Genomic DNA, 451,493 nt, shown 5'->3' on the forward strand with positions numbered 1-451,493 from the left:
ACCTGATCCTGCACGTCCGCGACATCGCCTCGGCCGACAGCGACGCCCAGGCCAAGGACGTCGAAACGGTGCTGAAACAGATCGAGACGCCCGAGGGCAAGACCCGCCGGGTGCTGGAGGTCTGGAACAAGATCGACCTGTTGGACGAGGAGGCGCGCGAGGCCGTGCTGGGTCAGGCTGAACGGCTGGCCAAGGACGGCGAGGCCGTCGCCGTCTCGGCCTGGACGGGCGAGGGGATCGAGCCTCTGCGCCAGACCATCGCCGGCCTGATCGACGACGATCCCGAAACCCGGCTGACGTTGGCGCCCGACCAGGGCGAGGCCCTGGCCTGGCTGTATGAACACGGTCGGGTGGTCTTCCGCGACACGGATGACGCCGGCCGCACTCACGTCACGGTCAGGCTTCACCCTGCAGCCTTGGGGCGATTCGAGCGTCTGTATCCCGACCTGGCTGGCTGACCTATGCATCTGATCGAGACCGTCCTGCTGCTGCTTCTGGCCGTCGTGGTGTCGGGCTCGGTCGCGCGGATCACGCGAATCGCCCTGCCTCTGGTGCAGATCGGGCTGGGGGCCGCCATCGTGCTGGCGACCGGCACGACGGTGGATCTGGAGCCGGACATCTTCTTCCTCCTGTTCCTGCCGCCCCTGCTGTTTCTGGACGGGTGGCGGATCCCCAAGGAGGCTCTGTTTCGCGACCGGGCCGTGATCCTGGAACTGGCCCTGGGGCTGGTGCTGTTCACCGTCATCGGCCTGGGCTTCCTGATCTGGTGGATGATCCCGGAGATGCCGCTGGCGGTGGCTTTCGCCCTGGCCGCCATCCTGTCGCCGACCGATCCCATCGCGGTTCAGGCCATCGCGGCGCGCGCCCCGATCCCCAAACGGCTGATGCATATTCTGGAGGGCGAGTCGCTGTTGAACGACGCGACCGGCCTGACCTGTATGCGGATCGCGGTGGTGGCGGCCACGACCGGCGCCTTCTCGATCGGCAGCGCCATCGGATCCTTCGCCTGGCTGGCCCTGGTCGGGGTGGCGGCCGGCGTTCTGGTCACCATAGCCATCAGTTCCGCCAAGGGTTTCGTCAGCCGCCGCTGGGGCGAGGATGTCGGGGCGCAGATCCTGGTCAGCCTGCTGATCCCTTTCGCTGCCTATCTGGTCGCGGAAGAACTGCACGCCTCGGGCATTCTGGCGGCCGTGGCGGCGGGCGTGACCATGAGCTTCACCGAGCGGGGCGGCGGCATTGGCGGCCAGTCCCTGGCCATGACCCGAATCCGGCGCGGCGTAGTGTGGGACACGGTGCAGTTCGTCGCCAACGGCATCATCTTCGTCATCCTGGGCGAGCAGATGCCGTCCATCCTGGCGCGGGCGGCCGAGGTGGTGCGGGGCACCAGCCGGCCGGAAGTCTGGTGGCTGGCCGTCTATGTGTTCGCCATCGTCGCCGCCCTGGCGGTCATGCGTTTCGTCTGGGTCTGGACATCGCTGAAGTTGACCCTGTTCCGGCGGCGCCATCGGGGGCCGCCTGCCAGGGTGGGGTTGCGTCTGACCCTGGTGATGTCGCTGGCGGGCGTGCGCGGGGCTATCACCCTGGCCGGCATACTGACCCTGCCGTTCGTCCTGGGCGACGGATCGCCGATGCCGTCGCGCAACCTGGCCATCTTCCTGGCGGCAGGGGTGATCATTGTTTCGCTGCTGGTGGCGACCTTCGCCCTGCCGCGCCTGATGAAGGGGGTCGAACTGCCGCCCGAACCGTCGCAGGAACGGGAGGAGGACCGGGGGCGGGTCGCGGCTGCTTCTGCCGCGCTACGCGCCGTTGAGGACGCCTCCCACGCCATGGCCGAGGGCAAGACCAACCCCGATCTCTATTCCGACGTCGCCAGCCGGATCATGGAGATCTATCGCCGCCGGATCGAGACCCATACCCGCACCGACGAGGACGACGCGGTCGTGGCGCGCAAGATCGACGCTGTGGAACGTCGACTGTGGCTGGCCGGACTGGCGGCCGAGCGAGAAGAACTGGGGCGGTTGGCGCGGGCGCGTCAACTGGACGAGGTGGCCGCGCGCAAGATGATCCGTGAAGTGGATCTGCAGGAATTGCGGTATCTTTAGCGGTCAGCGATCCATGAACGCCGCGACCGCCGCGTAGCTGTCGGCGATGTGGTGGGCGCCGCGCGCGACCAGGCGTTCGGCGTGGCCGTCGCGGATATGGCCGCCGGCGGTTAGGCCAACCACCGTCATGCCGGCGGCGATCCCGGCGGTGACGCCCGCCTCGCTGTCCTCGATCACCAGGACGCGGGCCGGATCGACGCCCATGCTGTCGGCGGCGTGCAGGAAGATGTCGGGGTGGGGCTTGCCGCGCTCGACCACCAGGCCGGTGAAGACGGCGCCGTCGAAATGATCGGTCAGGCCGAACAGGTCCAGGCCGACGCCGATCCAGTCGGGGCCGCTGGACGAGGCGATGCAGCGCGCCTCGGACCGAGCGGCGACGAAGTCGATCATGCCGGGGACGGGCTTGAGGTGGATCGGCGCGCGGGCGCGGCAGGTGGCGAACCAGGTGGTGTGGAAATCCTCGGGGCAGGGCCGGCCCAGGGCGGCCTCGACCGCCGGCCGGTTGTCGCGCCAGCGCTTGCCCGTATAGGCGGCGAGGACATCGTCCAGGCTGGTGGGCAGGCCGATGGCGGTCAGCTGTTCGGCCATGACGGTGCTGTTCAGCACCTCGCTGTCGGCGACGACGCCGTCGTAGTCGAAGATGATCAGGTCGTAGGGCATGCGGCGGCTCAGGATGGGGAGCCGGCCTTCTCGGCGCGCTTTGCGGCGTCCCAGAGGCGGTCCATCTCCTCCAGCGTCGATTGGTCGGGCGTGCGGCCGTCCTTGGCCAGTTGGGCCTCGATGAAGCCGAAGCGGCGCACGAACTTTGCGTTGGTGGCGCGCAGGGCGTCCTCGGGCTCGACGTCCAGCTTGCGCGCCAGGTTGGCGACGACGAACAGCAGGTCGCCCATCTCCTCGCGCGCCTTGGCCATGTCGCCGGCGGCGATCTCGACGCGCAGTTCCGCGACCTCTTCGGCCAGCTTGTCGAACACCTCGTCGGTCGAGGGCCAGTCGAAGCCGACGCGGCCGGCGCGCTTGGTCAGTTTGGCGGCGCGGGTCAGGGCGGGCAGGCCGACGGGGACATCGTCGAGCACGCCGGGCTTCTTGCGGTCCTTGCGCTCGGCGGCCTTGATGGCTTCCCAGGCGACGGTCTGTTCTTTCGACGAGCGTTGCGATTCATCGCCGAAGACGTGGGGGTGGCGGCGCTCCAGCTTGTCGGCGATGGCCGTGACCACGTCGTCGAAGGCGAACAGCCCTTGTTCCTCGGCCATGCGAGCATGGAAGACGACCTGGAACAGGAGGTCGCCCAGCTCTCCCTTCAGCTCGTTCAGGTCGTTGCGCTCGATGGCGTCGGCGACCTCGTAGGCTTCCTCGATGGTATAGGGGGCGATGGTGGCGAAGGTCTGCTCCAGGTCCCAGGGGCAGCCGCCGTCGGGGTCGCGCAGACGTTCCATGACGCCCAGCAGGCGGTCGATGGGCCTCACGCCTGTGCCTCCGCGTCGCGGGCGTCGAGGGCCTGGCGGATCTCGTTGTGACGGGCGGCGGTCAGCGGATAATTCTTCAGCGCCCAGCTCGCCAGCACCAGCAGCACGCCGGGAACCAGGATAAACAGGATCTGGAGCGTGAGCAGGGCGGCGCCGCTGTTGCCGTCCGGACCGGGAAGGGCGCGGAAGCCGACCCACTGGAGGATCAGATAGGGCACGAGGGCGACGACGTGGCCGATCTTGGTCGTGGCCGAGAGGATGGACAGCATCAGGCCGGTGCGGTCGACGCCCGTCTCGAACCGCTCCTGGTCGCCGGCGTCGGCCATCATGGCGCGGGTCAGGAACAGGCCGGCGGCGTAGGGCAGGCCGGCGATGAACATGACCACGGCGGTCAGGACGAAATTGCCGCCGGGAACCAGGGTGGCCCCGACATAGAGGACCGCCGAGACGATGCTGGCGATGGCCAGGCCCTTGTCCTTGCCGACGCGGGTCGCCAGCCAGGCCCAGAAGGGCGCGCCGCACAGGCCGGCGACGAAGTAGAACAGCATGAACAGCCCTGCCTCGGTATGGTCGTAGCCGCGGATCTGGCCAAAGAAGAAGAACAGCAGCGAGCCGGTGATGCCCGGCGCCACGCCCAGCAGCAGGTCGGCGATCAGCAGTTTCTGCACGACGCGCGTCTTCAGCAGGGTCAGATAGGCGCCGAGGCTGCCATGCGGCTGGTCGCCGGTGGTGACGGGCTCGGGCACGGCGACCATGGCCAGGCCGATGGTGACCGGCAGGGCGATGATAATGCCCCAGCCCATGATCCGCACGCCGTCGGCATAGGTCCCGATGCCGGTCTGGACCACCACGGTCGGCAGGACCAGGATCAGCACCACCCCGATGATGTTGAACACCTGCCACCAGCCGTAGACGCGGCTGCGCTGATCATACTGGGGGGCGAGAACGGCGGCCCAGCCCAGCTGGCCCAGGGTGCCGATCGAGAAGCCGAGGTAGAGGAACAGAAGCCAGCCGAACAGATAGATCGGCGGCGCGCCCGGCTGAACCACGACGAACATCATCAGGGCCGCGAGCATCAGCATCGGCGTCGAGATCGCCATCCAGGGGCGATAGCGGCCGAACCGGGTCTTGGTCTTGTCCATGCCCCAACCGAGGAAGGGATCGAAGACGATGTCGATCAGGCGCACCGCCATGAAAACGGCCGCGACCACGCCGAGCTCAAGCCCGACATGGGTGGCGTAGAACTCCGGCAGGGTGACGGGCAGGGCGACGCCGAAGGCCGCCAGCGGCAGGCAGGGGCCGGAAAAGGCGGCGAGCACGGCGTTAGAGCGACGGGGCGCGGAGGCGGCGGTCATGCAGCGGGTCCGGGAACAGCCCGGATGAGTCGGGCGGACGCAAGATTGCAGGTTTGGGCGTGGGAGCGGAGTCGGATTGTGCACTCGCCTCTCCGCGCGCGAAGGCGGGCGGGGAGGACAGGCGGGAGCGTCAGCGGACGCCAGGTGGGGGCGACTCGCTGTTTGACGTCGAGCCGGTCATCACCGCCGCCGGAGTCGCCCCCTCCTGATCGCTGCGCGATCTGTCCTCCCCGTCGGCCTTCGCCGACGGGGAGGTGATTTTCGGTGCTTGCTCCTGAGGTCGGGTTCGGGCTTGCTGGGGGGATGTGGCGAAGTCTTCTCGCGTTTCTGACGATCTGGGCGGTCGTGGCCTTCGCCGGGGCCGCGCGTGCGGCGGGGCCTTGCCATACCAACGCCGACGTCTGGGGCGACGAGGCCCTGGTCAACGCCACCGGCGCCTATGGGATGGAGTGGTCGCCGTTCGGGGCGACCGAGTATGGCTGGATGGCCTATGTCCCTCTTGTTCAGCAAGAGTTGCACACACGGTGCGGGCCCGGCACGCCGATCTTCGCCTCGCAGCTGGCGGGTTTCCAGCAGACCCATGGCCTGACGCCGACCGGCCTGTTCGACGCCGCGACCTTCCAGGTGTTGCGCGGCCTGTGGCAGGAGCGCCGGCCGTTCGTGATGGCGCGGACCCGAGGGGAATGTCCCGATCCGCCGCCGATCAACCAGTTGGGCTATCTGGTCGCGTCCGAGGAGCACGCCGACCGGCTGACCCGCCTTTTGCGACGCGACGTGCTGGACGCCTATCGCCGTCTGGTCGCCGCCGCGCGAGCCGAGGTTCCCGAGGTCGCCGCCGATCCCGAACTGCTGCAGATCTTCTCAGGCTTCCGCGATCCCGAGGCCGACGCCGCCCGCTGCGCCCAGCAGGGCAATTGCGACGGCTTGAGACGCGCGGTCTGTTCGCCGCACCGGACGGGGACGGCGGTCGATCTGTATGTCGGCCAGGCGCCGGGGCGGGGCGTCGATTCGACCACGCCGGCCAGCCGAGAACATATGGCGCGGGGGGCGACCTATCGCTGGCTTGTGGCCAACGCCGGGCGGTTCGGCTTTGTCCCCTATGTCTACGAGCCCTGGCACTGGGAATATGTGCGGCCGTGGGATCCGGCCTTCGCGCCGTGAGGAAACTGGGCGACGGACCGGTTTTTCACTGATTTTGGTTGAAGCCATTACGAAGCCCGATAGGGGGCTTGCATGCCGCATAGGGAGACGCCAAGTTAGCAACGGTCGTTGTTGCGAATGATGGCCGTGACATTTAACGGAGTTCTCCCTTGCCCAAGATTCTCGTCCTCTACCATTCGACCTATGGTCACCTCGAAACCATGGCCGAGGCTGTCGCCGAAGGCGCGCGCCAGGTCGAAGGGGCTGTGGTCGACGTCAAGCGCGTGCCGGAGACTGTGCCGGAAGAGCTGGCCAAGGCCTCGCACTACAAGCTGGATCAGAAGGCGCCGATCGCCAAGATCGACGATCTGAAGGACTATGACGCCATCATCATCGGCGCTGGCACCCGCTTCGGATCGGCCGCGTCGCAGATGCGCGCCTTCCTGGATCAGGCCGGCGGCCTGTGGTTCTCGGGCGCCCTGATCGGCAAGATTGGCGGGGCCTTCACCGCCACGGCGACCCAGCACGGCGGCCAGGAAACCACGTTCCAGGGTCTGCACAACTTCTTCATGCACCACGGGATGCCGGTGGTGGGTCTGCCCTATTCCTTCCAGGCGCAGATGACGCTGGACGCGGTGCACGGCGGCTCGCCTTATGGCGCGTCGACGATCACCGGCGGCGACGGCTCGCGCATGCCCAGCGAGGTCGAACTGGACGGCGCCCGGTTCCAGGGCAGGCATATCGCCGAGCTGGCCAAGAAGCTGCACGGCTGATCCGATGCGCCAGCCCGCGCTCTTCTTCGGTCACGGTTCGCCGATGAATGCCCTGGGCGGTCCCTATGGGGCCGCCTGGCGCGATCTGGGCGAGGCTGTGGGCAAGCCCAAGGGGGTGGTGATGATCTCCGCCCATTGGGAAACGCGCGGGCTGGGCGTCACCGCGCAGGAACGACCCGAAACCATGCATGATTTCGGGAACTTCTCGCGTGAACTTCATGAGTTTCAATATCCCGCGCCCGGCTCGCCTGCACTGGCGGCCCGGGTCGCGGGGTTGGCCGGGGCGGTGCAGACGACCCAGTGGGGCCTGGATCACGGGACCTGGTCGGTGCTTTGCCATGTCTGGCCGGACGCCGATGTGCCGGTGGTGCAGCTGTCGCTGAACCGCGAATTGACGGCGCGCCAGCATTACGCGCTGGGCAAGGCTCTGAGGCCGCTGCGGGACGAGGGGATCGTCATCGCCGGCTCGGGTGATTTCGTCCACAATCTGCGGACCTGGAAGCGGGAGGCGGGGGCCGAGCCCTATGCCTGGGCGACCGGGTTCAACGAGGCGGTGAAGGCGGCGTTGGAAAGAGGCGACCACGAGGCCCTGATCGACTGGGTGGGGCTGGCCGAGGACGCGCAACTGAGCGTGCCGACCGACGAACACTATTTGCCGGTGCTGTATGTCGCCGCCCAGCAAGAGCCGGGTGAGCCGGTGAGCTTCTTCAACGACGGGATCGACGGCGGGTCGATCTCGATGACGGGGGTCAGGGTAGGCTGATCTTCACCTCCCCGTCGGCGAAGGCCGACGGGGAGGTGATCTTTGATTTCAGGCGTTTTCGACCATCTTCTGGATCGTTACATAATCGGTCTTGCCGGTGCCCAGGACGGGGACTTCGGCGACCTTGACGATCTTCTTGGGGACGATCAGTTCGGGGGCGCCGTTGGTGCGGGCCCATTCGGCCAGGGGGGCGACTTCGGCCTCGGCGTGGTCGGTGACCAGGACCAGTTTTTCGCCCTTGCGGGTGTCGGGAATGGAGACGACGGCGTGGCGCTGGTCCGGCCAGACCGCGCCGGCGATGCCCTCGACCGCCGTCAGGGAGACCATTTCGCCGCCGATCTTGGCGAAGCGTTTGGCGCGGCCCTTGATGGTGATGTAGCCCTCGGCGTCCACATCGACGATGTCGCCGGTGTCGAGCCAGTCGTTCTCGACGGGCGACCATTCCAGCGGCTCGGCCGAGGTGACATAGCCGCTCATCACATTGGGGCCGCGCAGATAGAGGCGACCGCCGTCGGTGATGCCTTCGACCGGTTCCAGCTTCCAATCCAGGCCGGGCAGAATCTGGCCGACCGTGCCGGGGGCGTTGCGATCCGGGTGATTGACGGCGACGACCGGCGAGGCCTCGGTCGCGCCGTAGCCTTCCAGCAGTTCGACGCCGCCGAACTTGGTGTTGAACAGGTTCCGGGTCTCCTCGCGCACCTTTTCGGCGCCGGCGACCACGAACTTCAGGGTGGCGAAATCGTCAGCCTCGGCGACGCGGCCGTACTGGTTCAGGAAGGTGTCGGTGGCGAACAGGATCGAGGCGTTCACCTGGGGCAGCAGATCGGTGATCTGTTTGGCGTGCAGCGGCGACGGATATTGGAAGGCCTTCAAGCCCTGAAGCAGCGGCAGGATGACCCCGCCGGTCAGGCCGAAACAGTGGAAGGTGGGCAGGGGATTGAACATCACCCATTCCGGCAGCAGGTCGATATGGGCCGCGACCTGACGGGCGTTGGCGACCAGGTTGCGCTGGCTCAGGACCACGCCCTTGGGCGTGCCGAAGCTGCCGGAGGTGAACAGGACCACGCCGGGCGCGTCCGGGTCGGTCTTGACGCGGAACCGTTTGGGCGCGGCGCCCGCGGTCAGGCCGTACAGCTTGTCGGCCAGGCCGATGGTCTTGCGCACGTCGTCTAGCCAGACGACCTCCGCCACCGTCTTCAACTCGACGATCAGGTCGTCCAGCTTGGCCTGGTCGATGAAACGTTTGGCGGTCAGGACCTTCTTGACGCCCGAGGCCTTGATGGCGGCTTTCAGATTGGCTTCGCCGGCGGTGAAGTTCAGCATGACCGGAACGCGGCCGTGGGCGTGCAGGCCGAAGAAGGTGACGACCACGCCCATGGACGACGGCAGCAGGATGGCGACCCGTTCGCCCAGCGCGGTCATGTTGGCGATCTTGCGGCCCAGGACGAAGGCGGCGCGGATCAGGCCGGTGTAGGTGAGGGGATGGCGATCCTGATCCTCCAGGATTTCCTTGTCCCCGAACCGGGCGCGCGCGTCGATCAGCGCGTCGATCAGCGAGGTGTCGTACAGCGAGGAATCCAGGGCCTGGCGCAAACGCGTCTCCTGCGGAGGGCGCGAAAGGCCCTCTCTGTTGTCGGGCGTCCGTCATTAATGACGCGACGGCGTCTTGAAAAGATAGGTTACGCGGCGTGAGTTCCCAAGGCCGCCCTTAAGGAGCGCCATCATCTGTAACCGGCCGTGGCTTGCCATTGGGCGTCGGAAGGCCGAAATACCGGCCATGGTCACCCTGATCGACACCCTTCAGCGCAAGCCGTCGGAGCTGCGCCACCCGGAAAAGCAGAACCGGCCGGAGTCGGTCGTTCTGAAAAAGCCCGACTGGCTGCGCGTGAAGGCGCCCGGCTCGGGCCAGTATAACGCCACCAAGGATATCGTCCGCTCCAAAGGGCTGCACACGGTCTGCGAAGAGGCGGCCTGCCCGAACATCGGCGAGTGCTGGAGCCAGAAGCACGCCACCCTGATGATCATGGGCGACACCTGCACGCGGGCCTGCGCCTTCTGCAACGTCAAGACGGGCCTGCCCCAGCCGCTGGACCCGGAAGAGCCCGGCAAGGTCGGGCTGGCGGTGGGGCAGATGGGGCTGAACCACGTCGTTATCACCTCGGTCGACCGCGACGATGTCGCGGACGGCGGCGCGGCCCACTTCGCCGAAGTGGTGCGCCAGATCCGCATCCAGGCGCCGAACACCACCATCGAGATCCTGACGCCCGACTTCCTGCGCAAGGACGGGGCGGCGGCGGTGATGATCGACGCCAAGCCGGACGTCTTCAACCACAACCTTGAGACCGTTCCGCGCCTGTATCTGAAGATCCGCCCGGGCGCGCGCTACTTCCACAGCCTGCGCCTGCTGCAGATGGTCAAGGAGCGCGACCCGGAACAGTTCACCAAGTCCGGCATCATGGTCGGCCTGGGGGAGACCAAGGAAGAGGTCATGCAGGTGATGGACGACATGCGGTCCGCCGGCGTCGACTTCATCACCATCGGCCAGTACCTGCAGCCGACGCGCAAACACGCCGCCATCGACCGGTTCGTCACGCCGGAAGAGTTCAAGGCCTATGAGGCGATCGCCCGGGCCAAGGGCTTCCTGATGGTGTCGTCTTCGCCGCTGACGCGTTCGTCGCACCACGCCGGCGACGACTTCGCCCGGCTGAAGGCCGCGCGCGAGGCGCAGCTGCGCCGCTAAGGTTCGAATGGCCGTCCACCGCGTAACGCGCATTCTTCCCTATGCGCCCGAACAGCTTGCCGATCTGGTCGCCGATGTGCGCGCCTATCCCGATTTCGTGCCCTGGGTTACGTCGATGCGGGTCTGGAACGAGCGGGCCGAGGGCGAGGGCGTCGCCGTGCTGGACGCCGAGGCCGGGGTCGGCTTCTCCTTCCTGAAGGAGCGGTTCTCCACCTGGGTCCGGCATGATCGCAATGCGCCCAAGGTGGAGGTCGGCCTGTTGCGCGGGCCGTTCAAGCACCTGAAGAACCGGTGGGAGTTCTTCCCCCATCCCGACGGCGCGCGGCTGGAGTTCATGATCGACTTCGCGTTCAAGTCGCGGATGCTGGATATGATGCTGTCGGCCAACTTCGACCGGGCGGTTGAAAAGCTGATCGGCTGTTTCGAAGCCGAGGCGAAGCGGAGGTACGGCGGCCGATGAGTTTTGATTTCGACGCGACCGTCGTGGGCGCCGGGGCGGTGGGCCTGGCCTGCGGTCGGGCGTTGTCGAAACGGGGCCTGACGGTGCTGGTGCTTGAGAAGGAAGGCCACATCGGCCAGGGCGTCTCGTCGCGCAATTCCGAGGTGATCCACGGCGGTCTCTATTATCCGACCGGTTCGCTGAAGGCGCGTTTTTGCGTCGAAGGGCGGCGGGCGCTTTATGACTTCCTGGCCAGTCACAAGATCGATCACTGGAAGTGCGGCAAGCTGGTCGTGGCCACGCAAGAGGCCGAGGTCGAGCGGATCGAGGCCATTTTCGAACAGGCGACGGCCAACGGGGTCGAGGGGCTGGCGCACCTGACCGGCGCCCAGGCGCGGGCGCTGGAACCCGAACTGAACGCCCACGCCGCCATCCTGTCGCCCGAAAGCGGCCTGTTCGACAGTCACGGCTATATGCTGGCCCTGCAGGGCGAGATCGAGGATGCGGGCGGATCGGTGGTGGTCTCGGCCCCGTTCGAAGGCGCAGAGCCCCTGCCGGGCGGCGGCTTCACGATCCGTGTGGGCGGGGAGGGGGCGATGGCCGTCACCAGCCGCCTGCTGGTCACGGCGCCCGGCCTGTCCGCGCAAGCCGTGGCGGCGTCAGTCGAGGGCTATCCGGCCGGCGAAATTCCGGCGGGCCATTTCGGCAAGGGCGTCTATTTCCGCCTGGTTGGCAAGGCGCCGTTTGACCGGCTAATCTATCCGCCGCCCATTCCCGGCGCCCTGGGCACCCATTATCGCAAGGACCTGGGCGGGCAGGCCGTGTTCGGCCCCGACCTGGCCTATGTCGAAACCGAGGACTATTCGGTCGATCCGGCCAAGGCCGAGGTGTTCGCCGCCTATATCCGCCGCTTCTGGCCGGGCCTGCCCGACGGCGCCCTGACGCCCGACTACGCCGGGATCCGGCCCAAGCTGCATGGTCCGGGCGAGCCGCAGCCGGACTTCCAGCTGCACGGGGCCGAGCGTCATGGGATAACGGGGCTGATGGCCCTGTTCGGGATCGAAAGCCCCGGTCTGACCAGTTCACTGGCCATCGGCGAGGCGGTAGCTGCGGCCTTGTTTGAAACGCCTTGAAATCGTCGTGCGGTTCATGCATAAGCCGCGCCTCGCGTGGCGGCTCTGTTGGGGCCGCCGCTATTGTTTTCGCGCTTGATCAGGCTTCGGCTCTGGGCGGCGCCCGACTTAGAAGATTGAGACGGACATGGCCGTTCCGAAGCGGAAAGTATCCCCCTCGCGTCGCAACATGCGCCGCGCCCACGACGCCCTGAGCTCGAACGTCTATGTCGAGGACAAGGACACCGGCGAGCTGAAGCGCCCCCACCACATCGACCTGAAGACCGGCACCTATCGCGGTCGCCAGGTCATTACGCCGAAGGAAGACTAGTCTTTCACGGCCCAGTTTCGGCTGGACGAAGTTTTTTACGGCGCGCGGTCACCCGCGCGCCGTTTTCGTGCGTTCTGAGCGGTGAAGCTTCTCAGAAGGATGCACGCCCATGATTCGTTTCGCCGCCGTCAGCGCTGTGGCGCTGCTCACGCTCGCCGCCTGCGAACGCCGTGACGACCCCGCAGCCCAGCCGCCTTCCGCCGCTGCCCCGGCGCCCGCGGAAGCGGCTCCTCCGCCGACGCCGGTCGACGCCTCGACCCTGACCGCAGACGGCCTGGGCCCGGCGCGAATCGGCATGACGCGTGCCGAGCTGGTCCAAGTCTGGGGCGAGGATTCACAGCCGAATGCGGTCGGCGGGGCCGATCCGGAGACCTGCGACGAGTTTCATCCGGTCAATGCGCCCACCGACGTGCGGGTGATGATCCAGAACGGCGTGCTGACCCGCATCACCGCCGCGCGCGAGGCGACCACCAAGACGGATCGCGGATTCGGCGTGGGCGACACCGGTATGGCGATCAAACAGGCCTATGGCGGCGCCGTCTTCGCCCAGCCGCACAAGTATCAGTCGGCGCCGGCGGAAGACTTGTTTGTCTGGTCCCGCGGCGGGTCGACAACCTATGTCACCGATCCGGCGGCGCGCGGGATCCGTTACGAGGTCGGTTCCGACGGCAAGGTGATGATGGTCCACGCCGGTGATCCGTCGATCCAGCTGGTCGAGGGATGTTCCTGACGGCGGGCGGCGACGCAGGCATTGGCGATTCGCGGGGAGACGGCTAAACCCCTCGAACCTGTTTTCCGCCTGAGCCAAAGAGCCGAGCCATGACCGACATCGCCGACATCGTCGCCCGCCAGATCCTCGACAGCCGGGGCAATCCGACGGTGGAAGTCGATGTGATCCTCGATGACGGCTCGTTCGGCCGCGCCGCCGTTCCGTCGGGCGCCTCGACCGGCGCACACGAAGCCGTCGAACTGCGCGACGGCGACAAGGACCTGTGGGGCGGCAAGGGCGTGCAGAAGGCGGTTGACGCCGTCAACGGCGAGATCTTCGACGCCCTGTCCGGCATGGACGCCGAGGACCAGCGTCGCCTCGACGAGGCGATGATCGACCTTGACGGCACCCCCAACAAGGCCCGTCTGGGCGCCAACGCCATCCTGGGCGTGTCCCTGGCCGCCGCCAAGGCCAGCGCCATTTCGGCCGGCCTGCCGCTGCACCGCTATATCGGCGGCGTCTCTGCCCGCGTTCTGCCGACGCCGATGATGAACATCATCAACGGCGGCGCCCATGCCGACAATCCGATCGACATCCAGGAGTTCATGATCCTGCCGACCGGGGCCGAGACCTTCACCGACGCCCTGCGCATGGGCACGGAAATCTTCCACGCCCTGAAGAAGCAGCTGAAGGACGCCGGTCACAACACCAACGTCGGCGACGAGGGCGGCTTCGCCCCGAACCTGGCCTCGGCCGAAGAAGCCCTGAGCTTCATCACCAAGGCGGGCCAGGCGGCCGGCTATCTGGCCGGTGAGGACTTCCACCTGGGCCTGGACGTCGCCTCGACCGAGTTCTTCAAGGACGGCAAATACGTCATGGCGGGCGAGGGCAAGACCGTCGATGCCGAGGGCATGGCCGCCTATCTGGTCGATCTGTGCGAGCGCTTCCCGATCGTCTCGATCGAAGACGGCATGGCCGAGGATGATTTCGACGGCTGGCGCCTGCTGACCGAGCGCCTGGGCGACCGGGTCCAGCTGGTCGGCGACGATCTTTTCGTGACCAATCCGGCGCGCCTGGCCGCCGGCATCGGCGAAGGCTTGGCCAACTCCATCCTGATCAAGGTCAACCAGATCGGCACCCTGTCCGAGACCCTGGACGCCGTCGATATGGCCCACCGCGCCGGCTATACCTCGGTAATGAGCCACCGGTCGGGCGAGACCGAGGATTCGACCATCGCCGACCTTGCCGTGGCCACCAACTGCGGACAGATCAAGACCGGCTCGTTGGCCCGCTCCGACCGGGTGGCGAAATATAACCAGCTGCTGCGTCTGGAGGAGATGCTGGGCGACCAGGCCGTCTATTTCGGCGACGGCATGCTGCTGCGCTAAACCCGTGAATTGTCGGCGAAGAATCAGTGTTCTTCGCCGACTTTCTTACGGTCAAGCTACATTTCATTAGGCATTTTCAGGCACAGTCCATGAACTGTGTTTTTCGCGCTCAGAAGGAGCGTTTGTCGTGCCCGAACGGATGAAGCCGTACCGCCTTTCCCTCGCCCTGCTGCTGTTGCTCGCCTATCTGGGCGTGCAGGCTCTGACGGGCGAGCGCGGCCTGCTGAGCGGATCGTCGCGCGACGCCTTGATGGGGCGGCGTGAGGATCAGCTCGCCCACCTGACCGAACAGCGTCGCGACCTGGAGACCCGGGTGCGCTATCTGCGTACTGACAGTCTGTCCAAGGACTTGCTGGAGGAGCGCGCCCGCGCCGTTCTCGGCTTTTCGGACCCGCGCGACTATGTGATCCGCGTTCAGGAAGAACCCGTTCAAGGGTGAAAACCCTCGCCACTTGAACTATTGTTACAGCCGAGCCCGCACCCCTTTGCGTTCCGGGAAGGAAGGCTGCTAAAGCCCCCTTCCGTAACGATAAGAAGGCGTCGCTCCCCGGCGCCTAGCCGGGAGATGCCGGATGGCGAAAGCCCCAGCCAAAGCCGCTCAGACCACTGCGCCTGACAAGCTTTCAAATACGCCTTCGGCGTCCAAGGAGGACCTCCTCCGCTTTTACCGCGAGATGGTTCTCATCCGCCGCTTCGAGGAGCGTGCGGGCCAACTCTACGGCATGGGTCTGATCGGGGGCTTCTGCCACCTGTACATCGGCCAGGAAGCCGTGGCCGTCGGCGTTCAAGAGAGCGTCAAACAGGGCCACGACAAGATCATCACGGGCTACCGTGACCACGGCCACATGCTGGCCGCCGGCATGGACCCCAAGGAAGTCATGGCCGAACTGACGGGCCGCATCGGCGGTTCGTCGCGCGGCAAGGGCGGGTCGATGCACATGTTCGACGTGCCGACCGGCTTCTACGGCGGGCACGGCATCGTCGGCGCCCAGGTGTCTCTGGGCACGGGCCTGGCCTTCGCCGGCAAGTACCGCGGCGATGATTCGGTGGCCTTCGTCTATTTCGGCGACGGCGCCTCGAACCAGGGTCAGGTCTACGAGAGCTTCAACATGGCGCAGCTGTGGAAGCTGCCGGCCATCTACATCATCGAGAACAACCAGTACGCCATGGGCACGAGCATCGAGCGCTCGTCGTCCACGACACAGCTGAGCCAGCGCGGCGCCAGTTTCGGCATTCCGGGCGAGCAGGTGGACGGCATGGATGTTCTGGCCGTGCGTGACGCGGTCAAGAAGGCCGTCGATCGCGCCCGCGCCGGCGCCGGCCCGTACATCCTCGAGGTCAAGACCTACCGCTATCGCGGTCACTCGATGTCCGATCCGGCCAAATACCGGACCAAGGAAGAGGTGGACGAGGTCAAGAAGACCCGCGACCCCATCGACCACATCAAGGCCCTGCTGGCCGCCGCCAATGCGACGGAAGACGAGCTGAAGGCCATCGACAACGAGATCAAGGCCATCGTCGCCGAGGCCGTTCAATTCGCCCAAGAAAGCCCGGAGCCCGATCCCTCCGAGCTCTATACCGACGTCTACGTGGAGGCCTGATCCGTGACCGACATCCTCATGCCGGCGCTGTCCCCCACGATGGAAGAGGGCACGCTGACCAAATGGCACATCAAGGCAGGCGACACCGTGTCGGCCGGCCAGGTGATCGCCGAGATCGAAACCGACAAGGCCACGATGGAAGTCGAGGCCGTGGATGAAGGCGAAGTGCTGGAAATCCTGGTCGCCGAAGGCTCCGAGAACGTGAAGGTCAATACGCCCATCGCGCGTCTGGCCGGCGAAGACGGCGCGGCAGCGCCCGCGCCGAAGGTCGAGCCCGATGCGCCCAAGGCGACCGCCGAAGGCAAGACCGGCGATCCCGAGAAGGCGCCGGCCCAGACCTCGACCCCCAAGGTCGAACTGCGCGATCCGGAAATCCCGGCCGACGCCAAGCTGGTCAAGACGACCATCCGCGACGCCCTGCGCGACGCCATGGCCGAGGAAATGCGCCGCGACGACAAGGTCTTCCTGATCGGCGAGGAAGTCGCCCAGTATCAGGGCGCCTACAAGGTCAGCCGCGAACTGCTGCAGGAGTTCGGCGACCAGCGCGTCGTCGACACCCCGATCACCGAGCACGGCTTCGCCGGCCTGGGCGTCGGCGCGGCCATGGCGGGCCTGAAGCCCATCGTCGAGTTCATGACGTTCAACTTCGCCATGCAGGCGATCGACCACATCATCAACTCGGCCGCCAAGACCCTGTATATGTCGGGCGGTCAGATCCGCGCGCCCATCGTCTTCCGCGGTCCGAACGGCGCCGCCTCGCGCGTCGGCGCCCAGCACAGCCAGGACTATTCGGCCTGGTATGCCCAGGTTCCGGGTCTGAAGGTCATTGCGCCCTATGACGCGGCCGACGCCAAGGGCCTGCTGAAGGCTGCGATCCGCGATCCGAACCCCGTCGTCTTCCTCGAACACGAGATGATGTACGGCCTCGAGTTCGACGTGCCCGAGGTCGAGGACTACGTCCTGCCGATCGGCAAGGCCAAGGTTCGTCGCGAAGGCAAGGACGTCACCATCACGGCGCACAGCCGCATGGTCGGTTTCGCCCTCCAGGCCGCCGAGAAACTGGCCGAGGAAGGCATCGAGTGCGAGGTCGTCGACCTGCGCACCCTGCGTCCGCTGGACACCGACACCATCGTCGAGAGCGTCAAGAAGACCAGCCGCCTGGTCTCGGCCGAAGAGGGCTGGGGTCCGATGGGCGTCGGCGCCGAGGTCGTGGCCCGCGTCATCGAACACGCCTTCGACTATCTGGACGCGCCGCCGCTGCGGGTGCACCAGGAAGACGTGCCGCTGCCCTACGCCGCCAATCTGGAAGCCCTGTCGCTGCCGGGCGTGGACAAGATCATCGCCGCCGTGAAGCAGGTGATGGCATGAGCCTGGACGAGAAGGCCCTGGCCATCCCGGAACAGCTGGCCCAGATCGATCCCGCCCAGGTCACCGAACTGGCGCGGATCTGGTGGGGCGGAACCACGCCCCACATGAACATCCGCCCGGCGCTGAACGAACCGCGCCACATGGGCACGGTCCTGGCCGAGTGCGCCTGGCACTTCTCCAACGCCTACGCCCAGATGGCGGGTCTGGACCAGAAGGAGGCCTTCAAGGCCATCTGCGACGGCTGGACCGAGGCCCACGCCCGCGCCGCCCTGACCGAGAAGGAAGTTGCTCAATGACCGACATCCTGATGCCCGCCCTGTCTCCGACCATGGAAGAGGGCGTTCTGGCCAAGTGGCACGTCAAGGTGGGCGACGTCGTCTCCGCCGGGGACGTGATCGCCGAGATCGAAACCGACAAGGCCACGATGGAAGTCGAGGCCGTGGATGAGGGCGAGATCACCGACATCCTGGTCGCCGAGGGCACGGAAGGCGTGAAGGTCAACACCCCCATCGCCCGTCTGAAGGACGAAGGCGGGGCCGCTGCGCCCCAGAAGGCCGAAACGCCGGCCGCCAAGGCTGAGGAGGCCCCGAAGGCCGCACCGGCCGCCGCCGAGGCGCCCAAGGCGTCCGCACCGGTCGCGCCGGCTCCGGCCGCGCCGAAGTCGGACAGTGGCGAACGCATCTTCTCGTCGCCGCTGGCGCGTCGCATCGCCGCCCAGAACGGCGTCGATCTGAAGTCGGTCAAGGGCACCGGCCCGCACGGCCGGATCGTCAAGCGCGACGTCGAAGCCGCCGGCAAGGGCGCAGCCCAACCGGCCGCTGCGACGACCGCCGCCGCTGCAACCTCGGGCATTGCGCCGCGTCAGGTTCAGTCGCTGGCCCAGATGGGCATCCCGGACGGCAGCTACGACCTGATTCCGCTGGACGGGATGAAGAAGGCCGTCGCGCGTCGCATGGTCGACAGCATCCAGAACGTCCCGCACTTCCCGCTGTTCATCGACTGCGAGATCGACCAGCTGATGGCCGTTCGCGCCAAGGTCAACAAGATGCTGGAGCCGCAGGGCGTCAAGGTGTCGGTCAATGACTTTGTGATCAAGGCCGCGGCCCTGGCGCTGAAGATGGTGCCGGAAGCGAACGCCTCCTACACCCCCGAAGGCATCGCCATGCACCACAACGCCGACGTCTCGATGGCGGTGGCCATCGACGGCGGCCTGATCACCCCGATCATTAAGAAGGCCGAGACCAAGGGTCTGGCGCAGATCGCGACTGAGTCCAAGGACCTGGCCAAGCGCGCCCGCGAACGCAAGCTGAAGCCCGAAGAGTTCCAGGGCGGCACCTTCTCGGTGTCCAATCTGGGCATGTTCGGCATCAAGCAGTTCACCTCGATCATCAACGAGCCCCAGGGCTGCATCATGAGCGTGGGCGCAGGCGAACAAAGGGCGGTCGTCAAGGACGGTCAGATCGTGGCGGCCACGGTCATGACCGTGACCCTGACCTGCGATCACCGCGTGGTGGACGGCGCGACCGGCGCCCGCTTCCTGCAGGCGTTCAAGCCGCTGATCGAAGATCCCGTCGCGATGCTGGCGTAAGGGGAGGGTGAGGTCATGACCTCGGTCTATGACTTCTCCGCCCGCGCCATCGACGGCACGGAGGTTTCGCTGGACCGTTTCCGCGGTCAGGCGCTGCTGATCGTCAATACGGCGTCCAAGTGCGGTTTCACCGGCCAGTATAATGGTCTGGAAAAGCTGCACCGGACGTTCGCCGACCGACCGTTCGAGGTGCTGGGCTTTCCCTGCAACCAGTTCGGCGAGCAGGAGCCGGGGCGAGCGGCGGAGATCGCCGCCTTCTGCGCCACCAGTTTCGACGTGACCTTTCCCCTGTTCGACAAGGTGGAGGTCAACGGGCCGAACCGGCATCCGCTCTATGCCTGGCTGACCAGGCAGAAGCGCGGCTTCCTGGGCTCCCAGGCCATCAAGTGGAACTTCACCAAGTTCCTGACCGACCGCGAGGGCAGGGTGGTCTCCCGCTACGCCCCGCAAACAGAACCCGAGGCCATCAAGGCCGACATCGAGAAGTTGATCTGATCATGGCTGCTGAATTCGATCTCGTCGTCATCGGCTCGGGCCCCGGCGGTTACGTCGCGGCCATCCGCGCCAGCCAACTGGGCCAGAAGGTCGCCATCGTCGAGCGCGAGAACCTGGGCGGCATCTGCCTGAACTGGGGCTGTATCCCGACCAAGGCCCTGCTTAAGTCGGGCGAGAAGTTCGAGAGCCTGAGCCATCTGAAGGACTACGGCCTGTCGGCGTCCGGCGCGTCGTTCGACTTTGACGCCATCATCCAGCGCTCGCGCGGCGTCGCGGCGACGATGAACAAGGGCGTCGCCTTCCTGATGAAGAAGAACAAGATTGAAGTGATCGAAGGCGCGGCCAAGCTGGAGAAGGGCGCGGCAGCGCCCAAGGTCGTCATCGCGCTGAAGGCCGGCGGGTCTCGCACGGTCGAGGCCAAGGCGGTCATGCTGGCCGTCGGCGCCCGTGCCCGCGCCCTGCCGCAGATCGGCCTGGAGGCCGACGGCGACAAGATATGGGCTTATCGCGACGCCCTGGCGCCGAAGAAGCTGCCCAAGTCCTTTGTCGTCATCGGTTCGGGCGCCATCGGCATCGAATTCGCCAGCTTCTATCGCGCCCTGGGCGCCGAGGTGACGGTCGTCGAGGCGGTCGAGCGCATCATGCCGGTCGAGGACGAGGAGGTCTCCAAGGCCGCCCAGAAGTCGTTCGAGAAGCGCGGCATCAAGTTCAAGCTGGGCGCCAAGGTGACCAAGGTCTCCAAGACCGGCGCCGGCGTGAAGGTGGACATCGAGGTCGGCGGCAAGGCCGAGTCGCTCGAGGCCGAGGTCTGTATCTCGGCTGTGGGCATCACCGCCAACACCGACGGCATCGGCCTGGAGGCGCTGGGCGTCGAACTGGACCGCGGCCACATCAAGACCGACGGCCACTGCCAGACCAACGTCAAGGGCCTGTTCGCCATCGGCGACTGCGCCGGCGCGCCCTGGCTGGCGCACAAGGCTAGCCACGAAGGCATCCACGCCGCCGAATTCATCGCCGGCTACAAGACCCCGAACGTCCATTCGCCCATCGCCGGCTGCACCTACGCCCAGCCGCAGGTCGCCTCGGTCGGCGTCACCGAACAGGCCGCCCGCGCCGAGAAGCGTGAGGTCAAGATCGGCCGCTTCCCGTTCCGCGTAAACGGCAAGGCCGTGGCCGCCGGCGAGATCGACGGCTTCGTCAAGGTGATCTTCGACGCCAAGACCGGCGCCCTGATCGGCGCCCATATGATCGGCCACGAAGTGACCGAGATGATCCAGGGCTATGTCACCGCCATCACCATGGAGGCGACGGAAGAAGACATCCACGGCATCGTCTATCCGCACCCGACCATGTCGGAAGCCATGCACGAGGCCGCGCTGGACGCCTACGGGCGGACCATCCACCTCTAGGGCGGGGCGGCTCCGCCGATTGATGGGGCGCCGCAGGGATGACGGCGGTTTGCGACCGGCCTAAGCTTCCCTTGATGGGGAGGGGCATTATGGTTTCGTTTTTGCGGCAGCGCGTGAAGGGCGAGCATGCGCGGGTCGGCTTCGTCGAATTGTTCTTCGACCTGGTCTTCGTTTTCGCCATCACCCAGATCAGCCATCTGCTGATTCAGCATCCCACGCCGCTGGGCGTTTTGGAGGCTGCGATTCTGCTGGCCGCCGTCTGGTGGAGCTGGATCTACACGTCGTGGGTCACCAACTGGCTGGACGTGGAGCGAACGCCGGTTCGGCTCGCCCTGTTCGTGATCATGGCCGCCGGTTTGGTCATGTCCATCGGCTTGCCCGACGCCTTCGGGGGACGGGGGCTGGTCTTCGCCTGCGCCTTCGTGGCCATACATGTCGGCCGGTCGCTGTTCATGCTTTGGGCGGCGAGGGAGGATCAGATCCTGCGTCAGAACTTCCAGCGCATCCTGTGCTGGACGGTGTTCAGCGGGGCGTTTTGGATCGTGGGCGGGTTCGCAAACCCCGAACAGCGCCTGTTCATCTGGCTGGCGGCCCTGGCGGTCGAGTATGCGGGGCCGGCATTGAGTTATCGCGTTTTGGGGCTCGGTCGCGCGAGTACGGCCGACTGGACGGTGGAAGGGGCGCATCTGGCCGAGCGGGTCGGTCTGTTCGTGATCATCTGCCTGGGGGAGACGCTGCTGGTCACCGGCGCCACCTTCGCTGAACTTCCGTGGACCTTGCCGACGATCGCGGCCTTCGCCTCCAGCTTCCTGACGACCATCGCGATGTGGCAGCTCTATTTCGCCGCCAAGCACGACGCGGCGTCGGACTTCATCGCCCATGCCGAGGACGCGGGGGCCATTGCGCGGCGCGCCTATACCTATGCCCCTATCGTCCTGATCGCAGGGATCATCGTCTCGGCGGTGGGCGACGAGTTCGTGCTGGTTCATCCATTGGGGCATGCCGAGGCCCATGTGGTCGCCGCTGTGCTCGGGGGACCGGCGATCTTCCTGTTCGGGTCGTCTCTGGCCGCCTATTGCGTCTGGGGCCGCTGGTCGCTCGACCGGCTGATGGGATGCGGCCTGCTGGTCTTGCTGGCGCCGCCAGCCCTGATGGGTTGGGCGCATCTGTCGCCGCTGTGGCTCAGCCTCATCTCGTCTGCGGTTCTGATTACGGTCGCCGTGTGGGAGGCGCTGCGGCCTCGAAACTGAGGCTTGGCGTCAGCGCTTCTTGCCCAGTTCCGCTGCGACGTCCTTGGTCATGCGGCCGACCTTGCGGTGGGCGGCGGTGATTTGGTCCTTGGTCACGCCCCAGCGCTTCATCCAGTATTCGACCGACTGCCGCTCCGACAGGTCGATGCGGTCCTTGTCGATGAAGCCGCGCTTGTCCTTTAGTCCCGCCATCGTCGGCTCCTGTGAAGGTTCTGACCGCTTCCGGCCGCTTGGGCCTTCTTAGACCTGTCCGCCCCGGCGAAACAGGCGGTTCAGGCGTCGGGTAAGACGCCCGTTTCGAAGAAGGCGTCCAGGCGGGCTTCCCACGGGGCGGTGTCCAGGCCCTGGGCGGCGATCCAGGCGTCGTCGAAATAGGTCGAGGCGTAGCGGTCGCCGTGGTCGCACAGGATCGACACGACCGAGCCGCACTCGCCCGCGCGCGCCATTTCCTGGGCCAGCTGGACGCAGGCCCACAGGTTGGTGCCGGTCGATCCGCCGCAGGGGCGGCCCAGACGCCGGCTGAGCACGCGGGTGGCGGCGATGGAGGCTACGTCGGGCACGACGATCATCCGATCCACCACGTTGGGGATGAAGGAAGGCTCGACCCGCGCCCGACCGATGCCCTCGATCAGGGACGGGCGATCGGCGCTGGTCTGGACCGTCGCATCCGCCCAGTGACGGTGAAAGACGGAGGCTTCCGGGTCGGCGACGCAGATCCGGGTGTCGTGGCGATTGAAGCGGGCGAACCGACCGATGGTCGCCGAGGTGCCGCCGGTGCCCGCGCCGCACACGATCCAGCGGGGCACGGGGCAGGGCTCGCGCCGCATCTGGGCGAAGATGGACTCGGCGATATTGTTGTTGCCGCGCCAGTCCGTCGCCCGTTCGGCATAGGTGAACTGGTCCATGTAGTGGCCGCCCAGTTCGTCGGCGAGCCGCTGGCTTTCCGAATAGGCCTGGCCCGGGACGTCCACGAAATGACAGCGTCCGCCGTAGAACTCGATGGCGGTGATCTTCTCCTGGGCGGTGGAGCGCGGCACCACGGCGATGAAGGGCAGGTTCAGCATCCGGGCGAAATAGGCTTCGGACACGGCGGTCGAACCGCTGGACGCCTCGACAATGGTCATGCCCTCGCCGATCCAGCCGTTGCTGAGGGCGTAGAGGAACAGCGAGCGCGCCAGCCGGTGCTTCAGGCTTCCGGTCGGGTGGCTGGATTCGTCCTTCAGATACAGGGCGATGTCCGACAGGGCCGGCATGTCCACCGGGATCAGATGGGTGTCGGCCGAGCGGTTGTAGTCCGCCTCGATCCGCCGCATGGCCCAGCTCAGCCAGGCGCGATCAACGGTGGGACGGGCAGGGGCGGACATGGCGGACTCGGTCGAAGACGGGAAGGCGATGGCTTAGGCCAAAGCTTGGCCGCGGCAAAGGCGGATGAGGCCTTTCTGATGAAGGCGTTAGCGCTGTGGGGCGGCGTCGGCGCTTTCATCGTCCGCCAACTGCGCCGTCCAGGTCGCAATGATCGGTCGACCGGCGGCGGCTCGGGCGACCCGCCGGAGATCCGCCTTGGACGCGATTACGCAGGAATCCTGAACCCATATGTCGAGCTGCGCCTTTCGGCGCTCGGCATCGGCGGGGCACTTCCAGTCCAGTTCCTCGAGCGGCGCCGAAAGCTCGTTCCCACGGCGTCTAAGAAGCACATAGCGGCTGCCCGCCCGCACCCCGATCTGCAACGCCAAAAGTTGATCCTCGCGGCCGTCAGGTCGCCGGCTCTCGTCCAGCATGATGAGCCAAGCGTAATCCTCAAACGCGGTGTCCGCATCTGCGCGGTCATAGGCTTCGCCGTAGAGCAGAGCGCAGTGGAAGACGCCATAGTTTTGAAGACGCACAAAGGCGTCATCCTCGCCGTCGGCGTTCCAATCACGACGATAGACGCCAAGTTGAAGAGGAATGGAGCAGCCGAAATACTCGGCGTCGGTGAAGTGCTGGGGATACAGGCCCTGGTCGGGTTCGTGCTGATAAGTCCACAACGGCGTGTCCGACCGAAGGATCTGAGCCTGTGCTGGGACGCTGAAGATCGCGACAATCGCAAGGGCCCAGACAAGCCGTTTCACCCCGCCTTCTCCACGAAACTGTCGATGACACGTTTCTCGCCCGCCTTTTCGAAATCGACCAGCAGTTTATTGCCCTCGATGACGCGGACGTGGCCGTAGCCGAACTTCTGGTGGAAGACGCGTTCGCCCTTTTTCCAGCCTGAGCCGGCCTTGGGATCGGCGGTGGCGATCAGGCGGCCGTCGCCTTCGATCACGGCCTTGCGGGCGGGGATCTTGTTCGGCGTCTGGGCGGCGGTGAAGGTTTGGGCGCGTTTCCAGCCGGGCGACGAATAGCCGCTGCCGAAGCTGGGCGCGTCGTCCCAGCGGCTCTTGGCCTCCTTCATGCCCGTCGAGGCGCCGTAGTAGCCGGTGTCGGATTGCGGATCGACGTGGGCGATGGGCAGTTCGTCGACGAAGCGGCTGGGCAGTTGTGAGGTCCAGCGACCATAGACGAGGCGGTTGGCGGCGAAGGATATCCGGGCGTCCTGCTTGGCGCGGGTGACGCCGACATAGGCCAGGCGGCGTTCCTCCTCGAGGCCCTTTTCGCCCTTTTCGTCGATGCTGCGCTGGCTGGGGAAGACGCCTTCCTCCCAGCCCGGCAGGAAGACCAACGGGAACTCCAGCCCCTTGGCGCCGTGCAGGGTCATGATCTGGACCGCCCCGTCGCCGTTCGGATCGTCGCTGTTGGCGCGCTCCAGGTCCATGACCAGGGAGACGTGCTCCAGATAGGCCTGCAGCGTCTCAAACTGCTGCATCGACTGGGTCAGTTCCTTCAGGTTGTCCAATCGGGTCTGGCCGCTGGTCCGGTCGGCCTTCTGCATGTCAGTGTAGCCGCTCTCCTCCAGCACCGTCTCCATGACCTCCCAATGGGGCGTGGTCTCGGACAGGGCGCGCCAGCGGTCGAGGTCGCGCACGAAGTTGGACAGGGCGGTGCGGGTGCGGGCCTGAAGCTCGTCGGTGTTGATCAGGCCGCGCACAGCGGTCAGGGCCGACAGGTCGTGTTGGCGGGCCAGTTGCAGGATCTTCTGTACGCTGGTGTCGCCGATGCCGCGCTTGGGCACATTGACGATCCGCTCGAAGGCCAGATCGTCGTCCTCGGACTGGATCAGCCGCATATAGGCGTGGGCGTCGCGGATCTCGGCCCGTTCGAAGAAGCGCGGGCCGCCGATGACGGCATAGGGGATGGCCAGCATGACCAGCCGTTCCTCGAAGGCCCGCATCTGGAACGAGGCGCGGACCAGGATGGCCATGTCCTTGTATTTCAGCCCCGGCTCGCCCGCGTGGGGGCGGCGCGCGGTCTCGATCTCGTCGGCGATCAGACGGGCTTCGGCCTCGCCGTCCCAGACGCCGCGCACCCGCACCTTGTCGCCGCTGTCGTCCTCGGTCCACAGGGTCTTGCCCAGGCGGTCGCGATTGGCGGCGATCAGGCCCGAGGCGGCGCCGAGGATATGGCTGGTGGAGCGATAGTTGCGCTCCAGCTTGACGATCTTGGCGCCGGGGAAGTCGCGTTCGAAGCGCAGGATGTTGTCCACCTCGGCCCCGCGCCAGCCGTAGATCGACTGGTCGTCGTCGCCGACGCAGCAGACATTGCCGGTCGAGGCCGTCAGCAGCCGCAGCCACAGATACTGGGCGACGTTGGTGTCCTGATATTCGTCCACCAGAATGTAGCGGAAGCGGCGGCGATATTCGTCCGCCAGGTCCGCATGTTTGGACAGGATGGTGATGTTGTGCAGCAGCAGGTCGCCGAAGTCGCAGGCGTTCAGGCTGCGCAGGCGGGCCTGATAGGCGGCGTACAGGCCCTGGCCCTTGCCGTTGGCGAAATCCTCGCCCGGCGGCAGCTTCTCGGGCGTCCAGCCGCGGTTCTTCCAGTGGTCGATCAGGCCGGACAGCGACTTGGGCGTCCAGCGCTTGGTGTCGATATTGGCGGCTTCCAGCAGCTGTTTCAGCACCCTTTCCTGGTCGTCGGTGTCCAGGATGGTGAAACTGGACTTCAGCCCGACCAGTTCGGCGTGACGGCGCAGGATCTGGGCGGCGATGGAGTGGAAGGTGCCCAGCCAGCGCAACCCTTCGGCCGAGGGACCGATCAGATGGGTGATCCGCTCGCGCATCTCGCGCGCGGCCTTGTTGGTGAAGGTGACGGCCAGCAGCTCCCACGGTTTGGCCCGGCCGGTCGCGAGGATGTGCGCCAGACGGGTGGTCAGGACCCGGGTTTTGCCGGTGCCGGCGCCAGCCAGGACCAGGACCGGCCCCTCGGTCGTCTCGACCGCCTCGCGCTGTTCGGGGTTCAAGCCCGCCAGATAGTCGCGCGCCTCACCCTCCTGCGGCGCGCGCGCCCGGGCCAGGTCTGAAATACGGGGGGCGGGAAGATCGGTCACAGGCGAGAAAAGGTCCGGGCGGTCAGAATCGAATAGGGGAACATAAGGGGACCGGACGGCGATGTCAGGGCCGCCGTGCAAATGAGCTGCGGAACCGGCTTGATCCACGGCCTGTTCCTTCTGCGATGCAACGAAAGGCGCAGAGGATGAAGCGGCCCCCGAATCCAGGACCCGGACGAGACAGAGGCGGCTGGCGCGCCTTCGCCTTGGGCATGGTGGGGATGTTCGTCGTTATCGCCGTCTGGATCGCCCTGTTCGAGAGGGGCGGCGACCCCAAGCTTGATGAGGTTCAACCGATCGGCCGCCCCATGGCCGAGGCCGATCAGGCGGAGACGCTAAGCGCCGACCCGCCTATTTCAGACTATAGGTGATGGTGGTGACGACCCGGACCTTCTTGTCGATGGAGCCGGACTCGTCGCCGCCCGAACCATCGCGCGGCAGGATCTCGAACGAGCCCTGGGTGGCCTGACGGATTGGACCCAGGGGCGTGCCGGAGTCCTTGGCGAACTGTTCGGCGCCGGTGCGCGCCGCCGCCGTGCCCTCGGCGATCATCTGTGGCCGGACGGCGTTCAGCTTGGTGAAGATATAGGACGGCCCCTGGAAGTCTTGCAGCACCACGCCCTGACGCACGAGGTCGTTCAGGGCGCGGGTGGTGGCCTGGACGCGGGCCACGTCGCCGGTGCGGACAATGACGGTCTGTGCCAGAATGAAGCGGGGGCCGCCGTTCTGGACGCCGTATTCGCGCGAGCGGGTGTCGGCGACCTCCAGACGGCCCAGATCGACGGCGTCGGCGGGATAGCCCTGGGTCTTCAGAAACTGCCTCACCATGGCCAGGTCGCCGTCGATGCGGGCCTGGACCTCGGACAGGACCTCGCCCGAGGCGGTGAAGCGCAGCGGCAGAACCGCCAGATCCGCCTTCACCTCGCGTTCCGACAGACCGCGCACGGTCACTGTGCGGTCGCCGGCGCGGGCGTGGATCACGCCCTGGCCGATCAGGGCGCCGGCCCCGATCAGGCCGACAGCCAGCAGGCCCCCGAAGGCGGCGGCGGGGACCAGGCGTTGGGTGTCCATGAAAGGCTCCTTTTGTCGACCCATGTTACGCTGCCGGTCCGTGTTCCGCCACCCACGACAGGGCCAGGAGGCGGCAGGCCGAGGCGAGCGGGCGGCGGCCGCGGTTTGCGTCGATATCGGCCAGAAGCTGAGCCTTGCTGAAGCCGCGCGCCGCAGCGATCCGGTCCAGAACGGCCCAGAACTCCGGCTCCAGCGCGACAGAGGTGGCGTGACCGGCCAGAACGACCGACCGTTTGGTCAGACCGCTCATTGCGCGGTGTTCCGTCGGCGCGCGGGGATCATGAAGCGGCTGCGCATGGCGTTCTCCTGTAGGGCGCAGTTTGTCACACTCGGGCGCAAGACGTGAGCGGCGCTTGTGGGGGCGCAATGGTAAGCGGGCGTCGCCTAAGGAGCCTTGCATGAGTCGCCCCTTCACCGTTCTCGCCATCCTGACCTGCGCCCTGATCTGGGGCACGACCTGGTTCGCCATCACCTTGCAGCTGGGCGTGGTGGATCCGATCGTGTCCATCGTCTGGCGGTTTGGGCTGGCGGCAGTCGTGCTGTTCGGTTTCTGCGCCGCGACGCGCCGGCCGCTGCGGCTGACGCGGGCCCAGCATCTGGCAGCCGTGGGGCAGGGCGCCTTCGTCTTCGCCGTTAGCTACGGCTTCGTCTATGCGGCGGAAGAGCGGGTGGCCTCGGCGGTCGTCGCCGTGATTTTTGCGGCCCTGGCCTTCGTCAACCTGGTGCTGTTTCGTTTGCTGGAGGGGCAGAAGGCAGCGGTCGGCGCCTGGCAGGGCGCGATCCTGGGAATCTTCGGGGTGGCCGTCCTGTCGTTCGGACAGTTGTCGGGCGCCGGCGTATCGGCCGGGACCGCGCCGGCGCTGGGGATTGTCTTCGCCCTGATCGCGGTCGTCGCTTCGGCCTTCGGCAACTGGTTCGCCTGGCGAGGACAACAGGCCGGGGCGCCGGTGATGGCGGCGACCGCCTGGGCGATGGCCTATGGCACGGCCATGCTGGCGATCTATGGATTTGCGACGGGGGTGGAGTGGCGGATCGAGCCGACCTCGGCCTATGTCCTGTCGCTGCTGCACCTGTCGCTGTTCGGGTCGGTCATCGCCTTCGGCCTGTATTTCACCCTGGCGCGGCAGCGGGGTTTCGCCCTGGCCAGCTATATTTCGGCCCTGACGCCGCCGATCGCCGTCATCATGTCCGTCCTGTTCGAGGGCGCCCATGTCGGGGTGACTATGTTGATCGGCCTGGGCCTGGTGCTGGCCGGGCAGGTCCTGCTGATCCGGGCGCCGAAGGCGGCTTAGGTTCAGTCTTCCCGCTTCTGGCCGTCCAGCAGACGCGCCGCCCGCGCCTGCTCCATCTGCGAGGCCTGCTTTTGGGACTTGGTCCGCCCATGGACGACACGGTTGGCTGCGGCCTGGGCCTTGTCCTGCGCCTTTTCACGCGCCTTGCGCGCCCGGTTCAGGTTGATGATCTCGGTCATGGCTGTTCCTGCGGCGTCGCGCCCGGCGCGCTCTTGGGCTTTAGGGCCTCGGGCACCTGGTCGGCGGGCAACTCGGAAAGCGGGATGGCAGAGGGAGCCCTTTCGGTCGGGTCCAGCCGCGTCCAACCGGCAGCGGACTGACCCTGTCGGCGACCGAGATCAAACAGCGCCGTCATGGTCTTTTGGTCGAACTTCAGGCTAGACGCTTCGACATTGTCCGGAATGGCGGCCAACGACAGGCTCATGCCGTTGCGTCGGGCGAAGGCGGCCGTCGTGGCCAGATGGGTGCGTAGCGAGGCCTTGCTCATACTGTCGTAGCTGCGCATCAGGATGGCGGTCAGCCGACCGGGCGTGACCCCGTCATTGCGCCCGACCTGGCCGTTGACCACGACATAGAGGGCCCCGCCGCCCGGCTGGTCTTGGCCACGGGTCCAGAGCGCCAGATTCTCTGGGATGGCCAGGAAAGGAATGTTGACCCCGCCGTCGGCGTGCATCTCCATGACCACCGTCTGGTCTGGCTGAAGCCCGGCGATCAGGACCGGAGGGAAGACGGCCGGGATGCTGGCCGAGGCGACCAGAACTTCCTTGAACAGGGCGCGGGAGTTGTCGTCGTTCTGGCTGGCCAGCAGGCCCATGTCCCAGATGACCGTCTCCTCGCTGTCCAGATTTGTGGTGGCGACCAGCAGGCGGCGGCCCTTGGCGTGTTCGCGGGCGATGGCCGCCAACAGCTCCGGCGTGACGTTGTCGTCGACCAGATTTCGCAGGGCGCTGGCGCTGAACAGACTGGGGTAGAGGAAGATCGCAAAGCTTCGCCAGCTGAGCAGGCTGCTGGCGGCGCCGCCGGTATAGGCCTGAGCCAGTTGCGGATCCCATTCGGACCCCGCGAAGGCGAAGGGGGCGGACAGCGCGCCCGTGCTGACCCCGGTGACGATGTCGAAGACCGGTCGGTCGCCGCGCTCGGTCCAGCCGACGAGAATGCCGGCGCCATAGGCCCCGTTCGCCCCGCCGCCGGACAGGGCCAGGATCGACAGGTCATGGTTCTGGGTGAGCCGTGAGCCGACCTCCTCGGTAAAGGCTTCCAGTCGGGCGGCGTCATTGGCGCGGATACGCGGATCTTGCGCCGGCGTCAGGGCGCCGTCTGCGAGGCGCAAAGGTCCCACGGGACGCTCCAGCGTGCCGCAGGACGCCACCGAAAGGGCCAGGACGACGGCCAGCAGGCTGGAATAGATCCGTCTCATCAGATGCCTTCTCCGCCCATCCGGCGGCGCCAATACCGCCCGCAAGAAGCGTTCTGTCATCAGTGGAAGGCGACCGCAACAAGCGCTGCGGTTTGAAACCCGCCGACTTCGCCAACGTTCAGTGAGGCAGACAAACCAGACAAAGGACAATCGCCATGGTCGACGCCTCGCTTATCAAGGAACATCTCGAAGTCGTGGGTTCGGACGGCGGTCATGTCGGTCGTGTGGACCATGTGCTCGGCGACCAGATCGAACTGGCCAAGCTGGATCTGGCCGGCGGGTTCAAACACCACATGATCCCGGTCAGCTGGGTCGAACGGGTCGACGACAAACATGTCCACCTGAACCTGACCCAGGAAGACGCCAAGGCGCGCTGGACCGAGAAGCCGCACTAGCCTGCAGGTTTCCGCGAATTAATGAAGGCCCCGCTGTCGCCGGCGGGGCCTTCGTTCTATCTGGAGGACACTGTTCTCGGAGGGATGTGATGATCCGCCTGATCCTGAATATCCTGTGGTTCATCTTCGGCGGATGGCTGTCAGGTTTGCTGTGGCTGCTGGGCGGCGCGATCCTGGCGATCACCATTGTGGGGTTGCCCTGGACGTTCGCGGCCTGGAGGATCGCCAGCTATTCGTTCTGGCCGTTCGGGCGGGAGATTGTCTGGCAGGACACGCACCCTGTGGCGGGCTGTCTCGGGTTGGTGCTGAACGTTGTCTGGTTCGTGGTCGCAGGCTGGTACATCGCCCTGTCGCACCTGATTATCGCGGTGGCCGAGTTCGTCTCGATCATCGGCATACCCTTCGCGCTGAAGGACCTGGAACTGGCCAAGCTGGCGGTGGCGCCGGTGGGGCGCACGATTCGGGATAAGGTCTGAGCCTCAGTCGGGCTCAAGCAGGATGTCCAGCATCATCTCGCGACGAGTCAGGAAGTTGCGCGTGATCTGATAATGGTCGGTGTCCTCGTATTCGATCCGTTCAAGGCCGTGTTCGGACGCCTGATAGATCCAGGCATTGGGATAGCCGAGGAGGATCGGAGAGTGCGTCGCGATGATCAACTGAGACCTCGCCATGACAAGTTCATGAAGACGGCTGAGGAAGGATAACTGACGGCTGGGCGACAGGGCGGCTTCGGGTTCGTCGAGGATGTACAGGCCGTCGCCGATGAAGCGGTTGTCGAAAAGGGCGAAGAAGGATTCGCCGTGCGACTGCTCATGCAGGCGACGCCCGCCATAGCGTTCGCCCCTGACCTCAGGGTCTTCCAGATAGCTGGCGACCGTGAAGAAGCTCTCTGCTCGCAGGAAAAAGCCGTCCTGAACCCGTTGCGCCGAGCGAACGGGCCTCACAAACCTGTGCAAAGGGGAATGGCTGTCGCGGGTGCCGAAACGGTGTTCGCGTCCGCCGCCTTCGGGATTAAAGCCCCACGCCACCGCCAGGGCCTCGATCAGCGTGGACTTTCCTGAGCCGTTCTCACCGACGAGAAAGGTCACGTTCGGGTGGAAGGCCAGCCGGTCGAGCGTGCGTACGACCGGCAGGTTGAAAGGATAGGCGGAAGCGTCCCAGCCGTCTCGGCGCTCGAAGATGGCCTCGATCCAGTAGGGACGCTCCAGCGCGGTCATCGCATCAGCCCGGCGAAATCATCTTCTCGGGCCGGACCGCCTCGTCAAACTCCGCGTCGGTCAGATAACCGCCGCCGACCGCTTCCTCGCGCAGGGTCGTGCCGTTCTTGTGCGCGGTCTTGGCGATCTTGGCGCAGAGGTCATAGCCCAGCTTGCCGTTCAGGGCCGTGACCAGCATCAGCGAGTTGTTCAGGCCGCGGGCGATATTGTCTTCGCGGGCCTCGATGCCGACGACGCAGTTGTCGGTGAAGCTGATGGCCGCGTCGGCGACTAGGCGCACTGACTGCAGGAAGTTATAGGCCATGACCGGGTTGTAGACGTTCAGCTCGAAATGCCCCTGCGAGCCGGCGAAGGTCAGGGCGGCGTTGTTGCCGAACACCTGGACGCAGACCTGGGTCAGGGCTTCGCACTGGGTCGGGTTGACCTTGCCTGGCATGATCGACGAGCCGGGCTCGTTCTCCGGCAGGGCCAGTTCGCCCAGGCCCGAGCGCGGGCCGGAGCCCAGGAAACGGATGTCGTTGGCGATCTTGAACAGGGACGCGGCCACCGTGTTGATCGCGCCGTGGCTGAAGACCATGGCGTCATGGGCGGCCAGGGCCTCGAACTTGTTCGGCGCCGTGGTGAAGGCCAGGCCGGTGATCTCGGCGATCTGGGCCGCGACCTTCTCGGCGAAACCGATCGGGGCGTTCAGGCCGGTGCCGACGGCGGTGCCGCCCTGGGCCAGTTCCATCAGCTTGGGCAGGGTCTGTTCGGTCCGCTCGATGCCGTTGGCGACCTGTTGCGCATAGCCGCCGAATTCCTGGCCCAGGGTCAGGGGGGTGGCGTCCTGGGTGTGGGTGCGGCCGATCTTGATGATGTGGGCCCAGGCCTTGGCCTTGGCGTCCAGGGCGGCGTGCAGATGCTTCAGCGCCGGGATCAGGTCGTTGACCACCTGTTCCGCACAGGCCACGTGCATGGCGGTTGGATAGGTGTCGTTCGACGACTGGCTCATGTTGACGTGGTCGTTGGGGTGGACCGGCTTCTTGGAGCCCATCTCGCCGCCCAGGATTTCGATGGCGCGGTTCGAGATCACCTCATTGGCGTTCATGTTCGACTGGGTGCCCGAACCCGTCTGCCAGACGACCAGGGGGAAGTGATCGTTCAGCTTGCCTTCGATCACCTCATTGGCGGCCTTGATGATGGCGTCGGCCAGGGCCGGATCCAGCTTGCCCAGGTCGCGGTTGGTCTCGGCGGCGGCGCGCTTGACGATGCCGAGGGCGCGCACGACCGGCAGGGGCTGCTTCTCCCAGCCGATCTTGAAATTGCCCAACGATCGCTGCGCCTGGGCGCCCCAGTAGCGATCGGCGGCCACTTCGATGGGGCCGAAGGTGTCGGTTTCAATACGGACGTTGCTCATGCGCGGGATCTCGTCTCTCAGACGTGGCGGTTGGTTGCGCGGCGGTGTAGCACGGCAGTCATGCAGGGCAATAAGAGCGCGGACATCCTCAGACCAAAGGCCAGCTTATGACCGCCGGCTGGATCGGCGCCGGCAAGGTTAGGGCGCGCGAGGACGGTGAGGCGGTCGAGATCGTCATCGACGGCCTGACCACCCAGGCCAAATACTACAAGCCGCTGGTCTATGAGTTCATGCGCAAGGAGTGGGCGTCGCGGCCCTCGTGGGGCGACTATGTCGTCGAAATCCGCATGGAACATGTCGGCGAGCCGCCCTGGATGGACCTCGACAACCTGGCCAAGGCCCTGCTTGATTCGATCAAGGGCTATGTGTTCCACGACGACGCCCAGGTCGCGCGCCTGCTGGTCGAACGGCAAGAGGGTGAGCGGGAGCGGATCACGATCCGATCCTATCCGCGCAGGCCCTGACCCGCCTATTTCTTGCGGAATTGGTCCAGCGACACGACCTTTGGACCATCTGGGCCTGAACTCGGGGAATCCGGCGGCGTGGTCTCTTCGACCGCCTCGACGGTTTCCGGAGCATCGAACTGCAACAGGAACTGGACGCTGGGATCGTAGAAGCGGGTGACCGCCGCATAGGGCATGGCCAGGGTGCGGGGAACGCCCCCGAACCGCAGCTTGACCGAGAACCGGTCGGCCTCGACCAGCAGATCCTCGTACTGGTGCTGCAGGACGACCGTCATCTCGTCGGGATATTTGGCCAGCATGTCCGGGGGAATGCTTACGCCCGCCGCTCGCGTCTTGAAGGTGATGTAGAAGTGGTGCGCGCCCGGCAGGCCTTCGGCCACAACGTGGTCGAGCGCAGACCGGATCACGCCGCGAAGCGCTTCATGCGCCAGCCGCTCGTAATGCATCTCGTCGACCGGAGGGGTCTGGTCGGTCATCGTCACCTCGCAACTGAGCGTGACTGATAGCGGCGCCGTGCTCCGCGCGAAAGGTGCGAATAGGGTAAACTGTCAGTATGTGCAGGATCAGCGCCGGGATTCTGTTGCCAGGCTCCCGACAGGCCCCGCCCAAGGATCTGAACCCCTAGGACTTAAGGTTCGAAATCACCCGAACCGCATTACGCGGCGAGAGCGACTTCTCCAGCGAAGTTATCGTTCGCAGTTAGAAAATGGCCCGATACGGTGGGCCAGGACGAGCGAAAGCAATCCTCTTTACACGTCCGTCGATGCTAGTCGGCCCCATGACGCCTCCGCCGATAACGCGGGGAAGAGAATGGTGGAGCCGCCGGGAATCGCACCCGGGTCCGGTCCGCTTATTACAAGCGCGTTTATCGCTATAGTCCGGCCGAAACCGGACAGAGCGAATATAGTACTTTAGAAGCGAGCCTCCAAGTAGCTAGGGCAGCTTGATCAAACAATTGTTTGCACAGCGGCGATCAAATGGCGGATGGGAGCGTTTGAACTTCGCCGCGAGATTCGGCGCGACTTATAGCCTCGTGGGAGGTGTCCGCCATGGCTCGACGTTGGCGGACAGTATAGCAAACGCGCTCACGCCTATTGCTTCCAAGCGCGGCTTCACGACGGCACACCATCCGATCATCTTCTCGTACAGAATCAGCCGCGTCAGGCGTCGCGGCCGGCGGGTGGGGTGGAGGGGGGGAGGGCTGGGCTTGCAGAAGCGCCGCCGCGAACAGGATGGACAGGCTGGAAACCGACATGAGAGCTCCACAACGGAATGCTTGGACGGATAGCCTAGCTCATAATCCGATGTTCGCCAATCGGCTGGCGCTGGCCGGCCCCGAAACGAAGAAATAGGAAAGCTGGGACTAATGTCACCCCTATGGACGGGGGGAGGACGATCGTTCAAACGCTAAGGGCCGATCAGTTGCGGCTCGGGCGACCATCAGCGGTCCACTGCGGGCGCACGTCGCTGTTGGCCAGCCACCGCAGCGGCTCGACCAAGGACTGGATGGCCTGGGTCATGAAGGGCAGGTTCAGGTTGGCGATCGTGTCTTCGGGCGTGTGATAGGTGGGCGTCACGGCCCAGCCCGAGATGGTGTGGGCGACGATGCCTTTCAGAGCCAGTTGGTAGTTGTCTGAACGCTGGAAGAAGTTCTGTTCGGGATACAGGTCCGGCGCGATCAGAGCGCCGCGTTCCTTCATAAGCGTACCGAAGTCGGAGCGGTCGAAGCCTGTCATCATCATCACCCCGGCCGGCATCTTGGGGTCCTGCTGGCCGATCATCTCAATTTCCAGATTGGCGACGATGTCCGTCAGGGGGACCGGCGGATGCTCGGCGAAATACATCGAGCCCAGAAGGCCCAGTTCCTCGCTGCCATACGCGACGAACAGAATGCTGCGCCGGGGCTGTCCATCGGCGGCCAGGGCCCGCGCCAGTTCGATCACGGCCGCTACACCCGATGCGTCGTCGTTGGCGCCGTACATGACCACCCCGTCAGGTCTTACGCCCAGATGGTCGAGATGGGCCGTGATCAGCAGTGTCCCGGCGGCGGGATCGCTGCCTTTCAGATAGCCGATGGCGTTGGTCGTGGGGCTTTCGGTTCTCTCTACTGCGCCCAGATCCAGCGTTGCGTCGGCGCCGCCCGTTGCAGCGAGACGGTCGAAGGCGTCTTCGGAAAGGATCACCACCTCCGGCGGCGGCGACTTGGCCAGCGTTTCCGTCAGCGCTGTGGGCGTGCGGGTCTTGCCGCCTCCCGAGGCGAGGCGTTGCGCGAGCGCTGCGTTTTGCCGCACCACCAGGGCGCCCACGCCCTTGCTGGCAGCAGCCCCCATCCAGGCGCCGATCGGCATCTGTCCCATGTCGGATACCATGACGACTGGGGCGGCGGGCAGACCGGACGGATCGGCGTCGGCCTTGCCGATCACGCCGGCGACAGGGCGGCCCGACGAGAAGAACAGCGTCAGGCCTTCGCCCTCGGCGACCGTGGCGCCGCCGACGGTCAGGCGCGCCGCTCCGCTCGGCGTGATCCGTGTCACGCCTGCCGTCTGGAAGAAGGAGGTCATGCCCGGCGCGGGCGTCAGGCCGAACCCTTCGAACTGGGCGGCGACATAGGCGGCGGCGATGGCCTCGTCCCGGGTCGCGCTGCCCCGCCCCCGAAGGGCGTCGCCGGCCAGAAAGTTCTCGTGTGCGCTGACCCAGGCCTGCTGAACTGTCCACGGTTGCTGGGCTTCAGGGCCTGCCTGCGCCTGGGCGACCCCAGCCGCCGCGGCGAACGCCAGGATCAGCAGGTTGCGTGTCATCCATCGGGTCTTCGTCATGCCAATCTCCCTTGCGGCGCTAGCGCTGCCACGATTCCCGACCGGCGTCTTACACATCCGCTCGCGCCCAGCCCGGGGTCTGGTTGCGAAACCAGGTGAGCTGTCGCTTGGCATAGTTTCGCGTGGCCTGCTTCAGAGCGTCGACCGCCGCCTCGCGGCTTGTCGTTCCGCCCAGATACGCCGCCAGTTCTCGCACTCCGACCGCTTTCATCGCGGGGAGGGCGGGGTCCAGCCGGCGGGCCATAAGGGCTTCAACCTCCGCCAGGGCGCCTTCGGTCATCATCAAATCGGCGCGATGATCGCAGCGTGCATAGAGGGCCGCGCGATCCGGTTCGATGACGACGCCGGTCCAGTTCTCTGGCGCCAGAAGGGGGTGCGTGTCGGATTGCCAATGAGAAATTGGGCGGCCGCTGACCTCCAGTACGCTCATCGCGCGGATCAGCCGCTGCCGGTCGCCGGCCTCAATCCGCATGGCGGCGTCGGGATCGTGCTCGGCTAGGGCGGAGCGAAAACGCTGTTCGCCCTCATCCTCATATCGTGCGGTCACGACGTCGCGCACGGCGATGGGCACGACTGGGATGTCAGCCAGCCCCTTGGTCAGGGCGGCGAAATATAGGCCCGTGCCTCCCACAACCACGGCAGGCCGCCGCTCCAGCCCGGACAGTTCATCCAGCGCCGCCCGACTCCATCGTCCGACCGACCAGGTCTCGGCCGCATCGGCCACACCATAAAGCCTGTGAGCCACCAAGCCTTCTTCCTCCACCGACGGCCGCGCTGTCAGGACGCGCAGGTCGGCGTAAAGCTGTTGGCTGTCAGCGTTGATGATGACGGCGCCGGTCTCGCGCGCCATCTTCAACGCCAGGGCCGATTTGCCCGAGGCGGTGGGGCCGGCGATCAGGGTCACTAATGGCGGCTTGGACAAATCGAGGCTCGCGGGCGGCATCCATGGGCGATAGAACGCGCGCCTCATCGCCTGCAAGTCTTGTGGAGACCGTCTTGGTCGAACGTTCCGCCGTCATCGCCGCGCTCGACGCCGTCAAAGACCCGGTTTCCGGCCAGGGGCTTCATGCCGCCGGTCTGGTGCAGGGGCTGGTCGTCGCCGAGGATCGGGCAGGCTTCGCCCTGGAAGTCGATCGCAGTCTCGTCGCGACCTATGCGCCTGTCCGTGACGCCGCTGAGGCGGCGTTGAAGTCCGTGCCCGGCATGAACCGGGTGTCGGTGATCCTGACGGCCGAGGCTAAACCGGGGCTCAGCAAGCCGGCGCCGCGCACCGCCGGTCTTTCCAAGGCCGCTGTGGATCAGGGACGCGCCAAGGCGCCGGTCGCCACTGACCGACCGGCTCATGTTCGTCGCGTCCTGGCCGTCGCCAGCGGCAAGGGCGGGGTGGGCAAGTCCACGGTGGCGGTGAACCTGGCCGTGGCGCTGGCTGCGCGTGGCCTGTCGGTCGGGATTCTGGATGCGGACGTCTATGGCCCGTCGCTGCCGACCATGCTGGGGATCAGCGGCCAGCCGGCCTATGAGGACGGCGCCATTGTTCCGCATCAGGCGCATGGACTGAAGGTCATGTCGGTCGGCCTGCTGACCAAGATGGACGACGCCATGATCTGGCGCGGGCCGATGGCGTCGCAGGCGATCACCCAGATGCTGACCCAGACCCGATGGGGCACGGCCGAGGCGCCACTGGATGTGCTGGTCGTCGATCTGCCTCCCGGCACCGGCGACGTGCAACTGACCCTGATCCAGAAGACGCCGCTGGACGGCGCCGTCATCGTCTCGACGCCGCAGGAAGTCGCCCTGGCCGATGCACGGCGGGCGCACACCCTGTTCCAGCGGGTCAATGTGCCGACCCTCGGTCTGATCGAGAATATGAGCGGACCGGTGTTCGGACAGGGCGGAGGCAAGACTGAGGCAGAGCGTCTGTCCATTCCCTTCCTGGGGGACCTGCCGCTGGACGCCGCCCTGCGCGAAGGCGGTGATGCGGGCTTACCGGTGGTGGTGGCCAATCCGTCAGGCGAGATCGCTGTGCGGTTCGCCGCGATCGCCGATCAGGTGGCGGTCGCCCTGGGGCTTTAGAAACTTCACGGCAAGGGGTTTTCAAACGCAACTGTATTCGCCACCTTGGGTCTTGCCGATACCCAAGGAGATCCGATGAGCGTCGATGCCCTGTTTCGCCCCTTCACCATCAAGGGGCTGACCCTGCCCAACCGCATCGTCATGGCGCCCATGACGCGATCCTTCTCGCCCAACGGAATCCCGACCTCAGACGTCGCCGGCTATTATCGTCGCCGGGCCGAGGGCGGGGTGGGGCTGATCGTGACCGAGGGCACGGTGGTGGAGCGGCCCGCCGCCCGCAACGACGCCAATGTCCCGGTCTTCCACGGCGACGCCCTGCCGCAATGGAAGACGGTGGTGGACGAGGTTCACGCTGCCGGTGGGCTGATCGCGCCGCAGATCTGGCACGTCGGATCGGCGCGTGGCCAGGGCGAGGCCTGGGCGCCGCTGGGCAAGGTGGACAGTCCGTCGGGCCTGACGGCGCCGGGCAAGGCCAAGTATGAGCCGATGACCGAAGAGGACGTCGCCGACACAATCGCCGCTTTCGGCCGTTCGGCGCGCGCGGCGCGGGAGCTGGGCTTTGACGCCGTGGAGATTCACGGCGCCCACGGCTATCTGATCGACCAGTTCTTCTGGGGCGGCGTCAATGTGCGCGAGGATCGCTGGGGCGGCCCGACCATCGCTGATCGCGCCCGGTTCGGCGCCGAGGTGGTCAAGGCGGTGCGCGAAGGCGTCGGCGACGACATCCCCGTGATCCTGCGCCTGTCGCAGTGGAAGCAGCAGGACTTCACCGCACGGATCGCCGAGACGCCGGACCAGATGGTCGAATGGCTGACGCCGCTGTCAGACGCGGGTGTGGATGTGTTCCACTGTTCGCAGCGCCGCTTCTGGGAGCCCGAGTTCGAGGGTTCGGATCTGAATTTCGCCGGCTGGACAAAGAAGCTGATGAACAAGCCGACCATTACCGTCGGCTCGGTCGGCCTGGACGGGGAATTCATCGCGGCCTTCGGGGGTGAGGGGTCCAAACCCGCGTCACTCGACGGTCTGCTGCGCCGGCTGGAGAACGAGGAGTTCGATCTGGTCGCCGTTGGTCGCGCCTTGTTGGCCGATCCGCACTGGGTTCAAAAGATCCGCGATGGCCGCACCGACGAACTTCAGAACTTCGAGCGTTCAGCCTTGATGAGCCTGTCCTGATCGAGTGACGTCGAGCCGGTTCAGGCCGGCTCGGCGATCACGGCCGTGCCGTAGCACAGCACCTCGGTCACGCCCGGCATGATCTCGGTGGCGTCGTAGCGGACGGCCAGGATGGCGTTGGCGCCGTGGGCCTCGGCGTGTTTGACCAGTTCGTCATAGGCTTCCTGGCGCCCGGCCTCCGCCAGCTTCACATAGGCGCCGACCCGGCCGCCCAGCATCGACTGGACCCCGCCGATGGCGTCGGAGATGGCGTTGCGCGAGCGCACGGTCACGCCGCGCACAAGGCCGATATGGCGGGTGACGCGGAAACCGGGCAGGTCGTTGGTGGTGGTGACGTACATCAATGTCTCCTAGCGGCGTTCCAGCACCCGGAAGGTGAAGGCGTGATCGTCCTTCTCGCCAGCCGGATGTAATTCCGACGATACCTCGACCCAGGCCGTTTCGTCGAATGCCGGGAAGACCGCGTCGCCTTCGGGCGAGGCGTCGACCTCGGTGATATAGAGGCGTTTGGCGCGGGGCAGGACGGCTTCGAACACAGCGGTGCCGCCGATGACGCAGATTTCGTCCACACCGTCCTCTTCGGCCGTCTCGCGCGCGATCTCGATCGCCTCGTCCAGCGTGGCGCAGACCAGGGCGCCCTTGGACATGCCCTCGGCCTCGTAGGACTCGTCCTTGGTCAGCACCAGGTTCAGCCGGCCGGGCAGGGGTTTCAGCGGCAGGCTCTCCCAGGTCTTTCGGCCCATCAGGCAGGGCTTGCCCACGGTGATGGCCTTGAACCGCTGAAGGTCCGAGCGCAGCCGCCAGGGCAGGTCGCCGTCACGGCCGATGACGCCGTTGCGTCCGCGCGCGACGACCAGGGAGATCAGGGGAATGCTCATGCTTTTGGCTCCAGCCATTTGAGCCATTTGCGCCGCATGGCCGTCTCCAGATCAACGCCTGCGCCCGCGCAATAGATCAGCAGCATGCCCAGAACGTCGGCCGCCTCGTCGCCCAGGGCGTCAGCGTCGGGCGTTCCGCGCGCCCGTCCGGACCGACGCAGATGCTCGGCCGTCAGCTCTCCCAGCTCTTCCTGGAGCTTCAGCAGCGCCCAGTCGCGGTCGCGGTCGATCTGGTGTTCGGCGGCGTAGATGTCTGAGATGCGCAGGACGGCGGCCTGCAGCGACTTGAGGTCCATCAAACGGCCACTGCGGCCTTGATGTGCGGCCAGGCCTCATAGCCCTCAAGCGTGAAGTCCGACAGTTCGAAGGCGAACAGGTCGGTCTTGGGCGCGATGTGCATGACAGGCAGGGGCAGGGGCTCGCGCGTCAGCTGGAGTTCGGCCTGTTCCAGGTGGTTCAGGTACAGGTGGGCGTCGCCGAAGGTGTGGACGAAGTCGCCGGGCTCAAGCCCGACCACCTGGGCCAGCATCATGGTCAGCAGGGCGTAGGAGGCGATATTGAAGGGCACCCCCAGGAAGACGTCGGCGCTGCGCTGGTACAGCTGGCAGCTCAGCTTTCCGTCGGCGACAAAGAACTGGAACAGGCAGTGGCAGGGCGGCAGGGCCATGTCGTCGACGTCGGCCGGGTTCCAGGCGGTGACGATGTGGCGGCGGCTGTTCGGGTTGGTCTTCAGGCCGTGGACCAGTTTCTCGATCTGGTCGATGACGCGGCCGTCGGGCGCGGTCCAGGACCGCCACTGCTTGCCATACACCGGGCCCAGTTCGCCCTCGGCGTCGGCCCATTCATCCCAGATGCGGACGCCGTTGTCCTTGAGCCAGCCGATATTGGTCTCGCCGCGCAGGAACCACAGCAGTTCGACGATGATCGAGCGCAGGTGCAGCTTCTTGGTCGTCAGGACGGGGAAACCCTTGGACAGGTCGAACCGCATCTGGCGGCCGAAGACGCCCAGGGTGCCGGTGCCGGTGCGGTCGTCGCGGCGCACGCCATTGTCCAGAATGTCGCGCAGCAGGTTCAGATACTGCCGCTCCGGGTGGTCAGCGGACGCCGCCGCGGTCCGGGACTGAAGTTCGACGGGGGCGACCTGAGCGTTCATCCGGGAATCTTGCCTGAGACGGGGTGATTCGTAACGAAGAACACATGAGGTCCCAGCCGGCGTCCACAGGAAAACGAACTGGGCGGGTCGTCAGGCGTCGGCGGACTGGCTTGCGGCCTGCCGCAGCACAGCCTGGAGTGCTGCGATCTCGATCGGTTTACGCAGGACGCCGTCGACACCCGCGGCGGTATAACGCGCCACATCCTCCTCGAAGACGTTGGCGGTGAGCATATGGATGGGCGTGCGGGGGCGGCTGGATGCGGCCTCGTATGTTCGAATGAGTTCCACGGCCTCGACACCGCCCATGACCGGCATCATCGCGTCCATCAGGATCAGGTCGAACTGGGTCTCCTGCACGGCGGCGACGGCCTCTTGGCCGTTCTCGACAAGGACCAGTTCAACACCGAAGGATTGCAACAGCAGGTCTAGCAGCTTGCGGTTCGCTGGATGGTCCTCGGCGGCCAGCACACGAAGCGCATCTTGCTGGGCCCGAGCCGGGGTTTCGGCCTCGGGAAGCGACGGCAGGGTTGCGCGATCAGCCGTGAACCCGAAGCGGAACAGGGCGCCGCCGGATGGGCTGGAATCCACCCCCACGTAACCGCCCAGGGCCTGGGCGCTGGAGCGACACAGGGCCAGGCCCAGGCCCGTGCCCCCGGCCGCTCGTCCCGCAGCAAGCTGTTCGAACGGCTGGAAGATGCGTTCGCGATGCTCCTCCGGCACGCCGGGTCCCTGGTCGTGAACCTCGAACTCCAGATCGACGCGGCCGTCGGCCGCGGGCAGGGCGCGCGCCAGGATATGGATGGTCCCGTCCGGGGTCAGTTTCAGTGCGTTGGAAAGATAGTTGATCAGGACCTGTTCCACGCGGGCCTCGTCGGTCAGGACGATGAAATCCTTCGGGTCGCCCTCGCGTAAGATCTCCAGCGTCAGGCCCAGTTCTTCCACGCGCGACCGCCAGACACGGACGATGGCTTCAATCCGTTCGACGAGATCGACGGGGGCGAGGCGGACTTCGACCTGGCCCGCCTCGATCTTCGACAGGTCCAGTGCGCCGTTGAGCAGGCGCAGCAGCATCCGGCCGGCCTCGGCCATGTCGTCGACGACGGCGGCTTCGGCCTTGGGACGGCGACGATTCCGCAAGACCTCGGTCAGGCCCAGGATCACATTCAAAGGGGTGCGAACCTCGTGGCTGATCATGGCCAGGAAACGCGACTTGGCCTGGTTGGCGTGGTCAGCCGCGGCGTGGTCGGTCTCGGCCTGGGCCAGGGCGGTCTGAAGCTCGCGCGAGCGCTCGGTCAGGGCCACCATCAGCTCGACCGTCTGGCGATCGCTGCGCCATTGGCGCCAGGAGGCGGCGATGATGCCCAGGACGAACAGGCCGACGGCGACCTTGATCCCCGTGGTCGCCTGGGGCTGGTTGGCGGCGATGACCATGGCCGCGATGGAGGGCGGGGCGACGGCGGCGGCGAAACTGCGCCGGCTGATGTGCACCTGGAGCGCGCCGACCATCAGATTGCCGGCCAGCAGCAGGCGCAGATAGTCGAGATACTGGGGCTGGGAATGCCAGACGGCGAGGATGAACAGGGCGTTGTGCGTTGCGAGGCCGAGGGTGACGGCCTCGGTGCTGAGCCTGAAGCGCCGCTCAGCCCCCGGGGCGCCGGGCCGGGTGCGGGCCGTCTGGACGACGTGCCAGAGCACGACGTAGAGGCCGAACTGGAAGACCGCGAAATTGGCCGCCCAGCCCCAGCCGAGCAACCACCAACCCACGATCACGATCGCGGCGATAGTGACCAGCCGGACCGGGAACATGTCCCGATACCGGTCTGCATAGGCTTTGAGATAATCTGTACTGTCGGCCACGACGCCAAGTCCCCGCTTCAAGCGTGGCCTTACCCGAGGGAGCTTAACGAGGCCTCAACCGTGCTTGATTGATCGGCATAACGCCAGACGTTATGCTGCCGCCATGATCCGCAGTTTCCGTGACGGCGAGACGGAGGCGCCGAAGATGTCGAAATCTGCGACTACCAATGAGGAACTGATGGAGCCGGTGACGCCGGGTGAAATCCTGCTGGAGGAGTTCATCCTGCCAGCGGGGCTGAGCCAGACTGCGCTGGCCAAGGCCATTGGGGTGCCGCCGCGCCGGATCAACGAGATCGTCCTGGGCAAGCGCGCGATCACGGCCGACACGGACCTGCGCCTGGCCCGGTACTGGGGAGTGAGCGAGGGGTTCTTCCTAAACCTGCAGAACAGCTATGACCTGCGGATGCAGCAGGCGAAGATGGGGGATGTGCTGGCGATGATCACCCCGAGGGCGGCTGACCTTCTTTAGTGAGATTAGGCTGTGACCAATCCCAGCGCGGGGCGTCGGGGAAAGTGGATCGAAACTTCGCCAACAATGTTCTTAGCTGGCGCTTGGGTGCCCAGTGATGTCTGCTGAAAGAATCTTGGACGCCAATTCTATCTAGCGGTAGCGCCAGGAAGGTATCGCGCTCGAATGGGAAGCGTAGCGTATGGCTTTCTCCGACCGCGAGCCGCTTGGGCAGATCGCCGCCGAACAAACCATTCGAAGTGTATGGTTGGTGAGGAAAATTATTGATCGCCGGAATCACGGCCCAATGGCGACGCTGCCACCAATGCTGTCGTCCAGTAATTTCTGCTACGTGGACAATGATCTCGCCAGGCCCGTAGTTGGTGAGGGAAAGTCTTACGTGTCGATTACTCGAAACACCACCTTGGAACATCAGCGAAATGGCGGCTGAAACGACTAGCCGTGGTTTTGGATAGATGAATTTCGACCAGACGTTCCAGCCAAAAGAAGCCAGCGCGATGAACGCTGAGCAAAGACTGACTATCAGCGCATAGTCAGCGGTTGTCATCAACCCACCTTCACCCGCGTCGCCGCCTCGGGGAGATCTTCGCCGAACGCGCGTTGGTAGAACTCCGCGATGGTGGGGCGTTCCAGTTCGTCGCACTTGTTGAGGAAGGTCAGGCGGAAGCTGAGCGCCAGGTCGCCGTTGAAGATCAGTGCGTTCTGGGCCCAGGTGATGACGGTGCGGGGCGACATGACGGTGGAGATGTCGCCGTTCATGAAGGCGTTGCGGGTCATGTCGGCGACGCGGACCATGGCGGCGATGCGACGGCGGCCCTCGGCGTCCGACCATTCGGGCACCTTGGCGGCGACGATCTCGGCCTCGACGTCGTGGTCGAGGTAGTTCAGCGTCGTGACGATGTTCCAGCGGTCCAGCTGGGCCTGATTGATTTGTTGCGCGCCGTGGTACAGGCCCGTGGTGTCGCCCAGGCCGATGGTGTTGGTGGTGGCGAACAGGCGGAAATGCTTGTTGGGGCGGATGACGCGGTTCTGGTCCAGCAGGGTCAGGCGGCCCTGGGCCTCGAGCACGCGCTGGATCACGAACATGACGTCGGGACGGCCTGCGTCATATTCGTCGAAGACCAGGGCGACGGGGCGTTGCAGCGCCCAGGGCAGGATGCCCTCGCGGAATTCGGTGATCTGCTTGCCGTCTTTCAGGACGATGGCGTCCTTGCCGATCAGGTCGATACGGCTGACGTGGCTGTCCAGGTTCACGCGCACCAGGGGCCAGTTCAGGCGGGCGGCGACCTGTTCGATATGGGTCGATTTGCCGGTGCCGTGATAGCCCTGGACCATGACGCGGCGGTCGAAGGCGAAGCCGGCGCAGATGGCGATCGTCGTCTGCGGATCGAAGCGATAGGCCGCGTCGATCTCGGGCACATGGCTGTCGCGCTCGGCGAAGGCGGGCACGGTCATGTCGCTGTCGACGCCGAAGGCTTCGCGAAGCGTCACGCGGCGGGCGGGTTCGAGCGTCAGCAAGGGATCGGGGAGGGCGTCGAGCAGGGAGGTCATGCCTCCATCTAGAGGCGCCGCGCGCGCGGCTCAACACGCGCGCGGCCCTTCCGGCGGTTATTTCGCGCTGAGGCGAACATCCACATTGCCGCGCGTGGCGTTGGAATAGGGGCAGACCTGGTGGGCTTTCTCGATCAGGTCGTCGATGACGGCCTGGTCGAGGCCGTGGTCGGTGACGGTCAGGTCGACGTCGAGGTTGAAGCCCTCGCCCCGGGTGTTCTTGCCGAAGCCGATTTCGGCGGTGATCTTGGTGTCCGGACCGACCGGGGTTCCCGCCTTGCCGCTGACCAGACGCAGCGCGCCGAGGTAGCAGGCGGCGTAGCCGGTGGCGAACAGCTGTTCGGGGTTGGTCCCGTCGCCGCCCTTGCCACCCATTTCCTTGGGGGTGGACAGTTTCACGTCGATCTTGCCGTCGTCGGTGGCCGAGCGGCCGTCTTCGCGGCCGCCGCCGGAGGCTGTGGCCTGGGCGCGATAGAGAACTTCCATGGTGGGCTCCTGTGGGTGGGGAAGGCTTCAGATGGGGGCTTAACGGGAGACGGGAAGGGGGCGTTGCATCCGCGCCCTAGCCTTTGGGGGGCGACGCGGGCTAAAGCACGATTTCGGGGCGCGTCGTCGGAGTACGCAGTGAAGATTGCCGAACGCTGGTTCGTATGGGCGGGCATGGTTCTGCTGGGCGGCATCGCCCTGGCGGGGTTGGTCGTCGCCGTCTATGCGGCATGGCTGTTTCACGACCTGCCGGACGCGTCCGAGCTGGCCGACTATCGGCCGCCGACCGCGACGCGGGTCTATGCCGGCGACGGCACCCTGATCGGCGAGTTCTCGGATGAGCGGCGAATCTATGTGTCCTATGACCAGATCCCTCTGACCGTGGTGCAGGCCTTCCTGGCCGCCGAGGACCGCAACTTCTTCCAGCACGGCGGGATCGACGTGGGCGGCATCGGCCGGGCCTCGATCAAGAACGTCTTCAACCTGGTGCAGGGGCGGCGGCTGGAGGGCGGATCGACCATCACCCAACAGGTGGCCAAGAACGTCCTGCTGACCAACGAATCGAGCCTGAACCGCAAGCTGAAGGAAGCCATCCTGGCCAATCGCCTGGAGGCGACCCTGTCCAAGGAGCAGATTCTCAACCTGTATCTGAACGAGATCTTCCTGGGCTATCGCTCGTTCGGCATCGCCTCGGCCGCCTATAACTATTTCGGCAAGTCGCTGGCGCAGCTGACGCCGGACGAGGCGGCCTTCCTGGCGTCCCTGCCCAAGGGGCCGAACAATTACCACCCCAAACGCCACCCCGGCGCGGCCAAGGGCCGGCGGGACTGGGTGCTGGGCGAGATGGAGCAGAGCGGTTGGCTGACGCAGGCCCAGCTGGTCGAGATGCGCGCCCGGCCGCTGGCCACGCGCGACGCGCCGCAGCGGTCGGAATACAAGGACGCCGACTTCTTCGTGGAAGAGGCGCGGCGTCAGGCGGCCGCCAATCCGGACTTCGGGGCGCAACTGCGCGCCGGCGGCTTCTATATGCGCACCACGCTGGACCCGACGTTGCAGACGGCGGCGCGCCAGGCCCTGATGCAGGGTCTGGAGAATTATGACCGGCGCCACGGCTGGCGCGGCGGCTGGGGCACGACCGACTTCGCCGACGGCTGGCAGGCCGCGGCGCTGAAGGAACAGGCGCCGCCCGAACGCCGCAGCTGGCAGGCCGCCGCCATCGAGAGCGTCAGCGGGAACAATGTCCGCATCCGCACCGCCAAGGACGACGAGAGCGGGACCCTGATCGCCGCCGACGCCGCCTGGGCCAACGCCAACAAGCAACTACGGCGCGGCGAGCTGATCTTCGTCGAGAAGAAGAACGGCCAGTTCGCGCTGAAACAGGTGCCGCGCGTCAACGGCGCCCTTGTGGCGGTCGAGCCCCAGTCAGGCCGGGTTCTGGCGATGGTGGGCGGCTACTCCTATGCCCTGTCCAGCTTCAACCGGGCGACCCAGGCGCGGCGCCAGCCGGGCTCGGCCTTCAAGCCCTTTGTCTATGCGACGGCGCTGGAGGGGGACTTCACCCCGGCCTCGATCGTGCTGGACGCCCCGATCAGCTTCGCCGGCGGACCGAATGGCCAGCGCTGGACGCCCGAGAACTACAGCCGCGAATATTATGGGCCGCAGAGCCTGAGGCGCGGGCTGGAACTGTCGCGTAACGTCATGACCGTGCGGCTGGCCCAGTCGGTGGGGATGAAGAAGATCGTCGATCAGGCGGACAAGATGGGGATTCCGGGCCTGACGCCGAACCTGTCGGTGTCTCTCGGGGCTGGAGAGGTCACGCCGCTGGAGATCACCGCAGCCTATTCGGCCTTCGCGAACGGTGGGCGGCGGGTTACCCCGTATCTGATCGACTATGTTCAGGACAGGGACGGCAAGACCATATTCCGCGCGGACACCCGCAACTGCCGCGACTGTGGACGGGTCTTCTCAGGCCAGGAATCTCCGCGACTTCAGCCGCGCGGCGCGCAGGTCATCGACCCGATCACCGCCTATCAGATGAGCTCGATGCTTGAGGGTGTGGTTCAGCGTGGAACCGCCGCCAGCGCGCGGGGCCTGGGCCGCTGGGTCGCCGGCAAGACGGGCACGACAAACGAATATCGCTCAGCCTGGTTCGTCGGCTTTACCACCGACATCGTGGTGGGGGTCTTCATCGGCTTCGACGACAACCGATCGCTAGGATCCGGGGAGGCCGGCGCTTCCGCCGCTGTGCCGGTGTTCAACGAGTTCATGCAGACGGCGCTCAAGGAGCGGCCGGCCCGGCCGTTCGTCCGACCCAAGAACGCCATCTTCCGCACCGTGAACGGGATCGAGGAAGCCTTCCGGCCGGGCACGGAACGCCAGGCGCCGCCGCCGGTCCAGGGGCCGACCCAGCCGACCGGACCGCAAAATTACTATGAAGTGATCCGTCGCGAGCAGGAGGCCGCCGCTGCGACTTCGGCTGCCCCGCCGCCAGTCGCTGCGCCGCCGCCGCCGAAGAAGGCGCCGGCTGAGGACTTGAGCGGACTGTACTGAGGCTCTAGGTAGGCCCTTCGAACGGCGCGTCCTCGTGGCGCGCCGTTCTTCATTGTTCTTGCCCTATCGTGAAGCCTGCGGGCTTCACTGCTTGAGGGCCTTGTGTCGCTGGGAGAATGCGATGAGACCGGATGTCGAGGCCATGAAGGCCGACATCGAGCAGAGCGTCGCTCTGCTCAGGAGGCGTCTTTGACTGGGATGTCGCTCTAAGAAAGCTCGATGAGCTGAATGCACGGGTCGAGGACCCGACGCTGTGGGACAAGCCCGATGAAGCCCAGGCCGTCAGCCGCGATCGCTCGCAGCTGGAAGCCAAGATCAACACCGTCAAGGCGATGGAGCAGGACCTCGAGGACGGGGTGATGCTGGCCGAGATGGCGGATGAGGAAGGCGACGAGGGCGCGCTGGAAGATGCGCGCGCGTCGCTGCGCGGCATCAAGGACCGTGCGGCGCGGGCCGAGCTGGAAGCCCTGCTGTCCGGCGAGGCCGACGGCAACGACGCCTATCTGGAAGTGAACTCCGGCGCCGGCGGCACCGAGTCGAACGACTGGGCCGGGATGCTGCTGCGGATGTATTCCCGCTGGGCCAAGGCGCACGGCTACGAGGTCACGATCGAGGCCTATGAAGAAGGCGAACAGGCGGGGGTCAAGTCGGCCACCATCCTGGTCGCCGGGCCGAACGCCTATGGCTGGCTGAAGTCGGAATCGGGCGTGCACCGCCTGGTGCGGATCAGTCCCTATGACGCGGCGGCCAAGCGGCACACCAGCTTCGCCTCCATCGGGGTGTCGCCGGTGGTGGACGACACGATCGAGATCGACATCAACCCGTCGGACGTGCGCACCGACACCTATCGCGCCTCGGGCGCCGGCGGTCAGCACATCAACAAGACCGACTCAGCCGTGCGCCTGACCCACGTTCCGACCAATACGGTCGTGGCCTGCCAGGCCGGCCGGTCGCAGCACCAGAACCGCGAAATGGCGTGGAAGATGCTGCGGGCGCGCCTGTACGAGCTGGAGCTGCAGAAGCGCGAGGCGGCGGCTCAGGCTCTGGCGGACGCCAAGACCGACATCGGCTGGGGCCACCAGATCCGATCCTATGTGCTTCAGCCGTATCAGATGGTGAAGGACCTGCGGACCGAGGTCGAGACATCGGACACCCAAGGGGTGCTGGACGGCGATCTGGACGCCTTCATGGGCGCGGCCCTGGCGGCGCGGGTCGGCGAGACGCGCGGATCAAACGTAGAGTAGGCGTCTCCTCCCCATCTGAGATGGGGAGGAGCAAGTCGGCTTAGACCGCAGCCTTTTCGGCGGGCTTTTCGGCTGAGGCGTCCTGCGCCGAGGTCATGACCGAGGCCGGGGTCACGACGGGCATCGGCGCGACCGGGGTCACGGCGGCGGCCGCAGGGGCCTGACGCTGGCCCTGGGCGACGCGGCCCTGGAAAAAGGCGCCGACGTCGATCGACAGCTGTTCGGCGGTGATGTCGCCGTCGACATAGGCGGTGGCGACCAGCTTGACCTGTTTGCCCTGGACGCCGCCGACGATGCGGCCGCGAACCTCGATGTAATCCGCCTGGACATTGCCTTCGACGGCTCCGGTCTCGCCGACGATCAGGCGGCCGACGCGGACGTCGCCCTTGACCTGACCGTCGATCTGCAGGTCGCCGGCGCCCGAGACATTGCCCTCGAATACGAGGTCGGAGGACAGGGTCGACAGGCCTCGCCCCACAGCCGCAGGCGAGGAGGTCGACGAGGGAGCCGCCGCACGCGGTGCGGACGGCATATCCGGCAGCGGCGGAATGACCGGAGCAACCGGGCGGTTCGACGGCGGAGCCGCCGGTGTCTTAATTTTGTTGAACAAGTTGATCTCCTGCTCTGAGGAAGCGTGCGGGGTTCTGGGGTCGGCCGTTCAGCCAGACTTCGTAGTGGAGGTGGACGCCGGTAGAGCGGCCTGTCGTGCCCATGGCGCCGATGCGCTGGCCGAGCGCGACCGACTGGCCGGGCTTGACCCCCAGGACGTTGAGATGGGCGTAACGTGTCTTGAAACCGCGCCCATGGTCTAGCTCAACAGTATTGCCATAGCCTGAACGAACGCCGGCGAAGGCGACGACGCCGGGCGCCGTGGCGTAGATCGGCGTGTTGAGCGGGGCGGCGAAGTCCTGGCCCTGATGGATGGCGGGTCGACCGTTGAACGGATCGAAGCGGACGCCGAAGCCGGAGGTGGTCCGCGCCTGGGTCGGCCGCTTGAACGGCAAACCCTCGGCCGCGTCGGTCAGGGCGCGCATCTCGTTCAGATTGGTGGCGGCATGACGGATGCGAACGGCGAAGGGTTCGTCCACGTCCAGGATCGCCGCGAGGGCGCGGGGGTCGCGGGCCTCGACCAGGGGGCCGCCGAGGGGCCCCGACGCAGCGACATAGGCGGCAGGGTTTAGGCCTGCAAGACGGAAGGCGATACGCAGGCGCTCGGCACGGGTCTCGGCGAAGTCCTCCGCCCGATCCAGAAGCCGTTCCTGATCCAGGCGCACGGCGAGGATGCGCCGTATGGGCGCGGCGTCGGCGGGAATGGCGGCGGGCGCGAGGGCTTGCTCCGCACCATCGACGCCGTGGAAGTCGGCCATGACGTTGGTCAGGGCGGCGTGCCGCCGCTCGATCATCGCCGCGGTCTGCTCCAGTGAACCATTGACGGCCGACATGCGCACCACCGCGCTCTCCAGCCGGGCCTGAAGGTCTGCGTTGAGACGTTCGGACGCGGCGCGGGCGCGGATGACCTCTGCATCGGAACGGTGCTGGGCGATCAGATCGAACAGGAAGGCCCCGGAAGCCACCAGCGACCAGCCCAATGCGGTCACGACCACGAGAGCCAGGATCACCTGCCGCCGCGCCGTCAGCGCATAGGCGCGGATCTCGTCATGGCTTCGGAGATAAAGATAGCGAACGGGCAAGAAACGTTCGTGCCAGGACGGTTCGTGCGATTCGTCTTGCGTACTCATAAGCAACGCCCCCACGTCGAGGTGGGGTTTATCCGGTGCAACGATGACACGGGCAAGACTGTTTAGCGTTCGTTAACCACGATTATGGCGTTTCGGGGACATTATCACGCAAATGTTCATTGAGACTCGCGCTCAAGGAGAATTCGCGAATCGTCATTTCAACCGGCTTGCGATCCGGCGGCGTCCAGAACGGCGGCGGCATGGTCGGCCACCTTCACATTGCGCCAGGCGCGGGCGATCCGGCCGTCGGCGTCGACCAGGAAGGTGGCGCGCTCTATCCCCATGTATTTGCGGCCATACAGGGTCTTCTCGACCCAGACGCCCCAGGCCTCGCAGGCGGCGCCGTCCTCGTCCGAGGCCAGGGTGACGGCAAGGTCGTATTTGGCCTTGAACTTGTCGTGCTTCTTCACCGTGTCCTTGGACACGCCGATGACGGGCACGCCCAGGGCGGCGAAGTCGGGCGCAAGCGCCGTGAAGTCCTGGGCCTCGCGGGTGCAGCCGGTCGTGTCGTCCTTGGGGTAGAAATAGACGACGGCGGGCTTGCCCTTGAGGGCGGCGAGGGAGACTTGGCCGCCGTTGTCGGTCGGCAGGTCGAGGGCGGGGGCGGGCTGGCCTTCGGTGGCGGACATTTCAAACTCCGATCATCCCGGCGAAAGCCGGGACCCAGTTCTTTCGCGAGACAGTACGTTGGATCAAGCGCTGCGGACGTCGGATGCGGCGGGGCGCCCAAAGCGCTGGGTCCCGGCTTTCGCCGGGATGAGCGAGGCTAGAGAGGTTTGATCAAAACGATCTTCTTCTTGCCCGCCGCCAGCTTGATGACGCCGTCCTTGAGGTCGGCCTCGGTCAGCAACTGGGCGCCGTCGGACACGGCGACATCGTTGAGGCGCAGGCCGCCGCCCTGGGCCAGGCGACGCGCTTCGCCGTTCGAGGCCGTGAGGCCGGCCTTGGTCACGACGGCGGCGATCATGGCGCCGTAGACCTCGGCCGCCGGCAGTTCTATGGTCGGCAGGTCGGCGGAGATCTGGCCCTTTTCGAAGGCGGTCTCTGCGGCGGCGCGGGCCTTGGCGGCTTCCTCCGCGCCGTGGAGCAGGGTGGTGGCGGCGTCGGCGAGGGCCTTCTTGGCCTCGTTGATGGCCGCGCCCTCCAGGGCTTCGTATTCGGCGATCTGCTCCAGGCTGAGATCCGTGAACAGGCGCATGAAGCGGCCGACGTCGGCGTCCTCGGCGTTACGCCAGAACTGCCAGTAGTCATAGGGGCTCAGCTGCTCGGCGTTCAGCCAGACAGCCCCTTGCGCCGTCTTGCCCATCTTGCCGCCCGAGGCCGTGGTCAGAAGCGGGGTGGTCAGGCCGAAGGCGGCCTTCTGGTCCACCCGACGGACCAGATCGACGCCCGAGGTGATATTGCCCCACTGGTCCGACCCGCCCATCTGCAAGGTCACCTTCAGGGCGCGGTTCAGCTCCAGGAAGTCCACCGACTGCATCAGCATGTAGTTGAACTCGAGGAAGGTCATCGGCTGCTCGCGCTCAAGGCGCAGCTTGACCGAGTCGAAGCTCAGCATCCGATTGACGGTGAAATGGGTGCCGAAGTCGCGCAGGAACTGGATGTAGCCGTAGGTCGACAGCCAGTCGTCGTTATTGACCAGGACCGCGTCGGTCGGGCCGTCGCCGAAGGTCAGGAATTTGGCGAAGACCGTCTGGATCGAGTCGATGTTCGACTGGATGGTCGCTTCGGTCAGCTGGGGGCGCGACGTGTCCTTGCCGGTCGGGTCGCCGACCTTGGTGGTGCCGCCGCCCATCAGGACGATGGGCTTGCCGCCCGCCTGCTGGAGCCGGCGCAACATCATGACCGAGATCAGGTTTCCGACGTGAAGGCTCTTGGCCGTGGCGTCAAAACCCACATAGCCGGCCAGTACGCCCGAGGCGGCCGCCTCGTCCAGCTCGGTCGGGTGGGTGATCTGATGGATGTAGCCGCGCGCCTGGAGGGTGCGGAGGAAGTCGGATTTGAAGGCTTGTTCGGTCATGGCGGAGGCTCCGTTAGCAGGGATGCCGACGGTCGTCTTCCCCTTTGGACGAGGGCGCGAATTCAAGACCGCCCTTGTCGTCGGCCGGTTGTCGCCAATGTGAAGCCCTACCGTGCTAGTGTGACACGCGGAAGAGCGCGCTCTTTGGAAGTCGGGGATTTGATGGTCACCAGGAGAGAGGCGCTGGCGCTCGGGGCGGCGGTTGCATTCGCCGGCGACGCCTCAAGCCAGACGGCCTGGGCGCCGATCGATCAGATCGGCCCGGACGTCTATGGAACCTGGGAGAGCGAAGCGACCGGACACGTCGTCAGCTCCTCGTCCGCCGGTCTGAAGATATTCCACAGGCTGGATGATTTCTGGATTCAAGATCCCGGTCTCTCGCCGAAGTTCAGTCTATTCGCGCGCAAGGGCGACACCCTTTTGCTTCACCACTACGACTATCGCGGGACCCCGTTTCTTCTGCAGACGCCGGTCGCTCTGAAAAGGCGCGCCACGCCGCCCCCGGCGACCAGTCTGGCTCAAACCGATCAGGTCGCGCCCTCGGTCGTGTTCGACCTGATCTGTAAGAGCTTTGATCGCTATTACGCCTTCTTTGCAGAGCGCGGCGTGGACTGGGCGGCGGCGCGTCGCCAAGCTGCGCCTCGCCTGAGTGAGGATGATGATGTGGTGTTCGATCTCCTCGCCGACATGCTGGGTCCGCTCAACGACGGGCATGTCAATCTCTCGCGCGGCGAGCGTCAGTTCAACGCCGGCCGTCCCAAACTGCGCGAGGCGCTGAAGCAGGCCTGGTCCGCCGCGCCGTCGGACGAGACCGAATCGGCCTTCGTCTCGCGGTGGAGTCGCGAGTCGCGGGCCTCCGTGATCGCCGCCCTCGACCCGGGCGCCTATCGATCCGGCGCCAACGAAGCATTGGAATGGGGTCGTCTCGGCGATGCGGGGTATCTTAGGGTCAATCGCTTCTCCGGCTTCCTGGCCGGCCAGGCGGCGCGTCAGGACCAGGTGGCGGAGTTGCAGAGAAGCTTGGCGCAGGCCGAAGTCTCCTTCGCCGGCGCAAGCCGCGTGATCGTCGATGTCGCGCACAACGGCGGCGGCAACGACGCGGCGGCGATGGTCGTGGCGCGGCATTTCGCCGACCGCCGCCGCCGGGTGATGACCTATTCGAGCCGGGGGCTTCCGACCAGCCGATCGAACTGGCCCCAGAGGGACGGGCCTATCCACGGCCGGTATTGCTGGTCACGAGCGAGATCACGGCCAGCGCGGCGGAAGTCTTCGTTGTCATGATGAGGGCCTATCCCCACGTCGTTCAGGCGGGCGGCACGACGCGCGGCATGCTGTCCTCCCTTCTGCCCAAGCCCTTCCCGAACGGCTTCATGGCGACGATGGCCTACCAACGCGTGCTCGACTCAGCGGGCGCGGCTTACGAGGGACGCGGCCTGCCTCCTGAGCGGGAGGTCGATCTCTTCCCCGTCGCCGATCTATGGACGGGGTACGCCGACGGCATACGGGGTCTGGCGCAGGCTCGGCTCTGATTGTTGACCCGCGCCCTGCGTCCGATACGAAGGTCGGATGCGTCTGCCCCTGATCCCGCACCCGACCTGTTCCCCCGCCGGGCTGACGCTGGAGGTCGAGGCGCGGCGGGCGGGGCGGGTGTTGAGCCTGGAGTATCTGTTGGCCGGGCCTGTCGAGTTTGTGCGCTGGCCCGAGGCGACGGCGCGGGTGCAGACGGACGCGTTGTGGCGGACGACCTGTTTCGAGGCCTTCGTGCGGACGGCGGACGGCTATGTCGAATATAATCTGTCGCCGTCGGGGGCCTGGGCCGCCTATCGGTTCGACGGCTATCGCGAGGGGATGCGGGGGCTGGAGATCGCGGCACCCTTCATCGTCACGCGCATGGCCCAGGGGCGGTTCGTTCTGACGGTCGATGTGGAGTTGCCCGAGGATGCGACGGACGCGGCCGGGCTGACGGCGGTGGTCGAGAGGCTGGACGGGGCGATCGCCTATTGGGCTCTGGCGCATCCATCGGATAAGCCGGACTTTCATCATTCCGACTCCTTCGCGCTGGAACTGCCATGAATTTCGGTCTCGACCGCCTGCTGTCCGACGACGCCCTGAGGGGGCAGCTGAAGGGGCGGCGCGTGGCCTTGCTGGCGCATCCGGCCTCGGTGACGAAGGATCTGGGCCATGCGGTGGACGCCCTGGCCACCTGTCCCGAGATCGAGCTGACCGCCGCCTTCGGGCCGCAGCACGGGATGAAGGGCGATCTGCAGGACAATATGATGGAGAGCCCGGATTATCGCGATCCGGTGCACGGCTTCCCCGTCTTCAGCCTGTACGGCGAGGTGCGGCGACCCAGGGATGAGTGGATGGAGACGTTCGACGTCGTCCTGATCGACCTGCAGGACCTGGGCTGCCGCATCTACACCTATGTGACGACGCTTCTGTATGTGCTGGAGGCGGCGGCGAAACACGGCAAGTCGGTGTGGGTGCTGGACCGGCCCAATCCGGCGGGGCGGCCGGTCGAGGGGCATACGCTGAAGCCCGGCTGGGAGAGTTTCGTCGGGGCGGGGCCTATGCCGATGCGGCACGGGCTGACGATGGGCGAACTGGGCCTGTGGTTCATCGACCAGTTCAAGCTGGATGTGGATTATCGCGTCGTAGAGATGCAGGGCTGGGCCCCCGAGGCGGGGCCGGGCTTCGGCTGGCCGCTGGGCGAGCGGGCCTGGGTCAACCCCAGCCCGAATGCGCCGAACCTGTCGATGGCCAGGGCCTATGCCGGCACGGTGATGCTGGAGGGGGCGACCCTGTCGGAAGGTCGGGGCACGACCCGACCGCTGGAGCTGTTCGGGGCGCCGGACATCGATGCGCGGGCGGTGATCGCCGAGATGCAGGCTCTGGCGCCGGAGTGGCTGGGCGGCTGCACCTTACGCGACATGTGGTTTGAGCCGACCTTCCATAAGCATGTCGGGAAACTGTGCGGCGGGGTGCAGATCCATGTCGATCACCCCGGCTATGATCACGCCGCGTTCAAGCCGTGGCGGGTGCAGGCCCTGGGGTTCAAGGCGATCCGGCGGCTGTATCCCGACTACGATCTGTGGCGGGATTTCCCGTATGAATATGCGTTCGGGAAACTGCCCATTGATGTGATCAACGGCGGACCGGGGCTGCGGGAATGGGTGGACGACGCGGCGGCGGGGGCTGGGGATCTGGAGGCGGCGACGCGGCCGGATGAGGCGGCGTGGGAAGAGGCGAGGCGGGGGTTCCTGCTGTACTGAGGCGGGCGGGCCGGTTGATCGGCCGAAGTCTGTCGGCTTGGCGCGAAAACAGGGTGACAAACCGCCAAACCGCCAAACCGCCAAACGCGCCAGGGCGCGCCTGCTGTGGTGTCGATGGAGGGCGGACGTCGCAGGCGGATTGCGGCGGGCGCCCGATGTCAAAGACCGGACGACGAGGCTAACACGGTTTCGAAGCGTGGTGGTCGATGGCGGTTTGGGCGCGTTAGGGTGTTGAAAGGACTGGCTTCGGTTCGGGAAATTAGGAGCGGTGCGCTTCGTTTGCTGGGCTTGGTTCGGGGTTCAGGGTCTTCCCGCGCCGCATTGCTTCAGCACGGCGGTCCTGGAAATCGGACGTGCCGGACTTCTGTTCGGGGTGGGATGCGGTCCTATCGCGGGTTACGATGCGGGATGGTAGAAGATCAGATTTCGGTTCAGCGATTAATGGATCGCTTCCGCGATGCGTCGAAGGGCATCTTCGACCGCTACTTCAATGACGAGTTTGTCGCGGACCGCTTTGGATGGGTTCAGGACGCTATGTTCCTCGTCATGGTGCTCAACTACTTCGATTTATCTGCGAAGAAGGAAGTCTACCCGGAGCTTGCCATCGCGCCAAAGGACGGAGCGAAGGTGGCCGTCCAGGCTGACAGTAGGCTTGCAGCACTCACGGAGGGTGATGTCCTTCACTACCGCTACTGTTTCGACGAGAAGCAAGACAGCTACGATATGGCCTTCGTCGTCGCGACGGTGGTGCAGGCATCTGACACTGAGCTTATCGGTCACGACGTAGCATTGAGTTATTCAGACTGCCGATTTGTCGGGTCTGTCGATCTCACGGACTAATGTCCGCAACGGGTCGGTTTGCGTCATGGGTGTCAGCGCTGGAAGCAGACGTTGATCTTCAGGTCAGAAAATGGCCGCAGCCGTGGTCTGCAAGGGGTGGGAAGCGGGACGTTGACTTCGATAGGGAAACGGTTTCCATCCACTGAGGGGGGAGCCGCAGCGATCATGAGACTGGCCGCTATGCTGGCGACGGGAGCCGCCCTGATCTCGGGGTGCAATCCGACGCCTGTCCCTATCGACCCGAAAGAATGTCCCGCTTGGCGCAGTGTCGATTATTCGAAGCTTCCCACCCATCTCAACGATGACCTGCAAAACCCATTGTTCGAAACCATCTGGAAAGCGTGGGCGAGCCAAGAAACCAGCGTTTCCTGGAGCATCGACACCCCGCATTCCACCGTCCATTTCGTAACCTCGCCGGGCGGTTTGTCGACTGACCCGACGGTTCGCGAGGTCATCGGCCGGGGGCGTGACGCGAACTGGGAAATATACGCGAGGTCCACGCCAGTTGGTCCGCCACATCCAACGCACTGGACTGCGTGGCGGCGCGTCAGCCTCACCGCCAGCGAGGCCAAGAAGCTGGATTCAATCCTCGACGATCCTTGCTTCTGGGTAGCGCCGCGCTTTCTTGATGGACCGGTCCGTCTCGTGAATGGGCGTGGCGACAACAGACCTGACGGTCCTTCCACAGCCTATGATGTGACCCACGGCGAGCGTGCCTGGGGCGGATGGTACTTTTCGTGGACCGTCGGGCCGCAAGGCCGACTACAGTTGTTCCTTCTTGCCAAGGCTTTCGGCTTGCCGGAATGGCCCGAAGACAAAATCGACGAGGAGGGTTGGTTTGAGTGGCCTCCGTGACGTCCGAACCCGGTCGAGCGCGGCCTTTGGCGCCCGGATAAATTTCGCTTTTTCACGCACCGCCAATATGAGGCTCGAGTCTTTGGGGTTCGCGCTTACTCGAGATGCGGCGGGCAGACAGGCGTCGCGTCGTCGGAGCGTTGCAGGCCGCCGATGACGACCTGGATGACGGGTTCGGGCCAGTGCTCGAACGACACCATGCCCGCCGGCACCGTGCAGACCGAGGTCTCTGCGGGCGGGCGCGCCTGACCCCCGACGTATCGCACGATGAAGCCGCCGTATTTCAGGCCCTGATCCTGGCCGTTCTCGACCTTGAGGATGGATCCGACATCCCGGCGGGCGTGCAGGCTGAAGCGGATCGTCCCCACGGGCGCGTCGTTCGGAAGGTCGCGCGATCCGTTCGCGGGCGGCAGGACGTCGCTGACCTGGATCCGGTCGACCCGCACGAGGTCATAGGTTCCGTTCGGGTTGAGCTTCAGCGTCGCGCGTTCTCCAGCCGCAACATTGAGTGTGCCCTGGACAAAGGCGGACCGTCGCCCCTCGAACTGCTGAGGCGTGGTGGGGTGGGGAGGCGGCGCGTCCTGGAGAGCGAGAGTGGCAATCAATACGGTCAGCAGCATGGTTCGCTCCGGTTGCGTCAACTGCAGCTAGTTCGTTTCCGGCTCTCGCGGTCAAGCCCTGAGACGTCGAACGCCAAGACAAATCGAACCCATAATCGTTAAGCGGTCTCGGGGAGGGTCGCGGACCGGTCATGGGGCCAGAAGCGCACGAAGAGTCAGATGTTCCAGACCGCAAGTTGCAGATCTCCCGGCGGCTACGCCCTCTTTGGGGATCTGTAAGCCCGGTGTCTGCGGCCTGTGCTCGCTGTCCAGACACCGGGCGTATGGATCCTCGGGACAAGCCCGAGGATGACGAGATGAGAGGGGTTCTTGTTATAACCAAAATCTATCACGCACCTGCAAATAAGTGATTACACTTATCTGTTGCGGTGCGGTAGGAAGCGGGCCTCCCCAACTCCTGCTGAATGGACGCCCTGCATGGCCCTCATCAACACGACCATCAAACCCTTCACCGCCGAGGCCTATAAGGACGGCAAGTTCCTGACGGTCACGGACGCCGATGTGGCGGGCAAGTGGGCGGTCTTCTTCTTCTATCCGGCCGACTTCACCTTTGTGTGCCCGACCGAGCTGGAAGACCTGGCCGACCACTATGCCGAGTTCCAGAAGCTGGGCGTCGAGATCTATTCGGTGTCGACCGACACCCATTTCTCGCACAAGGCCTGGCACGACTCGTCGCCGGCCATCGGCAAGATCACCTACACCATGCTGGGCGATCCCTCGGGCCTCGTGACCAACAACTTCGACGCCATGCGTCCGGGCGTGGGCCTGGCCGACCGTGCGACCTTCCTGGTCGATCCGGACGGCGTGATCCAGTTCACCGAGACCACCTCGGAAGGCATCGGCCGCAACGCCGCCGAGCTGCTGCGCAAGGTCAAGGCCGCGCAATATGTGCGCGCGCATCCGGGTGAAGTCTGCCCGGCCAAGTGGGAAGAAGGCGAAGCCACCCTGGCCCCGTCGCTCGACCTCGTCGGCAAGATCTAAGACGAACGCCTATCGGGTCCGGCCTTCGGGTCGGACCCACCCGGCCGCCTCCCTGTCTCGTGGGGGCCGGACGCTATCGCGCAAGCCTCGCCGGGATCGGCTCGAAGGCGGCGCGTCACCCCTGGAATTCGAGGACTGCCCCATGCTGGACGCCAATCTGAAATCTCAGCTCGAGGCCTATCTCAAGAACATCGTCCATCCGGTCGAGCTGGTCGCCTCGCTGGGCGCCGGGCCGAAGTCGATCGAGCTGAAGACCCTGCTGGAGGAGATCGTCTCGGTCTCGCACGGCAAGGTCGAGATGGGCCGCGACTATGACGACGAACGCCAGCCCAGCTTCCTGATCCGCCGCAAGGGCACCGACATTGGCGTGCGGTTCGCGGGCATTCCGCTGGGCCACGAGTTCACCTCGCTGGTGCTGGCCCTGCTGCACGTCGGCGGCCATCCGTCCAAGGCGGCGCAGGAGGTGATCCAGCAGGTCAAGGACCTGGACGGCGACTATGTGTTCGAGACCTATTTCTCGCTGTCGTGCCAGAACTGCCCCGACGTGGTGCAGGCGCTGAACCTGATGAGCGTGCTGAACCCGCGCATCAAACACGTCGCCATCGAGGGCGGCCTGTTCAAGGACGAGGTGGACGAGCGCAAGATCATGGCCGTGCCGACCGTCTTCCTGAACGGCGAACTGTTCGGTCAGGGCCGGATGGAGCTGGAACAGATCGTCGCCAAGATCGATTCGGGCGCCGAGGCGCGGGCCGCCGAGCGGCTGAAGGCCAAGGATCCGTTCGACGTCCTGGTGATCGGCGGCGGCCCGGCCGGGGCGGCGGCTGCCATCTATACGGCGCGCAAGGGCATCCGCACCGGCATTGCGGCCGAGCGGTTCGGCGGCCAGGTGCTGGACACGATGTCGATCGAGAACTTCATCTCGGTGCCCCATACCGAGGGGCCGAAACTGGCCGCCCATCTGGAACAGCATGTCCGCGAATATGAGGTGGACCTGATGAACCTGCAGAAGGCGGCCAAGCTGGTGCCGTCCAAGGTGCCGGGCGGGCTGCACGAGGTGGTGCTGGAGAACGGCACCAGCCTGAAGTCGCGGACTGTCATCCTGGCCACCGGCGCGCGCTGGCGCCAGATGAACGTGCCGGGCGAGGACCAGTACAAGAACAAGGGCGTGGCCTATTGCCCGCACTGCGACGGGCCGCTGTTCAAGGGCAAGCGCGTGGCGGTGATCGGCGGCGGCAACTCGGGCGTCGAGGCGGCCATCGACCTGGCGGGCATCGTGGCCCATGTGACCCTGATCGAGTTCGACAGCGAGCTGCGGGCCGATGCGGTGCTGCAGAGGAAGCTGGCGACCCTGCCGAACGTGCGGATCGTCACCTCGGCCCTGACGACCCAGGTGCATGGCGACGGCGAGAAGGTGACGGGCCTGTCCTACAAGGACCGCAACTCCGACGCCCATCACGACGTCGATCTGGAAGGGATCTTTGTTCAGATCGGCCTGATCCCGAACACCGAATGGCTGCACGGGGCCGTGGGCCTGACGCCGCGCGGCGAGATCGAGGTGGATCACCGGGGCGAGACGTCCCAGCCGGGCATCTTCGGCGCCGGCGACGTGACGACCGTGCCCTACAAGCAGATCGTGGTGGCGATGGGCGAGGGCTCCAAGGCGGGGCTGGCGGCCTTCGACTATATGATCCGCACGGTTCCGGCGAAGGAAGAGGTCGTGGCGGCGTAAGGCCGCCCGGCGTCGTCAGCGAGGGTGCGATCGTTCACGTCGCACAATGTCCGCCTGCGTCTTCGCCAGGCCTTCCGACATGGGCGTATTAGGGCGCGGATGATCGCCTTCGTTCCAGACGCGGGCGGCCTCCAGGCATTGACCTGGCGGCGTGGGGCCTGCGCAGGGCAGAGCATAGGGGCTGCGGGTGATTTCATCGCCGCGTACGGTCGTGCAGCCGCCGAGCATCATCATCGCCAGCAGTACAGTCGGGGTTGCGATCCGCCGCATGAGCTTCCTCCGCATCCTGTGTCGATTAATACACGGAGAGCGGATGCCGGCAACGGCCTGAAGTGGTGCGGTGATCGGGGACGCCTCGGGTTGGGCTTCCTGCAGCGACGGAGGCGACCGGAAACGGATGCCGCCCGATCTAATCGCGTGTGTCAGTGCAGCTTCAGCCGCCCGGAGACCCGCCGGTGCAACAGGCGCGACAGGGCCAGAAGCGCGGTGCGGCGAACGCCCAGAATCGCCCGGTGATGATCCAGGTGCAGGGCCATATAGGCCCATTTGGCGATCAGGCCCTCGATCAGGAAGTTCGGGCCGCCGAGGTTTCCCATCAATGAGCCGACGCCGCGGTCGCCGCCCAGGGACACCAGCGAGCCCTTGTCATGATAGAGGTAAGGGCCTGGATCGCGTGACGGGTCTGACAGGGCTCTGGCCAGATAGGCGGCTTGTTGGGCGGCGGCCTGGGCCCGGGCGGGGACGGGGCGGCCCTCGGGCCCCGGCGCCTCGGCGCAGTCGCCCATGGCGTAGACGCCCGGCGCGGACGTGCGCAGATGGTCGTCCACCACGAACTGGTTGATGCGACCAGTGGTCAAACCCAGGTTGCGGTTCGTGTCGGCCGCCTTGACCCCGGCGGCCCAGACGATCAGGTCGGCCGGGACCGGGCCCCTGGAGGTGTCCAGCCGGTCGGCGTGAACGAAGTCCACCTTTGCGTCCGTCAGCAGCCGGACGCCTTTGGCTTCCAGGGCGTGTGCCGCCTTGGCGGAGACGGTTTCGGGAAGGCCGCCCAGGATGCGGGGCGCCGCCTCGACGATGGTGACGTTGAGATCGAATTTCTGGTCGGGCGCCAAGCCGGCCGACAGCTCGTCGTGCCCCTCGATCAGTTCGGTGGACAGTTCGACGCCGGTCGCGCCTGCCCCGACGATGGCGATGTTCAGGGTCCGCTCGTCGGAATAGGCGGAGGCGAGGAAGGCGGCGGTCAGCCGCTTGTTGAAGGCCTCGGCGTCGGCGACGTCTTCCAGCAGATGGGCGTGTTCGGCTGCGCCGGGCGTGCCGAACAGGTTCGATCCGCTGCCGATCGCCAGGACCAGAGTGTTGAACGTCAGGGTCCGGGGCTTGACCAGGACGGCGCCGTCCTGATCCCGGATTTCGCCCAGGGTCAGGGTTTTGCTGTTGGGATCTAGACCGGTCAGGTCGCCGAAGGCGAAGCTGAAATGATTGCGGCGCGCCAGGACCGGATAGGACAGGCCTTCCTGATGGCTGTCCAGCGACCCGGCCGCCACCTCATGCAGGCTGGGCTTCCAAAGATGGAAGATCGAACGGTCGATCAGCAGGACGCGCCGACGGCCCTCGCGCGGGCCGAACTTCCGGCCCAGACGGGCGGCGAGCTCAAGCCCGCCGGCGCCGCCGCCGATGATGACGATGTCGTGCTGCATCCGGGTCTCCTGAAGACGACCCGAATCTAGGGTCAGGCCGGCTTTTCTTCCAGACGCTTGTCCAGATAGGCGCCGACGCGGCGTTCGACGGCGCTCATATGGTCCTGCCAGAAGTGGCTCGCGCCTTCTTCCAGTTCGTAGTCGATGACGATGCCCTTCTGGGTGCGCAGCTTGTTGACCACGCGCTCGACCTCAACCGGCGGCACGATGGTGTCGGCGGTGCCGTGCAGGAACAGACCTGAGGCAGGGCAGGGAGCCAGGAAGCTGAAGTCGTACATGTTCGACGGCGGCGAAACCGAGATGAACCCGTCCGTCTCGGGCCGTCTCATCAAGAGTTGCATCCCGATATAGGCCCCGAACTGATAGCCGCCGACCCAGGTCTGGGTGGCGGCCGGATTGTTGGACTGGAGCCAGTCCAGAGCCGTCGCGGCGTCGGCCAGTTCGCCGATTCCGGAATCGAACTCGCCCTGCGACTTGCCGACGCCGCGCGAATTATAGCGCAGGGTGGCGAAGCCCCGCTGCTGGAACAGCTGGTGCAGGGTGACTGCGACCGGGTTGTTCATATGGCCGCCCGCCTTGGGATGCGGGTGCAGAATCAACGCGATGGGGGCGTTCGGGCGCTTGCCCGGGGAATAGCGGCCTTCGATGCGACCGGAGGCGCCGGGCAGGATGACTTCAGGCATAGGGGCTCTGGAATCCGTTCAACTGTCATTTCGCGTGTGCGTAATACTTGACCGCTGAGGTGGGACTTTCTAAGTCCCTCCGCAAGCGAGCCGCCTTTGCGAAGGCGCGGGTTCTAGCACAAGAGCCCCGAAAAGCGCGCAATTTTTGAGGGTGCGATATGCGTCTGTCGACCAAGGGACGATACGCCGTGATGGCGATGGCCGATCTGGCGAAGAACGGACGCGGCGAGAGCGGCGAAATCCGGGCGGTTTCGCTGGCCGAAATCGCTGCACGGCAGGAAATTTCGCTCAGCTATCTGGAGCAGTTGTTCGCCCGGCTGCGCAAGAGCGGCCTGGTCAAGAGCGTGCGGGGACCGGGCGGCGGCTATCGTCTGGCCAAGGGCGCGGATGAGACGGTGGTGGCCGAGATCGTGCTGGCGGTGGACGAGCCGATCCGGGCGACGCGCTGCGTGGCCCACGGATCGCCCAAGGGCTGTATGCTGGCCGGAGAGCGCTGCATCACCCATGATCTGTGGGAAGACCTGGGCGACGAGATTCATCGCTATCTGGCCGGGGTGTCGCTTGAGGATGTGGTGATGAACCGCACGGGCCAGCGGCGCCGGAATATCGAGCCGCCGCAAGCTGTGGGGGTGGCGGCGTGAGCGCGATCTATCTGGATTACAACGCCTCGGGCCTAGTGCGGCCGGAAGTGCTGGAGATCATGGCAAAGGCCCTGGCCGACAACGGCAATCCGTCGGCGGTCCATGCGGCCGGGCGGCGGGCGCGGGCGCGGGTCGAAACGGCGAGGGCTCAGGTCGGTGAGCTGGTCGGGGCAGATCCGACGGCCGTGGTGTTCAACAGCGGCGGGACCGAGGCGAATGCTCAGGGCATCGCCAGTGCGCTGGCCGCCGGATGTGAGCGGCTGATCGTTTCGGCGACCGAACATCCGTGCGTGGCCGAGGCCGCAGCGAATGCGGGCGCGCCTGTCGAGGTGCTGCCTGTCGACGCCAACGGGGTGGTGGATCTGGCCTGGCTGACGGAGGCGCTGGCGCGGCCGGGGCGGGCTGTGGTCGCCATCCATCATGCGAACAATGAGAGCGGCGTGATCCAGCCCGTGGTCGAGGCCGCCGCACTGGTGCGTGCGGCCGGGGGCTGGTTGCACGTCGACGCCATACAGTCGGCGGGCAAGATTTCGGTCGATATGCGGGTTCTGGATGCGGATAGCCTGACCCTGTCGGCCCACAAGCTGGGCGGGCCGCAGGGCGTCGGGGCCTTGATCCTGAAGGAGGGCGTGTCGGGCGTTCGCATCCTGCACGGGGCGGGGCAGGAGCGGGGTCTGCGCGCCGGGACCGAGAATGTTCCGGGCATCGCCGGTTTCGGCATGGCCGCAGACTGCGCCGCACGAGACTTGGAGACGATGGCCTCGCATGTCGGATGGCGCGATTCCGCTGAGGCGAGGGTCGAGGCCGCCGGGGCGACCGTGATCGGCGGAGGTGTGGCGCGTCTGCCCAATACTCTGTTCATGGCGGTCGAGGGCTGGGACAGTCCTCAACAGTTGATTACGCTCGATCTGGCCGGCGTGATGGTATCCGCCGGGTCGGCCTGTTCGTCTGGCAAGGTCAAGCCGTCCAAGACCATCAGTGCGATGGGATTGAACGCTCTGGCGACCGGGGGCGTGCGCGTTTCCGGCGGCTGGGGCACGACAGAGAGCGACTGGAGCCGGTTCGCTGACGCCTGGATCGCCGCCTATACGAAGCACAAGGCACGCGCCGCCGAGCGCGTGAGAGAGGTCGCCTGATGGCCGCCGTCAAGGAAACCATCGACGCCGTCGCCGCGCTGGAGAAATACGCGCACGGCTTTACGTCGGACATCGAGCAGGAGTTCGCGCCGCGCGGCCTGAACGCCGACATCGTGCGCTTCATCTCCGAGAAGAAGGGCGAGCCGGAATGGATGCTGGAATGGCGTCTGGCCGCCTATGAGCGCTGGCTGGCGATGGAGGAGCCGACCTGGGCGGCGGTAAAGTATGAGCCGGTCGATTACCAGGATCTGTTCTACTATGCGGCGCCCAAGCAGAAGGAGGGGCCGAAGTCGCTGGACGAGGTCGATCCCGAGATTCTGGAAATCTACAAGAAGCTGGGCATCCCGCTGAAGGAGCAGGAGGTGCTCGCGGGGGTCCAGGGTGCGCCGCGCGTGGCCGTGGACGCCGTGTTCGACAGCGTCTCGGTGGTCACGACCTTCAAGGAGGAACTGGCCAAGGTCGGCGTGATCTTCATGCCGATTTCCGAGGCCTTGCGCGAATATCCTGAGCTGGTGCGGCGGTATCTGGGGTCGGTGGTCCCGGTCTCGGACAACTATTTTGCGGCCCTGAACAGCGCAGTGTTTTCGGACGGGTCGTTCGTCTACATCCCGCCGGGCGTGCGCTGCCCGATGGAGCTGTCGACCTATTTCCGCATCAACGCCAGCCAGACGGGCCAGTTCGAGCGGACCCTGATCATCGCCGACAAGGGCAGCTACGTCTCGTACCTTGAGGGCTGCACCGCGCCGATGCGTGACGAGAACCAGCTGCATGCGGCAGTGGTCGAGATCGTGGCGCTGGACGACGCCGAGGTGAAATATTCGACGGTCCAGAACTGGTACCCCGGCGACGCCGAGGGCAAGGGCGGCATCTACAATTTCGTCACCAAGCGGGCGGATTGCCGGGGTGATCGGTCGAAGGTGTCGTGGACCCAGGTCGAGACCGGTTCGGCCGTCACCTGGAAATATCCGTCCTGCATCCTGAAGGGCGACGACAGCTCGGGCGAATTCTATTCCATCGCCATCACCAACGGCTGTCAGCAGGCCGACACCGGCACCAAGATGATCCACCTGGGCAAGAACACCAAGTCGCGGATCATCGCCAAGGCGGTGTCGGCGGGCAAGTCGGACTCGACCTATCGCGGCCTGGTCTCGGTGCATCCGAAGGCGACGGGGGTGCGCAACTTCACCCAGTGCGACAGTCTGCTGATCGGGAAAGAGTGCGGCTCGCACACCATCCCCTATATCGAGGCCCGCAACGGCTCGGCCCAGCTGGAGCACGAGGCGACGACGACGCGCCTGTCCGACGACCAGATGTTCTACGCCCAGCAGCGTGGGCTGTCGCAGGAAGAGGCGGTGGCCCTGTTGGTCAACGGCTTCGTCCGCGACGTGATGCAGAAACTGCCGATGGAGTTCGCGGTCGAGGCGCAGAAGCTGGTGGCGATCAGCCTCGAGGGGAGCGTGGGGTGAGCAAGCAAAGCGAAATCTGGTTCGCAAGGCCTTTCTGGCAGCCGGTACATTGGAAGGGATGGCTGCTCTATCTCTTATGCGGCCCCATATTTTTGGGCGGCGCGATTGTCGCATTCGGTATCATCGAAACAATGCCTGGTTGGCCCCCGGCGGTAGCCTTTGCTCTGCTCGTGGCATTCGTTCTTGGTCTCAACTTATTTGTCATAAGTCGTTCGAAATAATCATGCTCTCCATCTCCAACCTCCACGTCTCCGTCGGCGACAAGCCGATCCTCAAGGGCCTAACGCTCGACGTCCCCGCCGGCGAGGTGCACGCCATCATGGGGCCGAACGGGGCCGGGAAGTCGACGCTGGGTTACGCCCTGTCGGGGCGGCCGGGCTATGAGGCGACCGAAGGCGCGGTCGAATGGGCGGGCGAGGACCTGCTGGCGCTGGACCCGGCCGAACGGGCGGCTAAGGGCGTCTTCCTGTCCTTCCAGTATCCGATCGAGATTCCCGGTGTGCCGGCCCTGACCTTCGTGCGGACGGCGCTGAACGCGCAGAAGCGGGCGCGTGGCGAGGAGGAGGTGGCGGCGCCGGCCTTCCTGAAGCTGGTCCGGGAGGCGTCCAAGGCGCTGAAGATGGACTTCGACATGCTGAAGCGGCCGCTGAACGTCGGCTTCTCCGGCGGCGAGAAGAAGCGGATGGAGATTCTGCAGATGGCCCTTCTGGAGCCGTCGCTGCTCATCCTGGACGAGACCGATTCCGGCCTTGACATCGACGCCCTGCGGATCGTGTCGGAGGGCGTGAACGCCCTGCGTCGTCCCGACCGGGCCATGTTGGTCATCACCCACTATCAGCGCCTGCTGGACTATATCAAACCGGACCGGGTCCATGTGCTGGCCGGGGGGCGGATCGTGGCCTCGGGCGGGCCGGAGCTGGCGTTGCAGTTGGAGGCGGAGGGGTATGATAAGTACCTGCCGCCGGTGCTTGAGGGTGCGGCGTGAGCGCAGCCTTCAACATAGACCTGACCGACGCCGAAAGCTTTCCGTCGCGGCGGAATGAGGCGTGGAAATACAGCGACCTGAAACGTTATCTGCGCGAGGCGCCGACGCCGTCGGGCACGGCCGCCGTGGGCGCGCCGGGGCCGTTCTACGCCCTGGGTGGAGAGGCCATCGTCTTCGCCAATGGGCGGCCGGTGGGCGTGACCGACTTCATCGCCTCGGGCGAGCAGACGCTGCGGCTGCGCTATATCTCGGACGCGGTCGGGACAGGGCACACGGCCAGGGCGCGGGTCGCCGTGCGGGCGGGCGCCAAGCTGCTGTTGCTGGAGACGCACGAGGGCGCCGGCTCGGCCTATGTCGCCCACAATACGCTGGAGCTGGATGTGGCGGCCGGGGCCGAGGTGACGCGCGTCGTCCTGGTCGAGGAGCCGGAGGACGCGATTTCCGTGTCCGAGGCCCATGTGAAGGTCGAGGCGGGCGGCGTCTATCGCCAGACCGTCATCGCCACCGGGGCCAGGCTGCAACGGATCGAGACCCGGATTTCCCACTTCGCCCAGGGGGCTCAGGTTCAGGCCGACGGCCTGTATCTGCTGAACGGATCGCGCCACGCCGACCTGACCAGCGTGGTACGGCACATGGAGCGCGGCGGCGCGACGTCGCAACTGATCAAGGGCGTGGCGCGCGACACGGCGCGCGGCGTCTTCCAGGGCAAGATCGTGGTCGAGCGCGGCGCCGACGGCACTGATGCGCGGATGGGCCACCACGCCCTGATCGCCTCCGAGCGGGCCGAGATCGACGCCAAGCCCGAACTGATCATCTATGCCGACGATGTGCAGTGCGCGCACGGCAATACGGTGGGGGCGCTGGACGAGACCGCCCTGTTCTACATGGAGCAGCGCGGCATTCCGGCCGAGGAAGCCCGCGCCCTGCTGACCCAGGCCTTCCTGATCGAGGTCATCGACCGGATCGAACATGAAGGCGCGAGAGAGGTGGCGCGGGAATGGCTTACGGCTCGGTTGTGACTGATCCTGCCCCCTCCGTCGCGGCGCAAGAGCGCCGCGCCACCTCCCCCAAGGGGGGAGGATTTGATCCCTATGCCGTGCGGGCGCAGTTCCCGATTCTGGTTCGACAGGTGAACGGCAAGCCGCTGGTCTATCTGGACAATGCGGCCTCGGCGCAGAAGCCGCGCGCGGTGATCGACGCCCTGGTCGCGACGATGGAGGGCGGATACGCCAACGTCCACCGCGGGCTGCACACCCTGTCGAACGAGGCGACCGAGGCGTTCGAGAAGGCGCGGGAAATCGTCGCCCGTTTCCTGAACGCCGAGAGCCCGGAACAGGTCGTCTGGACCAAGGGCGGCACCGAGGCGATCAATCTGGTGGCCAATGGGCTGGGCCTGTCCATCCAGCCGGGCGACGAAATCCTCGTCTCGGAGATGGAGCACCATTCCAACATCGTGCCCTGGCACCTGCTGCGTGAGCGGCGCGGGGCGGTGCTCAAATGGATTCCGGTGCTGGACGACGGTTCGCTGGATATGGCGGCTTACGCGGAGCTGCTGGGGCCGAAGACGCGGATGGTCGCGGTCACCCATATGTCGAACGTGCTGGGCACCATCAATCCGGTGGCCGAGATCACGCGGCTGGCGCATGCGGCCGGGGCCCCCGATTCCCGGATCAAGGTGCTGATCGACGGGTGCCAGGGGGCGGTCCATGCGACGCCGGACGTGCAGGCCATCGGTTGCGACTTCTATGTCCTGACCGGCCACAAGCTGTTCGCCCCGACCGGCATCGGCGCCCTGTACGGCAAGGCCGAGGCGCTGGAGGCCCTACCGCCCTATCAGGGCGGGGGCGAGATGATCGAGACGGTCGAACGAGACCGCGTGACCTATGCCAAGCCGCCGCATCGATTTGAGGCGGGAACGCCGCCGATCCTGGAGGCCATCGGCCTGGGCGTGGCGCTGGAATGGCTGGCGCAATACGACCGCGCGGCGGTTCAGGCGCATGAGCACGCGCTGTATCAGCACGCCGTTGATCGCCTTCAGGGCCAGAACTGGCTGCGGATACTCGGGCAGGCGGAAGGGAAGGGCGCGATCCTGACCTTCGCTGTCGAGGGGGCGCACGCCCATGACGTGGCCCAGATCATGGACCGTTACGGCGTGGCCGTGCGAGCCGGACTGCACTGCGCCGAGCCGTTGTCGAAAAGAATGGGGGTGACGTCGAGCACCCGCGCCTCCTTCGCCCTATATAACACCGTGGAGGATGCCGACGCCTTCGTGGACGCGCTGATCAAGGCGCGGAACTTCTTCGTGTAAGCTGATGACAGACGACACCATTCAAGACAGCGACGCCTTCAAGGACGCCTGGGATGAACCCCAGAAGAGCGCCCTGTCGCAGGCCGAGCTGGACACGCTGACCGAACAGCTGATCGAGGCCCTGAAGTCGGTCTATGATCCGGAAATTCCGGTCGACATCTATGAGTTGGGCCTGATCTACCGGGTCGATGTCTCCGACGACCGCGATGTGGTGGTCGACATGACCCTGACGGCGCCGGGTTGCCCCGTCGCCGGCGAAATGCCGGGCTGGGTCGAGACGGCGGTCGAGAAGGTCGAGGGCGTGCGCAGCGCCAAGGCCAATCTGGTGTTCGACCCGCCGTGGGATTCCTCGAAGATGAGCGACGAGGCCAAACTCGCGCTCAACATGTTCTGACCGGGATAGTCCAATGACCGAACTCCAGGCCACATCCCGTCCGCGCCGCCCGCGTCCCAAGGCCGTGACCCTGACGGACGCCGCCGCCGACCGCGTGCGCGAGATCCTGGACAATGCCGAGAACGACCACATCGGGCTGAGGATCGGTGTCAAGAACGGCGGCTGCGCCGGACAGGAATACACCTTCGCCTATGCCGATAGCGTCGACCCGATGGACGAGGTGGTCGAGGACAAGGGCGTCACCATCCTGATCGAGCCCAAGGCCGTGCTGTTCCTGATCGGCACCGAGATTGACTATGAGACGACCCGGCTGGCGTCCAAGTTCGTGTTCAACAATCCGAACCAGACCGACGCCTGCGGCTGCGGCGAGAGCGTCACCATAATCCCGGCCGCCGCTAGCTGAGATGGCTTACGATGCAGACTTCGGTGAATGGGTGCGTGAGCATTTCGCGGGTCTGGGTCGGTTGGAGATCAAGCGGATGTTCGGCGGGGCCGGGGTCTATGCTTCGGGCGTGATGTTCGCCTTGCTGGACGACGGGGTGGTCTGGCTGAAGGGCGACGAGACGCTGAGCGAAGCCTTCGTCGAGGCCGGCTGTCGACAATTCAGATATCCGACCAAGGACGGGCGGATGATGTCCATGGGATACTGGACCCTGCCGGAGACGGCGCTGGACGACCCCGATGAGGCCGTCGCCTGGGCGCGGCGGTCGCTTGAGGTGGCGGTGAAGAAGGCGTCGGGGAAGAAGCCTAAGAAGGCGACTTAGGCGCATCCACCAGAACGGCCGGGGTGACCGGTTGACCCGTGGCCTCGGCGATCAGTTCAGCCGTACGGGTCTCGACCACGGCTTCGAGACGCGCGAGGAATTCGTCCTTGGGCAGGCCCACGGGGATGGGCTCCAGGAACTCCAGCGTCGCCGTGCCTGCGTGCTTCTCGTACTTCTCCTCGGGCCAGAACAGGCCGAGGTTGGTGGCCAGGGGGACGACCGGCATGTCGAAGTCGCGGTACATGTGCCAGACGCCCGAACGGTAGCGGAACTTCTGACCGACCGGCGCCAGATGACCCTCGGGGTAGATCAGGATCTTGCGGTTCTCGGCCTTGGCCTCGGCGGCGCGGGTGGCCAGGGCCTGGCGGGCTTTGTGGCCGCCGCAACTGTTGACGACGATGGCGCCGAGCTTCTTCAGCACCCCGCCCAGCAGCGGAAACTTCTCGAGATGATCGCCTGTGACGAAGGCCAGGTCGTCGAACTGATCGTAGGTGGCGAAGCCGTCGCCCCAGCTCTGATGTTTCGAGGCGATGATGAAGGCGCCGTCGGGCAGACGATCCTTGCCGCGCACCTCCAGCCGGATGCCGGCGAAGACGGCCATGGCCTGGACCATGCGTCGGACGTAGGCGCGGATGACCCGGCTGGTCGGGCCGCGACCGGGCGCGAGGGCGGCGAAGGCGGCGGTCAGGCCGTAGCCGATCGACAGGATCCAGTAGGCGATATTGAAGGCGAGGCTGCGCATGGAACGACTATGGCAGAAAGCGTCGCCGTGTCAGCGCGTCAGGCCGCCTTTTCCTTAAGCAGCGCGCTGGTGATCCGGTTCCGGCCGGCACGTTTCGACGCGTAGAGGGCGGCGTCGGCGCGCTCTAGCAGACAGGTTGCGGTTTCGCCCGGCAGATGTTCGGCGAAACCGGCGGAAAGGGTCACCGCCCCAAGCTCGTCGTTGGTGGACCGCCGGCGCAGAGAGCGTGAGGCCACTTCCTCACGTATGTTTTCCAAAGCCGTCGTTACGGCGCCCGTGCTCTCCCCCGGAAAGAGAATGGCGAACTCCTCGCCGCCGAAGCGGGCGGCGAATCGGTTTCCGCAGCAGACGCGGGACAGGATGGTGGAGACATATCGCAACACCTGATCGCCGGTCTGGTGGCCCCAGGTGTCGTTGAAGCGTTTGAAGTGATCGATATCCAGGATAGCCAGGGTCAGGGGGGCGTGATGATCGTCGCTACAGAGCTTGGCCAGTTGCTCGTCGAACGCCTTGCGGTTGGCGAGATCGGTTAGGGCGTCGGTCATGGCTTCGCGTCGCACCTGTTCCAGGTGTTCGCGCAAGCGAGCGACTTCCTTGTTTGAATTTTCCAGCCTTTTCTCAAGAATGGCGGTCTCGCGGTGAACGCGCTTGGTGGCGACCGTCAGTCCGCCGACCAGGATCTTGAGAGAGGATTCATTCCCGGCCGTCTCCATGTTGGCGGATGCGGTCGCGAGGGTCTCGCCATAGTCGGCTTGGGTCTTGTGGGCCTGGGCGATGGCGCCGGCGACGCTGGCCAGTTCGCGATCAAGCACCTCGCCTGCAGTTCGAATATCTTCGGAAAGACGATTGCGCGGCAGGAATTCCGCCGCAAGCGTTTCCGCAGCCTCGTCCGAGATGACGCCGGTGTCGGACAGGAGGCGTTTGATTTCCCGTCCCAGGGGCGCCTCCGGGGCGCTCACACAATGCAGCCAGAGTTCGAAATTGAGCGGTGTCGGCCATACGCCTGCCCGCTCCATCTCGATGATGGCGTTGCGCGCAAGAGAATAGGCTTCCGGACCCCGCACCGCCATTTCAACCTGCGCTGTCATTCTTGTCTCCGCCCGCCTCGTTCTGAGATCGTGGGGAAGACGGTAGGACAGTATCCGTAATACCGGGTAAACGGGCCGCCTATCTGCGCAAAATCAGGCGCGGATGACGACCGGACGGCGCAGGAAGGCAGGGATGTCGTCGCCGAAGCCCTTGACGCCCGAACGTTCACGCTCTTCAGGACGACGCTCGCCGCGACGATCCGACTGACGCAGATGGGGCTCGCGGTCCGTGCGGGCGGCGCGGGTCTCTTCGATCGGAGCGGGGGCGGCCTCGACCGGCGCTTCGATCGTCGGTTCTGACCTGGGCTCTGAACGGGCTTCTGACCTGGCTCGGCTGCGCCCGCGACCGGCGGGCTTGTCAACGACAGGAGCGATCTCGGTGTCGATCACGCTCTCTGCGGAGACCTCGGGCTTGGCCTTGCGGCGGCTGCGCGACCGCGTCGTCGCCTCGACGGCGTCCGATTCCGCCAGAGGGGTTGTGGGGGGGGCGGTCGGGCTGGCTGCTGAGATCTTAGCCGGCTCGGCGGCGCGTGAACGGCCGCGACCGCCAGAGCGGGACTCGCTCGAACGGGACGAGCGCTTGTCGTCACGTCCGCCGTCCTTGATCGCGTCGAAGTCGATGTCGAGAACCAGTTCCTGCGGGTCCATCTTGATCAGCTTCAGCACCTTATCCAGCGACTTGTCGTCGCCCGGGGTGACGATCATGAAGGCCTGGCCCAGCTTGCCCGCCCGACCGGTGCGGCCGATGCGGTGGACGTAGTCGTCGGCGTGGTGCGAGACGTCGTAGTTGAAGACGTGGCTGACGTCCGGGATGTCCAGGCCGCGCGCGGCGACGTCGGAGGCCACCAGGATTTTCAGCGCGCCCGAACGGAAGTCCGCCAGGGTCTTCATCCGGTGCGACTGGTCCAGATCGCCGTGGATGGCGGCGGCGTCGAAGCCGTGGGTCTTCAGCGACTTGGCGACGATATCGACTTCAGACTTGCGGTTGCAGAAGACGATGCCGTTGCGCACGTCGGTGCGGCTCATCAGGGCGCGCAGGGCGGCCCGCTTGGCCTTGGGGTCCGAGGTCGGGATGCGGACGATGTACTGGGTGATGGTGTCGGCAGTCATCGCCGGACGCGAGGCCTCGATCCGGGTCGGATCCTTGAGGAAGGCGGTCGTCAGGCGGGTGATCTCCGGCGGCATGGTGGCCGAGAAGAACAGGGTCTGGCGACGCGGGGGCGTCAGTTTGAAGATACGCTCGATGTCGGGGATGAAGCCCATGTCGAGCATGCGGTCGGCTTCATCGACGACCATGATCTCGACGCCCGTCAGCAGCATCTTGCCGCGTTCGAACAGGTCGAGCAGGCGGCCGGGCGTGGCGATCAGGACGTCCACGCCCTTGTTCAGCGCCGCCACCTGGTCGCCCATGGAGACGCCGCCGATCAGCAGCACCCAGCTCAGCTTGGTGCCCTTGGCGTATTTGGCGAAGCTCTCGGCGACCTGGTCGGCCAGTTCGCGGGTCGGGGCCAGGACGATGGCGCGCGGCATGCGGGCGCGGGCGCGGCCCGAGGCCAGGCGTTCGACCAGGGGCAGGGTGAAGGCGGCGGTCTTGCCGGTGCCGGTCTGGGCGATGCCCAGGACGTCGCGGCCGGCGAGGGCGACGGGGATCGCCTGTTCCTGGATGGGGGTGGCGGTCGTGTAGCCGGTGTCGGCGACGGCCTGAAGAGTCGTGGGCGAAAGGCCCAGTTGGGAAAATTCGGTCATGAATCCTTGGGGTGGAAAGCGTCTGCGTGCATAGCAGCAACGGAACCGCCCCTCTTTGGGCGAGCGGGCGGCGCGGATCGCAGACCTGTCCCGAGGCTGGGGGCGATATAGAAGTCCCTGCGTGAAAGTCAAGTATTCTCGATATTTCGCTTGGCCGTCGGTTGCGGAATAAATTCCCATGGTCAAGCTGGGACTCCGCTTGACTCGCTGCGGTGAGGAGGAGGCATATGCGAGAACAAAAGGAGAACTGTTTTGGGTTCGAGCCCTAAGATCGAAGCGCTGCGCGAACATCTGAAAGCTCTGGAGGCCGATGGTCATCCGGTTGACGACACGCGCTTCGATCTGGGGCACGCGGCGGCTGACCGGCATCTGGGCGGACTGGCGACCCATGGGCTGCACGAGATTTACGCCGCGACGGCGCCGGATGCCACGGCGGCTCTTGGGTTCGCCCTGGGGCTGGTGCGTCGAGCGGCGGGCGACAGGCCCGTGGTCTGGGGCGTCCAGGCCATGGCGGGGCTGGAGACGGGGCAGATTTATGGGCCTGGCCTGCGCGAACTGGGGCTGGATCCCGGCCGGCTGGTGCTGGTCCGGGTCAGGGAGATGAAGGATCTGCTGGCGGCGGGCGAGGAGGCCTTGGCCTGCGGGGCCGTGGGGGCGGTGCTGCTGACGGCCTGGGGGGAGAGCAAGGCGCTGAGCCTGACCGCGACGCGCCGCCTGTCGATGGCGGCGGGGCAGGGGCGGGCGACGGCGGTGCTGACGCGGCTGGCGGCCCAGCCCCAGCCCAGCGCGGCCGAGACCCGGTGGCGGGTCAGGGGTGCCTTGTCACGGGCGCTGGAGGCGGAGGCTCCCGGCCATCCGACCTATGCGGTCGAACTGTTGCGGCATCGGCTGGGCGCTCAGCCGAGGACCTGGATCATGGAGTGGGATCGTGAGCGCGGAGTCTTCGAACAAGGCGGGCAGAATGCCGGACATGAACAGTCGCAACGATCGGCGCTATCTGGCGGTCTGGTTCCCCCTGCTGCCGACGGATCGGTTGCGGCGGGAGGAGGGGCGGTCCGCCGCTACGGCTGAACCTGAAACCGTGCTGGTGGAGAAGGTGAAGGGGGCTCTGCGTTTGGCCGCCGCCAATGGTTCCGCCTTGGCCCTGGGTCTGTCGCCGGGCATGACCCTGGCGGACGCGCGGGCGCGGGCGCCGGACATCCGGGTGGTCGCGCACCGGCCCGAGGCGGACGCGGCCCTGCTGAAACGGGTACTGCTGGATTTCGGCCGGTTCACCCCGATGGCGGCGACCGACGGGCCGGACGGACTGGCGCTGGACGTGACCGGCTGCGCCCATCTGTTCGGGGGCGAGGCAGGCCTGGTCCAGGCGGTCGCGGCGCGGGCGCAGGGCGTGGGTCTGGCGGTTCGTCTGGCCATGGCCGGCACGCCCGAGGCGGCGCGCGCCCTGGCCCGGTTCGGGCGTGGCGGGATCCATGAGGGCGAGGGCCAGAGCCAGGCCCTGCGCCGCCTGCCGGTCGCGGCGCTGGAACTGTCGGACAAGGAGGCCCAGGCCCTGTCGCGCGCGGGGTTGAAGACTTTGGCGCATCTGGCGGACCGTCCCACCGCCCCGATCGCCGCCCGGTTTGGCGCGGCGGCGGCGACGCGGCTGAACCGGGTGCTGGGGCGCGAGGACGCCCGCATTCGGCCCGAACGGCCCGTCCCGCTGATTTCGGTCGATCGGATCCTGGTCGAACCGATCACCGAGACAACCGACGTCGAGGCGGTGATCGGCGACCTGCTGACCGAGGCCATGGACCGACTGGACCTGCGTGGCCAGGGCGGGCGGGCTTTTCAGGTCGGCTTTTTCCGCCTGGACGGAGAGGTCCGCCACATCACCGTGCGGACGGGCCGTCCGACACGCGACGCGGCGGCCGTGCTGCGCCTGTTCCGTGAACGGCTGGCCAGTCTGGCGCGGCCGCTAGACCCGGGGTTCGGCTTCGACCAGTTGCGTCTGTCCGTGCCGGTCGCCAACCGTCTGGCCTCGCGCCAGCGCGGCTTCGAACGCACCCCGCCCGGCGCCGAGGACCTGGGCCGGCTGGTCGACCGCCTGACCGCGCGGCTGGGCCCCGAGGCCGTGAGCCGGTTCGAGCCTGTGGCCTCGCACTGGCCGGAACGCACGGTTCGTCTGACCCCCGCCGCCTTGCCGCCCGGCGGGGACGGCGAATGGCCCGAACCGGACCCCGTCGACCCACCGCTGCGCCCCTTGCAGATGTTCGACCCGCCCCAGCCGATCCTGGCCACGGCGGAGGTGCCCGACCATCCGCCGAACCGCTTCATCTGGCGGCGGGTCGATCACCGCCTGGTCCGGGTCGAAGGCCCCGAACGCATCGCACCTGAATGGTGGCGCAGCTTGCGGGGGCCGCTGGAGCCCACGCGCGACTATTACCGCGTCGAGGACCAGGAGGGCCGGCGCTTCTGGCTGTTTCGCTCCGGCTTCTACGGCGAGGAGCCGGCGCCGCGCTGGTTCGTGCACGGGGTCTTCGCGTGACCGCCTATGCCGAACTGGCGACGCGCAGCAACTTCTCCTTCCTAGAGGGAGCATCGCATCCGAAACATCTGGTGCTGAGCGCCATTCTGCGCGGGCACACAGGCATGGGCCTGGCCGACCGCAACACCCTGGCTGGGGTGGTGCGGGCATGGAGCGCGTTGAAGACGCTGCGCGAGGAAGGCTGGTCGCCGCCGGATCGGGTGCGCCAGGGCGGCAGTCCCGGGGAGACGGTGCTGGTGGAGGATTCGTTTCCCGTCGATCTCGATCCGGAGCAGATCAAGGCGCGTGCCCAGGCCTTCAAGCTGATCCTGGGGGCGCGGCTGCGGTTCAACGACGGGACGCCGGACATCCTGGCCTATCCCGAGGACCGGCAGGGCTGGGGCCGTCTGTGCCGCCTGCTGACCCTGGGCAACAGTCGGACGAAGAAGGGGCAGTGCGAGATCGGGCTGCGCGACCTGCTGCGCGCGTCCGAAGGTCTGTTGCTGATCGTCATGCCGCCGCGCCGACTGGAGGGGTTGGAGGCCCTGCTGCGCCAGATGAACGACGCCGCGCCGGGCGCCGTCTGGCTGGGCGCCGCCATGGGCCGGAGGGGCGACGACCGCCGCCGACTGGCGCGGCTGAAGGTCTTGGCCGGGGCGACGGGCGTGCCGTTGCTGGCGGTCAACGACGTCCTCTATCACGACGCCGACCAGCGCGACCTGCAGGACGTGGTCACCTGTATCCGCGAGGGGGTGACGCTGGAGAGCGCCGGCCGCCGACTGGATCAGAACGCCGAACGCCACCTGAAACCGCCCGCCGAAATGAGCCGCCTGTTCGCCGACGCCCCGGAGGCGGTGACAGAGACGCAGGACGTGCTGGCGCGGGTGGCGTTCGATCTGGGGGACCTGAGCTACAATTATCCTGAAGAGCCGGTGCCGCCCGGCATGACGGCGCAGGATCGGCTGGCCGAACTGGTGTCGATCTATGAAGAGCGGAAATATCCGCAAGGCGTGCCGGGCAAGGTGCGGGACCTTCTGAAGAAGGAGCTGGCTTTCATCGCCAAGGAGAATCTGGCCCACTATTTTCTGACGATCCACGACATCGTCAGATTTGCGAACGACCAGCGCATCCTGTGTCAGGGGCGAGGTTCGGCGGCGAACTCGGCCGTCTGCTATGTTCTGGGCATCACCTCGGTCGATCCGAGCGTTCATGACGTGCTGTTCGAACGCTTCCTCTCGTCGGATCGAAAGGAGCCGCCGGACATCGACGTCGATTTCGAACACGAGCGGCGCGAGGAGGTCATCCAGCACATCTACGAACGATATGGCCGCCACCGGGCGGGCATCGCCGCCACCGTGATCCGTTATCGTCCGCGCAGCGCCATACGCGAAGTTGGCAAGGTCATGGGGCTGACCGAGGATGTGACGGCGCGTCTGGCGGGAAGCCAGTGGGGCAGTTTCGGATCGGATATCCCGGATCGGCATCTGGAGCAGGCCGGGCTCGAGGTCGGCAATCCGACCGTGATCCGTGCGGTCGCCATGACCCGGCGACTGCTGGAGTTTCCCCGACATCTGTCCCAGCATGTCGGGGGCTTCGTCCTGACCCAGGATCGGCTGGACGAACTGGTTCCCATCGGCAATGCGGCCATGCCGGACCGAACCTTCATCGAATGGGACAAGGACGACATCGACGCGCTGCGGCTGATGAAGGTCGATGTGCTGGCTCTGGGGATGCTGACTTGCATCCGAAAGGCGTTCGACCTGCTGGTTGAGCACGGGGCGCTGAATCTCAGGCTGGACACGGTTCCTGACGCCGACGAGCCGACCTACAAGATGCTGCAACAGGGGCGTTCCATCGGGGTCTTCCAGGTGGAGAGCCGGGCGCAGATCAACATGCTGCCGAGGCTTAAGCCGAAACAGTTCTATGATCTGGCCATTCAGGTGGCGATCGTTCGTCCCGGGCCGATTCAGGGCAATATGGTCCATCCCTATTTGCGGCGGCGGCAGGGTCTGGAAGCCGTCGACTATCCTTCTCCCGGTGCAGAGTTCGGACATCCCGATGAGCTGAAGGACGTGCTGAAGGCGACGCTGGGCGTGCCGCTGTTTCAGGAACAGGCGATGAAGATCGCCATGGTCGCGGCGCGGTTTGACGACAAGCAGGCGAACGGCATGCGCAAGGCCATGGGGACCTTCAGGGGCGACGGGAACCTGAGCCACTATGGCCAGCTCATGGTCGAGGGCATGAAGGCGCGGGGTTACGACGCGGCCTTCGCCGAGCGTTGCTATGAGCAGATCAAGGGCTTCGGCTCCTATGGTTTCCCCGAGAGCCACGCCATCTCGTTCGCCAGGCTGGTTTACATCTCGTCCTGGATCAAATGCCATCATCCGGCGGTGTTCGCCTGTGCGCTGCTGAACAGTCAGCCGATGGGTTTCTACGCCCCGGCGCAGCTGGTGCGGGATGCGCAGGAGAGCCCGCAGAAGGTCGAGGTGCGGGCGATCGATGTGAACCACAGTCTTTGGGACAATAGGCTGGAACCGGGCGATAGGGGATTGGCTCTGCGACTGGGCTTACGTCAGATCGACGGGTTCAAGGAAGGTTGGGCGACGAAGCTGGCGGAAGCGCGGGACGCGCCTTTTACAGATGTCGAGGAGATGGCGCGGCGGACGGGGCTGGAGGCGGCCGCGATGCGCAAACTGGCGGATGCGGATGCGTTTCGGTCGATGGGTCTGGATCGCCGCGAGGGGCTGTGGGCGGTCAGGCGGTTGCCGGACGACGAGCCGTTGCCGCTGTTCCAGGCGGCGCGCGCCAGAGAGTTGGGGGCCGAGGCGGCGGCGAACCTGCCGCTGATGCCGCTGAAGGAGCATATCGCCACCGATTATCAGACGACGCGCCTGTCGCTGAAAGGGCATCCGATGCAGATCCTGCGACCGATGTTCGACGCCGAGCGGGTGCTGAGCGCTGAGGCGGTCGAGGCCAAGAGGCACGGGGCGCTGGTGAAGACGGCGGGAGTGGTGCTGGTGCGGCAGAGGCCGGGAACGGGCAACGCGATCTTCGTGACCCTGGAGGATGAGACCGGAGTGGTGAACATCCTGCTGTGGGCGCGGTTGTTCGAGACCTTTCGGCGCGAGGTCATGGCCGCGCGGCTGATGGAGGTGGAGGGCACGGTCGAGAAGAGCGTCGAAGGCGTGCTGCACGTTATGGCGCGGCGGGTGATCGACCGGTCGGCCGAGTTGGGACGGCTGTCAGAGGACTATGACCTGCAGGTCGAGTTGTCGCGGGCGGATGCGGTGAAATATCCGCAAGGGCCGCGCAGCCCGACCGGCCGGCATCCGCGCGACGTCCGCATTCTGCCGGGGTCGCGCGACTTTCACTGACGGGCGTCAGCAGGGAGCGGGCGCTGTGGTTGGAGAGCGCTTACGGTTTAGGAACAGGACCAGCAGCAGGCCCAGTCCGGACGCGACCGCTCCGGCCAATGAGACGGCTGGATAACCGAGGCCGCCGGCGATGACCGCTCCGCCCACGGCTGCGCCGATGGCGTTGCCGAGGTTGAAGGCGCCGATGTTCATGGCCGAGGCGAGGTTGGGCGCATCGCCGGCGGCGGCCATGACCCGCACCTGGAGCGGCGGCACCAGGGCGAAGCTGGCGATTCCCCAGAGGAAGACAAGGATCGAGGTCGGGACCGCGAACGGCATGGCGACGGCGAAGGCGACCAGGATGGCGGACAGGGAGGCCAGGGTCACGATCAGGGTGCGGTCCACCGACTTGTCCGCGAACTTGCCGCCCAGCCAGTTGCCGAGCGTCAGACCCAGCCCATAGGTCACCAGCATGGCGGTGACGAAGCCGAGCGAGGCCTGGGTCTGCTCGCGCAGGATCGGGGCGATATAGGTGAAGACCGTGAACATGGCGCTGGAGCCGATCACCGTCAGGGCAAGGGCCGCCAGGACGGGACCGCGACCCAGAACACGCAGCTCGGCGGCGATGTTCCCGCCAGCCGGGGCGGGCAGGTTGGGCAGGGTCAGGCGCAGGGCGGCCATGACAAGCACTCCGATTGCAGCAATGCCCCAGAAGCTGGCGCGCCATCCCAGGGCGTCTCCGGCCCAGGTCGCCAGGGGCACGCCGACGACATTGGCGATGGTCAGGCCCATGAACATGGCGGCGACGGCGCCCGCCTGACGGTTCGGCGCCACCAGACTGGCGGCCACGATCGAGCCGACGCCGAAGAAGGCACCATGGTTCAGCGAGGTGATGACCCGCGCGATCAGCAGCATCGTGTAATCGGTCGAGATTGCCGACAGCAGATTGCCGGCGGTGAAGATGGCGGCGAGACCGATCAGCAGAGCTCGGCGCGGCACACGGCCGGTGGTCAGGGTCATCAGGGGCGCGCCCAGCATGACGCCCAGGGCATAGGCGCTGATCAGCAGGCCCGCCGTGGGGATGGAGACGCCCAGGTCGGAGGCGATGACGGGCAGCAGGCCCATAGGCGCGAACTCGGTCACGCCGATACCGAAAGCGCCTGCCGCGAGGGCCAGGAGGGGAGGATTGAGTTTCATTGGGGGGAGGCTTTCGAGGGTCAGACCAGCGGGGGGTTCAGGCGGGCGAACCCTTCCTGCTGGCGATAGGGGGTGTGGGGATAGGGCGGTAGGACGTCGCTGGCGGCGTCGAGGGCGGCGATCTGGTCGGGCGTCAGGCTCCAGCCGACGGCGCCCAGGTTCTGGCGCAGCTGTTCCTCGTTGCGAGCGCCGATGATGACCGAAGAGACGGTCGGGCGTTGCAGCAGCCAGTTGATGGCGATCTGGGGCACGGTCTTGCCGGTCTCGACAGCTATGGCCTCCAGGGCGTCGACGACGCGGTACAGGTGTTCGTCCTCGACGGGCGGGGCGAAGGCGGCGGTCTGGTGCAGGCGGCTGCCCACGGGGATCGGCGCATCGCGGCGGATCTTGCCGGTCAGGCGGCCCCAGCCCAGCGGGCTCCACACCAGGGCCCCGACGCCCTGGTCCGCGCCCAGCGGCATCAGGTCCGCCTCATACGCGCGGCCGATCAGGGAGTAATAGACCTGATGGGCGACGAAGCGGGGGCGGGCGTCGCGCTCGGCGATGCCTTGCGCCTTCATCAGCGCCCAGCCGGGATAGTTGGAGACGCCGGTGTAGCGGACCTTGCCCGAGGTCACGAGCGTGTCGAGCGTGGCCAGCAGTTCGTCCGCCGGCGTCGAGGCGTCGAAGGCGTGAAGCTGCAGCAGGTCGATATGGTCGGTGTCGAGCCGGCGCAGGGCGGCCTCGACCGCGCGGATCAGCCGGTCGCGCGACACGCCCCAGTCGGCCGGGCCGTCGCCGGTCGGCAGGCCGGTCTTGGTCGAGATCAGCACCTGATCGCGGCGGCCCTTGATGGCCTGGCCTAGCACCTGCTCCGAGGCGCCGTCGGAATAGACGTCGGCGGTGTCGAACAGATTGACCCCGGCCTCCAGGCAGATGTCGACCAAGCGGCGAGCCTCGTCCACGTCGCTGTGGCCCCAGGCGCCGAACAGGGGGCCGGAGCCGCCGAATGTGCCGGTTCCGAAGCTGAGAACCGGGACGCGCAGGCCCGATGATCCGAGTTGACGATAATCCATGACTGTCCCTTCGCGACGCTGTCTGTCCGGACGCACAGATGGACGGCGGTCCGCACGAGCGGTAGGCAGGCTTCAGGCCAAGGATTTTTGATCTGGACGCACAGATGCAGACGACCGGCGTGGACCGCGCAAGAGAGATGGAAGTGTTCGCCGCCGTGGCGCAAAGCGGCAGTTTCTCGGCGGCGGGGCGGACGCTGGACCTGACGCCGTCTGCGGTCAGCCGGACCATCGACCGGATTGAGGCGCGGCTGGGCGTGCGGCTGATGCTGCGGACCACGCGGGTGCTGACGCTGACGGCGGAGGGCCAGACCTATCTGGCGGCGGCGCGTCGCATTCTGGCCGATCTGGACGACGCCGAGCGGGTCATCGCCGACCAGGGGGCGCCACGCGGACGGGTTAGGGTCAGCGCGTCTCTGGCGCACGGTCGCCAGCGCGTCGTGCCTCTGCTGGGCGAGTTCGCCCGCCTGTATCCGCATATCTTGATCGACTTCAATCTGACCGATGTCGTGGTCGATGTGGCGGCGGGTCAGGCTGATGTCGCCATCCGGTTCGGGCCGCTGGCCGACAGTCCGCTGACGGCGCGGCGGCTGGGCGAGACGGGGCGGACCATTGTCGCCTCGCCGGACTATCTGGCGCGACGGGGTGCGCCCCAGGTCCCGGAGGACCTGCATGACCATGATTGTCTGAACTTCAATTTTCGTCGGGCTGAGCCGGTCTGGCCGTTCCGGCGCGACGGGCGGGATTACGCCCTGACGGTGAAGGGACCGATCGAGGCCAACAATGGCGAGACCCTGACGCAGCTGGCGCTGGCCGGCGTGGGGGTGACGCGGGTCGGCAATTTCAGCGTGGCGGACGCCATCGAAATGGGACGGCTAGTTCCGCTGCTTGAAGCCTTCAATCCCGGCGATCGGGAGCCGATTCACGCGGTCTTTGTCGGCGGGGCCAATATGCCGGCGCGGGTGAGGGTGTTCGTGGACTTTCTGGCGGAACGGCTGCGCTGAAACGAAAATCGCCGGACGGGCAGACCCGTCCGGCGATCTTCAGTCTCGAATGCGATCCGAAATCAGCGCTTGCCGAAGATCATGTCGCCCAGTTTGGCGAAGAAGCTCTTTTCTTCCGCCTTGGGAGCGGGGGCGGGAGCGGGCTTGGCGGCCGGCTTGGGGGCTTCGACGGGCTTGGGCGCCGGAGTCGCAGCGACGGGCGCGACGACCGGAGCGGGCGTCGGCGCCGCGACGACGGCGGGAGCCGCCTTGGGCGCAGCTGCAGTTTTGGCGGCAGGCTTGGCGGCTGCAGGCTTGGCGGCGGTTTTGGGCGCGGGCTTTGCAGCGGCGGGCTTGGACGCCTTGGCCGGCGCGGCCTTCGGAGCGGCGGCCTTCACCGGCGCGGCCTTGGCGGCCGGAGCGGCCTTGGGCTTGGCGGCCGCCTTGGGCGCAGCGGCCTTCGGAACGGCGGCCTTGGCGACTGCAGCCTTGGGAGCCGCCTTAGGCGCAGCGACCTTCGGGGCTGCAGCTTTCGCGGCGGGCTTGGCGGCCGTGGTCTTGGCGGCAGGCTTCGCAGCGACGGGCTTGGTCGCCTTGGGCGCTGCTGTTTTCTCGGCGACAGGCTTCACAGCGCTCGACTTCGGCGCGGCTTTAGGCTTGGAAGCGGCGGTCGCCGGCTTCGGCGACGCAGTTTTAGACGTAGACGGTGACTTGGCCATGTATTCCCCGACCCCTCGGTTAGTTAAAAAGCCCGGCGGCGTCGGGAAGACGAAGCGCCGGATCGCAACGATTCGCCATCTTAGCGGTGTTTGAAAAATGTCCGAGTCCGCAGTTCAGATAATCGCACGGGGTCCGCGCGAAAACGCAGAGGCCGCCGCCGCCGCCATCGACGCCGATCCCACGCTGGAGGGCGCGACCTATTCCATCCTGGAGGAGGACGAGGATCGCAACATCTGGCGCATCGACGCCTTCCCGACCACGGCCGAAGAGGTCGAGGGGCTGAAGGCGACCCTGGCCGACTATCCGGTCACCGTCACGGTCGAGAAACTGGCCGACGCCGACTGGCTGGCCATGTCGCTGTCGGGCCTGCCGCCGGTGCGAGCCGGGCGCTTCTTCGTCTATGGGGCCCATGACGAGGGGCGGGTGCCGCCCAACGCCGTCAATCTGAAGATCGACGCCGGCGCCGCCTTCGGCACCGGCCACCACGGCACGACGGTCGGCTGTCTTGAGGCCTTCGACGATCTGTTGAAGCGCGAGCGGTTCGAGCGGGTGCTGGACGTCGGCTGCGGCACGGGCGTCCTGGCCATCGCTGCGGCGCGGACCGGCAGTCGGATCGCAGTCGGCACCGACATCGACGCCCCCTCGGTGCGGATCGCCAACGAGAACGCCGCCCTGAACCAGGCCCACGCCAGCTTCGTCCACGCCTCGGGCCTGAACGATCAGCGGGTGCGCCGTCATGGGCCCTATGATCTGGTTTTCGCCAATATCCTGGCCCCGCCGCTGGTGGCCCTGTCGCAGGACATCAAGATGGCCTTGAGCCTGGGCGGGGTCGCCATCCTGTCGGGCCTGTTGCGGACCCAGGAGCGCCGGGTGACGGCGGCCTATACGTCGCGCGGCTTCCGGCTGGAGAAACGCATCCATCACGACGCCTGGAGCGCTCTGGTTCTGCGGCGGATGGGCTGAGGAACGAAAGACGAGACGATGCGCCAGACCTTCGATGAGACCACCGATCCGTCCTTCGGGGCCAAACACCTGCCGCTGCTGCGCGCCGAGATGGCCAAGCAGGGGCTGGACGGCTTCCTGATCCCGCACGAGGACGAGCACCAGAACGAATATCTGCCGGACGCCAACGAGCGGCTGGCCTGGGTCACCGGCTTCACCGGTTCGGCCGGGGCGGCGGTGGTGTTTCAGGACCGGGCCAGCATGTTCACGGACGGCCGCTATACGGTGCAGGTCAAGGCCCAGACGGATCCGGCCCTGTTCGAGCGGCGCGACCTGAACGAGGTCGCCGCCTATCTGGAGACGGCGAAGCCCGGCCAGGTGATCGGCTATGATCCCCGTCTGCACAGCCCGGACGCCCTGGTCCCCCTGAAGCGGGCGGCGCAGAAGGCCGGGGCCGAGTTGAAGCCGGTCGAGGTCAGTCCGCTGGACCAGGCCTGGGGCGCGGATCGTCCGGCCCAGCCGACCGCGCCGATCACGCCGCACGCGGACGTCTATTCCGGCGAGCCCCATGCGGCGAAGCGGGCGCGGATCGGTCAGGCCGTGGCGGAGGCCGGCGCCAACGCCGTGGTTCTGACCGCGCCCATTTCCATCGCCTGGCTGTTCAATGTGCGCGGCGGCGACGTGATCCGTTCGCCCCTGCCGATCGGTCAGGCCGTGCTGGAGGCCGACGGCAGGGCGCGGCTGTTCCTGGATGGGGCCAAGGTGACGAATGAGCTGCCGGCCTGGCTGGGCGACGACGTCCAACTGGAGGCGCCGGAACGGCTGGCCGAGGCCTTGGACGGTCTGGCGGGCAAGAAGGTGATGGTCGATCCGGCCCTGTCGTCCGCCTGGTATTTCGACCGGCTGGAGCAGGCCGGGGCGACGGTGGTGCGGGCAGCGGACCCCTGCGCCCTGCCTCGCGCGACCAAGAATGCGGTCGAGATCGAGGGCAGCCGCCGGGCCCATATCCGCGACGGCGCGGCCCTGGCCAACTTCCTGCACTGGGTCGATATAACGGCGCAGCAGACCCTGCCGGACGAGCGCGAGGTGGTGGAGACGCTGGAGCGGTTCCGCGAGGCGACCGGGGCGCTGAAGGACCTGAGCTTCGACACCATCGCCGGAGCCGGGCCGAACGGCGCCCTGCCGCATTACAAGCCGGTCGGCGCCACGATCCGCCGGATCGAAAAGGGCTCGTTGCTGCTGGTGGACGGCGGCGGCCAGTATCTGGACGGGACGACCGACGTGACCCGCACCATGGCGGTCGGCGAGCCGACGGCGGATCAGCGTCACAAGTTCACCCTGGTGCTGAAGTCCCATATCGCCATGGCGACCATCCGCTTCCCGGCGGGGACCAGCGGCATGGCCCTGGACGCCATAGCGCGGGCGCCGATGTGGGCGGCGGGGCTGGATTACGACCATGGGACCGGCCATGGCGTCGGATCCTATCTGGGGGTTCACGAGGGACCGCAACGGATCGCCAAATGGGGCACGGCCCAGCCGCTGCTGGAGGGGATGATCCTGTCCAACGAGCCCGGCTATTATCGTGAAGGCCATTGGGGCATCCGCATCGAGACCCTGCAGGTGGTGACGCCGGCCGTGATTCCCGAGGGCGGCGAGCGGCCGATGCACGGGTTCGAGCAGCTGACCTTCGCGCCGATCGACCGCAAGCTGATCGCGGTCGACCTGCTGACGCCGGACGAGCGGGCCTATGTCGACGCCTATCACGCCGAGACCCTGGCCAAGGTCGGGCCCCTGGTCGAGGGCGAGGTGCGGGCCTGGCTGGAGCGGGTCTGCGCCCCGCTCTGACCTCACGGCTCGATGGCGCGGGTCGGGCGCCGCCGCAGGTGGGTGACGGGGACGGTCAGGTCGGCCAGGGCCGCCCTGGTCGCCTCGTAGCCTGAGGCGACCGGCTCGTCATAGGCCTTCCAGTCACGGATGTCGGTCCCGCCGGTGTGCGGCAGGATCAGGACGTCGGCGGCGGCGCGCGACTGTTCCATCTCGGCGTCGGTGGTGATGGTCGCCGAACGCATCAGGATGGACACGATGGGCGGGCCAGCCTTCCAGGCGCCCGACAGCACCCATTTCCACCAGGAGGGCGGATTTTCCAGCGACGCCGGATCGACGCCGCGCGTCTGGGACATGTCGACGCCGATGATGGGACCGCTGTTCAACTGACGCATCACGCTGGTGGGGAAGTTCTTCAGCACCGCCCCGTCGACCAGCACCTGGCCGTCGATGACCACGGGCGGCAGGACGCCCGGAATGGCGATGGAGGCGCGCATGGCCCGGCGCATCAGGCCGGTGCGATGGACCTCGATCCGGCCCGACGTCAGGTTCGAGGAGACGGCGAAGAAGGGCAGGGCCAGATCGGCCATATCTATGTCGCCATAGGCCCGCTCCAGCAGGCGGGCCACCTTGCGGGCACGAGACATGGCGATGATCGGGAAGGCCAGGTCCGACAGGGGGTCGGATTCGACGAAGGCGCGGCGGATCTCGTAGTCCAGTCGCTCGAACGACCAGCCCAGGGCCGGGCCGGCGGCCACGACCGCCCCCATGGAGGCGCCGCCGACAAAGTCGATGGGGACCTTGGCCTCTTCCAGCGCCTTGATCGCCCCCATGTGGCAATAGGCGCGCGCGCCGCCGCCGGACAGGACCAGGCCCACGGCCGTGCCGGTGATGACGCGGGCCATGCGGGCGGTGTCGGCCTCGACCCCCGCGACGCAGTGGAACCAGCGGTCTGGCTGGAGCGCGTTCAGCCAGACGCGGGTGTTGGCTGGCTGATTCATGCGCGGATCGCGCAGCAGGATCAGATCGGTCAGACGGCGGCCGTCGCCGAATCCCATCCGTCGCGGCAGGTCGGACGGCGGGGCCAGAAGCCCGCTGCCGACGATGAACAGCCGGTCCACCTGACGGGCGCACAGCTCGGCCCAGGCCGGCTGGTCCAGTTCGGCGACATAGAGGACATAGTCATGATCGTCCTCGACCCGGCTGAACCATTCGGCGGCCGAGGTCAGGGCCGACTGGTCGATGACCCGGCAGGTGAAACCCATGGCCTGGACGGCGGCGGCGATCCGGTCGACGAAGGCGCGGATCGGGCGGGGCCGGGCAGAGACGAAGCCGAAGACGCTGGGTTCGGCCGCCCCGCCGGCGCGTTCTCGGGCGCGGTGGATCATCAGCCGCGACAGTTCGACCATCAGATCCGGCTCGGACCGGGCGGCCTCGAAGAAGGCCTCGCGCGGCAGGGCCAGGATCTCGGTGTCGCGCAGAGCGACGACGTCGGCGGTGTGGGCGGTGCCGGCCAGCATGGCCATTTCACCGACCGGCTCGCCGGGCCGGACCACGCCCAGCAGATGGGGCGGCTGATCGGGCTCTGTATGGAAGACGCCCAGTCGTCCTGACCGGACCAGATAGAGGGTGTCGGACGGATCCCCCGCCGCGAACAGCCGCTCGCCGCCCGTCAGGGCGAACCAGCTGGCGCGATCGATCATCGGCCCTTCGAAGATGCGCGACAAAGCGGAGGCCAGGGTGTCGGGTCGAAGCGGAGCCATGGGACGGTTGTAGGTGAGATTCCGGTCAGGGTGAATTGGCTTCGGCTTCGCGGGAAACCAGCGAAGTACGGGGAGGGCGTGGGACGCCGGGTCTGCACCCGGGGTTTGGAGTTTTAATTACCGTTTCGGCGCAGTCGTCGTCCCACGCGGTCGTTTTCCACACGCACTCCGGCTGGCGGCCCTCTTTTTAGAGCCTTGCCGGATCGGCGGGCCGTCTTGCGACGGCTTCGCCGGGGCGGACATGCCGACGAGAGTCGACAGCGGCCCGCTTTCCTAGGCGTGCGGCGAGCAGGAGGCGGCATCCATCGCCGTCCCTAGGGACCCCGGCGGTCTCCTCCCCACCGGCTTCATCGCTCGACCACAGCCCCGCCGCCGTCAGGGCGTTGGATCCGACGCCCTCCCCATCGGCGGGGATGAGCGGAGCATATGGGCGCCGGCGGGTAGGGCGAGGAAGTCGGGGCGAGATTCTTTTAGAGCGTTGAAATTATTGGAAGTGGACCAGCGTCATTGTGCGCGCTGACCCACCTCTCCGCGCGCGAAGGCGCGGGGGGAGGACCGGTCGCGCTCGCGACCAGGAGGGGGCGACTCTGACAGTGGGGATGACCCTGACAGCGTCTGACACCGAGTCGCCCCCTCCTGGCGTTCGCTGACGCTCCCGCCTGTCCTCCCCGTTCGCCTTCGCGAACGGGGAGGTGAGCGAGGTCAACGTCACCTCTCCGCGCGCGAATGCGCGGGGGAGGACAGGTCGCGCTTGCGACCAGGCGGGGGCGACTCTGACAGTGGGGATGACCCCGACAGCGTCTGACACCGAGTCGCCCCCACCTGGCGTTCGCTGACGCTCCCGCCTGTCCTCCCCGTTCGCCTTCGCGAACGGGGAGGTGAGCGAGACAGCGGCGTAGGCGGGGGAGGAGAGGCGTTGCCCGTAACCGCGCGGGCGGGTAGAGCGTTCGGCTTCTCCCGCCCAGCCGAAGTTCCAGATCATGCACGATATCCGAGCCATTCGCGAGAACCCCCAGGTTTACGTCGCGGGCTGGTCGTCGCGCGGGGTGGACGAGGCCGACGGGCTGGTCGCGGACATCCTGCGGCTGGACGCCGAACTGCGCCACGCCCAGACCACGGGCCAGGACGCCCTGGCCAAGCGCAACGCCGCCTCCAAGCTGATCGGCGCCGCCATGGGCAAGAAGGACATGGCCGAGGCCGACCGGCTGAAGGCCGAGGTCGAGGCCCTGAAGGGCGACATCGCGGCGGCGGCCGAGGTCGAGGCGCGCGTCGGCAAGGAACTGCGCGACCTGCTGGCGGGGTTGAAGAACCTGGCGGCCGAGGACGTGCCGGACGGCGAGGACGAGGCGGGCAATGTCGAGGTCTCGCGTTGGAGTACGCCCCGTGAGGGCGGCCCGGCCAAGGATCACGCCGACCTGGGCGAGGCCCTGGGGATGCTGGACTTCGAGGCGGCGGCCAAGATGTCGGGCGCCCGGTTCGCGGTGCTGAAGGGCCAGTTGGCGCGGCTGGAACGGGCCGTGGGGCAGTTCATGCTGGACCTGCAGACGGATCGGCACGGCTATCTGGAAGTAAACCCGCCGCTGCTGGTGCGGGACGAGGCGATGTTCGGCACGGGGCAGTTGCCGAAGTTTGAGGATGATCTTTTTTCTGCTGCTCGTCTTAGTGGCGATCTAGAGGATATCTTGCAGCAGGAAGCTGGCGACTTGTCGTTGCGGCTTGAGCTCAGCTCCGAAGGGCTCGAAGGGCTGCGCGATGAGCTGCTAGCCGGGCAGGACAGCTACGAACTTTCTCTTGGTGTCATTGCCAGTGCTCTCTCCAACTATAGCGGTGCAAAACATGAGACTGCTCGCCGTTGGCTCATCCCCACCGCCGAAGTCTCCCTGACCAACCTCGTGCGCGAGACGATCCTGTCCGAGGACGACCTCGCCACGCCGATGCGGATGACGGCGTTGACGCCGTGCTTCCGGGCCGAGGCGGGGTCGGCGGGGCGGGATACGCGCGGGCTGATCCGTCAGCACCAGTTCTCCAAGGTCGAGATGGTGTCGATCGCGCGGCCGGAAGACTCCGAGGCCGAGCACGAGCGGATGACGGCCTGCGCCGAGGCGGTGCTGAAGGCGCTGGAGCTGCCGTTCCGGCGGATGCTGCTGTGCAAGGGCGACATGGGCTTTTCGGCGCAGAAGACCTTCGACCTGGAGGTCTGGCTGCCCAGCCAGGGGACCTATCGCGAGATCAGCAGTTGCTCGAACTGCGGCGACTTCCAGGCGCGGCGCATGGATGCGCGGTTCAAGCGCGCCGGCGAGAAGAAGACCGAGTTCGTCCATACGCTGAACGGATCGGGTCTGGCGGTCGGTCGGACCCTGGTGGCGATCATGGAGAACTATCAGCAGGACGACGGGCGGATCGCGGTGCCGGCGGTGTTGCAGCCCTATATGGGAGGTTTGACCCATGTGGGCGCTTAATCCTCCCCCCTTGGGGGAGGGGGACCGCGAAGCGGTGGAGGGGGCCTGCCGCCCCCGCGACTGTTCCGCCTTGCCCCCCTCTGGCGCGCGTCGCGCGCCTGTCTCCCCCCAAGGGGGGGAGATGGCATGAGAATCCTCCTGACAAATGACGACGGGATCGAGGCGGAAGGCCTTGAATCCCTTGAGAGAATTGCGCGGACGCTGAGCGACGACATCTGGGTGTGCGCCCCCGCCGTCGAACAGTCGGCCAAGGGCCGGGGCATCACCCTGAGCGAGCCGCTGCGGGTGCATAGGCACGGCGAGCGGCGGTTCTCGGTGACGGGGACGCCGACCGACTGCGTCATCCTGGCGGTCAACGACCTGATGCCGGAGCGGCCGGACCTGGTGCTGTCCGGGGTGAACCGGGGGCATAATATCGGCGAGGACGTCAGCTATTCCGGCACGGTGGCGGGCGCGCTTCAGGGCATGGCCTTCGGCATCCGCTCCATCGCCCTGAGCCAGAGCCTGGAACGGTTCCACGACGAGGTGGTGGCCCACTGGGAGACGGCCGAGGCCTTTGCGCCGGCGATCATCAGCAAGCTGCTGGACCAGAAATGGGCGCCGGGCGTGGTGATGAACCTGAACTTCCCCAATCTGCCGCCGGAACGGGTCGAGCAGATCGAGGTGACGACGCAAGGCTTCCGCGACGTGGGCGAGATGCATGCGGTGCGACGCACCGACCTGCGCGGGCGCGACTATTACTGGATGAGCTTCCGCGGCGAGAAGCAGGAGCACGCCGAGGGCACGGATCTGAGGGCCATCGAGGCGGGGCGGATCTCGGTCACGCCGCTGCACATCGACCTGACCCATATGGCCAGCGTCCATGACCTGAAGAAGGTGCTGGGCGGGGCGCCGCCGAAGAAGACGGAGCGCGCTGCGTGATGAGGCCGGCTGTCTCGCGCCCCCTCCACCACGACGCAAGGGCGTCGCGGTCCCCCTCCCCCAGGGGGGGAGGAAAATGAACCTGCACGACGACCGCGCCGGACGGCTGATCCTGTCGCTGCGCCAGCAGGGGGTGACCGACCCCCGGGTGCTGGCCGCGATGGAGAGCATCGACCGCGCGGTCTTCGTGCACGAGAAATTCCTGGACCAGGCCTGGGAAGACCAGGCCCTGCCCATCGACTGCGCCCAGACCATCAGCCAGCCCTATATCGTCGGCCTGATGACCCAGGCCCTGGACGTCCAGCCCCGCCACCGGGTGCTGGAGATCGGCACCGGCAGCGGATACCAGTGCGCGGTGCTGAGCCGGCTGGCGCGCTATGTCTATTCGGTGGAGCGGTATCGCAGCCTGCTGGTCGAGGCCGAGGCGAAGCTGCGGACGCTGGAGATCGACAATGTCATCACCAAACACGGCGACGGCGGTCTGGGCTGGGCCGAACAGGCGCCCTTTGACCGGATCATGGTGACGGCGGCCTCGCCGACCGAGCCGACCGAACTGCTGAAACAGCTGAAGCCGAACGGGGTGCTGGTGGCGCCGGTGGGGCGGACGTCGGTGCAGATGCTGCACCGCTATGTCGGCCAGGGCGACGGCGCGTTCCGGCGCGAGAGCCTGACGGAGGTCCGGTTCGTGCCCCTGGTCGAGGGGACGGCGAAGGAGGGATGATCGCCGGCCCTCAGGCCCTGTGGTCTTAGTCGTCCAGCAGGGCCCGCAGCAGCGGATGCGCCAGCACTGGCGCGGCCAGGCGCACCACGGCCTGCGGATCCTCCAGCCGCACCGCCGCCGTGGCGTCGGCGACGATGAAGTCGGCGTGGGTGCGCGACGGCTCGGTCAGCCGCTCGTGACCCGGCCGCACCGTGGCCAGATACTGCGCCACCACCGACTCGGCCGAGCGGCCGCGCTCGGACTGGTCGCGCAGCAGGCGGCGGATGAAACGGATGTCCGAGGGGGTGTCCACGAACACGCGGATGTCGAACAGGGCGGTCAGATCGGGGGTGCAGAGCACATGGGTGCCCTCGACGATCACCACCTCGGCGGCGGGGATCGGCTCGCCGCCCGGTTCGCGGCCGTGGTGGATGAAGGAATAGATCGGCGCCGTCACCGGCCGGCCGGCCTTCAGCGCCGTCAGGTCGGCGATCATCAGGTCGTGGTCGCGCGCCGCCACATCGTCGAAGTCGAAGGTCGCCGCATCGAAGCCGGGCAGGGAGGCCGCGTCCCGGTAATAGGAGTCCTCGCGCACCAGCACCGCCTTGCCGTCGGGCAGGGCCGAAACCAGCGCCTCCGCCAGGGTGCTCTTGCCCGAGCCGGAACCGCCCGTGATCGCGATCAATATGGTCATGCGCCCGCTTCTAGAACGTCGGCGAAGCCTGCGCCACAGCGGCTTGCGCGGGCGGGCCGCAAGATGATCCGGGGACGATCCGTCGCGCCGGATCTTCCCCTCGGTTACGTTGCTTATCGCCGATAACCAAGCTAGCGTCCGGGCAAGCGTCGCCACGAGCAGACGCACCCAAGGAACAGGAAACGATATGCTGGGCTTGATGCAGGACTGGCCGCTGACGGTCGACAAGATCATCGACCACGCCAAACTCTGGCATGGTGACCGTGAGGTGGTGACGCGCTCGGTCGAAGGGCCGATCGTCCGCACGACCTACGGCCGGATCCATGATCGGGCCAAACGCGTCTCCAACGCCCTGAAGGCCTGGGGGATCGCGCCCGGCGACCGCGTCGCCACCCTGGCCTGGAACACCGACAAACATATCGAGACCTGGTACGGCGTCATGGGGATCGGCGCGGTCTGCCACACCCTGAACCCGCGCCTGTTCCCCGAGCAGCTGGTCTATATCATCAACCACGCCGAGGACCGGGTCATCTTCACCGACCTGACCTTCGTGCCCTTGCTGCAAGCCATCCTGCCGCACATTCCCAAGGTCGAGCGCGTCATCATCATGACCGACGACGCCCATATGCCGCAGACGACTCTGCCCAGGGCCGAGGCCTATGAGACGGTGCTCGCGGGTCAGTCGGCCGAGGTGGTCTGGGGCGACTTCGACGAACAGACCGCCTGCGGCCTGTGCTACACCTCGGGCACCACGGGCAATCCCAAGGGGGTGCTGTATTCGCACCGCTCGAACTTTATCCACACCCTGCTGGGCCTGCAGTCGACCGTCCTGGGCGCCACGCCCAATGAGGTGATCCTGCCGGTCGTGCCGATGTTCCACGCCAACGCCTGGGGCATCGCCTTCGGCGGACCGGCGGCCGGCGCCAAACTGGTCATGCCGGGCGCCAAGATGGACGGCGCCTCGATCTACGAGCTGCTGGAGAGCGAGAAGGTCACTTTCTCCGCCGCGGTGCCCACCGTCTGGCAGGGACTGCTGGGCCATATGAAGCAGCACGACCTCAGGCTCTCGACCGTCAAGCGCGTGCTGATCGGCGGCTCGGCCGTGCCCGAAAGCCTGATCCGCGCCTTCCACGACGACTATGGGATCGAGGTGCTGCAGGGCTGGGGCATGACCGAGACCTCGCCCATCGGCACCCTGTCGAACATGACCCCCGAACTGGCGGACAAGCCGTTCGAGGAACAGCTGAAATGGCGCGTCAAACAGGGCACGCCGCCGCTGGGCGTGGAGCTGAAGCTCAAGAACGACGCCGGCGCCGCCCTGCCGCACGACGGCGCGACCTTCGGCCATCTGATGGTCAAGGGCCCGACCGTCGCCCGCGCCTATTTCCGCGAGGAGGGCGACATCGTCGACGACGAGGGCTTCTTCGACACCGGCGACGTGGCGACGGTCGACGACCTGGGCTTCATGCAGATCACCGACCGGTCCAAGGACGTGATCAAGTCCGGCGGCGAATGGATCAGCTCCATCGAGATCGAGAACATCGCCGTCGGCCATCCCAAGGTCGAGCTGGCCGCCGTCATCGGCGCCGCCCACGCCAAATGGGACGAGCGGCCGGTCCTGATCTTGCGGCTCAAGGACGGCGAGACCCTGGACAAGCAGGAGCATCTCGACTTCCTCCACGGCAAGATCGCCAAATGGTGGATGCCTGACGACGTGGTCGCCGTGGACGAGATTCCGCTGGGCGCCACCGGCAAGATCGACAAGAAGCTTCTGCGCGAGCGGATGAAGGACTACCGTTTGCCGGAGACCCAGCCTGGCTGAAGCCCCGGAGCACCGATGCCGTCGACCAAGCCCGTTCCCGCCCTGATCCCCTGGCTGACCGCGCTCACGGCGGCGGCCCCGGTCCTGGTGGTCGCGGCCATGGCGGCGACCCTGTTCGGCGGCGTCGACCGGGCCGTCACCTACGACCTGCTGACCTGGACGGTGGCGCGCGGCCTGGCCTGGGCCGGTCTCGCCGCCGCCTTGGTCGTGCTGGTCCTGGCGCTGCGCGATCCACGGCGTCGCGGGATTTTCGCCCTCGTCGCCCTGGCCCTGGCCGGGTCGACCGTCGGCGTCTTCCTCCTTCAGGGACAGCGGCTGGCCCAGCCGACGTCGCGCGACGTCAGCACCCATGTGACCGAGCCGCCGGCCTACACCCGCCTAGCCGCGCTGCACCGCGACGCCTCGGGCGTGACGGGCCCCGAGACCTGTCCGGCGGCGCAGTCGATTCCGACCCAGGTCCTGGCGCAACAGGCCGTCTCGGCCCTGGTCGACGCCGGCTTCCCGGTCGTCCGCGCCTCGACCTTCGAGGTCGAAGGCGTGCACGAGGGGGCCTGGTTCGGCTTCGCCTATGACGCCGTGATCCGCATCCGGCCGGGCCGCACCGACATTCGCGTCGCCGCCCGCGACCCCCGCCCGGACGGCGGCGCGACCTGCCGTCTGATGGCGAAGATCGTCACGGCTCTGGACGAGGAGATCCGCTGACCGCCCCGGCTAGGCCGGACTGAATTCGGCGGTCGGCCCCAGGTCGCCCTTGACCGTCGCGACACCGTCGTCCGTCAGCTTGACCAGGTGGGCCAGCACCGACAGCGACGCCGCCGGCCAAAGCTGTCGATCCACCGCCGCATAGAGGACCGGCGTCATCTCCGCCGCCGTCCGGTCTCCGGCTTTCAGCCGCGCCAGCACCTGGGCCTCGCGCTCCAGACGATGCGCCCGATAGGCGGCCAGGAACGGACCCGGCTCCGTCACCGGCGCGCCGTGCGTCGGCCACAGGGTGGCGAAGTCCCGGGCGATCACCGCCTCCAGACTGGCCATGTAATCCCTCATATTCCCGTCCGGCGGCGCCACCACCGTCGTCGCCCAGCCCATCACATGATCGCCGCTGAACAGGGCGTTCTCGTCCCTCAGGGCGAAGGCCATGTGATTCGACGCGTGGCCCGGCGTGAACAGCGCCTCGATCGTCCACCGGTCGCCGGCGATGACTTCCCCGCCCGTCAGAACCACGTCCGGCGCGAACTCCAGATCCGCATCCTCGTCGAGCGCGCCCGAGGCATGGGTCTCCAGCGCCGGCGGCGCGGCCGCCAGGATCGGGGCGCCCGTTCGCTCGGCGAACGGGCGGGCGAGGGGGGCGTGGTCGCGATGGGTGTGGGTCACCAGCACCTGGCTGACCGTTCGCCCCTCGACCGCGTCCAGCAAGGCGGCCAGGTGCGCTTCGTCGAGCGGTCCGGGATCGATCACCGCCACAGCCGATCCGGCCTCGGGCCGACCGACGATATAGGTCCCCGTCCCGGTAAAGGTGAACGGCCCGGGATTACGGGCGACCACCCGCTGAATCAGGGGCGAGACTTGATCACGCCGCCCATAGGCGAAGTCGAACGCCCGCACGAAAGGAATCACCGCGACCGCGCCCCGCACTGGCGCCGGCCTTGCCTTAATGCTTCGGTAACCACTGCTGGAGCGCCCGTCATGGCTCGTTCGATCGCCTTCGCTGTCTCAAATCGGCTCCAGCCTATCGCGGCGGCCGTCCTCTGTCTCATGGCGGCGCAACTGGTCACCGCCTCCTGCACCCCGGAACCTGCGCCCTACGCGAGCCGGATCGCGATTCAGCGATAGGCGCCTATTGTCGCCGCACGCGGACCGCGCGGCTGGCGCCCAGCGTCATAAGATAGCTTCCAAGAGACGCCCGCCTTACCCGCACAGCTTCGCCTTCACGGTTCCTGAAACGGACAGGCCCTGAATCGATCTGTCGCCATTCCGAGCCGTTGGCCAGTCTGAAGGTCCATTTGCCGTCGCCGGAGGGGCTGGCCGAGGCCAGTGTCGTTTCGATCGATTCGACCGCCGGCTCCGGAGCGATATCCGCACGGCCGGCGAAGGGATTGGTGATCTCGAAGCCGAACAACTGTCGATTGGTCTCTCGCACCTGAGCCCGATCAAGTACGACCACTTCCCCCGCACGTTCCGCCGCGTCCAGCGCAGCGACGGCCCGGTCGTAGCAGGCAAGACGATTCGCATCCTCAGTCAGCCCGCGACAGCGCGCGACCTCTGCAAGGGCCCCCGCCGACGGCTCCTGCATGGAGGCGGCGGCTTGTTCTGCAGTGCAGAAAGTCGCCGTCAGACCGACCAAAAAAGCCATTTTGTTTAGCAAATTCACGTCAAAATTCCCGTCAGATCCGCCAAAAAACTGCCAATAACCGGGGTTTTCGCCGGCAAGCTTGCATTGTGGCGCCGTCGATGTCGAGAGCGTGGCTGATTTGCGACACTCTTGCCACAATGGGGTTGCGATTATGCAATTCCCGTGGCGGTAGGATGAAAGGCGGGTCAACACTCCAACGCCCGTCCCAGATCGCACGCGATTTGTGACGAAAACGATGTTTTCGGTCCCGCAGGCCGATGCGATTTTTGAACCTTGGAGGGTTATCAACGTGAGATCACAGAACCAGCGTAGGCGTTTGCTGGCGTCGACCATGATCGCGGGCGTCGCCGCGATCGGAATGGCGGCCCCTGCTATGGCGCAATCGGCTGAGAACGAGAGCGCGTCGGTGTCGGAGATCGTCGTTACGGGCACCCGCATTCGTCAGGCGAATTTGACCACGACCAGCCCGGTGACCCAGGTCACCTCCGAGGATATCCGTGAGACCGGCGTCAGCCGCGTCGAAGATCTGGTCACCCAGTTGCCTCAGGCCTTCGCCGCCCAGAACTCGACCGTGTCGAACGGCGCTTCGGGCACCGCCACGGTTTCGCTGCGCAACCTTGGTGCGACTCGCACCCTGGTCCTGATCGACGGCAAGCGGATGCCGTATGGTTCGCCGCTGGATGCGGCGGCTGACCTCAACCAGATCCCGGCCCAACTGGTGGAGCGTGTCGAAGTCCTGACCGGCGGCGCTTCCGCCGTCTACGGTTCGGACGCGATCGCCGGCGTCGTCAACTTCATCATGAAGAAGGACTTCGAAGGCCTCGAAATCACGGCCCAGTACGGCCAATATCTCCACCACAATGATTACGATGGCCCTGGCAACCTGCGATCGGTGATCGAGGGGCGCGGCGCGACCAACCCGTCGCAGTTCCAACTGCCGGACGATGATGTGCAGACCGGCTTCAGCCGAGAGATCACCGCCATCATGGGCGTGAGCTCGCCGGACGGGAAGGGCAATATCACGGCCTATGCCGGATATCGTAAGAACAACAAGGTTCTGGGTCGCGATTACGACTATGCGTCGTGCTCCTTGGGTGGCGAAGACGCAGGCAGCTTTACCTGCGGTGGTTCTAGTACGTCTTTCCCTGGGCGGTTTACGGACTTCGCGAGCTTTAACTACACGCTTGATGCGTCCGGAAACTTCATACCGTACAGCGCGGCGCGAGACGCCTACAACTTTGGTCCTCTGAACTACTTCCAGCGTCCTGACGAACGCTACAATCTTGGCGCGATGGGCCATTACCAGGTCAATGACAAGATTGAGGTCTTCACTCAATTGATGTTCAGCGACTATCAGTCGGTCGCTCAGATCGCGCCGTCCGGCAACTTCGGCAACACGACCACAATCAACTGTGACAATCCGCTGCTGTCCGCCAGTCAGGCGTCCGGCATCGGCTGTACGCCGGCGGACATCGCGGCCGGGACCGACACCGATCTCTACATCCTTCGTCGCAACGTAGAAGGCGGTGGTCGTCAGTCGCACCTCGATTACACCTCCTATCGTGGCGTCATCGGGATGCGCGGTGATCTTGACGATGCGTGGAGCTATGAAGTTTCGGCCCAGTACGCCAAGGTCAAGCTCTCGCAGATTTACCGCAATGAGTTCTCGGTCGCCCGCCTGACGCGTGCTCTGGACGTCGTTGCTGATCCGGTTTCGGGCGCTCCGGTTTGTTCTTCGGTGTTGGATGGGACTGATCCGAACTGCGTGCCTTACAACGTGTTCTCCGCCGGCGGCGTGACCCAGGAAGCTCTGGATTACCTCCAGGTGCCCCTGGTGATGACGGGTTATACGGAGCAGCAAGTCGTCACGGCGTCGGTTACCGGCGATCTGACGGATCGCGGCGTCGTGTCGCCGTGGGCCTCTCGCGGTCTGCAACTGGCGCTGGGCGCCGAATATCGTCGGGACGCGCTCGATCTGGTGACTGACGTGACCTATTCGACGGGCGACGGCGCCGGGCAAGGCGGACCGACCATCGGCCTCGGCGGCGCCCAGTCCACCTACGATCTGTTCGGCGAGTTCCAGATGCCGATCGTCGAGGGCATGCCCTTCGCAGAGTCGATCACCGTGGACGGCGCCTATCGCGCGTCGGACTATGCGCTTGGCGGCAAGACGGACACCTGGAAGGTCGGGATGGACTATGCTCCTGTCTCGGACATCCGGTTCCGCGCGAGCTATCAATCGGCCACACGGGCCCCCAACGTCATCGACCTCTACACGGCAGAAGGGTTCAATCTGTTCGATCTTGACGTCGATCCTTGCGATGCAACCAGCGCCGCCACCTATGCAGGCAATGCGGCATGTATCGGAACGAACCCGTGGCAAGTGACCCTGGATCAAGCCAACAGCGGCTTCCTGAGCAATGATGCTGGACAGTATAACCGCCTGCAAAGCGGTACTGCCACTCTGAGCCCGGAAGATTCAGAGACAACCACCTTCGGTGTTGTCTTCACCCCGAGCTTCCTGCCTGGCCTCAATCTGTCGATCGACTATTTCGACATTGAGATCACGAACCTGATCCAGCCTCTCGGCGGCGCGAATATCGCGACCTATTGCTATACTCTGGGAGATCTGGACGCCTGTAACCTGATCAACCGTAACGATAACGGAAACTTCTGGTCGGGCGACGGCTACATCGAAGACCGGAACACCAACATCGGTGGCCTGGCGACTTCGGGTATCGACTTCGTCGGCGGCTACAATCTGCCGCTGGAAGACTGGGGTGTGTCCAACTGGGGTACGATCGGCCTGAGCTTCACGGGCACCTGGCTCGAGAAGCTGGAAACCGACACGGGCCTGGATGTCTTCGATTGCGCGGGCAAGTTCGGCAATACCTGTGCGGCGAACGATATCGCGGCCTCTCCGGAATGGCGTCACCGCGCCTCGGTTTCCTGGGGCACTCCGGTTGACGGCGTGAACCTGGGCCTGACGTGGCGTTACATCTCCGCAGTCGATCTGGACTCCGGTGTCACCACCCGTCTGGACAGCACCCTGGAGGAGCAACACTACTTCGACCTGAACGGGTCGTGGCAGCTGCGTGACAACGTCACCGTGCGCGGCGGGATCAACAACATCCTCGATAACGATCCGCCGCTGTCCTACTCGGTCGGCACGACGGGCAACAACAACACCTATCCGCAAGTCTATGACTCGATGGGTCGTTATGCCTTCATCAGCATGACCGCGAGCTTCTAAGCCCGCACTTGCGATGATCGGATGGGCGGCGGACCTTCGGGTTCGCCGCCCTTTCTTTTTTTGACGCCGTAGAAAAACCATTCCGGCGATCAAGCGTTACGGTGCATTGAGACCGGGCCGGGGGGCTCAAGACCAAGGATGCCGATGTTAAAGACCGCCGCAGCGCTCGCCGCCACCGCCACACTCATGACGGGAATGACCCCAGCCTTGGCCCAGGATCAGGACGGGCCGATCGTCACTGGAAATCGGGGCGCTGAGACGGCTGACGCCCTGAAGGTGCGCGAGGCCATCGCCTATGCGAACCCTCTGCCGCGCGGCGCGCCGACACAGGATTATCCGCTGGTGGCCTGGTGCGATGCGCTGGTGACGGGGCATGCGGATCTGGGTGAGACCCTGACGGATCGTGCGCCGGAGGACGTCGAACTGGTGCGTCTGGGCCGTCTGGAGGCGCAGGACTTCCGCAGCGCTCTGGCGGCGGCCGAGCCGCGCCAGACGGCGGCGGCCAAGGCCGCTGCGCAACAGGCGGCCGCGGCGGCGAAGGCTCAATGGGCGCCCCTGTTGGCCAGCGAGGACGAGGCGGCGCGGAGCCAGTCGTTCGGGCTGTTCTACGGTCTGCCGGGGCGTTGCGAACACGCGGCGCGGCGCATCCGGAACAACATCACCACCCCGCCGGCGACCCCGGCCGAAGTCGGGCTGGAGGCGCCGGCTGCGGCGAACTGATCACCTCGGTTTAGATGGTGGAACGGCGGCCTGGGCTTCGGCTCAGGCCGCCGTTTCGCGTTTGGCCGCGTAGGGATCGTAGTTGAGGATGGGGGCCAGCCAGCGCTCGCAGGTCGCCACGTCCCAACCCTTGCGGCGGGCATAGTCCTCGACCTGATCGCGATCAATCTTGCCGACGCCGAAATAGTGGCTGCCCGGGTGGCCGAAATAGAGGCCCGAGACCGAGGCGGGGGGCGTCATGGCGAAGCTTTCGGTCAGGGCCATGCCGGCGTTGGTTTCGGCCTGGAGCAGGCGGAACAGGGTGGCTTTTTCCGTGTGGTCAGGCTGGGCCGGATAGCCGGGGGCGGGGCGGATGCCCTGGTATTGTTCGGCGATCAGGTCGTCGATGCTGGCGGCCTCATCGGCGGCGTAACCCCAGAGCTGGGTGCGGACTTCCTTGTGCAGCCGTTCGGCGAAGGCCTCGGCCAGGCGGTCGGCCAGGGCGGTGGCCAGGATGGCGGAATAGTCGTCGCCCGCGTCCTTGAACCGTTTGGCGATTTCCAGTTCGCCGTGGCCGGCGGTGACGGCGAAGGCGCCGATATAGTCGTCGCTCTCTTCGGCGATGAAGTCGGATAGAGCCAGGTTCGGCTTGCCATTCGACTTCTTGATCTGCTGGCGCAGGGTGTGGAAGCGGGCGATCTCGGCGTCCCGGCCCTCGTCGGCGAAGACGATGACGTCGTCGCCGTCGGCGCGGGTGGGCCAGAAGCCGACCACGCCCTTGGCCGTGAACCATTTCTCGTCGATGATCCGCTTCAGCATGGCCTTGGCGTCCTCGAACAGGTCGCGGGCGGCCTGGCCGACGATCTCGTCGTCGAGGATCAGTGGATAGCGGCCGATCAGCTCCCAACTGGCGAAGAAGGGGGTCCAGTCGATGTGGTCGGCCAGGTCCTGCAGATCCCAGGCTTCGAACGCTTTCACGCCGATGAAGGAGGGCTTGCCGGGCATGGGCTGGGCGGGGTCAGGGCGGAAACGGTTCTCGCGCGCCTGGGCCAAGGTGGCGCGGGCCTTGACCTCCTGGCCCCGGGCGTACTGCTCGCGGATGCGCACATATTCGTCGCGGGTGGCGGCCTCGTTCTTGGCCCGTTCAGTCTTGGACAGCAGGCCCGAGACGACGCTGACGGCGCGCGAGGCATCGACGACGTAGGTGGTCGAGCCGCGGCGATAGGCGGGTTCGATCTTGACCGCCGTATGGGTGCGGCTGGTGGTGGCGCCGCCGATGAGCAGGGGAATGTCGAAGCCGCGCCGCTCCATCTCGGCGGCGACGAAGACCATCTCGTCCAGCGACGGGGTGATCAGGCCGGACAGGCCGATGATGTCCACCTTATGCTCGACGGCGGCGTCCAGGATGCGGTCGGCCGGGACCATGACGCCCAGGTCGATGACTTCGTAATTATTGCACTGAAGCACGACGCCGACGATGTTCTTGCCGATGTCGTGGACGTCGCCCTTGACGGTGGCCATCAGGATCCGGCCGGCCTGTTCGCGCGGCTTGCCGGCCTTTTCGGCCTCCATATAGGGCTCCAGCCAGGCCACGGCCTGTTTCATCACCCGGGCGGACTTCACCACCTGCGGCAGGAACATCTTGCCCGAGCCGAACAGGTCCCCGACCACATTCATCCCGTCCATCAGCGGACCTTCGATGACGTGCAGCGGGCGGTCGAACGACAGGCGGGCTTCTTCCGTGTCGGCGTCGATATATTCGGTGATGCCGTTGACCAGGGCGTGGGCGATGCGGGCGGCCACCGGCTGGTCGCGCCACTTCAGATCGACGACGCGGGCGACGCCCTTGTCGCCCTTGTAGTTGGGGGCGATGTCGACGAGGCGTTCCGTGTTGGAGACATTAGTGCGCTGCGGGCGGTTCAGGATCACGTCCTCGACCGCCTCGCGCAGTGTCGGGTCGATGTCGTCATAGACCGGCAGGTCGCCGGCGTTGACGATGCCCATGTCCATCCCCGCCTGGATGGCGTGGTACAGGAAGACGCTGTGGATGGCCCGGCGCACCGGCTCGTTGCCGCGGAAGCTGAACGAGACGTTCGACACCCCGCCGCTGATCCGGGCGTAGGGCAGGGTGGACTTGATGACCTTGACCGCCTCGATGAAGTCGACGGCGTAGTTGTCGTGCTCCTCGATCCCCGTCGCCACGGCGAAGATATTGGGGTCGAAGATGATGTCCTCGGGCGGGAAGCCGACCTCGTTGACCAGGATATTATAGGCGCGGGTGCAGATCTCGATCTTGCGCGCGGCGGTGTCGGCCTGGCCCACCTCGTCGAAGGCCATGACCACGACGGCGGCGCCATAGCGCAGACAGGCGACGGCCTGTTCGCGGAACTTGGCCTCGCCCTCCTTCATGCTGATCGAGTTGACGATGGGCTTGCCCTGGACGCACTTCAGCCCCGCCTCGATCACCTCCCATTTGGAGCTGTCGATCATCACCGGCACGCGGGCGATGTCGGGCTCGGCCGCGATCAGGTTGAGGAAGGTCCGCATGGCGACGGCGCCGTCCAGCAGGCCCTCGTCCATGTTGATGTCGATGATCTGGGCGCCGGCCTCGACCTGTTGTCGGGCGACGTCCAGCGCGGCCGAATAGTCGCCTTCGACCACCAGTTTCCGGAATTTGGCCGAGCCGGTGACGTTGGTTCGTTCGCCGACGTTGATGAAGGTGGGGCGCATCAGGCGGACTCGACTACGAGGATAGGCAACCTGTTTCGCTGCCAGAGGCTTTTCTTGATCGACCGGGCGCGGCGCCATGACATGATGGATACAGCACCGGTCGTGACGGCTTTTTTGAAGCCCCGACTATCTAGGAATATCCAAGAGCGAGTCGGATAGCCTTTGGGACCGCTGACCGAGACGCCTCGGCCTGCAATGACCGCATCGCAAAGAGCGAGTGCCTCTTCGACGTCGCGATCATTTCGGAGCCGTTTGAAGTCTAGGCCTTGGCCGCAGCTCAGGCCTAGTTCGAAGCTACCGAGACGCGCCTCCAGAAGAGACATGTCACCGCCGGCCCCCATTCGGAGAAGGATGTTTTTCTCAGAGTCGTGATCAATCGCGCAGGCGGGGCTGCTTGCTGCGAGTTTTCGGAGTTCGATACGCAATCGCTCGAACGCCTCAACCTCGGCGGTCTTGCTCACGCCACCAACTCGAACGGTTCCAGCCCCGATAGCCGTAGGGCCACCGGGCGTTCCGGGATCGCGCGGGGCTTCAGCGGCGCGACCTCTTCGGCGACGTGCTTGATGTGGTCCGGCGTGGTGCCGCAGCAGCCGCCGACGATGTTGACCAGGCCGGACGCCGCCCATTCCTCGATGAAGTGGGCGGTCTCGTGCGGCTCCTCGTCGTATTGGCCCATGGCGTTGGGCAGGCCGGCGTTGGGATAGGCGGCGACCAGGGTGTCGGCGACGCGGCTCAGTTCGGCGATGAAGGGCCGCATCAGGTCGGCGCCCAGGGCGCAGTTGAAGCCCACGGCGAAGGGTTTGGCGTGACGCACGCTGTTCCAGAAGGCCTCGGCCGTCTGGCCCGACAGGGTGCGGCCCGACCGGTCGGTGATGGTGCCGCTGATCCAGATGGGCAGGGCGTCCATGCCCTCGTCCTCCAGGTCCTTGATCGCCTTGATCGCCGCCTTGCAGTTCAGCGTGTCGGTGATGGTCTCGATCAGATAGAGATCGACCCCGCCCTCGTTCAGCGCCTTCACCTGATGGCGATAGGCCTCATAGACCTGGTCGAAGGTCACGCTGCGGGCGCCGGGGTCGTTCACGTCGGACGACATGGACAGCATCTTGTTCAGCGGGCCGATGGAGCCGGCGGCGAAGCGCGGCTTGTGCGGCTCCTTTTCCGTCCAGCGGTCGGCGGCGGCGCGGGCCAGTTTGGCGCCTTCCAGATTGATGTCCCACACCGCCTGGGCGTCCAGGGCGTAGTCTTCCTGGGCGATTGTGGTGCCGGAGAAGGTGTTGGTCTCGGAGATGTCGGCGCCGGCGGCGTAATACTGGTCGTGCAGATCCGAGATGATGTCCGGGCGGGTGATGCAGAGGATGTCGTTGTTCCCCTTCATCTGGTGCGCCTCGTCATAGCCGTTGGCGGCGACGAAGCGGTCGGCGCGGAAGTCGGCTTCGGACAGGCCGCGACGCTGGATCATCACGCCCCAGCTGCCGTCGAGGACGAGGATGCGTTCTTTGGCCGCCTGGTGCAGGGCGGCGATGCGTTGTGCACGGGTGAGGGGGGAGGTCATTACGCCACGGCCTTGGTTTCACGCACGCCCAGAACGCGGCAGATCGCATAGACCAGATCGGCGCGGTTCAGGGTGTAGAAGTGGAAGTCGGAGAAGCCCTCTTCCTGCAGACGGGCGCAGGTTTCGGCGGCGACCGAGGCGGCGAGCAGTCGGCGCGTCTCGGGATCGTCGTCCAGTCCGTCGAAATGGGCTTTGAGCCAGTCGGGGATGCTGGTCCCGCAGGCGCCGCACATGCGGGTCAGGCCGGCGAAGTTGGACACGGGCATGACGCCGGGGATCAGCGGAATGGTCACGCCCGCCGCGCGAACCCGGTCGCGGAAGCGCAGGAAGGCGTCGATGTCGAAGAAGAACTGGCTGACGGCGCGGGTGGCGCCGGCGTCCACTTTGGCCTTCAGCACATCAATGTCGTGATCAATGGAGGGGCTTTCGGGGTGTTTCTCGGGATAGGCCCCGACCGTGACGTCGAAGCCGCCGACGCGGCGGATGGCGGCCGTCAGCTCGGTGGCGTTGGCGTAGCCGTCGGCGCGGGGTTGATAGACGCCGCCGATGCCGCCGCCGCCGGGCGGATCGCCGCGCAGGGCGACGATATGATCGACGCCGATGGTCTTGTAGCCGGCGATGACCTCATCGACCTCGTCACGGCTGGCCTCGACGCAGGTCAGGTGGGCGGCGGGACGCAGCGAGGTCTCGGCGATGATGCGCTGGACGGTGCGGTGGGTGCGTTCGCGGGTCGAGCCGCCAGCGCCATAGGTGACCGAGACGAAGGCGGGGTTCAGCGGCTCGAGGCGACGGATCGCCGTCCACAGATTGGCCTCGGCCTCGTCGGTCTTGGGCGGGAAGAACTCGAACGAGACGCGCACGGCGTCCTGGTTCGAGCCGGCGCGGGCGACCGGACCCAGCGGCGACAGCAGCAGGGCGCGGGCTTCGGCGAGATTGGTCGAGGGCGCAGCCATCATGCGGTCTTTCTGGCCTGGGCCAAGGATGGGGCGGCGGGTCTTTCCGCCGTCCAGATCGTCACGGTCAGCCCCTCATTGTCGGGCGGAAGGGCGACGGGGGGAGAGGGCGTCAGACCGCTGTCGGTCAGCCAACCGTTGATCTCCTGATCGGCGAAGCCCAGGCGGCGATGCTGATGCGCCTCGCGCATATGTTCGAAGTCGTGCGGGGCGAAATCGACGATCACCAGACGGCCGCCGGGGCAGACCAGCCTCGCGGCCTCGGCGACGGCGGCGAAGGGGTCGGCGAGATAGTGCAGAACCTGGTGGACGATCACCAGATCGGCGCTGGCGGCGGGCAGGCGGGTGGCGAAGATGTCGCCGTGGCGCAGCTCGACCTTGTTCAGCCCGGCCTTGGAGACATTGGCGCGGGCGATGTTGAGCATGTTCTGGCTGAGATCCAGCCCGACGGACATCTTGGCCTTCTTGCCGAACAGGGTCAGCATCCGGCCTGAACCGGTGCCCAGATCGACGACGCGTTTGAACGGGCCGGGGCCTGCGGCTTCTTCCAGCGCTGCCTCGACAGCGCTTTCGCTGACGTAGAGGGAGCGCAGCCGGTCCCACTGGGGGGCGATCTGTTCGAAATAGGATTCGGCGGCCTGCTGGCGATCCTTCTGGACCTCGCTCAGGCGACGATGATCGGCTTCCCCCGCGTCATCGGCGAGAATATCCAGCACGGTGTCGATCAGTCGGCGGGCCTGGGCGTCGTGCGACAGGCGGTAGTAGACGCGGGCGCCGTCCGGGAACCGCTCGATCAGGCCGGAGTCGGTCATCAGCTTCAAATGGCGAGAGACGCGCGGTTGGCTCTGGTCGAGAATCCGAGACATCTCCATGACCGACAGCTCTTCGCTGGCCAGCAGCGAGAGGATGCGCAGGCGGGTGGGCTCGCCAGCGGCGCGAAGGGCTTCGACAGTCTGATCCGCACTCAGGTTCATATGATCGTATAAAGATATCCTTATATGATTTGGCAAGCAAAAACCAACTCGGAAAGGGCGCGACGGGAAAGCTTCTGTTCGCCGTTTAAGGACACGCAATCCCTTTGGAGTGGTTCTATGCGCAGTCTTCTGATCTCCACCCTCGCCCTGGTCGCCGCCGGTCCGGCCCTGGCGCAGAGCGATTTTCCCGAGCCGCCTATGGGCGGACAGATGTCCGGGCCGCCGCCGATGGGCGGGATGCGTCCGCCGGAGCGCGAGACCCTGGCCGAGATGAAGACGCGGATGATCGGGATGTTCGATCGCATCGACGCCAATCATGACGGCGCGATCAACGCCTCGGAACTGGCCGGTTCGCCGGGGGGTCGGATGCTGAGCCGCGCCGATGCCGACGGCAATGGGCTTATCACCAAGGCCGAGATGGAAGCCGGCGCCGACGCCATGTTCAAGACCATGGACAAGAACGGCGACGGCGTCATCACGGCCGATGAACGCCCCCAGCGCCCGCAGCGCCCGAACTGATCACGCGACCGGCGTCTTCAGCGGCTGGCCCGCGAAATGCGCCTGAAGATTCTGCATCAGCAGCATCAGCATGCCCTGCACCCCGGCGGTCGTTGCGCCGGCGGTGTGGGGCGTCAGGACGAGGTTCGGCACGTGGGCCCAGCGTGAAGGGGCGGTCGGCTCCTCGATGAAGACGTCCAGGGCGGCCTGGCCCAGGGCGCCGGATTTCAGCGCGGCGATCAGGGCGTCCTCGTCGATGACCTGGCCGCGCGAGACATTGACCAGCAGACCGTCGGGCCCCAGCGCCTCCAGCACCTCGCGCGAGATCAGGCCGCGATTGGTCTCATCGGCCTTGCAGGCGACGACCAGGATGTCGCTGGCCTTGGCCAGGGCCAGCAGGCTGTCGGCGCGGGGCCATTCGGCGTCATGCGGACGGGGGCCCCACCAGGCGATGTCCATGCGGAAGGCCTCGGCGCGGTCGGCGACGGCCTTGCCGATGGCGCCCAGGCCGACGACGCCCAGCTTCTGGCCGCCGACGGAGGCGGTGATGGTGCGGGTCTCGGCGGTCCAGCCGCCGGACCGGACCTGACGGTCGCCGGAGACGATCTGGCGGCGGGCGGCCAGGATCAGGCCCAGGGCGTGGTCGGCGACGTCCTGGTGATTGACGCCGGGCGCATGGGTGACGGGCAGGCCGTGTTCACGGCACCAGTCGATGTCGATGCCGTCGTAGCCGGAGGTGAAACAGGCGATCAGGTCGAGGGCGGGGAGCTGTTCGATCAGCGTCTTGTCCAGCGGCGCCTCGCCGGCGACGATCAGGGCGCGGATGTCATGGGCGGCCTCGATCGGCGGGCCTTCCCAGAAGCGATAGACGTCATAGGCGCTCTCGAGGATCGGCGAGAGCGGGGCGAGATGCCGTTGCATGATCAGGACGGCGGGGCGTTGGGTCATGGTCGGACCTCCACAATGACCTCGCCTTCAATCAGCCGGGCGACGACGCTGGCCCAGTCGCGCCGCACGACGGCGTAGAGGTCGTCGTTGGAACAGTTTCCGAGGTTGAGGTGGACCAGCAGCTGACGGTTGGCGCTACGCTGCGCCAGCAACAGAAAGTCCCTGTCCTTGCTGACGACGACCGCCCCCCGTGACGCCGCCAAGGCCCAGATTTCCCGGTCGCCTGCCGTGGCCAGACCCATGAGTCTGACGTGTTCGACCTCATGATCGAATGCGACGATCACATCGATCAGGCGGACGGGCAGGTTCTGATCGAGCAGGAATTTCAAGCTGCGGCGGCCGCTACCGAATGATCGAGCGCCCGCGCGGCATAGGTCAGGGCGGCCCGGAGATCGTCGGCTTCCAATTCCTCGTAGTCGCCAAGAATCTCGGCCTCGGTCATGCCGGAGGCCAGCCAGCCGAGAATGTCATGCACCGCGATACGCATACCGCGGATGCACGGTCGACCGCCGCGTTTGCCCTCTTCGATCGTGATGCGGGACAGAAGATCGTCGCTCATGTCCCGCATCCTATCACAGATCGATCAGCGCCCGAACTTCTGGTGCTGGATGCGCTTGGGGATGATGCTGTCGGCGCCCAGGCGACGCATCTTGTCCTGTTCGTAGGCTTCGAAGTTCCCCTCGAACCATTCCACATGGCCGTCGCCTTCGAAGGCGAGGATGTGGGTGGCCAGACGGTCCAGGAACCAGCGGTCGTGGGAGATGACCACGGCGCAGCCGGCGAACTCTTCCAGGGCCTCTTCGAGGTTCTGCAGGGTTTCGATGTCCAGGTCGTTGGTCGGTTCGTCGAGCAGGATCAGATTGCCGCCCGAGGCCAGGGTCTTGGCCAGGTGCACGCGGTTGCGCTCACCGCCCGACAGCTGGCCGACCTTCTTCTGCTGGTCGCCGCCCTTGAAGTTGAAGCTGCCGACATAGGCGCGGGTGTTGATCTCGCGCTTGCCGACCATCATCACATCGGTGCCGCCCGAGATGGCCTGCCAGATGGTCTCGTCGGGCTTCAGATCGTCACGCGACTGATCGACATAGGCCAGCTTGACCGTCTCGCCGACCTTGATCGTGCCGCCGTCAGGGGTTTCCTGGCCGGTGATCAGCTTGAACATGGTCGACTTGCCGGCGCCGTTGGGGCCAATGACGCCGACGATGCCGTTGGGCGGCAGTTTGAAGGTCAGATTGTCGAACAGGGTCTTGTCGCCATAGGTCTTGGCCAGGCCTTCGACCTCCAGCACGACATTGCCGAGGCGCGGGCCGGGCGGGATCTGGATGTGGGCGTGGGTCTGGGCGCCGCGCATCGATTCCTGCTCGTCGACCATCCGCTCATAGGCGGCCAGACGGGCCTTGGACTTGGCCTGACGGGCCTTGGCGCCGGAGCGGACCCATTCCAGTTCGCGGGTGAGGGCGCGCTGACGGGCTTCGGATTCAGACTGTTCCTGAATGACGCGCTTGGTCTTGGCTTCCAGCCAGGAGGAATAATTGCCCTCGTGCGGGTGGCCCTTGCCGCGGTCCAGCTCCAGCGTCCATTTGGTGACGAGGTCCAGGAAGTAGCGGTCGTGGGTCACCAGGATGACGCAGCCGGGGAAGTTTTCCAGGTGGTGCTGCAGCCAGGCGACGGATTCGGCGTCCAGGTGGTTGGTCGGTTCGTCGAGCAACAGCATGTCGGGCTTGGACAGCAGCAGGCGGGCCAAGGCCACACGGCGCTTCTCACCGCCGGACAGGTTGGCGACCTCCCAGTCATCGGGCGGGCAGCGCAGGGCGCCCATGGCCATTTCGATGCGGCTGTCGATGTCCCAGACGTCGCCGGCGTCGATCTTCTCCTGGAGGGCGGTCATCTCCTCCATCAGTTCGTCGGTGTAGTTCTCGCCCAGTTCGGCGGCGACGGCGTTGAAGCGGTTGACCCACTGTTTCTCTTCGCACCAGGCCTCGACGTTCTCGCGAACGTTCAGGGCGGGGTCCAGCTGGGGCTCCTGCTCCAGATAGCCGCGCTTGATCCCGTCGGCGGCGCGGGCCTCGCCGGTGAACTCGTTGTCCAGGCCGGCCATGATCTTCAGCAGGGTGGATTTACCCGAGCCGTTGACCCCGACGACGCCGATCTTGGCGTCGTTATAGAAGCTGAGCCAGATGTTCTCGAAGATCTTGCGGCCGCCGGGGAAGGTCTTGGTCAGACCCTGCATCTGGAAAATATATTGCTGCGCCATGAGGTGCGGTTTCGCCCTTCGGGTTTCGTCGGATTGGGAGGTTTGGGCGGATGTAGCGATCCTGGCGCCAGAGAGCAAATAAGGCGAAAGGCGAACGACGGCGCCGACGCGCTTTCGCTGCGAGTTGGGAGGCCCTTTGGAAGTGGAGGGCTGGGCGGGGCGCCGGGCCTTCGCGCGGGGTTGGTTTCATCTGTTCCCGCCGCCGCAAGGTCGCAGGCCTTGCGAGCCCTACAAGCGACGAGACCGGGGGTGATTATAGGGGGTGCGGGAGGGGTGATTGGTTGGAGGGGGTGAGAATCTGGCAAGGTGTTGGAATCATTACGACAGGACCAGCGTCATTAGGACAGCAGGCGCCGTTCGGGCCCCCTCCGTCTCGCCGCTGCGCGGCGATCCACCTCCCCCAGGGGGGGAGGAATGGGATGACGGAAATCCTCCCCCCTTGGGGGAGGTGGCGCGGCGCAGAGCGCCGCGACGGAGGGGGCGCCCCGCGTCGGCGTCGTGGTGAAATTGCCTTGATCGGGCTTCCATTCGGAGATCGAGGCGTTAGACCCGGCCTATGTCGAATGTCTCCCCTATAGCCGAAGCTGTCGCCGCCGGGCGTCAGGCTGTCGCCGTCGACACCGTCATGATCGCCAAGATCACCGACATGGCCGGCGATTTCGCCATCAATCTGACCGTCGCCGCCCTGATTTTCGCGGCGACGCTGTTCGCGGCCAAATGGGCGGCGAGGCTGGCGCGCAACGCCCTGTCGCGGATCGGGGCCTTCCGGCACGATCAGACGGTGCTGAGCTTCGGCGTTCAGGTGGTCAGGGTGGTGGTGATCATCATCGGCATGATCGCCGTCCTGCAGCGGCTGGGGGTGCAGACCACCTCGATCATCGCGGTGCTGGGCGCCGCCTCGCTGGCGGTCGGTCTGGCCTTGCAAGGGACGCTGTCGAATGTGGCGTCGGGGATCATGCTGCTGGTGTTGAGACCTTACCGGGTCGGCGACGTGGTCGATGTGGGCGGCATGGCCGGCACGGTCCAGCGGCTGGATTTGTTCACGACCCAGTTGTCGAACGCCAACAACCACAAGATCGTCATCCCCAATTCAAAGGTTCTGAGCGACCCCCTGACCAATCTGACCGGCCAGCAGACGCGGCGGATCGAGATCAATTTCGGCGTCGGCTATGGCGACGACCTGAACAAGGCGCGCTGCGTCCTGGCCGATATGGCGGCGGCGCACGAGAAGGTGCTGGACGATCCGCATCCGTGGACGGGCGTGACCGGGCTGCTGGACAGCGCGGTTCAGGTGACTCTCCACGCCTGGGTCAAGGTCGAGGACTGGTGGCAGACCCAGGCGGATCTGATGCAGGCCGGCAAGGAGGCGCTGGACGCCGCCGGGATCGAGATTCCTTTCCCGCATCAGGTCGCCGTGCCCTATGGCGACGAGGATGTCATGCCGGTCGTCCGCGTACGGACTATCGAAGACGGCAAGAGCGATTTGACGGCGAAGAAGAGCTGATGCGTTACGATTTCGGATCCGACAACACCGCCGGCATGGCGCCCAGCGCCGTCGAGGGCCTGATCCAGGCCAACGCCGGCTTCACCCCCTCCTATGGCGCCGACGAGATTACGGCGAGAGCCGCCGACCAGATCCGTCAGAGGCTGGACGCCGACGCCGACATCCGGTTCGTCTTCAGCGGCACCGCGGCGAACGCCATCGCCCTGTCGATGCTGGCCTTCCCGTTCGAGGCGGTGATGGCGCACCATACGGCCCACGTCTGCACGGACGAGACGGGCGCGCCGGGGTTCTTCGGCCAGGGCGTCGGCCTGATCGGCCTGCCGGGCCTGTCCGGGCGGATCGATCCGCTGGCGCTGAAGGCGCAGCTGGCCGAGCCCGAGGTCGGTCATCGACAGCCGCCCGCAGCCCTGTCCCTGACCCAGGCCACCGAATATGGCGCGGTCTATACCGAGGAGGAGCTGCGCCATCTGATCGAGCCGGTGAAGGCGAGGGGCTATGGCGTCCATATGGACGGGGCGCGGCTGGCCAATGCGGCGGCGGCGGGCTTCGACCTGAAGGATATTCCGCGCCTGGGCGTCGACATCCTGGTGTTCGGCGGAGCCAAGGCGGGCGCCAACTGCGCCGAGGCCATCGTGCTGTTCGACAAGAGCCTGGCGCGGCGGCTGGACAACCGTCTGAAACAGGCGGGGCAGGTGGCGTCCAAGGCGCGGTTGTTGGCCGGGCCGATGCTGGGGCTGCTGGAAAGCGGCGACTGGGAATCGGGCGGCGCCCACGCCAATCTGATGGCCCAGCGGCTGGCGGCCGGCGTGGCCACGCGCTCGCCCTATGTGCTGGCCCACCCGGTCGAGGCCAATACCGTCTTCGTGCGGATGCCGGCCGAGGCGCACAAGCGGCTGAACGCCCTGGGCTGGGCCTGTTATCGGTTCGACGACGGATCGGTGCGGTTCGTCTGTTCCTGGGCGACCCGGGAAGAGGTCGTCGATGAACTGCTCGAGGCGATCGCGGGCCTGAACTGAGCCGTCGGGCGTCTGCGGCCTTTTCCCGGTCGTATAGACTGTCCATATGCGGAGCATGGCGATGCGCGGAGAGCGCTCCGGCGGCCGGCGCGACCCTATGGTCAAGGCGCAACAGGCGGGGAGCATGCAGGAAAAGACGGAAGGGCCGCCGACGCTGAAGGCGCTGGCGGATTTGGTGCGGCTGGTCGGCCGGTCGGGGGCGCCGCAGTTGCGGCTGCGGCTGGTCTCGGCCATCGGCCTGACGCTGGCCGGCAAGGGGCTGGGCGTGCTGGCGCCCCTGGTGCTGGGCGCGGCGGTGAACCGGTTGGCGGCCGGGCAGGGGGCGGCCGTGGCGGTCGGCTGGGGCTTTGCGGCCTTCGCCGTGGGTTGGGCCCTGGTGCGGTTCCTGTCGGCGGCGGCGCCGCAGATTTCGGATGTCGTGTTCGCCCCCGTCCGCGCTGCCGCGCAACGGGCGACGGCGGCTGAGGCCTTCGCCCATGCGCTGAGCCTGTCGCTGGATTTTCACCAGACCAAGCGTTCGGGCGCCCTGTCGCGGACGATGGATCGCGGATCGCGGGCGGTGGACTTCTTGCTGCGGATCCTGGCCTTCAACCTGGTTCCGACCGGGGTCGAACTGGTGCTGGCGGCGGCCGTGCTGGGCGGCAAGTACGACTGGCGTTTCGCCGCCGTCGCGGTGGCCGTGGTGGTGGTCTACACGGTCACGACCTTCGCCCTGTCCAACTGGCGGCTGGAGCATCGGCGGGTGATGAACGCCGCCGATTCGGAGGCGGCCGGGGTCTCGGTCGACGCCCTGCTGAACTATGAGACGGTCAAGTCGTTCGGGGCCGAGAGCCGGGCGGCCCAGACCTATGACCGGGCGCTGGGCGACTACGCCCAGGCGTCATTGAAGGCCAATAATTCCCTGGCCCTGCTGAACGGGGTCCAGGCCCTGATCATGAATATCGGCCTGGGCGTCATGGCGGTGATGGCCGGGTTCGAGGCGGCGGCGGGCCGGATGGGGCCGGGGGACGTGACGGCGGCGGTGTTGATCATGATCTCGCTGTACGCCCCGCTGAACATCCTGGGCTTCGCCTATCGCGAAATCCGCCAGTCCTTCATCGACATGGAGGAGATGCTGAAGGTGACGCGGCAGACGCCCCAGGTGGCGGATGCGGCCGACGCCCGCCCTCTGCCCCGGCCGGAAGATGCGCGCGGCGCCTCGCTCGAGTTCCAGCAGGTCGGCTTCCGCCACGACGCCCGGGCCAGCGGGCTGGAAGACGTCAGCTTCGTCGCCGCGCCGGGAACGACCACGGCCCTGGTCGGGCCGTCGGGGGCGGGCAAGTCGACCATCGTCAAACTGGCGCTGCGGCTGCTGGATCCGCAGGAGGGGCGGGTCCTGATCGACGGCCATGACGTGCGGGCGGTGACCCAGGCCTCGTTGCGGGCGGCGGTCGCCCTGGTGCCGCAGGACGTGGCCCTGTTCAACGACAGTCTGTACGCCAACATCGCCTTCGCCCGGCCCGAGGCCGACGAGGCCCAAGTCTGGGCGGCGGCCGAGGCGGCGGAACTGTCGGACTTCATCCGCGGCCTGCCCGACGGCATGGCGACGCGAGTCGGCGAGCGGGGGCTGAAACTGTCAGGCGGCGAGCGTCAGAGGGTGGGGATCGCCCGCGCCCTGCTGGCCGACCCCTGTATCCTGATCCTGGACGAGGCCACCAGCGCGCTGGACAGCCGCACCGAGGCGGCGATCCAGAAGACCCTGAGGCGGGTCAGCGCCGGTCGCACGACCCTGGTGGTGGCGCACCGGCTGTCGACGGTGGCGGACGCCGATCAGATCCTGGTGCTGAAGGCCGGGCGGATCGTAGAGCGCGGGGCGCACCACGAGCTGGTGGCGCGGCAAGGCGGGGAATACGCCGCCCTGTGGCGCAAGCAGACGCGGACGCGGGCGGCGGCTCAGATCGAGGTCTGAGGGGCTGCGGGCAGTTTGCGCCGGACGACTTCGCCCAGATTGGTCATGATGGCCGTGCGGGCCTCGGGCGTGCCGGGCGCGTCGGCCGGCAGGGCCAGCAGAAGCTTCATGGCCTGGGCATGGACCGTGGCGATGCGCCAGTCGAACCCGCCCTCTCGCGGCGCGGCGTCGAGAAGATCGCACAGGCCCTTGGCTGCCGTGCAGAGGTCGTCCAGCGCAAAGGGGCTGGCGGCGTCGATGATCTGGCTGGAAGCGGCGTAGGCGCTCTCCAGCCGAACGATTTCCGGCAGGTCGGGCGTCGGGTCGGCCAGCAGCGCGGCGATGTTCTCGACAATAATGGCCCGGCCCTGGTCTTTCAGCGCGTCCAAGTTCGCCTCGGCTTGAGCCAGGGCGACGCCGACGCTGACGCCGCCGGACCGATCGATCATCTCGGCAAGGCGCGACGAGCGTCGGGGATGGGTGATGACTGTCATGCGAACTCCACCGTCTTTGGGCGATTCACGCCGCCACGACGCTCTTCACCCTCATAGTCCTCGTTCCGGAACCGGCGGTCCGGCCCCATATAATCGCCCACCTCGAGGAAGGGACGGTCATCACGGGCCACCCACAGGATCCGCTCCAGCAGCAGGGCGGCGCTGAAGGGTTTGGTGACGACGAAATTGGCGCCGCAGTCACGGGCCTCGGCCACCCGTCCCCGCCGGATGTGGCTGGCGGTCAGGATGACGGGCGTGAAGGCGTTGGGATTGGGGCCTGAACGCCGTAACCAGCGCACCAGCTCGAACCCGTCGATCTCGGCCATGTCGGTATCGACCAACAGCAGATCCACCGGCTTTTCCTGCAGGATGCGCCGCGCCTCGACGCTTCGCCCCAGGGCGTAGGTGGGACGAACGCCGAAGCCCGCGAGGACGGTGGTGGTCAGGGTCAGCGAGAACGGGGAATCGTCGACGACCATGGTGATGGCGCCGCTCAGGTTGAAGACCGCGCTGTCTCGAAGCGAATCAGCCTGCGTCGGCATGGGTGTTGAAGTTCCGAATCCCTGGGAAGGGAAGCTTCGCCGCATATGATGGATGGGCGGTTAACGCTGTTCGGTCAAAGGGCGCCGATGGCGTAGAACCGGTCCGCGCGCTGCGTCCTGATCTGCTGCGGCGACAGGCCTTCGAAGGCTTTCAGTTCCTCGGCCAGGACGTCGCCGACATTGGCCATGGCGGCGTCGCGGTCGGTGTGGGCGCCGCCGACCGGTTCGTCGATCAGGCGGTCGACGATCTTGAGCCCCATCAGGTCCGGGCCGGTGATCTTCATCGCCATGGCCGCGTCGCGCGCCCGGGCGCCGTCGCGCCACAGGATGCCGGCCGCGCCTTCGGGCGAGATGACCGAATAGATCGAATGCTCCAGCATCAGCACGCGGCTGGCCGCCGCGATGGCGATGGCGCCGCCCGAGCCGCCTTCGCCGGTGATGGTGGCGATGGAGGGCACGCCCAGGGTCAGGCAGCGTTCGGTCGAGCGGGCGATGGCCTCGGCCTGACCGCGCTCCTCGGCGCCGAGGCCGGGATAGGCGCCGGCGGTGTCGATGAAGCTGAGCACCGGCAGGCCGAACTGTTCGGCCATGTCCATCAGGCGCACGGCCTTACGATAGCCCTCGGGCCGGGCCATGCCGAAATTGTGGGTGATGCGGGTGCCGGTGTCGTGGCCTTTTTCGTGGCCCATGATCACGACCGGACGGCCGCGGAAACGGGCGAGGCCGCCCAGTATGGCCTGGTCGTCGCCGAACTGGCGGTCGCCGTGCAGTTCGTTCCAGTCGGTGAACAGGCTCTCGACATAGTCGACGAAATGCGGCCGCTGGGGGTGGCGCGCCACCTGGGTCTTCATCCAGGGATCGAGGCCGGCGTAGGTCTTCTTGCGCAGCTGCTCGGCCTTCTTGCGCAGGCCGGCGATCTCGGCGTCGAAGCCGCCCGAGGTTTCGGACAGGGCCGACAGTTCCTCGATCTTGGCTTCCAGATCGGCGATCGGCTTTTCGAAGTCGAGATAGTGCGTGGCCATAAAGGCGTCCGGGACTGCAGGCGGGAAAACCGCCCCTAGGGAAGGCGGGGGAAACTAGAGAGGTCGAGGCGACGGGGCAAGCGGCGGTTCTCCAGACTTCGCACCACCGCGACCCTCACCCTTTCGCGCAAGACCGATCGCTGCGCTCTCGGGCGCTCAAGCCCTCTCCCGCTGGGAGAGGGAAGGGAAGAGCCGCGACCGTGAAATGTGCTGCAGCCTCGAACCGAATGAGGGTGTCGCCGATAAGATTCATATTCTCGGCCAGAAGCTCTGCAGCGAAATGCCGGGCCAGCACTTCGAACTCGGTCAGCGTCGCGGTTTGGATCACGAGGCCAACGATGTTGGAGTCGCTGAACCAGCTTTCGGCATCAGGATCCCAAATCGCCTTGACGTAGAAATCCTCGGCCATGGCTCGAATATGCGCCGTCAATCATCCCGCGCCAAGGGGTGGTTCTGCTGGACGACCTGGGCCAGGCGGTCGGTGGCGACGTGGGTGTAGATCTGGGTCGTGGCGATGTCGGCGTGGCCGAGCAGGGTCTGGACGACGCGCAGGTCGGCGCCGCCCTCCAGCAGGTGGGTGGCGAAGGCGTGGCGCAGGACGTGGGGGCTGACGCGGGCGGGGTCGATCCCCGCCTTGATCGCAGCCTCGTCCAGCAGCTGGGCGAAACGGCGCGGGGTCAGATGGCCGGTGCGGCCGGACGAGGGGAAGAGCCAGGGGCTGTCCGGCGCCTCGGGTTTTCGCCGGGCGCCGCGGGCGGCCAGCCAGGCCTTGATCGCCTCGCGGGCGGCGGCGTTGAGAGGCGCGAGCCGTTCCTTGCCGCCCTTGCCGCGCACGATCAGATAGGCGGGGTCGCGGCGCACGGCGTCGGCCTTCAGCCCCAGAAGCTCCGACACGCGCAGGCCCGAGGCGTAGGCCATCTCGACCAGGGCGACCAGGCGCAGGCCCGCCGCCGCGTCACGAGCGGCGGAAGCGGCCAGCAGGCGGTCGATCTCGTCGCGGCTCAGCAGCTTGGGCAGGGGACGGCCCTGCCGGGGGGCGTCCAGACGGCGCGACGGATCATCGGTCCGCCATCCCTCGGCCAGGGCGAAGCGATAGAACTGACGCGCGGAGGAGCGACGGCGTGCGGCGGTGGCGGCGGACAGGCCGCGGCGCGACAGGTCGGCGAACCAGGCCTCCAGCGCCTCGGCGTCAGCCTTCATCAGTCCGCCGGCGTTCGACAAGGCGGTTTCGGCGTCGCTCAGATCCCGCCCATAGGCCGACAGGGTGTGGGGCGAGGCGTCGCGTTCGACCGCCATCATCTCCAGAAAGGCCTCGATCTGGGGCGTCATGGCGCAATCCGTCCTGCGAACGGATGGCGCGTGGTCAGGCTTGGTGTAGAGGTTTTCAGGATCATGCCTGCCTGCGTCGCCGCCTTCTCCGTTTCCTCGACCGTCTGTTCCGCCGGAGCCGCCGGATGAGGCGGCGCGCGAATCCGGGTCCGACCCGCACCATAGCCCTGGTTGGGTTGATGGGGGTGGGCAAATCCTCGGTGGGGCGCCGTCTGGCCAATCGGCTGAGATTGCCGTTCGCCGACGGTGATGTTGAGATCGAATCGGCGGCCGGGATGACCGTGTCCGAAATCTTCGCCGCTCTGGGGGAAGAAGAGTTCCGGGCCGGCGAGGCGCGGGTGATCCGCCGCCTGCTGGAGGGGCCGCCCATTGTGCTGGCCACCGGCGGCGGGGCGATGATGAATGCGGAGACGCGCGCCCTGCTGAAGGAACGGGCCGACACGGTCTGGCTGAGGGCCGACCTGAAGGTGATCGCGGAACGGGTGGCGCGGCGCGACACCCGGCCGCTTCTGCGCGGCAAGGACCCGCTGACGGTGCTGACCGACCTGGCCGAGGTCCGCTATCCAATCTATGGCGAGGCGGACGTGGCCGTCGATGTGGGGCAGGGCTCTCACGGTCAGGCGGTTGACGCCATTCACAAGAACCTGCGCCGGCACTGGCGCCAGAGACGGCGCGCGGAGACGAAGACGTGACGATCATTCCAGTCAGCGGCGGGGCCTTCGCGGCCTATGATGTCGTGGTGGGACGCGGGCTGTTGGCCCAGGCGGGCGAACGGATCGCGCCGCTGGCCAAGGGCCGGACCGTCATCGTCACCGACGAGACCGTGGCGCGCATCCATGCGCCGGCCCTGACGGTGTCGCTGACGGCGGCGGGCGTGGAGAGCGAGATCGTGTCTGTGCCTGCGGGCGAGGGGTCGAAGTCCTTTGCCCAACTGGAGCGGGTGCTGGACCGGCTGCTGGAGATGGGGCTGGACCGCAAGGACGTGGTCATCGCCCTGGGCGGCGGCGTGGTCGGCGACCTCGCTGGACTGGCTGCGGCGCTGTACATGCGCGGGATCGACTTCGTGCAGATTCCGACGACCCTGCTGGCCCAGGTGGACTCGTCCGTGGGCGGAAAGACGGCCATCGACACGCCGCGCGGCAAGAACCTGGTCGGCGCCTTCCACCAGCCGCGCCTGGTGCTGGCCGACATCGACGTGCTGGCGACCCTGCCTGAACGGCAGGTGCGCTCCGGCTGGGCTGAGGTGCTGAAGCACGGGCTGATCTGCGACGCGGCCTTCTTTGATTGGTTGGCGGGCGAGGGGGCGGCGGGCGCCGAAGGCGATCCGGCGGCGCTGGAACGGGCCGTGATCCGCTCGGTCGAGATCAAGAGCGCCGTGGTCGGCGAGGACGAGAAGGAGGCGGGGCGTCGCGCCCTGCTGAACCTGGGCCACACCTTCGGCCATGCGGTCGAGACCGAGGTCGGCTTCGACGAAGGCGCGCTGGCCCACGGCGAGGGGGTCGCCCTGGGCTGCTGCATGGCCTTCCGCTATTCGGCGCGCGAGGGGTTGTGTTCGGCCGAGGATGTGGCGCGGGTCGAGGCGGTGGTCGCGGCGGCGGGCCTGCCGACGCGGCTGGATCAGGCGGGCGTGTTTGCGGCGGACCGGCTGCTGGCCCTGATGGCCGGCGACAAGAAGGCCGAGGGCGGGGCCCTGACCCTGATCCTGGCGCGCGGGATCGGCCAGGCCTTCGTGGCCAAGGGCGTGGACGCGGACAAGGTGCGCGCCTTCCTGATTGAGGAAGGCGCGACGGCGTGATGCGGATCGTTCCGGTCCCGCTGGAGGATGGGTTCGTGCGGCTGGAGCCGTTCGAGGACGGGCTGAAAGACGAGGTCTGCGCGGCGCTGGACTGCGATCCCGAGGCCTGGGCGGCCATGGTCGGCTCCGCCCAGGGCGAGCATTTCGGCGGCTGGTGGGACAGCGCCGTGACGGCCATGCGGTCCGGGACGCGAATCGCCTATGCCGTGCGGCGGCGCTCGGACGGGGCGGTGGTCGGCACGACCAGCCTGTACGAGATCCATCCGGCCTATCGACGCTGCGAGATCGGCTCGACCTTCTATCGGCCCGAGGCGCGGGGCGGGGCGATCAATCCGGCCTGCAAACGGCTGTTGCTGGGCTATGCCTTTGACGCCGGGGCGGTGCGGGTCGAGATCATCACCGACGCCCTCAACGCCCGAAGCCGGGCGGCGATCCTCAAACTGGGCGCCCGGGCCGAAGGCGTGCTGAGGAAGCACAAGATCACCTGGACAGGGCGTGCGCGGGATACGGCCATGTTCGCCGTGATCGATGACGACTGGCCCGAGGTGCGGGACGGGCTGGATCGACGGCTGGCGGCGCTGGCCTAATCCACGGCCCGGCATTGGGTCGGCTGGCGGCCCTGGACCGACCAGGTGGCCAAGACGCCCTTGCCGCGCAGTTCGACGTTGGAGGCGCGGTACCAGATGCCGTCGGCGGCGCGCTCCTGGTACAGGTCGATGGCCTCGCCCGACGAGTTGCGGATGGTGGCCATCTGGCGCGGGTTGTCGAAATCGACCGACAGCCGCTCGCCGTTGTCGCACAGATAGACGGTGTGGACGACGCGGTTCAGGGTGCGGTCCTGGACCTCGGCGCCGGTGCGCTGGCGGGCGGTCTGGGCGTCGATGGCGCGTTCCTTGACCTCGTCGCCGGTGCTGGGCGCCTTGTCGGGATCGGGTCCGCAGGCGGCCAGAAGCGCCAGGGCGGCGACAAGGGCGGGGGCGGCCAGGCCGCGGTGGACGAGGGACGACGGCGGAACCGGCTTGAACAAGACGCTTATCCTCACAACGGCGCCGCTTGGCGCGCCGGTCTAACGTGCGCCGCTCGCGGCCGTTCCCCTCCGTTGACGGAAGAAGGATTTGAGCAGGCCGGACGACTCGTCCGCCAGAAGACCCCAGTCCGTCGCCGGGCGCCAGTGGCAGGTGGGCTGTTCGAACAGGCGAGGGCCGTGGATCACCGCCCCGCCCTTGGGATCGTCGGCGGCCCAGACGACGCGGCCGATTCGGGCGTGGCTGATGGCGCCGGCGCACATGGCGCAGGGCTCCAGCGTCACATACAGGGTCAGGCCGGTCAGACGGTAGTTTTCCAGCGCCGTCGCCGCGCGTCGCATCGCGACGACCTCGGCATGGGCGGTGGGGTCGTGTAACGCGATTGGACCATTGGCGCCGGTCGAAATTACCTCACCTGAGGCAGGATCGACAAGAATTGCGCCCACGGGCACCTCTCCTGCGTCCGCCGCCGCTTGCGCTTGGTCCAGCGCCATGCGCATGAACCGCTCATCATGGTCCGCCATACAGACGACAACGACAAGAAGCCCCGCGCCCGTCAAGACGAACGGTCGCCCCGGCCCTTTAAATCCTCCGGTCCTCGCAAGAGCGGCGACGGGACGAAATCATTCGGCGACAAGCCGCGCAGCCCTCGCGAAGACGGCCCCAAGCGGTTCGGCGACAAGCCTGACCGGGCCGGGACGGGCGACCGGCCCCGCAGCGGGGGCGCCGGCAAGGACGGAAAACCGTCATCCAATTCGGCCAAGACCGACACGCCTCTGCGTGCCGAGCGAATCGCCAAGACCATGGCGCGCGCCGGCATCGCCTCGCGCCGCGAGGTCGAACGGCTGATCGGCCTGGGCAAGGTGGCGGTCAACGGCCGCATCCTGGACACGCCCGCGACCCTGGTGACGCGCGACGACGTGATCACCGTGGACGGCAAGCCCATGGGCTCGACCCAGGCGACGCGCGTCTGGCGCTATCACAAGCCTGCCGGCCTGCTGACCAGCCACAGGGATCCGACCGGACGCCCGACGGTGTTCGACGCCCTGCCGGCCGGTCTGCCGCGCGTGATCTCGATCGGGCGGCTGGATCTGTCGACCGAAGGCCTGCTGCTGTTGACCAACGACGGCGAGCTGAGCCGGGCGATGGAGCTGCCCTCGGCCGGGCTGGTGCGTCAGTACCGGGCGCGGGCGCGGGGCAAGATCACGCAAGAACAACTGGACGAGCTGAAGAACGGCGCCGTCGTGGAGGGTATCTCCTACGGCCCCATGGTGGCGACGCTGGACAAGGCCAAGGAGTCCAAATCCGAGGACGGCCGCGTCCCGAGCAACCTGTGGATCTCGGTGTCGATCACCGAGGGCAAGAACCGCGAAGTCCGCAAGGTGCTGGAGTCCGTCGGCCTGACGGTCAACCGCCTGATCCGCCTGGCCTATGGCCCGTTCCGTCTGGACGTCCTGCCTGTCGGGTCGGTCGAAGAGATCGGGCCGCGCGTGATCCGCGAGTTGCTGGCCGACTACATCCGGCCCGAGAACCTGCCGACCGGCAATACGGTCGAGACGCCTGCGCCCATCCCCGGTCGTCGCGTGTCCACGCCGATTCTCAAGGGCGCCTCGGGCTCGGCCATGTCCGACCCGTCGCGCAAGCCCAGCCGCGTCCGAGCCGCCGAAACGGCCCAGGCCGACGCGGTCGAGCGCCGCGAGCGCCCGCCGAAGAAGGAAGGCTGGGCCAAGGCTGCGCCCAAGACCGCCCATCCGAAGAAGACCTTCAAGCCGCGTGAAGGCGCGCCGACCGACGGCGAACGCCCGGCCCGCACCTACAAGCCGCGCGAGGACGGCGACCGTCCCGCTCGCGCCTACACGCCGCGCGAGGGGGCTCCGGCCCGTAGCAGCGACGGACCCAAGCGCGAGTACAAGCCGCGCACGGCGGGCGCAGACGCGGGCAAGCGGGAGTTCAAGCCGCGCGGCTTCGGCGCGAGCGGCAGCAGTCGTGAGACCCGGCCGCCACGGACCGGCGGCGGCAAGCCGGCTGGCCCGTCCGGCACCAGCGGCCGTGCGCCGGGGGGCAAGCCCCGTACGCCCCGGAGCTGAGGCTTGCGGATCGTTGCGGGAAGCCTGAAGGGCCGGGCCATCGTCGCGCCGGAGGGGCAGGGCACGCGCCCGACCTCGGACCGGGCGCGGCAGGCCGTGTTCAACGTCCTGGAACACGCCGCCTGGGCCGAGAGCCTGAACGGCGCGCGAGTCATCGACCTGTACGCCGGATCGGGCGCTCTGGGGTTCGAGGCGATCAGTCGGGGGGCGGGCTTCTGCCTGTTCGTCGAGACCGATGACGGGGCCAGAGGCGCGATCCGGGAGAACGCCGACGCCTATGGGGTGATGGGGCGCACGCGGGTCCATCGGCGCAGCGCGACGGACCTGGGCGTCCGGCCCGGATCGGACGGCGAGGCCTTCGACATCGCCTTCCTGGACCCGCCCTATGGCAGGGGGCTGGGGGAGCAGACCTTGGTTCGGTTGATCGAGGGCAACTGGCTGAAGCCGGGCGCCGTCGTGGTGTTCGAGCGCGGCTCGGGCGAGCCGGACATCGACACGCCCGGCTATGAACGGCTGGACGCGCGGGATTACGGCGCGGCGCGGGTTCTGTTCCTCAGGGTCGCCTAATCCGGACCTAGGGGGCGTCCATTTCCAGCGCTTCCAGCGCCGCCCGATGCGCCGCCATCCGACGGCGGCAGCGGCGGGCGTGACGCAGGTAGTAGCCGATGCAGATCACCAGGAAGCCGAACATTCCGGCGATGAATGCCCCGGCGGGTCCCCGCGCGGGATCGACCGTCGTCTGGATGACCAGCAGGAAGATCATGGCCGCCACGCTGATGGCGACGCCGGACAGGGCCCAGCGGTAGCCGGTGCGAGCCTGGCCCAGGGCGAAGCGAAGCCCGGCCTGGGGCGTCTCGGTCAATAGGCCGGGATGATCGCGTCGCGCCCAGACAGTCAGGCCCAGGGCCACGAGGACGAAGACCAGGCCGGCCGCGAGCGGGGCCAGGGGAATGCCGCGATACGCGCCCCAGCCCACGACCCCCAGCACGACGACCCCGCCGCCCATCTCCAGCCAGAAATTAAGCCGCGCCAGCCGGTCGCGGCGGCGCAGCGACCGGATGAAGCCGGCGTCCAGCCGGGGCTCGGGGTCGGGGGTCTCGGTCCAGGCCTGGGTCAGGTCGGTCCAGTCGTCATCAGGGCGGGTCATGGGCGGACCTCTTGGGACGGTGTGGGGTTCAGCGCCTCGCGCAGCGCCGCCTTGGCGCGGGTCAGGCGGATGGAGACGGCGTTTGGGTTCATCCCCAGCATGTCGGCGATCTCGGCCGGGGCGAAGCCTTCCAGGGTCAGAAGCGCCGGCTGGCGCAGCGACAGGGGCAGGGCGCGCACCGCCTGGCCCAGCCGGTCGTGCAGATCCCGCGTCTCGGCCGCCTCGTGCGGGGTGGGGGCGTCCGAAGGGGCGGCCTCGTCTAGCGGCTGGCGGCGCGGCTCGGCCGCCTCGCGCGCCACATGGGTGACGGCGCGGTTGTGGGCCACGCGGGCGATGAAATGGCGCAAGGGCGCCTCGCCCCGGTGCTTGGGCAGGGCGCGCCAGACGGCCAGCAATATGTCCTGCTCCAGCTCGCGCCGCCGCTCGCGATCCGCCTCATAGGCCGAGGCGATGCGGCGCAGCATGCCGCCGTGCTCGGCCAGCAGGGCCTCGAAGGTCTGGTCGCGTCCCAAGCGCGGCGGTCTCCGTGAAAAAATCGTCGGTCGGGATGAAAGACTCAGGAACCTGCCGAGACTTTCAGGTCAGGCGTCGAAAAACAAAGGAGTTCGCCATGACGATCGAGACGGGGACGGTAGAGACGCCGAAAAAGGGCGTGCTGACGCGCGGCAAGGGGTTCCTGAAGGCGCTGGCCCTGCTGCTGCTGGTCGGGGCGATCTGCGCCTGGATCGGCCTGGGGATCGGCCTCTATCTGGACGTGGATCGCGGCGCGCGCATCACCCTGGTCCTCGTCGCGGCGGTGACGACCGAGGCCCTGTTCTGGACCACGGCGGCCCTGCTGGGGGTGTCGGTGGTCGAGGCGCGCAAGCGGATCTGGCGCAAGATTACGGGACGGGGCCGCGACTGATCGTCGAAGCCGACGGAGGGGGGCCAGCTTCGGGCGCCGGCCGCGCGGCAAGCCCCCTCCACCACCGCGCAAGAGGCGCGGCGGTCCCCCTCCCCCAAGGGGGGAGGAATGCGAACGGTGATGACGACCGAGATCCTCCCCCCTTGGGGGAGGTGGCGCGGCGCAAAGCGCCGCGACGGAGGGGGCCCGGCTAGGCCTTGAGCCGCAACCCGATCCCCTCCAACACCCCGGCCATGTCCGCCAGCACATCCCGCGCCGGTATCCGCAGCACGGCGACGCCCCTCTGGGTCAGCCAGTCGGTGCGGCGGGCGTCATGCCGCGCCTGATCGGGCGTGTCATGGCTGGACCCGTCGATTTCCACCGCCAGCCGGGCCGCGTCGCAGTAGAAGTCGAGGATATAGGGCCCGATCGGATGCTGACGCCGGAACCGCGCGCCGCACAGCCCGCGTTTGCGCAGCGCCTGCCACAACAGGACTTCGGGCAGGGTCAGGCTGCGGCGGAGTTCACGCGCGCGATCCAGGGTTTTGCGTGATGCATCCATGGCGGGAATGTGCGCCGAGACCCGGTGCGCGGCAAGCCCCCTCCACCACCGCGCGAAGAGGCGCGGCGGTCCCCCTCCCCCAAGGGGGGAGGAATGCGAACGGCGATGACCGAAATCCTCCCCCCTTGGGGGAGGTGGATCGCCGGCGAAGCCGGCGAGACGGAGGGGGCGAGGTCAGTCGCGCGTGCGGCGCAGTCTCCCGGCCAGCTGTTCCGCCGCCGCCGTCACCTCGGCCCAGGTGACCTCGAGCCCGGCGTCGTCGCCGAAATAGGGATCGGTCACGGCCTGGCCCTCGCGGCCGGGCACGTGGTCGAGCAGCAGGCTGAGTACGGCGACCGCATCGGCGGGTTGGATCCGGCGCAGATTGGCCAGGTTGTCGTGGTCCAGGGCGATGACGTGGGTGAAGCGGCGGAAGTCCGCCGGCGTCACCTGCCGGCCCTGATAGCCGGAAATATCAATCCCATGTTTGCGCGCCACGGCCTGGGCGCGCGGATCGGGCGGATGGCCGACATGCCAGTTCCCCGTGCCGGCGGACTCGACGATCAGGTCGAGCCGCAGACGCTGGGCCTCGGCGCGGAGGGCGGCCTCGGCGAGGGGAGAGCGACAGATGTTGCCGAGGCAGACGAAGAGGATGGAGGGCATGGGGTGATCTTAGCGGATGAAGCCGTGTCGGGTTAGGGCGATGTCTCTCCACGCGTCATCCTCGCCCTTGTGGCGAGGATCCATACGCCCGGTGTGTCCGCAGGGTGCGCCGGCGTTGAGACCGGGAGTATGGATCCTCGGGACAAGCCCGAGGATGACGGTTTAGGGAACGGTGGTGGGGCGCCGGGGGGGGGGGGGCTCACCGCCGCCCGAACAGCTTCTCCAGATCGTGCAGCTTCAGCTCCACATAGGTCGGCCGCCCGTGGTTGCACTGGCCCGAATGGGGGGTGGCCTCCATCTGGCGGAGCAGGGCGTTCATTTCCGGGGCGGTGAGGATGCGGCCGGAGCGGACGCTGCCGTGGCAGGCCATGGTGCCGCAGACTTCGGCCATCCGCTCCTTCAGCGACAGGGCGGCGCCGTGTTCGGCTAAATCGTCGGCGATGTCGCGGATCAGGCCCTGGACGTCGGTGTCACCCAGCATGGCCGGGGTCTCGCGCACCAGGACGGCGCCGGCGCCGAAGGCCTCGACGATCAGGCCCATCTCGGCCAGTTCGTCGGCGCGCGAGGCGACGCGTTCGGCCTCGGCCGGGTCCAGATCGACCACCTCGGGCGTCAGCAGGGCCTGGCGGGTCACGGACCCCTCGGCCATCTGGGCCTTCATCCGCTCATAGACCAGTCGCTCGTGGGCGGCGTGCTGATCGACGATGACCAGGCCGTCGCGGGTCTGGGCGACGATATAGTTGGCGTGCAATTGGCCCCGGGCGGCGCCCAGGGGGTAGTCGAGCGGGTCGATGGGGGCGTGAGGGGTGAATCGAGGGTCGTGAGGGGCGGGGTCGGCGGGCGCTTGCTGGGGCCAGGCGGGGCCGTCCCAGCTGGGTTCGACGCGGGCGCTGCGTTCGTTGAGGCCGGGCAGGACTTGCGCGGCGGCGGCGGGCTGGGACCAGCCGGTCCAGCCGCTGAAGCCCTGGGCCGACGGAGAGCTGGGGCTGTAGGCGGGGCCCGTGGAGACGCCGGTGTGGGGCTGAAACCCGGCCATGGCGTCGGCGGCGACAGTGGTGGAGGCGCGGTGGCCGGCGGCGTGGAGGGCGTGGCGCAGGGCGCCGACGATCAGGCCGCGCACCAGGGCGGGGTCGCGGAACCGGACCTCGGCCTTGGCGGGGTGGACGTTGACGTCCACGTACAGCGGGTCGATGTCCAGGAACAGGACGGCGGCCGGGTGCCGGTCCCTGGCCAGAAAGTCGGCATAGGCGCCGCGCAGGGCCCCTTGCAGCAGCCGGTCCTTCACCGGGCGGCCGTTGACGAACAGATACTGATGCGCCGCATTGCCGCGCGAATAGGTGGGCAGGCCCGCATAGCCCGACAGGCGCACCCCGTCCCGCTCCTGATCGATCAGCAGGGCGTTGGCCTCGAAGTCGCGACCCAGCAGGGCCGAGAGCCTCTTCAGCCGGCCCTCGTCGCCGGGGTGTTCGGCGGGCAGGCGCAAGGCGACCTTGCCGTCCAGCGACAGGGTGAAGGCGACGGCCTCGTGCGCCATGGCCTGGCGTTTGATCTCTTCCGAAATGGCCATGGCCTCGGCCCGTTCGGACTTCATGAACTTGAGCCGGGCGGGGGTGGCGTAGAAGAGGTCGCGTACCTCGACCCGCGCGCCGTGCGGGCCGGGGAAGGGGGCGGGGGCCAGGGGACGGGTCGCGCCGCCCTCGACCTGGATGACCCAGGCCTCGGCCTCGTCACGCGACCGGGTGGTGATCGACAGGCGGGCGACCGAGCCGATGGAGGGCAGGGCCTCGCCCCGGAAGCCCAGGGTGTGGATGCGCAACAGGTCCACGTCGCCGGCGTCGTCGGGCTCCAGCTTGGAGGTGGCGTGGCGTTCGATGGCCAGGGGCAGTTCGGCTTTCGGGATGCCCTTGCCGTCGTCGGCGATCAGGATGCGCGACAGGCCGCCGCCGTCGGCCTGGATCTCGATATTGCGGCCTCCGGCGTCCAGGGCGTTCTCGACCAGTTCCTTGATGGCGCTGGCCGGCCGCTCGACCACCTCGCCGGCGGCGATGCGGTTGACGGTTTCGGGGGAGAGGCGGCGGATGGGCATCAGACCCGGCAAGATAGGGGGCTGAAGGGATTCGCGCCACGGCGGTTGAGACTTGCAGGCGAGGCGGGGCGTCTCGCGCCAGGTCTCGCGCCCGGTGTCGCGTCTGAGAACCGTTATCAATTAAAGGTTTGGGGCGTTTTGTCCATGCGCCGGACATGGACAAGCGCCGGAACCCGGCGCAAAGAACGGGAGAAGATCGCCATAAGCGAAAGAACCACTAGCTTGTTCGACTATAAAGCCGCCTTTGAAAACTCGGTGGAACAGGTGCGCGGCGAAGGGCGATATCGCGTCTTCGCCGACCTGAAACGCGTGCGCGGCCAGTTTCCGCAGGCGGTGCGTCGCCGCGAGGACGGGTCCGAACAGGACGTCGTGATCTGGTGCTCCAACGACTACCTCGGCATGGGCCAGCACGCGGACGTGCTGAAGGCCATGCAGGACGAGATAGAGGCGGTGGGCGCCGGGGCCGGCGGCACGCGCAATATCTCGGGGACGACGCGGTCGGCGGTCGATCTGGAAGCCGAGTTGGCGGACTGGCACCAGAAGGAGGCGGCGCTGCTGTTCACCTCGGGCTATGTCGGCAACGAGGCGACGCTTTCGACCCTGCAAAAGATCCTGCCCGGCCTGATCACCTTTTCCGACGCGCTGAACCACGCCTCGATGATCGCCGGCATCAGGCACGGCGGCGGCGAGCGTCATATCTTCAAGCATAACGACCTGGCCCATCTGGAGGCCCTGCTGGCCGCCGCCCCGGCCGGGGCGCCCAAGCTGGTGGCCTTCGAGAGCGTCTATTCGATGGACGGCGACATCGCCGACCTGGCCGGGACGGTCGCCCTGGCCAAGAAATATGGCGCCCTGACCTATCTGGACGAGGTCCATGCGGTCGGCCTGTATGGCGAAACCGGCGCCGGCGTGGCCGAGCGTGACGGCGTGCTGGACCAGATCGACATCATCGAATGCACCCTGGGCAAGGCCATCGGGGTCATGGGCGGCTATATCGCCGCCGACGCCGTGATCATCGACGCGGTGCGCAGCTGGGCCTCGGGCTTCATCTTCACCACCAGCCTGCCGCCGGCCCTGACGGCGGGGGCCCTGGCCTCGGTGCGGCATCTGAAGACCCATCCCGAGCTGCGGGTGCAGCATCAGGAACGCGCGGCGACCCTGAAGGCGCGGTTCGCCGCCGCCGGGATCCCCGTCATGGACTCAGAGAGCCATATCGTGCCCGTGCATGTCGGCAATCCCATCCACTGCAAGATGATCTCGGACATGCTGCTGGACGAGTACGGCGTCTATGTTCAGCCGATCAACTATCCGACCGTGCCCAAGGGGACCGAGCGGCTGCGCTTCACCCCTTCGCCGAACCATACCGATGAGATGATGGATCATCTGGTCCTGGCGATGGACCGGCTGTTCGCCCACTGCAATGTGGCGCGGCGGTCGGTGGCGGCCTGATCGTTTCGTGAAGACCCGCATTGGGCTATGATGGCGGCATGAACGTCCATCATCCTGCGCCGGACACGCCGCCCGAGGAGGTCGACCTTTTCGAGATGGCGAACCTGTATCCGCGACATACGGGCCTGCCGATGACCGTCTGGGTCAGCCCCAAAGGCCACGCCCGACATGACGCCCGGGTCAAGGTCTGCCGGGCGCACGGTGACCGTATGGACGTGGACGATATCGCGACCGTCAGCGTGCGGCCCGAGCCGGAACTGATCCACGGGCCTTTGCCCACTGCCGATCTGAAGGCGGTGCAGGCGTGGATTCGGCTGAACAGCGACGCCCTGATTGGATACTGGAACGGCGAGCTCGACACCGTCGATCTGTCGCGGGCGCTGAAGACGCTCTGATCATGGGCGACGGCGGCGAGATCATTGTCGAGTTCGTGCGCAACGGACCCTATATCAAATGCTCGGCCATCCATGTGGCGACCGGGCGCGAGGTCAGCGCCATGGGGCCGGTGAACGAGCCCAAGGCGGTGGAGCGGGTGGCGATCGCGAAGCTGAAGCGGGCGTTGGGGCGTTGAATTCTTTTTCCTTCTCCCGTGGGGAGAAGGTGGCCCGAAGGGCCGGATGAGGGACCCGCCGGTGGGCCAACTCGCACCACCTTACCCTCACCCTTTGGCTGCTTCGCGCCGCCCTTCGGGTCGCGCAAGACTGGTCGCTACGCTCTCAGGCGCTCAAGCCCTCTCCCGGCGGGAGAGGGAAGCTAAGACACAAGATATTGTGGTTCGGTCCGGTGCGGACTAGATAGGCGGCCTTCTCAGACGCGGGGATTCCGACGTGACCGCCTTCACCCATGACGCCTATTTCACCAAGACCCTGGCCGACGCCGATCCGGACGTCTTCAAGGCCATTCAGGGCGAGATGGGGCGTCAGAAGGAGCAGATCGAGCTGATCGCCTCCGAGAACATCGTCTCCCAGGCGGTGCTGGACGCGCAGGGCTCGGTCCTGACGAACAAATACGCCGAGGGTTATCCCGGTCGTCGCTATTATGGCGGCTGCGAATTCGTCGATGTGACCGAGGATCTGGCGCGCGAACGGGCCAAGAAACTGTTCGGCGCGGCCTTCGCCAATGTGCAGCCCCACTCGGGCGCGCAGGCCAACCAGGCGGTCTTCTTCACCCTGCTGCAACCGGGCGACACCTTCCTGGGCATGGACCTGGCCTGCGGCGGGCATTTGACGCACGGGTCGCCGGCGAACCAGTCGGGCAAGTGGTTCCGGCCCGTTACCTACAAGGTCACCGAAGACACCCATCTGATCGACTATGACCACGTGGCGGAGATGGCGCAGAAGGAGAAGCCGAAGCTGATCCTGGCGGGCGCCTCGGCCTATAGCCGTCACATCGACTTCAAGCGGTTCCGCGAGATCGCCGACAGCGTCGGCGCCTATCTGATGGTGGACATGGCCCACTATGCCGGCCTGGTCGCCGGGGGCGCCTATCCCGATCCGATCCCGCACGCACATGTCGTGACCACGACGACGCACAAGACCCTGCGCGGACCGCGCGGCGGCATGATCCTGTCCAACGACGCGGACCTGGGCAAGAAGATCAACTCGGCCGTCTTCCCCGGACTGCAGGGCGGGCCGCTGGAGCATGTGATCGCGGCCAAAGCCGTGGCCTTCGGCGAGGCGCTGCAGCCCGAGTTCAAACTGTACGCCCAGCAAGTGGTCAAGAACGCCCAGGCCCTGGCCGGCGTCCTGGTCGAGCGCGGCCTGGCCATCGTCTCGGGCGGCACCGACAGCCACCTGGCCCTGGTCGATCTGCGGCCCAAGGGCGTGACCGGCAAGGCGACCGAGCACGAGCTCGAAAAGGCGCTGATGACCTGCAACAAGAACGGCGTGCCGTTCGACACCGCCCCCTTCACCGTCACCTCGGGCGTTCGCCTGGGCACCCCGGCGGGCACGACGCGCGGATTCGGCGAGGACGAGTTCAAGCAGATCGGCCACTGGATCGCCGACGTCGTCTCGTCGATGAACGGCGGCGACGAAGCCGATCCGGCCGTGGTCGCGGGCGTGGCGGCCCAGGTGCGGGAGCTGACGAACCGCTTCCCCATCTACGGATGACCTGACCGATGAAGTGCCCCTTCTGCGGTCATCAGGACACCCAGGTTAAGGACAGCCGGCCGTCGGACGACGGCTCGGCGATCCGACGGCGGCGGTCCTGCCCCAACTGCAATGGGCGTTTCACCACCTTCGAGCGGGTGCAGTTGCGTGAGCTGGTCATCCTGAAGCGCAACGGGCGGCGCACGCCGTTTGAGCGGGACAAGCTGGAACGGTCGCTGGGTGTGGCCCTGCGCAAACGCCCGGTCCAGCCCGAACAGATCGAGCAGATGGTCAACCGGATCGTGCGTCAGCTGGAGAGCCTGGGCGAGACCGAGGTGCCGTCGAGCACGGTCGGGGACTTCATCATGAAGGCGCTGAAGGGCGTGGATGAGGTGGCCTATGTCCGCTACGCCTCGGTCTACAAGGACTTCCGCGCGACCGGCGATTTCGCCAAATTTTTAGGCGACGAAGGCTTCGACGAGCCCTCCGGCAAGGCCTGATGCGCGTCACCCTGAAGCTGGCGACGTCGCTGGACGGGCGGATCGCCACGGCCGAGGGCGAGAGCCGATGGATCACCGGCGAGGCGGCGCGGCTGGAAGGCCATCGGCTGCGCGCCGGACATGACGCCATACTGGTGGGCGTCGAGACGGTGCTGAAGGATGATCCCGAACTGACGGCGCGCCTGCCGGGGCGCAGCGTGGACCAGCCGCTGCGGGTGGTGCTGGACAGCCGGCTGAGGACGCCGACGACGGCGAAACTGGCGGGCGAGAACACGCTGATCCTGACGGCGGTTGAAGCGCGTGCGGTCGGCTCGGCTCAGGTGCGACAGGTCGAGGCCGAGGACGGGCGTCCGGCGATCCCGGCGGTGCTGAAGGCGCTGAAGGCGGCGGGGGTCGAGTCGGTGCTGATCGAGGGCGGGGGGCAGGTGGCGGCCGCCTTCCTGAGGGCGGGGGCGGTGGACCGGCTGGAGTGGTTCCGGGCGCCGATCCTGCTGGGCGGGGAGGGGCGGCCCTGTGTGGCGGCCCTGGCTCTTGCAAAGCTGGCGGAGGCCCCCAAGTTTTGTCGCCTGGGCGTCGAGCCCGTCGGAGACGACCTGTGGGAACGTTACGCGCGTTTCTGACGCCGTCGTTTCTGTTGATTTCAGACTGTGTTTTCGGGTCCGGAAGGGGCCAGCGCCGAAATGTTCACCGGAATCGTCACCGACATCGGGCGCGTTCGCGACGTCCGCGAGACCGAGCGGGATCGCCGCTATGAGATCCAGACCGCCTGGGACGTCGCCGGGATCGACCTGGGCGCCTCGATCAGCCACGCGGGCTGCTGCCTTACGGTGACGGAGAAGGGGCCGGATTGGTTCGCGGTCGAAGTGTCGAACGAGACCCTGTCCAAGACCACCCTGGGCGCCTGGAAGGCCGGCGACGGGATCAATCTGGAGCGGGCGGCCAAGCTGGGCGACGAGATGGGCGGCCATGTGGTGTCGGGCCATGTCGACGGCCTGGGCCGGGTCGTGTCGATCACGCCGGAGGGAGGGTCGCACCGGGTCGAGGTCGAGGCGCCGGCGCCCCTGCACCGCTATATCGCCGCCAAGGGCTCGATCACTGTCGATGGGGTGTCCCTGACGGTGAACAGCGTCGAGGGGCGGGTGTTTTCGTTGAATATCATCCCGCATACGTGGGATGTGACGACCCTGGGCCGCCTGAAGGTCGGCGATCCGGTCAATCTCGAGATCGACATGCTGGCGCGATACCTCGCGCGGTGGCAGGAGACGGCGTGATGCAGCTTGCAGCCAGTAATATGAACGACAGCCCGATCAGTCCCATCGAGGACATCCTGGAGGACGCCCGCAACGGCCGCCCCTACATCCTGGTGGACGCCGAGGATCGCGAGAACGAGGGGGACATCATCATCCCCGCCCAGTTCGCCACTCCTGAACAGATCAACTTCATGATCCGCCAGGCGCGCGGCCTGGTCTGTTTGGCCATTACCGCCGAGCGCGCGAACCAGCTGCGCCTGCCGCCGATGGCGGCGGACAATCGTGAGAGCATGAAGACCGCCTTCACCGTCTCGATCGAGGCCAAGGACGGCGTGACCACCGGCATTTCCGCCGCTGACCGGTCGCGCACCATCCATGTGGCGACGGACGCGTCGAAGGGCATGGACGACATCGTCTCGCCCGGCCACATCTTCCCCCTGGTGGCGCGCGACGGCGGGGTGCTGGTCCGCGCCGGCCATACCGAGGCGGCGGTGGACATCAGCCGCATGGCGGGCCTGACGCCGGCCGGGGTGATCTGCGAGATCATCAAAGACGACGGCGAGATGGCGCGGATGCCCGATCTGGTCGCCTTCGCCCAGCTGCACGGACTGAAGATCGGCACCATCGCCGACCTGATCGCCTATCGCCGCCGGACCGAGCGGTTCGTCGAGCGGGTCATGGATACGCCGTTCGAGAGCGTCCACGGCGGGCCGTTCCGCCTGATGCTGTATCGGAACACCATCGAGGGCGCGGAACACGTCGCCCTGGTCCACGGCAAGATCGATCCGTCCAAGCCGACCCTGGTGCGGATGCATCAGGTGGATTTCGCCTGCGACCTGTTGGGCCATGTCGAGACGCGCCAGGACTATGTGCCCAAGGCGCTGAAACAGATCACCGACCATGACGGTCCGGGCGTGGTCGTCTTCCTGCGCGATCCGTCGCTGAACTCGCTGGCGGAGCGGCTGGCGGGCGTGGACAAGCCGGCGGCGGTGGACCGGTCGCTGCGGGCCTATGGCGTCGGGGCGCAGATCCTGCTGGACCTGGGCGTCAAGGACATGATCGTGATGAGTTCGACGCGACCCGAACCGACGGCGCTGGAGGGCTATGGCCTGCGCATCGTCGGCTGGCGCGACATGGATGGAGAAGACAAGGCGTGACCGAGGCCCCCCGTATTCTGATCGTCGAGGCGCGCTTCTACGACGAGCTGGCCGACGCCCTGCTGGAGGGCGCCAAGGAGACGTTGAAGGCGCGCGGCGCCGAGTTCGACGTCGTCACCGTGCCCGGCGCCCTGGAGATCCCGGCCGTCATCGCCATGGCCGAGGAGGCCGGGCGGTTCCCGACCGCGCCCCGTTATGACGGCTATGTCGCCCTGGGCTGCGTGATCCGCGGCGAGACCTATCATTTCGAGATCGTCTCGGATCAGTCGGCGGCCGGTATTATGGCCCTGGGCGTCAAGGGTTTCATTATCGGCAACGGCATCCTGACGACCGAGGACGAGGACCAGGCCTGGGCGCGTGCGCGGCTTTCCGAAGGGGATAAGGGCGGTGGAGCGGCGAAAGCCTGCCTCGAGCTCATTGCATTGAAGAAGCGGTTGCGGCTAGGCCTCGGGGCATGACTGAACCGAACAGCGTCAAAGCCGTCCTCGAGCAACTGGCCGAGGCCGAGAAGCAGCGGGCCGAGCCCCATCTGAGCTCCAAACAGCGCCGGGCGCGCACCGTGTCGCGCCTGGCGGCCGTCCAGGCCCTGTATCAGATGGAGCTTGCGGGCGAGGGCGTGGAGACGGTGATCACCGAATTCTCCAACTTCCGCTTCGACACCGATATCGAGGGCGAGGCCCTGGCCGAGGCGGACGAGGCCTATTTCGCCGACATCGTGCGCGGCGTGATCGAGAGCCAGCGCGACATCGACGCCGCCGTCAAGGCGCGTCTGGCGTCCAACTGGAAGCTGGAGCGGATCGACGCCACCCTGCGCGCCCTGCTGCGCTGCGGGGCCTGGGAGCTGATCAAGCACCCGGAGACGCCGCGCGAAGTGGTGATCGACGAATATGTCGAACTGGCCAAGGCCTTCTTCGACGATGCCGAGGCGCGTTTCGTCAATGCGGCGCTGGACGGGGTGTCCAGAGACACGCGCAAATAATGCCGGCGCTCGACGTCGCGGGCGAGTTCGAGACGATCGAGAGGCTGCTGCGGCCCCTGGCCCATCCCGAATGGGGCAGGGGACTGGCCGATGATGTGGCGGTGCTGCCGTCGCGGGCCGGCTATGACCTGGTCCTGACCAAGGACGCCATCGTCGAGGGGGTGCATTTCCTGCCCGACGATCCGCTGGAGACCGTGGCGAAGAAGCTGCTGCGGGTGAACCTTTCGGATTTGGCGGCCAAGGGGGCCGAGCCCTTCGGCTATCTGATGGCCTGCTGCTGGTCCGAGCGGTGCGGCTGGCCTGAGCGCGAGGCCTTTGCGGCGGGGCTGGCCGAGGACCAGGCGCGGTTCGGCGTCTTCCTGATCGGCGGTGATACGGTGAAGACGCCGGGGCCGGCGGTCTTTTCCCTGACCGCCCTGGGCTGGGTTCCCGAGGGCGAGACGGTGTCGCGGGGCGGGGCCCAGGTCGGGGATCTGGTGTTCGTCACCGGGACCATCGGCGACGGATTGCTGGGTCTGCGGGCGGCGCGGGGCGAACTGTCGCTGGAGCCGGAGCGTCTGGAGGCCCTGATCACCCATTATCGCACGCCGGCGCCCCAGCTGGATTTCGCCAAGGTGGTGCGCGAGCTGGCGACGGCGGCGGCCGATGTGTCCGACGGATTGGCGGCCGATGTCGCCCATATCGCCAAGGCCAGCGGGCGGGGGGTCGAGCTGAACCTGGCGGTGCTGCCCTTGTCCGCCGCCGCGCAGTCCTGGCTCGACAACCGGGTCGATGAGCAGGCGGCCCTGTCGATCCTGGCGGCCGGCGGCGACGACTATCAGATCGTGTTTACGGCCCATCCCCGCCATGAGGAGACGCTGCGGCGCGAGGCCGAACGCCGTTTCACACGCCTGACGAAGATCGGAGCCGTGACCGATGGCGCGGGCGTGACCGTTCGCTACGCGGGTCGGGTTGTCCCCATGAAACAGGGCGGCTGGACCCACGACTGAGGCGGAAACAGAATCCTAACCGTGCACCGTTAAGCTGGCGGCCATGGATCGTAGAACCCTGATCACCGCCGCAAGCGCCGCACTGGCAGGGGCCGTCGCGACGGCGGCCGCGACACCCGCCGGCGCCTCGTCCAGCAAGACGCCTGCCGAGGCGCCGGCGCTGAGTCTGCCGGGACTGGGGCTGCCCGTCATCGCGGACGGCCGGGTTCGCAACTATGTCTTCGTGTCGCTGAAGCTGCATATCGGCGGGGGCAAGACGCTGGAGCAGATGCGGCTGAAGGAGGCCTTCTTCCGCGACGCCTTGGTCAAGGCCGCCCATCGCACGCCCTTCACCGTTCCAGGCGACTGGACCCGGCTGGACGAGGGGCGGCTGTCGGCGGCGCTGATGGCGGCGGCCAACGGCATTTCCGGGCGGGGCTCGGTCTCCCGGGTCGAAATCCTGAACCAGGCCCCCCGACGTCGGGCGGGCATGATCGCGGCGCGCTGAGCCGGCTGATCGATCACGGTTGCGTCAACGCGGTCCTCATGACACGCTGACCTTGCAAATCCCAAGGGACGCACTGACGCGTCCGCCGCGCTCGGGGGGACCGGAAGGCGGACAGAGGCGATAACGCCCGACCGCGCCAAGGCCCGTGCGCCTGTTGCAAGGGCATGGAAACGCCAATGACGATCTATCTTACGCTGGTCTTCGCGGCCGGTGTTCTGGCGGTGCTGTACGGCGCCGTTCAGACCGCCGCGCTGATGAAGGCGAGCACCGGTAATGACAAGATGCGAGAGATCGCGGCCGCCATCCAGGAAGGCGCCTCGGCCTACCTGAAGCGGCAATATCTGACCATCGGCCTGGTCGGGATCGTGATCCTGATCGCCGCCTATCTGCTGATCGGCGTCTATGCGGCGGTCGGTTTCGTGATCGGGGCCGTCCTGTCGGGCGCGGCCGGTTACGCCGGCATGCTGATTTCGGTGCGGGCCAATGTGCGTACGGCGCAGGCGGCGTCCGAAAGCCTGTCCAAGGGGCTGAACCTGGCCTTCCGGTCGGGGGCCATCACCGGCATGTTCGTGGCGGGCGGGGCCCTGATCGGGGTGTCGGGCTATTATATCGTGCTGACGCACCATATGGGGCTGGATCCGGTCGGGCGTGAAGTGATCGACGGCCTTGTGGCCCTGGGCTTCGGGGCGTCGCTGATCTCGATCTTTGCGCGACTGGGCGGCGGCATCTTCACCAAGGGCGCTGATGTCGGCGGCGACATGGTGGGCAAGGTCGAGGCCGGGATTCCCGAAGACGATCCCCGGAACGCCGCGACCATCGCCGACAATGTGGGCGACAATGTCGGCGACTGCGCCGGGATGGCGGCCGACCTGTTCGAAACCTATGCGGTGACGACGGTGGCGACCATGGTGCTGGCCGCCATCTTCTTCCGCGGCCAGCCCTATGTGGACACGCTGATGGTGCTGCCGCTGGCGATCTGTGCGGTCTGTATCGTCACCTCGATCATCGGCAGCTTCTTCGTGCGGCTGGGCAAGAGCCAGAACATCATGGGCGCCCTGTATCAGGGGCTGATCGTGACCGGCGTCCTGTCCATCGGCGCGGTCTGGTGGGTGATCGACCAGATGGTGACGGGACCGATCGTGACCGGAAGCGGCCTGACGATCCAGCCGATGGCCCTGTTCTGGTCCGGCATGGTCGGGCTGGCGGTGACGGCGGCCATCGTGGTGGTGACGGAATACTATACGGGGTCGAACTTCCGGCCGGTGCAGTCGGTGGCCAACGCCTCGGTGTCGGGTCACGGGACCAATGTGATCCAGGGGCTGGCGGTGTCGCTGGAGGCAACGGCGCTTCCGGCCCTGACCATCATCGTCGGCATCGTGGCCAGCTTCCAGCTGGCGGGCCTGTTCGGCATCGCCATCGCCACCACCACCATGCTGGGCGTGGCGGGGATGATCGTGGCGCTGGACGCCTTCGGGCCGGTGACGGACAACGCCGGGGGGATCGCCGAAATGGCGGGCCTGCCCAGCGAGGTGCGGCATTCGACCGATGCGCTGGACGCGGTGGGCAATACGACCAAGGCCGTGACCAAGGGCTACGCCATCGGTTCGGCGGGCCTGGGGGCGCTTGTGCTGTTCGCGGCCTATACGTCGGACCTGCAGTATTTCTCTGCCAATCCGGCGGACTATCCCTTCTTCGCCGACATGGGGCCGATCGCCTTTGACCTGACCAACCCCTATGTGGTCGTGGGCCTGCTGTTCGGGGGGCTGTTGCCCTTCCTGTTCGGCGGCATGTCGATGATGGCGGTCGGGCGCGCGGCCGAGGCCGTGGTCGCCGAGGTGCGGCGTCAGTTCCGCGAGAACCCCGGCATCATGACCTATCAGGTCAAGCCGGAATACGGCCGGGCGGTCGACATCCTGACCAGGGCGGCGATTCGCGAGATGATCGTGCCGTCGCTGCTGCCGGTGCTGTCGCCCATCGTCCTGTTCGTCGCGGTGCTGGCGATTTCGGACAAGGCCAACGCCTTCGCCTCGCTCGGCGCCATGCTGATGGGGGTGATCGTCACCGGTCTGTTCGTGGCCATATCGATGACCTCGGGCGGCGGCGCCTGGGACAACGCCAAGAAGGTGATCGAGGAAGGCTTCACCGACAAGAACGGCGTGGTCCACGGCAAGGGCTCGGAGGCGCACAAGGCGGCCGTGACCGGCGATACGGTGGGCGATCCCTACAAGGACACCAGCGGCCCGGCGGTGAACCCGATGATCAAGATCACCAATATCGTCGCCCTGCTGCTGCTGGCGGTGCTGGCGAGCGGAAATATCGGCTAGCCGACACGAAGACGCCCCGGAGAGCGATCTCCGGGGCGTTTTTCTTTTCGCGATGCGTCGGGCCCTTAGTCGGGACGACGTTGGCCGGGGGTGTCGTCCTCGGTGCGCGGCAGCTGGCCGCGGCCGACGTTGCCCAGCAGCTGTTCCAGCACGGTCAGGGCGCGGCCGCGGGTCGGGGTTTCCTTGGTGTTCATGGCGATCTGCTCGCCGTCGGTCAGGCCGAGGGTGCGGACGCCGGCGACCTTGTCGCCGTTCGGTTCGAAGGTGACTTCGGTGATGGTGCGGCTGGAGATGACCGGGCGGTTGTAGGTGTATTTCTCGGTCGTCTGGCTGATGTAGTACCAGACCTGGTCCGGCTCGAAGGTCGAAGTCGTCGAGGGCGAACCGAGGCGGGCCAGGACGGTTTCCTTGGTGTCGGTCCCCGCCACGATGTCCTGGGGCTTGGCGTCGATGGCCTGGAAGCCGTTGGAACCGATCGTCGGGGCGCAGGCGGCGGACAGGCCGGCCAGGGAAACGGCGACGAAAAGCGGGACGAAACGAGACATGATCGGGCGCCTGCGAGAGAACAAGGTCTTTGACCTAGACGGACCTGCGTCCTAGTTCAACGGCGCGGCGGAAAAGGGGCCGTATAAAACCATGCTGAAAAACCTGTTCAAACCCCGGACCGGCGTCCGTATCGGCGACGCGCTTTACGCCCTGGCGGTGGAACAGGCGCGAAATGTCGGCTTTTACATCCGCCTGGGCGTGGCCGACCGGATCGATGCGCGGTTCGAGCTCTATACATTGCACGTGCTGTTGCTGGTGCTGCGATTGCGCGATGAGAACACCGAAGCCGGGCGGGACGCGGCCCAGGCCCTGTTCGACGTCTATGTGTCGGCCCTGGACCATGCGCTGCGCGAAGAAGGCGTCGGCGACGTCTCGGTCGGCAAGAAGATGCGCAAGCTGGGCGAGGCCCTGTACGGGCGGATGAACGCCTATGAGACGCCGCTGCGCGACGACGATGCGACGGCCCTGGCCGAGGCCCTGGCGCGCAATGTCTACGGAAAGACGGGGGCCGAGCCAGGCGCGGAACGGGCGGCCGATCTGGCGCGCTACGCCCTGGCCGCGCGAGCCGGTCTGGCGGCGCAGAAATTCAACGAAGTGCTGGCGAAGCCAGCCTGGACGGATGTTTGAGACGATGAGCGTAAGCCTTCCTTACAGCGAGACGGTGCGGGTCAACCAGATCGGCGCCGGGCTGAGCCGGCGGCTGGAGCCGGACGCGGACGCGCGCAAGCGAATCGCGCGCGCCCTGGATCTTCAGGGGCTGGAGGACTTCGTCGTCGAGATCGAGGTCAAGCCGACCCCGTCGACCAGCGAATGGACGATGAAGGGGCGGGTCTCGGCCCATGCGGTCCAGACCTGCGGGCTGACGCTGGAGCCGCTGCCGGTCGATGTGGACCGCCGATTCTCGATCCAGCTGGTCGAGGCCGCGCCGCAGCAGACCGACGAGATCGAGGTCACCTTGGACGAGGAGGACGCCGACCTGATCGAGGACGGAAAGATCGACCTGGGCCAGTACGCGGTCGAGCAGCTGGTGCTGTCGCTGGATCCGTTCCCGCGCAAGCCGAACGCGGAGTTCGTGCAACCGGAAGAGCCTGCCGAAATCTCGCCCTTCGCTGCGCTGAAGGCCCTGAAGCCCCAGGACGATCAAGCCTGAGGTTGACGTAAGGGCCGGGTGGTTGCATCCCCCGACTTCGGCGCTATCGTCGAGCGCCCTATATACAGCGTCGCGCGACAAGACGACGCGGCTATTCGAGGTCCATTTGCCAGCCCCAGTTACGATCTCGCTTGACGCCATGGGCGGCGATCACGGGCCATCCGTCGTCGTCCCCGGCATCCGCAGCTATGTCCGCACCCATGGCGGGGAGGGGGTTCGCTTCCTGCTGCACGGCGACGAGGTCCAGATTCGCGCCGAGCTGGCGCGTTGCGACCTGACGCCCGAAACGGTCGAAATCCGCCACACCGACAAGGTCGTGGCCATGGACGAGAAGCCTGCCCAGGCCATGCGCCGGGGCAAGGGCTCCAGCCTGTGGAACGCCGTCGAGGCGGTGAAGACGGGCGAGGCCGGCGGCGTCGTCTCGGCCGGCAACACCGGCGCCCTGATGGCGATCTCCAAACTTATTCTGCGCATGTCGGCGCCGGGGCTGGAGCGGCCGGCCATCGTCGCCAGCTGGCCGACCTTCAAAGGCCATACGGCGGTTCTGGATGTGGGCGCCAATATCGGCAGCGACGCCGAACAGCTGGTCGAGTTCGCCATCATGGGCGAGGCCTTCCAGTCTGCGGTGCGGGGCATCGCCCGCCCGACCATCGGTCTGCTGAACGTCGGCTCGGAAGACATGAAGGGCAACGAACAGGTCAAGGAGGCGCACGCCATTCTGCGCGACGGCCCGTTCGATCTGAATTATCACGGCTTCGTCGAGGGCGACGACATCGCCAAGGGCACGGTGGACGTGGTCGTGACCGACGGCTTCACCGGCAATATCGCCCTGAAGACGGCCGAGGGCACGGCGCGCTATATCTCGGCCCTGCTGCGCGAGGCCCTGACCTCGAACCTGCAGTCCAAGCTGGGCGCCGCCATCGCCATGCCGGCGCTGAAGAAGATGCGCGAGAAGATCGATCCCAGCACCATCAACGGCGGCCCGCTGCTGGGGCTGAACGGGATTGTGGTGAAGAGCCACGGTGGCGCCGACGCCAAGGGATTCGGCAATGCGATCCGTATCGCGGTCGATCTGGCGCGTAGCGACTATATGAGCAAGGTGGGCGCCAACCTGGGCAAGCTGGACGCCGTGTTCGACCATTCCAGCCCGCCCGCCGCCCCCGCCGGAGAACCCCTTCAGTGAGCGTCACCCGCAGCGCCGTGACCGGCGTCGGCTCCTATCTGCCGGAGCAGATCGTCACCAACGCCGACCTGGCCAAGTTCGTCGACACCTCCGACGAATGGATTCAGGAGCGCACCGGCATCAAGCAGCGTCACAAGGCGCGCGACGACCAGCCGACCAGCGACCTGGCCGTGGAAGCCGCCAAGAAGGCCCTGGCTGACGCCGGCAAGACGGCGGCGGACGTTGACCTGATCATCGTCGCCACCACCACGCCCGACATGACCTTCCCCGCCGTCGCCTCGATCGTGCAGCACAAGCTGGGCGCCGGGGTGGGGGTGGCTTTCGACGTCCAGGCCGTTTGCTCGGGCTTCGTGTACGCCTTGAGCGTGGCCGACGGTTTCGTGGCGCGCGGCCTGGCGAAATGCGCCCTGGTGATCGGGGCCGAGGAAATGACGCGGCTGATGGACTGGACCGACCGGACCACCTGCGTCCTGTTCGGCGACGGCGCCGGCGCCGTGGTGCTGGAGCCGCGCGAGGGGCAGGGGACCTCGGCTGACCAGGGCATGCTGGGCTTCGCCCTGCGCGCCGACGGGTCGAAGACCGATCTGCTCTATGTCGACGGCGGCCCGGCCACGACCGGCACCGTGGGCCATCTGCGCATGGCCGGGAACCAGGTCTTCCGTCATGCCGTGGTCAATATCGCCGAAGGCATCACCGCCGCCTGCGCCGCCGCCGACATCGAGATCGCCGATGTGGACTGGTTCGTGCCGCACCAGGCGAACCAGCGGATCATCAAGGGGGTCGGCGACCGGCTGGGTCTGGACGAGAACAAGGTGATCTCGACGGTGGCCCTGCACGCCAACACCTCGGCCGCCTCGATCCCCCTGGCTCTGGACGCCGCAATCCAGGACGGACGGATCAGGAAGGGCGACATGGTCCTGCTGGAGGCCATGGGCGGCGGCCTGACCTGGGGCGCCTGCGCCCTCAGACTCTAAGTCCTGGCATAGGCATTGATTTTTCGGAGCCTTTGCGTCCCTATAGGGGCCACGGATCGCAACAAGCCGGGGATATGATGTCAGGCCAACAGACCGTAACGCGCGCCGACCTTTGCGAAGCCGTGCATGAAGAGGTCGGCCTGTCCCGGCAGGAATGTTCGGCCCTGGTCGAACGGACCCTGGAACTGATCGTGGAATCCCTCGAACAGGGCGACACGGTCAAGCTTTCCGGCTTCGGCGTCTTCCAGGTCCGCGAGAAGCGCGCCCGTATGGGGCGCAATCCCAAGACGGGCGAACCGGCGGCGATCAATCCGCGTCGGGTCATCAGTTTCCGCGCCTCCCAGATCATGAAGAGCCGGGTTCACGACGCCGTCGTCGAGGCCTGATTCCCTTGGCCAAGAGCGCCGACGCCTTCCGCACGATTTCCGAGGCGGCCGAGGAGGTCGGGGCGCCGCAGCACGTGCTGCGCTTCTGGGAAACCAAATTCAGCTTCGTGACGCCGGTGAAGCGCGCTGGCGGGCGCCGATTCTATCGCCCGCAGGATATCGCGGTGCTGAAGGCGATTCGACGGCTGCTGCATGACGACGGGCTGACGATTCGCGGAGTCCAGCGCCTGCACAAGGAACAGGGGCTCAAGAAACTGGTCGGCGCGGAGACCGCCGACCTGATCGAGACCGGGGTCGCAAGCCAAACGGCCCTACAATCGCATCCTGAGGCTTCGGAAACGCCGGCGCGACTGCACGCGGTCCTGGCGGATCTGGAACGTGCAAAGACCCGGCTGGACGCCGTTCTCGCGAGCTAGGTGGAAAAGCTGTTTTTAGGGTTTGCGGAGCGCGGAACCCCCGTCTATAGGGAGCGCCTTCGGAGCGTGGCGCAGCCTGGTAGCGCACTTGACTGGGGGTCAAGGGGTCGCAGGTTCGAATCCTGTCGCTCCGACCATTTAACCTTTGGTTTCATGGCGGATTTTAAGGGGTCGCTCTCGGGCGGCCCCTTAGCAATTGGGCTCCGTGGAGCCCCGTGCAGGCCGGTCATCGCTGTGCAGGTCCAGTCGAAATGATCCGTATCGCTGAAGCGAGCTCGCGAGCCGGCATAAGCCACAGTTTGAAACGCGCCAGGCGACGCGCGGCGTCGACAGGCCGGTGCGGCCGCATCGGCCTCGGGTGGCCGCCTCGCAGCTGAAGCCGGTGAGCCCTGGCGAATCTGAACACCGCCGTGATCCCATTTCGTAACGGCTATTTGGAGCCTGTTCTGTCCGCCGGGCCTGGATTCCAGGTTGTTTCAAAATGGGACCTATCGCAGGACGCCTGCAGCGCCTATTGCAGGCGCCTCAGGTGAAAAGGTTTGTATTACATATGAGTTTTGGCTCGGGGGCGGCGCGGGGGCCCGGCCAAGCGGCGTTCGTGGCTTCGTCGAAGGTCGGGCTGGGCACGGTGTTGCTTCTGGCGTCTGTGCAATTCGCCGCCTTTGTCGATCGTGCCGTGCCGTCTGTCGTCGCTGAATCGCTGAAGGGCGAGTTCGGCCTGACAGACCGGCAGATCGGCGCCCTGCAGGGGCCCGCCTTCGCGCTGACCTATGCGGCGGCCATGCTGGCGGCGGGGCACTGGGGGCGGCGGATCGAGCCCTTCCGGCTGATGGCGCTTTGCGTGGCCGTCTGGACGGCCGGCGGCGTCGCCTTCGCCCTGGCGCCGAGTTATGAAGTCCTGATGGCTGCGCGGATGGTGCTGGGGGTCGGCCAGGCCGCTCTCGCGCCTGCTGCGCTTATGATCCTTGGATCGTCGGACGTCGGCATCGGGCGCGCGCGCGCTGTTTCCATGTTCACAAGCGGGTCAGCCGCCGGACGAAGCGGCAGCTTCTTTCTGGTTGGCGCAATTCTGTTGGTGGTCGGAGGGCAGACCGTGGCGGGCCTTTCACCCTGGCGCTCGGCCTCCCTGATTCCGATCCTCCTCAACCTCGGCCTGATCCTCGGTCTTCTCTGGGAGGCGCGGGGACGTCGGATGGTTTCGGCGGAACCGACACAGGGCCTGCGCACGGCCGTCAGTTGGCTCGCCGGGGAAGGACGAGTGGTGTTCGGGCTTATGGGGGCAAGCGCCGGGTGCGTGCTGTCGATTCAGGCGGCGGGGGCCTGGATGCCGTCCATCCTTGCGCGCGCCCATGAACTCAGCAGCGGTCAGGCCGCAATCTTGGTCGGCTGCCTGGTGCTGGTCGCGGCCCCGGCGGGGCATTTGACGGCCGGATGGCTGTTGGGGCTCGAACGCGTGAAGGCGGGGGGACCCGCGCCGGTCATGGTGAGCGCCTTGGCCGTTTCGGTCTTCGCCGCCTTCGGATTGATGGTCACGACCTGGCTGCCGATGACGCTTGCATGCCTGAGCCTTCTTGTCGCGAGCAGCGGCATGGCGGCCGCGTCCGCGCTGATCGGATTGCAGCCGCTGACGCCTGATCCGATCCGCGGCGGCGTGAATGCCATCTTCCTGGCCGCCGTGGCCGTCGTCGGCGTCGGTCTTGGGCCGTGGGTCACCGGTGTTGTCAGCGACCGGAATATCGATCCGAAGTTCGGTCTTGCGACCAGCCTGGCGTGTATCGTCATGGTTGTGGCGGTAGCCGTGATTCCCCTCGCGCTTTGGCAAGGCCGGCGCTGGATTTCAGCCTCAAGGGACCCCGGGTTCGGATCTGAACCCCCGCGCATGCCGGTGGAGTGTAATTCCCCAATCGGGCGAAATGCATAAAAACCCTAGTGAAAATAATATCGTCCACAGCGATATACCCAAATCTGGCGACGCTTAATGGTTTCTTAACTGCAACAGTCCGGTCAGCGAGACGCCCGAACCCAGGGCGCCGCGGGGGGACGGGCATTGCACGCTATCCAGCACGCGAATGTCGGCGGTGAGCCGACGTGGATGCGCCGCCGTGCGCGATACCTAACCGGTGGCGCCGCCGTGGGTCTGGCGATCCTCGCTGTCCTTGGATCCGGAGCGCCTGTCGTGGCGCAGGACGCCGGTGTCGACATCACCGTCTCAGCCGTCATTCCCGGGCGGTGCGGCTTCAGTCGGATTGCGCCGACGCCGTTGCGCGGGATCACGCCGGATCTGGAGACGGCCCAGTCCTTCAGCCTCGCTCTGCCGCTCGACTGCAACACGCCTTTCGCCGTCGGGGTTCGCGGGGAAAAGGGCCGGCTGGTCAACACCACCGGCGCACCCGACGGATCGGGATACGCCTTCGACAAGACGTATGGCGTACGTCTGACGCTGCAAACCAGCGAAGGCGACGTGCGCAGCGGGCGCTGCCTGTCCGATCAGATCGTGGCCGGTGGAAACTGCGACTTCGCGTCGGATCAGCCGGGCAGGGGCCTGGGCTCGGGTTCAGGCATCGCCGCGCCAGGCGGCGTGACCCTGACCATCGACTGGCCGGACCAGTCCACGCTGAACCAGCGGCTCGCCGCTGGGGACTACAGCGACACCATTACTCTGGTCGTCGGAGCGCGCGCCTGATGCGCGCGCCTTCAGCCGGGTCGGCGCACGGCGCCTTACCGAATTCGTCGATCGCATTTTGCGGCCGACGGAGACTTCGACGGGCCTTTCGCCCGCTCGAAAACACGCCGGGCTTCTCCGGCGCTCAATCCAAGACGGAGACTAACCCTATGAAGCGTATCGTTTTCGCGGCCTCGGCCGCGGCTCTCGCCCTGACCGCCGGCGCCGCCTCGGCTCAAGACAGCCAATCCGTCGCGATCAACGCCTCGGTCGCCGCCAAGTGCGGCGTCTCGGCTCAAGCCACCACCGTGACCCTGGCCGGCGACCTGACTGACTCGGAAGCCAAGGTCCGCAGCGGCGTGACGACTGAAATCGCAGACGCCCTGAACGGCGCCCGCATCGTCGCCTTCTGCAACGGCGTGAACAACTCGGTCACCGTCGACCGCGCCGTTCTGGCCCGCACCGGCGCCACCGGCAACGGCCTGACCGAGGGCGGCTTCGCCCAGTTCATCCGCTATAACCTGGACACCACGATCAACGGCCTGGCTCTGGACACCACCAGCACCGCCGGCGCCTCGAACGTGGCCCAGCGCTTCGGCGGCCACGTCAGCCTGAGCGACAGCAACACGCACGTTCGTTTCGCCCAAGCGGCGTCGAACGGCGGCGCTGTGGCGACTTCGGGTGGTTCGAGCGACATCGCGACCAACTGGGGTTCCAGCACGGACCGTAGGCTGGCCGCTGGCACCTACACCGGCTCGGTCAATGTGACCGTTGCTCCGGGCGCCTAAGCCTCACTAAGCGCCGGCGTCCCATGGACGTCGGTGTCTGTCGGACCGGCCCCGCACAGGGCCGGTCCGACCCCCTTTCGATCTGCCAGGTAGTTCCCCATGATGCCCGCCGCCGCCCGACGCCTCGTCGGAGTCCTTCTAACTGCTGCGGCCTTGCTGGCCTCGGGCGTTCCCGCCACGGCGTTGAATGTTCAGCCGGTGATCATCGATCTCCTGTCTTCTGGCCGGCGCACCTCGACGGTGCTGACGCTCCAGAACACCTTTTCCACCACAGTTCCCGTCGAACTGACCGCCCGTCGGTTGGACGTCGTCGACGGCGAATTGCGTGAAACCGATGTCGAGGCCGAAGATCTTCTGGTCTTCCCGGCCCAGGCCACGGTGGAGCCGGGCCAGTCCCAGGCGTTCCGCATCCAGTGGGTCGGCGACCCCCAAATTCAGGCCAGCCAGCACTTTTTCGTCACGGTCGCCCAGCTGCCTGTGGTTCTGCCCGAAAACCAGAACGCGATTCAGGTCCTGTACAATTTCAAGGTTCTGGTCAGCGTCGGCGCGCCCGGCGCCGTGTCCGCCCTTGCGGTCCAATCGGTGGCGATCGAAACGGGCGACGACGGCGTCGGCCGCCCCGTGCTCACGGTCAGCAACTCCGGCGACACCTATGGCTATGTCGGCAAGAACCGTCTGACCCTAGTGCAGCGCGCGCCGAATGGCGACGAGATCCTGCGCGAATCCTGGGAGCCCGAGCAACTGCAGCAGCTGATGGGCCTGGGCCTGGTGCCTTCGGGCGCCACGCGCCGGCTTCCGATCAATATTCGTCTGCCGCAACCCAATGGCGAGGTGACGGTCGAACTGACTCCGGTACAGGACCGGTGATCGTGTGATCGACGTTCAACCGCCTTCCTATTATTCCGCCGCGTCCGAGGCGGCGTTCGAGGTGATCCAGACCGCGCCTCCGTCGCCGACGCTGAACCCTTCCGGCCGCGACGTCTACCTGGGCGGACCGCTGAAGGACGGACCCTTTATCCTGGGTGAGATTTCTTATCTGCTGACCGCCGACGGGCGTATCCAGGTGGACGTCGACCCGCTTCTGGACCTGCTGCAGCCCGTGATTTCGCCGGCCTCCTGGCAGGCGCTGGCCAGCGCCTTGGCGGGCCGGGAGCGGGTCTCGACCGTTGAATTGACGGACCTCGGCTTTCCGATCGCCTATGACCCGGCCACCTTCGGTCTGACGCTGTCGATCAGCCCCGATGTCCGGCCCAGAACCAGCCTGAGCATTTCCGGGGGACGAGAACAGTTTCGCGGCCCCGTGGCCAAGCCCGCGAATCTTTCAGCCTATGTGACCACCTATCTGACGACCGACTATGTGCATGTGGGCGAAGACTCCGGCTTCGGCACACCCAGCCTGCTGATCGACGGCGCGGTCCGCTTCCGGGGCGTCGTCCTCGAGAACGAAGCGACCCTGGAGGACGCGTTTATCCGCGAGGGCACGCGGCTGGTCTACGACGACGTCGCCCGGACCGCGCGCTGGACCGCCGGCGATCTGAGACCCCAGGCGCGGGGTTTTTCGGGGGCCAGCCCCATCGCGGGTCTGTCGCTGGAGCGGGTCTATGCCGATCTTGATCCTCAGCGGAACATTCAGCCGCGCGGCCAACGGTCTTTCACCCTTGTGCGCCCTTCGACAGTCGAAGTGTTCATAAACGGCCGTTCGGTTCAGCAGACGCGGCTGAACCCCGGGTCCTACGACGTCAGTGACTTTCCCTTCGCCCAGGGCGGCAATGACGTGCGGCTGGTGATCCGCGACGATGCGGGCGTCGAGAGCGTCTTTTCCTTCTCCATCTTCTTCGACCGAAGCCTGCTTGCAGCCGGCCTGACGGAGTTCGGCTTCTACGCGGGCACACGAACCGATTTCGACCAGGACGGCCGGGAATACTCGGGCGATGCCGCCGGGTCGGGCTTCTATCGGCGCGGTCTGACCGATGATCTGACGGCGGGCGCGAACTTCCAGGCCAGCGCACGAGGCGGCGTCTTGGGCGGTGAGATCGTCTGGGCGGCGCCGATCGGCACGATCGGCATGGATCTGGCTGGATCGTCCATCACCGATATCGGCGAGGGCTATGCGTTGAACCTCAGCTTCGAACGCGTTTTCGGCGCCGACCGAAGCAGCGCCCGTTCCTTGAACGCCACCTTCCAAACCGTCAGTGAATCCTTCGCCACGCCCGGCGTCGAACTGGCGGACAATCCCTTCGCCTATGAGGCCGGGGTCACCTATTCGCAGTCGATCGGCACGACCCAGTATGTGTCGGCGGACGTCTTCTATTCCGTGGGGCGGGGCGCACGAGAAGATCAGGCGTCGGCCCGCGCGAGCTACGGCTGGCGCGCGAGCGGTCGGCTGCTGTTCAACGCCGAGGCGAATTTCGAAAAGCGCCAGGACCGCACCGAGACCGGCATCCGGTTCGGGCTCACCTATCGCATGGGCTCCTACGCCAGCGCGACGGCCGAGGTCGACAGTCGCCGCAATCGGGCGCGTGTCGGCTACCAGACCTCGCGCGGACGGGGCGTCGGCTCCTGGAGTGCGGCGGCGAACCTGGACACGTCCGAAGAAGCGGCCGGCGTCAACGGGTCGTTCACCGCCCTGCTGAACCGCGCCGAAATCGGCGGGTCCCATCTGACGTCGTTCGACGCCGACAGCGGGGAAATCTCGGATCAGCGGACCTCGTTCCGGGCCGGGGGCGCGCTGGTCTATGCGGACGGCAAGATGGCGGTGTCGCGCCCGATCTACGACAGTTTCGCCCTGTTCGCGCCTCACGCCAGCCTGAACGATTCCCAAGTCTACGTGGAGCCCCGCGAGGGGAACTACACTGCACGGTCCGGTCTGCTGGGCGGGGCCGTTACGCCTGAACTCAGCGCCTATTCGCCGCGTACGGTGATGTTCGACGTGCCGGATGCGCCCACGGGCTACGACATCGGCGCCGGCTCGGTGCAACTGCTGCCGCCCTACCGTTCCGGCTATCTGATCACCGTCGGTTCGGACTATTCGGTCTCGGCCACCGGCCAGCTTGTCCAGGCGGACGGCGCGCCGCTCAAGCTCCTGGTCGGCACGGCCTATGAAATGGCGCGGCCTGATCAACCCGGCGTGCGGATGTTCACGAACAACTCAGGCCGTTTCGCCGTTCAGGGCCTTCGCCCAGGCCGTTGGCGGATCGAGGCCGGAGTCGACGGCGCGCAGACCTATATGATCGTCATACCCGCAGGCGCGGACGGCCTGGTCCGTCTGGGCGTCATCACACCGGAGCCCCGCCCATGAAGATCGCCTTGCCCACCGGTCTCGCCGCGCTCGCCCTGATGTTTGCGCCCGCCGCCGCACAGGCCGGATGCGCAGGGTTCGAGTCGCAGGGAACGGGCCTGTCCGTTCGCTACGATCCGTTCTCGGGTGCGCCGATCAATCATGCATTCAACATCCGGGTCAGCCGGACGGATCCTTCCGTGACGGCTGTCCGCTTCATCCTGGTCGACCCTGATCCCCGCGGCGGTCGCTCGCAGTTCGGGGCCGGCGGGCCACAGGGTTACGATGTCGAATGGGCGCGTGACTCTTCGAGACCGGTGCTTTTCAGCGGCGCAGAACAGCCCAATGCGACCAATGGGGCCGTCGTCAGTTTCAAGGCCGGGCCTGCGGGCGACGTCGTCAATGAGAGTTTCCGGCTGATGGCCCCGGCCGGCCAGTCTGTCGGATCGGGAGACTACTACGAGCCGCTCGAGGTCCGTTACGTCTGCTACTCGGGCGAGGAGCGGCTCGACGCGGCGGAGATCCAGCAGGGCGGCCGGGTCGCGCTGGATCTGGAAACGCCGGAAATGATTTCGGCCTATATCGGATCCGCAGGCCTGCGACGGGGCGAGATCGACCTGGGCGTGCTGACCCCCAACCAGTCCTCCAGCGGAACCGTGGTCGTGACCGCGCAATCGACCTCGCCCTACGAGTTGAGCGTGTCCTCGAAATGGGGCGTGCTGCGTCGCGGCGACGCCGATACCGCCGGTCTGCGCTATTCGATGCGTCTGGGCGGAATTCCGGTCGAGGCGGGGGCGGCGCTGGTGTGCGACCGCACACCGGCGCCCTCGGGCCGCAGCCATCCGCTGCAGGTCACGGTCAATGGCGATGACATCTCGACCCAGCCCGCCGGCGCCTACAGCGACGTGGTGACCCTGACCTTTTCTCCGCGGCTCGGACTGTCGCCCGGCGCCGGCTGTTCGGTCTAGAAGACCATGCCCTTGGCTTCGGCCCGGAGGCTCAGGCTCATGGCGTCCTGGGGCGACGACAGGATGATGCCGAGGTCGCGCTGACGGAACGCCGGCTGATTGCTGTCGATGATCACCGTCTGGGTGGCCGTTGAGGAGAGCGGCACACGCTGGCCGTCGACCACGGCGAAAGCGTCGATCAGACCGGCGGGATGGTTGAGGATCAGGCGATAACCCTCGATGTTGTTGCAGAGTTCGGTCATTCGGCCGAGGCCGGTCTCGCCAGTCTCGAAGGCAGGAATGACGGCCGCGCCGACTTCAACCCGGCAGATGGTTCGAGCGGTGGCTCGAATACCGATCGAAACACCGGCGGCGAAGGCGGGGGCGACGCCCAGCAGGGAAATGGCCGCTGCAAGCGTGGCCGTTTTCAGAATGTCAGAGCGCGAAACCATCAGGCGTCCCTCCAGGAGCGAGGCTTTACACCTATGCGCTTCGCCTGAAAGTCACTTTAATCGGCGTAGTTAACGCCTGCTTATCTTACCTCGACCATCCAGGACGCCCATCGCCGCTTGATCGTCTCCAGGCGACGCGCCGGGTCATCGACCATCTGGCGGTAGGCAGCGGGGGACATGCCGAAGCGGGCGCGGAAACGGTTGCGCATGTCCGCTTCGTTGCGGAAGAAATATCGGAGCGCCAACTCGGCCAGCGGCGTAGCATCGTCGGAGCGATCCAGCGTAGTGCGAACGGCAGCCAGACGACGGCCTTGAATGAAATTGTCGACGCCGCCGTGGGGAGCGAGCAGCCGGTATAGGGTGGCCCTGGAAACGCCGGTCGCCTGGGCGATGACGCCTGCATTGAGCTGCGGATCGTCGAGACCTTGCTCGATGGTCCTTTGTATGGCCTCGCGGCGATCGAATTCGATCCGCCGCCTCGCCGCCGTGGCGCCGCCGCCTGTCGGCCCGACGGCAAGACCCAGCAGGTCCACAAAGGTCCGCGACACCGTGGGAAGCGCATCATGCTCGAGCGCGCCGGCCCGGCGAGACATGGAAAGAAGATAGTCCCCCAGAAGGCCGGCCTGATCGGAGCCCAACACCCTGCCATGCAGGCCGTTGGCGGCGCCGGCCGCCGCCTCGATCAGATCACGGGCCACGCTGACCGTGATGAGCCGTGCATCCGGGATCGTGGTCTGGGTCTGCCGGCGAAGGTCCTGAAGCACCAGTTCGCCGGGGCGAACCTGATCGAACCCGCTGATCTCGCTGCCGATCAGAACACCCTCTACCACCAGGTGGGCGACGAAATGGGAAAAGCCGTTGAGGCCGACGCGCTGGGCCGGACGCGCGTGCCCGACGCCCGTCAGCCGGCGATCGAACAGGATGAGGCGATCCAGCCGATGCGCGGTGACTTCAGCGGACATGGGCTGTCCGCTGAACACCACGTCCGCCCCGCTGTCATAAAGTTCGCGATAGGCTTTGGCGGCTTCGGGCGGAGTCAGGCCTTGCGTCGAAAAGCTGAAGCTTTCGATCATGACCCGGCTTTGGGCCGTCGGGGCGCCTGGGCGCGGCTCGTGGAAAGCGACCCTCGACTCCCTGCGGTCGAGACGAAAAGGGGGGAGGTAAATCCCTGTATGGTACGCGGCACTGACGATCCTGATCTTGGTCCGATTGTGATGCAAGATTGGCGCCCGCTCTACAGACGCGGCGAATCCGATCACCAGTCTCAATCGTGAGACCAGCGGCGCAATACCCACACTTGGGGACAGGGCGTACTTATAGCCGGGCCAGCCTATATTAATCCCTGGTAAACCATGCCGCCCCCGATGACTTCTCGGCTCGCTGCGCAGCCAAGCGTAGCTATACGGGAGGATGAGGATCCTTCTCTTCACCTGTCCCGTTGGTTCGCGAACCACGCCATAGCTTGCCTTTTCCTTTCAGCGCAGACCCTGGAAGTGCTGGATGCGAACGCCTCAGCCATCCGCCTTGTCAGCGCGTCAGAGGAACTCGCGCTCAGCGGCGGCAAGCTGGTGGTGCGGGGCAAGGCGGCTGCGGAAAAGTTCCGTCGGTTCGTCTACGGTCTCGACGCTGCGCCCGAAATCCACGTGGTCGGCGATCACCACAGGTCGCTGCTCATGCGCGTGGAAAGGGTCGGTGAGACCGACGTGATCGCCGTTCAGCTTTTCCCGATCGCTCAGGATGAGGATCAAGGCCTGTGGGCGAACATGAGCGTGATCTTCGGCCTGACACCGTCGGAGGCTCGTCTGATCAAGCTTCTGATCGGCGGCGCCAATATCAAGACTCTGTCCGAAGATCTCGGCATCAGCATCGAGACTGCGCGGACTCATGTCCGGCGTTCCTATCTGAAGATCGGCGTGAGCAATCGCGAACAGTTGTTCGCGGCGATCGCTCCCTACCGCCTGAAGGGCTGACCTGAACGAACATATCGCCGGGGGCGTTCAGCCGCCCCTATTGCCCAGGCGGCTGAACGCCCCTAGAAGGCCCGTCCTGCCTATAAGCGGATGTGGCGGAACTGGTAGACGCACTGGATTTAGTTTCGGGCAAGAACTTTCTTCAAATCGTTGAAAAATAACCTAATATTTCGGTTCTTCTGTTCGAGCTGTGTCCAAATTTGTGTCCGCACACAGTGCCCAAACGCCGCAAAAATCCCGATGCTGACGCTTTCGCATGGGCGATCTCGCCGGTGCGATGAGTGGAAGTACAAGGGCAGGATTTGCGCCTAGTGCGCCGTGGCGACATTCACGGCTCTGATCGTGTCCAGATGCGGCCAAAGACTATTGGCGTTTGAAAACGTCCCCAATCGGCAAGCGCACGTCAGCAAACATCGACTCCACCAATTCCAAGAAGTCGTCTTCATCGATCCAATAGCCTTCATCCGGATGGGGCGGATCGTCATCTTCCGGGCCATAGGCGACGGCCTCGGCATGGACCTTGAGATCGTGCAGGCGTTTCGGCGATAGCGGATCAAGTTTGAGAAGGTCGTTCCGCGCGGCCGCCAGCCATTCCTTTATGGCCTTTGATGGCTTGCCTTTAAAACTGGCCTCAAGCGTATCAAGGAAAGCGGTTACCCTGGACGCAGCGATCGGCATTTGCGCTGGGGCGGAAAAACTCTGGGCTATGAACATAGAGCTTAGTCTCGTTGCCGGCGAACGTGAGCTCGCCGTCCAAGGTTTTGCCGTCGATGACGAACTTGCCTGAATGCTTTGCACCGTCTTCGATCTTCAACGCCATCTATGATCTCCCACTGGACTGAGAGGTCGGTCGTCGGGACAGTGGTTGGCAAGCAAAGGCTAGGTTCTGTCCACCGCCACCCCGTGAGAGAGTCTTCCCGTCCATCGCCAATGGATGGCCATTGCCTCCAGCCGTATAACCCGGATGTTCGACGAGTTCGGTCATGCGGTTGGTTGCTCATCAACGGCGGGCACTTCAGGGACAGCCCGTTCGTATTCCAAATGGTGGAGGGCCGCTCGCTCTTCACTGCGCCGCTGTTCCGAGCGTATTTCGTTTTCGAGCTGTCCGCCGTATCGTGCGGCAAATGCTTTCACCGGCTCCCGATCATCGTCTCTCCACAGTGCGATTGCTGCGCGAAGCTGCTTCAGCCGATTGACAAAACCGAACTCTCCGGAGGTCACGCCGGTCCGTTGAAGCACCAATTCCGTGAATTCAACGAGGGCATCATCTGCGGGCAGGGATGCAATAATGTCCTTCGCCACAGGGTGGAGGAAGGGCTCGCCCGAATAGGCGCGCATCGTCTCAAGGACGAACCGCACATCCTGCGGATCGTCGGTCCCGATATAGGCTCGCAGCGCATCTTCGAGTGGCCCTGAGAAGTCCGGGAACACCGTCTTGCTGAACTTGCCGCCATAGTAGCTGAAGAAAGGCGCGCATCACACCCCGCGTCAGCGCCCGGAGGGAGCGGAGCTGCACGAAACGGAGTGGAGGAAGCGAGCTGGGTTGAAACGCGCCGGCCTGCCGCCAAAACGCGCCCATCGATGCCGTGAATGCGCCGCTCGGCTCAAGGGAAGAACCTCCCTGGCGATCGGCACCCCAGCGCCGGGCCCAACGGCGAGCACCCGGCGAGAGGTGGCGAGGTCAGATGCAGTCCCGCCGTGGCCTCCGAAGGCTCCGGATGGGATTGGCGGTCGGGCGATGCAAGATGGCAGGCCCCGTCTGCCCGGCAAGGCGGCTTTCTTCCGTGCTGCGCGTGTGCAGATCGCCCCGCTGGGCGGCGCAAGCGACCTGTGCCGGGCGAGCCAGAGCGGCTGCCGAAGGCTCCTCGCCGACGCGCAATCCCGCGCGGAGGATCAAGAGGAGGCCGTATGAGCTGGACCGAAATCGCACTGACCATCACCGCCGTGGCGCAACTGATCGCGGCGCTGGCCACCCTGATCGGGGTGATCCGAGGCTCGCCTTAATGGCGAGCCTTCCTAGGAGAACGCCCGGTGAGGCGTTGAAGAGAAAAGGAAGCCCATGGTCATTGCTCCAGGGAAGGATTGCTCCTCGGCGTTCGCCGGATCGCAAAGGCGATGGCTGCGCCCGTTCGGTCGCTGGACGCCACCGGCCCGACCTGTTCAGTTCGGGCCTTCGCGCGCGCTGGGGCGGCCGGTTCCGGCCTGGCTCCCAGCGCTTCAGGAGGTGGTGGTGCGGCTAGAGGGACTCGAACCCCCACGGTCACCCGGCGGCACCTAAAGCCGCTGCGTCTACCAATTCCGCCATAGCCGCAGAACCTCCTCGTCTATAGCGGGCGGGAATAAATGGGCAAGGAAATCCTCAGTTAAGGAGTAGGTGACGCCTCCGAAACTGCACCCGCTTCTTTGCGCACGCGGCTGCGTTTGGAGGCGTCGCGCTCGGCTCTGGAGCGCCGTATGTTGATCTGGCGGGTGTCGAGGCGATCTCGAAGATGCACGGCGTAGAAGTTCTGGATCATTTCCATGCTGGTGCGGCAGTTGTTCGCCACCTGGACGATGGTTGCCCCGTCCATGAGCCGCATGGAAATGTAGGTGTGTCGGAGGCTGTAAAGCGTCCGCACCCGGCCGTTGCGGTCATACTTCAGGCCGAGTTCATGCAGGATGGCGTTGAACGAGTCCCGATCATATCTCGGGAAGAGTAGGTCTGTCGGTCTCAGTTCGCGCGGCTCAACTTTGACCGGTTCCGGCCGATGAGCGACGGGCTTGTCGGAGCGCTTCCGCCGAGCCCAGACTTTCGGCGGATTCTTGAGCTCCTCGGTGCGCCGCGCGAGCACACGCCGGAACGGCTCGACTGCTCCCGGCATGGTGACGCAATAGCCGGTGCCGGTTTTGCCGCGCACGTCGATGGAGAGAATGTCCGCTTTGGTGGCGGGGTCCCATTCAATGGCCACGTCCCGAACCTCCAAGCGGAATAATTCGTCAGGGCGAAGACCAGAGTTGCCCAGGAAGAGCACCATGTCATGAAGGTCGGCATAGCGCTCTTTCCAGCCGGGGCGACCGCCGTCCTTCGCCTTTTTTTTGGTCGCTGAGTAGAGCTGGATATACTCCTCGGGAGAGAACCATGCCCGGTGCTCTCGTTTGGTCTGACTCTTGTAGGGCATTTCGAGGCTGGGCACATGACTGATCCAGCCAAGTCCCTCGGCATGCTTGAGCACCTGGCGAATATGGACCAGTTCCTGACTCATGCTGCTGCGAGAAAGCGGCTTGCCCTTAGCTTCCGCCTTCTCGCGTTCGCAGTTCGCCAGAATGGCCTCACGTTCCTCGGGGGTGATATTGGCCTTGGCCAAGAGCTTTTTTGCTTTTCGTTCAGCTCCCGCGATGGCGAGGGCGAGCGTCTTGGCGACGGTGTCCTCCATCCGCTTCACCCGGTAGTCCATGACAAGGCCGCGATTGATCTTGGACAGCGGGGTATTCCGGAAGAACGGCAGGAGGCTCGCCTTCATGCGCAGCTCGAGGTTCTTCACATAGGCGGGGCTGCGCACACTGGCGGCGAGAATCCGAACATGACCCATGTAGTGCTCGGCCGCTTCCCCAAAGGTCTTTTCCCGGCGGACGATCTCGCCTTTTCGCAGCATGCCGCGAAGATCGAGATACCATTCCTCGGCAACGTCCTTGGCGCGGGACAGGTCAGTTTGGTGGGTTGATTCCCGGAAGCGTTCACCGCCCACGCGGGCGGCGCACTGCCAAGTTTTCGAATTGCCACGGCGGTAAAGCTGCAAGCGTCCATCGAACATCGTGTGCGTAGTCACAGCGCCTCCTCGACCGGAAACCCGGCCGGTTGAGAGTGGTCAACGGCGCAGCTTAAGTGTGTCCACGGTGTGTCCAGGCCTTGCAAGCGCCAGACGAAAATACAGTGTTGATTTAACTGCTGTTTTCGTCATATGTGTTGTTTTAACACTGGATTTAGGTTCCAGCGCCGCGAGGCGTGGAGGTTCGAGTCCTCTCATCCGCACCAAAGCAAAAAGGCCCCGGATCGCTCCGGGGCCTTTTCTTCTTTTTGGGCCTATCGCTCTCGCAGGCGACTTGAGGCCTATTTTGAGCTGGTCGCCCTCAGGGCTTAGGGCCGTCTTGGATGGCCTGCCTGAGGACGTCAACGTGTCTTAGCTGATCGGCGGAACGGGCGGGGGCGGCAGGTCGCTGTCGGTCTCGTGGACCTCCATCCGGCCGCGTCCCAGGTGGCTCTTGCGATAGCCATAAAGGAAATAGATCAGCAGACCGAAGCCGCCCCAGATCGGCAGCACCATCTTGGCGTCGTGCGGCAGGTTCCAGAACAGGAAGGCGCAGCCGAAGGCCGACAGGGGCGCGAAGACCCAGATCAGCGGCGTCCGGAAGGGGCGCTTGCGGTTGGGCTCTTTGACCCGCAGGACAAGGACCGCGATCGACACCATGAAGAAGGCGAACAGGGTGCCGGAGTTCGAGATGTCGGCCAGTTGGCCGACCGGGAAAAGGGCGGCGCCGATGGCCACGGCGATGCCGGTGAAGGCCGTGACGATATAGGGCGTCTTCCACTTGGGGTGCATCTTGGTCAGGCCTTCCGGCAGCAGGCCGTCGCGCGCCATAACGAAGAAGATGCGGGTCTGGCCGTAGATCATCATCAGGATGACCGAAGGTAGGGCCAGCAGGGCGGCAGTGCCCAGGGCGTTGCCGATCTGGGGATGGCCGATCACGCGCAGGACGTGGGCCAAGGCCTCGTTGGAGCAGACCAGAGCCTCGGCGTTGGCCGGCAGGGCGCAGGCCGCGACGAAGGCGGGCGAGCCGGGTTGGACGGCTTCGCCGGCCGCGCCGAGCACCGGCTGTGCGCCGATGGCGCCGGCCGCGCCGAGGGCGACCAACAGATAGAAGACGGTGCAGATGGCCAGCGAGCCGATCAGGCCGATCGGCACGTTGCGTTGCGGGTTCTTGGTCTCTTCAGCCGCAGTCGAGACGGCGTCGAAGCCGACATAGGCGAAGAAGATCGACGCGGCGGCGCCGACGATGCCCATGCCGGAAGAGGCGCCGAACAGGCCGTTGGGCGCGAAGGGCGACAGGTTGGCTGTCTTGATCACCGGCAGGGTGATGACGATGAAGACGGTCAGGGCGACGACCTTGATCAGAACCAGGACCGCGTTGACCCGAGCCGATTCCGTCGTCCCCAACATCAGCAGGCCGGTGACCAGAAGGGCCACGACGATGGCCGGGATGTTGACGATGCCCGCCGAGAAGTCAGGGGTGGGAATGAAGCCGTTCATGGCCCATGTCGGTCCGGCGGATAGAAGGTCGGGGAAATCAAACCCGAGCATGTTCTCTATCAGCCCCAGCACGTATCCCGACCAGCCGACCGAAACGGCCGAGGCCGCCACGGCGTATTCCAGGATCAGGGCCCAGCCCACGCACCAGGCGAGCAACTCGCCCATGACGGCGTAGGTATAGGTGTAGGCCGAGCCCGAGACCGGGGCCATGGCCGCGAGTTCCGAATAGCAGAGCGCCGCGACGGCGCAGACGGCGCCGGCGATGACGAAGCTGACCATCATGCCGGGACCGGCCTTCTGCGAGGCCGCAGCCGTCAGCACGAAGATGCCGGTGCCGATGATGGCGCCGATGCCCAGCAAGGTCAGTTGGATAGGTCCGAGCGACCGATGAAGCGACTTCTTCTCGGCCGTGGCCAGAATCGCGTCGAGCGACTTAACGCGCCACATAGAATACCCCCACGTTTACAGCGGCCCCTCGGCCACGTCGGCGGGACGCTAGCGGCGGATCGCAGGCCGCGCAACGCGCATGACGAGGCGGTAAAGCCCTCACGACGCTTTCGTGATCACGGCGCATCGGTGGCGTAACGGGGGCGCATCGGGTTAGAGGCGGGACATGTTGCCGATCCACGCCGTCCTCGAACCGCTGAAAGCCGTCCTCGCGGCCGGAAATACGGCGGTGCTGGCCGCGCCGCCGGGGGCGGGCAAGACCACGGTCGTGCCCCTGGCCCTGCTGGATCAGGCCTGGCTGGGCGAGGGGAAGATCCTGGTGCTGGAGCCGCGCCGTATCGCCGCACGGGCGGCGGCGGACCGGATGGCCGACACCTTGGGACAACAGGCCGGCGGGACGGTGGGGTATCGTACCCGTCTGCAGAGCCGGATCGGGCCTCAGACGCGAATCGAGGTGATCACCGAGGGGGTCTTCACCCGAATGATCCTGGATGATCCGGGGCTTGAGGGCGTCGGCGCCGTCCTGTTCGACGAATTCCACGAGCGTAGCCTGGACGCGGATCTGGGCCTGGCCCTGGCGCGGGAGACGCAAGGGGTGCTGCGCGACGACCTGCGTCTGCTGGTCATGTCGGCGACCCTGGACGTGGCGGGGGTGTCGCGCCTGCTCGACGGCGCGCCGGTGATCGAGGCGGAGGGGCGGGCCTATCCGGTCGAGACCCGTTATCTGGGGCGCAATCCCGCCGAACGGTTCGAAGAGGCGATGGCGCGGGCCTGTCTGACGGCCCTGGGCGATGAGACGGGATCGGTGCTGGCCTTCCTGCCGGGACAGGGCGAGATCCACCGGGTGGCGCGACTGGTCAACGAACGGCTGCGGCTGCCGAACGTCGATGTGGTTCCGCTGTACGGCGGGCTGGACCGGGCGGAGCAGGACCGGGCCATCGAGCCGGCGGCGACGGGACGCCGCAAACTGGTGCTGGCGACCTCGGTGGCGGAGACCAGTCTGACCATCGACGGGGTTCGGGTGGTGCTGGACGGCGGCCTTTCGCGCGTGCCCCGGTTCGAGCCGTCCAGCGGCCTGACGCGCTTGGCCACCGTGCGGGTCAGCCGGTCCTCAGCTGAACAGCGGCGGGGGCGGGCGGGGCGGACCGAACCGGGCGTCTGCTATCGCCTGTGGGACGAGGAACAGACGCGGGGTCTGGTTCCGCATCAGCGGCCGGAGATTCAGGAGGCGGACCTGACCGGTCTGGCGCTGGACCTGGCGCGATGGGGCGCGCGTTCGGTCGAGGGGCTGGCCCTGCTGGACCCGCCGCCAGCCGGGGCTATGGCGGAGGCGCGCAAGGTGTTGACGCGGCTGGGGGCGCTGGATGCGGACGGGGGGCTGTCGGCGCATGGGCGACGGCTGACCCGAATTCCCCTGTCGCCGCGCCTGGCCCATATGGTCGCCGTTGCGTCGGACGGGGGCGACGCGATGACGGGCGCGCGGATCGCGGCGGTGCTGAGCGAGCCGGGCCTGGGCGGAAACGGGATGGATCTGGCGGATCGGCTGGTGGGCCTGGAGCGGGATCGGTCGCCGCGCGCGCGGGACGCCTTGAAGTTGGCCGAGCGCTGGGCGCGGGCGGCGGGGGGAGGCGCGGGGGGATCGGTCGAGCCGGGTCTGCTGCTGGCCGAAGCCTTTCCGGAAAGGATCGCCAAGGCGCGGGGCAAGGCGGGTGAACTGTTGCTGGCCAGCGGACGGGGCGCGATGCTGGACGCGACTGATCACCTGGCGCGCGAACCCTGGCTGGCGGTGGCGGAACTGGGCGGTGGCGAGGCGCGGGACCGGGTGCGGCTGGCGGCGGTGTTGGACGGGACGCGGATCGAAGCGGATCTGGGGCGGCTGATCGAGATCGAGGACCGGCTGGTCAAGGAACCGTCGGGTCGGATGGTGATCCGGCGCGCGCGGCGCATCGGCGCCCTGGTGCTGGACGAAAAGACCATCGGTATGCCCGACGCCAAGGCCATGACGGCGGCCCTGAAGTCCCAGGTGGAGGCCGAGGGGCTGGGCGCGCTGGACTGGGGGGAGCAAGCCGCCGGATTGCGCGCGCGATTGGGGTTCCTGCACGGCCTCGATCCCGTCTGGCCCGACATGTCGGACGCCGCCCTGCTGGAGGCGCGCGCGGACTGGCTGTGGCCGTTGCTGGAGGGCGCGCGGTCCTTGTCGTCAATCGTTGACGGGCGGTTGGCCGAGGCGTTGCGGGGGCTGGTCCCCTGGGACCTGCAGAGAAAGCTGGACGAACTGGCGCCGGTGCGGCTGACGACGCCGCTGGGGTCGGCGGGGATCGACTATGGCGCCGAGGGCGGGCCGCGCGTAGAGATCCGGGTGCAGGAGCTGTTCGGCGTCACCACCCATCCGACGGTCGGAGGCGGGCGGGTTCCCCTGACCTTGTCGCTGTTGTCGCCGGCGCGGCGGCCGGTGCAGGTGACCAAGGACCTGCCGGGCTTTTGGACGGGGTCTTGGGCGGCGGTGCGATCGGACATGCGCGGCCGCTATCCGCGCCACCCCTGGCCGGAGAACCCGGCCGAGGCGCAGGCGACCAACCGGGTCAAACCGCGCGGAACCTGAGGCTCGGGCTTGACCGCGTGCGGTGATCAAGCAATGCCTTTGCGCCCAAACAGGATTCCGCCGTGTCTGACGCAAAGACGATTTCGCCGACCGCCCGAAAGGGGCGGGTTCTTTTCGCCAGCCTGATCGGCACCACGATCGAATTCTACGACTTCTACATCTACGCTACGGCCGCGGTGCTGGTGTTCCCACGGCTGTTCTTCCCCGGCGCCGATCCGACGACGGCCATGTTGTCGTCCTTCGCCACCTTCTCCATCGCCTTCTTCGCGCGGCCAGTCGGCGCTCTGGCCTTTGGGCATTTCGGGGACCGGGTGGGGCGCAAGGCGACGCTGGTGGCGGCCCTGATGACCATGGGGGTCTCGACGGTGGCCATCGGGCTGCTGCCGACCCATGCCTCGGTCGGGATCATGGCGCCGCTGCTGCTGGCCCTGTGCCGGTTCGGACAGGGTCTGGGTCTGGGCGGTGAGTGGGGCGGGGCCGTGCTGCTGGCCACCGAGAACGCCCCGCCGGGCAAGAAGGCCTGGTTCGGCATGTTCCCGCAGCTGGGGGCGCCGATCGGCTTCATCCTGTCGACGGGGGCCTTCATCGTGCTGACCTCGACCATGAGCGAGGCGCAATTCGAGGCCTGGGGCTGGCGTCTTCCCTTCCTGGCCAGCGCTGTGCTGGTGTTCGTTGGCCTGTGGGTGCGGCTGAAGATCACCGAGACGCCGGAGTTCCAGACTGCGATAGATCGCAAGGAGCGGGTCAAGGCGCCGGCCGTGACCCTGTTCGCCCATCACAAGATGGCGTTGTTTCTAGGGACGTTCAGCGGGGTGACGACCTTCACCCTTTTCTATCTGATGACCGTCTTCGCCCTGGGCTGGGCGACAACGGGGATGGGGCTGGCGCGCGGCGACGTCCTGCCGGTCCAGCTGATCGGGGTGCTGTTCTTCGCCGCCTTCATCCCGGTGACGGCCCTGCTGGCGGACAAATACGGGCAGGTGAAGGTGCTCATCGCGTCTTCGGTCGGGATCGGCCTGTTCGGGGCTCTGTTCGCGCCGCTGTTCGGGGCCGGTCTGACGGGGCTGTTGATCTTCTTCGCCCTTGGGTTCGGGCTGATGGGCTGCACCTATGGGCCTATCGGCGCGGCGATGGCGCGGCCCTTCCCGACGACGGTCCGCTACACGGGGGCGTCGATGGCCTTCAATCTGGCCGGGATCGTCGGGGCGTCACTGGCGCCCTATCTGGCGACCTGGCTGGCGCGGAACTATGGGCTGGCGGCGGTCGGCGGCTATCTGGCCGTATCGGCGGTCATCACCATCCTGGCCCTGTGGTGCATGGGACGGGTCAGCCCGGAGACCGAACTTTAGGCCTCGTCCGTGGCGGCGTAGACCATGATGCCGGTGGCGATGGCCAGGTTCAGGCTGTCGGCCCGGCCGCGCATCGGGATCTTGACGTTGACGTCGCAGGCGGCGGCCAACTGGTCGGTCAGGCCGGCCTGTTCATTGCCCATCAGGATCAGCGACGGCTTCTGCATCACGGCGGAGCGGTGGCTGACCGTCGCGTCCAGGCGGGTGCCGACGACGCTGCCGGGCCAGGTCTTGCGCCAGGCCAGGAAGGCCTCGGGATCGGTCTTTGTGATCGAGACGGCGAAGACCGAGCCCATGGTCGCGCGCACGGCCTCGACCGAATAGGGATCGACGCAGTCGCCGATCAGGATGACCCCGCCGCAGCCGGCCGCGTCGGCGGTGCGGATGATGGTGCCCAGATTGCCGGGATCGCGCACCTGTTCCAGGGCGACCCAGCAGGGCGCCGAAGCCGGATTCAGGCTGTCAAGCGGCGCATAGGCCTGATCGAACACGCCCAGCACGGTCTGGGGATTGTCGCGACGGCTGATCTTTTCGAGGATGGCGTGGGTGACGATGATGATGTCGCCGCCGGCCTTGCGCGTCTCAGCCTTGGCGCGGTCCAGCAGAGGGTGGGGGCGGGCCTCTTCGCCGACCAGCAGCATGCGCGGCGCGCGGCCCAGGTCCAGGGCCTCGCCGATGAACTTCAGACCTTCGGCCAGGAAGGCGCCGGTCAGGTCGCGTTCCTTGCGCATGTGCAGGGCGCGAACGCTCTTGATCGTGTCGTTCGTCAGGGAGGTGATGACGCGATATTCGTCTTTGGCGCTCATCGGCTCCACCGCGCGAAGAAGGACAGGCCGATGGCGCGGGCGTCCGGGCCGTCTTCCGACAGGGCCAGTTCGCCCCAGTCGATGCGGCCGCCGCGATCATGGGTCGCCTCGGCCATCAGATGGGCCAGGGACAGGCCCGAGACCCGGGCGGCATAGGCGTTAAGCAACAGGAAGTCGGCGTCGTCGGCCAGCAGGGCGGCGCAGTCCTTCAGCAGGGCCGGCATGTCCTCGAACAGGCGCCAGACCTCGCCGGTGGGGCCGCGCCCGTATTTGGGCGGGTCGAGGATAATGCCGTCGTATTTGGAGCCGCGACGCACCTCGCGGGCGACGTATTTGCGGGCGTCCTCGACGATCCAGCGGATCGGGTGTTGAGAGAGGCCGGACTGTTCGGCGTTCTCGCGAGCGTAGGCGACCGACTTCTTTGAGGCGTCGACGTGGGTGACCTCGGCCCCCGCGGCGGCGGCGGCCAGGCTGGCGACACCAGTGTAGCCGAAGAGATTCAGGATCTTAGGCGCTCTGCCGGCTTCGCGCGTAAAGCTGCGCACCCGTCCATCCAGCCATTCCCAGTTGGCGGCCTGTTCGGGGAAGAAGGCCAGGTGGCGGAAGGGGGTGAAACGGCCGGTGAATTTCACGTCGCGCCATTTCAGGGGGAAGGCGTCGATGGGGCCGTGCTGGTCGAACTTCCAGCGACCGGAATCTTCCTCTTCCTGTTGGGGATCGAAGGTGGCCGTGGCGTTCTCGAAGGCAGCCGGATCGCGCGGGGACCATAAGCACTGGGGCTCGGGACGGACCACGGTGTAGCGGCCGTAGCGTTCCAGCTTCTTGCCGTCGCCGGAGTCCAGCAGGGCGTAGTCGGACCAGCCGCGGGTCACGAGGGTTTCGGGGGTCGGGGAGAGCAGGGGCGCCATCCTGCGGCTGATAGGCGGTCAGGCGGCCTCGCGTCCAGCGTCCAGCGCGGCGACCGGCGCGCATTCGACATCGATCTCTGCGTCATGGACGGTCTTGTCCCAGACGTGGGGCGCCACGATCAGTCTCCAGAACGCATGGACGAAGGCCAGACTGAGCAAGGACCAGTAGGCGGGGGCCGCCAACATGTCGGTGAGACGATAGTCCATTCCGGCGCGCCGTGCGCCGACGGCGCAGCCCATCCAGGCCGTGACGACGCCCAGAGCCAGAACGGCGAACGACGACAGGGGGGCGGCGGGCGCAATGCCGGCGTGCAGGCCCAGCATCAGTGCCGACGCGAGCCAGGCGACGGTCGGTGCGTGGCAGGCGGCCGAGACGATGGCAGCGCCCAGGGTCATAACCAGCGACAGCAATCCCCGTCGGCCTAGTGCGAGAGGGGCGCGGGTCTGGACGCCCCAGGTCTGCATATAGCCCTTCAGCCAGCGGGTGCGTTGCGGCAGCCAGCGCTCTAGGCCGCCCGGCGGGGTTTCCCAGGTGGGGCTGTCCAGCACGCCCAATCCCCAGCCGGCCGCCCATAGTCGAAAGCCGAGATCGGCGTCTTCGGTCACATTATGGGCGTCCCAGCCGCCGACGCCGCGAAGGGCCGTCATCCGGACATGATTGCTGGTGCCGCCCAGGGGGAAGGGCAGGCGCAGACGGGCCAGGCCGGGCAGGTTGACCTCGAACAGGGCGGCGTATTCGAAGGCGAATTGTCGGTCGAGGAAGCTGGACAGACCGACCTGGTTTCGGCGGATGCGGAGCGGCGCCTGCAGACAGCCCAGCCGGGGCTCCTGGGCAAATCGGGCCGCCGCTTCGCGCAACTGGCCAGGATCGGGGGCGTCCTCGGCGTCATAGATCGTGATCAGTTCGCCTGTGGCGACCGACAGGGCGTGGTTCAGGGCGCGCGGCTTGGTCTGGGGGCTTCCATGGGGAACGACGAGAATTTTCAGCCAGGCGGGGCGGCGCGCGACCATGGCGGCGTTTAATGTGGCCTGGTCATCGGCTTCGAGGATCAGAAACCCCTCAAGCTGGCGGCGGGGGTAGTCGATGCGCGAGAGGCGCTGGATCAGTTGGGGAACGACGGCGGCTTCGTCGTGCAAGGCCGCCATTACGGTGTAGCGGGGCCAGCGTTTGGGGGGCGTGGGGAGCGGCGACGGGCGAAGGCTGGCGATGGCCACGACGGCGCGCCATAGGGCCGCGAGCACGAACCCGGCCTGAAGCACGAACACCATCCAGGCCAGGGTCGGGCTGGGCCAGGCGACAAGCGTGGCGACCAGGGTCACCGTAATGGCCGCCATAGTTGCGGCCTGCCCTGGCGTCGGCGATCGCCGCGCCGCGCCGATCATTGGTTCTGTCATTGGTCCCGCCCCGTCTGCCCCGCCGGACCGAACACAACTCTAAATGTACAGTCAATGCAACCTGGTTGTGTCTGGCTGGTTGGCGCCAATGACGGATTGTCGCTATTCAGGACGCCCTGATCCGGAGTCGCTCTTGTCCACTGCTTCACCTTCTTCGCGTTCCAGCCGCAAACCGAAGGGCGAAGGCCACTCTCGACGCGGCGAAATTCTCGCCGCCGCCGAACGGATTTTTGTCGAACACGGCTACGAGGGCGCGACCATCCGCAAGATCGCGGACGAAGTGGGGCTGTCGTCGACGGCCCTCTATATGCATTTTCCCGACAAGGGGGCGATCCTTCAGGAAATCTGTCGCCATGCCTTCGGCGAACTGATTGCGGCCACGGCTTCGTTGTCCGCGATGGAAGGCCCGCCCGAAGTCCGGTTGCGGCGCCTGATCGACGCCTATGTCGATTTCGGGTTTGCCTATCCCAACGCCTATCGACTGATCTATCTGACCCGTCCGGTCGAAGCCCGCGAGGGCGCGCAGAGTCTGGCGCAAGAATTGGGCGCCGGCGTCTTTTCAGCCTTCGAAAACCTGGTGGCGGAGGCGATCCGGTCCGGGCGGATGACGGGCGATCCCTCCGCTGTCGCCCAGGCGATCTGGGCGGCGGCGCATGGCGTCGTCTCCCTGATGATCACAAAACCCTATTTTCCCTGGGCGCCGCGGGAGGTCCTGGTGAAGACGACGCTGGACGCCGTTTTCACCGGCTTGCTGAAATCATGAGGCCTGGCTGGGGGGCGGTGCTGACGGCGTGCGCTCTGTCTGTCCCTCTGACCGTGGCTGAGGCCGCCCCGGCGCGACCGTTGCGGATCATGGCCCTGGATCAATGCGCCGACCAGTATGTGCTGGCTTTGGCGCCCGAAGCGGACTTGGCCCTGTCGCCTCGCGCAGACGATCCGGACGCGTGGTTGAGGCGTGAGGCGGCCGGGCATCTTCGTCTGCGGCCGACGCTGGAGGCTGCGGTGGGCTTCAGGCCGGACATTGTGGTCCGCTACTGGGGCGGCGAGCCCAGGCTGTTGAACGCCCTCGAGCGGCGCGGCGCGAAGGTGGTCGCCATCAATGATGCGACCGATCTGGAAGGGGTCAGGGCCAGTCTCCGCGAGACGGCCAAGGCGCTGGGCCAGGTCGAAAGAGGCGCCCGCCTGGAGCAGGCTATGCAGGCCAGCCTGGATCGCGCGGCCCCGCCCGCAGGGGGCCCACGGCCGGGGGCGGTCTATTTGACCTCGGGCGGTTATACGTCCGGGCCGGGCACGCTGATGGATGCGATGATGCGGGCGGCGGGGTTTCGCAATCTGACCACGGCACCGGGCTTTGGCGCGATCAGCGTCGAGCGGATTGCGTTGCAGCCGCCGATCCGGTTCGTGCTCGGTTTCTTTGATCAGCTGCGCGCCGACTGGCGCGGGCCGGGGCGGCATCCAGTTGTGAAACACGCTGCGGAGGGGCGGACGGCGGCGCGGCTGCCGGCGGCGGTCTTGACCTGTCCGGCCTGGTTCGCGGCGGACGGGGTGGAGATGATGGCGAAGGGACGGCCATGAGCCGGACGGTGCGATTGTGCCTGATCCTGGGGCTGCTCAGCGCGGCGGCCGTGGCGGCGGCCATCCTGTTTGGAGAGACGGGGTTCGACGGCGCCCAGTATGTGGCGGCCTTCAGCGATCCGTCGTCGGGGCCGTGGGAAGTGTTTTGGCAGGTGCGGGCGCCGCGTGCGGTTTGCGCCCTGCTCGTTGGGGCCTGCCTGGGGTTGGCGGGCGCGGTGATGCAGGGCTTGCTCCGCAATCCGCTGGCCGATCCCGGGGTGCTGGGGGTCTCGGCGACGGCGGCTCTGGGGGCGGCCCTGGCCATTGTTCTGGGTGGTGCGGGCGTGGCGGGGCTGGTCGAGGTTTCGGCCCTGGTCGGGGCCGCTGTCGCGGGCGGCCTGTTGATCGTCGCTGCAGGCCTGATGCGGGCGCCGGAGGCGCTGATCCTGTTCGGGGTCGCCCTGTCCAGCTTCGCGGGGGCGGCCACGGCGCTGATCTTCAACCTGTCGCCGTCGCCCATCGCCCAGGCCGAGGTCATGTCCTGGCTGCTGGGGTCGGTGCAGAACCGCAGCTGGGTCGATGTGGCCTGGGTCGCGCCCGCGCTCGCGGTTGCGGCGCTCTTCGCCGGCCTGTCGGCGGGCGGGCTGCGCATGTTGACCCTGGGCGACGAGACAGCGGCGGCCTCGGGCCTGTCCATGGGGCGGTTGCGGGTCTTCGCCCTGATCGCGGCGGCGGTGGCGACCGGCGCGGCGGTCGCGGTCGCGGGCGTGATCGGCTTCGTCGGTCTGGCCGCGCCCCATCTGGTGCGGGCGGCGGTGCGGGGCGACGCGGGACGTATCCTGGCGCCCTCGGCCCTGGCCGGGGGACTGATGCTGGTCGTCGCCGATCTGGCGGCGCGGCTGACGCCGACAGATCAGGAGCTGAAACTGGGGGTGTTCACGGCCCTGATCGGCGCCCCCCTGTTCGCCTTGATCGCCTGGCGCGCGGCGCGGGAGTGGCGGTTGTGATCGCGCCTCTGACGATGTGGGACGCCGATGCGAGCCTGGGCGGCCGCAAGGTGCTGGACGGCGCCGACGTGCAGGTCGAATATGGCCAACTGGTTGCCTTGGTCGGTCCCAATGGCGCGGGAAAATCCTGCCTGATCAAGGCCTTTGCCGGCTTGCTTGAACTGGATGGCGGCGTTGCTCGACTGAACGGCGACGATGTCCGGACGCTCTCGCCGCGAGAACGCGCCCGACGCGTCGCCTATCTCCCGCAGGAGCGCCGCATCGCCTGGAACCTGCCGGCGGTCGAGGTTGCGGCCCTGGGCGCGCCCTTCCTGTCGGGAGCCGACGCCCTGGCGCGGGCCCATGCGGCGCTGGCCGAGGTCGGCATCGCCCACCTGGCGGATCGCGGCGTGGCCGAGATGTCGGGGGGCGAACGGGCGCGGGTGCTACTGGCGCGCGCGCTTGCGACAGACACGCCCCTGCTGCTGGCGGATGAACCCATCGCCGGTCTCGACCCGGATGCGCAAAGGCTGGTGCTGGAGCGGCTGCGCGCCCGCGCCGACGGCGGGGCCGGGGTGCTGGTCAGCCTGCACGATCTGACGCTGGCGGCCGCAGTCGCCGACCGGGTCGTGGTGCTGGATCGGAGTCAGGTCGTGGCCCACGCCCCGCCCATGGAGGCTCTTGAGCCGGACGTGCTCCGGAGCGTCTTCGGCCTGGACGGGCGCTGGATCGAGGGGCCGGACGGGCCGCTGCTGGCGGCCCGCCGGGCTCAATAGGCGACGTAGGGACGGGGACCCGCGGCCGCGCCGCGGGCGATGTCGGCTGAGGGCGTCAGGGGCCCCGAGCCGCCGTTCAGCCGGGCCTTGTAGACCGCCATATTCTCCATCACTCGCATCATATAGTTGCGTGTCTCGGTGAAGGGCGCGCATTCGATGAAGTCGATGGCCGCATTGGCGTCGCCGCGCGGGTCGCCGCAGCGGGCGATCCACTGGTTCGGACGGGCCGGGCCGGCGTTGTAGCCGACCGTCGTCAGCAGCATGGAGCCGTTGTTGGCCGCCATCAGCTCGCCCAGGTGATAGCTGCCCAGGGTCATGTTGTAGTCCGGATCCCACAGCTGCTCGGCCGAGAAGCTCATGCCCAGACGGCGGGCGACGCCAGAGCCGGTGGAGGGCAGGAACTGCATCATGCCGCGCGCATCGGCACCGGAGCGGGCGCGGGGATCGAAGCTGGATTCCTGGCGGGTGATGGCCTGGGTGAACTCCAGCGGCGCGGCGCCGGCGACCTGGGGCGGGATGCGGATCGGATACATGCGTTCCGGCAGGACGAAGCCGCGCTGGCTGGCGGCGCGTCCGACCATCATGGCGGTGAAGCCTTCGCCATAGCTGCGGGACAGGTCCATCAGCAGGGCCAGGTCCTCGATGGTCGGCAGATCATTGTCGAGCTGATAGGCGAACACCCGCAGCAGACTGGTCTCGCCGGTTTCGCCCAGGATGCGCGTGGCGCGGACGATTTCGTTCGCCTCGAACCGGGCGACGTCGGTCGAGGTAGGCGCGGGATCGCCCGGCAGGGTCAGGGTGGTGATCCCGGCTTTCTCCGCCGCCAGCTGGCCGTAGAAGGTCTGCCAGTGCCGGGCGCCGTTGCGGTAGTAAGTCTGGGCTGCGTCGCGCTCTCCCCGCGCCTCGGCGGCCCGGCCCAGCCAGTAGTAGGCGCGGCCCTGGGTGATCGGGGTCGAGGACGCGGTGCGCAGGGCCTCGAAATGGCGGGCGGCGACCTCGGGCTGATTCAGCTTGGTCAGGGCGACCCAGCCGGCGAAGAATTCGGCGTCCACCATCCGGTCGCCGGAGGTGAAGCCGTGGCCGTTCATGGCGTCATAGGCGGCGCGCCAGTTTCCCTGCTGCAGGGCGTCGAGATAATAGTTGCGGCGCTCGGTCCACAGGGTGTTGTCGCCGGCTGAATGGCCGGGCGCGGGCGGCAGATTGGCCAGGAGCGGGAAGGCCTCGGACTGGCGATCCTGTGAGCGCAGGATGCGGACCCGTTCCAGCGTCACCGCCGGATCGGCCGCCTGGGCCGGGGTCAGGCCGGCGACGACGGCGTCCGGGCTGTAGGCGGTGCGCAGGCTCATGACCGTATTGGCGATGGCCGCCCGTTCCGGCGAGACCAGGTCGACCATGGCGCGCGTCGCAGGGCCGTGCGGACCGAGGAGCAGCATGTTCAGCCGCGCCTCATGATCCGCCAGGGTCAGTTCGCCGCCCCAGCGGGCGAGGATGCGCGATTGCGGTTCGGCGTCGAAGGACCGGGTCCGCCACCAGTCGCGGATCAGGGCGCGGGCCTCGCGGTGGCGTCCGCGCTGTTCGAGGGCCAAGGCGTTGGCGATGGCGCCTTGCACGGTTTCCGGCGGGTGGTCGGAGAACAGGGCCATGACGGCGTCCGGCCCGGCGCCGGCGCGGTCCAGCACCATTTCGGCGGCGGCGCGACGGGATTCGGCGCGGGGCCAGCCGGCCAGCGCCGTCTGGGCCTGCGCGAGCTCGGCATAGGACAGTTGTTCGCCCGAGGTGTCGATCAGGGCCCATTCAACGAGCTTGCGCGCCGTCGGGTCGCGCAACTGCGACATCGCCGACTGGGCGCCGGGAATGTCGCGCGCCCGCGCCGCCGCCAGACCCTGGCGGAACAGCGCCGTGTCCTGATCATTGAGGACGCGGCCCTGATAAGTGGGGCTGTAGCCGGGAACGGTTTGTGAGACGGCGGAATAGGGAACAGGTTGACCGGGCAGGGCGTCCTGCGGGGTCGGGGCGAGGACGGCGAGGGCCGCCGCCAGGCTGGTCGCGATCATGATCTTTCCTGTTCTCATTCATCCCGGTTGCGGCGGAGCCGCTGGCGACCTAACTTCCCGCGCTCTCAAGACAGAGGTTCTGGACATCCGTCCATCGCCCCTCCCCACGCAGGCTAGCTAGTCCCATGACCGCCCCCTTGTTCAAGGGCGTGATCACCGCTCTGATCACACCACTTCATGACGGAAACGTGGACGAAGCCGCATTCGCCACCCTCGTCGAGCGTCAGATCGCCGCAGGCGTCGACGGGATCGTACCCGTTGGCACGACGGGCGAGGGCGCCAGCATGGATCTGGACGAGCACAAGCATGTGATCGACCTGTGCGTGCGGCTGGTGGCGGGGCGGGTCAAGGTCATCGCGGGGACCGGGTCGCCCTATACCAAGGAAGCCATCGAACTGACCCGCCACGCCAAGGCGGTGGGGGCGGATGGGGCCCTGATCGTCACCCCCTATTATATCCGTCCTTCGCAGGCGGGGATGGCGGCGCATTTCGAGGCCGTCGCCGACGCCGTCGAACTGCCGATCCTGCTGTACAATGTGCCGGGGCGAACCGGAGCGGATCTGGCCAATGAGACGGTGGCGCGGCTGGCGGCCCACCCGAACATCGTCGGCATCAAGGACGCCACCGGCGACATGAGCCGGGTCAGCTGGATGCGCGCCAACATCAGCGGCCAGTTCGACCTCATCTCGGGCGATGATTCGAGCTATCTGGGCTATCACGCCCATGGCGGGGTCGGACTGATCTCGGTAGCGTCCAATGTCGCGCCCGAGGCCATGGCGGCGCTTCATAATGCGCTGGCGGCCGGCGATTACGCGGCCGCCCGCGACTGGCAGGATCGGCTGATCGGTCTGTGCAAGGCGCTGTTCCTCGACAATTCGCCGGCGCCGACCAAATACGCCCTGGCCCGGTTAGGTCTGTGCCGCGAGGAGGCGCGCCTGCCGCTGTCGCCGACCTCGGACGAGGTCAAGCCGCTGATCGACCGCGCCATGGCGGATGCGGGCGTCGTCTGATGGCGCCGCAACCCCAATCGAAGTCCAAGATCATCGCTGAGAACCGCCGCGCGCGGTTCGACTATTTCCTTGAGGACAATATCGAGGCCGGGATCCAGCTGCTGGGGACCGAGATCAAGGCGTTGCGGGACGGCCGGGCCAATATCGCCGAAAGCTATGCGGCGGTGGAGGGGCGCGAGATCGTCCTGATCAACGCCGACATCCCGCCGTACAAGCAGGCCAACCGCTTTAATCACGAGCCGCGTCGGCCGCGCAAACTGTTGTTGCACAGGAAGCAGATCGACCGGTTGATCGGGGCGGTGCAGCGCGATGGTCAGACGATCATTCCGCTGAAGCTCTATCTGAACGACGCGGGCAAGGCGAAGCTGGAGATCGCCCTGGCCAAGGGCAAGAAGCTGCACGACAAGCGTGAAGCCTCGGCCGAGCGCGACTGGCAGCGGGACAAGGCGCGGTTGATGCGGGACAAGGGCTGAGCCCAGTAGGGATGATCGGTCAGGATTGCGCGAGGGGCCGAGCGTCCATGACCCCCGGCAAGTCGGCGAACCCATAGCCTGCCCGACCGGCTGTTCCGGCGGGTGGCGTGATCAGTCCTCCGGTGATCAAGGTCAGCGTGGTGATCGCAACCACTATGACCGCCGCCAAGATCGCGAGCCTGCGCTCGCTCCGTGAAAATACCCCGTTCGTGCGTCGCATAGTCCAGCCTCCCGCTGGGAGACGAACGCCAAAGGCTCGCCTCTGTTCCGCCTTATTTGGAGATTGGCGGATTCTTGCGACAGGCGAATAACAGTTGATGGTTAGCGCGCGATCAGGTCTCGCGCCCGCTCGAAGACGGCCTCGAACATGGCAGGGGTCAGGCGGCCCGTGTTCGTGTTCAGCCGTGAGCAGTGATAGGAATTCAGGATCACATAGCCGCCGGCTTCCCCTTCAGCGCCGTGGCCGGCCGGCATGGCCGAGGCCGGGCGGCCGAAAGCCTTCAGGATATTGCGGCGGGAGACGTCGCCCAGGGTGACGATCACCTTCAGATTAGGCAGCAGGGCGAGCCGGTCGATCAGGAAGGGGCGGCAGGTGGTTTCCTCGATCGGCAGGGGCTTATTGCCGGGCGGGGCGCAGCGGACGGCGTTGGTGATCATACAGTCCACCAGTTGCAGGTCGTCATCGCCGTCCGGATCATAAGATCCTTGAGCGAAGCCGGTCTTCTTCAGCGTGTCGTAAAGGAGCCAGCCCGCGTGATCGCCGGTGAAGGGGCGGCCCGTGCGGTTGGCGCCGGTGCGGCCCGGCGCCAGGCCGGCGACCAGGAGGCGCGCGTTCGGATCGCCGAAGGAGGGGGCGGGGCCGTTCCACCAGTCGGGATTCTGGCGGGCGTTCTCGCGGCGATACTCCACCAGGCGGGGACAGAGGGGGCAGTCGCGCGGCGGCTCGGGCGTCAGGCTCATTGGGCGCTGCCGGTCTTGGGCCGGCCGAACTCGGCCATCAGGTCGTTCAGATCCAGGAAAGCGTCGGCCTGGCGGCGCAATTCGTCGGCGATATGGGGCGGCTGGGTCTTCTGGGTCGAGATGACGGTGACGCGGACCCCTTTCGCCTGCACCGCCTGGACCACCCGGCGGAAGTCGCCGTCGCCGGAGAACAGCACGGCATGATCCAGATGCGGGGCCAGCTCCAGCATATCGACCGCGATCTCGATATCCATATTGCCCTTGATCCGGCTATGTCCCGAGCCGTCGGTGAAACGCTTCACCGGCTTGGTCACGACCGAAAAGCCATTGTAGTCCAGCCAATCCACCAGAGGCTTGACCGGCGAGAACTCTTCGCCCTCGACCACCGCCGTGTAATAATAGGCGCGTGTCAGGACGGATTTCTCGCGAAACCAGTCCAGCATCCGCTTGAAGTCGAGGTCGTGCTGGAGCGCGCGGGCGGCGGAATAGAGGTTTGACCCGTCGATGAAGATCGCCAGGCGGTCGGTGGAATGGAACATGGTCGAGACCGTCGAAAGGGATGAAGAATATGGCGCCGCGGCGGGGGCTCCGGTCGATTTTGGACTCGACGGGGCGCTCGATCTGGACGCCGCAGTCATCGTGGCGTTGGGCTGTAATGACAAGGGGGTCTGGAGCTCGTGTCGATTGGCGCTGGAGGCCGCGCTCGCCCGGTTTCGAAGCGAGGGGATCGATGTGGTGGCGCGATCGTCCTGGTGGTCGTCGCTGGCCTGGCCCGATCCCAATGACCCCCCATTTCTGAACGGGGCGGTGATCGTCCGCACCGAACATGATCCTCATGAGCTTATGGCGGCCCTGGGCCGGATCGAGGATGTTTTCGGCCGTGAGCGGTCGGCCCGGAACGCGCCGCGCACTCTGGACCTGGACCTGATTGCGTACGGCCGGCTCAGCGGCGATCTGAACGGCCTTATTCTGCCCCATCCGCGCGCCGCCGAACGGAAGTTCGTAATGGGTCCGATCGCCGAGATGGCGCCGGCGTGGGCGCATCCGCATGGGGGAAATGCGGCGTCTCTGGCCGCCTCCGCATCCGTCGGCGCGGACGCTCATCGGGCCTGAGGCCAAACTTCCGCCGCTGTGGCGTTGCAAAATACAGTCCCCATCTGTATTTGACGCGGTTCTCCCCCGCGTCCGAGGAATTTCATGGCCCGCGTCACCGTCGAAGATTGCATCGAGAAGGTCCCGAACCGTTTTGGCCTGGTTCTGCTGGCTGGCCATCGCGCCCGCAGCATTGCCAACGGCGCCGCCCTGACCATCGACCGCGACAACGACAAGAATCCTGTCGTCGCCCTGCGCGAGATCGCCGACGACACCGTTGTGCCGGACGAACTGCAGGAAACCATCATCACCACCCTGCAACGCGTCGATGAGCGCACCGAAGCCGAGGACGAGGCCGAGACCGTCGCCCTGCTGGCCGAGCCGCAGCACATGAACATGGCCGAGGCCGAGCTGATCCGCGCTCTTCAGAGCGACCGCGACGGCGGTCAGGAGGAGCGCTACTGACGCCCGAGGGAGCCCCTGGCGTCACTATCCTGCCGGCGCGGACCGAAGTGGTTCCGCCGGCGCCCCAAGCTGCGAACAAAAACGATCCCATGCCGACCGCAGATGATGCGGCGACGGCGCCGAAGCGCGCGCCCATCCTGCGCCAGTTCGAGCTGATCGAGGCCGTCAAGGCCTATGACCCCACCGCCGACGAAGCGCTTCTGAACCGCGCCTATGTCTATGCGATGAAGATGCACGGCTCGCAGATGCGAGCTTCGGGCGATCCCTATTTCGCCCACCCGATTCAGGTCGCGGGCATACTGACCGACTACAAGCTCGACACTGCGACTATCGTTACGGCTCTGCTGCACGATGTGGTCGAGGACACGTCCGCGACGCGCGACGACATCGCCCAGATGTTCGGCGAGGAGGTGGCGGTCCTGGTTGAGGGCGTCACCAAGCTGAGCCGGCTTGAACTTCAGGCCGAGCATACGCGCCAGGCCGAGAACCTGCGGAAATTCATCCTCGCCATCAGCCGGGACGTGCGGGTGCTGCTGGTCAAGCTGGCCGACCGGCTGCACAACATGCGCACACTTCAGTATGTGAAGCCTGAGAAGCGCGAGCGGATCAGCCGCGAGACCCTGGAGGTCTATGCCCCGCTGGGGCGGTCGATCGGTATTCACTCGATCGCGTCCGAGTTGGAAGAACTGGCCTTCACCCACCTGAATCCTACGGCCAAGACCGCCATCGAGCGGCGGCTGGAGGCGCTGAAGCTGGAGCATGGCCGCGCCATCGAGGGCGTGGCGGGCGAGGTCGAGCGGGTGTTATCCGAGGCCGGGGTCGGCGCCCACGTCTTCGGCCGCCAGAAAACGCCCTATTCGATCTGGCGCAAACTGCAGCGCAAATCGGTCGGCTTCTCGTCCCTGTCGGACATCTACGGCTTCCGCGTGATCGTGGAGGCGGAAGACGACTGCTATCGCGCCCTGGGTGTCATCCACCGCGAATGGCCGATGGTGCCGGAGCGGTTCAAGGACTTCATCTCGACGCCCAAGTCGAACAACTATCGCTCGCTGCACACGACCGTCGTCGGGCCGCGCGGGCTGCGCATTGAGATGCAGATCCGCACCGAGGCGATGGACCGGGTCGCCGAGGACGGGGTCGCGGCTCACTGGCGCTACAAGAACAAGTCCTATGGCTTCGACCGCGAGGCGATGGAGCAGGGGGGCGGCCGCGACCCGCTGCAGAACCTGCGCCACCTGGTTCAGGTGATCGAACACGGCGAGGGCGGCGAGGACTGGGTCGAGCACGCCAAGCTCGAAATGTATCTGGACCAGGTCTTCGTCTTCACGCCCAAGGGGCGGCTGGTGACCCTGCCGCGCGGCGGCATGCCGCTGGACTTCGCCTATGCGGTTCACACCGAGGTCGGCGACACGGCTGTCGGGGTCAAGGTGAACGGCGAACTGAAGCCGATGCGCACGCCGCTGCAGAACGGCGACGTGGTCGAGATCATTCGCGGGGCGAAGCGCGAGGTGCCGGCAGACTGGCGCAGTCTGACCGTCACCGGTCGGGCGCGGTCCGCCATCCGGCGCCACATCCGGACCTCTGAGCGGGAGGAATTCGTCAAACTGGGGCGTGTGGCCTTGCAGCAGACCCTGGCGCGCGTCGACAAGACCCTGGCGGAGGTCTCGCTGAAGCCGATCCTGGAGACCCTGGCGGTCGCCAGCGACGACGATGTTTTCGAAAGCCTGGGCCGCGGGCGGTTGTCCCCAACGGCGGTGGCGGAAACCCTGTTCCCATCGCTGACCGGCCGGCTGAAGGCCGGGCCTGAGAAGCAGAGGATCGAAGGCGACACCGCCCGGCTGTTCGTGCGCGGTGGTGGTCTGACGCCCGGTGTCAGCGTCCATTTCGGCCAGTGTTGCACCCCGGTGCCGGGCGACCGGATTGTCGGTATTCTGGAGCCTGAAGTCGGGCTGACGGTGCATACGATCGACTGCCAGACCCTGGCCGCCTTCGCCGACGACGATTCGGTGTGGCACGACCTGCAATGGACGCCCCAGGCCGAAACGGACGCCGTCGCAGCGGTGCGGCTCAAGGCGACCATCCGAAACGCGCCGGGCGTGCTCGGTCAGGTGACTACCCTGATTGGCGAAGCCGGCGGAAACATCATAAATCTGGCCATGGCGTATCGACAGCAAGACTTCTTCGATGTGACCATTGACGTCGAGGTCGAAGACGCCAAACACGCGACCATGTTGATGGCGGCGTTGCGGGCCAATCCCTCGGTCGACAACGTGGATCGCGGTCGGGGCTGAGCCTTTTACTCGGTGTTGTGAACGGCTAAGACCGGGCCATGAACACCGAAGACGTCCTCAACGAATTCCGCGACGCCGGCGCCCTGCGCGAAGGCCATTTTGTTTTGTCTTCCGGCCTGCACAGCCCGGTGTTTCTGCAGAAGAACCTGGTCTTTATGCAGACGGATCGGTGCGAGCGGCTTTGCAAGGCCCTGGCGGAGAAGATCGTCGCCGCCGTCGGGCCGGTCGACGTCGCCATCTCGCCGGCCGTAGGCGGCATAATTCCCGGCTATGAAACCGCACGTCACCTGGGCGTGCCGTCCATGTATGTTGAGCGGGAAGGCGGCCAGTTCAAGCTGAGACGCGGCTTCTCGATCGAACCTGGCGAGAAGGTGGTTATGGTCGAGGACATCGTCACGACGGGCCTGTCGTCGCGAGAATGTATCGCCGCCATCCAGGCCGCAGGGGGCGAGGTCGTCGCCGCAGCCTGTATCGTCGACCGCTCGGGCGGCAAGGCCGACGTCGGGGTCCCCCTGATCGCCCTGGCCTCGCTTGAGGTGCCGGCCTATGCAGCCGACGCCCTGCCGCCCGAACTGGCGGCCCTGCCAGTCGAAGACCCCGGCAGCCGCAGACTGTCGAAATGATTCCCATCATGGGCAGGAACTGAGATGCGCGAACGGGTCAGGCTAGGCGTCAATATTGATCATGTGGCGACCGTGCGAAACGCACGGGGCGGGACCCACCCCGATCCTGTCCGGGCCGCCGAGGCGGCGCTTTCCGCCGGCGCGGACGGGATCACCGCCCATCTGCGCGAGGATCGTCGTCATATCACCGACGCCGATATCGATGTCCTGAGCGCCCTGTGCGCACGCGCGGACAAGCCGCTGAACTTTGAGATGGCCGTGACGGACGAGATGTTGGCCATCGCCCTGCGCCATCGCCCCCATGCGGCCTGCCTGGTGCCTGAGCGTCGCGAAGAGGTGACGACCGAGGGCGGCCTGGCCGTCGCAGGCCATGAGGCGCGGATCGCGCCCGTCGCCAAGGCTCTGGCCAAGGCGGGCATAAGGGTGTCGCTGTTCATCGAACCATCAGAGGCCCAGGTCGAAGCCGCCGCCGCCGTCGGGGCTCAGGTGGTGGAGTTTCACACCGGGCGCTATTGCCACCTGACCGATCCTGGCGAGCGGGAGGTTGAGTTTGAGCGGCTTGCCGCCGCTGCGGCCCAGGCCGACATTCTGGGGCTGGAGGTCCACGCCGGCCACGGCCTGGACTACGACACCGCGCCCCGCATGTTGGCCATCCCGGAAGTTCGCGAGCTGAATATTGGCCATTTCCTGATCGGCGAATCGATCTTTATCGGCCTGGACGCCGCGATTCGACGGATGCGGGCGGCGATGGACGCCGCCCAGTGATCGTGGGCGTCGGCGCCGACCTGTCGGACATACGGCGCATCCAGGCCTCGCTGGACCGGTTCGGCGAGCGGTTCAAACAGCGCTGCTTTACCGAGATCGAGCGCACGCGTTCGGATCGAAAGCCGGATGCGGCCTGGAGCTACGCCAAGCGGTTCGCGGCCAAGGAAGCCTGCGCCAAGGCCCTGGGGACGGGTATGCGGGCCGACGTCTACTGGCGCGACATGGGGGTGGTGAACCTGCGCTCCGGACAGCCGACCCTGGCCCTGACCGGCTACGCCGCCGAGCATCTGGCTCGGCTGACCCCAGCGGGGCATGAGGCGAAGATTCACCTGACCCTGAGCGACGAACACCCCTACGCACTCGCCTTCGTGGTGATCGAAGCCTTGCCGCTGTCGTAATCGCGATATACCCCTCAGTTGACGACCGCGCCGACGCGGCAAGGGGATGCCTGATCGCATGAGCGAAGACCAGAAGCCGCACGACGCCGACGCGGCCGAAACCACGACGAAGGCCGCCACCCCTGAAGAAGTGTTCGCTGCGTCAGAGGCCGATGCGCCGGTCGAGGCCGTGCAGGAGCCCGCGAAACGTCCGGTCTGGAGCGACGAGGGCGACGCGCCCTTTGAGGAGACGCCGGCCCCGCCCGCCCGCGCCAAACCCGCCAAGAGGGAGGAAACCGCCGGCAGCGAGACAGTCGAGATCGTGAAGACGATCTTCTTCGCCCTGCTGATCGCCATGGTGCTGCGGATCTTCCTGTTCCAGCCCTTCACCATTCCGTCGGCCTCGATGGAGCCGAACCTGTACGAAGGCGACTATATCGTCGTGTCGAAATGGTCCTACGGCTATTCGAAGCATTCGATCCCGTTCAGCCCGCCGCTGTTCGACGGCCGGGTGATGGGTTCGGCGCCGAAGCGCGGCGACATCGTCGTGTTCAAGCTGCCGCGCGACGACAAGACGGACTTCATCAAGCGCGTCATCGGCCTGCCGGGCGACCGGATCCAGATGATCTCGAACAAGCTGTATATCAACGACAGGCCGGTTCAGGACGTCGTGGTCAGCGAGCGCGAGATCAATGACATCTTCGGGGCGCACCCCGTCGCCGAGGTCCGCGAGACCCTGCCCGAGGGCAAGAGCTTCATGACCCAGGATTTCGGTCCCGGAAACGACCTGGACGACACCGGCGTGTATGAAGTGCCCGCCGGTCATTATTTCATGATGGGCGACAACCGCGACAACTCGATCGACAGTCGGGTCGAACAGTCCAGCGGCGTGGGCATGGTTCCCGCCGAGAACCTGGTCGGCAAGGCGCAGATCATCCTGTTTTCGTGGAAGCCGGGCGCCTCGCTGTACAAGCCCTGGACCTGGGCCAATGTGCGGCTCGGACGGTTCTTCAACGTTCTTCATTGATGGCCAATCTGAGAGCTGAGGCGGTCACCGCGCTGCAGACGCGCATTGGCCATCCGTTCAAGGACGCCGCCTTGCTGGAGCGGGCCCTGACCCACGCCAGCGTCGGCGAGGGCGCGCCGGTCGGCGTCCATGGACCGCGCGACAACGAGCGACTGGAGTTCCTGGGCGACCGGGTGCTGGGCCTGCTGGTGGCCGAGAAACTGTCGCGGGACTATCCCACGGCCCACGAAGGCGAACTGTCGTCCAGCCTGCACGCCCTGGTCGACAAGACCGCCTGCGCGCGGGTGGGGGAAGCCTTGGGCGTCGGTCCGGCCCTGCGTCTGTCGCCGGGCGAGACCAAGACGGGCGGGCGTCGCAAGGCCGGGGTCATCGCCGATGCCGTCGAGGCCATTCTGGCGGCCGTCTATCTGGATGGCGGGCTGGAAGCGGCGCGGGCCTTCTTCGACAAGGCTTGGGCGGTCGAGTTCGCGGCTCCGCCCTCGCGGTCCGTGACCAACCCCAAGTCCGCCCTGCAGGAGTGGGCCCAAGGCCGGGGCCGGCCGCTGCCGACCTATAGGGTTGCGGATCGGACGGGTTCGGATCATGCGCCGACATTCACCGTCGAGGTGTCGGTCGAAGGCGTGGAGCCCTTGACCGCACTGGGGCGTTCGCGTCAGGAGGCGGAGAAGGCGGCCGCAACGGCTCTCCTCAAACGTGAAGGCGTCATTTGACCGATATCGAAAACCAGCGCGCGGGCTTCGCCGCCATCATCGGCGCGCCGAACGCCGGCAAGTCCACGCTGGTCAACCGGCTGACCGGATCCAAGGTCTCCATCGTCACCCAGAAGGTGCAGACGACGCGGTTCCCGGTGCGCGGCATCGCCATGGAAGGCGACGCCCAAATCGTGCTGGTGGACACCCCCGGCATCTTCACCCCGCGCCGTCGCCTGGACCGGGCCATGGTCGCCTCGGCCTGGGGCGGGGCGCAGGACGCGGACTTGGTTGTCCACCTGATCGACGCCCAGTCGCACATCAACTCGGAAGGCCGTGAAGGCACGGCGGGCGACCGCCGCTCGGCCGAAGACACCGAGACCATCATCGCCAATCTTCAGTCCACCGGGACGAAGGTCATCCTGGCGCTGAACAAGATCGACGGCATGCGCCGCGACACCCTGCTGGCCTTGTCGCAGAAACTTTTCGAGAGCGGCGTCTATGACGAGGTCTATATGATCTCCGCCGCCAATGGCGACGGGGTCGAGGACCTGAAGCAGCGTCTGGCGCGGTCGATGCCCCAGGGGCATTGGCTCTATCCCGAGGATCAGGCGGCCGACGTGCCGGTGCGGGTTCTGGCGGCCGAAATTACGCGCGAGAAGGTCTATCTGCGCGTCCACGAGGAACTGCCCTATTCGGCGGCGGTGGAGACCACCAGTTTCGAGGAGCGCGCCGACGGCTCGGCCCGGATCGAACAGACCATCTATGTCGAGCGCGAGAGCCAGCGGCCCATCGTCCTGGGCAAGGGCGGCCAGACGCTGAAATGGATCGGCCAGAAGGCGCGCGAGGAGCTGAACGAGATCCTCGGCCGTCAGGTCCATCTGTTCCTGACGGTGAAGGTCGATCCGAAGTGGCAGGATTCGCGGGCGCTCTACGCCCAGTTCGGTCTCGATTTCGACGTCTGAGTTCTCGTGTTTGAAGTGCCGCGTACCCCTGGGGGCCATCCCCGGCTTGTTCTGGGCGTCCTGGGGGCGCTGATCCTCGGCGGCGTGGTCTGGGCCGGGTTTTCGACGTCGGTCAAACCCGTCAGCGATGCGATGCGGGCGGCGACCGGCCCCGAGACGCCGCCGCGACCGCCGCTGGTCGTGGTCGAGGATCTGCCGCAACTGGCCGCGCGGCTGGAACGCGAGGGCGCGGCCGGGCGGTTCATGGGCGGGGTTCTGGTGGCCAAGGGCGACCGGGTCCTGTTCCGTCAGGTCTATGGCGAGGCGAACTATGAGCAGGGTCGGCCGCTGAAGCTGGATTCGCGCTTCCGGCTGGCCTCGATCTCCAAACAGTTCACGGCGGCTGCCATCCTGCGCCTGCAGGACGAAGGCAAGCTGAGCGTTTCGGACCCCGTCTGCAAATGGATCCAGCCTTGCCCGAAGGCGTGGGAGCCCGTGCGGATCAGCCACCTGTTGTCGCACACCTCGGGCATTCCGGACCTGATGGCGCGGCCGGGCTGGGGCATGCGGCGCACGACGCCGGCGACCCTGGATGAGCTGACCGAGGATTCGAAACGGTTCGGGCTCCAGTTCCCGCCGGGGACCAAGGTCAGGTACGACAATGCGGGCTTCAACCTGGCGGCGGCCATCGTCGAGAAGGCCAGCGGCCGGTCCTATGAGACCTATATGCGTGAGACCTTCTTCAGGCCCTTGGGGATGAAGGACAGCGGGCTGGACCTGGACGGCGGCGACCATGGGGCGATCATGGGTTACGCCAACTTCCCCGCAGGACTGGCGGCCCAGCGGAACGCCAACACCTCCATCGTCGCCGGCGCAGGCGCGGTCTATTCGACGCTTGATGATCTGCTGGTCTGGCAGAGGGCGTTGCACCGGGGGGAATTGCTGAAGCCCTTCAGCTATCAGCAGATGCTGGCCGACCATGCCCCGGCGGACGCGCCCAAGGAGCGGGGCAGACCGCGCCGCGACTGGGGATACGGGATCTTCTCGAACCGGCTGGGCGATCAGGTTCGGCCCAGTTTCCAGGATCGCCAAATCTATCACACCGGCAGCTGGGGCGGGTTCCGAAACCTGATGCTGTATCAGCCCGAAGCCGATGTGACGGTCATTGTCCTGTCCAACAACTATCATCTGCGCGACCAGGTCTTCCTGATCAGCCAACAGGCGATGGCCGAGGCCCTGGGCCGCGAGTTCCCGACCACCCTGGACCGATAGTCTTCTTGCGGCTGTCGTAAAAACACACCGCCAAACCGCCAAACCGCCACGTCCGCCTCCGTTCAAACGACCGGCGGTCAGTCTAGGGCCGTTTGGAGCCTTGATGGATTGGAGGGCGAAGACGGGGCGCAAAGCCTTGCGCCGCCGTGTTCGGGACGGATGGCAAATAAATTTGGCCCCTCTCCGTCAGGCCGGCAGCATGGATCCCGTGTCGATGTAGCGCTGGTGCCAGGACAGGGCTTCGTTCAGCAGGTGGGGGGACTGGAGGCCGTAGGAGCCCTTCAGGGCGCGCTCGTAGTAGTCGTTGAGGCCGTCGCGGTATTTCGGATGGGCGCAGTGGGCGATGATCAGCTTGGCCCGCTGTTTCGGCGACAGGCCGCGCAGGTCGGCCAGGCCCTGTTCGGTGACGATGACCTGGACGTCCTGGGTGATGTGGTCGACGTGGCTGGCCATGGGGACGATGGCCGAGATGGCGCCGCCCTTGGCCGTTGAAGGCGTCACGAAACAGGAGATGAAGGCGTTGCGCGAGAAGTCGCCCGAGCCGCCGATGCCGTTCTGGATGCGCGAACCCATGACCTGGGTCGAGTTGACGTTGCCGTAGATGTCGGCCTCGATCAGGCCGTTCATGGCGATACAGCCCAGGCGGCGGATCAGCTCCGGATGGTTCGAAATTTCCTGGGGCCGCAGGATGATCTTGCCGCGGAACTGCTCCATTCGACTGTTCATGTCCGCCGCAGCTTCGGGGCTGAGCGAGAAGGCGGTGGCGGAGGCGACGGTCAGCTTACCGGCGTCCAGCAGGTCCAGCATTCCGTCCTGGATCACCTCCGTATAGGCGGCCATCCGTTCGAACGGACTGTCCATCAGGCCGGCCAGAACGGCGTTGGCGACGTTGCCGACGCCCGACTGAAGCGGCAGCAGGGCGGCGGGCAGGCGGCCGACGCGGACCTCGTGCTTCAGGAACTCGATCAGGTGACCGGCGATGGCGCGGGCGTTGGCGTCCGGCGCGGCGAAGGGCAGGTTGCGGTCGGGGGCCTCGGTCTCGACGATGGCGACGATCTTGTCCGGATCGCAGCGGAAGGTCGGCTGGCCGATCAACTGGTCGGGTCGGGTCAGGGGGATGGGCACACGGTCGGGCGGCAGGGCCGTGCCGTAGTAGATGTCGTGCATCCCCTCCAGCGCCGGGTTCTGCCAGGCGTTGACCTCGAGGATCACCCGCTCGGCCCGGTCCAGCCAGGTCTTGTTGTTGCCGATGGACGATGAGGGCACCAGGGAGCCGTCGGCGTTGATGGCCGAGACCTCGACCACGGCGGTGTCCAGCGGCCCCAGCACGCCCTGCCAGACCATGGGCGCGAGCTGGCTGAGGTGCATGTCCAGATAGTCCATCTGGCCCGAGTTGATCTTCTCACGGGCGATGGGGTCGGAGTTGTAGGGCAGGCGGCGTTCGATGCCGTCGGCCCTGGCCAGGGCGCCGTCGAGTTCCGGGCCGGTGGAGGCGCCGGTCCAGAGGTTGAGGCGGAAGGCGTCGCCGGCGGCATGGGCGGTCTCGATCCGCGTGGCCAGGGCGGCGGGGACGGCCTTGGGATAGCCCGAACCGGTGAAGCCGCTCATGCCCACGGTCGATCCGGCGGGGATCAGGGCGGCGGCGTCCTGGGCGGACATGACCTTGGAACGCAGGGACTGGCTGCGGATACGTGACATGGGCTCTCGAAGGTTGCGGCCGGGGAGGGCCTGGGCGTCTCGGTTAGGCGGCGCCGCTAAGGCGATCCATTCGACCTTGGTCGAGGACGGGCGGCAGGTCCATGATCTCCATCAAATGATCCGCGCGGTCCGATGGAACGCCAGACGGAACCGTCGGTTAGCGAGAGATCGACAGGAAGGATCGCCATGAAAGCCCTTGTTCTGAACTGCACGCTGAAGCCGTCTCCCGAGGCCTCGAGCACGGAGGCCCTCGCCCAGGTCGTGATCGACGAACTTGAGAAGGGCGGGGCCGAGGTCGAGAGGGTTCGACTGGTCGACCTGAACATCAAGCCGGGCGTGAAGACAGACCAGGGCGAGGGAGACGACTGGCCCGCCGTGCACGAAAAGATCATGGCGGCCAATATCGTCGTCTTCGCCACCCCGACCTGGGTCGGGCAGATGTCCAGCGTCTGCATGCGCGCCCTGGAGCGGATGGACGCCCTGTTCGAGGAAACCGACGACAGCGGCCGGCCGGTGGCCTTCGGCAAGGTGGGCGGCATCGTCATCACCGGCAACGAGGACGGCGCCCACCATATCGTGGCGACGGTGTCCCAGGCCCTGATCGACATGGGGTTCACCATGGCGGCGCAGAGCTGGACCTATTGGCACCTGGGCCCCGGGCCGGGGCCGGACTATGTCGAGACCGACGAGGGGCACGACTATTCGGACCGGGTCGGGCGCAACGCCGCGCGAAATATGCTGGCGCTGGCCAAGGTGCTGAAACCGGACATCTACCCCGTTCCCGAAAGCGGAGAACAGGACTAGAACAGGCGACATGATCGCCGCCCTGTTCACCGCCCTGGTCCTTCAATCCGCGCCGCCGCTGGCGGCCATGGTTCCCCCGCGGGACGACCGTATCGGCATCGCCGCCCAGCAGGGGGCGGACGAGGCGGCGGCGACCCTGGATCGGATGCACCAAGCGGCGGCGGACGCGGACGGCGCGACCTATTTCGCCCAGTTCAGCGACGGGGCACGGTTCGTCGGGACCGATGCTTCCGAGCATTGGGATATTCCGACCTTCAAGGCCTATGCGGAACCGATATTCGCGCGGGGGAAGGGGTGGACCTATCGGCCGTATGACCGGACCCTGATCATCTCGGGCGACTTCGCCTGGTTCGACGAGAAGCTGGACAATGACGCCTATGGCGCGCTGCGGGGATCGGGGCTGCTGAGGCGGACCGGGCCGGGCGAAGTCTGGAAGATCGAGCAGTATGTGCTCAGTTTCACGGTGCCGAACGACAAGGCCAGGGCGGTCGTGGACGTGATCAAGTCCGCCGCCGCCGACTGATGGACTTCCACGAAGAGGCCTTCGTCCTGTCGGCGCGGAGCCATGGCGACACTGGCGCCGTGGTGGATCTGCTGACCGAGACCCATGGCCGACGCGCGGCCTATGTGGCCGGGGGCGCGTCGCGGAAGATGCGACCCTTTCTGCAGGCCGGGGCGCGGGTGGTGGCGGATTATCGCGCGCGGACGTCGGATCATCTGGGCGGGGCGCGGCTGGAGCCGGTGGGCGAGGGGCCAAGCGCCCTGTTCGACGACGCCCTGGCCCTGACCGGCCTGGCGGCGGCGGCGGGGGTGGCCCAGGGCGCCTTGCCGGAGCGCGAGCCGCATCCGGGGGTGTTCCTGGCCTTTGAAGCCCTGATGGCCGCCTTCGCCCTGCCGGACGTGTGGCCGGCCATTTTCGTGCGGTTCGAGGCGGGGCTGCTCGAGGATCTGGGCTTCGGGCTCGATCTGTCGAAATGCGCGGCGACGGGGACGGCGGACGATCTGATCTATGTCAGTCCCCGCACCGGCCGGGCGGTCAGCCGCGAGGCCGGCGCCCCCTATGCCGACAAGATGCTGACCCTGCCGCCCTTCATGCTGGGGGCGCAGGCGGGGCTGGTCGAGGGCGACGTCAAGGCGGGGTTCGACCTGACCGGGCATTTCCTGGAGCAGTTCGTCTTCCACCCGCAGAACAAGCCCCTGCCGCCGGCCCGGGTCTGGATGCTGGACAAGCTGGCCGACGCCCGACGGCTCTAGGCTCGGCCTGTCGAAGGCTCACACGCGGCGCGGGGTTTTCGCCCTAAGCGCGCGTTTCGAGAATAATTCAACTTCAGGTCATTCACGATCGCCGGTCTGGCGCGTCAGGCTTGTGGGGTCGCCCTTACCGGGGCCGGGGTGATCTCGTTCAGCGGGCCTCGATCCAACGGGTAAGGAGACTATCCATGGCTATTCCGACACCGGTGAACGGTCAGATCACTGACGCCGTCACTCAGGCGAATGTGAAGGTCCTCGGCGACGCTCCGGCGATGGCCATGGGGGCGATCTACCAGTCGCTCGCACACTCGACCGGCATCCTTTACGAAAACGCCACCTCGTCGCAGCAGCAGCTGGCGATCGCCGCCCAGGCCGCGACCAACCAGGGCGTGATCCAGATCTACAGCGTCGACACCATGGCCGGCGCCGTGGCGACCTCGAAGATCGCTCAGTCCGATACGCCCGACAACATGCTGGCTCTGCTGACCGCCCTGCGCGCCGTCGGTCCGTCGGCCGGCGTTTCCTGACGCCTCGCCCTCAGCAAAGAAGGATTTGAGACATGGCGCTTCCCACACCCGTCAACGGCATGATCACCGACGCCGTCACCCAGGCCAACGTCAAGGTCCTGGGCGACGCTCCGGCCATGGCCATGGCCGCGATCTATCAGTCGCTGGCCCACTCCACCGGCATTCTCTACGAGAACGCCGCCTCGTCCCAACAGCAGCTGGCCATCGCCGGTCAGGCCGCGACCAACCAGGGCGTGATCCAGATCTACAGCGTCGACACGATGGCCGGCGCCGTCGCGGCGAGCAAGATCAGCCAGTCGGACACGCCCGACAATCTGATGTCCCTGCTGACGGCGCTGCGCGCCACGGCTGTCTAGGGCGGCGTTCGGCCGCGGCGTCGCCAGCGCGCGCCGGGCGCCGGACATTGATGACTGCCGCGGCGGGACGCTGGCGCCCGCCGCGCCAACCTCTGGAGGACGGCCATGGTCGAGTCGAACGAAAAGAAGACGACAGAGGAGGCCGGCCGGAGCAACCTGGGCGACTACGAGGAAATCTTGAAACTCGCCATGGAGTTGAGCCGGAATCCTGGGACCGCGCCCATAGCGGAGTCGGTCGCAAGCACCCTGCTGACCGTTATCGGCTCCGGCCCCAGCTTCGCCGCGATGCAGAGCCTGGTCGCCGCCAATCAGGCCAGCGGCATGATGTACCACAATGCGGTCGCCAACCAGCAGACGACGAACATCCTGGGCATGGTGGCGACCATGAACTGCGTCCAGGCGCTGATGGACAAGCCGACCGTCGTTCCGTGGCCCAAGATAGGCCCAGGTCATGAGGAGCCGTTCGAATGAGCCGCGAAGAGCGACATTTCAGGAAGGAAGAACGGCGGGAGGAATGTCGGGAAGACGCCCTTCTGCTCTGTGCGGGAGCGGGGGTTTGCAATGCCGGTCTCATAACGATCTTGGCCTCTGCGGACGCCTTTGCGGCACGGCTTGCCGCATCGACGCAACATGGGTCGGAGTTGTCTGCGCTGCAGATCCGTAACCTCGCGTCGATCCTGTCCGACATGCAGTCGCCGCGGGTCAGCCGGACCACGGACGTGGGCGTCCGTTCGGTGTCGCAGGTCACGCGTGAACCATCATCGGCCTTCTACGGCGCGCCCGTGGTCACTTGAATTTCGAGAGGGATGAGGCGTCGTCATGACAGACACCGTCAATGCGCAGATCACCGACGCCGTCACCCAGACCAACGTCAAGGTGTTGGGGGAGGGGCCGGCCGAGGCCGTGGCCATTTCAGTCCAGGCGGTCGCCCACGCCACCAGCCTGTCGGTCGAGAACGCCAGTCAGACCCAGGGCGGGATGCAGCAGATCAACAACGCCGCCGTCGGCGCCCTGATCGCCAAGATCCTCGAAATCCCGGTCGCCTAAGCCATGGCATATCCGACCGCCGTCAACAGCCAGATCACCGATGCGGTGACACAGCAGAACCTGATGGTCCTGGGCGCCGCCTCGACCATCGCCATGGGCTCGATCTACCAGAGCGCCGCCCATTCGACGGCGATCGTGTTCGAAAACGCCGTCCAGGCCCAACGCCAGGCCTCGATCTGCGCCCAGGCCGCCACCAACCAGGGGGTGATGCAGGTCTATGAAGTGGGCGGAATGGTCTCGGCCATCGCCACGACACGGATCGGCGCACGATCGACCCCGCCCAGTTCCCTCGAGTCCGCCCTCGTCCTGCTCGTCGCACTCAAGCTGCTCAACCTCTAGAATTGTCAGGATTGAACCATGGCCGCCGAGACGCCCGTCAACTCCCAGGTCACTGACGCGGTCACCCAGACCAACGTCAAGGTGCTGGGCGAAGCGCCGGCACAGTCGATGGCGCTGGTCTATCAGAGCATGGCCCATTCGATCTCACTGGCCATGCAGAACGCGCAACAGGCGCAGGGCGGGCTGCAGCAGATCGGCAACGCCGTGACCTCGAGCGCCGTCACCATGATCATGAACGCGGCGCAGAAATAGCGCCGGCCCCTGAAACGAAAGCTGTCGCGCCGTGACCGATCCGACCGTCAACAACCAGATCAAGGACGCCGTTCAGACCTCGACCAATTGGGCGCTGGGGTTCGCGACGCTGGACGACGGCACGCCGTCCAGCGCGACGCGGGTCTCGGCCGGAGGGGTCATCGCCTATGACAAGGCCACACAGGCGGCCGCCCTTTCGGTTCAGGACGCCGCAGACTACCAGCGAAACGTGATGTCGATCAGCACCACCGTCCAGGGCAAGGCCATGGCGATGATGCTGGCGTCCGAGGGCACGAACAATGCCGCTCTGGTGGCCTATGTCATGGCCCTGGTCAGCTCGTTTGCAGCGCCGATTGCTGCCGGTCTTGCTGCTGAAACCGTCACCAAGGCGGTCGAGTCCTTCCCCAGAAACTGAACCCGAAACCAGGAGCATGAAGATGTCCCGTGTGACGATGTTGAAGACCAGTGAGGCCCAGGCCGTCGTTGAAGAGGCTCAGGCGCTGGAACAGGAGACGCGACGCGAGACCGAACTCTGGCAAGGCGATCCCCAGGGCTCGCCGACGAGCGAGCGGTTCGAGGAAAGCCAGGAGCGTTATCGCGAGCTGCGCAGTGCGGCGGAAGGCGTCGTGGCCCTTCTGTACCAGATGCAGGAACCGTTGTGGGGTGATCCCTACGCGGCGTGGGCGGCCAAGATGATGACCAAGGCCAAGGCGCTGCTGACCGATATTGAGGAAGGCGAACTGGTGGCGAAGATCTCGTTCGTCCCCGCTTCGTCCGAAAAGGAATGAGTAGGAAAAAGGGCGGCGCCGCGACCGGGGGGCCGTCCTCCAGCGGCGGGGACCCTCCGGAACAGCCGCAGGCGGCCAAGGATCCCGTCGTGCTGGCGGCGCAGCGGATGATCGTCGATATCTTCGCCTTGGCTACAGCGCAGGTTCCGGAGTTGCTGAACGCCCAGACTCCGGGCGGCGTGGAGATCCAGAAATTCACGGACGCCATGCTGGCGCAGTTGCAGGCACAGGTGACGCGGGCGCTTGGGGTTGGACCGGACGATGATGGAGGAGGCAGGCCGTGAGCGACGCCCAGGGGCCAGCGGGACGCCATCTCTACGACGCCGTCTCGGAGCAGAAGCACACGGTCGTGGACGGCTTCGCCGATCAGCGCGAGCGTCTCAAGCGCGCTGTGGCGGACCAGCGTCTGTCGGCCATGCCCGAAGACATGCGCCGCGCCGCGATGGGCCCGTCCGCGCAGGTCAGTCTCGAAATCGTCGAGGCGCTGCGCGGCGTCATCGCGCGGGAGGTTACCCGGCAGCTGGATCTCGCCATCTGCGCAATGATTGATCAGGCGGCCCGTACGCCCTCCAAGGATGGTTCTGCCGGCGAATAGGCCGGAGGAGCGGCTATATTTCCGCACGCCTTGCGATCCAAGCTTCACAAATCTCAAAATAACCCGTCAGGGTTGTATGATCTTCGGGTTTCGAGTCCCGGATCGAACGCGCCATCGATGACCGGTCCGCTGGTCGCCAAGGCGCTTGACGCAGGGGTGACCTCGCTTTCGTTGACCGAGAGCCGGTCCTTCGTAGCAGGGGGAGTGACGGCTATGACGGATATGAATGTCGTCCGACTGTTCCCGGAGATGAAGGGGGAACGGGACGACGAGACGGAGGCCGTAAAAAAAAGGCGGTCCGGTGGCGAGCGTCATTCGCCCACCCGCCCTTTGGGGTTCCGTCCCCTGACGCCGGTCGAAGTCCTGGCGAGGGCGGCCGAGGGCCGTCGGGACGGCCGGCTTTTCGGCGCGCCCCAGACACCCGCTGCGGTGATCGCGCGATCCCTGGATCGGCCGCGGGGCCTGGACGCCTTCTGGGCGATCTGGATGGCGCATCAGAACACGTTGCGCAGCCGGAGCCTGCGCCTGTCCGGTGGAAATCAGGCCGACGCGGAGGATGCGTTGAGCGCGGCCATGGTTCGGGCGGCCCAGGCCTTCGGTCGTCAGCCGGTGCACAACCCCGGCGCCTGGCTGGTTCGGATTCTTCACAACACCTGCATGGACCAGCACAGACGCGACGCCCACCGCGTTCCGATCGACACGGACGACGCCGACCTGCCGCAGCCCGCCGCCGCCGCCTGGGTGAAGGAGGCGCCGTCGCCCGAAGAGGCGCTGTCGCAGCAGGAGAGCGACGCCGCATGGGGGCGGGCGATGGGCGCTCTGCCCGCCAGTCTGGTCGAGCCGCTGCGGCTTCATCTCGACGACTGGAGCGACGAACGGATCGCCGCTCACCTCAACATCAGCCGTGAACTGGTCCGCAAGCGCCGCCAGTTGGCCAGGAATCGTCTGAGACTTCTGCTGGACCTCTAGCCGAAGGTGAAGGCGAAGACCTGGACTCCGGGATCGAGGAATTCGATCTCGAAGGTGCGTTCGCGAACAGGGCCGGACTGACGGACCAGTTGATACAGTCGTTGCTGATCGATGCGGCCCACGCCCTCGGCGTCGACGTCCGACCCGGCGTCCGCGCCGGGCCTTTGTCCGTCGATCAGGACGCGGAAGCGGGGTGTCGCGCCGGTCGCGCCGGGGCCCATGACCAGATGCAGGTCGCGCGCCTTGAAACGGAACGAGACCCGCCCGCCCGCCGCCGTCAGAGCCGCGTGTTCGCGCGTCACACGCCAGGGGCCGACCAGACTCCAGTCGTTCAGGCTCAGCGGACTGGCCACATAGGCCTTGACCGCATCCCGGGCGAAACCGCCGGGCGAACGGAAATTCTCGGCGCGGGCGTAGCCGACATAGGTTTCGGGCGAGCCGAGCTGGCTCATGTCGGCGGCGGCTTCAGCGCCCTGGGCCTGGACCTGGACCACGTCCGCAGCGACGTCGGCGGCGCCCGCCTCCTTGAGCAGTTGCTGGATCACGCGTTCGGACCCGTCGTAGTCGCCTTCGCCGAAATGGTGGTGGCGGATGCGCCCCTGGGCGTCGATGAAATAGTGGGCGGGCCAGTACTGGTTCTTGAAGGCGCGCCAGATGGCGAAGTCGTTGTCCATGGCGACCGGATAGTCGACGCCGAGGCGGCGGACGGCGTCGCGGACGTTGGCCTCGGACTTCTCGAAGGCGAATTCGGGCGTGTGGACGCCGATCACGACCAGTCCCTGGTCTTTGTACTTCTCGGCCCAGGCCCGGACATAGGGCAGGGCGCGCAGGCAGTTGATGCAGGAGTAGGTCCAGAAATCGACGACCACGACCTTGCCGCGCAACTGCGCCGGGGTCAGGGGCGGGGAGTTTATCCAGGTGGTGGCGCCGGTAAATGCGGGCAACTCGCCCTCGACCGGCAGATTGGCCAGATCCGTCGGCGCCGCGTTCATCGGCGCGCCGCGACCGATGGTGCTCAGCAACGCCTGTTCCAGACGGCCGGTGCTCCCGGCCGAAATCCGGGTCAGCAGGCCCGTGTCCAGGCCCAGGCCGATGGCGACCACCCCAATCAGGACCAATGCGCCCAAGCCGCGCCGCACCCATTCGCCGACCCCCAGGGCGCCCTTCATGGCCTTGAACACCCGTCCGCCGACCAGCAGCGCCAACGCCAGGGAGGTGGCGGCGCCCGCCGCATAGGCCAGCAGCAGAACGGTCGAGCCGACCCCGGCGCCCTGCAAGGCCGCGCCGGTCAGGATCACGCCCAGGATCGGACCCGCGCACGGAGCCCACAGCAGGCCGGTGGCCACGCCCAGAAGCAATGAGGCGCGGACGTCGCCCTGGTCGCTTGCGCCGCGTTCGACCCGATCGGTCAGCCAGGATCCGACCGCCACGAAGGGTCGCATCAGCCGGTCGCCGACGGAAGGCACGAGCAGGCTGAGGCCCAGGACGGCCATGACCGCGAGCGCGATCCAGCGACCGACCTCATTGGCGCGCACGGCCCAGCCGCCGCCCAGGGCCGCCAGGGTCGCAACCCCGGCGAAGGTGACCGCCATGCCGACCAGCAGGGGCAGGCCATTGCGCACGAACGGCCGACCGGCGCGGGCGAAGACGAAGGGCAGGACGGGCAGGATACAGGGGCTGACGATGGTCAGGGCGCCGGCCAGATAGGAGAGCAGGAACAGGATCATTGGGGCGGGCCTGACACGATGGGGTCACTCACATACGAAGCGGGAAGGCGTTCGGTTACCCTTTGGCGCACGATCTCCCACAGATAGACGCCCTGTCTTGTCTCGAACGGGCTAGACTTCGCGCTTCCGATCCCCGATTCGCTGGCCCATGACGATCCACGCTCCGCCGCCGGAAGGCGGCCGTATCATTGACGAGCCTATGGAGACGGCCCTCAGCCGTCGCTATCTGGCCTACGCCCTGTCGACCATCACCAACCGCGCCCTTCCCGACGTCCGGGACGGGTTCAAGCCCGTGCACCGGCGCATCCTGTACGCCATGCACCAGATGCGGCTGAACCCGCAGGCGGCGGCGCGCAAATGCGCCAAGGTCGTCGGCGAGGTGATGGGCGGATACCACCCGCATGGCGACGCCTCGATCTATGAAGCCCTGGTGCGCCTGGCCCAGGATTTCGCCCAGCGCTATCCGCTGGTCGACGGCCAGGGGAACTTCGGCAATATCGACGGCGATAGCGCCGCGGCCATGCGCTACACCGAATGCAAGCTGACGCCGGCCGCCGTGCTGCTGCTGGACGGGATCGATCAGGATTCCGTCGATTTCCGCGCCACCTACGACGACCAGGACGAGGAGCCGGTGGTTCTGCCGGCCGGATTCCCCAATCTGCTGGCCAACGGCTCGTCCGGCATCGCCGTGGGCATGGCCACCTCGATCCCGCCGCACAATGTCGGCGAACTGATCGACGCCTGCCAGATGCTGTTGGACCGGCCCGAGGCGACGACCGAGGACCTAGTGCAACTGGTGCCGGGACCGGACTTCCCCACTGGGGGCGTCGCGGTCGAGGGCCATGCCGCCATTCTGGACGCCTATGAGACGGGTCGGGGCGGGGTGCGGCTGCGGGCGCGCTGGGAGACTGAGGACCTGGGGCGCGGCGTGTGGCGGATCATCGTCACCGAGATGCCGTACCAGGTGCAGAAGTCGCGCCTGATCGAGGCGCTGGCGGACCTGATCGAGCACAAGAAGGCGCCTCTGCTGGGCGATGTGCGCGACGAGTCGGCGGAAGACATCCGCCTGATCCTGGAGCCCAAGAACCGCACCATCGAGCCCGAGATGCTGATGGAGAGCCTGTTCAAGCTGTCGGATCTGGAAGTCCGCTTCCCGATCAACATGAACGTGCTGGACGCCGACGGCACGCCGCGTGTCATGGGGCTGAAGGCCTGCCTGAGGGCCTTCCTGGATCACCGGCGCGAGGTTCTGAACCGCCGCTCGCAATGGCGGATCGCGCGGGTCGAGAAGCGGCTGCACCTGCTGGAAGGCCTGCGCATCGTCTTCCTCAACATCGACGAGGTGATCCGCATCGTCCGCGAGGAGGAACAGCCCAAGGCCGTGCTGATCGCGCGCTTCGGCCTGACGGAGGTCCAGGCCGACTTCATCCTCGACACCCGGCTGCGTCAGTTGGCGCGTCTGGAAGAGATGACGATCGAGAAGGAGTTCAAGGAACTTTCGGAGGAGCTGGCCAACCTGCAGGCCCTGACGTCGTCGGAAGGCAAGCAGTGGAAGGCCATCTCGAAGGAGCTGGAGGCGGTGCGCAAGGCGCTTATCTCGCCGCGCCGGACGACCATCGCCGACGCTGTGGACACGAGCGCATTCGTGGCGCCTGAGGCCTTCATCCCGCGCGAGGCGATCACCGTCATCCTGTCGGAACGCGGCTGGATTCGGGCCGCAAAGGGCAAGGTCGAGGATCCGTCGGAGCTGAAGTTCAAGGAAGGCGACCAGCTGGCCTATCTGGTCCCGGCCTATACGACCGACAAGCTGCTGGTCGGGGCGTCGGACGGGCGCATCTTCACCATCGGGGCCGACAAGCTGGCGTCCGGTCGCGGGCATGGCGAGCCGCTGCGCCTGATGATCGATCTGGATGAGAAGGCTGACATCATCAACGTCCTGGCGCACCAGCCAGGCGGGAAGCTGCTGATCGCCTCCAAGGCTGGCTATGGCTTCATCGCGCCGGAAGACGACACCCTGGCCCAGAAGCGCGGCGGCAAACAGGTGCTGAACGGCGACATGCTGGCCATGCTGCGGATTCCGCAATCGCCGGCCGGCGACCATGTCGCGACCATCGGCGAGAACATCAAGACCCTGATCTTCCCGCTGGACGAACTGCCGGAGATGGGACGCGGCAAGGGCGTGCGGCTGCAGAACTTCAAACAGGGCGGGCTGGCCGATGTGACCGTGTTCAACGCCGAACAGGGGCCGGAATGGGCCGACGGCGGCGGACGTCGTCGCAACTGGCCGGACTGGAAGGACTGGCTGGGCAAGCGCGCCGGCGCCGGACGTCAGGGGCCGCGGGGCTTGCGGAAATTTCGTTGACGAAGGCGGCGGACCGATCCGGTCCGCCGCAGATCGACATCAACAGTCGAAGTAGACGTATTCGATATAGGCGCCGAGCTGCAGGGGCTCGTGATAGGTGCTGCCGTCGCAGTTCTGACCAGAGATTGCGACGAGCTGGCGGGGCTCGAATTCCTGATTGTAGTGGTAGGCGACGTGCCCCTGTTCGACCGGCCCACGGCCTGGCCAGTTCTGGGATGATGCGACGCCGCTGCCCGCAGCGAGGATCAATGCCGTGAAAGTCGCCAATCTTGAGATTTTCATCGCCTTCTCCACATCGTGCGCCTGATTGCGCTCAACAACAAAGAGCCTTTTGCGGAAGCGTGTCAATCTTCGGTAGTTGCGACGAATGGTCAAGGTTGTGGTTCTGTCTCAGTCCTCCAGCCGAGACCAGCCCAGCTTGCCAAGCACTTCCATCGGTCGGTAGCACGCCTTGTAGTCCATCTTCTCTGATCCCCGGACCCAGTAGCCGAGATAGACGTAGGGCAGGCCGACCTGGGCCGCCTGGCGGATGTGGTCCAGAATGGCGAACCGGCCCAGGCTGCGGCGGTCGAGGCTGGGGTCGTAGAAACTGTAGACCATCGACAGACCGTCCCTCAGCAGGTCGGTCAGGGAGACGGCGATCAACTGGCCCGGGCCGCCGTCGTCGGAGGCCAGACGATATTCGATCAGGTGGGTGCGGACGGCGGTGTCCTCGACCATGGCCACATAGTCGAGCCAGCCCATGTCGCTCATGCCGCCGGTCGGGTGGCGGGTGGTCAGGTAGCGACGCAGCAGTTGAAACTGTTCGGTGGTGGCCTCGGCCTCGACCAGATCGCGCGACAGGTCGGCGTTGCGGGTCAGAACTTTCCGCTGCGAGCGGCTGAAGGCGAACTCGGGCACAGGCAGACGCACCGAGACACAGGCGTCGCAGGCCTCACAGGCTGGGCGATAGGCGATGTTCTGGCTACGGCGGAAGCCGGCGACCGTCAGTTCATCGTTGACGTGGGCGCCGTCCGAGAAGGGCAGGTTGGCGAACACCTTTCGTTCGGTCTTGCCGGGCAGGTAGGGACACGGCGCGACCGAGGTCATGAAGAACCGGAGCTGTCGTGTCGGAACGTGCTGCGTCACTGCCTTAGGTCCGCACCCGATCTTGCCAATATTGCGACGACGGAACGCACATTGGGAGATTTGGCGTCATTCCTTGTCCGGCCGCAAGCGCCTTCGCGCTACAGCCGAGCCCGGTCACAGGGAGGTGTCCATGGGCAGCACCGGCGCCTCGCGCAGCAGGACGATGGCGATACGGCGGTTGCCGGCCAGGGACGGGTCGTCGGGATAGAGGGGATCGGACCCCGCCTTGCCAGCGACGGAATAGACACGGTCGGCATCCACGCCGGCGTTCTGGAGCACCAGGCGTGACCCGTTGGCGCGTTCCGAGGACAGGGCCCAGTCCGTCGGGGCGCTGGCGCGGTTCGATCCCGCTGTGGCGCTGGTGTGGCCCGTGATGGAGATGCGGTTCGGGAGCTGGTTGATGACCTTGGCCACGGCCCGCAGCAGGACCTGAGCCCGGGCGTTAGGCCGGGCCGAGTTGTTGTCGAACATCGAACGGCCCTCCTGATCGACCAGCTGGATGCGCAAGCCTTCGGGCGTCTGGTCGACGATCAGCTGTTTCGACAGTTCGGCCAGTTCCGGCATGGACTGCATGGCCTGACGGAGGGATTCGGCGGCGCTGGCGAACTCGGCCGCCTCGCGTTTCTGGATCTCGGCCTGCAGCGCGGCTTCGCTGGCGGACGACAGGTCGGCGCTGGAGCCCGGCGGGGCGTCGGCCGGCGCCTCGGGCGCGAGCTGTTCGATCACCGACTGGGAGCCCGAGCTCTTGGGGCCGTCATCGCCCAGCGCGGTGCCGCCCAGAATGCCGCCGGATCCGGATGTGGTCTCGGACACGCTGGCGGGCGCGAAATAGTCGGCGATGCCCTTCTTTTGCTCCGGATCGGTCGTGTTGATCAGCCACATCAGGAGGAAGAAGGCCATCATGGCGGTCACGAAGTCCGCATAGGCCACCTTCCAGGCGCCGCCGTGGTGGCCGCCGCCGGACACCTTCTTGACCTTCTTGATGAGGATCGGACGATCGCTCACGGACATGGACGCACCCCGGGAATTTCCTGTCCCAATGTGGGGCGCCAAGGTTAACCGCGCGTTGATCGGGGACTGCGGCTTGAACGCCCGCCCGACGCGGCCTAGTCCGGGCTGAACCAAGGAGCCTGTCATGAAGATCGCATTCGCCGGCCTGGGCGTCATGGGCGCCCCAATGGCGCGTCACCTGGTGCAGGCCGGCTATGATGTCGTCGGCTTCAACCGCACGACCGCAAAGGCGAAAGCCTGGGCGGATGCGGCGGGCGGTCGGTTCGGCGAGACCGTCGCCGAGGCGGCGCAGGGCGTTGATCTGTTCATCCTGTGCGTCGGTAATGACGACGACGTGCGCGCGGTCGTGACCGAGGCCCTGCCGCATCTGGCCGAGGGGGCGGTGATCGTCGATCACACCACGACGTCGGCTAGGTTGGCGCGCGAGATGGCGGCGCTGGCGGCGGAGCGGGGGCGATCCTTCGTCGATGCTCCGGTGTCGGGCGGTCAGGCGGGGGCCGAGAACGGCCAACTCAGCGTCATGGCGGGTGGCGACGCCGAGGCCCTGGCCAGAGCAGAGCCGGCGCTGAAGGCCTATTCGAAGGCGATCAAACATATGGGGCCGGCGGGGTCGGGGCAGTTGACCAAGATGGTCAACCAGATCGCCATCGCCGGCGTGGTCCAGGGTATGGCCGAGGCGGTGCATTTCGCCCAGGTCGCGGGCCTGGACACGGACGCAGCCTTTGACGCCGTCTCCAAGGGCGCGGCCCAGAGCTGGCAGATGGACAATCGCTGGAAGACCGCAGCCAAGGGCGAGTTCGAGTTCGGCTTTGCGGTCGACTGGATGCGCAAGGATCTCGGGCTGGTGCTGGACGAGGCGCGGTCGAACGGGGCGCGTCTGGCCCTGACCGCCCTGGTCGATCAGTTCTACGCCGAGGTTCAGGCGATGGGTGGAAATCGCTGGGACACCTCCAGCCTGGCGGCGCGACTGCGCCGCTAGAGCTGCGCGAGCCGCCGCCGCAAGGAGACGATCACGCCGTCTCCCAGCCCTTTTCCACGGCCCAGACAGCGAAGGCGTAGTCGTGGGCGACTTCCTTCAGATAGTCGAACCGCCCGGCGGCGCCGCCGTGTCCGGCCTCCATATTGATCTTCAGCAGGACCGGCTTGCCCGAGGTGGTCGCGGGACGCAGCTTGGCCACCCACTTCTCAGGCTCCCAGTAGGTGACGCGGGGGTCGGACAGGCCGCCGGTCGCCAGAACGGCGGGATAGGCTTTCGGGCCTACCTGATCATAGGGGCTGTAGCTCATCATATAGTCGTAGGCCTCCGGATCCTCGATCGGATTGCCCCATTCGGGCCATTCCGGCGGGGTCAGGGGCAGGGAGACATCGCTCATGGTGTTGATGACATCGACGAAGGGCACCTGGCCGATGACCCCGGCCCACAGGTCGGGCCGCATGTTGTTGACGGCGCCCATCAGCAGACCGCCGGCCGAGCCGCCCTGGGCCACGATGTTTCCGGCGGCGGCGTATTTGCCCGCGATCAGGTGTTCGGCGGCGGCGATGAAGTCGGTGAAGGTGTTTTTCTTCGTCATCCGGCGGGCGTCCAGGAACCAGCCCCAGCCCTTGTCCGAGCCGCCCCGGATATGGGCGATGGCGTAGATCCAGCCGCGATCCACGAGCGACAGCCGGTTGGTCGAGAAGCTGGCGGGCATGGGAATGCCGTAGGAGCCGTAGCCGTAGAGCAGTAGGGGCGCGGAACCATCGACGGGCGTCGATTTGCGACGCAGCACCGTGACCGGCACCAGTTGCCCGTCCGAGGCGGGGGCGTTCAGCCGTTCGACCACATAGTCCGCGATATTGTGGCCCGAGGGGATCTGCTGGGTCTTGCGCAGGGTCCGCTCGCGCGTCGCCATGTCGTAGTCGAAGGTCTGGGTCGGGGTGGACGGCGAATTGTAGCTGTAGCGGGTGTTGGTCGTTTCGAACTCCGAGGCGCCGGACAGTGACAGGGCGAAGGCGGGTTCGTCGACGGCGATTTCGTGTTCGGCGCCGGCGCGGTCGCGGATGATGATCCGGGTGTTGGCGTCGGCGCGTTCCTGGCGGGCCAGGTGGTCCCTGGTCAGGTCGAGGCCTTCGATGTAGCGGCCGGGCGTGTGCGGCACCAGATCGGCCCAGTGGGCCTTGGACGGGGTTGCGGTGGGCGCCTGGACGATCTTGAAGTCGATCGCCTCGTCGGCGTTGGTGCGGATCACCCAGCGGTCGCCCCAGTGATCGACGTCGTAGCGGATGGCCACCACGCGGGGCTCCAGCACCACCGGCGTTGCGGTCGGGGTGGAGGCGGGGATGTAGCGGGCCTCGGACGTCTCCTGGTTCTGGATGCCGATGACGATGAACTGGTCGTCGGCGGTGCGGCCGACGCCGATGAACATGCCGTCGTCTTCCTCCTCATACACCAGGGTGGTCTCGCCGCCGCGCGCCGGGCGGCGGAAGATCTTGTCCGGCCGGCCGTTGTCGTCGCGGTTGGTCCAGAAAATCCACTGGCTGTCGGGCGAGAAGGTGAAGTCGCCGTTCGAATTCTCGATGGGATCAGGCAGGACTTCGCCGGTCGCGAGATCCTTCACATAGATCTTGTGCACCTCGGACCCCTGGGCGTCCTCGGCATAGGCGAACAGGGCGTGGTCGGGGCTGTGAGAGGCGGCCGAGACTTCGGAATAGGCCTTGCCCTTCGCCAGTTCGTTGGCGTCCAGAAGCAGTTGGGGCGTGGGGGCCATGACGAAGTTTTTCGTGACGGGCTGACCGTTCACCATCCATGTGCCCTGGCGTTCGACCCGCATGTAGCGGGGATGCTGGTCGCCCGTGCGGTACTCCACGAAGTAATTCCAGTCGCCGTCGGCGGCGGGAACGGAGCTGTCATCTTCCTTGATGCGGCCGCGCATCTCCGCGAACATCGCCTCCTGCAAGGGCAGGGTGGAGGCCATCATGGCTTCGCGATAGTCGTTCTCGGCGGTCAGATGGTCTTTGACCTCGGCCTTGATCAGGCTCGGATCCTTCAGCACGGCCTGCCAGTTGTCGTCCTTCATCCATTGATAGTCGTCGGTCCGTGTGCGGCCGAGCTGTTCGATGACGACAGGAATCTTCTTGGCGACGGGCGGTTGAGGCATCGAGGCTCCGGGACTTGGGGCAGGCTTGGAAAGGGCGGGAGAAGCCGTGGCGGCGACGGTCGCGGCGGCGGAAAGGATCAACTGGCGACGGTTCACTGGCGGCCCCCTGTTTGCACTCCCGGACCTTGGGCGCGGGTCATCGAAAACGTCAAATGAAGAAAAGTCCGGAACGCGCCGGCTCGTCCATGGGAGATCAGCCGGCCAGGGCGTCGGGCGTCAGCCGCTGAAGCAGTTCACCCCCCTGTCCCACCGCCGCGAGGCGGCTCGAGACATGGCCCAGAACATTGGCGGCGTAGACTTCGTAAAGGTCGAGCTTGCCCTGGAGCCAGGCCGGGTCGCCGTCGTTCGCCTCCAGTCTGGCCCTGGCGGCCAGGGCGCCCTTGGCCAGCATCCAGCCGCCCACGACGTCGCCCAGAAGTTTCAGATAGGCGTCGGCTGCAGCCAGGACGTCGGCGGCTGCTGCGGGGTCGGCCTTGCGGTCCAGCAGCCACAGGGTGGCGTCTTGCACAGCTTCGATCCCGGTGGCGAACCGTTCGAGGGGCTTGCCGGAATACAGGGCGCCCAGCCGCGTCAGCGTCGCCTTCATGTCGGCGATCAGGGCCTTGGCCGCCTCGCCGCCGTCCATCGACAGTTTGCGGCCGACCAGATCCATGGCCTGGATGCCGTTGGTGCCCTCGTAGATTGGGGCGATGCGGGCGTCGCGATAGTATTGGGCGGCGCCGGTCTCTTCGATGAAGCCCATGCCGCCGTGGATCTGGACGCCCAGGGAGGCGACCTCGCAGCCGACGTCGGTGGACCAGGCCTTGGCGATGGGAGTGAACAGGTCCTCGCGGGCCTTCCAGCGGCGGCGATCCTCCTCGGTTCCCGCATGGCGAGCCAGGTCGGCGGCGACCCCGGTCGACAGGCAGATGGCGCGGGCGGCCGAGGTCTTGGCCTTCATGACGCCCAGCATCCGGCGCACGTCGGGATGGTCGAAGATCGGGGCGTTGGCCTCGGCGGTCCAGACCGAACGACCCTGGCGACGGTCCAGGGCATAGGCAAGGGCGTGCTGATAGGCGCGCTCGGCGATGCCGACGCCCTCGACGCCGACGGCGAGGCGGGCGGCGTTCATCATCACGAACATATGGGCCAGGCCCTCGTTCGGGCGGCCGACCAACTCGGCGCGGGCGCCTTCATAGCTCATGACGCAGGTGGGGGAGGCGTGGATGCCCAGCTTGTGTTCGACGCCCACGGGGCGGAAGGCGTTGCGCTCGCCCAGGCTTCCGTCATCGTTTACCGCGAACTTGGGCGTCAGGAACAGGCTGATGCCCTTGGGACCCTTGGGCGCGTCAGGCAGGCGGGCCAGCACCAGATGGATGATGTTGTCGGTGGCGTCGTGATCGCCCCAGGTGATGTAGATCTTCTGGCCGTTCAGGGCGTAGGTCCCGTCGCCGTTCGGCGTCGCCGTGGTGATCAGCGAGCCCAGGTCCGATCCCGCGCCCGGCTCGGTCAGGACCATGGCCCCGGTCCATTCGCCGCTGACCAGCTTGGTCAGATACCGGGTCTTCTGGTCCTCGGTGCCCACCTGATCCAGCGCCTCGATGGCGGCCAGGGACAGCATGGGGCACAGGCCGAAGGCCATGTTGGCCGAATGGACCGTCTCATAGGCCGCCAGCTCCAGCGCCTTGGGCAGGGCCTGACCGCCGACCTCGGCCGGCGCGGACAGGCCCGTCCAGCCCCCGGCGGCGAACTGGCGATAGGCATCGGCGAAGCCAGGCGCGGCGGTGACGGCGCCGTTCGTATAGTGGGAGCCTTGCTGATCGCCGATGCGGTTCAGGGGGGCGAGCACTTCTTCGGAGAACTGGCCTGCCGCCTCCAGCACGGCGCCCGCCACGTCGGAATCATAGTCCGGGAAGGCGCCGGTCGCGGCGACGTCGGCCATGCCGGCGATCGCCTCAAGGGTGAAGGCCAAGTCACGGACGGGGGCGCGGTAGCTCATGGGTTTCCTCGATCTGTCTTCAGGCCTAAGTGCATCTTCGTCGCCTGATCTCGCAAGCGACTTGGCGCTGTGGCCTTCGTCAGGGCACACTGGCGCCCTGCCGTCACGGAAGGGAAGTCATGGCCGAGCCCCGCAATCGCTATTCCACGGTGTCCCTGGCGCTGCACTGGATCATCGCCCTGGGCGTTCTGACGCAGGTGCTGCTGATCACCGCCCATGAGAACACCGAAGGGCCTCTGTCGGGTCAGTTCGTCATGCTGCACAAGTCGGTGGGGATCACGATCCTGGTCCTGACCCTGGCGCGAATCGGCTGGCGACTGGCGCACCAGGCCATTCCCCTGCCGGTCGAGACGCCGCGCTGGCAAAAATGGACGGCGCGGGCGACCCATGTGCTGTTCTATGTGGTCCTGATCGCCATGCCGATGACCGGCTGGCTGGCGTCCTCGGCCGCCGGGCGCGAGATCGCCTGGTTCGGCCTGTTCGACTGGCCGCTGCTGCCGGTCGGCGGCGGACGCGAGACGGCGGGGCGGCTGATGGATGTCCATGAGCTGGTGATGAAGGGGCTGTACGTCCTGATCGCGCTTCATGTGCTGGGTGCGCTGAAGCATCAATTCATCAATCGCGACAATGTGCTTCATCGGATGATCCCGCTGATCCCGCGTCGGCCATGAGCCCGCGAGGCGGCGACACGCCTGAACAGGCCGCAGAGGCCTTGGGGCGGGGCGAACTGATCCTGCTGCCGACCGAGACCGTCTATGGGCTGGGCGCGGACGCGGGTCGGGCGGAGGCCGTGGCCGCCATCTTCGAAGCCAAGGGAAGACCGCGTTTCAACCCACTGATTTCCCATGTCGCGGACGCCGTGGCGGCGGAAGCGATCGGCGTGTTCGACGCCCAGGCGCGGGCTCTGGCCGAGACCTTCTGGCCGGGGCCGTTGACCCTGGTGACGCCGGTGCGGGATCGCGACCGGGTGTGCGATCTGGCGCGGGCCGGGCTGGACAGCGTGGCGATTCGGGTGCCCGGCCATGCGGGGGCGAGAGCCGTACTGTCGGCCTTCGGCGGACCGGTCGTGGCGCCCTCGGCCAATCGGTCCGGTCGACCCAGCCCGACGACCTTCACCGACGCCGTCGAGGAGACGGGGTTCGCCGTCACGGCGGCCGTGGACGGCGGTCCATGCGCGGTGGGGCTGGAAAGCACGGTCGTGTCGGTGCTGGAGGGGCGGGTCTCGCTGCTGCGACCCGGCGCCGTGACCCGCGCCGAGATCGAGGCCGTGGTCGGGCCGCTGACGGACAGCGGCGAGGGGCATCGGTCGCCGGGGCGGCTGGCGGTCCATTATGCTCCGGACGCCCCGGTGCGGATCGATGTGGTCGAGCCACGCGAGGGCGAGGTTCTGCTGGGCTTCGGGGCCGGGGTGGGGGAGCCGCGCTGGAGCCTGAGTCCGTCCGGCGATCTGCGAGAAGCGGCCGCCAACCTGTTCCGATTGTTCAGGGAAGTGGATCGGACGCATCCTATGGGCATCGCCGTATCGCCGATCCCGGCGCAGGGGCTGGGGGAAGCGATCAACGACCGGCTGCGTCGCGCCGCCGGCTTCGTCGGCTAGGGCGAACTCCACCTCAGCCGAATCGGGCCTGGAGATCGACGCTGGACTGGCGTCCGACGCTGGGCAGGCAGGTGGTCAGCCAGTCTTCGGCGGCGGCGCGACCCCGGCTCTTGAGGTCGTTGAGGAAGCTCCATTCGGTGTTGAATTTGGACCGCAGCGACAGGTCCGACAGCCAGCCGTCCGCCTCGATAGCGTGGAGACGGACCTGGCGATAGGCGCCGGCGCCGTGTTTCAGCTGGCCGTCGGCGATCATCTCGGCGGCCATGGCGATGGCGCGAAGCTCGGCGATCAGGGGGGCGTTGAAGACGATTTCGTTCAACCGGTCGACGATGTCGCCGGCCGCGCGCGGGGTCTCCTCGCGGACCATGGGGTTCAGGGTCACCAGCAGGACGTCGTCGGGCGTGTCGTCGCCGGTCAGGGGCCACAGGGGCGGATTGGTCAGATAGCCGCCGTCCCAATAGGGTTCGCCCTCGATCTCGACCGCCTGGAACAGGTGGGGCAGGCAGGCCGAGGCCATCAGGACGTCGGCGGTGATCTCGCCGGTTTCGAAGATGCGGGCCCGGGCCTGGCGAACGGCGGTGGCGGCGACGAACAGCTTGATGTCGGAAGCCTGAACCGCGCCGAAGTCGACCGCCGCCTTCAGAACCCGCTTGAGAGGATTGTGGTTCAAGGGATTGAATTCGTAGGGGCTCATCGACAGGGCCAGGCTTTCGCCGGCGCGCCACATCGGCGTGTCCTTGATCCAGTCGGGCGCCTGGGCCGGGTTCCACAGGGCGCTGTCGCCGAAGACGTTGCGGCCGCCCGACTGGTTGACCTCGCGCCAGAGCTTGTCCAGAGCGGCGCGGGCGTCGCCGGCGGCAAGACCCGAGACCAGGGCCGTCCCGTTCATGGCGCCGGCCGAGACGCCGGAGACGGCGCGGAAATCAAACCGGTCGTCCTCCAGCAGCCGGTCCAGCACGCCCCATTGAAAGGCGCCGTGCGAGCCGCCGCCTTGCAGCGCCAGGGACAGGGGCCGCCGTCCAGAGGGTGCGGAGACGATATCCGCCGGAGCGGCGGTCTTGCGTCTGAAGATCGCCATGCCGCCGCTCCTAGGTCATTGGTCTATTGCGCGGTCCAGCCGCCGTCGATGGAGAAGCTGGCGCCGTTGGCCGAGGCGCCGAGGTCGCTGACCAGATAGAGGAACAGGCCCGCCAGCTGGTCGGTCGTCACGAACTGTTTGGTCGGCTGGGCCGCCAGGATCACGTCCTTCAGCACCTGTTCCTTGGTCAGGCCGCGGGTGCGGGCCTGGTCGGCGATCTGTTTCTCGACGATGGGGGTCTCGACGAAGCCGGGGCAGATGGCGTTGCAGGTGATATTGTCCTGGGCCAGCTCCAGGGCGACGGTCTTGGTGAAGCCGACGATCCCGTGCTTGGCCGCGACATAGGCCGACTTGAACGGGCTGGCGACCAGGCCGTGGGCCGAGGCCATGTTGATGATCCGCCCGCGTCCTTGGGCCTTCATGATCGGGATGGCCGCCCGCGTGGCGTAGAAGGCCGAAGACAGGTTGATGGCGATGATCTGCTCCCACTTGTCGGTGGGGAATTTCTCGACGGACTCGACGTGCTGGATGCCGGCGTTGTTGACCAGGATGTCTAGTCGGCCGAATTCGTGTTTGGCGAAGGCGACCATGTCGGCGATTTCTTCGCCGCGCGTCATGTTCGCGGCGTGATAGCGGACCCGGCCGCTGGACGAGGCCTCCAGCCCGGCGCGGGTGCGTTCGATCTCGGCCGGATCGCCCAGGCCGTTCAGCACCACATCGCCGCCGCGCGCCGCCACCGCCCGCGCGAGGGCCAGGCCTATGCCCGAGGTCGAGCCCGAAATGACCGCGACCTGGCCCTTGAGGTCGCCGATGTCGCGAAAGACCGGGGCGTCGCCGTGGGCGGCGGCGTTCTGCGATGATTTCGACCAGTTGAACATGGATCCGCCCTTTGGTGCTTTGGCGAGAGACTAGCGGCAGGAACGGTCGGGGATCAAGAATTTCCCGATCTGATGAATATCCACTCGTTGTCGGTCGAGGCGGCCTTGTCGAATTTATAGCCGTCCCGGTCGAAAGTCTTGAGATCCTCGACCCGTTCCACCCGTTCGTCGATGGCGAACCGGGTCATGGCGCCGCGCGCCTTCTTGGCGAAGAAGGAGATGATGCGGCTCTCGCCGTTCTTCTGTTCGCGGAACTGGGGGGTAACGACCGGCAGTTTCAGGGCCTTGGCGTCGACGGCGCCGAAATATTCCTGGCTGGCCAGATTGACCAGGGTCGGATCGGCATGACCTTCGGCGTCGGCGTTCAACTGTTTCGAGATCCGGTCGCCCCAGAAGTCGTACAGGCTGGAGCCCCGGCGGGTCTTGAGCCGCGTGCCCATCTCCAGCCGATAGGGCTGGATTCGGTCCAGCGGGCGCAACAGGCCGTAGAAGCCGGACAGGATGCGCAGCCGGTCCTGGGCGAAGTCGAGGGCCTGGGCGTCGAGCTCGCGGGCCTTCAGGCCTTCATAGACGTCGCCGGCGAAGGCGAAGGCGGCCTGGACGCCGTCGGTCGATTCGGGGTCGAAGGCCTTGAACCGTTCGACATTCAGGGTGGCGAGATCGTCGGAGATGCCCATCAGGCGGCGCAGATCGGCCTTGGTCTGGCGCCGGGCGGTCGTGGACAGGCTGGCGGTGTCCTCAAGAAAGCGGCGGTCCGTGCCGGGGAGGGTCGGGTCGGCTTCGGTGAAGTCGAGCCGCTTGGCGGGAGAGAGGACGATCAGCAAGAGGCGGCTCCTTGTCAGCGCCGCTCACATAGGCCGCTTCGGCGAGGATTTGAACCGGGTGCGATGATGGCGTGGGGGATCGTCCTCGCGCTTTCGCTGCGAAGTCTGGAGGGCAGGACGGAGCGCCGGGCCTCGCCCGGAGTGAATAGTTTTTACCGTTTCGACGAAGACAGACGCTCCGCACGCAGGGTGTTTCTGCCGGCCGGGGATATTGAAGCGGCAGTTGTGATGCCTCTTCCCCAAGGCCTGCGTCAGGTCGGTGATCCCTGCGAAGGATCGTCCCGAGTGCGACCGGGTTCCTAACCCCGTGTCCTCCGCCGACGTTTCTGCGCGGGATGAGCCCACCGATGCACCGTCATGCGGCGCGAGGGGATCCCACCCCCGCCCCTGATCCCTACGCTCCCGCCGCCGCAAGGTCGCAGGCCGAGCGAGCCCTCCAAGCGACGAGACCGGGGAGGATTATGCGGGGTGTGGGAGGGGTGGTTGGTTGGAGGGGATGAGAATCTAACAAGTTGTTGGAATCATTGAAATGAGACCAGCGTCATTAGGATAGTTGGACTCGTTCGTTCGGGCCCCCTCCGTCTCGCCGCTGCGCGGCGATCCACCTCCCCCAGGGGGGGGGAGGATTTCGGTGTTCGCATTCCTCCCCCCTTGGGGGAGGTGGCGCGGCGCAGAGCGCCGTGACGGAGGGGGCCGTCGCCGAGTGCTAGAACAGCACCGACGGGTTCATGATCCGCTTCGGGTCGATGGCGCGGCGGAGGGCGGCCATGGTTTCGATCTCGAGGGGGGATTTGTAGCGTTTGACCTCTTCGGTCTTCAGCCGGCCCAGGCCGTGTTCGGCGGAGATGGAGCCGTCATAGGTTCCGACGACGTCGTGAACCACTTGCGAGCCTTCCTTCCAGCGACCGATGAAGGCGGGGATGTCCTGACCCACGCCCGGAAGGATGTCGTAGTGCAGATTGCCGTCGCCGACGTGGCCGAAGACCGAGATCCGGGCGCCGGGGTGGAAGCGTTCGACGGCGGCCGAGGCTTCGTCGATGAATTCGGCGATGCGGCTGATGGGGACGGAGACGTCGTGTTTCCAGCCGCCGCCCTCGGGCTTGAGCGCCGCCGAATGTTCCTCGCGCAGACGCCAGAAGGCGGCGCGCTGGGCGTCGTTCTGGGCGATGGCGGCGTCGGTGATCAGGCCTTGATCGAAGGCGACCTCCAGCAGAGCCTCCATCTGGGCCTCAGCGCCGCCCGGCGTGCCCGAGGCGATCTCGATGAGGACGTACCATTCGGGCGTCGAGTCCAGCGGCTCGCGGGTGTCGGGGATGTTCTTGAGCACCAGTTCCATGCCCAGCCGCTTCATCAGCTCGAAGGCTTCGACCCCGCCGCCGGTCTCCGCCTTGGCTCGGGCGAGGAGTTCAACGGAGGCGGCGGCTGTGTCCAGACCGACGACGGCGACGGCGCGCGAACGCATGATGGGGAAGAGCTTAAGGGTGGCGGCGGTGACGACACCCAATGTGCCCTCGGCGCCGATCAGCAGCTGTTTCAGGTCGTAGCCAGTGTTGTCCTTCCTGAGGCGCTTCAGGCCCCGGAAGATCTCGCCGTTGGGCATGACGGCTTCGAGGCCCAGCACCAGGTCGCGCATCATGCCGTAGCGCAGCACCTGGGTGCCGCCGGCGTTGGTGGAGATGACGCCGCCGACGGTGGCCGACCCCTCGGCCGCGAGGCTGAGCGGGAAATAGCGGCCGGCGGCGGTCGCCGCCTGCTGCGCCTCCAGCAGGGTCAGACCGGCCTCGACGGTCATGGCGTCGTCCAGGGGGGTGACGTCGCGGATCGCGCGCATCTTGCGGGTCGACAGCAGGACCTCGCCGAAGGGGATCTGGCCGCCGACCAGGCCGGTGCCGCCGCCCTGGGGCGTGATCGCCACGCCTTCGCGGGCGCAGATGGTCACGGCCCTGGCCGTTTCCTCGGTCGAGCGCGGGGTGAGCAGGATCGGGGTGTCGCCGGTCCAGCGATTACGCCATTCGGTCAGGTGGGGGGCGATGACCTCGGGGTCCTGGGTCCAGCCGCCCGGACCCAGGGCGGCCTTCAGTTCGTCCAGAACGGCGGGAGAGGGGGCGGGCGTGCTCATGGCCCCTTTTGTCAGGCGTGGCGGGGAGTGGGAAGGCGTTTTGGGTGGCATGGGCCCGCCGCCGTCCGCCAATTCATCGTCATTCTCGCCCTTGTGGCGAGAATCCATACTCCCGGTTTATGGGGGTGCGTCCCTTCGAAGACCGGGCGTATGGATCCTCGGGACAAGCCCGAGGATGACGGATTATAGAGGGTGATGACGGATTGTAGAGGAATGACGAGGGCTTAGAGGGAGGAGTGAACTTCAGACGTCCAGGTCTTCCTTCACGAACTGGGCGTTTTCCTGGATGAACTGGAAGCGGGCGTCGGCGCGCTTGCCCATCAGGCGTTCGACCAGGTCTTCGACGCCGGCCTCGGCGTCGGGGACGGTGATCCGGGCCAGGGTGCGCTTCTTGGGGTCCATGGTGGTCTCCTTCAGCTGGGAGGCCATCATTTCGCCCAGGCCCTTGAACCGGCCGATCTCGGTCTTCTTGCCCTTGAAGACAGTGGCCAGCAGTTCGTCGCGGTGGGCGTCGTCGCGGGCGTATTCGCTCAGGGGGCCGGCGGAGATCCGGTAAAGCGGCGGCAGGGCCATGAAGACCCGGCCCTGGCGGATGGTCTCGGGCATGACCCGGTAGAAGAAGGTGATCAGCAGGGCCGCGATATGGGCGCCGTCCACGTCGGCGTCGGTCATGATGACGATCCGCTCGTAGCGCAGGTCGTCGATGTTGAACCGATTGCCGGGCTGCACGCCCAGGGCCAGGGCGAGGTCGGACAGTTCGATGTTCTGGCGCAGCTTGTCGGCGGTCGCCGAGGCGACGTTCAGGATCTTGCCGCGCAGGGGCAGGATGGCCTGGGTGGTGCGGTCGCGCGCCTGTTTGGCCGAGCCGCCGGCCGAATCGCCTTCGACGATGAAGAGTTCGGTGCCCTGGGCCGACTGGCGGCTGCAGTCCGACAGCTTGCCGGGCAGGCGCAGCTTGCGGGTGGCGGCGGCGCGCTGGACCTCCTTATCCTTGCGGCGGCGCAGACGGTCCTCGGCGCGATCGACGACGAAGCCGAGCAGGGCGTTGGCCTGTTTGGGGCTTTCGGTCAGCCAGTGGTCCAGCGGGTCGCGCAGCAACTGTTCGACCAGGCGGGCGCCCTCGGGCGAGGACAGGCGGTCCTTGGTCTGGCCCTGGAACTCGGGATTGCGGATGAAGACGCTGATCAGGGCGCCGGCGTTGGCGGTGACATCCTCGGCCGTGATGATGGCGGCGCGCTTTTCGTTGGTCAGTTCGCCGTAGGATTTCAGACCCTTGACCAGGGCGGCGCGGAAGCCGGCCTCATGGGCGCCGCCGTCGGGGGTGGATACGGTGTTGCAATAGGACTGGATGAAGCCGTCGGCCTCGCCGAAGCCGATGGGCGACCAGGTGACCGCCCATTCGAAGGCGCCCGCCTCGCCCTGACGCTCGGCGCGGCCGGCGAAGGTGGGGGTGACGGTCTCCAGCTCGCCGATCCGGTCGGCCAGGGCGTCGGCCAGGCCGCCGGGGAAGTGGAGCAGGGCCTGGGTCGGGGTGGCGTCGGTGATCCGCTCGGGCGCGCAGGTCCACTTTATTTCGACGCCACGGAACAGATAGGCCTTGGAGCGGGCCATGCGGAACAGGCGGGCGGGCTTGAAGGCCGCGCCCATGCCGAAGATCTCATCGTCCGGCTTGAAGCGGATCAGGGTGCCGCGCTTCTTGGACGGCTGGACCTGCTGGATCGGGCCCAGGACATTGCCGCGCGAGAAGGACTGTTTCCACTCGAAGCCGTCGCGCCAGACGGTGACGTCCAGATGCTCCGACAGGGCGTTGACGACCGAAACGCCGACGCCGTGCAGGCCGCCCGAGGTCTCATAGGCCTTGCCCGAGAATTTGCCGCCCGAGTGGAGGACGGTCATGACCACCTCCAGCGCCGACTTGCCGGGGTGTTTGGGGTGGGGGTCGACCGGGATGCCGCGGCCGTCGTCGCGGACCGACAGATAGCCGTCGGCGTCCAGCTCGACCGTGATCAGCTTGGCGTGGCGGGCCACGGCCTCGTCCATCGCATTGTCGAGGACTTCGGCGAACAGGTGGTGCAGGGCGCGTTCATCGGTGCCGCCGATATACATGCCGGGGCGTTTGCGGACGGGCTCGAGCCCTTCCAGCACCTCGATGGAGGAGGCGGAATAGGCGTTCTGGGCGCCGGCGGTCGGCGCAGGCGTTGCGGCTGCGGCGGGGGCTGCGGCGACGGGCGACGGGACCGGTTTTGGCGCAGGGGCGGGCGCGGCCTGGGGCGGGGTCACCGCGACAGGTTTGGGAGCCTCGGGCTTGGGAGCGTCGGGCGTGTCGTCAAAAGCGAAGAGGTCTGCGGCCATTCACATAGTCTGAGGCGATTCGGAGCCGGTTCTGGTAGGCCCGTGTCACCGGTCGAGCAAGCGGCGGTCGCACCGGAAGAGGATCGAAGGTCACGGCGCGGGCCAGAATCGCCAGCATCAGGATCCACGGCAGGTTGGCGTGGGTCAGAAGGACGCTCTCGGACAGGCTGAGGGCGAAGAAGACCGTCAGATAGCCGATGCTCCAGAACCCCTCGCGCGCGCCCAGGCCGTTGAGGCGGACCAGAATCAGGATGGCCGAGATGGCCATGATCGATCCGACGGCGACCGCGCCGGGCCAGCCCAGCTGGACCAGCAGATCGATCCAGCCGTTGTGGGCGCTGGGGACGGGCCACTGGGTCTCCAGCCGGATCTCCCGCGCCGGGATGGAGTCCTTGCCCCAGAAGGCGCTGAAGCCGTAGCCGGTCCAGGGGCGGTCGGCGACCTTGCGCATCAGGGCCTCCCAGATCAGGGTCCGGCCGGTCAGGGAGGGGTCCTTGCCCAGGGCCTCGAGGATGGCGGCGGAATCGGTGTTCCAGACCCAGGCGCCGACGGCGGCGGTGACCACGCCCAGCCAGACGGCCGCGACAGTGACTGCCGCGCCGCCCTGTTTCAGGGTCCACCAGCCGCCGACCATGCCGACGCCCAGCATCCAGCACAGCAGCGAGGTCTTGGACTGGGTGGCCACGACCAGGAGGGTGGTCAGGGCGAAGGCGAGCAGGCTGACCCAGGGCCTGCGGCCGTTTTGCGACAAGTGATCGGCGGCGAGACAGGCGGCGGCGGAGACGGCGCCGACCACCATGACCAGGCCCATCTGGTTCTTCTCGTACCAGAGACCGCGCCACAGGCCGGCGTTGTCGTATTGGTGAACCCCGATGCGGGGGAAGGCGAAGACCATGATCAGGCTGCCGACCGCCATGACCAGACAGGTGTGCATCAGGACGCGCGGCAGGGCGACGCCCCGAAAGGCGGCGCCCAGATAGACGGCGAAGGCGCTGTTGATCGCCAGGGCGATGACGCGCCGGTCGGTGACGCCGGGATCTATGGACCAGTACTGCGAGACATAGGCCAGGCCGACCAGGCCGCCGACCATCAGCCAGGCGGGCCAGGCGCGGACCACCTTCTGGAACCGGAACAGGATCAGGCCGAAGGTGACGGCGTAGACCGGCAGCCAGATCAGACGGAGGACGGGGTTCTCGCCCTGGTCCGGGGCGATGACGGGGGCGATCAGGGCGCCGGTCAGCATGAAGACGACGAAGCCCGCCGCCCATTGTTCCCAGACGGGCGGGGCGTCCGAATCATCGATCTGGACGGGCGAGGCGTGCACGGGACGACTGTCGCCCCGGCCGCTTAAGGAAGGGTGAGCGCGGCGCCGAAGGCGGCGAAGCCGTGTTTGAGGTCAGCGATCAGGTCGGCGGGGTCTTCGAGGCCGATGTGGAGGCGGATCAGTTCGCCCTCCAGGGCCGGGGGCTGGTCGCGATAGGCCATCTGGTGGGTTTCGTGAGTGATCAGGCTTTCGAACCCGCCCCAGGAATAGCCGATCCCGAACAGGGAAAGGGCGTCGAGGAAGGCGGAGGCTGCGACTGTGTTTCCGCCCTTCAGCACCACGCCCATCAGGGAGGCGCCGCCGGTGAAGTCCCGCTTCCACAAGTCATGGCCGACCGAGCCGGGCAGGGGCGGATAGAGTACGCGGGCCACCTCGGGCCGGGCCTGCAGCCATTCGGCGACGATCAGGCCCGACCGCCCCTGTTCGGCATAACGCAGCGGCAGGGTGCGCAGGCCCCGAAGGGCCAGCCAGGCGTCGTCGGGCGAGACATGCCAGCCCAGATCCTCGATCGTGTCGGCGACGGCGCGCAGACAGGCGGGGGCGCTGGCGGCGATCCCGCCCATCAGGACGTCGGAATGGCCCGAGACATATTTGGTCAGGGCCTGGACGCTGACATCGACGCCGTGGGCCAGGGGCTTGAAGGCGAGGCCCGCCCCCCAGGTGTTGTCGAGCAGGGTCAGGACGCCGCGTTCGCGACAGGCGGAGGCCACGGCGGCCACGTCGATCATCTCGAAGGTCAGGGAGGCGGGGGATTCCATCAGGACCAGACGGGTGCGGTCGCCGAGGGCGGCGATCAGGCCCGCCGCATCCGTATCGGCGGGCAGGAAGCGGGTCGTGACGCCGCGCGCGGCCTGGTAGCGGGCCAGGAATCGGCGGGACGGGCCGTAGACGGCGTCGGTGGCGATCACCTCGTCGCCGGGCCGGGTCAGGGCGAGCAGGGGAACGGTTACGGCGGCGAGGCCGGAGGGGACGATGAAGGCGTCGCTCGCGCCTTCCAGATCGGCGAGAGCGGCGCGGAGCTGGCGCGCGGCTGAGCCGCCGTCCAGACCGTAGGTGGGGCCGTCGGCGTCGTCCCGAATGGCTTCGGCCCGGTCGCTGAGCATGGTCGAGGCGCGCTCGATGGGCGGATTGACCGGGCGGCGGCCCTGACCGCGTCGGGTGGCGGACGAGATCAGGCGGGTGCGGTCCGAAAGCGGCGACATGGCCTCTCCGATGGGTTGCGGATCAGGGCCTAAAGGCCTCTAAAGTCAGCGGGGCGCAAGCGGCGAGGGATGTGAAACGCGATGCGGATCTTGGTGATGGCGGCGATGGCGGCGGCGCTTCTGGCGACGGGTTGCGGGCGCCGGGACGTCGAGCCCGCACCTGAGGACGCCGGTGCGGTCGCCCTGACGCCCACGGTCGCGAGCGACCGGGCCCCGAGCCCGACCCTGGCCGTCGTCAAGCGGCGCGGCCGTCTGAACTGCGGCGTGCATCAGGGACTGGTCGGTTTCGCCTATGTCGACAACCGCGGCCAATGGCGCGGGTTCGACGCCGACTTCTGTCGCGCCATGGCTGCGGCCATCTTCGGCGACGGCGACGCCGTGCGTTTCGTGCCCTTGTCCGCCTCCGAAAGATTCGCGGCCCTGAACGAGGGACGGATCGATGTCCTGTGGCGCAATTCGTCCTGGAACATGAGCCGGGACGCCGGTGAAGGTCTCGTCTTCGCCGGGGTCAACTATTACGACGGCCAGGGCTTTCTGGTGCGGCGGGCGCTGAATCTGAGCAGCGCCACCGAACTGAACGGCGCCCGCGTCTGCGTTCAGGCCGGATCGACAGCCCAGGCCAACGCCGACGACTTCTTCCGCTCGCGCGGCATCGCCTATCGCCCGATCGTGCTGGCGACCGAGGAGGCGGCGCGCGACGCCTATGGCCGCGAGGACTGCGACGCCTTCAGCGCCGATATCTCGGCCCTGGCGGCCGCCCGGACCGTTCTGGCTGATTCGCAGGCGCACACGATATTGTCAGACGTGGTCTCGAAGGAGCCGCTGGGTCCCGTGGTCAAGGCCGGGGACGAGCGCTGGGCGGACGTGGTGCGATGGACGTTGAACGCCGTGATCCTGGCCGAGGAACTGGGGGTGACCCGGGAGAACGCCGAGACCCTGTCCGAAACGGCGAAAGACCCGCGCGTAAAGCGTTTGCTGGGCGTGGAGGGCGAGTATGGCGCCATGCTGGGCCTGTCGGACGACTGGGCCAAGAACGCCGTCCTGGCGGTGGGCAACTATGGCCAGATCTTTGATCGGAATCTGGGCTCGCAATCGCCGCTCGACCTGGCGCGGGGTTTGAACGCACAGTGGAACGCGCGCCCCGCCGGCTTGATCTATGGATTGCCGATCCGTTAAGCGGCGCAGCTTGAGTCTTTTCCTGGGGGATAGATGACCGAGACCAAACGCGGGGGCATCGCCCTTCACTGGCTGATGCTGATCGGCTTCGCCGTTGGCCTGGGCGGCGGCCTGTGGGTCAATCTGACCCTGGGCGCCGACACGGCCTGGGTGATCTGGGTCACCGACAATATCACGGGGCCTGCAGGCCAGATCTTCCTGCGCCTGCTGTTCATGATGGTCGTGCCGCTGCTGTTCTCGGCCCTGGTGATCGGCGTTGCCGAGATGGGCGACCTGAATTCGCTGGGCCGGGCGGGAATCAAGACCCTGCTGCTGACCATACTGGTGTCGGGCATCGCGGTGGTGATCGGCCTGGTCATGGTCAATCTGTTGCAGCCCGGCCGGGGCGTCGATCCCGCCATGGCGCAGCAACTGCTGGAACAGGGCCGCGACGGCGCCGCCGGCATTGTCCAGAACGCGCCTGAAAGCATCCAGCTGGGCGACTTCTTCCTGGGCCTGGTGCCGTCCAACGCCGTGACGGCGGCGGCGGAGAACCAGATCCTGCCGCTGATGGTGTTCGCCCTGTTCTTCGGCATCGGCCTGGTCATGGCCAAGAGCCCCGCGACCGATCGCCTGCAAGAGGTGATCGAGGGGCTGCTGGAAGTGACGATGAAGCTGATCAACCTGTTCATCAAACTGGCCCCCATCGCCATCGCCTGCCTGATGTTCAACCTGGCGGCCCTGTTCGGCTGGGACCTGCTGGTGCGTCTGGCCGCCTTCGTCGGCGTCGCCGTCGGGGCCATGGCGATCCACATGTTCGTGGTCTATCCGTTGGTCATCTGGCTGCTGGGCGGCCGGTCGCCCTTCGCCTTCTTCAGGGCGGTGCGCGAGCCGATGGTGGTGGCCTTCTCCACCGCCTCATCCAACGCCTCTCTGCCGGTGTCGCTGAAGGCGGCCGAGCATGAACTGAAACTGCCGCGCAAGATCGCCCGCTTCGTCCTGACCGTCGGCGCCACCGCCAACCAGAACGGCACGGCCCTGTTCGAGGGGGTGACGGTCCTGTTCCTGGCCCAGTTCTTCAACGTCGAACTGAGCCTGACCCAGCAGGTCATCGTCATGCTGGTCTGTATCCTGGGCGGGATCGGCACGGCCGGGGTGCCGGCGGGCTCGCTGCCGGTGGTGGCCATGATCCTGGTCATGGTGAAGGTCCCGCCTGAGGGGATCGGCCTGATCCTGGGCGTCGACCGCTTCCTGGACATGTGCCGCACCACGCTGAACGTCACCGGCGACCTGGTGCTGGCCACCGTGGTCTCGCGCGGCGAGAAGGACGATGCGGTTGAATCCGTCGTGGAAGACACGACGACGCCGCCGATCCTGGCCTGATCTGGGTCAGGCTTCGCTGACGATCGGGGTGTCGGTTCGAGACACCCATTCGGCCCATGAGCCGTCGTAGAGGCGCGACGGCACGTCGAGCGTGGCGAGGGCCAGGGTAAGGATGGCGGCGGTTACGCCGGAGCCGCAACTGGTGATGATGGGGTGCTCGAAGGCCACCCCGGCCTGAGTGAACCGGGCGCGTAGCGCCTCGGGCTCCAGAAGCCGTCCGTCGTCGCCGATCACGGTGGGGAAGGGCAGATTCAGCGCTCCCGGCATATGACCGGAGCGGAGCCCGGCCCGAGGTTCCGCCGCCTGACCCGCGAACCGGGCCGCCGGCCGCGCATCCAGAATCTGCGCTTCGCCGGTCAGAGCGCCCAGCACTATCGGCAGGTCGGCGACGGCGTCGCTGCGCCGTGATGCGTTGAACGACGCCGGGGTCGGGGTCTGCGCCGGCCCCGAGATCACAGGCCGTCCTTCGGCCCGCCAGAGGGGCAGGCCGCCGTCCAACACCCGGACGTTGGTCGCCCCCATCAGCCGGAAGGTCCACCAGACGCGCGGGGCGGAGCGCAGGCCGATCGTGTCATAGATGACGATGGTGTCGGTCGCGGCGATGCCGAGCGCGCCGACCGCCTCGGCGAAGGCGGCGGCGGTCGGCAGCATATGCGGCAGGTCCGAGCCATGGTCCGAGACTGCCTCGAGGTCGAAGAAGACGGCGCCGGGCAGCCGGGCCTGATCGAAGTCCGCCTGGGCGTCCCGGCCGTCCAGATGCCAGGACCCATCGACGATCCGCAGCGTCGGGTCTTCCATCAGGGCCGCGAGGGCGGCGGTGGAGATCAGGGGCGAGGACGGCGAGGACTGGGTCATGTCCCCAGCCTAATATCAGGCGCGGTCCAGCACCAGTTGCACCACGTCGGTCCGGCGCGAGCGGAAGCCCGCTTCGCAATAGGCCAGGTAGAAGCGCCACAGCCGGCGGAACCGCTCGTCGAAGCCGGCGATGCGGCGGATGTCGCCCCAGGCCGCCTGGAACCGGTCGTCCCAGAGTTTCAGCGTCTCGGCATAGTCCAGGCCGAACCGTTCGATAGGGCCCCAGGCCAGTCCGGCGGCGGCGACCACCGGCTTCAGCCGCTCTTCCGACGGCAGCATGCCGCCGGGGAAGACGTATTTCTGAATGAAGTCGGTGCGGGCGTTGTATTCCTCGAACAGGGGCTCCTGGATGGTGATGATCTGGAGACCCGCCCGGCCGCCGGGGTTCAGGACGTCGTGGATCTTCTCGAAATAGGTCGGCCAGTATTCCATGCCCACGGCCTCGAACATCTCGATCGAGGCGACGCGGTCGAACCGGCCCTGGACGTCGCGATAGTCCATCAGGTCGATGGTCGCGCGGTCCGACAGACCGGCGTTGAACAGACGCTGGCGGGCGAAGTCGTGCTGTTCCCTCGAAATGGTCACGCCGGTGACCCGGGCGCCGATCTCGCGGGCGGCGAATTCGGCGAAACCGCCCCAGCCGCAGCCGATCTCCAGCACCGACATGCCCGGCTTCAGGTCCATCATCCGGGCCAGGGCGGCGTATTTGGCCTTCTGCGCGGCGTCCAGCGGGGCGTCCGCCCGCTCGAACCGGGCGGACGAATAGGTCATCGAAGGGTCGAGCCAGGTTTGATAGAAGGCGTTGCCCAGGTCGTAGTGGGCGTGGATGTTCTTCTTCGATCCGGTCCGGCTGTTGCGGTTTCGCCGATGGGCCAGCCAGTTGACCGCCATCATCAGCCAGTTGCCGTCGAACAGGCGGCGGATGTGGTCGTAATTTTCGACCAGGGTCTCCAGCAGGGCGGCCAGATGCGGGCTGTCCCATTCGCCGGCCATATAGGCCTCGGCGAATCCGATGTCGCCGGCGGCCAGGACGCGGCGGGCGAAGCCGTAGTCTTTGACGTCCAGCACGCCGCTGGGGCCGGGGCGGGCGCCGTCCAGCACATGGGTCTCGCCATTGGGCAGGTGGACGGTCAGACGGCCGAAGGTCCAGTTCGACGCCAGCAGACGCAGCAGCATGGCGAACATGCGCGGGGTGCGGGCGGCGGCGGCCTCGATATCGACGGTGGCGACACTCATACGGGAACCTCTTTGTGCGTCGTCAGTCATGACCGGCCTGGTCGTCTCGGCCGCTGACGGCCTTCAGGGCGTCGAGGGCGCGGGCGCGGGCCTGGGCATGATCCAAGATGGGGTGGGGATAGTCTTTGCCAAGTCGCACGCCGGCGTCGCGCAGCACCTCGGGCGGGGCGGTCCAGGGCGACTGGAGCCAGCGGTCGGGCAGGCGGCGCAGTTCGGGAACCCAGCGCCGGACATAGCCGCCCTCGGCGTCGAACTTCTCGCCCTGGGCGATGGGGTTGAAGATGCGGAAATAGGGGGCGGCGTCGGCGCCCGAACCCGCCACCCACTGCCAGTTCTGCACATTGCTGGCCAGGTCGGCGTCGACCAGAGTGTCCCAGAACCAGGCCTCGCCCTCGCGCCAGTCGATCAGCAGGTGTTTGATCAGGAAGGAGGCCACGACCATCCGCACCCGGTTGTGCATCCAGCCGGTCGTCCACAGTTGACGCATGCCGGCGTCCACCAGCGGATAGCCGGTGCGGCCGCGCTTCCAGGCCTCCAGGCCGTCGGGATCGTCGCGCCAGGGCATGGATTCGTATTCCGGGCGGAAAGCCCGGTCGGTCATGGTCGGGAAATGGTGGAGCAGATGGGCCGAGAAGTCGCGCCAGCCCAGTTCCGCGACGAACTTGTCCGCCTCGCCCGCCGGAACGGCGCCCGCGTCCGCTGCGGCCTGGGCCTGTTGAGCCGCGCGCCAGGGACTGATCTCGCCCCAGTGCAGATGGGGGGATAGGCGGCTGGTCACGGGAAGGGCGGGATGGTCGCGGCCCTTTGCGTAGGTCTTGAGGCCTCGTGTGAGGAAGTCGGACAGGGCGGCGTCCGCGCCCGCCTCGCCCGGCGTCCAGTCAAAGCCATGGGACCAGTCGGGGCAAGTCGGGTGCAGGCCCCAGTCGTCGATCGACTCGGTCTGGACGGCTTCGGGCGTGTCGATGCGGCGTGGGGCGGGCGTGGGCGGCGGCGGCTCGGCGGCGGCCAGCAGGGCCTTCATGAAGGGGGTGAAGACCTTGTAGGGCGCGTCCGATCCGTTCAGCACGGCGCCCGGCCGCGCCAACAGGGAGCCGTTGAAGCCCCGGCAGTCGACGCCGGACGTTTTCAGCTCATGGGCGATGTCGGCGTCGCGGGCGAAGGCGGCGGGTTCGAACAGCCGGTTCATGAAGAGGGCGTCGGCGCCGGTCTCGTGGATCAGGGCCTGAAGCTGGATCAGCGAATCGCCGCGCCGCAGGATCAGCCGCGACCCGCGTTCCTGAAGCGAGGCGTCCAGGGCGCGCAGGGACTTGTTCAGCCACCACTGCGAGGCCGCGCCAGCCGGACGGTCAGGATCGCGGTCCAGAATGAAGACCGGCAGGATCGGGCGGCCGGTGGCGGCGGCGTGATACAGGGCGGGATTGTCGTTCAGGCGCAGGTCGCGGCGAAACCAAAGGACGACAGGCTTGGTGGCCACGCAGGCGAACTCCATGATAACTTGCGCTCATAGAAAACAAGCGCCACCTGATGGCCTCATAGCTGCGGCAAACGCCGCTCCCATAACGCCCGAACTTCGAAAGAGCCGCCTCGTGAGCCGACCCAACGCCGTCATTACGTTGTCCGAAGGTCTTCGGACGCCTGTCGTCATCGGCGGCGGCGCACGAATCGCCTTCATCGCCGGTCCCTGCCAGATGGAGAGCCGTCAGCACGCGCTGGAAACGGCCCATGCGCTGAAGGAAATCGGCGAGCGGCTGAACGTCGGCATCATCTACAAGACCAGTTTCGACAAGGCGAACCGCACCAGCGCCAGCGCGGCGCGCGGCATCGGCCTGAAAGACGCCATGCCGATCTTCGCCGAGATCCGCGAGGTCACCGGCCTGCCGACCCTGACTGACGTCCACTCCGAGGCCCAGTGCGGCCCGGTGGGCGAGGTGGTCGATGTGCTGCAAATCCCCGCCTTCCTGAGCCGCCAGACCGACCTGCTGCTGGCCGCCGCCGCGACCGGCAAGGCGATCAACATCAAGAAGGGCCAGTTCCTGGCCCCCTGGGACATGAAGAACGTCATCGCCAAGGTGGTCGGCGCCGGCAACCCCAACGTCATGGCCTGCGAGCGGGGCGCCAGCTTCGGCTACAACACCCTGGTCAGCGACATGCGCGCCCTGCCGGTGCTGCGCGAGATCGGCTGCCCGGTTGTGTTCGACGCGACCCACAGCGTGCAGCAGCCCGGCGGGCAGGGCACGTCTTCGGGCGGTCAGCGCGAGTTCGTGCCGGTTCTGGCCCGCGCCGCCGTCTCGGTCGGCGTCGATGCGGTCTTCATGGAGACTCACCCGGATCCCGACAACGCCCCGTCGGACGGCCCGAACATGGTGCCGCTGGATCAGTTCGAGGCCCTGGCGGCCCAGCTGATCGCTTTCGACGACCTGGCTATCAAGATCGGGGCCAAGGCGCCGGTGGCGCAGGCCGCCTGAATACTCTAGGTCGGGCGCATGTCTGACACCCTCGATCTGGGCGCCCTGCAACAGCTGCTGGAGCGCGTGCGCGACCTGAAGACCGCCTGCGTCGGCGACCTGATGTTGGACCGCTATGTCTATGGCGAGGTCAGCCGGATTTCGCCCGAGGCGCCGATCCCGGTGCTGCGCACCCGCCGGACCACGGCCATGCCCGGCGGCGTCGGCAATGTGGCGCGCAATGTCGCGGCCCTGGGCGGTGTGGCGCATCTGGGCGCCGTGACGGGCGAGGACGCGGCCGGCGCGGAGCTGCGCGACCTGATCGCCGCCGAGGAGCGGATCGTCGATTTTATCGCCCGGCCCGCCGGGGCCGCCACCATCGTCAAGACGCGGTTCGTGGCGGCGGGTCAGCAACTTCTGCGGCTGGATGAGGAGGCGGCGGCTTCGCCTCTGACCGAAACGGACGCGTTTTCAGGCGTCTCCGCCATTCTGCTGTCGGACTACGCCAAGGGGGTGGTCGGGGACGCCCTGATCACCTCGGCCCTGAAAGCCGCGCGCGAGACTGGCGCGCCGGTCATCGTCGATCCCAAGGGGCGGGATTTCGCCCGTTATGGCGCGGTCGATGTGATCAAGCCGAACGCGTCGGAACTGGCGGGAGCCACCGGCCTGCCGGTCGAGACGGACGCCGAGGTCGAGGCGGCGCTGGCGGCCCTGTTGGCGGGGACGACGGCCAAGGCCATCATCGTCACCCGCGCCGGCAAGGGCATGAGCCTGGCGCGGCGCGACGGGCCGGTGCGGCATTTCCCCGGTCGGGCGCGCGAGGTGTTCGACGTGTCCGGCGCCGGGGACACGGTGCTGGCTTCGCTGGGCCTGGCCCTGGGCGCCGGGGCCTCGCTGGAGACGGCGGTGCAGTTCGCCATCCTGGCTTCGGGCGTGGTGGTCGGAAAGGCCGGAACGGCCGTGGTCACGCCCGCCGAGCTGATCGAGGCGGAGCTGAGCCAGCACGCCGTCGCGGCCCAGGCCAAGGTGACGCCGCTGGACGAACTGGCGACCGAGGTCGAGGCCTGGCGGCGGCAGGGGCTGAAGGTCGGCTTCACCAATGGCTGTTTCGACATTCTCCACCGGGGCCACGTCGCCTATCTGGCCCAGGCGCGCGGCTGGTGCGACCGGCTGGTGGTGGCGCTGAACACCGACGCCTCGGTCAGGCGGCTGAAGGGCGAGGGGCGGCCGGTCAATGACCTGGACAGCCGCGCCGTCGTGATCGGCGGCCTGAGCAGCGTGGATCGGGTGACGTCGTTTGACGATCCCACCCCCATCGCCCTGATCGAACGGCTGCGGCCGGACGTGCTGATCAAGGGATCGGACTATACCCGCGAGGGCGTGGTGGGCGGCGACCTGGTGGAGAGCTGGGGCGGCGTGGTCCGTCTGGCGGAATTCAAGGATGGGTATTCGACGACCCGGACGCTCGAGAAGATGACGGGAAGCGCGCAATGACGCCCAGAATGATTGTTGTGACGGGCGGAGCCGGCTTCATCGGCTCCAATATCGTGGCGCGGCTGACGGCAGAGACGGCCTATGACGTGGTGGTCTGCGACCGGCTGGAGACCGCCGACCTGGCCAAGTGGAAGAACCTGGCCAAACATTCCATCGCCGACTTCTGGGCGCCCGAGGAGCTGTTCGAACAGCTGGAGCGTCATGCGGAGCGGATCGAGGCCGTGGTGCATATGGGCGCCATTTCATCCACGACCGAGCCGGACGCGGACCTGATCCTGCGCACCAACTTCACCCTGTCACGAGACCTGTGGGACTGGTGCGCGACCCGCGATGCGCGGATGATCTACGCCTCCTCGGCGGCGACCTATGGCGACGGCGAGACGGGGTTCAATGACGACGACGATGCGGAGTCTTTGTCGAAGCTGAGGCCGCTAAACGCCTATGGGTATTCGAAAATGCTGTTCGACCAGTATGCGGTGCGCCAGTCGGATCGCGGCCAGGCGCCGCCCCAGTGGGCGGGGCTGAAGTTCTTCAACGTCTATGGGCCGAACGAGGGGCACAAGGGCGGGATGAAATCCGTCGTGGCCCAGATCTGGCCCAAGGTGGCGGCGGGCGAGACCGTCGGCCTGTTCCGGTCGCACAATCCGAACTATCCGGACGGGGGCCAGCTGCGGGACTTCGTCTATGTCGACGACGTGGTCGACATCATCGAATTCCTGCTGCAGTCGCCGGAGGTCTCGGGGATCTTCAATGCCGGATCGGGCCAGGCGCGGTCGTTCGACGATCTGGCCAAGGCCACCTTCGCCGCTGCGGGCAAGGAACCTTCGATCGAATATGTGGAGATGCCCGAGGCGATCCGCGACCGGTACCAGTATTTCACCCAGGCCAGGATGGACCGGATCCGCGCCGCCGGGTTCGAGGGGCAGTCGACGCCGCTGGAAGAGGGCGTGCGCCGCTACGTCCAGAACTTCCTGGCCCAGCCCGATCCCTACAGATGAAGCGCCTGACGACCCGGCAATGGATCGGCTACACCGGGTTCTTCCTGGTGTTCCTGCTGACCGCTGCGGTCGCGGTGTGGCGTGGGGATATCCTGCGCGCCGGTCTGGACCCCCAGGTGCCGTTCCAGACCTATGAGCCGCCGCCGGCGCCCGATTACGCCGATCCGCGCGCCTGGGCCCTGTGGGACGCGCGCGCGCCCGGGGCGGGGACGGCGAACGTCTTTTTCGTCCATTCGACGACCTTCAACGGCGGGCGCGACTGGATCGGGTCCATCGGCGACGCCAAGGCCGACGCCTATCTGTTCCGGGTCGTGCTGCCCAACTACGCCGGGCCGTTCGCACGCGCGGGCGCGGTCAGCGCGCCGCGCTACCGGCAGGCCAGCCTCTATACGCGTCTGACCCTGCGGGACGACGCGCGCGAGGCGCGGGCCTTCGCCTATGGCGACGTGCTGGCGGCCTTCGACGCCTGGCTGGCGCACCATCCGTCCGGCCCGATCGTCCTGGCGGGGGTGGAGCAGGGCGCCGATCTGCTGGACCGGCTCATCCAGGAGCGGATCGCGCCGGATGCGGCGGTTCGGGACCGTCTGGTCGCGGCCTATCTGATGGACACGATCATCGCCGCCGAGAACCTGCCGGCCTCCATCCCTGCCTGTTTTGACAGACGACAGATCCATTGCGTTGTCGCCTGGTCCCAGGTTGGCGACGGGGACGAGGGCGCCGCCCGACGGCGACTGCGCCGGGCCACGGTCTGGGATAATCGGGGACATCTGGTCAATCTGGCGGACCGGGCTGCTGTCTGCGTCAATCCGGTCACCGGAGGCGTCGGAGAAGAACAGGTTCCCGCCCGGTTGCACCGGGGCGCGACCAACGCCACCGGGCTGGAGTGGGGCGCGCGCCCGGCCCTGCTGACGCGCGAAGTGGAAACCCAGTGCCGCGACGGTTTGCTGCGCCATTCCTGGCCCGACCTGGAATCCTTCCGCGAGACCGGCAATTGGGCGGACAGGCGAAAGGCCAGGCCGTACAATCTGTTCTACGGCGATCTGGAAGCGGATGTTGCGGAGCGGCTGGCGATCTACGTCAAGGCGGCCGGCTGAAATCGGACGAACGCCGTCCGGTTTCGGTGGCGCAGCTCGCGTGTCGCGCGTAACCTGAGCGCATACGGAGGGTACCCATGGACGTTCTCACCATCTTCGCCGGCGTATTGCTGTTCCTGGCGATCTCGCTCTTGTTCAGCGTCATCAAGATCGTGCCGCAAGGCCGTGAATTCACGGTTGAACGGTTCGGAAAATACACCAAGACCCTGAGCCCCGGCATCGGCTTCCTGACCCCGTTCGTGGAACGGGTCGGAAAGCGGATGAATATGATGGAGCAGGTTCTTGATGTGCCGACTCAGGAAGTCATCACCAAGGACAACGCCATGGTCCGGGTGGACGGCATCGTCTTCATCCAGGTGATGGACGCCGCCCGCGCCGCCTACCGCGTCGACGATCTGCCCTACGCCATCTCCCAGCTGTGCATGACCAATCTGCGGACCGTCGTCGGCTCGATGGAGCTGGACGAGGTGCTGAGCCAGCGCGACAGCATCAACACCCGGCTGCTGCACGTTATCGATGCGGCGACCGAGCCGTGGGGCGTCAAGGTCAACCGGATCGAGATCAAGGATCTGACCCCGCCTACCGATGTGACCAACGCCATGGCCCGCCAGATGAAGGCCGAGCGCGAACGTCGCGCCGTGGTCACCGAGGCGGACGGCGAGAAACAGGCCGCAATCACCCGCGCCGAGGGCGCCAAACAGGCGGCCATCCTGGAATCCGAAGGCCGCAAGGAGGCCGCCTTCCGCGACGCCGAGGCGCGCGAACGCGAGGCCGAGGCCGAGGCCCGCGCCACCGCCATGGTGTCGGAAGCCATCGCCCGCGGCGACGTCAACGCCATCAACTATTTCGTGGCGCAGAAATACGTCGAGGCCTTCGCCGAACTGGCCCGCAGCCCGCAACAGCGCACCGTCATCGTGCCCGCCGAAATGGGCGCCCTGGTCGGCACCATCGCCGGCATCGGCGAGATGGTGAACCTGGCCAAGGGGCAGCAGCAGGACCCGACCCCAGCCAAGCCCGCCGCCGCGCCGCGCCGCCCGTCCGTTCCGCCCACCGCCTGATCTGGAGCGCAAGTCATGAGCCTCGTCGCCGATCTGTACGCCGCCCAGCCGTTCTGGATCTGGCTGGCTGTCGGGGTCTTGCTGCTGGCCGTGGAGGCCATGTTCTCGACCGAATGGCTGTTGTGGCCAGCGGTCGCGGCCGGGCTGGTGGCCGTGATGACGGCGGTCGGGGTGCGGCTGGGCCTGCCGGGCGAGGTGGCGGTCTTCGCCGTGCTGACGGTCATCGCCACCCTGTTGTCGCGACGCCTGATCCAGAAGGCCAATCCGGACGGCGTAGACATCAACGACCGGGACAGTCGCCTGATCGATCAGCGCGCCCGCGTGGTCGAGGCCTTCGTCGGTGGGCGGGGTCGCGTCTTCGTCTCCGGCGCCGAATGGCCGGCTGTGATCGAGGGCGGCGCGGCTGAAACGGGGCAGCCCGAGGTTGGACAGGATGTCGTGGTGAACGGGGTCAGCGGCTCGCTGCTGACGGTGCGCGCGGCGACCTGAACCGTCCCGCGCAACCTTTGCCGTGGGACGACGTTCGACGCTGATGTCAGACAGTCCTGCCGCATCCGTCGTCCCGTCCCAGGATGGACTGCCGGTTCCGAGGCGGTACTGGGCCATCGTCTCCATCGGACTGGGGATCACCCTGGCGGTGCTGGACGGGGCCATAGCCAATGTGGCCCTGCCGTCCATCGCCGAGGACTTGAGGGCGTCAGAGGCGGCCTCGATCTGGATCGTCAACGCCTATCAGATCGCCATCGTCGTCGCGCTTCTGCCGCTGGCGTCGCTGGGCGAGATCGTCGGCTATCGCCGGGTATCGCAGGCGGGGTTGGCGGTCTTCACCCTGGCCTCCCTGGCCTGCGCCCTGTCCGATTCGATCCTGACCCTGAGTCTCGCGCGGGTGCTGCAGGGGTTCGGGGCCGCCGGGATCATGAGCGTCAACGGCGCCCTGGTGCGGTTCACCTATCCGCAGCGGCTGCTGGGCCGGGCCGTCGGGATCAATGCGGTGATCGTCTCCATGGCCGCCGCCGCCGGCCCGACCATCGCCAGCGCCGTGCTGAGCCTGGGCGAATGGCGTTGGCTGTTCGCGCTGAACATTCCGCTGGGGGTTCTGGCGGTGTCGATGGCGGGCTTCACCCTGCCGCACAATCCGTTGCAGAAGCGCAAGCTGAACCTGGTCGGGGCGGCGCTGAGCGCGGCGGCCTTTGGGCTCGTCATCACCGGCATGCAGGCCCTGGCCCACGGCGAGGCCTCGATTTTGGGCTTTGGCCTGACCGGTCTGGGGCTGGCGGCCGGGGTGCTGCTGGTTCGGCATGAGCGGCCCAGCAAGACGCCCCTGATTCCACTGGATCTGCTGGCGCGGCCGATGTTCGCCCTGTCGGTCGCGACCTCGATCATCTCCTTCACCGCCCAGATGATGGCCTTCGTCTCCCTGCCGTTCTTCCTGCAGGGCTCGCTGGGGCTGAGCGCGGTGGAGACCGGGCTGCTGATGACGCCCTGGCCGCTGGCCACCATGTTTGCGGCGCCGTTGGCCGGGTGGCTGTCGGACCGGTATTCGGCCGGGATCCTGGGGGCCATAGGTCTGAGCCTGTTCGCCTGCGGGCTGATGGGCTTGAGCTTCCTCGACGGTGATTCGTCCAAGTTCGACATCGTCTGGCGCATGGCCCTGTGCGGGGCCGGGTTCGGCTTCTTCCAGTCGCCCAACAACCGCGCGCTTCTGTCGGAGGCCCCGCGCGAGCGGGCCGGGGCGGCGGGCGGCGCCCTGGGCACGGCGCGGGTCTTGGGGCAGTCGATGGGGGCGGTCGTGGTGGCCTTCCTGCTGTCGGCTGCGCCGACGACCGGCGTGCGTCACGGCTTCGAGCTGGCCGCCGTCGCGGCCCTGTTCGGCGCGGTGATGAGCGGCTCGCGCATCCGACGTCGGACGGCCGAGCCGGAGAAGGAGGTGGAGGCGGTCTAGCGCGCCTTCAGGTCCGCGACGCCGCGATTCGCCAGTTGGTCGGCGCGTTCGTTCAGTTCATGGCCGGCGTGCCCCTTGACCCAGCGCCATTTGACGTCGTGCTTCAATCGGGCGGCGTCCAGGCGCTGCCACAGGTCGGCGTTCTTGACCGGTTTCTTGTCGGCGGTCAGCCAGCCGCGGGCCTTCCAGCCGCGCATCCATTCGGTGATGCCCTGCATGACGTATTTGCTGTCGGTGTGGAGCTCGACCTTGCACGGGCGTTTCAGGGCCTCCAGCGCCATGATGGCGGCCATCAGCTCCATGCGGTTGTTGGTCGTATTGGCCTCGCCGCCCCACAATTCCTTCTCGTGACCGCCGCCGGTCTGGAGCAGGGCGCCCCAGCCGCCGGGGCCGGGATTGCCCTTACAGGCGCCGTCGGTGTGGATGATGACGTGATCGGAGAGACTCATGGTCGCGCACACCTACAGCCTCCCTTGGCGCGGGGCCATGACTGCGCCTATATGCGGGTCGAAGAATAGTGGATGGGATCGATCATCGGTCCCTTCAAGGAGATTACCCATGGGCTCCCTGAGCATCTGGCACTGGGCCATCGTCATCGTCGTCATCGCCCTGCTGTTCGGCGGGCGCGGCAAGCTGTCCGGCATCATGGGCGACGCCGCCAAGGGCATCCGCGCCTTCAAGGACGGTCTGAAGGACGACGACAAGAAGGACGGCCCGCACGATGGCGTCAGCTCGCTGCCGCGCACCGAGGCGGAAAAGGAAGAGCTGAAGCGCTAGTCGTCGTCTGTAAGGGCTGACGCATGGGCGGGCTCGGCCCCGGTATCGGGGGTTTCGAATTAGTGGTGATCGGCCTGGTGGCCCTGCTTGTGGTGGGGCCAAAGGACCTGCCTGTCCTGATGCGTCGCGTCGGCCAGATGGTCGCCAAGGCGCGTTCCATGGCCAACGAGTTCCGCTCGAGCTTCGACGAGATGGCGCGTCAGTCCGAGCTGGACGACCTGCGCAAGGAGGTCGAGGCGCTGCGGACCGGGCAGGGGGCCATGTATCCCCTCGGCGCTGACGCCGATGCGGCCTTCAAGGACATCAACGCCGGCCTTACCGGACCGGGCGCGCCTGCGGCCCTGCCGGCGCCCGCTACCGAGGCGCCGACCATAACGCCCGTCGCCGACGAATGGCCGGACACCGCGCCCCCCGTCGAGCCGACGCCGACGGTTGAGCCTAAGCCGAAGCGCGCAACATCGAAAACCGCCGCCAAGTCCGCCGTATCGGCAACGGCCGAGACTAAGCCCAAGCCGCGACCGAAAGCCAAGCCTAAGGCCGCGTCCACGGCCACGAGCACCGCGGCCAAGACGCCCGCCAAGCCCCGGACCCCGCGCAAGAAGGCCGCCGAGCTTTGACTTTCTCCGATCGTGACGAGGCCGAGATTGAGGCGTCGCGCGCGCCGCTGATGGATCACCTGATCGAGCTGCGCGGGCGGCTGCTGATCTGCGTGATCGCCTTCGCCCTGGGCTTCATCCTGTGTTTCGCCTTCGCCAACCAGATCCAGATCGCCCTGATCAAACCCTATCAGGCGGCGGCGGCCATCCATGCGGCGGCCCTGGCCTCGGGCGGCCACGCCAATCCGCTGGAGCTGATCGCGACCATGATGGGGCTGAAGCCCTATCCGCCCGGTTCCGCGGCCGTGGTCCAGTTGATCGCCACTGCGCCGCTGGAACAGCTGTTCACCAAGATGAAGATCGCGGCCTTCGGCGCGGCGGTCCTGACCTTCCCGGTCATCGCCTGGCAGCTGTACCGGTTCGTGGCGCCTGGTCTGTACCGGAATGAGCGCGGCGCCTTCCTGCCCTTCCTCATCGCGGCGCCGGTCATGTTCTGCCTGGGCGGGGCGCTGGTCTATTATGTCATGCTGCCGTTCGTGATGCTGTTCTCGCTGGGACAGCAGGTGGTCAGCGACGGGATTTCGGTGGCCCAGACGACCAAGATTTCGGACTATCTGAGCCTGGTGACCTCGCTGCTGCTGGCCTTCGGCCTGTGTTTCCAGCTGCCGGTCGTGACGACCCTCTTGGGGCTGGCCGGACTGATCAGCTCCAAGGCCATGGCGGCCGGCCGGCGCTATGCCATCGTCGCCGTGGTGGTGGTCGCCGCCGTCGTCACCCCGCCGGACCCCATCAGCCAGCTGATGCTCGCCGTGCCCCTGGTCATCCTCTACGAGGTCTCGATCTGGTGCGTGCGGCTGATCGAACTGCGACGCAAGAAGACGGACGAGGCCGAAGGCCTGGTCTAGCCCCGAGTTCAGCCGCGCTTCTTGTCCGTGTGATCCACCGGGCAGACCCGCCTCGAGCCGGTCTGGCGGAATGGCGACAGTCTGAGCTTGGACTGATGGTCCTCGGGACCGGCATGGCCCTCGGGGTGCAGGCCGCGATAATAGAGTTTCTGCCACTGATCGGCCGGCGCCGTGGGCTTGGTCCGTTTGACCCAGTCCTGGAAGGCCAGCCGTGACGCCCGCCAGGCGTCGAAGGTCTGCAACATCTCGGGCTGGTCCTCCATCGGCCGCAGCTCCGGTTTCAGCCGGTCCAGCACCCCGCGCGGGGTGGGGAAGAAGAAGCAGAAGGGCTCGTTCTCCTCGAACCTGATCCAGACGTCGGGACGGGTGAAGCGCCAGTTCATGGTGAAGGTGTAGGGCGACCAGTCCGTCTCGATCACCCCGCCCATGGGGGCGATCCCGTCCTTCATTGCGTTGGGCGGGCCGCCGACCCACAGGTTCCAGCCTTCCGACGTCCGCATGATGCCGTCGACGTGAAAGGTCAGGGTTCCGCTGCCGAACAGGGAGACCGGACCCCGCTTCGGATCAGAGCCGGGGTCCAGCACGATCTCGACGGAGCTGGCGTCCACACCGCCGTGCCAGCGGGCCTTGAAACCGCAGGGGCTCAGCATTTCCCAGCCATGGGTATTGGCGATGGCGAGGGGCAGACAGCGATAGGCGAAACTGTCGGGTGTGTCGGTCATCCAGTCGCGCTTGGGCGAGGCCGGGGCCACGCGCGGGGCCCAGCCCTCGCGGACATAGCAGACCAGTTCCGTTTCGGCCGCGCGGACCGGAGCGCCCTTGGGACGCGCTGGAACAGACCCCTTCAAACGCTTGATCATTTCTAGTCTCGTGTGCCGCCAACCCGGCCCTATGGAGTGGGCGCTTAGGCTTTAGGACAGCCGCATGTCCAACCCGTGACGGTCATGCGCGGAAAAGAAAAACCCCGGATGACAGACCATCCGGGGCTCTCCTGAAGTCAGACTGCCGGGTCGATCAGCAGCTGTAGTACATGTCGAATTCGACCGGGTGGGGGTGCAGCTGCAGGCGCATCACCTCTTCCATCTTCAGCTCGATATAGCTGTCGATGAAGTCGTCATCCATGACGCCGCCCTTCTTGAGGAAGGCGCGGTCCTTGTCGAGGCTCTCGAGGGCTTCGCGCAGCGAGCCGGAGACCTCGGGGATCGAGCCGCGCTCTTCCGGCGGCAGGTCGTACAGGTTCTTGTCGGCGGGCGCGCCCGGATCGATCCGGTTCTCGATCCCGTCCAGGCCGGCCATCAGCAGGGCGACGAAGGTCAGATAGGGGTTGCCCATCGGGTCGGGGAAGCGGGCTTCCAGACGCTTGGCCTTCGGCGACGAGACGTGGGGGATGCGGATCGAGGCCGAGCGGTTGCGGGCCGAATAGGCCAGTTTCACCGGGGCTTCGTAACCGGGAACCAGACGCTTGTAGCTGTTGGTGGTCGAGTTGGCGAAGGCGTTGATGGCCTTGGCGTGCTTGATGATGCCGCCGATGTACCACAGGCATTCCTGCGACAGGCCGGCGTATTTGTCGCCGGCGAACTGGGGCTTGCCGTCCTTCCAGATCGACATGTGGACGTGCATGCCCGAGCCGTTGTCCGCGAACATCGGCTTGGCCATGAAGGTCGCCGACTTGCCGTAGGCGGCGGCGACGTTGTGGATCACGTACTTATAGAGCTGCAGCCGGTCGGCCATGGTCAGCAGGTCCGAGAACTTCAGACCCAGTTCGTGCTGGGCCGGGGCCACCTCGTGGTGGTGCTTCTCGGGCTGCAGGCCCAGGTCGCGCATCACGCCCAGCATTTCGCCGCGCAGGTCCTGGCCGGAGTCGACCGGGTTGACCGGGAAATAGCCGCCCTTGGGCCCAGGGCGGTGGCCCATATTGCCCTCGGTGTATTCGGCGCCCGTGTTGGCCGGCAGCTCGGTCGAGTCATACGAATAGGAGGTGTTGTGCGGCTGGGTCGACCAGCGCACGTCGTCGAAGATGAAGAACTCGGCTTCCGGGCCGAAATAGACGATGTCGCCGATGCCCGAGGACTGGACATAGGACAGGGCCTTCTTGGCCATCGAGCGGCTGTCGCGGTTGTAGGGCTCGCCGGTGTCGGGGTTCAGCACGTCGCAGAACAGGAACATGGTCGTCTGCTGGTAGAACGGATCGATGTAGGCGGTGGTCAGGTCCGGCTTCAGCAGCATGTCGGACTCGTTGATGGCCTTCCAGCCGGCGATCGACGAACCGTCGAACATCGTGCCTTCGTTCAGGAAATCCTCATCGACCAGGTCGATGTCGAAGGTGACGTGCTGCAGCTTGCCGCGAGTGTCGGTAAAGCGAACGTCGACGTATTTGACGTCCTTCTCCTTGATCTCCTTGAGGATCTTGCTGGCGCTCATTCTCGGAAGTCCTATTTTTTTGGTCGTTGGGGAGGAACCGAACACGCGACCCCATAGGAGCCGAGCGACGGAGGAGGGTACGCGAACTCAGACGGCCTGGGCCCCGGTCTCGCCGGTGCGGATACGGATCACTTCGGCGACGTCGGACACGAATATCTTGCCGTCGCCGATCTTGCCGGTGCGAGCCGAGGTCTGAATGGCCTCGACCACGGCGGGCGCGAGATCATCGGCGACGACGACCTCGATCTTGATCTTGGGCAGGAAGTCGATGACGTATTCCGCGCCGCGATACAGTTCGGAATGGCCTTTCTGGCGGCCATATCCCTTGGCCTCCAGCACGGTCATGCCTTGCACGCCGACATCCTGGAGCGCCTCTTTGACGTCATCCAGCTTGAAAGGCTTGATGATGGCTTCAATCTTCTTCATGGCGACCCCTGAGCGGAGGGCGGAATGCCACGGCGCTCGGGCGGGAATGGGACACATCAAGGCCGTTCAAAGCAAGCGGTTTTCGCAGAAAAGTCACGGATATTCGGAGCCCGGATGATAGAAACCAATGACCCCGCCTTATGGCGCAATTTTCTTCCGTGGCCGGGCGCGGAAACGCACAAGCATGCGCGGGGCCGTCTTGGCGTGGTCTCCGGGCGAGCACACCAGACCGGCGCGGCGCGGCTGGCGGCGCGGGCGGGATTGCGGATCGGGGCAGGGGTGGTGCGGATCTACTGCCCGCCCGACGCGGTCGCGGTGATCGCCCCGGCGATCGAGGCCATCATGCTGACCCCCTTCGCCACCGCCGACGCCCTGGCCCGAGAGGTCGAGGAGATGGACGCCGTGGTGGTCGGACCGGCGGCCGGTCTGGACGAGACGACCGTAACCAATGTCCAGGCCCTGGCCCTCAGCGGCGCGGCCCTGGTGATCGATGCGGACGGGCTGTCGGTGTTCAAGGGGCGTAGCGCTGAACTGTTCGCCGTGCTGGACCGCGACGACGTTCTGACGCCGCACGAGGGGGAGTTCGAGCGTCTGTTTCCCGGTCTTCTCCGCAAAGGCCGAGCGAGCGCGGCCGTCGAGGCGGCCCGACGCGCCCAAGCGATCGTCGTGCTGAAAGGCGCGGAAACCGTCATCGCGGCGCCTGACGGCCGCGTGCGTATCAACCAGAACGGCTCGCCTTGGCTGGCCACAGCGGGGACCGGCGACGTGCTTGCGGGCATGATCGGCGGGCTTCTGGCCCAGCGCATGGACAGTTTCGACGCGGCCTGCGCCGCCGTCTGGATTCACGCCGACGCCGCCGGCCGGTTCGGCCCGGGTTTGATCTCGGAGGATTTGAGCGAGAGCATGCCGGAAACCCTGCGTTTTCTTTGGATGTCTTCAGAGACGGGTTGAAGCGCCGACGGCGCCAGGTCGAGCAAATGACGGCGTGATCTTGGCGCGCGGCGAAACCGTTTATCCGCCAGGCGGCGGCTTAAGGCGCTGAAGGCCGTCGATGGCGTATTGATTCTCTGGATCGAGGTGCAGCGACGCCTCGAATTGGGAGATCGCCGTGGCGACGTCACCTTCGGCCGCAGCGATATCGGCCAGGCCGTCATGGCTGTAGGCTGACTGCGGGAACATCTCGAGGGCGGACTCGAACACGCGCCGGGCAGCCTCCATCGACGGCAGGCCGATCAACTCGTATCCAATCTCGACGATCAGTTCGTCCGACATGAAGGCTTCTGCGGACGGCTGGCGCGACTTCAGTTCCTGATATCGCCGTATGCCGGCCTCCACCCCGTCCTTGAGGATCGCGTCGAGGATCAGAGTTTTCGGCTGGATCGTCGGCAGCGGCGGTGTCTCGCCGAAGAAGACGCCGGCCAGCGCGCGGGCTGTGCCGCTCCCGCTGGCCTCGTCGCTGTTGCTCAATACGACGACGGTGAGGCCGTCGTTCGGGAAGCGCGCCACCATGTTGGAAAAGCCGGGCCCGCTGCCGGCGTGACCGACCATCCGGCGATTGGACCAGGTCCTGAGCTCCCAGCCGAAGCCGTAGTTGTTCCGGGCGTCGTCAACCATCTGCCGGTAAGAGGCGCTGGAGATCAGCGTATGGGCGTCGAGGGCGCGCGCCCAGGTCAACAGGTCATCGACCGTGCTGCTGAGACCGGCCTCGCCATTCACACCTGTCATGGACTGCGGACTGGATTCGATGAAGGTCGAGCCGATGGAATAATAGCCGGTCGCTTGCTCAGGGATCACGAGGCGCGAGCTGTTGAAGACCGTGTTTGACATGCCCAAGGGCGTCAGGATCCGATCCCGCAACATGTCCGGCAAAGGCTTGCCGGAAACGCGTTCGACGATGGTTCCGAGGAGGTTGTAGCCCGTATTGCTGTATCGGAAGCCTTCGCCGGGAGCGAACTCAAGCGGCAGGTCACGGACAAGCGCGACCAGCCCGCCCTTGCCGTAGGTGCGGCTGTCTAGTGTCTCATCCCAGTCCGGCAGGCTTGAGTAGTTCGGGAGGCCCGAGGTGTGGGTCATCAGTTGCCGGATGGTTATGGAGCGCCACGCCGGCGGGCAGTCGAGCAGATAGTCGCACGCCAGATCGTCAATGTTCAGCTTGCCTTCCTCATTCAGCATCATGATCAGAATCGACGTGAACGGCTTGGTGATGGAGGCGAGCTGGAAACGGGTCTCCCCGCTGTTGGGAACGTTGAAGGCCCGGTTCGCCAGGCCGTAGCTTTTCCGGAAGATCGGACGGCCGTCCTTGGCGACAAGCACCACCCCGCTGAAGGCCGCGTTCTGAACCGCAGCCTGCATGTAGGCCTCAAAGGCGGCGTCCAAGTCCCGACCGCTGGCGCTCGGCTGCGCGATCTCCTGGTCGACGAGAACGGCGGGAGCTGCAGTTGCGGGGGCGCCTTGCGCCAGCGCCAGCACCGCAGCCGTCGCCATCCAGAACCTATGTCCGTTCACGTCCATCTCCGAGCCCGCCTTGAATTATCTTTGTGGAAAGATATTTCTTCAAAAGATATTTGCCGTCAAGATTTGTTTGCGTCCGCAGCTTGGTTTAGTTTGGATCCATGACCACAGCCCCTTCGCCCCCGGACGTGATTGACGCCGTTCTCGAAGACTGGCGCTCCGCGCGCCCGCAAACCAAGCCAGGCGCGCTCCATGTGGTCGGTCGCATCCTGTGGCTCGGGCGGCGTTACGAAGAAGCCGTCAGTCAGATGCTTTCGGAGCACGGCCTCTCCTATACTGACTACGATGTCCTCGCGACGCTGCGGCGAGCCGGTGTTCCGTTTGAGCTGACGCCGACGGACCTGGCCCGGAGGGTCCTCTTGAGTTCCGGCGGCCTGACCGCCTGTCTGCGGCGGCTGGAAACCTGGGGACTGGTTTCGCGTCACGGCGTGCCGGAGGACCGCCGACGCCTGATGGCCAGACTGACGCCCAGAGGGTTCGATCTTGTCGAGTCGTTCATCGATCGCAGGTTTGCCTTAGCCGATCTCGCCCTGGCCGATCTCGATCGCGATCAGAGAGACCAGGCGGAGGCGTTGCTGCGTCGTCTCGTGGCTGCTGCCGAGGGGACGACTTAGCGACTTGCCCGTCGGGCCTGGGCCAGTTCACGGGCGGCGACCGTGAAATCCGCCTGGAAGGTCGGATCGGCCTTCAGCCGCGCAACCAGGGCCGCGCCGACGAGACGACCGGCGTCCACGTCGCTGGGGTAATGAACGCCGCAGATGGCGCGGCTTTCGCCATAGGCTAGGCCGCGCGCTAGGATGGCGTCGGCGCGATCCGGCGCCATTTCCGTCAGCACCAGGGCCCAGGCCCAGCCCAGGGCGGCGTGACCCGACGGATAGGATCCGCTGGCGGCCAGCCAGGGTTCAGGCGCGATACAGGTCGCCGCCGGCTCAGCCACGAATGGGCGGGGGCGGGTGAAGCCGCGTTTGGCCGGGGTCTGGATCGTCTCCAGGTCGCCCAGCATCCGCCCCAGCAGGCGGGTCAGGGTCGGCATGCGTTCAGGATCGAAGTGAATACCGAGGGCGTCGTCGAAGACGCGCGGGGCGTCGGGAGTCTCAATCTCATTGTCGGCGCGGGCCTGGGCCCAGCGCGGGCTGTCTTCAAGCGCGCGGGTGGCGCGATAGGCGGCGAGATCGTTCTGGGCGCGCAGCGAGTTGTCGGTCGGCGGAGCCGGGAGAAAGGCGGCGGCGTTCGGCGCGCCGTCCTTGGCGAGATAGCCATGGGGATGATCGCGGAAGCCGGTCCAGAATTCGGGAGCAGGGGCGGCGGCGCAGCTGACCAAGGCGAGCGCGAGGGAAACGGCGAAGGCGACGGCCGCTGGGCGGCGGTCGATAGACATGTGGATCATGAAACTCTGAAACTCTGGACGCTGTGATTCTGGGAGTCAGGCCTGCATTGCGCCCGGCCGGCCGTCTTCGACCACCCAACTGTTCAGTGTGGAAACCGCAGCCCTTGGGTCGCGCACATCGGAAATGGCGCGATAACGGGTGTTCATCCGGTCACGGTCCATGTCGATGGACATGTAGCCCCGCACCCGGCTGTCGAAAAATTTGATCTGCGGATTGTTCGGCATATTGGCCATCAGGGCGTCATAGGGAGGCCCTGAGGACGAGATGGACGTGCCGACGAACTCGGTCGCCACGGTCGCCGACGAAGGGTCGGCGCTCACGCGTTTGACGTCGTTGGTCCAGAAGGAGTGGTAGTCGCCGCTGAGCACAATGGGGTTGGACGGTTTCAGGGTCGCCAGGGCTTCGGTCATCCGGTCGCGGGCGACGGGGTAGCCATCCCAGGTGTCGGTCCAGTAGCGGGTTTCGGCGTCGCCGTTGCCGAATTTGAGCCCCGCCATCACCAGGTCCTGCCCCAGGACGTTCCAGCGCGCCTGCGAACGGGCCAGGCCGTCGTACAACCAACGCTCCTGCTCGAAGCCGAGGAAGGTGCGCGCCGGATCCAGCCGGTCGGGGCAGGCGAGGTCAGTGACCACCTGGCCCTTGCCGCCGTTGGGGCCGTCGCTGCACGCCTGTCGGGATCGATATTGCCGCCCGTCCAGCATGAAGAACTCGGCCAGTCGGCCATAGCGGACGCTGCGATAGATCGGCATCTGGAGACGCGCATCCAGCCGTGTGCGGCGGATGGGCATGGCCTCGTAGAAGGCCTTGTAGCCGGCGGCGCGACGCAGAAGGAAATCACTGGGGGCGACACCGGGCGTCTTGGACCAGACGCCGGAATAGTCGTCCTGAATCTCGTGGTCGTCCCACACCGCCAGGCAGGGGGCGACGGCGTGCAGGCGCTGGAGATCAGGATCAGTCCGGTGCAGGGCGTAGCGGTTGCGATAGCCCGCCAGGGTCGTCGCCTCTTCCAGCCCGTAGGGCCGCACCACATTGGCCGCCTGGGCGGCGGTCCGGGTGTACTCGTAGATATAGTCCCCCAGGAACAGGGTCAGGTCCGGCGCCTCGTCAGCCATATGACCATAGGCGCTGAAATAGCCCGACTCCCAGTTGGAGCAGGAGGCGACGGCCAGCCGCAGGCGGTCGATGTCGGCGTTTGGCGCCGGGGCGGTGCGGGCGCGGCCGACGGGGCTTTGCTGCCCCAGGGCCGTGAACCGGTACCAATAGGGCCGGTCGGGCCGCAGTCCTTCGATCTCGATATGCAGACTATGGGCGTCGGCCCGGTCCGCCACCGCCTCGCCAGAGGCGACGACGCGGTGGAAGGCTTCGTCCGCCGCGACGTCCCAACGCACGGCCACAGGCGCGCCCATCCCGCCCAGACCGTCCGCTGCCACGGGATCCACGGCCAGACGGGTCCATATGACGAAGCCGTCGGACGCAGGATCGCCGCTGGCCACGCCCAACGGAAAGACATAGGCGCCGCCCCCCTGAGCCTGCGCCTGACCAAATCGCAGCACCAGGGGCGCCGCGACCAGGCCGCCAAGCAACAGGCGGCGGTTCATCGGAAGACTGGGTGTCAGCATACTGGGGCTTTCGAGCGGATTGAGCGCATCGGACGGACCGGCGCGAGGCCGGTCCGTCCTTCTTCTCGGGTCTTAGAAGTCCATCGACAGACGGACCGCCACAGTGCGGCCCGGCTGTGGCGAGGTGGTCGGACGGGCCGAGCCGTTGAAGCCGTTGCGCGTCTCTTCGTAATAGGTGTTGAAGAGATTGCGCACCGACAGGCCGACGCGCCAGTTCGCGTTCGTGGGGCCGCTGGTGAAGTTGGCGTTCCACAGCCAGTAGGCCGGAATGATCGACGAGGCGCTGGTCGAATACAGGTCGTCGCGGTAGTTGTAGTTGGTCTCCGCCCGCAGATCCAAGCCCGCCATCTGCCAGTCATAGGCGATGGAGCCGCCGTAGTTCATCTTGGGGAAGGGCAGTTTTTCGCCCGCACGATCCGTGTAGATGATGACGTCCCACGGCCCGTTCGTCGGGTTGGCCGCGACCGTGGCGGCGGTATCGACCGAGTTGTACTCGTCGTATTCGCCGTGCTTGTAGCTGATGTTCTGGCTGATGCTCAGGCCGGCGATGGGGGTCCATTCGAACTCCAGCTCGGCGCCGTAGATGTGCGATTTGGGCACATTGTCGATCTTGCCCACCCGGCCGGAAGTGCGGTCGTACAGAACCGTTTGAACCTGCTGGTTTTTATAGTCGTAGTAGAAGACCGAGCCGTTCAACCGCATCGAGCGGTCGAGGAAGTCGGATTTGACGCCGGTCTCGTAGGCGATCAGTTCTTCCGGCGCGAAGGGCGTGGCTGACGTGGCGTTGTAGGTGGTGAAGCCGCCGGATTTCACGCCGCGCGCGACGTTGGCGTAGAACAGGGCGTTGTCGCTGAGATCATATTCGAGGCCGAGCTTCCCGGTCACTTCGGACATGTCGGTGGAATAGGTGACTTCCGCGCCTGGAGTTGCGCTCAGACGATAGGTGCCGGGGCTGGTCAGGCTGCGTTCTTCATACTCATAACGCAGGCCCAGGATCAGGTTGAGCCGGTCCGTCGCCTGGAAGCTGTTGTTGGTGAAGACGCCGATCGATTCCACATCCTGCTTGTAGGGCGTGTGGATCAGGGCGGTGATGGCGCGGTATTCCGTATAGAAGCCGCCGTCGTTGCTCTCGTTCGAATAATGGAGCCCGGTCATCCAGTTCCACCGGCCGTCCTTGTTCGAGGCCAAACGCAGCTCCTGCGACACCACATCGATGTCGTTATAGAAGAAGACGTCGGATTCGCGCGCGCTGGTGCCGTCCCAGTCATTGTATTCGGACCGCGTGAACGACTGGTAGGCCGAGATAGAGGTCAGGTCCGCCCAGCCGAGGTTGGCCGTCACCCGTGCGCTGAGGTCCAGGCCGTCATTGTCGCGGCCCGGCTTGTCGCCGACCGAACGGCCGGACACGTTGGCCAGCTGTTCCGACAGAGACCAGCCGGTGATGCGCCACGCCGTGTCCTTGGGAATGGTGACGCCGCCGGCGGTCGTATAGTCGCCGAGCAGGCGGAAGCCCAGGCCGTCGGACTTGTCGACCATATAGGTCGCCGCCAGATCGACGGTCACGTCGTCGGTCGCATCCCAGGTCAGTCGGCCGCGAACGGCGGTCTTGTCCAGATCGCCCAGCTTCTGACCGGTGTCGCGATTGTACTGCCAGGCGCCGCCCTGTTCGGTGACGACGGCGAGGCGGCCCAGCAAACCTTCGGCGATCTGGCCGGAGACATATCCGTCCAGCTTGTAGCGGTCATACGAGCCGTATTCGCCGGCTACGCCCGCGCGGAAGTCCGCCGTCGGGGCGTTGGTGATGATGTTGACGGCGCCGCCGGTCGTGTTGCTGCCGTACAGGGTGCCCTGCGGCCCCCGCAGCACTTCGATGCGCGCGATGTCGAACAGGGCGCCCTGGGTGGTCACCGTATAGGGGTGGGCCACTTCATCGACATAGATGCCCACGGTCGAGGCGTTGTTGCTGGAGTATTCACGTGCGCCGACGCCGCGGATGCGGAACTGCGGTTGGCCGCCGCCGAACTGGCTGTCGACCTCCAGGTTGGGGACGACGTTCTCGAGGTCGTTGACGACCGAGATGTTCTTTTCGTCGAGTTCCTGGCCGCCGACGACGCTGAGCGAGGCTCCGACATCCTGGCTGGCCTGTTCGCGGCGCTGTGCAGTGACCACGATGTCCTGCACCGTCGTCGCATTCGTCTGAGAATTGGTCTGAGCCGCAGCGGGCAGGGCCGCCAGGGCGAGAACGGCGCCGGAGGCGCCGAGGAGAAGCCGTTTCATTTGATCATCCTTCGGGCGACGCGCGGGGACACCCCCTTCCTCGCGCGCCGAAGCGTTTGGGGATGTTGTCGAACGGTCGCATCATACGGCCGTCAGGCGAGGCGGTTGCAGGCATGGGGAGGGAGGCCAAGGCCGCCATCGCTTCACCGAAAAAACAACTGTTCGACAACGATCTGCAGATAGGCTGGCGACGTAATGCTTTTGTGAAGCTTATCTAAAGTGTTTCCGTCATGCCGACGTTTGCGCGGCAAGATGCGCGGATAACGCGCGTTCTAGCTCGTGACGCGTGCGACCAACTGATTTGCGCCCGCTAGGAGCTCCGTCGGCGAGACCGGAACTCCCGTCGCGGAGGATATCAGCGCGCGTCCCTTGATCCAGAGTGCGAAACGGGTCGCGGCCAGGCGCGTCAGGTCGAAGTCTGCAGGCCAGACGCCGACGCGGTTGTAATAGGTGCCGCCGCCCTCGGGGCCGCGGAGCAGCATGGCCAAATCCCGTAGTGACGGATCGCGCCGCGCCTCGACGCAAATACTGCCGATCAGGCGGGCATATCGGACGTAAAAGCCCTCCGTATCGGGCGGGATGGAGACCGTAGGGGCCATAAGCCTTGCCCAACGTTGCGTATCTGCGCTCTCGCCGTCGCCTTCGGGCTGTTGGCCGGCCATGTAACGCGGCATGTCTCGGAAAACGCTGTGCCAGACCGCGTCGAGAACGAAGCGGCGCATATCGGGCCAGTGATAGGCGATGGTTGAGGTGGAGGTGCCCGCAACGGCGCTGACGGAACGGTTGGTTATGGCCGTCACGCCGCCCGCCAGGATCTGGTCCGCCGCGATGTCCAGTAGCTTGTGCTGGATTGAGTCAGGCTCCAGCCCGTCGGCGGGGGCTTGAGGCAGGATCAGGTTCTCGCGGTACCAAAAGGTCGCCGTCGCCGGCCTTTCAGGCAGACCGAGGCCATGGTCGATCAGGCCGCCCAGACCTTCTGCGGCGATGATTTCATATTCGGTTCGCCCCTGAAGCGCGCCGGCGTAGAATTGTTCGATCGTAGTCCAGGCGATCAGGGGGTCGGCGTAGTTCTCCAACTGAGGAATGGCCGCCAGATGCTCGCTCCAGGCCTTCTTCAGCATCGCGTCCCAACGCCGCATCAGATCGAACCGCCCCGCCGAGGAATCGCCTTCAAGCAACAGGGCTTCCCAGACACGCGCGAAACCGGCGTTATCCGAGGCGCGCAGACGAACATAGTGCTGGACCAAAGTCAGAAGGGTGTCGCGGTTCAACTCCAGGCCGGCCGCCGACTGGAAGAAGCGGACGTGGAAGTCCGTATCCAGCTTCAAAGCTTGTTCGCCCACAGCCTGAATCAGTCCGGACTTTGTCCCAAACAGATTGACGATAACCGTCGTGCTCTTGTCGACCGCCTGGGCCAAGTCACGCATCGTCAGGCTATGAAGTCCGTTCGCCGCGGCTTGGGCTATGGCCGCATCGACAATCTGCTGTGCGTCTGCGATGCGGCTGGTCGCTTGGGATTTGAGCATGGGTCTAAATGCAGCCCAGAAGAAGGGCTGTCGAGTGATCGAATGCGATGACGGGGTGACGATTTGAACGTCGCATTCAGGGCGATGCCCTTGGTCAGTTAGGTCTGATCAGCAGCGTGCGTCCAACCATGTCGGCATCTCCAATTGCGCATAATATATCTTAGGCGATAACAGCCAGTTTCGACCAAAGTCGTGCTGACGCTTTCAGCGCGGCGATGCCACCCTGACTCGATGAGCGCCCTTGTGGCGTGAAAGCGGTCGAAAAGACCTGATAGCTGGGAGGCTACGCAATGACGGACAGCGCCACGGGTGCGCCGGTCGATGAGTATGTGGTGGGTAAGAACGACAAGCTGGTGATCCTGGCGTCGTCGGTCGGCACCGTTATCGAGTGGTATGATTTCTATCTGTACGGGTCGCTGGCCGCGATCATCACGGTTCAGTTCTTCTCGGGCGTCAACGAGACGACCGGCTATATCTTCGCCCTGATGGCCTTCGCCGCCGGGTTCGCGGTGCGGCCGTTCGGGGCCATCGTGTTCGGGCGGCTGGGCGACCTGTGGGGTCGCAAGAACACCTTCCTGGTGACCATGCTGCTGATGGGGCTTTCGACCTTCGTGGTCGGCCTGTTGCCGCCCTATGCGGCCATCGGCATCGCCGCGCCGATCATTCTGGTGCTGATGCGCCTGATTCAGGGCCTGGCCTTGGGCGGCGAATACGGCGGCGCCGCCACCTATGTGGCCGAGCATGCGCCGCATGGTAAACGCGGTTTCTACACCTCCTTCATCCAGATCACTGCGACCGCCGGCCTCGTGCTCAGCCTGGTGGTCATTCTGGGCGTTCGCGTCGCTGTGGGTGAAGAAGCCTTTGCGGAATGGGGCTGGCGGATTCCATTCCTGGTCTCGATCCTGCTGCTCGCGGTGTCGCTGTGGATCCGTCTTAAACTGGCCGAAAGCCCGTCGTTCAAGCGGATGAAGGCCGAGGGCAAGGGTTCCAAGACCCCGCTGAAGGACTCCTTCGGCAAATGGCCGAACCTGAAGCTGGTGCTGATCGCCCTGGTGGGTTTGACCGCCGGTCAGGCCGTCATCTGGTACACGGGTCAGTTCTACGCCCTGTTCTTCCTGGAACGGGTGATGAAGGTGGACGCCACCCTGGTCTATGTGATGCTGACCATCGCTCTGGTCGCGGCTTCGCCCTTCTTCATCTTCTGGGGCTGGCTGTCGGACAAGGTGGGACGCAAGCCGGTCATCCTGGCAGGGTGCCTGATCGCCGCCCTCACCTATTTCCCGCTGTTTAACGCCCTGACCCAGGCCGCCAATCCGCGCCTGGCCGCCGCCGCCGCTTCGGCGCCGGTCGTGGTCTACGCCGATCCGGCGGACTGCAATGTCCAGTTCGACCCTATCGGCAAGACCGTGTTCAACCAGTCCTGCGACGTGGCCAAGTCTCACCTGGCCAAGGCCGGCGTCACCTATACCAATATCGAGGCGCCCGCAGGCACGGTGGCCGAGGTGCGTATCGGTGATCAGGCGGTCGTCCAGAGCTTCCGCGGCGACGCCATGACGCCGGCGGACTTCGCGGCCCAGAAGAAGACCTGGGACAAGGATATGAGCGCCGCCCTGACCGCCGCCGGCTATCCGGCCAAGGCGGACAGCGATCTGGTCAACAAGCCGATGGTGGTGCTGATCCTGTTCATCCTCGGCTTCTATGTGACCATGGTCTACGGACCGATCGCGGCGGCCCTGGTCGAGATGTTCCCGACCAATATCCGCTACACCTCCATGTCCCTGCCCTATCATATCGGCAACGGCTGGTTCGGCGGCTTCCTGCCGACCACGGCCTTCGCCATCGTGGCGGCGACCGGAAACATCTACTCCGGCCTCTGGTATCCGATCATCGTCGCCCTGGCGACGGTCGTGCTGGGCTTCCTTCTGGTCAAGGAAGGCAAGGACGTCGATCTGAACGCCTGATCCTGCTTTCGGGCGTGAATGAGGGGCGGGCCGTCGCAAGACGGCCCGCCTTTCACTTGTTAAACCTCCCCTGCCCGGTTCAGATGCCGCCATGTTCAGCCTGATGATCCTCGGCCTGGTGGTCGCCTATATGGCGGTTCTGTTCGCCGTGGCCTGGCATCAGGAACGGCCGGCGGCGCGGGCGCGGGGGCGCGGACTGGGGCCGTCGGTCTACGCCCTGTCGCTGGCCATTTACTGTACCTCCTGGACCTATTACGGCGCGGTCGGCACGGCGGCGCGGGACGGGTGGGAGTATCTGCCCATCTATATCGGGCCCGTGCTGGGCCTGACGGTTCTGTTCCCGCTGTGGCGTCGGATCGCCGCCGCCGCACGGCGCGAGAACGTCGGCTCGATGGCCGATTTCGTCGCCTCGCGATACGGCAAGAGCCAGACCCTGGGCGCAGCGGTCACCCTGGTCGCCATCCTGGGGTCCCTGCCCTATATCGCGCTTCAGCTGAAATCCCTGTCGATGGCCGGAGCCCTGCTGACGGCGGGGACGCCGGTGGCGGGGTCGGAGAGTTTGACCGTCCTGGTTCTGGCGGGGGTGCTGGCGGGTTTCGCTATCCTATTCGGGGCGCGTCGTCCGGACCTGACCGAGCACAACCGGGGTCTGATCCAGGCGATCGGCCTGGAATCCCTGGTCAAGCTGGGCGCCCTGCTGCTGGTGGCGGTCTTTGCGCTTGTTCTTCTGGCTCAGGACGGATCTCCGGAGCGGAGTCTGGAAGGCTTGGGCGCTCTCGCCGCCCCGCCTGAGCTGACGCCCCGGTTCCTGGCCATCGGCCTGATCGCGACCCTGGCCATCTTCTGCCTGCCGCGTCAGTTCCATGTGGCCTTCGTCGAGGGCGCGGACCCCAGCCATGTCCGGCGCGCGCGCTGGATCTTCCCGGCCTATCTGGTGCTGACCAGTCTGGCGGTCCTGCCGCTGGTGGCGGCGGGCGCCCTGTTCGCGCCCTCGACCAATCCCGACCTGTTGGTCCTGGCCCTGCCGTTCGGACGGGGCGAATCCCTGCTGACCGCCATCGTCTTCGTTGGCGGATTTTCCGCCGCGACGGCCATGGTCATCGTCGAGGCCGTGGCCCTGTCGGCCATGGTGTCCAACAGCCTGATCCTGCCCTTCCTGGCGCGGGACCGCTGGCGGCTGCGCGGCGACGCCTCGGACATGTCCGGCGTCATTCTACAGGTGCGGCGCGGGGCCATTGTCGCCGTGTTGCTGCTGGCCTGGCTCTATTATCAGGCGACCGATCAGTCGCGTGGGCTGGCGGCCATGGGGCTGGTGTCGTTTGCGGCCATGGCGCAGCTGGCGCCGGCCCTGTTCGGGGCCGTGCTGTGGCGCGGCGGCCATGCCCACGGTGCGCTGGCGGGGATGATGGTCGGGATCGCGGTCTGGATCGTCATGCTGGCCCTGCCCCAGCTGGCGCCCGGCGCGCCCTGGCATCCGCATGTGATGCTGGGGATCAAGGATCCCCTGGCCCTGGGCGTGTTCGTCAGCCTCGGGCTGAATCTGGCGGCCTATGTCGGGGTGTCGCGCTTTGCTCAGCCGAGGCTGATCGACAGGGTGCAGGCGCGGGCCTTCGTCGATCGGCTGGGGCCGGACTGGTTGGACGCCAAGCCGTCGCCGTCCGGCGCCTCGGTCGGCGATCTGCGCGCCTTGGTCGCGCGGTTCATCGGCGACGAGCGGGCCGAGCGGGCCTTCGCCGCCTGGAGCGCAGAAACCGATATTCGACTGCGTGACGCCGATCCGGCCGACGCCGGCCTGGCGCGGGCGGCGGAACGGATGCTGGCCGGGGCCATCGGCGCGGCCTCGGCGCGCAGGGTCATCGCCGCAGCCCTGGCGGGAGGCGGCCGCGCGCCCGAGGATGTGGTGCGGATGCTCGACGAGGCGTCCCAGGCCGTCCAGTTCAGCCGCGATCTGTTGCAGACCACCCTGGACAATATCGACCAAGGCGTGATTGTGGTGGACGAAGACCTGCGTGTAACGGCATGGAATCGAAGATATGTTTCCATGTTTGGCCTGCCGGTGGGCTTCATCCACGTCGGCCTGCCCATCGCCAGCATCTACCGACTGAACGCCGAGCGCGGCGAGAGCCCCGACGATATTGAAGCCTGGGTGGAACGGCGCCTGGAGGCGCTGAGCCGTCGTATTCCCCATGACCACGAACGCCTTCAGCCCGACGGCCGCGTGTTGCGGTCGTCCGGCGCGCCCATCCCCGGCGGAGGCTACGCCACCAGCTATACCGACATCACCGCCCTGCGTCGGGCGGCGCGCCAGCTGGAGGAAGCCAACGAAAGGCTGGAGGCCCGGGTCGCCGACCGCACCGCGCGGCTGGACGAGGCGCGGCGCGTGGCCGAGGACGCCACCGCCTCCAAGACCCGTTTCCTCGCCGCCGCCAGCCACGACCTGCTGCAGCCCTTGCACGCCGCCCGACTGTTCATCGCCGCCCTGAAGGAGGAGCCCGCCGTCTCCGGCCCCGAGGCCGAGCCGACCAGCCGCGTACTGGCCATCAACGCCGATCGCGCCATCGACAGCGCCCACCGGCTGCTGACCGCCTTGCTGAACCTGTCCAAGCTGGAGGCCGGCGGGGTCAAGGCCGCGGTGATTCGGCTGCCGCTCGACGGGCTGTTCGAGGAACTGAGACGGGAATATGCGCCGGTGGCCAAGGCCAAGGGGCTTGAACTGACTCTCGTGCCGAGCGGGCTGTGGGTCTCCTCCGATCGCGACCTGCTGCGCTCGATGCTGCAGAACCTGATCGCCAACGCGATCCGGTACACGGACTCGGGCCGGGTTCTGGTCGGGGCGCGGCGGCAGGACGAAACGGTCGGGCTGCTGGTGTGCGACACCGGACGCGGCATCGCGGATGCGGATCAGGACATGGTCTTCGGCGAATTCATCCGCCTTCCCGGCGCTCCGGTCGACGAGCCCGGCGCTGGTCTCGGTCTGGCCATCGTCCGGCGTCTGTCCAGCCTGCTGGACCATCCGCTCGAGCTGAACTCTCGCGTCGGCCGGGGCACGATGTTTCGCATCACCGTGCCGCGCAGCGATCCGATGGAGCCCGTCGAGACCGCGCCGATCCACGACGTGCGCCTGCCGCTCGCCGGGTTGCGCATCCTGTGCGTGGACAACGAACCGGTGATCCTGGACGCGCTCGACGCCCTGCTGACCCGCTGGGGCGCGCGCCCGACCCTGGCGGCGAGCGTAGACGCCGCCATGGCCGCGCCCGGACCGTTCGACGCCGCCGTGATCGATCTCCACCTCGGTGACGGGCCGGATGGATTCGCCGTCATCGACTGGCTACGGCCCCGAGGCGTGCGCCGTATCGCCCTCGTCACAGCCGACACGCGGGACGGTCTGAACGACCAGGCGACGGCTGCCGGCGCAGTGCTGTTGCCCAAGCCGATCAAGCCCGCGGCGTTGAAGGCCTTCCTGTCCGGTTAGGCGGGGTCCATCTGTTTGGCCAGGATCACCGCCTGGGTCCGGTTCTGGACCCCCAGTTTGCGAAAGACGCTGGTCAGATGGGCCTTGATGGTGGCTTCGGACACGCCCAGGTCGAAGGCGATCTGCTTGTTCAAGCGGCCCGCCTTGAGCCCTTCGAGAATGCGCAACTGGGATACGGTCAGACTGGCCACCCGCGCCGGAAGATCGTCGTCGCCGGCGTCCGGGGTTTCCGGCGCCCAGCCGTCGCCGGCCAGTATGGCGTTGATGGCCTCGACCATCTGCGGCAGGGCGGTCGATTTGGGGATGAAACCGGCCGCGCCCAGCCCCATGGCGTGGCGCACGACCGACGGCTCCTCGCTGGCCGAGACGACCGCGACAGGCACGGCCGGATGTTCGGCGCGAATGGCGGCGAGCCCCGCCATCCCCTCGCTGTCCGAGAGCTTGAGGTCCAGCAGCAGCAGATCGACGGGCGCCCCGGGCTTCAAAAGGGCGGCGCGCGCTTCGGCCAGGCTGGCGCACTCCTCGACCGCAGCGCCCGGCGCCGCCTTGCCGACGGCGGACCTGAGCGCAGCACGGAACAGGGGGTGATCGTCAGCGAGGACGATACGGTCCATCAGGCATCCTTCCCTTTGCGCAACATGCTTGGCGGTCGCGTCTGCAACAGCATGGCGCGGTTCGACTTTGGTCGAAACTAGACCAATGGCTAATGGCCGCCTACGGGGCTAGAGGAAATGGTTGAACAGGACGCCTGCCTGAGACGGGCGCGGGAGGAACCATGATCATCAAATCCAGCTTGGCGGCCGGATGCGCGGCTGCGGCTCTGCTCTTCGCCCCCGGCGCCGCCCTGGCCCAGGACGCCCAGGCTGCGCTAGAAGCGCGAATCGCCCAACTCGAAGCCGAGCTGAACGCGCTCAAGTCCGAAGTCGTCGCCGCCCGCACCCAGCAGGCCGCGCAGCAACAGGACATCATCCGGCTGGAGACACGTCCCGCGGCGCCCGTGCAGCAGGCCGCGGCGCCGGCCGCGCCCGCCGACGGCTTCCGGATCGGCGATCACACGGTCAAGTTCGGCGGTTTCGTGAAGGTCGACGCCTCGGCCTCCAGCTACTCCGGCGGCGACCCGGTCAACGGCGACGCCCTGCGTGAATTCCACATTCCCGGCTCCATCCCCATCGGCGGCGCCGACGAGGATACGGCGACCGATTTCAATGCGCGCCAGACCCGGTTCTGGTTGACGACCGATGGACTCGTGAGCGGTCACAAGGTCGGCACCCGGCTGGAAATGGACTTCCAGACCCTGCCCGGCACGGCGGACCAGCGCACCACCAGCCCCGCCAATCCGGCCCTGCGCCGCGCCTTCGTCACCATCGACAACTGGCTGATCGGCCAGGAGTGGACCAATTTCCAGAACACCGCAGTCCTGCCTGAATCCGCCGACTTCATCGGCGCGGCCGAGGGCACGGTCTTCGCGCGTCAGGTTCAGGTTCGATACACGCGCGGCCCCCTCTCCCTCTCGGTCGAGAATCCCGAGACGACCGTCACGCCCTTCAACGGCGGCGCCCGCGTTATCGCCGACGACAGCAGCCTGCCGGACTTCACCGCCCGCTACGCTGTCGCGCGTCCGTGGGGCGACGTTCAGTTCGCCGGCCTGCTGCGCCAGCTGAAGTACCAGAATCCCGCGACGGACATCGATTCCACCGCCACCGGCTGGGGCCTGTCCGCCTCGACCAAGATCAAGGTCGGCGCGAACGACGACATCCGCCTGATGGTGACCGGCGGCGAAGGGATCGGCCGCTATGTCGGGCTGAATTTCTCGAACGACGCCGTGCTCGACTCTTCGGGCGAACTGGAGGCCATCGGCGTCGTCGCCGGATTCGCCGCCTACCGGCACGTCTGGGCGCCCGGCTGGCGGTCCAGCCTGATCTGGTCCGCCCAGAACGTCGACAACGACACCTCGATCACCGGCCTTGCAGTCAATCGTTCGGCCCAGAGCATCCATGCGAATTTGATCTGGTCGCCGGTCAAGGCGTTTGATGTGGGCGCCGAGCTGATGTTCGCTGATCGTGAAATCGAATCCGGCGCGAACGGCGACATGACCCGACTGATCCTGTTCGCCAAATACGGTTTCTAAACAATGCTGGAGACGTCTCGCGTGCCCGATTCCGACCTGTATCCCGTTCCAGCAGACTTCGCCGCCCAGGCCCACATGGACCGGCAGGCCTATGAGGCGGCGCGGATCGCGGCGCGCGAGACGCCCGAAGCCTTCTGGTCCGAACAGGCCAAACGCCTCGACTGGATCAAGGCCCCGACCAAGATCAAGGACGTCTCATTCAGGAAGGAAGACTTCCGCATCCGCTGGTTCGAGGACGGCGTCCTGAACGTCGCCGCCAACTGTATCGACCGGCACCTGCCCCATCGCCAGGACGAGACGGCCATCATCTGGGAAGGCGACGACCCGGCCGACAGCCAGCACATAACCTACGGCCGTCTGCACGATGAAGTCGGCCGCATGGCCAATGTGCTGAAATCCCACGGCGCCAAGAAGGGCGACCGGATCACCATCTATATGCCGATGATCCCGGAGGCCGCCTACGCCATGCTGGCCTGTGCCCGCATCGGGGCGGTCCATTCGGTCGTCTTCGGCGGCTTCTCGCCTGACAGCCTGTGCGGCCGGATCGAGGACTGCGGCTCCACCCTGGTCATCACCGCCGACGAGGGCCTGCGCGGCGGCAAGGTCGTGCCGCTGAAGGCCAATGTCGATGCGGCCCTGGAGAAGGTGAAGGTCGACACCGTCCTGGTCATCCGCCGCACCGGCGCCGATGTGCCGATGATCGAAGGCCGCGACGTGGACTACGCCGTCGAGGCGGCCAAGGCCTCGACAGACTGCCCGCCTGAGCCGATGAACGCGGAAGATCCGTTGTTTATCCTCTACACCTCAGGTTCCACTGGAAAGCCGAAGGGCGTTCTTCACACGACCGGCGGCTATCTGTTCTGGGCCGCCTGGACGCATGAGCTGACGTTCGACTACCGCCCCGGCGAGGTCTTCTGGTGCACCGCCGACGTGGGCTGGGTCACGGGCCATTCGTATCTGGTCTATGGGCCTCTGGCCAACGCCGCCACGACCCTGATGTTCGAGGGCGTGCCCAACTATCCCGACGCCAGCCGGTTCTGGCAGGTAGTGGACAAGCATAAGGTCGAGGTCTTCTACACCGCCCCCACGGCCCTGCGCGCCCTGATGCGCGAAGGCGACGCGCCCGTTAAGGCCACGTCACGCAAGTCCCTACGGGTGCTCGGCACGGTCGGCGAACCGATCAATCCGGAGGCCTGGCGCTGGTATCACGAGGTGGTGGGCGACGGCCGCTGCCCCATCGTGGACACCTGGTGGCAGACCGAGACGGGCGGGCATCTGATCACTCCCCTGCCCGGCGCCACGGACCTAAAGCCCGGATCGGCCACTCTGCCCCTGCCCGGCGTCGAGCTTCAGATTGTCGATGCGGAGGGCCAGGAGCTGGTCGGCGCCGTGTCAGGCAGTCTATGCATCACCGACAGCTGGCCGGGTCAGATGCGCACCGTCTATGGCGACGACCAGCGGTTCTTTGAGACCTATTTCTCAACCTATCCGGGTCGGTACTTCACTGGCGACGGCTGCCGCCGGGACGCGGACGGCTATTACTGGATCACTGGTCGGGTCGATGACGTCATCAATGTCTCGGGCCACCGGATGGGCACGGCCGAGATTGAGAGCGCCTTGGTGTTGCACGACGACGTCGCCGAGGCGGCCGTGGTCGGATATCCTCATGATATCAAGGGGCAAGGCATCTACGCTTATGTGACGCTGAACAAGGGGGTGGATGCGACCGAGGATCTGCGCAAGGCCCTGGGCGCCCATGTCCGCCGCGAGATCGGGCCCATCGCCGCCCCCGACGTCATCCAATGGGCCCCCGGCCTGCCCAAGACCCGGTCGGGCAAGATCATGCGTCGCATCCTGCGCAAGATCGCCGAGAACGAAATTGGGTCACTGGGCGACACCTCGACCCTGGCTGATCCGTCCGTCGTCGAGGATCTGGTCAAGAACCGCGCCGGCTGAACAGGCCGGACTTGTGCGCCACGCCCGGCGTCGTCAAAACCAGAGCAAGAGGCAGGCTTTAGCGCCGAACGCCTCAGTCCTTGGGTGGAGACGACGAGATGACGATCCGGTTTGACGGTCAGGTGGCCATTGTGACGGGCGCGGGCGGCGGTCTGGGGCGGGAACACGCCCTGGCCCTGGCGGCGCGCGGGGCCAAGGTGGTGGTCAATGATCTGGGCGGGGCCCGCGACGGTTCCGGCGGCTTCGCCACCGCCGCCGAGGCCGTCGTGGCCGAGATCGAGGCGGCCGGCGGCGAGGCCATGGCCAATGCCGCCTCCGTGACCGACTTCGCCGCTGTTCAGGCCATGGTCGAGGCGGCCGTGGCGAAATGGGGGCGGGTCGATCTGCTGGTCAACAACGCCGGGGTGCTGCGGGACAAGAGTTTCGCCAAGATGGAGCTGGAGGATTTCCGCTTCGTTCTGGACGTCCATCTGATGGGGGCGGTTAACTGCACCAAGGCGGTGTGGGAGATCATGCGCGGCCAGAACTACGGCCGGATCGTCATGACCACCTCGTCGTCGGGACTGTACGGCAATTTCGGCCAGTCGAACTATGGCGCGGCCAAGATGGCGCTGGTCGGCCTGATGCAGACCTTGGCGATCGAGGGGGGCAAGAATGACATCCGCGTCAACTGCCTGGCCCCGACCGCCCATACCCGCATGACGGAAGACTTGGGCGCCGCCTTGCCGCTGGAGGCTCTGGCGCCGGAACTGGTGACGCCGGGCCTGCTGTATCTGCTCAGCCGGGACGCGCCCAGCCGCTGTATCCTGGCGGCGGGCGCCGGCGGGTTCGAACGGGCCTATGTGACCCTGACCGAGGGCGTCCACATCATGGGCGAGGATGCGCCGGAGCAGGTGGCGGCCCAGTTCGACGCCATCTCCGACCGCGCGAAAGAGATCGTGCCTGAGATGGGCGCCGCCCAGGGGATGATCGAACTGACGAAGGCCCAGAAGGCTCACGCCTCCTGAGCCGCATCAGTCGGCGCGGTCAGCCGATCGCGCCGACGCAGCCTTCCGCCTCGCCGGGGGTCAGTTCCGCCTCGGTCAGGGCGATGGTCCAGCCGTGGTGGGTGTTCAGACCCCAGCGACGCGCGCCGCCGCCGTCGCCCGCATCACCGCCTGCGGTGACGACCACGCGGCGGCCCCTCGGCAGGGCCGGCGGATCGATCTTGCCCACGGCCAGAGACGTCGGCGTCTCGCCGCCGTAACCGTCGAATACGCTCAGCATCGACCATTCGCGACGCAGGCCCATCCACCAGGCGTCCTCGGTGTTGATGGCCAGGACGGCGACGCCGTGACCTTCGGCGGCGAAGGCCAGGGCTTTTTGCGGGTCGCGAACCATCTTGATATCGGCAGCCGCGCCGAAGCGTTGGCGGGCGCCGTCATAGGCCCGGGTCGGTTCGATCGGGGCCCAGATCTGGACCTGGAGCCGGCCCTGGCGGGCCAGACCCCAGCCGACGATTTCGCGCCAGAGGTGCTCGACCGCTTCGGCGTTCTCGGGCTGGGCCTTGGACAGCATGCGCGACAGGACGGTCTGTTCGCGGTCGGGGCGCAGCTTGGTGTGGGGGCCGGTGGGGGCGTCCTTGGCGCGGCCGACGGTGGCGGCGACGGCGAGGCGTTGCTCGAACAGGGCCAGGATCTGGTCGTCGATGGCGTCGATCTCGGCGCGCAGGGCGGCCAGGGCCTGTTGTTCGGGGGTCAGTTCGACCACGTCAGGCCACACTTTCTGGACGTTGGAATTGGGCATGGGATTAGGCTTTCGGCAAAGGGAGGATTTCGATGTGCAGGGGCGGACAGCCGCTCTGGTCCAGAGCGGTCGCCGGCGAGACAGTCAGGGACGAAGAGCGCCCGACGCCTCAGCCGGCGTATCGAAAGCCGTAAAAGCCGTAGCCGAAATAGAGGCCGGAAACCGTGCGCGAACGGTCGAAGGAAACAGAAAGAACGCGCTGGCGGGACATGGGTCCGGGTCCGGTTATGCGGATCGATTGCGATCCGTGGGGCCTTAAAGCACGCAAAGACCGTGCGTCGTCAAGCCCCTGAGGCCGACAAGAGGACGAAACGCGTCCGGTTATCGCTGGAATCCTGAAGATCGTTGCGCAGGATCGACAGACCATATACCTCCGCCGCGCCCACCGGCGCTATGGCCGCCTGGGTCGGATCGCCCGCTTCGGCGACGTCACGGGCGGCGCCGGCGGTGTCGAAATGCTCGACCACCTTCAGCCTCAGCCCCTTCAGCGTCTGTTCGCACTGGGCCAGGGCGATGGGGTGGCTGAGCACCCGCTTCAGATCGGAGATCCGCGCCCCATCCAGCCCCATCAACGCGTGTCGGATCGGCCGCCAGGCCTCGGCGACGACCTTGAGGCCCGACTCGCGCACGAGAGTCGCAGCGGGCTCGACCACGCCGATGGACGAGTTTTCGACCGGGATCAGGGCGCAGTCGCAATCGCCGCTCTTCAAGGCGTCCAGAGCCGCCGCAAACGTCTCGAACGGCACGGCCGTGTCCCAGGGCCGCAGGACCGCGCAAGCCTCGTGGCTGAAGGCGCCCGGCGCGCCCTGATAGGCGACCCGGCCGGGCTTGTCATCTTGGTGCGCAGGCTTGTCCATGTTCGTCACTTCCGGGTTCTCGCCCGAAAGCCTTCCCTTTGGTAGGTCGCTGATCAGACGGAGCATACTTGTCCGAGCCGTGACCGTTTCGGGCCGTATCTGCGGCGCCGCTTTCATCGCCACAAGTCGAATGTGATCGGGAAGCGCTTTCGGGCGGCGCGAGGTCCGGCTAGCGTCGCAGTTCGTATCTCCCGGAGCCGCTCATGTCCGTCGTCTCTCGCTCCAGCCGTCGCGCCGTGTTGACGGGTCTGGCGGGAACCATCGCAGGCTGCGCCTCGACACCGGCCGTCTTGCCCGCGACTGGATTCGCACCACGGCGGATCGCGCCGATCCTGATGGCGCCCGAGCGGATCATCCGCATCACCGTCTGCACCCGACCCTTCCGCCCCACCGGCCCCCGCCTTGACGTGGAGTCGGTCGGCGAGACCAAGGTGGTGCACAACTATGGCCACGGCGGCAGCGGCTGGTCCCTGTCCTGGGGCTCCAGCGCCATCGCGGCGCGCAAGGCCATGGCCCTGGCCGGTCTGGCAGGAGTTCCGCCTGTCGTCGCCGTGATCGGCAGCGGCGCCCTGGGCCTGACCTCGGCCATTCAGCTCCAGCGGATGGGGGCGCGGGTGACCATCTACGCCCGCGAGCGCGCCGCCTTCACCCGGTCGATGCGCGCGACCGGCAGCTGGACGCCGGACAGCCGCATCGCCGACGCCGAACGCGTCTCGACCGAATTCCCGGCGCTGTGGGAGCAGATGGCGCGCGAGACCTATGCGACCCACCAGACCTATCTGGGCACGGAGGGCGACCCGGTCGTGTTCAGCGACCGCTATATCCTGTCTGGCGCAGCGGACCTGCCCCGTACGGCCGAACCGCCGCCGATCCGCACCGCGCCCGGCGTAAAACCGATCCGTTTCGCCGAATACAGGCTGGACGGTCTTGCGCCGCGATCCATCCCCCTCCCCGCCTCGGCCTCGCCCTTTCCGGTCAGGGAGACCCGGATGGTCAGCGCCATGCAGTTCAACGTCGCCGAACTGGCGCATCGGCTGGAGGCTGAGTTCCTGGCCCATGGCGGGCGGATCGAGACCCGCACCTTCAACACGCCGGCGGATCTGACGACCTTGTCCGAAAAGATCGTCGTCAACTGCACCGGCTATGGCGCAAAGGCCCTGTTCGAGGACAAGGAACTGATCCCCGTGCGCGGTCAGATCGCCTGGCTCGCGCCCCAGCCTGAGGCGAACTACGGCCTGCATTTCCGGGGCGTGACCGTGCTGTCACGCCCGGACGGGATCGTGGTTCAGGCCACTCGCAACGACATGAACGGCGTCGGCATAGACGACGAGACGCCGGACCGTGCCGAGGCGAACGCGACCATCGGCCTCGTCGCCCCGTTGTTTCCGTCGATCAGGCGGCTTCCGAGCGGCTGATCCGGCCCGACTTCAACCGTTCAGCCACCAGGAAGGCCAGCTCCAGCGCCTGGTCGGCGTTCAGGCGGGGGTCGCAGTGGGTGTGATAGCGGTTGGACAGGTCGTCCTCGGTCACGGCCTGGGCCCCGCCGATGCACTCGGTGACGTTCTGGCCGGTCATTTCCAGGTGGACGCCGCCGGGGTGGACGCCCTCGGATTCGGCCACGTCGATGAAGGTCCGCACCTCGCCCAGGATCCGGTCGAACGGCCGGGTCTTGTAGCCGTTGCCGGCCTTCAGCGTATTGCCGTGCATCGGGTCGATCGACCAGATGACCTTGCGGCCCGAGGCCTTCACTTCACGCATCAGCTTGGGCAGGCGCTCGCCGACCTTGTCGTGCCCGAAGCGGCCGATCAGGGTCAGACGACCCGAAACATTGTCCGGGTTCAGGGCGTCGATCAGAGGCAGCAGGTCGTCGGCCGTCATCGTCGGTCCGCATTTCACGCCGATGGGGTTCTTGATCCCCTTCATGAACTCGACGTGGGCGCCGTCCAGCTGGCGCGTGCGTTCGCCGATCCACAGCATGTGGGCCGAGGTGTCGAACCATTCGCCGGAACCGCCGTCCAGCCGCGTCAGGGCGCTCTCGACGTTCAGCAGCAGGGCTTCGTGGCTGGTGAAGACCTCGACCCGGCTCAGGTCCGGATGGGTCTCGGGCGTGACGCCGACGGCCTCCATGAAGGCCAGGGCCTCGGTGATCTTGTCCGCCAGTTCACGGTACTGGGCGCCGGCGGCGTTGTCGCCCGCGAAGCCCAGGGTCCAGCGGTGGATGTTGTAGAGGTCGGCATAGCCGCCGCCGGCGAACGCGCGCAGCAGGTTCAGGGTCGAGGCCGACTGGTTATAGGCGCGGATCAACCGTTGCGGATCGGGCGCGCGCTCTTCCGGCGTGAACCCCATGCCGTTGATGATGTCGCCGCGATAGCTGGGCAGTTCGACGCCGTCGATCTCTTCCAGCGGGGAAGAGCGCGGCTTGGCGAACTGGCCGGCGATACGCCCCACCTTCACGACCGGCTTGCGCCCGGCGAAGGTCAGGACGACCGCCATCTGCAGGATCAGGCGGAAGGTGTCCCGGATATTGTCGGTCGAGAACTCCTTGAAGCTCTCGGCGCAGTCGCCGCCCTGGAGCAGGAAGGCCTCGCCGCGTTCGACCTGAGCCAGTTTCGACGTCAGGCGGCGCGCCTCGCCGGCGAAGACGAGCGGCGGCAGGGCGCGCAGTTCGTCCTCGACCAGGGCCAGGGCGTTGGGATCTGGATAGTCCGCCGGCATGTGCAGGGCGGTCTTGGTTCTCCAGCTTTCGGGGGTCCAGCGTGTCATGGCGCAAGAATAGAGCTTTGCGGCCGCCCGAACAACGAAAACACGAATAGATTTTGCGGCGGAGTCTCAGTCCTCGGCGGGCGGCGCCTTTTCCGCCGCTTCCGCCGCCTTGCGTTCGGCCTTGGCGGCCGCCTTTTCCGCCGCCTTTATGGCCGCCGCGCGGTCACGTTCCTGACGTTCGAAACTGTAGTTGGGCTTGCGGGCCATGGCGTCCTCTTGGAGTCTGTCGTTGGGGCAAGGGTGGCGGTCCGGCGCGTGTGACGCAATCAGCAATTCGCTCTGCCTTCGGATTACAGGCTGCGGCGGCAGGCTACCGGCGGTGAAATTTCTACGACACAGGCCGGCGGCGCTGGCGCCTGCGGTCGGCCTCCCCATGTCCTGGGCGGGGGAATGAAACCGAGCGCCGGAGATGCGATATGGCGGCTTACGACCTGACCCTTGATGAGATGCTCGCCGATCCGATCGTGCGTCGCCTTATGGAGCGCGACGGCGTCGCGGAGGCCGAGGTGCGCGGCTTGGCGGACTATGTGCGGCGGCGGCGAAACGCTTCGTTCAATCTGAGGCCGCCCAGCCGGATCGCCGAGGAACCGCGCGCCTTCGAACCCTGACGAACCTCAGCGTCGCAAGTTTCTTGCTTCGGCCGGTTGTAAAGCGGCGCCGGACACATGTTTCGGCGAAAAAACGGGCTCAGAGATCATCTTTCTGTTTCGTCCGGTGCGCATCGGTGGCATCGCTGGCGCCCCCGTAATCCTCCACCCATGAAGATCGAGATGTCCGAAGAATTCTATCGCATGAAGCGCCTGCCTCCGTATGTGATTGCGGAGACCAACGCCATGCGAGCCGCCGCCCGTCAGGCCGGCGAGGACGTCATCGACCTCGGCATGGGCAACCCCGACCTGCCGCCGCCCCCCCACGTCATCGACAAACTGTGCGAAGTGGCGCGCAAGCCCGACGCCCACGGCTATTCGGCCTCCAAGGGCATCCCCGGTCTGCGCCGCGCCCAGGCCAACTACTATAGTCGCCGCTTCGGCGTGGATCTGGACCCCGAGACCGAGGTGATCGTCACCATGGGCTCGAAGGAAGGCCTGGCCAGTCTGGCGACCGCCATCACCGAGCCCGGCGACGTGGTTCTGGCGCCCAACCCGTCCTATCCGATCCACACCTTCGGCTTCATCATCGCCGGCGCCGCGATCCGCAGCGTGCCGACCACGCCGGACGAGCGCTATTTCGAAAGCCTCGAGCGGGCCATGGCCTATACGGTGCCGCGCCCCAAGGTTCTGGTGATGAACTATCCGTCGAACCCGACGGCGGAGACGGTCGACCTCGCCTTCTATGAGCGGGTCGTCGCCTTCGCCAAGGCCAACGACCTGTGGATCATCAGCGATCTGGCCTATTCCGAGCTCTATTACGACGGCAAACCCACCGTCTCGATCCTGCAGGTGCCGGGCGCCAAGGATGTGGCCGTCGAATTCACCTCGCTGAGCAAGACCTACAGCATGGCCGGCTGGCGCATCGGCTTTGCGGTGGGCAATCCCAAGCTGATCGCCGCCATGGCGCGGGTGAAGTCCTACCTCGACTACGGCGCCTATACCCCGATCCAAGCGGCGGCCGTCGCAGCCCTCAACGGGCCGCAGGACATCGTCGATCAGAACCGCGCCCTGTATCACCGTCGCCGGGACGTCCTGGTCGACAGTTTCGCCCGAGCCGGCTGGGACATCCCCAAGCCTGCCGCCTCGATGTTCGCCTGGGCGCCCCTGCCCCCGGCCCTGGCCCATCTGGGCAGTCTCGAGTTCTCAAAGCAACTGTTGACCCACGCCAAGGTCGCGGTCGCTGCGGGGGTCGGTTACGGCGAAAACGGCGAAGGTTTCGTCCGTATCGCCCTGGTAGAGAACGAACAGCGCATCCGCCAGGCTGGCCGCAATATCCGCACCTATCTGAAGTCGATGGGCGTGAACGTGCCCCCCAGTCGCGAAGTCGCAGACGTCTGATCGTCAAGGCGTTCAGAAGCCGGCTACGGCCGGCTTCTGACCTCCCAATCGAGGGTCCAGCGGTTCGGCCCCGCACGCTTCAGTTCACTCAAGACGGCCGGCACCTGGCGGTCCAGTCCGTCCAGCAGGGCTACGCCGTGACTGACCGAGGCGACGGTGGCGTTGGTCTGCCAGAATGGTCCGCCCAGGCCTCGCATCGAAAAACGAATATGGACGGTGTCGTTGACCTGGGGCATCGCGTGTCCATCGGCGGTCGCAAACAGCGCTGCGTCGCATGGGTGACGGAGAAGATGGTGGATGCGACAGGGATTGAACCTGTGACCCCCTCGGTGTGAACGAGGTGCTCTCCCGCTGAGCTACGCATCCATGCCTTGCGGAGGCGGCGACATAGCCCGGCCTTCCCCGCCGCGCAAGCGTCCGTTTCAGATTCCGGCGGCCTGCACGGTTTCCGGCGTCTCAGCCTCGGGATCGCCCGGCAGCCAGGCGACGTGACCATTGTAGACGGCCTCGTTCAGTATCCCCTCCTCCTTGGCCACCAGCACCGGGACCAGCATCTGGCCGGTCACATTGGTTGCGGTGCGCATCATGTCGATGATCCGGTCGATGGCCACGATATAGCCTATGCCTTCCAGCGGCAGGCCGGCGGTGGACAGGGTCAGCGTCAGCATGACGATGGAGGTGCCCGGCACGCCGGCGGTGCCCAGCGACCCCAGGACCGCCGTCAGCCCGATCAGGATGTACTGGGTCAGGGTCAGGTCGATCTGGAAATACTGGGCGATGAAGATCGAGGCGATGGCCGGATAGATGGCGCCGCAGCCGTCCATCTTCACATTGGCGCCTAACAGCACCGCGAAGGCGGCGTAGGCCTAGGGCACGCCCAGCCGCTCGACCGTCTGGCGCAGAGTGATCGGCAGGGTGCCTAAGGACGACGAAGTGGCGAAGGCCGTCTGCTGGGCCGCGAAGGCGCCGCGGAAGAAGCTGGCCGCCTTCAGGCCATGGAGCTTCAGCAGACCCGAATAGACGACCAGGATGTGGAACAGGCAGGCGGCGTAGATGGCCCCGATGAACTTCAGCAGCGGCAGCAGGGCCTCCCAGCCGTAACCGCCGACGACCGAGCCGATCAGGCCGAACACCCCGAACGGGGTCAGCTGAATCACCCATCGGGTGATGCGGAAGACAACTGAGGCGCCCTCGTCCACCAGCCGCCGCACGCCCTGGGCCCGGTCGCCCAACGCCACCAGGGCCATGCCGACCAGGGCGGAGAAGAAGATGATCTGCAGCACCTTGCCCTCGGCCAGGGCGGCGAAGGGATTGGTCGGCACCACCCCGATCAGTACGTCCAGCGGTGTCGGAATTACCCGCTCCTTGACCTCGCCCAGGGGCAGGTTGGACAGGCCCACGCCCGGATTGATGATATGGCCGAAGGCGAAACCGACCAGGACGGCCAGCAACGAGGTGATGGCGAACCAGACCAGGGTCCGCACGCCCAGCCGCACGGCCCCGGCGCCCTCCCCCAGCTTGGCGATCAAGCTGGCGATGGTGAACAGCACCAGGGGCGCCACCACCATGCGGATCAGGTTCAGATAGACGTCGCCTATGGGTTGGAGCCAGACGGTCGCCTGTTCGCGCAGGACCAGGCCGGCGACGACGCCCAGCGCAAAACCGGCGGCGGTGCGCTGCCACAGGGGAATCTTGAAGAAACGGGCGATCACGGGTTCATCCTCGACGACGGCCCGGATATCTGGCCACCGGAGCCGCGTTCCGTAACCGACCGTGCCGTGGATGCGACGCGAGTTTTTCTGTCGCCAGCTTTAAGCGGAGCGACAAAGGCTCAGAACGACAGGGCGCGCCGCACGTAGAAGTCCGAAAGAAGGCCGTCGATCGCCTCCTCGACATCCTCGAAGGCGTCAATAAGCACGTCCGCGCCCAGTTCCGCCGCCGGCACGGGCGTATAGCCGAAGGTGGCCAGGATGCACCCCATGCCGGCGTCGCGCGCCGCCTCGGCGTCGGGCGAGGCGTCTCCGACCATGATGGCCCGGGCGGGATCGCCGCCGACGCGGGTCACCGCCTCCTGCAGATGGGCGCCGGACGGCTTGCGCGCGCTGACCCGGTCCGGCCCGACTATGGCGGCGAAATGCCGGGCCAGGTCCAGCTTCTCCAGCAGCAGTTCCGACAGGTCCGACCGTTTGTTGGTCGCCACCGCCAGGATGGCGCCGCGGTCCTTCAGTCGTTCCAGGGTTTCGACCACGCCCTCGAATGGCCGGGACCCCTCGGCGATATGGCCGGCGTAATCGACCAGGAACCGGTCGAACAGGGCCTCTGACTTCGCCCGCTCGACCGAAGCCCCGGCCGCCTCGAAGCCGTGGACCAGCATCGCCCGCGCGCCGGATCCGATCAGGGTTTTCGCCGAGTTCATCGGCACGGGCGGCAGGCCTTCCTCGACCAGAAGACGGTTCAGGGTTCCGATCAGGTCCGGCGCGGAATCGACCAGGGTCCCGTCCAGATCGAACAGGATCGTCCAGCCTTCCAGATCGCGATCGGTCATCCACATCTCCCGCTGGCCCGCATGATGGGCTAGATCGCAGAACGACTAGCCGCCGGAACGATTCATGACCAGCCAGACGCGCCCCCGCGCCGCCATCATTCTCGCCGCCGGCCAGGGCACGCGGATGAAATCGCCCCTGCCCAAGGTGCTGCACCCGGTCGGCGGGCGGGCCATGCTGGACCACGCCATCGACGCCGCCGAAGCCCTGGGCTGCCAGCGGATCGTCGTGGTGGTCGGGACCCATTCGCCCGATGTCCGGGAACATGTCGTGAAGCGTCTGGGCGAGGCCGCCATCGCCGTCCAGGATCCGCCGCTCGGCACCGGCCACGCCGTCCGCGCCGCCGAACAGGCCCTGACCGGCTTCGATGGCGACGTCGTCGTCACCTATGGCGACGTCCCCCTGCTGAAGGCGGCGGACATCGCGCCGGTCTTCGGCGGCGACGGCGTCACCGTCATCGGCTTCCAGGCCCGCGATCCCGGCGCCTACGGCCGACTGATTATCGAAGGCGACACGCTTACGGCCATCACCGAAGCCAAGGAGGCCTCGGCCGAGGTCCTGGCGGTCACCGCCTGCAACTCCGGCGTCATGGCCGCCCCGGCCGCCCTGCTCTTCGCCCTGCTGGCCGATGTCCGCAACGACAACGCCAAGGGCGAATATTATCTGACCGACGTGGTGGAGCTGGCGCGAAAGGCCGGCCATCCGACCCGCGCCGTGTTCGCGGCCGAGGATTCGGTGATGGGCGTCAACGCCCAGGGCGAGCTGGCCCAGGCCGAGGCCCTGTTCCAGAAGGTGCAGCGCGAGACCTTCCTGGCCGCCGGCGTGACCATGAGCGCGCCCGACACCGTCCATTTCGCCTGGGACACTCAGGTCGGCGGGGGGACGGTCATCGAGCCCTTCGTGGTCTTCGGTCCCGGCGCGGTGATCGAGGGCGGCGCCCGCATCCGCAGCTTCAGCCACATCGAGGGCGCCCGCGTCGCCTCGGGCGCCGAGGTCGGCCCCTATGCCCGGCTGCGCCCCGGCGCGGACCTGGCCGAGGGGGTCAAGGTCGGCAATTTCGTCGAGGTCAAGAACGTCAAGATGGCCGAGGGGGCCAAGGCCAACCACCTGGCCTATCTGGGCGACGGCGCGGTCGGCGCGGGCGCCAACATCGGCGCGGGCACGATCTTCTGCAACTACGACGGCTTCAACAAGGCCAGTACCGAGGTGGGGGCCGGCGCCTTCGTCGGCTCCAACTCCAGCCTGGTCGCCCCCGTGGCGATCGGCGACGGCGCCATCGTCGCCTCAGGCTCGGTGATCACCGAGGACGTGCCCGCCGACGCCCTGGCGTTCGGCCGCGCCCGACAGACCCACAAACCCGGCGCGGGCGCAGCATTCCGCGAAAAGGCCAAAGCCAGAAAGGCCGCGAAAGCCAAGTGAGCGATCTCCAGAAAAAGAACGCCGGCGAAGCCGCCGCCGCCCATGTCGAGGCCGGCATGGTCGTCGGGCTCGGCACCGGTTCGACCGCCGCCTGGTTCGTCAAGGCGCTGGCGGCGCGCAACCTGCCCGGCCTGCGCTGCGTCCCGACCTCGGAAAAGACCGCCGACCTGGCGCGCGAACTGGGCCTGACCCTGTCGACGCTGGAGGACACGCCGCGCATCGACCTGACCGTCGACGGCGCCGACGAGGTCGGCCCCGGCCTGGCCCTGATCAAGGGCGGCGGCGCGGCCCTGCTGCGCGAGAAACTGGTGTGGGAAGCGTCCAGCCGCTGTATCGTCATCGCCGACGCCGCCAAGGTGGTGCCGGTCCTGGGGACCTTCCCCCTGCCGATCGAGGTCGTCGCCTTCGGTCACAAGACGACGGCCAACCGGATCGCGGACGTCCTGATCGACCATGACATCAACCAGCCGGCGCGTGTGCGGCAGGCGGATCGCGGCCTGGTGCGGACCGACGGCGGCAATCTGATCTATGACGCCGCCTGCAAGGCCATTCACGACCCCGTCCGGCTGGCCGATGATCTGAAGCTGATCACCGGCGTGGTCGAACACGGGCTTTTCCTGGACCTGGCGGATCTGGCGATTATTGGCACGGACGACGGGGTGGAAGTTAAGACGCCATGATCCGGTTTCTTTTCGCCGCTCTTTCACTTCAGGATGCGGCTTCGGCTGCGGCGCCCCCGGCGACCTCGGTGCGCCGGGCGCCCTTGGTCAGTTTCAGCGAACTGGGCGATGCTGCGGGCCACACCGGGCGGGCTGTGGTGGAGGCTACTCTCGGAGTAGATGGTAAATTTCGCGACGCCGAAATCAGGGAAAGCGCCAGGTCGCAGTTTCTCGATGCGGACGCTCTGTCCACGGTGCTCGAAGCCAAGGTGGGACAGAACCCCGCCCAACCCGTTCGCATCCGGATGACGGTGGAATTCCGACCGACCGATTTGCTGACCATGAGGTGTGACACCTTCGCGCGGCAAGTTCGCTGGTACGAGGCCGCATGGCCGGAACGGACGCAGAAGGACACAATCGTCTACGTCATGGCGTTGGGCTACGAAACCCTGAGCCGGCGGCAGGCACAGGGATTAAACGCCGCTTTGGCAGGCGTGCGCGGATTCGAGAGCGCGTTTTCTAAGACGGTTGATCGTTGCGAGCGTTCGCCGAGCGCACGTTTCACGACGATCCTGCACGACGAGATGAGGCAGTCTTCGTGACAAGGGCGTCAGGCGAAGTAAACGGTCTGGCAACCTTGTCCGCCAACCTTGTCCGCACGCGCCTCGGCGCCTAAGTCCGACAGCCTGCCCCGGCTTGACCGGAACCAATTTCAGACGATTCAGACTATTCAGACCCTGTTTTTCGAGTCTGAACGGAGCACCCGATGGCCGAATACGACTACGACCTTTTCGTCATCGGCGCAGGCTCCGGCGGGGTCCGCGCGGCCCGGCTGACGGCCCTGGGCGGCAAGAAGGTCGCGATCGCCGAGGAGTACCGTGTCGGCGGCACCTGTGTGATCCGGGGCTGCGTGCCCAAGAAATTCATGGTCATGGCCTCCGAAGTCAGCCACGCGCTGGAGATCGCCGAGGGCTATGGCTGGTCCTTCGACAACGCCCGCTTCGACTGGCCCACCTTCCTGGAGGCCAAGGATGTCGAGATCGCGCGCCTGTCCGGCATCTACGCCGCCAATCTGGGCAAGGCCGGGGTCGAGCTGGTCCACGGCCGGGCGGTGCTGAAGGACGCCCATACGGTCGAGATCATCGGCAAGAACCAGACCTTCACCGCCGAAAAAATCCTGATCGCCACAGGCGGACGCCCGTGGAAGCCGGAAGGCCTGGAGGGCATCGAATACGCCATCACCTCCGAAGAAGCCTTCCACCTGCCCGAACTGCCCAAGCGGATCCTGATCGCGGGCGGCGGCTATATCGCGGTCGAGTTCGCCGGCATCTTCGCCGGTCTGGGCGTCGAGACGACGCTGATCTACCGCGGCCCCAACATCCTGCGCGGCTTCGACGACGATGTGCGCGCCCATCTGGCCGGTGAGATCGAAAAGCGCGGCATCAAGGTGATCCTGGGCTGCCAACACGAGAAGATCGAGAAGACCGCCACCGGGCTGGTCAACCACCTCGGAAACGGCATGAAGCTGGAAACCGACGTGGTCATGTTCGCCACGGGCCGGATTCCCCACGTCAAGGACCTGGGTCTCGAGACTGCCGGTGTCGAACTGAACGACGAAGGCGCGATCAAGGTCGATCCGTATTCCAAGACGACGGCCGACAATATCTGGGCGCTCGGCGACGTGACCGATCGGATGAACCTGACGCCCGTCGCCATCCGCGAGGCGGTCGCCTTCCATGAAACCGTCTATCGCGGCAATCCCCAGCATTTCGACTACGAGGCCGTCGCGACCGCCGTCTTCAGCCAGCCGCCGGTCGGCGTCGTGGGCCTGTCGGAAGCCGAGGCCCGCCGCTCATGCCGGTCGGGGGTCGACGTCTATGTGACTCGTTTCCGGCCGATGAAATACGTCTTCACCGGCTCCGAGGAACGCGTGCTGATGAAACTGGTCGTCGACGCCGAGAGCCAGCGGGTGGTCGGCGTCCACATCGTCGGGCCGGACAGTCCCGAGATGATCCAACTCGCCGCCATCGCCGTGAAGGCCGGCCTGACCAAGGCCCAGTGGGACGCCACTTGCGCCGTCCACCCCACCATGGCTGAGGAACTGGTCACGCTGAAGGAGAAGCAGTCGAGCGCCACCTCGGCCGGCTAGGACCGTCTCAGTCCTCCGTACGGGCCGGTTTGCCGACGATATGAGGTCGCTCCCGGAACAGTTCGAGCAGGTCCAGCCGGGCCGCCTCGGGCGCCGGCGCGGCCTCCGGACCGTTGTTCCTGAACCACATCAGGCGGTTCTCCTGGCTTGAGACTCGCGGCCACTCGGGCCGCCCCACGCCGTTCGGGTCTCCGGAACGGGCGAAGGTGGTCCAGTAGGCCATCATCGCCGCAGAGGCCTCCCGGTCCACGTCTCGCACGGGATAGGGCAGCAGCGGCAGGGTCCCGAACACATAGGGGCGCTCGATGGCGTGGGTCGCCCCGCCGTGCGGCTCGGGATTGTCCGGGGAGGAGATGTCGAACCGGTAGAGATAGGCGTCATGGTCCGCGGCCGCGTGCCACCGCGCCAGCCGGCGCGCCGGCTCCGTGAAGACCGCGTCGGTCATGAAGCCCCGATCAAACCCCGCCTCCCCGCCGTAGGCCGCCGTGATCATGGCGCGCTCCAGCCAGGTCATGTCATCGTCGATCATGCCATAGCCGTTGCGGTCCGTCGGCTTCATCCACCAGAACTCGGCGCTGTTGGTGCCGATGATCAGAGGCGCCGGAGCCTGACGCCCGGCGCGGAAGGCGGCCTCGATGGTGGACGGCACGATCCGGCCGTCGATCAGGGTCAGATCGCCGTTGGCGAACACCGGCGCCGGGGTCAGCAGTTGCTCGACCGGCGCCGCCCTCAGGTCCGCCGCCGTCACCAGATTGTGTCCATGAGCCCAGACCTGGCCTCGCTCCCGCGCAGACGGCAGATCATAGGCGCCGCGGCGATCCAGCGGCGTCTGAAGCTCGCGTCCCAGCCCCGATTGCACGATGGCGCGCTCGAACAGGCCGCGGGCGGGCGGCGAGATCATCAGCCGGGTCACAATGGCCCCGCCAGCCGACTCGCCGAAGATGGTGACATTGGTCGGGTCGCCGCCGAAGGCGGAGATGTTCGTCTTGACCCAGTTCAGCGCGGCGATGACGTCCATCAGGCCGTAGTTGCCCGCCGGCTCGCCCGCGGGGCGTTCTGCCGCCAGGGCCGGGTGGTCGAAGAAGCCGAACCGCCCCAGCCGGTAGTTGAGGGTGACCACCACCATGCCCTGGCGCGCCAGAGGGGCGCCGTCATACAGCGCGGCGGTGCCCGATCCGTTGACCAGGCCGCCGCCATGGATCCAGACCATGACGGGTGCGGGGGAGCTGACGTCGACAGGCCGCCAGACATTGAGGTTGAGGCAGTCCTCGCTCATCGGCAGGGGCCCGACGCCGGGATCGCCCTGTGGCGTCGCCTGAATGCACAGCGGGCCATAGGTCGAAGCGTCCCGCTCGCCGTCCCAGCGGGGCGCCGCGCCCGGGGGGCGCCAGCGCCGCTCGGCCACCGGGGGCTCGGCATAGGGGATGTTCTTGAACGAGGCCACGCCCGCGTCGGATCGTCCCGCCAGAACCCCCTGTTCGATCTGGAGAACGGGCTGGTCAGCCAAAGGCTGATCTGTCGGTTGAGCCATCATGAGCGAGAGGGTGGCCAAGGCGCCGGCAAAAGTCATGCGTCGTGCTTAGCAAATTCTCCCGACACGCCAATGACGATCTAGTGAACCTTGTTTTCTGTGTACGCCGGCGAACCCTTTGGACCTTTGCGCGTTTGGGGTGAGTAGGGTCGGGGTATAGATTGACTGTAATGACTAAAATGGGCGCCTCAGCCGCCGACTTGGCGATTGCGTTCGAGGCCTCGCCGAACCCCTATGTGCTTCTGACGCCGGACCTGCGTATCGCCGACGTCAATCAAGCCTATGTCGACGTAACCGGCTCCCGTCGCGATGAAATCCTCGGCCAGGCGTTGTTCACCGCCTTCGACTCAGGCTCCAGCGAGAGCGCGCCGGAAAATGTGCGTCAGGTCCGAGCCTCCCTCGAAAAGGCGCGAGATACGCGACAGCGCGACCACCTCGCCCTCGTACGCTATGCGGTGCCCCGCCCCCGTCCCGATGGCAGCGCCGTCATCGAAGAACGAATCTGGAGCGCCACCCACACGCCCTTGCTGAACGCTAACGGGGACGTGGTGCTGCTGCTGCAGCACACCACGGACATCACCGATCTTGCGCCCGCTCTTCGTCCGGAAGCGCCCGTCACGGCGCTTGACGCCATCATTGGCGGCTCCGTTCTCCGTCGCGCCCAGTCGGTTCAGGAAGACAACCGACGGCTGGAGATCGAGCGCAACCGCCTGGTCGAAATCTTCATGCAGGCGCCGGGCTTCGTGGCCATCCTGACCGGACGCGATCATCGCGTCCAGATGCACAATCACGCCTATGGGCGATTGATCGGCCATCGCGACATCGCCGGAAAACCTCTGCGAGAGGCCCTGCCGGAGCTAGCCGGACAAGGATTTCAAGAGGTTCTCGACACCGTCTTCGAAACGGGCGAGCCCTATGAGGGTCGCGAGAGCCGGGCCCTGCTCCAGCGGACCCCCGGCGGGCCACTGGACACCCTCTATCTGAACTTCATCTTTCAGCCGATCCGCGACGAGAACGGCTCCGTCGTCGGAATCTTCGTCCAGGGGCACGACGTCACCGAGAACGTCCTGGCGGCGCAGCGCCAAAAACTGATGATCGACGAGTTGAACCATCGGGTGAAGAACACCCTGGCCACGGTCCAGTCGATCGCCATCCAGACCGCGCGGTCGCACCGAGACCCCGCCACCTTCGCCGAGAGTTTCCAGTCCCGGATACTGGCGCTTTCCCATACCCATGATCTGCTGACGCAAACCCATTGGGAAGGCGCAGATCTCAGAGCCATGCTCGAACATGAGACGGAAGCCTTCGGACCGTCCCGCATCAGCCTGAACGGACCGGCCGTTCCCCTTCTACCGGCGACGGCTCTGTCCCTCGGCATGATCATCCATGAGTTGGCCACCAACGCCGCCAAGTTCGGCGCCCTCTCGGTTCCGGATGGACGAATCCTGATCGATTGGGGCGTGCGGGATCAACGCGACCGCCATCTGAGGCTGAGCTGGCGCGAAATCGACGGGCCGAAAGTTACGTTACCGGACAGAAGAGGCTTCGGTAGTCGATTGATTGAACGAAACATTCGTCATGATCTGGCGGGTGAGATAGATCTGGTTTACGCCAAAGACGGATTCATTGCGGAACTGACGGTTCCGCTCGACAGGACGCCCGGCTCATGACCCAACCGCTTAACGGCCGCCGTGTGCTCGTGGTGGAGGACGAGTCGCTCGTCGCCATGTTGCTCGAGACCATTCTCGAGGACATGGAGTGTATTCCCGTCGGTCCCGCGTCCAATATCGACGACGGCGAAGCCATGGCCCGCGACACCGTGGACCTCGACGCCGCCCTGCTGGACGTTAATGTCGCCGGGCGTCAGGTCTTCCCGGTCGCCGAGGCCTTGAGAGCGCGGGGCGTGCCCTTCGTCTTCTCGACCGGCTATGGTGAAGGCGGCCTGCCGGAGGAATGGCGCGGTGCGGCGACCATCCAGAAGCCCTTCACCGAGGCCGCCGTCCGCGACGCCCTGATGAAGGCGATGGGCGTCGCCCAGGTTTAGCGTCCCAGGTCTAGCGTCTCAGGTCTCGCAAGACCGCCATCGCCGCATTGCGGCCCGGCGCCCCGGTGACGCCTCCGCCCGGGTGGGCGCCGGATCCGCAGAGGTACAGCCCTGAAACCGGCATCCGGTAGTCGGCGTGGCCCAGGACGGGCCTGGCGCTGAACAGCTGGTCCAGGGTGAGCCGACCGTGGAATATGTCGCCTCCGACCAGACCGAAACGGCGCTCGAGATCGCGCGGTCCCAGCGCCAGCCGCGCCACGACCGAAGCCTTGAACCCCGGGGCGTGAGCGTCGACTGTCTGGATCATCAGATCGGCGACGGTATCGCGGTGCGCGTCGGCCAGATCCGGCGACACATGTTGGCAGAAGAGGCTGGCCACATGGGCCCCGTCCGGCGCGAGACTGTCGTCGAGGGTGGAAGGGATCAGCATCTCGACGATCGGTTTCGAGGACCAGCCGTTCAGCCGCGCCTCGGCGTGGGCCCGATCCATATAGGCCAGACTGGGTCCTATGATGATGCCCGCCGTCAGGTGATCGCCTGATCCAGGCAGAGCCGTGAAGCGCGGCAACTCCGACAAGGCGACATTCATTCGGAAGGTCCCCGATCCCGACGCGTACCGCCCCATTCGTTCCGCGAAGTCCGGGGGGACGAGCGCCGGATCGACGAGCGTCTCGAACAACAGCCGGGGATGAAGATTGGACACCACGGCCCGAGCATTCACGACCGCGCCCGATGCGGTCACAACCCCGACCGCCCTTCCCTTTCCAGCCAGGATCTCGGTGACGGGGGAATTCAACCGGATATCGACATCATGCTCCGCGCAGGCCCGGGCCATGGCCTGGGTGATCGCCCCCATCCCGCCCAGCGCATGGCCCCAGACTCCCTTCTTTCCGTTCACTTCGCCGAAGACATGATGAAGAAGCACATAGGCGGAGCCCGGCGTGTAGGGGCTGGCGTAGTGGCCGACGATGCTGTCGAAGCCGAACAGGGCCTTGATCGGTTCGCTTTCGAACCAGCCGTCCAGCCAGTCGCCCGCCGACTTGGCGAACAGATCCAGAAGGTCGCGCCGCCCAGTCTGATCAAGCCCCGCCAGACGCCGCCCGAGCCGTCCGGCCCCCCGCCGCCAGATAGCGGCCGTCTTCCAGCGCCCCCTGTTGGCCCTCAGGTCCATCGCACGCGTCAGGCCGCTGTCGATCATCAGATCCGCGCCGATGACCCCGTGTCGCTCGACGAAGCTCAGTCGGGGAAGATCCGTGGCCAGGTCCGCCTCGTCGACCACGCCGAGCCACCGTCCCTGCCCGTCCGCCGCGCCGCGCTCGACCACCGACATCGCGATCCGCACATCGGCGCGTCCGGCGCCCGTGACCCACGGATGGTCGGGTATGGCGAAGACCAACCGTATCGGCGGTCGCCTGGACAGGTGGTGTTCGATGACGCGCCGTGAAAAGGTCTGGGTGACGGAATTGGTGGTGATGAAGCCGAACCGACGAAGGATCGACCCTTCACGGGTCAGGATCTCGGCCGCCCGGTCCCACCAGGCCGTCACCAGATCGGCCGAGCGGAAACGTCCACCACGCACCATGTCCAGCGCCTCCACATAGCCGTCGCCCAACTCCGCCCTCAGATCCTTGCCGGCGATGAAGGGTGGATTACCGACGATGAAGTGAACCTCGGGCCAGGGCGTGGGGTGGGGATCGACATAGTGTTCGATCTCACGGTCCGCCGCTTCGTCGAACAGCCGGCCGACGGGTTGCGTCAGCACCCGTCTGGCCTCGTCGCGCGCCAAGTCCACTCGCGAACAGCTGACCAGGGCGTCGGTGCGGATCACCCGACGAAAATCCTTCAGGATCGGCTCGGACGGCTGAGCGTCGCCGAACAGGCGGAAATGCCATTGCAGATAACCGATCCACATCACCATCTCGGCGATCCAGGCCGCGTAGGCGTTCTTCTCCAGGCCATGAAACTGCTCGGGGCTGACCACATGGCCCTCCAGTCCCAGCCGGCCCTGGGCCTCGCCCATCTCGGCCAGGACGCCCAGCACCTCGCCTTCCAGCTCCTTTATCATCCGCATGGCGACATAGAGGAAGTTGCCCGTCCCGCAGGCGGGATCCAGGACGCGCACCCGGCACAACTGATCGTGAAAATCGCGGACCATGCGTCTCGCGTCGCGGACGTCTCCCTTGACGTAGAGGCCGATGGCCTGGGCCTCGATCGCCTCCCATTCGGTGCGCAGCGGCTCCATGACCGTCGGTTCGATCAGGCGTTCGACAAAGGCGCGCGGGGTATAGTGGGCGCCCAATTCGGCCCGTTCCCCCGGGTCCAAGGCCTGTTCCAGCAGGGCGCCGAATATGGCCGGCTCAACCATGGCCCAGTCGCATTTGGCCGCTGCGATAAGCGCGTCCAGCTCCTGTTCCGTAACCGGCAGGGGATCGACGGTCCTGAACAGTCCGCCGTTGAACTGGCGGATGCGCTGCTGGGTCGCCAGACAGTGGCCGCCGCGATCCATGGTCCTGAAGAAGACCCGCGCCGCCTCGTCGAATCTGTCCGCCTTGCCGCGATAGCTTTCGAGGAAACCCAGAAAGCCCCGATCCTCGATCAGGCCGACGCTGTCGGCGAACATGGCGAAGATGCACTGCATGACGAACAGCGCCGTGCGACTGGCCCGTGCGGCGCGAACGACGCGGTCGTCGTCAGGCCGCGACTGTCGCAGGCGCATCGATCGGACCAGCCAGGCCAGCCGCGCTGCGATATCGGTGGTGACCGCAGCGACCTGGGCGGCGGGATCCAGGGACAGGGGATCGGTCCAGACCCGCCTCAGCCGCTCGCGCACGTCCGGCGTCCGCAGTTGATCCAGCTCGATCCGATAACTGGCGCGGTCGGGAAAGGGCGCATAGGCCTTGCCCTGTCGGGCGAAATCCGACCACAGCTCGATCGACCGGCCGACATCGACGATGACCAGAAAAGGCGGCCACTCGTCCAGCGCCTTGGCGTAGTTCTCGGCCTGCCGCTTTGCGGTCCGCATCAACTTGTCCAGCGCATACGGCGACGGCGCGCACCCCTTGCGTGCAGGCTGTGCGAAACGCGCCAGTTGCACCGCCGGGTCCAGCGGTCCCCCGTCCCGACGTTTCAGCGACTGCTTGGCTTCCAGCACGAAACAGCCGCGTTTGGCGCAGTCGATATAGCCAGGGTGGCCGGCGCCGTCCTCGTGCTGGAAACGGACGGGGCGTTCGAAACAATAGTCGAGGTCGCCCATTCGCTCGTCATCGGGAGCCGGAGCGCCGATCAGTCTGCACAGCTGGATGATGAAGGTCTGATACTGCGCCCGTTCGCTGATCGGCGCCTCCGCCCAGTGGGCGATGAAACCCTCGGCGTCCTCAGATTGCTTCCAACTCATGAAAGCAACCTAAGGTTATTTTAATCGTACATGCAACTTAAGATCGTATCCCCTCCAGCCAGCGCGCGTGAAGCAGGGGCTTGCCGAGCCAATAGGCCAGTTCGGCCGGGCGGGAGATGTCCCAGGCGGCCAGGTCTGCGGCCTTGCCCGCTTCCAGCGTGCCGCAGCGATCAAGCAGACCCAGCGCCCGCGCCGCCTCCCGCGTCGCTCCCGCAAGCGCCTCCTCCGGCGTCAGGCGGAACTGGACGCAGGCCAGGTTGAGCGCAGCGGTCATGGAGGCCAGTGGAGAGGTGCCGGGATTGCAGTCCGTCGCCACTGCCATCCTCACCCCGTGGGCGCGCAGCCGCTCCACCGGCGGCGCCTGGATCTCGCGCAGCATCAGAAAGGCGCCGGGCAGCAGAACCGCGACGACCCCAGCCTGGGCCATGGCCGCGATCCCCTCCTCGTCGGCGTGTTCGACATGGTCGGCCGACAGGGCCTGATATCGTGCGGCCAAGGCCGCTCCGCCGCCGTTCGAAAGTTGATCGGCGTGCAGCTTGACCGGCAAACCGAGCGACCGCGCCTTTTCGAACAGGCGAGCCACCTCGGCGGTCGAAAAGGCGATGGGCTCGCAATAGGCGTCCACGGCGTCGACAAGCCCTTCCGCCTGGGCGGCCGGCAGGATTTCATCCACAGCCTTGTCCACATAGGCGTCCCGGTCGCCGCGATGCTCGGGGGGCACGGCGTGCAGGCCCAGGTAGGAGGTGCGGACGCGGATCCCGCCCTCGCGTCCGATGCGACGGGCGACGCGCAGCATCTTCAGCTCGCTGTCCCGGTCCAGTCCATAGCCCGATTTGATCTCGACGGTCGTCACCCCCGTCGCCTTCAGCCCGGCCAGTCGGGTCATGGCCGAGGCGAAGAGCATGTCTTCCGTGGCCGCCCGCGTCGCCTCGACCGAAGAGACGATGCCCCCGCCGGCGCGGGCGATCTGTTCGTAGGTGGCGCCGCCCAGCCTCTGTTCGAATTCGCCGGACCGGTCTCCGCCGAAAACCAGATGGGTGTGACAGTCGACCAGACCAGGCGTCAGCCAGCGGCCGTCCAGACGTTCGGTCTCGGCCGCCTCGACCTGCGGCAGTTCGGCGCGCGGTCCGATCCAGGCGATCCGTCCGTTCATGATGACGACGGCGGCGTCTTCGATCGCCCCATACGGAGCTTCGCCCTCGACCATGGTGGCGGCATGACAGTCGATCAGCAGTCGGTCGGCCTTCATCGAGTCGGAGCCTTGGCATGGGCGGACGAGAACAGGGCCACCAGATCATAGCGGTCGCCGGGAAACACCTGACGAACCCGTGTCACCCCCTGTCCGTCGCGCCAGGTCCGGCGTTCGACATACAGACAGGCGGCGCCCGGCTTCATCTTCAACAAACGCGCGGAACGGCTGTCGGCCTCGACGGCGCCGATCCGGTTCTCCGCCTGGGTCCAGGGTTCGTAGTCGAGAAGCCAGCTTCCTGGCGGTACGGATTGGAAATCCACGGTTTTGGCCTGAGGCGCGGCGGTCAGAGCGATCAGCCTGTGTTCGAGCGCCAGGGGAATGGCGTCGGCGCTGTGCAGACAGGTGAGCTCCAGCAACCGGCCGCCCGCAGCCAATTCGGTCTCGGCCTTATCCACCGGCTCCCGCTCTGTTTGATCCAGTAAAGCATAGTCATAGACTTGCCCGCGTTGTCTTACCTCGGCTCTCAGGTCGGGAATCGCCAGGAAGGCGGCGTGAGCCTTGGGCTGGGCGACGAAACTGCCGGCGCGGCGCCGGCGCGTCACCAGGCCCCGCCCCGCCAGCTCGGACAGGGCCTTGGACACGGTCATCCGCGAACAACTGTAGCGTTCGGTCAGTTCGTGTTCGAACGGAATACGCTCGCCGGGAGCCAGATCTCCCGACAGAATACGGCCTTCCAGATCGGCGTAGATACGTCGGTGCAGCGGTTCGGTCGTCACGCCAGCACCGCCTGGAGGGCCTGGCGATACCGGGCCTCGATGGCGTCCCGCGCCACATGGCGGCCATCGCGCACGACCTCTCGCCCCGCGCGCCAGACCGAGGCCACGCTGTTCGTCGGCGCGCCGAAGATCCAGCTGTCCAGAACGGCGTCGCCCGACCGGCCCGCGAAGGCGATCCTGCGCGTGTCCAGTGACACGATATCGGCCGGTCCGCCGACGAAGAGGCCGCAGCGCGCGCCGCTCGCCTGCTCCCCGCCCGCCAGGACCTGCTCGAACAGGGCGCGGCCGGTGGATCGGCCCGGATCGGCCATCATCGCCCGTCCCCGCCGCGTCAGCCGCTGGCTGTATTCCAACATCCGAAGTTCCTCGGCCAAGCCGATCTGAACGTTGGAATCCGTGCCCACGCCGAGGCGTCCGCCGGCCCGCGCAAAATCCACCGCCGGGAAAACGCCGTCCCCCAGATTGGCCTCGGTGATCGGGCAAAGGCCGACGACGGCGTCGCGTGCTGCCACGCCCCGCCATTCCGCTTCGGTCACATGGGTCGAATGGATCAGACACCAGCGGGCGTCGACCGGCGCGTTGGCCAGCAGCCATTCGACCGGCCGCGCCCCGGACCAGGCCAGACAGTCGTCGACCTCGCGGGTCTGTTCGGCGACATGGATATGGATCGGCCCTGCGCCCGCCAGAGGGGGCAGACGGGCCAACTCGTCCGCGCTGACCGCCCGAAGACTGTGCGGCGCGATCCCGACGACCGCACCCGCCATGTCCGCGGTGATGTGTCGGCACCGCTCGACCAGATCGGCGAAACCGTCCAGATCATTGATGAACCGCCTCTGGCCCGACGACGGCGGTTGACCGCCGAAACCGGCGTGGGCGTAGAAGACCGGCAGCAGGGTCAGGCCAATGTCCGCCGCCTGGGCCGCCGCGGCGATCCGTGCAGCGACCTCTCCCCGGTCGGCGTAGGCGGCGCCGGCCGGGTCGTTGTGGAGATAGTGGAACTCCGCCACACGCGTGAACCCGCCTTCCAGCATCTCGGCGAAGGCCAGGGCGGTGATGGCCTCGATCTCCTCAGGCCCTCCCCGGTCCAGGAAACGGTACATCAGCTCGCGCCAGGTCCAGAAGTCGTCGTCCGACGGCCCCCGCGCCTCGGTCAAACCGGCCATGGCGCGCTGGAAGGCGTGGCTGTGGACATTGGCGACGCCCGGCAGGGCCGCGCCCCCGCCCTGATCGGTCGGCGAACGCGCGACCCCCGTCGTCACGGTGGCGATCCGCCCGTCCGCCAGGCCGATCCGCACGTCCCGCGCCCAGCCGTCCGGCAGCAGGGCCGCCTCGAACCAGAGGGTGCGATCCACAGGCTGCGGCTCAGGGCTCACTGGACAGGTCCGTCTCGTTGCGATCAATATGTCTAGACATACCACGACAGATCGATTTGGCGAGGGAGGCCGAGATGACCAACGACTGGCTGACCGTCCACGAGGGGTCGGCGCCGCTGGTGATCGGCCTGCCGCACACGGGGACCGATATTCCCGCCGCCATCGAGGCGCGGATGACCTCGCCCTGGCTGGCCCGCAAGGACGCCGACTGGTGGGTGGATCGGCTGTATGATTTCGCCGCGGAAATGGAGGCGACCATGGTCCGCACGGCCGTTTCGCGCAGCGTGATCGATGTAAACCGGGACCCGTCCGGCGCCTCTCTCTATCCCGGCATGACGACGACGGGCCTGTGCCCGACCGAGACCTTCGACGGCGAACCCCTTTATCGTCCCGGCCAGGCGCCCCACGACGCCGAGATCGCGGAGCGTCGCGCGGCCTGGTTCGATCCCTATCATGCGGCGCTCGAGGCCCAGATCGACCGTCTGCGCCTTCAGGGGCCGGTCGTCCTCTACGACGCCCATTCAATCCGCTCGGTCGTGCCGCGACTGTTCGACGGCGAACTGCCGCAGTTCAACATCGGCGACAATGACGGCGCGACCTGTGCGGCGGACCTGACCCGGGTGGTCCAGGACGCCTGCGCGGCCAGCGGGTCCAGCCTGGTCGTCAATGGCCGGTTCAAGGGCGGATGGACCACCCGCCGCTATGGTCGGCCGGCCGCTGGCGTCCACGCCATCCAGATGGAGCTGGCGGACCGGGGCTATATGCTCGACCCCGTGGGGCCGGTGTCGCCCGACAACTGGCCCAGCCCCTACGAGCCGCAACGCGCCGAGGAGATGCGCCGTCATCTGCGCCGCGTTCTGGCCGCCTGCCTCGCCTTCGCCCAGACCGTCCGCTGATCGCCCGCCGAGAGCCCGAGATGAACACGCCCAACGCCCGGATCGTCCGCAGCCCGCGCGGACCGGACAGGACCGCCAAGACCTGGGCCGCCGAGGCGGCCATGCGGATGCTGATGAACAATCTCGACCCCGAGGTGGCGGAGCGGCCGCAGGACCTGGTGGTCTATGGCGGGATCGGCAAGGCGGCGCGAGACTGGCCCGCTTTCGACCGGATCGTGGAGACCTTGAAGGCCCTGGAGGCGGACGAGACCCTGTTGATCCAGTCCGGCAAGCCTGTTGGCGTCTTCCGCACCCACGCGGACGCCCCGCGGGTCCTGATCGCCAATTCGAACCTGGTCCCGAAATGGGCGACCTGGGAGCATTTCTCAGAACTCGACCGTAAAGGTCTGATGATGTACGGGCAAATGACCGCCGGGTCATGGATCTACATTGGCACCCAGGGGATTGTTCAAGGCACCTACGAAACCTTCATGGAGGCGGGTCGCCAGCACCATGGCGGCGACTGGTCAGGCAAATGGATCCTGACCGCCGGCCTGGGCGGCATGGGCGGGGCCCAGACCCTGGCGGCGACCATGGCGGGAGCCTCCTGTCTGGCGATCGAATGTCAGCGCAGCCGGATCGAGATGCGGCTGAAAACCCGCTACCTCGACGTCATGGCCGAGAGTCTGGACGAGGCCCTGGCCCTGATCGACGGCGCGCGAAAAACCAAAAAACCTATATCTGTCGGACTTCTGGGCAATGCGGCGGATGTTCTTCCGGAAATGGTCCGCCGCGGCATTCGCCCTGATCTGGTCACCGATCAGACCAGCGCCCACGATCTGGTCAACGGCTATCTGCCGTCGGGCTGGACCGTCGCAGAATGGGAGGATCGGCGCGTCAGCGATCCGGCCTCGGTCGCCGCAGCCGCCCGCGCCTCCATCGTCGCCCATGTCACGGCCATGCTGGACTTCCAGTCGGCGGGCGTTCCCGTCGTCGACTACGGCAACAATATTCGCCAGGTGGCCTTCGACGACGGGGTGGCGAACGCCTTCGACTTCCCCGGCTTCGTGCCTGCCTATATCCGCCCCCTGTTCTGCCGCGGCATTGGCCCGTTCCGCTGGGCGGCCCTGACCGGCGATCCGGAGGACATCCGCAAGACCGACGCGGCGATGAAACGCCTGTTCCCCGACAATCCAGGCCTGCACCGCTGGCTCGACATGGCAGGTGATCGTATCGCATTCCAAGGACTTCCGGCCCGTATCTGCTGGATTGGATTGGGTGATCGCCACCGCGCCGGCCTGATGTTCAACGCCATGGTGGCGTCGGGCGAGTTGTCCGGCCCCATCGTCATCGGCCGCGATCACCTGGACAGCGGTTCGGTCGCCAGTCCGAACCGCGAGACCGAGGCCATGATGGACGGTTCGGACGCCGTGTCCGACTGGCCCCTGCTGAACGCCCTGTTGAACACAGCCTCGGGCGCCAGCTGGGTGTCGCTGCACCACGGCGGCGGGGTGGGCATGGGCTATTCCCAGCATTCCGGCGTGGTCATCGTCGCCGACGGCACGCCGGAGGCCGCCGGACGGCTGGAGCGGGTGCTGTGGAACGATCCCGCGACCGGCGTCATGCGTCATGCCGACGCCGGCTATGACATCGCCCGGGCCGCCGCGCACGAGCATGGCCTGAATCTTCCCAGTCTCTGAATCTTCCCAGTCTGAAGGCCTGACATGACGACCCTGACCCTCGGCCAATCCCCCCTCGCCCTGGCGCAGCTTCGCACTGTGCTGGACGGTGCCGTGACCGTCTCGCTCGCCCCGGCCGCCTGGGCGAATGTCGAGAAGGGCGCCGCGACCATCGCCGCCATCGTAGCCGAGGGCCGCACCGTCTATGGCGTCAACACCGGCTTCGGCCTTCTGGCCAACACCTCCATCGCCCCCGAGGATCTGGAGACGCTGCAGCGGAACCTGGTGCTCAGCCACGCCTGCGGCGTCGGCCCCCTGCTGCCCGACGCCGTCGTCCGCCTGTTGATGGTGCTCAAGATCGCCAGTCTGTCGCGCGGAGCCTCCGGTATCCGCCGTGAGACGCTGGAGGCCCTTATCGCCCTGGTCGACGCCGACGTCCTGCCCTGTATACCGTCCAAGGGATCGGTCGGCGCCTCGGGCGACCTCGCGCCCCTGGCCCATATGAGCTGCGTCCTGATCGGCGTCGGCGAGGCGCGTCTGAACGGCGAGACTCTGGAGGCCGAGGCGGCCCTGGCGAAGGTCGGACTCTCGCCCCTGACCCTTGGACCAAAGGAGGGTTTGGCCCTTCTGAACGGAACCCAGTGTTCGACCGCCCTGGCTTTGGCCGGACTGTTTGCGGCCGAGGCGGTCTTTGCTGCGGGAATCGCCGCCGGCGCTCTGTCGGTCGACGCCTTGAAGGGATCGGACGCGCCGTTCGACCCGCGCATCCACGCCCTGCGCGGCCAGCCGGGCCAGATCGATGTCGCGGCGCGGCTGCGGGCGCTGATGGCCGGATCCGCCATCCGGGACAGCCACCGCGACGACTGCGCCAAGGTGCAGGATCCCTATTCCCTGCGCTGCCAGCCCCAGGTCATGGGCGCAGTGCTCGACCTGTTGAGGACGGCCGCGGCGACTCTCGCGCGCGAGGCCAACGCCGTCACCGACAATCCGCTTGTCTTCATCGAGGACGGCGATGTCATGTCCGGCGGAAACTTCCATGCGGAACCCGTTGCTTTTGCGGCCGATCAGATCGCGATGGCCCTGTGCGAGATCGGCAATATCTCCGAACGGCGCACGGCGATCCTGGTCGATCCGAAGATGAGCGACCTGCCGGCCTTCCTGGTCCGGGAGAGCGGGTTGAACTCGGGCTTCATGATCGCCCAGGTCACGGCGGCGGCCCTGATCGCCGAGAACCGGATGGTGGCCCATCCGTGCAGCGTCGACACCGTCCCCACCAGCGCCAACCAGGAGGATCATGTCTCCATGGCCACCCATGGCGCGCGCCGCCTGCTCGACATGGCGGAGAATGCGGCGACCGTAGTCGGCATCGAACTCCTGGCGGCCGCCCAGGGCCTGGAGTTTCATCGCCCTCTGACCAGTTCGCCGCTGTTGGAGCAGGTCTTCGCCATCGTTCGTGAGGCGGCGGCCCCCTATGCCAGCGACCATTATTTCGCGCCCGACATCGCCCGGGCGACCGATGGGGTCCGGGCTGGGCGTTACCGGGATTTCGCGGGCGAGCTTCTGCCCTCCCGGTGACTTTATGGACTTGTCCGACTCCGCCCGGCCTGCGTGCGTGCGTCCAGATCAGTCGATCGCCTGAAGCGGTGCACCGCGAAGCGCGGCCAAGTTCCCGGAATTGGTGCAGAAACACGCTGTTCTGAGTTGTCTTACAAGGCCCTGGAAATGCGCGACGACCGCCTCGGTCGACAGGGTCGCCGCCTCCAGCACCCCGGCGGCCTGTCCGACGATGTCGGCGCCGAGGCGGATGGCGCGGGCGACGTCCAGGCCGTTCCGAATACCTCCGGATCCGATCACCACGGCGTCAGGGCAGGCCCGCCGCACATCGAAAATGGCGCGAGCGGTCGGAATCCCCCAGTCGGCGAAGACTGCGGCGTGCGCCTTGTCGGCCGGATCGGCGGCGCGTTCGCCCTCGATCAGGGCCCAGTTGGATCCGCCCGCGCCGGCGACATCAACCGCGGCGGCCCCCATGTCGATCAGCCGCCGCGCCGTGGGCCCCGACAGGCCGGCCCCGGTCTCCTTGACCACGACCGGAACCTCCATCTTGCGGATCAGCGCCTCCAGCGCCGCGCCGACGCCCCACCAGTCCCGATCGCCCTCGGGCTGGCAGGCTTCCTGGAGCGGGTTGAGATGGATGACGACGGCGTCGGCGCTGATCATCTCGACCGCACGACGGGCTTCGTCCAGCCCGAACCCCCGCGTCAACTGGGCCGCGCCGATGTTCGCCAGGATCGGGGTGTCCGGGGCGCGCCGACGCAGATCCAGGTCCAGTCCGGCTGCGGCGGCGTGCTCCATGGCCGTGCGTTGCGATCCCACGGCGAAGGCGATGCCGAGGTGCTGGGCCGCCTCAGCCAGACGGGCGTTGACGGCTTCTGCGCGCGCCGGCCCCCCGGTCATGGCGCTGATCAGCAGGGGCGCCTTCAGTCGGCGGCCCAGGAAGTCGGCGCCCAGGTCGATCTTGTCGTGATCCAGGTCCGGCAAGGCCTCGTGCACGAAACGGATCGAATCGAACCCCGCGTCGCGGGCATGACGGCCGCGCCCGGACAGCACCACATCCAGGTGCTGATCCTTACGGCCGGACAGGAGGGGGTCGCTCATCAGGCTGGATTAGGAGGGTATCGTGGCCCCGATGGGGCGGTCAGGGCTGACGTTCGACGGCCAGGGCGTAGGCGCCGGTTTCGTTCGGACCATAGGCGCCGGCGCGAACGACGTACCAACCGTCGTGAGGCGCGGTCCAATCCAGCTTGGCGTGGGTGTCGGACAGGCTGTCGTCGTCGCTGACGAGACTGTCGAAATCCTCGCCATCCTCGCCGAGGTCAAGAAAGGCGTCGAAGACATTGGAAACCAGGGTAATCCTCAGCTTCTCGTCCTTCTTCGCCTGGAACCGGTAGGCGTCAAAATAGGCCCCGTCGTCAGTCAGCAGATCGGTCGAACTCAAGGTTCCCCGCGCCGTGGCGCCGACCAGGATACTGCCCGGCCTGGGCTCGGGACCGCGGTCGATCAACTCCAACGCATAGAGCCCCTTTTCCTCGGCGGACAAGGGCAAGGCGCGCAGAACATAGTCGCCCGACGCGGGCAGGGTGAAGTTCAGTCGCGCGTCTGTGCCTTCAGCTAGTCCGTCGTCGTCGCTGGCCAGGGCTTCGTATTCGCCGTCGGCCGATCCGATTTCCAGATAGGCGTCGAAATCGCCGGAGCGGAGGATCGCCTGGATGCGCTGCCCCTCCGAACCGGTGAAGACATAGGCGTCATAATGTTTGCCATCGTCCGCCTGGGGATCCTCGACCGTGAGCTCGCCTTCGCTCGTCTGACCGAACACCGCGACGGTCGGCGGCGGCGGCGGCGCGACTTCGGTCAATTTCAGGACGAACCGCCCCTCGCCGTCGCCGCTGAGGGCGCGAGCCTCGACGATATAGTCGCCGGCCGCTTCCAGCGTCTGGGCGATCCGCGAGTCGGTGCCCGTGCCGGCGCCGTCGTCGTCCTGAGCCAGGATGCTGTTGTCCACGGCCCCGCGCAGCGTCAGATAGGCGTCGAAATCCTTGGATGAAAGTTCGATCGCAACCCTTTGACCGGCCTCGGCGGTGAACTGGTAAAAGGCTGCGCGCTGGCCCTCGTCGTTGATACCCGTGTCGTCCCCCAAAACGCCGTCGACGCTGTCGCCGATGGCCAGGGGCGTGGCGGGCGGCGCGGGCGGCGCCTCCGCGAGGCCCAGGCTGTAAGATCCTCGCCCATCCTCCAGCGCTGTGGCGCGGATCACATAATCGCCGGCCGCCGGGACCGTGAACACCAGCCGAGAATTCAACCCGTCGTCGGGGCCGTCGTCGTTCTGGGCGAGCTCGACGAAATCGGGGCCGTCCATGCGGCCGATCCGCACCAGCGGGTCGAAGGCGTCGGAGTCCAGGGTGACGACCAGCCTCTGATCTGCAGCCGCACGGAAGCTATAGGCGTCGTAGCGCCCGCCGTCCGCGTCCTCCGGGTCGCGGTCGGTCAGTTCCCCCCTCTGCTGCCCGCCCAGACGAAGGGGGGATGGACGCGGCGTCCGGGGCGGCGTCGGCCGTTCGCGCAGGGACAGGTTGTAGTCGCCGCCATCCGGCCCCGACAGGGTGCGCGCGCGCAGCACATAGGTTCCAGGTGTCTCGGGCGTGAAGCGCAGCCGGGCGTTCGTGCCCTCGTCCAGCCCGTCATCGTCCTCAGCCAGGGGGACGTCGGAGCCCTCGGCGTAGACCGACAGATAGGCGTCGAACGCACTGGAGCGCAGAATGGCTTCCAGCCTCTGGCCCGCGCGGGTCTGGAACCGGTAGTCGTCATAGCGGTAGCCCTCCTCGCCGGTCACGGCGGCGTCCCCCTCTGTCAGGGCCCCGTCCACCGAGGCGCCGACTCTCAGGGTCTGCGCGTTCTGAGCCTGGGCCGGCGAGGCGGCCCACAGGATAGCGAGCGCGCTGACGGCGACGAAGGGCGAGGTCTTCATGAGGATCTCCGGGAGTCTGCTGCGCATCATAGACGCCGAACCGCGACGGCTGTAAATCGCGCCTTCCCTTTATTCACCGCCCCCGGAGTCCTCCATGTCGGCCGAGCCAAACCGCGCGACCCTGATCGACGGAAAAGCCTTTTCGACCGCTCTGGTGGACCGCGTCGCCGCCGCCGCCGCGCGTCTGGAGGCCGCACAAGGCGTGAAGCCGGGACTGGCCGTGGTCATCGTGGGCGAGGACCCCGCCAGCCAGATCTACGTCCGCAACAAGGGCGAGACGACGGTGCGAGCGGGCATGAGGTCCGACACCCATCGCCTGGCTGAGACCACGTCTCAGGATGAGTTGCTGGCCCTGATCGCCCAACTGAACCAGGACCCCGGCATCCACGGCATACTGGTTCAGCTGCCGCTGCCCAAGCATATCGATTCGTCGGTGGTGCTGGACGCCATCGATCCCGACAAGGATGTCGACGGCTTCCATGTCGTCAACGCCGGGCGGCTGGCCGTCGGCCTGCCGGGCCTGGTTCCCTGTACGCCGCTGGGCAGTCTGATGTTGCTCAAGGATCAACTGGGCGACCTCACGGGGCTGAACGCTGTCATCGTCGGTCGGTCCAACATCGTCGGCAAGCCGATGGCGCAGCTGCTGCTGGGCGAGAGCTGCACCGTCACCATCGCCCATTCCAAGACCCGAGACCTGGCCGCCCTGTGCCGCACGGCCGACATCCTGGTCGCCGCCGTCGGCCGGCCCGAGATGATCAAGGGCGACTGGATCAAGCCGGGCGCGACCGTGATCGATGTCGGCATCAATCGCGTCCCCTCTGCCGATCCGGTCAAGGCGGCGGAAGGCAGAACTCGCGTCGTCGGCGACGTGGCCTTCAAAGAGGCCGTCGAGGTCGCCGGGCGGATCACGCCGGTGCCGGGCGGCGTCGGCCCCATGACCATCGCCTGCCTGTTGGCCAACACCTATTCGGCGGCCTGTCGATCGATTGGAACGGAGCCGGAGCCATTGGACGCTTGAAGCGTTGCCGTCGTGAGGCGATAGTCGCCGCACCGGCGGATCGCCGACAGGGGAAAATCCATGGCTCGCTTCAACGTTCGCGCTCTGGCTCTCACCGCAGCCCTCGCGCTCACCCCGGCCATCGCCGGATGCGGCTATAATACGATCCCGACCAAACAGGAGCGGGCCGAGGCAGCCTGGGCCGATGTCCAGAGCCAGTATCAAAGGCGCGCCGACCTGGTGCCAAATCTGGTCGCCACGGTCCAGGGCGCGGCGATCCAGGAACGCACCACCCTGACGGATGTGATCAACGCCCGCGCTCGCGCCACCTCGGTCAATGTCTCCGCCGAAGATCTGAACAACCCTCAGGCCTTCCAGCAGTACCAGCAGGCCCAGGGCCAACTCTCCGGCGCCCTGTCACGCCTGCTGGTCTCGGTCGAAGCCTATCCTCAGCTTCAGGCCAACCAGAATTTCCTCACGCTGCAGTCGCAGTTGGAAGGCACCGAGAACCGGATCACCATCGCTCGCCGCGACTACAACGAAGCCGTGCGCGACTACAACACCACCCTGCGCACCTTCCCGAACGTCATCTGGGCCAAGACGGTGCACGGCGGCTCGCAGCCGATGCAACTGTTCACCGCCACGGCTGAGGCCCAGAGCGCGCCGCAGGTGAACTTCGATCTGGGCGGAGCCTCGCCCGCCGCGCCGGGCGGTAATGCGGCCGCGGTGACGCCGGGCTCCGCCCCGCCCGCCCGGTGACCCTCTTCCCCGTTCGGACACGGCGGTCGTCGGGCGTTCTCGCGGTCCTGATCGCCTTGCTGGCGGCCGCGACGCTCGCCCTGCCGGTGGCGGCGCAAGGCCGGCTGGACTTTCCGACCCTGACCGGTCGGGTGGTGGACCAGGCGAATCTGCTGGATCCCGCGACGGAACAGGATCTGACCGGGAAGCTGGCCGCGCTTGAGGCCCGGTCCAGCGATCAGCTCGTGGTGGTGACCGTCTCGAGCCTGCAGGACCAGGAGATCGAGGATTATGGCTATCAGCTGGGTCGCGCCTGGGGCATCGGCCAGAAAGAGGGCGACAACGGCGTCCTGCTGATCGTCGCCCCGACCGAGCGAAAGGTGAGGATCGAGGTGGGCTACGGGCTGGAGCCGATTCTGACCGACGCCTTCTCGTCCCAGATCATCCGCACCGAGATCCTGCCGGCCTTTCGCGACGGCGACTATCAGACCGGCGTCGTCCGGGGCGTGGACGCCTTGATCGCGCAACTGGAGCTCGATCCGGCGGAAGCCCAGGTTCGCGCGGCCGCAGCCGACCAGCCGCAGGATGGCGCCGCGCCGATCGCGCCCGCCATAATCATCATCCTGGGCCTGCTCTTTTTCTTCTTCGTCCTGTTCATGGCTGCAGTCGGGTCTTCGGGGCGCGGACGACGTCATCGGCGAGACGGCGTGACGCCGATCCTGATCTGGGCCGCCTCAGAGGCCCTGCGAAACTCCAGCCGTGGCGGCGGCTTCAAGGGCGGCGGCGGCTTTGGGGGCGGTGGCTTCGGCGGCGGCGGGGCGTCGGGGGGATGGTGATGCGATTTACCGATGACGACCGGACGCGGGTCGCCCAGGCCATAGCGACCGCCGAGCGCCAGACCTCCGGCGAAATCTTCTGCGTCCTGTCGCGCAGCGTCTCCGCCTATGTCGACGTCAGCCTCGCCTGGGCGGCGGTCGCAGCCCTGCTGACGCCCCTGATATTGATTCCGCTGGGTCTTGATCTGGTCTGGAGGGCGGATGACGGCTGGGAAGCCGCGCACGCCTCGGCCGAGGCGATCAGCGTCGGCCAGGCGCTCGGTCTCTACGCCCTGCTTCAGGCCGTGCTTTTCGTTGGGGTTTTCCTGGTGACCCGTATACCGCCGATCCTACGCTGGGTCACGCCCCGCAGCCTGCGCCGCGCCAGGGTCCGCCAGGCCGCGCTCCAGCAGTTTCTGGCCCAGGGCGTCCATACTACCCGAGAACGGACCGGCGTGCTGATCTTCGCCGCCCTGGCGGAGCATCAGGTGGAGTTGATCGCCGACGAGTCCATCCATGCAAGGGTCGAAGAGGCGGTCTGGGCCGATGCGGTCGCGGCCCTGACCCGCGGTTTAAGGAAGGGACGACCGGTCGCCGGGCTTGAAGCGGCGATAGGAAAATGCGGCCAGGTTCTCGCGGCCCATTTCCCACCCCGATCCGACAATCCCAATGAGCTGCCGGATCACCTGATCCTGCTGTGACCGTCGCATGGGGGTCGCAATCGACGCCCAAAAGGCCTAGCCCTCGCTCAAGTTCGGACCTGCCTCGCGAAGCCATGCCCCGCCTACTGACCTATAATGTTCATCGCTGCGTCGGCACGGACAAACGACTGGACGTCGATCGCATCGTAGCCGTGATCGGCGAGCACGAGCCGGATATTGTGTGCCTTCAGGAGTTGGACGTCGGCCGGGCGCGCACCGGCAAGGTCGACCAGGCCGAGGCCATCGCAGAGGGGCTGTCGATGACCTCGCGTTTCCACCCCGCCATGCGGGTGGAGGCCGAGCTGTACGGCGACGCCATCCTGACGCCGCATCCCGAAAAACTGATCCGCGCCGACTCCCTGCCGACGGTGCGGGGCATCCCAGGGCTCGAGCCGCGCGGCGCCATCTGGTCCGAGGTCGAGATCGACGGCGTCGCCGTCAATGTGCTGAACACCCACCTGGGGCTGGTGCCGCGCGAGCAGCGGCTTCAGGCGGCGGCTCTGGCGGGGACCGGCTGGCTGGGCGGCTGTCGCGGACCGACAATGCTGGCGGGCGACTTCAACGCCACCTCGATCACCCGCACCTATCAGACCCTGGCGCGCAAGCTGGACGACTGCCAACGGCGACTGAAGCTGAAGCCGTCGGTCAAGACCTTCCCTTCAGGCTTCCCCGCGATCCGCATCGATCACTGTTTCGTCAGTCCGGAAATCCGCATCACCGCCGTCCGGTCCGCCTTCTCCCCCCTGGCCCGCGTGGCGTCCGACCACCTGCCGCTGATCATCGACTTCGAGCTGATCCAGCCAGGCGTCGCCGAACCCGGCGTCTAGCCCGGGGCCTGGCCGCCCTCAGACGCGGGGCGTGTGCGATGTGACCGGTTCAATCGCTTCCACGGCCGCCAGGCGTCGGACGAGGAGGTGGGATCGCCGAACTGCCATTCGGCGAACAGGCGTTGAATCCGCGTCGGCGGTTCGGACCCCAGGGGCTTCAGTCGCGCGCTGTCGAAACTGCAGATCGCGGCTCCGGTGGACCCTAGGACCGCCTCGACCGCCGCGAAATCCTCAGCGGGCACGCCGATCCAGTGGCCGATGGAGCGATGGCGATGATTGACGATCACCTTGCGGCCCGCGTCGTCGATCGGCTCTGCGGCGATGTCGCACTCGGTGTCCAGCCCCATCGACCGGTTGTTCAGGTTCGAGGAGCCGATCCGCAGCAACCGGTCGTCAATGATGGACACCTTGGCATGGACGATGATCCGGTCGCCGCCCTCCGTCAGCGGCGCGAAAGCGAAGAAGCGATTGTACCTGTCCGCCTGTTCCAGCCGGTAGAGGACTTCGGCGCGGGCCGTGTCCATGGTCATGCTGTCGAACCAGCTTGGGCTTTGGCCGGTCGAGATCACCACCACTTCCGGTCCATCCACCTCGGCCAGCCGCTCCGCCAGGGCGGCGGCGATGAGGGGCGACGTAAAATACTGGTTCTCGAAATAGATCAGCTTTTTCGCCGCCCTGATCGCTTCCAGATGAAGGACCTCGTTCTCGCGCACCTCGTGACGGCCGCCCCATTTGGGCTCAGTGCGGGCGATGCCGACAGGAACCTCGGTCATCTGCGTCGCCACGCCGTCCGGCCAAGGGTCGTTGTCGACCTCGTCCGGGACCGTGCGTTCCCAGGTGGCCTTGAACCAGCGCTCCCGGGCTAGGTCTCCTAGGGCTCGAGCGGCGGGGCCGTCCATCACGCTCATCACTTCGTGCCGGGCCTTGCAGATGACGCCGCTCGGCAGGGTCCGGCGCGGGTCCTGGTCGAGGTGGTCGACGGAATCCCAACGGTCGGTCGAGATGTCGCCGCCGCCGCAGAATGCGACCCGGTCGTCGATCACGATCACCTTCTGGTGGTGACAGGCGCCGATCGGCCCCGGCGAGTCCATGCGGAACTCGACCATCCGCTTGCGGAACCAGCGCTGCGCCCTGTGCGGATAAAAGCCCTGGGAGGCGGCGATCAGCAGCGGCGACTTCCAGATCAGGAGACGGATGTCGAGATCGGGTTTCCGCTTCACCAGCATCCGCAGCTGGTGGCCGATTTCGTGCTGGCGGTCGCCGGGCCGGGTCTCCGGATCCAGGTGGGTGCGGGGATCGAACTGCCAACCCAGAATGACGATCGACCGTTCGGCCTTGTGCAGAGCCGAGGACAGGGCGTCGAAATAGGCTTCGTTTTCCATAAGGATCGAGAAGCGGTGCGCGATCTCGCTACGCCAGACGCCCGCTCCCGGGGTCAGCAGACTGCCGTCGTAGCTGTCGCCGTCGTGGGTCATTCAGCCTGCCTGCCCGATTCGCATGACACCGCGATGGAGAGCCTTCGCCTTCTCCGTTCCACGCGCGCCACGCCCGGTCAATCTTTACGCTGCGGGATTGTGACGTTCGCCAAACAGGCGCATAAAGTCATCGGCCATGGGGGCTGTGGGAGACGCCGACGATGCAGGCGCTGGTCGAATTGATCGCTGGCTTCATCGCATTGCTGGCCGCCGCCGTTCTGTCTCAGTTCGGGGTCGACATACATTCGCCTCGCCCTGCCGAACGCGAAGTCCACCGGGTGGCCGATTGCAGCCCGGAACCGGTCACGCCCCTCGCTTCTGAAACCAAGCGCGACTGCTGAACGAGAACAGTCCACGTCTGTCGGGTCTGTACGACTTGGACCTTGGGTTTCAAGCCGCTAGGGTCGAATCGGCGCGCCCTCGTGCGCCACGCGCATGAATCGAGCTCGACGCCTGATGAAATCCCGTAACCGGCCGCCGCTTAAGCTGACGAATGACGAGGCCGTCCCGCCCGCTGAGACGCCTGACGACGCCACGCCCGAGACTGAGACCGAAGCGCCGGCCGAGGCGAAGGCGGATGTCCGGATGGAGGCTGAAGCGGAGGTTCAGACCGAACTTGAGCCCCTGCCCGCCCCCCCGCCGGAACGCCCGATGTCGGAGCGTCGACGGCGGCGGCTGGCCGAAGAAGCGCGTCTGGCCCAGGCCCGCGCTGCGGAACCAGCCCCAAGCCCTCGCCCCGCCCCAGGCCCCGTTCAGGCCGCCGCGCCCGTTGAAGACGTTGCGCCCGAGATCGCCGCCGAGCCGACGCCGGAGTCGTCCGCCTCGTTCGAAATGGCCGTCGCCGCCGGCCAGCCGCCGGCGGCCTTCGAGAATTCCTGGCCGCCGATGCTGCGCTCCACCGTCTCGGCCCGGGCCTCGGCGGCGGCGGGCGGACGCACCGCCTATCTGATCGCCGCCCTGGCCTCGACCCTCTGGATCGGCGGCGTGGCGTCCTGGGCGGCCTACGAGTTCGGCTCCAGCGGTGCGGATCTGGATGCGCTTCGTCTCGCGATCTATGGCCTTATCGCCCTGGCGCCGGCGGGTCTGGCCGTCATGCTGGCCCATGCGGTGCGACAGGGGGCCGGCCTGGCGTTCGAGACCCGGCGCGCCAGGGACCTGGCCGAAGCTCTGGTCGCTCCCACGGCCCTGGCCGCCCAGCAGACGGGCGAGGTGCTACATTCGCTGCGCGCCGATATCGATCACGCCGCCCTTGCGGCCGAACGCGCCCGCAACGACATGGCGCTGCTGCGCCAAGCCCTGGTGGAAGAGACCAATCGGTTGAACGAGGCTGCGGAAAACGCCGGCCGCACCGCACGCCGTCTGAGCGAAAACCTCGCGCGCGAACGCGAGCAGATGCAGACCCTTGGCGTCCATCTGGATGGTCAGGCGGCCGGCGTGATCGATGCGGTCGAGCGCCAGTCCCGCATGGTGGCGGACGCTTCGGACCTGGCCCAGGCCCAGTTGCGCGAAGCCGAGGCTGCGCTTGCGGCCCGCGCCGCCGACCTGGCCGCCGCCGCCGGGGAGGCTCAGGACGCGGCGCGCGTCGCCGCCGACGATCTCGCCCGTCAGACCATCCGCCTCGAGAACGCCGGCTCCGGCGTCGCCGAACAGATCCAGTCGGTCGAGGAAGGGCTCAGCCAGCAAAGGGCCGCCTTGGTCACCGCCGCCTACGCCCTGCGCACCGATCAGGAGGACTTTTCCGCCCAGGTCGAAAGCCAGCGCGCCCAGTTCCTTGAAAATCTGTCGGCTACTCGGACGGCGCACGACGAGATGGGCCGAACCTCCAAGACCTCGATCGAGAGCCTGCGCGAGATACTCGAGGCCGCCGGCGATCAGTTCCGGGCCCTGGTCGACATGTCCCAACGCGAGGCCGACGGCTTCGACGCCGCCACCAAGGTTTCGCTGGACCGGTTCGAAGCCCTCGCCGCCGACGCCCGCGACACCCTGATGGAAGAAACCCGCCGGGCGCTCGAGCAGATGCGCGCCACGGCCGAGGATTCCCGCGCCGCCGCTGCGGACGCCGCCGAACAGGCGCGACTGCGCGCCGATCGGCTGGGCGAGGCCCTGTTCGAGGCGGCCCAGAAGGCCGATCAGGCCGCGGACGCCCGCATCGAGGACGCCCGCCGGATCGTGGGCGAAACCTCGGGCCTGGTCGACCAGGCCGGCGAGCGGATGGTTCAGAAACTGGAGAGCCTGGTCGATCGCCTGAACTCGGCCTTGTCCGAGATCGACACCGCCGTGGCCGACGTGGACGACCGTGCGGCCCGTCTGCCGCAAGAGGCCCGCGCCCGTGTCGACGCTGTGCGCGCCAGCGTCGAGGAAGGCTTGGCCTCGCTCGCGGCGGCCTCGCGCAAGGCCGCAGAGGACACCGAGGCTCTGGACGTCGGCTTCCAGGAACGGGTGCGCCGCAACTACGACATGTTGACCGAGGCCGTTCGCCTGATGGGCGTGGTGTCCGGCGACGCGCCGGCCAGTCGCCATCGCGAGCCTGCGCCCGAGCCGGAACGGTTCCGGCCCTCACGCGGCGCGACGGCCGAGGGGGAGACGCAGGACAAGAGTTCCGACAGGAGCTTTGGCCTGAGGGGCCGGCTCCGTCTCGCGCCGACGGAATCGACGCGCGCTGCCCCCGCCCCCGCCCCCGCCGCTGACGCGGGCCTTGACTGGAGCGATCTGGTTTCCGGCGGACAGGAGGAAGCGCCGCTCGACCTGAACCGGGCGGACGCCGACGCCGCCGAAACCGCCGCCTTGTCGGATCGGGTCGCTGCAGCCATCCGGCGAATGGGCGTGGATCCCAATGCGCTTCTGCCCCGGTCGCGCGTCGAAGAGGCCGCTCGCCTGCTCGGCGGCGGCGACGCCGACGGCGCGCGACGCATCGTTCGCCGGGTGGCGCCGGCTGCGGTGCGCAGCGTCTCGCGTCGGGTGCTCAGCGACCCGGAGCTTCGGGCTGACGCGGAACGCTATGTCGTTGTCTTCGGCGCGGATCTGGCGACCTATGCGCGCGCCGGCGACGCCGCAGCCGTTCAGAACCGTCTCGCCTCCGACGGCGGGCGCGCCTTCATGCTGCTCGACGCGGCGGTCGGCGACCTCGGTTGAGGCTTGACGTCAGACCCAAGTTCGAGCCACCTGCCGCAGTCACGAAAGCGTCACGCGTTGGGTAGGGATACGCCAGAATGGCCAACGACATCGCCGCCGCCGCACGGCCCGACCGCCGCCCCGGCATCGCCATCTGCGCCTATGACGCGGAGCCGGGATGGGACATGGTCGAGGACCTCTCCGGCGAAGTCTGGAGCCCGCCCGGCGCGCGCACTGTGCCCATCGACGCCGGAGATCCCGATCGCCTTGTCCATATCGTGGGCGAGCATTTGAGAAGCGGCGACTGTCGGGCGGTGCTGCTGGTGGGCCGGTCGCCCAAGTCCGAGGGGTTCCGGCTGCAGATGAGGGCCGAAAATCGCACCCTGCACGGCAAGGAACGTCTGTCGCCCACGGGACCGGGGATCGCCCGGACCACCGCCCCGGTCGCCGACATCGTCCGCGCCCTTGCGGCCGCCGGCATCGCCGCCGAAGCCTCGTCCAAGGCGGAAGACGATATCGGCTCCTATCTGCTCTACCGAATCCTCGTCGACCTCGTCGATGGTCCGCACACGCCGGCTGTGGGTCTGTTGCGCGTTCCGGACCCCGCCGACGAGAACACCGTGAAAAAGGGCGTCAAGGCCGCAGCCGCCGTCATGGCCGGACAAATGGCTCTGCTGCCCAGGGGGATCTAGTCCAGTCTAGATTCGCGCGAGCAGCAAGGGCTTCAGGGCCAGGATGGCGATCAGTCCCAGGCCGGCCAGCACCGCCATGGCCAGATACCCGCCGGCGCCGAAGACGTCGTACAACGGCCCGCTGGCGAGGGTCGCCGCGCCGATCAACACGCCGGCCGAGAGGGTCGAGCTCAAGGTTTGAGCGGCCGTCTGGCTGTCGCGAGGCGCCAGTCGTTCGATCAGTTCCACGCCCGCCAGATAGTTGGCGGCGAAACTGAAGGCGTGCAGGGTCTGCAGAGGCCAGAGGGCCCACAAAGGCGGAGTTGCGGCCATCAGGCCCCACCGCAGCACCGCCGCCCCCGCCGAGAGGGTCAGAATGGGCCACGGGCCGATGCCGCGACGCCGCCGCCAGGGATCGACGATCCACATCAGGCCGATCTCCGCCACCACGGCGAACGCCCACAAGGTCCCCGTCAGATGAGCTTCTATTCCCTGCTCCCGCCAAAGAATGGCGGAAAAGCCGTAATAGAAGGCATGGGTCGCCTGGACCGCGCCGACGGCCAGCAAGGCCGCCACCAGAACCGGGTCCTTCAACAACCGTCCCAATCCCTGGAATCGCGCCCATCCGGCCAGCGGCGCTCCGTCGCGTACCGGCTCAGGGGGCAGAACGCGCCACGCCACCAAGGCCACGCCGACACAGGCCAGGGTCACGCCGACGATCATCGCCTCGGCCCCGGCGGCCCGCAGAATGAAGCCCATGCCGATATTGGCGACGACAAAGGCCGCAGAGCCGAAGCCGCGCGGAACAGCAAAGGAGAACCCCTCGCGCCGCGCCAATCTCAAGGTCAGGACGTCGGTCAGGGGAATGATCGCCGCCGCGCCACTTGCCGCGATGAACCAGCAGATCGCCCAGGCGACAAATCCATCAGCCAGACCGGCCGTCCCGTACGCAAGGGCGGCCAACGCGGCGAGAAGCGCGATCGGCGTGCGCCTGTAGCGAAATCCGTCGGCCCAGATCGCGATGGCCGGACCCGTGACCAGTCGACCCAGCATGGGCGCGGCCAGCAGAACCCCGATTTCCGCCCCGCTGAGCCCCTGCGCCATCATCCACAGGCCAGCGTACGGCAGGCTGACGCCGGTTCCGGCGAACATCAGGGCGTAGTGAAACCCTGTGCGTGTCTTCGAGCCGAATCCCATGCGCCGCCATAGCAGATTTCCGCGCTTCTCCACCCGGCTCCTATCAAACAAGCTCGGCCCTTAGCGGCTCGGCAGGAAAGCGGACAGAAACAGCCCCAAAATTCGAGCCTGATCCCGATGGCGAGAGATTTCGGCGCAGCCGCCTAGAGGCTAGGGTGAGTCCATGACAGTGAGTCGCAATCTGATCCTCTTCGCCGCGCTGAACGGCGGTCTGGCCGTCTTGCTCGGCGCCTTCGCGGCGCACGGAGCCGGGCCCCAGGTAAAGACCTTGCTGTCCACGGGCGCCCATTACCAACTCGTCCACGCCGTCCTGGCCCTCGCCTGCGCGCTTTGGAGCGGCGGCGGAAGGCTGGCGCGGATCGCCGGCTGGCTGGCGGCCTCGGGCGGGCTGGTCTTCAGTCTCGCCCTGGCGCTGGTCGGCCTTGCGGGCCTGTCCGTCATGGGGGCCGTCGCTCCCATCGGTGGACTTATGATGATCACCGGTTGGCTTTGTGTGGCCTTTGCGGCATTGCGTTTGTAATCTCCAGTACGGCCAAGCTTAGGCCCCGTAGCCTCGTAGAAAGACCTCGAAGCATGGCCTTCCCCACGCCCGTCGAGCCGCGTCGCGAACTCTATCCCGAAATCGAGCCGTTCGCCTCGGGCTGGATGACCACCGACGACGTGCATGAAATCTACTATGAGGAGAGCGGCAATCCCCAGGGACGACCTGTCCTGGTTCTCCATGGCGGGCCCGGCGGCGCCGTGAATCCCGGGATGCGTCGCTATTTCGATCCCGCCCAGTACCGCATCATCATGTTCGACCAGCGCGGCTGCGGCAAATCACGGCCCAACGCCTCCCTTGAGAACAATACGACCTGGAGCCTGATCGAAGACATCGAACGCCTGCGCGAGCGTTGCGGGGTCGACAAATGGGTCGTGTTCGGCGGCTCGTGGGGCTCGACCCTCTCGATGGCCTACGCTGTCACCCATCCCGAACGGGTCCTGGCCCTGGTTCTCCGCGGCATCTTCCTGCTGACGAAGAAGGAACTCCACTGGTTCTACCAGGAGGGCGCCTCGATGATCTTCCCCGACGCCTGGGAGAGGTTCGTCGCTCCGATACCCCAGGCCGAGCGAGGCGACCTGATGGCCGCCTACTACAAGCGGCTGATCGGCGACAATGTCGCGGAACGGGAAACCTGTGCGGTCGCCTGGTCCAGCTGGGAGGGCGAAACGGTCAGCGTCGAAGGCCCCAACGCCAGGCCCGAGAAGTTCGCCGAGCCCGAGTTCGCCCTCGCCTTCGCCCGCATCGAGAACTGGTTCTTCACCAATGCGGGCTTCTTCCCGGAGGACGGCTGGCTGTTGAACAAGGTCGACCGGATGCGTCACATTCCCTGCTGGATCGCCCAGGGTCGGTTCGACGTGGTCACGCCCATCGCCAGCGCCTGGGCCCTGCACCGCGCCTGGCCCGAGGCGAAGCTGGACATCGTCGGCGACGCCGGCCACGCCTCTTCGGAACCCGGCATCGTCGACAGCCTCATCCGGGCGACGGACTGGGCGGCCGGCCTGTAACCCAGCCGCTCAACCTGGATCATCACGACGTTCGCCAGGGCTTGGAGCCCTGGCGATTGTTTCGTGTCTGCGTCTTCCGGCTGGCGTCGTCAGAGGTCTGACTAGGGCTTGGCGCGCAGTCGGCCGTCCACGCTCCACGAACCGGCGCCGGCGGCGAGCAGATACAGGAAGATGAAACAGAACAGGATGGCCGCATCGCCGCCGTTCACCGCCGGATAGGGGCTGGAGGGGGCGTGGAACATCCAATAGGCCACCGCCATTTCACCGGCCAGGATGAAGGCGACCGGACGGGTGAAAGCCCCGAGCACCAGCAGCGAGCCGCCCACCAGCTCCAGGATGGCGCCGATCCCGAACAGCGACAGGATCTCGACCTGGCCCGGCTGGGCGCCTTCCGGGAATCCGAACAGTTTCACGACGCCGTGCGCCAGGAACAGCACGCCGGCGACGATACGAAGCACCGCGCGAAAATGCGGTGACGAGGCTTCAAGTTGATTGAACATCTGATGGTCTCCTCCCCGATTGGGGACTGCCCCGCATCAGGCGGGTCGTCCGACCGAACCCTGTTCGGTCGGACAGGTTGATCCTAAAATCTCGGCCCTGTCGATCAGGCGGCGTCGACAAGCACGATCTCGGCGTCCGAGATCGCCTTGACCCTCACCACATCCTCCTGGGCGATGGCGGCGCCGTCGCGGGCGTTCAGACGAACGCCGTTAACCTCGATCTCGCCCTTGGCCGGCACCAGATAGGCGCGCCGGCTCGATCCCAGGGCATAGTCGGCGCTGTCGCCGGCGTTCAGGGTCGCCGCCACGATCCGCGCATCGGTGCGGATCGGCAGAGCATCCGTGTCGCCCTCAAAGCCCGAGGCCAGGACAACGAACTGACCCGAGCGCTCGCCCTTGGGGAAGGGCTTGGAACCCCAGCTGGGCGCCTCGCCGCGCTTGGTCGGCTCGATCCAGATCTGGAAGATCCGGGTCAGCTCCGGCTCGGCGTTGTATTCGGCGTGACGGATGCCGGTGCCTGCGCTCATCACCTGGACGTCGCCGGCCACGGTGCGGCCCTTGTTGCCCAGGCTGTCCTCGTGGGTGATGGCCCCGTCGCGGACATAGGTGATGATCTCCATGTCCGAATGCGGGTGCGGCGGGAAGCCGGTTCCGGCGGCGATCTCGTCGTCGTTCCAGACCCGCAGATTGCCCCAGCTCATCCGCTTGGGATCATAATAGTTGGCGAAGGAGAAGTGGTGCTTGGCGTTCAACCAGCCATGGTTGTCGCCGCCCAGCGATTCAAACGGTCTACGCTCGATCATCGGTCTATCCTCAGGCCGGGCCGTCCCGGCGTCATTGACTTGACGCCAAGATAGAGATCGGCGACCGAACAGAAATAGAAACCCCTGAAACTCATCGTTTCCAATGCGGAGCCCGCCATGTCCCGCCTGCCCGACCTCGAGGCCATGGCCATCTTCGCCAAGGTGGCGGAAGCCCAGTCCTTCTCCGGGGCCGCCGACGCCTTGGCCCTGTCCAAGGCGACCGTGTCCAAGGCGGTGACGCGGCTGGAACAGCAGTTGAAGACCACCCTGCTCCACCGCACCTCGCGCCGCTTCGCCCTGACCGACGCGGGCCGGACCCTGGCGGCGCGCGCGGGCCTGATGCTGGCCGAGGCCGAGGGCGCGGTGTCTGAAGCGCTGGACATGTCAGTGACGCCGCGCGGCCTGGTGCGGCTGGCCGCCCCCATGTCCTTCGGCATGGCATATGTGGCCCCTGCCCTGCCCGAGTTTCTGGCCACCCACCCAGACGTCTCCATCGATCTGCACCTGTCGGACGAGGTGATCGACCTGGTCGGCGGCGGCTTCGACTGCGCCTTGCGTATCGCGGCCCTGCCCGACTCGTCCCTGACCGCGCGGCGCCTGCGCCCGGTCGAGCGTTTCCTCGTGGCCTCGCCCGACTATCTGGCCCAGCGTGGCCGACCGACCCATCCGGACGACCTGGAACGGCACGCGTGCCTCAGCTACGCCTATATGCCGACGCCAGACGCCTGGCGCTTCATCAATGATGCGGGCGATGAGGTGGTGGTGCGGCCGCGCGGTCCGCTGCGGGCCAACAACTCCGATGCCCTGACCGCATCCCTTTGCGCCGGCCTGGGGGTCTTCCCCCAGCCGGACTTCATCTATTGGAAGGACGTCGCCGCAGGAAAGCTGGAGACGGTGATGACCGACTGGCGCCTGCCCCCCATCGCCCTGCACCTGGTCGCGCCCAGCAGCGGACCGCGCCCGGCGCGGGTCACGGCCGTTATGGACTATCTGGCGAAGAGATTCAGCGCGCCACTGTGGCCCGGCGATACGGCCGGCCGCTGAGGCCTCAGCCGCACTTGACCTGCTGGATCACGCCGGACGCCTCGTCATAGACGAAGTTCACCCGGTTCTCACGATAGTCCATCGTCGCCGCGCAGCTCGTGCACAGGACCCGGAAGGTCTGACCTTCCGGCGCGCTCGGAACGGTCGAGCGGTTCCGGCCGACATAGGCCTGATAATCCTCGACCTTGCAGGCCTTGAAGGCGGCGTCGTCGCCCGGCGTCCTTATCACGGGCGTATCCGTCGGCGCGCACGCCGACAGAGCCAGCCCGCCGGCCATCAGTGAACTCAGGATAAGGGTGGTCTTCATGCTCGTCTCTCCTTGGGGCGCGGTCAGCCGCAGCGGACCTGTTCGATCACGCCAGTGTCGGAATTGTAGAAGATGTTCAGCCGATAGGCCGAGAAGTCTTGGGTCACCGGGCAGGTGGTGCAGGTCACGCGTCGGTTGACCACATCGACGGGCACCGGGATCTCGCTCCGCGAGCGGCCGACCAGATATTGCAACTCCCCAGCCTTGCAGACGTCGGTCGTCTGGGCGGTCGGCATGCGGCTGCCGACAGGCGGTGTCAGTTGCGCCCGCTCCACGGTTCGAGGCGCCGGCTGTTCAGCGACGGGCGTGGAACACCCCGCGAGCAGCACCAGGGCGATCAGGCCGCCTTTTCCCAGCGCCCTTCGTCCGTCTGGCGCCAGTAGGCCAGATTGGCCCCTTCGGCTTTCAGCGTCTTCCATCGCGCCCGCGCATTCTGCAGCGCCGGCTCGTCTCGCCCGTCGAAAATGATGAAGCATCGTTCGATCCCTTCCGTCACGCCCAGTTCTGCGTCGTCGACGATGAACAGCGCCTGAGCGCCGTTCAGGTTCTCTCCCGATTCGCTCAACAGCACAGGCTGGCGCTCCGCATGGGGCTGATCCGCCCGGCCATGCGGCAGGAAACTCTCCTCATGGAAGGTCCACAGTCGCTCATCGACATCGTCCAGCCGATGGGCGTGGGACGACTTGATCAGGGCGCGCCAGCCCCGCTCGAGGGTCTTCTCGAGCAGGGTCGGCAGCACCTGGTCCAGCGTCGAACGCTCCAGATGGTAGAACCAGATTTCGGGCTTGCCGCTCATCCGGCTCTACCGTCCGGACGTCAGGCTTCGTAGCTGTCGGCCACCATGCGATCCAGCGTGCGCACGGCGAAGCCGACGCCGCCTTCCGGCACGGTGGGGCTGGGGCTCTTGTTGGCCCAGGCGGTCGGGGCGATGTCCAGGTGCGCCCACGGCACGCCGTTGGTGAAGCGTTGCAGGAACAGGGCGGCGGTGATCGAACCGCCCGCGCGACCGTTGCCGGTGTTCTTCACATCGGCGATCTTCGAATCGATGTGCTGTTCGTAGATGGCCGGGATCGGCATGCGCCAGAAATTCTCGCCCACCTTCTTCGACGCGGCCAGGATCGGATCAGCGACCTCGTCCGAGTTCGAGAAGACGCCGGCGTAATCCAGACCCAGGGCCACGATCATCGCGCCGGTCAGGGTGGCCAGATCGATCATGAATTTCGGCTTGAACCGCTCCTGCGTGTACCAGAGGGCGTCAGCCAGAACGAGGCGACCCTCGGCGTCGGTGTTGATCACCTCGACCGTCTGACCCGACATCGACACGACCACGTCGCCCGGACGCTGGGCGTTGCCGTCCGGCATGTTCTCGACCAAGCCCAGCACGCCGATGGCGTTGACCTTGGCCTTGCGGCCGGCGAGGGCGATCATGGTTCCGGTCACGGCGGCCGCCCCGCCCATGTCCCACTTCATGTCTTCCATGCCGTCGGCCGGCTTGATCGAGATGCCGCCGGTGTCGAAGCAGACGCCCTTGCCGACGAAGGCGATCGGCTGTCCGCCCGCCTCGCCGCCATTCCATTTCATAATCGCCAACTGGCTCTCGCGACGACTGCCCTGGCCAACGGCCAGAAGCGTGCGCATGCCCAGCTTCTCCATCTCGGCCTCGCCGAGGATCTCGACCTCAAGACCCAGGCTTTCCAGCGCCTTGACGCGCTTGGCGAACTCGGCCGGATAGAGGACGTTGGCGGGCTCGGACACTAGGTCGCGGGCGAAGATCACGCCGTCTGCGACGGCCGACAGCGGCTCCAGCGCGGCCTCGGCGGCGCGCAGGTCTGACGTGACGACGCGGATCGTCGTGATCGACGGGATCTTGTCGGGCTTTTGAGTCGTCCGATACTTGTCGAACCGATAGGCGGCCAGGCGGGCGGCGAAGCCGACACGGGCGGCCTGTTCCGCGGTCAGGTTGGACGCGTCGATGGTCAGGACCTCGGCGCCCGACAATTTCACCGCCGCATAGGCGGCGCCGCCGAAGGCTTCGACCGCAAGATCGTCGACCTTGTCGGCCGCGCCCGCACCGACCAGCAGGATGGTGTCGGCGCTGACGCCCGACGGCGCGGCGACGCTCAGCGTCTGCCCAGCCTTGCCTGTGAACCGGCTCTTGGCGATCGCCTTCGACAGGCTGCCGCCGGCCTTGGCGTCCAGATCGGACCCCAGGGCTGCAAGGACGCAATCTTCATGAACAGGGACGGCGAGGATTTCGGCGGCGTCTACGGCGGCGACGAACTCGATCTTCATACAGCGACTCCAGCCAGGCCCCACCCGGCGTCTACAAGGAAAGATAAATGACAACGGCGCGTCGGCTTGTCGCCGTCGCGCCCCCATGTGCTACTAGATGCGCCTCATTATCGCCGCCTGCAACCGGGCGAACTCGACCCGCCCATGACCCTGATTCAAAAATACCTCTTCCGCCAGATATCGCTGCCTGTCGTCGCGGCCTGCGGCTCCTTGGCCGGAATCGGGATTTTGAGTCAGAGCCTGGATCAGTTGGAAGTCATCGTCGAACGCGGCCAGAGCGTGTGGATCATGGTCAAATTGACCCTGCTCGCCCTGCCCCAGCTCCTGGCGGTGATCCTGCCGATCGGCCTGTTCGTGGGCGCGCTGATCGCCCTCACTCGGATGCAACGCGAGCAGGAGCTGACCGCCGTCTTCGCCGGAGGCATGACCCGGTGGCAGGTGATTTCGCCCCTCGCCCGGCTGACCCTTCTGATTCTGATCCTCAATCTGGTCATGACCCTGTTCGCTCAGCCCTGGGCCCAGCGGGAGGCGCGAAACCAGGCCTTCGCCATCCGCACCGACCTGGCGGCCCTGCTGGTCGAGGAAGGCCAATTCGTGCAGGGACCGGACGGCCTGACGGTCTATGTCCAGCAGATCGAGCAGAACGGCTTGTTGAAAAACCTGTTCGTCTATCTGGAGGACGGCAAGTCCGCCCAGAACTGGAGCGCGGCCGAGGCCCGTTTCGGCCGGGACGCCGCAGACGAGCCTGTCCTGACCATGATCGACGGCTCATGGCAGAAATATTCGTCCCGCGGCGTGTTGGAGACCCTGTCGTTCGACCGCTACGATTTTCCCCTCGGCCAGTTCGCGAACGTGACGGAACAGATTCGCTACAAGCCGGCCGACCTGTATCTGCGCCAGTTGCTCAATCCATCGCCCCGGGTGCTGGAGACCGCGGGCTCTCGAAATGAACTCTTGGCCGAGGCGCACGCCCGAATCTCGGCGCCGCTCTACGCCCCCGTCGCCATGGCACTTGCCCTGGCGGCGATCATGGGCGGGGCCTTTAGCCGCTCCGGCTATGCCCTGCGTATCGCCAAGGCGGCCGGCGTCTTTCTGCTGGTGCGGGTGACCGGCTACGGCCTGGTCGCGGCCAGCGCCTGGAACCCATGGATGAACGTCCTGCAGTATCTTGCGCCCCTCATCGCCGTCATCCTGGCCATGCGGCTGCTGTTCCGAGCCCTCAAGCCCAGGCGGGCGCGGCGTTGGCCGATCCTCAGCCGACTGCGGGCCCAGTTCCAGGAGAGGTTCGCGTGAGCCTGTCCACGCCTGTTCTCCGCGCCCTGTCGACCCTGCGGCCGCCCCGGCCTGGGCGTATCGAGGCCTATGTGCTGGTCCAGCAGCTGCGTTCGCTCGGCGTAGCCCTTGCGGTGATCGCCGCCCTGGTGATGCTGATCGACTTCGTCGAGGTGTCTCGGGGCGTAGGTTCAGACCAGGACCTTTCGGCGCTGCGCATCATGGGCCTGGTGGCCCTGAAGTCGCCCTCCGTCATCGTGCAACTCCTGCCCTTCGTCTTCCTGTTCGGCACGCTCGCGGCCTATATCGGCCTGAACCGCCGCAGCGAACTCATCGCCATGCGAGCGGCAGGGGTGTCGGCGTGGCGGTTTGTTCTGCCGGCCGCGGGCATGGCCTTTGTGCTGGGCGTGCTGACGGTGACGGTCCTCGGCCCTCTCGCCTCGGCGGGAGACGGCTTGTGGCAGCGCGAACGCGCGCGCATCTCCGGCGCTGCGCCCGGGGCCGGATCGGATCGGGCCATCTGGCTTCGCGAAGGCGACGACCAGAAGCAGATGATCATCCGCGCCGGCCGCCAGGACCGCGCCAATGCGCGCCTGCTGGACGTGACCTTCTTCATCTACACGACAGATGCGGCCGGCAATCGGGACTTCTCGGAACGGATCGACGCCCGATCCGCCGCCCTCAGCGCCGGTCGCTGGCGCCTGACCGACGCCGTCGGCGCCAGCGTCGGTCAGCGCGCCGTCACCTATTCCAGCCTCGATCTGCTCTCCAGCCTGGCGGACGAGGAGGCGTTCGAACGGTTTGCACGTCCCCAGTCGACCCCCTTCTGGTCGCTGCCGAACCAGATCCAGCGGATCGAGAACGCCGGCTTCGCCTCCACCGCCTATCGGCTGCGGCTCCAGCAACTTCTGGTGACTCCGCTCGTATTCGCGGCCATGTCCATTCTGGCGGCGGCCTTCTCGCTGCGCCTGATGCGGCTGGGCGACCTGGCCAGGATGAGCGTGGCGGCCGTTGTGCTGGGCTTCGCCTTCTTCTTCCTGAACCAGTTCTCGTCCGCGATGGGCTCTGCCGAGGTGGTTCCGCCCGTCGTCGCGGCCTGGCTGCCGCCGATATTGACGGCGCTCGCCGCCTTCACCTTGCTGTTCTATACCGAAGACGGCTAAGCGAACGCTCGCTCGAGACAGACGGATGGTTCATGCAGGGTGATCGCGATCAGCGTTCCAAGGCCTTCAGGGCGCGGCTTCTGGCCGGCGCGGCCCTTTTCGTCTGCGTGCCTTTCGCCGGCGAGGCTGCGGCTCAGGCTGACATCCAGGCCTTCCCCTCCACCACGCCGCCCGTGTCTGACGGCTTGTCCAAGGGCGCGGTCTATGTCGACGCCGGCAGCGCCAAACGCGTCGGCGATCTGATCACGGCGGACAGCAACAGCGGCGACAGGGTCTATCTGCGCGCCGACGGCAATGTCTTGCGCGGCGACAGTCTGGCCTACGACCTGTCCAACGGCGCAGCCTCGGCCAGCGGGCGGGTCGAGGCGATCTCTGCGGACGGCACCATCGTCTACGCCAGTCATCTGGAGACAGACCGTGAGCTGAAGGCGGCGGTCGCCGTCGATTTCGCCACGCGTTTCGAGAATGGCGCCAGCCTGATGGCAGCGACTGCAGTGCGACGCAGCGAGAACGTCAACGAGCTGAACTACGCGATCTTCACGCCCTGCCCAATCTGTGACGCCAAGGGCCCCAAGACGCCCAGCGTCTCCATCCAGGCCGAAAAAGTGGTTCAGGACGAGGCCCTGCGCGCCGTCATCTACCGCAACGCCATCTTCCGCGTCGGCGGGGTCCCGGTCTTCTATACGCCCTTCTTCGCCCACCCCGATCCGACGGTGGAGCGGGCCTCGGGCCTGCTGGTGCCCATCATCAACTATGACGAAGGCCGCGGCGGCGTCTCGATCGAGCAACCCTATCTGCACGTGGTCTCGCCGTCGGAAGACTGGCTTATCAGCCCCCAGATCAACGCCGGAGTCGCGCCCCTGCTGAACCTGCAATGGCGCCGCCGGTTCGCTGAGGGCTCCATCGTCGCGCGCGGCGGCTACACCTACGAGCGGAACTTCGGCGACTTCGATCTAAACGGGGACGGCGACTACGAGAGCAATGTTCGGTTCGGCGACGAGGAGCACCGCTCCTATCTGCTGTCCAACGGCGAGTTCGATCCTCAGGGCCCGTGGCGCTTCGGCTTCACCGCCGAACGCACCTCCGACAAGACCCTGTTCGACCGCTACGACATTCGCGATCCCTATCAGGACAACGGCCTCTATTACGGCGACCGTCGCCGGTTGATCAGCCAGATCTACGCCGAGCGCCAGACTGACCGCGCCTATGTGTCGGTCGCCGCCTTCTCGATCCAGAGCCTGCGACTGGACCCCGCCTTCGAGGACAACGACTTCCGCGACGCCGCCGGATTCAAGGTCTTCGAGCGCGACGACACCCTGCCCCTGGTCGCGCCCCTGGTCGATGCGCGCTGGGAACCCGCCGCCCCCGTCTTCGGCGGACGTCTGCGGGTCAAGGGTTCCGCCGTCTCGCTGTATCGCGAAAGCTTCGTCGGCGCCCCGGTCCTGAACCCCGACATCGTGCCGACCGACACGAGCGGTCTCGCTGGCGTCGACAGCCGCCGGGTCACGGCTCAGGCGGAATGGCGACGCGTCTTCATCACCGGCCGCGGCCTGCGGATCGAACCCTTCGTAGACACCAGGGTCGATCTCTATTCCCTATCCGACCTCCCGCCGATGATGGGCGTTGAAAGCGACGAGACCCTCAGCCGGACCCGCGCCAGCGCCGGCGTGGACGTCAGCTATCCGCTGATCCGCCGCACCCAGCGCGCGGACATCATCCTGGAGCCGGTCGTTCAGATCTCGATCTCCAACAAGGCCGACATCGACCCTCGAATTCCGAACGAGGACTCCCAGACCATCGAACTGGACGAATCGTCGCTGTTCAGGATGGACCGCTTCTCCGGCTACGACCTGATCGAAGGCGGGGCGCGGGTCACGGCGGGGGGGCGCGCGACGATTCGCTGGTCCGAAGGCCGCAGCGCCAGTCTTTTTGTCGGCCGCAGCTATCGCGCCGACGACGAGGACGCCTTCCGCACGACGATTCCGGACAGCCCGACCGGTCAGTTGTACGACCCCACCGGTCTGGCGTCATCCGCTTCCGACTGGGTCGTCCAGGGCAGTTTCTCGCCTTCGGACCGGATTCGCAGTTGGGGGCACGCCACCGTGGACGGGTCCGGCGACGTTCGCCGGGCCGAGGCGGCGGTGGATGGACGCTGGGGACGACGCAACCTGGCCAGCGTCAGCTATATCGTGGACCGGTCGAACCCGCTGGCCGGCGACCAGAACCGCAACTACGAGTTTGTGCAATTGTCGGGGCAACAGTTCATCTACGGCGACTGGGGCGTGTCCGTCTCGGGCATCGCCGACATGGAACGCGACGTCATCACGCGTCAGGAAGTCGGCCTGCTGTTCGACGACGACTGTTTCCGCGTCGAAGTCGGTTATCGCCGCGACAATACGCGTGTCCGGGCCAGCGGCCCTTCGGACGGCATCTATGTGCGCCTAAACCTCGCCACTTTCGGAGGTTCAGGTTATGGACAGGGCGAAATGCGTTGAGCATGACGCTTTACGGGGCGCGACCGCCTGCCGACCCGGCAGATGGACCGCTGTGAGGAATCAGGACGACCAATGGGTTTGATGCGTTATTCGACGGGAGCTGCGCTCGCGGCGGTTCTCCTCGCCGGTTCGGCCCATGGTCAGACGGCGCCCTCCCAGGCGACCGCCGCAGGCGCGCCCAATCCAGCCGCCGGCGATGGCCCGACGACGGCGCGTCCCGCGCCCGAGTTCGAGATGGCGGACGGCATCGTGGCGACGGTGAACGACAAGATCATCACCGGCTTCGATCTGCGGCAGCAGATGCTGATGCTGATCGCCTCGTCCCAGGTCCAGCCCACCGAGCAGAACCTGCCCGCCATCCAGCAGGCGGCGCTGAACCGTCTGATTGAAGAGCGGCTCAAGACGGCGGAAATCGCCAAGTTCGACACCCTCAGGATTTCCGACCAGGAAATCGACGAGGAAATCGCGCAGATGGCGCGACAGGCCGGCGTAACGCCCGCAGCCTATATGGAATTCCTCCAGCAGGGCGGCATCCTGCCGAACGCCTTCCGCGAGAACCTGCGGACCGAGATCGCATGGCAGCAACTGGTGCCCGGCCGGTTCGGCAGCCGCGCGCGGCCCAGCACTCTGCAGGTTGATCAGGAGGTGCGTCGCCTCAACGAAGCTGCAGCCCAGCCCCAATATCTGATCGGTGAAATCTACATCGAGGCCGCCCGCGTCGGCGGCCAGGAGGCCGCCGTGAACGGCGCCCGCCAGCTGGTGCAGCAGATCATCCAGGGCGCGCCCTTCCAGGCTGTCGCCCAGCAGTTTTCCTCGGCCCCATCCGCCTCGGCCCGCGTCCCTGGCGACGCCGGCTGGGTGGTCAAGGGCACGGTTCAGCCGGCCCTGCAGTCGATCTTCGACCAGCTCCAGCCGGGTCAGCTGTCAAACCCCGTTCCGGTCGATGGCGGGGTCTACATCATCTACATGCGCGACAAGCGCGACGGCGCGGCCACCAGCCTGGTGTCGCTGCGACAGGTGATGGTCGAACTGCCGGAAACGGCGTCCGAGGCTGAAATCGCCGCCGCCACCCGCACCCTCGAAGGTCTGAGCCAAGGTCTGACCTGCGACAACATTCTGTCCCAGGCCCGCGCGACCCAGGGCGTGATCGGCGCGGATCTCGGCGAATCCGACGTCGCCGACCTGGCGCCCCAGTTCCAGCAGTTCGCCCGCACAGGAGCGATCGGCTCTGTCTCGACCCCGATCCGCACCCCGCTGGGCCTGCACCTGGTCGCGGTCTGCGGTCGTCGCGTCGGTGGCCCCGAGGCGCCGAACCGCCAACAGGTCGAAGGCCGCCTGCGCTCGCAAAACCTGGCCGTGCTCGAGCGCCGCTACGTGCGGGACCTGCGCAACGACGCGCTCATCGAGTTCAAATGACCCCGCCTCTGGTCCTGACGCTGGGCGAACCCGCCGGCGTCGGGCCGGAGATCGTGGCCGCCGCCTGGCGCGCGCTCAACACCGAACCCCTGGCCTTCGCCGTCATCGGCGACGCCGCATTGCTGCGGGACCAGGGTGTTCCGGTCGTCGAGATCAACAGCCCCGCTGACGCCCTTGACCGATTCGCGCGGGCCCTGCCGGTCATCCACCGCCCCCTGCCCGTTGCGGTCGTGGTCGGAACCCCCGATCCCGCCAACGCCTCCGCCGTCGCCGACGGCATCGAGGAGGCCGTCAGCTTCGTCCTGTCCGGCGAGGCGTCGGGTCTCGTCACCGCCCCCATCGCCAAGGCGCCCATGTACGCCTCGGGCTTCCGCTTCCCGGGTCACACCGAATTCATCGCCGAACTGACGGCTGACGCGCCTTACGCGGGCACGCGCGGCCCCGTGATGATGCTGGCCGCCCGCGACCTGCGCGCCTGCCTGGTCACAATCCACGTCGCCCTGGATCAGGTTCCGGAACTGGTCACGACCGAGCGGGTCGCCCGCACCGCCCGCGTCGTCCACGAGAGCCTGAAGCGCGACTTCGCCATCGCCCGTCCGCGCCTGGCCATGGCCGCCCTGAATCCGCATGCCGGCGAAGGCGGAGCCCTGGGGCTCCAGGAAATCGACATCCTGATCCCGGTCGCCCGGCAACTCCGCGCCGAGGGGATCGACATCACCGATCCCAAACCGGCCGACACCCTGTTCCATGACGACGCCCGCGCCACCTATGACGCGGCCCTCTGCATGTACCATGACCAGGCCCTGATCCCGGTTAAGACCCTGGACTTCTGGGGCGGTGTGAACGTCTCCTTGGGCCTGCCCGTCATCCGCACTTCGCCCGACCACGGCACCGGTTTCGACATCGCCGGCAAGGGGCTCGCGCGTCCCGACAGCCTGATCGCCGCCATTCGTCTGGCATCGGAGATGGCGGCGGCCCGCGCCGCGCGCTAACAGGGCGTGTGACCGACCTTCCCTCCCTCCGCGAAACCCTCGACGCTCACGGCCTGCTGGCCAAGAAGAGCTTCGGTCAGCATTTCCTGCTCGACCTCAATGTGACGCGCAAGATCGTTCGCCTCGCCGGCCCGTTCGACGGCCGCGCCGTGATCGAGGTCGGCCCCGGCCCCGGCGGCCTGACCCGCGCCCTGCTCGAATCCGACGCCGGCCCCGTGATCCTGGTCGAAAAGGACCCGCGCTTCGTCCCCCTGCTGACCGAACTGGACGACGGCTCCGGCCGCCTGACCATCGTCGAGGCCGACGCCCTGAAGGTGAAGGAAGCGGATCTGGTCTCCGGCCCCGCCCATCTGGTCTCCAACCTGCCCTACAACGTCGGCACGGCCCTGTTGATCAAATGGCTGACCGGGCCCTGGCTGCCCCACAGCCTGACCCTGATGTTCCAGAAGGAGGTCGCCGAGCGTGTGGCCGCAGGGCCCGGCGAGGACGCCTATGGCCGTCTGGCGGTCATCTCCCAGGCCGTCTGCACCGCCCGCATCGTCATGCACCTGCCCGCCGCCGCCTTCACCCCGCCGCCCAAGGTGGCCTCGGCCGTGGTCCATCTGGTTCCGCTGGACGAGCGCCCGTCGCCCGAACGCCTGAAGAAGCTGGAACGCGTCACCGCCGCCGCCTTCGGCCAGCGCCGCAAGATGCTGCGCTCCAGCCTGAAACAGCTCGGCGGCGCCGCCCTGTGCGAGGCCGCCGGCATCGAGCCGGATGTCCGGGCCGAAACGGTGGACGTGGCGGGTTTCCTCAGATTAGCGGACGCCCTGGCATGACCGTAGAACCCTTCCGCGCCATTACCGTCAGCCGCCTGGCGCACCAGCTGAAATCCGAAGGCCGCTCGATCATCCATATGGAGTTCGGCCAGCCCTCGACCGGCGCCCCCGCCGCCGCCATCGCCCGCGCGCACCAGGTGCTGGACGCCGACGGCATGGGCTACTGGGAGAGCCCCGACCTGCGCGCCCGCATCGCCCGCCTGTACCAGGATCGGTACGGCGTCACGGTCGATCCCGCCAACATCCTGCTGACCTGCGGGGCTTCACCCGCCCTCGTCCTGGCCCTCAGCGCCCGGTTCAAGCCGGGCGACCGCATCGCCCTGGCCCGTCCCGGCTATGTCGCCTATCGCAACAGCCTGCGCGCCCTGCATCTGCAGCCGGTGGAGATCGCCTGCGGTCCCGAGACCCGCTTCCAGCTGACCGCCGCCCAACTGGAAGCCCTGGATCCCGCCCCCGCCGGCGTCATCATCGCCAGCCCCGCCAATCCGACGGGCACCATCATCCCCGAGGCCGAACTCGCCGCCATCGCCGAGGTTTGCCGCGCGCGCAACATCGCCATCCTCTCGGACGAGATCTACCACGGCCTGTCCTACGTCGGCCCGACCCCGTCGATGCTGCAGTTCGCGCCCGACGCCATGGTGATCAACAGCTTCTCCAAATACTGGAGCATGGCCGGCTGGCGCCTGGGGTGGCTCTTGGTTCCCGAGACCCTAATCGACGCTGCCCGCGCCTATATCGGCAACATGTTCCTGACCCCGCCCAGCCTCAGCCAGCACGCCGGTCTGGTGGCCATGGACGCCGTGGACGAGCTGGAGGGCCATATCGACACCTACCGTCGCAACCGGCAGCTGATGCTGGACGCCCTTCCGGCCATGGGACTGAGGCGTATCGCTCCGCCCGACGGGGCCTTCTACATCTGGGCCGACATCGGACATCTGACCGACGACAGCGTGGCCTTCTGCGAACAACTGTTGCGCGACACCGGCGTGGCGACGGCGCCAGGCGTGGATTTCGACCCCATCGACGGCCGACGTTTCATCCGTCTCAGCTTCGCCTTGTCGACACCCGAGATTCGCGAAGCCTTGGCCCGGCTCACGCCCTGGTTCGCGGACCGCATGCCGCTATGAAAACGACAGGGATCTTTCCCTAAGCAATCATCCATATAACGAAATTTACGCTCTGGAATCCGCGTCCTCGTATAAACGGATCAGTTGCGTAGGGCTGAAGACGACATCGCGATCAGGAAGCCCCCGCCGGTCGCGGTGTCGTCGCTCTCTATACAGGCTCTCTCATCAGGGCGGCCTTGTAATCTCCCACCCACAGGTTGCGGAACCGGCGCGACCGCTCGGCGTGATAGATGTGCGCCAGCTCGGCGTACGACCGGTCGAAATCCTCGTTCACGATCACATAGTCGAAGGCGTCGCAGTGTTCGATCTCGCCCTTGGCGTTGGCGACGCGGCGTTCGATGACGTCGTCCGAATCCTGCGACCGGGTGATCAGGCGACGACGCAGTTCTTCCAGGCTGGGCGGCAGGATGAACACCCGCACCGCATCCTCGGGGCATTTCTCGGCCACGTCGCGCGCGCCCTGCCAGTCGATGTCGAACAGCACGTCGCGTCCCTCGGCCAGGGCGCGGTCCACGGGGCCGCGCGGGCTGCCGTACAGATTGCCGTGAACATCGGCCCATTCCAGGAAGGCGTCGGCGTCGATCAGCTTCTGGAACCGCTCGCGATCGACGAAATTATAGTCGCGCCCATCGACCTCGCCGGGACGGATACCCCGCGTCGTCATCGAGACGGACAGCTCCAGCCCCCCGTGATCCGCCATCAGCCGGCGGCACAGCGACGTCTTGCCCGCGCCCGACGGGCTGGCGACGATCAGGAGGACGCCCCGACGGGGCGAGCGTTCATTCGACATTCTGGACCTGTTCACGCAACTGTTCGATGACGGCCTTCAGCTCGAGGCCGATTCCGGTGAGCGCGGTCGTAGCCGATTTCGAACAGAGGGTGTTGGCCTCGCGCATGAATTCCTGGATCAAAAAGTCGAGCTTCCGTCCCGCCGGGGGCGAGGCCATCAACTGGCGCGCCGCGCCGACATGGGCCGTCAGCCGGTCCAGCTCCTCACGCACGTCGGCCTTGGCCGCCAGGGCTGCCGCTTCCAGGAAGATCCGATCCTCCAGACCCGGCGCATCGGGCGCCAATTCGGCCATGCGGCGGCGGAACCGGTCGCGTATGGCCTCGACCTGGGCCTGGGCCTCGCCCTCGGCCGAGCCGACCAGGGTTTCGATCCGCGTGATGAAGTCCAACAACAGGGGCGCCAGTTGGGCGCCCTCCGCATGGCGAGATCCCTTCAGGGCGTCCAGCGCCGCTTCCACGGTCCGCGCCATCGCGGTCTCCAGCGCGGCGCGGGCCTCGGGGTCCTCGACTTCTTCCGGCGTCTCAATGACGCCGCGCAGGGCCAGCAGGCCATCGGCGGACGGCGGCGTCGCCCCGTCCTCGGCCAGTTCGTTGGCCAGGGTCAGATAGCGGGCCAGCACCGGCGCATTGATGGTCACCGTCGCCTCGCCGCCCTCCAAGCGCGTGGCGTGGACCCCGACCGTGATCTGGCCCCGCGCGAATCGCGTCTGCGCCGCCGTCTTGGTCAGGCGATCCAGGGCGTCGAACCCGTTCGGCCCTCGGAACCGGACCTCCAGATTGCGACCGTTGACCGAGCGCGCCTCGACCGACCAGGTCCAGCCATGGTCGGCGCCGTCGGCGCGACCGAAGCCGGTCATTCCCGAAATCACGTTCATCTCAGGCCCTGGGATGCGCCCGCAGGCAGGGTGATCGTGGCCTCCTCGCCCTGATCGCCTTGCGCGGTCATCGGCGCAGTGGTGGCGTCCGGCGCGGCCGGAGCCGGCGCTTCTGGCGGCAGGCCCGCCTTCTGGCGCTCGATCTGGCGCCAGCGCGCGACATTGCGCAGATGCTCTTCATAGGTGGCGGCGAAGGCGTGGCCGCCCGATCCGTCGGCGACGAAGAACAGGGCCTGTTCGGCCGGCGGGTTCAGCACAGCCTGCAAGGCTTCCTTGCCTGGATTGGCGATCGGCGTCGGCGGCAGGCCGTCGATCTGATAGGTGTTCCAGGCCGTCGGGCGCTGAAGTTCCGACCGTCGAATGCCGCGTCCCAAAGGCCGCCCCTGGGTCAGGCCATAGACGATGGTCGGATCGCTCTCCAGCCGCATCCCCTGGCGCAGCCGGTTGGAAAACACCGCCGCCACGCGCGGGCGCTCGGCCGCAAGACCGGTCTCCTTCTCGACGATGGAGGCCAGGATCACCGCCTCCTCGGGATTACGCACCACGGTTCCCGGCCCGCGCTGGGCCCACAGCAGACGCAGATTCTCGTTGGCCGCGCGCTGCATCCGGTCGATCACCGACTGGCGCGTATCGCCGCGCGCGATCTCATAGGTGTCGGGCCACAGGCTGCCTTCCTCCGGCGTCACCTCGACCGTCCCGGTCAGAACCGGCTCCTTGGCCAGGATGTCCAGCGCCTGGGCCGAGGACCAGCCTTCCGGCAGGGTCACGAAATGGCGCACCACCCGCCCCTCGACCAGCAGGTTCAAAACCCCGGCCAGCGAGGCGCCCGACGGCACCTCATATTCCCCGGCGCGCAGCTTGCGGTCCGCCCCGGTAAAGGTCGCCGCCGCCTTGAACAGGTCGGTGGAGCGGATCACCCCCGCCGCCTTCAGCTGGGCGGCGATGGCCGAGACTCCCGATCCGCTGGCCAGGGTCACGACCGTGCGGTCCCCCTGACGGGCGCCGGGTCCGGGACCGTAATAGACACCCCAGATGATGGCGAGGGCGGCGATCAGGAAAAGGCTGAAAGTCGCCGAGGCGGTCAGCAGGCTGACCGTCAGGCCCGATCGTTTCTCAACTCTCCTGTCGCCCCGCCCCCGTCCGAACATGTCAGTCGACTTTCTTGAAGATCACCGAGGCGTTGGTGCCCCCGAAGCCGAAACTGTTGGACATGGCGACGTCGATCTTCATCGGCTTGGCCTTGTGCGGGACCAGGTCGATCGGCGTCTCCATCTCCGGATCGTCCAGATTGATCGTCGGCGGCGCCACCTGATCGCGGATCGCCAGCACGCAGAAGGCAGCCTCGATGGCCCCCGCCGCGCCCAGCAGGTGGCCCGTCATCGACTTGGTCGAGCTGACGGCCAGATCCTTGGCGTGATCGCCGGCCAGCCGCTCTATGGCCTTCAGTTCGATCCAGTCGGCCATGGTCGAGGTGCCGTGGGCGTTGACGTAATCCAGATTCGACGGCTCCATCCCGGCCCGTTTCAGCGCCATCTTCATGGCTCTCAGCCCGCCTTCGCCATCCTCGGACGGGGCGGTGATGTGATAGGCGTCGCCGCTCATGCCGTAGCCGACGACCTCGGCGTAGATCTTGGCCCCGCGCGCCTTGGCGTGTTCGTACTCCTCCAGCACCAGGATCCCGGCGCCCTCGCCCATGATGAAGCCGGCGTGGCCCCGGTCATAGGGCCGCGACGCCTTCTCCGGCGTGTCGTTATAGGCGGTGCACAGAGCCTTGCAGGCCAGGAAGCCGGCGATGCCGATCGGCACGACCGAGCTTTCGGCCCCGCCCGCCACCATCACGTCTGCGTCGTCCAGGGCGATCATCCGCGCCGCGTCGCCGATGGCGTGGGCCCCGGTGGCGCAGGCGGTCACCGCCGCATGGTTCGGACCCTTCAGCCCATGCCGGATCGAGATCTGACCCCCGGCCAGATTGATCAGGGCGCTGGGGATGAAGAAGGGGCTGACACGGCGCACCCCCTGTTCCTTCAGCACGATGGCCGTCTCGGCGATGGGGCCCAGGCCGCCGATGCCGGAGCCGACCATGACCCCGGTCCGTTCCTTGTCCTCGTCCGTCTCGGGCTTCCAGTTGGCGTCGTGCAGCGCCTCGTCCGCCGCCGCTATGGCGTACAGGATGAAGTCGTCGACGCGCTTGCGGTCCTTGACCGACATGATCTTCTCGGGGTCGAAGTCGCCCTCGCCGCCGCCGCCGCGTCCATCGACGCTCGGCACTTCGCCGGCGATGGTGCAGCCATAGCCCGTGGTGTCGAACGAGGTGATCGGACCGATGCCCGACCGTCCCTCGACGATACCCTTCCAGCTCTTGTCGACACCCCAGCCAAGGGGGGTCAGCAGACCGATGCCCGTAACGACGACGCGGCGCATGGTGCGTGCTCCTTCCACTCCAATCCGGCCCGAGGAATCACTGCGGATTCGCAAGGGTCAGAAACAGTAAAGGCCGCCGGGCGTCTCCGCTAGGAGCGCCGGGCGGCCCTGTGAACCGTCGGCCTTTCGGCCGCCAGTCGGGGGCTGGGATCAGCCGGCCGACTTTTCGTCGATGAACTTGACCGCATCGCCGACCGTCTGGATGTGCTCGGCGGCGTCATCCGGGATCTCGATGTCGAATTCTTCTTCGAAGGCCATCACCAACTCGACGTTGTCGAGCGAGTCGGCGCCCAGGTCGTCGATGAAGCTGGCTTTTTCCGTGACCTTGTCCGGATCGGCGTCCAGGTGGTCGATGACGATCTTGCGAACGCGCTCGAGGGTGTCGGACATGAGTGTCTCTCTGCCTGTTTAAAATCGCCGTAGAGGCGGGGGTAGCTTGTAAATCGCCGTCTCACGGCAACGTCGGTGATGCAAGCTCAATGGCTCGAACCGCCTTCGTGTTCCTGCCCTTTAGCACAGCCGTTCGGGCAGGAAATAGTCTGTAAAACGTCGTGACGATGATCAGATCATCGCCATGCCGCCGTTCACGTGCAGCGTCTGGCCCGTGACATAGGCCGCTTCGTCCGACGACAGATAGACGGCGGCGGCCGCGATCTCGTCGCCCGTGCCCAGCCGACCGGCCGGAATCCGGCCCAGAATGGTCTCGCGCTGCTGGTCGTTCAGCACATCGGTCATCGGCGAGGCGATGAAGCCCGGCGCGATACAGTTGACCGTAATGCCGCGCGACCCGACTTCCTGCGCCAGCGACTTGGAGAAGCCGATCATCCCGGCCTTGGACGCGGAATAATTGGTCTGGCCCGGATTGCCGGTCACGCCGACCACCGAGGTCACGCCGATGATTCGTCCCGAACGGCGCTTCATCATCCCCTTCACAGCGGCGCGGGTCAGGCGGAAATAGCTCTCCAGATTGATCTGGATGACCGACTGGAAGTCCTCGTCCTTCATCCGCATCAGCAGGCCGTCCTTGGTGATGCCCGCATTGGCCACCAGAATGTCCAGCGGCGCGCCCGCCGCCGCCTCGGCCGCCGCGACCAGATTATCGACCGACTCGGGGTCCGACAGGTTCGCCGTCGCGAAATGCGTCCGCTCGCCCAGCTCCTTGGCCAGATCCGCCAGCACGGCCTCGCGCGTGCCCGACAGCACCACGGTCGCGCCCTGGGCGTGCAGCGCCCGCGCCACCGCCCCGCCGATCCCGCCCGTCGCGCCGGTCACCAGCGCGGTCTTGCCTGCAAGATTGAACATCATGTCCTCCGAAGCACCGCCCCATCAGGCCGATGTCTGTCCAACAATAGAAAACCGCCGCCAACGATCAAACCGATAGCGAAGGGTACGATATGTCCGGGCTTTACGCCCGCATGGCCGCTCACGAACAGGTCCAGCGCCACGCTGACCAGAACGCCTACGACCGCCGACCACCAGCCCACGCTCCTGCGATCCAGCACCAAAAGCGCCGTTGCACAGAGCGCCAGATAGGCCTGCGAAGCCCCAGACACATAGGCTTGCGGCTGCGCCAGCGCTGACGCCAACTGCCCGCAAGCGCCCCCGATCAAGCCCAAGGCCAATACCGAAGGCCAGTTCATCCGCCGCGTCAACGCCGCCCCGACCAGGCCGATGATGGCGGCGTTGAACAGCATATGTGGAAACTTGACGTGCAACCATTGCGACGCCATCAGCCTCCACCCGTGCTCCACCGTTAAAGTGCGACCTTCGAAGGCCCCATAGGCCGTCAGGTCAATGGAATGCTGACGCGCCCACAGCGGTTGCCCAAGATCGACCGCGACCGCGATCCAGACGAGGACGATGCTCGCCGCCCAGATCCAAAGGATCGCTGAGCCCCGTGTCACGGCTTTTAGACCAGAGCCTTCGCGAAGGCTTCCAACTCTTCCGGCGTGTTCAATGGCAGGCTCTCGGCGTCCGGCGCGATCCGCTTGGCCATGCCGGTCAGCACCTTGCCCGAGCCGATCTCGACGAAGCGGGTCGCCCCACCTTCGCTCGCCATCCACTCCATGCTCTCGCGCCAGCGCACCCGGCCTGTCACCTGCTCCACCAGCAGTCGACGGATCACCTCTGGATCGCGCTCCGGCCGCGCCAGAACATTGGCAACCACGGGAACCGCCGGAGCCAGGATGGTCGCCGAGGCCAGGGCCGCCGCCATCTCGTCGGCCGCCGGCTGCATCAGCGGGCAGTGGAAGGGCGCCGAGACGTTCAGCGGGATCGCCCGCGCGCCCAGTTCCTTGGCCTTTTCGATAGCCCGGTCCACAGCGGCCTTCTCGCCCGAAATGACGATGTTCCCGGCGTTGTTGTCATTGGCGACCACGCAGACGCCCAGTTCGGCGCCCGCCGCCGCCGCCGCCTCGGCCAGGGCCAGATCGGTCTTGGGGCCGATGAGCGAGGCCATCGCCCCCTGCCCCACCGGAACCGCGCGCTGCATGGCCTGGCCGCGCAGCTTCAGCAGCTGCGCCGTATCCGACAGCGAGATCGCCCCCGCCGCCGCCAGGGCCGAATATTCGCCCAGCGAGTGACCGGCCACATAGGCCGCCGTCGCGACATCGAAACCGAACTCGACCTTCAGCGCCCGGATCGCCGCCATGGACACCGCCATCAGGGCGGGCTGGGCGTTCTCGGTCAGGGTCAGCTGGTCCTCGGGGCCTTCGCGCATCAGCACCGACAGTTTCTGGCCCAGGGCCTCGTCCACCTCGGCGAAGACCTCGCGGGCGGAGGCGAAGACGTCGGCCAGTTGCGCGCCCATGCCGACGGCCTGGCTGCCCTGTCCCGGAAACAGAAGTGCGAGGGTCATCGACCGCTCCCTGAATCATTGATCAAGAGCGCGGACCCCTAAGGCCTGACTTCCCTCAGGGCAAGCGGCGGCGCATTCGGCGCCCTACTCCGCCCGTCGCGCCGAGACCTTGATCTGGACATCGATCATCTTCGAGACCCAGTCCCCGGACGCGTCGGTCTCCATCCCCAGGTTCAGCGCCGTCCGGTCCAGCTCCAGCCGCCCCTGCACCGTCGCGACGCCGCCGGTCTCGCGGAAGGCGAAGGGCAGGACGACACGCAGGCTCGTGGCCTTGATCTTCAGCGTGCCCCTCGCCTCATACCGATTCCCGCCCAGGGCGCGGAACCCTGTCGTCTCGAATCGGGCGGTCGGATACTGGCTCGGATCGAACCATTCAGCCCCCTGCAGCGAGCCCTCCTGGGTCGCATCGCCCGTGCGGGCCGAGGCCGTTTGAACCGTGATCACCGCCTTTGAGCCCGCCAGATCGGCCGGGTCAAACCGGACCTGACCGTCCCACCGTTCGAACCGCCCCTTGAAGGCTGCGCCAGACTGGGTTCCGCCGAACGCGATGCTGGAGGCGGCGCGATCAATGGTCCAGGCGCCGGCCTTCACGGGTTGGGGCGTCGTCTCCTCCACGACCGGTTCGGGCGCCGCGCTTTCCGGCGCAGCGGCGATCTCGGGCGCCGGCGTCGAGGCTGGAACGGACGCCTCCGTCCGAGCTGCCTCCAACTCAGCTCTTGCATAGGGCCGCGCCGCCACCGCCCCGGCCATGGCCACGACCGCGATCAGGGCCACGCCCACGCCGCGCTCGACCCAGGGCGAAGACGGCGGGGAAACCGTCGTCTCATGCCCCGCTTTCAGAAAAGGAACCATGTGCGCCAGCACCCCGTCGCGGTCGACGAACTGATGCTTCAGCGCCGCCCCGACGTGCAGGACAATCAGGACGACCGCGCCCCAGGCCATGGCCGCATGGGCCCCTATGGCCTGGAAGGCCAATGCCCGCCGCGCGCCCGCCGCCAGTTCGGCTACGCCCGGCAGATGCGGGATCGGAAACAGGCCGAACCAGCTGGTCGCCACCTCCAGCGCCCGGTCCTGCGCCACGGCCCATCCGGCCGAGACATACAGCCACCCCGTCAGCGGCAGGGCCAGCATCAGGGCGTAGAAGGCCACATGGGTCGCATTGGCGGCGAAGGCCTCCCATCGCTTCATCCCGCCCGGCAGGGCCGGCGGCCGACGCGTCAGTCGCCAGACGATCCGCACCACGGTCAGGGCCAGGATCAGGAAGCCGACCGACTTGTGGATCTGGAACACCCGATAGGCCAGGGCCTGGCTGCCCGGCTGTTCGATGGCGGCGGTCATCCACCACCCCATCGGGATCATCGACAGGATACAGACGGCGACGGCCCAGTGCAGGGCGATGGCGACGGTGGAATAGCGGTTGGGCGCGGTCATGAGCGCCAGATAGACCCAGCGCGCGCCAGTTAGCAACAGCTCCTGTATCTGTTGTTGCTACAGAACATTGTCCCAGTGCAAAGTCAACAATGTTCTTGCTATGTTCTCATTTCTAATCCACCCTCCTTCCCATGAAATCCGCCAAGGGAAGAGGCGCGCGTTCGAATGCGACAGGCCGTTACGAGCCCCAGCAGCATGAATCGTTCGACGACGGCTGGACGCCCGACGACGCCCAGGCCGCGCCGCTGCGCACCACGCTCACGCCCGAACACGCACGCACCATCATCGCCCGGAATGACAGTCCGGACATAGGCTTCGACCGCTCCATCAACCCGTACAAAGGTTGCGAACATGGCTGTATCTACTGCTACGCCCGTCCGTCCCATGCCTGGATGGGCCTATCCCCGGGCCTGGATTTCGAGAGCCGGATCTTCTTCAAGCCCGAGGGCGCACGTCTGCTGGAACAGGCCTTCCTCGCCCCCCGATACCGGTGCAAGCGCATCCACATAGGCGGCAATACCGACCCCTATCAGCCGGTCGAACGCGAGCTGAAATCGACCCGTTCGATCCTCGAGGTCATGCGGCGCTTCAACCACCCCTTCAGCATCATCACCAAGTCGGTGCTGATCGCGCGCGACGCCGATATTCTGGGCCCCATGGGTCAGGCCGGCCTGGCCTCGGCCTTCGTCTCCATCACCACCCTGGATCGGGGCCTGGCCCGCGCCATGGAGCCCCGCGCCTCGACCCCGGCCAAACGGCTGGAGGCCATCAGCCGGCTCGCCGACGCAGGCTGTCCCGTCGGCGTCGGCTTCGCCCCGGTCATTCCCGGCCTGAATGACCACGAACTGGAATCGGTGCTCGAGGCGGCGGCCAAGGCCGGGGCGACGCGGGCCATGTATGTCACCCTGCGCCTGCCGCTGGAGATCAAGGATCTGTTTCGCGAGTGGCTGGCCGACGCCCGCCCCGACCGCGCCGCCCGCGTCATGTCGCTGATCCGCCAGACGCGCGGGGGCAAGGACTACGACGCCGACTGGTCCCAGCGCATGAAGGGAACCGGCCCCGTCGCCGAACTGATCGGCGCCCGCTTCAAGGCCGCCGTCAAACGCTACGGCCTCGATACGCCGCTCCGACTGCTGGACGAAACCCAGTTCCGCGTTCCCGCCGACGCTCGGCCGCAGCTGGAGTTGTTCGGGTAGCCGCGAAGCGGAATCAGGCGTTCGTCAGCTGCGGACGTGGAGATAATACTGTTCAGCTTCGGTGCTGGCGCAGTCGCACCAGGTCGTAATGAGCCAATGGATCTGTAACAACTGCTCCAAGTCCACGTTGAATCCTGGATAGGCTTTACCATTCAGGTCATTCGGATAACGAAATCGGTCCGCCCGCATGTCTATTTCTTGCAAATTAACAACGGCTTGTCTGATTTCGCGCGTGTATTCGTCGTCGCCTTGCTCAAAACAGCCGGCTTCCTCCCGAGCCGCTAGAAGGCGATCAAAAAGGACGGTTAAGCCGTGTCCATTCGGCGGCTGCGCCTGCGTAGTCGCCTGTATTGCGGCCTTAATGGTGAGTTCTACGCTCTGCCTGCAAAGCATCATCAATGGCAGTTGGGCGAGCCCTGATGTTTGCCGAAATGCATGATCCCATAACGCTTCAAAGCTCTGCTGGTAGCTGTAAGCCAGCAGATCCCAATTCCCTGTCAGCATGCTGCTTGGTTGGTTCGTGATGGGCTTTCGAAGCTCAGGACGTTCCTCGATCAGCGAGTCAATCAACTCGATCCGCTTTTCTAACGACATCTGAAGGATCTCCCACCAAGACGCCTCAACCTTAGCATCAGCGGCGCATTTCGCCCTTACTCGTCATCGCGCGCAATTTTTTTAGAACTGTCTCTTTTATTCAATGCGTTGACATCAACAAGTGACGCTCGATGCATCACCCTTTCGGGCCGTGTTAGGATCGACTTTTGGTCTTTGACATTCCGAACACGTCGCACGGTCGCCCTCAGCGCTGCCTCACGGCCGAGATTAGACTCAAATAGACTCAAATTTTTTCAAGTGGATTGAGTCTATTTCAGTCGGCGTCCGCCGCCGACGGATCGACGGCCCGCGTCACCAGATCGCGCCAGGTCGGGTCGGTGTCGTCGACCAGATCGACGTCCTCCATCAGGGCCACGGCCCCCTCCCCATCCGGCAGGATCAGGCCCAGGATCTCCATCTCCTCGCCGTCCGGCCCCAGATGGCTCTCGGCCTGGACCGCGACCGCCGCCTGTTCGCCGTCCTCCTCCCACCAGATCACCGGCTGGGGCAGGTCCATGGCGATCGGGCGCGGATCGTCGGTCTCGCCCAGGGCGAAGACGGCCCGGCGCGCCTGGACGTCGTCCAGCGTCGCCACCGCCCCGACGAAGGGCGTCAACCGGCTCCAATCGTCGGCATCGAACCCGCCACCGTCTTCTTCAAGCTCATCATCCATGACGCCTACCGCTTGAAAATACTGACGAGTTCGACATGGGCCGACCACAGGAACTGGTCCACCGGCGTGACCCGCTCCAGCCGGAACCCGGCGTCGATCAGAACCCGCGCATCTCGCGCAAAGGTCTGGGGGTTGCACGACACCCCGACCACCACCCCGGCCTTGGTCCCGGCGATCTGGGCCGTCTGGTCGATAGCCCCTGCACGCGGCGGGTCGAACACGATGGCGTCGCAGCCCTTCAGGTCATAGGGGGTCAGCGGCCGCCGGAACAGGTCGCGCGCCTCGGCCGTAATCGCCTTAATCCCCTTGGCCGAGCCCACGCCCGCCTTCAGGGCCTCGATCCCCGCCTTGGACGCGTCGGCCGCAATCACCGGCGCCACCGTCGCCAGCGGGAAGGTGAAAGTCCCGGCGCCGCAGAACAGGTCGGCGATCTTCTTGGCGCCCTTCACCGCCGCCACGACCCGCTCGACCATGGCCGCCTCGGCCTGGGGCACGGCTTGCAGGAAGCCCCCCGCAGGCAGGGGCACGGTGGCGGGGCCGAAGCTGATCTTCGGCTGGCGCGCCATCACCAGGGTGTCGCCGGCCAGGCTCAGCCGCGCCAGATCCGCCCGGTGCGCCGCCGCTATGGCCCGCATCTGGGCGTCGGCCGACAGCCCGCCGCCCGAGCGCCGCTCGACCCCCGTCACATCCACGTCCAGCCCCGACAGGGTCCAGGTCACGTGCAGGGTCGGCGCCGACTTGGGATGCTCCAGAAAGGCCGCCGCCACCTCGGTCAGGGCCGGGATGGCGCGGATGATCCGCGGATCGGCCACCGGGCACTCCCGCACCTCGACCAGCCGCCACGACCGCCGCGCCTTGAAGCCCAGCACCACCCGACCGTCCTGGGTCCGCCGCGCGTGCAGGGCTGCGCGCCGCCGCGTCCCGGCCGGACTGGCCACCGTCGCCTCGATCTCGGTCTCGATCCCCTCGCGCGCCAGGGCCCGCCGCACCTGCTCGCGCTTCCATTCCAGATACGGCTTGTCCGCCCAGTGTTGCAGCGAGCACCCGCCGCAGTCGCCATACTGGGGCGACACCGGCGCGATCCGGTCCGCGCTGGGGGTCACGATCTCGACCCGCTCCAGCCGTCCATCGACGACCTCGCCCCGCACCGTCTCCCCCGGCAGGGTCAGACCGGCGAAGACCGGCCCCTGCGGCGTCTCGGCGACGCCGTCGCCCTGTCCGCCGACGCGGCTGATCGTAAAGGTCTGCATCGCCGGGCTTCTAGCCCCGCCGCCGCCGCCCGCCAAGCCACGGCTTCAAGTCGCGCAAGGCGGGACAGGCTCTTGAGCAATGGACGAACCACGGCCTCAAGTAGCGCGAAGCGCGATAGGCCCCTTCGAACATGAACGAAGATGAACGAGGCGCTCAAAAGCCGTTCAGCTTCGCCCCGCTAGACAGGATGCAACAGACAGCCGGTCCACCCGTTCAGCCCTCGTCACTGAACGTCCGACCACAAGGGGTTGAAGATGCGTCTCTCCACCAAGTCCCTCGCCGCCGTCGCGGCCCTGACCCTCGGCGCCGTCGCCGCGCCCATGGCCGCCTCGGCCCAGAGCTATGGCTACAGCCAGAACTACGGCACCGGCGCCTACGCCCCCTCCTATGACTACAACCGTTATCCGCAGCAGTCCTACGACCCCTGCGCCCGCGAACGTCAGGGCCGCACCGGCGCTGGAGCCGTGATCGGCGGCGGAGCCGGCGCCGTCATCGGCTCGCAACTGGCCGCCCGCGGTCGCCGCACCGAAGGCAGCATCCTGGGCGGCGTCGTCGGCGCGGTGATCGGCTCGCAAGTCGGCCGCTCCAGCTCCGACGCCTGCCGCAGCTATCAGAGCAGCTACGGCTCCAGCAGCTATTACAGCCAGGGCTACGGGCAACAGGGCTACAGCCAGCCCAGCTACGGCTACTATGACGACCGTTACACCGGCGATCAGGGCCGTCGCTACGACGACCGCCGTGACGACTACGCCTACAACGGCGACGACTATTACGACGACCGCTCCCGCTCGGTCTCGCCCTATCAGAATTCAGACGGATGCCGCCTGGCCGAAAGCCAGATCCGTCTGCCCGATGGTCGCACGGACACCCGCTACGTCCGCACCTGCCCCGACCAGTACGGCCGCTATCGCGTCGTCGATTAATTTTCAGCCCCCCTGTCGATCGACGACGTGACGGGAGCCGCCGGAGGACTTGTCCTCCGGCGGTTTCTTATTTGTGAGAGGGCTATCGGCCTTCGGCCTACTTGAGCCATTTTGAGGGAGCTACCGCGCTTCGCGCTACTTGAGCCCGTTTTTACGGGGCTACCGGCGAACGGACCGTCTCCTCCCCACCTGTGGGGAGGGGGACCGCGCGAAGCGTGGTGGAGGGGCTCTTAGCCTCAGCTGCGCTTCGCCCACAGCAGGAACTCGAGATTCCCGTCGCCGCCGGTGATGGGGCTCTCGGTCGTCGCCTGCACGGCCCAGCCCATCGCCTCCAGCCAGTCCCGCACACGTTCGACCGCGGCGGCGTGGGCGGCGGGATCCTTGATCACCCCCTTCTTGCCGGCGCCTGGCCCATCGGCCTCGAACTGGGGCTTGATCAGGGTGATTAGGTCCGCCCCCGCCGCCGCCAGATCCAGCGCAGCGGGCAGCACCTTGATCAGGCTGATGAAGCTGGCGTCGCACACGACCAGCGACGGCGCCTCCGGGATCAGCTCCGGCGTCAGATCGCGGGCGTCCGTGCGCTCCATATTGACCACCCGCGGATCGGCCGCGACCCGGTCGTGCATCTGGCCGAAGCCGACATCGACCGCGAACACCTTGGCCGCGCCGCGATCCAGACAGACCTCGGTGAAGCCGCCGGTGGACGTCCCGACGTCCAGCACCACCCGTCCCTCGACCGCCACGGGCCATACGGTCAGGGCATGGTCCAGCTTCAACGCCCCCCGCCCGACCCAGCGGTGGGCCGGCTGCGCGTCCAGAACAACGTCATCCGCAAACTGTTCGGACGGCTTTCGCACAACTGCGCCATTGGCGAGGACCAGCCCTGCGTCGATCGCCGCGCACGCTTGCGACCGACTGTCGAACAGGCCCCGTGCGACGAGAAGTTGGTCTATGCGCGACTTCAACCTCCCTTCTCCCCTTGCGGGAGAAGGTGGCGGCCGAAGGCCGACGGATGAGGGGTCGCACCACCCCATCCACTCCGTCTGAAACCGCGAACCGGCCAAGCCTGGCGCAACCCCTCATCCGACCCGCTGCGCGGGCCACCTTCTCCCGCAAGGGGAGAAGGAGCCGTCACAGGGTTTCCAGTCGCTTGAGCGCCGCCTGCAACTTGACCTTCCCCGCCTCGGCCTCGGCCAGTTTGGCCCGCTGTTCGTCCACGACTTCCGGCGCGGCGCGCGACACGAAGTTGGGATTGCCCAGCTTCTTGTTCACATGGCCGATATCGCTCTCGAACACGGCGATCTCCTTCTCCAGCCGCGCCCGTTCGGCGGTCAGGTCGATGATCCCGGCCAGCGACAGGGCGACCGTCGATCCGCCCGAGACGAAGGTCACGGCCCCCGTCGGCGCGGCGTCCGCCGATCCGACCTCGGACACCCGGCCCAGGGTCAGGATCAGGTCGCGATGGCGCGCGATCCGCTCTGCCGTCACGGCGTCCGGTGCGACGAAGGCCAGAGGCGGCTTGGCCGCCGGCGGCACGTTCATCTCGGCCCGCAGGCCCCGGATTTCGCCGACCAGATCGACCAGCCAGCCGATCTCGGCCTCGGCCGAGGCGTCGATGAAGGCATCGGGCAGCACCGGCCATTCGGCGCCAATCAGCAGGCTCTCGCGCGCCGGCCCTTCCTTACCCAGTTCGGCCCACAGCTCCTCGGTGATGAAGGGCATGACCGGGTGCAGCAGCTTCAGCGTCTGATCCAGCGTCCAGGCGGTCATGGCCCGCGTCTCGGCCTTGGCGGATTCGTCCGCGCCGTTGAAGACTGGCTTGGCCAGCTCCAAATACCAGTCGCAGAAGACGTTCCAGACGAACCGGTACAGCGCGCCCGCCGCATCATCGAACCGCCCGCCCTCGATGGCCTCTGACACGGCGCGCTCGGCCTTGGTCAGTTCGCCCCGGATCCAGCGGTTGATCGTCTGTTCGACCGTCGCCGGATCGAAGCCCTCGACGCGCCGCGCCTCGTTCATCTGGCTGAAGCGGGCGGCGTTCCACAGCTTGGTGCCGAAGTTGCGGTATCCCTCGATCCGCTGCTTCGACAGTTTGATGTCGCGCGTGCCCGACAGGATGGCCATGGTGAAGCGCAGCGGATCGGCGCCCAGTTCGTCGATGATGCCCAGGGGGTCGATGACGTTCCCCTTGGACTTGCTCATCTTCTGGCCCTTCTCGTCGCGGACCAGGCCGTTGATGATGACTCGTTTGAACGGGACCTCGCCCATGAAGTGCTGGCCCATCATCATCATCCGGGCGACCCAGAAGAAGATGATGTCCGCCGCCGTGACCAGGTCGCTGGTCGGATAGAACCGCTCCAGATCCTCGGTCTTCTCGGGCCAACCCATGGTCGAGAACGGCCACAGGGCCGAGCTGAACCAGGTGTCCAGAACGTCCTCGTCCTGGGTCAGGGCGACCTCGGAATCATAGTCCGCCATCGCCAGTTCGCGGGCGTCCTCTTCCGTCTCGGCGACATAGATTTCACCTTCCGGACCGTACCAGGCCGGGATGCGGTGCCCCCACCACAGCTGGCGCGAGATGCACCAGGGTTCGATGTTCCTCAGCCATTCGAAATAGATCTTCTCGTACGACTTCGGCTCGAACACCGTCTCGCCCTGCTCCACCGCCTTCAGCGCGGGCTGGGCCAGGACCTTGGCGTCGACGTACCACTGGTCCGTCAGCCACGGCTCGATGACGACGCCGGAACGGTCGCCGTGCGGGACGACATGCTTGGTCTTCTCGATCTCGCGCAGCCAGCCCTCTTCTTCGGCGCGGGCGACGATGGCCTTGCGCGCAGCGAAGCGGTCGATGCCGACGTATTCCGACGGCACGTCCGGCGTATCGACATCTGTGATCCGGCCGAAGGCGTCGAGGATGTTCAGCGACGGCAGGCTCGCCCGCTTGCCCACGCCGAAGTCGTTGAAATCATGCGCCGGCGTGATCTTCACCGCGCCCGAACCCTTGGTCGGATCGGCATAGTCGTCGGCGACGATCGGGATGCGACGCCCCACGATGGGCAGGGTCACGAACGTGCCGACCAGCCCCTTGTACCGCTCATCCTCCGGATGCACCGCCACGCCGGTGTCGCCCAGCATGGTCTCGGGCCGGGTCGTGGCGACGACGATGAAGTCGCGCGTCTCCCATTCCGTCGCCTTGCCGTCCTCGTCGAAGGCGACAGGGTGTTCGTAGGTCACGCCGTCCGCCAGCGGATAGGCGAAATGCCAATAGGCGCCGTCCACCTCGCGCTGCTCGACCTCCAGATCCGAGATGGCAGTCTGGAAATGCGGATCCCAGTTCACCAGCCGCTTGTCGCGATAGATCAGGCCTTCCTTGTGCAGTTGCACGAAGACCTTGCGCACGGCGGCGTTCAGCCCCTCATCCAGGGTGAAGCGTTCGCGCGACCAGTCGCACGACGCCCCCAGGCGGCGCAGCTGGCGCACGATGGTCCCGCCGCTCTCGGCCTTCCATTCCCAGACCTTTTCGATGAAGGCGTCGCGGCCCATGTCGCGCCGCCCGACGTTCCCGGCGGCGGCCAGTTGGCGCTCGACCACCATCTGGGTGGCGATGCCCGCGTGGTCCGTGCCCGGCAGCCACAGCACCGCCTTGCCCTTCATCCGGTGATAGCGGGCCAGGATGTCCTGCAGCGTATTGTTCAGCGCATGGCCGATGTGCAGGCTGCCCGTCACGTTCGGCGGCGGAATGACGATCGAATAGGCGCCTTCAGCCCCTTCCGTGCGGGGCGCGAACAGGCCGCTCTCTTCCCACTGGGCGTACAGGCGGGGTTCGGCGGCCTGGGGTTCGAAGGTCTTCTCGAGCATGGGTCTTCTTTGATCGTTGTCGTGTGGCCGGGGGATGGCCTGGAATGACAAAGGGCGGCCCCCGCAGGAGCCGCCCCTCGATAGTCTGCGGTGAAGCGAAGGGCTAGGCGCTGCGCGCGATGCGTTCGACTTCCTTTTGTACCGCAGCCTGGACGATGCCGGGCAGATTATTGTCCAGCCAGTCCTTCAGCAGCGGACGCAGCATCTCGGCGACCATGGCCTCGACCGTGTTGCCGCTGACGAACGGCATGTCGCCCGACGCCGCCGGAGCCGCCTCCGGCTTCTTGAACGACGCGGCCAGACCGGCGAAGGCCGAGGCGGCGCTGGCGGCCGCGCTTTCGCCGACAAGCGAATCATAGGCCGGCTCGGAGGTCGAAGCGGGCGTCTCAGCCGGCGCTTCCGGTTCTGGCGCGGCCTCCATGATGTCGAGATCGCCGATGGTCTCGGAAGCCGGAGCCTCATAGAGCTCGGTCAGTTCCAGCACGTCCTCGTCGCCGGCTTCAGGCGCGGCTTCAGGCGCGGGCGCCGAGGCGAGAATATCGTCTGCGGGAGCAGGCTCGGATTCCGGCTCAGGCGCCGGCAGGGGCGCTTCGGGTTCAGGTTCAGGCTCAGGCGCCGGTTCCGGCGCCGCTGCGGCCGGCGGGGTCTCCGCTGGCGCATCGTCTTCGGAGATGATCCGGCGAATCGACGCCAGGATCTCCTCCATCGTGGGTTCCTGGGCGGACTGATCGGTCATGACTTAACCCTGGGGAGGCCTGGAATGAAACTGGGGCGTGGAGATTGCGCTCCCCAACGCCGTGCACGGGTCGGGGATCAGAAAACCATGCTTCTCGACCCCACGAGTAGTGTCGTCGCACCAACGCCCGCCAGAATCAACGGGCGTTTTGAACGTCTTTCCCTGGCCCCTCCGTCAACTGCGAGGCGCGGTGCGAATGACCTCGCCTTTCAGTTGAGCATCGATCGGCGCGTCAGCGGCGTCGTCAGCATCGACGACGGGCGGTGAAGCCACACGGTCCAGGGCCTCGATCACCCCGTCCCAGGGCAAGCCGCCCCGATTGCGGACGCGATCATAATTGGCCTTGGCGTCATAGACATCGAGGTTGGGGTTCAGGGTTTCACCCTCCAGCTGCCCCATGGCGGCCAACAGAGACGCGCGAGCCACATATTCCGCCGCGCGGGCGTTCGCCAGCGCCGTCTGCGACGCCCGCAGCGTCACTTCCTGGTTCAGCACGTCCAGGGTGGTGCGCAGGCCGACCTGCGCCTCCTGCCGCACGCCCTCTGCGGCGACCGAGGCGGCCCGCACAGCCTCTTCGCCGGCAGCGACATTCGAACGGGTCGACAGGACCTGGGCATAGGCCGAACTGACGTTCTGCAGCACCGTCCGGCGTTCGCCCTCGACCGCAATCTGGGCCGCATTGGCCTGTTCGAGCGCCTGGGCGACCCGTGACCGGTTCAGACCGCCGGTGAACAGGGGCACCGACAGGGTGGCGCCGGCGGTGAAGCTGCGCCGGTCGGCCAGCTCGTCCAGATTGCCGAGATCGGTCGCCGTGCCGCCATAGGAGGCGGTGGCGCGCACCGACGGCAGATACTCGGCCCGTGCCGACGCGACGGCGGCTTCCGCCGCCTGCAACGAATAGCCGGCCGACAGCACGCCCGGGTTCCGCGCCAGGGCGGTCTCCATGGCGGCGTCGAAATCGGTCGGAACGGTCGGCAGGACCGGGGCGGTCTCCAGATCGCTGGGCGACTGTCCCACCACGGCGGCGTAGCTGGCGCGGGTGGTCGACAGCTGGGCCTGGGCGTTGGCCAGGTCAGCTTCGGACTGGGCCAGCGAGGCTTCGGCCTGGGCCACGTCGGTGCGGGTGATCTCCCCGACCTCGAATCGGGCGCTGGTCTCATCCAGCTGGCGTTGCAGCACCGCCAGGTTTTCCTGACGGATGCGCAGGATTTCCATGTCGCGAGTGACGTTCACATAGGCCTGGATCACCGACAGCATGACCGACTGTTCGATTTCGCGCAGATTCTCGCGCCCCGCCATCACGCTCGCCCGGGCCTGATCGATCGCCAGGGAGGTGCGGCCGGCGGTCCAGATGTTCTGGGACAGACTTAGGCCGACGGTGGCGCCGTCGCTCTCGGACGAAGAACTGGACACCTGGGTGTCCGCCACGCCGTCGCCGTTGGTGTCCACGAACTGGGTCAGGGTCGGGAAGTCGCTGCGCGTATAGTCAACGCCCGCCGAGGCGCTCAGCGTCGGGCGCAGGCCCGAGCGGGCCTGGACCACGGTTTCGTCCAGCGCGCGCTGATTCGCCCGCTGGGCCAGCAGGCTGGGGTTGGTCTGATAGGCCAGGGCGATCGCTTCCTGCAGGGTCTCGGCCCAGGCGGGCGCCCCCAGACCCGTCACAAGAGCCACCACAGCGGCCGAAGCCAGCACACGCGAGCGTTTCAACATTGTCCGTCCTTGCCTGACGCCCCGAGAGCGCCCGAATGTCATCAAGCGTAACTGCGGCCTCAGTCGACCTGACGCCAGTTAAGTTTTTTTCACGCTTTCCGCGAGCGCCACGGACTACGTCAGAATGCGAATGTAGGCGCCGGCGTCAGTTCCGCGAGAAGGGCCGGCGACGAATCGAACAGTTCCCGACGCGACAGGCCCTCGCGACCCTTCACATACAGGGCGGCCTTGCCGATGGCGCCGCGCCGTTCGACCAGGACCATGCGCCCGCCGACCCGCAAAGCCTTGCCCCAGGTCTCGGGCAGAGCCGCCACGCCGCCTTCGCAGACGATCAGGTCCCATCCCTCGCCCGCCGGCGCCGCCAGCGGGGCGACCTCCGTCGTGACGCCCTCCTCCGCCAGGGCCTCGCCCACGACGTCGAATACGGCCTGATCCGCTTCCTGGGCCGTGACCGTCAGCCCCATCCGGGCCAGGACCGCGGCGGCGTAGGGGGCGGCGATGGCCAGGACCTTCTCGCCTTCCCGCGCGTCGGCCGCCTGCAACAGCTTGGACAGGTCGCGCGCCGGCATCAGCTTGCGGTCGCCGGCGATCTCGACCGCCGCGTCCGAATAGGCGGCGAAGACCCGCTCAGGGGCGCAGTAACGCTCCCGAGGCACGTCCATCATGGCCATGTGGATTTCATGACTGGTGACGTCGTTCACGCGGACCTGCGAGTCGACCATGGCCTTGCGCTCGGCGGTGAAATCCATCTTTGGGCAGCCTTCAATCGATAGTCAGGGGAGGAAATCTCGCGCGCTTATAGTTCCGTGCGTTGCAGCGGACAATCCGATCTGATAGCGAACGCCCCTCGCGATGACCGCCCCCGAGAAATCGGGACGAAAAGCGGCCTGATGGCGGAGTGGTGACGCAGAGGACTGCAAATCCTTGCACCCGGGTTCGATTCCCGGTCAGGCCTCCATCGCGGCGACCGAAGAAAGGGCGCGGATCTCAGGATCCGCGCCCTTTTCGTTTCCCGTTCGCCGCGTCAGACCGGCGCGGTCATCCAGCCGATCACCCCTGCCGCGCCCAACCCAGCGGCCGCGACCGCCACGAACAAGGCGGCTCGAACGTTTCGACTAAGAAAATAAAGGATATTCATCGCCCGTCCCCAAACCAGCGGGCCAATGAACTCCACAGTTTCAGCTTCGGCGCAAGGTGTACAAATCCTTAACGCCCTAACATCCTGGTGAGCGCGTCGCTCCCCCGCCGCCGACCTGATGCAGGGCCAGGGCGCTGGCCACGGCGACATTGAGCGAATCGAAACCGCCCGCCATCGGCACGCCTACGGCGCGGCAACGATTGATCACCGCCTGCGAAAGACCTGGGCCCTCAGACCCCACCATGACCGCGACAGGTCCCTGGCGACGATAGTCGATCAGCCTCTCCGTCGCACCGGGGGTCAGGGCCAGCACTTCGATCCCGGCGGCTTGCACCGCCGCCACCAGGGCCTCCGCCGTCTCGGCGACCGCGAACGGCGTCCGCAGCACGGCGCCGACCGAGACACGGATCGACTTGCGATAGAAGGGATCGCAACAGGCGCCGTCCAGCAGCACCGCCCGCGCTCCGAAAGCTGCGGCGTTCCGGAACAGCCCGCCCATATTGTCGTGATTTCCGATGCCGCTCGCGATCAGAAAGACATCGTCGTCCGCGACCGTCTCAAGCACGGACTCGACCGACGGCGACACCGGCTTCTCTCCCAGGGCCAGGATGCCGCGATGCAGGGGAAAGCCGGCGACCCGGTCCAGGACCGCCTGGCCGACGACATAGACCGGCGTCGCCTCCGGCAGGGCCGCGACGACGTCCGACAGGGCCTCCGCCCGCTTCTCCGCCAGCAGCAGGGCCCGCGGCCGGCACAGGGAGGCGGGCGACGCCAGCACGCGCAGCACGACCTCCCCCTCCGCCACGAACAGGCCGTCGCGACCGGTCAGGTCCCGCTCGCGGATATCGCGGAAGCCGGCGATCCGCGGGTCGTCTGGGTCAATGATTGAGATCGTGCGCATTCGTCATTTTTCCCATTGCACGAATCCGAGACCCGCTGCTATAGGCCCGCCTCCCGAGCAGTTCCGCGGTAGCTCAGTGGTAGAGCAGCCGACTGTTAATCGGCTGGTCGTAGGTTCGAATCCTACCCGCGGAGCCACTCGGGCCTTAGGTGCGTCGTCTATTGCCCCCTCTGGGGCGCACGAACCTTTCACTGAACTTTTGACCTGCAGATCCGTCCCGTGCCGAGCGGGTCATGGCGGGGCGACGGCCCAATGCGCCGGATCACGCCTTTTGGTTCCAGAACATCCGGCGACCGCCGCCGTGTGATTGAAGCGTCTCAAGCCCCGGACGGGCTGAGGGAGCGGGTCAGACGATAATCTGCAAACGGTGCTCGCTCGTCCGCACGAAGCCTTTGGGGCAACTGTCTTCCAGCCGCCCGATGTCCAAGGCGCTTGGTTCCACGATCAGCACACAGATCCGGCCCGCCTTGTCGGCGACCGTCTTGATATTGCCTCGCCCTCCCAGCGCCGTCTCCATCTTCGAGGTCAGGGTCGCCGCCCCCGGCTTGGGTTGACCGGAACTCAAGGCGTCTTGTCGTTCGGCGACATGGTCTCGCATCTCCTGCGCCACCGCGTCCGCCATCGGTCCGATCACCACCTGTAGCGCGTCGGGAGACGGGGCGATCAGCCCACGTGCCCCGAGCCGCTTCAGAGCCGCATCGTCCACCTGTTCACGGGAAACGATCTGCAGACGCAAACGGGTCGTGCACGCCGCCACCGCACGCAGATTGCCCGCGCCGCCCAGCGCCGCCACAAAGGCCTCCCCCCGACCGCCCGAGGACGGACCGAAGACCGTCTGTTCACCGATATCCTCGTCTTCCCGCCCCGGCGTCTTCAGGTTGAAGACCTGGATGAACAGGCGAAAGAGGCCGTAGTAGAGACCAAAATAGGCGAGACCCACCGGGACCAGCAGCCAGGGCCGCGTCGACTTGCCGAAGTTCAGCACATAGTCGAACAGGCCGGCCGAGAAGGTGAAGCCCAGATGGACCCCCAGCAGGTCCATCACCACCATGGCCACGCCCGTCAGCACCGCATGGATGGCGTAGAGCACCGGCGCCAGGAACATGAAGGTGAACTCGATCGGCTCGGTCACTCCGGTCAGGAAGGCCGTCAGCGCCAGAGAGGCCAGCATGCCGCCGACCGCCTTGCGCCGTTCGGGCCGGGCGGCGTGGTACATGGCCAGACAGGCGGCGGGCAGGCCGAACATCATCACCGGGAAGAAGCCGCTCATGAAGGCGCCCGCCGTAGGGTCGCCGGCGAAGAAGCGGTTCAGGTCGCCCGTGGCCCCCTGATAGTCGCCGACGATGAACCAGGCGACATTGTTCAGGATGTGATGCAGGCCGGTGATGATGAGCAGGCGGTTCAGCAGTCCATAGGCGAACAGGCCCACCTCGCCGGAACCGACCACGGCGCGGCTGAAGGCGTCGATGGCTTGGTCGATGGCGGTGAAGGACAGGCCGATGACCGCCGCCAGGCCGAGAGCCGCCAGACCCGAGGCGATCGGCACGAACCGGCGCCCGCCGAAGAAGGCCAGGTATTCCGGCAGTTTCAGCGTGGAGAAGCGATTGTAGAAGTCGCCGGCGATCAGGCCGGACAGGATGCCGATCGGCACGCCCAGCCGCGCCATCGCCTGGTCCTTGAACGCCGCGCCGGCCGCCGACGCCGCGTCGCCGCTCAGGCCCGCCAACACCTCCGGGGGAACGGCCAGCAACACCTTGGAGGCCTCGGTGGCGATCAGATAGCCGACGACGCCGGCCAGGCCGGCCGCGCCGTTGTTGTCGCGGGCCAGGCCGACCGCTACGCCTACCGCGAACAGCAGGCCCAGGTTCGAGAAGACCGCCTGACCGGCCGCCGAGATGAAGGCGATGTCCAGAAGATCCGGCTGTCCCAGGCGCAGCAACAGGCCGGCGATCGGCAGGACGGCGATGGGCAGCATCAGGGCGCGGCCCAGCGGCTGGAGGCTGGAAAGACCGATCTTCATGCCGGAGCTCCGACGCGGGGGTGATGAAGTCCAGCCAGCCGTTCGCCGGCCAGGGCTCGCACGGCCTCGGCGCTGTCCAGCCCCAGAGCCTCGGCGGCAAGCCGGCTGCAGTCGGCCAGGGTCAGGCCGCGCGCCACGGCCTTGACCTCGGCGACCATTGACGGCGTCGCCGACAGTTCGCGAACCCCCAGGCCGATCAGTATGGGGATCGCCGCCAGGTCGGACGCCAGCCCGCCGCAGACCCCGATCCACTTCAGCGCCGCCGCGCCGCCCGCCGCCTGGGCGATCAGGCGCAGGACCGCCGGGTGCAGACTGTCCAGCTGCGCCGCCAGACTGGCGTTCTGGCGGTCCATGGCCAGGGCGTATTGCGTCAGGTCGTTGGTGCCGATCGAGATGAAGTCGATGACCGGGGCCAGCCGGTCCGTGGTCATGGCGGCGGCCGGGGTCTCGATCATGACCCCAAGCAGCGGCGCGCGCCCGCCGGTGTCGGCGACGGCGACGTCGAGGATGGCGCGCACCTGGCGCACCTCGGCGACCGAGGCGATCATCGGCAGCATGACCGCGACCGTCCCCTTGGACCGCACGCGGCAGATCGCGCGCAACTGGGCCAGCAGGATATCCGGCCGATACAGGCCCGACCGCACGCCGCGCAGCCCCAGGGCCGGATTGTCCTCCGGCGGCGTCGGCAGATAGGGCAAGGGCTTGTCGCCGCCGGCGTCCAGGGTGCGGATGATCAGCGGCCGCCCGTCCAGAGCGTCGGCTATGGCCTGGTAGCGGACCAGTTGCTCGTCCTCGGTCGGCGCCGTCTCGCGCTCCAGGAACAGGAATTCGGTGCGCAGCAGGCCGCAGCCCTCGGCGCCGCCCGCGACGGCCGGCAAGGCTTCGGCGACGTCGCCGAGATTGGCGAAAACCTCGATCCGGACCCCGTCGGCCGTGTGACAGGCGTCCAGCGCCAGGGCGCGGGCGTCGGCGCGGCGACGGTCGCGCGCCGCTGCGGCGCTCTGGGCGCCGGCCTGGCGGGCGGCGGAGGGATTGGCGATCATCCGTCCGCCGTCGGCGTCCAGCACCACGAGGACCCCGTCCTCGACCTGGCCCAGGCCTGAGCCGACGGCGACCAGGGCCGGCACGCCCATGGCCGCCGCCAATATGGCGACGTGCGAGGTCGGCCCCCCGCGCGCCGTGCACAGGCCGGCCACCTTGACCGAGTCCAGCGCCATAAGCTGTGACGGCAACAGATCGTCGGCGACGATGACGGAGCCGGGGCTGATGGGAAGGCCCGCCGGCGGCGCCTCGCCCGACAGTTCGACCAGCACCTGCCGTTCCAGATCCAGCAGATCGTCGGCCCGTTCGGCCATGCGCGGGTCCCCCATGGCCTGGAACAGTTCGGCCGCCGCGCGGGTCGCCTTGCGCCAGGCGAAACCGGCGCCGGCGCCCGCGCCCATGGCCTGTTCGGCCGCATCGATCAGGCCGGGATCCTCGAGAAAGGCCAGGTGCGCGGCCAGGATGGCGCGACGATGCGCCCCTCCCTCCGCCGCCGACCGCTCGAGCCGTGCACGCACCGCCGCCAGGGCGGCGCCCAGGGCCGCCGTCTCGATCGACACGCCCTGCCCGATCTCGGGCGTAGCGATGTCGGCCTGTTTCAGGCGAACCGCGCGACCGATGACCAGCCCCGGCGCGGCCGTGACCCCGGTCAGGCTCAATTCGCCGTCCCCGCCGGCGACAGGGCTCTCGGAGGGAACCGCCGAAGGGGACGTCCTGACGACGCCCGGTTCGACCGGCGCCTCTTCGAGACCGTCGAGGATCAGGGCCTTCATCGCCTCGATCGCCGCCCCGGCCTGGGGACCCGACGCCTCCAGCCGCAGCTCGTCGCCGTCCCGCACGCCCAGCCCCATCATGGCCACCAGACTGGTTGCATCCGCTCGCCGATCGCCGAGCGACAGCATGATCCGCGCCTCGAAAGCCCTGGCGCAGGCGGCGATGCGCGCGGCAGGTCGCGCATGAAGCCCTTGCGGCAGCGGCGCCCGAACGAGGGTCGACACGGTCGCGCCCTTGCTCGCCGTCGTCGCGCCGCCCTCAGCGCCGTCCTGGGCGACCACGCGCAGGATCGGTTCGCCCGCCCGCACCCGTCGCCCTGGCGAAAGCACGGTCGTGCTTGCGCCGCCGACGACGATCACCGGCGACATCAAGCTCTTCGCCCCCTCTGCGATCAGGTCGAGGTCGAGCGTGATCAACGGCTCGCCCGCCTTGACCGCAGCGCCCTCGGCGACATGGACGGTGAAGCCGGCGCCGTTCAGCGCGACCGTCTCCAGCCCGACATGGATCAGCACCTCGACGCCTTCGGGCGAGCGCACCGTGACCGCGTGACGGCTGGCCGGAAGACCGACCACTGTGCCGTCGAACGGCGCCCGCACCACTGTATCGGTCGGATCGACGGCGGCCCCCTCGCCCACCATGCCGTCGGCGAAGGCCGCGTCGGGGACGTCGGCCAGCGGCGCCAGCCAGCCGGCCAGCGGGGACAGGACCAGGACTTCGCTCACCGCGCCGCTCCGATCCGGACCCAGTCGACGCCCCACATCGGATCGATCCCCGGTTGGGCGAACTTCAGGCAGACGTCATGACGCCCGTCCATCGCCGGCAGATCGCCGGCCAGCACCGTCACCCCGTCGTCGGAGGCGGCGGCTTTCAAAGGCAGGCGCAACGTCCGCTCCCCGTCGCAGCCGTCCACCCGAACCTCCAGCTCGCCTTCGGGCGAGCGTGGCGTCGCCAGCCGGATCCTGTCGCGATCAGCGCCGATCTGGAAGTTGAACGGAACCTGGCCCACGGCGACCTCGATCCGCCTGCCGCCGGTCAGGTCGGCCGCCTGATAGATCCAGCACGGGTTCATGATGTCCATCATGAAGGCCGGCCGCTCGCCCTGAAGCGGGGCGTCGTCGATCAGCGACAGGACCAGTCCTTCGGAACACAGCTTCATCTGATGATCGTACCGGCGCTCGCCATCGACGGGCGTCGGCGCGGGCGCGTCCAGCCCGCTGGTCGCATAGTCGATCCCCAGGGCCCGATAGCGCGCCAGCTGCGGCTGAAGCCGCCGACGGAAATCATCCCAGTTCAGGCGATCATGGTTCGTCCACGCCACCTCGGCCAGGGCGGAGACGCGAGGAAAGGCCATGTATTCGACCCGGTCCTCCGTGCGCATATGTTCGGTGAAGAGGTTGGCCTGAACGCCCAGCACCCGCCGCGCCTGTTCCGGCGTCATCGCATCGGGCGTCGGATCAAAGCGATAAACGTCTTCCAGCGAGGAGACGACGCCGCGGCCCGGGGCGCCGTCGGTCGGGCTCTGCCGATAGTCGAAATAGAGGGTCGGGCCCGGCGTCATCACCGTGTCGTGGCCCAGGCGGGCGGCCTCGATGGCGCCGTCCACACCGCGCCAGGACATGACGGTGGCGTTCGGCGCCAGGCCGCCCTCCAGGATCTCGTCCCAGCCGATCAGACGACGGCCCCGCGCGTTCAGGTGTTTCTCCAGTCGTGCGACGAACCAGCTCTGCAGCGCCGCCTCGTCGGCGACGCCCAGTTCGCGCATCCGGGCCTGGGTGCGGGCCGAGGCCTTCCACTGGTCCTTGACCGCCTCGTCGCCGCCGATGTGGACATAGTCGCCGGGGAACAGATCCATGACCTCTTCGAACACCTGTTCAAAGAAGACCAGGGTCGAGTCCTCGGTGTTGAACAGGGTCGGATAGACGCCCCAGTCTGCCGGGACCGCCGTGACCGCCGCGCCGGGCGCATCGGTCACGCCCAGTTCGGGATAGGCGACGATCGCCGCGCTGGCGTGACCGGGGATGTCCACCTCGGGCACGATGACGATATTGCGCGCCTGGGCGTAGGCGACGATCTCGCGCACCGTCTCCTGGCTGTAGAAGCCGCCGTACAGGCGCGAACGTCCCGTAGCCGGATCGATGTCGGTCTGGGCCGCGGCCCCCGCCGGCACGCGCCAGGCGCCGATCTCCGTCAGACGCGGATAGCGTTTGATTTCCAGCCGCCAGGCCTGATCGTCGGTCAGATGCCAGTGGAAGACGTTCAGCTTGTGAACCGCCATCCAGTCGATGAAGCCCTTGATGAATTCGGGAGACTGATAGTGGCGCGCCGAATCCAGCATCAGGCCACGCCAACTGAACCGGGGCGCGTCCTGAATGGCGACCGCGTCGATCCGGGCCGGGCCCTGCCCCGGCTCCGCCGTGGCCAGCTGCCACAGGCTGACGGCGCCGTACAACAGGCCGCCAAAGCCGCCGGCCGTGACCGTCGCGCCCTGGTCCGTGACCGTCAGCGCATAGGCGTCCGCCGCCTTGTCGCCTCGCTGGAAGACGACCGCGTTGCGACCGGCCCCGTCGACGTTGCGCTCGCCCTCGCGCACCGCCAGGGCCAGGCCGCGCGTGCGCTGCATGAGATCGGCGAAATAGGCGGCGGCGCGCGCCGCATCCGCGTCGCCGCGCGGAACCTGGATCACCGTGGCCGCGTCCAGCACGAAGACGCCGGCTGCAGGCTGGACCGTCTGCGGCTCGGGTATGATCGAGACCTGGGCCTGGGCTGCGCAAGAGACGCCGACCGTCAGGGCCAGCAGGACAGCCGCAGTCGTACGGGCGATCAGGGTCATGCGTGGTCTCGCTGAAAGAAAGAGCGCGCGGGGACGAGGCCCCGCGCCAGTTCGGCCTCAGGAGAAGGCCGAGGGGATCGTCCCGCCGAAATCCTCACGACGGCATCCTGGGTCACAGGCGGCCGCCAGGGCAATCGGCTTTCGGGGACGACAGGATGCGCCGTCCCCGAATCATCGGTCAGAACTCGACGGCCAGGGTCGCCATCAGCTTGCGGCCCGTCCGGTAAACGCCCCGCGGCAGGGCCTCGGTATTGGCGTAGGCGTAGTATTCGCTGTCCGTCAGGTTCTGGCCGGACACCGTCAGGCTGACGCTGTCGTTGAAGCGATAACCGGCGGTGGCGTCCAGGGTGTCGACCTCCCGCACATAAAGGGAATCGCCGCGGTCCAGGCCGGTGAAATACTCAGACCGCCAAGTGTAGGTCATCCGTGCCGAGAAGGCGCCGCTCTCGTAGAAGGGGCTGATATTGACCTGATGCTTGGAGTTGAACGGCAGATCCTGGCCGTTTTCCGCCTCGCCATCGACCAGGGTGTAGTTGGCCAACATGCCGAAGCCGTAGGCATAGGTCTGCTGATAGGCGACGGACAGGCCTTTCAGCTCGGCCGAACCGGCATTGGTCGGACGGCTGATCTGATAGGTGGTGACGGCGTTCTGGGCCTGGTTGAAATGCTCCTCCGGCGCTGTGGCCTGCAGGATGTAGTTCGAGATGTCCTTGTAAAAGACCTCGGCCGACAGGATGGCCTCGGGCTGGAAATACCATTCCGCGGCCAGGTTCAGATTGGTCGACTCATACGGGTCCAGGTCAGGATTGCCGCCGCCGCCGTTCAGGATCTGGTCCGACAGCCAGAAATAGTTCGACATGTCCGCATAGTTCGGACGGGCGATCACCTTGGCCGCCGCCACGCGGACGATCAGGTCCTCGGCGGCGTTGAAGGCCAGGTTCAGGCTGGGCAGGACGTCGTCATACGCCTTGGTCGTGATGCTCCATTCCCAATCGGCCGCCGTCGTGCCACAGCCCGACGCCGTCTGGTTGACGCAGATATAGCCGCCGCTGTCAGACTCGGTGCGGACATAGCGCAGACCGATGTTGCCTCGGACCAGATCGTTCTGGAAGTTCGCCTGACCATAGAAGGCGTTGATCGTCTCCTGGACGTTCCAGTTCTGGGCCGTGAACTCGGCGTTGCCGAACACCGTCGGCACGGGCGCCGCCTGCCACGGACGGAGATAGTCGCCCGCCTCGATATAGTCGGCCAGGGCGTCGCCATCGATGCGGAAGCGGTTCTTCATCTGGGCGTTCACGCCGTCGAAGCCGTCCAGATAATTGCCCGGAACCTGGCTTGGATTGAACAGCGCAGCGCTGTCCGGCGCGCCATAGATCTGGACCGTGACGCCCGACATCTTCTGGTCGGTCTCGTGCTTGCGGTATTTGTAGCCGAACTGGATCCGGTCGAAGAAGCCGTCGCGGTCGAAGCCCAGGTCCAGCTGACCATAGCTTTCCTCGTCGGTCGTCGGCTTGGAGACGATATTGCCGCCCCAGCCGGCGTTGTAGCCGGTCGGGCCGACCGACGGATCGCCGCCGCCCCAACCCCCGTCGAACGAGAATTTGGAAGCGTTGCTCAGCACGTCGCCATTGGCCGGATCCGTATAGGTCAGGACGCCCGGCGAACCCGGCGCGCCGCGGAAGTCGACCTCGTAGTCGGCCCAGTTCAGGAACTCGCCGAACAGTTGCCGCTGGGTGCCGCCGTCAGCCTTCGAATAGCCGACGTCCCCCGACAGGTCCCAGCGTTCCCCGGTCCATTTGCCGTCCAGATGATAACTGTCCGTGGTCATCGCCGCTTCGCGATACTGGACGTCCAGCACGCTGAGCGCATTGTTGAAGGCGGCGTAGGTGATGACCCCGTCCTCGACCTCGATGTCGGTCAGGGCGCCCAGGCTGTTCCAGGTATTGCCCTGGAAGGCGAACAGCGACTGGTTGGTGTTGTCGTAGGTCGCATCGACGTGCAGCCAGTCGAAATTCAGGTCTAGTTGCTCGACCGGCCGCCACTGCAGAGCGACGGTATAGGTGTCGCGCTCGCGGGTCTGTTCGAAGAAATGGGTGCCGAACGAGTTCAGGCCGCGGGCCGTCGGATTGGCCAGCAGGGTTGCGGCGCAGTCGCCGACGCAGTTGCCGTTGGCGATGGCGTTGGCGCCCGGGTTTTCCGGATTGCCGCCGGCGTAGTAGCTGGCGGGAATGGTGCCATAGGCTTCCAGGCCGTCGCGGCGCAGCGTGTCCTTGGCGTGCTGGGCCGAAACCAGGACGCCGAAGGTGCGGTTCTCGTTGCGCCAGCCGCCCAGCAGCGAATACTGGACGTCGCCCTCTTCCGACCGGTCATTGTAGAGATAGGTCAGGGCGCCCGACAGGGTCGTGGCGTCCAGATCGAGCGGACGTCGGGTGATGACGTCGACCGTGCCGCCGATACTGCCTTCGTCAATGCGGGATTCCGGCGACTTGAACACCTCGACCCGGCCGACGATCTGCGGCGCCAGCAGGGCGTAGTTGAAGGTCCGGCCCGGCTGATCGAGGATGAACCAGTCCGCCGAGGCGACCGTCTGGCCGTTCAGCAGGGTGCGGTTCAGCGCGGGATCCGTCCCCAGGATCGAGACCTTCTCGCCCTGGCCGAAGGCGCGGTCGACAGTGACGCCGGGAATGATAGTGATGGCCTCGGCCACGTTGGAACTGGGGAATTTGCCCACGTCCTCGGCGGTGACGACGTCGATGATGGCGTCGGCGTTCCGCTTGGTGGTCAGCGATTGCTGCAGCGAGGCGCGAATACCGGTGACGACGACCTCATCGATTGTGGCGACCGGTTCGGCGGTCTGCGCGAACGCCTGGCCGGCGACCAGCGCGATTGCGCTGGCGGATCCGGCAAGCAAGGCAAGACGAATACTCATAGCGCCAGTTCTCCCCTCAATGGATCTGCCCCCGCAGACCCTGAAAAGCCCAATGCAAGACCAATATGGTCCATCCCACGGCCGCGAATGCTGGATTATGCCGCCGTTGACACGAGACTTTCATCAAACAATCGCACCACGCAAGACCAAAATGCGAATTGGGCCTATTCTTTTATCATATTGGTACTTGATTGGTCGCATGACATCGGTTCAGATGGGGTCAAGAAGCCCGCAGGACGGGTGATTGGAAGGGCGCAATGTCGTTTGTAGAAGCCATAGGCCCGCTGGACGCCCAGCGCCCGGCGCCGCTGTATCAGCAGCTTCAGCACGCGGTGCGCGAGGCGATCGAGCGCCATGCGCTCAGGCCGGACGAGGCCCTGCCGCCCGAGCGGGACCTGGCGCAGGACCTGTCGGTCTCGCGCATCACCATCAGAAAGGCCTTCGACGGTCTGGTCGCCGAGGGATTGCTGACCCGCCGTCAGGGCGCCGGCACCTTCGTCGCGGCGCGGGTCGAGAAGAATTTCTCCAAACTGACCTCCTTCTCCGAGGACATGGCCGCGCGAGGGCGCAAGCCGACCAGTTCCTGGCTGAACCGCAGCGAAGGCGCGGTGACGCCGGAGGAATCCCTGACCCTGGGCCTCAGCCCCGGCACCGCCGTCTATCGCTTCAACCGGATTCGCTACGCCGACGGCCTGCCCATGGCGCTGGAATATTCGACCATTCCCGCCGCCTGTCTGCCCAGTCTGGAGACGGTGGACACGTCGCTCTACCGCGCCCTGGCCGAGAACGGCTATCGGCCCAACCGCGCCCTTCAGCGTCTGCGCGCCGTCCTCTTCAACGGCGAACAGGCCGAACTTCTGGGCACGACGGCCGGCGCCGCCGGCCTGCTGATCGAACGCCGCGCCTTCCACAACGGCCAGGCGGTCGAGGTGACCCAGTCCTATTATCGCGGCGACGCCTACGACTTCGTCGCCGAACTGAACGACGGACCCGCCTGATGCGCGCCGAAGACACCCGCATGTTCGCCGAGGCCGCAGAGGCGCCCGCCGTGGTCCGCGCCCAGTTGCGTGACAACGCTGGAATCATAGCCGGGCTCGCCGACCATCTGCGCCGCCGCGCGCCGACGGCCGCCCTGATCTGCGGCCGGGGCAGTTCGGACAACGCCGGGGTCTTCGCCCGCTATCTGATCGAGTCCGAGACCGGGGTGCTGACCAGCCCCGCGCCCCTGGCGGTCAGTTCGGTCTATGGCCAGATCCCGCGTATTCTAGGAGGAATCTGCCTGGCCATTTCACAGTCGGGCAAGAGCCCCGATCTGGTCGCCGCCGCCTCGGCGGCCAAGGCGGGCGGCGCCTATGTGATCGCTTTGGTCAATGTCGAGGGCTCGCCTCTGTCCGCTGTCGCCGATGTGACCCTGCCGTTGCGCGCCGGCCCCGAACTGTCCGTCGCCGCGACCAAGAGCTTCATCGCCAGCCTGACCGCCGTGGCCCACCTCGTCGCCGAATGGACCGATGACGACGCCCTCCGCGCCGGCCTCGACGCCCTGCCGGACCAGATGGAGGCCGCCTGGCGCAAGGACTGGAGCGCGGCCCTTCCGGTGCTGAAATCCGCGACCAACCTCTATGTCGTCGGCCGGGGCGGCGGTTTCGGGATCGCCCGCGAGGCGGCCCTGAAGTTGAAGGAAACCTGCGGCCTCCATGCCGAGGCCTTCAGCACGGCCGAGGTGCGCCACGGCCCCATGGCCCTGGTTAAGACGGACTTTCCGGTTCTGATGCTGGCCCAGTCGGACGTGACCCGCGACGACGCCGAGGATCTGGCGACCGATTTCGCGGCGCGCGGCGCCCGGGTCTTCCTGTCGGGCCAGGCTGACGATCCGCACGTCACCCCCCTGCCCTCCACGGCCGGCCATCCGGCGCTGGAGCCGATCCTGCTGATCCAGAGCTTCTATGGCCTGGCCGCCCGGCTGTCGGTGGCGCGCGGTTTCGATCCCGACCGCCCGCCCTATCTCAACAAGGTGACCGAGACCGTCTGATGGCCGTCAAGTTGATCAACGGCCGTGTGCTGACCCCCGCAGGCCTGCGCGAAGATCTCTGCGTCGTCATCGACGGCGACCGCATCGTCGCGGTCGGCCCCGTCGACCGGACGCCGGACGGCGAGATCCAGGATCTGGACGGACACATCCTGGTGCCCGGCTTCATCGACACCCAGGTCAACGGCGGCGGCGGCGTCCTGTTCAATGACGATCCCAGCGTCGATTGCATCGCGACGATCGGCGCCGCCCACCGCCGGTTCGGCACGACCGGCTTCCTGCCGACGCTGATCAGCGACGATCTGGACGTGATCGACCGGGCCATCGACGCAGTGGAGGCCGCGATCGCCCAGGGCGTGCCCGGCGTCCTGGGCATCCACATCGAAGGCCCGTTCCTGAACGTGCGCCGCAAGGGGATTCACGACGCGTCCAAGTTCCGCCAACTGCAGGACGACCAGGTCGAACGCCTGACGCGGTTGAAGGGCGGCCGCACCCTGATCACCCTCGCACCGGAGATGACGACGCCGGAGATGATCCGCCGACTGGTCGCCGCCGGCGCCATAGTGTCGGCCGGACATACGGACGCGGACTACGCCACGATGCGGACCGCGTTCGACGCCGGTCTCAGCGGCGTCACCCACCTGTTCAACGCCATGTCCCAGTTGAACAACCGCGCGCCCGGCGTCGTCGGCGCCGCATTGGAAAATCAGCAGGCGTGGTGCGGCGTCATCGTCGACGGCCACCATGTCGACCCCGTGGTCCTGAAACTGGCCTTGCGCTGCCGGCCGGCCGATCGGTTCATGCTGGTGACGGACGCCATGCCCAGCCTCGGCGGGACGGCCGATCATTTCTACCTGCAGGGACGGCGAATCGCGGTCATCGACGGGGTCTGCAGGGACGAGAACGGCGTGCTCGCCGGCTCCGATCTGGACATGGCGTCGGCGGTTCGGAACGCCGTCTCAATGCTAGGGCTCGACCTGAACACGGCCGTCCAGATGGCGGCGTCCGCGCCCGCGGCGTTTCTGGGTCTGGACGATCGTCTCGGCGCCATTATCCCCGGCGCGATTGCGGACCTTGTGCGCCTCGATCCGGAAACGGCCGTGGTGTCGACCTGGATCCGCGGCGAGCGATCCCTGGCTTAGGCCGGCCGTGGAGGCGGCTTCGCCCTCGCGACCTGCAGGCTCAAGACACAGGCTCCTCGAAGGACCGGGTGAGGATTGCGGCGGCGGGGACGTCGCTCACGCCGTCGGCGGTGATGGTGAAGGCGGCCCGCGCCCGGATGTCGGCCGACGACGCACCGACCATGACCTGGATCTCGCCAGACTGGATGCGCCACCGCCCGCCTTCCCCGTTCCAGAACGCGACCTGGGCCGGGGTCAGGATGAAGCGGATGCGCTTGGCTTGGCCCGGACGGAAGGCGACACGACGAAAACCGCGCAGTTCCTCCACCGGTCGGGAGACAGCGGCGACCGGATCACGAACATAGAGCTGGATCACTTCGTCGGCAGCCACGTCCGACACGTTGCGAACCGTCACACTGACCTCGACATGGCCGTCTGGGCCGACCTCGGTCTGGCTCAGTCTCAGGTCGGCGTAGTCGAACTCAGCGTAGCTGAGGCCGTGGCCGAAGGCGAACAGGGGCGTGATCGGCTGGTCGCGATAACGGGCGGTGTCGCGCGTCAGATCCTCGGCGGCCGGTCGGCCGGTCGGCAGGTGGGCGTAGGTAAGGGGCGCAGCGCCGCTGGCGCGCGGGAAGCTGATCGGCAGGCGACCGCCCGGCGAGACGCGGCCGGTCAGGACGTCGGCGATCGCCGGGCCGGATTCGACGCCCAGGAACCAGGTCTCCACGATCGCCGGGGCGCGGCGAGCCAGCTCGGGGATGGCCAGGGGCCGCCCGTTCATCAGAAGCACCACGACCGGCTTGCCCGTGTCGAGCACAGCAGCGGCCAGCGTCTCCTGCGCAGCGCTGAGGCCGATGTCGGTATAGCTGCGGGCCTCGCCCGACCGGTCGAAATGCTCGCCGACCACCAGCAGGACCAGGTCCGACGCCTTCGCCGCCTCGACCGCCTCGGCCAGGGCCTGGGCGTCCGAAATCTCGTGCACGGCTTGCGCCCCTTCGCCGGCGGCGGTGACGGCGATCGCCTGGGCGGCTTCTGAACGATAGCCCTGGGCGTAGGTGATGGTCGTCTGGGGCAGGGCTTCGCGCAGGGCGGGGATCAGCGGTCGGACATCCTCGACCTTCCCCTGGGCGCGCCAGCTGCCGAGCGAGGAGTTGGCGTCCTCGGCCAGGGCGCCGATCACGGCGATGCGTCGGGCGGAGGCGGCGAGCGGCAGCAGGTCGCCGTCGTTCTTCAGCAGGACGATGGACCGGCGGGCCGCCTCGCGCGCCAGGTCGCGATGCGCCGGGGTCAGCATGGCCTCGGCCTCGCGGGCCGGATCCGAACGGCCATAGGGATCGTCGAATAGGCCCAGTCGCTCCTTGGCCGTCAGCACCGCCCCGACCGCCTGGTCGAGCAGCGGCAGCAGGGTCGGATCGGCCTCGATCGCCCCTTTCAGCTGGGCGGAATACAGGCCGCCCGCCATGTCCATGTCGATCCCCCCGCGCAGGGCCAGGGCGCCGGCCTCCTGCGGCGTGCCGGCGACAGCGTGGTTGAGCAGTTCGGGGATCGCGTTCCAGTCGCTGACGATCAGGCCGTCATAGTTCCACTGGTCCCGCAGCAGGCCGCGCACCAGGGCCGGATGGGCCGTCAGCGGCACGCCGGCGATGTCGTTGAAAGCGGTCATCATCGATCCCGCGCCTGCCTGGGCCGAGGCGTGGAAGGGCGGCAGATAGACTTCGTGCAGGGTGCGGTCGGAAATGTCGGCGCTGTCGTAATCGCGACCGCCCTGAGCCGCGCCATAGCCGACGAAATGTTTGGCGGTGGCCAGGATCGAGGCGGGGTCGGCCAGGGACGCGCCCTGATAGCCCTGCACCTGGGCCGTCGCCAGGACCGAGCCGAGATACGGGTCTTCGCCCGCCCCCTCGACCACACGGCCCCAGCGGGCGTCACGCGCGATGTCGACCATGGGCGAGAAGGTCCAGTTCAGGCCGGCGGCCGTCGCCTCGACCGCCGCCACATGCGCCGTCTGCTGAACCAGGGGCGGATCCCAGCTCGCCGACAGGGCCAGGGGCACGGGGAACAGGGTCTTGTAGCCGTGCACCACATCCATGCCGAACAGAAGCGGCACGCCCAGTCGCGACTCCTCGACCGCGATCCGTTGCAGTTCACCGATCTGGGCCGCGCCGGCGACGTGCAGGAAGGAGCCGATTTCGCCCCGCCGCACCCGCTCCAAGGCCACAGCGTCCAGCCGCGAGTTCAGGGCGCGCTGGCGCCCGCCGGGGACCTGGTTCAGCTGGCCGATCTTTTCTTCCAGCGTCATGCGGCCCAGCAGGTCGCGGACGCGCTGGGACGGCCCATCGACGGCCTGGGCGACCGCCGTGCTCGCTGCGGAGAGAATCAGCCAGACCATACCGGCGGTCAGAGCGATGCAGAGCCGTTTCAGAACCATGGCGAAATCTCTGATAGCGTTCTCAACAAGTGTCGATTACCCCTAAGCCATGGTTTGATCGTCGCAAAGCCCGCACCGCAAGGTGCCGAGAAAGCGGGAGGCGACGACGGGGGATAGATCGATGACGCAGTCCATTGGCCAATCGACGTTGCGACGGATCACGGCGCGACTGATGCCGCTGTTCTGCCTGATGTATCTGATCGCCTATATCGACCGGCAAAACGTCTCCTACGCCAAGCTCCAGATGGCGGACGCCCTGGGGATGAGCGAGGCGGTCTATGGCCTCGGCGCCGGCCTGTTCTTCATCGGCTATTTCCTGTTCGAGGCGCCGGCCAATCTGGTGCTGGCCAAGGTCGGCGCCCGGGTCTGGTTCACCCGCATCATGGCCACCTGGGGCCTGATCACCGTCGCCCTGGGTTTCACCAGCAACCCCGTGATGTTCTACGTGCTGCGTTTCCTGCTGGGCGCGGCCGAGGCCGGCTTCTTTCCGGGCGTCCTCTATGTGCTGACCCTTTGGTATCCCCAGGCCCACCGGGGACGGATGATCGGCGCCTTCATGATCGCCAGCGCCGTCGCCAATGCGGTCGGCGCCCTGGTCGGCGGCGCACTGCTGGATATGGACGGGCTTTTCGGTTTGGCGGGCTGGCAGTGGGTCTTCATCGCCACGGGCGTCCCGGCCGTGCTGCTGGCCCCGTATGTGCTGTGGCGTCTGCCGAACGGCCCGGGCTCGGCGCCGTGGCTTGCGCCCGAGCAGAAGACCTGGATTCAGCGCGTGTTGCAGGATGAAGCGGACGCCAGCCCCGATCCCGGACACGTCTCGCCGTGGCGGGCCATGCTGGATCCCAGGGTGCTGCTGTTGGCCCTGATGTACGTCGGCTTTCCGCTGGCGGCCTATGGCCTCAGCTACTGGCTGCCCACTGTGGTCCAGGGATTCGGCGTGTCCAACACCATCAACGGCATGCTGAACGTCATCCCCTGGATCCTGGTCGGCCTGGCCCTGTGGTGGCTGCCGCGTCACGCCGCTCGCGTGGGCGCCGGCGCCTGGCATATCGCGGGCCCCGCTCTGGTTGGCGCGGCATGCCTGGTGCTCAGCGTCATTGCCCCGGGCGCGGTGGCCAAGTTCGCCCTGCTGTGTATCGCCGCTCCGGCGATCTTCGCCGCCCAGCCCGTGTTTTGGAGCCTGCCGCCGACCTTCCTGCGCGGCGCGGGCGCGGCCGCTGGCATCGCCGCGATCAACTCGATCGGCAATCTCGGAGGCTTCATCGCCCAGACCGTCGTCCCCGCAATCAAACAGGCCACCGGCAGCGACATCCTGCCGATGCTTTTCCCAGCGCTGTGTCTGACGATCGCGGCGGGTCTCGTCTTCGTCGTCCTGCCTCAACTGTCACGGGGCCCTGTTCGCGATGCAGGGGCCTGATGGCGCGCTCTCAAAGAGCTTTTGCGTCCACGCTGTCGATACCCGCCCTTCCCAAGACGCCGCTCCGCCAGACACGGTCATTCGGTGATGTCGCAGGCCGGATGGAGTGAACACCCGAGTAAAAGACTCTTCCAGCATTCCGCACCCTGCCCATCCGGCGGGAGCTTCAGCCCCTCAGACCTTCAGCGCGAGAAGAAGTTCCTTGGCGAGAGGCCCGGCCGACGCCGGTTTCTGTCCGGTGATCAGCGACCGTCGACGACCACATGAGGCTGCCAGTTGTCGGCTGAGGAGTAGTCTGCGCCTTCGGCGGCAAGAGCGCAGACGATGTCCGGGCATAGCCGGAGACATCGTCGGCCGGGCGGTGATGAAATTCTAGGGATCCCGACCAGGATGGCGGGCGACCTGTCCTGAATCGGACACCGACCGGGCGGGCTCGACGCCCGCGAGCGGCTGAAAGAGGCTCAAATCCAGGGAGGGCGGATGGCTGGGGAACTAGGACTCGAACCTAGAATGACGGTACCAAAAACCGGAGTGTTACCATTACACCATTCCCCAGCAGGTCCGGCGACCGCTGCGCTCTCGCGCGGCGGAGGCGGTCAGATAGGCCAAACCGTTTTCGGATGCAACACCCTCTTTCAGGACTATTTTCGCCCCGTGCAAAGCCCCGTGCAAAGAAGGTGGAAATGGGTGCTTGCGGGGTCCGAAACCCATGGCTATAAGCCGCGTCCTCACTTCGGGGCGACGCCGCCAGGCCAGCCCCCACGGTCGGAGTGTGGCTCAGCCTGGTAGAGCACTGCGTTCGGGACGCAGGGGTCGGAGGTTCGAATCCTCTCACTCCGACCATCTTCTCTTTCTAAAATTCCATATGATCGTCACCCTCGGGCTCGACCCGAGGGCCGGGCCGTCCGCCGCATTGCGTCAATGAGGACGCACAGCCCGATCCGCATCCGATCCTCGGATCAAGCCCGAGGATGACGTAGCCTCAAGGCAGAAGCCTCGCGCGGCCAGACGTCAGTCGTCGTTCGCCGCCGTCTCGCGCGCCAGGCGCGCCACCTCGTTCAGATGCGCCCCCACCGCCTCGATCGGCCGCCGCCCCAGGGCCCCGCGCCGCGCCAGCAGGTCGGGCGAGCCCGCGTCGTAGTCCGCCATCAAGGCCCGCACGAAGCCCCCGCCCTGCACCTCGGCCAACACCTGGTCCATAGCCGCGCGCGAGGCGGCGTTGATGATGCGCGGCCCGGTCAGATAGGCGCCGTATTCCGCCGTGTTGGAAATCTTGGCGAAGGCGCCGGCGATGCCGCGCTCGTACATCAGGTCGGTGACCAGCTTGGCCTCATAGAAACACTCGAACCAGGCCACCTCGGGCGGATAGCCGGCCTCGACCAGTTTCATGAAGGCCGAATCGATCAGTTCGGCGATCCCGCCGCACAGCACCACCTGTTCGCCGAACAGATCGCTCTCGCACTCGTCCCTCATCGTCGTCTCCAAGATGCCCTTGCGTCCGCACCCCAGGGCCGCCGCATAGGACAGGCCCAGGGCGTGGGCCCCGCCCGTCGCGTCCTGATGCACCCCGAACAGGCAGAAGACCCCCTCCCCGGCCTCGTACAGGTCGCGGATGCGCGGTCCGATCCCCTTGGGAGAGGCCAGGATGACGTCCAGATCGGCGCGGGGCTCCACCAGGCCGAACCGCACCGACAGGCCGTGGGCGAAGACCAGGGCCGCCCCCGGCCGCACATTCGGCGCCAGTTCGTCGCGCCACAGGTCGCGGTGCGCCTCGTCCGAGGTCATGACGGCGACGACATCCGCGCCCGCCGCCGCCTCGCCCGCAGTCATCACGGCGAATCCGTCGGCCTTGGCCCGTTCCCGCGTCTTCGACCCGGCCTTCAGGCCCACGACGATGTCGGTCACGCCCGAATCGCGCAGGTTCAGCGCATGGGTCCGTCCCTGGCTGCCGTAGCCGATCATGGCCACCCGCTTGCCCCGAATGATCGAAAGGTCGCAGTCGCGGTCATGGAAAACGGGCAACGGATTGGCTAGGATCTGGCTCATGACCGCCTTCATAGCCCCATCCGACGTCGTCGCCTTCTGGAAAGAGGCCGGTCCAGAAAAGTGGTTCGCCAAGGACGAGGCCTTCGACGCCGAGTTTCGCGACCGGGGCCATGATCTGCACTGGTCGGCCGCCCGGCGCGAACACGACGACTGGATCGAAACGGCCGAATCCGCCCTCGCCCTTCTGATCCTGCTTGACCAGTATCCGAGGAACAGTTTCCGCGGCACGGCCCATCAGTTCGCCACTGATCCCCTGGCCCTGATGTTCGCGAACCAGGCCGTGGCGCGCGGCCACCATCTCCAGGTCGCGCCCGAGCTGAAGAATTTCCTTCTCCTCCCCTTCGAACATTCCGAACGGCTCGAGGATCAGGACCGCTACATGGCCCTAATCGCCGGCGATGCCGAGCTGGAGAAATGGGGCCGCCTCCACCGCGACATCATCCTCCGCTTCGGCCGCTTCCCCCACCGCAACCTCGCCCTGGGCCGCACCACCACGCCCGAGGAACAGACCTTCCTCGACGACGGCGGCTTCGGCGGCTGACGTCTCACCTCCCCGTTCGCGAAGGCGAACGGGGAGGACAGGCGGGAGCGTCAGCGAACGCCAGGAGGGGGCGACTCGGTGTCAGACGCTGCCGTGGTCATCCCCACCGTCTGAGTCGCCCCCGCCTGGTCGCAAGCGCGACCTGTCCTCCCCCCCCCCCCCGCGCCTTCGCGCGCGGAGAGGTGGGTCAGCGCGCACAATGACGCTGGTCCACTTCCAACGATTTCAACGACCTAAAAGAATCTCGCCCCGACTTCCTCGCCCTACCCGCCGGCGCCCATATGCTCCGCTCATCCCCGCCGATGGGGAGGGCGTCGGATCCAACGCCCTGACGGCGGCGGGGCTGTGGTCGAGCGATGAAGCCGGTGGGGAGGAGACCGCCGGGGTCCCTAGGGACGGCGATGGATGCCGCCTCCTGCTCGCCGCACGCCTAGGAAAGCGGGCCGCTGTCGACTCTCGTCGGCATGTCCGCCCCGGCGAAGCCGTCGCAAGACGGCCCGCCGATCCGGCAAGGCTCTAAAAAGAGGGCCGCCAGCCGGAGTGCGTGTGGAAAACGACCGCGTGGGACGACGACTGCGCCGAAACGGTAATTAAAACTCCAAACCCCGGGTGCAGACCCGGCGTCCCACGCCCTCCCCGAACTTCGCTGGCTTGCCGCGAAGCCGAAGCCAATTCACCCGAACCCCAAACCCGAGAAAGCCCCCGATGCGTCCTCGCCGTCCCGCCCGCGCCCGCCAAGACCAGTTGTTCGCCTACGCCCTTCAGCGACACCGGCTGGAACTGATCGCCTCGGGCCGCGCCGAACCCCTGACCGAGCGCGAACACCTGTTCCTGGGGCAGGTCCAGGCCCGCCGTCGCCCGGCCTATGCCGACTATATTGTCCCCGGGCCCCTTCTTCGGGCCGAGGCCCGCGCCCTTCGGGTTGAGCGGGAGGCCCGCGCCGCCGTGGAGGAGACGCCGCGTGACGGCCTCAGCCCGGCTTTCTGAAGCGATAGACGAACTGGTCGGTCTTGCCGCGAATGGCTGCGTCGAAGACGTTCAGGCTGTGGTCGTCGGCCGGATTGGCCACGGCCGCGCTTTCGCCTTCGAAGACGAAGCCCGCCGCCTCGACCTCGCGCTTCAGATAGTCGCCTTCAATCCGGTGCAGGGTCTGGACCGCCGAGATCCCGGTCCCCGCCGCCGCCTGGTGGTCGATCAGGATATAGCGGCCGCCGGGCTTCAGGGCCGCGAACACCGCCGCGTTCATCCGGGCCACGTCGGTGTTGAAACCGGGGATGTGGAAGTCGTGATATTCCTGGCTCATGAAGACCATGTCCAGCGGCTCAGCATAGGTCATGGCGTCCAGCAGGCCGTTGACCCGCGTCACATTGGGATAGGCCGCGACCAGGGCGTCGGCCATCGGGTTCTCCCGCGCCATGGTCCGCTCGGGCACGAAGGCGTAGACCCGCCCCGTCGGCCCGACCACGTCCGAGAACAGGCGGGTGAAATAGCCGGCGCCGGGCCGCACATCGGCCACCTTGTCGCCGGGCGCCAGTTGGGCGAAGGCCAGGATCTCGGCCGGATGACGCAGCGGATCGCGCGCCACTTCTTCCGCCGGACGTTTGGGGTCGGCGACCGCATCCGTATAGAGCGAGACATAGGAAGGCGCGGCGGGGGCTGCGCTGTCCACGACCACCGTCCGCTCGCCGCCCTCCGACGCGATGATGATGCAGCCGGACAGTCCCGCCGCCAGGGCCAGAACCGCCGCGCCCGCCGCAAATCGCTTCATCATCGCCGTCTCCCTCAGTTTCGTTGCGATAGGCTCGCATTTCGTCGATCCGCGCAAGCCGGTATCACGTTCGAAATGATCGGAAGCCTCATGCGATTTGCGCCCCGCCCCCGGCGGCGCTAGTCCGGCGACAGATTTTCAAGGTCCCGCCATGCTTCCCTACCAGCCCGCCCCCTTCCCGCTCGCCCGTCCCCGTCGTCTGCGCGCCAGTCCCTGGGTCCGCCGTCTGGTCGCCGAGACCGTCCTGACCCCGGCCGATCTGATCTGGCCCCTGATCGTCCACGACGGGGCCGAGGACCGCGTGCCCGTCGCCTCCATGCCGGGCGTCTTCCGCCTGTCGCCCAAGGCGGCGGCGGCGGCGGCGGTCGAGGCGCGCGACCTGGGCATTCCGATGCTCGCCCTCTTCCCCAATGTGGACGGCGCCATCAAGGACGCGGGCGGCACCGGCGCCACCGATCCCGACGGCCTGATCCCCGACTGTATCAAGGCCATCAAGGACGCCGCGCCGGAGATCGGAGTCATGACCGACGTGGCGCTCGACTGCTACACCGACCACGGCCATGACGGCGTCATGGAGGGCGACCGGATCGTCAACGACGCCAGCCTGGACCGCCTCGCCGAACAGGCCTTCATCCACGCCCACGCCGGCGCCGACGTGGTCGCCCCCTCCGACATGATGGACGGCCGCATCCAGGCGGTGCGCGAGGCGCTGGAGGCCAACGGCTTCCACGACACCCTGATCCTGTCCTATGCGGCCAAGTTCGCCTCGGCCTTCTACGGCCCTTACCGCGACGCCGTCGGCTCCTCGACCGCGCTGAAGGGCGACAAGAAGACCTATCAGATGGACTACGCCAACTCGGACGAGGCCCTGAAGGAGGTCGCCATGGACCTGTCGGAAGGCGCCGACGCGGTCATGGTCAAGCCGGGCATGCCCTATCTCGACATCGTGCGGCGCGTGTCCGAAACCTTCCGCGTCCCGACCTTCGCCTATCAGGTGTCGGGCGAGTACGCGATGATGCAGGCCTCGATCGCCAACGGCTGGCTGGACCACGACCGCGCCGTTCTGGAGACCCTGCACGGGTTCAAGCGGGCCGGCTGCGCGGGCGTCCTGACCTATTTCGCGCCCCAGGCCGCGCGGCTGCTGGGCTGATGCGGCCTGACGTCCTGATCCGCGAGGCGACGCCGGCCGACATGGCGGCGATCACCGCCATCTATGCCGAAAGCGTCGCCAACGGACGCGGCACCTTCGAGCTGGAGCCGCCGGACGAGATCGAGATGACGGCCCGGTTCGCGGCGGTCCAGGCCCTGGGCCTGCCCCGGCTGGTCGCCGAAATCGACGGCGCCGTGGCCGGCTACGCCTACGCCGGCCCGTTCCGCACCCGCCAAGCCTACCGCTACATGGTCGAGGACTCGATCTATGTCGCGCCCGAGGCCCGCGGCCGCGGCGTCGCCGGCGCCCTGCTCGACGCCCTGATCCTCGCTTGCGAAGCCCTGGGCCTGCGCCAGATGGTCGCCGTGATCGGCGATTCCGACAACGCCGGCTCCATCGCCCTGCACCGCGCCCGCGGCTTCGCCGACGCCGGGGTCTTCAAGGCGGCCGGCTGGAAACACGACGACTGGCGCGACGTCGTCTTCATGCAACGCGAACTGGGTCCGGGCGGCGCGGTCCCTCCCGACGCGCCGGGCCTGCCCCTGATCGACAAGAAGCCCGTCCGATGATCCATTGCCGCGCCCCGCGCCCGCCCCTATCCTGACCCTGTGAAGATCGTCTCGTCCCTTCTGCTGCTGATCGGCGCCCTGGCGGTGCTGACCCTGGGCGCCGTCGGCGTCTCGGCGTCGCCCGCCATGGCCGAGGCGCCCTGCCACGAGACGAGCACCGAGGCCCGCCCTGACACCCGTCACGCCGCGCCGGACCAGACGCCCGCTCACCAGAACAAGGCGATGAAGGCCATGGCCTGTTGCGCCGCCTGCGTCACGGCCCCGGCGCTGGAGCCCGTTTCCCGTCCCGGCCCGACCGTCGCCCCGGCTCGCCTCACCGCCCCTCTGTTCGATCTGCCCACAGGCCGCCTGCTCTCGCCTGAACCCGGCCCGCCCCGCTTCCTGATCGCCTGAACTCCCGCGCCCCTCGCGGCGCCCTCAGTCACGATCATTCAAGGAGGCCATCATGGCTCCCCATAGGCTTGTCGGCGCCCTCGCCGGCGTCTCCCTGCTCGCCCTCGCTCAGGCGGCGACGGCGCAGGACCATTCCCACCACCAGGCGGAGCCGGCCGCCGATCCTCACGCCGGCCACAACATGGCCGACATGCCCCACATCATGACCAGCCCCTACGGCGCCTGGCCCATGAGCCGCGACGCCTCGGGCACCAGCTGGCAGCCCGATTCCGGCGAACACGCCGGCATCCACACCGTCCGGGGCGACTGGACGGTCATGACCCACGCCCTGCTGAACCTGACCTACGACACCCAGTCCGGCCCGCGCGGCGGCGACAAGACCTTCGTCTCGGGCATGTTGATGACGACGGCCCGCCGCGACCTAGACGACGGTTCGACCCTGAACCTGCGCGCCATGCTCAGCCCCGACCCCCTGATGGGCAAGTCCGGCTATCCGCTGCTGCTGGCCGCCGGCGAGACGGCGAACGGCGTCGATCCCCTGGTCGATCGCCAGCACCCGCATGACTTCTTCATGGAGCTGTCGGCGAGCTATTCGAAACGCCTGTCCGACAAGGACAGCCTGTACGGCTATATCGGCCTGCCCGGCGAACCCGCCTTCGGTCCGCCCGCCTTCATGCACCGGATGAGCGCGATGGACAGTCCCGAGGCGCCCATCACCCACCACTGGCTGGACTCGACCCATATCGTCTTCGGCGTCACCACCCTGGGCTGGGCCCACGAGCGGTTCAAGATCGAGACCTCGGCCTTCAAGGGCCGCGAGCCGGACGAGGAACGCTGGGGCATAGATGCGCCGAAACTGGACAGCTGGTCGGTGCGGGGCTCGTGGAACCCGACGGCCGACTGGTCCCTCCAGGCCTCCTACGCCGATGTCTCGGCCCCGGAACAGCTGGAGCCAGACGAGGACGAGACCAAATGGTCGGCCAGCGCCATCCACACCCGCCGGCTGGGCGAGACCGGCTGGTGGTCCTCGACCCTGGCCTGGGGCCGCAAGACCAATAGCCACGACGAGTCCAAGGACGGCTGGCTGCTGGAATCCGCCGTCCATCCGAACGACCGCTGGACCGTCTTCGCCCGCGCCGAACGGATCGAGACCGACGAACTGGTCCCCGGCGACCACGGCGGCCACGGCGACCTCTACACGGTCGGAAAGGCGTCTCTGGGCGCCGTCCGCGACTGGCGGATCGCCCCCCGCGTCCGCTTCGGCCTCGGCGCCCTCTACGCGATGAACCGCGTGCCGGACGCGCTGGAGCCGGTCTACGGCGGCGATCCGGACGGCGGAATGATCTTCATGCGCCTGAAGATCGATTGACCGCTCAGGCCCGCTCGGCCTCCACCGAGTGGGCCGACGGCGCCTCCAGGCTGCGGGCCAGCTCATAGCCGACCACCGCCATGCCGAAGACCAGCCCCAGGCCGCCGGCGATCAGCACCAGGCGGACATGCCGGTGCAGGTGATAAAGCAAGGCGCCGATCATCGACGGTCCATCCTGTCGGATCGTCCCATTTCGATCCGTTCCAGGCCTTTGTACTGCAAAACCGACACCGAACGGAATCGCAGGTCCGTGAACACGGATTGATCAGACCAGGCGGCTCTGCACCACGGCCGCCTCGATGAAGCTGGCGAACAGCGGGTGCGGCGCAAAGGGCCGGCTCTTCAGCTCGGGATGGTACTGGACGCCGATGAACCAGGGATGGTCCGGCCGCTCCACCGTCTCGGGCAGGACGCCGTCAGGCGACAGGCCGGCGAACACCAGGCCCGCCTTGGCCTCGATCGCCTCGCGATAGTTGATATTGACCTCATAGCGGTGGCGATGCCGCTCGCTGATGGCGGTGGAGCCGTAGATCTCCGCGATCCTGGACCCTTCGGCCAGGGTCGAATCATAGGCGCCCAACCGCATGGTGCCGCCCAGATCGCCGCCCTGCTGGCGCAGGACCCGCTGATTGCCCTGGGTCCATTCGGTCATCAGGCCCACGACCGGCTCGGCCGTCGGCCCGAATTCGGTTGACGAGGCCTTGGGATAGCCGGCCAGGTTCCGCGCCGCCTCGATCACCGCCATCTGCATCCCGAAACAGATGCCGAAATAGGGGATGTTGCGCTCACGGGCGAACCGCGCCGCCTCGATCTTGCCTTCCGAGCCGCGCTCGCCGAAGCCGCCGGGCACCAGGACGGCGTGGGCGCCCTGCAGACGCTCCTCGCAAGCCTCGGGGTCGCCCTCGAAGGTGTCGGCCTCGACCCAGTCGATATTGACCTTAACGTTATTGGCCACCCCGCCGTGGTGCAGGGCCTCGATCAGGGATTTGTAGGCGTCCTTCAGCACCGTGTACTTGCCGACCACCGCGATGGTGACCTCGCCGTCCGGGTGCAGCCGGCGGCGCGCGATCTCCTGCCAGAGCGTCAGATCGGGCTCGGGCGCGTCCTCGATGCCGAAATGGTCCAGGACTTCCCGGTCCAGCCCCTCGCGGTGATAGTCCAGCGGCACGGCGTAAATGTCCGCCGAGTCCATCGCCTGAATGACGCCGCTTTCACGGACGTTGCAGAACTGGCCGATCTTGCGCTTTTCCTCGGCCGGGATCGGCTGCTCGCAACGGCACAGCAGGATGTCCGGCTGGATGCCGATCGAGCGCAGTTCCTTGACCGAGTGCTGGGTCGGCTTGGTCTTCATCTCGCCGGCCGTCTTGATGAAGGGCAGCAGGGTCAGATGGACGAAGCACGAGCGGCCGCGCGGCAGGTCCTGACCCAGCTGGCGGATGGCCTCAAAGAAGGGAAGCCCCTCGATGTCGCCGACCGTGCCGCCGATCTCGACCAGGACGAAATCGACGTCCTCGCCCGCGTCGGTCAGGGCCGGGGTCAGGCAGAAGGCCTTGATCTGGTCGGTGACGTGCGGAATGACCTGGACGGTGGCGCCCAGATAGTCGCCGCGGCGCTCCTTCTCCAGGATGGTCGAATAGATACGGCCGGTGGTGATATTGTCGGACTTGGCCGCCGAAACGCCAGTGAACCGCTCATAGTGGCCCAGGTCCAGGTCGGTCTCGGCGCCGTCGTCGGTCACAAAGACCTCGCCGTGCTGGTATGGGCTCATCGTCCCCGGATCGACGTTCAGATAGGGGTCGAGCTTGCGCAGGCGGACCTTGTAGCCGCGCGCCTGCAGAAGAGCGCCGAGAGCGGCGGAGGCGAGGCCTTTTCCTAGCGAGGAAACCACGCCGCCGGTGATGAACACATAGCGAGCCATGGGCGGACACCTTACTCCATGATTCGCGAACGGCGCATCGACCGCTGCGAATCGAACTGTTGATCAAAAGAAGAAAGCGCGCCCTGCGGCGCGCTTTCGGGAAGTCGGGTCGGTGGCCTGCCCGTTACTGGACGGGCTGCTGGACCGGGGCGGAAGTCGGCGCCGTCGTCGCCGACGGCAGGCTGGCTTCCAGATCGTCCAGCGAAGGCGCCACCGGCTGGGCCGGGGCGGCCGGTTGTTGCTGAGCGGGCTGTTGCTGTTGGGTCTGCGGCGTGGTGGCCAGCGAGCCCACGGCGTCGGCGTCGATCACCGAGACCGAGGCGCGGTCCATATTGCCCACGACCGTCAGCACGATGGTCAGACCGAACAGAAGGAAGGCCAGAACCCAGGTCACCTTGGTCAGCAGATTGCCGGCGCCGCGCGCCGTCATGAAGCCGGACGGGCCGCCGCCCATGCCCAGGGCGCCGCCCTCGGAGCGCTGCAACAGCACGACGCCCGTCAAGGAGACGGCGATCAGGATGATGGCGACGAGCAGGATGGTCTGGAGCATGGCGTCATTCATGTAGGCGCGGAGCTGCGCCGATCAAGCGGCGGCCTCTATCACCGAAGCCGCCGGGGGGCAAACCTCAAGCCGCGCCGATCAGGCGGCGCCAACGATCTTCAGGAAATCCTCGGCCAGGAGCGAGGCGCCGCCGACCAGGGCGCCGTCGACTTCCGGAGTCGCCAGGATTTCGGCGGCGTTGTCCGGCTTGACCGAACCGCCGTACAGGATCGGCGCGCGCCGGGCGCCCTCGCCCAGCCGTTTGACGATGGCGACGCGCAAGGCGGCATGGACCTCGGCGATCTGGTCCAGGGTCGGGGTCAGGCCGGTGCCGATGGCCCAGACCGGCTCATAGGCGACGGCGAACGGCCGCTCGGACAGGCCGTCCGGCAGCGAGCCCTCGACCTGGGCGCTGACCACGCTCACGGCCTGGCCCGCCTCGCGCTGCTCCAGGGTCTCGCCCACGCAGACAATAGGTTCCAGGCCGGCCGCGATCGCGGCCTCGACCTTGGCGGCCACCTGGAAGTCCGTCTCTCCAAAGGCCGCGCGCCGTTCCGAATGGCCCAGAATGACCAGGACGGCGCCGGCGTCCACCAGCATTTCCGCCGAGACGGAACCGGTGAAGGCCCCCGACGGCGCCTCATGACAATCCTGTCCGCCCAATTCCACCGCGCCGCCTGCCAGGGCCGCGCGCATACGGTCGGTCAGGGTGGCGGGGGGGCAAAGGGCGACCCTGCATCTCGACGGCGAGGCGGCCATCGCCTGTCTGAGGGCCAGGGCCTGCGACACATCGGCAGAGACCCCGAACATTTTCCAGTTGCCGACGATGAACTTCACGGATTGTTTCATCGCGCCTGTCTAAGGGGCCGAAAAGGCCAAGCCAAGAGGGGTGCCGCAATCTGGACATCAAGCCGTCCTTGCGGGAGCGCGCCTGCCCCGACTATACGCCGCTGATACGCCGACGTCGGCGCCTGCACCGGGTTTTCGAATGATCACCGCCTTCCGCGCCTTCTCGCGTTCCAAGTGGGCCGTCGCCCTCCTCGTCCTGATCGCGATCAGTTTCGTGATCGTCGGCGCGCGCATGGACGTGTTCGCCAATCTGGGGCCCAAGCATGTGATCGACGCCGGCGACCGGTCGATGAACGAGGCCGAGTTCAGCCTCGCCTTCGGCCGTGTTCGCGACAACATCCAGCAGCAGGCCGGGCGGCCGGTGACCAATGAAGACCTGATCGCCGAAAACATCCACACCCGTTTCCTGGACAGCCAGACCGAGCAGCTGGGCTTCGTGAACTGGGCCTGGAAGGCCGGAATCCGTCCCGGCAAGGAACTGATCGTCAAGCAGATCCGCCAGATCCCGGCCTTCTTCAACTCGGTGACCCGCGAGTTCGACCAGCAGGCCTATGAGAGCGCCCTGGCGCAGCAGAACCTGACCCCCGCCATGCTGGAACAGGACATGCTCGACCAGTATGTGACCGAACATTTTGGCTCGGCCGTCTTCGCCGGCGCCCGCGCGCCGCGCATCTATGGCGCCCTGCTGGCCGGCTCCGCCTTCGAGTCCCGTGACGGCCGCTGGTTCGAGGTCACCCCGGCCATGGCCGGCGAGATCCCCACACCGACCGACGCCCAGCTGAACGCCTTCATCCAGGAAAACGCCGCCCGTCTGCGCGCGCCGGAGTTCCGCATGGTTTCGGTCGTCCTGTTCACCCCCGATCCGGGCGCGACGCCGACCGTTTCCGAAGACCGAATTCGCGAGCGTTTCGAGTTCAAGAAGGACAGCCTCGGCAAGCCGGAAACCCGCACCTTCGTGACCTTGACTGCGCCCAGCCGCGACGCCGCTCAGAAGATCGCCGCCGCCCTGCGCGCTGGTCAGTCGCCAGCCGATGTCGGCCGCGCCAACAGCATTCAGCCCGCCAATTTCGACGCCACGCCGCGCGCCGCCATCGGCGATCCCGCCACCGCCGCAGCGGTGTTCGGGCTGCAAGCCAACCAGGTGTCGGACCCGGTCCAGGCCGGCGTCGGCTTCGCCGTCGCCAAGGTCACCGCCATCCAGCCGGGCCAGCCGGCCACGCTGGAGAGCGCCCGCGAACAGATCGTCCAGGAACTGCGCGCCGAAGACGTCAAGGGCCAGACCTACGCCAAGGTCGAGAAGTATGAGGCCGCCCGCACGGCCGGCAAGAACCTGGCCGACGCTGCGCGCGAGGCCGGCGGCCGCGTGGTCGACCTGCCCCCCTTCACCCAGGACGGCAAGCTCCCGGACGGTCAGGCGCTGAACGCGCCGCCGCAGGTGTTCGAAACGGCCTGGAGCCTGACCAAGGGCGGCGAAAGCGACGTGATCGACGCCGGCCAGGGCCAGTATTTCGCGGTCCGCGTCAACGACATCCGCCCGTCGGCCTTGCCGACGTTGGCCGAGGTCCGCGCCCCCCTGACCGCCCAGTGGACCCGGCGTGAAGTCTCGCGCCGTCTGTCGGCCAAGGCTGAGGAACTGGCCGGACGCGTCCGTCAGGGCCAGGATATCGCCGCGGTGGCCCGTTCGATCAACGCGCCCCTGACGGTTCGCACCGGCGTCGTTCGCGACCAGGCCACACAGCAATCCCTGGGCGAGGGCGTGCTCCAGGGCCTGTTCGGCCAGGGCAAGGGTCAGGTCTTCTCCCAGCCGGGCGAGGGCGGCTTCCTGGTTGGACGGGTCGACGGCGTCCACGCCGCAGCCCCGGCTGTCGCCGGCCCCCTGGCGGAACAGGCGCGGCCCCGCATCACCCAGGAAATGGTCCAGGCCATGGTGCAGGCGGAAATGACGGCCGCCGCCAAACGCTCCAAGGCCAAGAACGACGTCGGTCTGGCGCGCCAGGCCCTGGGCCTGTCCGCAGAGCCGACCGCCCCCGCCGCACCGGCCCAATGACCGGGACAGCGTCCGGCGAACCCGATTTCGACGCCTTCGCCGCCGGCCTGTCGGCCGGTCGGCCGCAGGTGCTGGTGCGGCGTGTCATCGACGACCTTGAGACGCCGGTTTCGGCCTATCTGAAACTGGGTCACAGCCGGCCCTACGCCTGTCTGCTGGAATCGGTCGAGGGCGGCGCGGTCAAGGGCCGTTATTCGATCCTGACCCTGGACCCCGACGTGGTCTGGCGCTGCCGGTCGAACACGGCGGAACTGGCGCGCGGTCCCGCCATCGCCGAGGGCCGGTTCATTCCCGAGCCCCTGCCGACGCTTCAGTCGCTGCGCGCCCTGATCGCCGCTTCCAAGTTCGACCTGCCCGAGGGCCTGCCGCCGATGGCCGCCGGCCTGTTCGGCGTCTTCGGCTACGACATGGTGCGCCTGCTTGAGCCGCTGGGCGAACCCAATCCCGATCCGCTGGACCTGCCCGACGCGGTCCTGACCCGCCCGTCGCTGGTGGCGATCTTCGATTCGGTGGGCCAGGAAATCATCCTGATCTCCGCCGCCTATCCCGACACGGGAGGCGCGGCACGCCAGGCCTTCGACGCCGCCCTCGCCCGGCTGGACTCCTTTGAGACCGGACTGCGCGACCCCCTGCCAGTGCGCGCCGCGCCGCAGCCGACGCCCGCTCCGACCTTCGCCTCGCCCGTGGACGAGGCCGGCTTCGGCGAGATGGTGGCCAGGGCCAAGGACTATATCGCCGCCGGCGACATCTTCCAGGTCGTGCTCAGCCACCGCTTCTCGGCCCCCTGGACCGAAGATCCCTTCGCCTTCTACCGCTCCCTGCGTCGCCAGAACCCGTCGCCCTATCTGTTCTATCTGAACTTCGAAGGCTTCCAGCTGGCCGGGTCCAGCCCGGAGATCCTGGTCCGGCTCAAGGATGGACAGGTCACCATTCGTCCGCTGGCCGGAACCCGTACGCGCGGCGCTACGCCCGAGGCGGACAAGGCGCTGGAGGTCGAACTTCTGGCCGATCCCAAGGAACGCGCCGAACATCTGATGCTGCTGGACCTGGGCCGCAACGACGTCGGCCGCGTCGCGGCACCCGGCACGGTCGAGGTGACCGAGAGCTTCGTCGTCGAACGCTACAGCCAGGTCATGCACATCGTCTCCAATGTGCGCGGCAAGGCCGATCCGAAACTGGACGCCGTCGACACCCTGCTGGCGGCGCTTCCCGCCGGCACCCTGTCAGGCGCGCCCAAGGTGCGGGCCATGGAAGTGATCGACGAGCTGGAGACCGAAAAACGCGGCGTCGGCTATGGCGGCGGCGTCGGCTATATCTCGGCCGGCGGCGAGGCGGATATCTGCATCACCCTGCGCACCGCCCTGTTCGCCGATGATCAGATCTTCGTCCAGGCCGGCGCGGGCGTGGTCGCCGACAGCGATCCTGCAGCCGAATACGCCGAGACCCGGCATAAGGCCCGCGCGCCCATGCGGGCCGCCGACGACGCCTGGCGCTTCCGCACCGGCAATCGCTAGGGGCCGTAGGTCGCCGGGGGTTCGTCAAAGCGGACGCCCGGCCCCAGCACGACGACCCCAGCCATGACCACGGCCGCTGTGGCGGCCAGGGCGGCGGCGCCGAGAGCCGCATAGGGGCTGATCGGCTTGGGTTCGACCACGACCAGCTTCGCCTTGGCGGCGGCGATCTTGTCGGCGATGTCTTTTTCGGCGCTCAGTTTCACACCCCCATCTGCCCCCGCCAATGTTAAGATGCGCTTTAACGCCGCGCACGCTTGGCGCGGCGGCTTGTCACGCCTAGAAGCCAGATCATGATCCTCGTCGTCGATAACTACGACAGCTTTACCTACAACCTCGTCCACTACCTCGCGGAGTTGGGCGCGCCGACCCGTGTGGTGCGCAACGACGACCTGACGGCGGACGAGGCCTGGGCGCTGACCCCCGCCGCCGTCCTGCTGTCCCCCGGCCCCTGCGCGCCCGATCAGGCTGGCATCTGCCTGCCGCTGATCGAAAGCGCCCCGGCCGATATGCCGATCCTGGGCGTCTGCCTGGGCCATCAATCGATTGGTCAGGCCTTCGGCGGCGACGTGATCCGCGCCAAGACCCTGATGCACGGCAAGACCTCGCCGATCCTGCACGACGGCAAGAGCGTCTTCGCTGGCCTGCCCTCGCCCTTCACCGCCACCCGCTATCATTCCCTGGCCGTGAAGCGCGAAACCCTGCCCGACTGTCTGGAAGTCACCAGTTGGACCGCAGACGGCGAGATCATGGGGCTCCAGCACCGCAGCCGCCCTATCCACGGCGTCCAGTTCCACCCAGAATCCATCGCCACGGAACACGGCCACGACATGCTGGCCAACTTCCTCGAGATCGCCGGCGTGAAGCGCCTCGCGGCCGCCTGATCGTGGCGGCCTGATCATGGCTGACGGGTTCAAGCCGATCCTCGCCCGACTGGTCGAGGGCCACCCCCTGACGTCCGAGCAGGCGCACGACTTCTTCGCCGCCTGCCTGCGCGGCGAACCGACCCCGTCCCAGGTCGCCGCCGCCGTCACCGCCCTGCGCATCCGGGGCGAGACGGTGGACGAGATCGCCGCCTTCGCCCAGGCCATGCGCGACGCCGCCCTGACGCTGGATCATCCCTACGAGGTGATCGACACCTGCGGCACCGGCGGCGACGGCCAGCACACCTACAACATCTCCACCGCCGCCGCCCTGGTCCTGGCCGGCGCGGGCCTTAAGGTCGCCAAGCACGGCAACCGGGCCATATCCTCGAAATCCGGCTCGTCCGACGTCCTGTCGATCCTGGGCGTCAACCTGGCCGCCAGCCCGGATCAGCAGCGCAAGGCGCTGGACGAGGCCGGCATCTGTTTCCTGTTCGCCCCCGCCTACCACGGCGCCATGCGACATGTCGGCCCAGTCCGCGCTGAAATCGGTTTCCGCACCGTCTTCAACCTGCTCGGGCCGCTGTCCAACCCGGCCCAGGCGAAACGCCAGGTCATGGGCGTCTATGATCCCCGCCTGCTCGAGCCCCTGGTCGAGGTGCTGGGCCGGCTGGGCGCCACCCGCGCCTGGACCGTCCACGGCCAGGGCCTGGACGAACTGGCCACCTCAGGCCCGACGGAAGTCGCCGAATGGAAAGACGGCGCCATTCGCCGCTTCCAGGTCACGCCCGAGGACGCCGGCCTCCCGCGCGCCTCCATCGACGCCATCCGCGGCGGCGACGCCGAGGAGAACGCCACGGCCCTGCGCGCCCTGCTGGCGGGTCAGACCGGCCCCTACCGCGACATCGTGTTGCTGAACGCCGCCGCCGCCCTCGTGGTATCGGATCGAGCGGCGGACCTCGGGGAAGGCGCCGTCCTCGCCGCAGCCGCCATCGACGACGGCCGCGCCGCACAGGCGCTGGAGCGTCTGGCCCGCATCACCTCCACGCCGCTGGATACCGAAGACAAAGCATGACCGACGTCCTGGACCGCATCGCCGCCTACAAGCGCGAGGATGTCGCCGCCCGCAAGGCCGCGACCACCCAGGACGCCATCGAGGCCCTGGCCCAGGCCGCCTCGTCCCCGCGCGGCTTCCGTGCGGCCCTCGACCGAACCGTCGAGGAAACAGGCCGCCCGGCCCTGATCGCCGAGATCAAGAAGGCCAGTCCGTCCAAGGGGCTGATCCGTCCCAACTTCGATCCGACCGCCCTCGCCATCGCCTACGAGGCCGGCGGCGCCTCCTGCCTGTCGGTCCTGACCGACGGCCCCAGCTTCCAGGGCGACGACGCCTATCTGGGCCAGGCCCGCGCGGCGACCGCCCTGCCCTGCCTGCGCAAGGACTTCCTGGTCGACCCCTGGCAGGTGGCCGAAAGCCGGGCGCTCGGCGCCGACTGTATCCTGATCATCCTGGCCATGATCGACGATCAGCTGGCCGCTGAACTGCTGGCAGAAGCCGAAAGATTCGGGATGGACGCCCTGATCGAGACCCACGACGAGGCCGAAATGGCCCGCGCCTGCGCTCTGGGCGGAGACTTGGTGGGGATCAACAACCGGTCGCTGCGGACTTTCGAAGTCGATCTGGAGGTCACCGAGCGCCTGTCGATGCTCAGCCCCGTGCGCGCCCTGCTGGTCGCCGAGAGCGGCATCTTCACCCCGGAGGACGTTGATCGCGTCTCCGCCGCCCACGCTCAGGCCATTCTGGTCGGCGAAAGCCTGATGCGTCAGTCCGACGTCGAGGCAGCGACGCGGACGCTGCTGGCCGCCTGATTCAACCCGACGTGCGTGGTGAAGCGACGCCGTTAAGTTGACATTAGGAAGGAACACTTACAGAACATCGTCAATGTTCACGGCCCGTTCCGATTCGAGGGACGGGCCTATGAGGGCCTGGCGATGCTCACGCGCAAGCAGCACGAACTGCTGATGTTCATCCACGAACGGATTCAGGAGACCGGCGTCTCCCCCTCGTTCGACGAGATGAAGGAGGCGCTGGATCTGGCGTCCAAGTCGGGCATTCACCGGCTGATCACGGCGCTGGAGGAACGCGGCTTCATCCGCCGCCTCGCCCATCGCGCCCGCGCTCTTGAAGTGACCAAACTGCCTGAACAGGCCACCGCCGGCGCGCCGCGCGGCCGGGCCGGCTTCAAGCCCGACGTCATCGAGGGCGGCGGCGGCGCGCCACGCCCCGCTGCGGCCTCAGCCGCCAACGACACCCGCGAACTGCCCCTGCTGGGCAAGATCGCCGCGGGCACCCCCATCGCCGCCATCCAGCACGAGCAGGAGCGCCTGTCGGTGCCCGAATCCATGCTCGGCAAGGGCGATCACTACATCCTCGAGATCGAGGGCGACTCCATGATCGAGGCCGGCATCCTGAACGGCGACCTCGTGGTCATCCGGCGCGGCGACACGGCCAATAGCGGCGAGATCGTCGTCGCTCTGGTCGAGGGTGAAGAGGCCACGCTGAAACGACTGCGTCGCAAGGGCGGCTCCATCGCCCTGGAGCCCGCCAACCGCAACTACGAAACCCGCATCTTCGGTCCCGACCAGGTCGAGGTTCAGGGCAAGCTGGTCGGCCTCATGCGCCGCTATCACTGACACCCGGATCCGGCCGGCGCGCCCAGGGACGATCCCCGCGCACGTCGGCCGTCCAGACCGCGCGCCAGCGGTTCGCGCCAGCCGCACCGTCGCGCCACAACTCCACCGCCCCGCCGCGCGCGAAATCTACCCCGTCCAGCACCAGCCGCCCCTCGCATGAGCTGGGCAAGGCGTGAACGACCGCCCGCACGCTGACGACCCGCGCCGCACGGCACAGGGCCGTCATCTGCTCAACATCCGGCGCTCGCCTGCCCCACCACAGGGCGACCGCCCCCGCCTCGGCGGTCTCGGGTCGGCACGAAGACCGATCACAGGCCCAGCCCGCCTCCGCCCGATCCGCCAAGGTCAGACCGCGCCGCCGAGACCAAAGGTCCGCCGCGAACTCACGCACACCCGGCCGGATCACGACCGCCTCGCCCTGACGATGAAGCGCCGCATTGGTCCCGCCGTCGCCGATCCAAATGTCCGGCGTCGGCGCACGCGGCCAGACCAGAACCGCCGCGGCCAACGGCAGGCCCAGCCACCGCAGCCGCCCCTGCCACAGACAGACGAACAGCACGCCCAGAAAGGCCACGGGCAGCACATAGTCCGGCGCGCTGGCCACCGTCTGCACCGCACCCGGCAGCCCCGCCGTCCAAGCCCCTATCGCCAGCATCAGATCGACGCCCCACCCCGCCACCGCCAGGAAAGGCCCGCCCAATCCCAGAGGCTCCAGCGCCGCCCCCAAGGCCAGAGCCGGCATCAGGACGAAGTCCGCCACCGGCGCCGTGCCCAGATTGGCCAGCAGACCGTACATGGCCGTCCGGTTGAAATGCTGCATGGCGAACGGTCCCGTCGCCAGCCCCGCCACGACGCTGGCCGCCACCGCCGCCGTCAGCCAGCCGCCGAGGCGCTGGACCGCCAGGATCGGCCACGGGGCCGAAATCTCGCGCGTCCGTCCGGGCCAGGCTTCGACCAGGGCGACCAGGGCGGCGGTCGCCGCGAAGGACATCTGGAAGCCGGGCGTGACGATGGCTTCCGGCTGTATCGCCAGGACGACGAAAGCCGCCACCGCCAGGCCGTGCATCGTCACCGCCTGCCGATCCAGCAGGATGGCCAAAAAGGCGATGGCGGCGGTGATGGCCGCCCGCTCGGCCGGCGGCGGGGCGCCGGACACCACCAGATAGACGCCGACCGCAGTCAGCCCCGCCACCGCCGCGACCTTCTTGCCCGGAACCCGCAACGCCAGCCAGGGCCAGGCCGCCACCCCCAGCCGCGCGGCGAAGAAGACGAACCCGCCGACAATGGCCATATGCAGGCCCGAGACCGACAGGATGTGCGCCAGGCCGGACTCCCGCATCACGTCCATGTCGGTCTGACTGATCCAGGCCTCGTGGCTGGTGGTCATGGCCGCCGCGATCCCGCCGGTTCGCTGGCCCAGCCGCGCCACGATCCGTTCCGCCAGGGCGTAGCGCGCTCCATTCACCGCCATGGCCAGCCGCAGCCGCCACGGCGCGGGGGGCAGATGGATCCGCCGCGTCTCACCCAGGGCGAAGGCCACGCCCCCCATGCCTTGGAAGAAGGCGTTGCGGCCGAAATCATAGGTGCCGGGACTGGCCGGCGCGGGGGGCGGATTGAGAATGGCGAACAGTCGGATCGCCTCTCCCGGTCTTGGCGGCTCGCCCCGCACCGTGGCCCGCAGCCGCACCGGCGTCCGCTCCGCCTCCACGCCTCGGACCCACACCGGCGCCACCACCACACGCGCGCCGTTCTGGCCCGGGCTGTCGACATCGACCACCCAGGCCTCAATGACCGTCGCCTCGCTCAGGGCAGGCGCAATCGGCGCGGCCACCACTTCAGTCCGCACCTTAGCCGCCGCCAGGCCGCCGAGCAGACAGGCCAGGATCATCAACGGCCATGTCCTGCTCCGCCTCCAGCCGCGCCGTTTGGCTGTCAACCAAGCTGTCAGAGCCAGACCGGCCGCCGCCAGCAGCGGCCACAACAACGGCTCGCCCCGCAAGGTGAAATAGATCGCGCTTCCCGTCCCAAAGGCCACCGGCGCCCACAGCCGCCATCTCAACGTCTGGGCTGCGACCTCTTCAGCCAGCAAGGCGCTCAATCTCGCGGCGGGGGTAGGCTTTGACGCGTCTGGGCGTATAAGGGCCTCGCTTACGGACCCCTCCCCCATGACCTTGCCCTCTTCGACTGTCGTCACCCGCTTCGCCCCCTCGCCGACAGGCTATCTGCATATCGGCGGCGCGAGAACCGCCTTGTTCAACTGGCTGTACGCCAAGAGACACGCAGGGCGTTTCCTGATCCGGATCGAGGACACCGACCGCGAACGCTCGACCGACGAAGCGGTGAAGGCCATCTTCGACGGCCTGAGCTGGCTGGAGCTGTTCGCCGACGAAGAACCCGTCTTCCAGTTCAGCCGCGCCGACCGTCACCGCGAAGTCGTCGATCAGCTGCTGGAGACCGGCCACGCCTATCGGGATTTCACCACCGCCGAGGAAACCGGCCGCCTGCGCGACGCCGCCAAGGCCGAGCGACGGGCCTTCGAATCGCCTTGGCGCGACCGCACCCCGACCGTCGACGACCTGGCCCTGCCGCACGTCGTCCGCTTCCGCCGGCCGCAGTCCACGACCGTCACCGTCGCGGACGAGGTCCAGGGTTCGGTCAGCTGGTCGACCGACGACCTCGACGACCTGGTCCTGCTACGCTCAGACGGGGCCCCGACCTATAATCTCGCGGTGGTGGTCGATGACCACGATATGGGCGTGACCCACGTCATCCGCGGCGACGACCACCTGAACAACGCCGCCCGCCAGAGCCTGATCTACGACGCCCTCGGCTGGACCCGCCCGACCTTCGCGCACATCCCCCTGATCCACGGCCCCGACGGCGCCAAGCTGTCGAAACGGCACGGCGCCCAGGCGGTCCACGAATATGCCGAGATGGGCTATCTGCCCGAGGCCATGCGCAACTACCTCGCCCGGCTGGGCTGGGCGCACGGCGACGACGAACTCTTCAGCGACGCCCAGGCGATCGAATGGTTCGATCTGGCCGGCATCGGCAAGGCGCCGGCGCGGCTGGACTTCGACAAGCTGGCCCACGTCAATTCGCACTGGCTGCGCCTGGCCGACGACGAGCGCCTGGCCAAGCTGACGCTGGACATCCATCTGGCGCGCGGCCGCAGCCTTGCCGAAGCCGACGAGGCCAGGCTTCAGCGCGCCATGCCCTTCGTCAAGGATCGCGCCAAGACCGTGCTGGATCTGGCCGACCAGACCGAGTTCGTGCTCAAGACGCGCCCGCTGGACATCGACGACAAGGGCCGCGCCCTGCTGTCCGGCGAGACCTTGGAGCGTCTGGCGCGCCTGCGCGACCGGCTGGCCCTGTTCCAGTCCTGGGATGTCTTCGCCCTGGAAGCCGAACTCAAAAGCTTCGCCGAATCCGAAGAGGTCGGGTTTGGCAAGATCGGTCCGCCGATGCGGACGGCCCTTACCGCTGGGTCAACTTCACCCGATATCGCACGAACTTTGTCCGCTCTCGGGCGCGACGAAAGTCTCGGGCGCTTGGATGATGCGCTGCAACAGACTAAGTGATCACCCACAACCAAAAAAGCGGCCGACGCCTCCCCGCGCCTGGACGTGTGATGCAAAGGGGCATTTCATGACTGAACAAGCCAATACCGCCGGCTCGGCGACCCTGTCCTTCGAGGGCAAGACCATCGAGTTGCCGGTCCTTTCGGGCTCCACCGGCCCGGACGTCATCGACATCCGCAAGATGTATGCGGGTACGGGCGCCTTCACCTTCGACCCGGGCTTTACCTCCACCGCCGCGTGCGAATCGGCCCTGACCTATATCGACGGCGACGCCGGGGTGCTGCTGCACCGGGGCTATCCGATCGACCAGCTGGCGTCGAAGTCGAACTTCGTGGAGGTCTGCCACCTGTTGCTGCACGGCGAACTGCCGACTGCGGCGCAGTACGAAAAGTTCGAAAACAGCATCACCATGCACACGATGCTGCACAGCCAGTTCGACCGTTTCTTCGAAGGCTTCCGCCGCGACGCCCACCCGATGGCGATCATGGTCGGCACGGTCGGCGCCCTGTCGGCCTTCTATCACGACAGCCTGGACATCCATGATCCGGTCCAGCGCGACATCTCGGCCATCCGCCTGATCGCCAAGATGCCGACCATCGCTGCCCGCGCCTACAAATACCACGTCGGCCAGCCGTTCGTGTCGCCGCGCAACGACCTGTCCTACGCCGAGAACTTCCTGCGCATGTGCTTCGCCGTGCCGGCCGAGGACTATCATGTCGATCCGGCCCTGGTGCGCGCCATGGACCGCATCTTCACCCTGCACGCCGACCACGAACAGAACGCCTCGACCTCGACCGTCCGTTTGGCCGGTTCGTCGGGCGCCAACCCGTTCGCCTGTATCGCCGCCGGCATCGCCTGCCTGTGGGGCCCGTCGCACGGCGGCGCCAACGAAGAGGCGCTGACCATGCTGAAGCAGATCGGCACCCCGGACAACATCCCGGAGTTCATCCAGGGCGTGAAGGACCGCAAGTACAAGCTGATGGGCTTCGGCCACCGCGTGTACAAGAACTACGATCCGCGCGCCAAGGTCATGCAGCAGTCGGCCTATGAAGTCCTGGCCGCCACGGGCCGCGAGAACGACCCGCTGTTCCTGGTCGCCAAGGAGCTGGAGAAGGTCGCCCTGAACGACGAATACTTCACCTCGCGCAAGCTGTTCCCGAACGTCGATTTCTATTCGGGCATCACCCTGTCGGCGATGGGCTTCCCGACCAGCATGTTCACCGTCCTGTTCGCCCTGGCCCGCACCGTGGGCTGGATCGCCCAGTGGCAGGAAATGATGGCGGATCCGTCGCAGAAGATCGGCCGCCCGCGTCAGCTCTACACGGGCCCGACCGAGCGCGACTATGTGCCGATCGAACAGCGCGGCTGATCGAGCGCCACAGGCCTGAAATGCAGAACGCCGGGGCGCAGGCCCCGGCGTTTTTCTTTGTCCTGGACAGGGCCGGCGCGCCTATCCGGCGGCCTTGGCCTCTATGACCCGCAGCACCGCCTCGGCGGCCAGGGCCGAAGGATCCGCCCCGCCCCGTCCCATCAGGTCCAGCGCCGCCGTCTGACGAGCCGCCTGCTCGACCCCCGCCTCGGGATCGTTCAGCAACCGCCCAACGGCGGCCGCCAGATTTTCAGGCGACGCCTCGCCCTGGATGAACTCCGGGGCGATCCGCTGATCGGCGGCGATGTTGAACAGGGTGATGTGTTTCGCCGTCACGACCCGTTTCATCAGCTCATAGCTGAGCGCACCGATCCTGTAGGCGATGACCATGGGCGCCCCGGCCAGGGCCAGTTCGGTCGAGACCGTGCCGCTGGTGGCCAGGGCCGCCGTCGCCGCGCGCATGGCGTCGTATTTCTCGGCCTCGTCGACCAGATGGACGCGGAACGGCCAGGCGGACACGCGACCGATCACATCCTTGGACACCGTCCCCGCGGCCGCCACAGCAACCTCCAACTTCGGGTCCTGCGCCTTCAGACGAGCCACTGTCGCCTCGTAGACGGGCGTCATCCGCGCGATCTCGGCGGGGCGGCTGCCGGGCAGGATCAGCAACAGTTTCGCATCGGCGGCTATGCCCCGGCGGGCGCGGAAGGCCGCGCCGTCGGCGTGATCCATATCCACATGAAGGGCCGAAGACCCGACGACGGTCGTGGGCAGGCCCGCACGCTCGAACCAGGGCGCATCGAAGCTGTAGAGGGCCAGCAGGTGATCGACGGTACGCGCCAGGGTCTTGGCCCGAACGGGACGCGACGCCCAGACCTGAGGGCCGACATATTTGATCAGAGGCACGTCCGGCCGCGCGGCGCGGATGGCCTCGGCCACGCGAATGGTGAAGCCCCAGCTGTCGATCAGCACCACGGCGTCGGGCTGTTCGGCTGCAGCCAGAGCCGCCGTCTCCAGAACCCGGCGCCGGACCATGCCATAGGCGCGCAGGCCCTCGATCCAGCCCAGGATCGACAGCTCGGCGATATCGAAGGGACTGACGACGCCCTCCGCCGCCATCCGAGGCCCGCCGACGCCGACGAAGCTCACCGTGTCGCCCAGCCGCTTCCGGAGCGCTTGGGCCAAGCCAGCGCCGAGCGCGTCGCCCGAGGCCTCGGCCGCGACCAGCATGATCTTCAACGGACGGCTCATCGGTCTTCACCCCAGACGAACAGACCCAGCCGGTCCGCAGCCGCCACTATAGCCGGCCGGTCGATCAGGATCAGCCGCCCCGTCACGCCGGCGATGCCCGCCAGACCCGCCGCCGCCGCCAGTTCGACCGTGCGCGGCCCGATCACCGGCATGTCCACGCGCAGGTCCTGGATCGGCTTGGGCGCCTTGCCCAGCGCCCCCCTGGGCGCGGCCGGAGAACCGCGAAGATCGGCCGGCAGGCCAGCCACCCGGTGCAACATGGCGTCTGTGCCCTCCTGGGCCTCGACCGCCAGCACCAGACCGTCGCAGACGACCGCGCCCTGGCCGATGTCCAGTTCGCCTGACTTTTCCGCGACATACAGCGCCTTTCTCAGATCGACGATCTGCTCCGGCGTCGGCGTTGCAGCACCGAGAGCGCCGTGCGCCAGGGTCTCGCCGCCCAGGATGTCGTCGGCGCCTTCAACGGCGAATCCTTCGACCTCGAACACCGACAGGATCTTGCGCAGCAAGGCGTCGTCGCCCTGGGTCGCCGCCGCGACGATCCCCGGCAGCAGAGTCGCGCCCTTAAAGTCCGGCTTCAAGCTCTTGAAATCAGGCCGGTTGACGATACCCGCCAGACAGACGGTCGTGCAGCCCTCGGCCTTCAGCGCCTTCAGTATGGCCCCGATCTGGGCCATGCCGAACTCGGCGCCCGGCCAACGGGTCAGGTGAGGATCGGCGAACCCGGCCAGACGGATGATGAAGACCGGCCGCCCCTCGGCGTCGCACCGCGCCGCCACCGCCGCCGGCAGGTCGCCGCCGCCGGCGATCAGCCCCAGCTTTCCGGGCGCGCTCATTCCGCGTTCGGCAGACACAGCGGACGCCGCCCGCCGTCGCGGATGAAGGCGATGATCTCCACGATCTCGGGCAGGTCGGCATAGGCCTGGGCCACCCCCTCGATCCGGCCGGCGAACTCGCCCTCGCCCTCGAACAGGTCGCGATAGGCGGCCAGCAGCCGACGCACCTGATCCTTGCCATAGCCTTTGCGCTTCAGCCCGATCAGATTCAGCCCGCGCAGCCGCGCATGATTGCCCCAGGCGGAGCCGTAGGGGATGACATCACGGGTCACGGCGGCCAGACCGCCGATGATCGCCCCCTGCCCCACACGGCCGTTCTGGTGGACGGCGCACAGACCGCCCAGGAAGACCTTGTCGCCGATATGAGCATGACCGCCCAGGGTGGCGTTATTGGCCATGACCAGATTGCTGCCGACCACGCAGTCGTGGCCGATGTGCGCGCCGGTCATGAACAGGTTGTTGGAGCCGACGACGGTCACGCCCGTTCCCTGCGGCGTGCCCCGGTTGAAGGTGCAGTGCTCGCGGATCAGGTTGTTCTCGCCGATCTCCAGCCGCACCGACTCGCCCTTGTAGCCGTTGTGCTGAGGGTCGCCGCCGATGACGGCGAACGGATGGATCACCGTCCCCGCCCCCACCGTCGTGTCCTGCTGAACCACCACATGGCTGACCAGCCGCACGTTCTCGCCCAGGACCACGTTCGGCCCGACGGTGCACCAGGGGCCGACCTCGACCCCGTCGGCCAGGGTCGCCGTGGCGTCGATCAGGGCGGTCGGGTGAAGGGTCATCAGGCGGCGGGCTCTGTCGCTGGAGGGGGCACGGTCACGACCATGGCCATGAATTCGGCCTCGGCGGCCAGTTTTCCGTCGATGAAGGTCTCGCCGCGGAACTTGTAGGCGTCGCCGCGCGCCTTGATCACCTTGACCTCCATGCGCAGCTGGTCGCCCGGCCGCGCCGGCTTGCGGAAGCGCACGCCATCGATGGACATGAACATGATGACCTTGTCGGCCACGGCCACGTCCAGGGTCTTGGACATCAGCAGGGCGCCCGTCTGGGCCATGGCCTCGACGATCAGCACGCCCGGCATGACCGGATCGATCGGGAAATGCCCCTGGAAGAAGGGCTCGTTATGGCTGACGTTCTTGACGCCGACGATGGAGGTCCGGGGCACGAAGGCCTCGGCCTTGTCCACCAGCAGGAAGGGATAACGGTGCGGCAGTCGCCGCATCACCTCGGCGTAATCGATCTTGCCGTCTTCGCTCATCCCTATGATTCCTTCGGGGCCTTCTTTGAAGAGGCCTGTTTGGCGAGCCAGATGGTTTCGCGCAAGAACTGTCGGATCGGACGGGCCGGATAGCCGGACCAGGTCTCGCCCGCCGGAATGTCGGCAAGCACCCCGGCCCCGGCTGCGACCCGCGCGCCCTCGCCGATGGTGATATGGTCGCCGATCCCCGCCTTGCCGCCGAAGATGACATTGTCGCCGCTGGTCACCGAGCCCGAAATGCCGGTGTTGGCGGCCATCAGATTGTTGCGTCCGATGACGCAGTTGTGGCCCACCATGACCAGATTATCGATCTTGGTGTTCTCGCCGATGACCGTGTCGTCATAGGCGCCACGATCGATGCACGAGTTGGCGCCGACCGTCACTCCATCCTGAAGGATGACGCGACCCAGCTGGGGAATGTCCATGGCGCCGGCGGCCGTGCCGGTGGCGCCGAAGCCCGCCTCGCCGATCCGCGCGCCGGCGTACAGTTTCACCCGGTCGCCGATCAGGGCGAAGCCGACGGTGACATTCGCGCCGATGACGCAGTCGCGGCCGATCTGCACGCCCGGACCGATGAGGGAATTGGCGCAGATGCGCGTGCCGCGTCCGATGCGGACGCCCTCGCCCAGGACGACGCCGGGCTCGATGATGACGCTGCCGTCCTCGGCCGCCTCGGACGCCGCCATGGCGCGGTCGAGCGTCACCGGCCGGTGCAGCAGGGCCGAGGCCATGGCCCAGGAGGCCTGGGGCGTGCGGGAGACGATGACGGCGGCTTCAGCGGGCGCTGATGCGACAGCCTCGGCCGGCACGATCACGCAACCCGCCCTGGTGGCGGTCAGGGCGGCGACGAACTTGCGGTCGCCCAGAAACGCGATCGCGCCCCCGTCCGCAGAGGACAGGGGCGCGACGGAACCTATGATCCGATCCCCGCCCCTCTCGACCTCGCCTCCGATTTGCGACGCCAAATCGGCGACGGACAGGGGGGCGAGGGTGTCGAAGAAGCGGGTGTCGGGCATGTGGACCTTAGTTGGCGGCGGCCGGCTGTTGCGACTGTTGGGCCGGCACGGCCATACGGTTGAACGACAGGGTCGGCAGGGCCGTGTTCAGGCGCTGGATCGCCGCATCAGTCAGGTCCATGGCCGGGTTCATCATGAAGACGCTCTCGCGGTCCAGCAGCAGGCCGCAGCCCTTTTCCTGGTACAGGGCGGTCAGGATCGGCGACACGGCCTCGGTGATGGCCTGGCGTTGCATGGCCAGGGTGTAGCGCAGTTCGTTCTCGCGCGTGCTTTCCAGCTGCTGGGCTTCCTGGGCGCGCTGCTGCAGTTGCTGGCGACGCGACTGCAACTGGTCGGCAGGGAGGCTGCCGCCCTGAGACTGCAGTTGCTGGGCTTCCGTCTGGATCGCCGTGGCGTAGGGCTGGAGCTCGCCCTGAACTTCCTGGGCGAGCTGTTGCATGCGCGCCTCGACGGCCTGGCCGGCAGCCGACTGGGCCAGCAGACGGGCGTTGTAATAGACGCAGACGCCCGGAACGACCGGACCCGGGTTGGCGGGCGCGGCGGCGGTCTGGGCGGAGGCGGCGGTGGCGACCAGGGTTGCGGCGGCCGTGGCGGCGATGATCAGAGCTTTCATGGGTATCCTCGTGCGAACGCTTTTGCGTCGCTTCCTTAGAACTGGGTGGAGGTCGAGAAGCGGAAGGATTCCGTCTTGTCGTAGTCTTCCTTGGAAAGAACCTTCGAGATGTCGAACCGGATCGGGCCCATCGGGGACTTCCAGTGGATGCTGACGCCGGCCGAGGCGCGCAACGACAGTTCGTCGGCGATGCTGGTGTCGACCGTGCCGGTCGAGGTCAACTTATACCGGTCGTCCAGGACGCCCAAGGTGCCGACGTCGGCGAACAGGGAGGTCTTGATGCCGTACTGTTCGGGCAGATAGTTCGGCAGGGTCAGTTCGACGGTGCCGATGGCGTAGAAATTGCCGCCCAGGGCGTCGGTCGTATCCAGATCACGCGGCCCCATGCCGGCGGTTTCGAAGCCGCGGAAGCTGTTGCCGCCCTTGAAGAAGCGGTCGTTGATCCGGATCGGATCGCCGTTCCAGCCGCTGATATAGCCGGTCGAACCCTGTACGCTGACCACCCACTGGGGCGTGATACCGTAGTACCAGGCCGCGTCGGCCTCGGTCTTCACATAGTTCACGTCGCCGCCCAAGCCGGCGAAGTCCTGGCGCAACGAACTGGACCAGCCGCGCGTCGGCCGCACCGGGTCGTTGGTGAAGTTCATCTGCAGCGTATAGCCGATCGACGAGTTGATATAGCTGCCAACCTGATCGCACAGGGCCGACGAGCCGCTGCCGGTCGTGGTGCAATAGCCATCGGGCACGATGATCTCGTCCGACTTCAGGAAGTAGCGGGTGCTGAGCAGCATATTGCCGTTCAGCGGATAGGACAGGCGCAGGCCGCCGCCGGTCGAGCGGTAGTCGTACGACGAATATTCGCTGAGGTCGTAGCGCGAGTGGAACAAATCCCAGCCGGCCCGCAGATCGCGGCCCAGGAATTTCGGCTCGGTGAAGCGGAAATCGACCTGCTGGCGCAGCGATCCCCATTCCATCCGGGCGACGACGTTCTGACCCCGACCGCGGAAGTTCCGCTCCGAGATGCCCAGGTTGACCGTGAAAGAGTCGACCGAGCTGAACCCGGCGCCGACGGACAGCTCGCCCGTCGGCTGTTCCTCGACATTGACGTTGATGACCGAACGGTCCGGCGCGCTGCCACGCGTCTCCTCGATCGTCACATCCTTGAAGAAGCCGAGCGCGCGCAGATTGTTGCGCGACCGTTCCATCAGGGCGCGGTTGAAGGCGTCGCCTTCGGTCAGCAGAAGTTCGCGGCGGATGACCGGATCAATGGTGCGGGTGTTGCCGATCACATTGATGCGGTCGATGTAGACACGCTGGCCTTCGGAGACGTTGAAGGTGACGTCCACCGTGTCGGTCTCGGGATTGGCGCGATAGGTGGGATTGATCTCGACGAAGGCGTAGCCGGCGGATCCGGCGGCGAAGGTCAGGGCGTCGACCGCCTGCTCGATCTTGTCGCTCTCGTAGAGCTGGCCTTCGCGGATCGGCACCAGCGCCTTCAGGAATTGGGCGTTCAGGCGGTCATTCTCGGTAATGACGTCGACCTTGCCGAAATTGTACTTGTCGCCTTCGTTCAGGGTCAGAGTGATCTGGAAGGCCTGGTCATCCGGCTGCAGCTCGGCGACCGAAGAAATGATGCGGAAGTCATAGTAGCCGCGGTTCGTATAGAATTTGCGCAGCTGCTCCTGGTCATAGTCCAGACGGTTCGGATCATAGTTGTCGTTGCTGGAGAAGAATTTCCACCACTGCGAACGCTCCGTCACCATGACGTCGCGCACGTCATTGTCGGAGAAGGCCTGGTTACCCAGGACATTGATGGCGCTGATGCCGGTCTGGGGGCCTTCGTTGATCTCGAAGATCACGTCGACGCGGTTCTGCTCCAGCTGGACCAGCTTGGGCGTCACGGTCGCGGAAATACGGCCTTGCAGGCGATACAGTTCGACAATGGCGCCCACGTCTTCCTGCACCTTGGCGCGGGTGTAGATGCCGCGCGGCTGAAGCGTGACCTCCTTGGTCAGCTTGTCCTGTGACAGGGCGCTGTTTCCCTCGAACACCACCTGGTTGATGATCGGGTTCTCGACGATCTGGACGATCAGGTCGCCGTTCTGGACGCCGAGTTGCACGTCCGCGAACAGGCCGGTGCGCGACAGGGTCCGCACCGCGACGTCCAGCACCTGGGCGTCGACATTGTCGCCGGGGCGGATCGGCAGATAGGACAGGACCGTAGTCTGGTCGATCCGCTGGGCGCCCTGGACCAGAATACGGTTGACCGTCAGCGTCTGGGGCGCGGCGATCTCCACGCGCGGCGGCTGGCCGTCGGCGGGCGCGGCCTGCGGAGCCTCAGCCGGCGCCGATTGCGCCAGGGCGGGGGCGCCGAGCCCGGCGGCGACGGCCAGCGCGAGGAGGCTGGAACGGGCGCCCAGTCGGACGGCGGCGCGAGATTTCATGTCGTTCATTCTGAAAACCATCGGGGGCTGGCGTCGGCTCACGAGACGAGCCCGCCGAGGAATTGGAAGATGTTGAGCTTCTGTAGGTCGTTCCACGTCGCGAACAACATAAATCCCGCCAGAAGCGCAAGACCTGCGCGATAGCCCATCTCCTGATACCGCGCCGCCACGGGCCGCCGGGCCACGGCTTCATAGCCGTAGAAAAGCAGATGGCCGCCGTCCAGCACAGGAATGGGCAACAGGTTTAGAAAGCCGATTCCGATCGAAAGTATGGCGGCGAAGCTTGTGAGCGTCAGCAGAAGATTGATCGCAATGGCCTGAGGCGCCGGATTGGCCTCGACTGCGGCTGTGGTCAGGGAGCCTGTCGCCTTGGCGATTCCAAGGGGACCGCTGAACTGATCGCCGGACTCCCGTCCCGTGAACAACCGGCCCAGATAGGTCAGGGTCGAACCGATGATATCGCCCGTCTGGCGCACGCTTTCCGCCACGGCGTCGACCGGTCCGAAGCGGACATGGCGCACGTCAGCAGCCGTCGAGCCCAGGGTCAGGCCGATCCTCCCGACCTTCACCCGGCCGGCGATGGGGTCGTTTTCTTCCCGGCGCATCGGCGTCGCGACCAGTTCGATGACCCGACTTCCGCGTTCGACCGTGAAGCGGACGGGATCGCCGGTCGACAGCATGACGGTCTGGGTCACCGCCCCGCCGTCGTCGATGGTCTTGCCGTTCACGCCGGTGATCAGGTCCCCGACCTGAAAACCGGCGGCGGCCGCCGGGGAGCCGGCCTGAACCTGGGCGACGCGCGCCGGCCGGATCTGCTGACCCACGGCCATGAAGAGGACCGAGAAGATGGTGATCGCCAAAATGAAGTTGGCGAGGGGCCCGGCGGCGACGATCAAGGCGCGCTGCCAGACCGGCTTGAAGTGATAATAGTCGCGCTCGGCGCCGGGTCCGCCCTCGGCGACCACGCGCTGACGCAGTTCGGCCAGACCGGCCTGGTCCGGCACGCTGGAGGCGTCGAGATCGCCCGAGAACTTGACGTAGCCGCCCAAAGGCATCCAGCCGAAGCGCCATTCGATGCCGTGGCGGTCGGTCCGGCTGAAGATCGCCTTGCCGAAGCCGATAGCGAACCGGTCGACCTTCACGCCAAAGGCGCGGGCGACCAGGAAGTGACCCAGCTCATGGATGGTGACGATGAAGGTCAGCACCAGCAGGAACGGCACGATGTAGATCAGGATCTGACCCAGAACGCCCAGCATGTTCAATCGTCTCCCCTGGCCGATCAGGCCGCGTTCGCCAGTCCGGCGATAATGGATCCGGCTATCCTTCGCGCCTCAGCATCGACCTCGAGGGCCGCGCCGCAGGCGTCTCCAGAGCCGAAAACCATCCCCGCTTTCGTCGCACGCTCAAGGGTTTCGGCGACGACTGCGGCAATATTGAGAAAGCCCAGCTTGCGGTCAAGAAATGCGAAGGCCGCAACCTCGTTGGCGGCGTTGAATACGGCCGGAGCCGCGCCCCCCGCCCTCAGCGCCTGCCGCGCCAGATCCAGCGCCGGAAAGCGCGCCAGATCAGGCGCCTCGAACGTCAGTCGGCCCAGGGCCGCCAGATCCAGTTTCGGCGCCGGCCAGGCGATCCGGTCGGGCCAGGCCAGGGCGCAGGCGATCGGGGTGCGCATGTCCGGCGGCCCCATCTGGGCCAGGGTTGAACCATCCACATATTCCACAAGGCTGTGGATAATCGATTCCGGGTGCACCACCACGTCGATCCGGTCGGCCGGCATGGCGAACAGATAGGCGGCTTCGATCATCTCCAGGCCCTTGTTGGCCATGGTGGCGCTGTCGACCGAAATCTTGGCGCCCATGCTCCAGTTCGGATGGGCCACGGCCTGTTCGGGCGTGATGGCGGTCATCTGCGCACGCGGCGTTTGACGGAAGGGGCCGCCCGACGCCGTCAGCACCAGTTTCGAAACCCGTTCGGGCGCCTCGGCCGGGAAGACCTGGAATATGGCGGAATGTTCGGAATCGACCGGGATCAGCCGCCCCCCTGCCCGCCCGACCCGTTCGATCAGGGCGGCGCCGCAGCAGACCAGGCTCTCCTTGTTGGCCAGGGCGAGCACGGCGCCGGTGTCGGCCGCCGCCCAGGCCGACCTCAGACCGGCGGCCCCGACGATCGAGGCCATGATCCAGTCCGCCGGTCGGGTCGCCGCCTCGACAATCGCATCCTCGCCCGCCGCGGCCTCGACGCCGGTCCCGGCCAGGGCGTCGCGCAGATCGTCCAGCCGCCTCGGATCGGCGGTCACGGCCAGCCGGGGCTTCCAGCGTCGCGCCTGTTCCGCCAGTTTCGCGATATTGGTGCCCCCGGTCAGGGCTTCGACTTCGAAGACGCCGGTCCCCGACGCCGTCGCCTGTTCCATCAGGTCCAGCGTCGACGACCCGACCGATCCGGTCGAGCCCAGCACCGTCACGCGACGACGGATCAAGACGCGCCTCGCTCGAGCAGGACCACCAGAAGACGCCCCGCCGCCACGACCACGACCGCGAACATCAGGCCATCGACCCGGTCCAGCAGGCCGCCGTGTCCTGGAATGGTGTTGCCGGCGTCCTTGACCCCGAACCGCCGCTTCAGACCCGACTCCCACAAGTCCCCGCCCATGGTCGCCAGGGCGGCGGCCAGACCGAGGCTCGCCCCCCAGAAAATTGTCAGACGCCCCATGTCGAACCAGGCGGTCATGGCGGCGCCCGCTATCGCGCCGGCGAGAATCCCGCCGATAAAGCCGGACCAGGTCTTGTTGGGCGAATATCTGGGCCACAGCTTGGGCCCGCCGAATGTCGAACCGGCCAGATAGGCCAGGATGTCCGCCGACCAGGTCACGGCGAAGACCAGCACGGTCCAGTGCAGCCCGACCGTGTCGTCCACGTTTCGCAGCCAGATCAGCAGCACCGACGGCCAGCCCAGGTAGAGAACCCCATAGGCCGCATCCAGGGCCTGCTGGCCCCGGGTTCGGGCGAACAGCGCCGCCCCTGCCGCCCCGAACACCAGCATGACGAAGGCGACGGACATCGCGCCGAAATAGGCGCTGACGACGGCGGCGACCACGCCCAGGCTGACCGCGCCCCCGATCAGGCGCGGCGCGCGCGGCGCGCTCATGGCGCCCCACTCGAAAGCCAGCACGACGCTGGCGGCGAGAACCAGCGCCAGGAACCAGATTCCTCCGACCCAGGTGGCGGCGACCGCCGCGGGCGCCAGGACGGCGGCCGAAGCCGCCCTCAGCGCGATGTCGCGTCCCTTGACCGCCATCAGGCCGACGCACGCACGGGCGCGGCCTCGCGGCCGCCATAGCGACGCTCGCGCCGGGCGAAGGCGGCGACCGCCTCTCCCAAGGCCTCAGGCCCATAGTCCGGCCAAAGAATATCCTGGAACACCAGTTCGGCGTAGGCCGCCTCCCACAGCAGGAAGTTCGACAGGCGCTGCTCGCCCGAGGTGCGGATGATCAGGTCCAGTGGCGGCGATCCGGCCGTGGCCAGACCGGCAGCGAACGCCTCCTCGGTCAATGGCCCTGTCGCCTCGCCGGCCAGGAGCCGCTCCATGTGCCGGCGCGCGGCATCCACCAGATCGGCCCGGCCGCCATAGTTGAAGGCGACCTGCAGGACGAACTTGTCGTTATGGGCCGTCTGGGCTTCGGCTCTGTCGATGATGGCGGCGATATCCGCCGGCAGGCCCTCGCGCCGGCCCAGGACGCGCAGCCGCACGCCCGCCCTAGCCAGCCGCATGAGGTCGCTGGCCACATAGGTTCGAACCAGGCCCATCAGGTCCGAGACCTCATCAGCCGGACGGCTCCAGTTTTCGGTCGAGAAACCAAATACGGTCAGGCAGCGGATGCCGAAATCGGGCGCCGCCTGGATGGTTCGCTTCAACGCCTGGACGCCCTCGCGATGACCCATGGCGTGCGGCAGGCCCCGCGCCTTGGCCCAACGGCCATTGCCGTCCATGATGATGGCGACATGACGCGGTCCGTCCGGACGCGAGCCTGAAGGGGCGGCGCTGTCTGCCGTCATCTGTCGTTCAATCCCATCAGGCTCCAGCCGATCCGCCTCAGACCTGCATGATCTCTTGTTCCTTGGTCTTCAAGGCCTCGTCGATGCGCTTGATGGCGGCGTCCGTCTCCTTCTGGATGTCCGCCTCCAGCTTCTTCTGTTCGTCCTGGCTGATCTCGCCGGCTTTCTCGGCCTTCTTCAGATCGTCATTGGCGTCGCGGCGCACGTTGCGCACGGCGATCTTCTGTTGCTCGGTGTATTTTCCGGCCAGCTTGACCAGATCCTTGCGGCGTTCCTCGGTCAGGGGCGGCACGGGGATGCGCAGGGTCTGGCCGTCGACGATCGGGTTCAGGCCCAGGTTGGCGTTGCGAATGGCCTTTTCGACCGCGACCACCATACCCTTGTCCCAGACGTTCACGGAAATCATCCGCGGCTCGGGCACGCTGATGGCGGCGACGGCCGACAGCGGCGAGGCCGATCCATAGGCCTCGACCCGCACGGGCTCCAGCAAGCCGGCGTTGGCGCGTCCGGTGCGCAGGCCGCTGAACTCTTCCTTCAGCGCCACGACCGCCTTCTCCATACGGTCGCGATAGGTTTTCACTTCGGGCTTTGCCATGGTCTTGGTCTCTCTTGTCTTGAACGAGTCGTTCGAACGATCAGGCGCGGTCCTGGATGATGGTGCAGGTGCCTTCGCCGGTCAGGGCGCGGCGCAGGGAGTCGTCTTCCCGGATCGAGAAGACGACGATCGGAATACCCGTGTCGCGCATCATGGCGATGGCGGAGGCGTCCATCACACGCAGGTCCTGGGCCAGAACCTCCTGATAGGTCAGGGTTTCATAGCGGGTCGCGGTCGGATCCTTCTTGGGATCGGCGGTATAGACGCCGTCCACGCTGGTGCCCTTCAGCAGGGCGTCGCAGCCCATTTCAGCCGCGCGAAGGGCCGCGCCCGAATCCGTCGTGAAGAAGGGCGCGCCGACGCCGGCGGCGAAGATGACCACGCGGCCCTTCTCGAGATGACGCAGGGCGCGGCGGCGGATGTAGGGTTCGGCGATGGCGGCCATCGGAATGGCGCTCTGCACGCGGGTCGAGACGCCGATCTTCTCCAGCGCCGACTGCATGGCCAGGGCGTTCATGATGGTGGCCAGCATGCCCATATAATCGGCCTGGGCGCGCTCCATGCCCGCCGCCGCCTTGGACAGGCCGCGGAAGATGTTGCCGCCGCCGATCACCAGACAGATCTCCACGCCCTCGGCCGCCACCTGGGCCACGGCCTTGGCCACGGTGTCCACGGTCTTCATGTCGACGCCGAAGGTCTGATCACCCATCAGAACTTCGCCGGAGACCTTGAGCAGGACGCGCTTGTAGCGAAAATTGGCGGGGGCGTCGGGCATGCGGCGGGGGTCCGTTTGACTGCGGCGCCTTTGAATCAGGCGACTTCTTATAGACGAAGGGCGCGCCGGCCATCAAAGCCGAACGCGCCCTTCTGATACAAAACCCTCACGAATGAGGGGAAGGTTTCTTAGTTGCCGCCCATCATGGAGGCGACTTCCGACGCGAAGTCGGGGCCTTCGACCTTCTCGACGCCTTCACCCAGGGCCAGGCGGACGAAGCCGGCCAGGTGCAGGTTGGAGGAGCCCAGTTCCTTGGCCGAGTTGGCGACCAGCTGTTCGATGGTCACGTCCGGATCCATGACGAAGGGCTGCTTGGACAGCACCACGTCCTTTTGGAACTTGTTGATCTGGCCTTCGACGATCTTGGCGATCATGGCTTCCGGGCGACCTTCTTCCTTGGCCTTTTCGGTCAGAACGGTGCGTTCCTTCTCGATGGCGGCGGGGTCTAGGTCGTCGGTGTTGAGCGACAGCGGGGCCGTGGCGGCCACGTGCATGGCGATCTTGCGACCCAGTTCGCGAAGAGCGGTCTTGTCGCCCTCGCCTTCCAGGGCGACCAGCACGCCGATACGGCCCACGCCCGGCGACACCGCGTTGTGGACATAGGTCGAGACAACGCCTTCCGACACCGACAGGCGGGCGGCGCGGCGCAGTTGCATGTTCTCGCCAATGGTGGCGATCATGTTCGTCACTTCGTCCTGGACCGTCTTGCCAACTTCCAGCTCAGCGCCGTGCAGGGCCTCGACCGAGTGATGCTCCAGGCCCAGTTGGGCGAACGACTTGGCGGCGTTCTGGAACAGCTCGTTGCGGGCGACGAAGTCGGTCTCCGCATTGAACTCGATGGCGGCGGCGACTTCGCCCTTGCCGTCTTCCTTCGACGCAACGGCGACCAGGCCTTCAGCGGCGACGCGGTCGGCCTTCTTGGCGGCCTTGGACAGGCCCTTGGCGCGCAGCCAGTCGATCGCTGCTTCGATATTGCCGTCGTTTTCGACCAGCGCCTTCTTGCAGTCCATCATGCCGACGCCCGAACGCTCGCGAAGTTCCTTCACGAGGGCGGCAGTGATCTCGGCCATGTTCTTCTCCTTGGGGGATTTCGTATGTGGGAACGGCCGGGCTGACTTAGCCCGGCCGTGTGTCAGTTCAAACCACGGCCTTCAGAATGACGCTCAAGTCGCGAGCCGCGGCGCGGCAAGCATGGCGTCAAAGGAATGACCGTCAGGCGTTTAGCCTGCAGCCTGTTCGGTCTCGACCGCGTCCAGAGCTTCGGTGTTGGCCGAGGTGTCGTCCGAGGCCAGCATCTCAGCGGCGACTTCTTCCGTGCCGGCCGGCGCGGCGTCGGCTTCGACCGGGGTCGAGGCTTCACGCAGCATGGGCTCTTCCGGATTGATCGCAGCGCCCAGGTCGACGCCCGAGGCCGACGCGCCGGCCGCCAGACCGTCCAGGACGGCGTCGGCGATCAGGTCGCAGTAGGTCTGGATGGCGCGAGCGGCGTCGTCGTTGCCGGGGACCGGATAGGTGATGCCGTCCGGGTCCGAGTTGGTGTCCAGGATGGCGATGATCGGGATGTTCAGCTTGCGGGCTTCCTGGATCGCGATCGCTTCCTTGTTGGTGTCGATCACGAACATGATGTCCGGGATCGAACCCATGTCCTTGATGCCGCCCAGCGACAGTTCCAGCTTGTCCTTCTCGCGCTGCAGGTTCAGCAGCTCCTTCTTGACGCGGCCTTCGCCGCCGTTCTCGAGGATGCCTTCCAGCTCGCGCAGACGGGCGATCGAGCCCGAGACGGTGCGCCAGTTGGTCAGCGTGCCGCCGAGCCAGCGGTTGTTCATATAGTACTGGGCGCAGCGCTTGGCGGCTTCGGCGACCGGATCGGCGGCCTGGCGCTTGGTGCCGACGAACAGGACGCGGCCGCCCTTGGCGGCGACGTCACGCACGGCCACCAGAGCCTGGTGGAACAGCGGCATCGTCTGCGACAGGTCGATGATGTGGATGTTCGAGCGCGAGCCGAAGATGTAGCGATCCATCTTCGGGTTCCAGCGGTGAGTCTGGTGGCCGAAGTGAGCGCCTGCTTCAAGCAGGGTGCGCATAGAGAATTCAGGCAGAGCCATGATCGTTAGTTCCTTTTTCCGATCAAACGTGGCGCGGGGATTAAAGGTCTGAGGACCCTCGGAATGGAGCGTGTCGGGATGTCTCCCCGAAACGCGCCTCGCCCGCGTTGCGAAGTGCGGGGGCCATGTAGGCGGGATGGCCCGCAATAGCAAGCGCCGCGTCCAGAAAGACGAAAGGCGGCCCCTTGCGGGACCGCCCTCGTCTTGAACACGGGGGATCAAACTACATGGCGTTGACCAAGGCCTGGGCCCGGTCGCGATGCTTCGTGATGGTGGGGATCATCTCCCGCGCCAAGGTCGCGAGGGCCGGGGCGTCGGAGTTGTCCGAGAAGCCGTTCAGCAGCGTCAAAGTCTCGTTGTGAGCGGCCACCTGCTGATCCAGATAGACCTTATTGAAATCGTCAGGCGCCGCGGCGTTCAGATTGTCGATCATGCCCTGGCGGCGCTGGTCCAGCATCGTCGGCATGGTGACGTCGGGTGCGGCGGTGGAAGCCGTTGATCGCAGCTTTTCGCCGGCGGCCGTATGGTCCTCCTCGATCATCGAGGCCAGAGCCTTGACGTCGGCGTTGTTGGACTTGGTCTGGGCGATACGGGCCGCCTCGATCTCGTACATATTGCCTTCCGCCAAGTTCGTGACGAAGCCATCGACGGTGTTGGCGCCCAGAGTGGCGGCAGAGGTCTGGCCCACCATGCCGGCGGCCGCGTCCTGCGTCGCGTTGACAGCCTCGCTGGTGTTCTGAGCCGCAGTGTCGTCGCCCTGGTTACAGGCCGCAAGAAGAGCCAGCGACGCCGCGCCGGCGATAAGAATATTCTTCATTGGTTGTCTCCCTTGAGACCCTCAAAACCCCTCCGCCACAACGAGGTTCCACGATTTCATAAGCTTAGCTATATCCAATCCGGGCATTCCGACCCTCGCCCACTTCACCAAACAATGATATCCTGACCTGAAGAATGGGGGATGCGGCTATGGCTTGGCGGGCCAGCCTGGGGGCGATTTTTGCGGCGGCGGCTCTCGGGGCCGGCGTTGCGTGGACACAGGCGCAGCCTCAGCAGGCGAACCGACCGCCACCTGGGGGCCCGGCGCCGGCGGAGGTTCCCCTCACCCGCAGTCGCGCGGACCAGACCGCGGTCGCTCTCGCGCGACAAGACCCCTTGGCGGGGCGGCTCCGCCGCGTTCTGGCCCAGGACAGAGCAACGGCCCCGCTCTTATCGCAGATCGAGGCCTCGCCCGTCCCAGTGCTAGGCCCCGCCGATCTCGGCCTGCTACGCGGCGCCCGCTTCTATCCTGGCGACCGCCAGTACACGTTGGTGGTCCGCAAAGAGGGCTTGATCGTCGAGATTTTCGGCTCGATCCGCGCGCTTCAGTCACCGGCGGGCGCAGCGCCCCCCCTCGCCGTCATCCCGCAAACTCGAGCCTTGGTGCGGGCGCCCGCGCCTGCGGCGGAGCGTGGCCTCACGCAGCTCCATACCGAACAGACAGAATATGGCGTAGACGTCGCCTTTGTCCGGTTCGGCGCCGCCTATAATCTGACCTTCGTCTGTGACTCCATGGGGCCGCCAGACTGTACGGAGGCGGCCGCCTTGGCCTTCGCTGCGTCTCTGCAACTGCTGGGCGGAGGCGGACAGTGAAACGTCTGGCCATCCCTGCCCTTCTGCTGCTCGCCGCCTGTTCACCATCGGGATGCGGCCAGGCAACGCCGCCGGCCGACGCACCGGCTGCGCCATCCTCGCCTCCCGTCGCGCCGGCTGAACCGCCGCCCAATCCGGCGCCTGAGCCCGTCACCTGGCCGCACGAACCCGCCGGGAGCCTTTACCCAGGGTCTGGGGCCGGGGCGACGGACGTCACCCTGTGGGCGCCGGTGATGCGGTTTCCCATCGAGGCGGCGCCGGCCTTCGCCAACTCCCAGGTCTACGGCTACGGCGGCTATCAGGCGCCGGGGCCAGGCGGGCAGTGCGATAATCGGAACTACGCCTATCCGTGGCGAGACAACTTCTGCGAAAGCCGGTCTTGGACCAACGGCATGTGCCCCCGCGGCAAGGGGCACCAGGGGCAGGACATTCGGCCCGCGACCTGTGTGAAGAAGGTCCACGCCGTGGTGGCGGCCGAGTCCGGCACGGTGACCTCGATCGGCAGCTACACTGTGTTCATCCAGGGGGCCAGTGGTCGGATCTACCGCTATCTGCACATGGACATGCCGGGCGTGCGGGCCCTGATCCATGAGGGGCAGGCCGTAACCCGGGGCCAGAAGATCGGCACGGTCTCGGCCGACTTCGGCGGGAACGCGACGACGATCCATCTGCACTTCGAGATCAAGGCGCCGGTGACCTCGGGCGGGTCGACGGCGGTGATCTTCGTACCGGTCTATACCAGCCTGGTGGACAGTTATGGACGGCTGTTGAACTCCCCCGGCGAGGCCTGATCACTCTCAAGGGGCGTCGGGCAGGCTGTATTCCAGGTCGTAGCGGTGTTCGCCCTCGGCAATGGTCAGATGGAAGACGCCGCTGATGCCGGCCAGTTCACCCTCGCCCGAACCGGGGACGACGGTGATCAGGAGGTCCTGCGCACCGGCGTCCATCACGCCGCGATGGACCATGGCGAAGGACCCACGGCGGCCATCCAGCACGCCCGTCACCCGCTCCATGGCGACATAGGCGCCGGATCCACCAGCCAAGAGGCCGAGCATCTCGCCTGAGCCGCCGCCTTCAAACGCGCCGTGGAAGGTCTTGGCCAGCAGCATGCGGCCCGGGGCGCCGGCGGGCGCTTCAGAGTCGGGCGCGACGGGCGTGATCTGGACGTCGAAGGTTCCGACGGCGTGGGACATGACGGGGCTCCTGACGGCGGGCGCAGCCGCGGTCGCGTTGGGTGCGGGATCGGAGACGGCGGCCAACAGGGCGGCGGTCAGGATGAGGGCGATCATCAGGCCTCCTCCAACATCAGCACGCCCGGCGCTGACTTCAGCGCGCCGCGCAGGGCGCCGTCGAGGCGGTAACGGCCGGGCAGTTTGACCTCGACTTCCTGAAGCCCCTCCAGCGAGGCGATCAGCGACACCTCGCCGCCCTTGCCGATGGCGCCCGAGCGCGCCCGTTCCAGACGCGCCTTCAGGGCCTCGGCATCGGCGGTGCGGGCCGAGACGTGGATGCGAAGCCCGATGTTGGCGTCGTCCAGAAGATTGTCCATCCGGCTGGCGTCATCGCCGAAGAAGCGGACCTCGCCCTCGGACGACTTGGCGCGGACCCGCACCATGACCGAGGCGCCCGGCTCCAGCACCTCACGGCATTTGCGCAACTGTTCCGGCGGGAACAGGCATTCGAACTCACCGGTCGGGTCCGAGAAGGTGACGAAGGCGAACTTCTCGCCGGTGCGGGCGCTGGCGCGCTCCTGCTTGCGGCGCACCACCCCCGCCATCTGGAAAGCCTCGTGGCCGGATTCCGCCAGGGGAATGGCCTCGGCGACGAAGGTGACCCGCTTGCGCTTCAGGGCTGAGGTCATCTCGTCCAGCGGGTGGCCCGACAGATAGAAGCCTACCGCCGACAGTTCATGGTCCAGACGTTCCGGCCCGACCCAGGGTTCGACGCTCTTCAGCCGGGGCCGACCGACATGGGCCTGATCGCCGCCGAACAGACTGACCTGGGACGAGGCCCGTTCAGCGGCTACGCTCTGGCAATAGGCCATCAGGACGTCGGCCTGTTCGACCAGCTGGCGGCGGTTGGGATGGATGCTGTCGAAGGCGCCGGCCTTGGCCAGGCCTTCCAACGCGCGCTTGTTGACGCTGCGCGGATCGACCCGCTCGAGGAAGTCGAAGATGTCGGCGAACCGACCGCCGGTCTGGCGCACCTCGATCACGTGGCGCATCGCCTCGAGGCCCACGTTGCGGATGGCCCCCAGGGCATAGAGGACCGAGCCCCGGCTGTCGTCCCAGGTCACGTCGAAGTCGGCCGAGGACCGGTTGAGATCGGGCGGCAGCACCGGCACGTCGAACCGTTTGGCGTCCTGATAGAAGACCGCCAGCTTGTCGGTGTTCGACAGGTCCAGGCTCATGGACGCCGCAAAGAACTCGACCGGATGGTTGGCCTTCAGCCAGCCCGTCTGGAACGAGATCAGCGCATAGGCGGCGGCGTGCGACTTGTTGAAACCATAGCCGGCGAACTTGGCCACCAGGTCGAAAATCGAACCGGACTGGGTCTCGGGGACGGTCTTCTCCAGCGCGCCCTTGATGAAGCGCGCCCGCTGGAAGTCCATCTCCTCCTTCTTCTTCTTGCCCATGGCGCGACGCAGCAGGTCGGCCTCGCCCAGGCTGTAGCCGGCCAGGATCTGGGCGATCTTCATCACCTGTTCCTGGTAGATGATGACCCCGTAGGTTTCGGTCAGCACCTCTTTCAGGCTGGGGTGCAGATAGTCGACCTCGGCCCGGCCGAATTTCCGGTCGATATAGGTGTCGATCATCTCCATCGGCCCCGGCCGATACAGCGAGATCAGGGCGGTGATCTCCTCGATGGAACCGCAGCGCATCTTGCGCAGGGTGTCGCGCATGCCCTGGGATTCCAGCTGGAACACCCCGACCGTCTGGCCAGAGGCCATCAGTTCATAGGTGCGGGCGTCGTCCAGCGGCAGGCCGCTCCAGTCCGGCGCCGCCCCGCGCCGTTCCAGATAGCCGCGGGCCCGGTCCAGCACGGTCAGGGTCTTCAGACCCAGGAAGTCGAACTTCACCAGACCCGCCGGCTCGACCCATTTCATGTTGAACTGGGAGGCCGGGATGGTGGAGCGCGGATCCTGGTACAGGGGCACCAGTTCGACCAGGGGCCGGTCGCCGATGACGATGCCGGCGGCGTGGGTCGAGGCGTTGCGATACAGCCCCTCCAGCTCCAGCGCGGTTTCCAGCAGGGTGCGGACCGCCGGCTCGGCGTCCCTCGCCTCCTTCAGGCGCGGCTCGAGGTCGATGGCCTGGGCCAGGGTGACCGGGGCGGCCGGGTTGTTCGGCACCATCTTGCAGAGCCGGTCCACCTGGCCCAGCGGCATCTGCAGCACCCGGCCGACGTCGCGCAGCACGGCCCGCGCCTGAAGCGTGCCGAAGGTGATGATCTGGGCGACCCGGTCCTTGCCGTAGTGGGCCTGGACATAGTCGATCACCTCTTCGCGCCGCTCCTGGCAGAAGTCGATGTCGAAGTCGGGCATGGAGACCCGTTCGGGGTTCAGGAACCGCTCGAACAGCAGGCCGAACCGCAAGGGGTCCAGATCGGTGATGGTCAGGGACCAGGCGACCAGCGACCCGGCCCCGGAGCCCCGCCCCGGCCCCACCGGGATGCCGTGCTCCTTGGCCCATTTGATGAAGTCCGACACGATCAGGAAATAGCCGGGGAAGCCCATCTGCTGGATGATGCCGACCTCCCACTCCAGCCGGCTCCAGTATTCCTCGACCGGCACGGCCGGCGTGGTCTGGCTCAGCCGGACCTTCAGCCCCTCGCGCGCCTGGTGGGCCAGTTCGTCGGCCTCGGACCGCCCCGCCCCGGTGTCGAAGCGCGGCAGGATGGGGGCGTGGGTCTTGACCAGGAAGGCGCAGCGCCGGGCGATGTCGATGGTGTTGTCGCAGGCCTCGGGCAGGTCGGCGAACAGGGTCCGCATGGCCTCGGCCGACTTGAACCAGTGTTCCCCGGTGATGCGGCGGCGGTCTTCCTGGCCGGTGAAGGCGCCGTCGGCGATGCACAGCAGGGCGTCGTGGGACTTCGCCTGGGCCGCCTTGGCGTAATAGACGTCATTGGTGGCGACCAGGGGGACGTCGTTGGCATAGGCCCATTCGACCAGACCCGGCTCGGCCCGCCGTTCGTCGTCCAGGCCGTGGCGCTGAAGCTCGACATAGAAGCGGTCGCCGAAGACGGATTTCATCGTCGCCAGGGCGGCCGCCGCCTCCGCCGTCTTGCCCTGGGCGAACAGGGGATCGACCGGGCCGTCCGGTCCACCCGACAACAGGATCACGCCTTCGGACCGCGCCTCGATCAGGCTCCAGGCCACGCCGGGCTCTGCCATCTCGCCGGCGTCCAGATAGGCCGAGGACGACAGGGCGCACAGATTGCGCCAGCCCGCCTCGTTCTGGGCCAGCAGAACCACAGTCGGGGTCTTGGCCCAACGGACGGCCTGCTGGCCGCCGATGCCCAGGACCGGAAGCGCACAGGCGACGATCGGCTGGACGCCCGCGTCCTTGGTGTACTGGCTGAACTCGAGCGCGCCGAACAGATTGGACCGATCGGCGATGGCCACGGCCGGCATGCCCGCATCGGCCGCCAGCTTGCCCAGCTTGCCGGCCTTGATCGCGCCCTCCAGCAGCGAATAGGCCGAGCGGACCCGCAAATGGACGAAACCCTGACCTTCTGCCGCGCTCACCCGTCCACTCCTTCAGCTAGACCGCAGATAAGACCCCGACTCGGTCAGCGCACCAATGGCGGGTCGCATCATGTCGTAAAAACAGGGCGACAAACCGCCAAACCGCCAAACATGCAGTCAGACCGAGGTGACCATCAGGGCCGCCTGCCAGGCCATCCAGACGAAGCCGCCGCACGATGCAAGCGACAGCAGATCTCTCATCAAACGCGGCATGGTCTTATCCCCAGATCGATCAATGTTCCTGACTTGTTCTATGTTCCCTCATTGTTCTCGTCAACCCCCGCTCTTAGCCCCAGGCGGGACGGGTTGAAACCAATCGCCCGGGCGCATCGTATGGGCTTTGGAGAAAGGGAGATGTCCCATGCCCAAGACCCGCACCCTCGCCGCCGCCCTGGCCCTGTCGCTGATCGCCGGCCTGTCGCCGCTGGGCCGCGCCGACGCGCAGAACCCGCCCGTCACCCAGACCGCCGTCTTCGCCGGCGGCTGTTTCTGGTCCGAGGAAAAGGCGTTCGACGGCCTGCCCGGCGTTCGTTCGGCCGTGTCAGGCTTCGTCGGGGGCCATACGGCCAACCCGACCTATGAGCAGGTGGTGCGCGGCGGGACCGGCCATATGGAGGCGGTCCAGGTGACTTTCGATCCGCGCGTGGTCACCTATCGCGCCCTGGTCGACCGCTACTGGCGCACCATTGATCCGACCGATCCGGACGGACAGTTCTGCGATCAGGGACCGTCGTATCGCACAGCCGTCTTCGCCACGGCCGATCAGCGCGCGGCGGCGGTCGCGTCGCGCGACGCGGCGATGCGGGTGCTGGGCAAGAGCTTCACCACCCCGGTCGTCAGGGTCCAGAGGTTCTGGCCCGCCGGGCCGGAGCACCAGGACTACGCCCGCCGCCACCACGCCCACTACGAAGCCTATCGCCAGGGCTGCCGCCGGCCCCAACAGCTGCGCGCCATCTGGGGCGACGCGGCGGTGGGGTGAGGCAGACAGGCCTTCATTAAGGCTGGCTCAGTAGGCTTGGCTCTCCGCCGCCCGCTCTTCCAAATGGCCGTCCTTCAGGGCGAAGACGCGGTCCATGTGGCCGGCCAGTTCCATATTGTGGGTGGCGATCAGGGCGGCGACGCCCGTGGTCTTGGCCAGGGCGCGCAGGGATTCGAACACCGACTGGCTGGTGGTCGGGTCCAGGTTGCCGGTCGGTTCGTCGGCCAGCAGCAGCCGCGGCTTGTTGGCCAGGGACCGGGCGATGGCGACGCGTTGTTTCTCGCCGCCGGACAGCTGGGCCGGCTGGTGGGTCAGACGTTCGCCCAGGCCCAGGGTCGTCAGGGTCTCTTCCGCCTGGGCGCGGGCCTTGGCCAGGCTCATGCCCGCGATCCGCATCGGCAGGGCGACATTGTCGCGCGCGTCGAACTCGGCCAGCAGATGGTGGAACTGATAGACGAAGCCGATCCGGGACAGGCGCAGGCGGGTGCGGGCGCGCTCGTCCAGATCGCCCACCATCTCGCCGTCGATGGCGACCGTGCCCTCGGTCGGCTTCTCGAGCAGGCCGGCGGCGTGCAGCAGGCTGGACTTGCCCGAGCCCGAGGGGCCGATCAGGCCGACCATCTCGCCCGGCATCACGTCCAGATCCACGCCTTTCAGCACGGTCAGGCCGCCGTTGGCGGTGTCATAGGTGCGGGTCAGGCCGCGCACCGACAGGATGGGACTACTCATAGCGGAGCGCCTCCACGGGATCGATACGGGACGCCGTCCAGGACGGCGGCAAGCTGGCCAGGCAACTCATGCTGAAGGACAGCAGGGCAACCCAGGTCACGTCCATCGGATCGACCAGGGCCGGGATGGCGTCCAGCTGATAGACGTCGGCGTTGAACAGCTGGACCCCCAGCACGGCCTCGATAGCGTGCTGGATCGTGCCGATGTTCCAGCAGAACAGCAGGCCCAGGGCCAGGCCGGCCAGGGTGCCCGCCACGCCGATCATGGCGCCGGACATGAAGAAGATGCGCAGGATCGACGACGGGCTGGCGCCGACGGTGCGCAGGATGGCGATGTCGCGCGTCTTGTTCTTCACCAGCATGACGATGCCGGAGATGATGTTCATGGCGGCGATGGCGACGACCAGGCCCAGGATGATGCTCATGGCCACCCGCTCGACCCGCAGGGCGCCGTAGAAGGCGGCCAGGCGCTCGCGCCAGTCGCTGATGACAGAGCCGGGGCCGGCGGCGTCGCGGATGGCGGGGGTCAGGTCACCGACCCGGTCGGGATCATCGACCTTGATCTCGATGGCGTCCCAGACCCCCTCCTTGCCGAAGAACAGCTGCTGCTGCTCCAGCGGCATGAACAGGAAGGCGCGGTCGAAGTCGGCCGTGCCCGAGCGGAACAGGCCGCCGACGAAATAGGTCTTCTCCAGCCCGCCCAGATTGCCGAAGGCGCTGTCGGCGCCGGTCGGGGAATAGAGGGTGACGGGGTCCCCGACCCGGAGGCCCAGGGAATTGGCCAGGGCCGCGCCCATCAGGATGCGGTCGCCGCCGTAGTCGCCCTGGCCGAAGTTGGCGCGCTCTTGCGGCGTCAGGCTGTCGAAGACGTATTTGGTGGTGGCCAGGTCCTGGGGCCGCACGCCGCGCACCATGGCGCCGGTCGTGAAATTGCCGACCCGGACCAGGCTCTGGCTCTCGTTTAGGGGGGTGACGCTGACCACGCCCGGCACGGCGGCGATCCGCTTCAGGGCGGCGTCCCGGTCTTCCGACGTCAGCACGGGCCCCTGGACGTACATATGGCCGTTGAACGACAGCATCCGGCCCAGCAGTTCCGAGCGGAAGCCGGCCATGATGCTCATGACGCTGATCAGCACCGCGACGGCCAGCATGATGCCGATGAAGCTGATCACCGCGATGGTGGCCACCCCGCCCTCCTTGCGCTTGGCGCGGAGGTAGCGGAGGGCCAGGCCGATCTCCCACGCGGAGAAGGCGCCGGACGGACGGGACGGCAGGTTCAAGCAGTCAACCTTTCGATGGCTTCGGCCAGGGGCACGGAGACCTTCTCGCCGGTGGCGCGGCGCTTCAGCTCGACCACGCCGTCGGCCAGGCCCTTGGGACCGATGGTCAGCTGCCAGGGCACGCCGATCAGGTCGGCGGTGGCGAACTTGCCGCCCGGCCGTTCGTCGGTGTCGTCGTACAGGACGTCCTTGCCCAGTTTTTCCAGCTGGGCCACCGCGTCCTCGCAGGCGGCCGAGACGGCGGCGTCATTGGCGCGCAGATTGATCACGACCACGTCGAACGGGGCCACGGCGTCGGGCCAGATGATGCCGCCCTCGTCGTGGCTGGCCTCGATGATGGCGCCCAGCAGGCGCGACACGCCGACGCCGTAGCTGCCCATGTGGACATTGGCGTCCTGGCCGTCGGGACCGGCGACCTTGGCCTTCATCGGCGCCGAATATTTCTCGCCGAAATAGAAGATGTGGCCGACTTCGATGCCGCGCGCCGACAGGCGGTCGCCCTCGGCCGCCTCGGCTTCGAAGCGGGCTTCGTCGTGCATTTCCTCGGTCGCCGCGTAGAGCGCGGTTCGTTGATCAACGATTGACTGAAGATCGTCCCAGTCCACGTCCGCGCCCGGCGCCGGCATTTCGACCAGGGCCTTGTCGCAGAAGACCGCGCTCTCGCCCGTCTCGGCCAGAACGATGAACTCGTGGCTCAGGTCGCCGCCGATCGGGCCGGTGTCGGCGCGCATCGGCACGGCCTTCAGACCCATGCGGGCGAAGGTGTTCAGATAGGCCACGAACATGCGATTATAGGCCTTGCGGGCCGAGGCCTCGTCCACGTCGAAGGAATAGGCGTCCTTCATCAGGAACTCGCGGCCGCGCATGACGCCGAACCGGGGGCGGCGCTCGTCGCGGAACTTCCACTGGATATGAAAAAGGTTCAGCGGCAGCGACTTGTAGGACTTCACATAGGCCCGGAAGATGTCCGTGATCATCTCCTCATTGGTCGGGCCGTACAGAAGTTCGCGCTCGTGACGGTCGGTGATGCGCAGCATCTCAGGACCGTAGGCGTCGTAACGGCCGCTCTCGCGCCACAGATCGGCCAGTTGCAGGGTCGGCATCAGCAGTTCGACCGCACCTGCCCGCTGCTGCTCTTCACGGACGATCTGCTCGATCTTGCGCAGCACCCGCAGGCCCAGCGGCAGCCAGGCGTAGATGCCGGCGGCCTCCTGCTTGATCATGCCGGCGCGCAGCATCAGCTGGTGCGAGACAATCTGGGCGTCCGAAGGGGCTTCCTTCAGCGTGGGCAGGAAAAAGCGCGACAGGCGCATGATGGGGAATCCTAGGCGTAGAGACAGACCAAGGCTTTAGCCGCTGGACCGGGGCGAAAGCTAGGCCGGGTTGGGGATTAGACGGCCGGCGCGCGCGAGAAGTCCGGCAGGGGCAGCCAGCCGGTGAAGATGAGCACCATGACGAAGGCCCAGACGATGGCCGCGACCCAGGTGGTGGTGATGAATTTGCGCTTCAGGTTCGGCGTGGTCGGCGCCCCCCATTGCGTCCCGTCCGTCGGCGGCGTGTGGGTCTCGCGCGAGGTCCCCAGCGGCAGAACCGCGAACAACACCGTCCACCAGACGATGATGTAGATGCCGAACATGGTGGCGGGGCCGATAGGCATGGGACCTCCTGTCCGGACTTTGGCGTCCGGTTGAAACCGGTCTAGAGGATCAGCCTCCCCACGACGAGTCCCCGCCATGCCGCAGATCACCCTGGAATACACCAATCACCTGGCCGAGACCGACTGGACCCCGGTCGCCCTGGATATCCACCAGGCCGCCGTCGAGATCGCCGGCGCCGCCCTATCAGCCTGCAAGACCCGGCTGATTGCCCTGGATCATGTCGTCATCGCCGGTAATGCGCCCGAGACCGCCATGCTGGCCTGCCGCGTCGGCCTGATGGTGGGCCGCACGCCGGAGCAGAAGATCGCGCTGAGCGAACGGGTGCTGGAAATCCTGACCGCCGCCCTGGCCCAGCCGACCGGCAAGGTCGAGGTGTCGGCCGAGGTGTTCGAACTGAACGAGACCTATCGCAAGGCTACGCTCGGCTAACCGGGTATCGGCTTGACCGTCAGGGGTGCGGCCGGCCCACGCCATACCGCGCCGCCAGATAGGGGGCGATGGCGTGGTCCTGCAGGAAGCGGCGGCCGGTCGTTTCGCTGAGCTGGGCCTCGGGCCAGTCCATTTCGCCGTCAAGGATCAGGATGGGGCAGCTCTGATGCGCCTCGCCGACCTCGGCGATGACCGGCGGGCGCGGCCGGGCATGGTCCAGATAGACCACCTCAAGCGCGTTCCTCAGCTGGGGGTAGAAGGCCAAGACGCCCTCGATATAGGCGCCGGCCGGGCAAAACCACGGGCCGCCCTGGTCGTCATGCCAGTCGGGATTCAGCAGAAAGAGTCGTTCGGTCATGGACGGGATATAGCGGACCTCTGGCGGATTCCGACGTCTATTCGCAGGCTGCGCCGAAGCCCGGCGCGCGTAACGCCAACAGGATGGACGAACGCTCCGCCTGGGTGATGGAGCCTGACCGTTCCAGGACGCAGCCGACAGCGGTGTTCGAGTTCGGGGCCAACAGGCCGTAGGTCAGGCCCTCGGCTTCCAGCCGGGCCTGGGCGTCCGTCAGGGCCTCGACCGCCTCGGCGACGCGGGCCGGGTCTCTGGTGATCCGCGTCATCTCGTGCAGGGCCTCGCCCGAACTGGGGAAGTCATAGGCATCGGGCGTATAGGGGGCGATCTCGGCCGAGAGACGGTCGGGGTGATTCGTGACGCCGAACTTGGCGTTCTGGCTGGCGGAGAAGGCGATGGCCGGTCCCGTCTGCGGAACGACCAGGATGTAGGCGTGGCGCGGGAACAGCAGATAGTGGGCCATGTATTTGGTCACGGGCACCAGAGGCAGGCGGTCCGGCCCCAGGGCGTGGGCGCCGATATAGACGCCGGACGGCAGGCTGCGAGCGTCGATCCGTCCGTTCAGCTTCAGGATCCGGTCCACCATGACATGGTCCAGCAGGAAGACACCGTCCTCGGCCTCGCGCTCCAGATAGGCGTGGATGGCGGCGGTGTCGGGCGCGGGGCCGAGGTCGCGGCCATAGACGGTCGGAAAGGCCGTCGGCGACATGGGCCGTCCGTCCGGCGGGCTGAACCACAGGACGCGCAGTTCGTGGACGGTGCGCGACAGCGGCTCGTCGCCGCGAAAGGTGGAAAGGCTGAGCGCCAGGTTCACCGCAGCAAACAGGGCGATGAAACCGCCGATCCCCTGCCCCGCAATGACCGCCCAGCGCCGCCACCCGCGCAAGGGGTGACGGGCGTGGCGCACCCGTTCCAGCAGACGGCGGCCGCGACTCGGGCCGGGTTTGCTGGACATCCGTCGGGCGCTCCTTGACCGTTCGCGCAGAAAAATGCGCGCGAACGGTCAAGGTTGCATGGGATCGGATTTCAGATTCCGTCACCCTCGGACTTGTTCCGAGGGTCCACGGTTCAGCACCCGGGCTTCCTGGAGTGAAGCAAGGTCGGCGCCCTATCCCACCTATCCGCGAGGCGGAAAGGTGAGCCCTCGGGACGAGCCCGAGGGTGACGGGGTGTTTGGAGGATCGCGCTTTAAACCCGCAGGACGACCGTCTCGACGATGGGACGACGATCCCAGATCTGCTGGCTGGCCTTCTTCAGCACGCGCGCGACGGCCTGTTCGATGACCATTTCGTCGTCCAGGGCCTCGCCCTTCAGGCCCTTGACCACCTGTTCGACGCGCTCGGCCAGCTTGTCCAAGGCATCCCCCAGCGGCGTGGCGGTGTCGCCGGGCAGGCCGACGCTGCGGATGTCGATGTCGCTGGCGATGCGGCCGCGCTTGTCCAGGGCGAAGCTGACGATCAGCACGCCGTTGGTCGAGGCGTGGCGGCGTTCCTTCAGGGCCTCGCCCTGTTCGGTCACCAGCATGCCGCCGTCGACGTACAGGCGGCCGTTGGGCACCTCGTCGATGATCTTGGCCGGTCCGGGGGCCAGGCGAACCATGTCGCCGTTGCGCGGGGTCACGGTCTCCTTGACGCCGATGTCCTTGGCCAGGTTGGCGTGTTCCAGCAGGAAGCGACGCACGCCGTGGGTCGGAACCGCGATCTGCGGCCGCACCCATTCGTACATCTGCTTCAGTTCGTCGCGGCAGGGGTGGCCCGAGACGTGAATGCCGGGGTGATCCTTCTCGGTGTAGAGGCGCACGCCCCGGTCCGCGAGGCGGTCCTGCAGATTGCCGATGGCCAGTTCGTTGCCGGGGATCTGACGCGACGAGAAGATGCAGTGGTCGCCCAGGCCCAGTTTGACGACCGGATGGGTGCCGTCGGCGACGCGCGACAGGGCCGCCCTCGCCTCGCCCTGGCTGCCGGTGCACAGATACAGGATCTGGTCGGCGGGCCAGACGCGGGCCTCCTCGTCCGACAGGAAGGGTTTCACGTCCTGCAGCATGCCGACGTGTTTGGCGGCCGCCGTGATCCGGTGCATCGAGCGACCGGCCAGCGACACGCGACGCCCGCAGGCCTCGGCCGCGCGGATGACGCTGTCCATCCGGGCGACGTTGGAGGCGAAACAGCCCACGGCGACCCGGCCCTTGAGGCTGGCGATCAGTTTGGCGATCGCGACGGCGACATCGCCCTCGGACCCGGCGACGCCCGGTACGAAGACATTGGTCGAGTCGCAGACCATGGCCAGCACGCCCTCGTCGCCCATGGCGCGGATGGCGGGGGCGTCGGTCTTCTCGCCGATGATCGGCTGGTCGTCGATCTTCCAGTCGCCGGTGTGGAACACCATGCCCAGGGGCGTATCGATGGCCAGGCCGCTCGGTTCGGCGATCGAATGGCTCATGTTGACGAAGGTGACGCCGAACGAGCCGATGTCGACCGTGCCGCCCAGCGGCACCTCGATCAGTTGCACCTCGTCCAGGATGCCGCGCTCGCGCAGCTTGTCCCGGATCAGATAGGCGGTGAAGGGGGTGGCGTAGATCGGCGCCTTGATGCGCGGCCACAGCCAGCCCAGGGCGCCGATATGGTCTTCGTGCGCGTGGGTCAGGACGATGCCCTTGATCGTCTCGCCTTCCAGATAGGAAGGATCGGGCACGATCACGTCCACGCCGGGCGTGGAAAGGTCGCCGAAGGTGACGCCGACATCGACGATCAGCCATTCACGGTCAGCCTCTGGCCCGAAGCCATAGGCGTTGAGGTTCATACCGACCTCGTCCGAGCCGCCCAGCGGCAGGAAAACGAGTTCGTCTTGGTTTTGCTTTTTCATTCAGTCAGTCATTTGGGCGTTACGACGCCAGATTTCCAGGAGGCCGCGAATAGTCAGGTCGGGATCGAAGTGATCGATGCTGTCGGTCGCGCCTTCGAACAGGCTGGCGACGCCGCCGGTGCCGATGACGGTCATGGGCCGCGCCCATTCCGCCTTGATGCGCTGGACCAGGCCTTCGATCAACGAAATATAGCCCCAGAAGACGCCGGACTGCATGGCCTCGACCGTGCCCTTGCCGATGACGTGTTCAGGTTTCTGAATGGCGATGCGCGGCAATTTGGCCGCCGCCTCGTGCAGGGCCTGAAGCGACAGATTGATGCCGGGGGCGATCAGGCCGCCCTCGAACGCGCCATCGTCGGCGACGATGTCGAAGGTGGTGGCCGTGCCGCTGTCGATGACGATCAGGTCGCCGAGATAGACCAGCTTGGCCCCGATGGCGTTGACCAGCCGGTCTGCGCCGGCCTCGCTGGGCTTGGCGATGCGGACGTCGATGCCGAGCTTGGCGTTCTCGCCGATGACCAGGGGTTCGATGTTCAGATAGCGGCGCGCCAGATTGCGCAGGTTGAAGATCGACTGGGGCACGACGCTGGAGATGATGCAGCCGGTCAGGGCGGCGAATTCCAACCCCTTCATGATCATCAATTGGTGCAGCCAGACAGCGTATTCGTCGGCGGTGCGGCTGGCCTCGGTGGCGGCGCGCCATTGGGCGATCCAGTCCGAACCGTCGTGGACGGCGAACAGCGTATTGGTGTTGCCCTGTTCGATGGCGAGCAGCATGTCAGGCCGCCCCTGCCAGAGATTTTTGCCCGAAGAAGACGTCGCCGGCCGAGATCAGCCGCACGGAGCCGTCGGCCAGCCGCAGTCGCAGGGCGCCGTCAGGCTCCACCCCTTCGGCCACGCCTTCCAGCGTCTCATTGTCCAGGCGGGCGACGCACGGGCCGTTCAGCCCCGTCAGGCGGCTGGTCCAGGCGTCCAGCACCGGCTCGAAGCCCAGGGTCTGCCAGCGGCCCCACCAGACGGCGAAGGTTTCGGCGAGGATCTCGGCGGCCGCCTCGACGGGCGGCGCAAAGGCGAGATCCTCCCGCAGCTTTTCAGCGATCGCCGCCGATGCGTTTTCGGTTCCCTCGGGCGCATGGGTCAGGTTCACACCGATCCCGACGGCGAGCCAAAGGCCTCCGGACGCGTGTGCGCCGCTTTCCACCAGGATGCCGCACGCCTTGCGACCGTCCAGCAGGACGTCGTTCGGCCATTTGATCGAGACCAGGGCCGGCGAGACGAAGACGTCCAGCAGGTCGGCGACGGCCAGGGCGGCGATGAAGGTCGCCTGAGCGGCCTCGCGCGGCGACGAATGAACCCGTATCAGCAAGGTCGCGGCCAGATTGCCGGGCTTGTCCACCCAGCTTCGGCCGCGCCGGCCACGCCCCGCCGTCTGGCGGCGCGCGATGATCCACTTCGGGCCGACCTCGCCCGCCTCCGCCAGCCGGCGGGCTTCCGACAGCGTCGAATCGATCTCGTCGAGGATGACCAGAGGCGCGGGCGTCAACGCCCTAACCGTTCCCGAAGCCGGCGCTCGCAACCTTGGTCAGCGGCTCCAGCCAGGTCAGACCGACGATCACCAGCGGGAAGGCGAAGGCGGCGCAGGCCCAGCCGATGATGCTGGTTTCCGGCGAGGACTTGTCCATCTGGATGTCGTCGACGGGTGCGTCGAACCACATCAGCTTGATGATGCGCAGATAATAGAAGGCGGCGACGACCGAGGCGACCAGACCGGCGGCGGCGACCGGCCACAGACCGGCGTCGGCGGCCGCGCCGAAGACATAATATTTGCCCCAGAAGCCCGAGAACGGCGGCATGCCCAGCACCGACAGCGACAGTATGGTCAGGGCCACGGCCGTGACCGGACGGTCCTTCTTCAGACCCGCCAGATCGGCGATGCGACGGATCGGACGGCCCGACTTGGACAGGCTGAGCAGGATGGCGAAGAAGCCGAGCTGGTCGATGACATACAGGGTCATGAACATCAGCATGGCCTGCAGGCCTTCGCTGGTGCCGGCGGCGATGCCCAGCAGGGCGTAGCCGATGTTGGCGATCGACGAATAGGCCAGCAGGCGCTGGATGTCCTTCTGCGCCAGACCGCCGAAGGCGCCGACGACGAAGCTGAGCAGGGAGATGGCGACCAGGACCTGCGACCACTGGGCGTGGGCCTCGCTGAAGCCGCCCTCCAGGGCACGGGCGATCAAGACCATGGCGGCGACCTTGGGCGCCGTGGCGAACAGGGCCACGACCGGCGTCGGCGCGCCCTCATAGACGTCGGGCGTCCACATGTGGAACGGCGCGGCCGAGACCTTGAACGCCAGGCCGCAGATCAGGAAGACCAGACCGAAGACCAGGCCGGGGCCCGGGTTGTTCTGGGCGAAGGCGGCGATATCCTCGAACCGCATCGAACCGGCGAAACCGTAGATCAGGCTGGAGCCGTACAGCAGCAGGCCCGACGACAGGGCGCCCAGGACGAAATATTTCAGGCCCGCTTCCGACGCCTTGACGTCGTCGCGGTGGAAGGCCGCCAGGACGTACAGAGCCAGCGAGTGCAACTCGATGCCGACATACATGGAGATCAGGTCGCCCGAGGACGCCATCATCCCCATGCCGACCGAGGCCAGCACGATCAGGACCGGATATTCGAACTTGGCGATGTGCGTGCGCTTCATCCAGCCGTCGCCCAGCACGATGGCCACGGCGGCGGACAGATAGATGACGCTCTTGCCGTAGATGGCCAACGGATCGGCCACATAGGCGCCGTTGAAGGCGACGCCCCACGGTCCCATGAAGGCGATGACGGCGGCGGCGATCAGCAGCAGGACCGACAGGATGGACACCAGCCGGGCGCTCTTGTCGCCGATGAAGGCGCCGACCATCAGCAGGACCAGGGCGCCGACCGCAAGGGTCAGCTCCGAGGCGGCGAGGTGCAGGGCGGAGGACAGGTCAGGCATGTTTGGTCTCACCCGCCGATCGCAACGCGATAGGCATTGGTCAGGGCCTCGACGGCGGGCCCGGTGTAATCGAGGACGGCGGCCGGATGGACGCCCAGCCACAGGGTGCCGAGGATCAGCGGCACGAACAGCGCAAGCTCACGCTTGTCGATGTCGGCGATGGTCATCAGCTTCGGATTGGTGATCTCGCCGAACATGACCGAACGATACAGGGTCAGGGCGTAGACGGCCGAGAAGATGACGCCCGAGGCCGCCACCAGAGCCGCCCAGGTCGAGGCCTGATAGGCGCCCGTCATGGTCAGAACTTCGCCGATGAAGCCCGAGGTGCCCGGCAGGCCGACGTTGGCCATGGTGAACATCAGGAAGATGGCGGCGAACCAGGGCATGCGCGAGGTCAGGCCGCCGTAGAAGGCGATCTCACGCGTATGCATCCGGTCGTAGACCACGCCGACGCACAGGAACAGCGCGCCCGATATCAGGCCGTGGCTGATCATCTGGAACACCGCGCCCTGCATGCCCTGGTCGTTGCCGGCGAAGATGCCCAGGGTGACGAAGCCCATGTGGGCGACCGACGAATAGGCGATCAGCTTCTTGATGTCCGTCTGACGCCAGGCGACCAGCGAGGTGTAGACGATGGCGATCACCGACAGGGTGAAGACCAGCGGGCGGAACATCTCGGACGCGACCGGGAACATGGGCACGTTGAACAGGATGAAGCCGTATCCGCCCAGTTTCAGCAGAATGCCGGCCAGGATGACCGAGCCAGCCGTCGGCGCCTGAACGTGGGCGTCGGGCAGCCAGGTGTGGACCGGCCACATCGGCATCTTCACCGCGAAGGAGGCGAAGAAGGCCAGCCACAACAGGGGCTGAACCGCCGGATCGAAGGCGTATTGCTTCAGCTCGGGGATGCTGGTGGTGCCGGCGGTGTGCGACATCCACAGCATGGCCAGCAGCATCAGCACCGATCCGAGCAGGGTGTAGAGGAAGAACTTGTAGGCCGCGTAGATCCGGTTGGCGCCGCCCCAGATGCCGATGATCAGGAACATCGGCACCAGAGTGCCTTCGAAGAAGATGTAGAAGAGATAGAGGTCCAGCGCCGTGAAGACGCCGATGACCAGGGTCTCCAGCACCAGGAAGGCGATCATATATTCGACGACGCGCGTCTCGATCGATTTCCAGCTGGCCAGGATGCAGATCGGCATCAGGAAGGCCGTCAGCAGGACGAACAGGATCGAGATCCCGTCGACGCCCAGATGATAGCTGGCCCCGGCGAACCAGGGGACCATTTCAACGAACTGATAGCTGACGTTCGACGGGTCGAAACCGGCGACCAGCACGACCGACACGCCCAGCACGACCAGGGTCGTCAGAAGGGCGATCCAGCGCGCGGCCGGGGCGGCGGCGTCCTGGGACTTGGTCGCCAGCCGGGCGAGGAAGATCGCCAGGGCGCCGACCAGCGGCAGGAATGTAACGAGGCTCAGGATGTAGGGCACGGGCTCAGACTCCCCACGCGAAGATGGCGAAGGTGAGCAGACCGGCCACCCCGAGCAGCATCACGAAGGCATAGTAATAGAGGAAACCAGACTGGAACTTCGACAGCCAGCCGGCCGATTTCAGCGAGGCCCAGGCGGCGCCGTTGGGGCCGAGGCCGTCGATGATCTTCACGTCGAAGATCTTCCAGAAGGCGTCGCCGATGGCCTTGAAGCCGCGCACGAAGACGAAGTCGTACAGCTCGTCGAAATACCACTTGTTGTAGAGGAAGCGGTAGATCGCCCCGTCCCGCTCGGCCATGCGACGGCCCATGCCCTCGCGAGCGACATAGATCCAGCAGGCGAAAGCCGTGCCGGTCAGGGTCAAGATCAGCGGCGACCACTTCACCCAGGTCGGGACGTCGTGGCTCTCGTGGAGCACATGGTTGTGCTCGCCGGTGAAGATGGCCCCGCGCCAGAACTCGTGCTCGTGGTGGCCGATGAAGTGCGGCGCGAACACGAAGCCCGCGGCGACGGCGCCGACCGACAGCAGGATCAACGGCACCAGCATGACCCAGGGGCTCTCATGCGGGTGCAGCGGACCGTGGTGGCCGTGGTCGTCGTGCGCATGGTCGTCATGAGCGTGCGAATCCGCGACCGGCTCGGAATGGGTTTCCAGCTGGGCGTGCGAAGCATGATCGTCTTCATGATGGGCGTCGCCCTCTTCCTTCCACACCGGCTTGTTGTGGAAGGTCATGAAGATCAGACGCCAGGAATAGTAGGCCGTCAGACCGGCGGCGATCAGGCCGATGCAGAAGGCGAACATGCCGACCGCCGAATGACCCGAGGCCGCCGAGGCGAAGGCGCTCTCGATGATCGAGTCCTTCGAATAGAAGCCGGCGAAGCCGCCGACGCCGGGGATGCCCAGGCCGGTGATGGCGATGGTGCCTATAGTCATGACGGCATAGGTGATCGGCAGCAGCTTCCACAGCCCACCCATCTTCCGCATGTCCTGCTCATGGTGCATCCCGTGGATCACCGAACCGGCGCCCAGGAACAGCAGGGCCTTGAAGAAGGCGTGGGTGAACAGGTGGAACATGGCCGCCTGATAGGCGCCGACGCCCGCCGCAAAGAACATGTAGCCCAGCTGCGAACAGGTCGAATAGGCGATGACCCGCTTGATGTCGTTCTGGGTCAGGCCGACCGTGGCAGCGAACAGGGCCGTTATCGCGCCGATGATGGCGATGATCTGCGACGCGCCGGGGGCGTACTCATAGATGGGCGACAGCAGGCAGACCATATAGACGCCCGCCGTCACCATGGTGGCGGCGTGGATCAGGGCCGAGACCGGGGTCGGACCTTCCATCGCGTCCGGCAGCCAGGTGTGCAGGAAGAACTGGGCCGACTTGCCCATGGCGCCGATGAACAGCAGGAAGCCGGCCAGATCCAGCGCGGACCACTGGACGCCCAGGAACTCCCAGGTCGCGCCGGCCTTGGTGGCGACCAGCGGGAACAGTTCCGAGAACTCGATCGTCCCGTACATCCAGAAGATGGTGATGATGCCCAGGACGAAGCCGAAGTCGCCGACGCGGTTGACGACGAAGGCCTTGATGGCGGCGGCGCTGGCGGTCGGTTTCTTGAACCAGAAGCCGATCAGCAGATAGGAGGCCAGACCCACGCCTTCCCAGCCGAAGAAGATCTGCATGAAGTCGGCGGCCGTCACCAGCGCCAGCATCATGAAGGTGAACAGGGACAGGTAGGCGAAGAAGCGCGGCCGGCTGTCGTCCTCGGACATGTAGCCCCAGGAATACAGGTGAACCAGCGACGAGACGCTGGTGACCACGATCAGCATGGTCGCCGACAAGGCGTCGATGCGGATCGACCAGGCCGACTGGAAGTCGCCCACATTGATGAAGGGCGCCAGCCGGATGGTGAAGGGCTCCAGATGGCCCCAGGTCCACTGGCCGAACACCGTCCAGGCGACGGCGCACGAGAAGAACAGCAGACCGGTCGTGATGGTCTGCGACGGGATATTGCCGATGCGGCGGCCGAACAGGCCGGCGACGGTCGCGCCCAGCAGCGGGGCGAAGATCCCGAGAATGATCAGGGTGTGGAGGTTCACGCTCAGCCCTTCATCACGGAGGCGTCGTCGACGGCGATGTCGCCGCGGTTACGGAAGAAGGTCACCAGGATGGCCAGGCCGACGGCGGCCTCGGCTGCGGCGACGGTCAGGACGAACATGGCCATGATCTGCCCGCTGATGTCGTTCAGATAGGTCGAGAAGGCGACGAAGTTGATGTTCACGGCCAGCAGGATCAGCTCGATCGACATCAGGATGATGATGACGTTCTTGCGGTTCACGAAGATGCCGAAGACCCCGATGGTGAACAGGATCGCCGCCACGCTGAGATAATGGATGAGACCGATGTCCATCAGAGAAGCTCCTCGGGCGAGACGCCCTGCCCGGTCTGAACCGACTTGATCTCCATCGCCTTGGCGGCGGAGCGGTTGACCTGGCTCGAAATGTCCTGGCGCTTGATATGCGGCTTGTGGCGCAGGGTCAGGGTGATTGCCCCGATCATGGCGATCAGCAGCACGATGCCGGCGGCCTGGAAGAAGTAGATATAGTCGGTGTAGAGCACCCGGCCGATGGCCTCGACATTGCTCATGTCGGGATCGGGCGCGCCGGGTCCGGTCAGGCCGGCGGTCGCGCCGCCCTGGATCACCGCGCTGGACACCACGATCATCTCGGCCAGCAGGACGGCGGCGACGACGCCGCCGATCGGCAGATATTTGGCGTAGCCTTCGCGCAGCTTCAGGAAGTCGACGTCCAGCATCATGACGACGAACAGGAACAGCACCGCCACGGCGCCGACGTAGACGACGACCAGCAGCATGGCCAGAAACTCGGCCCCCAGCAGCACGAACAGACCCGCCGCCGAGAAGAAGGCCAGGATCAACCAAAGCACGCTGTGCACCGGATTGCGCGCGGTCACGACCAGAAGGCCGGACACCACGGCGGTCGCCGCCAGCAGATAGAAGGCAATGCCTTGCAGCATGTCGGGACGAAGCCCCTTTCGTCTCGGCCGCGACCCCCGTTTGGGAATCGCCGACCCGTTAGCGTGAGCGCCTTAGCGGTAAGGCGCGTCGAGTTCCAGATTCTTGGCGATCTGCCGTTCCCAGCGATCCCCGTTGTCGAGCAGTCGGGCCTTGTCGAACAGCAGCTCTTCGCGCGTTTCGACGGCGTATTCGGAGTTCGGCCCTTCGACGATGGCGTCCACCGGGCAGGCCTCCTGGCACAGGCCGCAGTAGATGCATTTGACCATGTCGATGTCGTACCGGGTCGTGCGGCGGCTACCGTCGGCGCGCGGTTCGGCCTCGATGGTGATGGCCTGGGCGGGGCAGATGGCCTCGCACAGCTTGCAGGCGATGCACCGCTCCTCGCCGTTGGCGTAGCGACGCAGGGCGTGCTCGCCGCGGAAGCGCGGCGACTGCGGGTTCCGCTCGAACGGATAGTTCACGGTCGCCTTGGGGCGAGCCATGTACTTCAGGGTCAGGCCGATGGCGCCGATGGCGTCGAGCATCATCGCGCCCTTTGCGGCCTGGGCGATACGAGTGAACATCAGAAGCGATCCTCTGGCGCCGGGGCGCCGTTGGTTGAAGTCTTGGTCGGTGCGGCCTGGGAAGCGGCCTTGGCTTGGGCGTCGCGCCATTCCCGCTCGATGCGTTCCTGGCGGCGTTCCCACTGATAGCCGGACTCGGGCATGCGCGTATCGGGGGCGCAGGCCGTAATCATAGGTGCGAGGATCAGCAGTAGAGGGGTCAGGCGATTCATGCCCCGCCTCCCCGCAGCACGCCCTTGCAGTCCATCGTCTTATAGCGCGGGTCGTCCCGGCTCATCATCCGGCACAGGTTGACCCGTTCGCCGCCGCGACGCGTGTCATCCTCGCGCCGCTCCATCGACGCGACCGGATCGGTCGGCGCCGGAGCAGCGATGGGCGCGAAGGTGCAGGCGACGAGGCCCCACGATGCGACCAGGGCCAGGATGACGGCGCGTGGGTTCATCTACGCACCCACCGCGAAGACGCGCCAGGCGGCGGTGATGACCACGGCCACCAGCGAGGCGGGCAGGAAGACCTTCCAGCCCAGGCGCATCAGCTGGTCATAGCGGTAGCGTGGCACAAAGGCCTTCACCAGGGCGATGGCCAGGAACCAGAACACGGTCTTGGTGACGAAGGTCAGCAGATAGATGGTGTAGGCGATCCAGGCCGGAAGATCGTCCAGCGTCTCCTGCGACAGGAAGCCGGGGTTCCAGCCGCCGAAGAACAGGATGCTCATCATCGCCGACATGAAGACGATGTTGACGTACTCGCCCATCATGAACAGCAGATAGGTGGTCGAGCTGTATTCGACCTGATAGCCGGCCACGAGCTCGGATTCCGCTTCCGGCAGGTCGAAAGGCGGGCGGTTGGTTTCCGCCAGGGCCGAAACGAAGAAGACGATCGACATCGGGAACAGGATCAGGATCAGGGGCCAGGTGCCCTGTCCGCCGCCGAAGGCGTACCAGTTCCAGAAATAGCCGCTCTGACCTTCGACGATCTGCGACAGGTTCATCGTGCCGGCCAGCAGGATCACATTGATGATGATCAGGCCCAGCGAGACTTCATAGGACACCATCTGCGCCGCCGACCGCAGCGAGCCCAGGAACGGATACTTCGAGTTCGAAGCCCAGCCGCCCATGATGATGCCGTACACGCCCAGCGACGAGACCGCGAAGATGTACAGGATGCCGACGTTCAGGTCGGAAACCACCCAGCCCGGCGCGAACGGGATCACCGCCCAGGCCATGAAGGCCAGGATGACGGTGATGATCGGCGCCAGGATGAAGACCGCCTTGTCCGCGCCGGAGGGGATGACCACCTCCTTCAGCACGAACTTCAGCATGTCGGCGAAGGACTGCAGCAGACCGAAGGGGCCGACCACGTTCGGGCCCTTGCGCATCTGCACCGAGGCCCAGACCTTGCGGTCGGCCAGCAGCAGGAAGGCCACGGCGATCAGCACGCCGACCGTGATCAGCAGGATCTGACCGACCGTGATCAGCGTCCAGCCGCCCGGCGTAGCCCAGAAAGAAGTAGCAGCGTCCATGACTTACTCCGCCGCCATCGCGACCGGGGCGATCCGCAGGGCGGACAGCTCGGCCATGGTCGCGCTGGCGCGCGCGATCGGGTTGGAAAGATAGGGGTCCGTAATCGCCGAGACGAAGACCCGGTCGCCCAGGTCGCCCTTGACGCCCAGCTTGGACGGATCGAAGGCGGCCGGCGCAGGCAGATAGTCGATCCGGCCGAAGGTCGGATGATCGGCCATCAGCTTGGCGCGCAGCTGGTCCAGGGTGTCGTACGGCAGGGTCTGGTCGACACGGGCGGACAGGGCGCGGATGATGGCCCAGTCTTCCTTGGCCTCGCCCTTGGGGAAGACGACGCGTTCGGCCATCTGCACCCGGCCCTCGGTGTTGACGTACAGGCCCGACTTCTCGGTATAGGCCGCGCCCGGCAGGATGACGTCGGCGCCGTGCGCGCCACGGTCGCCGTGGCTGCCCAGATAGACGCGGAAGGCGTTCGACCCGGTCGGATCGACCTCGTCGGCGCCCAGCAGGAACAGCACGTCCAGCTCGCCCGGCTTCAGCATGTCCGCTGCCGTGAGACCGCCCTCGGCCGGTACAAAGCCCATGTCCAGACCGCCGACGCGCGCAGCGGCGTGGTGCAGGACGTTGAAGCCGTTCCAGCCCTCGCCGATGACGCCGACCTTCTTGGCCAGGGCGCCCAGGGCGTTCAGGACGGCCGCGCCGCCCTCCCCGTTCAGCGCGCCGGAACCGACGATGATCGCCGGACGCTCGGCCTTGGTCAGGAAGTCCATCGCCGACTTCGGCAGCTTGGCCAGGGTCTTCGACCCGGCGCCCAGATAGGCGTAGTCGAAGGTCAGGTCGGCCTGTTCGCCGATGACGCCGATCTCGACGCCGCCCTTGATCCAGCTCTTGCGCAGGCGGGCGTTCAGCAGCGGCGCCTCGACGCGCGGGTTGACGCCCAAGATCAGGATGGCGTCAGCCTTTTCAATGCCTTCGAGGCCGGAGTTGAACAGCCAGCTCTCGCGCGGGCCATAGCCCAGGGCGGCGCCGTCCTGGCGGCAATCGGTGTTCTTGGAGCCCAGGGCGCGGAACAGGTCCAGGGTCGCCTTCATCGACTCGGCGTCCTGCAGGTCGCCGGCGATCACGCCGATGCGGTCGGCCGAGGCGGCCTTCAGCTTGGCGGCGACGGCGTCCAGGGCCTCGTTCCACGACGCGGCGCGCAGCTTGCCGTTCTCGCGGATCCACGGGCGGTCCAGGCGGCGCGCGGTCAGGCCGTCGACGACATAGCGGCTCTTGTCCGACAGCCACTCCTCGTTGATGCCCTCGTTCACGCGGGGCAGAACCCGCATCACCTCGGAGCCGCGGAAGTCGGCGCGGATGTTCGAGCCCAGGGCGTCCATGACGTCGATGGTCTCGGTCTTCTTCAGTTCCCACGGACGATAGTGGTACTGCCAGGGCCGGTGCGTCAGGGCGCCGACCGGGCACAGGTCATTGACATTACCCGACAGTTCGGACGCGACCGACTTCTCCAGATAGGTGGTGATCTCGGCGTCTTCGCCGCGCGAGATCATGCCGATGTCCGGCACGCCTGCGACCTCGGTGATGAAGCGGACGCAACGGGTGCACTGGATGCACCGCGTCATGAAGGTCTTGATCGTCGGACCCATGTTCTTTTCTTCGACCGCGCGCTTGTTCTCGGCATAGCGAGACCCGTCGCGGCCATAGGCCATGGACTGGTCCTGCAGATCGCACTCGCCGCCCTGGTCACAGATCGGGCAATCCAGCGGGTGGTTGATCAGCAGGAATTCCATCACGCCTTCCCGGGCCTTCTTGACCATCGGGGTGTCGGTGAAGATTTCCTGACCTTCGGCGGCCGGAAGCGCGCACGAAGCCTGGGGCTTCGGCGGCCCAGGCTTCACCTCGACCAGGCACATGCGGCAGTTGCCGGCGATGGACAGGCGCTCGTGATAGCAGAAGCGCGGGATTTCCTGCCCGGCGCGCTCGGCGACCTGGAGCACGGTCATCCCGGGCTCGAACTCGACTTCGACGCCGTTGACCTTGGCGATGGGCATTATTCTCGAACTCCGCCGTAAGGGCTGTCTACCAGGGTCAGACGTGTCTCGACCCGTTCGATACGTTGATCCAGGCGACGATTGACGCCTGCAAGGCCTTCCTCGACGTGGGTGGTGCGGACCTTCAGGTCGTGCATGTCCTCGCCGAGCCGATCCATCTTGGTTTCCATCGACGTCAGCCGTCCTTCGACGCGACGCAGGATCTGGAGAACGAGGTTGTCGGGTTCATCCGCCATCACCGCGCCTCCTCTTCTGCGGGAACGGCCAGTTCGGCCTGTTCCGTCGTCCCGTCCGGGAGGGTCTGGGTGACGGTGATCGCCTGGCCGTCCATGACGTAGCGAATCACCGGATCATCCGCCTGGTTCATCCAGCGAACGAGCGTGGCGTCAGGCAGATCGAGCGGTTTCCACACGATCAGGTCTTTCTCGACCCGGCAGTCGGCGCGCATCCGGCCGCCGTCGACCGGAGCACGCCACGAAGCGTGGACCACCCCGCCGTCGACGCCGTCGACGTCGATCGCCATCGGCGGCTGACCGTGGACCGCAGCCAGACCGGCGCGGCAGACGCGGCGCAGGTCGGCGGGGGTCAGAACTTCTGGCGCCGTCTGCACGGCGTCGGAGGGCTTGGCTGCGGCCGCAACCTTTTCCGCAGGCGTGGGCGCAGCTTCACGCTCGCCGCAGGCGGCGAGTGCGAAAGCTCCGATCACGATGGCGGACCAGCGGTGCATCATTACTCCGCCGCGATCGCGTGGCCGGCGAAGTTCGCGCGGCGGCTGCGGTAGTTGGCGATACGCTCTTCGATCTCGTGGCGGAAGTGACGGATCAGGCCCTGAACCGGCCAGGCGGCCGCGTCGCCCAGGGCGCAGATGGTGTGGCCTTCGACCTGACCGGCGACGTCCAGCAGCAGGTCGATTTCCGACGGATCGGCCTCGCCCACCGACATCCGCTCCAGCACGCGCCACATCCAGCCGGTGCCCTCACGGCACGGCGTGCACTGGCCGCAGCTCTCGTGCTTGTAGAAATAGCTGATGCGGGCGATGGCCTTCACCAGGTCGGTGGAGTTGTCCATCACGATGACGGCGGCGGTGCCGAGGCCCGAACGCATTTCGCGCAAGGAGTCGAAGTCCATCAGCGCCGTCTCGGACATTTCGCGCGTGATCAGCGGCACGGACGAACCGCCCGGAATGATGGCCTTCAGATTGTCCCAGCCGCCGCGCACGCCGCCGCAGTGTTCTTCCAGCAGCTGCCGCAGCGGGATCGACATGGCCTCTTCGACCACGCAGGGCGCGTTTACATGGCCCGAGATGGCCATCAGCTTGGTGCCGGTGTTGTTCGGACGACCAAAGCCCGCGAACCAGCCGGCGCCGCGACGCAGGATGGTGCCGACGACGGCGATCGACTCGACGTTGTTCACCGTGGTGGGGCAGCCGTACAGGCCTGCGCCGGCCGGGAACGGCGGCTTCAGACGGGGTTGGCCCTTCTTGCCTTCCAGGGATTCCAGCAGGGCGGTCTCTTCGCCGCAGATATAGGCGCCGGCGCCGTGGTGGATATAGACGTCGAAGTCCCAGCCGTGGACGTTGTCCTTGCCGATCAGCTTGGCCTCATAGGCCTGCTTGACCGCCGCCTCCATCCGCTCACGTTCCAGCACATATTCGCCGCGCAAATAGATGTAGCAGGCGTGGGCCTGCATGGCGAAGGAGGCGATCAGGCAGCCTTCGATCAGCAGCTGGGGATCATGACGCATGATCTCCCGGTCCTTGCAGGTGCCCGGCTCGGATTCGTCGGCGTTGACGACCAGATAGTGAGGACGATCCTTCACTTCCTTGGGCATGAAGGACCACTTCAGCCCGGTCGAGAAACCGGCGCCGCCACGGCCGCGCAGGCCCGACGCCTTGACGTTGTTGATGATCCAGTCGCGGCCAAGGTCCAGCATGTCCTTGGTGGCGTTCCAGGCGCCGCGCGTCTTCGCCCCGTCCAGCGTCCAGTCCTGGAAGCCGTACAGGTTGGTGAAGATCCGGTCCTTGTCTTCGAGAATGCCGACCATCAGGCTGCTCCTCCGTCTACGCCGACGGGGGGGACCGAGAGCGGACTGGCGTTCGAGGCCCAGATCGCGTTGGCCGGGAGGCGGCTGACGCGGTTCAGGGCTGGGGTTGTTACGCGGTTCGGAAGCATCAGCAGGACCGGGTGAAGGCGTAGAGGACGCGGTCGCGGGGGCGACCGAAGGGGATGTTGGCGGGGTTTGCGCCGATACGGGCCCAGCGCTCAGCGACAGACTGGCCGCGCCGGCCAGATTGACCAGCAATCGGCCCGTCCCGGCGGGGCTCCACCCGCCTCGGCCGCGCTTGGGCGCGCGGCGCCCTGCCCGTTTCTGATCCATCGACATGGCGCCCCCCGGCACGCTGCATCGAATTCATGGAACCATAATAGATCGACGCCGTCATGACGTTGCGCCTTCCAACTCGCGCATCCGGCGTTTGTGATGCCGATTGCGGGTGTAGATGGCGCCGATGACGCAGGCCCAGCCGAAACCGAGCATGACGTAGGACAGGGTGAAGGCCCATTCGCCCAGACCCGGCGTCCCCTGACGGGTCAGCAGGATCAGCATGGCCGCGCCGACCACGAGCGCGAGCCCGCCCGCGCGCAGGGGGCGCGCGACCTGGCGCAGCTCCTTGCGGTATGCGGCGCGGCCTTCGTCGCTGTCGAGGTCGGGTCCTGGCATCAGGCCGGAGCCTTCTCGACCGGCGCCGGATCGCTGTTGGGCAGCTTCTTGATCGGCTTGGCGGCCGAACCGTCATACAGTTTCGGATCCAGCAGGGTCTTGGCCCCGCCGACCGGCTCGGACGTCGCGCGGCCCTGATAGGAGCCCGGCTTGGGCGTTTTACCGGCGGCGAAGTCGTCGATGATCTGGCCGATGGTTTCTGGCGTCAGGTCTTCGAAATAATAGTCGTTGATCTGGGCCATGGGCGCGTTCGAACAGGCGCCCAGGCATTCGACTTCCTGCCAGGTGAAGCGACCGTCGGCGGACAGATGGTCCTTGGGACCGATCTTATCCTTGCAGACCTTCATCAGCTCATTGGCGCCGCGCAGCATGCACGGGGTGGTGCCGCACACCTGGATCAGGGCGGTCTTGCCGACCGGCTCCAGCATGAACATGGTGTAGAAGGTCGCGACCTCCAGCACCCGGATGAAGGGCATGCCCAGCAGTTCGCCGATGGCGCGGATGGCGGGTTCGGAGACCCAGCCTTCCTGTTTCTGGACCAGCCACAGGATCGGGATCACCGCCGACTGGCGGCGAGCCTCGGGGTATTTCTTGATCCACCATTCGGCCTTGGCCTTGGTGTCCTTCGAGAAGGCGAAGGAGGCCGGTTGTTCCTTGGCGAGACGACGAACGCTCATCGGTCCACTTCTCCGAAAACGATGTCGAGCGAGCCCAGAATGGCGGAGACGTCGGCCAGTTGGTGGCCGCGGTTCATCCAGTCCATCGCCTGCAGGTGACGGAAGCCCGGCGCCGAGATCTTGACGCGATAGGGTTTGTTGGTGCCGTCCGACACCAGATAGATGCCGAACTCGCCCTTGGGCGCTTCGACCGAGGCATAGACCTCGCCCTCGGGCGTCTTGAAGCCCTCGGTGTACAGCTTGAAGTGATGGATCAGGGATTCCATCGACCGCTTCATCTCGCCGCGACGCGGCGGAACGATCTTGTTGTCCTCGATCATGACCGGCTCGCCGGGGCAGTTGCGCAGCTTGTGGATGCACTGCTCCATGATCCGCACCGACTGCTTCATCTCCTCGATGCGGCAGAGGTAACGATCCCAGCAGTCGCCGTTCTTGCCGACTGGAATATCGAACTCCAGCTCGGCATAGCACTCATACGGCTGCGACTTGCGCAGGTCCCAGGCGATGTCCGAGCCGCGCAGCATGACGCCGGTGAAGCCCCAGGCCAGGGCCTGTTCCTTGGACACGACGCCGATATCGACGTTGCGCTGCTTGAAGATGCGGTTCTCTGTGACCAGGCTCTCGATATCAGCCAGAGCCTTGGGGAACTCCAGGCACCAGCGACCGATGTCGTCGATCAGGTCCATCGGCAGGTCCTGGTGGACGCCGCCGGGACGGAAATAGTTGGCGTGCAGACGGGCGCCGCAGGCGCGCTCGTAGAAGACCATCAGCTTTTCGCGCTCTTCGTGACCCCACAGCGGGGGCGTCAGGGCGCCGACGTCCATGGCCTGCATGGTCGCGTTCAGCAGGTGGTTCCCGATCCGGCCGATCTCCGAATAGAGCACGCGGATCAGCTGGGCCCGGTACGGGACCTCGATGCCCAGCAGCTTCTCGATGGCCAGGCAGAAGGCGTGCTCCTGATTCATCGGCGCGACATAGTCGAGCCGATCCAGATAGGGCACGTTCTGCAGATAGGTGCGGGCCTCCATCAGCTTTTCGGTGCCGCGGTGCAGCAGGCCGATGTGCGGATCGACGCGTTCGACGATCTCGCCGTCCAGCTCCAGCACCAGGCGCAGCACGCCGTGCGCGGCCGGGTGTTGGGGGCCGAAGTTGATGGTGAACTTGCGGTCGTCCATCGCCTTGGCGTGGTCTGTCCGGTGATCGATCGGCATGTCCTCGAAGGGATCGATGGCGCCGTTCACGGGTGCGGGTACGGGGGCTCCGTCAGCCATCAGCCCTTCACTCCTGCCTTTTCGTCGCCGGGAAGCACGGGCGCCGGATAATCGGCCCCTTCCCACGGCGACAGGAAGTCGAACGTCCGGAATTCCTGCGTCAGCTTGACGGGCTCATAGACGACCCGCTTCTGCTCTTCGTCGTAACGGACCTCGACATAGCCCGTCATCGGGAAGTCCTTGCGCAGCGGATGCCCCTCGAAGCCGTAGTCGGTCAGCAGGCGGCGCATGTCGGGGTGGCCCGAGAAGATCACGCCGTACATGTCGTAGGCTTCGCGCTCGAACCAGCCGGCCGACGGATAGACCTCGGACACGGTCGGCACGGGCTGGACCTCGTCGGTCACGACCTTGACGCGGACGCGCGCGTTCCGGGTCATCGACAGCAGATGATAGACGATCTCGAACCGCTCTTCACGATCCGGATAGTCGGCGCCGCAGAGGTCCAGCAGTTGCTGGAAGCCGAAACGGTCGCGTAGGCCGGCCATGACCTCGACGATCCGCTCTCGCGGCGCCACCAGGGTCAGCTCACCGAACGCCACCTGGGCCTCGACACCCAGGGCGCCCACCAGCTCGGCGCCCATCGGCGTCAGCGCGGCCTCGAACTGGGCCTGAACAGCCAGCGAGCTCATCGGTCGATGGTCCCCGTGCGACGAATTTTCTTCTGCAGCTGCAGCAAGCCGTACAGCAGCGCCTCCGCCGTCGGCGGGCAGCCGGGCACATAGACGTCCACCGGCACGACGCGGTCGCAACCGCGAACAACGCTGTAGCTGTAGTGGTAGTAGCCGCCGCCGTTGGCGCAGCTGCCCATGGACACGACGTAGCGCGGGTCGGGCATCTGGTCGTAGACCTTTCGGATGGCCGGGGCCATCTTGTTGGTCAGGGTGCCGGCCACGATCATCAGGTCCGAGTGACGCGGGCTGCCGCGCGGGGCCATGCCGAAGCGTTCGACGTCGAAACGCGGCATCGACATCTGGATCATCTCGACGGCGCAGCAGGCGAGACCAAAGGTCATCCACATCAGCGAGCCGGTGCGCGCCCAGGTGATGACGTCGTCCAGCGAGGCGGTCAGGAAGCCGCGCTCGCCCAGCTCCATGTTCACCGACTCGAAGAACTTGTCGTGGATCTTGGGATCGTAACCCTCGACCGTCGAGCGGGCGGCCGAATTGGCCGGAACCAGCGCGCCGGCCGAAACGCCGCCCAGCGGCGAGGAGGGTGCGACTATTCCCATTCCAGGGCTCCCTTCTTCCATTCGTAGATGAAGCCGATGGTCAGGACGCCCAGGAAGACCATCATCGACCAGAAGGCGAAGATCATTCCCGCCTGCGACAGGTCGAACATCGACACCGCCCAGGGGAAGAGGAAGGCCACTTCCAGGTCGAAGATGATGAAGAGGATCGACACCAGATAGAAGCGGACGTCGAACTTCATCCGGGCATCGTCAAAGGCGTTGAACCCGCATTCATAGGCGGACAGCTTTTCCGCGTCGGGGTTCTTGGGAGCCAGCAGCATCGGCAGGGCGATGAAAAGCACGCCGATGAAGGCGGCGACGCCGGCGAAGATCAGCACCGGCAGATATTCGAGCAGAAAAGCGTTCATTCAAAGAACCTCGGCCGCCGGGGAGAGGCGGGATTCGGCGCTTCTTAGACCCAACGTTCGCGCGGTTCAAACCCCTGCCGCGATTGGTTTTTTATTGAGAACGGATCGCAAGTCTCGGGGCCATATGTCGCAGCGCCGCCGCTTGCTGTTTCACCCCCTTCCCGGCCCTACTGCGGCCTTGAAATCGTAACCGAAAGTCATCTGGATGAGCGCGGGCAGCCGTATCCTGAACGCCGTTGAGAGAGTGGGGAATCGACTGCCCGATCCGGTCTTTCTCTTTCTGTGGCTGATCGGCGCACTGATCCTGCTCAGTCTGGTCGGGGCCGGTCTGGGATGGTCCGCCGTCAATCCCGTCACGGGAGATCGGCTGGTCGCACAAAGCCTGCTTTCGGCGGAAAACCTCGAGCGGCTGATTATCGGCATGCCTCGCACCCTGGCGGACTTCCCGCCGCTGGGGATCGTCATCACGATTATCTACGGCGCGTCAGTCGCGGAGAGGACCGGCCTGTTCGCCACAGCGATTCGCGGCGCCCTGCTGAATGCGCCGCGCGCCATACTGACCCCGGTCGTCGTGATCACGGGCATGGTGTCCCATCACGCCTCCGACGCCTCCTATGTCGTGGTGATCCCTCTGGCGGCTGTGATCTTCGCAGCGGCGGGCCGTCACCCTCTGGCGGGACTGGCGGCGGGTTTCGCCGCCGTGTCGGGGGGTTACGCCGGCAATCTGTTCCCCGGAGCCAGCGACGCCCTGATCCTGGGCATCACCGAGCCGGCCGCCCATCTGATCGACCCGTCCTATTCCGTGAACATCGCCGGCAATTGGTTCTTCATCGTGGGCGTGGTGGTCGTCTTCACGCCCATCGTCTGGTTCCTGACCGACCGGGTGATCGAGCCCCGGCTGGGTCGCTGGGCGCCTTCGGAAGGGGTCGCCGCGCCCGCCGCCTCGGAAAAACAGCCGCTCACCGTCGCAGAGAAACGCGGCCTGTCCTGGGCCGGCCTGGCGCTTGTGGGCATGATCGGCCTCTGGACCCTGATCGCCCTGCTGCCCGGTTCGCCCTTCGTGGATCCCGAGGCGGCGTCGGAACAAAGGTTCAATCCGCTGTACCGCTCTCTGGTCGCCTTCTTCGCCGTGACCTTCTTCGTTCTGGGCGGCGCCTATGGGGCGGGGTCCGGCTCGATCCAGTCCCATCGCGATCTGGTGAAGATGATGCGCGACGGCATCGCCCAGCTGGCCCCCTATATCGTGCTGGCCTTCTTCGCCGCCCATTTCGTCGCCATGTTCAACTGGTCGGGCCTGGGGCCGATCCTGGCGGTCAACGCCGCCGCAGGATTGAAGAGCCTGGCCCTGCCTGCACCGCTGCTGCTGATCTGCGTTGTCTTCGTCTCGTGCTTCTTCGACCTTTTCATCGGCTCTGCCTCGGCCAAATGGTCCGCCCTGACGCCCATCGTGGTGCCGATGTTCATGCTGCTGGGAATCTCGCCCGAGATGACGACCGCCGCCTATCGAATGGGCGATTCGGTCACCAACATCGCCACGCCGCTGATGAGCTATTTCCCGCTGATCCTGACCTTCGCCCAGCGCTGGGATCCGCGTTTCGGCCTGGGATCGCTGATGGCGACCATGTTGCCCTACGCGGGCGCCTTCCTGGTCGCCGGCCTGACCATGGTGGCGGCCTGGGTGGCCTTCGACCTGCCGGTGGGTCCAGGCGTGGGCGTTCACTACGAACCGCCCGCCCCGGCCGTCGCCGCCCAGGAGCCCTCTGCAGGCGGTCTGACAGGCCCGCACAGCCCGCCCCAGGCTGCGGCGATCCCTCCGTCCACGGCGCCGGCGCGCTAAGGTCGTCTTTCTCGGAAAAGGCCGCTTGACGCGCTGGGTCAGCCCGCCTAAACGACGCCCCTCGCCGGGGCGCACAGCCGCTTCGGCAAGGAAACGCGGGTGTAGCTCAGTTGGTTAGAGTGCCGGCCTGTCACGCCGGAGGTCGCGGGTTCGAGCCCCGTCACTCGCGCCACTCTCTCTAGAAATAGAAAGAGTGGCGCACACCGCCTTTCCTCACAAGTTTTCGAAACAACTCAAAAGTTTCGACCTGGTACGCGGGTGTAGCTCAGTTGGTTAGAGTGCCGGCCTGTCACGCCGGAGGTCGCGGGTTCGAGCCCCGTCACTCGCGCCACTTCTTCCGGTGGAGGAAGTGGCGCGCCGCCTAGGACCTTTTTCCACATTCCAGCTAGTGAACGGCGAAGGCTTCTCCGGGCTGTACGAAGGCGGCGTCGCCGGTCAGCTCCCCGTACAACATGCACAGATCCTCGAACACGCGGTTCCAGGCGAACTGGCTGACGGCCTTGTCGCGCGCCGCGCGGCCGATGGCCTCTATGTCGCGCGCAAACAGCGCCTCGATCGCCTGGGCATAATGGTCAGCGTCGGCGCTGGCCGCCAGCTGGCCGACCGTATGGTCGACCGTCTCGGCCACGCCGCCGGCGTTGACGCCGATAACGGGCCGTCCACAGGCCATGGCCTCCAGCACGATCAGTCCGAACGGCTCCTTGTCATTCGCGTGAACGAAGGCGTCGCAGCTGGCGATAATCTTGGCGACCGCCTTTGGATCCTTTTCATAAGGCATGGAGATCACGCGATCCTCGGCCGGCATTCCCGATCCGGCCCCGACCAGCACCAGATGATAGGGGGCGCCCAGCTTCTGGACGGCCTCGATCAGAATATCGACGTTCTTCTCCTTGGCGGGCCGCCCCGCAAAGCACAGCAGGCGGGCGCCCTCGCCCAGTCCCAGTTCCTTCAGCAGCCACTGACGGTCGCGACGCTCGGGTCGGAAGGTGTCGATCTCCACGCCCAGCGGCCGGATGACGATATTGTTCACCCCAGCCTCTTCCAGGCGCCTCGCGATGAAGCGACTGGGCGAGACGACGCGGTCGAACTGCGAGAACAGGCGGGCCCAGCGCTTTTCCACGGGCTTTTTGGCCCATTCACCGAAGTGCAAAGCCGCCAGACTGGCAGGGTCCGAGTGGCAGAAGCCCACGACCGGGCACCCGACTCTCTGTCCGGCCTCCAGCGCCCCCTGGCCTGGCGTATAGGGATCGCCGGCCTCGATGATCGACGGCTTCATCGCCGCTACCCAGGCGCTCCAGCGCTTGACCGAACTGGGCCAGCGATAGCCGTCGCCGAACGGCAGCTTGGTCGCCCGCAATTGCACGACGCCGTCGGCCCGCGCCTTGTGCCGGGCGCCCGGCACGATCAGGGAATGACTGACGCCGGGCCGGTTGGTGTCGATCCAGGCCTTCTTGGAAAGAAGGTAGCGCTTAACCCCACCCGACCGCGGCGCATACAGCATGGTGGTGTCCACCAGCCTGGGCCTGTCGTCCATTGAAGCCAGTTTCAGCGCCCGCAGAGTGTCCGCGACCTCAACGTCCAGTCCGGGAATCAGCCGGAGCTCGCTTTCGTGAACGTCAAGATCGGTGAGTGTCATGAAGAGGTTCTCGTCTGGTCTGGGCTCGCCAACGCCGAAGGGCGTGGAATGGATGCGTCGTCTGGAAACGCGTTTGACCATGCGTCCGCCCGTAGACCCCGATGTGGCAAAGCTCAATAGGCGTGTCGGAAATCCTTCAGCACCCCGCGCAACACCCGCAAGATCAAGCGTTTCACCGAGCTTCGAGTTCGACACCGAACGGCAACATGCTGAACACGGCCTTGCATTCGCCTCAAATTCGATAAAGTTGAGCAGGGTTGGCGTCGATCCTGTAATGGACCGCCTTGTTCATGATCGCGTGGCCACCAGGGGTTTTCTTCCGAATGCGTATTCTGCTCGCGACCGCTGTAGCGATCGCTCCCTTGCTGGCTGTAACGGGCGCTCAGGCCGAGGTCGTGGTCTCGACCGCCCGCACAACGCCGATCCAGACCTCCAACGCCACGGGTACGGCGGCCGACAACGTGCGGATCGCCAGCGGCGGCTCCATCGCCGTCACTTCCGGCGCGGCCATGACGCTGGATTCGAACAACACTCTGGATGTGGACAGCGGCGGCTCCATCACCATGGCCAAGGCGGCCGACGGCGCGACCGGCATTCTGGTGAACGGCGGCAACACCGGATCGCTGGCCATGGGCGGTTCCATCTCCATCACCGATTCGCTGGAAGACGCGGACTACAAGGACACTGATGGCGACGGCGACATCGACGGTCCCTTCGCGACCGGAACGGGCCGCTACGGCGTCCGCGTCGCCGGCCCATCCGCCTTTATCGGCAACATCACCCTCGAACCCACCAGCGCCATCACGGTCGAGGGAAACAACAGCTATGGGTTGGCGGTGGAGACGGATCTGACCGGTCGCCTTCAGAGCCTCAGCTCGGTTCGCGTTCTGGGCGACGGCACGGTCGGGGTTCGCACCACGGGCGCCGTGTCGGGCAATGTCGATCTGGCCGGCGCGATCACGGCGACGGGCGCGGGCGCAACCGGGGTGTCGATCGAAGGCGACGTGGGCGGCGCTTTGAAAATTCACTCGGCCGTCACGACCACCGGCTATCGCTACACCAATCCGCCGTCCGCCAAGCCGACCTCCGGCACAGTGTCGGAGAGCACCCTCTATCTTGAGGACCTGGACGCCGACGACCTGTTGCAAGGCGGCCCTGCCGTCCGCGTCGCCGCCGACATCAACGGCGGAGTTCTGCTGGACACCGGCCCGGCCTACAGCTCCGCCGGCATCGAGGGCGATGACGACGGCGACGGCGTCAAGAACGGCGACGAAGATAACGACGGCGACGGCGTCAAGAACCGCGACGATACGGATCGGGACGGCGACGGCATTCTGGATAGCTCCGAAACCACCGCTTCCCTCACCTCGCTCGGAGGCGCCCCTGCCCTTCTGATCGGCTCCACCACAAATAGCGTCGCCCTGGGCGTGGTCGGCACAGGCGACGCGGCCTACGGCCTGATCAACCGGGGCGGCATCGCCGGCTCGGGCGTTTACTCCGGCGTTGAAGCGCGCGCCCTTCAGTTGGGCGTGGCCGGCGGCCAGGCCGTGACGATCGCCGGCGGCGTCAGAAACGAAGGCACGATCTCCGCCTCAGCGTCGAAAGCCGATGCGACGGCCGTCTGGATCGGAGCCAATGTCAGCGCCCCCGCCCTGTCCAACACCGGCACGATCCAGGCGGGCGCGTCAGGCAATACGGCCACGACCTCGACTGCGGTGCTGATCGGCGCGGGCGCCAATGTCGCGTCCATGACCAATACGGGCCTCATCACCTCGGCCTTCACCGGCAACCACGGCGACGCCGTCGCCGTGCGCGATGCGTCCGGAAGCCTGACCCAGTTCACGAACGCCGGCACGATCGCAGTCGGCATAACGCCGGACACGGCCGACACCACGACGCGGGACGGCGAGGCCATTGCTGTCGACCTGTCGGCCAACACCACCGGCGTGCTGTTCCGCCAGTACGGCATAGCCGCCGACGAAGACAGCACAGCGACCGACACCGACGACGACGGCGTGCCCGACAGCGCCGAACCCACCATGGTGGGCGCGATCCGGCTCGGCTCGGGCGGCGACACCCTGAATGTCGAGAACGGCACCATCATCGGCGACATTTCGTTCGGCGGCGGCGCCGACACGATGAACATCACCGGGGGGGCGGCGGTTTCCGGCGCCATTACCAATGCGGCGGGCCTGGCCCTGAACGTGACGAAGGGTTCGCTGTTCGCCAACCAGACCACGACGACCAACATCTCCAGCCTAAACGTAGGCGCGGACGGCACGCTGGTGCTTACCGTTGACCCATCGGCGAACACCTCCGGCGGCTTCAATGTCAGCGGCGCAGCGAACATCGCGACCGGCGCCGCGCTGGGCGTGCGTTTCGCCAGCCTGTTGCAAGAACCGGCTCGCTTCGACGTTATCAACGCAGGCTCTCTCACCGTCGGAACCATCGACCAGACGCTTCTCGGCGAGAACTCGCCCTATCTTTACGTAGTTGAGGCCGGCGCGGACACCGCAGCAGGCAAGGTCTATATCGACGCCCGCCGTCGCACCGCTCAAGAAGCCGGTCTGATCCCGGTCGAGGCCTCGGCCTTTGACGCCGTCTACGCCGCTCTGGGCGACAATACGACGCTCCAGAACCTGTTCCTCAGCCAGACGAACCGCGAAGACTTCGCCAATGTCTATGAGCAGATGCTCCCCGATCACTCGGGCGGCCCGCTGATGTCCCTGTCGGCTGGTGTGGACGCCGTCACGCGCGCCCTGACGGGCCGCAACGCCTCGGCCGCTCCGGGTGAGACCAGCGCCTGGCTCCAGGAGATCAACTTCTACGCCGACAAGGACAAGACCGATTCCTACGGCTTCCGCTCGGAAGGCTTTGGCGTCGCCGGCGGCGTTGAAAAGGGCACCAGCCTGGGGGCCTTCGGCGTCACGGCCGCCTTCACCTCGTCCGACATCGAGGATCCCGAGGCCGAGGCCGAGGAAATCCTGTCCGCCAATCTGCTGGAGCTGGGCCTCTACTGGCGCGCCCAGGGCCAGTACTGGACGACCTGGGCCCGCGCGGCCGGCGGCTACGCCAGCTTCAGCGCCGACCGCTCCCTGGTCGCCGATGGCGTCTATCTGAACAACACCTCCGACTGGCACGGCTGGACCGCCGCTGCGGCCGGAGGCGCTTCTTACGAACGCAATTACGGTCGCCTGAACGTGCGCCCCGAAGTCTATGCCGAGTTCTTCCACCTGTCGGAGGGGTCGCGAACGGAAAGCGGCGGCGGCGACGGCTTCGATCTGGATATCGACTCGCGCGACAGCCATATCTTCTCCGCCGTCGCGGCGATGAACGTGGGCTACGGCTTCGGCAAGGACGGCTGGATCCGTCCTGAACTGCGGATCGGCTATCGCCAGAACCTGTCGGTCGATGCGGGCGAGACCATCGCCCGCTTCGCCGGCGGCGGCCCGGACTTCGTCCTGTCGCCGGACGCCGTCGAAGGAGGCGGGCTGATCCTGGGCTTCCGCCTGAACCTCGGCAATGATCTGGGCATGCTCTCGCTGACAGGCGACGCCGAGTTGCTGGAGGATTATGTCCGCTACTCGCTGCTGTTGCGAGCCAGCTTCCGGTTCTGATCGGTATGATCCTGAAGGATGGAAGGCCGCTGGATCAGTCCGGCGGCCTTTTCTCTAGGAAGCAGAACTGAACGGCGACCTAGTCGCTGATCGCCATGACGCGCTCCGCACTTAAGGCCTCCTCGACAAATTTGGCGAAGGCGCGCGCCTTGGCGCTGGCCAGCCGCCCGGTCGGGAATACCGCCCAAAGGTCCACGGACGGCAGCGACCAATCCGGCAATAGGCGTTCCACCGCGCCGCTGGCGAGCTCCGGAGCGAACATCCAGTCGGAGACGATCGCCAGCCCCATATCTGCCAGCACCGCCGCCCGCAGGCCCTCCGCGCCGCTAAGCCTGACCCGTCCCCGAACCGTCACCGAAATCCGGGCCCCGTCCCGCTCGAACGCCCAGGCTGAGGCCGTCTGACTGTAGATGACCGCCTCGTGCGTCGCGAAATCCGCCGGCGTCGCGGGGCGACCCGCGCGCTCCAGGTAGGCCGGCGTCGCGAGAACCGATCGAGGACTCGAAGCGATCCGCCTTGCGACAGCGGCGGAATCCGCCAGGGCGCCCATGCGGAGCGACAGATCGACGCCCTCACCCACCAGGTCGATCAGCCGGTCGTCCAGGATGATGTCGATATCCAGCGACGGATGGAGAGCAAGGAACTCGGGCAGACGGGGGATGACGTGGAGCCGCGCGAAGGTGGTCGCCGCCGATACCCGAAGCCGCCCCGACAAGCCGAGACCGACGCCCCTGGCCTCGGCCTCGGCGTCATCGACATCCTGCAACGTCGCCTTAGCCCGCTCGTAGAAGCGCTGACCGGCGTCCGTCGGGGTCAGGCCGCGGGTCGAGCGCGCAAGCAGCCGCGTCTGAAACCGGGCTTCCAGCTGGGCGATCGCCTTGGATACCGCCGGTTGACCGACCGACAACTGACGTGCGGCGGCGGAAAAGGAGCCAGTCTCGACCACACGCACGAAGGTCGTCATCGCCTGAAGTCGATCCACGTCATTCTCCGTAGGAATAAATCCTATGCGTCAATGACCTCTGCCCCGCTGCGGAGAGAATAGTCAATCTTGCCTGGTCGCCGAAAACGCCGTCGGAAAGGAACAGACGATGATCGCACTCTACGCCTTCGCCACACCGAACAGCCTCAAGCCCGTCGTTGCGCTGGAAGAGCTCGAGTTCAACTACGTCCTGCACCCAGTCAACGTCCGCACGGGCGAGCAGTCGTCCCCGGCGTTCACGACCTTGAATCCAAATGCGAAAGTCCCGGTCCTGGTCGATCCTGAGGCGGGGCTGACGCTGACGGAATCGGCCGCCATTCTTGTCCATCTGGCGGAACGTCGCGGTCGCCTTCTGCCGTTGACGGGAGAGGCCCGCGCGCGGGTCTTCGAGCAGCTGTTCTTCCACGCCTCGGCGGTCAGCCCCGCCTTCGGCCAGGCGGGCTATTTCTCACGCCTGGCTCCGGAGCCCCAACCTCTGGCGCAGGCGCGCTTCAGCGCCGAGGCCAATCGCGTGCTCGACCGGCTGGAGGACCTGCTGGCCGTGCGTCCGTTCGTCGCCGGCGACGACTACACCATCGCCGACATCGCCCACTTCGGCTGGCTGTGGCGACGCGCCTTCGCCGGCGTGACCCTGGACGACCGCCCCAACCTCGAGCGCTGGTACGCCGCCGTCGCCGATCGTCCGGCTGTCCAGCGCGCCATCGCGCGGGTCGAAGCCCTCGCTCCCCAATCCTGAACCTGAACCGACAACTGGAGCCCCCCATGTCACGCTTCGAATCCTACAAGAACACCTTCGCCAACGCCCGCCTGACCCGCTCCGAAAGCGGCGTGGTCGAGGTCGCGCTGCACACCGACGGCGGCAAGCTTGTCTTCGACGGCCACACCCACGAGCAGTTCGTCGATCTGTTCCACGCCATCGGATCGGACCCGGACACCCGGGTGGTCATCCTGACCGGCTCGGGCGACGCCTTCATGGACACCATCAGTCCAGACGGCTTCGACTTCTTTACCCCCCGCGGCTACGACAAGATCTTCCGGGAGGGCAAGAAGGTCCTCATGAACCTTCTGGACATCGAGGTTCCGCTGATCGCCGCCCTGAACGGGCCGGTGCGTCTGCACTCCGAATACGCCCTCCTCGCCGACATCGTCCTGGCGACACAGGAGACCGTGTTCCAGGACAAGCCGCACTTCGACTTCTGCATCGTCCCCGGCGACGGGGTCAACCTGCTCTGGCCCGAGGTGATCGGCAGCGTGCGCGGGCGCTACTTCATCCTGACCCGTCAGGAGCTGGACGCGGAGACCGCCAAGGCCTGGGGTGTGGTCAACGAGATCGTGCCCGCCGAGGGCCTGCTGGCCCGGGCCCACGCGATCGCCGAGGGCCTGGCCGCCCTGCCGCCTCTGACCAGCCGCTACACCCGTATCGCCCTGACGCAGAAGCTGCGCCGGATCGTCGACGAAGGCGCGGGCTATGGCCTGGCGCTGGAAGGCATCAGCGCCGCCGATGTCGCCCGCACCATGGCCGCCGACGCCAGCTGAGCCCGCCCTTCATACACCCTCCCCGACACCGACAATCTGGAGACACCCCATGTCCCTTCAAGCCTCTCTCGACGCCTTCAAGGCCGATTTCGAAGCCGGCAAGCCGCCGTACAATGCGCCGCCCTCGGTCATCGCCACCATGCGACGCGCGACTGCGGACCTGATCGCCTCCGGCGCTGCGGGCCGCGCGCTGAAGGCCGGTGATCAGGCGCCTGTCTTCACCCTGAACGACCCAGACGGCGAACCCGTCGCCTCACCCGACCTGCTGGCGAAGGGGCCGCTGGTGCTCAGCTTCTATCGTGGCGTCTGGTGTCCCTACTGCAATATGGAGCTGCAGGCGCTGCAGCAGACCCTGCCAGCCTTCGAGGCGCTGGGCGCGAGCCTGGTCGCGATCTCGCCCCAGACGCCGGTCAACAGCCGCAAGTCCGTTCGCCAGAACGGCCTGTCGTTTCCGATCCTTTCGGACGCCGGCAACGCCGTGGCGGCGGCTTTCGGCCTGCGCTTCGAACTGCCCGAGGCACTGATCGCGCTCTACACGGAACTGAAGAACGACCTGCTGACCTTCAACGGCGATCCCAGTTGGACCCTGCCCATGCCCGCCCGCTACGTGATCGGGACGGACGGCGTGATCCTCTACGCCGAGGTCAATCCCGACTACACTCGCCGTCCCGAGCCCGAGGACATGCTGCCCGCCCTCCGTCAGGCGCGCACGGATGGATAATCACCGCACTGTCCTGATCACGGGCGCCAGCAAGGGCATTGGCCTGGCGCTCGCTGGACGGCTGGCGTCCGCGGGTCATTCCGTGATCGGGATCGCCCGCACGACGGCGGACGGCTTTCCGGGAAGGCTTTACCCAATGGATCTGGCGGATCGCGACGCAGAGGCCCGGCTGCGGGACATCGTCGAACGCCACGCGGTAGACGGGGTGGTCAACAACGTCGGCCTGGTCCGCCCGCAGGCCCTGCACGCCGTCGATGTCGCGACCTTGGAAGAGGTGCTGCGGGTCAACCTGCATCCGGCCCTGGCGGCGGTTCAGGCGGCGCTGCCCGGAATGACCGCGCGTGGCTGGGGTCGGATCGTCAATGTCTCCAGCCTGACCATCCTGGGTGCGGTGGAGCGGACCGCCTACGCCGCCGCCAAGGCGGCCCTGGTCAGCTTCACCCGCAGCTGGGCGCTGGAACTCGCGCAGACAGGCGTGACGGTCAACGCTGTCGCGCCCGGACCGACCGAGACCGCACTCTTCCGCGCCAACAATCCCCCAGGAAGCGTGGGCGAGACGCGGTATCTGGCTTCGGTCCCGATGGGACGCTTCGGCAAGCCGGAGGAGATTGCAGCTGCGATCGCCTTTCTGCTCTCGAACGATGCGGCCTTCATCACCGGCCAGACGCTGCACGTCGATGGCGGGGCGTCCATCGGCAGGGCGGCCTTCTGAAACGCGCCAGCGGACTGACGAACAGCCTGGGCCTGATGATCGTGCCGGTCGCCAGCGCCCTGACTGGCGTCGCGCCCCTGGTCGCCGATGATCGTATCGCCGCGACCCTGCGGACCCGCTGAACTCTTGCGTCGCGCCTCCCGGAGGCAAGACTGGAAATTGTCCGCCGTTTCGGGACTATGGGCCATGGAGTCGCGCGACACTGATGAACTCATCGTCTGGGCCAGGGCGCTGGAAGCCTATGCCCGGGACTGGGACGAGACGTTCGAGAAACGGCCGGGCTATTTCACCCAGGAGTTCTGGTACCTGCTGGTGGGCTGTATGATCGCCAACTGGAATGGCCGGCCCATGACCATGAGCCAGGCCTGCCAGCAGATGAAGAGCGGGTCCAACCGCACCCGCGAGGAGCGCATCAAACGCGCCGTGGACGACGGCTTTCTGGTCAAGGAGCGAACCGGAGACGACGGCAGGACGGCCCTGGTCCGGCCGACACCCAAGCTGGAAGCCCTGATGGTCGGCCATCTGCAGCGCACCCGCGAGATCATCCGGACGGCGCTCGACTGAAGCGAGGCTGAAACGCGACTAAATCACGACTGGGCGCAGCTTTTGCGGACAGTTTCGCGCGCAACTCTTCGCTAGTCGGCGTTGCGGCTTCGTGGTGCGATGCCCCATCGAGATCGCCCGTCAGCGGCGACCGGGGGAGGACACTATGACGATCCACACCACTCGCGGCGCGCGTCGCGCCCTCATGCTCGCCGGCGTTTCCGCCATCGGGCTGGCCGCCCTGCCGGTCGCCGCGCAAGAGGCGTCGTCGGCGACCGAACAGGCCTCGCCCCTGGAAGAGGTGGTCGTCACCGCCCGCCGGCGAGAGGAACGGCTTCAGGACGTGCCGGTGGCGGTCACCGCCCTGTCGTCAGAGGCGCTGGAGAACCTGCAGGCGTCCGACATCGGCGCCCTGCAAGGCGCGGTTCCAAACCTGACCCTTCACGAAGGCGACGCCGCCAACGCCGTCGTCTATCTGCGGGGCGTCGGCCAAGTGGACAGCCTGGCCTTCGCCGACCCGGGGGTTGGCGTCTATATCGACGATGTCTATCTCGGCCGGGCCCAGGGGGCCTTCCTGTCAGTCTATGACGTGGACCGGATCGAGGTGTTGCGCGGCCCGCAGGGCACCCTGTACGGGCGCAACACCATCGGGGGCGCGGTGAAGTTCGTCTCGACCCCGCTGGCGGCCGAATGGGGCGGCCGGGCCGAGGCCTCGGTCGGCGACTATGGACTGATCGAGTCGCGGATCAGCGCGGGCGGGGCCCTGAACGACGACGCCACCCTGTTGGGCAAGGCGGCCGTTTCGTTGTCCCGGCGCGATGGCTATTCTGACAACGCCTTCACTGGCCTGGATGACGGCGACAAGGATCAGGTCGCGGGTCGCGTCTCGCTCGAGTATCGTCCCTCCGACGACCTGTCGTTCCGACTGAACCTCGACGCCTCGCGCGATCGGCCAGACACCTCGCGGACCCCGGCGCGGGCGACGCCGGTTCTAGGCCTCTATCCAAACACCCTGGCCGATCCGTTCAAGGTCGACGCCGATTTCAACGACCTGAACACCCTCGACACCTTCGGAGCGGCCCTGACGACGGACTGGGCTCTGTCGGACCTCTGGTCGTTCAAGTCGGTCACCGCCTGGCGTTCCATGGATTACGCCAGCCACCTGGACCTCGACGCCACGCCGCTGGCCGTGTTCGGCGTCTATGTGGACGAGGACCAGCACCAGTTCAGTCAGGAGTTCCAGCTGACTTACGCCGGCGAGCGTCTGAACGCCGTCGCCGGCGTCTTTTATTTCGACGAGACCGACCTGACCTATTCGGGCCTGCTCGGTCCCGTCATCAGCCTTGTCACGGGCTCGATCAACGATCAGCACAACCGTTCCTATGCGGCCTATGGCCAGGCGACCTATGACCTGACCGAACGGCTCAGCCTGACGGCGGGCCTGCGCTATACCTATGAGGACAAGGATTTCCGCCGCACCCAGACCTTCTACGGCCCATTGACCCAACCGCCGGCGCGCGACGATCCCGGCCTGCTGGTGACCGACATCGACACCTCGGCCAGCTGGGATTCCTGGTCGCCGAAGCTGGGGCTGGACTATGCGGTCTCGGACGATGTGATGGCCTATGTCAGCGTGAGCCGGGGCTTCAAGTCGGGCGGGTTCGACGGCCGCGCCAACGACGCCTCCGGCGCCGCGCCGTATGATCCCGAAACCCTGTGGGCCTATGAGGCGGGGCTGAAGTCGATGCTGATGGACCGGCGTCTGGTCGCCAACATGGCCGTCTTCTGGAACGACTACACCGATCTGCAACTGTCCAGTTTCTCGGCCGACGGCGGCGGAGGCTTCATCGCCCTGTTCACCAACGCCGGCGCCGCGACCATCCGCGGGGCGGAACTGGAGCTGACGGCCCGGCCGATTTCGCAACTGACGCTGAACGCCACGGTCGGCTATCTGGATGCCCGATACGACGAATATGTCGGCCCCGGCGGGATCGACATCAGCGACCAGCGCCACCTGGTCAATGCGCCGGAATGGTCGGCGCGGCTGGGCGGCGTCTATGTCGCCGACCTGGGCGCCAACGGCGCGTTGACCTTTGGGGCGGACGCCTCCTACCGCTCCAAGGTCTATCCGACGGTCTCGTCCAGCGAGGCGCTGGCCCAGGACGGTTATACGCTGATCGACGCCTTCGTGCGCTGGAATGATCGGGACGACCGCCTGTTCCTCCAGTTGGGCGGGCGGAACCTGACGGACGAGCGGCATATCGAGCAGGGCTTCGACCTGTCTGACTCGCTGGGCTACCAGCTGGCCTATTTCGGCGCGCCGCGCACTGTGCGGCTGACTGTCGGGTTCAAGTTCTGAGATGGGCCGTACCGGAAGCCCCAGGGTCGAGCCGGATACGGCGGCGCTGCTGGCGGCCATGGCCAAGGACTTCGCCGACGCCCCGGCCGAACCCACCGTCGATGAACGGCGCCAGGGACTGAAAATCGCCGCCGAGCTGTACGGACCGCCTCCGGCCGCGGTCGGCCGGATCGAAGATCATGTTGCGCCAGGACCCAATGGCCCGGTGCCGGTGAGGATCTACTGGCCGCCCGGCGGCGCAAGGGGCCCGCTTCGGCCTCTGGTGGTGCATATCCACGGCGGCGGCTGGGTGCTGGGCGATCCCGACGGCTATGCGCGGATCTGCCGGGCCTATTGTGCAGCGGGCGACTGTGTCGTGGTGGACGTCGACTATCGCCGGGCGCCCGAGCACAGGCATCCGGCGGCCCTGGACGACTGTCTGGCGGCCATGGCCTGGGCTGCGGCCAACGCCCGGCCGCTGGGCGGCGATCCGGCGCGGATCGTGGTGACGGGCGACAGCGCGGGCGGCCATCTGGCGGCGGCGGCCTGCCAGCAGACGTCGATCACAGTGGCGCTGCAGATCCTCGTCTATCCCGTGACGAGCGCAAGCGCCCACGCCGACTTCGCCTCGCGCAAGACGCTGGGCGACGGTGCATATTTTCTGCGTGAGTTCGACATTCTCCGCGCCGAGAGGGAGTATTTCTCTCCGGGAGACGACCGCGAAACCGCTCCGGCTTCGCCGTTGCTGGCGTCGGCCGAAGTGCTTTCGCGCCAGCCGCGCACGGTGGTCATCACCGCAGGGTTAGATCCCTTGCGCGACGAGGGCGCGGCCTATGCAAGGGCGCTTAAGCGCGCTGGCGTCGACGCCCGGGAATGGCGGATCAAGGGGACGATCCACGGCTTCGTCCTGTTCGCGGGGCGGATTGGCAAGGGGCGCGACATCATCCGGCGCATCGGCCGGGCTGTATCGGGCGCGCGTTCCAGACAGCGGGGCTTCGGCCTGTTCCGGCTCTGAGCAGAACGCCCGCACCTCCACGGGGCTTCCGAATGCCGTCGGCGACGCAGATCGCCGCTGAAGCTGCGCGCCGCCCGATTGGAGCGGTACCTGTCAGGGTTCCGCGCCTGAACCTGAGGCTCATTACCGGTCCCCATGGGATGCTTGCGCATGCCGGCCTCGCCTGGCCGCAACGACTGGCTGGATGATGGAGGTTCAAGCCCTCAGCCCCTGTCGGCTGGGGTGTCGCTCAGCCATATAGCGCCCCGGCGACGTGCCGACGGCCTTGCGGAACATTGTCACAAAGCTGGGCAGGCTCTCGTAACCGAGCTCTGCAGCGACCCGCTGGATTGTGGCTCCGTCAGCCAGCCACTGGACCGCGAGAATGATTCCGAGCTGCTGGCGCCATCGTCCGAAACTCATGCCCGTCTCGCGAGTGATCAGGCGGACCAGAGTGCGCTCGCTCATCCCTCCCTGCTTCGCCCAGCTCTCGAGCGTGCCCCGCTCGCAAGGGTTCGCCATCATCCGCTCGAGCATCGCGCGCAGCCGCGTGTCGGTCGGCATGGGCAGATGCAGATCCTCGAGTCTGGCCGCCGCGATCTCGTCCAGCAGGACCGCGATCATTCGCGAGGTCGCGCCGCCTTCCTCGTAAAGGAGCGGCAGATGAGCCGCACGGATCAGGAGTTCGCGCAGCAACGGCGTCACCGCAACGGTGCAACAGCCTGTCGGCAGACGAGCGTCGATATCTGGCGCGACGAAGGCGCTGCACCCCCGAAGCGCGCCCGACACCTTGATGGCGTGAAGGGCGCCGCCGGGAACCCAGACTGCGCTGCCCGGCGGCACAATCCAGAGGCCGCCTTCAGCCTCGACGCTGAGCGCGCCGCGCTGCACGAACAGAACCTGTCCCTTCTCATGGTGGTGCATCGCCATTTCGATCTCGCCCAGTCCACTCGAGGCGATGCCGTAGCAGACCACCGGACGCGCTACGGCGTCCGGCTCAACCCAGTCCGACGCCAGCGACTCGTCTGTCAGGATGGGAATGGCGGCCTCACGATAGCTGGCGCAAACGAATAACAATCAGTCCTGACATCGGAATGACGCCAAAATCGCCTCCCGTTACACCCGGAGCCTGAAACCGTCGAGGCGCCAGAAGCCTCCCCCTCAAGAAGGTCATACCGTGAGTTGTTTTAGCGTCGGCCCTGTCACCGAATGCCCTGACGGGCGTCATCAAGCGGCCGAGCGGCCCGACGCAGCCTGGGCGGAGGCGCTCTGATGGCGAAGCCCCGCGCGGAAAGCCGCCTCAGCGCCATGCTGCGCCGCGCCTTCATGCGGCGGGCGGCGGTCACCGCCTGCGACGCCCTAGGCGGCGGCTTTCATCTGATCACGCTGGAGAGCCCGGCGTTTCAAGATCTGGACTGGACGCCGGGTGACAAGATCCAGATCGCGCTGGGCTCGGCCTTCGTGGCCCGGACCTATACCCCCATCGATTGGGACGCGGTTGCGGGACGGACGCGCGTTCTCGCCTACGCCCATGGCGTCGGACCAGGCAGCGACTGGATTAGCAGCCTGAAGACAGGCGACGCCTGTGACGTATTCGGTCCTCGCGCCTCGCTCGACGTCAGTTGGCTTCCCAGCCCCGTGCTCATGCTGGGGGACGAGACGACGTTCGGGCTCGCCCTGGCGATGCGTCGGCAGTCCTATGCCGACAGCATCGAGTTCGTCTTCGAGGTGAACGACCACGTCCACAGCCGCCGCCTTCTCGACGCCCTCGCGTTCGGGTCTTCACGTCTGATCGAGCGGCGGGCCGACGATCGCCACCTCGAAGAGATCGAGGCTGAGTTGCCGGCTCGGGCGCGATGCGGCGCGACATTTGTCCTGACCGGGCGGTCTATCGCAATCCAGCGTCTGCGCCGGGCCTTGAAACCGCTCGACGTCCCGGCGACGCGCCTGTTGACCAAGGCCTATTGGGCGCCGGGCAAGACGGGCCTCGACTAATCGCTATTCTGGACACCTGACGCCTTCGAGACCCGACCGCCAGCGCGCGCCGAGTGAGCGAAAGCGTCCAATCCCCCGCCATGCGCCTCACGGGGGCGCCGAGATGCACGACCATCTAGCCAGACGGACTATGAGCCCGGAGCGGAAGGGCGGCGATACTGGCGATATGTGCGAAGTGTTTTCTACAAGGGATGCGCGGGGTTTGTTGGAGGAAGCGCGAATCGCCGTGCGTCTAGATCAGTAGATGATTATTTGGGGAGACAGAAAATGCTCAAACGGGTTTGCGCTGCGCTTGCGGTCATCGCTGCACTGTCGGGCGTGTCTGCATCCGCCCAGCCGGGGCCCATCACCTCGCCCCAGGAGGCGTTTGGGCATGACGTCGGCGATGACTATCAGCTGATCAACTACCGGCAGTTCGAAGCCTATCTCCATACGCTCGCCGGCCAGTCGGATCGTATGAAGCTGATGGAGATCGGCAAGACGACCGAAGGGCGAACCCAGTATGTCGCCGCGGTCTCCTCGCCGGCGAACATCGCCCGCCTCGATCATTATCGCGACATCGCCCGACGCCTGGCCAAGGCCGAAGGCGTCGACGAGGCCGAGGCGCGGGCCCTGGCGGCCGAAGGCAAGGCCGTCGTCTGGATCGACGGCGGGCTGCACGCGACAGAGACCGTGCCGCCCCAGGCCCTGATCGCCGCCGTCCATGAATGGCTGACGGCCGAGGATCCCGAGGCCCTGCGGGTGCTGGACGACGTCATCATCCTGTTCGCGCCGCTGAACCCGGACGGCTGGGATCTGGTGGCCGACTGGTACATGCGCGAGGCGGACCCGGAGAAGCGCGAGTTCTCCAGCCTGCCGCGCCTGTATCAGGCCTATGTCGGCCACGACAATAATCGCGACTACTATCTGTCGGCGATGACGGAGACGACCAACGTCAACCGGATGTTGTTCCGGGAATGGTTCCCACAGATCGTCTACAACCACCATCAGCCTGCGCCGGCCGGGACGGTCGTGTTCATGCCGCCGTTCCGGGATCCCTTCAACTACAACTACGACCCGCTGGCGATGACCGCCCTGTCGGAGGTCGCCGCCGCCATGCACAACCGTCTGGTGGCTGAGGGCAAGCCCGGCGCGACCATGCGCAGCGGCGCCCGATACTCCACCTGGAACAACGGGATGGAGCGGTCGATCACCTATTTCCATAACTCCATCGGCCTGCTGACGGAGATCACCGGCCATCCGACGCCCAGCCGCATCGCCCTGGTTCCGGACAACCAGCTGCCGCGCAACGACCTACCGGCCCCGATCGCGCCGCAGACCTGGCGCTTCCGGCAATCGATCGACTATTCGCTGTCGATCAATCGCGCGGTGCTGGACTATGCATCGCGCAATCGCGACCGGCTGCTGTTCAACATCTGGCGCATGGGCGCCAACGCCATCGCCCGGGGCGAGACCGACACCTGGCGCGTCACCCCGTCCCGGATCGAAGCCCTTAAGGCGGCGGCGGGTCAGACCGGGCGCACCGTCGATCCCGCCCTGTACGACAAGGTGTTGCACGACCCGGCGCTGCGCGATCCGCGCGCCTATGTCATCCCGGCGGACCAGGCCGATCTGCCGACCGCAGTCGCCTTCCTCAACAGCCTGATCAAGACCGGGGTGGACGTCGATCGCGCCACCCGCAGCTTCGCCGTCGCCGGGAAGTCCTATCCGGCCGGCTCCTTCGTCGTACGGACGAACCAAGCCTATCGGCCGCATGTGCTGGACATGTTCGAGCCGCAGGACCATCCGCACGACCTGCAGTATCCCGGCGGTCCCCCGGCCCTGCCCTATGACGCCACCGGCTATACGCTGGCGCTGCAGATGGGGGTGGAGTTCGACCGGATTCTGGATCCGTTCGAGGCGCCGCTCGAGCGCATGCCCGACCTGATCGCCACCCCGGCCGGTCGTATCTCGGAACGGGGAGACGCGGGCTTCATTGTCGACCACGCCCAGGTCAACGGCTTCATCCTGACCAACCGGCTGCTCAAGGCGGGCCAGCCGGTCTTCTGGCAGAAGGCCGAGGTGCGGTCCGGCGGCCGGACCCTGGCGCCGGGCGCGCTGTGGATTCCCGCAACCGACACCTCCCGCGCCCTGGTCGAACAGGCCGCCGCCGAACTGGGCCTGAACGCCGAGGCCGTGTCGCGCGCCCCCGACGGCCAGTCCATCGCGCTGAAGCCGGTGCGGATCGGCCTGGTGGATCGCTATGGCGGCTCCATGTCCGCCGGCTGGACCCGCTGGTTGCTGGAGCAGTTCGAATTCCCCTTCGAGGTCGTCTATCCCCAGCGTCTCGACGCCGGCGACCTGAAGACGGATTTCGACGTCCTCGTCTTCGCGCCCGACCTGCTGCCCGCCGACTTCCCGAACGGCGACGGCCGCAGGCAGCCCGCGCCGGAGACGATTCCCGAAGCCTTCCGTCCCTGGCTGGGCGACATCACCCGTGAACGCACCCTGCCCCAGATCGCCGCCTTCGCCGAGGCCGGGGGCGCGATCGTCACCGCCGGTTCGGCCCACACACTGGCCCTGGCCCTGGGCGCCCCGATCGACGACGTCCTGTCGACCGCGAACAAGCCCCTGCCCTCCACCGAATTCTTCATCCCCGGCGCCTTGCTGGCTGTGGACGTCGATCCCGCCGACCCGCTGGCCTATGGCCTCCCGGCCCGACTGAATGTCTTCTTCGACGAGAACGCCGCCTTCACGGCGCGGGGGAATGCGCGGGTCGCCGTCCGCTATCCGTCGCCTGCCGTGGTAGCCAGTGGATGGGCCATCGGTCCGGAGAAGCTGGCCGGCGCCGGCGCCGTGGTGGATGCGCCAATGGGCCAGGGGCGGCTGATCATCCTGGGGCCGGACGTCATCAATCGCGCCCAGGCCCGCGCTTCAGTCCGTCTGTTGTTCAACGCCCTGTTCTACGGCCCGGCGACCGCGCCGGGATCCTGACACAAAAAGGGGCGTCAGCCTGACGCTGACGCCCCTCCCCGCTTCGATCCGAAGTCAGCGGAAAGCCAGTTGCACCTCGAAGAAGCGATCAACCCGACTGCGAAGGTCGTGGGTGGCCGACGCACTGGCGGCGACCGCCTGCCGGCTGCGGCTGGGATCGTCGAAGCCGTGGGCCGCATCCGGATAGAGGGTCAGGTTCACCGGAGCGCCCGCCGCCTGCGCGCGATCAACCAACGTCCGGCAGCTCTCGGGCGACACCTCCTTGTCGGCCGTGCCGATGAAGACTTCGACGGGCGCATAGGTCTTGTAGGCTTGCCGGAACCGGCCCTGCAGGCCGCAGCCCGGGTATAGGGCGAGCCCTGCCCGGAAGCCGATCCGCCGCATGTCGCCGGGCTTGTCGTCCGCCAGCGCAGCCAGGACGGTGCTGGCGCCGTTGGAGAAGCCCATCACGCCAATACGATCGTCCGCCACCCCGTCCACACCGCGCAGGAACCGGAGCGCGCCATAGGCGTCCAGCGGCCGGATCGTCACCTCGTTGATCTCTGGCGGTCGGGAACTGTAGGTTCCCGCCGCGAACCCGGTCGGATAGCCACGCGGCCCGAAGCTGTCGACCACAAGCGCGTAATAGCCTCGGTCAGCCCAATAGTCGGCCCAGAACTTCAGCCGCAAAGTCAAAGTCCGCGCCTCATAGACTCCGTCAGCCAGGGACGAATAGACGCCGCCCCGGCCGTGCATCAGCACGACGGCCGGGGCTCCGCCTTCCGGCGTCGGCCCCGTAGGCCGAAACAGATAGCCGACCAGTTCGGTGCGCGGCTCGTCCATGCTGCGAAACACGATCCGCTCGCCGACAGTCTGTTCGGTCGCCGGCGGCGTCGCTGCGTCCTGACGGGCGGAGGCCGGCGTGGATGCGACCACAATCGCCGCGGCGGCGGTCGCCATCATCAGTCGTTTCATCATCCTGTTCTCCATAAGGACGGACTTGGGGTTCCACTCAGGGGATGACCGCCGCTGAATCCGGCCGGCGGGGATCGGCCGCGCCCATCAGCACGCCGTTCCCGATCAGGATCGACTGGCTGCTGCCGATCGTCTGTCCGACCTCGACCTCGTGGCCCAGGGCCTCGAGCAGCCGGATCGTGTCGCGGTTCAGGCCCGACTCGACCTGAAGCTCGCCGGTCGCCCCGTCCTGATGCACGCGCGGCGTCGTGGTCGCCTCGGCGATGTTCATTCCGTGATCGACGACATTGACGATCAGCTGAAACAGGCTGTTGGGGATGGTCGATCCGCCGGGCGTGCCGGTGACCAGCCAGGGGCGACCGTCCTTGAACACGAGGGTCGGGGCCATGGTGGAGATCATCCGCTTGCCCGGCTCCATCCCGTTCGCGGTGACGGGGCGGCCGTCCGGCCCCATTCGACGATTGAAGTTCTTCATCTGGTCGTTCAGCAGGAAGCCCGCGCCGTCGACCACCGCGCCCGATCCAAAGGATGAGCCGAGGGTATAGGTGTTGGACACCGCATTGCCTTCGCCGTCCACGACCGAGAAATGGGTGGTGTCGATCCCTTCGACTTCCCACGGATCGCCCGGAACCAGTCTGGGCGCGGTCAGGACGCCGTCGGTGGAGATCAGGGCGGAGCGGCCGTCGGCATAGGCCTGGGACGTCAGCTGTGCCGTCGGCAGGCGGCTGAAGTCGGGGTCGCCGATGTAGCGGGTGCGATCCAGCTGGGCCAGTTTCATCGCCTCGGACATCACATGCAGACTGGCGGCGGTGTCCGGCCCCATGGCCTTCAGGTCGAAACGTTCGACGAGGTTCAGCAGCTCCAGCAACATGACGCCGCCGGCGCTGGAGGGCGGCATGGTGACGACGCGATGGCCGCGGTAGTCGGTCTCGATCGGCGCCCGCTCGACGGGCCGGTAGCGGGCCAGATCCTCATGGGTGATCAGGCCGCCTTGTGTCTGCATCGCGGCCACGATCCGGTCGGCGACAGCCCCTCTGTAGAAGGCGTCGGCGCCGTCGCGCTGGATTTCGCCCAAGATCCAGGCCAGGTCGGTCTGCACTAGGGCGTCGCCCGCGCGCAAGGGGGCGCCATCGGGCTGGAGAAAGATGCGACGACCCGCTTCCCAGCGATTCAGAAGGTCCTTCGACCAGGACAGGGCGTAGGCCGCGTCATGGCTCAGCGTGACGCCTTCGGCCGCCAGCCTCCGCGCCGGCTCGATCAGGTCGGCCCACGGCAGTCGCCCCCAGCGCGCATGGGCGTGCGCCAGTCCGGCCACCGTGCCCGGCACGCCGGACGCGCGATAGCCGTAGCGGGCGTCCTGTGGCGCCTGATCATACAGGGCGGGCCGCGCCGCCAGGGGAGCGGTGGAGCGATAGTCGAGCGCATAGGTCCGATCCTCGGCCGCCACATAGACCAGCATGAAGCCGTCGCCGCCCAGATTCCCGGCGCGCGGCAGGGTGACGGCCAGCGCGAACCCCGTCGCCACCGCCGCATCCACCGCATTGCCGCCCTTCGCGAGTATTTCGGCCCCGACCCGGCTGGCGATATCGTTCTGACTGACCACCAGACCGGTGGTCGAGATCACCGGATGGTGGACCGCTTCATAGTTCAGCAGCGCCTGGGGTCGGTCCTGCGCCTGAGCACCCTGAGCCAGGGCCAGGAGGCCGGCGACGAGCGCCGGGAGAAGACGCTGACGACGGATCATTCGAGCGGCCTTTCATTGTAGGTTTCAAGATTCAGCTCCCCCTCCATCCGGGCCACGGCCACGGCCACGGACAGATCGCTGGTGCAGTTCGGGACGGTGCGGATCATGTCCAGCGGCCGGTCGAACGGCAGGAGGAAGCCGACGATCAGAGCGGTCTGGTCGGGCCCCAGACCGATCACTGACAGGACCGCAGCCAGCAGGAACAGGGAGGCGGACGGCGCCGGCGCCGCACCCAGAGCCACCAGGGCGGTCACCGCCATGATAGCCAGATAGTCGGCCGGGCCCAGGGCGACGCCGAACACCTGGGCCGAAAACGCCGCCAGCAAGGCGACATAGAGAGCGGTGCCGTCCATGCTGAGCGTCACACCCAGCGGCAAAACGGTCGAAGCGATGGCCGGGCTGACGCCGAGATTGCGCAGCGCCGCCCGCATGGTCACGGGGAGGGTCGCCGCGCTGGACGCGGTCGAGAAGGCCACGACCATGACGTCTACGACGCCGCGGTAGAAGGGCAGGACCGGCGCGCGCGCCAACAGCCGCAAGACGGCTCCGTGCACGATGAAGATCTGTACGACTGCGCCCAGCAGGACGCAGAAGGCCAGCCGGAAGACGCTGACGAAGGCCGTGGGACCGCTGGAGCCCATCACCCAGGCGATCAGGGCGAAGACGCCGAACGGCGCCAGTTCCATCACGAACCGGACCACGCGCAGCAGCACCTCAGACGCGGATTCCAGGCCCCGCCGCAACGGCCGCCCCTCCTCGCCCGTCGTCAGCAGCGCGCCGCCGATAAGCAGGGCGAAGACGATGACGCCGCTCATGTCGCCAGCGGCCATGGCGGCGATCGGGTTCAGCGGCACGAGATTCATCAGGGCCGCGCCCAGGTCCTGCGCTTCGGCCGGCGGCGCCGGCACGACGCCCGCCAGGTCGACGCCCACGCCGGGCCGAACCAGTTCCCCGATCGCAAGGCCGATCGCCGCGCCGATCAGCATCAGCCCGACATACAGCAGGACGGTCTTCAGACCGACGGATCCGAGGCGCGCCAAATCGGACATGGAGGCGACACCGGCGGCGACGGTGACGAAGACCAGCGGCGTCACCAGCATCCGGATCAGGCGCACGAACAGATCGCCGATCCATTTCAGATCCTGGGCGCGCTCTCCCAGCACCGCGCCTGCGCACACGCCCAGAACCAGGCCGAACAGGATGCGTCGCCACAAGGGTGCGGCGAACCAGAGGCGCACGAGCGTCCGCACCGGCCGGACAAGCCCGACCGAAGGCGCGAGGGGGTGCATGGCAGGCTCCCGGAATGATCAGGCGGCGCGGGAGGCGCCGCCTGATCCTTTCGTCAGAAGGACTTGCGGATGCTGGCATACCACCAGCGGCCACGATTGGAATGGACGCTGCCGGTGTAACCGAACCGCTCGTCCGCCAGCGGCGGATCCTCATCGAAGAGATTGCGCGCGCCGACGCGGACGCGCGCACCGTCCAGCGGGCCGCCTCTGTCGAACTCATACTGGACGTAGAGGTTATGGGTCAGCCACTCGTCCACGACCCAGTAGTCGTCGGTATCCACATAGGTGGCGCTGGTGTCGATGAAGTCGGAGACGTAGCTGGTGTACCAGCCGGAGGTCCACTGGCCCAGATTCCAGGTCAAGGACGCGGTGAACTTCCATTCCGGCCGACCGTTTCGCCCGATAAGGTCTTCCACGCCGCCGACCGTCACCCCCGCGATCGTGCCGTCGGCCAGGGCGTCCAGCAGGATCTGATGCTGCTCGCTGGCCTCCTGATACAGTTTCAGCTTCTGACTTGCATTGAGGCTGAGGCGCCAGTCGCCCACCGGGGTGTCGCGCAGCGTGTAGAACAGGCGGAAGTCGAGACCTTCGGACTCGCGCGGCTGAAGGTTCATGTAGTCGTCCTTGATGGACAACAGGTCGCCCACGGGTGCGAGGCCGGCCGCCGCAGCGTCGGCGATCTGCTGGGCGTCGGGATCGGCCCGGACGACGTTGGGGTTCGAGCTGCCGATCTGACGCAGATAATAGTCCATGATCAGCTGGTTGGTACCGCCGAAAATCCCGACTAGGTCCTCCTGATGGATCTTCCAGTAATCGACGGTCAGCGTCAGGTCGCCGAACCGGTCGGACCAGAGCTCGGGTTCGAACACCACGCCCAGGCTTATGTTTTCGGAGTTCTCCGCCTTCAGGTCCTTGTTTCCCGAACGTTTTTCAATGCGGTCTTCGCTGGTGCAGTAATCGTTGCTGGTCGTCAGGGTCGGGATCGCGCCGATGGCCAGTTGCACCGCACAGGCGGCGTAGTCACGCCGGCTGTTGGAACGCTCGAAATCCGGCTGGTAGAGTTGCAGCAGGTTCGGCGCGCGGAAGCCTTCCGACCAGGCGCTGCGGAACATCAGCCAGGAGGTCGGACGATAGGCCAGCGCCACCTTCGGAGCGCCGACCGTTCCGAACAGGGTGTAGTTCTCCACGCGTCCTGCGATCTGGACATCGACGGACTGCACCAGCGGGATGTTCATCTCCGGTGAAATGACCGGAACGGCCAATTCCAGGAAGGCCGAATAGACGTTGCGCGCGCCGGAGCTGTCCGGCGTATAGGACACCCCCATGACGTCGCTCTGTGAGACGGCGCCGGCCAGATCCGTAAAGGTGATGGTTCCATCCAGACGCGGATCGCGATCTTCGGCGAAGGTTTCCCGACGCGCCTCAACCCCCGCAGCCAGACCGATGTATCCCCCCGGCACCGGGTAGAAATCGCCCTTGGAGACCTTGAAGTCCCACTGCATCAGTTCGGTTTCGGCCTCGCGGTATACCTTGACCATGAAGCTGTCGATCGTCTCCTGGCTGTTCAGCCCCGTCGCGCCGTCCTGGGGATTGGTCAGGTCGCCACCCACGAAAGGATTGTAGGCGTCCGAGGTCGTCCCGTTGATCGCGTCCTGGAGCAGGGTCATGCTGACGCCGTCCATTTCGTCGGTGGTTTCAGCCTTGCTGTAGAGCAAGGCGCTTTCCCAATCGAAACCGGAGCGTTCGCCGCGCAAGCCGCCCAGATAGCGGGTCGTGACGTTCTCGACCTCCACTTCCCGATAGCCCAGGTCGGCGAAACGGTAGTCCTGGATCTGGATCGCCGAGCCGCTCGTCGGCACCCCGGTAAGCCCGCTCAGGCGGGCCGTCACGCCGGTGGCGCCGAACGGGTTCCAGTAGGCGGTCGGCGACATGAGCACGCGCTGGGTGTCAAGCGGCGTGTCCTGCTGCCGCTGCGACCAAGTCTCGCCCCAGTAATAGCTCAGTTCGCCGAAGAACTCGACGCCGTTGTCGAACTTGTGGTTGACGAAGGTGAACAGGTTGGCGCGATCCACCGCCGAACCGATCGTACGCATCGAATCGAGATCATATCGAAGATTATTGTCCTCGCTCGTCGTCGAAAGCGTGGAATTGTCGAAACAGGTGCCCGTCGTATAGGCGCTGGTGATGCACCCGGCGTTGGTGCTGGGCTGGACATGGAAGGTTCCGGCCGTCGATGTCAGGGTCGTGCCGTTGACGCGTGTCGTGGTGCCCGCGTTCTTGTAGGTCGTCGGATCCAGTTTTATGCCTTCAGCCCAGGCCGTGATCGTGCTGTAGGTCTCATAGTCGAGACCGGACGCTCGGCCGTTGAACGCCGCCACGCGTCCGGCGACGGTCGCATAGTCCCGTTCCCAGATGTAGAGCGGATCCCGCGTCAGGTAGCTGCCCATGACGGAGACATTGGTCTTACCGTTGTTGAAGTCCTTGCCGGCCTGGAAATCGAAGGAATATTCCTCCATTCCCCCTTCGTCGTGACCCATGGCGGCCTGAGCCGTGAGGCCTTCGAAATTGTCCCGCAAGACGTTGTTGACGACGCCGGCCACGGCGTCGGTGCCGTAAAGCGCCGCGGCTCCATCGGCCAGAACCTCGACCCGACGCAGGCCGAAGGTGGGAATGGCGTTGGTGTTGACCGTCTGCACCGGCACATAGTTTTCGATCTGCGTGCCGGGATGCGGGACCAGCCTGCGACCGTTCAGCAGCACGAGCGTATTGCCGGTGCCGATGGACCGCAGGTCGATCGACGCCACGTCGCCCCGCGCATTATTGATGCCGCCGTTGTCGCTGTCCGCCTCGTTGAAGCCAACGTCGCCCATCTGGGCGATGGAGCGATAAAGATCGTCACCGTCGGTGGCGCCGATCGCATCCAGATCAGACTGATCGACAACCGTGACCGGCAAGGCCTCGTTTATGCGCGTGCCCCTGATCCGGCTGCCGACGACCACGACTTCGTCAACCTCGGCGGCGCGGCCTGCGCCGGGGCTCCGCTTCTGCAGGATGATGGTCGATCCCTCGCGCGAGGCGACGTAAAGGTCGGTGCCCTCGAGCAGTCGGTCAAGCGCATCTTCGACATCCATCTGGCCCGAGATCGCGGGCCCCGCCCGGCCCGCGAGATGAGCGGTGGGCGCCGATATCGTCACCCCCGCCTGCCGCGCCAGCTCCGGAATGGCCTGCGCCAGCGGCTGGGCCGCCACGTCGAACTGTCTGACTTGAGCCGCAGCCCCGTGCGCCGCTGCGACAAGCACAGCCCCCGCCACGCTCGCCGCCAACCGTCGTTTCCACGACACCATAAGATCCCCCGATCCAACTATCCATGTTCGCCGGCGCACCGGCCATAGACAAGACGGGGGGCGACGCCGGAATCCTCCAGCGTCCGGAAAATATTTAACCGTGACTGAGAAGAATTCGGGTCGAGCTGATTTCAGCACGCAGATTCAGACTGCGGGCCGCCGCCCGTGCGAAGGCGTCGGGATCGTTCGCATCGAACAGGCCGGTGATCTTCATTTCCGCCACCTCGCGATCCGCGAGTTCGATAGGGGCTCCGCTGAAACGTGCGAACTCGGCCGCTGCCCGTTGAAGGCTGTCGTCGTGGAACTCGATCTTGCCGTCGCGCCAGGCCAGACGCCGGTCCATGTGGCGCGCATCCAGCGAAAGGCTGCTCGGAGCGTCGCTCGCGCCGAGGCTGACCAATTGGTTGGCGGTCAGAATTCTGGCCTGGTCGCGTCCGACGCGCATATGGGCCGATCCGGCCAGCGCCGCCACCTCGAACGGCGCCTGGTTCAGGCGTTTCAGCAAAAAGGACCCGTCATAGGTCGTAAGCACCGCTCCGGCCGCGCGCATCACGAACGGGCGCACGGGATCGACGGCGACCTCGAACAGAGCCTCGCCGTACATCAGGACGACTTCGCGGACCGACCGGGTATAGCGGACGCTGACACGCGACGAGGTATTGAGCGTGACCCTGCTGCCGTCGTCCAGGGACACCGCCCGGACTTCGCCGCGCGCGGTGTCGAGGCGTTGCGACCGGCGCCAGTAGGCGGCGGCCAGTCCCGTGCCGCTCAACATCGCCACAGCGACCCCGGCTGCGAGCAGGGATCGCCGCGCCACCACGGGTTGCTCGACGACGGGGCCGCCTCGCAGGGCCGCCGCCTGTCGGGAATGGAGGGCGACGGCGCGCGCGCGCGCGAAGGCGCCGAGACGGCGCGCGTCCTGCGAAGCCCAGGCGTCGAAATCGCGCTGATCCGCAAGTGAAAAGGCCTCACGATCCAGGCGGGCGGCCCATGCAGCCGCGCGGCGATCGATTTCCTCAGCCGTTTCCGTCTCCGACATCCGCCCTTCGTCCGATCCGCTCATTCCGCAACCTTGACGCATCCGGGGCATCATATCCTCCATCGGCGTATGCGGCCATCAATAGAACGAACGCCTTGGCGATGTGCTTCTCGACGGTGCTTTCGGGAAATCCAGTCTCCTGCGCGATCTGTTTCTGCGAATGGCCCGAAACCCGGCTCAAGACAAATATGCGGCGGGTCTTGTCGGGAAGGCGTTCGATCATCCTCGCCAGAAGGCGGAGTTCGTTGCGGCCCACCACTTCATCTTCGGGCGTCACAGCGTCGGCCGCCACCCGCAGCCTGTCGATGTCGGCGACGGCGTCGAGCGGCACCACGTTCTTTCGTCTCAGACGATCGACCGCAGCGGACTGGGCCGTGCGGAACAGATAGGCTCGAACATTCCGAATGGCGCTGACATCGGCGACGCCGATAAGCCGGGCGTAGGTTTCCTGGACAATATCGTCGATATCGGCGGGCGAAGCCCCCCGTCGCAGCCATGCGCGCAACGCAGGCTCATGTGGCAACACGCGCCGCGCGAGCCAGATCGCCGTTTCGTCTGAAACCCCCATGTCGTGAGACTGACATGGAGTTTCAGACGACGGCAAGACCGCGTTCGACGAAATCGCCAGGACAGTGTCCGGGATCGGCTCGCGAGAGAACCTGGCGTGATCTGACGCGTCGCGGCTTCGCGATCAGCCGTTCTCCGCCGCCCAGG

At 66.9% G+C, this 451,493-nt stretch carries 425 protein-coding genes, 9 tRNA genes, 1 other RNA gene and 5 pseudogenes (2 of these 440 running past the window's edge); 222 read left to right on the top strand and 218 right to left on the bottom strand.

The features are described 5' to 3' along the window. Both hflX and ACVPT3_RS07145 read left to right on the top strand, forming a co-directional pair. Positions 1-458: the end of a GTPase HflX gene (gene hflX / locus ACVPT3_RS07140; protein ID WP_492043452.1), read on the top strand. The gene continues 856 nt to the left of window position 1, outside the view; only the last 458 of its 1,314 coding nucleotides appear in the window; its start codon lies beyond the left edge, outside the window; its stop codon occupies positions 456-458. 3 nt (positions 459-461) lie between these two features. Then, the gene (locus ACVPT3_RS07145) at positions 462-2,102 is read left to right on the top strand and encodes a Na+/H+ antiporter (RefSeq protein ID WP_492043453.1); all 1,641 of its coding nucleotides are present in this window, start codon (positions 462-464) and stop codon (positions 2,100-2,102) included. Positions 2,103-2,105: 3 nt separating this feature from the next. On the opposite strand, the gene ACVPT3_RS07150 is transcribed toward ACVPT3_RS07145, so the two are convergent. Genes ACVPT3_RS07150 through ACVPT3_RS07160 form a run of 3 tightly spaced genes read right to left on the bottom strand, consistent with a single transcriptional unit; the run spans position 2,106 to position 4,920 of the window. Further along, positions 2,106-2,762 carry an HAD family hydrolase gene (locus ACVPT3_RS07150; protein WP_426025379.1) on the bottom strand — a complete coding sequence of 219 codons (657 nt, stop codon included), beginning with the start codon at positions 2,760-2,762 and terminating at the stop codon, positions 2,106-2,108. Positions 2,763-2,770: 8 nt separating this feature from the next. Next, a complete protein-coding gene (gene mazG, locus ACVPT3_RS07155) occupies positions 2,771-3,565 on the bottom strand; it encodes a nucleoside triphosphate pyrophosphohydrolase (protein WP_492043454.1) in 795 nt (264 codons plus the stop codon). Next, positions 3,562-4,920, bottom strand: a complete 1,359-nt coding sequence (locus ACVPT3_RS07160) for an MFS transporter (protein WP_492043455.1) — start codon at positions 4,918-4,920, stop codon at positions 3,562-3,564. Before ACVPT3_RS07160 ends, mazG begins: the two co-directional genes overlap by 4 nt. A gap of 303 nt (positions 4,921-5,223) precedes the next feature. Here ACVPT3_RS07160 and ACVPT3_RS07165 point away from each other — a divergent pair, with 303 nt between their 5' ends. The 3 genes from ACVPT3_RS07165 (at position 5,224) to ygiD (ending at position 7,596) form a co-directional block, all read left to right on the top strand. Further along, positions 5,224-6,081 carry a D-alanyl-D-alanine carboxypeptidase family protein gene (locus ACVPT3_RS07165; RefSeq protein WP_492043456.1) on the top strand — a complete coding sequence of 286 codons (858 nt, stop codon included), beginning with the start codon at positions 5,224-5,226 and terminating at the stop codon, positions 6,079-6,081. A 149-nt stretch (positions 6,082-6,230) separates the two neighbouring features. Next, complete coding sequence (wrbA, locus tag ACVPT3_RS07170) at positions 6,231-6,833, top strand: NAD(P)H:quinone oxidoreductase (protein WP_492043457.1); 603 nt, start codon at positions 6,231-6,233, stop codon at positions 6,831-6,833. A 4-nt stretch (positions 6,834-6,837) separates the two neighbouring features. Next, positions 6,838-7,596, top strand: a complete 759-nt coding sequence (gene ygiD, locus ACVPT3_RS07175) for a 4,5-DOPA-extradiol-dioxygenase (protein WP_492043458.1) — start codon at positions 6,838-6,840, stop codon at positions 7,594-7,596. Positions 7,597-7,644: 48 nt separating this feature from the next. Here the strand turns inward: ygiD and ACVPT3_RS07180 are convergent, their stop codons facing one another. Next, on the bottom strand, positions 7,645-9,189 hold the full coding sequence (locus tag ACVPT3_RS07180) for an AMP-binding protein (RefSeq protein WP_492043459.1): 1,545 nt from the start codon (positions 9,187-9,189) through the stop codon (positions 7,645-7,647). A gap of 184 nt (positions 9,190-9,373) precedes the next feature. Here ACVPT3_RS07180 and lipA point away from each other — a divergent pair, with 184 nt between their 5' ends. The 14 genes from lipA (at position 9,374) to ACVPT3_RS07250 (ending at position 22,026) form a co-directional block, all read left to right on the top strand. Next, positions 9,374-10,336: a lipoyl synthase gene (lipA, locus tag ACVPT3_RS07185; protein ID WP_492043460.1), complete on the top strand. Its 963-nt coding sequence runs from the start codon at positions 9,374-9,376 to the stop codon at positions 10,334-10,336. A 7-nt stretch (positions 10,337-10,343) separates the two neighbouring features. After that, positions 10,344-10,796: a type II toxin-antitoxin system RatA family toxin gene (locus ACVPT3_RS07190; protein WP_492043461.1), complete on the top strand. Its 453-nt coding sequence runs from the start codon at positions 10,344-10,346 to the stop codon at positions 10,794-10,796. Next, positions 10,793-11,908: an NAD(P)/FAD-dependent oxidoreductase gene (locus ACVPT3_RS07195; protein WP_492043462.1), complete on the top strand. Its 1,116-nt coding sequence runs from the start codon at positions 10,793-10,795 to the stop codon at positions 11,906-11,908. Before ACVPT3_RS07190 ends, ACVPT3_RS07195 begins: the two co-directional genes overlap by 4 nt. Before the next feature lie 127 nt (positions 11,909-12,035). Further along, complete coding sequence (gene rpmF / locus ACVPT3_RS07200) at positions 12,036-12,218, top strand: 50S ribosomal protein L32 (RefSeq protein WP_035305966.1); 183 nt, start codon at positions 12,036-12,038, stop codon at positions 12,216-12,218. Positions 12,219-12,327: 109 nt separating this feature from the next. Then, on the top strand, positions 12,328-12,948 hold the full coding sequence (locus ACVPT3_RS07205) for a hypothetical protein (protein WP_492043463.1): 621 nt from the start codon (positions 12,328-12,330) through the stop codon (positions 12,946-12,948). An 89-nt stretch (positions 12,949-13,037) separates the two neighbouring features. Further along, the gene (eno, locus tag ACVPT3_RS07210; protein ID WP_492043464.1) at positions 13,038-14,315 is read left to right on the top strand and encodes a phosphopyruvate hydratase; all 1,278 of its coding nucleotides are present in this window, start codon (positions 13,038-13,040) and stop codon (positions 14,313-14,315) included. A 139-nt stretch (positions 14,316-14,454) separates the two neighbouring features. Then, a complete protein-coding gene (locus tag ACVPT3_RS07215; protein ID WP_492043796.1) occupies positions 14,455-14,754 on the top strand; it encodes an FtsB family cell division protein in 300 nt (99 codons plus the stop codon). A 133-nt stretch (positions 14,755-14,887) separates the two neighbouring features. Next, a complete protein-coding gene (gene pdhA, locus ACVPT3_RS07220) occupies positions 14,888-15,916 on the top strand; it encodes a pyruvate dehydrogenase (acetyl-transferring) E1 component subunit alpha (RefSeq protein ID WP_492043465.1) in 1,029 nt (342 codons plus the stop codon). A gap of 3 nt (positions 15,917-15,919) precedes the next feature. Then, positions 15,920-17,284 (top strand): pyruvate dehydrogenase complex E1 component subunit beta, encoded by a 1,365-nt coding sequence (locus ACVPT3_RS07225; RefSeq protein ID WP_492043466.1) that lies wholly within the window; start codon positions 15,920-15,922, stop codon positions 17,282-17,284. Continuing rightward, positions 17,281-17,580, top strand: a complete 300-nt coding sequence (locus ACVPT3_RS07230) for a DUF5076 domain-containing protein (RefSeq protein ID WP_492043467.1) — start codon at positions 17,281-17,283, stop codon at positions 17,578-17,580. Before ACVPT3_RS07225 ends, ACVPT3_RS07230 begins: the two co-directional genes overlap by 4 nt. Continuing rightward, positions 17,577-18,872 (top strand): pyruvate dehydrogenase complex dihydrolipoamide acetyltransferase, encoded by a 1,296-nt coding sequence (locus ACVPT3_RS07235; protein WP_492043468.1) that lies wholly within the window; start codon positions 17,577-17,579, stop codon positions 18,870-18,872. Before ACVPT3_RS07230 ends, ACVPT3_RS07235 begins: the two co-directional genes overlap by 4 nt. A gap of 15 nt (positions 18,873-18,887) precedes the next feature. Beyond that, positions 18,888-19,367, top strand: a complete 480-nt coding sequence (locus ACVPT3_RS07240; protein ID WP_492043469.1) for a glutathione peroxidase — start codon at positions 18,888-18,890, stop codon at positions 19,365-19,367. Positions 19,368-19,369: 2 nt separating this feature from the next. Next, positions 19,370-20,776, top strand: a complete 1,407-nt coding sequence (gene lpdA / locus ACVPT3_RS07245; protein WP_492043470.1) for a dihydrolipoyl dehydrogenase — start codon at positions 19,370-19,372, stop codon at positions 20,774-20,776. Between the two features lie 89 nt (positions 20,777-20,865). Then, a complete protein-coding gene (locus ACVPT3_RS07250) occupies positions 20,866-22,026 on the top strand; it encodes a low temperature requirement protein A (RefSeq protein ID WP_492043471.1) in 1,161 nt (386 codons plus the stop codon). A 9-nt stretch (positions 22,027-22,035) separates the two neighbouring features. On the opposite strand, the gene ACVPT3_RS07255 is transcribed toward ACVPT3_RS07250, so the two are convergent. The 4 genes from ACVPT3_RS07255 to ACVPT3_RS07270 all read right to left on the bottom strand — a co-directional run bounded on the left by ACVPT3_RS07255 (position 22,036) and on the right by ACVPT3_RS07270 (position 26,488). After that, complete coding sequence (locus ACVPT3_RS07255) at positions 22,036-22,218, bottom strand: DUF3606 domain-containing protein (RefSeq protein ID WP_492043472.1); 183 nt, start codon at positions 22,216-22,218, stop codon at positions 22,036-22,038. Positions 22,219-22,298: 80 nt separating this feature from the next. Continuing rightward, on the bottom strand, positions 22,299-23,390 hold the full coding sequence (locus ACVPT3_RS07260; RefSeq protein ID WP_492043473.1) for a PLP-dependent cysteine synthase family protein: 1,092 nt from the start codon (positions 23,388-23,390) through the stop codon (positions 22,299-22,301). An 87-nt stretch (positions 23,391-23,477) separates the two neighbouring features. Continuing rightward, positions 23,478-24,050, bottom strand: coding sequence for a hypothetical protein (locus ACVPT3_RS07265; protein WP_492043474.1), 573 nt, complete (start codon positions 24,048-24,050; stop codon positions 23,478-23,480). An 80-nt stretch (positions 24,051-24,130) separates the two neighbouring features. Then, entirely contained in the window at positions 24,131-26,488 is a 2,358-nt protein-coding gene (locus ACVPT3_RS07270) for an ATP-dependent helicase (RefSeq protein WP_492043475.1), read from the bottom strand. A gap of 146 nt (positions 26,489-26,634) precedes the next feature. Here ACVPT3_RS07270 and ACVPT3_RS07275 point away from each other — a divergent pair, with 146 nt between their 5' ends. Next, positions 26,635-26,859: a hypothetical protein gene (locus ACVPT3_RS07275; protein WP_492043476.1), complete on the top strand. Its 225-nt coding sequence runs from the start codon at positions 26,635-26,637 to the stop codon at positions 26,857-26,859. On the opposite strand, the gene ACVPT3_RS07280 is transcribed toward ACVPT3_RS07275, so the two are convergent. Both ACVPT3_RS07280 and ACVPT3_RS07285 read right to left on the bottom strand, forming a co-directional pair. Beyond that, a complete protein-coding gene (locus ACVPT3_RS07280; RefSeq protein WP_492043477.1) occupies positions 26,840-27,559 on the bottom strand; it encodes an SIMPL domain-containing protein in 720 nt (239 codons plus the stop codon). The two genes, ACVPT3_RS07275 and ACVPT3_RS07280, sit on opposite strands and share 20 nt — an antisense overlap. Before the next feature lie 25 nt (positions 27,560-27,584). Then, the gene (locus ACVPT3_RS07285) at positions 27,585-27,809 is read right to left on the bottom strand and encodes a ribbon-helix-helix domain-containing protein (RefSeq protein ID WP_492043478.1); all 225 of its coding nucleotides are present in this window, start codon (positions 27,807-27,809) and stop codon (positions 27,585-27,587) included. A 148-nt stretch (positions 27,810-27,957) separates the two neighbouring features. Between ACVPT3_RS07285 and ACVPT3_RS07290 the strand changes: the two genes are divergently transcribed. Beyond that, entirely contained in the window at positions 27,958-28,851 is an 894-nt protein-coding gene (locus tag ACVPT3_RS07290) for a DMT family transporter (protein WP_492043479.1), read from the top strand. A 2-nt stretch (positions 28,852-28,853) separates the two neighbouring features. On the opposite strand, the gene ACVPT3_RS07295 is transcribed toward ACVPT3_RS07290, so the two are convergent. Further along, positions 28,854-29,030, bottom strand: coding sequence for a DUF4169 family protein (locus tag ACVPT3_RS07295; protein WP_492043480.1), 177 nt, complete (start codon positions 29,028-29,030; stop codon positions 28,854-28,856). Further along, positions 29,027-30,268 carry a patatin-like phospholipase family protein gene (locus ACVPT3_RS07300; protein ID WP_492043481.1) on the bottom strand — a complete coding sequence of 414 codons (1,242 nt, stop codon included), beginning with the start codon at positions 30,266-30,268 and terminating at the stop codon, positions 29,027-29,029. The genes ACVPT3_RS07295 and ACVPT3_RS07300 overlap by 4 nt, the downstream gene beginning before the upstream one ends. A gap of 155 nt (positions 30,269-30,423) precedes the next feature. On the opposite strand from ACVPT3_RS07300, the gene ACVPT3_RS07305 reads away from it, so the two are divergent. Both ACVPT3_RS07305 and ACVPT3_RS07310 read left to right on the top strand, forming a co-directional pair. Continuing rightward, positions 30,424-30,663, top strand: coding sequence for a DUF2171 domain-containing protein (locus ACVPT3_RS07305; protein WP_492043482.1), 240 nt, complete (start codon positions 30,424-30,426; stop codon positions 30,661-30,663). 89 nt (positions 30,664-30,752) lie between these two features. Beyond that, positions 30,753-31,139 (top strand): YccF domain-containing protein, encoded by a 387-nt coding sequence (locus ACVPT3_RS07310; protein ID WP_492043483.1) that lies wholly within the window; start codon positions 30,753-30,755, stop codon positions 31,137-31,139. A gap of 3 nt (positions 31,140-31,142) precedes the next feature. On the opposite strand, the gene ACVPT3_RS07315 is transcribed toward ACVPT3_RS07310, so the two are convergent. Continuing rightward, positions 31,143-31,880 carry an AAA family ATPase gene (locus ACVPT3_RS07315; protein ID WP_492043484.1) on the bottom strand — a complete coding sequence of 246 codons (738 nt, stop codon included), beginning with the start codon at positions 31,878-31,880 and terminating at the stop codon, positions 31,143-31,145. Between the two features lie 4 nt (positions 31,881-31,884). Beyond that, positions 31,885-33,276, bottom strand: coding sequence for a class II fumarate hydratase (fumC, locus tag ACVPT3_RS07320; protein WP_492043485.1), 1,392 nt, complete (start codon positions 33,274-33,276; stop codon positions 31,885-31,887). Between the two features lie 107 nt (positions 33,277-33,383). Between fumC and ACVPT3_RS07325 the strand changes: the two genes are divergently transcribed. Beyond that, positions 33,384-33,740, top strand: a complete 357-nt coding sequence (locus tag ACVPT3_RS07325) for a RusA family crossover junction endodeoxyribonuclease (RefSeq protein ID WP_492043486.1) — start codon at positions 33,384-33,386, stop codon at positions 33,738-33,740. Positions 33,741-33,745: 5 nt separating this feature from the next. On the opposite strand, the gene ACVPT3_RS07330 is transcribed toward ACVPT3_RS07325, so the two are convergent. The 4 genes from ACVPT3_RS07330 to miaA all read right to left on the bottom strand — a co-directional run bounded on the left by ACVPT3_RS07330 (position 33,746) and on the right by miaA (position 37,499). Continuing rightward, positions 33,746-34,216, bottom strand: a complete 471-nt coding sequence (locus ACVPT3_RS07330; RefSeq protein ID WP_492043487.1) for an SspB family protein — start codon at positions 34,214-34,216, stop codon at positions 33,746-33,748. Between the two features lie 89 nt (positions 34,217-34,305). Further along, positions 34,306-34,673: a transfer-messenger RNA gene (ssrA, locus tag ACVPT3_RS07335) on the bottom strand. 485 nt (positions 34,674-35,158) lie between these two features. Continuing rightward, positions 35,159-36,556, bottom strand: coding sequence for a M28 family metallopeptidase (locus ACVPT3_RS07340; RefSeq protein ID WP_492043488.1), 1,398 nt, complete (start codon positions 36,554-36,556; stop codon positions 35,159-35,161). A 49-nt stretch (positions 36,557-36,605) separates the two neighbouring features. Beyond that, on the bottom strand, positions 36,606-37,499 hold the full coding sequence (gene miaA / locus ACVPT3_RS07345; RefSeq protein ID WP_492043489.1) for a tRNA (adenosine(37)-N6)-dimethylallyltransferase MiaA: 894 nt from the start codon (positions 37,497-37,499) through the stop codon (positions 36,606-36,608). A 53-nt stretch (positions 37,500-37,552) separates the two neighbouring features. Between miaA and ACVPT3_RS07350 the strand changes: the two genes are divergently transcribed. Together ACVPT3_RS07350 and ACVPT3_RS07355 are read left to right on the top strand one after the other, a co-directional pair. Then, positions 37,553-38,629: an Mrp/NBP35 family ATP-binding protein gene (locus ACVPT3_RS07350; protein ID WP_492043490.1), complete on the top strand. Its 1,077-nt coding sequence runs from the start codon at positions 37,553-37,555 to the stop codon at positions 38,627-38,629. 75 nt (positions 38,630-38,704) lie between these two features. Continuing rightward, the gene (locus tag ACVPT3_RS07355; protein WP_492043491.1) at positions 38,705-39,802 is read left to right on the top strand and encodes an NADH:flavin oxidoreductase; all 1,098 of its coding nucleotides are present in this window, start codon (positions 38,705-38,707) and stop codon (positions 39,800-39,802) included. A 20-nt stretch (positions 39,803-39,822) separates the two neighbouring features. On the opposite strand, the gene ACVPT3_RS07360 is transcribed toward ACVPT3_RS07355, so the two are convergent. The 5 genes from ACVPT3_RS07360 to ACVPT3_RS07380 form a co-directional block, all read right to left on the bottom strand. Further along, a complete protein-coding gene (locus tag ACVPT3_RS07360) occupies positions 39,823-40,143 on the bottom strand; it encodes a YbjQ family protein (protein ID WP_492043492.1) in 321 nt (106 codons plus the stop codon). A 9-nt stretch (positions 40,144-40,152) separates the two neighbouring features. Beyond that, positions 40,153-40,680, bottom strand: coding sequence for a dihydrofolate reductase (locus tag ACVPT3_RS07365; protein WP_492043493.1), 528 nt, complete (start codon positions 40,678-40,680; stop codon positions 40,153-40,155). Further along, positions 40,677-40,976 carry a nucleoside triphosphate pyrophosphohydrolase family protein gene (locus ACVPT3_RS07370; RefSeq protein WP_492043494.1) on the bottom strand — a complete coding sequence of 100 codons (300 nt, stop codon included), beginning with the start codon at positions 40,974-40,976 and terminating at the stop codon, positions 40,677-40,679. Before ACVPT3_RS07370 ends, ACVPT3_RS07365 begins: the two co-directional genes overlap by 4 nt. Next, positions 40,976-41,833: a thymidylate synthase gene (locus ACVPT3_RS07375; protein ID WP_492043495.1), complete on the bottom strand. Its 858-nt coding sequence runs from the start codon at positions 41,831-41,833 to the stop codon at positions 40,976-40,978. Before ACVPT3_RS07375 ends, ACVPT3_RS07370 begins: the two co-directional genes overlap by 1 nt. Before the next feature lie 90 nt (positions 41,834-41,923). Further along, the gene (locus ACVPT3_RS07380) at positions 41,924-43,690 is read right to left on the bottom strand and encodes an ATP-binding protein (protein WP_492043496.1); all 1,767 of its coding nucleotides are present in this window, start codon (positions 43,688-43,690) and stop codon (positions 41,924-41,926) included. A gap of 103 nt (positions 43,691-43,793) precedes the next feature. Between ACVPT3_RS07380 and ACVPT3_RS07385 the strand changes: the two genes are divergently transcribed. After that, a complete protein-coding gene (locus tag ACVPT3_RS07385) occupies positions 43,794-44,159 on the top strand; it encodes a HigA family addiction module antitoxin (protein WP_492043497.1) in 366 nt (121 codons plus the stop codon). Here the strand turns inward: ACVPT3_RS07385 and ACVPT3_RS07390 are convergent. Genes ACVPT3_RS07390 through ACVPT3_RS07400 form a run of 3 tightly spaced genes read right to left on the bottom strand, consistent with a single transcriptional unit; the run spans position 44,131 to position 46,196 of the window. Next, positions 44,131-44,706, bottom strand: coding sequence for a hypothetical protein (locus ACVPT3_RS07390; protein WP_492043498.1), 576 nt, complete (start codon positions 44,704-44,706; stop codon positions 44,131-44,133). The two genes, ACVPT3_RS07385 and ACVPT3_RS07390, sit on opposite strands and share 29 nt — an antisense overlap. Continuing rightward, positions 44,706-45,710: a cobaltochelatase subunit CobS gene (gene cobS / locus ACVPT3_RS07395; protein WP_492043499.1), complete on the bottom strand. Its 1,005-nt coding sequence runs from the start codon at positions 45,708-45,710 to the stop codon at positions 44,706-44,708. Before cobS ends, ACVPT3_RS07390 begins: the two co-directional genes overlap by 1 nt. A gap of 57 nt (positions 45,711-45,767) precedes the next feature. Next, complete coding sequence (locus ACVPT3_RS07400) at positions 45,768-46,196, bottom strand: organic hydroperoxide resistance protein (RefSeq protein WP_492043500.1); 429 nt, start codon at positions 46,194-46,196, stop codon at positions 45,768-45,770. 138 nt (positions 46,197-46,334) lie between these two features. On the opposite strand from ACVPT3_RS07400, the gene ACVPT3_RS07405 reads away from it, so the two are divergent. Both ACVPT3_RS07405 and prfB read left to right on the top strand, forming a co-directional pair. Next, entirely contained in the window at positions 46,335-48,746 is a 2,412-nt protein-coding gene (locus tag ACVPT3_RS07405) for a penicillin-binding protein 1A (RefSeq protein ID WP_492043501.1), read from the top strand. A gap of 121 nt (positions 48,747-48,867) precedes the next feature. Beyond that, a protein-coding gene (prfB, locus tag ACVPT3_RS07410) for a peptide chain release factor 2 (protein ID WP_492043502.1) occupies positions 48,868-49,990 on the top strand; the annotation gives its coding sequence in 2 pieces (ribosomal slippage) (positions 48,868-48,936 and positions 48,938-49,990; 1,122 coding nt in all). A 40-nt stretch (positions 49,991-50,030) separates the two neighbouring features. Here prfB and ACVPT3_RS07415 read toward each other — a convergent pair. The 4 genes from ACVPT3_RS07415 to tyrS form a co-directional block, all read right to left on the bottom strand. After that, positions 50,031-50,600 (bottom strand): bactofilin family protein, encoded by a 570-nt coding sequence (locus ACVPT3_RS07415; protein WP_492043503.1) that lies wholly within the window; start codon positions 50,598-50,600, stop codon positions 50,031-50,033. Next, positions 50,584-51,729: a M23 family metallopeptidase gene (locus ACVPT3_RS07420; protein WP_492043504.1), complete on the bottom strand. Its 1,146-nt coding sequence runs from the start codon at positions 51,727-51,729 to the stop codon at positions 50,584-50,586. The genes ACVPT3_RS07415 and ACVPT3_RS07420 overlap by 17 nt, the downstream gene beginning before the upstream one ends. 158 nt (positions 51,730-51,887) lie before the next feature. Beyond that, the gene (locus tag ACVPT3_RS07425; protein WP_492043505.1) at positions 51,888-52,358 is read right to left on the bottom strand and encodes a peroxiredoxin; all 471 of its coding nucleotides are present in this window, start codon (positions 52,356-52,358) and stop codon (positions 51,888-51,890) included. A gap of 137 nt (positions 52,359-52,495) precedes the next feature. Continuing rightward, complete coding sequence (gene tyrS / locus ACVPT3_RS07430) at positions 52,496-53,749, bottom strand: tyrosine--tRNA ligase (protein ID WP_492043506.1); 1,254 nt, start codon at positions 53,747-53,749, stop codon at positions 52,496-52,498. Between the two features lie 687 nt (positions 53,750-54,436). On the opposite strand from tyrS, the pseudogene ACVPT3_RS07435 reads away from it, so the two are divergent. From ACVPT3_RS07435 to ACVPT3_RS07460, 6 genes and pseudogenes are all read left to right on the top strand, one after another. Further along, positions 54,437-54,772 (top strand): annotated as a pseudogene (locus ACVPT3_RS07435) (hypothetical protein); the annotation flags it as partial. Positions 54,773-54,858: 86 nt separating this feature from the next. Further along, positions 54,859-55,278 (top strand): annotated as a pseudogene (locus ACVPT3_RS07440) (S41 family peptidase); the annotation flags it as partial. 37 nt (positions 55,279-55,315) lie between these two features. Next, positions 55,316-55,822 carry a DOMON-like domain-containing protein gene (locus ACVPT3_RS07445; RefSeq protein WP_492043507.1) on the top strand — a complete coding sequence of 169 codons (507 nt, stop codon included), beginning with the start codon at positions 55,316-55,318 and terminating at the stop codon, positions 55,820-55,822. Beyond that, entirely contained in the window at positions 55,819-57,021 is a 1,203-nt protein-coding gene (locus ACVPT3_RS07450) for an exo-beta-N-acetylmuramidase NamZ family protein (RefSeq protein ID WP_492043508.1), read from the top strand. The genes ACVPT3_RS07445 and ACVPT3_RS07450 overlap by 4 nt, the downstream gene beginning before the upstream one ends. 408 nt (positions 57,022-57,429) lie before the next feature. Then, on the top strand, positions 57,430-57,861 hold the full coding sequence (locus ACVPT3_RS07455) for a hypothetical protein (RefSeq protein ID WP_492043509.1): 432 nt from the start codon (positions 57,430-57,432) through the stop codon (positions 57,859-57,861). Positions 57,862-58,026: 165 nt separating this feature from the next. Next, complete coding sequence (locus tag ACVPT3_RS07460; RefSeq protein ID WP_492043510.1) at positions 58,027-58,716, top strand: hypothetical protein; 690 nt, start codon at positions 58,027-58,029, stop codon at positions 58,714-58,716. 95 nt (positions 58,717-58,811) lie between these two features. Here ACVPT3_RS07460 and ACVPT3_RS07465 read toward each other — a convergent pair whose 3' ends face one another. Continuing rightward, complete coding sequence (locus ACVPT3_RS07465; protein WP_492043511.1) at positions 58,812-59,336, bottom strand: hypothetical protein; 525 nt, start codon at positions 59,334-59,336, stop codon at positions 58,812-58,814. Between the two features lie 417 nt (positions 59,337-59,753). On the opposite strand from ACVPT3_RS07465, the gene ahpC reads away from it, so the two are divergent. Then, a complete protein-coding gene (gene ahpC, locus ACVPT3_RS07470) occupies positions 59,754-60,317 on the top strand; it encodes an alkyl hydroperoxide reductase subunit C (RefSeq protein ID WP_492043512.1) in 564 nt (187 codons plus the stop codon). A 142-nt stretch (positions 60,318-60,459) separates the two neighbouring features. Beyond that, a complete protein-coding gene (gene ahpF / locus ACVPT3_RS07475) occupies positions 60,460-62,046 on the top strand; it encodes an alkyl hydroperoxide reductase subunit F (protein WP_492043513.1) in 1,587 nt (528 codons plus the stop codon). A gap of 422 nt (positions 62,047-62,468) precedes the next feature. Here the strand turns inward: ahpF and ACVPT3_RS07480 are convergent, their stop codons facing one another. Then, positions 62,469-63,743 carry an NAD(P)/FAD-dependent oxidoreductase gene (locus tag ACVPT3_RS07480; RefSeq protein WP_492043514.1) on the bottom strand — a complete coding sequence of 425 codons (1,275 nt, stop codon included), beginning with the start codon at positions 63,741-63,743 and terminating at the stop codon, positions 62,469-62,471. A 32-nt stretch (positions 63,744-63,775) separates the two neighbouring features. After that, on the bottom strand, positions 63,776-64,426 hold the full coding sequence (locus ACVPT3_RS07485; RefSeq protein ID WP_492043515.1) for an alpha/beta hydrolase: 651 nt from the start codon (positions 64,424-64,426) through the stop codon (positions 63,776-63,778). Positions 64,427-64,584: 158 nt separating this feature from the next. Here ACVPT3_RS07485 and ACVPT3_RS07490 point away from each other — a divergent pair, with 158 nt between their 5' ends. The 9 genes from ACVPT3_RS07490 to ACVPT3_RS07530 all read left to right on the top strand — a co-directional run bounded on the left by ACVPT3_RS07490 (position 64,585) and on the right by ACVPT3_RS07530 (position 72,120). Then, positions 64,585-65,067 carry an Rrf2 family transcriptional regulator gene (locus ACVPT3_RS07490; protein WP_492043516.1) on the top strand — a complete coding sequence of 161 codons (483 nt, stop codon included), beginning with the start codon at positions 64,585-64,587 and terminating at the stop codon, positions 65,065-65,067. Then, positions 65,064-66,203, top strand: a complete 1,140-nt coding sequence (locus ACVPT3_RS07495) for a cysteine desulfurase family protein (RefSeq protein WP_492043517.1) — start codon at positions 65,064-65,066, stop codon at positions 66,201-66,203. Before ACVPT3_RS07490 ends, ACVPT3_RS07495 begins: the two co-directional genes overlap by 4 nt. Beyond that, positions 66,203-67,669 carry a Fe-S cluster assembly protein SufB gene (gene sufB, locus ACVPT3_RS07500; protein ID WP_492043518.1) on the top strand — a complete coding sequence of 489 codons (1,467 nt, stop codon included), beginning with the start codon at positions 66,203-66,205 and terminating at the stop codon, positions 67,667-67,669. Before ACVPT3_RS07495 ends, sufB begins: the two co-directional genes overlap by 1 nt. A gap of 223 nt (positions 67,670-67,892) precedes the next feature. Next, complete coding sequence (gene sufC / locus ACVPT3_RS07505; RefSeq protein WP_492043519.1) at positions 67,893-68,654, top strand: Fe-S cluster assembly ATPase SufC; 762 nt, start codon at positions 67,893-67,895, stop codon at positions 68,652-68,654. Next, the gene (gene sufD, locus ACVPT3_RS07510) at positions 68,651-69,673 is read left to right on the top strand and encodes a Fe-S cluster assembly protein SufD (RefSeq protein ID WP_492043520.1); all 1,023 of its coding nucleotides are present in this window, start codon (positions 68,651-68,653) and stop codon (positions 69,671-69,673) included. Before sufC ends, sufD begins: the two co-directional genes overlap by 4 nt. 77 nt (positions 69,674-69,750) lie before the next feature. Next, entirely contained in the window at positions 69,751-70,962 is a 1,212-nt protein-coding gene (locus ACVPT3_RS07515; RefSeq protein WP_492043797.1) for an aminotransferase class V-fold PLP-dependent enzyme, read from the top strand. 4 nt (positions 70,963-70,966) lie between these two features. Then, positions 70,967-71,356: an SUF system Fe-S cluster assembly protein gene (locus ACVPT3_RS07520; protein WP_183195062.1), complete on the top strand. Its 390-nt coding sequence runs from the start codon at positions 70,967-70,969 to the stop codon at positions 71,354-71,356. Between the two features lie 13 nt (positions 71,357-71,369). Beyond that, positions 71,370-71,759, top strand: coding sequence for a HesB/IscA family protein (locus ACVPT3_RS07525; RefSeq protein WP_492043521.1), 390 nt, complete (start codon positions 71,370-71,372; stop codon positions 71,757-71,759). 1 nt (position 71,760) lies between these two features. Then, positions 71,761-72,120, top strand: coding sequence for a TfoX/Sxy family protein (locus ACVPT3_RS07530; RefSeq protein ID WP_492043522.1), 360 nt, complete (start codon positions 71,761-71,763; stop codon positions 72,118-72,120). Here the strand turns inward: ACVPT3_RS07530 and ACVPT3_RS07535 are convergent. The 3 genes from ACVPT3_RS07535 to ACVPT3_RS07545 form a co-directional block, all read right to left on the bottom strand. Next, positions 72,104-72,862, bottom strand: a complete 759-nt coding sequence (locus tag ACVPT3_RS07535; protein WP_492043523.1) for a lysophospholipid acyltransferase family protein — start codon at positions 72,860-72,862, stop codon at positions 72,104-72,106. The two genes, ACVPT3_RS07530 and ACVPT3_RS07535, sit on opposite strands and share 17 nt — an antisense overlap. A 38-nt stretch (positions 72,863-72,900) precedes the next feature. Beyond that, a complete protein-coding gene (locus tag ACVPT3_RS07540; protein ID WP_492043524.1) occupies positions 72,901-73,950 on the bottom strand; it encodes a GGDEF domain-containing protein in 1,050 nt (349 codons plus the stop codon). 93 nt (positions 73,951-74,043) lie between these two features. Beyond that, entirely contained in the window at positions 74,044-75,696 is a 1,653-nt protein-coding gene (locus ACVPT3_RS07545) for a DEAD/DEAH box helicase (RefSeq protein WP_492043525.1), read from the bottom strand. Positions 75,697-75,948: 252 nt separating this feature from the next. Here ACVPT3_RS07545 and ACVPT3_RS07550 point away from each other — a divergent pair, with 252 nt between their 5' ends. From ACVPT3_RS07550 to ACVPT3_RS07560, 3 genes are read left to right on the top strand one after another with little or no spacing between them, the layout of a single operon-like run. Then, the gene (locus tag ACVPT3_RS07550; protein WP_492043526.1) at positions 75,949-76,767 is read left to right on the top strand and encodes an ImuA family protein; all 819 of its coding nucleotides are present in this window, start codon (positions 75,949-75,951) and stop codon (positions 76,765-76,767) included. Further along, positions 76,667-78,223, top strand: coding sequence for a Y-family DNA polymerase (locus tag ACVPT3_RS07555; RefSeq protein WP_492043527.1), 1,557 nt, complete (start codon positions 76,667-76,669; stop codon positions 78,221-78,223). The genes ACVPT3_RS07550 and ACVPT3_RS07555 overlap by 101 nt, the downstream gene beginning before the upstream one ends. Beyond that, positions 78,220-81,576, top strand: a complete 3,357-nt coding sequence (locus ACVPT3_RS07560) for an error-prone DNA polymerase (RefSeq protein WP_492043528.1) — start codon at positions 78,220-78,222, stop codon at positions 81,574-81,576. The genes ACVPT3_RS07555 and ACVPT3_RS07560 overlap by 4 nt, the downstream gene beginning before the upstream one ends. Before the next feature lie 6 nt (positions 81,577-81,582). On the opposite strand, the gene ACVPT3_RS07565 is transcribed toward ACVPT3_RS07560, so the two are convergent. Both ACVPT3_RS07565 and ACVPT3_RS07570 read right to left on the bottom strand, forming a co-directional pair. Then, a complete protein-coding gene (locus ACVPT3_RS07565) occupies positions 81,583-82,752 on the bottom strand; it encodes an MFS transporter (RefSeq protein ID WP_492043529.1) in 1,170 nt (389 codons plus the stop codon). A gap of 20 nt (positions 82,753-82,772) precedes the next feature. Continuing rightward, on the bottom strand, positions 82,773-83,807 hold the full coding sequence (locus ACVPT3_RS07570) for an aldo/keto reductase (RefSeq protein ID WP_492043530.1): 1,035 nt from the start codon (positions 83,805-83,807) through the stop codon (positions 82,773-82,775). A 104-nt stretch (positions 83,808-83,911) separates the two neighbouring features. Here ACVPT3_RS07570 and ACVPT3_RS07575 point away from each other — a divergent pair, with 104 nt between their 5' ends. Next, entirely contained in the window at positions 83,912-84,808 is an 897-nt protein-coding gene (locus ACVPT3_RS07575) for a LysR family transcriptional regulator (protein WP_492043531.1), read from the top strand. Positions 84,809-84,870: 62 nt separating this feature from the next. Here the strand turns inward: ACVPT3_RS07575 and ACVPT3_RS07580 are convergent, their stop codons facing one another. Next, positions 84,871-85,416 carry a hypothetical protein gene (locus ACVPT3_RS07580; protein WP_492043532.1) on the bottom strand — a complete coding sequence of 182 codons (546 nt, stop codon included), beginning with the start codon at positions 85,414-85,416 and terminating at the stop codon, positions 84,871-84,873. Between the two features lie 187 nt (positions 85,417-85,603). Here ACVPT3_RS07580 and ACVPT3_RS07585 point away from each other — a divergent pair, with 187 nt between their 5' ends. Together ACVPT3_RS07585 and ACVPT3_RS07590 are read left to right on the top strand one after the other, a co-directional pair. Next, positions 85,604-86,470, top strand: coding sequence for a 50S ribosomal protein L11 methyltransferase (locus ACVPT3_RS07585; protein WP_035310799.1), 867 nt, complete (start codon positions 85,604-85,606; stop codon positions 86,468-86,470). Positions 86,471-86,488: 18 nt separating this feature from the next. Beyond that, the gene (locus tag ACVPT3_RS07590; protein ID WP_492043533.1) at positions 86,489-88,294 is read left to right on the top strand and encodes an aminopeptidase P family protein; all 1,806 of its coding nucleotides are present in this window, start codon (positions 86,489-86,491) and stop codon (positions 88,292-88,294) included. 2 nt (positions 88,295-88,296) lie between these two features. Here the strand turns inward: ACVPT3_RS07590 and ACVPT3_RS07595 are convergent, their stop codons facing one another. Then, positions 88,297-90,036, bottom strand: a complete 1,740-nt coding sequence (locus ACVPT3_RS07595) for a patatin-like phospholipase family protein (RefSeq protein ID WP_492043534.1) — start codon at positions 90,034-90,036, stop codon at positions 88,297-88,299. 980 nt (positions 90,037-91,016) lie between these two features. Here ACVPT3_RS07595 and serS point away from each other — a divergent pair. The 3 genes from serS (at position 91,017) to ACVPT3_RS07610 (ending at position 94,137) form a co-directional block, all read left to right on the top strand. Next, positions 91,017-92,495 carry a serine--tRNA ligase gene (serS, locus tag ACVPT3_RS07600; RefSeq protein ID WP_492043535.1) on the top strand — a complete coding sequence of 493 codons (1,479 nt, stop codon included), beginning with the start codon at positions 91,017-91,019 and terminating at the stop codon, positions 92,493-92,495. Positions 92,496-92,621: 126 nt separating this feature from the next. Then, the gene (gene surE, locus ACVPT3_RS07605) at positions 92,622-93,416 is read left to right on the top strand and encodes a 5'/3'-nucleotidase SurE (RefSeq protein WP_492043536.1); all 795 of its coding nucleotides are present in this window, start codon (positions 92,622-92,624) and stop codon (positions 93,414-93,416) included. A gap of 76 nt (positions 93,417-93,492) precedes the next feature. Beyond that, positions 93,493-94,137, top strand: coding sequence for a protein-L-isoaspartate(D-aspartate) O-methyltransferase (locus ACVPT3_RS07610; RefSeq protein ID WP_492043537.1), 645 nt, complete (start codon positions 93,493-93,495; stop codon positions 94,135-94,137). Positions 94,138-94,162: 25 nt separating this feature from the next. Here ACVPT3_RS07610 and udk read toward each other — a convergent pair whose 3' ends face one another. Next, a complete protein-coding gene (udk, locus tag ACVPT3_RS07615; RefSeq protein WP_492043538.1) occupies positions 94,163-94,810 on the bottom strand; it encodes a uridine kinase in 648 nt (215 codons plus the stop codon). A gap of 187 nt (positions 94,811-94,997) precedes the next feature. Between udk and ACVPT3_RS07620 the strand changes: the two genes are divergently transcribed. After that, complete coding sequence (locus ACVPT3_RS07620) at positions 94,998-96,632, top strand: long-chain-fatty-acid--CoA ligase (protein ID WP_492043539.1); 1,635 nt, start codon at positions 94,998-95,000, stop codon at positions 96,630-96,632. Between the two features lie 15 nt (positions 96,633-96,647). Continuing rightward, entirely contained in the window at positions 96,648-97,334 is a 687-nt protein-coding gene (locus tag ACVPT3_RS07625; protein ID WP_492043540.1) for a DUF1499 domain-containing protein, read from the top strand. Positions 97,335-97,343: 9 nt separating this feature from the next. On the opposite strand, the gene ACVPT3_RS07630 is transcribed toward ACVPT3_RS07625, so the two are convergent. Further along, positions 97,344-98,246 carry an MBL fold metallo-hydrolase gene (locus tag ACVPT3_RS07630; RefSeq protein WP_492043798.1) on the bottom strand — a complete coding sequence of 301 codons (903 nt, stop codon included), beginning with the start codon at positions 98,244-98,246 and terminating at the stop codon, positions 97,344-97,346. A gap of 220 nt (positions 98,247-98,466) precedes the next feature. Next, positions 98,467-99,315: a hypothetical protein gene (locus ACVPT3_RS07635; RefSeq protein WP_492043541.1), complete on the bottom strand. Its 849-nt coding sequence runs from the start codon at positions 99,313-99,315 to the stop codon at positions 98,467-98,469. On the opposite strand from ACVPT3_RS07635, the gene ACVPT3_RS07640 reads away from it, so the two are divergent. Both ACVPT3_RS07640 and ACVPT3_RS07645 read left to right on the top strand, forming a co-directional pair. After that, positions 99,314-102,235, top strand: coding sequence for a TonB-dependent receptor domain-containing protein (locus tag ACVPT3_RS07640; RefSeq protein WP_492043542.1), 2,922 nt, complete (start codon positions 99,314-99,316; stop codon positions 102,233-102,235). The genes ACVPT3_RS07635 and ACVPT3_RS07640 overlap by 2 nt on opposite strands. Before the next feature lie 138 nt (positions 102,236-102,373). Next, positions 102,374-102,955: a hypothetical protein gene (locus tag ACVPT3_RS07645; protein ID WP_492043543.1), complete on the top strand. Its 582-nt coding sequence runs from the start codon at positions 102,374-102,376 to the stop codon at positions 102,953-102,955. 42 nt (positions 102,956-102,997) lie between these two features. Here the strand turns inward: ACVPT3_RS07645 and metH are convergent, their stop codons facing one another. Genes metH through ACVPT3_RS07670 form a run of 5 tightly spaced genes read right to left on the bottom strand, consistent with a single transcriptional unit; the run spans position 102,998 to position 109,143 of the window. Next, entirely contained in the window at positions 102,998-105,664 is a 2,667-nt protein-coding gene (gene metH, locus ACVPT3_RS07650) for a methionine synthase (RefSeq protein WP_492043544.1), read from the bottom strand. After that, on the bottom strand, positions 105,664-106,125 hold the full coding sequence (locus ACVPT3_RS07655) for a hypothetical protein (protein WP_492043545.1): 462 nt from the start codon (positions 106,123-106,125) through the stop codon (positions 105,664-105,666). The genes metH and ACVPT3_RS07655 overlap by 1 nt, the downstream gene beginning before the upstream one ends. Then, entirely contained in the window at positions 106,122-107,216 is a 1,095-nt protein-coding gene (locus ACVPT3_RS07660; protein WP_492043546.1) for a homocysteine S-methyltransferase family protein, read from the bottom strand. The genes ACVPT3_RS07655 and ACVPT3_RS07660 overlap by 4 nt, the downstream gene beginning before the upstream one ends. Further along, positions 107,216-108,172, bottom strand: a complete 957-nt coding sequence (gene metF / locus ACVPT3_RS07665; protein WP_492043547.1) for a methylenetetrahydrofolate reductase [NAD(P)H] — start codon at positions 108,170-108,172, stop codon at positions 107,216-107,218. The genes ACVPT3_RS07660 and metF overlap by 1 nt, the downstream gene beginning before the upstream one ends. Further along, positions 108,169-109,143 (bottom strand): ArsR/SmtB family transcription factor, encoded by a 975-nt coding sequence (locus tag ACVPT3_RS07670; RefSeq protein WP_492043548.1) that lies wholly within the window; start codon positions 109,141-109,143, stop codon positions 108,169-108,171. The genes metF and ACVPT3_RS07670 overlap by 4 nt, the downstream gene beginning before the upstream one ends. Before the next feature lie 117 nt (positions 109,144-109,260). Here ACVPT3_RS07670 and ACVPT3_RS07675 point away from each other — a divergent pair, with 117 nt between their 5' ends. After that, entirely contained in the window at positions 109,261-109,662 is a 402-nt protein-coding gene (locus ACVPT3_RS07675) for an EF-hand domain-containing protein (protein WP_492043549.1), read from the top strand. Here the strand turns inward: ACVPT3_RS07675 and ACVPT3_RS07680 are convergent, their stop codons facing one another. Genes ACVPT3_RS07680 through ettA form a run of 4 tightly spaced genes read right to left on the bottom strand, consistent with a single transcriptional unit; the run spans position 109,663 to position 112,840 of the window. After that, the gene (locus tag ACVPT3_RS07680) at positions 109,663-110,589 is read right to left on the bottom strand and encodes a 2-hydroxyacid dehydrogenase (protein ID WP_492043550.1); all 927 of its coding nucleotides are present in this window, start codon (positions 110,587-110,589) and stop codon (positions 109,663-109,665) included. Next, the gene (locus ACVPT3_RS07685) at positions 110,586-110,918 is read right to left on the bottom strand and encodes a DUF5615 family PIN-like protein (protein ID WP_492043551.1); all 333 of its coding nucleotides are present in this window, start codon (positions 110,916-110,918) and stop codon (positions 110,586-110,588) included. The genes ACVPT3_RS07680 and ACVPT3_RS07685 overlap by 4 nt, the downstream gene beginning before the upstream one ends. Then, positions 110,915-111,148 (bottom strand): DUF433 domain-containing protein, encoded by a 234-nt coding sequence (locus tag ACVPT3_RS07690; RefSeq protein ID WP_492043552.1) that lies wholly within the window; start codon positions 111,146-111,148, stop codon positions 110,915-110,917. The genes ACVPT3_RS07685 and ACVPT3_RS07690 overlap by 4 nt, the downstream gene beginning before the upstream one ends. Positions 111,149-111,172: 24 nt before the next feature. Then, positions 111,173-112,840 (bottom strand): energy-dependent translational throttle protein EttA, encoded by a 1,668-nt coding sequence (gene ettA / locus ACVPT3_RS07695; protein ID WP_035308847.1) that lies wholly within the window; start codon positions 112,838-112,840, stop codon positions 111,173-111,175. 556 nt (positions 112,841-113,396) lie between these two features. Here ettA and ACVPT3_RS07700 point away from each other — a divergent pair. The 3 genes from ACVPT3_RS07700 to ACVPT3_RS07710 all read left to right on the top strand — a co-directional run bounded on the left by ACVPT3_RS07700 (position 113,397) and on the right by ACVPT3_RS07710 (position 117,308). Further along, positions 113,397-114,344 (top strand): mechanosensitive ion channel family protein, encoded by a 948-nt coding sequence (locus tag ACVPT3_RS07700; RefSeq protein ID WP_492043553.1) that lies wholly within the window; start codon positions 113,397-113,399, stop codon positions 114,342-114,344. After that, positions 114,344-115,360, top strand: a complete 1,017-nt coding sequence (locus ACVPT3_RS07705) for a threonine aldolase family protein (protein ID WP_492043554.1) — start codon at positions 114,344-114,346, stop codon at positions 115,358-115,360. The genes ACVPT3_RS07700 and ACVPT3_RS07705 overlap by 1 nt, the downstream gene beginning before the upstream one ends. Before the next feature lie 61 nt (positions 115,361-115,421). Further along, a complete protein-coding gene (locus ACVPT3_RS07710) occupies positions 115,422-117,308 on the top strand; it encodes an ABCB family ABC transporter ATP-binding protein/permease (protein ID WP_492043799.1) in 1,887 nt (628 codons plus the stop codon). Here the strand turns inward: ACVPT3_RS07710 and ACVPT3_RS07715 are convergent. The 5 genes from ACVPT3_RS07715 to ACVPT3_RS07735 form a co-directional block, all read right to left on the bottom strand. Then, entirely contained in the window at positions 117,293-117,781 is a 489-nt protein-coding gene (locus tag ACVPT3_RS07715; RefSeq protein WP_492043555.1) for a chemotaxis protein CheE, read from the bottom strand. The two genes, ACVPT3_RS07710 and ACVPT3_RS07715, sit on opposite strands and share 16 nt — an antisense overlap. Continuing rightward, positions 117,778-118,323: a response regulator gene (locus ACVPT3_RS07720; protein WP_492043556.1), complete on the bottom strand. Its 546-nt coding sequence runs from the start codon at positions 118,321-118,323 to the stop codon at positions 117,778-117,780. Before ACVPT3_RS07720 ends, ACVPT3_RS07715 begins: the two co-directional genes overlap by 4 nt. Positions 118,324-118,397: 74 nt before the next feature. Then, positions 118,398-119,345 carry an acetyl-CoA carboxylase carboxyltransferase subunit alpha gene (locus ACVPT3_RS07725; protein ID WP_492043557.1) on the bottom strand — a complete coding sequence of 316 codons (948 nt, stop codon included), beginning with the start codon at positions 119,343-119,345 and terminating at the stop codon, positions 118,398-118,400. Positions 119,346-119,460: 115 nt separating this feature from the next. Next, positions 119,461-119,754, bottom strand: a complete 294-nt coding sequence (locus ACVPT3_RS07730; RefSeq protein WP_492043558.1) for a DUF1902 domain-containing protein — start codon at positions 119,752-119,754, stop codon at positions 119,461-119,463. A 17-nt stretch (positions 119,755-119,771) separates the two neighbouring features. Next, positions 119,772-120,674, bottom strand: a complete 903-nt coding sequence (locus tag ACVPT3_RS07735) for a site-specific tyrosine recombinase XerD (RefSeq protein ID WP_492043559.1) — start codon at positions 120,672-120,674, stop codon at positions 119,772-119,774. Positions 120,675-120,799: 125 nt separating this feature from the next. Here ACVPT3_RS07735 and ACVPT3_RS07740 point away from each other — a divergent pair, with 125 nt between their 5' ends. From ACVPT3_RS07740 to ACVPT3_RS07750, 3 genes are read left to right on the top strand one after another with little or no spacing between them, the layout of a single operon-like run. Next, positions 120,800-121,366 (top strand): shikimate kinase, encoded by a 567-nt coding sequence (locus ACVPT3_RS07740; protein ID WP_267513562.1) that lies wholly within the window; start codon positions 120,800-120,802, stop codon positions 121,364-121,366. Then, on the top strand, positions 121,363-122,469 hold the full coding sequence (gene aroB, locus ACVPT3_RS07745; protein ID WP_492043560.1) for a 3-dehydroquinate synthase: 1,107 nt from the start codon (positions 121,363-121,365) through the stop codon (positions 122,467-122,469). The genes ACVPT3_RS07740 and aroB overlap by 4 nt, the downstream gene beginning before the upstream one ends. Continuing rightward, entirely contained in the window at positions 122,469-123,056 is a 588-nt protein-coding gene (locus ACVPT3_RS07750) for a GNAT family N-acetyltransferase (protein WP_492043800.1), read from the top strand. The genes aroB and ACVPT3_RS07750 overlap by 1 nt, the downstream gene beginning before the upstream one ends. Here ACVPT3_RS07750 and ACVPT3_RS07755 read toward each other — a convergent pair. Beyond that, positions 123,053-123,496, bottom strand: a complete 444-nt coding sequence (locus ACVPT3_RS07755; protein ID WP_492043561.1) for an MliC family protein — start codon at positions 123,494-123,496, stop codon at positions 123,053-123,055. The two genes, ACVPT3_RS07750 and ACVPT3_RS07755, sit on opposite strands and share 4 nt — an antisense overlap. Before the next feature lie 39 nt (positions 123,497-123,535). Continuing rightward, positions 123,536-123,994 carry a tRNA adenosine(34) deaminase TadA gene (gene tadA / locus ACVPT3_RS07760; protein WP_492043801.1) on the bottom strand — a complete coding sequence of 153 codons (459 nt, stop codon included), beginning with the start codon at positions 123,992-123,994 and terminating at the stop codon, positions 123,536-123,538. Positions 123,995-124,006: 12 nt separating this feature from the next. Here tadA and ACVPT3_RS07765 point away from each other — a divergent pair, with 12 nt between their 5' ends. Further along, positions 124,007-125,581 (top strand): pseudouridine synthase, encoded by a 1,575-nt coding sequence (locus tag ACVPT3_RS07765; RefSeq protein ID WP_492043562.1) that lies wholly within the window; start codon positions 124,007-124,009, stop codon positions 125,579-125,581. 3 nt (positions 125,582-125,584) lie between these two features. Continuing rightward, positions 125,585-126,148, top strand: coding sequence for a 16S rRNA (guanine(966)-N(2))-methyltransferase RsmD (gene rsmD / locus ACVPT3_RS07770; protein ID WP_492043563.1), 564 nt, complete (start codon positions 125,585-125,587; stop codon positions 126,146-126,148). Between the two features lie 7 nt (positions 126,149-126,155). On the opposite strand, the gene ACVPT3_RS07775 is transcribed toward rsmD, so the two are convergent. Together ACVPT3_RS07775 and ACVPT3_RS07780 are read right to left on the bottom strand one after the other, a co-directional pair. Then, positions 126,156-126,728: a hypothetical protein gene (locus ACVPT3_RS07775; protein ID WP_492043564.1), complete on the bottom strand. Its 573-nt coding sequence runs from the start codon at positions 126,726-126,728 to the stop codon at positions 126,156-126,158. Next, on the bottom strand, positions 126,725-127,240 hold the full coding sequence (locus ACVPT3_RS07780) for an RNA polymerase sigma factor (protein ID WP_271165858.1): 516 nt from the start codon (positions 127,238-127,240) through the stop codon (positions 126,725-126,727). Before ACVPT3_RS07780 ends, ACVPT3_RS07775 begins: the two co-directional genes overlap by 4 nt. 98 nt (positions 127,241-127,338) lie before the next feature. Between ACVPT3_RS07780 and ACVPT3_RS07785 the strand changes: the two genes are divergently transcribed. After that, positions 127,339-127,632 (top strand): hypothetical protein, encoded by a 294-nt coding sequence (locus ACVPT3_RS07785; RefSeq protein ID WP_492043565.1) that lies wholly within the window; start codon positions 127,339-127,341, stop codon positions 127,630-127,632. Between the two features lie 190 nt (positions 127,633-127,822). Here the strand turns inward: ACVPT3_RS07785 and ACVPT3_RS07790 are convergent, their stop codons facing one another. From ACVPT3_RS07790 to mutL, 3 genes are all read right to left on the bottom strand, one after another. Next, entirely contained in the window at positions 127,823-128,173 is a 351-nt protein-coding gene (locus ACVPT3_RS07790) for an endonuclease domain-containing protein (protein WP_492043566.1), read from the bottom strand. 174 nt (positions 128,174-128,347) lie between these two features. Continuing rightward, complete coding sequence (locus ACVPT3_RS07795; RefSeq protein ID WP_492043567.1) at positions 128,348-128,815, bottom strand: low molecular weight protein-tyrosine-phosphatase; 468 nt, start codon at positions 128,813-128,815, stop codon at positions 128,348-128,350. A gap of 199 nt (positions 128,816-129,014) precedes the next feature. After that, positions 129,015-130,901: a DNA mismatch repair endonuclease MutL gene (gene mutL, locus ACVPT3_RS07800; protein WP_492043568.1), complete on the bottom strand. Its 1,887-nt coding sequence runs from the start codon at positions 130,899-130,901 to the stop codon at positions 129,015-129,017. A 222-nt stretch (positions 130,902-131,123) separates the two neighbouring features. Here mutL and hemA point away from each other — a divergent pair, with 222 nt between their 5' ends. From hemA to ACVPT3_RS07865, 13 genes are all read left to right on the top strand, one after another. Further along, positions 131,124-132,350 carry a 5-aminolevulinate synthase gene (gene hemA / locus ACVPT3_RS07805; protein WP_492043569.1) on the top strand — a complete coding sequence of 409 codons (1,227 nt, stop codon included), beginning with the start codon at positions 131,124-131,126 and terminating at the stop codon, positions 132,348-132,350. 38 nt (positions 132,351-132,388) lie between these two features. Beyond that, complete coding sequence (locus ACVPT3_RS07810) at positions 132,389-132,745, top strand: hypothetical protein (RefSeq protein ID WP_492043570.1); 357 nt, start codon at positions 132,389-132,391, stop codon at positions 132,743-132,745. Between the two features lie 2 nt (positions 132,746-132,747). Then, on the top strand, positions 132,748-132,921 hold the full coding sequence (locus ACVPT3_RS07815) for a DUF6898 family protein (RefSeq protein ID WP_492043571.1): 174 nt from the start codon (positions 132,748-132,750) through the stop codon (positions 132,919-132,921). Positions 132,922-133,177: 256 nt separating this feature from the next. Then, the gene (gene glyA / locus ACVPT3_RS07820; protein WP_492043572.1) at positions 133,178-134,461 is read left to right on the top strand and encodes a serine hydroxymethyltransferase; all 1,284 of its coding nucleotides are present in this window, start codon (positions 133,178-133,180) and stop codon (positions 134,459-134,461) included. An 8-nt stretch (positions 134,462-134,469) separates the two neighbouring features. Continuing rightward, entirely contained in the window at positions 134,470-134,940 is a 471-nt protein-coding gene (nrdR, locus tag ACVPT3_RS07825; protein WP_183195385.1) for a transcriptional regulator NrdR, read from the top strand. Then, a complete protein-coding gene (locus tag ACVPT3_RS07830) occupies positions 134,940-135,560 on the top strand; it encodes a RibD family protein (protein ID WP_492043573.1) in 621 nt (206 codons plus the stop codon). Before nrdR ends, ACVPT3_RS07830 begins: the two co-directional genes overlap by 1 nt. Positions 135,561-135,620: 60 nt before the next feature. Then, on the top strand, positions 135,621-136,211 hold the full coding sequence (locus tag ACVPT3_RS07835; RefSeq protein ID WP_492043574.1) for a riboflavin synthase: 591 nt from the start codon (positions 135,621-135,623) through the stop codon (positions 136,209-136,211). A 20-nt stretch (positions 136,212-136,231) separates the two neighbouring features. Beyond that, positions 136,232-137,347, top strand: coding sequence for a 3,4-dihydroxy-2-butanone-4-phosphate synthase (gene ribB, locus ACVPT3_RS07840; protein ID WP_492043575.1), 1,116 nt, complete (start codon positions 136,232-136,234; stop codon positions 137,345-137,347). After that, positions 137,344-137,805 carry a 6,7-dimethyl-8-ribityllumazine synthase gene (gene ribH / locus ACVPT3_RS07845; RefSeq protein ID WP_492043576.1) on the top strand — a complete coding sequence of 154 codons (462 nt, stop codon included), beginning with the start codon at positions 137,344-137,346 and terminating at the stop codon, positions 137,803-137,805. The genes ribB and ribH overlap by 4 nt, the downstream gene beginning before the upstream one ends. Next, positions 137,802-138,326 (top strand): transcription antitermination factor NusB, encoded by a 525-nt coding sequence (nusB, locus tag ACVPT3_RS07850; protein WP_492043577.1) that lies wholly within the window; start codon positions 137,802-137,804, stop codon positions 138,324-138,326. Before ribH ends, nusB begins: the two co-directional genes overlap by 4 nt. Further along, a complete protein-coding gene (gene thiL, locus ACVPT3_RS07855) occupies positions 138,326-139,315 on the top strand; it encodes a thiamine-phosphate kinase (protein ID WP_492043578.1) in 990 nt (329 codons plus the stop codon). Before nusB ends, thiL begins: the two co-directional genes overlap by 1 nt. A 43-nt stretch (positions 139,316-139,358) precedes the next feature. Continuing rightward, positions 139,359-139,802 carry a hypothetical protein gene (locus ACVPT3_RS07860; protein ID WP_492043579.1) on the top strand — a complete coding sequence of 148 codons (444 nt, stop codon included), beginning with the start codon at positions 139,359-139,361 and terminating at the stop codon, positions 139,800-139,802. Positions 139,803-139,978: 176 nt separating this feature from the next. Further along, positions 139,979-142,126, top strand: a complete 2,148-nt coding sequence (locus ACVPT3_RS07865; RefSeq protein ID WP_492043580.1) for a sodium-translocating pyrophosphatase — start codon at positions 139,979-139,981, stop codon at positions 142,124-142,126. A 65-nt stretch (positions 142,127-142,191) separates the two neighbouring features. Here ACVPT3_RS07865 and ACVPT3_RS07870 read toward each other — a convergent pair whose 3' ends face one another. Then, entirely contained in the window at positions 142,192-142,671 is a 480-nt protein-coding gene (locus ACVPT3_RS07870; RefSeq protein ID WP_492043581.1) for an outer membrane protein assembly factor BamE, read from the bottom strand. 91 nt (positions 142,672-142,762) lie between these two features. On the opposite strand from ACVPT3_RS07870, the gene ACVPT3_RS07875 reads away from it, so the two are divergent. The 13 genes from ACVPT3_RS07875 (at position 142,763) to ACVPT3_RS07935 (ending at position 154,476) form a co-directional block, all read left to right on the top strand. Further along, positions 142,763-143,299, top strand: coding sequence for a ubiquinol-cytochrome C chaperone family protein (locus ACVPT3_RS07875; protein ID WP_492043582.1), 537 nt, complete (start codon positions 142,763-142,765; stop codon positions 143,297-143,299). Positions 143,300-143,303: 4 nt separating this feature from the next. Further along, positions 143,304-143,822, top strand: coding sequence for a YceD family protein (locus ACVPT3_RS07880; protein ID WP_492043583.1), 519 nt, complete (start codon positions 143,304-143,306; stop codon positions 143,820-143,822). A gap of 106 nt (positions 143,823-143,928) precedes the next feature. Then, positions 143,929-145,005, top strand: a complete 1,077-nt coding sequence (gene plsX, locus ACVPT3_RS07885; RefSeq protein ID WP_492043584.1) for a phosphate acyltransferase PlsX — start codon at positions 143,929-143,931, stop codon at positions 145,003-145,005. After that, positions 145,002-145,979: a beta-ketoacyl-ACP synthase III gene (locus ACVPT3_RS07890; RefSeq protein ID WP_492043585.1), complete on the top strand. Its 978-nt coding sequence runs from the start codon at positions 145,002-145,004 to the stop codon at positions 145,977-145,979. The genes plsX and ACVPT3_RS07890 overlap by 4 nt, the downstream gene beginning before the upstream one ends. A gap of 77 nt (positions 145,980-146,056) precedes the next feature. Continuing rightward, positions 146,057-146,365: an integration host factor subunit alpha gene (locus ACVPT3_RS07895; RefSeq protein WP_292117651.1), complete on the top strand. Its 309-nt coding sequence runs from the start codon at positions 146,057-146,059 to the stop codon at positions 146,363-146,365. 5 nt (positions 146,366-146,370) lie between these two features. Then, entirely contained in the window at positions 146,371-146,781 is a 411-nt protein-coding gene (locus tag ACVPT3_RS07900) for a MerR family transcriptional regulator (protein ID WP_492043586.1), read from the top strand. A gap of 60 nt (positions 146,782-146,841) precedes the next feature. Further along, a tRNA-Pro gene (locus tag ACVPT3_RS07905) sits at positions 146,842-146,918 on the top strand. Between the two features lie 461 nt (positions 146,919-147,379). Continuing rightward, positions 147,380-148,702, top strand: coding sequence for an MFS transporter (locus ACVPT3_RS07910; protein WP_492043587.1), 1,323 nt, complete (start codon positions 147,380-147,382; stop codon positions 148,700-148,702). Positions 148,703-148,957: 255 nt separating this feature from the next. Then, on the top strand, positions 148,958-149,464 hold the full coding sequence (locus ACVPT3_RS07915) for a hypothetical protein (RefSeq protein WP_492043588.1): 507 nt from the start codon (positions 148,958-148,960) through the stop codon (positions 149,462-149,464). 149 nt (positions 149,465-149,613) lie between these two features. Beyond that, positions 149,614-150,231, top strand: a complete 618-nt coding sequence (locus ACVPT3_RS07920; RefSeq protein WP_492043589.1) for a hypothetical protein — start codon at positions 149,614-149,616, stop codon at positions 150,229-150,231. A gap of 99 nt (positions 150,232-150,330) precedes the next feature. Further along, positions 150,331-151,098, top strand: a complete 768-nt coding sequence (locus ACVPT3_RS07925; protein WP_492043590.1) for a fimbrial biogenesis chaperone — start codon at positions 150,331-150,333, stop codon at positions 151,096-151,098. 4 nt (positions 151,099-151,102) lie between these two features. After that, positions 151,103-153,529 (top strand): fimbria/pilus outer membrane usher protein, encoded by a 2,427-nt coding sequence (locus ACVPT3_RS07930; RefSeq protein ID WP_492043591.1) that lies wholly within the window; start codon positions 151,103-151,105, stop codon positions 153,527-153,529. After that, complete coding sequence (locus ACVPT3_RS07935; RefSeq protein ID WP_492043592.1) at positions 153,526-154,476, top strand: hypothetical protein; 951 nt, start codon at positions 153,526-153,528, stop codon at positions 154,474-154,476. The genes ACVPT3_RS07930 and ACVPT3_RS07935 overlap by 4 nt, the downstream gene beginning before the upstream one ends. On the opposite strand, the gene ACVPT3_RS07940 is transcribed toward ACVPT3_RS07935, so the two are convergent. Continuing rightward, on the bottom strand, positions 154,473-154,907 hold the full coding sequence (locus tag ACVPT3_RS07940; RefSeq protein WP_492043593.1) for a hypothetical protein: 435 nt from the start codon (positions 154,905-154,907) through the stop codon (positions 154,473-154,475). The two genes, ACVPT3_RS07935 and ACVPT3_RS07940, sit on opposite strands and share 4 nt — an antisense overlap. Positions 154,908-154,987: 80 nt before the next feature. Beyond that, positions 154,988-156,361, bottom strand: coding sequence for a helix-turn-helix domain-containing protein (locus tag ACVPT3_RS07945; protein WP_492043594.1), 1,374 nt, complete (start codon positions 156,359-156,361; stop codon positions 154,988-154,990). 39 nt (positions 156,362-156,400) lie between these two features. Here ACVPT3_RS07945 and ACVPT3_RS07950 point away from each other — a divergent pair, with 39 nt between their 5' ends. Continuing rightward, on the top strand, positions 156,401-156,877 hold the full coding sequence (locus ACVPT3_RS07950) for a helix-turn-helix transcriptional regulator (RefSeq protein WP_492043595.1): 477 nt from the start codon (positions 156,401-156,403) through the stop codon (positions 156,875-156,877). A 363-nt stretch (positions 156,878-157,240) separates the two neighbouring features. Here ACVPT3_RS07950 and ACVPT3_RS07955 read toward each other — a convergent pair whose 3' ends face one another. The 6 genes from ACVPT3_RS07955 to ACVPT3_RS07980 form a co-directional block, all read right to left on the bottom strand. After that, positions 157,241-157,555, bottom strand: a complete 315-nt coding sequence (locus ACVPT3_RS07955; RefSeq protein ID WP_492043596.1) for a hypothetical protein — start codon at positions 157,553-157,555, stop codon at positions 157,241-157,243. Next, the gene (locus ACVPT3_RS07960; protein WP_492043597.1) at positions 157,518-157,697 is read right to left on the bottom strand and encodes a hypothetical protein; all 180 of its coding nucleotides are present in this window, start codon (positions 157,695-157,697) and stop codon (positions 157,518-157,520) included. Before ACVPT3_RS07960 ends, ACVPT3_RS07955 begins: the two co-directional genes overlap by 38 nt. Positions 157,698-157,858: 161 nt before the next feature. Beyond that, complete coding sequence (locus tag ACVPT3_RS07965; protein WP_492043598.1) at positions 157,859-158,308, bottom strand: hypothetical protein; 450 nt, start codon at positions 158,306-158,308, stop codon at positions 157,859-157,861. A 797-nt stretch (positions 158,309-159,105) separates the two neighbouring features. Then, positions 159,106-159,188, bottom strand: a tRNA-Leu gene (locus ACVPT3_RS07970). Positions 159,189-159,240: 52 nt separating this feature from the next. Then, positions 159,241-160,683: a site-specific integrase gene (locus ACVPT3_RS07975; protein ID WP_492043599.1), complete on the bottom strand. Its 1,443-nt coding sequence runs from the start codon at positions 160,681-160,683 to the stop codon at positions 159,241-159,243. Between the two features lie 351 nt (positions 160,684-161,034). Then, entirely contained in the window at positions 161,035-162,609 is a 1,575-nt protein-coding gene (locus ACVPT3_RS07980) for an amino acid permease (RefSeq protein ID WP_492043600.1), read from the bottom strand. 166 nt (positions 162,610-162,775) lie between these two features. Here ACVPT3_RS07980 and hrpB point away from each other — a divergent pair, with 166 nt between their 5' ends. Further along, on the top strand, positions 162,776-165,211 hold the full coding sequence (gene hrpB, locus ACVPT3_RS07985; protein ID WP_492043601.1) for an ATP-dependent helicase HrpB: 2,436 nt from the start codon (positions 162,776-162,778) through the stop codon (positions 165,209-165,211). A gap of 62 nt (positions 165,212-165,273) precedes the next feature. After that, positions 165,274-166,560, top strand: coding sequence for an MFS transporter (locus ACVPT3_RS07990; RefSeq protein WP_492043602.1), 1,287 nt, complete (start codon positions 165,274-165,276; stop codon positions 166,558-166,560). Here ACVPT3_RS07990 and ACVPT3_RS07995 read toward each other — a convergent pair. The 3 genes from ACVPT3_RS07995 to ACVPT3_RS08005 are packed head-to-tail and all read right to left on the bottom strand — an operon-like array spanning position 166,557 to position 169,609. Continuing rightward, complete coding sequence (locus ACVPT3_RS07995; protein WP_492043603.1) at positions 166,557-167,366, bottom strand: TrmH family RNA methyltransferase; 810 nt, start codon at positions 167,364-167,366, stop codon at positions 166,557-166,559. The genes ACVPT3_RS07990 and ACVPT3_RS07995 overlap by 4 nt on opposite strands. Then, positions 167,363-168,274, bottom strand: coding sequence for an RsmD family RNA methyltransferase (locus ACVPT3_RS08000; protein ID WP_492043604.1), 912 nt, complete (start codon positions 168,272-168,274; stop codon positions 167,363-167,365). The genes ACVPT3_RS07995 and ACVPT3_RS08000 overlap by 4 nt, the downstream gene beginning before the upstream one ends. 18 nt (positions 168,275-168,292) lie before the next feature. Then, entirely contained in the window at positions 168,293-169,609 is a 1,317-nt protein-coding gene (locus ACVPT3_RS08005) for a glycosyltransferase (protein WP_492043605.1), read from the bottom strand. Positions 169,610-169,802: 193 nt separating this feature from the next. On the opposite strand from ACVPT3_RS08005, the gene ACVPT3_RS08010 reads away from it, so the two are divergent. The 4 genes from ACVPT3_RS08010 to ACVPT3_RS08025 are packed head-to-tail and all read left to right on the top strand — an operon-like array spanning position 169,803 to position 172,985. After that, positions 169,803-170,432, top strand: a complete 630-nt coding sequence (locus ACVPT3_RS08010) for a TetR/AcrR family transcriptional regulator (RefSeq protein ID WP_492043606.1) — start codon at positions 169,803-169,805, stop codon at positions 170,430-170,432. Beyond that, positions 170,429-171,244, top strand: a complete 816-nt coding sequence (locus ACVPT3_RS08015) for an ABC transporter substrate-binding protein (protein ID WP_492043607.1) — start codon at positions 170,429-170,431, stop codon at positions 171,242-171,244. Before ACVPT3_RS08010 ends, ACVPT3_RS08015 begins: the two co-directional genes overlap by 4 nt. Beyond that, positions 171,241-172,230, top strand: coding sequence for a FecCD family ABC transporter permease (locus tag ACVPT3_RS08020; RefSeq protein ID WP_492043608.1), 990 nt, complete (start codon positions 171,241-171,243; stop codon positions 172,228-172,230). Before ACVPT3_RS08015 ends, ACVPT3_RS08020 begins: the two co-directional genes overlap by 4 nt. After that, complete coding sequence (locus tag ACVPT3_RS08025) at positions 172,230-172,985, top strand: ABC transporter ATP-binding protein (RefSeq protein WP_492043802.1); 756 nt, start codon at positions 172,230-172,232, stop codon at positions 172,983-172,985. Before ACVPT3_RS08020 ends, ACVPT3_RS08025 begins: the two co-directional genes overlap by 1 nt. Here the strand turns inward: ACVPT3_RS08025 and ACVPT3_RS08030 are convergent. Further along, positions 172,979-175,039, bottom strand: coding sequence for a lytic transglycosylase domain-containing protein (locus ACVPT3_RS08030; protein ID WP_492043609.1), 2,061 nt, complete (start codon positions 175,037-175,039; stop codon positions 172,979-172,981). The genes ACVPT3_RS08025 and ACVPT3_RS08030 overlap by 7 nt on opposite strands. Positions 175,040-175,164: 125 nt before the next feature. On the opposite strand from ACVPT3_RS08030, the gene dapA reads away from it, so the two are divergent. Beyond that, positions 175,165-176,049 carry a 4-hydroxy-tetrahydrodipicolinate synthase gene (gene dapA / locus ACVPT3_RS08035; RefSeq protein WP_492043610.1) on the top strand — a complete coding sequence of 295 codons (885 nt, stop codon included), beginning with the start codon at positions 175,165-175,167 and terminating at the stop codon, positions 176,047-176,049. Continuing rightward, positions 176,049-176,522, top strand: a complete 474-nt coding sequence (gene smpB / locus ACVPT3_RS08040; RefSeq protein WP_267513006.1) for an SsrA-binding protein SmpB — start codon at positions 176,049-176,051, stop codon at positions 176,520-176,522. Before dapA ends, smpB begins: the two co-directional genes overlap by 1 nt. Positions 176,523-176,843: 321 nt before the next feature. Here smpB and ACVPT3_RS08045 read toward each other — a convergent pair whose 3' ends face one another. Both ACVPT3_RS08045 and ACVPT3_RS08050 read right to left on the bottom strand, forming a co-directional pair. Continuing rightward, positions 176,844-177,482: a uracil-DNA glycosylase gene (locus ACVPT3_RS08045; protein ID WP_492043611.1), complete on the bottom strand. Its 639-nt coding sequence runs from the start codon at positions 177,480-177,482 to the stop codon at positions 176,844-176,846. After that, positions 177,479-178,021, bottom strand: coding sequence for a LabA-like NYN domain-containing protein (locus ACVPT3_RS08050; protein ID WP_492043612.1), 543 nt, complete (start codon positions 178,019-178,021; stop codon positions 177,479-177,481). Before ACVPT3_RS08050 ends, ACVPT3_RS08045 begins: the two co-directional genes overlap by 4 nt. Here ACVPT3_RS08050 and folK point away from each other — a divergent pair. The 10 genes from folK (at position 178,020) to ACVPT3_RS08100 (ending at position 187,027) form a co-directional block, all read left to right on the top strand. Next, positions 178,020-178,595, top strand: a complete 576-nt coding sequence (gene folK / locus ACVPT3_RS08055) for a 2-amino-4-hydroxy-6-hydroxymethyldihydropteridine diphosphokinase (RefSeq protein ID WP_492043613.1) — start codon at positions 178,020-178,022, stop codon at positions 178,593-178,595. The two genes, ACVPT3_RS08050 and folK, sit on opposite strands and share 2 nt — an antisense overlap. 84 nt (positions 178,596-178,679) lie before the next feature. Beyond that, the gene (gene rpoZ, locus ACVPT3_RS08060) at positions 178,680-179,039 is read left to right on the top strand and encodes a DNA-directed RNA polymerase subunit omega (protein WP_292116396.1); all 360 of its coding nucleotides are present in this window, start codon (positions 178,680-178,682) and stop codon (positions 179,037-179,039) included. 89 nt (positions 179,040-179,128) lie between these two features. Continuing rightward, entirely contained in the window at positions 179,129-181,330 is a 2,202-nt protein-coding gene (locus ACVPT3_RS08065; protein WP_492043614.1) for a RelA/SpoT family protein, read from the top strand. Between the two features lie 38 nt (positions 181,331-181,368). Then, a complete protein-coding gene (gene pyrE / locus ACVPT3_RS08070) occupies positions 181,369-181,953 on the top strand; it encodes an orotate phosphoribosyltransferase (protein WP_492043615.1) in 585 nt (194 codons plus the stop codon). A gap of 24 nt (positions 181,954-181,977) precedes the next feature. Continuing rightward, positions 181,978-182,718, top strand: a complete 741-nt coding sequence (locus tag ACVPT3_RS08075; RefSeq protein ID WP_492043616.1) for a pyridoxine 5'-phosphate synthase — start codon at positions 181,978-181,980, stop codon at positions 182,716-182,718. Beyond that, positions 182,715-183,116 (top strand): holo-ACP synthase, encoded by a 402-nt coding sequence (acpS, locus tag ACVPT3_RS08080; RefSeq protein ID WP_492043617.1) that lies wholly within the window; start codon positions 182,715-182,717, stop codon positions 183,114-183,116. Before ACVPT3_RS08075 ends, acpS begins: the two co-directional genes overlap by 4 nt. 58 nt (positions 183,117-183,174) lie before the next feature. After that, positions 183,175-184,122, top strand: a complete 948-nt coding sequence (gene lepB / locus ACVPT3_RS08085) for a signal peptidase I (protein WP_492043618.1) — start codon at positions 183,175-183,177, stop codon at positions 184,120-184,122. Next, positions 184,122-184,832 (top strand): ribonuclease III, encoded by a 711-nt coding sequence (gene rnc / locus ACVPT3_RS08090; RefSeq protein WP_492043619.1) that lies wholly within the window; start codon positions 184,122-184,124, stop codon positions 184,830-184,832. Before lepB ends, rnc begins: the two co-directional genes overlap by 1 nt. After that, positions 184,829-185,776 carry a GTPase Era gene (gene era / locus ACVPT3_RS08095; RefSeq protein ID WP_492043620.1) on the top strand — a complete coding sequence of 316 codons (948 nt, stop codon included), beginning with the start codon at positions 184,829-184,831 and terminating at the stop codon, positions 185,774-185,776. Before rnc ends, era begins: the two co-directional genes overlap by 4 nt. 15 nt (positions 185,777-185,791) lie before the next feature. Then, positions 185,792-187,027, top strand: coding sequence for a serine hydrolase domain-containing protein (locus ACVPT3_RS08100; protein WP_492043621.1), 1,236 nt, complete (start codon positions 185,792-185,794; stop codon positions 187,025-187,027). A 186-nt stretch (positions 187,028-187,213) separates the two neighbouring features. Here ACVPT3_RS08100 and scpC read toward each other — a convergent pair whose 3' ends face one another. After that, positions 187,214-188,725, bottom strand: a complete 1,512-nt coding sequence (gene scpC, locus ACVPT3_RS08105) for a succinyl-CoA:acetate CoA-transferase ScpC (RefSeq protein WP_492043622.1) — start codon at positions 188,723-188,725, stop codon at positions 187,214-187,216. A 186-nt stretch (positions 188,726-188,911) separates the two neighbouring features. Between scpC and ACVPT3_RS08110 the strand changes: the two genes are divergently transcribed. The 15 genes from ACVPT3_RS08110 (at position 188,912) to ACVPT3_RS08180 (ending at position 195,653) form a co-directional block, all read left to right on the top strand. Beyond that, a complete protein-coding gene (locus tag ACVPT3_RS08110) occupies positions 188,912-189,529 on the top strand; it encodes a flavodoxin family protein (protein ID WP_492043623.1) in 618 nt (205 codons plus the stop codon). A 10-nt stretch (positions 189,530-189,539) separates the two neighbouring features. Next, positions 189,540-190,052: a nuclear transport factor 2 family protein gene (locus ACVPT3_RS08115; protein WP_492043624.1), complete on the top strand. Its 513-nt coding sequence runs from the start codon at positions 189,540-189,542 to the stop codon at positions 190,050-190,052. Further along, on the top strand, positions 190,052-190,783 hold the full coding sequence (gene recO, locus ACVPT3_RS08120) for a DNA repair protein RecO (RefSeq protein ID WP_492043625.1): 732 nt from the start codon (positions 190,052-190,054) through the stop codon (positions 190,781-190,783). Before ACVPT3_RS08115 ends, recO begins: the two co-directional genes overlap by 1 nt. 185 nt (positions 190,784-190,968) lie before the next feature. After that, positions 190,969-191,307 carry a RebB family R body protein gene (locus tag ACVPT3_RS08125; RefSeq protein ID WP_492043626.1) on the top strand — a complete coding sequence of 113 codons (339 nt, stop codon included), beginning with the start codon at positions 190,969-190,971 and terminating at the stop codon, positions 191,305-191,307. A 32-nt stretch (positions 191,308-191,339) separates the two neighbouring features. Then, positions 191,340-191,663 (top strand): RebB family R body protein, encoded by a 324-nt coding sequence (locus ACVPT3_RS08130; RefSeq protein ID WP_492043627.1) that lies wholly within the window; start codon positions 191,340-191,342, stop codon positions 191,661-191,663. Positions 191,664-191,768: 105 nt separating this feature from the next. Then, entirely contained in the window at positions 191,769-192,134 is a 366-nt protein-coding gene (locus ACVPT3_RS08135) for a RebB family R body protein (protein WP_492043628.1), read from the top strand. Then, positions 192,131-192,457, top strand: coding sequence for a hypothetical protein (locus ACVPT3_RS08140; protein ID WP_492043629.1), 327 nt, complete (start codon positions 192,131-192,133; stop codon positions 192,455-192,457). Before ACVPT3_RS08135 ends, ACVPT3_RS08140 begins: the two co-directional genes overlap by 4 nt. Positions 192,458-192,482: 25 nt before the next feature. Then, complete coding sequence (locus tag ACVPT3_RS08145) at positions 192,483-192,710, top strand: RebB family R body protein (RefSeq protein ID WP_492043630.1); 228 nt, start codon at positions 192,483-192,485, stop codon at positions 192,708-192,710. 3 nt (positions 192,711-192,713) lie between these two features. Next, entirely contained in the window at positions 192,714-193,049 is a 336-nt protein-coding gene (locus ACVPT3_RS08150) for a RebB family R body protein (RefSeq protein ID WP_492043631.1), read from the top strand. An 18-nt stretch (positions 193,050-193,067) separates the two neighbouring features. Continuing rightward, positions 193,068-193,301 carry a RebB family R body protein gene (locus ACVPT3_RS08155; RefSeq protein ID WP_492043632.1) on the top strand — a complete coding sequence of 78 codons (234 nt, stop codon included), beginning with the start codon at positions 193,068-193,070 and terminating at the stop codon, positions 193,299-193,301. Between the two features lie 31 nt (positions 193,302-193,332). After that, the gene (locus ACVPT3_RS08160; RefSeq protein WP_492043633.1) at positions 193,333-193,716 is read left to right on the top strand and encodes a hypothetical protein; all 384 of its coding nucleotides are present in this window, start codon (positions 193,333-193,335) and stop codon (positions 193,714-193,716) included. A 22-nt stretch (positions 193,717-193,738) separates the two neighbouring features. Next, complete coding sequence (locus ACVPT3_RS08165) at positions 193,739-194,089, top strand: hypothetical protein (RefSeq protein WP_492043634.1); 351 nt, start codon at positions 193,739-193,741, stop codon at positions 194,087-194,089. After that, a complete protein-coding gene (locus tag ACVPT3_RS08170; protein WP_492043635.1) occupies positions 194,086-194,373 on the top strand; it encodes a hypothetical protein in 288 nt (95 codons plus the stop codon). Before ACVPT3_RS08165 ends, ACVPT3_RS08170 begins: the two co-directional genes overlap by 4 nt. Next, positions 194,370-194,684: a hypothetical protein gene (locus tag ACVPT3_RS08175; protein WP_492043636.1), complete on the top strand. Its 315-nt coding sequence runs from the start codon at positions 194,370-194,372 to the stop codon at positions 194,682-194,684. The genes ACVPT3_RS08170 and ACVPT3_RS08175 overlap by 4 nt, the downstream gene beginning before the upstream one ends. A 213-nt stretch (positions 194,685-194,897) precedes the next feature. Next, a complete protein-coding gene (locus ACVPT3_RS08180; RefSeq protein WP_492043637.1) occupies positions 194,898-195,653 on the top strand; it encodes an RNA polymerase sigma factor in 756 nt (251 codons plus the stop codon). On the opposite strand, the gene ACVPT3_RS08185 is transcribed toward ACVPT3_RS08180, so the two are convergent. Continuing rightward, positions 195,650-197,380: a cytochrome c biogenesis protein DipZ gene (locus ACVPT3_RS08185; RefSeq protein ID WP_492043638.1), complete on the bottom strand. Its 1,731-nt coding sequence runs from the start codon at positions 197,378-197,380 to the stop codon at positions 195,650-195,652. The two genes, ACVPT3_RS08180 and ACVPT3_RS08185, sit on opposite strands and share 4 nt — an antisense overlap. A gap of 148 nt (positions 197,381-197,528) precedes the next feature. Between ACVPT3_RS08185 and parC the strand changes: the two genes are divergently transcribed. Continuing rightward, positions 197,529-199,742 (top strand): DNA topoisomerase IV subunit A, encoded by a 2,214-nt coding sequence (gene parC / locus ACVPT3_RS08190; RefSeq protein ID WP_492043639.1) that lies wholly within the window; start codon positions 197,529-197,531, stop codon positions 199,740-199,742. Positions 199,743-199,781: 39 nt separating this feature from the next. Here the strand turns inward: parC and ACVPT3_RS08195 are convergent, their stop codons facing one another. From ACVPT3_RS08195 to ACVPT3_RS08205, 3 genes are all read right to left on the bottom strand, one after another. Further along, positions 199,782-200,117, bottom strand: a complete 336-nt coding sequence (locus ACVPT3_RS08195) for a hypothetical protein (RefSeq protein ID WP_492043640.1) — start codon at positions 200,115-200,117, stop codon at positions 199,782-199,784. A 15-nt stretch (positions 200,118-200,132) separates the two neighbouring features. After that, a complete protein-coding gene (locus ACVPT3_RS08200; protein WP_492043641.1) occupies positions 200,133-200,870 on the bottom strand; it encodes an arginyltransferase in 738 nt (245 codons plus the stop codon). Positions 200,871-200,984: 114 nt separating this feature from the next. After that, complete coding sequence (locus tag ACVPT3_RS08205; RefSeq protein WP_492043642.1) at positions 200,985-201,881, bottom strand: flagellar motor protein MotB; 897 nt, start codon at positions 201,879-201,881, stop codon at positions 200,985-200,987. Between the two features lie 124 nt (positions 201,882-202,005). Between ACVPT3_RS08205 and ACVPT3_RS08210 the strand changes: the two genes are divergently transcribed. Further along, entirely contained in the window at positions 202,006-202,860 is an 855-nt protein-coding gene (locus ACVPT3_RS08210; RefSeq protein ID WP_492043643.1) for an NAD(P)-dependent oxidoreductase, read from the top strand. A gap of 31 nt (positions 202,861-202,891) precedes the next feature. Here ACVPT3_RS08210 and ACVPT3_RS08215 read toward each other — a convergent pair whose 3' ends face one another. Together ACVPT3_RS08215 and ACVPT3_RS08220 are read right to left on the bottom strand one after the other, a co-directional pair. After that, the gene (locus tag ACVPT3_RS08215; protein ID WP_492043644.1) at positions 202,892-205,114 is read right to left on the bottom strand and encodes a S9 family peptidase; all 2,223 of its coding nucleotides are present in this window, start codon (positions 205,112-205,114) and stop codon (positions 202,892-202,894) included. Between the two features lie 97 nt (positions 205,115-205,211). After that, the gene (locus ACVPT3_RS08220; RefSeq protein ID WP_492043645.1) at positions 205,212-206,996 is read right to left on the bottom strand and encodes an acyl-CoA dehydrogenase; all 1,785 of its coding nucleotides are present in this window, start codon (positions 206,994-206,996) and stop codon (positions 205,212-205,214) included. Between the two features lie 119 nt (positions 206,997-207,115). Here ACVPT3_RS08220 and ACVPT3_RS08225 point away from each other — a divergent pair, with 119 nt between their 5' ends. Then, on the top strand, positions 207,116-207,667 hold the full coding sequence (locus tag ACVPT3_RS08225) for a cytochrome b (protein WP_492043646.1): 552 nt from the start codon (positions 207,116-207,118) through the stop codon (positions 207,665-207,667). After that, positions 207,664-208,593, top strand: a complete 930-nt coding sequence (locus tag ACVPT3_RS08230) for an L-threonylcarbamoyladenylate synthase (RefSeq protein WP_492043647.1) — start codon at positions 207,664-207,666, stop codon at positions 208,591-208,593. The genes ACVPT3_RS08225 and ACVPT3_RS08230 overlap by 4 nt, the downstream gene beginning before the upstream one ends. A 13-nt stretch (positions 208,594-208,606) precedes the next feature. On the opposite strand, the gene ACVPT3_RS08235 is transcribed toward ACVPT3_RS08230, so the two are convergent. The 7 genes from ACVPT3_RS08235 to metC all read right to left on the bottom strand — a co-directional run bounded on the left by ACVPT3_RS08235 (position 208,607) and on the right by metC (position 218,370). Continuing rightward, positions 208,607-209,671, bottom strand: a complete 1,065-nt coding sequence (locus tag ACVPT3_RS08235; RefSeq protein ID WP_492043648.1) for a patatin-like phospholipase family protein — start codon at positions 209,669-209,671, stop codon at positions 208,607-208,609. 23 nt (positions 209,672-209,694) lie between these two features. Then, on the bottom strand, positions 209,695-210,549 hold the full coding sequence (locus ACVPT3_RS08240; RefSeq protein WP_492043649.1) for a 3-hydroxybutyrate dehydrogenase: 855 nt from the start codon (positions 210,547-210,549) through the stop codon (positions 209,695-209,697). 53 nt (positions 210,550-210,602) lie between these two features. Continuing rightward, on the bottom strand, positions 210,603-211,373 hold the full coding sequence (gene yaaA, locus ACVPT3_RS08245) for a peroxide stress protein YaaA (protein WP_492043650.1): 771 nt from the start codon (positions 211,371-211,373) through the stop codon (positions 210,603-210,605). 706 nt (positions 211,374-212,079) lie between these two features. Beyond that, positions 212,080-213,492: an FAD-binding oxidoreductase gene (locus ACVPT3_RS08250; RefSeq protein ID WP_492043651.1), complete on the bottom strand. Its 1,413-nt coding sequence runs from the start codon at positions 213,490-213,492 to the stop codon at positions 212,080-212,082. Positions 213,493-213,735: 243 nt separating this feature from the next. After that, entirely contained in the window at positions 213,736-215,844 is a 2,109-nt protein-coding gene (locus tag ACVPT3_RS08255; protein WP_492043652.1) for a DNA topoisomerase IV subunit B, read from the bottom strand. Continuing rightward, on the bottom strand, positions 215,819-217,168 hold the full coding sequence (locus tag ACVPT3_RS08260) for an O-antigen ligase family protein (RefSeq protein ID WP_492043653.1): 1,350 nt from the start codon (positions 217,166-217,168) through the stop codon (positions 215,819-215,821). Before ACVPT3_RS08260 ends, ACVPT3_RS08255 begins: the two co-directional genes overlap by 26 nt. Positions 217,169-217,191: 23 nt before the next feature. Next, positions 217,192-218,370: a cystathionine beta-lyase gene (gene metC / locus ACVPT3_RS08265; RefSeq protein WP_492043654.1), complete on the bottom strand. Its 1,179-nt coding sequence runs from the start codon at positions 218,368-218,370 to the stop codon at positions 217,192-217,194. Positions 218,371-218,451: 81 nt separating this feature from the next. On the opposite strand from metC, the gene ACVPT3_RS08270 reads away from it, so the two are divergent. Together ACVPT3_RS08270 and ACVPT3_RS08275 are read left to right on the top strand one after the other, a co-directional pair. Further along, entirely contained in the window at positions 218,452-219,546 is a 1,095-nt protein-coding gene (locus ACVPT3_RS08270; RefSeq protein ID WP_492043655.1) for an amino acid ABC transporter substrate-binding protein, read from the top strand. 33 nt (positions 219,547-219,579) lie between these two features. Then, the gene (locus ACVPT3_RS08275; protein WP_492043656.1) at positions 219,580-220,908 is read left to right on the top strand and encodes a dicarboxylate/amino acid:cation symporter; all 1,329 of its coding nucleotides are present in this window, start codon (positions 219,580-219,582) and stop codon (positions 220,906-220,908) included. Between the two features lie 6 nt (positions 220,909-220,914). Here ACVPT3_RS08275 and sseA read toward each other — a convergent pair whose 3' ends face one another. The 3 genes from sseA to ACVPT3_RS08290 are packed head-to-tail and all read right to left on the bottom strand — an operon-like array spanning position 220,915 to position 224,488. Continuing rightward, on the bottom strand, positions 220,915-221,763 hold the full coding sequence (gene sseA / locus ACVPT3_RS08280) for a 3-mercaptopyruvate sulfurtransferase (protein ID WP_492043657.1): 849 nt from the start codon (positions 221,761-221,763) through the stop codon (positions 220,915-220,917). Positions 221,764-221,778: 15 nt separating this feature from the next. After that, positions 221,779-222,999, bottom strand: coding sequence for a class I SAM-dependent methyltransferase (locus tag ACVPT3_RS08285; protein ID WP_492043658.1), 1,221 nt, complete (start codon positions 222,997-222,999; stop codon positions 221,779-221,781). 22 nt (positions 223,000-223,021) lie between these two features. Beyond that, positions 223,022-224,488, bottom strand: coding sequence for a cryptochrome/photolyase family protein (locus tag ACVPT3_RS08290; RefSeq protein WP_492043659.1), 1,467 nt, complete (start codon positions 224,486-224,488; stop codon positions 223,022-223,024). Positions 224,489-224,585: 97 nt separating this feature from the next. Between ACVPT3_RS08290 and kdsA the strand changes: the two genes are divergently transcribed. The 7 genes from kdsA (at position 224,586) to ACVPT3_RS08325 (ending at position 232,029) form a co-directional block, all read left to right on the top strand. Beyond that, a complete protein-coding gene (kdsA, locus tag ACVPT3_RS08295) occupies positions 224,586-225,464 on the top strand; it encodes a 3-deoxy-8-phosphooctulonate synthase (protein WP_492043660.1) in 879 nt (292 codons plus the stop codon). An 18-nt stretch (positions 225,465-225,482) separates the two neighbouring features. Beyond that, entirely contained in the window at positions 225,483-226,937 is a 1,455-nt protein-coding gene (gene rfaE2, locus ACVPT3_RS08300) for a D-glycero-beta-D-manno-heptose 1-phosphate adenylyltransferase (RefSeq protein ID WP_492043661.1), read from the top strand. Next, positions 226,934-227,935, top strand: a complete 1,002-nt coding sequence (rfaD, locus tag ACVPT3_RS08305; RefSeq protein ID WP_492043662.1) for an ADP-glyceromanno-heptose 6-epimerase — start codon at positions 226,934-226,936, stop codon at positions 227,933-227,935. Before rfaE2 ends, rfaD begins: the two co-directional genes overlap by 4 nt. Beyond that, a complete protein-coding gene (locus tag ACVPT3_RS08310; protein ID WP_492043663.1) occupies positions 227,932-229,029 on the top strand; it encodes a DUF3089 domain-containing protein in 1,098 nt (365 codons plus the stop codon). Before rfaD ends, ACVPT3_RS08310 begins: the two co-directional genes overlap by 4 nt. A gap of 77 nt (positions 229,030-229,106) precedes the next feature. Then, positions 229,107-230,087, top strand: coding sequence for an SPFH domain-containing protein (locus tag ACVPT3_RS08315; RefSeq protein WP_492043664.1), 981 nt, complete (start codon positions 229,107-229,109; stop codon positions 230,085-230,087). 15 nt (positions 230,088-230,102) lie between these two features. Then, complete coding sequence (locus ACVPT3_RS08320; RefSeq protein WP_492043665.1) at positions 230,103-230,576, top strand: NfeD family protein; 474 nt, start codon at positions 230,103-230,105, stop codon at positions 230,574-230,576. Between the two features lie 43 nt (positions 230,577-230,619). After that, complete coding sequence (locus ACVPT3_RS08325) at positions 230,620-232,029, top strand: MFS transporter (protein ID WP_492043666.1); 1,410 nt, start codon at positions 230,620-230,622, stop codon at positions 232,027-232,029. Here the strand turns inward: ACVPT3_RS08325 and rnhA are convergent. Beyond that, positions 232,026-232,478: a ribonuclease HI gene (gene rnhA / locus ACVPT3_RS08330; RefSeq protein WP_492043667.1), complete on the bottom strand. Its 453-nt coding sequence runs from the start codon at positions 232,476-232,478 to the stop codon at positions 232,026-232,028. The two genes, ACVPT3_RS08325 and rnhA, sit on opposite strands and share 4 nt — an antisense overlap. 109 nt (positions 232,479-232,587) lie before the next feature. Between rnhA and ACVPT3_RS08335 the strand changes: the two genes are divergently transcribed. The 3 genes from ACVPT3_RS08335 to tatC are packed head-to-tail and all read left to right on the top strand — an operon-like array spanning position 232,588 to position 234,307. Beyond that, positions 232,588-232,806 carry a twin-arginine translocase TatA/TatE family subunit gene (locus ACVPT3_RS08335; RefSeq protein WP_492043668.1) on the top strand — a complete coding sequence of 73 codons (219 nt, stop codon included), beginning with the start codon at positions 232,588-232,590 and terminating at the stop codon, positions 232,804-232,806. A gap of 23 nt (positions 232,807-232,829) precedes the next feature. After that, on the top strand, positions 232,830-233,423 hold the full coding sequence (gene tatB / locus ACVPT3_RS08340; protein WP_492043669.1) for a Sec-independent protein translocase protein TatB: 594 nt from the start codon (positions 232,830-232,832) through the stop codon (positions 233,421-233,423). Further along, positions 233,420-234,307, top strand: a complete 888-nt coding sequence (tatC, locus tag ACVPT3_RS08345) for a twin-arginine translocase subunit TatC (protein WP_492043670.1) — start codon at positions 233,420-233,422, stop codon at positions 234,305-234,307. The genes tatB and tatC overlap by 4 nt, the downstream gene beginning before the upstream one ends. Before the next feature lie 8 nt (positions 234,308-234,315). Here the strand turns inward: tatC and ACVPT3_RS08350 are convergent, their stop codons facing one another. From ACVPT3_RS08350 to ACVPT3_RS08360, 3 genes are all read right to left on the bottom strand, one after another. Further along, positions 234,316-235,167: a DUF6065 family protein gene (locus ACVPT3_RS08350; protein WP_492043671.1), complete on the bottom strand. Its 852-nt coding sequence runs from the start codon at positions 235,165-235,167 to the stop codon at positions 234,316-234,318. A gap of 154 nt (positions 235,168-235,321) precedes the next feature. Then, positions 235,322-236,728, bottom strand: a complete 1,407-nt coding sequence (gene glnA / locus ACVPT3_RS08355) for a type I glutamate--ammonia ligase (protein WP_492043672.1) — start codon at positions 236,726-236,728, stop codon at positions 235,322-235,324. A gap of 87 nt (positions 236,729-236,815) precedes the next feature. Further along, positions 236,816-237,154, bottom strand: a complete 339-nt coding sequence (locus ACVPT3_RS08360) for a P-II family nitrogen regulator (RefSeq protein WP_008261682.1) — start codon at positions 237,152-237,154, stop codon at positions 236,816-236,818. A 114-nt stretch (positions 237,155-237,268) separates the two neighbouring features. On the opposite strand from ACVPT3_RS08360, the gene ACVPT3_RS08365 reads away from it, so the two are divergent. Further along, positions 237,269-238,105 (top strand): NAD(P)H-hydrate dehydratase, encoded by an 837-nt coding sequence (locus ACVPT3_RS08365; protein WP_492043673.1) that lies wholly within the window; start codon positions 237,269-237,271, stop codon positions 238,103-238,105. A gap of 60 nt (positions 238,106-238,165) precedes the next feature. Here ACVPT3_RS08365 and ACVPT3_RS08370 read toward each other — a convergent pair whose 3' ends face one another. After that, positions 238,166-239,638 (bottom strand): serine hydrolase domain-containing protein, encoded by a 1,473-nt coding sequence (locus ACVPT3_RS08370; protein ID WP_492043674.1) that lies wholly within the window; start codon positions 239,636-239,638, stop codon positions 238,166-238,168. A gap of 128 nt (positions 239,639-239,766) precedes the next feature. Here ACVPT3_RS08370 and ACVPT3_RS08375 point away from each other — a divergent pair, with 128 nt between their 5' ends. Continuing rightward, complete coding sequence (locus tag ACVPT3_RS08375) at positions 239,767-240,279, top strand: MarR family winged helix-turn-helix transcriptional regulator (RefSeq protein ID WP_492043675.1); 513 nt, start codon at positions 239,767-239,769, stop codon at positions 240,277-240,279. Here ACVPT3_RS08375 and ACVPT3_RS08380 read toward each other — a convergent pair. From ACVPT3_RS08380 to ACVPT3_RS08395, 4 genes are all read right to left on the bottom strand, one after another. Then, positions 240,276-241,052, bottom strand: a complete 777-nt coding sequence (locus ACVPT3_RS08380) for an acid phosphatase (RefSeq protein ID WP_492043676.1) — start codon at positions 241,050-241,052, stop codon at positions 240,276-240,278. The two genes, ACVPT3_RS08375 and ACVPT3_RS08380, sit on opposite strands and share 4 nt — an antisense overlap. Positions 241,053-241,088: 36 nt before the next feature. Continuing rightward, a complete protein-coding gene (locus ACVPT3_RS08385) occupies positions 241,089-242,672 on the bottom strand; it encodes an alkaline phosphatase D family protein (RefSeq protein WP_492043677.1) in 1,584 nt (527 codons plus the stop codon). Positions 242,673-242,744: 72 nt separating this feature from the next. Next, positions 242,745-244,949 carry a TonB-dependent receptor gene (locus ACVPT3_RS08390; RefSeq protein ID WP_492043678.1) on the bottom strand — a complete coding sequence of 735 codons (2,205 nt, stop codon included), beginning with the start codon at positions 244,947-244,949 and terminating at the stop codon, positions 242,745-242,747. A 272-nt stretch (positions 244,950-245,221) separates the two neighbouring features. Then, entirely contained in the window at positions 245,222-246,475 is a 1,254-nt protein-coding gene (locus ACVPT3_RS08395) for a TetR family transcriptional regulator (RefSeq protein ID WP_492043679.1), read from the bottom strand. Between the two features lie 290 nt (positions 246,476-246,765). On the opposite strand from ACVPT3_RS08395, the gene ACVPT3_RS08400 reads away from it, so the two are divergent. Both ACVPT3_RS08400 and ACVPT3_RS08405 read left to right on the top strand, forming a co-directional pair. Continuing rightward, positions 246,766-248,436, top strand: coding sequence for an MFS transporter (locus ACVPT3_RS08400; RefSeq protein WP_492043680.1), 1,671 nt, complete (start codon positions 246,766-246,768; stop codon positions 248,434-248,436). Between the two features lie 91 nt (positions 248,437-248,527). After that, positions 248,528-251,908 (top strand): PAS-domain containing protein, encoded by a 3,381-nt coding sequence (locus ACVPT3_RS08405; RefSeq protein ID WP_492043681.1) that lies wholly within the window; start codon positions 248,528-248,530, stop codon positions 251,906-251,908. On the opposite strand, the gene ACVPT3_RS08410 is transcribed toward ACVPT3_RS08405, so the two are convergent. Then, a complete protein-coding gene (locus ACVPT3_RS08410; protein WP_492043682.1) occupies positions 251,905-252,522 on the bottom strand; it encodes a response regulator in 618 nt (205 codons plus the stop codon). The two genes, ACVPT3_RS08405 and ACVPT3_RS08410, sit on opposite strands and share 4 nt — an antisense overlap. Positions 252,523-252,683: 161 nt before the next feature. On the opposite strand from ACVPT3_RS08410, the gene ACVPT3_RS08415 reads away from it, so the two are divergent. The 3 genes from ACVPT3_RS08415 (at position 252,684) to ACVPT3_RS08425 (ending at position 256,999) form a co-directional block, all read left to right on the top strand. Further along, positions 252,684-254,036: a DcaP family trimeric outer membrane transporter gene (locus ACVPT3_RS08415; RefSeq protein WP_492043683.1), complete on the top strand. Its 1,353-nt coding sequence runs from the start codon at positions 252,684-252,686 to the stop codon at positions 254,034-254,036. Between the two features lie 3 nt (positions 254,037-254,039). Beyond that, positions 254,040-255,992, top strand: a complete 1,953-nt coding sequence (gene acs / locus ACVPT3_RS08420; protein WP_492043684.1) for an acetate--CoA ligase — start codon at positions 254,040-254,042, stop codon at positions 255,990-255,992. A gap of 98 nt (positions 255,993-256,090) precedes the next feature. Then, positions 256,091-256,999, top strand: coding sequence for an SDR family NAD(P)-dependent oxidoreductase (locus tag ACVPT3_RS08425; protein ID WP_492043685.1), 909 nt, complete (start codon positions 256,091-256,093; stop codon positions 256,997-256,999). Between the two features lie 19 nt (positions 257,000-257,018). Here the strand turns inward: ACVPT3_RS08425 and ACVPT3_RS08430 are convergent, their stop codons facing one another. Further along, a complete protein-coding gene (locus ACVPT3_RS08430; RefSeq protein ID WP_492043686.1) occupies positions 257,019-257,777 on the bottom strand; it encodes a chorismate mutase in 759 nt (252 codons plus the stop codon). A gap of 281 nt (positions 257,778-258,058) precedes the next feature. Beyond that, complete coding sequence (locus ACVPT3_RS08435; protein WP_492043687.1) at positions 258,059-258,700, bottom strand: prephenate dehydratase domain-containing protein; 642 nt, start codon at positions 258,698-258,700, stop codon at positions 258,059-258,061. A gap of 137 nt (positions 258,701-258,837) precedes the next feature. On the opposite strand from ACVPT3_RS08435, the gene ACVPT3_RS08440 reads away from it, so the two are divergent. Continuing rightward, positions 258,838-260,049 (top strand): FAD-dependent oxidoreductase, encoded by a 1,212-nt coding sequence (locus ACVPT3_RS08440; RefSeq protein WP_492043688.1) that lies wholly within the window; start codon positions 258,838-258,840, stop codon positions 260,047-260,049. Here ACVPT3_RS08440 and ACVPT3_RS08445 read toward each other — a convergent pair. Together ACVPT3_RS08445 and ACVPT3_RS08450 are read right to left on the bottom strand one after the other, a co-directional pair. Next, a complete protein-coding gene (locus tag ACVPT3_RS08445; RefSeq protein WP_492043689.1) occupies positions 260,027-261,397 on the bottom strand; it encodes a class II 3-deoxy-7-phosphoheptulonate synthase in 1,371 nt (456 codons plus the stop codon). The genes ACVPT3_RS08440 and ACVPT3_RS08445 overlap by 23 nt on opposite strands. 66 nt (positions 261,398-261,463) lie before the next feature. Then, the gene (locus ACVPT3_RS08450) at positions 261,464-261,604 is read right to left on the bottom strand and encodes a hypothetical protein (RefSeq protein ID WP_492043690.1); all 141 of its coding nucleotides are present in this window, start codon (positions 261,602-261,604) and stop codon (positions 261,464-261,466) included. Between the two features lie 209 nt (positions 261,605-261,813). Between ACVPT3_RS08450 and ACVPT3_RS08455 the strand changes: the two genes are divergently transcribed. Beyond that, the gene (locus ACVPT3_RS08455) at positions 261,814-262,005 is read left to right on the top strand and encodes a hypothetical protein (RefSeq protein WP_492043691.1); all 192 of its coding nucleotides are present in this window, start codon (positions 261,814-261,816) and stop codon (positions 262,003-262,005) included. Positions 262,006-262,167: 162 nt separating this feature from the next. Continuing rightward, positions 262,168-263,385: an LL-diaminopimelate aminotransferase gene (locus tag ACVPT3_RS08460; RefSeq protein ID WP_492043692.1), complete on the top strand. Its 1,218-nt coding sequence runs from the start codon at positions 262,168-262,170 to the stop codon at positions 263,383-263,385. A 23-nt stretch (positions 263,386-263,408) separates the two neighbouring features. Here ACVPT3_RS08460 and ACVPT3_RS08465 read toward each other — a convergent pair whose 3' ends face one another. The 4 genes and pseudogenes from ACVPT3_RS08465 to ACVPT3_RS08480 all read right to left on the bottom strand — a co-directional run bounded on the left by ACVPT3_RS08465 (position 263,409) and on the right by ACVPT3_RS08480 (position 265,930). Beyond that, a complete protein-coding gene (locus ACVPT3_RS08465) occupies positions 263,409-263,621 on the bottom strand; it encodes a hypothetical protein (protein ID WP_492043693.1) in 213 nt (70 codons plus the stop codon). 55 nt (positions 263,622-263,676) lie between these two features. Continuing rightward, positions 263,677-263,751 (bottom strand) — tRNA-Val (locus tag ACVPT3_RS08470). 56 nt (positions 263,752-263,807) lie between these two features. Beyond that, positions 263,808-265,097, bottom strand: a pseudogene (locus ACVPT3_RS08475) (dicarboxylate/amino acid:cation symporter). Between the two features lie 119 nt (positions 265,098-265,216). Then, positions 265,217-265,930 (bottom strand): HAD-IA family hydrolase, encoded by a 714-nt coding sequence (locus ACVPT3_RS08480; RefSeq protein WP_492043694.1) that lies wholly within the window; start codon positions 265,928-265,930, stop codon positions 265,217-265,219. 64 nt (positions 265,931-265,994) lie between these two features. On the opposite strand from ACVPT3_RS08480, the gene glmU reads away from it, so the two are divergent. The 4 genes from glmU to gor all read left to right on the top strand — a co-directional run bounded on the left by glmU (position 265,995) and on the right by gor (position 270,155). Beyond that, the gene (glmU, locus tag ACVPT3_RS08485) at positions 265,995-267,347 is read left to right on the top strand and encodes a bifunctional UDP-N-acetylglucosamine diphosphorylase/glucosamine-1-phosphate N-acetyltransferase GlmU (RefSeq protein ID WP_492043695.1); all 1,353 of its coding nucleotides are present in this window, start codon (positions 265,995-265,997) and stop codon (positions 267,345-267,347) included. Continuing rightward, positions 267,344-268,027 carry a ribose-5-phosphate isomerase RpiA gene (gene rpiA / locus ACVPT3_RS08490; protein WP_492043696.1) on the top strand — a complete coding sequence of 228 codons (684 nt, stop codon included), beginning with the start codon at positions 267,344-267,346 and terminating at the stop codon, positions 268,025-268,027. Before glmU ends, rpiA begins: the two co-directional genes overlap by 4 nt. Then, the gene (locus ACVPT3_RS08495; RefSeq protein WP_492043697.1) at positions 268,024-268,608 is read left to right on the top strand and encodes an energy transducer TonB family protein; all 585 of its coding nucleotides are present in this window, start codon (positions 268,024-268,026) and stop codon (positions 268,606-268,608) included. The genes rpiA and ACVPT3_RS08495 overlap by 4 nt, the downstream gene beginning before the upstream one ends. Positions 268,609-268,772: 164 nt before the next feature. Further along, positions 268,773-270,155, top strand: a complete 1,383-nt coding sequence (gor, locus tag ACVPT3_RS08500; RefSeq protein WP_492043698.1) for a glutathione-disulfide reductase — start codon at positions 268,773-268,775, stop codon at positions 270,153-270,155. Positions 270,156-270,162: 7 nt separating this feature from the next. Here the strand turns inward: gor and ACVPT3_RS08505 are convergent, their stop codons facing one another. Then, the gene (locus tag ACVPT3_RS08505) at positions 270,163-271,662 is read right to left on the bottom strand and encodes a carboxylesterase/lipase family protein (RefSeq protein WP_492043699.1); all 1,500 of its coding nucleotides are present in this window, start codon (positions 271,660-271,662) and stop codon (positions 270,163-270,165) included. Positions 271,663-271,856: 194 nt separating this feature from the next. Here ACVPT3_RS08505 and ACVPT3_RS08510 point away from each other — a divergent pair, with 194 nt between their 5' ends. Then, complete coding sequence (locus ACVPT3_RS08510; RefSeq protein WP_492043700.1) at positions 271,857-273,356, top strand: sensor histidine kinase; 1,500 nt, start codon at positions 271,857-271,859, stop codon at positions 273,354-273,356. Then, positions 273,353-273,730 (top strand): response regulator, encoded by a 378-nt coding sequence (locus tag ACVPT3_RS08515; RefSeq protein ID WP_492043701.1) that lies wholly within the window; start codon positions 273,353-273,355, stop codon positions 273,728-273,730. The genes ACVPT3_RS08510 and ACVPT3_RS08515 overlap by 4 nt, the downstream gene beginning before the upstream one ends. Positions 273,731-273,740: 10 nt before the next feature. On the opposite strand, the pseudogene ACVPT3_RS08520 reads toward ACVPT3_RS08515, so the two are convergent. From ACVPT3_RS08520 to ACVPT3_RS08540, 5 genes and pseudogenes are all read right to left on the bottom strand, one after another. Continuing rightward, a pseudogene (locus ACVPT3_RS08520) lies at positions 273,741-274,838 on the bottom strand (phytoene desaturase family protein); the annotation flags it as partial. A 240-nt stretch (positions 274,839-275,078) separates the two neighbouring features. Beyond that, positions 275,079-277,124, bottom strand: a pseudogene (locus ACVPT3_RS08525) (DNA methyltransferase); the annotation flags it as partial. 37 nt (positions 277,125-277,161) lie between these two features. After that, positions 277,162-278,373, bottom strand: coding sequence for an imidazolonepropionase (gene hutI / locus ACVPT3_RS08530; RefSeq protein WP_492043702.1), 1,212 nt, complete (start codon positions 278,371-278,373; stop codon positions 277,162-277,164). Next, complete coding sequence (hutC, locus tag ACVPT3_RS08535) at positions 278,370-279,092, bottom strand: histidine utilization transcriptional repressor HutC (RefSeq protein ID WP_492043703.1); 723 nt, start codon at positions 279,090-279,092, stop codon at positions 278,370-278,372. The genes hutI and hutC overlap by 4 nt, the downstream gene beginning before the upstream one ends. Further along, positions 279,089-280,465, bottom strand: coding sequence for a formimidoylglutamate deiminase (locus ACVPT3_RS08540; RefSeq protein ID WP_492043704.1), 1,377 nt, complete (start codon positions 280,463-280,465; stop codon positions 279,089-279,091). The genes hutC and ACVPT3_RS08540 overlap by 4 nt, the downstream gene beginning before the upstream one ends. A 74-nt stretch (positions 280,466-280,539) precedes the next feature. Here ACVPT3_RS08540 and hutG point away from each other — a divergent pair, with 74 nt between their 5' ends. The 3 genes from hutG to hutH are packed head-to-tail and all read left to right on the top strand — an operon-like array spanning position 280,540 to position 284,594. Then, positions 280,540-281,361: an N-formylglutamate deformylase gene (hutG, locus tag ACVPT3_RS08545; RefSeq protein WP_492043705.1), complete on the top strand. Its 822-nt coding sequence runs from the start codon at positions 280,540-280,542 to the stop codon at positions 281,359-281,361. A gap of 20 nt (positions 281,362-281,381) precedes the next feature. Next, a complete protein-coding gene (gene hutU, locus ACVPT3_RS08550; protein WP_492043706.1) occupies positions 281,382-283,040 on the top strand; it encodes a urocanate hydratase in 1,659 nt (552 codons plus the stop codon). Between the two features lie 24 nt (positions 283,041-283,064). Next, complete coding sequence (gene hutH, locus ACVPT3_RS08555; RefSeq protein WP_492043707.1) at positions 283,065-284,594, top strand: histidine ammonia-lyase; 1,530 nt, start codon at positions 283,065-283,067, stop codon at positions 284,592-284,594. Between the two features lie 48 nt (positions 284,595-284,642). On the opposite strand, the gene fni is transcribed toward hutH, so the two are convergent. Further along, positions 284,643-285,674 (bottom strand): type 2 isopentenyl-diphosphate Delta-isomerase, encoded by a 1,032-nt coding sequence (gene fni / locus ACVPT3_RS08560; RefSeq protein ID WP_492043708.1) that lies wholly within the window; start codon positions 285,672-285,674, stop codon positions 284,643-284,645. Between the two features lie 40 nt (positions 285,675-285,714). Continuing rightward, positions 285,715-287,541 carry a PPC domain-containing protein gene (locus tag ACVPT3_RS08565; protein ID WP_492043709.1) on the bottom strand — a complete coding sequence of 609 codons (1,827 nt, stop codon included), beginning with the start codon at positions 287,539-287,541 and terminating at the stop codon, positions 285,715-285,717. A gap of 94 nt (positions 287,542-287,635) precedes the next feature. Between ACVPT3_RS08565 and folD the strand changes: the two genes are divergently transcribed. The 5 genes from folD to ACVPT3_RS08590 all read left to right on the top strand — a co-directional run bounded on the left by folD (position 287,636) and on the right by ACVPT3_RS08590 (position 291,619). Beyond that, positions 287,636-288,559, top strand: coding sequence for a bifunctional methylenetetrahydrofolate dehydrogenase/methenyltetrahydrofolate cyclohydrolase FolD (gene folD / locus ACVPT3_RS08570; protein ID WP_492043710.1), 924 nt, complete (start codon positions 287,636-287,638; stop codon positions 288,557-288,559). Positions 288,560-288,619: 60 nt separating this feature from the next. Further along, positions 288,620-289,297, top strand: a complete 678-nt coding sequence (locus ACVPT3_RS08575; RefSeq protein WP_492043711.1) for a LemA family protein — start codon at positions 288,620-288,622, stop codon at positions 289,295-289,297. Further along, positions 289,294-290,112 carry a TPM domain-containing protein gene (locus ACVPT3_RS08580; RefSeq protein WP_492043712.1) on the top strand — a complete coding sequence of 273 codons (819 nt, stop codon included), beginning with the start codon at positions 289,294-289,296 and terminating at the stop codon, positions 290,110-290,112. The genes ACVPT3_RS08575 and ACVPT3_RS08580 overlap by 4 nt, the downstream gene beginning before the upstream one ends. Beyond that, complete coding sequence (locus tag ACVPT3_RS08585; RefSeq protein ID WP_492043713.1) at positions 290,112-290,792, top strand: TPM domain-containing protein; 681 nt, start codon at positions 290,112-290,114, stop codon at positions 290,790-290,792. Before ACVPT3_RS08580 ends, ACVPT3_RS08585 begins: the two co-directional genes overlap by 1 nt. Before the next feature lie 74 nt (positions 290,793-290,866). Continuing rightward, entirely contained in the window at positions 290,867-291,619 is a 753-nt protein-coding gene (locus ACVPT3_RS08590; RefSeq protein WP_492043714.1) for an endonuclease/exonuclease/phosphatase family protein, read from the top strand. On the opposite strand, the gene ACVPT3_RS08595 is transcribed toward ACVPT3_RS08590, so the two are convergent. After that, a complete protein-coding gene (locus tag ACVPT3_RS08595) occupies positions 291,616-293,094 on the bottom strand; it encodes a phospholipase D-like domain-containing protein (RefSeq protein WP_492043715.1) in 1,479 nt (492 codons plus the stop codon). The two genes, ACVPT3_RS08590 and ACVPT3_RS08595, sit on opposite strands and share 4 nt — an antisense overlap. Before the next feature lie 161 nt (positions 293,095-293,255). Here ACVPT3_RS08595 and ACVPT3_RS08600 point away from each other — a divergent pair, with 161 nt between their 5' ends. The 3 genes from ACVPT3_RS08600 (at position 293,256) to ACVPT3_RS08610 (ending at position 296,897) form a co-directional block, all read left to right on the top strand. Next, positions 293,256-293,435, top strand: a complete 180-nt coding sequence (locus ACVPT3_RS08600; RefSeq protein WP_492043716.1) for a hypothetical protein — start codon at positions 293,256-293,258, stop codon at positions 293,433-293,435. 115 nt (positions 293,436-293,550) lie between these two features. Beyond that, a complete protein-coding gene (locus tag ACVPT3_RS08605) occupies positions 293,551-296,226 on the top strand; it encodes a coiled-coil domain-containing protein (RefSeq protein WP_492043717.1) in 2,676 nt (891 codons plus the stop codon). A gap of 77 nt (positions 296,227-296,303) precedes the next feature. Continuing rightward, positions 296,304-296,897, top strand: coding sequence for a hypothetical protein (locus tag ACVPT3_RS08610; RefSeq protein ID WP_492043718.1), 594 nt, complete (start codon positions 296,304-296,306; stop codon positions 296,895-296,897). Positions 296,898-296,903: 6 nt separating this feature from the next. Here the strand turns inward: ACVPT3_RS08610 and ACVPT3_RS08615 are convergent, their stop codons facing one another. Further along, positions 296,904-298,073, bottom strand: coding sequence for an MFS transporter (locus tag ACVPT3_RS08615; RefSeq protein ID WP_492043719.1), 1,170 nt, complete (start codon positions 298,071-298,073; stop codon positions 296,904-296,906). 163 nt (positions 298,074-298,236) lie between these two features. On the opposite strand from ACVPT3_RS08615, the gene ACVPT3_RS08620 reads away from it, so the two are divergent. Next, complete coding sequence (locus ACVPT3_RS08620; protein WP_492043720.1) at positions 298,237-298,593, top strand: DUF423 domain-containing protein; 357 nt, start codon at positions 298,237-298,239, stop codon at positions 298,591-298,593. 53 nt (positions 298,594-298,646) lie between these two features. Continuing rightward, a complete protein-coding gene (pip, locus tag ACVPT3_RS08625) occupies positions 298,647-299,621 on the top strand; it encodes a prolyl aminopeptidase (protein ID WP_492043721.1) in 975 nt (324 codons plus the stop codon). A 101-nt stretch (positions 299,622-299,722) separates the two neighbouring features. Here the strand turns inward: pip and ACVPT3_RS08630 are convergent, their stop codons facing one another. Next, positions 299,723-300,121 (bottom strand): DoxX family protein, encoded by a 399-nt coding sequence (locus ACVPT3_RS08630; RefSeq protein WP_492043722.1) that lies wholly within the window; start codon positions 300,119-300,121, stop codon positions 299,723-299,725. A gap of 104 nt (positions 300,122-300,225) precedes the next feature. Next, positions 300,226-300,924, bottom strand: a complete 699-nt coding sequence (locus ACVPT3_RS08635; protein WP_492043723.1) for a pirin family protein — start codon at positions 300,922-300,924, stop codon at positions 300,226-300,228. A gap of 117 nt (positions 300,925-301,041) precedes the next feature. Between ACVPT3_RS08635 and ACVPT3_RS08640 the strand changes: the two genes are divergently transcribed. Continuing rightward, on the top strand, positions 301,042-301,968 hold the full coding sequence (locus ACVPT3_RS08640) for a LysR family transcriptional regulator (RefSeq protein ID WP_492043724.1): 927 nt from the start codon (positions 301,042-301,044) through the stop codon (positions 301,966-301,968). A 4-nt stretch (positions 301,969-301,972) separates the two neighbouring features. Here ACVPT3_RS08640 and ACVPT3_RS08645 read toward each other — a convergent pair whose 3' ends face one another. The 4 genes from ACVPT3_RS08645 to ACVPT3_RS08660 all read right to left on the bottom strand — a co-directional run bounded on the left by ACVPT3_RS08645 (position 301,973) and on the right by ACVPT3_RS08660 (position 304,567). Further along, complete coding sequence (locus tag ACVPT3_RS08645; RefSeq protein WP_492043725.1) at positions 301,973-302,275, bottom strand: hemolysin; 303 nt, start codon at positions 302,273-302,275, stop codon at positions 301,973-301,975. 23 nt (positions 302,276-302,298) lie between these two features. Beyond that, positions 302,299-302,511: a hypothetical protein gene (locus ACVPT3_RS08650; protein WP_492043726.1), complete on the bottom strand. Its 213-nt coding sequence runs from the start codon at positions 302,509-302,511 to the stop codon at positions 302,299-302,301. A gap of 101 nt (positions 302,512-302,612) precedes the next feature. Further along, complete coding sequence (locus tag ACVPT3_RS08655) at positions 302,613-303,071, bottom strand: DNA polymerase III subunit chi (RefSeq protein WP_492043727.1); 459 nt, start codon at positions 303,069-303,071, stop codon at positions 302,613-302,615. A 20-nt stretch (positions 303,072-303,091) separates the two neighbouring features. After that, complete coding sequence (locus ACVPT3_RS08660) at positions 303,092-304,567, bottom strand: leucyl aminopeptidase (protein ID WP_492043728.1); 1,476 nt, start codon at positions 304,565-304,567, stop codon at positions 303,092-303,094. A 144-nt stretch (positions 304,568-304,711) separates the two neighbouring features. Between ACVPT3_RS08660 and ACVPT3_RS08665 the strand changes: the two genes are divergently transcribed. From ACVPT3_RS08665 to ACVPT3_RS08695, 7 genes are all read left to right on the top strand, one after another. Next, positions 304,712-305,860, top strand: a complete 1,149-nt coding sequence (locus tag ACVPT3_RS08665) for an LptF/LptG family permease (RefSeq protein WP_492043729.1) — start codon at positions 304,712-304,714, stop codon at positions 305,858-305,860. After that, positions 305,857-307,002, top strand: a complete 1,146-nt coding sequence (lptG, locus tag ACVPT3_RS08670) for an LPS export ABC transporter permease LptG (protein ID WP_492043730.1) — start codon at positions 305,857-305,859, stop codon at positions 307,000-307,002. The genes ACVPT3_RS08665 and lptG overlap by 4 nt, the downstream gene beginning before the upstream one ends. Before the next feature lie 32 nt (positions 307,003-307,034). Further along, complete coding sequence (locus ACVPT3_RS08675) at positions 307,035-309,497, top strand: LPS-assembly protein LptD (protein WP_492043731.1); 2,463 nt, start codon at positions 307,035-307,037, stop codon at positions 309,495-309,497. 72 nt (positions 309,498-309,569) lie between these two features. After that, a complete protein-coding gene (locus ACVPT3_RS08680) occupies positions 309,570-310,913 on the top strand; it encodes a peptidylprolyl isomerase (RefSeq protein ID WP_492043732.1) in 1,344 nt (447 codons plus the stop codon). After that, positions 310,910-311,905, top strand: coding sequence for a 4-hydroxythreonine-4-phosphate dehydrogenase PdxA (gene pdxA, locus ACVPT3_RS08685; protein ID WP_492043733.1), 996 nt, complete (start codon positions 310,910-310,912; stop codon positions 311,903-311,905). The genes ACVPT3_RS08680 and pdxA overlap by 4 nt, the downstream gene beginning before the upstream one ends. An 8-nt stretch (positions 311,906-311,913) precedes the next feature. Next, the gene (rsmA, locus tag ACVPT3_RS08690) at positions 311,914-312,723 is read left to right on the top strand and encodes a 16S rRNA (adenine(1518)-N(6)/adenine(1519)-N(6))-dimethyltransferase RsmA (protein ID WP_492043734.1); all 810 of its coding nucleotides are present in this window, start codon (positions 311,914-311,916) and stop codon (positions 312,721-312,723) included. Beyond that, complete coding sequence (locus ACVPT3_RS08695) at positions 312,720-313,850, top strand: pyridoxal phosphate-dependent aminotransferase (RefSeq protein ID WP_492043735.1); 1,131 nt, start codon at positions 312,720-312,722, stop codon at positions 313,848-313,850. The genes rsmA and ACVPT3_RS08695 overlap by 4 nt, the downstream gene beginning before the upstream one ends. Before the next feature lie 148 nt (positions 313,851-313,998). Here the strand turns inward: ACVPT3_RS08695 and gmk are convergent, their stop codons facing one another. From gmk to ACVPT3_RS08740, 9 genes are all read right to left on the bottom strand, one after another. Then, positions 313,999-314,640 carry a guanylate kinase gene (gmk, locus tag ACVPT3_RS08700; RefSeq protein WP_267513219.1) on the bottom strand — a complete coding sequence of 214 codons (642 nt, stop codon included), beginning with the start codon at positions 314,638-314,640 and terminating at the stop codon, positions 313,999-314,001. After that, positions 314,630-315,514, bottom strand: coding sequence for a YicC/YloC family endoribonuclease (locus ACVPT3_RS08705; RefSeq protein ID WP_492043736.1), 885 nt, complete (start codon positions 315,512-315,514; stop codon positions 314,630-314,632). Before ACVPT3_RS08705 ends, gmk begins: the two co-directional genes overlap by 11 nt. Beyond that, the gene (gene mltG / locus ACVPT3_RS08710; protein WP_492043737.1) at positions 315,511-316,662 is read right to left on the bottom strand and encodes an endolytic transglycosylase MltG; all 1,152 of its coding nucleotides are present in this window, start codon (positions 316,660-316,662) and stop codon (positions 315,511-315,513) included. The genes ACVPT3_RS08705 and mltG overlap by 4 nt, the downstream gene beginning before the upstream one ends. A gap of 1 nt (position 316,663) precedes the next feature. Next, positions 316,664-317,935 (bottom strand): beta-ketoacyl-ACP synthase II, encoded by a 1,272-nt coding sequence (gene fabF, locus ACVPT3_RS08715; RefSeq protein ID WP_492043738.1) that lies wholly within the window; start codon positions 317,933-317,935, stop codon positions 316,664-316,666. Positions 317,936-318,085: 150 nt separating this feature from the next. Next, on the bottom strand, positions 318,086-318,325 hold the full coding sequence (locus ACVPT3_RS08720) for an acyl carrier protein (RefSeq protein WP_008264317.1): 240 nt from the start codon (positions 318,323-318,325) through the stop codon (positions 318,086-318,088). A gap of 171 nt (positions 318,326-318,496) precedes the next feature. Further along, positions 318,497-319,237 (bottom strand): 3-oxoacyl-[acyl-carrier-protein] reductase, encoded by a 741-nt coding sequence (gene fabG / locus ACVPT3_RS08725; RefSeq protein WP_492043803.1) that lies wholly within the window; start codon positions 319,235-319,237, stop codon positions 318,497-318,499. Beyond that, positions 319,237-319,839, bottom strand: coding sequence for a rhomboid family intramembrane serine protease (locus ACVPT3_RS08730; RefSeq protein WP_492043739.1), 603 nt, complete (start codon positions 319,837-319,839; stop codon positions 319,237-319,239). Before ACVPT3_RS08730 ends, fabG begins: the two co-directional genes overlap by 1 nt. Positions 319,840-319,844: 5 nt before the next feature. Beyond that, positions 319,845-320,792: an ACP S-malonyltransferase gene (fabD, locus tag ACVPT3_RS08735; RefSeq protein WP_492043740.1), complete on the bottom strand. Its 948-nt coding sequence runs from the start codon at positions 320,790-320,792 to the stop codon at positions 319,845-319,847. Between the two features lie 84 nt (positions 320,793-320,876). Continuing rightward, a complete protein-coding gene (locus tag ACVPT3_RS08740; protein ID WP_492043741.1) occupies positions 320,877-322,223 on the bottom strand; it encodes a cytochrome b/b6 domain-containing protein in 1,347 nt (448 codons plus the stop codon). A 131-nt stretch (positions 322,224-322,354) separates the two neighbouring features. Here ACVPT3_RS08740 and ACVPT3_RS08745 point away from each other — a divergent pair, with 131 nt between their 5' ends. Then, complete coding sequence (locus ACVPT3_RS08745) at positions 322,355-323,419, top strand: PA0069 family radical SAM protein (protein ID WP_492043742.1); 1,065 nt, start codon at positions 322,355-322,357, stop codon at positions 323,417-323,419. Positions 323,420-323,443: 24 nt separating this feature from the next. Here ACVPT3_RS08745 and ACVPT3_RS08750 read toward each other — a convergent pair whose 3' ends face one another. The 3 genes from ACVPT3_RS08750 to ACVPT3_RS08760 all read right to left on the bottom strand — a co-directional run bounded on the left by ACVPT3_RS08750 (position 323,444) and on the right by ACVPT3_RS08760 (position 325,936). Further along, the gene (locus ACVPT3_RS08750; RefSeq protein WP_492043743.1) at positions 323,444-324,013 is read right to left on the bottom strand and encodes a HEPN domain-containing protein; all 570 of its coding nucleotides are present in this window, start codon (positions 324,011-324,013) and stop codon (positions 323,444-323,446) included. Between the two features lie 274 nt (positions 324,014-324,287). Beyond that, on the bottom strand, positions 324,288-324,686 hold the full coding sequence (locus tag ACVPT3_RS08755; protein WP_492043744.1) for a hypothetical protein: 399 nt from the start codon (positions 324,684-324,686) through the stop codon (positions 324,288-324,290). A gap of 5 nt (positions 324,687-324,691) precedes the next feature. After that, positions 324,692-325,936, bottom strand: a complete 1,245-nt coding sequence (locus tag ACVPT3_RS08760; RefSeq protein WP_492043745.1) for a class I SAM-dependent RNA methyltransferase — start codon at positions 325,934-325,936, stop codon at positions 324,692-324,694. A 255-nt stretch (positions 325,937-326,191) separates the two neighbouring features. On the opposite strand from ACVPT3_RS08760, the gene ACVPT3_RS08765 reads away from it, so the two are divergent. Beyond that, complete coding sequence (locus ACVPT3_RS08765) at positions 326,192-326,860, top strand: YMGG-like glycine zipper-containing protein (RefSeq protein ID WP_492043746.1); 669 nt, start codon at positions 326,192-326,194, stop codon at positions 326,858-326,860. A 236-nt stretch (positions 326,861-327,096) separates the two neighbouring features. Here the strand turns inward: ACVPT3_RS08765 and ACVPT3_RS08770 are convergent, their stop codons facing one another. The 5 genes from ACVPT3_RS08770 to ACVPT3_RS08790 form a co-directional block, all read right to left on the bottom strand. Beyond that, positions 327,097-327,825, bottom strand: coding sequence for a TlyA family RNA methyltransferase (locus ACVPT3_RS08770; RefSeq protein ID WP_492043747.1), 729 nt, complete (start codon positions 327,823-327,825; stop codon positions 327,097-327,099). A 166-nt stretch (positions 327,826-327,991) separates the two neighbouring features. Beyond that, the gene (locus tag ACVPT3_RS08775) at positions 327,992-330,718 is read right to left on the bottom strand and encodes a valine--tRNA ligase (RefSeq protein WP_492043748.1); all 2,727 of its coding nucleotides are present in this window, start codon (positions 330,716-330,718) and stop codon (positions 327,992-327,994) included. Between the two features lie 103 nt (positions 330,719-330,821). Further along, the gene (locus ACVPT3_RS08780; protein WP_492043749.1) at positions 330,822-331,454 is read right to left on the bottom strand and encodes a DUF2497 domain-containing protein; all 633 of its coding nucleotides are present in this window, start codon (positions 331,452-331,454) and stop codon (positions 330,822-330,824) included. A gap of 174 nt (positions 331,455-331,628) precedes the next feature. Beyond that, complete coding sequence (locus tag ACVPT3_RS08785) at positions 331,629-333,164, bottom strand: TolC family outer membrane protein (protein ID WP_492043750.1); 1,536 nt, start codon at positions 333,162-333,164, stop codon at positions 331,629-331,631. A 119-nt stretch (positions 333,165-333,283) separates the two neighbouring features. Beyond that, positions 333,284-333,913 (bottom strand): protein-L-isoaspartate O-methyltransferase family protein, encoded by a 630-nt coding sequence (locus ACVPT3_RS08790; protein WP_492043751.1) that lies wholly within the window; start codon positions 333,911-333,913, stop codon positions 333,284-333,286. A 135-nt stretch (positions 333,914-334,048) separates the two neighbouring features. On the opposite strand from ACVPT3_RS08790, the gene ACVPT3_RS08795 reads away from it, so the two are divergent. Beyond that, positions 334,049-334,122: transfer RNA gene (locus ACVPT3_RS08795), tRNA-Cys, on the top strand. A gap of 256 nt (positions 334,123-334,378) precedes the next feature. Here the strand turns inward: ACVPT3_RS08795 and ACVPT3_RS08800 are convergent. Next, complete coding sequence (locus ACVPT3_RS08800) at positions 334,379-335,203, bottom strand: TrmH family RNA methyltransferase (RefSeq protein WP_492043752.1); 825 nt, start codon at positions 335,201-335,203, stop codon at positions 334,379-334,381. Between the two features lie 62 nt (positions 335,204-335,265). On the opposite strand from ACVPT3_RS08800, the gene ACVPT3_RS08805 reads away from it, so the two are divergent. Next, positions 335,266-335,340, top strand: a tRNA-Asn gene (locus ACVPT3_RS08805). 209 nt (positions 335,341-335,549) lie between these two features. Here the strand turns inward: ACVPT3_RS08805 and nagE are convergent. From nagE to ACVPT3_RS08825, 4 genes are all read right to left on the bottom strand, one after another. After that, positions 335,550-337,223: an N-acetylglucosamine-specific PTS transporter subunit IIBC gene (nagE, locus tag ACVPT3_RS08810; RefSeq protein WP_492043753.1), complete on the bottom strand. Its 1,674-nt coding sequence runs from the start codon at positions 337,221-337,223 to the stop codon at positions 335,550-335,552. Further along, a complete protein-coding gene (gene ptsP / locus ACVPT3_RS08815) occupies positions 337,220-339,760 on the bottom strand; it encodes a phosphoenolpyruvate--protein phosphotransferase (RefSeq protein WP_492043754.1) in 2,541 nt (846 codons plus the stop codon). The genes nagE and ptsP overlap by 4 nt, the downstream gene beginning before the upstream one ends. Continuing rightward, positions 339,757-341,868 (bottom strand): family 20 glycosylhydrolase, encoded by a 2,112-nt coding sequence (locus ACVPT3_RS08820; RefSeq protein WP_492043755.1) that lies wholly within the window; start codon positions 341,866-341,868, stop codon positions 339,757-339,759. Before ACVPT3_RS08820 ends, ptsP begins: the two co-directional genes overlap by 4 nt. A gap of 178 nt (positions 341,869-342,046) precedes the next feature. Next, on the bottom strand, positions 342,047-344,797 hold the full coding sequence (locus ACVPT3_RS08825) for a TonB-dependent receptor (protein ID WP_492043756.1): 2,751 nt from the start codon (positions 344,795-344,797) through the stop codon (positions 342,047-342,049). Positions 344,798-345,054: 257 nt separating this feature from the next. Here ACVPT3_RS08825 and ACVPT3_RS08830 point away from each other — a divergent pair, with 257 nt between their 5' ends. Genes ACVPT3_RS08830 through nagA form a run of 3 tightly spaced genes read left to right on the top strand, consistent with a single transcriptional unit; the run spans position 345,055 to position 347,965 of the window. After that, complete coding sequence (locus ACVPT3_RS08830) at positions 345,055-345,795, top strand: GntR family transcriptional regulator (RefSeq protein ID WP_492043757.1); 741 nt, start codon at positions 345,055-345,057, stop codon at positions 345,793-345,795. After that, positions 345,795-346,826: an SIS domain-containing protein gene (locus ACVPT3_RS08835; RefSeq protein ID WP_492043758.1), complete on the top strand. Its 1,032-nt coding sequence runs from the start codon at positions 345,795-345,797 to the stop codon at positions 346,824-346,826. Before ACVPT3_RS08830 ends, ACVPT3_RS08835 begins: the two co-directional genes overlap by 1 nt. Beyond that, complete coding sequence (gene nagA / locus ACVPT3_RS08840; RefSeq protein WP_492043759.1) at positions 346,826-347,965, top strand: N-acetylglucosamine-6-phosphate deacetylase; 1,140 nt, start codon at positions 346,826-346,828, stop codon at positions 347,963-347,965. The genes ACVPT3_RS08835 and nagA overlap by 1 nt, the downstream gene beginning before the upstream one ends. A gap of 40 nt (positions 347,966-348,005) precedes the next feature. Here the strand turns inward: nagA and bglX are convergent, their stop codons facing one another. Next, positions 348,006-350,372 (bottom strand): beta-glucosidase BglX, encoded by a 2,367-nt coding sequence (bglX, locus tag ACVPT3_RS08845; RefSeq protein WP_492043760.1) that lies wholly within the window; start codon positions 350,370-350,372, stop codon positions 348,006-348,008. A 121-nt stretch (positions 350,373-350,493) separates the two neighbouring features. Between bglX and ACVPT3_RS08850 the strand changes: the two genes are divergently transcribed. Then, positions 350,494-351,789 carry an MFS transporter gene (locus ACVPT3_RS08850; RefSeq protein ID WP_492043761.1) on the top strand — a complete coding sequence of 432 codons (1,296 nt, stop codon included), beginning with the start codon at positions 350,494-350,496 and terminating at the stop codon, positions 351,787-351,789. 481 nt (positions 351,790-352,270) lie between these two features. Here the strand turns inward: ACVPT3_RS08850 and ACVPT3_RS08855 are convergent. Further along, positions 352,271-352,344 (bottom strand) — tRNA-Gln (locus ACVPT3_RS08855). 211 nt (positions 352,345-352,555) lie between these two features. Here ACVPT3_RS08855 and ACVPT3_RS08860 point away from each other — a divergent pair. Then, positions 352,556-352,632 (top strand) — tRNA-Pro (locus tag ACVPT3_RS08860). Between the two features lie 168 nt (positions 352,633-352,800). On the opposite strand, the gene ilvC is transcribed toward ACVPT3_RS08860, so the two are convergent. Next, positions 352,801-353,835 carry a ketol-acid reductoisomerase gene (ilvC, locus tag ACVPT3_RS08865; protein WP_492043762.1) on the bottom strand — a complete coding sequence of 345 codons (1,035 nt, stop codon included), beginning with the start codon at positions 353,833-353,835 and terminating at the stop codon, positions 352,801-352,803. Here ilvC and ACVPT3_RS08870 point away from each other — a divergent pair. After that, complete coding sequence (locus ACVPT3_RS08870; protein WP_492043763.1) at positions 353,834-354,376, top strand: DUF924 family protein; 543 nt, start codon at positions 353,834-353,836, stop codon at positions 354,374-354,376. The genes ilvC and ACVPT3_RS08870 overlap by 2 nt on opposite strands. Before the next feature lie 705 nt (positions 354,377-355,081). After that, a complete protein-coding gene (locus ACVPT3_RS08875) occupies positions 355,082-355,363 on the top strand; it encodes a hypothetical protein (RefSeq protein WP_492043764.1) in 282 nt (93 codons plus the stop codon). Here the strand turns inward: ACVPT3_RS08875 and ACVPT3_RS08880 are convergent. Next, positions 355,347-356,147, bottom strand: coding sequence for a class I SAM-dependent methyltransferase (locus ACVPT3_RS08880; protein WP_492043765.1), 801 nt, complete (start codon positions 356,145-356,147; stop codon positions 355,347-355,349). The two genes, ACVPT3_RS08875 and ACVPT3_RS08880, sit on opposite strands and share 17 nt — an antisense overlap. Before the next feature lie 148 nt (positions 356,148-356,295). On the opposite strand from ACVPT3_RS08880, the gene hemB reads away from it, so the two are divergent. Genes hemB through ACVPT3_RS08900 form a run of 4 tightly spaced genes read left to right on the top strand, consistent with a single transcriptional unit; the run spans position 356,296 to position 359,625 of the window. Beyond that, positions 356,296-357,294 (top strand): porphobilinogen synthase, encoded by a 999-nt coding sequence (gene hemB / locus ACVPT3_RS08885; RefSeq protein ID WP_492043766.1) that lies wholly within the window; start codon positions 356,296-356,298, stop codon positions 357,292-357,294. Continuing rightward, positions 357,294-357,863, top strand: coding sequence for a GNAT family N-acetyltransferase (locus tag ACVPT3_RS08890; protein WP_492043767.1), 570 nt, complete (start codon positions 357,294-357,296; stop codon positions 357,861-357,863). The genes hemB and ACVPT3_RS08890 overlap by 1 nt, the downstream gene beginning before the upstream one ends. 39 nt (positions 357,864-357,902) lie before the next feature. Beyond that, positions 357,903-358,256 carry a hypothetical protein gene (locus ACVPT3_RS08895; RefSeq protein ID WP_492043768.1) on the top strand — a complete coding sequence of 118 codons (354 nt, stop codon included), beginning with the start codon at positions 357,903-357,905 and terminating at the stop codon, positions 358,254-358,256. A 52-nt stretch (positions 358,257-358,308) separates the two neighbouring features. Continuing rightward, on the top strand, positions 358,309-359,625 hold the full coding sequence (locus tag ACVPT3_RS08900; RefSeq protein WP_492043769.1) for a hypothetical protein: 1,317 nt from the start codon (positions 358,309-358,311) through the stop codon (positions 359,623-359,625). 4 nt (positions 359,626-359,629) lie between these two features. Here the strand turns inward: ACVPT3_RS08900 and ACVPT3_RS08905 are convergent, their stop codons facing one another. From ACVPT3_RS08905 to tpiA, 4 genes are all read right to left on the bottom strand, one after another. Continuing rightward, positions 359,630-359,788 carry a hypothetical protein gene (locus ACVPT3_RS08905; RefSeq protein ID WP_492043770.1) on the bottom strand — a complete coding sequence of 53 codons (159 nt, stop codon included), beginning with the start codon at positions 359,786-359,788 and terminating at the stop codon, positions 359,630-359,632. A 102-nt stretch (positions 359,789-359,890) separates the two neighbouring features. Further along, the gene (pyrG, locus tag ACVPT3_RS08910) at positions 359,891-361,543 is read right to left on the bottom strand and encodes a CTP synthase (protein WP_492043771.1); all 1,653 of its coding nucleotides are present in this window, start codon (positions 361,541-361,543) and stop codon (positions 359,891-359,893) included. Positions 361,544-361,667: 124 nt separating this feature from the next. After that, complete coding sequence (gene secG, locus ACVPT3_RS08915; RefSeq protein ID WP_492040563.1) at positions 361,668-362,105, bottom strand: preprotein translocase subunit SecG; 438 nt, start codon at positions 362,103-362,105, stop codon at positions 361,668-361,670. Between the two features lie 78 nt (positions 362,106-362,183). After that, the gene (tpiA, locus tag ACVPT3_RS08920) at positions 362,184-362,933 is read right to left on the bottom strand and encodes a triose-phosphate isomerase (protein ID WP_492040564.1); all 750 of its coding nucleotides are present in this window, start codon (positions 362,931-362,933) and stop codon (positions 362,184-362,186) included. A 139-nt stretch (positions 362,934-363,072) separates the two neighbouring features. Between tpiA and ACVPT3_RS08925 the strand changes: the two genes are divergently transcribed. Then, complete coding sequence (locus tag ACVPT3_RS08925; protein WP_492040565.1) at positions 363,073-364,980, top strand: peptidyl-prolyl cis-trans isomerase; 1,908 nt, start codon at positions 363,073-363,075, stop codon at positions 364,978-364,980. Further along, entirely contained in the window at positions 364,977-366,494 is a 1,518-nt protein-coding gene (trpE, locus tag ACVPT3_RS08930) for an anthranilate synthase component I (RefSeq protein WP_492040566.1), read from the top strand. Before ACVPT3_RS08925 ends, trpE begins: the two co-directional genes overlap by 4 nt. Here trpE and ACVPT3_RS08935 read toward each other — a convergent pair. Beyond that, positions 366,491-366,697 carry a hypothetical protein gene (locus tag ACVPT3_RS08935; protein ID WP_035307384.1) on the bottom strand — a complete coding sequence of 69 codons (207 nt, stop codon included), beginning with the start codon at positions 366,695-366,697 and terminating at the stop codon, positions 366,491-366,493. The two genes, trpE and ACVPT3_RS08935, sit on opposite strands and share 4 nt — an antisense overlap. An 87-nt stretch (positions 366,698-366,784) precedes the next feature. Here ACVPT3_RS08935 and ACVPT3_RS08940 point away from each other — a divergent pair, with 87 nt between their 5' ends. The 4 genes from ACVPT3_RS08940 (at position 366,785) to lexA (ending at position 370,045) form a co-directional block, all read left to right on the top strand. Next, the gene (locus tag ACVPT3_RS08940) at positions 366,785-367,375 is read left to right on the top strand and encodes an anthranilate synthase component II (RefSeq protein WP_492040567.1); all 591 of its coding nucleotides are present in this window, start codon (positions 366,785-366,787) and stop codon (positions 367,373-367,375) included. Positions 367,376-367,391: 16 nt separating this feature from the next. Further along, entirely contained in the window at positions 367,392-368,429 is a 1,038-nt protein-coding gene (gene trpD / locus ACVPT3_RS08945) for an anthranilate phosphoribosyltransferase (RefSeq protein WP_492040568.1), read from the top strand. Beyond that, complete coding sequence (gene trpC, locus ACVPT3_RS08950; RefSeq protein WP_492040569.1) at positions 368,426-369,220, top strand: indole-3-glycerol phosphate synthase TrpC; 795 nt, start codon at positions 368,426-368,428, stop codon at positions 369,218-369,220. The genes trpD and trpC overlap by 4 nt, the downstream gene beginning before the upstream one ends. A gap of 123 nt (positions 369,221-369,343) precedes the next feature. After that, entirely contained in the window at positions 369,344-370,045 is a 702-nt protein-coding gene (lexA, locus tag ACVPT3_RS08955) for a transcriptional repressor LexA (protein ID WP_492040570.1), read from the top strand. On the opposite strand, the gene ACVPT3_RS08960 is transcribed toward lexA, so the two are convergent. Beyond that, positions 370,026-372,212 carry a ComEC/Rec2 family competence protein gene (locus ACVPT3_RS08960; protein WP_492043804.1) on the bottom strand — a complete coding sequence of 729 codons (2,187 nt, stop codon included), beginning with the start codon at positions 372,210-372,212 and terminating at the stop codon, positions 370,026-370,028. The genes lexA and ACVPT3_RS08960 overlap by 20 nt on opposite strands. Between ACVPT3_RS08960 and gltX the strand changes: the two genes are divergently transcribed. Both gltX and gltA read left to right on the top strand, forming a co-directional pair. Next, a complete protein-coding gene (gene gltX / locus ACVPT3_RS08965) occupies positions 372,211-373,626 on the top strand; it encodes a glutamate--tRNA ligase (RefSeq protein WP_492040571.1) in 1,416 nt (471 codons plus the stop codon). The two genes, ACVPT3_RS08960 and gltX, sit on opposite strands and share 2 nt — an antisense overlap. A 67-nt stretch (positions 373,627-373,693) precedes the next feature. Further along, positions 373,694-374,995, top strand: coding sequence for a citrate synthase (gene gltA / locus ACVPT3_RS08970; protein ID WP_492040572.1), 1,302 nt, complete (start codon positions 373,694-373,696; stop codon positions 374,993-374,995). 81 nt (positions 374,996-375,076) lie between these two features. Here the strand turns inward: gltA and lpxB are convergent, their stop codons facing one another. The 16 genes from lpxB to ACVPT3_RS09050 all read right to left on the bottom strand — a co-directional run bounded on the left by lpxB (position 375,077) and on the right by ACVPT3_RS09050 (position 390,760). Next, the gene (gene lpxB, locus ACVPT3_RS08975; RefSeq protein WP_492040573.1) at positions 375,077-376,246 is read right to left on the bottom strand and encodes a lipid-A-disaccharide synthase; all 1,170 of its coding nucleotides are present in this window, start codon (positions 376,244-376,246) and stop codon (positions 375,077-375,079) included. Further along, a complete protein-coding gene (gene lpxI / locus ACVPT3_RS08980; RefSeq protein ID WP_492040574.1) occupies positions 376,243-377,082 on the bottom strand; it encodes a UDP-2,3-diacylglucosamine diphosphatase in 840 nt (279 codons plus the stop codon). Before lpxI ends, lpxB begins: the two co-directional genes overlap by 4 nt. Then, positions 377,079-377,867: an acyl-ACP--UDP-N-acetylglucosamine O-acyltransferase gene (gene lpxA / locus ACVPT3_RS08985; RefSeq protein WP_492040575.1), complete on the bottom strand. Its 789-nt coding sequence runs from the start codon at positions 377,865-377,867 to the stop codon at positions 377,079-377,081. The genes lpxI and lpxA overlap by 4 nt, the downstream gene beginning before the upstream one ends. Continuing rightward, positions 377,867-378,343: a 3-hydroxyacyl-ACP dehydratase FabZ gene (gene fabZ, locus ACVPT3_RS08990; protein WP_492040576.1), complete on the bottom strand. Its 477-nt coding sequence runs from the start codon at positions 378,341-378,343 to the stop codon at positions 377,867-377,869. The genes lpxA and fabZ overlap by 1 nt, the downstream gene beginning before the upstream one ends. A gap of 2 nt (positions 378,344-378,345) precedes the next feature. After that, on the bottom strand, positions 378,346-379,359 hold the full coding sequence (gene lpxD / locus ACVPT3_RS08995) for a UDP-3-O-(3-hydroxymyristoyl)glucosamine N-acyltransferase (RefSeq protein ID WP_492040577.1): 1,014 nt from the start codon (positions 379,357-379,359) through the stop codon (positions 378,346-378,348). 7 nt (positions 379,360-379,366) lie between these two features. After that, positions 379,367-379,972, bottom strand: a complete 606-nt coding sequence (locus tag ACVPT3_RS09000; RefSeq protein ID WP_492040578.1) for an OmpH/Skp family outer membrane protein — start codon at positions 379,970-379,972, stop codon at positions 379,367-379,369. Positions 379,973-380,007: 35 nt separating this feature from the next. Continuing rightward, positions 380,008-382,425 (bottom strand): outer membrane protein assembly factor BamA, encoded by a 2,418-nt coding sequence (gene bamA, locus ACVPT3_RS09005; protein ID WP_492040579.1) that lies wholly within the window; start codon positions 382,423-382,425, stop codon positions 380,008-380,010. 29 nt (positions 382,426-382,454) lie between these two features. Next, complete coding sequence (locus ACVPT3_RS09010) at positions 382,455-383,672, bottom strand: M50 family metallopeptidase (protein ID WP_492040580.1); 1,218 nt, start codon at positions 383,670-383,672, stop codon at positions 382,455-382,457. A 23-nt stretch (positions 383,673-383,695) separates the two neighbouring features. Then, positions 383,696-384,892 (bottom strand): 1-deoxy-D-xylulose-5-phosphate reductoisomerase, encoded by a 1,197-nt coding sequence (gene dxr, locus ACVPT3_RS09015; RefSeq protein ID WP_492040581.1) that lies wholly within the window; start codon positions 384,890-384,892, stop codon positions 383,696-383,698. Further along, positions 384,889-385,710: a phosphatidate cytidylyltransferase gene (locus tag ACVPT3_RS09020; RefSeq protein ID WP_492040582.1), complete on the bottom strand. Its 822-nt coding sequence runs from the start codon at positions 385,708-385,710 to the stop codon at positions 384,889-384,891. The genes dxr and ACVPT3_RS09020 overlap by 4 nt, the downstream gene beginning before the upstream one ends. Further along, the gene (uppS, locus tag ACVPT3_RS09025) at positions 385,710-386,468 is read right to left on the bottom strand and encodes a polyprenyl diphosphate synthase (RefSeq protein WP_492040583.1); all 759 of its coding nucleotides are present in this window, start codon (positions 386,466-386,468) and stop codon (positions 385,710-385,712) included. The genes ACVPT3_RS09020 and uppS overlap by 1 nt, the downstream gene beginning before the upstream one ends. A 37-nt stretch (positions 386,469-386,505) precedes the next feature. Further along, positions 386,506-387,063 carry a ribosome recycling factor gene (frr, locus tag ACVPT3_RS09030; RefSeq protein WP_008263615.1) on the bottom strand — a complete coding sequence of 186 codons (558 nt, stop codon included), beginning with the start codon at positions 387,061-387,063 and terminating at the stop codon, positions 386,506-386,508. A 40-nt stretch (positions 387,064-387,103) separates the two neighbouring features. Continuing rightward, positions 387,104-387,838: a UMP kinase gene (gene pyrH / locus ACVPT3_RS09035; protein WP_492040584.1), complete on the bottom strand. Its 735-nt coding sequence runs from the start codon at positions 387,836-387,838 to the stop codon at positions 387,104-387,106. Positions 387,839-387,966: 128 nt separating this feature from the next. Then, positions 387,967-388,908, bottom strand: a complete 942-nt coding sequence (gene tsf, locus ACVPT3_RS09040) for a translation elongation factor Ts (RefSeq protein WP_492040585.1) — start codon at positions 388,906-388,908, stop codon at positions 387,967-387,969. Between the two features lie 150 nt (positions 388,909-389,058). After that, entirely contained in the window at positions 389,059-389,943 is an 885-nt protein-coding gene (gene rpsB, locus ACVPT3_RS09045) for a 30S ribosomal protein S2 (RefSeq protein ID WP_492040586.1), read from the bottom strand. A 223-nt stretch (positions 389,944-390,166) separates the two neighbouring features. Next, positions 390,167-390,760: a DUF4142 domain-containing protein gene (locus ACVPT3_RS09050; protein WP_492040587.1), complete on the bottom strand. Its 594-nt coding sequence runs from the start codon at positions 390,758-390,760 to the stop codon at positions 390,167-390,169. A 419-nt stretch (positions 390,761-391,179) separates the two neighbouring features. Here ACVPT3_RS09050 and ACVPT3_RS09055 point away from each other — a divergent pair, with 419 nt between their 5' ends. Beyond that, entirely contained in the window at positions 391,180-391,572 is a 393-nt protein-coding gene (locus tag ACVPT3_RS09055; RefSeq protein WP_492040588.1) for a hypothetical protein, read from the top strand. A gap of 233 nt (positions 391,573-391,805) precedes the next feature. Continuing rightward, a complete protein-coding gene (locus ACVPT3_RS09060) occupies positions 391,806-392,363 on the top strand; it encodes a M23 family metallopeptidase (RefSeq protein ID WP_492040589.1) in 558 nt (185 codons plus the stop codon). Between the two features lie 6 nt (positions 392,364-392,369). On the opposite strand, the gene ACVPT3_RS09065 is transcribed toward ACVPT3_RS09060, so the two are convergent. Together ACVPT3_RS09065 and dnaE are read right to left on the bottom strand one after the other, a co-directional pair. After that, positions 392,370-392,861 (bottom strand): DUF3224 domain-containing protein, encoded by a 492-nt coding sequence (locus ACVPT3_RS09065; RefSeq protein WP_492040590.1) that lies wholly within the window; start codon positions 392,859-392,861, stop codon positions 392,370-392,372. Continuing rightward, entirely contained in the window at positions 392,861-396,319 is a 3,459-nt protein-coding gene (gene dnaE, locus ACVPT3_RS09070) for a DNA polymerase III subunit alpha (protein ID WP_492040591.1), read from the bottom strand. Before dnaE ends, ACVPT3_RS09065 begins: the two co-directional genes overlap by 1 nt. A 361-nt stretch (positions 396,320-396,680) precedes the next feature. Between dnaE and msrA the strand changes: the two genes are divergently transcribed. After that, a complete protein-coding gene (gene msrA / locus ACVPT3_RS09075) occupies positions 396,681-397,298 on the top strand; it encodes a peptide-methionine (S)-S-oxide reductase MsrA (protein ID WP_492040592.1) in 618 nt (205 codons plus the stop codon). A 27-nt stretch (positions 397,299-397,325) separates the two neighbouring features. On the opposite strand, the gene ACVPT3_RS09080 is transcribed toward msrA, so the two are convergent. The 4 genes from ACVPT3_RS09080 to ACVPT3_RS09095 all read right to left on the bottom strand — a co-directional run bounded on the left by ACVPT3_RS09080 (position 397,326) and on the right by ACVPT3_RS09095 (position 400,963). Beyond that, positions 397,326-398,027, bottom strand: coding sequence for an ABC transporter ATP-binding protein (locus ACVPT3_RS09080; RefSeq protein ID WP_492040593.1), 702 nt, complete (start codon positions 398,025-398,027; stop codon positions 397,326-397,328). Further along, on the bottom strand, positions 398,020-399,306 hold the full coding sequence (locus tag ACVPT3_RS09085; RefSeq protein WP_492040594.1) for a lipoprotein-releasing ABC transporter permease subunit: 1,287 nt from the start codon (positions 399,304-399,306) through the stop codon (positions 398,020-398,022). Before ACVPT3_RS09085 ends, ACVPT3_RS09080 begins: the two co-directional genes overlap by 8 nt. Further along, a complete protein-coding gene (proS, locus tag ACVPT3_RS09090; RefSeq protein WP_492040595.1) occupies positions 399,303-400,619 on the bottom strand; it encodes a proline--tRNA ligase in 1,317 nt (438 codons plus the stop codon). The genes ACVPT3_RS09085 and proS overlap by 4 nt, the downstream gene beginning before the upstream one ends. A 77-nt stretch (positions 400,620-400,696) precedes the next feature. Beyond that, complete coding sequence (locus ACVPT3_RS09095; protein ID WP_492040596.1) at positions 400,697-400,963, bottom strand: DUF1467 family protein; 267 nt, start codon at positions 400,961-400,963, stop codon at positions 400,697-400,699. 76 nt (positions 400,964-401,039) lie between these two features. Between ACVPT3_RS09095 and ACVPT3_RS09100 the strand changes: the two genes are divergently transcribed. After that, on the top strand, positions 401,040-401,393 hold the full coding sequence (locus ACVPT3_RS09100; protein WP_492040597.1) for a 5-carboxymethyl-2-hydroxymuconate Delta-isomerase: 354 nt from the start codon (positions 401,040-401,042) through the stop codon (positions 401,391-401,393). A 19-nt stretch (positions 401,394-401,412) separates the two neighbouring features. Here ACVPT3_RS09100 and ACVPT3_RS09105 read toward each other — a convergent pair whose 3' ends face one another. From ACVPT3_RS09105 to ACVPT3_RS09220, 24 genes are all read right to left on the bottom strand, one after another. Continuing rightward, a complete protein-coding gene (locus ACVPT3_RS09105) occupies positions 401,413-401,751 on the bottom strand; it encodes a DUF3088 family protein (RefSeq protein WP_492040598.1) in 339 nt (112 codons plus the stop codon). Positions 401,752-401,788: 37 nt separating this feature from the next. Beyond that, entirely contained in the window at positions 401,789-402,703 is a 915-nt protein-coding gene (locus ACVPT3_RS09110) for a hypothetical protein (protein WP_492040599.1), read from the bottom strand. 233 nt (positions 402,704-402,936) lie between these two features. After that, the gene (locus ACVPT3_RS09115; protein WP_492040600.1) at positions 402,937-404,610 is read right to left on the bottom strand and encodes a ribonuclease J; all 1,674 of its coding nucleotides are present in this window, start codon (positions 404,608-404,610) and stop codon (positions 402,937-402,939) included. Then, a complete protein-coding gene (locus ACVPT3_RS09120) occupies positions 404,611-405,387 on the bottom strand; it encodes a type III pantothenate kinase (RefSeq protein WP_492040601.1) in 777 nt (258 codons plus the stop codon). A gap of 1 nt (position 405,388) precedes the next feature. Further along, on the bottom strand, positions 405,389-406,153 hold the full coding sequence (locus tag ACVPT3_RS09125; RefSeq protein ID WP_492040602.1) for a biotin--[acetyl-CoA-carboxylase] ligase: 765 nt from the start codon (positions 406,151-406,153) through the stop codon (positions 405,389-405,391). Positions 406,154-406,157: 4 nt separating this feature from the next. Then, positions 406,158-407,600, bottom strand: a complete 1,443-nt coding sequence (gene nuoN, locus ACVPT3_RS09130) for an NADH-quinone oxidoreductase subunit NuoN (protein WP_492040603.1) — start codon at positions 407,598-407,600, stop codon at positions 406,158-406,160. 8 nt (positions 407,601-407,608) lie between these two features. Next, positions 407,609-409,093, bottom strand: a complete 1,485-nt coding sequence (locus ACVPT3_RS09135) for an NADH-quinone oxidoreductase subunit M (RefSeq protein WP_492040604.1) — start codon at positions 409,091-409,093, stop codon at positions 407,609-407,611. Between the two features lie 4 nt (positions 409,094-409,097). Then, a complete protein-coding gene (gene nuoL / locus ACVPT3_RS09140) occupies positions 409,098-411,191 on the bottom strand; it encodes an NADH-quinone oxidoreductase subunit L (protein WP_492040605.1) in 2,094 nt (697 codons plus the stop codon). Between the two features lie 2 nt (positions 411,192-411,193). After that, entirely contained in the window at positions 411,194-411,502 is a 309-nt protein-coding gene (gene nuoK / locus ACVPT3_RS09145) for an NADH-quinone oxidoreductase subunit NuoK (protein WP_008264046.1), read from the bottom strand. Then, positions 411,502-412,128, bottom strand: coding sequence for an NADH-quinone oxidoreductase subunit J (locus ACVPT3_RS09150; protein WP_492040606.1), 627 nt, complete (start codon positions 412,126-412,128; stop codon positions 411,502-411,504). The genes nuoK and ACVPT3_RS09150 overlap by 1 nt, the downstream gene beginning before the upstream one ends. 72 nt (positions 412,129-412,200) lie before the next feature. Next, positions 412,201-412,692 (bottom strand): NADH-quinone oxidoreductase subunit NuoI, encoded by a 492-nt coding sequence (gene nuoI / locus ACVPT3_RS09155; RefSeq protein WP_183195166.1) that lies wholly within the window; start codon positions 412,690-412,692, stop codon positions 412,201-412,203. Then, positions 412,692-412,904: a hypothetical protein gene (locus tag ACVPT3_RS09160; protein WP_492040607.1), complete on the bottom strand. Its 213-nt coding sequence runs from the start codon at positions 412,902-412,904 to the stop codon at positions 412,692-412,694. The genes nuoI and ACVPT3_RS09160 overlap by 1 nt, the downstream gene beginning before the upstream one ends. Then, positions 412,901-413,134: a hypothetical protein gene (locus tag ACVPT3_RS09165; protein ID WP_492040608.1), complete on the bottom strand. Its 234-nt coding sequence runs from the start codon at positions 413,132-413,134 to the stop codon at positions 412,901-412,903. Before ACVPT3_RS09165 ends, ACVPT3_RS09160 begins: the two co-directional genes overlap by 4 nt. Continuing rightward, positions 413,135-414,214, bottom strand: a complete 1,080-nt coding sequence (gene nuoH, locus ACVPT3_RS09170; protein WP_492040609.1) for an NADH-quinone oxidoreductase subunit NuoH — start codon at positions 414,212-414,214, stop codon at positions 413,135-413,137. 3 nt (positions 414,215-414,217) lie between these two features. Next, positions 414,218-416,263, bottom strand: coding sequence for an NADH-quinone oxidoreductase subunit NuoG (gene nuoG / locus ACVPT3_RS09175; RefSeq protein WP_492040610.1), 2,046 nt, complete (start codon positions 416,261-416,263; stop codon positions 414,218-414,220). Further along, entirely contained in the window at positions 416,263-416,499 is a 237-nt protein-coding gene (locus tag ACVPT3_RS09180; RefSeq protein WP_492040611.1) for a hypothetical protein, read from the bottom strand. The genes nuoG and ACVPT3_RS09180 overlap by 1 nt, the downstream gene beginning before the upstream one ends. Then, entirely contained in the window at positions 416,499-416,993 is a 495-nt protein-coding gene (locus ACVPT3_RS09185; RefSeq protein WP_492040612.1) for a hypothetical protein, read from the bottom strand. The genes ACVPT3_RS09180 and ACVPT3_RS09185 overlap by 1 nt, the downstream gene beginning before the upstream one ends. Then, positions 416,993-418,306 (bottom strand): NADH-quinone oxidoreductase subunit NuoF, encoded by a 1,314-nt coding sequence (gene nuoF / locus ACVPT3_RS09190; protein WP_183195161.1) that lies wholly within the window; start codon positions 418,304-418,306, stop codon positions 416,993-416,995. Before nuoF ends, ACVPT3_RS09185 begins: the two co-directional genes overlap by 1 nt. A 393-nt stretch (positions 418,307-418,699) precedes the next feature. Further along, positions 418,700-418,981: a hypothetical protein gene (locus ACVPT3_RS09195; protein ID WP_492040613.1), complete on the bottom strand. Its 282-nt coding sequence runs from the start codon at positions 418,979-418,981 to the stop codon at positions 418,700-418,702. Then, positions 418,981-419,658: an NADH-quinone oxidoreductase subunit NuoE gene (gene nuoE / locus ACVPT3_RS09200; RefSeq protein WP_492040614.1), complete on the bottom strand. Its 678-nt coding sequence runs from the start codon at positions 419,656-419,658 to the stop codon at positions 418,981-418,983. Before nuoE ends, ACVPT3_RS09195 begins: the two co-directional genes overlap by 1 nt. Continuing rightward, positions 419,655-420,929, bottom strand: coding sequence for an NADH-quinone oxidoreductase subunit D (locus tag ACVPT3_RS09205; protein WP_492040615.1), 1,275 nt, complete (start codon positions 420,927-420,929; stop codon positions 419,655-419,657). The genes nuoE and ACVPT3_RS09205 overlap by 4 nt, the downstream gene beginning before the upstream one ends. After that, positions 420,929-421,558 carry an NADH-quinone oxidoreductase subunit C gene (locus tag ACVPT3_RS09210; RefSeq protein ID WP_492040616.1) on the bottom strand — a complete coding sequence of 210 codons (630 nt, stop codon included), beginning with the start codon at positions 421,556-421,558 and terminating at the stop codon, positions 420,929-420,931. The genes ACVPT3_RS09205 and ACVPT3_RS09210 overlap by 1 nt, the downstream gene beginning before the upstream one ends. Next, positions 421,555-422,178 carry a NuoB/complex I 20 kDa subunit family protein gene (locus ACVPT3_RS09215; protein ID WP_492040617.1) on the bottom strand — a complete coding sequence of 208 codons (624 nt, stop codon included), beginning with the start codon at positions 422,176-422,178 and terminating at the stop codon, positions 421,555-421,557. Before ACVPT3_RS09215 ends, ACVPT3_RS09210 begins: the two co-directional genes overlap by 4 nt. Next, entirely contained in the window at positions 422,148-422,525 is a 378-nt protein-coding gene (locus ACVPT3_RS09220; protein ID WP_492040618.1) for an NADH-quinone oxidoreductase subunit A, read from the bottom strand. Before ACVPT3_RS09220 ends, ACVPT3_RS09215 begins: the two co-directional genes overlap by 31 nt. Before the next feature lie 205 nt (positions 422,526-422,730). Between ACVPT3_RS09220 and ACVPT3_RS09225 the strand changes: the two genes are divergently transcribed. From ACVPT3_RS09225 to ACVPT3_RS09235, 3 genes are all read left to right on the top strand, one after another. Next, positions 422,731-424,362 carry an AbgT family transporter gene (locus ACVPT3_RS09225; RefSeq protein WP_492040619.1) on the top strand — a complete coding sequence of 544 codons (1,632 nt, stop codon included), beginning with the start codon at positions 422,731-422,733 and terminating at the stop codon, positions 424,360-424,362. Positions 424,363-424,457: 95 nt separating this feature from the next. Beyond that, a tRNA-Asp gene (locus ACVPT3_RS09230) sits at positions 424,458-424,534 on the top strand. 82 nt (positions 424,535-424,616) lie between these two features. After that, a tRNA-Asp gene (locus ACVPT3_RS09235) sits at positions 424,617-424,693 on the top strand. A 54-nt stretch (positions 424,694-424,747) separates the two neighbouring features. Here ACVPT3_RS09235 and ACVPT3_RS09240 read toward each other — a convergent pair. Beyond that, entirely contained in the window at positions 424,748-425,998 is a 1,251-nt protein-coding gene (locus ACVPT3_RS09240) for a glycosyltransferase (protein WP_492040620.1), read from the bottom strand. Positions 425,999-426,321: 323 nt separating this feature from the next. Here ACVPT3_RS09240 and ACVPT3_RS09245 point away from each other — a divergent pair, with 323 nt between their 5' ends. After that, positions 426,322-429,615 carry an autotransporter outer membrane beta-barrel domain-containing protein gene (locus ACVPT3_RS09245; protein WP_492040621.1) on the top strand — a complete coding sequence of 1,098 codons (3,294 nt, stop codon included), beginning with the start codon at positions 426,322-426,324 and terminating at the stop codon, positions 429,613-429,615. Positions 429,616-429,694: 79 nt separating this feature from the next. Here ACVPT3_RS09245 and ACVPT3_RS09250 read toward each other — a convergent pair whose 3' ends face one another. After that, positions 429,695-430,597, bottom strand: a complete 903-nt coding sequence (locus ACVPT3_RS09250; protein ID WP_492040622.1) for a LysR family transcriptional regulator — start codon at positions 430,595-430,597, stop codon at positions 429,695-429,697. Between the two features lie 109 nt (positions 430,598-430,706). Here ACVPT3_RS09250 and ACVPT3_RS09255 point away from each other — a divergent pair, with 109 nt between their 5' ends. The 7 genes from ACVPT3_RS09255 to ACVPT3_RS09285 all read left to right on the top strand — a co-directional run bounded on the left by ACVPT3_RS09255 (position 430,707) and on the right by ACVPT3_RS09285 (position 437,462). Beyond that, positions 430,707-431,333: a glutathione S-transferase family protein gene (locus ACVPT3_RS09255; RefSeq protein ID WP_492040623.1), complete on the top strand. Its 627-nt coding sequence runs from the start codon at positions 430,707-430,709 to the stop codon at positions 431,331-431,333. 26 nt (positions 431,334-431,359) lie between these two features. Next, positions 431,360-432,133 (top strand): enoyl-CoA hydratase/isomerase family protein, encoded by a 774-nt coding sequence (locus tag ACVPT3_RS09260; RefSeq protein ID WP_492040624.1) that lies wholly within the window; start codon positions 431,360-431,362, stop codon positions 432,131-432,133. Positions 432,134-432,182: 49 nt separating this feature from the next. Then, the gene (locus ACVPT3_RS09265) at positions 432,183-432,854 is read left to right on the top strand and encodes a peroxiredoxin-like family protein (RefSeq protein WP_492040625.1); all 672 of its coding nucleotides are present in this window, start codon (positions 432,183-432,185) and stop codon (positions 432,852-432,854) included. Next, the gene (locus tag ACVPT3_RS09270) at positions 432,847-433,566 is read left to right on the top strand and encodes an SDR family oxidoreductase (protein WP_492040626.1); all 720 of its coding nucleotides are present in this window, start codon (positions 432,847-432,849) and stop codon (positions 433,564-433,566) included. The genes ACVPT3_RS09265 and ACVPT3_RS09270 overlap by 8 nt, the downstream gene beginning before the upstream one ends. Before the next feature lie 159 nt (positions 433,567-433,725). After that, the gene (locus tag ACVPT3_RS09275) at positions 433,726-434,130 is read left to right on the top strand and encodes a hypothetical protein (protein ID WP_492040627.1); all 405 of its coding nucleotides are present in this window, start codon (positions 433,726-433,728) and stop codon (positions 434,128-434,130) included. 145 nt (positions 434,131-434,275) lie between these two features. Beyond that, positions 434,276-436,468: a TonB-dependent receptor gene (locus tag ACVPT3_RS09280; RefSeq protein WP_492040628.1), complete on the top strand. Its 2,193-nt coding sequence runs from the start codon at positions 434,276-434,278 to the stop codon at positions 436,466-436,468. Position 436,469: 1 nt separating this feature from the next. After that, positions 436,470-437,462 (top strand): alpha/beta hydrolase, encoded by a 993-nt coding sequence (locus ACVPT3_RS09285; RefSeq protein WP_492040629.1) that lies wholly within the window; start codon positions 436,470-436,472, stop codon positions 437,460-437,462. A 195-nt stretch (positions 437,463-437,657) separates the two neighbouring features. On the opposite strand, the gene ACVPT3_RS09290 is transcribed toward ACVPT3_RS09285, so the two are convergent. After that, on the bottom strand, positions 437,658-438,518 hold the full coding sequence (locus ACVPT3_RS09290) for an AraC family transcriptional regulator (protein ID WP_492040630.1): 861 nt from the start codon (positions 438,516-438,518) through the stop codon (positions 437,658-437,660). Between the two features lie 195 nt (positions 438,519-438,713). Between ACVPT3_RS09290 and ACVPT3_RS09295 the strand changes: the two genes are divergently transcribed. Next, on the top strand, positions 438,714-439,436 hold the full coding sequence (locus ACVPT3_RS09295; RefSeq protein WP_492040631.1) for a siderophore-interacting protein: 723 nt from the start codon (positions 438,714-438,716) through the stop codon (positions 439,434-439,436). A 267-nt stretch (positions 439,437-439,703) separates the two neighbouring features. Then, positions 439,704-442,409 carry a M14 family metallopeptidase gene (locus ACVPT3_RS09300; RefSeq protein WP_492040632.1) on the top strand — a complete coding sequence of 902 codons (2,706 nt, stop codon included), beginning with the start codon at positions 439,704-439,706 and terminating at the stop codon, positions 442,407-442,409. Positions 442,410-442,463: 54 nt separating this feature from the next. On the opposite strand, the gene ACVPT3_RS09305 is transcribed toward ACVPT3_RS09300, so the two are convergent. The 7 genes from ACVPT3_RS09305 to pelA form a co-directional block, all read right to left on the bottom strand. Continuing rightward, positions 442,464-443,366, bottom strand: a complete 903-nt coding sequence (locus ACVPT3_RS09305; protein WP_492040633.1) for a dienelactone hydrolase family protein — start codon at positions 443,364-443,366, stop codon at positions 442,464-442,466. Positions 443,367-443,400: 34 nt separating this feature from the next. After that, entirely contained in the window at positions 443,401-445,107 is a 1,707-nt protein-coding gene (gene ggt, locus ACVPT3_RS09310) for a gamma-glutamyltransferase (RefSeq protein ID WP_492040634.1), read from the bottom strand. Then, entirely contained in the window at positions 445,104-446,396 is a 1,293-nt protein-coding gene (locus ACVPT3_RS09315) for a dicarboxylate/amino acid:cation symporter (protein ID WP_492040635.1), read from the bottom strand. The genes ggt and ACVPT3_RS09315 overlap by 4 nt, the downstream gene beginning before the upstream one ends. Positions 446,397-446,449: 53 nt before the next feature. After that, on the bottom strand, positions 446,450-449,740 hold the full coding sequence (locus ACVPT3_RS09320) for a TonB-dependent receptor (RefSeq protein ID WP_492040636.1): 3,291 nt from the start codon (positions 449,738-449,740) through the stop codon (positions 446,450-446,452). A gap of 94 nt (positions 449,741-449,834) precedes the next feature. Further along, entirely contained in the window at positions 449,835-450,779 is a 945-nt protein-coding gene (locus tag ACVPT3_RS09325; protein WP_492040637.1) for a FecR family protein, read from the bottom strand. Then, positions 450,757-451,347, bottom strand: a complete 591-nt coding sequence (locus ACVPT3_RS09330) for an RNA polymerase sigma factor (protein ID WP_492040638.1) — start codon at positions 451,345-451,347, stop codon at positions 450,757-450,759. The genes ACVPT3_RS09325 and ACVPT3_RS09330 overlap by 23 nt, the downstream gene beginning before the upstream one ends. Positions 451,348-451,470: 123 nt before the next feature. Next, positions 451,471-451,493, bottom strand: partial view of a pectate lyase gene (gene pelA / locus ACVPT3_RS09335; RefSeq protein ID WP_492040639.1) — the final stretch only. It continues 1,285 nt past the right edge of the window; 23 of the gene's 1,308 nt are visible here — the last part of the coding sequence; its start codon lies off the right edge, out of view — the gene reads right to left on this strand; its stop codon occupies positions 451,471-451,473.

The organism is Brevundimonas sp. FV1ps31S (assembly GCF_058681265.1).

Bases quoted from the DNA above. Each gene is read 5' to 3' on its own strand.
- ACVPT3_RS07165 (WP_492043456.1), top strand. From the start codon at position 5,224: ATGTGGCGAAGTCTTCTCGCGTTTCTGACGATCTGGGCGGTCGTGGCC.
- ACVPT3_RS09270 (WP_492040626.1), top strand. From the start codon at position 432,847: ATGGATAATCACCGCACTGTCCTGATCACGGGCGCCAGCAAGGGCATT.
- ACVPT3_RS07625 (WP_492043540.1), top strand. From the start codon at position 96,648: ATGCCGTCGACCAAGCCCGTTCCCGCCCTGATCCCCTGGCTGACCGCG.
- ACVPT3_RS07300 (WP_492043481.1), bottom strand. From the start codon at position 30,268: ATGAGACGGATCTATTCCAGCCTGCTGGCCGTCGTCCTGGCCCTTTCG.
- ACVPT3_RS09265 (WP_492040625.1), top strand. From the start codon at position 432,183: ATGTCCCTTCAAGCCTCTCTCGACGCCTTCAAGGCCGATTTCGAAGCC.
- ACVPT3_RS09300 (WP_492040632.1), top strand. From the start codon at position 439,704: ATGCTCAAACGGGTTTGCGCTGCGCTTGCGGTCATCGCTGCACTGTCG.
- ACVPT3_RS07865 (WP_492043580.1), top strand. From the start codon at position 139,979: ATGACGATCTATCTTACGCTGGTCTTCGCGGCCGGTGTTCTGGCGGTG.
- ACVPT3_RS07215 (WP_492043796.1), top strand. From the start codon at position 14,455: ATGAAGCCGTACCGCCTTTCCCTCGCCCTGCTGCTGTTGCTCGCCTAT.
- ACVPT3_RS07255 (WP_492043472.1), bottom strand. From the start codon at position 22,218: ATGGCGGGACTAAAGGACAAGCGCGGCTTCATCGACAAGGACCGCATC.
- ACVPT3_RS07775 (WP_492043564.1), bottom strand. From the start codon at position 126,728: ATGACCCGCCCTGATGACGACTGGACCGACCTGACCCAGGCCTGGACC.
- ACVPT3_RS07535 (WP_492043523.1), bottom strand. From the start codon at position 72,862: ATGCGCAGCCTCGCCTTCAATATCGCCTACTGGATCCTGTCGATCGGC.
- trpE (WP_492040566.1), top strand. From the start codon at position 364,977: ATGACCGGGACAGCGTCCGGCGAACCCGATTTCGACGCCTTCGCCGCC.
- ACVPT3_RS08115 (WP_492043624.1), top strand. From the start codon at position 189,540: ATGATCGCCGCCCTGTTCACCGCCCTGGTCCTTCAATCCGCGCCGCCG.
- metC (WP_492043654.1), bottom strand. From the start codon at position 218,370: ATGTCGCCGCTTTCGGACCGCACCCGCCTGATCTCGTCCGCCACCCGA.
- ACVPT3_RS07730 (WP_492043558.1), bottom strand. From the start codon at position 119,754: ATGGCCGAGGATTTCTACGTCAAGGCGATTTGGGATCCTGATGCCGAA.
- ACVPT3_RS08835 (WP_492043758.1), top strand. From the start codon at position 345,795: ATGCGCGCCGAAGACACCCGCATGTTCGCCGAGGCCGCAGAGGCGCCC.
- tpiA (WP_492040564.1), bottom strand. From the start codon at position 362,933: ATGAAACAATCCGTGAAGTTCATCGTCGGCAACTGGAAAATGTTCGGG.
- gltA (WP_492040572.1), top strand. From the start codon at position 373,694: ATGACTGAACAAGCCAATACCGCCGGCTCGGCGACCCTGTCCTTCGAG.
- fni (WP_492043708.1), bottom strand. From the start codon at position 285,674: ATGAGCGACCCCCTCCTGTCCGGCCGTAAGGATCAGCACCTGGATGTG.
- ACVPT3_RS09165 (WP_492040608.1), bottom strand. From the start codon at position 413,134: ATGAACCCACGCGCCGTCATCCTGGCCCTGGTCGCATCGTGGGGCCTC.
- hutU (WP_492043706.1), top strand. From the start codon at position 281,382: ATGAACACGCCCAACGCCCGGATCGTCCGCAGCCCGCGCGGACCGGAC.
- ACVPT3_RS07360 (WP_492043492.1), bottom strand. From the start codon at position 40,143: ATGTACGTCACCACCACCAACGACCTGCCCGGTTTCCGCGTCACCCGC.
- ACVPT3_RS08065 (WP_492043614.1), top strand. From the start codon at position 179,129: ATGCCGACCGCAGATGATGCGGCGACGGCGCCGAAGCGCGCGCCCATC.
- ACVPT3_RS08605 (WP_492043717.1), top strand. From the start codon at position 293,551: ATGAAATCCCGTAACCGGCCGCCGCTTAAGCTGACGAATGACGAGGCC.
- ACVPT3_RS07190 (WP_492043461.1), top strand. From the start codon at position 10,344: ATGGCCGTCCACCGCGTAACGCGCATTCTTCCCTATGCGCCCGAACAG.
- miaA (WP_492043489.1), bottom strand. From the start codon at position 37,499: ATGCCGCCCGCGAGCCTCGATTTGTCCAAGCCGCCATTAGTGACCCTG.
- lipA (WP_492043460.1), top strand. From the start codon at position 9,374: ATGGTCACCCTGATCGACACCCTTCAGCGCAAGCCGTCGGAGCTGCGC.
- ACVPT3_RS07875 (WP_492043582.1), top strand. From the start codon at position 142,763: ATGCTGAAAAACCTGTTCAAACCCCGGACCGGCGTCCGTATCGGCGAC.
- nrdR (WP_183195385.1), top strand. From the start codon at position 134,470: ATGAAGTGCCCCTTCTGCGGTCATCAGGACACCCAGGTTAAGGACAGC.
- ACVPT3_RS09010 (WP_492040580.1), bottom strand. From the start codon at position 383,672: ATGCTGGGCGTTCTGGGTCAGATCCTGATCTACATCGTGCCGTTCCTG.
- tsf (WP_492040585.1), bottom strand. From the start codon at position 388,908: ATGGCCGAGATCACTGCCGCCCTCGTGAAGGAACTTCGCGAGCGTTCG.
- nuoF (WP_183195161.1), bottom strand. From the start codon at position 418,306: ATGGTCGGCATTCTCGAAGACAAGGACCGGATCTTCACCAACCTGTAC.
- ACVPT3_RS07285 (WP_492043478.1), bottom strand. From the start codon at position 27,809: ATGAGCGGTCTGACCAAACGGTCGGTCGTTCTGGCCGGTCACGCCACC.
- hutH (WP_492043707.1), top strand. From the start codon at position 283,065: ATGACGACCCTGACCCTCGGCCAATCCCCCCTCGCCCTGGCGCAGCTT.
- ACVPT3_RS08375 (WP_492043675.1), top strand. From the start codon at position 239,767: ATGACCACAGCCCCTTCGCCCCCGGACGTGATTGACGCCGTTCTCGAA.
- ACVPT3_RS07370 (WP_492043494.1), bottom strand. From the start codon at position 40,976: ATGGACCTCAAGTCGCTGCAGGCCGCCGTCCTGCGCATCTCAGACATC.
- ACVPT3_RS09210 (WP_492040616.1), bottom strand. From the start codon at position 421,558: ATGAGCTCGCTGGCTGTTCAGGCCCAGTTCGAGGCCGCGCTGACGCCG.
- ACVPT3_RS09305 (WP_492040633.1), bottom strand. From the start codon at position 443,366: ATGATGAAACGACTGATGATGGCGACCGCCGCCGCGGCGATTGTGGTC.
- hutI (WP_492043702.1), bottom strand. From the start codon at position 278,373: ATGAAGGCCGACCGACTGCTGATCGACTGTCATGCCGCCACCATGGTC.
- ACVPT3_RS08720 (WP_008264317.1), bottom strand. From the start codon at position 318,325: ATGTCCGACACCCTCGAGCGCGTTCGCAAGATCGTCATCGACCACCTG.
- ACVPT3_RS09285 (WP_492040629.1), top strand. From the start codon at position 436,470: ATGGGCCGTACCGGAAGCCCCAGGGTCGAGCCGGATACGGCGGCGCTG.
- ACVPT3_RS08850 (WP_492043761.1), top strand. From the start codon at position 350,494: ATGACGCAGTCCATTGGCCAATCGACGTTGCGACGGATCACGGCGCGA.
- ACVPT3_RS09000 (WP_492040578.1), bottom strand. From the start codon at position 379,972: ATGAAAGCTCTGATCATCGCCGCCACGGCCGCCGCAACCCTGGTCGCC.
- ACVPT3_RS08775 (WP_492043748.1), bottom strand. From the start codon at position 330,718: ATGCTCGAGAAGACCTTCGAACCCCAGGCCGCCGAACCCCGCCTGTAC.
- ACVPT3_RS08185 (WP_492043638.1), bottom strand. From the start codon at position 197,380: ATGATCCTGTTCCTGCTCTCCTATCTGGCCGGCGCCCTGACCATCGTC.
- ACVPT3_RS07640 (WP_492043542.1), top strand. From the start codon at position 99,314: ATGATCGCGGGCGTCGCCGCGATCGGAATGGCGGCCCCTGCTATGGCG.
- nagE (WP_492043753.1), bottom strand. From the start codon at position 337,223: ATGAAGATCGGTCTTTCCAGCCTCCAGCCGCTGGGCCGCGCCCTGATG.
- ACVPT3_RS08495 (WP_492043697.1), top strand. From the start codon at position 268,024: ATGATCCGGTTTCTTTTCGCCGCTCTTTCACTTCAGGATGCGGCTTCG.
- fumC (WP_492043485.1), bottom strand. From the start codon at position 33,276: ATGAGCAACGTCCGTATTGAAACCGACACCTTCGGCCCCATCGAAGTG.
- ACVPT3_RS08230 (WP_492043647.1), top strand. From the start codon at position 207,664: ATGAGCCCGCGAGGCGGCGACACGCCTGAACAGGCCGCAGAGGCCTTG.
- ACVPT3_RS07585 (WP_035310799.1), top strand. From the start codon at position 85,604: ATGTCCGAGTCCGCAGTTCAGATAATCGCACGGGGTCCGCGCGAAAAC.
- ACVPT3_RS07235 (WP_492043468.1), top strand. From the start codon at position 17,577: ATGACCGACATCCTGATGCCCGCCCTGTCTCCGACCATGGAAGAGGGC.
- ACVPT3_RS07465 (WP_492043511.1), bottom strand. From the start codon at position 59,336: ATGCTGCTGACCGTATTGATTGCCACTCTCGCTCTCCAGGACGCGCCG.
- ACVPT3_RS09080 (WP_492040593.1), bottom strand. From the start codon at position 398,027: ATGAGTAGTCCCATCCTGTCGGTGCGCGGCCTGACCCGCACCTATGAC.
- rfaD (WP_492043662.1), top strand. From the start codon at position 226,934: ATGACGCCCAGAATGATTGTTGTGACGGGCGGAGCCGGCTTCATCGGC.
- ACVPT3_RS08800 (WP_492043752.1), bottom strand. From the start codon at position 335,203: ATGCGCACGATCTCAATCATTGACCCAGACGACCCGCGGATCGCCGGC.
- ACVPT3_RS07525 (WP_492043521.1), top strand. From the start codon at position 71,370: ATGACCGAACTCCAGGCCACATCCCGTCCGCGCCGCCCGCGTCCCAAG.
- ACVPT3_RS07545 (WP_492043525.1), bottom strand. From the start codon at position 75,696: ATGACCGAATTTTCCCAACTGGGCCTTTCGCCCACGACTCTTCAGGCC.
- ACVPT3_RS07810 (WP_492043570.1), top strand. From the start codon at position 132,389: ATGAACGTCCATCATCCTGCGCCGGACACGCCGCCCGAGGAGGTCGAC.
- ACVPT3_RS07925 (WP_492043590.1), top strand. From the start codon at position 150,331: ATGATGCCCGCCGCCGCCCGACGCCTCGTCGGAGTCCTTCTAACTGCT.
- ACVPT3_RS07920 (WP_492043589.1), top strand. From the start codon at position 149,614: ATGAAGCGTATCGTTTTCGCGGCCTCGGCCGCGGCTCTCGCCCTGACC.
- ACVPT3_RS09180 (WP_492040611.1), bottom strand. From the start codon at position 416,499: ATGGCGGATGAACCCGACAACCTCGTTCTCCAGATCCTGCGTCGCGTC.
- ACVPT3_RS07365 (WP_492043493.1), bottom strand. From the start codon at position 40,680: ATGAGCATTCCCCTGATCTCCCTGGTCGTCGCGCGCGGACGCAACGGC.
- ACVPT3_RS07690 (WP_492043552.1), bottom strand. From the start codon at position 111,148: ATGAGCGACGATCTTCTGTCCCGCATCACGATCGAAGAGGGCAAACGC.
- nagA (WP_492043759.1), top strand. From the start codon at position 346,826: ATGGCCGTCAAGTTGATCAACGGCCGTGTGCTGACCCCCGCAGGCCTG.
- ACVPT3_RS08680 (WP_492043732.1), top strand. From the start codon at position 309,570: ATGGGTTTGATGCGTTATTCGACGGGAGCTGCGCTCGCGGCGGTTCTC.
- ACVPT3_RS08395 (WP_492043679.1), bottom strand. From the start codon at position 246,475: ATGCTCAAATCCCAAGCGACCAGCCGCATCGCAGACGCACAGCAGATT.
- ACVPT3_RS07145 (WP_492043453.1), top strand. From the start codon at position 462: ATGCATCTGATCGAGACCGTCCTGCTGCTGCTTCTGGCCGTCGTGGTG.
- glmU (WP_492043695.1), top strand. From the start codon at position 265,995: ATGACCAGCCAGACGCGCCCCCGCGCCGCCATCATTCTCGCCGCCGGC.
- ACVPT3_RS07385 (WP_492043497.1), top strand. From the start codon at position 43,794: ATGATCCGCAGTTTCCGTGACGGCGAGACGGAGGCGCCGAAGATGTCG.
- ACVPT3_RS08830 (WP_492043757.1), top strand. From the start codon at position 345,055: ATGTCGTTTGTAGAAGCCATAGGCCCGCTGGACGCCCAGCGCCCGGCG.
- mltG (WP_492043737.1), bottom strand. From the start codon at position 316,662: ATGTTCGGACGGGGGCGGGGCGACAGGAGAGTTGAGAAACGATCGGGC.
- ACVPT3_RS08155 (WP_492043632.1), top strand. From the start codon at position 193,068: ATGGCCGCCGAGACGCCCGTCAACTCCCAGGTCACTGACGCGGTCACC.
- ACVPT3_RS09330 (WP_492040638.1), bottom strand. From the start codon at position 451,347: ATGGGGGTTTCAGACGAAACGGCGATCTGGCTCGCGCGGCGCGTGTTG.
- trpC (WP_492040569.1), top strand. From the start codon at position 368,426: ATGACCGACGTCCTGGACCGCATCGCCGCCTACAAGCGCGAGGATGTC.
- ACVPT3_RS08255 (WP_492043652.1), bottom strand. From the start codon at position 215,844: ATGGCCGCAGACCTCTTCGCTTTTGACGACACGCCCGACGCTCCCAAG.
- ACVPT3_RS07675 (WP_492043549.1), top strand. From the start codon at position 109,261: ATGCGCAGTCTTCTGATCTCCACCCTCGCCCTGGTCGCCGCCGGTCCG.
- ACVPT3_RS08660 (WP_492043728.1), bottom strand. From the start codon at position 304,567: ATGAAGATCGAGTTCGTCGCCGCCGTAGACGCCGCCGAAATCCTCGCC.
- ACVPT3_RS09120 (WP_492040601.1), bottom strand. From the start codon at position 405,387: ATGCTGCTCGCCATCGAACAGGGCAACACCAATACGCTGTTCGCCGTC.
- ACVPT3_RS08565 (WP_492043709.1), bottom strand. From the start codon at position 287,541: ATGAAGACCTCGCCCTTCGTCGCCGTCAGCGCGCTCGCTATCCTGTGG.
- pyrE (WP_492043615.1), top strand. From the start codon at position 181,369: ATGAACACCGAAGACGTCCTCAACGAATTCCGCGACGCCGGCGCCCTG.
- ACVPT3_RS08030 (WP_492043609.1), bottom strand. From the start codon at position 175,039: ATGATCGCGACCAGCCTGGCGGCGGCCCTCGCCGTCCTCGCCCCGACC.
- ACVPT3_RS08825 (WP_492043756.1), bottom strand. From the start codon at position 344,797: ATGAGTATTCGTCTTGCCTTGCTTGCCGGATCCGCCAGCGCAATCGCG.
- ACVPT3_RS08020 (WP_492043608.1), top strand. From the start codon at position 171,241: ATGAGCCGGACGGTGCGATTGTGCCTGATCCTGGGGCTGCTCAGCGCG.
- ACVPT3_RS07960 (WP_492043597.1), bottom strand. From the start codon at position 157,697: ATGGCGTTGAAGATCGAAGACGGTGCAAAGCATTCAGGCAAGTTCGTC.
- ACVPT3_RS08365 (WP_492043673.1), top strand. From the start codon at position 237,269: ATGATAGAAACCAATGACCCCGCCTTATGGCGCAATTTTCTTCCGTGG.
- ACVPT3_RS08675 (WP_492043731.1), top strand. From the start codon at position 307,035: ATGCAGGGTGATCGCGATCAGCGTTCCAAGGCCTTCAGGGCGCGGCTT.
- ACVPT3_RS07715 (WP_492043555.1), bottom strand. From the start codon at position 117,781: ATGACAGTCATCACCCATCCCCGACGCTCGTCGCGCCTTGCCGAGATG.
- ACVPT3_RS07445 (WP_492043507.1), top strand. From the start codon at position 55,316: ATGCGTCTGCCCCTGATCCCGCACCCGACCTGTTCCCCCGCCGGGCTG.
- lpdA (WP_492043470.1), top strand. From the start codon at position 19,370: ATGGCTGCTGAATTCGATCTCGTCGTCATCGGCTCGGGCCCCGGCGGT.
- ACVPT3_RS07710 (WP_492043799.1), top strand. From the start codon at position 115,422: ATGCGCGGAGAGCGCTCCGGCGGCCGGCGCGACCCTATGGTCAAGGCG.
- ACVPT3_RS07330 (WP_492043487.1), bottom strand. From the start codon at position 34,216: ATGACCGACCAGACCCCTCCGGTCGACGAGATGCATTACGAGCGGCTG.
- ACVPT3_RS09065 (WP_492040590.1), bottom strand. From the start codon at position 392,861: ATGATCGCCCTCATCCTGACCGCCGCCCTGTTGGCCGCCGTCTCCGAT.
- lpxD (WP_492040577.1), bottom strand. From the start codon at position 379,359: ATGCCCGACACCCGCTTCTTCGACACCCTCGCCCCCCTGTCCGTCGCC.
- ACVPT3_RS07860 (WP_492043579.1), top strand. From the start codon at position 139,359: ATGGATCGTAGAACCCTGATCACCGCCGCAAGCGCCGCACTGGCAGGG.
- ACVPT3_RS08270 (WP_492043655.1), top strand. From the start codon at position 218,452: ATGCGGATCTTGGTGATGGCGGCGATGGCGGCGGCGCTTCTGGCGACG.
- ACVPT3_RS08655 (WP_492043727.1), bottom strand. From the start codon at position 303,071: ATGAGCGGCAAGCCCGAAATCTGGTTCTACCATCTGGAGCGTTCGACG.
- ACVPT3_RS08275 (WP_492043656.1), top strand. From the start codon at position 219,580: ATGACCGAGACCAAACGCGGGGGCATCGCCCTTCACTGGCTGATGCTG.
- ACVPT3_RS07595 (WP_492043534.1), bottom strand. From the start codon at position 90,036: ATGGCTCCGCTTCGACCCGACACCCTGGCCTCCGCTTTGTCGCGCATC.
- ACVPT3_RS09050 (WP_492040587.1), bottom strand. From the start codon at position 390,760: ATGAAGAATATTCTTATCGCCGGCGCGGCGTCGCTGGCTCTTCTTGCG.
- ACVPT3_RS08765 (WP_492043746.1), top strand. From the start codon at position 326,192: ATGCGTCTCTCCACCAAGTCCCTCGCCGCCGTCGCGGCCCTGACCCTC.
- ACVPT3_RS08615 (WP_492043719.1), bottom strand. From the start codon at position 298,073: ATGGGATTCGGCTCGAAGACACGCACAGGGTTTCACTACGCCCTGATG.
- ACVPT3_RS09295 (WP_492040631.1), top strand. From the start codon at position 438,714: ATGGCGAAGCCCCGCGCGGAAAGCCGCCTCAGCGCCATGCTGCGCCGC.
- ACVPT3_RS08325 (WP_492043666.1), top strand. From the start codon at position 230,620: ATGTCAGACAGTCCTGCCGCATCCGTCGTCCCGTCCCAGGATGGACTG.
- ACVPT3_RS09325 (WP_492040637.1), bottom strand. From the start codon at position 450,779: ATGTCGGAGACGGAAACGGCTGAGGAAATCGATCGCCGCGCGGCTGCA.
- ACVPT3_RS07375 (WP_492043495.1), bottom strand. From the start codon at position 41,833: ATGAACGCTCAGGTCGCCCCCGTCGAACTTCAGTCCCGGACCGCGGCG.
- ACVPT3_RS08590 (WP_492043714.1), top strand. From the start codon at position 290,867: ATGCCCCGCCTACTGACCTATAATGTTCATCGCTGCGTCGGCACGGAC.
- ACVPT3_RS07355 (WP_492043491.1), top strand. From the start codon at position 38,705: ATGAGCGTCGATGCCCTGTTTCGCCCCTTCACCATCAAGGGGCTGACC.
- serS (WP_492043535.1), top strand. From the start codon at position 91,017: ATGCACGATATCCGAGCCATTCGCGAGAACCCCCAGGTTTACGTCGCG.
- ACVPT3_RS07340 (WP_492043488.1), bottom strand. From the start codon at position 36,556: ATGACGAAGACCCGATGGATGACACGCAACCTGCTGATCCTGGCGTTC.
- ACVPT3_RS07160 (WP_492043455.1), bottom strand. From the start codon at position 4,920: ATGACCGCCGCCTCCGCGCCCCGTCGCTCTAACGCCGTGCTCGCCGCC.
- ACVPT3_RS09020 (WP_492040582.1), bottom strand. From the start codon at position 385,710: ATGGCGGTCAAGGGACGCGACATCGCGCTGAGGGCGGCTTCGGCCGCC.
- ACVPT3_RS09245 (WP_492040621.1), top strand. From the start codon at position 426,322: ATGCGTATTCTGCTCGCGACCGCTGTAGCGATCGCTCCCTTGCTGGCT.
- ilvC (WP_492043762.1), bottom strand. From the start codon at position 353,835: ATGAGCCAGATCCTAGCCAATCCGTTGCCCGTTTTCCATGACCGCGAC.
- ACVPT3_RS08755 (WP_492043744.1), bottom strand. From the start codon at position 324,686: ATGGATGATGAGCTTGAAGAAGACGGTGGCGGGTTCGATGCCGACGAT.
- pdxA (WP_492043733.1), top strand. From the start codon at position 310,910: ATGACCCCGCCTCTGGTCCTGACGCTGGGCGAACCCGCCGGCGTCGGG.
- rnhA (WP_492043667.1), bottom strand. From the start codon at position 232,478: ATGAGTCTCTCCGATCACGTCATCATCCACACCGACGGCGCCTGTAAG.
- rfaE2 (WP_492043661.1), top strand. From the start codon at position 225,483: ATGTCTGACACCCTCGATCTGGGCGCCCTGCAACAGCTGCTGGAGCGC.
- ACVPT3_RS09255 (WP_492040623.1), top strand. From the start codon at position 430,707: ATGATCGCACTCTACGCCTTCGCCACACCGAACAGCCTCAAGCCCGTC.
- ACVPT3_RS07815 (WP_492043571.1), top strand. From the start codon at position 132,748: ATGGGCGACGGCGGCGAGATCATTGTCGAGTTCGTGCGCAACGGACCC.
- bglX (WP_492043760.1), bottom strand. From the start codon at position 350,372: ATGGTTCTGAAACGGCTCTGCATCGCTCTGACCGCCGGTATGGTCTGG.
- nuoK (WP_008264046.1), bottom strand. From the start codon at position 411,502: ATGGACATCGGTCTCATCCATTATCTCAGCGTGGCGGCGATCCTGTTC.
- ACVPT3_RS08235 (WP_492043648.1), bottom strand. From the start codon at position 209,671: ATGGCGATCTTCAGACGCAAGACCGCCGCTCCGGCGGATATCGTCTCC.
- ACVPT3_RS08370 (WP_492043674.1), bottom strand. From the start codon at position 239,638: ATGGCGACGGCTGCGGTGCTGGCGCTGGCGCAAGGCGCCCCCGCAACT.
- recO (WP_492043625.1), top strand. From the start codon at position 190,052: ATGGACTTCCACGAAGAGGCCTTCGTCCTGTCGGCGCGGAGCCATGGC.
- pdhA (WP_492043465.1), top strand. From the start codon at position 14,888: ATGGCGAAAGCCCCAGCCAAAGCCGCTCAGACCACTGCGCCTGACAAG.
- ACVPT3_RS07700 (WP_492043553.1), top strand. From the start codon at position 113,397: ATGTCGAATGTCTCCCCTATAGCCGAAGCTGTCGCCGCCGGGCGTCAG.
- sufB (WP_492043518.1), top strand. From the start codon at position 66,203: ATGGCCGCCGTCAAGGAAACCATCGACGCCGTCGCCGCGCTGGAGAAA.
- ACVPT3_RS07530 (WP_492043522.1), top strand. From the start codon at position 71,761: ATGGCTTACGATGCAGACTTCGGTGAATGGGTGCGTGAGCATTTCGCG.
- ACVPT3_RS08380 (WP_492043676.1), bottom strand. From the start codon at position 241,052: ATGATCCACATGTCTATCGACCGCCGCCCAGCGGCCGTCGCCTTCGCC.
- hutG (WP_492043705.1), top strand. From the start codon at position 280,540: ATGACCAACGACTGGCTGACCGTCCACGAGGGGTCGGCGCCGCTGGTG.
- ACVPT3_RS09195 (WP_492040613.1), bottom strand. From the start codon at position 418,981: ATGCCAGGACCCGACCTCGACAGCGACGAAGGCCGCGCCGCATACCGC.
- ACVPT3_RS09320 (WP_492040636.1), bottom strand. From the start codon at position 449,740: ATGGTGTCGTGGAAACGACGGTTGGCGGCGAGCGTGGCGGGGGCTGTG.
- ahpC (WP_492043512.1), top strand. From the start codon at position 59,754: ATGGCCCTCATCAACACGACCATCAAACCCTTCACCGCCGAGGCCTAT.
- ACVPT3_RS08405 (WP_492043681.1), top strand. From the start codon at position 248,528: ATGTTCAGCCTGATGATCCTCGGCCTGGTGGTCGCCTATATGGCGGTT.
- ggt (WP_492040634.1), bottom strand. From the start codon at position 445,107: ATGATCCGTCGTCAGCGTCTTCTCCCGGCGCTCGTCGCCGGCCTCCTG.
- ACVPT3_RS07610 (WP_492043537.1), top strand. From the start codon at position 93,493: ATGAACCTGCACGACGACCGCGCCGGACGGCTGATCCTGTCGCTGCGC.
- nusB (WP_492043577.1), top strand. From the start codon at position 137,802: ATGACTGAACCGAACAGCGTCAAAGCCGTCCTCGAGCAACTGGCCGAG.
- ACVPT3_RS07305 (WP_492043482.1), top strand. From the start codon at position 30,424: ATGGTCGACGCCTCGCTTATCAAGGAACATCTCGAAGTCGTGGGTTCG.
- ACVPT3_RS08145 (WP_492043630.1), top strand. From the start codon at position 192,483: ATGACAGACACCGTCAATGCGCAGATCACCGACGCCGTCACCCAGACC.
- ACVPT3_RS08430 (WP_492043686.1), bottom strand. From the start codon at position 257,777: ATGCCCAATTCCAACGTCCAGAAAGTGTGGCCTGACGTGGTCGAACTG.
- ACVPT3_RS08925 (WP_492040565.1), top strand. From the start codon at position 363,073: ATGATCACCGCCTTCCGCGCCTTCTCGCGTTCCAAGTGGGCCGTCGCC.
- ACVPT3_RS07315 (WP_492043484.1), bottom strand. From the start codon at position 31,880: ATGACCGCGCTGGAGCGTCCCTACTGGATCGAGGCCATCTTCGAGCGC.
- ACVPT3_RS08705 (WP_492043736.1), bottom strand. From the start codon at position 315,514: ATGAACGTGATTTCGGGAATGACCGGCTTCGGTCGCGCCGACGGCGCC.
- secG (WP_492040563.1), bottom strand. From the start codon at position 362,105: ATGAATGACGCCATGCTCCAGACCATCCTGCTCGTCGCCATCATCCTG.
- ACVPT3_RS08880 (WP_492043765.1), bottom strand. From the start codon at position 356,147: ATGATGAAGCGATTTGCGGCGGGCGCGGCGGTTCTGGCCCTGGCGGCG.
- ACVPT3_RS07150 (WP_426025379.1), bottom strand. From the start codon at position 2,762: ATGCCCTACGACCTGATCATCTTCGACTACGACGGCGTCGTCGCCGAC.
- cobS (WP_492043499.1), bottom strand. From the start codon at position 45,710: ATGACCTCCCTGCTCGACGCCCTCCCCGATCCCTTGCTGACGCTCGAA.
- ACVPT3_RS08415 (WP_492043683.1), top strand. From the start codon at position 252,684: ATGATCATCAAATCCAGCTTGGCGGCCGGATGCGCGGCTGCGGCTCTG.
- pip (WP_492043721.1), top strand. From the start codon at position 298,647: ATGGCCTTCCCCACGCCCGTCGAGCCGCGTCGCGAACTCTATCCCGAA.
- ribB (WP_492043575.1), top strand. From the start codon at position 136,232: ATGAACGACAGCCCGATCAGTCCCATCGAGGACATCCTGGAGGACGCC.
- ACVPT3_RS07565 (WP_492043529.1), bottom strand. From the start codon at position 82,752: ATGAAACTCAATCCTCCCCTCCTGGCCCTCGCGGCAGGCGCTTTCGGT.
- lpxA (WP_492040575.1), bottom strand. From the start codon at position 377,867: ATGACCCTTCACCCGACCGCCCTGATCGACGCCACGGCGACCCTGGCC.
- ACVPT3_RS07705 (WP_492043554.1), top strand. From the start codon at position 114,344: ATGCGTTACGATTTCGGATCCGACAACACCGCCGGCATGGCGCCCAGC.
- ACVPT3_RS07460 (WP_492043510.1), top strand. From the start codon at position 58,027: ATGAGACTGGCCGCTATGCTGGCGACGGGAGCCGCCCTGATCTCGGGG.
- ACVPT3_RS08890 (WP_492043767.1), top strand. From the start codon at position 357,294: ATGCGGCCTGACGTCCTGATCCGCGAGGCGACGCCGGCCGACATGGCG.
- ACVPT3_RS08310 (WP_492043663.1), top strand. From the start codon at position 227,932: ATGAAGCGCCTGACGACCCGGCAATGGATCGGCTACACCGGGTTCTTC.
- lexA (WP_492040570.1), top strand. From the start codon at position 369,344: ATGCTCACGCGCAAGCAGCACGAACTGCTGATGTTCATCCACGAACGG.
- metF (WP_492043547.1), bottom strand. From the start codon at position 108,172: ATGATGGCTGCGCCCTCGACCAATCTCGCCGAAGCCCGCGCCCTGCTG.
- hemB (WP_492043766.1), top strand. From the start codon at position 356,296: ATGCTTCCCTACCAGCCCGCCCCCTTCCCGCTCGCCCGTCCCCGTCGT.
- ACVPT3_RS09160 (WP_492040607.1), bottom strand. From the start codon at position 412,904: ATGAATCGCCTGACCCCTCTACTGCTGATCCTCGCACCTATGATTACG.
- nuoH (WP_492040609.1), bottom strand. From the start codon at position 414,214: ATGGACGCTGCTACTTCTTTCTGGGCTACGCCGGGCGGCTGGACGCTG.
- smpB (WP_267513006.1), top strand. From the start codon at position 176,049: ATGGCGCCGCAACCCCAATCGAAGTCCAAGATCATCGCTGAGAACCGC.
- ACVPT3_RS08290 (WP_492043659.1), bottom strand. From the start codon at position 224,488: ATGGAGTTCGCCTGCGTGGCCACCAAGCCTGTCGTCCTTTGGTTTCGC.
- ACVPT3_RS08220 (WP_492043645.1), bottom strand. From the start codon at position 206,996: ATGAGCTACCGCGCCCCCGTCCGTGACTTGGCCTTCACCCTTGAGGCG.
- dapA (WP_492043610.1), top strand. From the start codon at position 175,165: ATGACCGCCCCCTTGTTCAAGGGCGTGATCACCGCTCTGATCACACCA.
- ACVPT3_RS08435 (WP_492043687.1), bottom strand. From the start codon at position 258,700: ATGCTCCGTCTGATCAGCGACCTACCAAAGGGAAGGCTTTCGGGCGAG.
- ACVPT3_RS09205 (WP_492040615.1), bottom strand. From the start codon at position 420,929: ATGGCTGACGGAGCCCCCGTACCCGCACCCGTGAACGGCGCCATCGAT.
- ACVPT3_RS08750 (WP_492043743.1), bottom strand. From the start codon at position 324,013: ATGTCGTTAGAAAAGCGGATCGAGTTGATTGACTCGCTGATCGAGGAA.
- ACVPT3_RS07260 (WP_492043473.1), bottom strand. From the start codon at position 23,390: ATGTCCGCCCCTGCCCGTCCCACCGTTGATCGCGCCTGGCTGAGCTGG.
- ACVPT3_RS07795 (WP_492043567.1), bottom strand. From the start codon at position 128,815: ATGCCCTCCATCCTCTTCGTCTGCCTCGGCAACATCTGTCGCTCTCCC.
- ACVPT3_RS07485 (WP_492043515.1), bottom strand. From the start codon at position 64,426: ATGCCTGAAGTCATCCTGCCCGGCGCCTCCGGTCGCATCGAAGGCCGC.
- ACVPT3_RS08515 (WP_492043701.1), top strand. From the start codon at position 273,353: ATGACCCAACCGCTTAACGGCCGCCGTGTGCTCGTGGTGGAGGACGAG.
- ACVPT3_RS07765 (WP_492043562.1), top strand. From the start codon at position 124,007: ATGGTCCGCCATACAGACGACAACGACAAGAAGCCCCGCGCCCGTCAA.
- ACVPT3_RS08745 (WP_492043742.1), top strand. From the start codon at position 322,355: ATGAAATCCGCCAAGGGAAGAGGCGCGCGTTCGAATGCGACAGGCCGT.
- ACVPT3_RS07425 (WP_492043505.1), bottom strand. From the start codon at position 52,358: ATGTCCGCCACCGAAGGCCAGCCCGCCCCCGCCCTCGACCTGCCGACC.
- ACVPT3_RS08285 (WP_492043658.1), bottom strand. From the start codon at position 222,999: ATGAGTGTCGCCACCGTCGATATCGAGGCCGCCGCCGCCCGCACCCCG.
- ACVPT3_RS07725 (WP_492043557.1), bottom strand. From the start codon at position 119,345: ATGGCCACGCACTATCTCGACTTCGAAAAGCCGATCGCCGATCTGGAA.
- ACVPT3_RS09060 (WP_492040589.1), top strand. From the start codon at position 391,806: ATGCGGTTTCCCATCGAGGCGGCGCCGGCCTTCGCCAACTCCCAGGTC.
- ACVPT3_RS09215 (WP_492040617.1), bottom strand. From the start codon at position 422,178: ATGGAAGAAGGGAGCCCTGGAATGGGAATAGTCGCACCCTCCTCGCCG.
- ACVPT3_RS08595 (WP_492043715.1), bottom strand. From the start codon at position 293,094: ATGACCCACGACGGCGACAGCTACGACGGCAGTCTGCTGACCCCGGGA.
- ACVPT3_RS08005 (WP_492043605.1), bottom strand. From the start codon at position 169,609: ATGGCGGCCATTACGGTGACCCTGGTCGCCACGCTTGTCGCCTGGCCC.
- ACVPT3_RS09115 (WP_492040600.1), bottom strand. From the start codon at position 404,610: ATGAAAAAGCAAAACCAAGACGAACTCGTTTTCCTGCCGCTGGGCGGC.
- ACVPT3_RS08075 (WP_492043616.1), top strand. From the start codon at position 181,978: ATGCGCGAACGGGTCAGGCTAGGCGTCAATATTGATCATGTGGCGACC.
- nuoE (WP_492040614.1), bottom strand. From the start codon at position 419,658: ATGAGCGTTCGTCGTCTCGCCAAGGAACAACCGGCCTCCTTCGCCTTC.
- ACVPT3_RS07400 (WP_492043500.1), bottom strand. From the start codon at position 46,196: ATGGAAGTTCTCTATCGCGCCCAGGCCACAGCCTCCGGCGGCGGCCGC.
- msrA (WP_492040592.1), top strand. From the start codon at position 396,681: ATGCCCAAGACCCGCACCCTCGCCGCCGCCCTGGCCCTGTCGCTGATC.
- ACVPT3_RS07450 (WP_492043508.1), top strand. From the start codon at position 55,819: ATGAATTTCGGTCTCGACCGCCTGCTGTCCGACGACGCCCTGAGGGGG.
- ACVPT3_RS08045 (WP_492043611.1), bottom strand. From the start codon at position 177,482: ATGAGCCTGACGCCCGAGCCGCCGCGCGACTGCCCCCTCTGTCCCCGC.
- ACVPT3_RS08015 (WP_492043607.1), top strand. From the start codon at position 170,429: ATGAGGCCTGGCTGGGGGGCGGTGCTGACGGCGTGCGCTCTGTCTGTC.
- ACVPT3_RS09105 (WP_492040598.1), bottom strand. From the start codon at position 401,751: ATGACCGAACGACTCTTTCTGCTGAATCCCGACTGGCATGACGACCAG.
- ACVPT3_RS09220 (WP_492040618.1), bottom strand. From the start codon at position 422,525: ATGAACGCTTTTCTGCTCGAATATCTGCCGGTGCTGATCTTCGCCGGC.
- ACVPT3_RS08360 (WP_008261682.1), bottom strand. From the start codon at position 237,154: ATGAAGAAGATTGAAGCCATCATCAAGCCTTTCAAGCTGGATGACGTC.
- ACVPT3_RS07490 (WP_492043516.1), top strand. From the start codon at position 64,585: ATGCGTCTGTCGACCAAGGGACGATACGCCGTGATGGCGATGGCCGAT.
- ACVPT3_RS07940 (WP_492043593.1), bottom strand. From the start codon at position 154,907: ATGGTTTCGCGCTCTGACATTCTGAAAACGGCCACGCTTGCAGCGGCC.
- thiL (WP_492043578.1), top strand. From the start codon at position 138,326: ATGCCGGCGCTCGACGTCGCGGGCGAGTTCGAGACGATCGAGAGGCTG.
- nuoN (WP_492040603.1), bottom strand. From the start codon at position 407,600: ATGCCTGACCTGTCCTCCGCCCTGCACCTCGCCGCCTCGGAGCTGACC.
- ACVPT3_RS07870 (WP_492043581.1), bottom strand. From the start codon at position 142,671: ATGTCTCGTTTCGTCCCGCTTTTCGTCGCCGTTTCCCTGGCCGGCCTG.
- ACVPT3_RS07195 (WP_492043462.1), top strand. From the start codon at position 10,793: ATGAGTTTTGATTTCGACGCGACCGTCGTGGGCGCCGGGGCGGTGGGC.
- ACVPT3_RS08400 (WP_492043680.1), top strand. From the start codon at position 246,766: ATGACGGACAGCGCCACGGGTGCGCCGGTCGATGAGTATGTGGTGGGT.
- ACVPT3_RS09150 (WP_492040606.1), bottom strand. From the start codon at position 412,128: ATGCTGCAAGGCATTGCCTTCTATCTGCTGGCGGCGACCGCCGTGGTG.
- folD (WP_492043710.1), top strand. From the start codon at position 287,636: ATGTCGGCCGAGCCAAACCGCGCGACCCTGATCGACGGAAAAGCCTTT.
- ACVPT3_RS07680 (WP_492043550.1), bottom strand. From the start codon at position 110,589: ATGACCCAACGCCCCGCCGTCCTGATCATGCAACGGCATCTCGCCCCG.
- ACVPT3_RS07670 (WP_492043548.1), bottom strand. From the start codon at position 109,143: ATGAACCTGAGTGCGGATCAGACTGTCGAAGCCCTTCGCGCCGCTGGC.
- lepB (WP_492043618.1), top strand. From the start codon at position 183,175: ATGAGCGAAGACCAGAAGCCGCACGACGCCGACGCGGCCGAAACCACG.
- ygiD (WP_492043458.1), top strand. From the start codon at position 6,838: ATGCGCCAGCCCGCGCTCTTCTTCGGTCACGGTTCGCCGATGAATGCC.
- ACVPT3_RS08150 (WP_492043631.1), top strand. From the start codon at position 192,714: ATGGCATATCCGACCGCCGTCAACAGCCAGATCACCGATGCGGTGACA.
- proS (WP_492040595.1), bottom strand. From the start codon at position 400,619: ATGCGCCTGTCGCGCTTTTTCCTGCCCACGCTGAAGGAAGCCCCTTCG.
- ACVPT3_RS08455 (WP_492043691.1), top strand. From the start codon at position 261,814: ATGGCGGCTTACGACCTGACCCTTGATGAGATGCTCGCCGATCCGATC.
- ACVPT3_RS07275 (WP_492043476.1), top strand. From the start codon at position 26,635: ATGAAGCGGCCCCCGAATCCAGGACCCGGACGAGACAGAGGCGGCTGG.
- ACVPT3_RS08320 (WP_492043665.1), top strand. From the start codon at position 230,103: ATGAGCCTCGTCGCCGATCTGTACGCCGCCCAGCCGTTCTGGATCTGG.
- ACVPT3_RS08440 (WP_492043688.1), top strand. From the start codon at position 258,838: ATGTCCGTCGTCTCTCGCTCCAGCCGTCGCGCCGTGTTGACGGGTCTG.
- ACVPT3_RS07240 (WP_492043469.1), top strand. From the start codon at position 18,888: ATGACCTCGGTCTATGACTTCTCCGCCCGCGCCATCGACGGCACGGAG.
- ACVPT3_RS08905 (WP_492043770.1), bottom strand. From the start codon at position 359,788: ATGATCGGCGCCTTGCTTTATCACCTGCACCGGCATGTCCGCCTGGTG.
- pyrG (WP_492043771.1), bottom strand. From the start codon at position 361,543: ATGGCTCGCTATGTGTTCATCACCGGCGGCGTGGTTTCCTCGCTAGGA.
- ACVPT3_RS07310 (WP_492043483.1), top strand. From the start codon at position 30,753: ATGATCCGCCTGATCCTGAATATCCTGTGGTTCATCTTCGGCGGATGG.
- ACVPT3_RS07455 (WP_492043509.1), top strand. From the start codon at position 57,430: ATGGTAGAAGATCAGATTTCGGTTCAGCGATTAATGGATCGCTTCCGC.
- uppS (WP_492040583.1), bottom strand. From the start codon at position 386,468: ATGACGGCAGACAGCGCCGCCCCTTCAGGCTCGCGTCCGGACGGACCG.
- ACVPT3_RS07575 (WP_492043531.1), top strand. From the start codon at position 83,912: ATGCAGACGACCGGCGTGGACCGCGCAAGAGAGATGGAAGTGTTCGCC.
- ACVPT3_RS08050 (WP_492043612.1), bottom strand. From the start codon at position 178,021: ATGTTCCATTCCACCGACCGCCTGGCGATCTTCATCGACGGGTCAAAC.
- parC (WP_492043639.1), top strand. From the start codon at position 197,529: ATGACGATCCACGCTCCGCCGCCGGAAGGCGGCCGTATCATTGACGAG.
- nuoI (WP_183195166.1), bottom strand. From the start codon at position 412,692: ATGTTCACTCGTATCGCCCAGGCCGCAAAGGGCGCGATGATGCTCGAC.
- ACVPT3_RS08760 (WP_492043745.1), bottom strand. From the start codon at position 325,936: ATGCAGACCTTTACGATCAGCCGCGTCGGCGGACAGGGCGACGGCGTC.
- ACVPT3_RS08110 (WP_492043623.1), top strand. From the start codon at position 188,912: ATGAAAGCCCTTGTTCTGAACTGCACGCTGAAGCCGTCTCCCGAGGCC.
- ACVPT3_RS08575 (WP_492043711.1), top strand. From the start codon at position 288,620: ATGGCTCGCTTCAACGTTCGCGCTCTGGCTCTCACCGCAGCCCTCGCG.
- ACVPT3_RS07740 (WP_267513562.1), top strand. From the start codon at position 120,800: ATGAGGCGGCGCGCGAATCCGGGTCCGACCCGCACCATAGCCCTGGTT.
- ACVPT3_RS08385 (WP_492043677.1), bottom strand. From the start codon at position 242,672: ATGCTGACACCCAGTCTTCCGATGAACCGCCGCCTGTTGCTTGGCGGC.
- ACVPT3_RS08205 (WP_492043642.1), bottom strand. From the start codon at position 201,881: ATGTCCGTGAGCGATCGTCCGATCCTCATCAAGAAGGTCAAGAAGGTG.
- ACVPT3_RS07620 (WP_492043539.1), top strand. From the start codon at position 94,998: ATGCTGGGCTTGATGCAGGACTGGCCGCTGACGGTCGACAAGATCATC.
- ACVPT3_RS08875 (WP_492043764.1), top strand. From the start codon at position 355,082: ATGCGTCCTCGCCGTCCCGCCCGCGCCCGCCAAGACCAGTTGTTCGCC.
- ACVPT3_RS09260 (WP_492040624.1), top strand. From the start codon at position 431,360: ATGTCACGCTTCGAATCCTACAAGAACACCTTCGCCAACGCCCGCCTG.
- ACVPT3_RS08000 (WP_492043604.1), bottom strand. From the start codon at position 168,274: ATGGCGCCCCTGCTCTCCCCGACCCCCGAAACCCTCGTGACCCGCGGC.
- gltX (WP_492040571.1), top strand. From the start codon at position 372,211: ATGACCTTGCCCTCTTCGACTGTCGTCACCCGCTTCGCCCCCTCGCCG.
- ACVPT3_RS08165 (WP_492043634.1), top strand. From the start codon at position 193,739: ATGTCCCGTGTGACGATGTTGAAGACCAGTGAGGCCCAGGCCGTCGTT.
- ACVPT3_RS08600 (WP_492043716.1), top strand. From the start codon at position 293,256: ATGCAGGCGCTGGTCGAATTGATCGCTGGCTTCATCGCATTGCTGGCC.
- ACVPT3_RS08465 (WP_492043693.1), bottom strand. From the start codon at position 263,621: ATGCCCCAGGTCAACGACACCGTCCATATTCGTTTTTCGATGCGAGGC.
- ACVPT3_RS08250 (WP_492043651.1), bottom strand. From the start codon at position 213,492: ATGAGCACGCCCGCCCCCTCTCCCGCCGTTCTGGACGAACTGAAGGCC.
- ACVPT3_RS08820 (WP_492043755.1), bottom strand. From the start codon at position 341,868: ATGACCCTGATCGCCCGTACGACTGCGGCTGTCCTGCTGGCCCTGACG.
- ACVPT3_RS07570 (WP_492043530.1), bottom strand. From the start codon at position 83,807: ATGGATTATCGTCAACTCGGATCATCGGGCCTGCGCGTCCCGGTTCTC.
- bamA (WP_492040579.1), bottom strand. From the start codon at position 382,425: ATGAACGACATGAAATCTCGCGCCGCCGTCCGACTGGGCGCCCGTTCC.
- ACVPT3_RS08135 (WP_492043628.1), top strand. From the start codon at position 191,769: ATGGTCGAGTCGAACGAAAAGAAGACGACAGAGGAGGCCGGCCGGAGC.
- ACVPT3_RS08740 (WP_492043741.1), bottom strand. From the start codon at position 322,223: ATGACCGCGCCCAACCGCTATTCCACCGTCGCCATCGCCCTGCACTGG.
- tyrS (WP_492043506.1), bottom strand. From the start codon at position 53,749: ATGACCGAACAAGCCTTCAAATCCGACTTCCTCCGCACCCTCCAGGCG.
- ACVPT3_RS07420 (WP_492043504.1), bottom strand. From the start codon at position 51,729: ATGAGTACGCAAGACGAATCGCACGAACCGTCCTGGCACGAACGTTTC.
- ACVPT3_RS07955 (WP_492043596.1), bottom strand. From the start codon at position 157,555: ATGCCGATCGCTGCGTCCAGGGTAACCGCTTTCCTTGATACGCTTGAG.
- ACVPT3_RS07830 (WP_492043573.1), top strand. From the start codon at position 134,940: ATGCGCGTCACCCTGAAGCTGGCGACGTCGCTGGACGGGCGGATCGCC.
- ACVPT3_RS08610 (WP_492043718.1), top strand. From the start codon at position 296,304: ATGGCCAACGACATCGCCGCCGCCGCACGGCCCGACCGCCGCCCCGGC.
- glnA (WP_492043672.1), bottom strand. From the start codon at position 236,728: ATGAGCGCCAGCAAGATCCTCAAGGAGATCAAGGAGAAGGACGTCAAA.
- rpmF (WP_035305966.1), top strand. From the start codon at position 12,036: ATGGCCGTTCCGAAGCGGAAAGTATCCCCCTCGCGTCGCAACATGCGC.
- ACVPT3_RS07555 (WP_492043527.1), top strand. From the start codon at position 76,667: ATGAACAGTCGCAACGATCGGCGCTATCTGGCGGTCTGGTTCCCCCTG.
- ACVPT3_RS09225 (WP_492040619.1), top strand. From the start codon at position 422,731: ATGAGCGCGGGCAGCCGTATCCTGAACGCCGTTGAGAGAGTGGGGAAT.
- nuoG (WP_492040610.1), bottom strand. From the start codon at position 416,263: ATGCCCATCGCCAAGGTCAACGGCGTCGAAGTCGAGTTCGAGCCCGGG.
- trpD (WP_492040568.1), top strand. From the start codon at position 367,392: ATGGCTGACGGGTTCAAGCCGATCCTCGCCCGACTGGTCGAGGGCCAC.
- fabZ (WP_492040576.1), bottom strand. From the start codon at position 378,343: ATGAGCGAAGACGGCAAGATCGATTACGCCGAGGTGATGCGGCGACTG.
- ACVPT3_RS08170 (WP_492043635.1), top strand. From the start codon at position 194,086: ATGAGTAGGAAAAAGGGCGGCGCCGCGACCGGGGGGCCGTCCTCCAGC.
- ACVPT3_RS07635 (WP_492043541.1), bottom strand. From the start codon at position 99,315: ATGGTCGACGCCAGCAAACGCCTACGCTGGTTCTGTGATCTCACGTTG.
- folK (WP_492043613.1), top strand. From the start codon at position 178,020: ATGGTCGAGACCGTCGAAAGGGATGAAGAATATGGCGCCGCGGCGGGG.
- ACVPT3_RS08785 (WP_492043750.1), bottom strand. From the start codon at position 333,164: ATGTTGAAACGCTCGCGTGTGCTGGCTTCGGCCGCTGTGGTGGCTCTT.
- ACVPT3_RS08870 (WP_492043763.1), top strand. From the start codon at position 353,834: ATGACCGCCTTCATAGCCCCATCCGACGTCGTCGCCTTCTGGAAAGAG.
- ACVPT3_RS07390 (WP_492043498.1), bottom strand. From the start codon at position 44,706: ATGACAACCGCTGACTATGCGCTGATAGTCAGTCTTTGCTCAGCGTTC.
- gor (WP_492043698.1), top strand. From the start codon at position 268,773: ATGGCCGAATACGACTACGACCTTTTCGTCATCGGCGCAGGCTCCGGC.
- ahpF (WP_492043513.1), top strand. From the start codon at position 60,460: ATGCTGGACGCCAATCTGAAATCTCAGCTCGAGGCCTATCTCAAGAAC.
- ACVPT3_RS07205 (WP_492043463.1), top strand. From the start codon at position 12,328: ATGATTCGTTTCGCCGCCGTCAGCGCTGTGGCGCTGCTCACGCTCGCC.
- ACVPT3_RS08510 (WP_492043700.1), top strand. From the start codon at position 271,857: ATGACTAAAATGGGCGCCTCAGCCGCCGACTTGGCGATTGCGTTCGAG.
- fabD (WP_492043740.1), bottom strand. From the start codon at position 320,792: ATGACCCTCGCACTTCTGTTTCCGGGACAGGGCAGCCAGGCCGTCGGC.
- gmk (WP_267513219.1), bottom strand. From the start codon at position 314,640: ATGTCGAATGAACGCTCGCCCCGTCGGGGCGTCCTCCTGATCGTCGCC.
- ACVPT3_RS08425 (WP_492043685.1), top strand. From the start codon at position 256,091: ATGACGATCCGGTTTGACGGTCAGGTGGCCATTGTGACGGGCGCGGGC.
- ACVPT3_RS08960 (WP_492043804.1), bottom strand. From the start codon at position 372,212: ATGGGGGAGGGGTCCGTAAGCGAGGCCCTTATACGCCCAGACGCGTCA.
- ACVPT3_RS07835 (WP_492043574.1), top strand. From the start codon at position 135,621: ATGTTCACCGGAATCGTCACCGACATCGGGCGCGTTCGCGACGTCCGC.
- scpC (WP_492043622.1), bottom strand. From the start codon at position 188,725: ATGTCACGTATCCGCAGCCAGTCCCTGCGTTCCAAGGTCATGTCCGCC.
- udk (WP_492043538.1), bottom strand. From the start codon at position 94,810: ATGACCATATTGATCGCGATCACGGGCGGTTCCGGCTCGGGCAAGAGC.
- fabF (WP_492043738.1), bottom strand. From the start codon at position 317,935: ATGCGCCGCGTCGTCGTTACGGGCATCGGTCTGCTGACCCCCCTTGGC.
- ACVPT3_RS08695 (WP_492043735.1), top strand. From the start codon at position 312,720: ATGACCGTAGAACCCTTCCGCGCCATTACCGTCAGCCGCCTGGCGCAC.
- surE (WP_492043536.1), top strand. From the start codon at position 92,622: ATGAGAATCCTCCTGACAAATGACGACGGGATCGAGGCGGAAGGCCTT.
- ACVPT3_RS08125 (WP_492043626.1), top strand. From the start codon at position 190,969: ATGGCTATTCCGACACCGGTGAACGGTCAGATCACTGACGCCGTCACT.
- ACVPT3_RS09095 (WP_492040596.1), bottom strand. From the start codon at position 400,963: ATGCCTATCGGCCCCGCCACCATGTTCGGCATCTACATCATCGTCTGG.
- ACVPT3_RS08445 (WP_492043689.1), bottom strand. From the start codon at position 261,397: ATGACACGCTGGACCCCCGAAAGCTGGAGAACCAAGACCGCCCTGCAC.
- ACVPT3_RS08630 (WP_492043722.1), bottom strand. From the start codon at position 300,121: ATGTTCAATCAACTTGAAGCCTCGTCACCGCATTTTCGCGCGGTGCTT.
- ACVPT3_RS08640 (WP_492043724.1), top strand. From the start codon at position 301,042: ATGTCCCGCCTGCCCGACCTCGAGGCCATGGCCATCTTCGCCAAGGTG.
- ACVPT3_RS08585 (WP_492043713.1), top strand. From the start codon at position 290,112: ATGCGATTTACCGATGACGACCGGACGCGGGTCGCCCAGGCCATAGCG.
- ACVPT3_RS07785 (WP_492043565.1), top strand. From the start codon at position 127,339: ATGACGATCGAGACGGGGACGGTAGAGACGCCGAAAAAGGGCGTGCTG.
- metH (WP_492043544.1), bottom strand. From the start codon at position 105,664: ATGCGCCCCACCTTCATCAACGTCGGCGAACGAACCAACGTCACCGGC.
- ACVPT3_RS07325 (WP_492043486.1), top strand. From the start codon at position 33,384: ATGACCGCCGGCTGGATCGGCGCCGGCAAGGTTAGGGCGCGCGAGGAC.
- ACVPT3_RS08645 (WP_492043725.1), bottom strand. From the start codon at position 302,275: ATGAAGACCACCCTTATCCTGAGTTCACTGATGGCCGGCGGGCTGGCT.
- ACVPT3_RS07290 (WP_492043479.1), top strand. From the start codon at position 27,958: ATGAGTCGCCCCTTCACCGTTCTCGCCATCCTGACCTGCGCCCTGATC.
- hrpB (WP_492043601.1), top strand. From the start codon at position 162,776: ATGTTGCCGATCCACGCCGTCCTCGAACCGCTGAAAGCCGTCCTCGCG.
- ACVPT3_RS07880 (WP_492043583.1), top strand. From the start codon at position 143,304: ATGAGCGTAAGCCTTCCTTACAGCGAGACGGTGCGGGTCAACCAGATC.
- ACVPT3_RS07935 (WP_492043592.1), top strand. From the start codon at position 153,526: ATGAAGATCGCCTTGCCCACCGGTCTCGCCGCGCTCGCCCTGATGTTT.
- ACVPT3_RS07735 (WP_492043559.1), bottom strand. From the start codon at position 120,674: ATGACGCCCCAGATCGAGGCCTTTCTGGAGATGATGGCGGTCGAACGC.
- ACVPT3_RS07280 (WP_492043477.1), bottom strand. From the start codon at position 27,559: ATGGACACCCAACGCCTGGTCCCCGCCGCCGCCTTCGGGGGCCTGCTG.
- ACVPT3_RS08180 (WP_492043637.1), top strand. From the start codon at position 194,898: ATGACGGATATGAATGTCGTCCGACTGTTCCCGGAGATGAAGGGGGAA.
- ACVPT3_RS07895 (WP_292117651.1), top strand. From the start codon at position 146,057: ATGTCAGGCCAACAGACCGTAACGCGCGCCGACCTTTGCGAAGCCGTG.
- ACVPT3_RS08665 (WP_492043729.1), top strand. From the start codon at position 304,712: ATGACCCTGATTCAAAAATACCTCTTCCGCCAGATATCGCTGCCTGTC.
- mutL (WP_492043568.1), bottom strand. From the start codon at position 130,901: ATGCCCATCCGCCGCCTCTCCCCCGAAACCGTCAACCGCATCGCCGCC.
- ACVPT3_RS08130 (WP_492043627.1), top strand. From the start codon at position 191,340: ATGGCGCTTCCCACACCCGTCAACGGCATGATCACCGACGCCGTCACC.
- rpoZ (WP_292116396.1), top strand. From the start codon at position 178,680: ATGGCCCGCGTCACCGTCGAAGATTGCATCGAGAAGGTCCCGAACCGT.
- ACVPT3_RS07660 (WP_492043546.1), bottom strand. From the start codon at position 107,216: ATGACCTCCCCCCTCACCCGTGCACAACGCATCGCCGCCCTGCACCAG.
- ACVPT3_RS08390 (WP_492043678.1), bottom strand. From the start codon at position 244,949: ATGAAACGGCTTCTCCTCGGCGCCTCCGGCGCCGTTCTCGCCCTGGCG.
- acs (WP_492043684.1), top strand. From the start codon at position 254,040: ATGCTGGAGACGTCTCGCGTGCCCGATTCCGACCTGTATCCCGTTCCA.
- ACVPT3_RS07750 (WP_492043800.1), top strand. From the start codon at position 122,469: ATGCGGATCGTTCCGGTCCCGCTGGAGGATGGGTTCGTGCGGCTGGAG.
- fabG (WP_492043803.1), bottom strand. From the start codon at position 319,237: ATGTTCAATCTTGCAGGCAAGACCGCGCTGGTGACCGGCGCGACGGGC.
- ACVPT3_RS08790 (WP_492043751.1), bottom strand. From the start codon at position 333,913: ATGGATTTCACCGCCGAGCGCAAGGCCATGGTCGACTCGCAGGTCCGC.
- ACVPT3_RS09185 (WP_492040612.1), bottom strand. From the start codon at position 416,993: ATGATGCACCGCTGGTCCGCCATCGTGATCGGAGCTTTCGCACTCGCC.
- ACVPT3_RS08650 (WP_492043726.1), bottom strand. From the start codon at position 302,511: ATGCCGACCGCCCAGACGACCGACGTCTGCAAGGCTGGGGAGTTGCAA.
- ACVPT3_RS07540 (WP_492043524.1), bottom strand. From the start codon at position 73,950: ATGACAGCGCAGGTTGAAATGGCGGTGCGGGGTCCGGAAGCCTATTCT.
- ACVPT3_RS08635 (WP_492043723.1), bottom strand. From the start codon at position 300,924: ATGATCGAGCGTAGACCGTTTGAATCGCTGGGCGGCGACAACCATGGC.
- ACVPT3_RS07480 (WP_492043514.1), bottom strand. From the start codon at position 63,743: ATGCAGCACGACATCGTCATCATCGGCGGCGGCGCCGGCGGGCTTGAG.
- ettA (WP_035308847.1), bottom strand. From the start codon at position 112,840: ATGGCGCAGCAATATATTTTCCAGATGCAGGGTCTGACCAAGACCTTC.
- frr (WP_008263615.1), bottom strand. From the start codon at position 387,063: ATGGCAAAGCCCGAAGTGAAAACCTATCGCGACCGTATGGAGAAGGCG.
- ACVPT3_RS08240 (WP_492043649.1), bottom strand. From the start codon at position 210,549: ATGTTCAACTGGTCGAAATCATCGCAGAACGCCGCCGCCCACGGCGAC.
- ACVPT3_RS07645 (WP_492043543.1), top strand. From the start codon at position 102,374: ATGCCGATGTTAAAGACCGCCGCAGCGCTCGCCGCCACCGCCACACTC.
- ACVPT3_RS08350 (WP_492043671.1), bottom strand. From the start codon at position 235,167: ATGATCAAGCGTTTGAAGGGGTCTGTTCCAGCGCGTCCCAAGGGCGCT.
- ACVPT3_RS09100 (WP_492040597.1), top strand. From the start codon at position 401,040: ATGCCGCAGATCACCCTGGAATACACCAATCACCTGGCCGAGACCGAC.
- ACVPT3_RS09315 (WP_492040635.1), bottom strand. From the start codon at position 446,396: ATGCACCCCCTCGCGCCTTCGGTCGGGCTTGTCCGGCCGGTGCGGACG.
- ACVPT3_RS07980 (WP_492043600.1), bottom strand. From the start codon at position 162,609: ATGTGGCGCGTTAAGTCGCTCGACGCGATTCTGGCCACGGCCGAGAAG.
- ACVPT3_RS09280 (WP_492040628.1), top strand. From the start codon at position 434,276: ATGACGATCCACACCACTCGCGGCGCGCGTCGCGCCCTCATGCTCGCC.
- tatB (WP_492043669.1), top strand. From the start codon at position 232,830: ATGGGCGGGCTCGGCCCCGGTATCGGGGGTTTCGAATTAGTGGTGATC.
- ACVPT3_RS08780 (WP_492043749.1), bottom strand. From the start codon at position 331,454: ATGACCGATCAGTCCGCCCAGGAACCCACGATGGAGGAGATCCTGGCG.
- ACVPT3_RS08210 (WP_492043643.1), top strand. From the start codon at position 202,006: ATGAAGATCGCATTCGCCGGCCTGGGCGTCATGGGCGCCCCAATGGCG.
- eno (WP_492043464.1), top strand. From the start codon at position 13,038: ATGACCGACATCGCCGACATCGTCGCCCGCCAGATCCTCGACAGCCGG.
- lpxI (WP_492040574.1), bottom strand. From the start codon at position 377,082: ATGAGCGCGCCCGGAAAGCTGGGGCTGATCGCCGGCGGCGGCGACCTG.
- ACVPT3_RS07230 (WP_492043467.1), top strand. From the start codon at position 17,281: ATGAGCCTGGACGAGAAGGCCCTGGCCATCCCGGAACAGCTGGCCCAG.
- ACVPT3_RS08940 (WP_492040567.1), top strand. From the start codon at position 366,785: ATGATCCTCGTCGTCGATAACTACGACAGCTTTACCTACAACCTCGTC.
- ACVPT3_RS07720 (WP_492043556.1), bottom strand. From the start codon at position 118,323: ATGCCGACGCAGGCTGATTCGCTTCGAGACAGCGCGGTCTTCAACCTG.
- ACVPT3_RS08410 (WP_492043682.1), bottom strand. From the start codon at position 252,522: ATGGACCGTATCGTCCTCGCTGACGATCACCCCCTGTTCCGTGCTGCG.
- ACVPT3_RS07520 (WP_183195062.1), top strand. From the start codon at position 70,967: ATGACAGACGACACCATTCAAGACAGCGACGCCTTCAAGGACGCCTGG.
- lpxB (WP_492040573.1), bottom strand. From the start codon at position 376,246: ATGAGCCGTCCGTTGAAGATCATGCTGGTCGCGGCCGAGGCCTCGGGC.
- ACVPT3_RS09110 (WP_492040599.1), bottom strand. From the start codon at position 402,703: ATGTCCAGCAAACCCGGCCCGAGTCGCGGCCGCCGTCTGCTGGAACGG.
- pyrH (WP_492040584.1), bottom strand. From the start codon at position 387,838: ATGCCCGACGCCCCCGCCAATTTTCGCTACAAGCGCGTCCTGCTCAAG.
- rnc (WP_492043619.1), top strand. From the start codon at position 184,122: ATGGCCAATCTGAGAGCTGAGGCGGTCACCGCGCTGCAGACGCGCATT.
- ACVPT3_RS07995 (WP_492043603.1), bottom strand. From the start codon at position 167,366: ATGAGCGCCAAAGACGAATATCGCGTCATCACCTCCCTGACGAACGAC.
- ACVPT3_RS08335 (WP_492043668.1), top strand. From the start codon at position 232,588: ATGGGCTCCCTGAGCATCTGGCACTGGGCCATCGTCATCGTCGTCATC.
- sufC (WP_492043519.1), top strand. From the start codon at position 67,893: ATGCTCTCCATCTCCAACCTCCACGTCTCCGTCGGCGACAAGCCGATC.
- ACVPT3_RS08460 (WP_492043692.1), top strand. From the start codon at position 262,168: ATGTCCGAAGAATTCTATCGCATGAAGCGCCTGCCTCCGTATGTGATT.
- tadA (WP_492043801.1), bottom strand. From the start codon at position 123,994: ATGCGCATGGCGCTGGACCAAGCGCAAGCGGCGGCGGACGCAGGAGAG.
- ACVPT3_RS08315 (WP_492043664.1), top strand. From the start codon at position 229,107: ATGGACGTTCTCACCATCTTCGCCGGCGTATTGCTGTTCCTGGCGATC.
- ACVPT3_RS08140 (WP_492043629.1), top strand. From the start codon at position 192,131: ATGAGCCGCGAAGAGCGACATTTCAGGAAGGAAGAACGGCGGGAGGAA.
- ACVPT3_RS09240 (WP_492040620.1), bottom strand. From the start codon at position 425,998: ATGACACTCACCGATCTTGACGTTCACGAAAGCGAGCTCCGGCTGATT.
- rpsB (WP_492040586.1), bottom strand. From the start codon at position 389,943: ATGGCTCTGCCTGAATTCTCTATGCGCACCCTGCTTGAAGCAGGCGCT.
- ACVPT3_RS07590 (WP_492043533.1), top strand. From the start codon at position 86,489: ATGCGCCAGACCTTCGATGAGACCACCGATCCGTCCTTCGGGGCCAAA.
- ACVPT3_RS08225 (WP_492043646.1), top strand. From the start codon at position 207,116: ATGGCCGAGCCCCGCAATCGCTATTCCACGGTGTCCCTGGCGCTGCAC.
- ACVPT3_RS08480 (WP_492043694.1), bottom strand. From the start codon at position 265,930: ATGACCGATCGCGATCTGGAAGGCTGGACGATCCTGTTCGATCTGGAC.
- sseA (WP_492043657.1), bottom strand. From the start codon at position 221,763: ATGACCCAGTCCTCGCCGTCCTCGCCCCTGATCTCCACCGCCGCCCTC.
- ACVPT3_RS07295 (WP_492043480.1), bottom strand. From the start codon at position 29,030: ATGACCGAGATCATCAACCTGAACCGGGCGCGCAAGGCGCGTGAAAAG.
- ACVPT3_RS08450 (WP_492043690.1), bottom strand. From the start codon at position 261,604: ATGGCCCGCAAGCCCAACTACAGTTTCGAACGTCAGGAACGTGACCGC.
- ACVPT3_RS07250 (WP_492043471.1), top strand. From the start codon at position 20,866: ATGGTTTCGTTTTTGCGGCAGCGCGTGAAGGGCGAGCATGCGCGGGTC.
- ACVPT3_RS08620 (WP_492043720.1), top strand. From the start codon at position 298,237: ATGACAGTGAGTCGCAATCTGATCCTCTTCGCCGCGCTGAACGGCGGT.
- ACVPT3_RS08900 (WP_492043769.1), top strand. From the start codon at position 358,309: ATGGCTCCCCATAGGCTTGTCGGCGCCCTCGCCGGCGTCTCCCTGCTC.
- ACVPT3_RS07790 (WP_492043566.1), bottom strand. From the start codon at position 128,173: ATGGATGCATCACGCAAAACCCTGGATCGCGCGCGTGAACTCCGCCGC.